Source organism: Marinobacter sp. LQ44 (assembly GCF_001447155.2).
GTDB lineage: Bacteria > Pseudomonadota > Gammaproteobacteria > Pseudomonadales > Oleiphilaceae > Marinobacter.
The window spans coordinates 1,202,629-1,655,641 of sequence record NZ_CP014754.1; the positions used below are offsets into that span (position 1 = coordinate 1,202,629).

A 453,013-nucleotide genomic window follows, 5' to 3' on the forward strand; every position below is an offset into this window, starting at 1 on the left:
CCACCGAATCCATCAAGACCGCCGACCTCAGCAACTGGCATGTACTCATCGGAGGCAGCGCCCTGACCAAGGGTCTCTGTGATGCCGGCGCCAAACTCGGCATCAAGATGTTCACCGGCTACGGCATGTCGGAAACCTGCCCGCTGCTGAGCGCCACCCACATGAAGCCGGAAGACCTCGAGCTACCCCTTGAACAGCAAACGGCCATCCGGGTGAAAACCGGCATCGCCGTTCCATTGGTAGACCTTGAGATTGTCGACCCGGATGGCAAACCGGTTGCCCACGACGGCGAAGCCAAGGGCGAAGTGGTTGCCCGGGCACCCTGGTTGACCCAGAGCTACTTCAAACAGCCAGACAAGGGCGAGGAACTCTGGGAAGGCGGCTGGTTGCACACCGGTGACGTGGCCAGCATGGAGCCAGACAACACGCTGACCATCAAGGACCGCATCAAGGATGTGATCAAGACCGGGGGTGAGTGGCTTTCCTCTCTGGACCTTGAAAACTTGATCAGCCAGCACCCGGCCGTGGCGGGTGCCGCTGTGGTTGGCGTGCCCGATGAGAAATGGGGCGAGCGGCCGCATGCGCTGGTGACCCTCAAACCCGGAGAGCAAGCCGGCGTCGAGGACATCCAGAACCACCTGAAACAGTTCGTGGAGAGCGGCGAGATCAACAAATGGGCCATCCCGGAGCAAATTGATTTCGTGGAGGATATCCCCAAGACCAGTGTTGGCAAGATCAACAAGAAGTTGATTCGGGATCAGCTCAAAGACTGACCACCACTGCTGCAAAAAAGCCGGCCACTGCCCTGCAGTCGCCGGCTTTTTTGGTGCCCGGAAATCAGAGCCCGGAGAAGGTGAAGTCGACCTCTGGTGTGCGACCGGCCACGATATCCGCCAATGCCGCTGCAGAACCACAGGAGTGAGTCCACCCCAAAGTGCCGTGGCCAGTGTTCAGGTACAGGTTGGCAAAGTGACTCTTACCGATATAGGGCACGTTCGAAGGCGTTGCTGGCCGCAGGCCAGTCCAGAATTCGGACTTGTCCCAGTACGCGGCTTCCGGCATCAGTTCCGCTGATCTTCGCACAATGGCCCGGCACCGAGTGTAGTTCAGGTCCCGGGTATAGCCGTTGAGCTCAGCGGTACCCGCCACCCGTATCCGGTCACCCAGTCGCGAATAGACCAGTTTGTATTCGTCATCGGTCAAACTGACACTGAATGCCGCATCCGGATTTTTGACCGGCACGGTGATTGAGTAGCCCTTGGCGGGGTATATGTTCAGGAACAGACCCAATTTTCGGGCCAGGATGGCACTGAAGCTGCCGAGACTCAGCACATAACTGTCCGCGCGAAGGATCTGGTGTTTGCCTTCGTTAATGACCTGCACGCCCAGAATACGGTCACCAGCGCGATCAAAATCCAGCACCTCGGTCCCGTACACAAACGTTACGCCGGCCTCTTCACAACGCCTTGCCAACGACTGGGTGAAGGCCCGGGCATCACCACTTTCATCATCGGCGGTGTACGTGGCACCGGCAATTCGATGGCGCACTGGCTGCAATGCAGGTTCGATCTGCACCGCCTTTTCCGCATCGATCACCTGTCGGTCACAGCCAAGCTCACGCATGATCCGGGCAGGCTCCATGGCCGCATCAAACTCTGTCGGATTGGTGTAGAAATGAAGGATCCCTTTCTCAAGGTGGTCGTATTCGATACCAGCATCCCTGCGCAGTGCCTGCAGACAGTCCCGACTATAAGTGCCCAGGTTAACCATCTGGCGAATATTATGGGCCGCCTTGGCTGAGGTGCACTGGGTCAGGAAAGACAAGGCCCAGCGCCATTGGTAAGGGTCCAGTCGGGGGCGGAACAACAGGGGGGCATCCGGCTGAAACAGCCATTTCAGTACCTTGAGCGGCGCCGAGGGATTGGCCCAGGGTTCGGCATGGGACACAGAGACCTGGCCACCATTGGCATAACTGGTTTCCAGGCCTGACTGGCTCTGACGGTCGACTACTGTTACCTGATGGCCCTGCTGGTGCAGATACCAGGCCGAGGTAACTCCTACGACACCGGCCCCTAGAACCAGTACATGCATGCGCGCCTCCTATGAATCGTTGTCTGTCGTAAAACCTCAGCCTCCGGATTTTTTTACTGTCCACCCTTTCTGCTGAAGCAAGGGCACGAGAATATCCCGTTGGTCGCCCTGAATTTCCACCACACCGTCCTTCACTGTACCACCTGTGCCACATTTGGCTTTTAGCACTTTGGCGTAGGCTTTCAGTTCTTTGTCATCCATCGGGATACCAGTGATCAGGGTAACCCCCTTACCTTTGCGCCCCTTGGTTTCCCGGCTGACCCGAACAACGCCGTCACCCGCCCGCCGTTCTGGCTGCCCGCAGGTGCAGCCAGCAACCGGGTTCCGACATTCCGGGCACATACGCCCCTGCTCTGTGGAGAAAACCAGGCCGCCTTCCCGCTTTTTCATTCCCATACGTCAGCCTTCACCTGTTGCTCAGTTCAGGCCGGGAGGGTATTTGGAAAACATTTCCGAGACAACCTCGTCGATCAACTTGCGCCGGGTTTCCGGTGACTGGTTTTCATTCAGGTAACGACGGCTCGCAGCACGCCAGACCACCTCGGAGTTACGCCGGTCAGCCAGTTCGACAACCAGTTTGCCCTCGGTGATTTCCCGCACCGGTGGCGGAGCCGATACGCCCCAGCCAAAGTTGCCTCGGCCAAAACCGAAGCCGAGCCCCACTCCAACCTGCTCCAAGCGATCTTCCGGGACAATCTGCCATGAAACCAGCAAATCAGCCTCGGCATCAGCGACCTGTTTCATGGCCTTGCGGTTAAGTTCGCGCTCAATGGCAGAACGAACCCGGCTGTCATCCAGCGATGTGAAACCAGAATCTTGTTGTCCCGGTGCGTAGGCCCAGCTGGTAAAGTTGCCGAACACTGTCGCCGAGTTGTAGTCGGTAACCACGTTGCTGGCGCAGCCAGTCATAAATGCGGCCATGACCGCTATGATAAACACTCGCATGGTCTTCTCCTGCGTTGAACACTCTCATGGTTCAGTATACGCCCCACCGGGCGCTTTCAGTTTGCTACCGGAGTCAGGTTTCCAAACGGTAATCCAGCTTTTGCGCATCGCAGAACGCCGCGAACTCAGTCGCTCGGGTTTCCGGTACCGACACCAGCGCATTGACCCGGTTACTGTACTGAATCGATTGGATCTGGCCTTCATGGACTTCACACCAATGCCGAAGCGGCTGTTCGTCGGCAAAGTCCAAAACCACCACTGCCTGCACCAGCGTTTGCTGCAGGGTCCGCCCCACTTCGGATAACACGCTCTCCGCCGCGCCAGCGTAGGCGCGAACCAAACCGCCCGCTCCCAGCTTGATGCCTCCGAAATAGCGAACAACGATCACCAGCACATCACCCATGTCCTTGTGCTGAATCACGCCCAGGATGGGCTTGCCGGCAGTACCAGACGGTTCGCCATCGTCATTCATGGCAGCTTCTGCCGCCGACCCAGGGCGGCCAATCTGATAAGCCCAGCACACATGACGGGCATCAGGGTAGTCCAGGTGGGCACGCGCAACACGTTCCCTGACCTCTTCGCGGGAGCTTACCGGATACACCCGGGCGATGAATCGGCTCTTCTTCACTTCCGTTTCCCGCTCAAGGTATCCTGAGGGTACAGGGTAGTCTTTACTCATGGAGTAACCTATGACCTCCGAAGATAACGATCAAAACAGTCCTGGCACCGCCGCCCCGGCAAAAATACGCAAAGCGGCCTGCGGCATTCGCTTTGATGAGGAGGAGCTGCAAGAGGGCATCGACTTCTCAGCCGCTGCGCGCCTAAAGCCCAATGACGACGCTGAGCTGGAAAATACCGTCGGGCCCCAACCCGACAAACGGCAATCAGCCACCAATAAACACCGGTAGCCGGATGGTGACCTGCAGGCCGCCCTCCGAACGGTTACAGGCCGAAATACTGCCATCGTGGGCATTAACGATGTCCCGGGCAATGGCCAGCCCCAGCCCCCAACCTTTACCGCCCCGTGATTTATCAGCGCGGAAAAACGGCTCGAATAACTGCTGTAATAGCCCGTCTGGTGCGCCCGGGCCATCATCGGCAATATCCAGTTGTATGCTGCCATCCACCAAAGCTAATGATACGTGTACGGATTTACCCGGCGGTGTGTGGTCCAGTGCATTCTGCAACACGTTATCCAGAGCCCGCTGCAATAACCCTGCGTCGCCCAGCACTGACACTGTTCGGGTGTCATCGGCCGCCACCAGTTTACAGTCCACCCCCCGGTGCTCCGCGTAATCGGACGCATCCCGCAGCACCCGGTTCATCAGTGCCAGAGGCTTCACGGGCTCCCGCTCCAACGAGCCGCCGTTCTCAGATACCCGGTAAAGGGTCAGAATCTGCCCGGTCATGGTTTCCAGCCGCTCGTTCTGTCGCAGGATGCTGTCCATGAGCGCGGGATCGGCACCGCCGTCACTGGCAATCTCAATAGCAACCCGCTGCCGGGCCAGCGGCGTTCTCAGGTCATGGGAGATATCACGCAGCAGATGATTCTGGCGTTCCAGTAACTGACACAGCCGGTCGGTCATGGCGTTGAAAGCACTGGCCAGCTGACCGACTTCATCCCGGCGGCGGGCAATCCGGTTGGGCACCCGCAACTGGGTGTCGCCTTCCGCGATTGCCTTTGCCGTCGACTCCATTTGGCGCAGCGGCCTGGACACCAAACGGGCAATCCACCAGCAAGCCAGAGAGATCAGTAGAAAGGCCAGTCCGAGCTCGACATACCGAAAAAACCTGGGGTCTAGCCAGCCGTCACTACCCATCCTCGGCCAGGCGACCAGTTGATAGCCTTCTTCCAGAGTGATTACTGCTGGCTTGTTGGGATACCAGCCGGACTGGATGCGTTCCCGAATGTGGCGGGGCAAACGGTGTTCGCCCTCTTCTTTCTCGATCAGCATAAGGTGCAAGTCAAGGCGCTCACCCTCGGCTCTCAGAAAACGCCACATTGCACCGCGATCTTCCCCCAAGCGCAGTACCAGGGCTTCCCGGGCCAGCTCATGCAATCCTACCTGGCGCTCAATGGCCTGCCGTTCCCGGTCCAGCAGGTACCGGGTTGCGAGATTGCTGGCCACCACAGTGACCGACATGGCGAGCCAGATTGACAGGAAAATTCGCCAGAACAAGGGGAACATAAAACGCTTCATGCTGCAGGCACCCGGTAGCTGTAGCCCAGACCTCGTATGGTTTCGATTCGAGGCGGGTCATCGTTACCGAGCTTTTTACGCAGATTGCTGATGTGCATATCCAGGGTGCGATCGTAAGCTTCCAGTCTGCGACCAAGAGCCCACTGCATCAAGTCGGTTTTGCGTACCACACTGCCGGCGTGGGCCAGCAACACCTGAAGCACCTCGTACTCGGTCGCCGTCAGCTCCAGGGGCGCATCGTCCTGATAGATTCGACGTTGGCCAGGCTCCACCCGCAGGTCTCCGTAGGTGCGGGTAGCGTCCACATCGGATTTCTGGTCCCAGGCGATCCTGCGAAGCAACGCCTGCAGGCGGGCCACCAGCTCGCGGGGATTGCAGGGTTTCGGGATGTAATCATCGGCGCCCACCTCAAAACCGACAATACGGTCAGTTTCGTCACCCCGGGCCGTCAGTAGAATCACCGGCAGGTGGGTTTGCCCACGCAGCTCACGCAGAACATCCAGGCCATTGATGTCTGGCAGCATGATATCCAGAACCACAATATCGCAATCCTGCCCCACCGCCAGGGCAAGGCCATCCCGGCCATTGGCGGCTTCCCGAACCGTGAATCCCTGATTGGTGAGGTATCTGGTCAGCAGTTCTCTCAGCTCGTCATCGTCTTCGATCAACAATACCCGGTTCTGCATGCTGCTCTCTCGTCTGTTACCTGGCCACAGTCTAGCATGGCCGTCAGAGGGTTCTGACCTACCACGTTTTTTCTTTACCTAACCTTTACAACGCCGTGACAGTGACAAGTGATCAAGGACCGGGTTCTGTCGTATGGTATAGGAATTAGACACCGGACCTGACCCCAACCATGGCAACACCTGAAAAACCCGAGATCATCCTGGAACACTGCGCCGGCATTGCCGACATTCCGGAGCGGGACTGGCAACGACTGGCCGGTTGCGACAACCCCTTCCTGCGCTATGAGTTCTTTCAGGCACTGGAACACTCGGGCTGCACCCGGACCGAAACCGGCTGGACACCCAGCCATCTGGTATTTCGCGTTGACGGAAAAATATGTGGCCTCGCCCCGGCCTATCTCAAAAGCCATTCCATGGGCGAATATGTTTTCGACTTCAGTTGGGCGGAAGCCTACCAACGCTACAGCCTGCCTTATTACCCCAAACTTCTGATCGCTGTGCCGTTCACCCCCTCCCAGGGCCCCCGATTTTTGCTGGAGGACGGCTTCCGCGAGCAGCTCACGCCGGCAGTGCTCGACTCGCTTCTGACCAAACTGACCGAACAACTCGGGGCGCATTCCTGGCACCTGCTGTTCCCGAACACCTCAGACCAGGCACTATTACAGCACGAGGACGAACTGCACCGGATCGGTTGCCAGTTTCACTGGCACAACCACGGCTATCAAGGATTTGACGATTTCCTGGCGGCGCTAACCTCCCGCAAGCGCAAATCCATTCGCAAAGAACGCCGGCAGGTGGCCGCGCAGGGCATCCACTTCCAGCATTTTCATGGAAGGGATATTTCCGACCAGGTGCTGTCGGCGTTTTACGTATTTTACCAGGCCACCTACCTCAAGCGCGGCCGCCCACCCTACCTGAACAAGCTGTTCTTCGAGCAATTGCGGGAGACCATGCCAGAACACCTGCACCTGATCATGGCGGTTCGCGACGGCCAACTGATTGCCGGCGCTCTGTTCCTGGCCAGCGACACCACCCTGTATGGTCGTTACTGGGGCTGCCTCGAAGAATACAATCACCTGCATTTCGAAACCTGCTACTACCAGGGCATTGAACTCGCCCTGAACCTCGGGCTCCAGCACTTCGACGCGGGGGCACAGGGGGAACACAAGCTGGTGCGGGGCTTTGAGCCCACCATCACCCATTCCTGGCACGGCATCCTTCACCCGGGGTTTCGGGAGGCTATCCAAAGCTTCACACACGAGGAAGCGGAGCATGTGATAAGTTACTTTAACGACGCACAATCCGCCCTGCCTTTCCGACAGCAGGAGCAGGATTAGCTTCTATACTGTAACCTCAGTACAGGAATTCGACGGAGGTCGAACGCCATGGATACGGGCCAACTGGGCACTTTTCTCTCATCAGATCATCTGCCGTTGCTGCTCTCGGCCGTGGCCATACTGCTTGCCTTGGGCACGATCCTGTTCACCGCCAGCGCCCGGCGTCGGCACCGGGAGGAGTTAACAACTCTGCGTGAGCGGGCCGACACGCTCTGGCGGGAAGTCGACGAGTTTAGGGTGGCGCAGTTCAACCATGCGGGCGAGCCCGGCTCGTCACCACAAATGTCCACTTCGTTCGATGACGCCCGGTACCGCACAGAAAAAGAAGCCTATGACAAACTCTGGCCACAGGTGTGGCACCTGTACGAGCGCCTGGGCATGTTCCTCAGGGCCGTTGAAGCCGGTGAGGCATCGGGGGAATTGAGGCTGGAAGCCCGGCATGCGGCCCTCGAAGCCCGGAATCTGCTGAACCGAAACCGCCCATTCTGCAGCGACGTGGTCGACGGGCTCGCCACACGACTGATTGATACCGAGATCAAGGCACACCTGGCAGCCTGCCAGCACCTTGACCTGCTGAAAGATGTCTCCAATAGCTCGTCCAGCCATGATCGACGAGTACTGCAGGACAAATGCCACAGCCTGCACGAAGGCGACGCCCGGGACCTGATCAACCAGCTGGCCTCAACCATCCGTGCAAGAAGCATACGTAACTCATAGAGTGCGGCCCGGGTTATATTGCTCTGACCAAGGGTGATCCGGAACTTATTTGCCCGGGTACAGTCTGTGAGACTTCCTCATGACGGACACGCCAATGACACGACTATTGAAGTACTCTGGCTGGCTTCTGGGCGCCCTTTTGCTGCTGGTCTCCGGCCCCCTGCTGCTGGCAGCCACCGGCACCCAGCCCGAACGTAACGCCTGGCAAACCGCCAGCCGTGACAGCGCCGGCATAGCACCGACGGCAGCAGACACTCACGAGGCCATTGTTCAAGTATATGGCGCCCGGGCCTGGAGCTGGCGCGGTTATTTCGCGGTACACACCTGGGTGGCCACCAAAGAGGAAGGCGCCGATCACTACAAGGTGCATGAGGTCATTGGCTGGCGCCAGCACGTAGTCAGCTCCCGCCCGGACGACCCAGACCGCCACTGGTTCGGCGCCAGGCCAGAGTTGTATGCCGATATTCGGGGCGATGAAGCCAAAACACTGATTCCGGAAATTTATAAGGCGGTAGACTCGTACCCGTACATCAACGAATACGAGGCCTGGCCTGGCCCGAACAGCAACACGTTCGTGGCCTGGGTTATCCGGCAAACCCCGGGGCTGAACGTGGCGTTACCCAATCACGCCATCGGCAAGGATTACCTGGGTAATCGTGTGGGGGCAACAACACCCGGTGGTGCCGGTTACCAGCTTTCGCTGGGAGGCTATGTTGGTGTTCTGGCGGGCGTCCGGGAGGGTGTAGAACTGAATATTCTGGGATTGTCGCTGGGTGTTAATCCCTTGGCGCTGGGGATCAAGTTACCTGGGATTGGTGAGCTGGCATTGCGCAATACCAATCCTATGCCCGAGGCTACGCCTTAGTGTGGGAGACGGCCGGGGAGCGGGTTAGCCTCCCAGACTAAAGCAGACCACGCCGAAGTTTGAAAGAGCTGGTCGGGTGGACCTTCCCAAAAATGTGCGGAGCCAGGGATGGCGGAGCCAAGCGTACACGGACGTATTCACAGCGTTTTTTTCGGGAAGGTCCACCCGACCGGCTCTAACTCCCAAACTCAAAGTCAGAGCCTGGCAAACTCCAAATAACGACTAGCCGCCTGTTTTTTCTCGTCCTGGCTATTGAGCAGTTCCAGCCTCAGCCGATCAATCACCTTCAGATATTCATCAAGCGGGGACTTTTTCTTGCCCTGCGATTGAGAAGCCTCGATAAAGTCCTGTTGCTTCTTACGAATTTCGTTCAGTTTTTCCAGTGCGTTCTGGATAGCTTCAATGCGGGCATTTACCGGGCCATTACCGTTAGAGTTTCCATTTCCGTTGCCATTAGCGGCTTCATTACCACCTCGCACGCCAAGGAAGGTGCTCTCCGCCGGTGCGGATTCGGTATTCTGCTCCGCCAGGTCCAGTTCTTCCAAAGTGCGTACCTCACCGCCCGTGGTCAGGTAAATACCAGAGGCCTTGATCTGGCCCAGTGGCACACCCTGAGGGTTCGTAAGGGTAAACTGATCGTCCACGCTGCCAACATAGAGAGCCTGCACGCCCACCTCGTCCAGTGACCGCAATGCCTGGCCGCCGTCGGCGGTTTGTACCCATACAGACAGGGACTTGAACACCTCGTCGTTGGCGTCAATCCAGCGGTTGCCGTCGTCGTCATACTTGGCGAGTTCACTGAAACCGGAGCCGGTTTGGGGGCCGAATAGCTCGGAGCCGTCATCTACTTTGCCGTTGCCATTGCGGTCAAACACCAGGTAACCACTGCCGGCACCCAGGCTGGCAAACTGGCTGGTCTGGCCGTCGCCGTTCATGTCGAATTCGAACAGGGTATCGGTCAGCCGAGCGGTGGAGGCACCGAAGTTGATCACCAGCGGGTCAGTCAACGGGCGTTCCTGGATCTGGATCAGTCCGGAGTATTCGTAGGTGCGTGACTGTGACTGGCGCAGAGACAGCGTGAAGTCGATGGTTTCGCCATTCTGCAGGGTAATGCTGCCGGTGGAGGCAAAGCTGCGGCTCTCGCTTTCCGAGTAGAACATGTAGCGGCCCACGGTCACCGACAGACTGCCCTGGGATTCACCCACAGCCTCGCCACCCAGCGCAGCCCGGCTCACGGTCAGGGCCTGCTGGCCGAGCAGGAACAGGTCGGCGGATTTTTCAATCAGCTCAGCACTGGTAAACGAGGCCGTGCGATTTTCCCCATTCACCTGGCTGGCACTGCTGAACGCCAGCTGCTCCTGGCTGCTGTAACGGTAGGCCGCCTGCCGGAACAAAGACAACTCAGTGGCGCCGGCCTGCAATCCCTGTTGGGGCAAACCCGCGTTCTGCTGGGTAATGCGCAACTGGCTACTGTCCATAGCCTGCACCTGGCGGGTGCTGTTCTGAAACAGGGAAATCTGACTGGATGAAATCATGGTGTTCGTACCTCAACTGACCTGTCAGGGTATCGGCACATCACCGGAAAACTTGAGCAATTTTTAACCAGCCAGAATCAGAGACTTAGTTGAGATACCGCACCAACGCGGCAGCCAGAAGGCCCAGAGTAATGGCCGGCAGAGGTTTGCGGATGGCCAGCATGGCAACGCCGGTGGTCATCAGCGCAGCCAGGGCGCCCAGATCGCCAGCCACCGCCATGGGAACGATGATAGCGATCAGCACCGAACTGGCCATGGTGTTGATGAAACTCTCAACCCGCGGGCTGATGCGCAGGAACGACATGATGAACACCCCGCCGAAGCGGGTTACCAGGGTCACCACTGCCATGATGGCGATCAACGCCAGAACACCCAGGGTTGTGGTTTCAATCGCCATGCCGGACCTCCAGGTTATCTTCCCGGCTCTGGGCTCCGGGTTCCAGCCAGAACAGTCCGATCACACCACCGGCCAGTGCACCCACCACAACGTGCATATTGGGCGGCAGCCATTTCCACGCCGCCAGCGAAGCAGCACCGGCCACCAGCCAGGCCACGAGAATGCGGGGCGATTTCTTGCCACCGAGGGCCATGGCCAACAGAAAGCAGCCCAGTACCATATCCAGGCCCAGGGCTCTGGGGTTCTGCAGCAGGCCACCGAAGTACACACCCAACCCGGTACCGATCATCCAGGCCAGCCAAAGCACCAGCCCGCCCCCCAGGATCACCTCAAGATTACGCCGGCCACTCTGGTACTCCTGCGCCGAGACCGCCCAGTTGGCGTCTGTCAGCAACAGCAATAGTCCGTAGCGCTTGCCCGGCGAGACGTCTTTGAGCATGGGGTACAAAGAAGCGCCCATCAGCAGGTGCCGGGAGTTGATGGCAAACACCACGGCAATCATTGGCAGCACAGAGACTTTGGTGCCCCACATGTCCACCGCGGCGAACTGGGATGCACCGGCGAACACGGTGGTGCTCATCAGGATGGATTCAAGCGGCGACAAGCCCTTCTGGATGGCCGCCAGGCCAAAGGCAGCACCAAACGCCACCACGAACAATGAGATGGGAAGTAAACGAAAAAACTCAGCTCGCACCCTGTGCGGCTGAAATTGGTAAGGATATAAACTGGCAGACATTACGAGAAACTAAGCCGGAACCGCCAAAACGCGAATAGGTAATAACCGCTAGCCCGGAATTATTTTTCCTATTTTACTCAATCAGTTATATGAACAAATCACACTTTTGCGAACTCGGTCGCCCCGCTCTTGTTGACGTGAACGTAAACTTATTCTAGTTTGTTTTTCGTCCAGCCCCAAAAGGGCACCCCGGCCAATCCACCGGGCAGGACTGATGAAACCGAACATTCGGCCAAAAGCCGGGATTACAAAAACAAGACAAACCTACCGCCGCGATCCGGCCAGGTGGGAGAGGATTTCAACATGTCTGATCTTTTACGCTCCCCAAAGGGGCTGCGTCCCGTCAGCCTTGACGATGTCTGGGAAAAAGATGCCGGTTCGGTATACATGAACGGCAGCCAGGCTCTGGCGAGACTTCCCCTGCTCCAAGCCCAACTCGACCGCAAGAACAACCTGAACACCGCCGGCTTCATCTCCGGTTATCGCGGCTCTCCCCTCGGCGGTTTTGACAAGGTTCTATGGAAAGCCCGGGACCATCTCAAAGAAAAAAATATCCATTTTCTACCCGGGGTGAATGAAGACCTTGGCGCCACCGCTGTCTGGGGCAGCCAGCAGGTCAATATCTTTGAAGGCGCCCGTTATGACGGCGTGTTTGCACTCTGGTATGGCAAAGGCCCGGGTGTGGACCGCACCGGTGATGTGTTCAAGCACGCCAACGCGGCAGGCACCTCCCGATTTGGTGGGGTACTGGCCGTTGCCGGTGACGACCATGCCTGTAAATCTTCCACCCTGCCCCATCAAAGTGATTATGCCTTTCTGGATGCGGGTATGCCGGTGCTCAACCCCGCCGGCATTCAAGACATCCTGGACCTGGGCCTCTACGGCTGGGCCATGTCGCGGTTCAGTGGCTGCTGGATTGGTTTCAAAGCCCTGGCCGAGAATATGGATTCGTCCATTTCAGCCAATCTGGACCTCAGCCGAATCAACATCCGTATCCCCACACAGTTTCCCATGCCAGAAGGTGGCCTGAACTCCCGCTGGCCAGACAAACCCATGGCGCAGGAAGAACGCCTGCACCGCCACAAGCTGGAAGCGGCCAAGGCCTTTTGCCGGGCTAACCGCCTTGACCGCACGGTGCTTTCCGTTGATCAGCCACGGTTGGGTATCATCACCACTGGCAAGGCCTACCTGGATGTGATCCAGGCGCTGGCCGACCTTGGCCTGGGTGATGAGGAACGTGAAGCCATTGGGCTGGAGGTTTACAAGGTCGCCATGCCCTGGCCCCTGGAACCCGAAGGCATTTTTGAGTTTGCCTCCGGCCTGGAGGAGATTCTGGTGGTCGAAGAGAAGCGAGGTTTGATCGAAGAACAGATCAAGACTCAGCTTTATACTTGGCAGGATGGCCGACGCCCCAATGTCATCGGCAAGCGGGACGACCAGGGTAACGACCTGCTACCGACCATCGCCGAACTTACACCGGCCATGGTGGCACGGGCCATCGCCTCTCGCCTGGATGGCCGTTATTGCAACGACAAACTGCAACAGCGCCTTGGCTTCCTGACCGAGAAAGAAAACAGTCTGGCGCAACCCCGGGAACGACTGGAACGCACTCCGCACTTCTGCTCTGGCTGCCCCCACAACACCTCCACCCAGGTACCGGAAGGCAGCCGGGCCCTCGGCGGCATTGGCTGTCACTATATGGCGACCTGGATGGAACGGGGTACCGACACCTTCACACAGATGGGTGGTGAAGGCGTCACCTGGCTTGGCCAGGCACCGTTTACCAACCAGAAACACGTGTTCCAGAACCTGGGCGACGGCACCTACTTTCACTCAGGCGTACTGGCCATTCGCGCGGCCATCGCGTCCGGTGCCAACATCACCTACAAGATTCTCTACAACGACGCCGTGGCCATGACAGGCGGCCAGCCGGTGGATGGCACCCTGACGGTGCAGCAGATCAGCCATCAGCTGTATGGTGAGGGCGTGCGACGTATCGCGGTTGTCAGCGACGATATCGACAAATACCCGTCGCGGGCGGATTTCGCGGACCGCACTACCTTCCATCACCGGGACGACTTGGACGCCCTGCAACGGGAAATGCGTGAGATCGAAGGCTGTTCGGTGATCATCTATGACCAGACCTGCGCGGCCGAAAAGCGCAGGCGCCGCAAGCGCAGCACCATGGAAGACCCAAACCAGCGCGTGATGATTCACTCGGACGTGTGCGAAGGCTGCGGTGATTGCGGTATCCAGTCCAACTGCCTGTCGATTCTCCCGAAAGACACAGACGCCGGGCGCAAACGCACCATTGACCAGTCCTCCTGCAACAAGGACTTCTCCTGCGTGCGCGGTTTCTGTCCGAGCTTTGTCACCGTCAAAGGCGGCAAACTGAAGAAACCAGCCGGTGTCAGCTCAGACGTGGACTTCCCTGAGCTTCCGGAACCCACGCCGGTCACCGGCAATAATCCTTACGGTATCCTGCTGACCGGCGTCGGCGGCACCGGCGTGGTGACCGTCAGTGCCCTTCTGGGCATGGCGGCTCATCTTGAGGGCAAAGGCGTCTCCGTGCTGGACCAGGCCGGCCTGGCCCAGAAGTTCGGGGCTGTCGTCAGCCATATCCGCATCAGTGACCGGCAAGACAACATCCATGCCGTACGCATTCCCGCCGGCGAGGCCGACCTGATGATTGCCTTTGATCTGATGGTCGCCGCCACCGACGATGCCCTGGCCAAGCTGGATAACCGTTTCTCACGGGCGGTGGTCAATACCGAACAGGCCATGCCCGCCGCCTTTACCCGAGACCCGGACATCCAGTTCCCCGGCGAATCCATGGAGCAGACCGTCAAGGAAGCCTGCCGGCCTGATGGCAGCTGGTTCCTCAACGCGGGTGACCTCGCCAAAGCCCTGATGGGTGACGGCATGGCGGTCAACCTGTTCACCGTCGGCTTTGCCTGGCAACAGGGGCTGCTACCGCTCAGTGCCGCAGCCATAGAGCGGGCCATTGAGCTTAACAACGTGGCGGTCGAGAAAAACAAACAGGCATTTCTGTGGGGCCGCCGGGCTGCCCATGATCTGGACCGGGTGATGGCCCTGGCGTTCCCGAAACCCCAAGGCACACCTGTGCAGGTGATGGAAACCACGGATCAACTGATCCAGCGCAACATGGAACACCTGAGCGATTACCAGAACACCGCCCTGGCCAAGCGCTATGAAAGACTGGTGCGCCAGGCGGAACACACCATCTCCCAGAAACTCGGCCGTGACCCGTTGTTGTTCCGGGCCATCGCCGACAACTACGCCAAGGTACTGGCCTACAAAGACGAGTACGAAGTGGCGCGACTGTTCAGCAATGGCAGCCTGCGCAAGCAGTTGGAGGAGCAGTTCGATGGCGACATTGAGCTGGAGTTCAATCTGGCACCGCCGCTGCTCAGCCGGAGTAAAAACGGCGAACGCCCTAAGAAACGCACTTTCGGTCCCTGGATGGAAACCGTGTTCGCCTGGCTGGCGAAAGCCCGCAGCCTGCGAGGCACACCCCTGGACCCTTTCGGATACACCGCGGACCGCCGCCTGGAGCGCAAGATCATCCGGGAGTATGAAACTGATGTGGCCTTCCTGCTCAAACACCTGAGCAAAGACCACGCCGATGCCGCGCGAAACCTGGCCAGCCTGCCTGAGAAGATCCGCGGTTACGGCCCGGTCAAAGAAGCGGCCTATCATGCCACCCGAAAAGAACGGGCGCAGTACCGGGCTGAACTGAACCCCGGTGAACGGGCACACCAACAAATCGCCAACGCGGCGGTCTAAAACAAAAACAGCCGCCGCAGGCCCCACAAGGGTAGCGGCCGGCCACGGAACAGAGGTGAAACGCCATGAACGTATTCAGCCATCCGGAGTTCGATCACCACGAACACCTGTCTTTTGTCTGCGACGCCGAAACCGGCCTGAAGGGCATCATTGCCATCCACAATACGTCAAGGGGTGCAGCACTCGGCGGTTGCCGAATGTTCCCCTACGCAAGCGATGAGGAAGCGTTGAGGGATGTGTTGCGACTGTCCCGGGGGATGACCTATAAATCGGCCCTGGCCAATCTCGACCTGGGTGGCGGCAAGTCAGTCATCATCGGCGACCCGCGTAAGCACAAGACCGAAGCCTTGCTCGAAGCCATGGGCAGGCACCTGGAAAGCCTCGGCGGCCAGTACATTGCCGCTGAGGACTCAGGCACCAGCGTGCCAGACCTGAAAGTGATGGGCCGCCATACCCGGCACGTGGCCGGCGTAACCACCCGCACCGGGTTTGATGGCCAGCCCAGCACAGGGGACCCTTCGCCGGTAACCGCCTACGGCACCTTTATTGGCCTTAAAGCGGCCGTAAAACACAAGCTCGGCACGGATAACCTGACCGGACTGAAGGTGGCTATCCAAGGCATTGGTAATGTTGGCTTCCGCCTGGCCCGCTACCTGAAAGAGGCCGGTGCAGAACTGTGGGTCACCGACATTCACGCCGATAACCTCAAGCGCGCAGTGGACGAGTTTGGTGCAACGCCCGTTGGCTCCGATGACATCCTGAGCCTGCCGGTGGATGTTGTAGCCCCATGCGCCATGGGTGCAGTGCTGAACGACCAGAGCATTCCGGCCATCCGGGCGGCCATCGTGGCCGGCGCCGCGAACAATCTCCTGGACCGCCCCGAACATGATGCGGCCCTCAAACACCGGGGCATCCTCTACGCTCCGGATTTTGCCATCAACGCCGGCGGTATCATCGATGTGTTCTACGAGCGCACCGGAGGCTCACCCGAGCAAATCCGCGCCCACGTGGACACCATTGGTGACACCTTGTCGGAAATATTCCAGCGCTCTGATCGCACCGGGCTCCCCACCGGTGAGATCGCCAATGAACTGGCAGAAGAGCGCTTCAGAAAGCACGCCGCCGGTGCTGGGCTGGCGCCCAGGCGGCTGGCTTGCGCCGGTTGACCTGACACCGGTGCTTCCCCTTGGGAGCCGCAGGGTTCTGCGGCTCCCCTTTTAACCCCTGAAACAAAAACAACACCTTCGGGAGATCGCTATGTCTGTCACTTCATCCGGCTCCGCCACCTATTCGGATGCCCTTGAGGGCTCCAACGCAAAACGAGGGCTATGGTCCTCACGGTTCGCCTTTATTCTGGCTGCCACCGGCTCCGCCGTCGGGCTTGGCAATATCTGGAAATTCCCCTACGTTACCGGCGAAAACGGTGGCGGCGCCTTTGTGCTGGTATACCTGCTGTGCATCGCCGTTGTCGGCATTCCCATCATGATGGCGGAAGTCATGATCGGCCGCCGGGGTGGTCGCAGCCCGGTCAACAGCATCCGACTCATTACCGAACGGGACAGACTCAAACCGGCCTGGAAACTGGTGGGCGCTATCGGCGTTCTTGCTGGCTTTTTAATACTGTCGTTCTACTCGGTGATCGGTGGTTGGGCAATATCCTACGTGGGCACCACCGCCAGCGGGCAGCTGGCCGGGCAATCCGCCGAAGCCGTGGGAGCCATTTTCTCCGGTTTGCTGAGCAATCCGTCCACCTTGCTGCTCTGGCACACGGTTTTTATGGCTCTGGTGATGGTGGTCGTCGCCCGGGGCGTCCGCTCCGGCCTTGAACGGGCCGTCAGTATCCTGATGCCGGCGCTGTTTGTGCTGTTGCTGCTGGTCGTTGGCTACGCCATGACCACCGGCCACTTCGGCCAGGCCGCAGCGTTCCTGTTCCAGCCCGACTTCTCCAAGCTGACCACATCCGGCGTGCTGGTTGCCCTTGGCCACGCGTTCTTTACCCTGAGCCTGGGTATGGCGGTAATGATGGCTTATGGCTCTTATCTGCCGAAAAAGATCTCCATCGCCAAAACCTCCATTACCGTCTCCGTGATCGACACCGGCGTAGCGCTGCTGGCTGGTCTGGCAATCTTCCCGATTGTCTTTGCCAACGGACTGGAACCCGGTGCCGGCCCTGGCCTGATTTTCCAGACACTGCCCCTGGCCTTTGGGCAGATGCCCATGGGCACCCTGTTCGGCACACTGTTCTTCGTATTGCTGATCTTCGCCGCCTGGACCTCCGGCATCTCCCTGCTGGAGCCCATCGTGGAGTGGCTGGAAGAACAGAAGGGCATGAACCGGACCATCAGTACTCTGGCCGCCGGCGGCGTGTGCTGGGCCCTGGGCATTGCCTCCGTTCTGTCACTGAACCTTTGGGCCGACGTTGCTCCGCTGGGCTTCATTCCCATGCTGGAGGGCAAAACCATCTTCGACCTGCTTGACTTCTTCACCGCCAACATCCTGTTGCCGCTGGGTGGCCTGCTGGTCGCACTGTTTGCCGGCTGGGTGATGTCCCGCCAGGCCATGGAGAACGAACTGTCGTTGTCACCGACCATGTTCAACCTGTGGTTTATCACCGTGCGGTTTGTTACCCCGGTGGCCGTTGCCATCGTGTTTATCTACAACCTGATGTAACCCCGATCGCCCGGGCAGCGCGCTGCCCGGGCACCCCCTCCCTGCCTATTCTGGGCACCAACATACCAATTGATAAACATCTGTCCCTTTCTGACCGGACTTTTACGGCTCTTGGCGCGTAATGTGTGATTGTAAGACAAACACAATCGAGGCAGTCGCTATGTCAGCAGTCACAGCATCTTTTCCGGTACGCCGTCAGGACTTTGGTTTTGAGGATGTACCGCGGCACTGGGTCGACAGTGACCCGTTCATGACCCACCTGTTCAACGCCCTCTCCGCACTGTTCCCGGACGGTGAGCGCTTCTTCGTGGACAGTGTTCGGGCAGTCCGTGACCAGATCAACGACCCTCAGTTGCAGAAGGACATCAGCGCGTTTATCGGGCAGGAGGCCATGCACGCGAAGGAGCATGGCCACTTCAACGAGGGTGCCATCAATCAGGGTTTCGATATCAAGAAACTGGAGGGCTGGACCCGCGGTTTCCTGTCCGCCAAGAACCTGCCCCTGCTCAACAACAAACGGGCGCACCTGGCCGCTACCGTTGCCCTTGAGCACTTCACGGGCATCCTCTCAGCGCAGCTGCTGAAGCGCGAAGACCTGGTGAATGCCATCGACCCGTCCATGCGCACCCTCTGGGCCTGGCATTGTATCGAAGAGAACGAGCACAAGGCTGTGGCCTTCGACACCTACGAGAAGCTCTACGATAAGACAGTAGTGGACTACGCCATCCGCATGGGTGTTATGGCGTTGATCACAACGCTGATCATGGTGGCCATCCACTCGTTCATTTTTGAGCTTATGCGCGAAGACAAGCAGTTACTGAATCTGAAGTCCTGGGCCAAAGGCCTGAACCGTGTGTGGGGCCGCAAGGGCATGTTCACCGCGATCATTCCGGAGTACCTGGATTACTTCAAACCAGACTTCCACCCCTGGCAGCACGACACAGAATTCCTGCTGCACAAGTGGCGCAAGCAGTTGAACTTCGCCTGATGCCCGCGCCTGCTCGCCGGACTCAGTCCGGCTTGCGGGCAGGCAAGACCTCCCCCTTCGCTGACGTCATTCTGGGTATCCACCTTCAAAGAAATCAGCTGTCGGCAATACGGAAGCCGATCTTCATCACAACCTGATAGTGGCCAACCTTGCCATCAACGATGTGGCCGCGGGTTTCGGTCACTTCAAACCACTCCATGTTGCGGACGCTTTTTCCGCACTCCTGAAGCGCATTATCAATGGCGTCTTCAATACTTTTCTTTGAAGAACCGACTATTTCCACCTTTTTGTAAACGTGGTGATCAGACATGAAAACCTCCTGAAAGCTGCTCCTTTTACTTGAGCCTAGAAGACCAGGGGGCTGTCAGCAAACCGGGGATCGTGGTTACCAGGGGTAGTGATTACCCCAACCTTGCACTGGCTGGGGCCTTGGAAAAAGCCGCTTAAGGTTTTCAGCCTGGTTTGCGGGCCACGTAGACGGTGTTGAACGATTCGCGGTTCTGGAAGGGGTTGTAGAAGCTGACCACGTGGCAGGCTACGTCGGTAAACACTTCCCGCAGCGTCGCCATGAATTCATCGTCCTCACCTTCGTTGGACCACATGGCAAACACGCCCCGGGGCTTGAGTTGCCGGGCCATGAGGCGGAGGTTGTTGGCGGTGTAGAAGCTGGCGCTGGAGTCGTGCAGCAGGGCCCTGGGCGAGTGGTCTATGTCGAGCAGGATGGCATCGAACTGTTTGCCTGGTGCTTCCGGGTCGAAGCCGCCGGTTTCGGGGTCGGCGATGGCGAGGTCGAAGAAGCTGCCGTGTATGTAGCGGTTGCGGGGGTCGGCGTTGAGGTCTTTGCCGAGGGGCACTTTTTCTTGCTGGTGCCAGCCGATGACGGGTTCAAGATATTCCACAACGAGCAGTTCGCTGACGCGCTCATGCTTGAGAGCTGCGACAGCGGTATAGCCAAGGCCGAGTCCGCCCACAACCACACTGAGGTTGTCGCCTTCAGTTTCGCCCAGGCCGATGTCTGAGAGCGCCACTTCGGCGTCGACAAACATGCTGGACATGAGGAATTCTTCGCCCAGTTTCACTTCGTAGATATCCCGGTCACCCAGTGCCGGAATCCTGCGGCGGCGCAGCGTGATTTCCCCGATCACCGAGGGCTGGCTGTCAATTTGTTCGAAAAGCAGTCCCACAATTTTACTCCCTTAAGCTCAATTGCCCTTTGCCTCAACTCGGGCGATATCGCCTGTGGGGGACAGCCTTCCAAAACACGCTCCTTCGGCCCATCCATGGGGCGCTTGGGCTCCGCCATCCATGGCTCCGCACAGTTTTGGAAGGCTGTCCCCCGCAGGCTCCGCGAACTATTCAGTGGTATTCGAGGAATTTTCAAGGCAACCCAACAAATTACTCCGCATCTTCTCCGCACCCAGCTCATTCATTAGCGCGATATTACGATCAGGAATCCCGTCCACATCCGGATGGCTATCAATCGCCGCCTCCAGACTCGCTTCCCGCAACAGGTGTAACATGGGGTACGGAGACCGGTTGGTGTAATTCTCAGCAGCCCCCGGCTCGGTATCGGCGAACTGGTAATCCGGGTGGAAACTGGCGATCTGATAAACACCCTCCAACTCCAGGTAGGCCAGCAACGCATCGGCAGCGTCCAGAAACTCGTTATAGGCGTAGAAATCCTTCAACGCGCCCGGGTGTATCAACAACGTGGTTTCGATCTCCGGTTCGTCTTCCAGACGCTGCAACTCCGCATGTAGGGCCTGCAGGAGGTCGTCTTCGTTGTTGGCATCTGTCACCGTAAACCGAACCCGGTTCTTGACCAGTTCCCGTTTGGCGAAGGGGCAGAGGTTGTAGCCAACGACTACGTCTTCGACCCATTTCCTCGTTGCGCTCACAATCTGGTTTTCATTCACAGTATTCGCCTTTAGAACCTGAAAGCCACTCCGATGTATGAGTGGGCGGGTGGGTAGAGCCTTCCAAAACTGTGCGGAGCCATGGATGGCGGAGCCCAAGCGTCACAAGGACGTGCCGAAGGAGCGTGTTTTGGAAGGCTCTACCCACACGTCCACCGGCACCGATGTTAGCCAGGAACAACTAGCTCCATAGTCAACTTTAGACGTAGCCTTGGCTCCGGAGATAGTCATCATAAGTACCGCTGAAATCGGTAATGCCATCCGCCTTCAACTCAATAATCCGAGTCGCCAGCGACGAAACAAACTCCCGATCATGGCTCACGAAAATCAGCGTGCCCGGATAGTTCTCCAGCGCCAGGTTCAGCGCCTCGATGGACTCCATATCCAGGTGGTTGGTCGGCTCATCCATCAGCATCACGTTCGGCTTCTGCAGAATCAGCTTACCAAACAGCATCCGCCCCTGTTCACCACCGGAAATCACCTTCACCGACTTACCGATGTCATCCCCTGAGAACAACATCCGTCCCAACGTACCGCGCACTAATTGCTCACCACCGGTAGTCCACTGGGCCATCCAATCGGTCAGGGTGTCATCCCGGGCAAAGTCGGCGGTGTGGTCCTGGGCGAAGTAACCTACCTCGGCACTGTCGGTCCATTTCACCTCGCCGGCATCCGGCTCGCAGGCACCTGCCAGACACTGCAGCAGCGTGGTTTTACCGATACCGTTTGGGCCGATGATAGCCACCCGCTCTCCCGCCTCAATCTGCAAATCCAGGTTCTTGAACAGCGGACCGTCTTCAAACCCCTTGGTCAAACCAAGCAGAGTCACCGCCTGGCGGTGCAGCTTCTTGCCCTGCTCGAAGCGGATGAACGGACTCACCCGGCTGGACGGCTTCACTTCCTCCAACTGGATCTTATCGATCTGCCTGGCGCGGGACGTGGCCTGCTTGGCCTTGGAAGCGTTGGCGGAGAAGCGGCTGACGAACTGCTGCAGTTCCGCAATCTGGGCCTTTTTCTTGGCGTTGTCTGACAACATGCGCTCGCGGGCCTGGGTGGCGGCGGTCATGTATTCGTCATAGTTGCCCGGGAACAGGCGCAGCTCACCGTAATCCAGGTCCGCCATGTGGGTGCACACGCTGTTCAGGAAATGGCGGTCGTGGGAAATGATGATCATGGTGCTGTTGCGGGCCACCAGGATGTTTTCCAGCCAGCGGATGGTGTTGATGTCCAGGTGGTTGGTGGGCTCGTCCAGCAGCAGTACGTCCGGGTCAGAGAACAGGGCCTGGGCCAGCAGCACGCGCAGTTTCCAGCCTGGGGCCAGGGCGCTCATGGGGCCGTTGTGCTGTTCCAGGGGAATATCCAGGCCCAGCAGGAGTTCGCCGGCGCGGGATTCGGCGGTGTAGCCGTCCATTTCGGCGAATTCCACTTCCAGGTCCGCCACCGCCATGCCGTCTTCTTCGCTCATTTCCGGCAGGGAGTAGATACGGTCCCGCTCTTTCTTCACCCGCCACAGTTCCCCATGGCCCATGATCACGGTGTCCATCACCGTGCAGTCCTCGTAGGCGAACTGATCCTGGCGGAGTTTACCGAGGCGGATGTTGGGCTCCAGCATCACCTGGCCGGCGGACGGCTCCAGGTCGCCACCGAGGATTTTCATCAGGGTGGACTTACCGCAGCCGTTGGCACCGATCAAACCGTAACGGTTGCCATTGCCGAACTTGGCGGAAACATTTTCAAACAGGGGCTTGGCCCCGAATTGCATGGTGAGATTGGCGGTGGAGATCAAGAAAAGAACCTGTCAGCGTAGGGGCCGGCAGCACGCCGGCAAATGAAAGCCGGCATTGTACAGGTTTGGGCGCAAGACTGTGAGGCCGCAGAAACACGGATAAAAAGGGCTTGCCAGCAGCAGGCTGTGAGGGCAGCATTCACGTCAGACGTTTCCGTCCATTTCTCCATCCGACAACAGGAACTTGATCATGGCACAAGCAACTGCACGCCACATTCTGGTAGACAGCGAAGCAAAATGTGAAGAACTGAAGAAGGCTATTGAAGGTGGCCAGGATTTCGCCGAAGTGGCAAAACAGCATTCCTCCTGCCCGTCAGGCCGTAACGGTGGCGACCTGGGTTCATTCGGCCCTGGCCAGATGGTTCCCGAGTTTGACAAGGCCGTGTTCAGCAGCGACCTGAACACCGTGATTGGGCCGATCAAGACCCAGTTTGGCTATCACCTGCTGGAAGTGACTTCCCGCAGCTAAGCCAGTGCAACTGCTGTCTGCGCTTGTCTGCGCAGACAGCAGTCGTTTGCTATCGAGATTCGCCTGTCCCGAAGTTCCTGAACCGCGCCAACTGGCTACCAATGGTTTCGATAGGATCTGTAATTGACGCCTGAATGCTCTCTGTCACCACCTCGGTGAAGCGTTTACCCGACTCACTCTCCAGAAAATCCAGATACAGGCCCAGTTCCTGAACACTGATATTCCGGTAGGTGTACAAATAGCTGTCGTAAACCTGTTGCCCAACCATGCCCTGCAACATCCCACGCTGGCTCTCCAGGCGCTGCCGTAACCGTTCGTAATGCACCGAGTCACTGCTCAGGGCTGCCATGGCGGTTGCCAAACCCAACTGCACAGCAATGGTGGTATCCACTGTGGTTTCCGTTGCGCGGGAAGCCCGGTCAAAGCGTTCAAACAGCTTTTCCCGGGTAGTGCCCTTGTAAGCTTCGTTGAGCTCTCCGGCACGGCTTCGTACCTCTGACCAGGCGGCAGGTGCAGACGCAGCTATCTCCGCACGGGATATCTTCTGCGCAACCGGCGTCTGGTACCAGGCATGAACCTCCTCAAGCTGTTTGTTCGTTAACGACTCATCCAGGCTGTCCACCAGCTTACGCTCGATGTCCTCTGCCCTGTAGCTGCTGCTGACCACATAACCGATAGTATCCGCCACCATCGGCGGCACCTGGCCGCTCTGTTTGAGACCGTCCCGTATACCCTGACTCATCATGGCCGGGTACTGGCCCACGATGTCATCAATGGGCGATGCCGCCAGAACGTCACGGGCATCCGTTGATGCATGGGCCGTTCCCGACAACACAAGCCCGGCAACTAAAAGAGGTTTAACTAGGGTGATCAGTCTCATTTCTCTATTATCCTGTTACTGCGATGGCCCTGTTTATGACACGCCTGAAGCCATTACGGCAAGTGCCCCAAGGCCTTTGGAGATGACAGTTTGGTAGGGATGTGGCGCAGACGAACCCGAAAGTCCCGGAATATCCGCAACAAGCGATTTAATGTGTGGCGCTCCCGCATCCGCTGGTACGGTCTGTCCTTGCTGGGGCTGGTGATCGGCACCTGGGCCACCCTGCGTTTCAGCCTGCTGGCCCCGGAACCTCCGGCCAACCCGGAAAACATCTGTGAGATCTTCCGGGAGCATACGGTGTGGTACGACTATGCCCGGGCCTCCGAGGATAAATGGGGCACCCCCATCGCCACACAACTGGCTTTCGTCTATTACGAATCATCTTTCCGGAGCCATGCCCGGCCGCCCCGCACCCGGCTTTGGGGACTGATTCCCTGGAAGCGTCCCACCACTGCCTACGGCTATGCCCAGGCACTTGACCCCGCCTGGGGCGAGTATCTGGCCGCCAGTAATGCCACCTGGCGAACCGTGCGCACCGACATGCAATACGCACTGGATTTTGTCGGCTGGTACAACCACCTCAGCAACCGCGAGCTCGGCATTCCATTCAGCGCACCCAGGCAGCTTTACCTGGCCTATCATGAAGGCCGTGGCGGCTACGCTCGCCGAACGTTCGAACAGAAACCGGCTATACAATCCCTTGCCCAAAGGGTTCAGAACCGCGCCTTTCGCTACGACAATCAGTTAAAGCAGTGCGAAGCGGAGTTCCAATGTTGGCGCTGGTACCAGTTCTGGCCGTTCTGCAAGGCCGACGCTTAGGTTCAGAGCGACGCGCTTATCTCAATGGCAGATTCCAGCGCTTTCAGGCGATCAACCAGAAACTCCATGACGATGCGCACACGAGCCATCTGCTGGGTGTCCTGGTTTACGTGCAGCCACAAGTCCACGCTCTCGCCCTCCAGTGGGTCTGATAGCCTGCGCAGCTCTCTCGCGGCTTCGCCCAGATAGCAGGGCAACACGGCCAACCCCGCGCCAGACCTGGCCAGGGTTGCCATGGATTGCAGGCTGTTGCAGCGAATCACCGAGGAGACGTTCTTCAAGTGCTTGCGATACCAACGCCCGGTCGCCAGATGGCTGAAACTCTCATCCGGCAGTATCCAGGTGCAGTCCTCCGGGTGGTTCTCGATATCCATATTGCGGTGTCGGCGGCAGTATCGGGCGGCCCCGTAGACAGCGGAATCCGCCGCGGCAATGCGCTCGCCTTCCAGGGTCGCCTGGGGTTTATTCTCCGGCCGTAAGGTCAGGTCGGCTTCCCGGTGGCTGAGGTTCGCCACATCGTTATCGGTCAGCACCTCCAGTTCGATATCCGGATAGGCGTGGACCAGTTCCGCCAGGATCGGCCCGAGCAGCTCATTCAGCATGGCATCTTCGGCCGCCACCCGGACCTTGCCCACCGGCGCGGCATCGTCACCGACCAGTTTGCGTTCCAGGTTTTCCACATCGGTCGCCAACCGTTGGGCCTCCCGAAACGCCATTTCGCCAACCGGGGTGAGCTGCAATCCATCGCGGTTGCGTTCGAAGAACTGCACCCCCAACGACTCTTCCATCTGATCAAGTCGTCGTAAAACAGTGGTTTGGTGTACACCCAGCAATTCACCGGCTTTCGCCAGCGTTCCACCTATTGCCAGAGCCCGTATGTATCGAAGATAATCCCAGTCCATAGTTACTGCATATTCGCAACGTGAGTACGGATTTTAACGTATTCAAACTGCAAATAAGAACTCCTAGAATAGTCGTTAAATTAAAGATAGATCGCTAATTAATCCACCAGACAAAGGAGGAAGGCGCTATGACCGAGAGCCATATCGCAACCGTAAACCCGCTGCCGTCAAGTATCCTCCACAACAGTACCGAGGTCAGGCGCCAGTATACCCGTGCTGCTGCACAGCAGGCGATGCAGTTTTTCAGCCGTAAGGTGCGGATTTTCAACCGCAAAGCGGCTGCAGTTGCGCCAGACATGCCTCAGGTACAGGGCGGTCACTGAGGTTACCGGAACCCGGTAGCCTACGCACAAATAAAAACGCCGGCATGGACACATGCCGGCGTTTTTTATCGCGTATATAGGCAGGTTCTGATCAGAATTCCCAGATTACCTTCCGCTTCTGGCCGAACCATTCGTCCATTTTCTGGTTATAGAAGTCCTCGATCACGTTCCGCTTGATCTTCATGGTCGGCGTCAACATGCCGTTTTCCATAGTCCAGGGCTCCTTGACCACCACCACAAAGGCCACTTTCTCATGGGCCTCGCTCTGGGCGTTGACGGCATCCAGCTCCTGGGCGAGCTCCTGTTCCAGTTCTCCCCGGTCGCCACCGCGTTCCAGCTCGTCCCGGGCCTCTTCTGACAACAACACCATCAGGCAAGGTTGAGGCTGGTTGGCACCGGCTACACACACCACCTCGGCTTTCGGATGATTGAACCGGTTCTCGATGGGCACCGGCACTACATATTTGCCCTTGGAGGTTTTGAACAGATCCTTCACCCGGCCAGTGATACGCAGGCAGCCATCCTGGTCGATTTCACCCATATCGCCAGTTTTGAGGAAGCCGTCATCGGTCAGGTCCTCTTTGGTCTTTTCTTCATTTTTATAGTAGCCCAGCATCTGGCCGGGGCTCTTGACCTGAACCTCACCACCTTCGCCAATGCGGTGTGTAACACCAGGGTTCGCCATGCCGACCGTACCCACCTTGGCCTGGCCGGGGCGGTTGGCGTGGGAGTAACCGAAGTTCTCCGACATGCCATACACTTCCAGCAGCTCCAGACCAAGGCCCCGATACCAACCGATAATCTCTCCAGACAACGGTGCCGCGCCGGTCAGGGCAGCACGGCAATGGTCCAGGCCCAGCTGTTTGAGCACCTTCTTTTTAACCAGAGAGTTCAGGATCGGAATATTGAACAGGATTTTCTGTTTCTTGGGCGGCAGCTTGGCATTCACACCCAGGTAGAACTTCATCCACAGGCGCGGTACCGAGAAGAACAACGTGGGCCTGGCCCGCTGCAAGTCCTCCTGGAAGGTATCCAGGGAGTTGGCAAAGTACAGGTGGAAACCGTAGTAAAGAGACTGGGTTTCAACCGCTGCCCGCTCCGCCACGTGGGCCAGCGGCAGGTAAGACAGCATGCGTTCGTTGGAGGATACCGGGAACAGTTGCTGCAGACCATCCGCCACCGAAATCATGGTGCGGAAGCTGTGCATCACGCCCTTGGGCCGGCCGGTACTGCCAGAGGTGTACACGATGGTGGCCAGCGCATCCGGGTCAGGCAGTTTTGGCTCAGCGGGCGACTGCTCTTTGATGATTTCCTGCCACTTCGGAGTGTCATCGCGCGGCGACAAAGGCAGAGACACAATGGGCAGGTCAGTAGGAATATGATGCTTGATGTCGTTCCAGCCGTCCGCCGTACCGTCCAGCTTACCCAGGAACAACAGTTTAGCCTCACTGTGTTCAAGGATATAAGCAGCCGTTTCACCATTCAGGGTCGGGTAAAGTGGCACGCTGACATGGCCGGCTGCCCAAATGGCCAGATCCGACAGTATCCAATGCGCGCTATTCTTGCCCAGAATGCCGATGTTGCTGTGCTCTGGCAGACCAAGGCTGTTCAGGTAGGCGGCCATCCGTGACACCTGATCGGCAGCCTGCGCCCAGGTGATGTCTTCCACCCGGCCATCGGGGAACGGCTGGGTCAGGTAAACGTTATCGGGAGTATGTTGGGCCCAGTAGTACAGGCAGTGCAAAGACGTCTGCTTTTGTGGGTCTATAGCCATGGTGGCTCCTTGTTGTTGTTATCTTCGGTTGTCTGGAATCGCTTTTTATTGTTGCATTCATACTAGCCAACTTTTCCGCGCGCTCAATAGCAATAAACATCCCGGAAGTTGACCAATTAGCTCGAAGCTGCGACGCACCTCCCAAAATATTTCGTGACATCCATCAAGCCTGGTCTAGATTAAGACGTATCGCGTATTGCTGACCAATACCACAGGAGAACGTCGCCCAATGAGAACCTCGACTCGCTCTGCTTTGATCTTCCCCGCCTGGGCCGTAATACTCATCGGTTCTGGCGCCTTTCTCTATACCGCCTATGCGGGCTTTCTCGGATCCTGAGCGCCAGCTAACGCCTGAAACGGGTCTCAAGCACGACCGCCGAGTTAGTCCGCTCAACCCCTTCAAGGTTCCCGATGTCGTCTAATACACGGCTCAATTCCTCCAGTGATTGAGCCTGGACGATGGCAATCAGGTCGTACTCCCCACTGACCGAAAATAACTGACAGACCTGAGTAATCTGCTCCAGTTCGGCGTTGGTGCGGGCGGTGAGTTTCTGGTGCACTTTAACCGACACATGGGCCTCCACCTGATTGGCAGCGTATTCGCCGCCCAGCAGCAAGGTATAGCCACGAATGATTCCCTGCGCCTCCAGTTTCGCCAGTCTGTTTTGTACGGTAGAACGGGAAACATGCAGTCCCTTAGCCAGGTCTGTCACACTGGCCCGAGCATTCTGCCGGAGCAGTCCCAACAGTTTCTGATCTTGCGTACTAATCATTTTGATTACCTGATTCGTCGATATGTATAAATTATAGACCATTTCGACCAATTTGAATCTACAGATCGGCATAGACAGCCGCCATACTGAACCCAAACAACATTCAGGATGTCGGCTATGTTGATCCGCCCTATCACACTCCGGGACCTTAATCCCCTTTATCAGATTGCCGTTGAGTCCGGACCGGGATTCACATCCCTGATGCCAGACCGGGACGCGCTGGCACAGAAGATCGAGCATTCCATTAAGAGCTTTGAGCGGTGCGCAGCCAATCCCACTTACGAGCAATATCTGTTTGTTCTTGAGGATGAAGACAGCGAAGTGATCATGGGCACGACTGGCATCCAGGCCAGCGTCGGGCTCGACCGCCCGTTGCACCACTTCAAACGCGACAGAACGATCGGGCCAGCAGGCCTCGCCAGAGAAACCCTGACCCGTTGCGAGCACTACGCGGGCTGCACCGAGATCTGTTCACTGTATCTTCGCCCGGAATACCGCCAGGCCAATGCCGGTAAACTCCTCTCGAAAGTCCGGTTTCTATTTATGGCGCTGCACCCAGAGCGTTTCGCAAACACGGTAATAGCAGAGATGCGGGGTGTGTCTGACACTCATGGCCACTCGCCTTTCTGGAACTGGCTGAGACATCAGGTGGTCGATCTGGATTTTTCCACGGTAACGCAACTCTCCGCCCAGAGTGATGCGCGCTTTCTGGAACAACTTGTTCCCCCTGGCCCGTTCGACATTGCAGACATGGCCATTGAAGCTCAGGCAGTCATCGGCCAGGTTCACCAGGACACCCGCCCGGCGCTACACTTGCTGAAACAGGAAGGATTCCGCCATCGTGGACTGGTGGATCTTTTCGATGCCGGACCGACCATTGAATGCGCACGGGATGCCATCACCAGTGTTCGCAACAGCGGGCTATACCGGGGCTTATATGGCGGCCCCCGGATTGCCGGCCACAACGGGTCTCCGCTGATTGTGGCCAACGGCCAGTGTTCCGGATTCCGTGCAACGATCATCGATTCGTTGCCAGGGGTAGATGGATTGGATCAACTTCCGCTGCCGGCGGGCATTCAGCGAAAGCTGGGCTTGAATGGTGGAGACCCGATCTGGGCCCTACCCCTGGTCAAAAACCACCCCACACTGAACACAAGTGAGATGAGTGCTCACCAGGAGTTCCGCCATGCACAATGATCTGAACACGCTTTTTTCCCGGCTATGGCAATCCTATCGACGGGTGACGCCCTCCGCTGAGCGCATTCATCAGCTGCTGGGCGAACGCGAAAGCCACCCCATCGTCAACGACCACATTGCACTGCGCACCTTCAACCTGGAGCCGGTACGCCTGGACAGACTGGCCGACCACTTTCTCAACCTTGGCTATCAACCAGGCGGTGAATATCATTTTGAAGCCAAAAAACTCTACGCCCGGCATTACGAGCACCCTGACCCGGATGTTCCCAAGGTGTTCATCTCTGAGCTGTTGGTGGATCAATGTTCGGCGCAGCTGCAGGCCATCGTTTCTGACCTTGTGGCACAAACGAATCCGGATGCGGTAGATGAGGATGACTTTCTGACGTCCGGCCGCCACTGGAAACTGGATTACCGCACCTACCGGTCGCTTCTGGAGGAAAGCGAATACGCCGCATGGACCGCAGCCTGGGGTTATCGAGCCAACCATTTTACGGTCAGCATCAATCATCTCGAGAGCATCAAAACCGTTGCACAGATCAACCAACTGCTCAAAGACCACGGCTTCGCGATTAACACCTCCGGGGGCGAGGTGAAAGGGTCACCGCAAGAACTGCTGGAACAGTCATCCACCCTGGCAGACCGGGTGGCCCTGGAGTTTACTGACCAGGTGGCCACAGTACCTAGCTGCTTCTATGAATTCGCCCTGCGCTATCCGAAGCCGGATGGCAGTCTGTACTCCGGTTTTGTGGCGGCGTCTGCTGACAAGATCTTCGAGAGTACCCATGCATCAAACTGACCTCGGCGCCTCCTGGCGCTGACGTCAGGACCATCCCTGCTCACCCAACAGGGGCACGAACCGGACATCACCGAAGTCTTCGCGCTCGAAGTCAGCATCCGCCCGGCGGGTAATACATACCAGCCGCTGCACGGAATGTTCCGACCCCACCGGAATAATCAACCGGCCACCAACGGCCAGCTGCTGTTTAAGGGTCTCAGGTACGGCGGGGGCGCCCGCAGCAACGCAGATGCCATCAAATGGCGCAGCCTCCGGCCAACCAAGGGTTCCATCGCCGCAGCGAACGCGCACCTGGCTGAACCCCGCCCGCTCCAGGTTTATCCTGGCCTGCTCTGCCAACTCGGGAATCCGCTCGATACTGAAGACCTCCAGAGCGAGACTGGCGAGAACGGCCGCGGCATAACCCGATCCAGTACCAATATCCAACACCCGTTCGCGCCCTTCCAGATGAAGCACCTGCGCCATCAGCGCCACGATATAGGGCTGGGAAATTGTCTGCCCCCAACCAATCGGCAAGGGGTAATCTTCGTAGGCTTCACCGGCCAAATGCTCGGGAATAAAGCGTTCTCTGGGCACCCTTTCCATGGCTTCCAGCACTCTTGAATCGACTATTCCCCTGGCGGCAAGCTGATACCGAACCATGTCAGCGCGCTGGCTACTGAAATCCGGAACCCGTTCACTCATCACCGGCCCCTCCCTGATTACCCGTCGTTACAAAGCCATAACGCTTTTACAACAGCGCAGACTTTCACCACTGTCTACTTTTTACCCACAGGTTACTCCTCTGCACGGATCAGGAGAACCAAAAACAAAAATAACGGCGAGGGTTTAACCCTCACGCTCAGGGAGATAATCATGTCTACATCTGTCGATCACCTGATGGACCGCACTCAGGACGCCAGCGATCTGCTCGCCGATATCATGCCATCAGCCATTACCCTGGCAACCATGCTCAGACATCGCCAGATGGCTGCCTGGCTAAGGGCTGAGTTTGACGGATACCCCGACACGGTCAAAACACCACCTTATCGGCTTGACCTGCCCGGACACATCGTTGCCAAATCTCCTCAGTATGGCTGGATTCCTGCACCGGTGAATGACACCCAAACCAAAGAGTTCGGACACCTGAACCTGATAGAAGGGGTAAAAGAGCTCGAACATACCTGTTTAAGCTGCAAGAAAGGCAATGGCATTCGGGTGTTGCTGGATAAAGAAACCATGTCAGACCTGCAAAAGCAGATCAATCTCAGTGCCGAACTGGCCATCAACCTTAGACGGGAGGTTTATTGCCGGCTACTCCGAACCCTTCGGGCAGCGCTCTATCTGTGGGCCGAGCAGCTGATGGACGCTGGTATCTCTGGCGATCACAACCACTATAGTCCGGAGGAACGACAGCTCGTCTCGCATCTTGATGACCCAGAGGCTTTCTGGCGCAGAGCCATGCAGGAACTGGACACAGTGCCCGTAGCGGACGTTCGGGAGCTTGGCTTTCTGGAACGCATGTTTGGCCGGGCAGGCTAATTAAAGAAAAGCCCCACAAAGATCAATAGGCTACACTGGGAGGACGCACGAACCGATCGAACATTCTGTGAGAAGCTGAGAGCGAATTTATGCGAGACGCACGATGGAACCGTATCAGATCACGCGGCCTGGCTCTGATTCTTATTCTGGCGTGCCAGCCCGTCTTCAGTGACGATAGCATCATCAATCGCATTGAAGCCCTGCAGGCCGGGCATCCTGTTACTGTCCTCAACGCACCAATACTCGCAAAGGAGGCACTGAGCCGCTTCTACGAGCTCCGAGGCTTTGACCTGGCCTGGAATTCCTACAGCGCCCGGCGTCAACTGGCCCAGGCCATCAGTGAGGTGGCTGATCAGGGACTGAACCCTCTGGATTATCACCACGAAACGATAGCTGCCCTGGCCCTGAAACCCGCAGACGAGGTTGATGAGGAGGTGCGGGCCGATCTGGACCTTGTGTTATCGGATGCGTTTCTGTTGCTGGCCTCTCACCTGCAAGCAGGAAAGGTTAACCCCCGAACCATTCACGCCGAATGGACAGCCAATCGCCAGAATCTCGAGACCCACACCCTGCTTACACAAGCGCTGGAGGCAGGTACGGTCTACCAGTCTCTGCAGCAGTTAAGGCCGACCTCGGCGGCCTATCAAAAACTGGTCACCGCCCGCCGCTCCCTGACCACCTTGATGGGACAGCCCTGGCACGAACTCGCTGCGGCCCCCACCCTCCGACCAGGAGACAAAGACCCGCGCATACCCGAGATACGTCGCCGCCTGGCTTTGCTTGGAGATATACAGACCGCCGAGCATGAGCGCCAGGACGCTTATGATGCCGCGTTCGATAGCGACGTTTACGGCGACCAATTAATGAGTGCCCTTCCCAGGTTCCAGGCCAGGCATGGCCTCGAGCCGGATGGAATCATCGGGCGCCAGACCTTTGCGGCCCTGAATAGACTACCTGTCGAGCGCGTCCGCCAACTGGATGCCAGTCTGGAGCGTTGGCGTTGGTTGCCGGACGATCTTGGTGATACCTACGTGCTGGTCAACATCGCCGGCTTCGAGATGACCATGGTTCGCGCTGGTGAAGAAATCCTCCGCCAGCGGGTGATTGTCGGGCGCCCGTACCGCCAAACCCCGGTATTCAGTGACCGCATTCGCTATCTGGTATTCAACCCCACCTGGACGGTCCCGCGGAAGCTCATGATCCAGGACCAGCTACCACTTATCCGCAGCGATCCCGGCTATCTTGAGCGCATGAATTTCAAGGTTTATCGGGGATGGGGCGCTGATCGCACAGAGGTGGACCCAGCCACCATCGACTGGTACTCGCTGTCTGCCAATAACTTCCCGTACCAACTGGTTCAGGAACCCGGGCCGATGAATGCACTGGGACAGATAAAGTTCATGTTCCCGAACCAGTACGACATCTATCTGCATGACACTCCGGGCCAGTCCCTGTTTGGGCGGGCTGAGCGTCCGTTTAGTTCCGGCTGCATCAGGGTTGAGCGGCCCTTTGAATTGGCGGAACGCCTGCTGGAGGGCAACAGCAACTGGTCCCGGGCCAATATAGATAGAGCCATTGAGCTCAGAGACCCAGTCAATGCGATGCTGAGAACGCCGGTGCCGGTGCATCTGCAATACTGGACAGTGTGGGTTGATCAATCAGGAGTGATACAGTTCAGGAACGACATCTATGGACGAGATCAGCGGCTGATCGACGCGCTCCGTTCGGACCCTCAGGGCGGGCTTATGCCAACGCCACGGAGGCCTTGATGACCCGAGTAGCCGCACTGACTGCACTTGCGCTGACCCTGACGGCCTGCCAGAACCTGCCGGATCGCCAGGAAGGCCTCGACAACGATGTCGTGTTTCTCAAGGCTCACCACTGCCTTGAGGAATCCGTGGACGCCGTCAACCGCATTCATTTTGGCCCCTGCCTGAAAGTTATCGAAATCAACGGTCAATCGCCGTTGATCAGGGACGACGACTTTATCGAGCTCCCGCTTCGACAGGCACTCACCATAGGCACCAGTTGCGTTTATCGGCACGCAGATGGCACACCGATACCTGCCACCGTTGAAACTGCCGATTTTCAGGTGCGTGCAGACACCTTCACCCGCGGCGGCCAGAGATGGTACCTGCACGCCCACAAGCAGGCCCGAAGAGTGATCGGCTGCGAGCCCACGCTGTCTCGCTCAGTTCACCCCACCCGGCGCACAGACTGATCTGCCTGTCGGCTGACGCTAACCGGAGATCAATCGTAGCGGGCAACAATGGCGTCCAGTTCGCCCTCACTGCGGGCACTGTCCAGAGCTTGCTGAAGGTCCGTTACGATATCCGGGTTGGTCTCCCGGCTTATGGCCAGATACATGGGCGTCTCCCGGAAAACCAGCACCGGCTTCAGGCCGGTAATGCCATGTTCGTCCTCAGCAACCAAGGGCCCCACAAGGCCATCCGTGACCCACAGATCGGCCTGACCCAGCGTCAGACGACGGGGGTTCACATCACCCGACGTATTCATGATCACGTTAAAACCCTGATCCACCAGGTACTGAGACATGACATCGCCCCGGTAGCCGGCAATTCTCAGGTCTTTGGCATCGCCCAGACTGGATAGTGTTATCTCGGAGTCGGGAGCCGCAAACAGGGTCCATTCAATGGATGCCAGCGGGCCCACCCACTGAAATAGCTGCTCTCGTTCATCGGTGCGCGCGGTACAGAACAGACCGTGGTTTTCACGTCCCTGCACCCAGTCGTAGGCGTAGCTCCAAGCCCGCATCTTCATCTGCACGTCGTAATCTACCCTTGCCAGAATGGCTTTCACCATATCGGTGCAGATACCGGTGATCTGGTCCTCGTTGTGGGCAAAGCCCTCACCGGAAACAGACGCGTTATAAGGAGGGTAATGTTCGGTAAAGATATACAGCCGCTCAGCAGCCTGAGCCGTGGCGCTTAAGGCCATTAGCGTTAATCCAACGAACCATGCCCTCGCGACGTTTCGCAGGGCGTTTCTGGCTGATGCGATGACAACGTGCATGTCTTGTTCCTTTTGGCTGGCAATCGTTGGTATGACGCAAAAATAGGCAGAGTTGGAAGTTTGTGCCAATCGATCTGGCAGTTTACGACAGCATAACTCCGTAGTTCGTATCTGGCATTGAAAGTTCCGTGACAGAACGTAACTAGCTCGACCTGGCTGTTCGCGGCCCTGAGGCGACAACCAGGGCCACGCCAGCCACGGCAACCGCGCCTCCAGCCATGGCCATTGGCCCCAATCGCTCATCGAACAGGATAAACGCCTCCAGTGCCGTGACTGGCGGCACCAGATAAAACAAACTCGCCACCTGAGAGGCCGCCCCCCGGCGAATCAGCCACATTAGAAGCAGAATGGCACTGACAGACAGGCCAAATACCAGCCAGCCAAGGGCCAGTTTGAACTGAAGCGTCCACTCCACAGTCCGGGTCTCCAGCAACATCGCACCAACACCAAACAAGACCGCCGCGGCGGTATACTGAATCATGGTGCCAGACACCAGATCAACCGACGTGCCAAACCGTTTCTGGTAAACGGTGCCAAGGGAGATTCCAATCAGCGCCAACCCTGCCCAGACCAGTGTCAGCCCGGGTAGCCCTGTATCACCGGTGCTGGTTCCTCCAAACTTTTCTGCAATCACCAGAGAAACACCCACAAGCCCCAAGACCAACCCCACCCACTGCTTTCCCGAAACCACCTCACGCAGAAACACCACAGCCGCCAGCGCGGTTACTAAAGGCTGTAAGCCTACAATGAGCGACACCAGCCCAGATGACATACCCTGATCAATGGCGTAAAAAACACCACCAAGGTAACAGCCATGAACCAGAATACCGGTGATCGCCACATGACCGGCGCTACGCCAGCCCGGCCATCGGGCACCCATGATGATGGCCAAGACGGCCAACGGTATTAACGTGATCAGCATGCGGATAAACAACAGCGTAAAAGGCTCTGCATACGGCAGGCCGTACTTGGCACCAATGAATCCGGTGCTCCAGAGCCAGACAAACAGGGCAGGTACGAAGAAGGAAAAGAAAACCGGGGGCATGGATCAAAGCTCGGCTGATAGGAATCCTGGCAGGAGACTATAGCCTGCCAGAACCCGCCCAGACAGGCACAGAACTCAGCTAACCGACCATCACAGTCAAGCGCTCGTCAACATCGATTGCAGTTTCTGAGTAAACTCTACGGCCTCGCAGCCCAAGGGGGTCAGGTATCCCCCGTCTTTCTGGCTGATCAACCCTTTTGCAAACAGCGACTCTGCCGCCCGGACCGTTTCCGGCGCCGCAGAATGGGCATGCACTTTTATACCTTCCTGGGTGGATATCGAGGGAAACTGTAGCAACAGGTTCAGCTCGGCAAGGTGGTTTGGAGAGAACGGCATAAAAGCTCCTTATCATTAGAATTATCTGAAGTTTAGCCCAAATATCGGAGCGCCACGGTGGAATCGTTGTGAAATTGATCCAGGTGCATATTTTGCCCGATTATCCTATTGTTACACCCATCGCGCCGCGACTTTCAGTGCAAGTCAACGACATTGCATCATCACAACACGGACACGTTGATCATGGACAACACACCGGCACAGTCAGATGACTATTACCCACGCCCTTTGCGCCACCTGAGTGTTTACCTTGCGACGCTGGTTAAAGGTCGCCTGTGGCTCAAGGTGCTGATTGGCATGGGGCTTGGTCTTGTGGTTGGCACCTTGCTGGGCCCCTCGGTTGGCCTGGTCGAGCCAGAAACCGGAACGCTGATCGGCAACTGGCTGGCCTTTCCCGGGCAACTGTTCCTCGCCACCATCCAGATGATCGTGATACCACTGGTTATAGCCTCTGTGGTAAGAGGCCTGGCCGCCAGCGACAACCTGGAACAACTGCGCAAGATGGGCGTCCGGGTTACCCTGTTTTTTGTCATCACAACTGCTATTGCCGCCACCATAGGCCTTTGGGTAGGAGGCCTGGTTAACCCGGGTGACCTGATGACCGGCCTGACAGCGCCTCCGGTCGATGCTGCCCCGGTCGCCGCGGACATCCCCGGCCTGGATGCCATCCCCCAGACACTGATCGGCCTGCTGCCCGGCAACCCCCTGGATGCCATGGTAGAGGGGCAAATGCTGCAGGTGGTGATTTTCTCCATCATCATCGGCGTTGCACTGGTCAGCATGTCGGGAGACAAGGCCAAGCCGATGCTGGACCTGCTCGACTCCCTGCAACAAATCTGCATGACGGTGGTTCGCTGGGCGATGCGCCTGGCGCCCTATGCCGTTTTCGGGCTGATGGCGCAACTGACCACCACGCTCGGGTTCCGTGCCATGCTCGGCATGGCGTCCTATGTGGCCACCGTTTTGCTCGGCCTGGCTGTACTGATGGCTTTTTACCTGATTATTCTAAAACTGCTGGCCGGCGTGAGGCCTCTGCAATTCCTGAAAGACACTCGTGATGTACTGCTGCTCGCGTTTTCCACGTCCAGCTCCGCGGCAGTCATGCCTCTGTCTATCCGCACTGCGGAAGACAAACTGGGTGTGCGCCCTTCCGTTTCCCAGTTTGTCATTCCGCTGGGCGCTACCATCAATATGAACGGTACCGCCCTCTATCAGGCCGTGGCCACAGTGTTTCTGGCACAGGTGTATGGCATCGACTTGAGTGTGGGCAGTATGGCACTGCTGGTAGCCATGGCAGTCGGCGCATCCATCGGCTCACCCGCTACACCCGGGGTAGGCATTGTCATTCTCGCCATGGTGCTTCAATCCGTGGGTGTACCGGCGGCAGGTATTGCCTTGATTATGGGCGTGGACCGGATACTTGATATGTGCCGTACCGCCATTAACGTTACCGGTGATCTGGTCGCTTGCCGACTGATGGAAAACTGGTCGGGCAAACGATTACCAGACCAACCCGAACCGGTGCCCGATGAGGCCTGAGGCCCACAGTAAGTTTGTGACCCCATGAACAATCGGTATCATCAAGGTACGAAAGTCCTACACATGTGCGGGCGTCTACCGCGATAATAGCGGTGGATTGTTATGCAGAATCAACGCACCGGGTCTTTGATGAATTTAAGCGGTATCTCTCTACTGGCCAGAACAACGGTCGCCTTTGCTATCGGACTCGTTCTGGCAGCGGGCACCGCCCATGCGGACAGCATCCAGCGCATTGTGCACCCGGATGGCCGGGTGGAATTCACCAACGTGAAAAGCCCAAACCAGCCCCGCGCCTCCACACGCAACCAGACGGTGTACCGCTACACCGATGAGCACGGCGTGGTAGCCTACAGCAGTCAACGCCCCGGTACGGAAGACGTTGAAGTTATCCGTTTCCATTGCTACGCCTGCGATCCGGGCTCCAAGGTGGATTGGTACAGAACCCCCCTGTTCCTGACCCCATTCCGGGATGAAATACTGACAGCCGCTCAAGAGTTTGATGTCGACCCGGCCCTGGTTCGGGCGGTTATCCATGCCGAATCTGCGTTCAACCCGAAGGCTGTGTCGCCAGTCGGCGCCCAGGGCCTGATGCAGTTGATGCCCGGCACCGCAGATGAACTGGGCGTGAGAGACCCATTTGCCATTGAAGACAATATACGTGGCGGGGTCGATTACCTCGCCCGCATGCTCAAGCGTTTCAATGGTGATATCCGCCTGGCGACTGCCGCCTACAACGCCGGCCCCGGCGCCGTCGGCCGCTTCAATGGCATTCCCCCCTACGCGGAAACCAAGGCCTACGTTGAACGGGTAGGTATTCTGCACCAGCGCTACGCCAGCAACTGATGGGCACGGTGATCAAGCGCCCTGACATCAAGGGCGACATTGTTCATGTGGCAAGTGACCCCCATGGCAACATTCTGGTGATCGATGACCGTAAGCATCGGATTCTGAGCTTCGATTCGGTGTTTGAGCAAAGCAAGATCCTGCGGACAGCCCCCAATGTTCCCGTGCATGAATACAACCGAGCCATGCTGCTGCCAATCGCTTTTGCCTCACCCAGCCGGGTAACCGTTCTGGGCCTTGGTGGTGGTGTACTCACACACGGCCTGTTCACGCTGCTGCCGGACAGCACCATTGAGGTATATGAACTCAGGCGAAAGGTTGCGGAGATTGCAAAGGAGTGGTTTGCACTGCCCGAATCAGAACGGCTAAGGGTGCATATTGCCGATGCCCGTCTGGCCGTCGACCAGCTACCCGAAGCCAGCACGGATATGATTCTGACAGACCTGTACAGTGCTGACCGTATGAGCCCGGCGCAAAGCCAGCGGCAGTTTATAAAAGCCTGCAGCAGGGCATTATCCTCTACCGGCTGGTTGGTTCTTAACTACCACCGAATGCCGGAGCCGGACGGCAATCTGCTGCGGGAACTCACGCGGCAGTTTCCCCTGCTGCTGGTGTTCAAAAGCCGGACCAACAACTGGGTGATCTACGGGCGCAAACAGGATTTTGACCCCTGGTCCCTGGACAAGCTCCGATTGAATGTACTGGAAGAGCGCCTGCCCATTGGCTGGCGCAAACTGATCAAGAAGCTGAGCCGGCTGGTGCCGGCCGTTACCCCAAGCGAGCCATGAAGCTCTCCCGTATTATCAGTAACCAGAACGGTGTCAGTCGTCGCCAGGCCAATCAACTTCTGGCTTCTGGCCGGGTGAGCGTGGACGGCCAGAGGTGCCAGGACGGCGCAGAAGAGGTTTCCCGGTTTCAGGAAGTCAGAATTGACCAGAACATCATCCAGCAAGCCGAACCCGCTTATTACCTGATGCTCCACAAACCCGCCGGTTACCTGAGCGCCACCAAGGATGACCAACACCCCACGGTTATGGAACTGATTGCACCGAACATACGAGAGCACCTGCACATCGGCGGCCGCCTGGACCGGGCCAGCACCGGGCTTCTGATTCTGAGCAGTGACGGGCTATGGTCCCGCCGGCTCACCGAGCCTGACATCAAACTACCGAAAACGTACCGGGTCACAACCGCGTCACCCATCAGCCCGGAAACGGCCACGCGCTTTGCCGAGGGAATCTGGTTTGAGTACGAACAGTTGACAACCTCCCCCGCCCAGTTGGAGCAACTGAATGACTGTGAGGCTCGGGTAACCATCTTTGAAGGGCGATATCACCAGGTAAAGCGCATGTTCCACGCAGTCGGCAATCGGATCACATCACTGCACAGGGAAAGCATGGGCAGTCTGGCACTGGACCCGGAACTTCCTGTTGGTGGGTATCGTCACCTCAGCGGTGACGAAATCAGCTCCGTCGGCGGACGGAGCTGATCAAAACATCAAGCGCGGCTGAGGAACTTACGCTCTTCCACATTCACCTTGATGCGATCGCCGGTAGAGATGTGCTCAGGCACCTGAACCACCAGGCCGGTAGTCAGGCGAGCCGGCTTGGTGCGGGCTGTCGCGGAACCGCCCTTGATGGATGGGTCGGTTTCTTCGATAGTCAGCTCAACCGTAGGCGGCAGGTCAATGGCGACCGGAGTCTCGCTGACCAGAATCGCCATCACGCCCTGGGTATCCTCGGTGATGAACAACAGCTCGTCTTCAATGGCGCTTTTGTTCAGCATGTACTGGGTGAAGTCTTCGTTATCCATGAACACGTACTCGTCGCCATCGGCGTAGGAGAACATAACCGGACGACGCACCAGATCCGCCAGATTCAGCATGTCAGAGTCTTTAAAGGTCTCGTCCAGCTTCTGGTTAGTCACCACATCGTACATGCGCATACGGTACAAGCTGCCGCCAGCACGGCCCTGAGGTACCGAGCGCTCGATATCCTTCACAAAATAGACGCGGCCGTCATACTCAACGGCCTGGTTCTTCTTGATCTCACTCGCTTTAGGCATAACATCCGGTTCCGATAAAAAAGGTTTTCTGTGGCGCTGATATACCATGACTGGAATCAATAAGCGATAGTCTCTCAGCCATTTGCCTTTGAAAGCTCGTCTCGCGTTCTCAGCCGCCCTTCCCGGCGAATCTCGGCTTTCTCGTAACGACGAATCTGGTCTTTGGTTTCCGGAATCACCGGTGGCACTTCAACAGGCCGGTCATTCTTGTCCAGGGCCACAAAGGTAAAAAAAGCGGAGAGGATGTGGCGGGTTTCGCCGGTATAACTGTTCTCTGCCTCCACACGGGCACCGATCTCCATAGACGAGCCCCAGCTACGGTTCAGCGACAGATTAAATAACAGCGTGTCGTTCCCCTTGGCAGGTGCCCGGAAGTGGATCGAATCCACCGCAGCAGTCACACAAACATGGGCCGAGTGGCGCTCTGCCACCACCAGTGCCAGACGATCACACTTGGCCATGATCATGCCGCCAAACACCGTGTTGTGTGAGTTCATATCATTGGGGAAAACCTTGTAAACATGCTTGTCGATGGCGGATGCCGCCACCGGCTTGCCCGGTTTTTCAGACATTTCACTCAACCCCCTCTCGTGTTTACCCACAAACTCTGCGAGACCTCTTCTGGCCTGGCTGTTCAGATTCAAACCTGCCAGCCAGTTCCAGAAAAAGGTGAGCTCGGGTTAACCCATCAGATCAAAGTGAGCAGCATCCTGCTCGATGCAACGGTCCAGCAGCGCCAGGTAATCCGCCTTCACTTTCAGCTTGGTTTGCTTGTGGGCGTTCAGGTTAAGCTGCTTCATCTGGGACGCAACCGCTACGGCTCGCTCCATCAGTTGTTCAGGAGCCACCACCTCATCCAGGAAACCAGCCGCAACGGCGCCTTCCGGGTTAAAGATCTCGGCATTCACCACCGAACGGTAGAAATACGGCGCCGGCATACGGTGGCGGGCGATCTCGATACCAGCGTGGTGCATGGTCATACCAATGGCCACTTCGTTCAGGCCCAGCTTGAAACCGCCCTCTACGCCAATGCGGTAATCCACAGACAACAGGATAAACGCGCCCTTGGCGATAGCATGGCCACTGCACGCACCAATCACCGGCAGCGGGAACGCGGCCAGGCGACGGGTCAAGGTTGAGCCCACCTTCACCAGCGCCATCGCTTCTTTCGGGCCCTTCTGCATTTCTTTCAGGTCGTAGCCGCCTGAAAACATGCCAGGCTGACCTGTCAGAATCACAATAGCCTTATCCTGCTCGGCCTGGTCCAGAGCGGCATTCAGCCCAGCAAACACATCGTGGCTCAGGGCATTGGCTTTGCCGTTATTCAGGCTGATGGTGGCAATGCCGTCGTTCAGTTCGTAGCTTACGAGTTCAGTCACCTGTGCGTCCTCATTTACTGCGTTTTATTAAAGTGAGTGTTTGTTAACAACAGAATCCCAAGATTGTGGGCGATCTGCGGCATCAGGTAAAGACCTGATCATCCCCATGCTACCGCCCCGCACCAACAGTCATGGCCGGACAATACTGCCCTGCGGCACCAGGCAATTCATCATGGAGATAGAGACATCCCGGAACATCGCCTCGGAGGTCACCCGGTCCGGGAAGTTATCGTACACAGCGCGGCGGCACGTAGACGTTCGGGATTGCGCTCGCTTTTCGCAGTCCTGGATGGCGTCACTGCCCGCAGGCTCTCCCACCGCCTGTGCGCACAACGCGGGAATCTGGGTGATCGCCCAGTCCACCACCTCACTGCTTTTGGCAGGACTGGTCTGAAGATTGGCAAAGCGTGCGGGATCGGTCGGATCAGAGGATTCCTGGGTCTGGCCCCAGAACACATAGACGAGGGCAACAGACACCATGGCAACCGTAACAATGGGGAACTTCATTAACACTTTCCGTTTATGGGGCGACAACGCCGGGTAATAGGCATGCACGCAGCCTACCCCAAGCGGCCTCGTCATGCATCACCCAAGGTTACGCACAGAATCTGTGGATAACTTTGTGCGTAGGCCAAGGATACCTCGCCTGAGCCCAATAAGCCCGGGGGCTTTGGCAATGTGACCGCAAAATGAACGGGTCAAACTTTATCCAACGACGAGTAGCTTCCTTCCAGGCGCCAATGCCCTATACTGCGACATATCCCATGCTCGCGAATCCATCCACCGAAGACTTCACCCCGAGTAGCCAAGCCTGGAGGTACGGTCGTGAAAAACAAATCTGAAGAACCGGCCACCGACAGCTCGGTTTACAAAACCCTGCTGGAATCTACCAGGGCCATTCCCTGGAAGATCGACTGGAAAACCATGAAGTTCGCCTACATTGGCCCTCAGATTGAGGCGTTACTTGGTTGGACACCGGAAAGCTGGCAGAGCGTGGAAGATTGGGCCACCCGCATGCACCCGGATGACCAGGGCTGGGTCGTGGATTTCTGTGTCGCTCAATCCAAGTCCGGCATCGATCACGAAGCTGACTATCGGGCACTGCACAAAGACGGTCACTACGTCTGGATTAGGGATGTGGTGCATGTTTCCCGAGATGACCATGGAGAGGTCGAGGCGCTGATCGGTTTCATGTTCGACATCAGTGAGCGCAAAAAAACCGAAGAGAAAGTCGTGGCTCTGCAGAAAAAGCTTGAGGAATATTCTTTTCAGGATGGCCTCACCGGCGTAGCGAATCGCCGAATGTTTGATTCATTCCTGGATGAGACCTGGCATAATGCCGTGAGAAACCAGCAGCCGCTCTCGGTGCTCCTTTTGGATATCGATAACTTCAAGCAATACAACGATCTTCATGGACACTTGCAAGGTGATGAGTGCCTAAAACGCATAGCCAAAGTACTCATGGGTGCAGCAACGCGTTCAAAGGACTTTGTTGCCCGTTTTGGTGGCGAAGAGTTTGTCATCGTTCTGCCGGAAACCAACCCTGAAGCAGCACTGAAAATTGCCGAACGGTGCCACCAACATCTGCTACGAGAACAGATTGCCCATGGTGGCAATAGCGCAAGCCAGCTGGTCACGCTGAGCATCGGCGTTGGCACAATCACACCAGCGAGAAATGATTCACTCACTGACTTTCTGGGGCTTGTGGATCAGCGCCTGTACGAGGCGAAACACCAAGGCAGGAACCGCATCGTGGCAGCCTGAGGCCACCACTCCACCAAGGGAGGAGTCAGTGTCTAATTCCGTGTAACACCGGGATACGCCTTCCTCGCCTCTGGCCGCCGGAGGCTTGCGAAGGCGTCAATCTCCCACGGCCGCATGGCCATCAGCAAGCTGACTCCGAAACGCTGTTCTAATGGCAGAGCCAAGTCTTCCTCATGGCAATGACGAAACTCAAGGGCCAGACGTTTCAGTTTCTGTTGCACAGATTCGTTCGATTGGGGCGACAGCATACCGCTTACAAACAGCCGTATCTCACCCGGCTGATGGAATCGACATTTCAGGAAATCCTGCTGAACTTCCGTTTCAAAAAACCGCTGGATTGGCCCCCGGGGTTGCCAGGCGAAGTCGTGGCTGACCAGTAACTTGATTCGGTTACCGGGCAACAGCTCCACCAGCCCCATGCGATCAAGCCGGGCCAGATAGCGGATTAACTCCGGCTCCTCTATCTGATAGTTCTGGAGTATCTCGCCAAACTGCCAGCGGTTCATGGCACACACCGCCACCAGCAACAGGCGCAAGTCAGACACCAGCTCCCGTTCCTGTTCTTCGCTCAGCTGTTCAACCCGGGGCTCGGGGGCCAGCTTGCGGACCAGATCGGTGATTTCCATCCCCATCAGCCCGCATATCTGGTCCAGGCGCTTCAAAGAGAACTGGCGGTCTGAAAACAACCGTTTCACACTGGCCTCTGACAGAGCCAGCGCCTGCGCCACATCCTGATAGGTCAGCCCGTGCGCCCTGAGCTGGCGTTTCAATTCACTGACAATCGCGCTGGTTTGCGCCATAACCGTCCCCTTTCTTACCAGCCATCCAGCCAAACGTATCAATATACGATACCTGATGTATAGGGCAGCACTACCTTTATAGAAAACCTCGCCCGCCTTCCCTGGTTCACGCACAGTGAAGCCGTTCCAACAACAACGTCATCAGGAGTTAATCATGGACAGCGAACTCAAAAGCAATTCCGCCGGGTGGGTATTCTTTGTGAAGGTTTCCTTTGCTATCGCACTCTTTGCAGCTGCCGCCGGTGTAGTGTTGGCACCGGTGGATCTGGTGCTCAAGGGCTACATGGCTATCAGCGCCCTGTTTCTGGTCAGCACCACCATCACGCTCTCCAAAACCATCCGCGACGAGCACGAGCACCAGCGCATCGTCAACCGCATCTCCGAGGCACGCACCCATCAACTGCTGAAAGAATACGGGGAGTAACACCATGAGCATCTGGCGCAAATTGGACACCCTGTTCCGGGCATCGGCCCAGGAGCCGGTAGCAAAACTGGTGGATGCCAACGGTATCCGGATATTCGAACAGGAGCTGCGCGATGCCGAACAGGCCATCGCCCGCTCCAAGCGGGAGCTCGCCTGCCTGATGGCGGAAAAAACCCGGCTGGCCAAGGACAACGAACACCTCAGGGCAACCCTCGACAAACGGGAGCATCAGGTAACCGAAGCGCTGAAAAAGAACGAGGAAGAGCTGGCGCTGGAACTGGCCAACCTGATCGCAGAAGATGAACCACTTCTTGAACGTCAGCAACAGCAGCACGACAAACTGCAGCAGCAGGAAAACCGATTGCGCAAACAGCTGCGAGACTCTGGCCGGGCGCTCAAGCATTTCCACAGTGAACTCCGGCTGGCCAGGGCCAACCGCCACGCCGAGCAGGTTAACCGCCAACTCCGCGGACACGCCCGGGGGCTGAGCAGTCATATGGAAGACCTCAACCAGTCCGTATCCCGCATTCAGGCAAGACAGGCCGAAGCGGAAGATATCGAGGCGGCGTTGACAGAGCTGGACCGGGAACAGGAGAACGACTCCCTGGATTCGAAACTGAAAGCAGCTGGCATCAGCAACGGACAGAGCAGTGGCGAACAGGTCCTTGCCAGGATTCGTTCGCGGTCATCCGCAGACTGCAGCGAATAGCGCACATCACCCAAGCTAGATGCAGCTATAAGCAAGAGTCTATTACCTCTGCTTATAGCTGACCTCCAAGAGAGATTCGAGGCCACTGCTTTGCCCGCCAAAGGACCCTTCGCGGAAGGCGCAGATTAAAACTGGGAAACCCCGAAAAAGGCTGCTATTTTCATAGATAATCGCCTGCTCCCCGGCCGATGGCTTATTCGCGGGCAACTCCCGGAGCCTAGAGATGAAACGATACCTGACCATGCTGCTGGTATCGCTGTTTACATGGATTGAGGCAGTCACCGCAGATGATACACAACACCTGAGCATAGCGGTTGGTGACTGGCCGCCGTATTTTGATCAGGAGGCATCCGATCAGGGGATTGTCGCCCAATTGCTGCGGGATGTGTTCGCCGAGGAAGGCTTTACGGTCTCCTACCACTTCCTCCCCTGGAAACGAGCCTACTATGAGGCTGCAACGGGTAAACACGATGCCACAGCGGTGTGGATGCATGCGGAAGAACGTGAGCAGGACTTCACGTTCAGCGATCCGGTCCTTAAAGAGAGATTTGTGGTTTTTCACCTCAAAAGCCAGCCAATCAGTCGGTCCACGGTGGAAGACCTGTCTGACCTCAGGCTCGGGGGCAGTATTGGCTACAGTTACGGTTCGGCTTTTGATCAAGCCGTAGAGGATGATTTACTCAATATTGAATGGGTAGCCAGTACCGTGCTGAATTTCCGCAGGCTCTTGTTCGACCGCATCGATGCGTTCCCCGAAGAGATCAACGTGGGCTATCACATTCTGCGCCGTGAACTTGACCCTGAGGAATCCAGCCGTATCACCCACCACCCCCGCTCCCTTCTCGAGAACGAAAGTTTCGTTTTATTCCCAAAAACACGACCAGACACCCCGCAACTGGCAAAACGCTTCAATCAAAGACTTCAGGCCTTCCGGGATGATGGCCGCTATGACCGTTACTTCAAGAATCCCCAATACAGCATGCAGCTGAGACAAGATCAGTAATGCACTCAGAACCGGCTCCTCCCCCGCAGCAACACCTGTAAGGCATCAATGCTGTCATCCCCATCCAGGGGAAACGCCAGATCAAAGTGCAGCATTCGCTGTACTTCAACCCTGCTGGATGCCAGCCTCAGACCAACCCCTATATCCCTCAACACACCGCCGTCCGGCCCGTTACTCTGACCGTCAGCAAACCAGGCGCGGCCAGCATCAACAAACACCACCCCGCCCATCCGAAACAACTTGAATGGATGCCAGTCGGGGAAGTACCGGCGCTCGAGTGTCCACAAAACCCTGCGGTCCCCTTGCTGGTATTCGCTGGGATAGCCACGCAGCCCGTTTTCACCTCCGATCAACAGTTGTTGGTCGGCGGTCAGGTTGCGAGCAGCGGTAAAGGCAAGACTCGTGTACCAGCCGGTCCAGCGAACCGATCCACCGTGAAAGTACTCCAGGCTGAGGGTGCCCAGGAGATTCTCCACGCGGTCTTCGTCAAGCCGATACGTGCCACTCTGCTCCAGACCATAGCTGGCGTAGTTGGTTTCCGTCGCCAGCAAGGAGTCCTGAAAACTCATGTTCAGGACGATCCGGTCTTCCGTGGCCCCCAACCCGGTGCCTGAATAGCCAAATTCCGTGCGCCACACAAAACCATCCCGAACGTCTTCGACCCGCTGTAAACGAGTCAGATTGGTCATCTCGCGAAAGCGGTTCTGGCGGTAATCAAAACCAATCCATGGATAGCTCAGGGTTCGATCATCCGGCAACACATCCAGAGCCGGCTGGTCGGGCAATGACTGAAACCCGAACGCCTCGTAGCGATACCCCGCCAACAACCGAAGTTGCCGCTCATTGCGTTCGGCCAGGCGCCAGCCGCCGTCAATACTGAAATATTCGCGGATGCGGCGATAATCGGCAATGGCTTGCGCCCCCACGTAACGGGACTCCTCCCGGACATCGTCCACGCCAGCCACGCCAAAGCGCCAGTTGGTGCGCTCGCTGAAAAACGGCCGTTCCAGATAGGCGCTCCGCCCCCGCCCGTCACTGCGGTCATCGTAGGAAAAGCCCGCCTGCCAATGAGAGCCGGCAACATTGGGATCGTCCACAAACACACTGGTTTCGGAGCGGTCCGGGTCCTTGGTGTAGGAAATACCCAGGCTCTTGCCCGAGCCCAGAAAGTTGGGGTCGGAGATACCGGCATTGGTGGTATTGTCACCACCGGACCTTGTAATACCCAAGGTCGGAAGCAGCGTCCAGGTATCCCGGGCCAGAACACTCACCTCTACCTCGTCGCCACAAAGGCGGGTAACCCCCACCCAGGCCGCTGTCAGATATTCCCGCTGCCGCAAGACCCGCTCGGACTCTTCCAGCAACCCGGGGTTGTAGGTGTCGCCCTCAACAAACACCAACTGGGAACGAAGGGCCGACTCCCAGGTCGGTGTGTTGAGAGTATTGAGGGCTCGATACAGGAAATTGTCCTGATCCGGATCAGTGGTATCGAAAATGGGGCGCTGAATAACCCGAATACTGCCAATTGTGGCACCGGGAGGAATGACCAGATCACTCTGCCGCGCCAATTGATCTCGAGGCTTGTCCAGATCAATCATCGCCGGCTGAACATTGCTGACAACACACGGCTCTTCGGTAGGTTCTGCCCCCAACACAGCCCCTGACAGAACCATGCCGGACACCAACAGACTGTTCCGGCACACCATCGCTGTCTTTCCACCCGATCGAACTGTCATATTCCGCCAATGAAGCCGCCAACCTGGCGCAAATTAATAAAAGGTTTGATCCAAGGCTATGACAGGATAGAACAACAATCACTAAAAGAGGCCAGACCATGATTGGTTTTCCCATCGCCCTGATCTTTGCCAACGGCTTCGAGTGGTATGCCCACAAATACATTCTGCATGGCACGCCCCGGCCGGGGCAGCCTCGCCACAGCCCGATTCCCAAGTCCATGAAGAGCCACTGGCAGCACCACAAAATCGTGCGCACCACCGATTATCAGGATGACGGTTACGCGGAAGGCCTGAGCAACTGGCGCACGCGGGATGAAGTTGTGTCTCTGCTTAAGCTCACGGCGATCACATCGCTGGCCATGCCGGTAGCGCCGTTTTTCACCCTGGGCACCTACTATGCTGCTGCTCGTTATTTCTACGTGCACCGGCGCTCACACCTTGAGCCTGAGTGGGGCAAAAAAGCGATTCCCTGGCACTACGACCATCACATGAACACTAACCAGGATGCCAACTGGTGCGTCACCCGCCCCTGGTTCGACTACATCATGGGCACCCGGGTAATTGCCAATCAAGACGATGCCGAGACCAACCCGCTGGGCCTGCGTCTGCCTAAAGCCATTGAAAAGCCCCTGAACCAGGCCTGTCGCAGACTCTTACCGAAAAGCTTTGAAAGGCTCAATCAAGGACAGCTGGCCTGAATGCCCCGGGCCAAGCTACGGATGTCATCGTACTCCCAGACCACAACCACGGGGCGGGCGCCTTTGCCATTATCGGATTCCATGAGGTCATTCACCATCGCCTCGGCAACCGTCTCGGCCTCAATGGCCCGATACTTTTGTAGCGGGCCAATCAAGGCGCGGTTGGCTAACGGCATAACCGCCATGCCGATGGCTTCGCCGGTACGATGCTCCTTTCGGTCTCCCAGCAACAGGCTTGGGTGATAAATGGAAAGGTAATCAAACCCAAGCCCCCGCACCGCATCCTCCAGCTCACCTTTCACCCGGCTGTAGAAAACCGTAGACCGGGAGGAGGCACCAATGGCAGACATCAGGATAAGCCTGTTCACACCCCCCGCCTTGGCCAATTTGGCCGCCCTGTATGCGTACTCGTAATCCACCTTACGGAATGCTTCCTGCGAGCCCGCCTTCTTGATGGTGGTGCCCAGACAGCAGACCAGGGCATCAACCTTGAAGATATCAGCGCGGGACTCCAGCGCCTCAAAGTCGACCACATGCTCCACCAGCTTCGGGCTATCAATACCCAGCGAACGGCGCACCGGCACCACCACGGATGTTACCCCGGAGCGCTTCAGCAACTTTTCGACCACCAGGCGACCGGTCAGGCCTGTGGCTCCCAATACCAGAACGTTCATGACACACCCCTGAAAATTGATTAGGCTCACCGTAACACCAGAATCCACTATGTGCAGTTAAATGGAAACCCATGCTGAAAATCTCCAATGCCGTTGAACTGGCAGACTGGGAAATTGAGATCACTCAGATACGCGCGCAAGGCGCTGGCGGGCAAAACGTCAACAAGGTGGCATCCGCCGTTCACCTGCGGTTCGACATCCTTAACTCCAGCCTGCCACCGTTTTACAAGGAACGGCTGATGGCGTTGTCAGATCAGCGCATCAGCAAAGACGGCATCATCGTGATCAAAGCCCAGTCTTTCCGGACTCTTGAACTAAACAAGGAGGATGCCCTGGAGCGACTGAAAGAGCTCATTCAGGAAGCGGTAAAGCAACAAAAGGCCCGGCGCCCAACCAAGCCTACCAAGGGGTCGCAAAGGCGGCGAGTGGACAGTAAAACGAAAAAGGGCAAAACCAAGGCACTCAGGGGAAAAGTTCAGCTTTGACGGTCTGTTTTACCCACAACATCTGTGGATAACTTTGTTAGGAACGAAAGGATAGGCAGTGCAAACCCTTTAACCACAAGGGCTGGTGGAATGCGTAGGTTATTTGATCAACCGGTTCATCCGCCCGCTTTAAGTGATCAATTTATCCACAGCACAGCAACGGAAGAGCGATGGCACTGCCCTACTTTCTTGGCTGCCCTCAATGGCAAGATCCGAACTGGAACAACCAACTGCCCCCCGGCGGCACCCCCCTGGAGCGATACGCCCGGATATTCAACACCGTTGAGGGCAACACCACCTTTTACGCCAGCCCCAGCCGTGAACAGTGCCGGCTATGGCGGCAGCAAGTTCCGGACAACTTTCGATTTCTGTTCAAACTTCCAAGAACCATCACCCACGAACGCTTCCTGAACGGCGCTGGCGATGAACTGGGCGCCTTTCTGTCGCTGATTGAGCCGCTGAACGGTGTGCTTGGCCCCATGTTGCTGCAGCTACCCGCAGGCTTCGGCCCGGAGAGGTTGGACCAACTCTGGCGTTTTCTGGACACAGCACCAGACTATCTGGACTGGACGGTGGAAGTCCGGCACCCGGCGTTCTTCGCCAAAGGTGAGGAGGAGCGGGCCCTGAATCAGGGTTTGCGGGCCCGCAAGCTCGCCCGGGTGGCACTGGATAGCCGGGCGCTGTTCTCGGCAACGCCCGACTGCGAATCAACCGTCGATGCCCAGCGCAAGAAGCCCAGGGTTCCGGTGCACATCCTCCCCAGCAACGCACCGCCGGTGATTCGCTACATCGGGCATCCAGACCTGGAGGCCAACCGGGCGTTTCTTGCACCTTGGGTGCAGCGAGTCGCAGCCTGGATCAAAGACGGAATTCAGCCCTATGTCTTCATGCACATGCCCGACAACGGCCACGCAGTGGCACTGGCCTCACTCTGGACGGAGCTTCTGCGGGAAAAGCTTCCGGAGCTGGAGCCTCTGCCAGTACACGTTGCAACGCCGCAAATCGGGCTGTTCTGACCAAACGCCGACTACGCAGCTACCGCAGTGTCCAGAGCCGGCTCACCAAGGGGTGGCTCATCCGTCAGCAGCACATCCCGGAACGAGAGATAATAAGCGCCGGTAAGCACTGCCCCCCAAACTATGGCCGCGAGAATCATCGCTACCACCCAAAAACTCATGGATGCCGTTGACGCACTGATCGTGAACAACGGGAAGAAAAAGAGCTGGCTCAGCGCCATCACATTCACGGCGAAGAAAATCAGCACGAACAGGTTCTTGAAACTCGCCCGAAAACTATGACTAATCGCGGCAAAGACGCCTTCACGCGCAATCACAATTAACGGCACGACAAAGCAGAAAAGAGCAGCGAACACGGTCAATGCCGCCACCACCGAGAGGAACACGAACAGGGCGCGCAACATGAAGTTTTGGGTTCCCAGGCCGAAACTCATGGCATCACCGTAGTACCCAGCACCAAAAAGCGCGCGCTCAAGATCTGCCGTGCCCACTATCCAGTAGCCCATCAATGACATTGCCAAGGCGACCAAGACCATGAGCAGTAACATAAGTACCAGGTGGGCGATACTGCGCCCCCCAAACCCAGCAAACAGACTGGTGAACCGAGGGCGCCCCTCAGCGGCAGAATGAAAAACGGCGATCATCCCGGCATTCAGCACCAATGTCAGTACCGCTATCGCAGAAACGATCAGAACCATCGTAAAAAGACTGCCTCGAAACATCAGGTCAAATGAAACCAGCTGGATCAGCACCGGCGCAACAATCACCAGCAGGTATGCCGGCAGAATGACGCCCCAGTTGTCACGGAGCAGCCTTATGGACCCTGAAATCCAGTTCAGTGGTGGTCCCGCTTTTACTTTGCGCGGTGAAACAGAAACGGGTTGGTCGGAATTACTTTCACGGTGAGTATGCACAGCAGGAAGTCCTTAATTTGCTTTCCAGAAATGATGACCAGCAAGCTGATCTGTCCATGGCCCGGCACCCTAACAGATCGTGTCCTCGATCTGTGTCCAATATCGCCCCCGGGCTGTGTGAGACATTGCCCATTCGCGCCGCCTGCGCGCACGGGACAGCGCAAATCCACTATGCTTGATTCACACAACACGTCATCCGAATACAAGGAGAAGAATATGTTCAGCCTGGAAAATCGAGTTGCTCTGGTGACCGGCGGCGAGCATGGTATCGGTAAAGGTATTGCTGAGGTGCTGCACAAAGCCGGCGCCAAAATCGTGATTGGCGGTATTGATGAAGCAGCCGGCCAGCAAGTAGCCAAGGAACTTGGTGGGCTGTTTCTAAAGCTGGACGTGACCCGGCAAAGTGATTGCCAATCTGCGATCACCGAGATTGAAAAGCAGTTCGGGCGGCTGGACATACTGTGCTCAAACGCCGGCATCTTCCCGCAGGCCAACCTGGACGAGATGACCGAGGCCCAGTGGGATCAGGTACACAACGTCAACCTGAAAGGCGCGTTCTTTATCGTACAGGCCGCCATGGCACACATGAAGAAACGGAATTACGGCCGCATCGTGCTGACATCTTCCATCACCGGACCGGTCACCGGCTTCCCGGGCTGGAGCCATTACGGTGCCAGCAAGGCAGGCCAACTGGGGTTCATGCGCAGTGCCGCCCTGGAAATGGCCAATAGCGGCATCACTATCAATGCGGTGATGCCGGGCAACGTGCTGACGGAAGGCCTTCAGGCGCAGGGGGAGAAATACCTCAACCAGATGCGGGCGGCTATTCCCACCCATACCCTGGGAACCCCGGAAGATATCGGCCATGCTGCCTGTTTCCTGGCCTCCGAGGAGGCCCGCTACATCACCGGGCAGCAGATCATTGTTGATGGCGGGCAGGTGCTGCCCGAATCTCCAGACGCGATTCCGGGTTGACCTGCTGCAGCCAACAACAGGACACTGACGTCCGCTGATATAGCTGGTTATAAACGCAATAAACCAATGCGGTTCCAATTGGAGCCGCCTCACTCTGGAGGATACTGATGGCTGACGAAGACACCCTGACAGCACTGAAAACTGCGTTCACCTTCATGCCCCAGCCGGTCGAGATCAACCGCTACGAATACGGCGACGATGCCGACCGCATTCTGGCCCAGGTGAACTTCGTCCGGGAGGTACTGATCAGTCACGGCATTGACCCCGAGGAAGTGGCCGGCGAGATTAATCCGGACACCTCCCCCAACTCCTGTTACTGAACGCGTTATGCCAAGGCTGTTTTTCGGGCTTGAGATTCCCGAGGCCATCAAGACGAGCCTCCTGCAAGTCAAAACACAGGTGGCGGGAGCCCGCTGGCAAAGCCGCGGGCAACTGCACCTGACCCTGGCGTTCCTCGGCCAGGTGGAAGATCATCAGGTGGCCCTGGCATGCGACCTGGCCAGGGGTATTACCCAATCGTCGTTTGAGCTCAACGTACAGGGGCTGGGCTGCTTCGGTTCCCCGGAGAAACCTAAGATCTTATGGGCTGGCGTATCGCCTGAGAACGAACTCAGAGATCTCCAGAACAACCTGGCAACCAGGTTGACCGCCAACGGGTTCACACTCGAAAACCCTAACTTCAAGCCGCACATCACACTAAGCCGTTTTCGGCACCCGGCCGGGTCGGTTTCCTCGCTGCTTGATAGCCACCAAGGCACCGTGTTTGGATTGATGCCGGTTCAAGACTTCGTACTTTACGAAAGCGCGCCAGGGCCGGGAGGCTCGATTTATAACGTGATTGAACGGTTTACCTTGCAACCCTGACGCTCGCTACCACCCTCAGCGCCGGGGCCTGACCAGAAACCAGCTGGCCAGCACCAACGTCCCAAACAGGGTATAGACCAGAATAAAAACCCAATCCGGGGCGCTGTAGTACAGAATCGTTTGCAGCCAGTGCTGAATGAACGAGCCGTCATAACCGCTCTGCCCGGCCTTTGCCCGCAGCTCCATTTCCCAGATCGTCAGCGGGCACAGCACGCCAAGCCAGGCCTGAAGCACGACAATACCGATAACCACAAGGTGGCTCAGCCGGAACCAGAGGTTTCGTACCCAATCCCACTGGCGAACGTAACCTATCAGAGTGGCCAGCAGGCCAAAGATGACGAACATCACCAGTAAGGTATGGAAGACCAGTAACAAGTCTGCGAGTATCTGGAACCAGTTGGCATCCATAGGCGCCTCAGTTTCAATCGTCTGGATAATCAGAACAACACGTTCCTAGAATACCCTTCTGCAAACCATCATCCGAGGAGAATCCATGATGGATGTCGTCAATGTGTACAACCGGCTTAGCCGTCTGCCAATGGGCAAAACCCTGTTCAGCCGCGCGGTTTGCCAGACCGCACCTTACTTTTCCAGCATCTCACCAACAGTGGAGACACTTGCCCCGGGCCGCTGCGTGGTCACCATGAAAAAACGCCGAAAGGTCACCAACCATCTGAAAACCGTTCATGCGATTGCCATGTGCAACATGGCGGAACTGGCCGGCGGATTGCTCACGGACGCCTCGATTCCCAAGGGGGCACGCTGGATTCCCTCTGGCATGACCGTCAAATATCTCAAGAAAGCCAAAACCGATCTGATAGCCACTGCCGATGGGTCTGGCATAGACTGGTCGCAGGAAGGCACCGTGCAAGTGCCGGTTTCTGTCACAGACACATCGGGCGTGGAGGTATTCCATGCACTGATTGACATGAACGTTAAACTTTCAGCTAAATAACGTTGCAGGTTCGAACAACAACAGGAACAAGGAAGCAGCTTATGGGAAGCTCAAAATTGATCGGTGTCGTGTTGCTGGTGGTAGGCGTGGCCCTACTCTACTTTGGCTACCAGTCCAGCCAGGCTGTTGGCAATCAGGTAACCGAAGCCCTGACCGGTCGCTTCACGGATGAAACCATGTGGTATCTGATTGGTGGTGCAGCAGCAACCGCAGCGGGTGCGTTTCTGACGTTTGTGAAAAAATAGCGAGATTCCCGACCGGCACTAACGCTCCTGACTCCCCACCGGCACTGTCGCCAGCAGTGCCGGGCAACCTAGTGTGTATTACCTAATTCCCTTCAATAAACTTCCTACGCCTGCTTACCAAGCCAATCCAAGAACAACATCGCTTCCGTGAGCGCAGTAACCCATGGACATCTATTGATACAACGGAGTGTTGTTCTATGCGCACTATTGCACGAAAGAAAACCCTTACCCTTCTGTTCTCCCTCGTTCTGATCGCCGCCTGTACCGCAACCATCAAGCCCGAGTGGACCGCCCTGTATAACCACAAAGCCAACGTGGAACCCGATCGCCTGACCTGGCTGGAAGATCTTTCGGTCAACAGCTACGGTGATGTCATGGTCGCAGGCACGACCATTCGCACCGGTCTGGCTAATCGAGTGCAGGATATTCTGCTTGTCCGTTACTCCGATAACGGCCAACGGCTCTGGGCGGTCGATTTCGATCTGGCCACCGGGAACTACCGCAGTGACGACAGCGCCCTTGCCATGGTCATTGATGGCCAGGACAACGTGTACATCCTCGCCAATCAGTTCAAGGTTCTCGATGAAAATACGTCGTCCGCCGGCGCCTGGCTGATCAGTGCTGATGCCAATGGCAACGAACGCTGGCGCCAGAAGCTCAGTGACAGCAGCGAAATGCGCGCGTTGAGTCTCAGCAATGACAAGCTTTACGTAACCGGGCCCAACACCCAGATATTCAATCTGGAAGGCACGCCTCTTCTAGGCGTCGAGCATCCGGAGCATACCGCGCACTCGGTAACCGCCAGTGCCAACGGTAATTTCGTCGTTGCCAGCGGCCAGGCTGTCAGCCTGTTCAACGCAAACGGAGAGCAACTGTGGCAGCAAACCGGTGTAACCGGTGAGTACCCGGCCGGCGAAGTCATCTTCACCATGAACGGAGACATCGTGGCGACCAACCTGCTGGCAGACAACGGCGGCGCCCGCATCTCCCGCTACACGCCGGCCGGCGACAAGCTGTGGACCAGAACCTTCGGCGCGGCTTACAAGAGTTACGGCTTGCCCGGGCCAGCCCTGGTGTTCGAAGACTATCGTGGCGACCTGCTGCTGACGTCTTCCAACTCTGATGGTCACCGTATCGTTAAACTCGACAGTGCCGGCAGGACCGCCTGGAATAAAACATCGCGCAACGGGATCATTAAAGATGCCGCCTTGAAAGGGTCTGACCTGTTTGTGGTTGGCAGTGGTTTCAACGCCAAGTACGAAAGCGACGGCAGCCGGGTGGCGGAATCAAAAGTAGACCGGAACGTGCAGATTACCACCGGCAGCGTTGCCATTGATGGCAACAAGCTTTACGCCGGCTACAGTGCCGAGAGCAACGGCAGCTTTGCACTCCACCTGTCACAGTATCTGGACCGTTAACAATTGCAGGGACTGAACGGAATAGCCGACTGCGATGCAGCCGGCTACCACAGCCCCTCAAGATACCGCAGCCCGGAAAGCTGGGCCATTTGCCGTTGAATCCAGTCGACCCGCTCCTGCACATAGGCCGACGGAGAGTTCACACTCAAGACCTTCGGGTTTGGTAAAACAGCGGCCAGGCGTGCGGCCTGGGCCTGGGAAAGATAACGTGCCGGCTTGCCGAAATAGGCCTGGCTGGCCGCTTCCACACCGTAGATGCCCGGGCCGAATTCCGCGATATTCAGATACACCTCAAGCACTCTCCGCTTGGGCCAGAGGCCGTCGATGGTCACGGCCAGGCCCGCGTCAATGGCCTTGCGAGCAAAGCTGCGCCCGTTCCACAGAAACAGATTCTTGGCGGTTTGCTGGGTGATTGTGCTGGCGCCCCGCAGCCCCTCCCCCGCCTTGTACTCCGACACAGCCTTGCGGATAGCATCCACATCCACGCCACGATGATGGGGGAACCGTTGATCTTCACTGGCCACCACCGCCAGCGGCATCCACGGAGAAATATCCGACAGCGGCACCCACTCATGCCGTAACGGCCGGGGCGGGTTATCGAGTTGATACGCCAGCATAAACGCCGACGTGGGAGGGTTCACAAAGCGGAACAGCAGAATAGCCAGCAACAGCAGTGCGATAACGACACCGAGCGCGATCGCCACCAGACGCAAAGATGTGCGAACAAAAGACCTCTTGGCCATAACCAGAACCTACCCACCGCCATTGGCTGAACACGAACAAACAGGCCGTACATGTTAGCCGACACGACAGGCTTTGGCGGTTACCATCTGGAAAGGCCGCGGTAAGCTCAACAAGCAGCAATAAACCGTCCATAACCCATCTCCCGCCCTAACGCGGGAGCCAGCTGTTCGTCATCCACCGCCAGCTTGCCGTTGATAATCACAGTTTTCACGATACCGGGATTACGGTTAACCAGTCGTTGAAGGTCGAAATTCTCCATGTCACCCCAGTGCACCTGCTCCAAGTTCTGGTTAAATCCTGACGGGTCCAGCACCACCACGTCGGCCCTGTCTCCCTCCCGGATTTTCCCGGCCTCGATGCCAAACCAGTCGGCCTGGTCTCCGGTCAGGCGATGAACGGCCTGCTCCATGGTCATGATCGGGTCGCCTTCCTCAATGGATTCGTGCACCAGCTTCAGCATGCGCAGCGGCAGGTTGTAGAACGCCATATTGCGGATATGAGCGCCGGCGTCGCTGAAGGTAATGAGCGAGCGGGGGTCTTTGACGATCCGCTTGAGCACCTGTTTCCGATGGTTACCCACGGTGGTGTACCAGCGAATTTTCTTACCGAACTCCACGACCAGGTCCAGGAACAGGTCCACCACGTGCACACCCCGGGCTTTGGCCACTTCCTCGAAGTTCTTGCCGATCAGGGATTGGTCCGGGCAGTCGATGATCATGGCGTCACCAAAGTCTCGCTGCCACACCCTCGGGCTTAGTTTTTCGCCATAGAACTTACGGAACTTACGCCGGTACGCTTCGTCTTTCAGGAGCTGGTTGCGCTCAACCGCGTCTTTCAGGTCCAGGGCCATTTCGCCGGCACCGAATTCCTCAAAAAACACCACATCGATGCCGTCTGCATACACCGTGAACGGCGTGGGCAGCACCTGCCAGCGGAAATCCCCCCGTAACGCATTGGTAAACACAGAGGTTAGCCGGGTCAGGTTGGTGAGGTAGGCACTGCCTTTAAGATCCATTTGACTGATCAGTGTGGTCTTCAGGGGACGGCGCAACCAGCCCAGGCATTCGCGCACGTACTGCAGAATCTGTAGCGGCGTGGCGGCATTCGGAGCGCCCTGATGCACCCGGTTATACTGGCGCACCAGCTTGTTCAGGCGCGCCACCTCTTTCCATTTGGCGTAGGTGCTGGGCAGGCTCTTGGACCATTCCCGGTCGCCATCCACCTTGTCCCATTTCAGGCACATGGTGGAGAGCCCCAGGAAGCCTTCATCCAGGGCCTCTTTGAGTAACCTTTCCATGGTTTGCATTTCTTCTTCGGTGGGCTGAATCGCCAGGTCAGTGGCCCGGCTGAGTCCCATCACCCCTACCCGCAGGTCACTGTGCCCCAGAAAACTGATCACGTTTGGCCCCAACGGCACCTGTTTGACATGTTCCACCCATTGTTTGGGGGTAGACCAGGTTTTGTGTTCCTTCAGAATCGGCAGCACCCGTTCCCGGGGCACGGTTTCCACCCGGGTGAAAATGTCGGAAGCGTCCTCATACTCACTGCAGATCATGCTCAGGGAACAGCTGCCCACCAGCACGGTGGTTACACCATGGCGCACGGATTCAGACAAGCTGGGGCTTACGAGAAGCTCGGCATCATAATGAGTGTGGGTATCCAGAAACCCCGGCGTCACCCATTTGCCCGAGGCATCAATCACGCGATCCGCCTCAGCATGATCGACGGCCTCATCAGTGACCCTGGCAACTCGGCCATCCTTGATCGCCAGATTGCGGATGGAAGACGGGGCGCCGGTGCCATCGAAATAGCGGCCACCTTCAATAATGAAGTCGTAGTGAGCCATAGCGGTGTTCCCTTTCACTGGTGTTGTTATTATCAGGGCATTGGCCAGAATCAAATGCGATGCAGTGTCTGGCCTGAGACTAATCAGGATAGCTCAAGCGCGGACGATTATCGCCGCAAAACAGGTCTCAGAGTATCAACGTCAACCCGCCGGTAAACAGCGCGAGCAGAATCGACAACCCTATCAGCGTCTTCCAGGGGAATGGCGGTGGTGTTGGCTCAACGGCCAACTGTTGCTCCAGGTACGTTCTCAGTAATGCGGTGTTACGGGTATTGGCTTTGTAGATGGCATCGAAAGCATCCCCCACCACCGGTAACAAACCACCCACAAAATCGATAATCATATTGCGCCGCATGCGTCGCTTTACGGATTTGCTTGCGCCAACCCGATGCGCTTCGATCAGGACATAACTCGACAACACCAAGCCTACGAAGTCTCCCACCACCGGCACCAGCCCAATCACGGCTTCGACGCCAAACTTGAAGCGGGTAAAGGGAATGCCAATGCTGCTGTCCATCAAACGGCTGAACCTATCCAGCCGCTTCAACGTAGCCCGCTGCTGGGCTTCAGTGGGTTGCTTCGCCATGCTCACTCCAAACGCCGTTCTGCGGATAACGCCCCATTACTTCGCCATCAATCCAACATAGGCTGCGGTGAAGGCGGTTTCCTGGAAGGCTTTCAAACCGGTCGCTTCAAAATGAATGGGCAGCGGGTTGGCGGCCAGCGTAGATTTGATCAGAGCAGGAGGCAGCAACCTGACATCCAGATCCGGGTCGGCAATCAGCTGTATCGTCGCCTCCAGTTTGAAGCTGATGGCTCCGCCGGCAAACTTGCCTTTGGGCATGCGCTCCTTGATCGCGACACGGGTTACCTCGTGCTCTGCCATCAGTTCCGCGAACGCCGCCTGGAACTGCTTCAGGTCTTCGCGGGTGTGGTTTTTAACCAGCGATAGCTTGCGCACCTTGCATTCCGGCAAGCTGATCAGCCCCCGATCCAGTTTCAGCAAACACAGCACTGCGTCGCTCGCGGTAAGTTCAACGCCACAAATAATCATAATATTGCTCTCTTTGCTCGCCGCACCTTCAGCCACAGCACTTTTTGAACTTCAAGCCACTACCGCAACTGCACGGGTCGTTACGAGACGGCGTTTTCGTGGTGACGACCGTCGCAACCTTGTTCAGAAGTACCGTCAGCTCGGCGATGGATTCAACCGCACCCTCGCGGTCGTCTACCGTAATGTTGGCGTGTAGCCCGGCCTCGGCCACCTGGGCTTCGATCTCTTGCTTGCGTGCCTCACTGGTGACCACCAGCGTTAGCGGAAATTTCTTGCTGCCGCTTTTCTGACTGGCCTTGGTCTTGAACCCGCCGTAATCGGTGTGATGCTGACGAGCATCCTGCCGGCCTTTATAAAAGAACTTGTCTGACATGCTGATATCCTGGTGAACGGAAGATAGCCAGAAGCCAGTACAACGCCTGCAGCCGCTGGGCGGAGACGTTTTAGCACGCTTGTGGCGTCGAATATATAGGCAGAAGCGGAAGTCACTCCGTTAAAGCAGCAAATCCAGTAAGGAAGACTGGCAGACCATCTGTGCACGCATCAACTCAAGAGCCGCTCCTTCGCCTCATTGATACGTGCCGCCAGATAATTACTACCGCCACGGTCCGGATGCATTTTCTGCATCATCCGGCGATGGGCCTGAACAATCTCTTCCTCGCTGGCGCCGGGTTGCAGGCCAAGGATATCCAGCGCTTCGGCCTCGGTAAGCGGGCCGCCCGCCCGTGACTGCTGGCCGGAGGCACCGCCAGCGGTATCGCCCTGATCATCCGCGCGCCAGGAATCACCAAACCGGCGGTCCAGATAGGTTTCCAGCAAGCGGGCAGAGTCTTCGTCTTCCATACGACAGTACTGCAGAAGCTCAAGAAATTCGCTCTCGCTCAGATCCGACAACGCTCGCCCGGCCATTGGGCCTTTCAGAACCTTGCCGCTCATGGTTCCGGAATCGTGGTCCAGGCTCATTTCCAGGATATCGCTGGCGACCCGGGATTGATTACCCGTTTTCGCCTGGCCACCGCCCGGTAGGTTCCCAGTCAGTATTGACGGCAACACCCTGCGCAACAGCGGGTAAAGAAACGCCAATAACGCGAACAGAAAATGCAGCCGGCCGGTCACTGCCATCACCAGCACCAAACCGGTACCCGCAAACAAAGCCAGTTTGATAATCGCCGGTTTGCGTTGACTGGCCGGCTGGCTGCGCAGCCAGACCCACGCAACAACCGTTAACACAATAACCAACAGCGTTAGTGGCACTCAGATACTCCGGGTTCTCTCAGCCTACTCAGCAAGTGCTAGCGAATTTGCTGAGTCAGGCGTTTCACTTCCGCAGAACTACGGCTGGAAAAATCCTCCAGGGCTTTCGCTCCCCCGGAAGCATAGACCGCAACAGCCGCCATAAGATCCTTCAGTACCTGTGGGCTGTTCCGATCGAAAGGTACGTAGGCACCACCAGACAACTTGCTGACCTGCTGGAACACCGCCTTGGCGTGGGGATCGTGCCCCTCGTGGAACATGAACACCGGCGTTCGCAACAGGCCCAGTTCGCCCGCGGAGTGGCAAAGCTCATCCACAGGCTCCTCGCAACAATCGCCGATAAACACCACGGCTTTTACTGCTTTTGCCCGGGTTTCCTTCACCGCATGGGCCAACACCCGGCTAATCTGGGTGCGGCCACCCAGGCAAGACACGCCGTTCATAAGGTTCAGCAGCTGGCCGGTCTCATTCACAAACCTGGTCGCCTTGAACTCACCAAAGCCACGGTAATAACACAGCTGAATGGCCAGGCCGCCCAAATCCTCGGTAGCCATGAATAGCTCACTCTGCAAATGGCAGGCCTGATCCCAGGTTGCCTCCCGGCTGGCGGTGGCATCCAGAGCGAAGATCAGGCGCCCCTCGCCACCCCCCTTCGCGGGCAGCGTGCGAACCTGGTGGATAAACTGGTCGATGGCCTGTTTATCGGATTTGGTACGTAGCTCTTTATCAGCCATAAGCCTCCGCCACCTTCCATTCGGAACTAGAATGAGCTGGACATCACCTCTTGCAGGTCACGCTTGAGTTCTTCCGCAGGGGTAATCCATAACTCACCCTCACCACCGGGGAAGACACCCACTTCCAAGCCGTCCCGGGTTAAACCTGGCACCCACTTCTTGAAGAAGTCCGGCAGAGAAACCGCCTTCGGTGAGAGGTCGCCGGAATCCTTGGCGTAATCCGCCGCAAACTCAGTTCCCGGCCAAACCGGTAGATACCCTACACCGTCCTCTTCCGAAACAATTTTCAGAAACTGGTTATCGGCATTGATCAGAATCCAGATTTCGCGCTCGTCGGCAACGGCATCCAGAAAGTAGTCATACCGTTCCTCGCCATCCATCTCAAGAATCTGGGCCAAGGGGTTATCGCTCATGAAAACTCCATTATAGGGAACCAATACCGGTTTCACCGCCCGAAGCGGCTATGCATATACTGAAGCCTATCAGGAAAGACAGCACGCTGCCTGAACAGCCGCTATGGTTAGTGTACAGCCCGAGCGATAGCACGCCCTATGGTATTCCGCGAATCCGGTGCCCGAACCAGACATCATGCACTAGCAGCGCAAGTAATTGCGACAGCCATAGTGTTATTCGCAATCGCGTTGCCCGGTCCGGCCAGTGCTGCCGGCACCCTCTACCTGCAGTATCGGCATTGGCAGCCATATAGCTGGCCCAATGACGAGCCCACCGCCAAAGACATTAGCCGCTCCCAGCGGGGCCTGGGCTGGCGATACCAGGGCGCAACCTCCACCGTGAGCCTCGACTACGATTACCAGCCGCTTCGCATTCGCACGGGCACTCCGGCCCACAACGGCCACCTGCATCGGCTGACATTCGGGGGCGATTGGCAACACAACCTTTATCACCTGGAGACTGAGGTGGGCGTCGCCGGCAGCTCCAATATGTTCAAACACCAGGACTTCCACCGCCAGGTGCTCAATGGCCGCCTCGCTGTGTTCAGGGCCTGGCACGAGGGCTCAGACCTGAGCGTGGGTGTTGGCGGCGATCATCGCTTCGGTTCGTTCCGCTGGCTGCCGCGGTTGAGATGGGCGCAGTCCACGGATTACGGTCACTGGCAGGTGGACCTGCCTGTTCTGGCGCAGTGGCAAAGCCCGGACCAGAGCTGGGGCGTTCGGATGGAGCGCGCGGGCGACCGCTGGGCCACACTCGACAAGTCCCGCGAGGTTGAAAGCGCGCTGTATCTTCGGGAATGGCGGGCGGAACTAAGCTACCGGCTCGGCTTTGGCCATGATTCTTGGCCTGCGGTTTTGCTGGGGCTAGGAGTCTGCGCGGCAGAAGCCCGTTTCTGGCATAATAAACCGAAAATTTTTCGGCAACAGGACGTCTGATGGGAACCACTTTCCGCCCGTACTCGCCCGACCAGGAATTGCTCCTTCCCCCAAGCCTGAACGAGTGGCTGCCTGATGGCCACCTGGCCTATTTTGTCAGTGATGTTGTCGAGGAGCTGGATTTGAGTGCGTTTTACGCCCGCTACGAAGGCAACGGTCGGCGTAACTCGCCGTTCGATCCGCGGATGATGCTGAAGGTTCTTATTTACGCCTACGCCACCGGCGTATTCTCCTCACGCAAGATTGCCCGGAAGTTGGAGGAAGACGTCGCCTTTCGGGTTCTGGCTGCGGGTAATTTTCCCAAGCACCGCACGATCTGTGATTTCCGCAAACACCATCTGGTCGCCTTCAAGGCCATCTTCATTCAAGTCGTACGGATTGCCCGGGAGGCGGAGCTGATCACGCTGGGAACACTGGCGATTGATGGCACAAAGATTCGGGCTAATGCCAGTAAGCACAAGGCCATGAGCTATGGCCGCATGGGCGAGGAAGAAGATCGTTTATCGAAAGAGATCGATGGGCTATGTCGTCAGGCCCGTCGAACGGATGAGTCGGAAGATCGGCAGTTCGGCCCGGACCAGCGGGGTGATGAGCTACCTGAGGAGTTGCAGTACCGACAGGCGCGACTGGACAAGATCCGCGCTGCCAAGGAGAAGTTGGAAGCGGATCAGAAAGCGCGGGATGCCGCCAAAGGCCGGCACCCGGACGATGACCGCCGCCCACCCCGCGGTGGCCGGAACTTCAAGCGAGATTACGGGGTGCCGGACGACAAAGATCAAAGCAACTTTACCGACCCGCAAAGCCGGATTATGAAAACGGCGGATGGGTTCCAGCAATGCTACAACGGCCAGTTGGCCGTGGACGGTGAATTCCAACTGATTGTCGCTAATCATCTGGGCAGCAATGCCAGTGATCAGGGGCGCCTGATACCGCTACTGGATGACGTGAAAGACATCCTGAAAACCTATCCGAAACAATGCCTGGCCGATGCCGGTTACCGTAAAGAAGACGACTTACAGTCCCTGGAGGACAAAAGGATCGACGGTTATGTTTCGCTGCGTCGGGAAGGGAAAAAGAGCGCAGAGATAGACGCGAGCGGTTATCCAGCCACGTCACGGATGGCCGAGAAGCTGGCCACCGCGACGGGGCGTTCGGTTTACGCCCGGCGCAAGCATCTGGTTGAGGCGGTTAATGGCTGGATCAAGCATATTCTGGGCTTCCGGCAGTTCAGCCTGAGGGGGCTTAATGCCGTGCAAGGCGAATGGGATCTGGTCTGCCTGTCGCTTAACCTCAGGCGGATGAGTTCGCTGATGAGGCTGACATAGGCGATCTGAGGCGGCGTGCTGGGCCGTGCTGAGTGGTCGGGCTACGGTTGTGAGCTTGCCTATAACCGTCTTGATTGCCTGAATAGAAAATCGTGACTCTATCCGGTTGGATACTGCGCCTATACTCTCGGGCACAACCGTGATTCGGCGCGGCGGAGGCACTTGCTCAAAACACTTCTGCCGCGCAGACTCCTAGGCGCCAGTATCGACACCCGCGTTCGATACCAGGATCTGAACGCGGGTAACCTGGATATTCGCCTCGGCGATAGTGTCTTCGGCCGGGTGATGCTCAGCTGGTAGGCATTAAAGCTTTGCCAGGGCATCAACCACCGGCGTGTCGCCTGAAACCACATCAAACACCCGGTTGTCGGTATTATCCGAGTCCAGCACCGCCAGCAGTACCCGAGCCACATCCTGCCGGGGAATCTCCGCGAAAGACGCCAGCCGTTCACTCACCGCCACCTTGCCGGTACCTTCATCATTGGTCAGCCGCCCCGGCCGCACAATGGTGTAATTCAAGCCGCTGTTCTTCAGGTGTTCATCGGCATTTCGCTTGGCCCGTAGATAGTGCTGAAGTTTTTCGGGGCCTTTCTCGGGCTCCTCGGCGCGCATGCTGCTCACCATGATGAACCGCTTTATACCCATGGCCCTGGCAGCGTCTACCAGGCGGATAGCACCGTCCTGATCCACATCAATGGTTTTATCCGGGCCGGTATGAGGGCCGGAGCCCGCGGTAAAGATGACGGCATCGCAGCCGCGCATGGCCTCGCTACAATCGTGTTCCAAGTCACCCAATACGGTTTCGGTGGCACCCAGCTTCTGCAATTCCGGCCCCTGATCCGGGTGACGGACCAACGCACGGGCCTCGTGATCGCTGTTTGCCATCTCCTGCAACAGATGTTGCCCGATCTGCCCGTTGGCGCCTGCTATAAACACGTGCATGTAGACCTCCTGCTTCGCTGTTCAGCGTATGTATCTTTTATAGTTGAGTGCCCGCTGAACGCAATTCAAGCCACAAAAGCGGTTTATTCAGAAGCATCATTAAAAATGAATTACATCAAAGGTGAACCAAAAGGCCGCTGGCACACTATTCTACTACCCGAACACTCTTTTTAACGGGAACGGAGCTTCCGCATGATTACAGTCCACCACCTCAACAACTCCCGCTCACAACGGGTTCTCTGGATGCTCGAAGAACTGGGCGTACCCTATGAAATCCAGCGTTACGAGCGCGACGCTGAAACCATGCTGGCCCCCGCCAGCCTGAAACAGGTACACCCGCTGGGGAAATCACCGGTGATTACCGATGGTGATCTGGTGGTGGCAGAATCCGGCGCCATCATTGAATACCTGGCCCACACTTACGGCAAAGACAGCATGCTGCCCGAAAACGGCGGCCAGCAATGGCTGGATTACACCTACTGGATGCATTACGCCGAGGGTTCACTGATGCCGCCGCTGGTCATGCGCCTGGTATTTGAAAAAGTGAAAACCAGCCCGATGCCGTTTTTCATCCGGCCGGTGGCGAAAGGCATCGCCGACAAAACGAACCAGATATTCATTGGCCCTATGATCAAAACCCATCTGGACTTTGTCGAAGCCCACCTGGCGAAGAATACCTGGTTTCTGGGGGACGAACTGAGCGCAGCCGATATCCAGATGAGCTTCCCGCTGGAGGCCTCGGTGGCACGGGGTATTGTGGGTGCAAGCCGCCCGCACATTTCTGCCTGGGTGGCGCGAGTACACGCCCGGCCGGCTTACCAGAGGGCCCTTGAGAAAGGCGGCGAGTACGACTTCGCCTGAGGATAGCGGCGAGGGCCAACGGCCCTCGCCTTAACAAACCAGGGCTGGTGCTCAGCCCGCCAGTGCAGCCCGCACCTTCTTGCTCAACTGCCCCATATCCACCCGGCCCGTCACTTTCGGGCGCAGCTCGTTCATCACATTCCCCATATCCTGCATACCCTTTGCAGCGGTTGAGCTGATCGCCTCAGCAATCAAACCGTCCAGCTCTTCCTCAGATAGTGCCGCCGGCATGAACTCCTCAATAATCGCCATTTCCGCCCGTTCCTTGTCCGCCAGCTCGCCCCGGCCGGCGTCATCGTACTGGCTGGCGGCATCCCGGCGCTGTTTCAGCATCTTGTCCAACACCTTCAGCACATCATCGTCACTCAGCTCGCGGCGCTCATCAATTTCAATCTGCTTGATGGCAGACTGGGCCATACGCAGAGTAACCAGCCGGTCCTTGTCTTTGCTTCGCATTGCGTCTTTCACCGCATTGCCGAGCTGTTCCTTGAGAGATGCTTGTGCCATGGTTGGGCTCCTGTTTGAAGGAAAAAGAGTGTGGGCATAATATCAAAGAACCAGCCCCAGGCCCTCAAAACCAACTCGACAACCACCGCCATGGAGTTTCAATGCCGTACCAGTTCGAAGATCTCAAAAACGCTTTTCCCACCGAGTGGCGGGATTACATCGAACACAGTTTTGTGCAACAGCTGGGCAACGGTTCACTCGCGCCGGAAGCCTTCCAGCATTACCTGAAACAGGACTACCTGTTCCTGATCCAGTTTGCCCGGGCCTATGCCCTAGCGGCCTACAAAAGCCCGACCCTGGCTGACCTGTTGCAAGCCAAAGACGGGCTGCTGGCCATTCTGGATACCGAGCTGGGGTTACACATCAGTTATTGCAAAGAGTGGGGAATCTCAGAGCAGGAACTGAACAACCTGCCCGAAGCCCGCGCCACCCTCGCCTACACCCGCTACGTGCTGGATACAGGCAATCGCGGCGACCTGCTGGACCTGCACGTGGCCCTGTCACCCTGCATGGTCGGCTACGGCGAGATCGCCAACTGGCTGAACCGGCGCTCAGAAACCCTGCGGGGCGAGGGCAACCCCTACGATGCCTGGATCGCCATGTACGAAAGCGACGAATTCCAGGGAGCCATGCAGGCGGAAATCCGCTGGCTGGATGAACGGCTGGCGGACGTAACCCCGAGCCGATTTGAACAGCTATCCCACATCTTCCGGGATGCCACCCGGCTAGAAATCGACTTCTGGGATATGGGCCTGCATCTGAGCGACTAGGTTTGCGCCCACTACTCCACCGTGATGGTGATTTTCTCAGACATCACCGGCGGCTCATGGGGAATATGCAGGTGATCACCAACCAACAGCTGGAGTGTGTGTTCGCCCGGCTCTAACTCCAGCGTGGTCTGGGTTTGGCCTCCCCCAAAATGAATATGCCGTTCATCCGCAGGGATCGGTTTGTCCATCGGGGGCAGGTCGTCCACATCAACCAGCAAATGGTGGTGCCCGGTTTTCTCACGCTCCACGCCCGCCGGCGCAACGCCCAAGCCCTCCAGGCCAAACCTTACCGTCACCGGAGAGCTCACGGTTTGCCCGTCGAGCGGTGTCACGAAGTATACCGCCGCCCCTTCAGGTGCAGGCGTTGCCCCATGGGCACCGGCGACCATCGAGGCGGCAAGGATCAAACCGAGAGAGAAACGCTGTGTCCTGATCATGGTGTTCATAACCTATTCCTTCAGTGAGTGAACCACTCACTCATAATAGGTTAACTTTCCGGGTCCCGCCTGATTGAGCGCGGCCCGGCCCCCACCTCACAACCTTGAACAGCAGTCAAACGGCCTGCTTTCTACGACGAGTAGCGATCAACCCCGCCAACCCCAGACCAATCAGCCCCAAGGTAGCCGGTTCAGGCACCTGCACGGCTTGCGCGCGAACCTCAATGGCGTAACCGGTACCGCCACCATGATCGGCACGGAGAATCTGCAGCGCATGATGACCGGCAGAGATACCGGACAGATTGATATCGTACTCGTTGATATTGGCACCACCAGCGCGAGTAGCGCCGAAGAGAAACACGCCATCAAGCCACAACACGATACCGTTATCGACTCCTACATCGATGGTCAGGTCAGACAGGCTATCGAGAAAAAAGTCGTACACGATGGCTGTTTCTGTGTTCACCGCCCAGCTCGTCGGTATAACTGTGCCCGGCGCACTCCAGGTGCCGCCCGTATAATCACCGGCGAGCCAATCAGCACCAAACTCCGGCGTGAACGTGAAGCCCGGATCTGATGCCAGTTCAATCGTCGGGTCACCTTCGCTGATATTCGGCCCCAAAAGAAAGCCTCCCGGACCATCCATACTGGCAAGATCGCCAAGGCCAGCGTTGTAACGGCCCGTTGTGCTGCTATCAATAATAAGCGTTGCGTTGGCTTGTACTGAAGCTGCCAGCAGTGCTGCAGCCATTGCGATTTTCAGCTTCATTCGTTGCTTTCCTTATGTGGGCGCCACCTGGGACGCAAAAGACGCCACATGTCCATGCAATACACATACCACCAACAAAAGCAAGCAACATCAATGTGTTAGAATCAACACAAATATGGGGTGTAAATTTATTCGACACAGAGATCAAAGACCCTATTTCGACAAAACCATGACTTAACTTTTACATTCGGGCTATTGAAAGCTGAGATAAACCGGCGCAAAGTTCAGGAATGGTCAGCTTCAGACACTTACTTGCCATTATCCCACTGGTCGCACTGGCCCAGGCCAGCCAGGGCGCGCTTCGGTGTGGCAGTGCGCTGGTCAACGACGGCGCCTGGCCAGTAGAGGTTGAGAAGAGCTGCGGGCAGCCCGACTATGTGGCGGAATACCCGACAGCGACCGTGCCGGGGCTGGGTGTAGTTCAAACCGAAGAGCACTGGTATTACAATCCTGGCCCCCAGCGCTTCATCCAACGACTGATCTTCCGAAACGGCAAACTCGCCCGCGTTGACCGCCTGGGTTACGGATTCCACGTGGCCAGTTCACCCAACTGCAACATCAGCACCCTCAGGCACGTCAAAACCGAATATGAACTGATCGCCCGCTGCGGTGAGCCGGCCTCCAAACGGGTGGAGTGGCAAATGGCTGCTCATCAGAGAAACCGGGAACACTGGGAGAACGTGCATCCCGTGCTGATTCAGGAGTGGCTCTATAGCTTCCAGAGCAATCAGTTTCCGCAAGTTGTTAAGCTCAGGAATGGACAGGTTGCGTAAACCGCTGAAGGTTGCCACCCATTCCACGTGAAGCCTGCCACCCGGACCGGAGCAAGGCTGCCACCCATCGGAGCGTAGCGACGCGGGGTTTCTCTTCTTACTCCGAAATCTCAGTGTCCGTCAACTTTGCTTGCCGTTTTCGCATGGATTCGCCTCGGAGATTGATCTTGTAGGCGTTATGAACGAGCCGGTCCAGGATGGCGTCGGCCAGAGTGGCGTCACCGATTACACCATGCCATTCCTCGATGGGTAATTGGCTCGTGGCGATGGTGGAGCGCCTGCCATGCCGGTCTTCCAGTACCTCCAGCAAGTCTCGCCGATTTTCGGCGCTCAGCTTCATCAGTCCCCAGTCATCCAGGATCAGGACGTCGACTTTGGCCAGGTTGGTCAGGAGTTTGGCGTACTGGCCATCGCCCTTGGCAATGGTCAGCTCCCGTAGCAGCCGGGTCAGGCGCACATACTGTGCGGTGTAGCCTTCCCGGCAGGCCCTGTGTGCCAAGGCACAGGCCAACCAGGTTTTGCCAACCCCGGTGGGACCGGTGATGAGCACGTTCAGGTGCTCTTTTACCCATTGGCAGCCGGCCAGTGACTGCACCAGCCCTTTATCCAGGCCCCGTGAGTTCCGGTAATCGATGTCTTCGAGGATGGCATTGTGCCGCAGCCTGGCACGGCGCAACCGGCTGGTCATGCGCCGGTTATCTCGCTCGGTCATTTCCCGGTCCACGAGTAGCCCGAGGCGCTCCTCGAAGCTCAGATCGGTGATGTCGGGGGTGGCTGACTGATCCGCCAGGGCGGCGGCCATGCCGGTCAGCTTGAGGGCGTGGAGCTTATCCAGTGTGGGATGTTTTAGCATGTCAGATTCCTTCAGTGGTAGTAGGCAGGGCCGCGGATGTTGTCGTGTGTGTCGGGCAAGGCCAGTTCCTGTTGTTCTTCCAGAGGCTGCTGATCCAGACGGTGTTTGAGGATGGATTCGATGCTCTTGTAACGGCAACTGCCCAGCATCAGGGCACGCTGGCAGGCGGCTTCCAGCCGCGACTCACCGTAGCTCTGCCCCAGCCGTAGTATGCCCAGACAGGAGCGATAGGCCTGTTGCGGGTGCTTGCGGGCTCCGAGGGCCGTGCGGATGAGCTTCTCGGTAGCCGGGCCGGTCTTGGCCGCCCAGGCGATCAGACGTTCTGGTGACCAGTCACCAGCGTGGCGATGAGACTCAGGCATGTGAGCGGCGATGGTGGTGTGTCGTCCCTTCTGGTCGGAGCGCCGGTGACTGGCGATCCGGTTGCCCCGGTAAAAGCATTCGATGGTGTTGTGGGTAATCCGGACTTCTACCTCTTTCTTGATCAGGGTGTAGGGCACCGAGTAGTAATGTCCGTCGATGGCCACATGGTAGTCGATGTGCACCCGGGCCTTCTTCCACTCCGCGTAAACATACGGCTCTGCGGGCAATGGCTGTAGAACGGGTTTATCCAACTGCTCGAAGTGGTCGCGCCGACAGCCGGGCAACTTGCGGAAGGGCCGGCTGTTGAGTCGCTCCAGCAGCTCGCGGATGGTGGCGTTGAGTTGCCCCAGTGAGAAGTGCTGACGATGGCGCAACGCCGCCAGGATCCAGCGTTCGACGATCAGTACTCCACCTTCCACCTTGGCCTTGTCGCGGGGCTTACGGGCCCGTGTGGGGACAACGGCCACGCCATAATGGGCGGCCATGTCCTGATAGGTTGGATTTAGATCCGGCTCGTAGCGGTGAGCCTTGGTAACGCCGGAGCGGAGGTTGTCCGGATTATGTTCCCTATCCCATTATGTTTCGTTCACTTTGGAAGACCTTGAAACCATAGGGAGGCCCCCTTGCACTGGGGCACATAACGATCACAGGGATTCCAGCCATTGCAGCAGCTCGGAATTGGATCGCCATACTGGCTTTCGGTGGGACTCCGCCGGAGAATCCCAAATAGGCTCACAGGTGCGGAGCGCGTCCACTTTCATTCGGAGGGTGATCTCGGCGTATCGGTTGGTGGTCTCCAAACTGACGTGTCCAAGCCAGGCGCGGATGACGTTGACCTCGACACCTGCTTCAAGCAAATGCACGGCCGTCGTGTGGCGTAAGACATGGGGTGAGATGTGCCGCACTGTGCCATCTGCGCTTTTCTTCACCACCTTGACGGTATGACGCCGCACGATCTTGTAGATACCAAATCTGGTCAGCGGCGCACTGTTGCGGGCTAGGAAGACAGCGTCATTGGAGTGGCGTCGTTGCCGATTTTGCTCCAGTAAGTCCTGCATCAGACCCGCCGTTCGCGTCCACAAAGGACAGGTACGCCATTTGTCACCTTTACCATGCAGCCGTACTCGGGGCTCAGAACCGAGTTCCAGGTGCGTTGCGCGCAGATCCGCTACCTCCTGTACGCGTGCTCCGGTGTTATAAAGGAAGCGAAGCAAGGCTTGGTCGCGCAGAGCCTGAGGGTGGTCGGTGGGCAAGGCAGCGAACAGAGCATTAATCTCGTCGCGTTCGAGATACAGAGTCTCGCCCGGTTGCCAGCGTTTGACGGGAATGGAAGCAATTTGCTGTGCTTCCCCGAGCACGCAGGGCTCACGGCCGGCAAGATACTCGAAGAAGGTATGCAGCGCCGCCAGGCGCTGGTTTCGGGTTCTAACCCCATTACCACGTTCCTGTTCAAGGTGTTGCAAAAAATGGCGCACTCGCTCGCCAGTGAGATCAGCCAGTTCCAAGCGGGTGATCCGGCAATGCTTATCCTTTGCAGCGAATTGCAAGAACAGGCGCAGGCTCTCCTTATAACTTCGGATACTGGCCGGGCGCAGCCCCCGTTGGCATTTAAGGTGATCCTCTACGAAGGCAAAGACGAGACGCCCCAATTGATCCGTCATGATAGCTCCTCCTCTCTGCGGGGATCGGCGAATCGCTCGAACCGTTGGCTCGCCTCCCGGAGCAGTGCTTCGGTGATGGTCAGATACCAGGCAGTCGATGCCGGGTCGGCATGGCCCATGAAGGTTGATAGATGAAAGAGCCGTTGATTGGGATCCACGCCGGTGCGATACCAGCGGAGCAGAGTTGCGACCGCGAAGGAATGGCGCAGGCAGTGCAGATGAGGTTGGCGTACGCCAGGTGGCACGTACGGATCCATCTTCAGTATCAAGTGGTGAAATGTCTGACTGACCGTCTCAATACGCATTGGCTTGCGCTCTGGGAAAAAGCTGAAAGAAAATACCGGATCATCCGGCTGCCATGGCCCATACCGATCAACGCCAAACTGTAGATAGACAGCGATCTGTTGCGCCATGCGCGGGCCAAAGGGGACCAAACGCGTCTTGCCAAACTTGCTCTTGTCGATCACCAGAAGGCTGCGCTGGCAATCGACGTCGCGATACCGAAGATGCACAATCTCGCCGACACGCAGGCCCAAACCGTACATCAGCGAGAAGATTGTTCGGTAGACCATGCCACGACAGGGTGCCCGGGAATTGTCCGGAAGCTGTGACGCCAACGTCAGGATGTCTTCCACCTGAGCCGGTTCGAACAGGAAGGGTTTAAGCTGGGAAGTCACCGGCTGAGGGTGAGCACGAACCGGAGAATGCGCTAGCCGCTCCTGGGCCACCTGCCAGGCAAAAAAGCAGCGGAGCACCCCCAAGAGGTGGTTATAGCTGCGTGGGCGAGTGCGTGGCCGCGAAGCGAGAAAGGCCTCAATCAACGCCGGTTGCACTAACGCCGCATCACTCACCCGTTCCTCGACCAAAAAGCGATCGAATAATTGCAAGGCGAGCTCTTCAGTATCAAATTTTCGGCCCAGCGCGCGCTTGTAACTCAAGTAAGCCGAAAAATCCTTGCCCAGTACGCTGTGGAAGGAGGCGGTCATGGCAGCACCTCCTCGTGGCCCAGCGCCACCATGCGCAGGGTTTCCACGTCCACCTTGGTATAGATGCGGGTGGAACTTGGCGATGCATGACCAACGTAATCGCCGATGACCTTGAAGTTGAACTCGGCATCGACCAATCGCTGTACGCAAGTGTGGCGCAAGGTGTGCGAACCTGGGCGACGGACATTAATACCCGCTTTGCGCAGGTAGTGCGTCGCGCGGCTGGACACAGTAACCGCCGTCACAGGTCGGACGGGCGCCAGAACCCGGAAAAACAGCCTTCGCTCCTCGACGTGTGGGCGTGCATTTTTTAAGTAGTCGAGAATAGCTTCGCCTACCACTGAAGAGAGAGGGTACGCAGTGGTGTGTCCCGCCTTGCGCTGCGGCACCAACAGGCGTTCTCTCTTCCAGTCAATATTCTCCAGTGTCAATCCGGCCACCTCATGGCCGCGCAGTCCATACGTGACGAGCAAAAGTAGAATGGCATAGTCGCGCTTGCCCAGAGCACTGCGCCGATCAACAACATCTAGCATGCGCCGGACGTCGTCCCAGGAGATCGAACGCGGGAGATCGGCCAGCTGATACCGACGCGGGGACTCTACGGTAGCGCCGAGATCGCGATTGATCAGCTGCTCGCGGTACAGGTAGCGCAGGAAGACTCGCAAGGAGCTGCACAGCCCCGTCATAGAATGCGGGCTCAATCGGCGACCGCTCTCCACCACAAATGCACTGAGTATGGCTGGAGTGAGCTCGGACAAATGCAGCAGGTTGATTCGCGCCAGGTAGGCTTCCAGGTTATGCAGATAATGGCCATAGTGCCGGAGAGACAGCTCGCGCAGGCCCCGTTCTTCACGCAGATAAACAAAGAACCCCGGTGCCTGAACCAGGAAGGGATCTTGACTGGTCCGTCTCCGACCTGTTCCGCGGAAATCGGGCAACATCAGGGACAGCAATTGCTCGATCGGTGTACGAGCATCATTAGCCACCCATCGCTTTGCCTGGTATGCGTTCTTGGCGTGAACCTTTACCCAGTGCTTTACATAAGGCTCGACATGAGTCGGAAGCTCGCTCCACTGCGTGGCACCATGATCGCGAGCAAACTCGCCAAACTGCCTCAGGAGTGGGACTCGCCGCAAGATTACCCTGGGCCTGTATCCGTGCCCGGCTAACCACGCAACGTACTGCTCAATCGGTTCCGCGATCCAGGAAGCGCGGATCGCATCGATGGTATCGGGCTTAACGAAGTAATGTTCTAACATGACAATCTCCTTTCTGGATGTAGGAAAGGAAATCATGCGCCCAAACGGCATCTGTCGTTATGTGTCCTTTTACACGGGATCCTCCCTATGGATTCAAGGTCTTCCAAAGTGAACGGAACATAATGGGATAGGGAACATAATCCGGATTATGTGTCCCGGCACATAATCCGGAACCACCAGTTCCGGCACGCCGCCCAGGAACTCGAAGGCCCGGATATGGGAGCCAATCCAGTCTGGCAGCGACTGGCTCCAGGTGGCTTCGGCATAGGTGTAGTTGGACGCGCCCATAACGGCCACAAAGACTTGCGCCTCGTGGATTTCTCCAGTGGTGCGATCAATAATGGGCACGGTCTGGCCCGCATAGTCCACGAACAGCTTCTCACCGGCCCGATGGTCCTGGCGCATCACCAGATCCAGCTTGCCCCGCCAGGCCCGGTAGTGCTCGCAGAACCAGCTGTACTGATAGCCATCGGGGTTGGCTTGCCGATATTCCTGCCAGAGCAGGAACAGTGTGACGTTCTTGCCCCGGAGCTCATCGTGGATCCGCTGCCAGTCCGGAATGCCTCGGGCCTGTGCCGGCAGATCCGGTGGTGGCGGGAACAGCCGTTGCTCCAGTTGGGCCTCGTCCAAGTCCGCTGGCAACGGCCAGCTCAAACCGGCCTCAGCTGTGCGGCGCAGGTATTCGCTCACGGTCGGGCGGCTGACGCCGCAGGCCGCCGCAACCTGACGATTGCTCAGCCCTCGCTCCCACTTGAGGCGAAGGACTTCTTTGATTTTACGCATGGATAACCTCTTCGCTGGCATCTGGCCCTCTCCGGATGAAAAGGAGCAGAGTACCGTTAGTTATCCCGCGCCGGACGTTTTGATGGGGAAATCAGGCAGCCTGCCGGGGTGGCAGCTTTGCCGTGGAATCAGTGGCAGCTTTCGCGTGGAATGGGTGGCAGGCTTCGTCTGGAATCAGTGGCAACCTTGGTCTGGAATACGCAGACAGGTAGTAGACATTGAGTCCCGGCCCAGCAAGTGATTTGCGGGCACGAATCGAAAAGACCACACTACAAACTCAACCACCCCCAGCTTTAATCCAACTGTATACCCGCATGGGCGGAATGTTCAGCAGTTCCAGCGTGCAGCTGGTATGAGCCCCCATGACCGGATCAGTAAACCGGGCGACATCTCTCCGGAACTGGTAGGCGATAAACCGCCCGCCCTCTACCAGGTTGTCATTCACCGCCTGCACGACACGATGAGCCACAGTCGCGGGCATCTTCGAGAAGGGAATCCCAGAGATGATCACATCTGGCTGTTGCATATCGTAAACAGCCAGAATCTCGGCTAGATCCTCGGCGCTGCCCAAGTGGTTGCAAAAGCGGGGGTCAACAATGTCGCCAAGCAACTTATGGAAGAAAGGGCTCAGCTCAATTGAGAGAAGCCGCGCGTCTCGCCCCAGGTGACGAAGAAACGCGCGCGTGGTGCCGCCCGTACCGGGGCCCAGCTCCACGACCTGTCGGGCGACAGATAGCCCAGACGCCTCAACGATTCGCTGCTCCAGAAATCTCGAACTGGGGATCACAGAGCCCACTTGGCCCGGTTCCCGCAGGAATCCCCGGAAAAAGGCCGCTGCGTTAGTTCTGCGGCTCGAATCGGTATTCGGCTCACCACTTCCCCCATCCATAGCGCTGCTCCCACATGGCCATCTGAACTGTTATTCGAGTATAGCAGCGAGATTTGAACACGTTGCAGCGATCACCGGGCGCTTGATCAGGAGCCGGTGGATAGAGCCGGTCCGAAAGAAATCTTTTTGGCTTTTTGAAAACTTAGCTGTGCATTACCTGTTAATTAGCGTACTGTCTATCTCGTTGGAAACATTTAGCAAAGCATTTCACGAATAAGACCTTTTGTGTTGTAAAACATCTTGTCCTGTTTTTGGTTCTGCACGTTTTTTATTTCCCGCATATCGCCGATCAAAGATCACAACGATCTTTTGGCTGCATCTTATTGATTAAAATCAGGATAATTATTATGTCTATCATCAAAGGCAACGTTAAGTTCTTCAATGAAGCAAAAGGTTTCGGCTTTATTACTCGTGAGGGCGGCGCAGACGTTTTTGTTCACTACAGCTCTATTCAGGGTGGCGGATTCAAAACTCTGGCCGAAGGCCAGGAAGTTGAATTCACAGTGACCGACGGCCAGAAAGGCCCGCAGGCAGAGAACGTTATTGGCCTGTAAATAACAGCCAATACGTAATGAACGAGTAGGGTGAGGCGTCACCGCCTCATCCCTCTCACAGAACCGTACATACGGACCACGTATACGGCTCATGCCATTAACTTGCCCTGAACTCGGGGACAGGGATGCCGGTTCGTACTTTGGTCAGATCCATCAACCTCAGCTCATTGTGCAGATAGGCGTTGGGTAAGGCCAGGCTTGCCAGCGGTGAAGCCGCATTACGCCAGCTTTGCATCTTGATGAACTTAAACGGCGGGCGATAGCCCAGCTGTTTCAGCCTCCGATGCAACCGGCCCGGCTTCTTCCACTGCTTGAGCTGGATGCAGCGCAGGCGCCGCCTTAACCAACTCATCACCTGCTTCAGCACCCTCGCGCAGTTCGCCACCCGGAAGTAGTTGGCAAAGCCCCGTAGCACCGGATTCAGCTCGCGGATAATCGCCGCAAGCCCGATGCCCCGGTTACGCTTTGTCAGCGCTTTCAGCTTCTGCTTGAGTTTCACCACCTTCTTGTCCTGGATGCGGGTGTAGTTCGTGTAGATCACCACGCCCAGGAACTTTACCCCCTCATCGCTGTGGGCGATGTGGGTCTTGGTGACGTTCACCGTCAGCTTCAGCTCTTCTTCCAGATAGCGTTGGGCCACCCGTAACGCATTCTCCGCGCCCGCTCGTGAGCCGCACAGGATCAGGATGTCGTCCGCGTAGCGGACGATCCGGTGACCCCGGGCTTTCATGAACTGGTCGAAGGCGTTCAGATAGACGTTCGCAATCAGCGGGCTGATCACGCCGCCCTGCGGGCTTCCCAGCTCCGTTTCTTCAAGGTGGTACCCCACCATCACGCCGCTTTCCAGGAACTGGCGCAGCAGTGACAGGACACTGCCGTCCGTGATCCGTTGGCGGAACTGGCGGATGATCAGGTCATGGTTGAGCGTGTCGAAGCATTTCGACAGGTCCATGTCCACAACCCAGTCACGCCGGTATCGGCGGATAAACAACTCCGCCTTGCCGATGGCGTGGTGACCACTGCGTCCCGGACGATACCCGTAACTCGACGGGTGGAAATCCGGCTCGAAGATCGGTTCGATAATACGGCGCAGCGCCTGTTGCACAACCCGGTCCCGAACCGTCGGAATGCCCAGCAGACGCTCACCGCCGTCATCCTTGGCGATGGCTACGCGTCTGACTGGCTGCGCCCGATAGCGCTTTTCCTTCAGCTCGAGCAACAGGCACGACAGCTCCACCTCCAGATTCGCCTCAAACGCACCCAGGCTCTGCCCATCGATTCCGGCCGCGCCCTTGTTGCGCTTGACATGTCTGAAGGCTTCGTACAGACGTTGCTTTGACAGCAGCTGCCCGTACAGACTGTAGTATTTCCTCATGCCTGCTCATCTCTGTGGTGACGGCTTCGAGGATCGGTCTGGCTGCCGGTCTGTTTCAGGCGATCCGTCCGGGTACTAGCGCTCTGGCAATCTGCCGCCACGGTATCGCTCTACTCCCTTGTTCGGAGAACACCAGAGCCACTGCGTTCCCGCAGTACCCCAGTGCACGTCCCTGCCCCGTCGGGCAGCTTGTGAACACAGCGTCCACCTCTCACTCGTCGTCCGTCATTCTCGTTAATGACTTCCGCCCTTCGCATCCGATCAGAGCTTTTGACCCTGACCGGTCCGCTGAACCTCCGCCAGCGGTCATTCCGGTTTTGTCCTCCACGCTGTTACCAGGCTTCTCAGGCCGGAACTTCCTCACTACTACGGCTTCATCTGCCACCTCGCACCGACTGCGGCCTCGGCTTTCACCTTGCGCCACAGCCTCCGGCGTCGCCGGATTCGGTGTCAGGCTTCCCCGGTTACTGCACCGGCTCCCTGTTAACGATGCCACCCTCAAACACAGCACAGGTCTGACTGAGTATCGGGCGTCGCGCTATTTTGCACGCTAACCCACCTGGACTGCCGAAGCAGGTTCACTTGCGTTGTGTACCGTTAACTTCCTATGGCTTCCTTCAGGCCCCACCGTTGGCCAGTGACGCCCTTGCCAGTCGGATTGTCTTCCCCTCAGTCGGGGTGACGCCATCTTCTTTCAGATGGCCGGGTTTGCCGGCTTCGCCGGGCAAACAAAAAAGGCAGCTTCGGCTGCCTTTTTTGCTGAACCAACCCGGATATATTTACTTCCATAACCAGCCCGGGGTATCGCCAGATCATCAACTGCTTTTCAGGTTAATCTGCTTTGTACCGGTGGAAGTCAGTTGCCCACTTTTACCTTTGCCCACCTGCTCAACACGACCGCCGGATTTTAAAAAGGCTGCAGTCTGCGCCTCAATCTCTGCAGATGTTAAAGTAGCTTTCACGGCTTTTTTACTCATGATATTTTCCACATTAAGTCTTGGCTTATTCGCCGGTATTAGTACCCCAGTCTATCTGAAATCAAAAAATAATGTTGGAATGATTAATCAAACGGGCCGCTATTAGCGCCCTCCCGCTTCCGCTCAGCATCCAGCAACGCCCGCTTTCTCTCCAGACCCCAGCGATACCCGCCAAGCCCGCCATCACCCCGCAACACCCTGTGACAGGGAATCAGCACGCCTATCCGGTTTTTGCCGCAGGCAGAAGCAACCGCCCGCACCGCTTTGGGCTTGTCGATCTTCGCAGCCAACTCGCTGTAGCTAAGCACATCGCCTTCCCGGATGCTCAACAGGAATTGCCACACTTTCATCTGAAAAGCCGTCCCTCGCATATCCAACGGCAGATCCGGCCTCGGGGCGCCCTGGCTGATGTGTTCATCCAAAGCCTCCACCCAGGCATCAAGTTCCGGGGCATTCCGGGCCGGTGACGCCATCACTTCGGCCTTGGGAAATTCTGCTTTCAGACCACTCACCAACGAGGACTCACTGTCACCAAACTGGGCAAAACAGACGCCCCTTTCCGTTGCCGCCATGGCCATCAAGCCCAGAGAGGTGAGCCGGCAAGCGTAGACGATGACCTCACCCTCACCCCCAGCCCGATAGGCCCTGGGCGGCATTCCAATATCGCGGTGCGCTTCCCCATAAACCCGGCTGACGGACCCAAACCCAGAGGCAAAAATCGCATCCGTGACCTTATCGCCATTTTTCAGGGATTGCTTGAAGTGGCGCATCCGCACAGCGTCCTGATAGTTTTTTGGAGACACGCCAAAAGCTTCTTTGAATTGCCTTTGCAGCCGAGAGGGAGAAAGCCCAACAATAGCCGCCAAGCCTGCCAGTGTCAGTGGCTCGTGTGCGTGTGTCTCAATATAACGTGCGATTCTCACCAGCCGGGTCAGTTGTGAATCCTCGTCCTGGCGCTCGCCCCCGGATTTCGAGGCAGCACGCGTGTCCTTTTGCCCTGGCAACGGCATGTCATTCCCCTATATTCGCCAAGCACAGGGCTATTACAACGGACAATGCCAGGCGTTTCCATCCGATTCTTGCCCTGTTACTCCTTGCGACGCCCGCCGGCGTTTACCGGTCAGTCTTGACGCATCGGGAGATGAAAAAAATCAGGCTCTTGGATGTAGGATTTTCTGAGGCGGGTTCCAACATCCGGGAAACAACTAAACCCGCCTCACTGAATAACCGGCTCCAGTCCGCCAGTGTCCGAACGTAAAGAGGAGACGGTTCGCCGAAATCGCCAGGCAAGCCGGCCCAGGTGCCTTCCCGCCAACCGCTCTTGGCCACCTCGTTTCCGCTGAACATCATCGGGTGCAGTGTCTGGATGATCAACACACCGCCTGGGGTCAGCATTTGAGGGACAGACATAACGCACCGGCGCACAGTTTCGTCGCCAAACAGTGAAAAGTTACAGACGACCAGGTCAAATATTCCAAGCCCCAACTTAGCGAGATCAGACTGATCTCCAACCACATAATGCCCCTTGCGATGCTCTTGGGCGTATTCGATCAGCTCCCGGGATGCATCCACGCCGACGGCGCGAGAGCCAGACCTGGTCAGTAAATCCACTAACCAGCCCTCTCCGCAGCCCACATCCAGGACCCGAGAGTTCGGCTGAACATGGTCATTGATTGCGGCAAGCAAAGCATCACGCGACGCCACGCCCGGCGAACGGATTCCGTGATCCCGGACGGCATCAATCCAGGACCTCCCGTTCTCATCCCATGCCTGGACAATCAACTTTTCATAGAGATCTGGGGTCTTCTTGAGGGACATCAGGGGCTCCGCGGCGCTTCAAAATGCCCCATTGTAACCTGCAGCAACGACTCCAGCGGTACTGCAGTGACGAATGGCAAACAAGCCTCTCTAGCCCTGCCAGATGCCAAGCATCGCTCCTACTCCCAAAACCAGGCTACCACCCACTTCTCCGAGTATCAGCAGCATCATGAATACCCCAGTCATCCAGGGCGGTAGAAGTCGCTTTCCCAAGCGATGAGGGCGGCGCAATTGGTTGTCGGTATCCTGAAGCAGGCCATGGAGGATATAGGTACCAATGGCAAACGCAAAGAATGCTAAGGCCGAGACAGCCGCCACAACATTCACCCAGTCCGCAAAAACACTGCGGGCACTGAACGCAGCCAACAGCAGTGCCGCAAAGCTGTAGAGCAGTGAACTGCGGTGAGCGATGTCGACATAGGTCGGCGACGAAGCGTCCTCGCTTCGAGCCATGTGTCGGTATTTCCAGATGCCAGTGAGAAGCCCCGTCATGAAGAACAGGAACGCCGCTGAAAGACAGATCTTTTCGGCCAGAGACATACATTTACTCCTTGGTTATAGTTGTGAGGCTGAAGTATGCCGGACAAGCGCCGGTACAACTTGTACGTTTGGGCTATTCGATGACACAGGAAAAACGCATCTGGCTGGCGCGTGACCGGGCTCTGTTCCAGGGTGAGCTCCCTCCGGCAAGAATGCACGCACATGCCGCACCGGTGCTCTTGATTGGCCTGAGTGGCCCCATCACGCTGCATTTCCCGGATGGTCGCCGTGAGAACTGCCACAGCGCCCTGGTGAATGCCGATGTGGAGCACGGGCTGGATAGCGGAGGTGAGTACATAGCCTCCCTCTACCTGGAACCGGATGCGCCAGAGACCCGACTCCTGAAAGCAGGGTGGCTGAGTGATCGCCCGCTGGTGTTCGACCCAATCCCCTCTCCCGCGCGGCCTCGAAGCCTGGAGCGAAGGCTTCAATCCTTTGACATGTCCCAACTCCTCCCCGCGTCGGCGCTTGGGCACCGAGCCGAGCTGGACAACCGCATTGCCCGAAGCCTTGATTACTTGCGGGAAGCGGGAGACCAACCCTTCAACCGCGCCAATCTGGCCAACCAAGTGCACTTATCGGAATCGCGATTCAACCATCTTTTCCGGGAGGAAGTGGGCATCAGTTTCCGGCGTTACCGAAGCTGGTCGCGCCTGCGTTCCGTGTTCTACCACGTAGCGAAGAAACAGTCGCTCACCGAGGCAGCCCTTAGCGCGGGCCTGCACGACTCTGCACACCTCAGCCGGATGTTTCAGGATATGATTGGCATCGCGCCGTCACGGGTGTTTCGGGACCTGCAAGGGTTGCAGGTTCTGCGTTAACGCCTTAAGAGGAACCTGCATTCCAAGAAAATGGCAGAGCTTAGCGGCCATCACAGGGTTGGATGCACCGCAGCGAACTCGTAGGCGACCATACGCCCCTTTTACGGCACCACACCTCATTCGCCTTCCGATACTGCCCCCGATAATCGAATATCCGCTCCTGCACCTGCCAATAATGCGTCTGCTTACGGGCAATGACAAAGTCAGGCGCCGGCAACAAGGCTTGCATCTCAAGTACCTCCTCTGCCCTGCCGAAGGTTTTCGGAGCCTGGCCGTTAGCAAATCTGCGGCCGAACAGTTTGTTAAAAACGTGGCGCTGTGCCGGCTTGCTGAAATCAAACGTCTCGCCAAGCTCCTCCCCATCCTCACCGTGGTAGGTCATCTTCAGCTTGCTTCCGCCAAGGCCCAGGGTGATCCCCGCGCAACGAATCACCATGGCATCCTTGAGCCTCAGGGCATCCCTTAGCTGATCGTCCGGGTCGATAATCGCTTTACGACAGTGCCCGCAATTTCTGGCCGCAATGTCGTTCTCGCCACCACAGTGGGGGCACTCCTTGAAGCGGAAACGGTAGTCGCATTGCTGGGCGCGCGTGCCATCCCCCTCCGCGGGTTCCAGCAGCCCCTGGCAACGGCGCCCGTAATGTTCAATCACCCGGCCGTCACTGTCGGTTTTACCCCAGAAAATATTGGCAAACCCGCAGCCAGGGCAGAACACCTGCACCGGTTCACTGTCCGGATTCGGTTTTGGCTCCCCAACCTCCGGGTGATGCAAGTTCATATGGTTGCCGGCGTAATCAATCACCAGGCAATCCTTTTTGCCCTCATCCAGGCGAAGACCACGGCCCACCATCTGCTGATACAGGCTCACCGACTGGGTAGGGCGAAGAATGGCGATCAAGTCCACATGGGGCGCATCAAAGCCCGTGGTGAGCACAGACACATTCACCAGGTACTTTAGCTGCCGCTGTTTGAAGCGCCGAATCAGCAGATCCCGATCTTTCTGATCGGTGGCGCCGGTCACCAGAGCGGTCTGGTTCTCCGGCAAGTAGCCGGTGATCTCCCGTGCATGCTCCACCGTTGCGGCGAAAACCATCACGCCCTGGCGGTCTGCGGCCAGTTCCACCACCTGTTCAATGATGGCACGTGTCACCCGCTTGTGTTTGCTCAGCAGCTGATTGACGTCTTTCTCCGCGTATTCGCCAAAGCGGTCCTGAGCCAGCGACGAGAAATCGTATTGCGCCACCGCTGCATTCACCAACTCAGGCCGGGTGAGATAGCCCCGGTTGATCATATAGCTTAACGGCAGTTCGTAGATGCAGTGCTGAAACGGCTTATCCTCTTCGCTACGAACAAAGCCCCGGTAGTGATAGCGATAGATCCAGCCCATGGCCAGGCGATAGGGCGTGGCGGTCAGCCCGAGTACTTTGAGGGAGTGGTTCTGCTGTTTCAGCAGGTCAATGATTTGTTGATACTGGCTGGTTTCCTCACCGCTGACCCGATGGCACTCGTCGATGATCACCAACGAGTACTCATCCCGGAACTGATCCAGGTTCGCCGCTACCGACTGTACACTGGCAAAGGTGACCTGATGCTGACTCTCTTTGCGCTTTAACCCAGCGGAGAAGATGCCACCGGCTAACCCATAGCTCTCGTATTTGGCGTGGTTCTGCTCCACCAGCTCTTTCACATGCGTGAGCACCAGGATCTTACGCCGGGCAAGGCGGGCCAGTTCGGCAATCACCAGGCTTTTGCCGGCGCCGGTTGGCAGCACGATGACGGCAGATTCGTCCGACTTGCGAAAATGATTCAGCGTGGCGTCGACAGCTTCCTGCTGGTAGGGGCGGAGCGTGAAAGGAGCTTTGTTTTTGATCGGCGTAGAGTCCTGTGTAACGGTTCAACGTGCACCATTATAGACAGCACCGGCACTGACTACACTGGCCCTCGGAGGCCCCCTGCGCTCGTGTTCTGCGGAATATTGACTTATGACAAGGCAATATGGAAACTTGCAAGGATGTCGTCCAAACGTCGCTCTCTGATTATCATGCTCATCTTATGGCTGCCCGTCCAGGGGCTGGCTGCTGGGCTATTACATTGCGACATCCATGCGGCACAGTCCACTTCAGATGAACCGTTTTCCCTGCATCAACACCATGCTCCGAATTCCCATGAAGCCGTCCACGAGCATCACCGCAGCGCGTCAAACGACACCGGCCATCATCATGCCAACTACAAATACCCGGACGCCCAACACGCCGATCCTTGCCAGCAGTGTTGCCAGGTGTGCACAACGTTGATCCCCTCCCACGCTTCCGCAGCCAGTCCCGATCTGGCCACGCCGGTTATGCGGCACGCAGAACGTGCTGACAGCATTATCTCCGACCCTCTATTCCACCCACCACAAAACCTCAGTTAACCAAAAACCTGAACCTGCCGCGGCATTGGCCGCCACGGCATGACCCTTGGTGACTTTGAGGCAAAAAAACCATGAAAAACCTGATTGGCGGAGCTATGGCCGTCCTGTTTCTGCAGGGCTGTGCCACGATGGCGCCCCCCGATTATTCGCAACTGGAGGCCGATCTCGACCCGCTGTTGCAGTCTCCGGCGCGGGGCCAGATTCACCAGACTCTGGAATTGTCCGAGCAAGAGCGATTTGAACAGGTCGACGACTTATTGTTTGAACCGCTGACACCCGGAACCGCGCAACACCTGGCGCTGGTCAACAGCCCACATATCCGCGCGCACTTACACCGGTTAGGCATCGTTGAAGCAGAACAGCTACAGGCACAAATGCTAAGCAACCCGACCCTCGCCGTGTCAGCCATGCGACCGGATGGCGGTGGCCGTTGGGAGCTGGGGCTGGGCCTGAGCCAAAGCCTGCTGGATTTGATGACCCACTCTTTACGAAAGACCCTGGCGGAGGAAGCGCTAACCAGCGCACGGCTTGACCTGCTGGACACCCTGAACCAGGAGCTGTATCAGGTTCAGCAGGATTACTTCCATGCCGTGGGTGCCAGCCACCGTGAAGCTGTCGCCCGGCTGGCCCTGAATGCAGCGGAAACAGCCCTGTTGCTGGCGGAACGCCTGCACGAGGCCGGCAACCTTAAAGAACTGAGCTTGCTGCATTACCGAGACCAGCAGTTACAGAGCCAGCGTGCCCTGCGCCGCGCCCAGGCCGATGCCCAGCAAGCGCAAACCACACTAGCGCTGCGACTGGGCCTTGAACATCCCGCCATGATGGAGTTGCCGGTCACCCTGCCACAACTGCCAAACGATGAACAGATAGACGTTGCCGCCTTAACAGACCACGCCCTGACACAGCGGCTGGACCTGCGCATCGCACGGCAAGTCCAAGCCGTTGCAGAGCATCGCCAGGCGTTCTACGCGCGCCAGGGCGGGATCACCCAATGGGACATCGGGATCGATGTCGAGCGCGATTCTGACGGCGGGTACAGCACGGGCCCCTCGATGTCGATTGGCCTCCCCCTGTTCGACCGTAACCAGGCGCGGAGGGCCGGGGCTGGCGCCCAGTTATTGCGCGCCGACGCGCTGGTGAATGCCAGGGAGCTCGAACTGCGTACACAACTCCCGGATTTGGCTAACCGATTAAGACTGACCCGTACCAACGTTGAGCAACTGGAACAACAGGTCATCCCGCAATGGCAACGGCAAGTGGACCTGCGCCTGCGCGAATACAACTTTATGTTGGTGGGCGCCTTTGAACTGCTCAATGCCAGGGCGCGGGAATTCGATGCCTGGCGCGAGCACGCTGAAACCCTTGAGCAGTATTGGATTCAGCGCATACATCTGGCGATGATCAGCGCCACCCCCCTAGACGCCGCTCTGCCAGACGCGGTCCAACTGCCCTCCGTCCAGGCTGGCGGCCAGGGTCACGAACACCACAACCACTGAGGCAGCACCATGGTTAATCGTCGTCATTTCATACTGGGCAGTGCCGCTGGCCTGGTAGCCGGTGCCCTGCCAGCACAGGCTTTCGCCGCTGGCAATCGCCACGATACAACACACACGCCGCTCACAGCGCCAGACCGAACCAGTCAGGGCTATCGCCCGGTCATCACGCCCAACGGGCGGACCCTGGGTTATCGCTTGCGCGATGGTGTAAAAGAGTTCCACCTGATTGCCGAGGAGATCGAACACGCCTTCGGCGACGGCACCACCATCAAAGCCTGGGGTTACAATGGCAGCACCCCGGGGCCCACCCTTGAAGCTGTCGAGGGTGACCGGGTGAGAATCTACGTGACGAATCGCCTGAAAGAACCCACCAGCGTGCACTGGCATGGACTGATACTGCCCAACGGCATGGACGGCGTGTCCGGCCTGACCCAGCCCTCCATCCCGCCCGGCAAAACCTTTGTCTATGAGTTTCCACTGGTACAACACGGTACCCACATGTACCACCCTCACGCAGATGAAATGGTGCAGATGGCCATGGGCATGATGGGCATGTTCATCATTCATCCCCGTGAGCCAGAAGCCAACCCGGTAGATCGGGACTACGCCATCATGCTGCATAACTGGTCCGTTCATCCGGGTACCTACCGCCCAGACCCATCGATCATGCAAGACTTTGATCTGTGGACCATGAACAGCAAGGTGTTTCCGTTTATCGATTCACTGGTGGCGCAAACGGGTGAACGAGTACGTATTCGCATGGGCAACCTGTCTATGTGGAACCACCCTATGCACGTTCATGGCGTTAAGTTCTGGGTCACCGGTGGCGACGGCGGGCGCTGGCCTCAGGCACAATGGCGCACCGAAGCCACCGAAATTGTCGGCGTCGGCCAGGCCCGCGACATCGAGTTTATTGCCACGCCCGGCGACTGGGCCTTCCACTGCCATATGGCCCACCACACCATGAACGCGATGGGGCACGACATCCCCAACACCCTGGGCGTAAATCAGAACGAGGTCGAGCAACGCATTCAGGCGCTGGTGCCTGGCTATATGGCCATGGGTGAACACGGCATGGGTGAACACCAGACTCATGTCGACGCCGGCCATATGCCAGGCCCGGAGAACACCCTGGCCATGATGATGGGCAAAGGCCAGTTCGGAAATATGGAAATGGGCGGGATGTTTACCGTCATCAAAGTTCGCGATCAACTCGACGGGGACCCCGGCTGGTATCAGCACCCAACGGGCACCGTTGCCCGTGAGACTGATCGTGTTCCCAATGATTTGCCAAAATAGCTTCTAACACCGGAGAAAGAGCCATGACTAGACACCTGCTTCTGCCCCTGCTAATGATGTTTTTCGCCCTCACCAGCGCCAGCCTGGCCAACGCCCACACGGATGTGGTGTATTCGTCACCCGCAAGCGACGAGCACGTGCAAACGTCCCCAGAACACCTGGAACTCCGTTTTGGCGACACTGTACGACTGATGCGCGTAAACCTGACCGATGGCGACGGCGACCGGGTACGAGTGGATTTCCGGCCCAGCCGCGAATCCAAAACCGATTACCGGATTGACCTGCCAACACTTCAAGAAGGGCACTATGAAGTGGAATGGCGCGCCATGGCCGACGATGGCCACACCATGACCGGCAGCTTCAGCTTTCACCTTGGAGAGAGCGCTGAGGCCCATGAAAGCCATCAAGGCTCAGCCTCGGACCAGGATGCACATGAGGGTCACCACTGACCGCCATGGACATCTGGACCCTCCTGACCGTCGCCACCAAGGTACTGATCTATCTCGGCACCGCAGGGATTATTGGCGGCCTGTTCTGCCTGTGGCTGCTTAAACCTCACGGCATAGAGCGGCCAATACAGCGCTATATGCTTGTGGCGGGACTGGCGGGACTGGCAGCTACGGCTGCCAGTTTTCCGGTGCACACAGGTGCTGCTTTTGGGGAGGGTATCGCCGGTGCCCTCGACCCCGACATCGCGAGCATTATCTGGGAAACCAATGTGGGAGACAGCACCCGAGCTCGCCTGCTGGGCTTTATTCTCGCCCTCGCAGGCGTATTCCTGCTCAGGCAAGGGGCCGGCTACCTGCGCTACGCCTTGATCGTGGCCGGCGCGGCCAGCCTGTTGTTTGCCTTTACGCAGACCGGACACTTACACGACGACAGCCGTGGCATCGTGATGCTGGTCATTCACCTATCGGGGATCTCCCTGTGGCTGGGGGCACTCTATCCACTGTGGCGGGTTAGCAACGATCATCAGATCGATCGTCTGCAGGCCAGCATGCAGCGTTTTGGCCAGACGGCCGTGGCCTTTGTTGGCGCGCTAGTAATCTGTGGGGGACTCATGATTCTGCTGCTGGTTCAGCCCCTTTCGGGGCTGGTCAACAGCGCTTACGGCTGGCTGTTGCTGGCCAAGCTTGCCTTGGTATCGCTGTTATTAGCACTCGGCGCCATCAACAAACTCTATATTGTCCCCCGGCTGGCACGGGCGGGATATACGAGGCGGCTTCAGCTATCCATAATTACAGAAATGACCGTAGGTTTGGCAATTATGATGATAACAGCTGTTCTGACCACGGTGGTCGGGCCAGAGTTGTCCAACGAAGGGAACACCTGGTGAAGCTGGTCGGGCGTTTCAAACCTCCCATTTCGTAACGTGATCTAGGTATTCACCAGAGCCTCCCGATCATTAGGAAACTGTTTGGCCGCCCTCAAGCCACGCCGAGCCGCCCCCCTCTAACTTTGCCTATTATCGAAATCCCGCCTACGTTTAATAATTAAACAATCACCAATTACTGCAGTTAGCCCAGCAATCCACGCAACGATTGCCCCGTGCACGCCATGGAGGGGAAATGCCTAAGCTCACGCTCATTCTGTTGACAGCCTTTTTGGGAGCATGCCAGACCGTGAGCTACGATTCACGAGTACTCAGACTTCCCACCACTTCAGATACGACCTCAACCAACACGAATGCGGTCAAGACCTACTCTATAGGCCTATATACTGAAAAAGACTTGGATACCCTAAAAAATAGTCGGTTTTTCAAGGAGGCTCTTGGTGACAGTGATGTTAACGAAATCCGAACGACCTATACGTTTCCAAGTCAGATCATTACTGAGCCGGCATCCATAAAGACGTTGAAACCTCAACATAGAATACTATGGAAAACTGTAAGCTCGGAATCAGTCGATTCGCTTATTAACGAAGTGGAGCTTGCGCATGAAGACAAAAAGGAGGTCAGGTCGCCGTGGGATATTGCTCACAGCGTACTTCTGGCGAACACGAAGAGCTTCAATCAGGAAAACCCAGTATTTATTATTGCTGAACCAGATTTCCATCATGAGAACGCTTTCATAACCGCTTGGCATAAAAGTATCGAGGGTGAAACCACCAACGAGCACGTGCCAAGATCCAATTACGATATTGTTCAAGATCGAAAAAAGATTTGGCCAGGGGGTAGCACGCCTGCATGGCATATGGAAGACGATAAAACTCAGCTATTTTCAGCCCAGAAACGTATTGCAGATATCGTTGATAACATGAACCGCGTTCAAATTGCTCACCTCGATACTGGGTACAACCCTTTTGACCCGCTACTTCCCGCGTATTTTCAGGAAGAGCATTCATCAGACTTCACTGGTCAAAGCGGTTGCACAATTACGGGCAATGGCTCTGGTCAATCCCCCGGTGAACAACCCAGCCACGGGGCACGCACACTGTCCGTTTTAGGTGGCTCTAACCTGAACGAGTATGAACATTCCAACGAGGCCCTGATAATTGGAGGCAACCCCTACGCCGCAATCCGTGAATATCGAATCGGCAAATCTGTCATACACATCAGACCAAAAGAGATGACTGAAGCTATTTGGTGCGCCACTGAAAACGGTGTCGACATCATTTCCATTAGTGCAGGGGGCTTTCCGTCAATTTCTCAACGCAATGTGGTTAACGATGCTTACGACAAAGGCGTCGCTATATTTGCCGCCGCCGGCAATCATTATCGCCTGCCAATTCTCAACATTTCTTCACCAAAGACGGTTGTATTTCCTGCCAGATATTCACGTGTCATGGGCGTTGCCGCTGCCACCCATGATGAAACAAGTTATGCCGACTCGCCCTCGTTCTGGAGCCAGTTCTTACTTTTCAGCTGGGAAGACCACATTGCCCCCTGGGTATTGAGGGGAAATTACGGCCCCAACTCGATAATGGCCGATAATATGATTAGCGCTTACTCTCCAAATATAACAACGTCCTATGCACAGCATCAGGACCGCATTTCTATCAGCCTTCAAGGCGCCGGGACATCCAACGCAACGCCACAGGTAGCTGCGGCTGCCTCACTTTGGTTGCAGCAGGAATACCCGGCAATGAAAAACGATATTTCAGATCAGCCCTGGAGGAAGGCCGAAGCCATCTATCACGCATTATCGAGCTCGGCAGCTACAGAGTTTCCCGACTACGAAACCGAAAAATTCGGGGCAGGAGTCCTCAGGGCACAAGAACTAATGAGAACGTCATACTCCGACATCCGAAGCGAGCTCGCCAAAAGGCCACCGTCATCAATCGGATTTCGTTGGATTGCTGACACCATCACCAGCATCCCGCCAGAACAAGCGATTGATCTTCAGCTAGCCTTCAAACTCGACATGCTAATAACCGAGGCGGCTCAGGTGATATACAACAGAGAGGGGTTTGACAGGTTGATTGATGCCGCCACCAATTGCTTGAATTACGTTAAAAACGTGGAGGATTGTTTAGACAACGAGAGGCGCTTGGAGACCATAGAACTCCTGTTAGGCATGGACAATATCTCCGATCACCTCAGGCAGCATCTGACGATGCTGAAGGAGAACTTATCAGTGTAGCTAGAGTGGAAAAGCATAATGGTTGGTCGAACGCGCTGACAGGCCCGATGTGCTTGTGGCAAATCACCAGAGGCATTCTCCACTTCTTCACGCAAAATCGATTCAAAAATACCCCAATAACCTCCCAAGAGTCAGCGCACTAATCCATACAAACAAAGACAACGCCGCCCCCACTCTCACAGAAAAAGGCATTTTCGCCATCAGAGGCAGATTCTCCACATCCCGGCGCTTCAATACCTTACCCAGTACCAAAGCATTCGATACGCCCAACACCACCAGCGTGATCTTGGCCTGGAACAACGACGAACCCGCGTAGTCCACGGCTGCCGTGGCGAATAAAAGTAGCCCGCAAACGATTGCCAGCACCAGCCCCATCGCCGATGTAATTCGTAGCACAGCAATGAAAACTGACACGGGGTACCTGCGCCAAAGCCCCAGCAAACGCAGATCCAGGGGCACAATACCCCCAACCAGCATTGCAACCCCGAGAATGTGCCCGGCGTTTACCAACGGGTACATGAGCGTGGAATTGCGCAGGGCCGAGACCAACGCCAACTCCTGGGTAAAACTCAACGCTGGTTCAATCATCCCCGGGCTCAGGAAGCACGGCCAGGGTAAAGATTGAAGTCCTGAACGTCGATTACAACGCGCTCGGCCTTCACTAACCGTTCCCCCTCCCGGGCCGAACGGTGACCATGCACGGTAATCTCCCGCCCCTCGCTCAACATTTCCCTGGTCAGTCCAACCCGTTCATTACGCCAAGGCTGACCCACTTCCACCACCCAATCCTCACCATCCGCGCGTATCGTCACCTCGCCATGGGGATTCCCGAGGCGCACCGATTGGATAACACCAGTGATTTCGAATTCCTCATCTGTGGCCCAGGCCCAACCGTGATGCGCCTGAGCTGTCGAGGTGGCCAGAAATACAGCAAACACTGCAGTACTCAGCAGAAAGATGAAACGAAGCTGAGGCATGATTAATCCTCCCGTCGCGATAGTGTCGAAGCAATCACTCAGGTTTTACATCAACCTGTTGAGCAAATACGAGGATGCCCTGTCACCAGACTAGGACAGATTCCCCAGCAAAGCAGCACGGAAGACTCCGGTTCCCCGAATTGGCTCCAAAACATAAGTAACCATAGGTTATTTACATGACGAAAGCGCCAGCGTATATTAAATAACCCTAGTTCACTTAAATGGAGAAGAGCATGTCATACGTGATTATCACCGGCGCCAGCGCCGGAATTGGTGAGTGTTTCGCCCGGGCACTGGCATCTGAAAAACAGAACCTGATTCTCGTCGCCCGCCGGGAAGAACGTCTCAACACTCTGGCCAACGAGTTGAAGCAACAACACGGGATAGACGCTATTGTTCTGAAAGCTGATCTGGCAGACCAGGCAGGCGCCGATGCACTGGCCCAGCAACTGAACGATGGCGGCTGGGCGCTCACCGGCCTGATCAACAACGCCGGGTTTGGCGACCGTGGTGCTTTTACTGACCTGGGGCTTGAACGGCAACTGGCTATGATCCAGGTAAACGTTACCTCCCTTGTCTCACTCACCTGGCAGTTGCTGCCGGCGCTGCGCAAGCAGCCAGGCAGCTTTGTGATTAACGTAGCGTCTCTGGCGGCGTTTCAGGCCGGGCCCAATATGGCCATCTATTACGCCACCAAGGCCTTCGTTCTGTCCTTCTCCGAGGCACTGCATGAGGAGCTAAAGGGCGCAGGCGTTGCCGTCAGTACGCTGTGCCCGGGTGCCACGGAGTCGGAATTTGCCCTGGAAGCCCACATGACCAACACCAAACTGTTCAAAGCCGGCACCATGACGGCTGAAGCGGTAGTCAAAAAGTCCCTTGCCCAGCGCCGAAAAGCCATCGTGATTCCCGGGCTGCGTAACCTGCTGATGGTATGGTCTGGTAAACTCTCGCCCCGGGCCGTAACACGGCGCCTGGCCGGCTGGCTACAAGCCTGAACGCGGCCAACAAGCGAGTGACTTGAGGTGGTTTTGAAGTACAGACTATGCGGTGGTAAACAGCGCGCCCGCTCCGAGTCGGATAAGGCGCTGCGGGAACAACAGATACTCAATGCGGCGGAAGACCTGTTCCTGGAGCATCGGTTCCATGGCGTCACGCTGGCAGACGTGGCCCGGGAAACCGGGGTCACCAAAGCCGCCCTGTACCGTTATTTCCGCAGCAAGGAGCTGCTATTCATTGCGGTGTACCGCCGAGCCATGTCGGACTGGGTGTCAGAAGTGGAAGCCTCCGGCCCGGCAGGTTTCCCAGAGCGGTTTGTTGATCACATTCTGGCTCATCCCGTATTCTGCGGCCTGACCGCAATCCTGCACATTGCCCTGGAAACCGGCCTGAGCGAAGACGAAGCCCGGGAGTTCAAGCTCTTCCTTCTGGCTCAAACCCGCCGCATCAGCACGATTATCGGGGCAGCTACCGGCCAGCAAGAAGCCGCCTGCCTGCGGTACCTGATGCAATGCCAGCAGGCGCTGATCGGCAGTTGGCACATGTGCCACCCACCGGGGCCAGCCCGCAAGGCCATGCAAAAAGAACCGCTGACCGTGTTCCAACTGGAGTTTTCAGACACCCTAAGGCAACACTTGGGCGTTTTGACCAAGGCTTTTATTGCGTAACAAATCGGAGGTTCGGTTGTCAGGTTTATCGTACACCTGACTACCAGGGAGAACCCGACATGAACAGACACATCACACTGATTGCTACCTTCTGGCTCCTGGCCAGCATGGCCTGGGCTGCTGAACCGCCGGTTTACACTGGCCTGTTGAGCAATACTGGTGCCGGTGGGTACGACACCGTGGGCTATTTCACGCAGGGCAAACCGGTCAAAGGCTCGCCCCGTTACACTGCAGAGTACCAGGGTGCGACCTGGCGTTTTGCCAATGCGGAGAATCTTGCACAGTTCAACGCTAACCCTGAAAAATTCGCACCGGCCTACGGCGGCTATTGTGCCTGGGCTGTCAGCCAGGGCTACCTCGCCAAAGGCGATCCACAGCATTGGAGCATAAGGGACGGACGGTTGTTTCTGAACTACAACCAATCGGTACAAACGTCTTGGCTGGCAAACACCGACCACCTCATGCGCGAGGCGGATGCTAACTGGCCAGCCGTTCTGAAATAGGAGAAACGCATTGATGACCAACCAACTGCCCTTTTCCCAAGCCTGCGAAAACAACAAGGGCCCCATACTGGAAAGACTGCGCGAGGTCTTCAATGCTCCGGGCACCGTGCTGGAAATAGGCACCGGCACCGGCCAGCATGCCGTGCATTTCGCAGCAGCCCTGCCCCACATACAGTGGCAGCCAACGGACCACCCCTCGGCCGCACACCTGGCGGTTGCCCGGCTGGAACAGGCTGCCCTGCCAAACATTCTCCCCATGCGAAAGCTGGACGTGGCCAACAGCCCATGGCCCACGCGGGAATTCCGATGGGCGTTCTCCGCCAACACTGCCCACATCATGGCGTGGACAGAAGTGGAACAAATGTTCCAGGGCATCGGTGCAAGCCTGCCTGATGACGGCGCGTTTTGCCTCTATGGGCCGTTCAGGCACCAGGGTGAATTCACCAGTGAAAGCAATCAGGCGTTTGACCAGTCACTCAGATCTCAGGCGCAGCACATGGGCATCCGCGATATCGAGGATTTGTCTGCGCTGGCCAAGGCGGTGGGGTTGGTACTGCGGGAAGATTATGCAATGCCGGCAAACAACGAGATGCTGGTGTTTGTTCCAGTGCATGCGACCGGTAAACAACCGACAGACTGAGGATCAGGGGCTGTATCCGCGAATAGGGAAGCGGCGGTGTCTCGCACCTAGTGGCTTGCCTTACTCACGACTTTCGGTGTTGCCGATTTACCGCGCTTACCAGCAAGAATACGGTCTGCATCCAGCGAAGCGATTGGCACCCGGGTATCCCTCGGCACGTCACCACTCAGTTGCAGCTCAAGGTAGCGCAGCGCGCAGACCCGGAGAAAGGATGTGAAATTGCCAAGGTCATGGCCAGCATCAATGGACTCATGATAAAGCCGGGTGATCATCTGCGGCAGATTCATGCCATCGCGCTCAGCCAGCTCCGACAGCACCTGCCAAAAGGCGTTTTCCATCCGCACACTGGTGACCATGCCGTCAATTCGCAGGGAGTGGGTGCGGCTAACCCAAAGCTCCGAATCGGCGTTGATAAAGAGCTTGCACATAACAGCCTCCCCGAAAATGGTTGATGGCGCTTGACGGTGCTGAGGAGCCAGCGAACTGGCTCCTGCTACGTTACTGATCCAGCAATTTGAAAAACTGCGCAAGCCAGGCCGGATGAGCAGGCCACGCAGGTGCTGTTACCAGATTAGCATCGGTGACCGCCTGATCAACCTCGATAGCGGCGAAGGTACCGCCCGCCAGCTCCACTTCCGGTTGGCAGGCCGGATAAGCCGAACATTTGCGACCCTCCAGAACCCCTGCTGCCGCCAGCAACTGAGCACCGTGGCAGATTGCCGCCACCGGCTTATTGGTTTCGAAGAAATGGCGAACCAGACTCTGCACCTCCTTGTTGAGCCGCAGGTATTCCGGAGCACGGCCGCCGGGCACCACCAGCGCGTCGTAATCTGCCGGATTCAGTCCGTCAAAATCCGCATTCAGGGCAAACCGGTGGCCGGGCTTTTCGGTGTAGGTCTGGTCACCCTCAAAATCGTGAATCGCCGTGGCGACCGTGTCGCCTGCCTTCTTGTCCGGGCAGACAGCATGAACCGCATGGCCAACGGCCTGCAGTGCCTGGAACGGCACCATGGTTTCGTAGTCTTCGGTGAAATCACCGGTAATCATCAGAATCTTCTTCCCGCTCATGGCTGTCTCCTTGTGTTTGTATTGCCAGGTCAGGAAACATTAGCAGCGGTGGAGTCATGGCGGGTATTAAGGGGTTACTACAGGTCTTAAAGAGGCAGTCACAACTCCAGCATCAGATTCCTGCCCCCAAGAAAAAGCACCCAAACCGTTACCGCAGCCCAGTGAATGATCACCGGAACCCAAATAGAGCGGGAAACGACGTAGGCCCAGCCACAAGTAACACCCAAAGCGCACACGATAACCAGAAACCACGGGGCCAGGAAAAGAGAAATAGCCGTCGGATTAAACAACAGCGCATTGAAGGGATGCCACGCGACGAAAACCAGCGTGCTGATTGCCACACTCCAAGCAGCCTTTCCAGGCCCTGAGGACAATACATTTCGCGGTATCAGTACGCCCCTGAAGAAGACTTCTTCAAGCAGAGACGGGAAAACAAACAACAGGATGGGTAGCACCGGAGTGATCGGCGAATCCAGCCAACCGAATTGAAACAAGCCGGCACCGAAACCGACGGAGACCGCGATAACGGCAAACACCGGCACAAGCGCCCAGGCCCTCAACGGAGCCCGAAAAGGAGAAGCCAGAAAGCTCTGGCCCAAGTTGTCACGGAGGTATTCTACTATGTGCTTTGGCGCCATAGGATTACCTGCATGGAGTGGATTCACCGGAATTCACACCAGAGCCTACAAATACCGCCCACCAGCCCCAATCGCAACCACAATCAGCCCAAGATCACCACGATACCCAGCGCCTGCATCATATGGATATGCCAAACCCATAAAGCTCCCCAAATGTGTTTCGACTAACCCTCTACTTCGCGATTAAATCCGAAAACACTCTGGCAAAAGCCCGAAAATCACCAAGGTGTTTACTGCAGATGGCGTAGACAATCTCCCAGTTCACATCGTCATAATTGTGAACCATTACATTCCGGAATCCGACAGACTTCCGCATGCGAGCCGCCAGCTCGGTATCGATGATGCCGGACTGCGCCAGTGCTTCGAACGCCTGCCCCATGGTTTTCGGCGCAGTGGTTTCAGCGTGTTCCGCAAGCCAGTGTGATGCGATATCAACACACATTTGCACCGCACGGGTCAGGTTCAGCGAAATAATATCTTGCGCATCCAAGTCAACCAGCAAAGTATCCAGATCCTCAGGCAGACGTGACTCCACGCGCTGAATGCAGCGCCTGAGGGATTCCAGCTTCTGTGCTACGAGTTGTTCATCCATGCGTTGCGCCGACCTTCGAGTATGCGTTTCTGGTAAGGGACAAAGTCTTCATTCTCCATGATGTTTCGATAAATCAGATCACCCCATTGGTGGCGTGTACCCATCACCTGTATGCCAGTTCTCACAATCTGGTCAAGTAAAGGCTGGCCGGCTGTGCGCAGGTCCACCAAGTCAACGGAGCGATTGAAGGCCAGAGCAATGGCTTCGGTTATGGCAATGTGCTCATCTGCACTCAGTTCTTTGTCAGCCTGAACCGCGACATCAATATCGCTGTCTGGCCGGGCTGTTCCTCGGGCCATGGAGCCAAAGAGAGCGGCAACCCGGATTTGAGGAAACCTGGCCATTAACTCGCGGAGCTTCTCGGTATCGGGATGTTTGACTGCGTTAGGGACCATGATGTTCGCCTGAGTGGTTTACTTTTGAGTGTATCAGAAAGCATTCACACAGGTGGCATGGCTACACCATAGCGGGTCAACCAGCCGACCTACCTCTGCGGGCGCCTATTAGCTTCAAGCTCAGCCCGGATAGTCTGATATATTTCCTGGTTCCGGGATTCCAAAAACGCTGCAAACTCAAAAGCGTTAAAGCCATGATAGTCCTTCCCCGGACTATCAATCGGCAGGCTTGGATCCGCCCCCAACTCCAGAAGGGCGCGGAGATAACCCACATCGGCGTATAGCACGGCCTCATGCACTGGTGCCAGCCCGTTGTGATAGCCGTTCAACGGCTCACCCCTTGCGGCAAAGTGTCGAAGTAACGCATAGCCACGGCGCGTCATGATGGACTCAGCATCGTGCCTATCCAACGAGGCGCCCACGAAATTGACCAAAGGTTGCAAACAGCCACCCATCGCCGTCATCGCTTTACCGCAGCGTTCATAGGGCCAGTCGGAATTGGTGAGAAGCCAGTAGGCCACTGCAGGCCGGATCGCCAGGCTATTAAAGTCCGAGGGGCTCCAGGGCACTTCTTCGGGGTCAAGAAGCGCTATAACTGTCAGCCCCCAGGCATCGGAACCAAAAGCCCAGGTGCGATAGAACATCGGGTATAGCGTCAGGGCAATCACCAGGCACCCGCCACATAGGGTGAGCGCCTTTTTGTGGCCCAGGAAATATTTGATAAGCACTTTGCTCCTCCTTGAGCATTTTTTGTTTTGGGGGTTAGCTCTCTCTGCCAAAGGTATGCTGTGCTACGCACAAGCATTTGGTACGATACCCCCCGCTTGCGTAAGGACTACGCGGCCTGACTGTAAGGGATTATGTATGAAAAGAACTGGCCTAAAATCCAGCATGAATCGGCACCAAAAAGTCCTGTGCGCCATTCTGCTGCCAATGGTCATCCTCTCGGTACCTCAGATCTTCGGCCCTAAAAATTTCTGTCCCGATTTAGAGGTTGCCAAGATTGCGCTGTACCTATCGGCATTTATCACCTTCTTGGTATCGCTCTGGGCAAGGTACCTGCTTCATACAGGAAAGATCACTCCGGATCCCCAATGGCATTCGTTTGGCCTTAGCAAAAAGTGCCTCACCTTCATAGGTTGCCCCTTGTTGCTCTGGATGATGTGCCACTTATCCTTCGGTTACACGATCCCGCGCATCTGGACGATGCTGAGTAGCGAGACCTTAACGGTAGCATACCAAGTCACAAAATACCGTGGCGGTGGTCGCCACTCGTGCAGCTATCAACTTGAGAACGATCAACTGGACCGAATGTATTTCCAAATCTGCGTGCCCAGAGATTTCTGGTATCGATTGCCAGATGGCCCGTTCATCGCAATGTTCAAAGTTGAGCAATCGCCTTTAGGAATGACATTCAAAGGGTCTGGGGTTAACTGGGCGCCCCTCTCCAGTGAGCCGAACCACAAAGGGTAAAAGAAGCTGCGGTGAGTTCTTACACTCACTAATTAAACATTCCTAGATACCAACCTGAAAAGAAAAACAGAAACATAAGAATCGCATATACGGTGAAAGGCAAGATTACCCAGAGTTTCAACGAAAGAGGCAAGGGCTCCTTCTCGTCACCCATTCTGGATTCGATGCGGGGCCCTATTCGCGGAAGGTTCCGAAATGCAAAGAACGCGTATACATGCCCAACCCTCATCCATCGACCTAGAGGTCCATTCCTCCAGATTATACGGACCTCATCCAGTTTCTTACCGGGCGTTGCGATTCGCCGCTCGACTTCCTCGGTTTTACGAAAAAATAGTGTGACCATCAAAAACATCAGAATGACGCCAACTACCAATGACGCAACTATTGTAACTTCCGCCATTGACGTCAACAGCTCCTCACTCATGAATAGCCTCTCTCAAGATTTCACCGGCGCCTTCCCCTAATATTCCACCCCCAACCCCGCCAGCGGCAGCGCCGAGGCCACCAACGATAACTGCACAGGCCACGCCACCGATGCCTGCAGTCGTGACTGCGAAAGCTGTACAGGTAGCAGCTGAGGCTAACCCAACAAGACTTCCTCCAGCCAGAGAGCCCGTGAACTTACCCCCTTCCCGGTAAGCAACGACCTGACACTGTTTATTATCCCCTACGGTGCATGCCTCACTGATCTTTAAAGCTGACATTGACGCGTCTAGCGTTATGCCCAAATAACCCACGTTCCTGGCATATTTTGCCCCCCGAGCCACTCGCTCATAATGCGTTGCATACCCAGGTATACCGCCAACCCCAGCCGTCTTCCAATTATGCACAATGCTCTTAGATGACAATCCCAACGCCCGCTTTAGTTTTGCATCATCATCCAGTGACATCCCCTTGCGGGCCACACTTCCCAGAGCAAAATCCAGCTCTTTGAAAAGCGCTCGCCGCTTCTCGAAAAACTCCGGGTGGTTGAGGTGCCCATGCCTCCGGTAACTGTCCTGATGAAGCCGTTCGATGTTCTTCAAAGTCGACTCAATGCTGCCAATCTGCTTGGAAACCATCACGGCGCCTGCACCCAGACCCGCAGAACCTGTCGAGGTGATGGCCTCCAATAAATCGTAGTATTTGACAAGAAACTGCGCTTCATCCTGCTCCAGTGACCTAACCTGGGCATTCATCTGCGCCGCCACCTCCATCAACTCGATTTCTTTTTGAGTGCATTCCATGCCCTCTGGATCACCCAGCACAATCATCTCACCGGGCATCAGCTGTCCGCCCAGGCCTGGATTCAAACGATCAAAATGATCTGGCTTTGCCGAGGCGTCTCCGTACAAAGCGCTCAATAGCTCCGTCTTGCTTATCGGCGTCTGAACGACATGGTAACCCGGCTCTACCGCAGCCTGAGACTGATTCTTTGTTGGGGATGAGATTGGAGTTGATGCCGCCATACTGGATGCAGCCGGCCCACCTGCCGAAGCGTTGCTCGCGCCTTTACCCGCATCACTGGCACCTCGTGACTCCGGAATAGTGCTACCGGAGTGATTAGACGGAGAGACCGACTGCTGGGCTGACTCTGACGGCGCCGGTGAGATACCCGAAAACGGCGTGGGCGTGAAGGTATCACCAATTACAACGCTACCACTGCCAATCGTGACGCCCCCGCAGGAAATCGCGCTGCCAGTTACCGCCGCAGGAATACCGTTAATGAGCACAGTTGCCGAACCTGCAGCGATGGCTCGCGGGTGGGGAGGGTGTTTGGGTTTGGAGTGCGGGGCGAGAGGATCACCCACGCGGGCAACAGGTTTGCCGTCGATCAGTACATCGGGGGAGCCGGCAATAACCGGGGTGGGTGGAAATCCTTCATGATCTGTACCCAAGTCACCCAGCAACACAACTTTCTTGCTCATTCCTTTGCTCCTTCCTTGAAGAGTCATCCATCGATTTCAGGGGCCGTCACTGGCACCGCACGCCATATGGTAAACAAAGACTCACGAAGACCCAACCCAAAAGTTGGTACAGACAGATACCGTTTGATAGGTGTATAAGTTTGAATCCGTTGGCCTTCCGGCACAAGATTCCCACACTATGCTCAGGGCCGTGGCCTGCACTCAAATGAGAGACCTCATTAACGTGGCAAAACCAAAACGCATCTACCTAGCCGGCCCAGAGGTGTTCTTCCCGGAGGAAGAACACCAGGCCATCGTGGCTGAGAAAAAACGCCTGCTCCGGGACGCCGGATTCGAGGGCGTCGACCCGCTGGACACAGCGCTCGAGTTTTCGGATGAGGAGGTAAAACACGAGCGTGGCCACCGGATATACCAGGCCAACCGCGAACTGATGGACAGCTGCGACGCCATCATTGCCAACCTCACACCGTTTCGCGGTATTAGCGCCGATCCGGGTACTGTGTTCGAGGTGGGTTACATGATCGGCCAGGGCAAGCCCGCGTTCGGGTTTACCCTGGACAGCCGGTTTTATCAGCAACGGGCAGGTGCAACCTGCCAGGACGAACTGGGCCATACCATTGAGGATTTCGAGATGAGCGATAACCTGATGATCGAAGGCGGAATCCGCGAATCCGGTGGCCAGCTGTTTTTGGCGCTGCGGCCAGGCGAACACCCGTTCTACTCAGCGGAGCTGTTCCACCGCTGTGTGCGGGCGATCGACGATGCCTGACCACCCATTATCTTTGCAGCCGCGTGCTCATGCGCTGCCTCGCGGAAGATAACGGGCACTATCGCTCACAAACCTTCCTCAAGGCCTACATCGGTTTTATGACCGCCGATCCTCCCCGCCACCCAGACACCTATGCCGAATCCTACCATCGCGGATTCTTTGCCAACCTTGAGAAAGGCCTTCCGCCAGAAAAATGCGGCATGGTCACCCACGACACCCCCCTCGGTTGGCGGCCTGATAACCATCGCACCGCTGGTATTTTCGGAACGCCTGCGGGGTACGAGCATTCCCTATCTTCAAGCCCTTTGCCGGGAAAACTTGACGCTCACCCACCCGGATGAAGGCCTGATGCAAGTGTGCGACCGCTACGTAACCTTATTGTGCGGCCTGATGGAAGGGCCAGGCGAAGACGGCATAAAAGCACTCCTTGAAGACGCCGCCAAAGGTGCGCGGGGACTGGATGTTGCCGCCCTGTTGAAACGAAATCTGCCAGAAAACCAGGTAGTTGGCCGGATGTACTCGCCCGCATGTTACATCTCAGATTCCTGGCCGCTGGTACTGTACCTCGCCTACAAATACCGTCACGATCCATGGCTTGCACTGCGGGTGAACACCAACCTGGGCGGCGATAACGTGCATCGGGTTATGATTATTGGGGCTCTGCTGGGGCTGACCAGTGATAACGTGGCCAACCAGTGGTTTGATCAGCTGGTGAAACACGAGGACATTGACCAGGAAATTGCCGCGCTGATCGATTCAGCAAATGTTTAGAAAAACTCAACAACGCTCACAGACAGCCAAAACAAAAAGAAAGCACCGGCAAGAAGCAACACTGCACCATGAACCGCCAGGTTCCTCCGGATAGTTGGAGCAGGCTTTGGCGGGAAGCTGAAGTATTCCTCACCAAACAACCCAACGCCGCAGCTCTCACAGTAATTCTTAGAGTAAGAAACCCGCAACGCAGATGGCTCAAACTTTTTTCGGCAGCTGTAACAACTGGGTTTAAACATGTCGGGTTCGGGTACGTTCTTATTGAGAGTGGAAATGCCGCTAATTCACCAGAAAACAGATCTGTCCCGGCTTCCCGGAGCTACCGAATACCGCTCGATTGAAGCCACTGGCTGATCTGCGCCTGATTCATGGCACCGCTCTGACGAGCCACTTCCCGGCCGTTCTGGAACAGGATCATTGTGGGTATGCTGCGAATGCCAAACTGCCCGGCAGGCCCCTGTGACTGTTCGGTGTTCAGCTTGGCAAAGCGCACTTTACCCTGCCAGGTTTTCGCCGCCTGCTCGAACTGTGGCGCCATGGCTTTGCAGGGGCCACACCAACTGGCCCAGAAATCCACCAGTACCGGCACATCGCTGCGCCCGGTGTGTGCCGCAAACGACTGCTCCGTAAGATCCAGCACCTGGTCTGGCCAGAGAGCTTGTTTGCACGCGCCGCAGTTGCCACCGGCCGAAAGCTTCTCGGCCGGTACGCGGTTGGTTTTGTGGCAATGGGGGCATACGAGGTGTCGGATGTCAGTCATGATAGGTCGACCTCTGATTGATTAGATGGTTGAATTAATCGGGTCAAATGGCCGGAAATCAAGTGGCGAGCTATTTGAGATCCGCGCAAAAGCCAAGGAAGGAATAGGTAGAGGCATCTTCTGCTACATGCAGGGTAAGCGAATCATCATCCTGCACGTCTTTGTAAAGAAGGGGCACAAAATACCGAAGAAAGACCTGGAGCTCGCCAACGAGCGATTGAAGGAGGTCAAAAAATCATGAATTTCAAACAGTTTAAGCAAAAGGCACTGGAAAATCCTGAGATACGCCGGGAATACGATTCACTTCAAGACGAATTCAGCCTGATCGATCAGCTGATTACGATGAGAACCAAAGCGGGCCTCACCCAGGAGGACGTTGCGAAGAAACTCGGAACGAACAAAAGCAACATATCCAGACTAGAACGCGGCCGAAGCAATCCGAGTTGGGGAACACTAAGCAAATACGCCGAGGCCTGCGGATTTCGGGTGAAGCTGGAAGCTGTTGAAGATGACAGAGCATCGGCATGATGGGTGAACCAATGCAGGCGCTCGACCGCGTGGTCAAGGTAGTATTGGAACAACCTGCCCATGCCCCACAACAAGGAACAGGATGAGCAAACCTGGCATCATTAAACCCGAAATCCGATACCTCCTGTACTTCGCAGTGTTCTGGGTTGTATTGCTCGCCGCTGTCACGCATTTTTTCGGCAGTTGGGACTCCCAACAAAACAACCCTAACCAGCAACTGGTCAGCCACACTCGCGGCAGCGTCACAGAAATTGAACTGCAGGCCAACCGCCAGGGCCATTATTTGGCAAACGGCACCATCAACAACCAGCGTGTCACCTTCATCCTGGATACCGGTGCCACAACCGTGGCAGTCTCAGAATCCCTCGCCCAAAAAGCAGGCCTTAGAAAGGGCCAATCCGGCCGTGCACATACCGCCGCTGGTGCAGTCAATGTGTGGAGCACGACCATTCAGGAACTCCGCCTGGGCGACATGACATTCTACAATGTACCCGGCACCATCAACCCCGCCATGGACCCAGACATGGTGTTGCTGGGCATGAGCGTGCTTGGGCAGCTTAACTTTTCCCAGCAATCGGGCGTTCTAACCCTGAGTCAGGATAATCGTTGAGAAGGGGTGAGGCCTCCACTCAAGCCGCGCGAGGAGATCCGTTATCCTCCCCGGCCTGCAATGTCCAGGTCATCCCCAAAGCCCGCCCCGCTTTCACAAGCGTTGTGATAGTTACACCAGTATCCTTCTCATCAAGAAGGCGGTTAACCACCGTTCGGCTGGTATGCATTTTCTGGGCAAGCTGAGACTTATTCACACCCGTTTGCCCCATCGCCTGCTGAATCTGCCAGACGATCACCCGCTTCAGCGCCTCAGCCTCTACTTGCTCAAGTGTGCCGTCAGCTTCAAGTAGATCATCGAGAGAGCTGCCAACGTGTTTATGCTGTGTCATTTTCTTGCTCCCATTCAGACAAGATTCTTCTTTCGATCTCTCGCCTTTGCCAACTCTTGATCTGGTGTTTTCTGAGTCTTTTTGATGAAACCATTTAGCAACACCATGTCCCCACAAAACATTGTGAATATGACTCGTGCAATCCGACCGTTCGAGAGGTCACTGCGGACTTCCCACAAGTCTGCATTGGCCTTGCCGGAGCCCCCCCTTACCAAGGGCATACCCAGTGGCCATCCATATTCCACAGTCTTCAGATCAGTTCCGATCACTGAGCGATCCTCCTTATCAAGCTTCAGCAACCACTCTTTGACCGGCTCTCGACCATTGGCTGTTCTGTAAAATACGACGTTAACTGTTTTCCTTGTCATACAACCCCTTCCTTGGCGCAACCCAAGCGTACCTAAATAGGTTCACTTATGCCAGCCTTCCACCCCTGAAGGTTTGTCAGGTAGTACTCAAAATCACGACTGAACTATCAGGGAAACTGCGAAAATAAATCTGTCCCGGCTTCCACACCTCATTTCCGCTACTATCAAAGTAAGCCAGTGCTAGAGACACAGCTGCTATGGGACTGTCGATAGAAAAATCGGAATTTACAGAGGAAGAATTTGACCGGTTTGCGGCCAAGGTGCGAACGGACCTCACCGCACTCACCCGCCTCCTGGACCGGCCCGGCTTTGGTGAGGGAGAATCTTCCATTGGCGCCGAGGTCGAGTTCTACATCGTAAACCCGGACCTGCGTGTTCAACCGATCAACACAGAAATAGCCGCCAGGGTTCAGGATCCATATCGGTGGCAATGACGTCACCAACCTGGAAGCAGACGACGTCACCATGGAAGGGGCCACCAACTCTGGGACGAAACCCGTATCGCCCTGTTCAAACAATCCGTCGACAGCCGCTCGCCCAACCACAGAACCTGGAAACACCCGCCAAGGGTTTATTACGGCAACGGCTGGGCACGCAGCGCCTGGGAGCTGTTTGCAGCCTCGGCATCCTTGTATCCCACCATCCTGCCATTGATGTCCGAAGAAGATCCGATGGCGGTTATCGCTACGCCAAGTGCCCGGCGGGCGTGACCATCACCAACGACGCGGCCCATCAAGCGCTGGCATCGCTCTTTACCGACCGGCTGATCATGACGGACCTTCGCCTGGGGGCACTGATGGAATATTCCGAGCAGGAGGTCCCCACCGTGACCATCGAGTGTGGCGGGGCTCAGGATGATCTCGCGCACCAACTGGCGTACGAAGGGCTTGTTCGGTATGCCTCACAGCCAGACGTGCTATCGCTGGAGAAAGCGGACTGGAACGTTGCTGACAGCTTCAAATCAAGGATGGGCGAATCTACCCCGCCCAGGCCATCAAGACCTGCATGATCACCACCAACCCGGTGGTTGCGAAGAGCGATTGCTTGTTCTATGCCGTCAAAGCCACGGGCGAACCCATTTTTTAGACCATAGCGAACCGCTTTTCATCGTAACTTAACCACCAGAGTCACCTTATCTCCTAGACAGGAAATTCACAGATTGGCAGATTATGCCAATGCATTTCCGACAGGATCACTCCAATGGCAACGAGAAACATCGTACTCACTAACCATCAATCCCAGGTAGTCGATCACCTGGTTGCCTCGGGCCGTTATCAAAATGCGAGCGAGGTACTTCGAGCCGGCCTGAGAATGGTTGAGGAAGCCGAGTCCCGCTACGCCACGAAAATGAATGAGCTAAGAGCCGCCATCGATGCGGGCCAGACAGACCTGGAGGCTGGCAGAACCAGAACATTCACTGCTGACCAGTTCGCTACTTACCTTTCAGAGCGTGCGGAGCACGCCATCAGGGAGAAACGGGATACCTGATTAGGTCTGACATTCGGTCCGGAATCGCTACCTATCCGCTTGCAAGGGAAGGCAAAGCTTCACCCCATCAGTTTTATCTTAAGATGGAAAAGGATGCACACAATCAGTCCATTATCATTCTTCGGGTCTTGCACCAAAGGATGGATCCTGAGGCGCACCTATGACTTCCAAACTATCTGATTACTGGTTGCCAGCAGATAGAATAAATCTGTCCCGATCTTATCTCGAAAATAAATCTGTCCCGGTTTTCCAGAGGCCACTCTCTGCCGGATGTCGCGATGCCTATTAGCGCAACACAAAAACCAGCAGGGCCAGGACCAAGGTGATATTCAGCCCCCAGATGACCAAAGAAAGCCGCCGCCGCTGAGTCAACCGCTGGACTGGATTAGTCATAGCTGAAACGCTCCGAGAGAATCCGGTGAGCGGGTGTGCCCCGCTGGATCAGGTGATCTTCAACAACATCCATCATCACAGCCGGCCCGGGCGACGGACGTCACACGCCAGGGACGCGACTTCTGCAGCCAGGGAACCACCAGGTAAACCATCAGCAACGACCCAACCGCCACGCCGGTCATGGCCAGCCAAACCCACGTCATCACCGGCTGCGATCCGTAACGCCCGGCAGACACGGTATGGAGCCACAGAAGCACCGCGATCAGAAGCGCGCCGAGCCCGTGCAACAGGCGCCATGTCTCGTATCGGTATCCCAGCTGAGTGCGCCCGATGGCCATAACAACAAGGCCTGCAAGCAGCAACCAGGCGCCAATGCCGGTCGCCAGATCGGCAAAATCTGTCGTGAGCGTCAATTGCCGCGTGGGATTGCGTATTCCAGACCAAGGTTGCCACTGATTCCAGACGAAGCCTGCCACCCATTCCACGCGAAAGCTGCCACTGATTCCACGGCAAAGCTGCCACCCTGGCAGGCTGCCTGATTTCCCCATCAAAACGTCCGGCGCGGGATAACTAACGGTACTCTGCTCCTTTTCATCCGGAGAGGGCCAGATGCCAGCGAAGAGGTTATCCATGCGTAAAATCAAAGAAGTCCTTCGCCTCAAGTGGGAGCGAGGGCTGAGCAATCGTCAGGTTGCGGCGGCCTGCGGCGTCAGCCGCCCGACCGTGAGCGAATACCTGCGCCGCACAGCTGAGGCCGGTTTGAGCTGGCCGTTGCCAGCGGACTTGGACGAGGCCCAACTGGAGCAACGGCTGTTCCCGCCACCACCGGATCTGCCGGCACAGGCCCGAGGCATTCCGGACTGGCAGCGGATCCACGATGAGCTCCGGGGCAAGAACGTCACACTGTTCCTGCTCTGGCAGGAATATCGGCAAGCCAACCCCGATGGCTATCAGTACAGCTGGTTCTGCGAGCACTACCGGGCCTGGCGGGGCAAGCTGGATCTGGTGATGCGCCAGGACCATCGGGCCGGTGAGAAGCTGTTCGTGGACTATGCGGGCCAGACCGTGCCCATTATTGATCGCACCACTGGAGAAATCCACGAGGCGCAAGTCTTTGTGGCCGTTATGGGCGCGTCCAACTACACCTATGCCGAGGCCACCTGGAGCCAGTCGCTGCCAGACTGGATCGGCTCCCATATCCGGGCCTTCGAGTTCCTGGGCGGCGTGCCGGAACTGGTGGTTCCGGATTATGTGCCGGGACACATAATCCGGATTATGTTCCCTATCCCATTATGTTCCGTTCACTTTGGAAGACCTTGAATCCATAGGGAGGATCCCGTGTAAAAGGACACATAACGACAGATGCCGTTTGGGCGCATGATTTCCTTTCCTACATCCAGAAAGGAGATTGTCATGTTAGAACATTACTTCGTTAAGCCCGATACCATCGATGCGATCCGCGCTTCCTGGATCGCGGAACCGATTGAGCAGTACGTTGCGTGGTTAGCCGGGCACGGATACAGGCCCAGGGTAATCTTGCGGCGAGTCCCACTCCTGAGGCAGTTTGGCGAGTTTGCTCGCGATCATGGTGCCACGCAGTGGAGCGAGCTTCCGACTCATGTCGAGCCTTATGTAAAGCACTGGGTAAAGGTTCACGCCAAGAACGCATACCAGGCAAAGCGATGGGTGGCTAATGATGCTCGTACACCGATCGAGCAATTGCTGTCCCTGATGTTGCCCGATTTCCGCGGAACAGGTCGGAGACGGACCAGTCAAGATCCCTTCCTGGTTCAGGCACCGGGGTTCTTTGTTTATCTGCGTGAAGAACGGGGCCTGCGCGAGCTGTCTCTCCGGCACTATGGCCATTATCTGCATAACCTGGAAGCCTACCTGGCGCGAATCAACCTGCTGCATTTGTCCGAGCTCACTCCAGCCATACTCAGTGCATTTGTGGTGGAGAGCGGTCGCCGATTGAGCCCGCATTCTATGACGGGGCTGTGCAGCTCCTTGCGAGTCTTCCTGCGCTACCTGTACCGCGAGCAGCTGATCAATCGCGATCTCGGCGCTACCGTAGAGTCCCCGCGTCGGTATCAGCTGGCCGATCTCCCGCGTTCGATCTCCTGGGACGACGTCCGGCGCATGCTAGATGTTGTTGATCGGCGCAGTGCTCTGGGCAAGCGCGACTATGCCATTCTACTTTTGCTCGTCACGTATGGACTGCGCGGCCATGAGGTGGCCGGATTGACACTGGAGAATATTGACTGGAAGAGAGAACGCCTGTTGGTGCCGCAGCGCAAGGCGGGACACACCACTGCGTACCCTCTCTCTTCAGTGGTAGGCGAAGCTATTCTCGACTACTTAAAAAATGCACGCCCACACGTCGAGGAGCGAAGGCTGTTTTTCCGGGTTCTGGCGCCCGTCCGACCTGTGACGGCGGTTACTGTGTCCAGCCGCGCGACGCACTACCTGCGCAAAGCGGGTATTAATGTCCGTCGCCCAGGTTCGCACACCTTGCGCCACACTTGCGTACAGCGATTGGTCGATGCCGAGTTCAACTTCAAGGTCATCGGCGATTACGTTGGTCATGCATCGCCAAGTTCCACCCGCATCTATACCAAGGTGGACGTGGAAACCCTGCGCATGGTGGCGCTGGGCCACGAGGAGGTGCTGCCATGACCGCCTCCTTCCACAGCGTACTGGGCAAGGATTTTTCGGCTTACTTGAGTTACAAGCGCGCGCTGGGCCGAAAATTTGATACTGAAGAGCTCGCCTTGCAATTATTCGATCGCTTTTTGGTCGAGGAACGGGTGAGTGATGCGGCGTTAGTGCAACCGGCGTTGATTGAGGCCTTTCTCGCTTCGCGGCCACGCACTCGCCCACGCAGCTATAACCACCTCTTGGGGGTGCTCCGCTGCTTTTTTGCCTGGCAGGTGGCCCAGGAGCGGCTAGCGCATTCTCCGGTTCGTGCTCACCCTCAGCCGGTGACTTCCCAGCTTAAACCCTTCCTGTTCGAACCGGCTCAGGTGGAAGACATCCTGACGTTGGCGTCACAGCTTCCGGACAATTCCCGGGCACCCTGTCGTGGCATGGTCTACCGAACAATCTTCTCGCTGATGTACGGTTTGGGCCTGCGTGTCGGCGAGATTGTGCATCTTCGGTATCGCGACGTCGATTGCCAGCGCAGCCTTCTGGTGATCGACAAGAGCAAGTTTGGCAAGACGCGTTTGGTCCCCTTTGGCCCGCGCATGGCGCAACAGATCGCTGTCTATCTACAGTTTGGCGTTGATCGGTATGGGCCATGGCAGCCGGATGATCCGGTATTTTCTTTCAGCTTTTTCCCAGAGCGCAAGCCAATGCGTATTGAGACGGTCAGTCAGACATTTCACCACTTGATACTGAAGATGGATCCGTACGTGCCACCTGGCGTACGCCAACCTCATCTGCACTGCCTGCGCCATTCCTTCGCGGTCGCAACTCTGCTCCGCTGGTATCGCACCGGCGTGGATCCCAATCAACGGCTCTTTCATCTATCAACCTTCATGGGCCATGCCGACCCGGCATCGACTGCCTGGTATCTGACCATCACCGAAGCACTGCTCCGGGAGGCGAGCCAACGGTTCGAGCGATTCGCCGATCCCCGCAGAGAGGAGGAGCTATCATGACGGATCAATTGGGGCGTCTCGTCTTTGCCTTCGTAGAGGATCACCTTAAATGCCAACGGGGGCTGCGCCCGGCCAGTATCCGAAGTTATAAGGAGAGCCTGCGCCTGTTCTTGCAATTCGCTGCAAAGGATAAGCATTGCCGGATCACCCGCTTGGAACTGGCTGATCTCACTGGCGAGCGAGTGCGCCATTTTTTGCAACACCTTGAACAGGAACGTGGTAATGGGGTTAGAACCCGAAACCAGCGCCTGGCGGCGCTGCATACCTTCTTCGAGTATCTTGCCGGCCGTGAGCCCTGCGTGCTCGGGGAAGCACAGCAAATTGCTTCCATTCCCGTCAAACGCTGGCAACCGGGCGAGACTCTGTATCTCGAACGCGACGAGATTAATGCTCTGTTCGCTGCCTTGCCCACCGACCACCCTCAGGCTCTGCGCGACCAAGCCTTGCTTCGCTTCCTTTATAACACCGGAGCACGCGTACAGGAGGTAGCGGATCTGCGCGCAACGCACCTGGAACTCGGTTCTGAGCCCCGAGTACGGCTGCATGGTAAAGGTGACAAATGGCGTACCTGTCCTTTGTGGACGCGAACGGCGGGTCTGATGCAGGACTTACTGGAGCAAAATCGGCAACGACGCCACTCCAATGACGCTGTCTTCCTAGCCCGCAACAGTGCGCCGCTGACCAGATTTGGTATCTACAAGATCGTGCGGCGTCATACCGTCAAGGTGGTGAAGAAAAGCGCAGATGGCACAGTGCGGCACATCTCACCCCATGTCTTACGCCACACGACGGCCGTGCATTTGCTTGAAGCAGGTGTCGAGGTCAACGTCATCCGCGCCTGGCTTGGACACGTCAGTTTGGAGACCACCAACCGATACGCCGAGATCACCCTCCGAATGAAAGTGGACGCGCTCCGCACCTGTGAGCCTATTTGGGATTCTCCGGCGGAGTCCCACCGAAAGCCAGTATGGCGATCCAATTCCGAGCTGCTGCAATGGCTGGAATCCCTGTGATCGTTATGTGCCCCAGTGCAAGGGGGCCTCCCTATGGTTTCAAGGTCTTCCAAAGTGAACGAAACATAATGGGATAGGGAACATAATCCGGATTATGTGCCGGGACACATAATCCGGCACCACCAGTTCCGGCACGCCGCCCAGGAACTCGAAGGCCCGGATATGGGAGCCGATCCAGTCTGGCAGCGACTGGCTCCAGGTGGCCTCGGCATAGGTGTAGTTGGACGCGCCCATAACGGCCACAAAGACTTGCGCCTCGTGGATTTCTCCAGTGGTGCGATCAATAATGGGCACGGTCTGGCCCGCATAGTCCACGAACAGCTTCTCACCGGCCCGATGGTCCTGGCGCATCACCAGATCCAGCTTGCCCCGCCAGGCCCGGTAGTGCTCGCAGAACCAGCTGTACTGATAGCCATCGGGGTTGGCTTGCCGATATTCCTGCCAGAGCAGGAACAGTGTGACGTTCTTGCCCCGGAGCTCATCGTGGATCCGCTGCCAGTCCGGAATGCCTCGGGCCTGTGCCGGCAGATCCGGTGGTGGCGGGAACAGCCGTTGCTCCAGTTGGGCCTCGTCCAAGTCCGCTGGCAACGGCCAGCTCAAACCGGCCTCAGCTGTGCGGCGCAGGTATTCGCTCACGGTCGGGCGGCTGACGCCGCAGGCCGCCGCAACCTGACGATTGCTCAGCCCTCGCTCCCACTTGAGGCGAAGGACTTCTTTGATTTTACGCATGGATAACCTCTTCGCTGGCATCTGGCCCTCTCCGGATGAAAAGGAGCAGAGTACCGTTAGTTATCCCGCGCCGGACGTTTTGATGGGGAAATCAGGCAGCCTGCCAGGGTGGCAGCTTTGCCGTGGAATCAGTGGCAGCTTTCGCGTGGAATGGGTGGCAGGCTTCGTCTGGAATCAGTGGCAACCTTGGTCTGGAATACGCATATAGCTGCAACGTCAACGCTTTCGCGCTGATAACCAGCGATTCAGACTTCACTCACCTCGTCATGCGTATTCTTGAAGCTGGCCTACCGGTCTTTGGCTTTGGCGAGCGCAAAACACCCATGCCTTTCGTGAACGCCTGCTCCCAGTTCATCTATACGGAAAACCTGCGAGAAGATACCGAAGAGCAAAGCGACGATGATAGCGGCGACGCCGCGAAACCAACCGCCACCGCATAGCGAATGCGCAACGAACTCAGGGGAGACACACTTCTGGTACGAACGCTGCGATCAGCGGTGGAACAGACGATAGATCGCTACGGTAGGGCTCACCTGGGAAAAGTTGAGCAATATATTTCCAACAACAGCTCCTTCAACCCGGAGAAATTGCCCACTCCAGGTTTTTCTCACCGATAGGGAGATTCACCACAACATCTAGTGTGTTGAGGAATCACACACAACCCTCTGATCAAGAGTCAGTTTTAGCTATTCAACTGTTTTATAATTGATTTCTACTTAAATGCATGAGCGACCTATAGCTCTATCCTTGTTCACAGATCACTATATCCTGTTATACTGCGATAAATGATCAATTAATCACCAGAAAGGAAGAATAGAGAGGATCCAGCGGCATCGGGTATCGCGAAGACTTATCCTCTCTGAAAGATCGCCTTCACTTGAATACTTGGCGTCAACGAGATTTCAGAAGCTGAGGAACACCGAATGTCTAAAGCCCGCTCAGTAATGCTTGCTATGAGCCGCGAAGCTTATCGAAACCCTTACGCTCACATTGAAGAGCTGGAGCGCGACTATTTGGCGGAAGAGGAAAAGCTTCACCTATCGAAGCCGGCTTATCATGCAGCCCCTGGTCCAGAAGTCTTCCACAACCCTTACATCTTTGTTGATAACGAAGAATCGGAAGTGGAATCTGTTCCCAAAACCCAGTCTGAAGGTGTAAATGAGCCGCTGGTATTCACCGCCCCAACCTATGAGACTGCCAAGAAACCAACCTATTCCGACAAAGATATTCAGGAAATCGTAGCATCTTTGCATCGCCACATTTGGGTAAACCGCGCGGCCATTTGGGGCAGCAAGGTACCAAAAGATCCCGTTGAAATGCTCGAACCGAAGGTCGTAGCCAACCTTCTCGGGTTCAGCTATCGCGACGAGTCAGGCATTGGAGTTCACCAGACCAGTGATGGCGATGCGGATGTTGCCGGCCTTATAGATGATGGTGCCAAGACGATCTATATTTCCCCGCAGTTCAAGCCCAACGTTAGGCGTTTTACAGCGGCACACGAGATCGGTCACGCCGCCCTGCATGACCTGCATGGTGCAATGCATCGTGACCGCCCGGACGAGCACCAACGCCCCAAACGAGATTCGAAAGAAAGAGAGGCCGATAGATTCGCGACGTATTTCTTGATGCCGGAGAACCTTGTCGTTGCGCGTTTTCTTGAAACCTTCTACGCTCGCCCGTTTGAAATCACCTCCGAGACAGCATTTGCTCTGGGGTTCAAGAATGCAAACGAACTCGCAAGGAAATATAGGACTCGCCGGGAACTTGCCCGGCTGCTTGCCTCAACTGAACGCTATAACTTTGAACACTTTAAATCTTTGGCCAATCAGTTCAATGTTTCAGCAGAGGCTATGGCTATCAGGATTGAGGAGCTTGACCTAGTGTGATTAGGGGATCTGAGAATCACCGTTCCGCCTATTTCTCATTTCGGAAAACCGAGCCCGAAAAATAGATCTGTCCCGGCTTTCCAACTGGCGGACGAAGGGCTTGTTCGGTATGCCTCACAATCTGACGTGCTATCGCTGGAGAAAGCGGAATGGAACGTTGCGGTACTGCGCAACCCTATTTGAGTGAAGTTGGCGCCCGATGCGACGATCGAGTACCGTTTAACGCCCAGTGGGCACGCGGACCTCACCTTTCCGCCCGACATCGAACACCGCAATTTCGGGATTGTGTCGCCGGATGAGCCCCTTGGATGGGTTGGGCAAAAAGGCCTGAACGTGCTCACGGCAATCAGCCACAACCGGACCGAGAACATGGAACAAGTGCTGAAAATCAGGGATGGGCAAATCTACCCTGCCCAGGCCCTCAAAACCTTCATGATTACCACCAACCCGGTGATTGCGAAAAGCGATTGCCTATTCTATGCCGTGAAAGCAACGGGCGATCCTACGTTTTAGACCACAGTGAGCCGCTTTTAATCGTAGATGGCCCGTTCTCTCGCATCCCGTTTTCGATCAGGGTCTTCCTGGCTTGGCGTGGCTGAAATGGCATCGAGGTAGTCGGCGGGAACGCCGGTTTCTTTCGCACCAACGATAACGTGATTCAAATACCAGGAGTGAGGCAGCAAAGATGGATCCGTTGACGTTGCACAGTAGGTGAAAGCGTCAACGGAATTCTCGAGAGCATCCGTAACCGTGACCCGCTTTTCCTCGTAACCGAAACCCAACCCCTCAGCCCTGTCCAGCGGGCCTTTTTCGCTGCGCGGTATCTCAAACAGTGCGCCAATGACGACGTCCCCCGGATTTCCGGTAAACAGTGCGTCGCATTTGGCGGATTGGTCTTTCTTGCTCCACTTATGAAACCGAAGGGCATGCTCAACGAGTGTGAACCTACCGATTCGCTCCGCGCTTGGAACCCTCGCTCTTAATCTGAGGAGTGACATGTTCGAGCCGTAAGCGAAATACTTCATGCTGCCTCTGTGTCTGAACTATTCAATCAGGAACCTGCAGCCATGATCTTAGCAAAACCGGGACGGGTCTATTTTTCCAGTTTCATCCGTGAATTTGTTACCGCCTCTTAAACCCGGGCCACTGACACGCCGGGCGCCACGCTCAATGACTCGCGCTTCGGCTATTTGGACATGTCCTTTCACAGCGACGTGCTCCGCCCTCCCGACTACTTCGAGGTTCTGATAAGCCCTGACCTATGCAGTCTAAATGTCCGATCCCAGTCGCTGGTCGGGCTTTATGATCTGGGATTTAAGCGGCGGCGCGTGGGGCGTCTCAGGCACAATCTGGTTGAGCACGGTGTTGCCACTGGCAACACCGTGCTCTAAAAAGCGCCAACTAAGGGAAGGCGAAGCCGGCGAAGATTTGTTTCTCCGATCCTGGTTTGCGGTTATGACTGCGTAGAGCAATATGCTGGGGAAAACCGGGCACAATCACCATGGCCTGCCTTGGCATAAACACCTCCTTGCCTTTAAACGAAAGATTTCACGCTGTGGGCAGCGTAGTCGATGTTAACCGAAGTACAGGGAGAGTTGGTAATGGCTCAGGTTAAAACTGGAGCATCAGAGGATACTGCTAAAACAAATCCGTCCCGCATTTCTACTTTTCAGGACTCGAAGTTTGCTTCTTTCAGGGCCTCGCAAACGCCATCAATCCCTGGAAACATCGATCCTGCTGTTATCCCCATATACCGAAGATCATCCATTGCAGTATCTCTTTCTGAGTACGGAATGTCGACAGCATAGATATACTTTCTTTTATTCTCCTCTTCACGGGACAGTACGTGACCTTCAATATCGGCCACATTCGTAACGGTAGTAATGGCTTGCTGTGGAGACTGCCTAGGATTATTTACAGACAAAAACTCCATAACAGAAAGGTGTGGATTTGGACATATCAGCTGAGGCAACTGATTGAAGTCATTAACCCAAGCCTCTTTATCAAAGAGAAATATCCTTACGTGCTCTTTTTCCTTGGAGTTCTTTTTTACATCTCGAAACGCAAAGAATGCAGCTACATATGGCGAATAAGACCAGTCCAGCAATGGCGTAGGGTATCCATGGTGCTGAAGGAGATTCAGAAAGGCACCATTTTGTTCCGGCACAGATATATCAAAAAAATGGCTAGTTAACCCGCTGACTCGACGGTGCAAAGTAACAACATCATCATTAATAAACTTATTTATTAAATACCTATTCCTTCTATGAAACGAGGTCCTAAGTGGCCACGGCTTTGACTGACCACGAAATAGAAATTGTGATCCAGAAAAGCCAGAAAGGTACTGTTTAAAGCCATCCCAGTTTAACACCCTCTCGGAAACTCTAGAGCAGTCTGGTGCGCGAAAATTAGTGGCTTTTCCGCTAAACTTCGCCCCACCATCTACTGATTCTATGATTACATTATCGCCCGAAAATTTAACATCGACGTCGAGATTATCGTTATGGTATACCGATTCCGGGTATAAGTGTTTTATCAAGCCCCAACTAGTTTGCCTTCCACTTCTTGGGTCAATGGCATTCACCGACGCCGTCACACGGTGACCGGCCCCCTTATGCCGAGTAATTGCGTAGCCGACTGATGCGGGTATTTCATGACTGTCAGGAGAGACATAAACTTCAATTTCGAAATGATCTCCAACCTCGTCGATATTAACCATCATTTTTCCATCTACGTTCTCACCTCGATACGATCCCGTCCACTGCCCACGCATAAAGAAATTCCGCTCCGATAATATGTAAAATATACGAGAAATTATTTCTGACTGACACTTAATCAGGGATATATACTACTCTCCCGCCCGGAAACGCAAGGAATCGTAAAAATAAGTATCTCTCTATCTATTCCAGTTTATTTCATAAGAGCTTACCTGCCCCAGTTTCTTCTTTAGAGCGAATGTATGAAGTAGCCAGTAAACTACCCACGCCCCCACCACTCAAAGAACGCAAACATACATAACTTCATGCGACCGAAGGATTCTTCAACCCACGAAAGTGACTCCATGAATTGCACAAAGTCATGGTGATTCAGATAGATGTACAAGCCTGCTGGCAGAATTACCAGGGTAATGCTTACAGCGAAATCCACAGCGCGCCCCAATCTTCTTTGGGATTTATATCGCCCATCTACAACTTGATAGTCTTCTTCAAAGCTTGATGCAAACACTTTGTATTCTTCTTTCAGGCTGTTTTTCTGGCTGTCGATCTCGCTTTTTACAGTTTTTAAACTTGAAAAGTAATTCCTTAGCACAAAACTCAGAAGAAACGCAAAACTTAGAGCAGCAGCAACAATTGAGAGATTCTTTATTGAACCTGAAGAACCAGCCTCCATTTGCCCAGCAGCGAGTAGCCCCGCTATGGGTAACGTCAGTAATTGGGTTTGTATATCACTGAAAACCGAATTAATACGAACAAGGTGCTGTGCAATCTCAGCTTTATTCTTTTTCCTAATCCTCTCAAAGGAAAACTCAGATACATATAAATCGTAATTCTGATGAATCCTAGTTACCAAACGATCAAAGTTAGCTAAAAAGTAAGAAAAACGTTCGGCCGCATCAACATCTCTCAGTGCATCAGAAATTACTTTTTTAAAAACTGTGCTTTTTTGCTTTCTATGAGCCTTATCTGAGAACAACTCAACGAAGTCCTGATACTTTTCCCATTCTCGAAAATCTTGAGATCCATAAACGATAGGTATTTCAATCTTTTCCGAAGAAAGAAAAATTAATGTTTTTTCGCCAGAAGATTTATCTTCATGATCAGCAATGGAATCTATAATGCTTATAAGAGAAACAACCTTCACGTACGTCTTTAACAAATAGCCTTCTGGCTCATCATGAAGACCATAAAAATCAAAAGGCTTGAAAAGCAAAACTCTTTCTGGCGACTTACTTCTATAGGTGTTGTGGCTCATCAAGTCATCGATAGACCTAGCTACAAAAATTTCGCTCTTTTGATCCGATAAAAATGACAGATTTTTTTCCTGACCTACATTCAGCCGAAGAGCTCCGAGGAGCATACCGAAATCATTCAAGGAATCGAACAATCCTTTATTCTCTTCAGTTATTTTCGAACTAAACTTATATTCAAGCCCTTCCCATTCTCCATCAGGAAACTCAGAGAATAAACGCTTAATTAACCGAAACTTATCATCAGCTTCAGCCACGTCACTTCATCCCTCTCAATTCTTCAAGGAAATCAGCAGGCAACTCTTTTACGATCAGGCAGTCATTATCATCTAGATCAACTAGAGTCCCGAAGGAATCAACACTAAACTGAACGTGTACATCACCCTTCTTCATTTTTAACGTTCTCAGTTTTTTAAATACCGACTTCACCGGGTCAAAATGATTGCTGATTGGATATTCTTCAGAGTGTGCGTTCAAAAATTCAATGAATTTCTCGGGTTCTTCCTCATTGATTCTCTGAGATAGCATTACGAGGTCAACCTGCTCTTCAGCAGATAGCTTCTCTTGACAATAGTTCAATACGACCCCACGAAGATTTTTCTGCTCTTCGGGTGACATTTCGTTCTCTTCTGCAAATACCCGAACGGCCTCTACAAGGTATTCGTTCATTGCCTTGGCGCTTGCTAACTCTTCACAGCCAATAAAATTCTGGAAGTATTCAGAATGTTCAGAAGAGCTTGATCGACTTTTTGCAAAAGACAGATACTTTTCTTCGCCTTCCTTCCACCGACTGATATCGACCTTGGCCATCTCGTGTAGCCGGTCCAGATCCAAATGCATGGCATCAGTCAAGTTAAGTTTGTCATCGAAGGCAAGTCCCGGACGATCTTTGATCGAAGCAACAATTAAACTATGACTTCCATCTTCATCAACATACTCAGCGAAAAGCACATAGCCACCGGTGGCGAGCCTTACATCCTTGATTTTCGCTTCCAGAATAGACATCGCCAATTTAGAAAAGGTTAAAAAGTCGAGGTCATCAGTCTCATCAAGATATTGAGATAGGCGTCTACTAAAAGGGAAGTTGTCTTGGTCATCGATGAATTCGCCATACCCTCTACCCGTTTTGTTGCTGTATAGCTTCCGCAACGACCCCACTAGCTCAAGGAGGTCATCATTAATATCGAGAAGCCCATCATCGGGCCTTTCCACCACTTCTACTGGTCCCTGCCTCTCCTTCTTCAAAAGGTGTACCACCGCGTTTTTGATATTCACATCGAATCCTTTACTCTATTATTAGAATCCTAAGTCTTTTGAAGCATAGGGCCCTTGAGACGCATGATCAAGATGCAGATCAGTCATTTCCTGTGGTTGCTCAACACACCTTCAGCCGTTCCGGCCCTCCGTGCATGTAGAATTTACGTTGCACCCTGAGCGGCTCTTGGTGGCGCACATAGATCATTCAGATTGGGACATTGTCGCCATCCCCAGAAGCCAGAGCCCAGAAAAATATACGCCTTATTCTTATTACAGCTAGAATCATGGGTGGGTTCGATGGGCTATAAACCGTCACACAGTCAGATGCTTCTTGATCAGTTCATCAGTCAACCCCACAATCTCATCCTCAGCAACCCGCCTCCCCCGATCCAAAATCGCAAACCGATCCGCATACTTCCGCGCAAACGGCAACTTCTGCTCAACCAGCAGAACAGTGAGTCCATCCTCTTCGATAAGCCGGCGGATCACTTCTCCGATTTGAGCGACGATGTTCGGCTGAATCCCCTCCCCCGGCTCATCCAGAATCAGCAGCCTGGGCTCGATCACCAGCGCCCGCCCTATGGCCAGTTGCTGTTGCTGCCCGCCAGACAGGTCACCGCCTCTGCGGCGTTTCATTTCCTTCAGCACCGGAAACAGCTCATACACCCGCTCCGGAATTTTCTTGCTGCCGTCTTTACGCACTGCCAAACCGGTGCGCAGGTTTTCTTCCACGGTCAGCAGCGGGAATATCTGCCTGCCCTGGGGCACGTAGCCGATGCCGAGGCGTGATCGGTCTTCGATTTTCTTTTTGGTGAGTTCCACATCCTGGGCGAATTCGATGCTGCCGCTTTTGGTGGTTTCCTCGCCCATGATGCATTTCATCAGGGTGGTTTTGCCCACGCCGTTGCGGCCCATTACGCAGGTGCACTGGCCCTGGGGGATGTCCAGGTCCAGGTCCCAGAGGGTGTGGCTTTCACCGTAGTATTGGTTCAGCTTCTGGATCTTGAGCATTACGCCTCCTCCCCCAGGTATACCTTGATCACTTCCGGGTCGTTGGAGACCTGGTCCATGGTGCCTTCGGCCAGCACGCTGCCCTGGTGCAGTACGGTCACCTGACGGGCGATGGAACGCACGAAGCCCATGTCGTGCTCTACCACCACAACGGACTGTTTTCCGGCCAGGCTGGTGAGCAATTCGGCGGTGCGTTCCATTTCCTGTTCAGTCATGCCGGCGACGGGTTCGTCCACCAGCAGCAGCCGGGGTTTCTGCATCAGCAGCATGCCGATTTCCAGCCACTGTTTCTGGCCGTGGGAGAGGATGCCGGCGGGTTTGTCCCGCAGGGTTTTGAGTTTGATCATCTCCAGCACTTCGTCGATGCGATCCCGGTATTCGGGTTTCATGATGGCGGTCAGGGTTGGGAATATGCGTTTGTCGGCGGCCATGGCCAGTTCCAGGTTTTCGAACACGGTGAGGGCTTCAAACACCGTGGGTTTCTGGAACTTGCGGCCGATGCCCAGGCTGGCGATGTCTGGCTCGTTCATGGTGAGCAGGTTGTGGCGGCTGCCGAACCATACGGAGCCGGTATCCGGCCGGGTTTTGCCGGTGATGATGTCCATCATGGTGGTTTTGCCCGCGCCGTTGGGGCCGATAATGCAGCGCAGCTCGCCGTCGTCGATGGTCAGGTTCAGGTTGTTGATGGCCTTGAAGCCGTCAAAGCTCACGTTCACGTCTTCCAGGTACAGGATCGGGCCATGGCGCACATCCACCGGGGAGGCGGCGGGGGCCAGGAATTCAAATACCCGGTCGCGGTTGGCCAGTTGTTCGAACATGCTCATGCGGTGGCCTCCTGCCCGGTGGTGGTATCGTCGTCTTTGGCTTTTCGGCGTTTTTGCAGCAGGCCGGCAATGCCCTTGGGCAGGAACACGGTCACCAGCACAAACAGCGCGCCCAGGGCGAACAGCCAGGCATCCGGCATTACGCCGGTGAACACGGTTTTGGCGTAGTTCACCAGGATGGCGCCAATCACGGCACCGTACAGCGTTGAGCGGCCACCGAGGGCCACCCACACCACGATCTCGATGGAGAACAGCGGCGAGAATTCGCTGGGGTTGATGATGCCCACTTGCGGCACGTACAGGGCCCCGGCCACGCCCGCCAGCATGGCGGACACCACGAATACGAACAGCTGCACCCGCTCTACCCGGTAACCCAGAAAACGGGTGCGGGCTTCGGCGTCCCTGCAGGCCACGCTTACCCGGCCGAGTTTGCTGGTGACAATGCCCCGGCAGATCACATAGCCAATGGCCAAAGCGATGCCGGTGGCGATGAACAGCCCCAGCCGGGTGGCGTCGCTGCGCAGGTTAAAGCCGAGGATGTCGCGGAAGTCGGTCAGGCCGTTGTTGCCGCCAAAGCCCATTTCGTTGCGGAAGAAGGCCAGCATCAGGGCAAAGGTGAGCGCCTGGGTGATGATGGACAGGTACACCCCGGTTACCCGGGAGCGGAAGGCCAGAAAGCCGAACACCAGCGCCAGCAGGCCCGGAGCCAGCAGCACCATGATGAAGGCAAACCAGGCCATGTCGAAGCCCTGCCAGTACCAGGGCAATGTGTCCCAGTTCAGGAACACCATGAAGTCTGGCAGCACCGGGTCGCCGTACACGCCGCGATCACCGATCTGGCGCATCAGGTACATGCCCATGGCGTAACCGCCGAGGGCAAAGAACGCACCGTGGCCCAGGCTGAGAATGCCCAGGTAACCCCACACCAGATCCACCGCCACCGCCAGCAGGGCGTAGCACAGGTATTTGCCCAGCAGGGTAACGGTGTAGGCGCTTACGTGCAGCGCGCTGTCCTGTGGCATGAACAGGTGCAGAAACGTGACTACTATCAAAGCGCCGAACAGCACGCCCAGGAAGATCTGGGTGGAACGCTCCTGCAGGGGCCGGAGCAGCCAGGTTTGTGATGACGCCATAACTCAGCCCTCCGCAGCCCGGCCTTTCTGGGGAAAGAGTCCCCGCGGCCGTTTTTGAATGAACAGGATGATCAGTACCAGCACCATGATCTTGGCCAGTACCGCGCCAGCCCAGGGTTCCAGAATCTGGTTGATGGTGCCCAGGGTAAGCCCGGCTACCAGGGTGCCCCACAGGTTACCCACGCCGCCGAACACCACCACCATGAAGGAATCGATGATGTAGTTCTGGCCCAGGTTGGGGCCTACGTTGGTGATCTGTGACAACGCCACACCCGCCAGCCCGGCCACGCCGGAGCCCAGGGCGAAGGTCATGATGTCCACCTTGGTGGCCTTGATGCCCATGGAGCGGGCCATGGCGCGGTTCTGGGTAACGGCGCGCACTTCCAGCCCCAGGCGGGTTCTGCGCATGATCAGCATCAGCCCGGCGAACACCACCAGGGCAAAACCAATCACGTACAGGCGGTTAAGGGTGAGCGACAAGGCCTCGTTGATCATGATGGAGCCGCTCATCCATTCCGGGGTAACCACGGTGCGGTTGAGCGGGGAAATCACGGTGCGCACCAGTTGCTGCAGAATCAGGCTGATGCCGAAGGTGGCCAGCAGGGTTTCCAGCGGGCGGCCTTTGAGGTGCTGGATCACGCTGCGCTCAATGATGATGCCCGCCAGCGCGGCCACCATGAAGCCGGCGGGAATGGACAGAATCAGCGCCAGCCCCGGTTGGCCGGGAAACAGTTGCTGCATGCCCCAAGTGGTGTAGGCACCCAGCATGATCAGTTCACCATGGGCCATGTTGATCACGCCCATTACACCGAAGGTGATGGCCAGGCCGATAGCGGCCAGCACCAGTACGGAACCGAGGGAAAGGCCGAAGTACAGGGTTTCGGCGGCGCGGTTCATTTTCAGTTTCTGTTCGATGCTGGCCAGGGCTTTTTCGGCGGCCGCGGCGATGGCCGGGTCGTCACTGCTGGCCGCGTTGTTCAGGGCAGCCCGTACGCGGGCGTTCAGACTGCCGGAAAGTTGTTCGATGGCGTTGATGTCGCCTTGTTCCAGTTGGTGGATAGCCAGGGCATTGGCCAACAATTCGCGTACCTGGCTGTTTTCTTCCACCTCAAGCCGTTCTTTGATCAGCGGCGCCATGACGGTGTCTACCCGGCCCAGAAGATGGCGAGCGGCTGCGCTGCGTGCCCGGTGATCGGCTACCGTCAGGTCTACCACCGAGAGAATGCCTTCCACCTGGCTGCGCAGGGCGTTGTTCACCCGAATGCTGTCCAGCTCCCGGCGAGACATTTCACCCATGCTGTCACCGGTCACGGCGCTGGCCACTTGCCAGTTGCGCCCGGTGTTGTTGGTGACCAGCACCACGTAGCCGGAAGACTTTACGGTGGCGAGCTTGCCGCCGGCAAAGGCTTCCAGCCAGCTGCGGGCCCGTTCGTCGCCGCTTTCTGCAATCTGTTTCAGTACCTTGCTTTTCTCGGCGTTGTTGGCTTCTGCGAGCCGTTGCAACAGCGTTTGGGCGGTGTCGTCCTGCACCTGGGCAGTGGCCACCGCCGGCCCCAGGGCCAGGTACCAGGCCAAAGCGAGCCCGGCGAGCAGTCGGAAGATGCTCATGGTTCATTCCTGTTGGCGTTGAAATGAGGGTGGAAAAGCCGGGCAGGCACGCTCACCTGCCCGGTTGGGTCGCTTAGTTGGAAGCCACTTCCGCAGAGCCACCGCACTTGCCGGTCACTACGTTGAAGTTGCCGCAACGCAGCGGGGCGCGCCAGTCACTGATCAGGTCTTTGGAACCCGGCAGGAAGTCAGACCAGGCATCGCCAGCCACAGTAGACGGCGTTTCCCAGACCACGGAAAACTGGCCGTTGTCCTGGATCTCGCCAATCAGCACCGGCTTGGTGATGTGGTGGTTGGGCATCATGGTGGCAATGCCGCCGGTGAGGTTGGGCACAGCTACGCCGATGATCGCGTCTTTGATGGCGTCGACATCGGTGGTGCCGGCTTTCTTCACCGCCTCGATGTACATGTTGAAGCCAATGTAGTGGGCTTCCATCGGGTCGTTGGTGACGGCTTTTTCGTCGCCTTTGAACTCAACCCAGGCGTCGATGAAGTCGTAGTTGGCTTCGTTATCCACGCTCATGAAGTAGTTCCAGGCGGCCAGGTGGCCCACCAGCGGCGCGGTGTCGATGCCGGAAAGCTCCTGCTCACCCACGGAGAAGGCCACCACCGGAATGTCGGAGGCGGAAACACCCTGGTTACCCAGTTCCCGGTAGAAAGGCACGTTGGCATCACCGTTGATGGTGGAAACCACGGCGGTTTTCTTGCCGGCGCTGCCGAAGCTCTTGATGTCGGAAACGATGGACTGCCAGTCGGAATGCCCAAACGGGGTGTAGTTGATCATGATGTCCGCATCGGCCACGCCCTGGTCTTTCAGGTAGGTTTCCAGGATGCGGTTGGTGGTGCGCGGGTACACGTAATCGGTGCCGGCCAGTACCCAGCGCTCAACGCCCAGGTCGTTCTTCAGGTAATCCACCGCCGGAATGGCCTGCTGGTTGGGCGCAGCGCCGGTGTAGAAGACGTTTTCAGAAGATTCCTCACCCTCGTACTGCACCGGGTAGAACAGCAGGCCGTTCAGCTCTTCCACCACCGGCAGCACGGATTTACGGGACACCGAGGTCCAGTTTCCGAAAATCACGTCTACTTTTTCTTTCTCCAGCAGTTCCCGTGCCCGCTCAGCGAACAGCGGCCAGTTGGAGGCGGGGTCTACCACTACCGGCTCCAGCTTGCGGCCCAGTACACCGCCTTCGGCGTTCTGCTTTTCGATCAGCATCAGCATGGTGTCTTTCAGTGCGGTTTCACTGATAGCCATGGTGCCGGAGAGGGAATGCAGAATGCCCACTTTGATGGGGTCTTCCGCCGCCATGGCGTGGAAGGAGACAGACAGTGCCAGTGCAGACAGGCCCATTTTCACGTGTTTTTTGATGCTCATGTTGTGCGTCCTTTTCGTTGGGTTATAAGTCGTCAAACGCAACGGGGTGATTGCATCTGCCGTTCCAACTCCTACAAAAAGCACCAAAAACCAACAAGTTATCTAGTATACAAGCTAACCAGAAGCCGCTATGGCCGGTAATTTACCCGGATTAAGGCCTGATTTTGGTGCCTTCTGGCGTGATTCTGCGCCTTACTGGTGCATGCCGGTTTTGCCCAACTATCATGCAAAAACCATTAACCAACTGTTTTTATTGAAATAGTGACGTTTATCCGGTGTCTGGCACGCAGCTTGCCATTGCTCATGTATACAAGTTTGACCACACATGAGGACAACATCCCATGCCAACCACCCTTGGATGGACGATCGCAGACTGGCAACAGGCCTATAGAGAAGGCGCCGAGCCGGAAGCTCTGATCAGCAAACTGCTGGATTACCTGAAAGGTGACGACAACGCCTGGATCTCCCGGTTGGGCGCAGACGGCTTCCACCAGGCTATGGCCGAACTGGCGGACCAGTTGGAAACCGTTGACGGTGATCTGGAGCAGTTACCGCTTTATGGCATTCCGTTCGCGGTGAAAGACAATATTGATGCCGCCGGCTTTGAAACCACCGCCGCCTGCCCGGCCTTTGCCTACACCCCCGAGCAAGACGCCACCGTGGTGCGCAAACTGAAAGCCGCTGGCGCCGTGGTGATTGGCAAAACCAATCTGGACCAATTCGCCACCGGGCTGGTGGGCACTCGGTCCCCTTACGGTGCCGTGCCCAACAGTTTTAACCCGAAGATGGTCAGCGGCGGCTCCAGCTCCGGTTCTGCCTCGGTGGTGGCCCGGGGCCTGGTGCCCTTTGCCCTGGGTACCGACACTGCAGGCTCCGGCCGGGTGCCAGCAGGCCTGAATAACCTGGTGGGGTTAAAGCCCACCAAGGGCCTGTTCAGTATCAGCGGTGTGGTACCGGCGTGCCGGTCGCTGGATTGCGTGTCGGTGTTCGGCCTCACCATTGCCGATACCGCACGGGTGGCTGAGGTGATGGCCGGCTTTGATAAAGCCGACGCCTTTTCCCGGAAAGCGCCCAGCGCCCTGCCCCTGGATGCCCCCGCCATTCGCCGCCCCGGCCCGGTGCAGCGCCTGGCCATTCCTGAACACCCCGAGTTCTTTGGTGACCAGCAGGCGGAAGCGGCCTGGAATACCGCGTTGAGCCAATGGCGCCAGTTGGATACCGCCGGTGTGGAACTGGTGCGCCTGGATTTCAGCCCGCTGCTGGAACTGGCCGCCCTGCTCTATGAAGGCCCGTGGGTGGCCGAGCGCCATGCGGCGGTGCAAGGGTTTATGGCAGGCCACGCCGGCGATATGAACGAGACGGTGCGTTCCATTATCAGCAAGGCCGGGAACTTCACCGCCACCGACACCTTCAACGCCCAGTACCGCAAGGAAGAGCTGCTGCGGCAGATTGATACGCTGCTGGCAGAAGTGGATGGCCTGCTGGTGCCCACTGCCCCGATCGCGCCCACCATTGAAGCCGTGAATGCCGACCCGGTATCGCTGAACAGCCAGCTGGGCACTTACACCAATTTCGTGAACCTGGCGGATTTGTGCGCCCTGGCGGTGCCCGCCGGCTTCCGGGACGACGGCCTGCCCTTTGGCGTGACCTTGATAAGCGGTGCCTGGAAAGACCGGGAACTGCAAACCCTGGCCAGCCAGTGGCTGAATGCCCACCCAACACCCCTGGGCGCCACAGATAAAGCCCGACCGGAGGAAGTGGTTACTTACCAACCGGCCGTTCCGACCATTCAGGTAGCGGTAGTCGGCGCCCATTTATCCGGCATGCCCCTGAACACCCAGCTTACCGAACGCAAGGCCCGGCTGCTGGAGCAAACCACCACCACGCCCAATTACCGCCTGTACGCCCTGCCCAACACCACTCCGCCCAAACCGGGCCTGAAGCGGGTGGAAGACGGCGGCTCCGAAATTGTGCTGGAAGTCTGGGAAATGGCCGCCTCGGAATTCGGCTCCTTCGTCGACCTGATCCCCGCGCCCCTCGGCATCGGCAATGTTGAGCTGGCCGATGGCCGCTGGGTAAACGGCTTTATCTGCGAAGGCTACGGCTTCACCGGCGCCAGAGACGTCACCGAATTCGGCGGCTGGCGCGCCTTTATCAAATCCGGGGCCGCCGCCCCCCAATGATGCGCATCGGGGTCAGACCCTGCGGGTCTGACCCCACCTACTCCGGAGATTAAATAACATGTTCAAAAAAGTCCTCATCGCCAACCGAGGCGAAATCGCCGTTCGCACCATTCGCACCCTGAAAGCCATGGGCATCGGCAGCGTGGCGGTTCACTCCCATGAAGACCGCCACAGCCTGCACGTCACCACCGCCGACGAAGCCGTGGCATTGGTGGGCAAAGGCGCCAGCGAAACCTACCTGGACAAGGCCCAGATTCTGGCGGCGGCCAAACAAACCGGCGCGGAAGCCATCATTCCCGGTTACGGCTTTTTGTCCGAGAACGCCGACTTCGCCGAAACCTGCGAGGCCGAAGGCATTGTGTTCATCGGCCCCACCCCGGAACAGATGCGCGAATTCGGCCTGAAACACCGGGCCCGTGAACTGGCGGAAGCCGCTGGCGTGCCCCTGGCCCCGGGCAGCGGCCTGCTGGAAACCCTGGACGAAGCCCTGCAAACCGCCGAGCGCCTGGGCTACCCGGTAATGCTGAAAAGCACCGCCGGCGGTGGCGGCATCGGCCTGACCCGCTGCAACAGCGACAGCGAACTGCGGGATGCCTTCGAAACCGTGCGCCGCCAGGGCCAGAGCTTTTTTAACGACAGCGGCGTGTTCCTGGAACGCTTCATCGCCCGGGCCCGCCATGTGGAAGTGCAGATGTTCGGCGATGGCCAAGGGAACGTGGTGGCCCTGGGCGAACGGGACTGCTCCCTGCAGCGGCGCAACCAGAAGGTGGTAGAGGAAACGCCGGCGCCTAACCTGCCGGCCGCCACGCGCCAGGCCATGCTGGATGCCGCCGTCTCCCTCGGGCAGTCGGTGAATTACCGCTCTGCCGGTACCGTGGAATACATTTACGATGCCGACCGGGACGAATTCTACTTCCTGGAAGTGAACACCCGCTTACAGGTGGAGCACCCGGTGACCGAGTCTGTCACCGGCCTGGACCTGATCGAGTGGATGCTGAAAATCGCCGCCGGCGAAAGCCCGGACCTGGCCAGCTTCCAGCCGGAACTGAACGGCGCCTCCATGGAAGTGCGCATTTACGCGGAAGATCCGCTGAAAGATTTCCAGCCCTCCCCCGGTGAACTGACCGATGTGTACTGGCCGGAACACGGCGTGCGGGTGGATACCTGGGTGGAAAACGGCAGTGAAGTGTCCGCCCACTACGACCCGATGATCGCCAAGCTGATTGTGCACGGCACCAATCGGGCCGACGCGCTGGCCAAACTGCGCCAGGCGCTTGCGGAAACCCGATTGATGGGCATCGCCACCAACCTGGATTACCTGCGCCAGGTGGTGGCCCAGCAAAGTTTTGAGGATGGCATTGTCTCCACCCGCGCGTTGGAGAGCTTCGAGTTCAAGCCGTCAGTGGCGGAAGTGCTGAAACCCGGCACCTACACCACGGTGCAGGATTACCCTGGCCGTGTGGGTTACTGGAACATCGGCGTACCGCCCAGTGGCCCGATGGACGACTACGCCTTCCGCATTGCCAACCGGATTGTCGGCAACCACAACGACGCCGCCGGCCTGGAGTCCACACTGATCGGCCCCAGCCTGAAATTCCACAAGGATTCCGTAGTAGCGCTGACCGGTGCGCTTACAGACGCGACCCTCGACGGCAAAACGGTGGAATTCTGGAAACCCATTACCGTCAAAGCCGGCCAGGTACTGGCCGTGGGCAAGGCCATCAAAGGTTGCCGTACCTATCTGGCGGTACGCGGCGGTTTTGATGTGCCGGTGTACCTGGGCAGCCGGTCTACCTTCGCCCTGGGCCAGTTTGGCGGCCACGGCGGCCGCCCGTTGCGCCCAGGCGACATGCTCGGCATCAGCCAGCTGGAACTGCCCGCCTGCACCACCCCGGGGCCAACCCACGACCCCGCCCCGGCAGACCCGGACCTTATCCCGGATTACCCCAACCACTGGGAAATCGGCGTGCTCTATGGCCCCCACGGCGCCCCGGATTTCTTCTCGGAAAAATCCATTGAGAAGTTCTTCGAGCAGGATTGGGAAGTACACTATAACTCCAACCGCCTGGGCATCCGCCTGAATGGCCCGAAACCGGAATTCACCCGTGAAGACGGCGGCGAGGCGGGCCTGCACCCGTCCAACATCCACGACACCGAATACGCCATCGGCTCCATCAACTTTACCGGTGATATGCCGGTCATCCTCACCAAAGACGGCCCCAGCCTGGGCGGTTTCGTGTGCCCGGTGACCATCGCCAAAGCCGAGTTGTGGAAAGTCGGCCAGGTAAAACCCGGCGACACCATCCGGTTTGTAGCGATTGATAACGACACGGCGGTGCAACTGGCCGAACGCCAGGAACTGGCCATCAAGAGCCTGATGGCCCCGCCGGCGGTCACCCTGGTGGCGCCTGACCTGGCGCCATTGAACGGTTTGTCTGCCACCATCCTGGCGCGCCTGAACGAAACCGACGGCCGCCCGGAAGTGACCTACCGCCAGGCCGGTGACCAGTACATTCTGCTGGAATACGGCGCCAACGTACTGGATTTGGGCGCCCGCATGCGCATCCACGCCCTGATGGAAGCCATCGCCGATGTACAACCCAACGGCCTGCTGGAACTGTCCCCCGGTGTGCGCTCCCTGCAGCTGAGGTACGACGCCCGCCTGCTGTCCCAGGAAGCGCTGATGACCTACCTGCTGGACCTGGAAGCCACCCTGCCGCCCACCGACGAACTGAAAGTGCGCAGCCGGGTCATCCACCTGCCCATGGCCTTCGAAGACAGCGCCACCCTGGAAGCCGTGGAGAAATACCGCCAGTCGGTCCGCGACACCGCGCCCTGGCTACCCAACAACGTCGACTTCATGCAACGCATCAACGGCCTGCCCAGCCGGGACGACGTCAAAGACGTGCTCTTCTCCGCCCGCTACCTGGTACTGGGCCTGGGCGACGTCTACCTCGGCGCCCCCTGCGCCGTGCCCCTGGACCCACGCCACCGGTTGCTGACATCCAAATACAACCCGGCCAGAACCTACACCGCCGAAGGCACCGTAGGCATCGGCGGCATCTACATGTGCATCTACGGCATGGATTCCCCCGGCGGCTACCAGCTGGTGGGCCGAACCCTGCCGATCTGGAACAAATACCTGAAAAACAAACAATTCGCCGAAGACGCCCCCTGGCTGTTACGGTTCTTTGATCAGGTATGCTACTACCCGGTCACCGAAGACGAACTGACGGAAATGCGCGACCAGTTCCGCGCCGGCAAGCTGGAAATCAAAATCGAAGAAGAAACCTTCGATCTGAAATCCCACCAGGCCTTTTTGGACGCCAACGAAAGCTCCATCGCCGAGTTCCGCAAGCTGCAGCAGGCGGCTTATGCTAAAGAGGTGGCTTTGTGGAAGGAGAGCGAAGCCGAAGAACTCGACCGCCTAGCCAAGGCCCCGCCAAAACCGGATACCTCAGACTTGGAGCGGTTTGGGGAGTTGGTGAGCGCGGAGATTGCCGGGAATATCTGGAAGTGCCTGGTGAAGCCGGGGGATACGGTGGCGGAGGGTGATCCGTTGGTGATCGTAGAGGCTATGAAGATGGAGTTCGAGGTAAATGCGACGCTGTCTGGCACCATCAGTGCCATGCACGTGGAGCCTGGTAAGTCTGTTACTCCCGGGGAGCCCCTGCTAAGCATTGAGGTTTAGATGGATGTTGGTTTCTGGCTTGGGAGATCGGCGCTTTTGGTGCTGGCCTGCTGTTTGGGTGATAGCGCCGCTGTGCGGGAACCCCTCCACAGACACGCCGTGAACCCATCCATGGGGGCTTGAGCGCAGCATCCATGCTGCGCACAGTCTGTGGAGGGGTTCCCGCACATCGGCTTGGCTGGCTCCTGTGATTGCGGCTATCACCTCTCGCAGGCTTAGGGAGTCGGGTTTGGGGATTGGGGAGGCCTTTCAAAAGTGTGTGCGACAGGGATGTCGCACTCAAGCCTACATGGACGTATTCACGGCGTCTTTTGAAAGGCCTCCCCAATCCCCAAAACCCAGCGCCAAACTCCAAAACAAGAGGACACCCCCAAAAAAGGGCAAACTCCGAAAATGAAAACGACCACCAAAAGAAAGGCCTCCATGGCAGACAGGGTTTACGAAGCCCTGAAGGACGATATTTTTGAGTTCCGCCTGATTCCCGGTGACAAGTTCAGCGAGGGCGACGTGGGTGCCCGCCTGAACGCCAGCCGGACACCGGTTCGCGAGGCCCTGTACCGACTGCAACGGGAAGGCTACGTCGATGTCCTGTTTCGCAGCGGCTGGCAGGTTAAGCCCTTTGACTTTCAGCAGGTGGAAGAACTCTACGACTTGCGGATTACCCTCGAACGGGCCGCCATGCACAAAATATGCGCCCGGCCCGAAGAACCCCAAACCCTGCGCACCCTGATTGCCATCTGGAACCCGGACCACCCCTCCGAACGGGCCGTGGGCAGCACCGTGCGGGCGCTGGACGAGAGCTTTCATTGCGACCTGGTGGCCGCCGCCGGCAATCGGGAGATGACCCGCATTCACCGGGAAATTACCGACCGCCTGCGGATTATCCGGCGGCTGGATTTCACCCGGGATGACCGGGTGGATGCCACCTATATAGAACACGCTCAGATTCTGGAAGCACTTCGCACCGGCCACGCTACCGATGCCGCCGACCGGCTGACCCGGCACATCCGGTCCAGCCAGAAAGCGGTGCGGGAAATCACCATGGAGAAGATAAAAGAGGCCGCTGAAGCCCATCGTGGCGGGCAAGAAATTGCCCAAAAAGTGTAGCGAAACAATGAACTTAGGTTCACCAGCAGGCTCACAGCGCTGTAGGAAATATCGCACACACCGACAGGCAGATGTCCGATTCTTAATGAACCGGCCAAGCGTAGAATGAGCATTGTCAGGGATGACAAGCCAGCACGGACGTTGGCTCAGGGATGGAAACTCCACGGAACCGGAGTTGCCCAATGGAACAGGGCTTACAGGGACGAACGCAAGGACGAAGTGCTCAGGATGATGCGCGCCTGATGGATCAGGCAGGGGTCAGCCACGGAATTTGAGGACTACACGGACTGTGGTCCCATTCCGTGCACTTACACAGCCTACCGTTTTACCGTTTCTCTCATCGCTCCAGCCCATTACCCACACCCACGGTTTGTTACTCCTGACGTCTCATAACAACGTCTTTAAAAAGGAGTTCTCCGATGAAACACACAGGCATTCTGGCTACCCTCGTTCTGCTGTTCTCTCTGGTCACAGGCTTCGCCCACGCTGAACAGCCGGCTACCATTAACATCAACCAGGCGGGCGTTGCCACGCTGGCCACCCTGAATGGCATTGGCGAAAGCAAGGCCGAGGCCATTGTGGCTTACCGCACTGAAAACGGTCCCTTCCAGTCTGTGGAAGACCTGGCCAATGTGAAAGGCATCGGTGCACGCACCGTTGAGCGCAATGCCGATCGGCTGTCTGCCGAGTAAGCGTTTAAGCCCTCCGGGCAGCCCTGGCTGCCCGTTCTTTCCCCTATAGCGCCAACTGCCAGCCACTGTTACCCTTTTTGGCTTTACATTCATTGCGTTGGCCACTTTCATGATTCATGGCGCTTTACTCATCGCGTTTGCGTCCCTGCTGTGGGGCACCACGGGCATAGTTGCCAAATTCCTGTTTACCGGCACCGAGTTGACCGGCATTACGCTTGCGCTATTGCGCCTGGTGGTTGCGTTACCGTTTTTCTACCTGTTGATGCGGCGGGAACAGCGACAGCTGGAAGTTCAACATCCCGGCCAGAAGGTCGCTGGTAGTTCACTGCGCGGGCTCAGCGCCAAAGCCTTATTACCATTAGCAGCAATGGGGTTATTCCAGGCGTTTTATCAGGGCAGTTATCTGGTGGCAGTGGATTTGACCGGGGCCGGTATTGCTACGCTCATCTCACTGTGCCTGCCGCCGGTTCTGGTGGCCATTCTGGCGGCACCCATGTTAGGCGAGAAGCCCGGCCCGCTGACACTGGCGGCGGCGTTTGCGGCCATCCTCGGCACTGGCATGCTGGTGGCCAGTGATATGGATACCGCAGGCACCTTGCGGCTTGCGGGTATTCTGATGGCGTTGCTTGCCGCCGCCGTGTACACCGGCTTTACCCTCACCAGTCGCTACAATTCCGCCGGCACACCGGTGTTTACCACGGCCTTTATCTGTTTTCTGACCGCCGCCATTCTGCTATTGCCGATAGTGGCGCTTACCGGTGGCTTTGCCGGGCTCGCCAGCCTGGGGCTGTCGCATTGGTTGATGGTGCTGTACATCGGCGTGGTGCCAACCTGTATTGGCTACCTGTGTTTCTTCGCGGGTATGAAGACCACTCCGGCCACGCTTTCCAGCATCATCGTGACGCTGGAGCCGCTGTTTGTAGCGCTGCTGGCCTGGGTGATTCTGGGAGAGGTTCTGGGCCCGGTAGGTATTGCCGGAGCGCTGATTCTGACCATCGCAGTGATTGTGGCCTCCCGCTACGGCAAAACCCCGGATACCAGTGCCGAGCACTGACACCGGGGTTCCGGCTGGTTAACCAGCGTAGAAATCAGCTGCCTTTGCGCTGCTTTTCCAGCATGTCCGGCTGCAGGACTTCAATCCAGTAGCCGTCCGGGTCTTTGATAAAGGCCAGGCCTTTCATCTTGCCGTCGTCCGGCTTTTTCACAAACTCCACACCCAGCTGTTCGAAGCGTTCGCTTGCGGCGTAGACGTCGGGCACGGCGATACCGATGTGGCCAAAACCCTGGGGCTGGTCGTTGCCGTTGTGGTAGGCAAAATCCGCGTCGGCTTCGGTGCCCCAGTTGTGGGTGAGTTCCAGCATGGCTTCCCGGCCGAATGTGTAGGTTGTGCGGTGAGCATCATCCATCGGCACAGACTCGGCCTGCTTGTCATCCAGATAGGCCAGAAAGTACAGGGTGAACTTCATTTCCGGGAAGTCCAGTTTACGCACCAGCCTCATGCCCATCACCCGTGTGTAGAAGTCCAGGGAGCGCTCGGGGTCTTTGATGCGCATCATGGTCTGGTTAAAGACATAGCCTTCGGTTTCGGGAACGGGGTCATCGTACAGGCCCGGGGCCTGCTCAAAATGCTTGGGCATGTTGGTTTTTCCTTACGTTTGGAGGATTCAGAACATATACCTGCGTGCGCCACAGACAGATTTCAAGGTAGTGACCGGCATTACTCCGGCTGTGCTACACTCCCGCCGTTCCACGTTTGTCTAACAACCCGACAGTGAGCAGACAGAGCCCCCCTATGGACTTTCAGGTGCCCAATACTCTGGCAGAACAGATTGCCAATTTCCTGGCCGAGCGCATCATGACCGGGCAGATTCGCCCCGGGGAGCGTATTCAGGAAGCCACCCTGGCGAACGAACTGAAAGTCAGCCGGGCATCGGTGAAGGAAGCGCTGTATACCCTGGAACGCTGGCACCTGGTGGAAATCACACCCCGAAAAGGCGCCTCGGCTACCAAACTGAACGCCGATTACGCTTCAGAGCTGTATGACGTGTACATGCACCTGCTGATGATGCTGGCCGCCCGCCTGTGTGGGCGTTGGCAGGAATCGGACAAGTCAATGATGCTGGACGCGGTGGCCCAGGTGGTGGACCAGGTAAAGCAACCAGCCGCCGACATTACCGCGGTGGTGGAGGCCAGTTTCGGGGTGATGGAGGCCTGCTGTAAGGTGGTGGACAACCCGTACCTGACAGAAGCCCTTTCCAACTTCAAACCCGCGGTCAGCCGCGCCTACTATCTCAGCGCGGAGCGGTATCGCCAGGGGCTGGCCCAAACCAGTCAGTTTTTCTCGGAACTTCCCCAGGCAGTCCTGGCCAGAGACGCCGACAAGGCCCAGGCGCTGATTCGCGGATTTGCCGAGCACCAGAAACAGCTGATTGAGCAGGCCCTGAGCTGAGGCTTTCAGAGGTTCAGCATTCAACTGGAGCCCCGGGTCTGTAATTGATCGGGCTATACTCAGAGAACGTATAGTGGTGTAGTACCCGATCATCCAACGGCTGGAGAGTTTTAGTGACCGGTATTCCTGTTGGCATTAGCACTTGCCTGCTCGGCAAGGAAGTTCGCCACGACGGTGGCCACAAGCATTCCCGATACTGCACCCAGGTGCTGGCCAAGCATTTTGAGTTCCGCTCTATTTGCCCGGAACTGGAAGCCGGCCTGGGTGTTCCCCGCCCGGCCATTCACCTGCGCGAGCACGAAGACGGCCTGCACCTGGTGGAAAGCAAGGGCACCAAAGACCACACCGAAGGCATGCAGAACTTCATTGCCGAGGTGATGCCCTCGCTCGCCAACCTGCGTGGCTACATCCTGATGGCGAAATCCCCCAGCTGCGGCATGGAGCGCATCAAGATTCACAACGCGGAAGGTAATTTCATGCACCGGGATGGCCGTGGCATGTTTGCCGAGGCGCTGATGAAGGCCTACCCGTTAATGCCGGTGGAGGAAGAAGGCCGCCTGCACGATGACATGTTGCGGGAGAACTTCATTGAGCGCGTGTTCTCCTACGACGACTGGATGCAGAACGTGGCCGGCGACAAGCTGACCAAGCAATCCTTGCTGGAGTTCCATCAGCGCCACAAGTTCACGTTGCTGGCCCACTCTGAAAAAATCTACCGGCAGCTTGGCCCGATGCTCGCCGATCTGAAAGCCGAGCCGCTGGCGCAGATTGCGGATCGCTACATTCACGGCTTTATGGAAGCCATGACCCAGCGCGTAAGCCGGGGTTCTCACGTGAATGCCATGCAGCATCTGCTGGGCTACCTGAAAGACGGGATGGCAGCGGAAGAGAAAGCGGTGCTGCTGGAGCAGATTGAAGCTTACCGGCGCGGCGAGATTCCACTGGTGGTGCCGATGACACTACTGCGACTGGCCCAGCGTAAGGAGCCGGTGGATTATCTGCACACCCAGAAGTACCTGACCCCCTACCCGGATGAGTTGGGACTTCGGAACAACGTCTGAGGTTCTGGATAACGAAAAAGGGGCAGATGATTTTACCATCTGCCCCTTTTTCGTTGGCTCCGGGAATCCGGAATCAGAAGCCGTACAGCAGTGAGAGCGAGGTCTCGGTGTCGGTTTTGTCTGAGCCAACGGGCGCATCAGACACGTGCTTTACCCGGAAAGCCGCTTTCATGGAGAGGCTACCGACAATGTTGCTCTGCAGCGAGGTCTCGGACTGGCTGATGGTGTTGTTCTCATCCAGGCCAATCTCGGTGCTCAGTTTCTGGCGAAACAGGGCAGTTTCAGACAACGCGTAATCGAACTGGCCAGCCAGGCGGGCGATGGCCTCTTCTTCCACATCCCGGCCATCGGGGTTTTCCTGCCGCAGCTTGTTGTAGCGATAACCGCCTCCCACTGAGAGGTCCAGGAAGGAACGATCCCCTGCCTGCCAAACACGGTTTCCATAACCGGTGGTGAGGGTGGATTCGAAGTCATAACCGGAGAACCGGTCGTCTTCATAGGAGCCACGCACAAACCAGTATTGATTGTCGTCGAATTTGTAATCAGCTTCGAGGGCCGCCTTGTACTCTTCAGCGGTGGTCTGATCTTCCGTCTCTGTGTAACGGGAGCTGAACTCACCGGTGTTGCGCCAGGTTTGGGTCTCATGCTGCAATCCCAGGCGACCGTTCACTTTGGTTTCTTCGGTGTTGCCGGAGGTTACCAGCACACCGAGTTCTGCCTCCCCTGTCCAGTTGCCACTGTCCTGGGCCTGGGCCAGCGGGGCCAGTGCCATACATGCGACTGCCAGTGGTTTTCTGATACCCATGTTATCTCCTTGGTTGGGTTAGTTTTCAGTTGTTAACAACCTTACGAACTTTCTCCCCCTCCAGACTTTTGCGGGCCTGTTCTTCCCTTTCGGCCTTCTTGCGGGCCTTCCGCTCAGCAATAACGCGGGCGGCTTCACCACCCACGTGCGCTTCCCCGCGTTCCCGGGCCAGTTGCATCTGGCGCTCACGTTCCTTGAACCGGGCTTTTTGTTCTTCTGTCAGTGATTCAATGCACTGATGGCAGCTTACGCCCTGTTCGTATTCCGGGCGTTGTTTGTCTTCTTCGGTGATGGGCCGGCGGCAGGCATGGCACTGGTCGTAATCGCCACGTTCGAGGCTGTGGTTGACGGTTACCCGGTCGTCAAACACGAAGCACTCGCCCTGCCAAAGGCTCTGTTCCTGGGGCACCTCTTCCAGGTATTTCAGGATGCCGCCTTTGAGGTGGTATACCTCATCAAACCCTTGTTCTTTCAGGTACGCCGTGGATTTTTCACAGCGGATGCCGCCGGTGCAGAACATGGCGACTTTCTTGTGTTTGCTGGGGTCCAGATTCTGTTTCACATACTCTGGAAATTCCCGGAAGGTGTCAGTGGCCGGATTGACGGCGTTTTTGAAGGTGCCAATCTCAACTTCGTACTGGTTTCGGGTGTCTACCAGCAGTACTTCGGGGTCTGAGATGAGGTTGTTCCATTCTTTGGGGTCGACGTAGGTGCCAACCACTCGTTTGGGGTCGATGCCTTCAACGCCCATGGTGACGATTTCTTTTTTGAGTTTGACCTTGGTGCGCTTGAAGGGCTGGATGTCTACGAAGGATTCTTTGTAGTCCACGCCGTCGAAGCGCTCGTCGCTGGCGATCCAGTCTTTGATGGCGTCGATGCCCTGGCGGCTGCCGGCGATGGTGCCGTTGATGCCTTCCCGTGCCAGCAGCAGGGTGCCGTGGACGTCTTTTTCCAGCATGAGGTTCAGCAGGGGTTGGCGTAGGTCTTTGTAATCATTCAATACTGCGAACTTGTAGAGTGCGCAGACGACTATTTCGTTGCTCATGGTTTCTCCTGCGGGCCGGATCGTAAATCCGGAGCATGGTTTGATGTTTGTTACGGGGCAAAGTTTAACCAACTGGGGTTTCGGTGCAAGTCGGGGTTTACTTAGTTTGGGTGCCTTTGTTCCCGCGTTCCCGCCACTGGGTGGGGAGAGCTGTACAAAAGACGCTGTGAATACGTCCCTGTACGCTCCGCTCCGCCATCCATGGCTCCGTAGGCTTTTGTACAGTTCTCCCCACCCAGTGGCTAACTTTTCGGTTTGCCGTCGGACTTATTGCGGCGTGTGCTTAGTTATTCGCCTTTTCCAGTTCGCGCTCAATTACTGCGGAGAGCTGTCCCCAACCCGGTCGGGTTAGTTGGATGTTGTCTACCATCACTGTTGGGGTGCTCATTACGCGCATCTGGGTGGCCACTTGCAGGCTTTGTTCTACCGCTTCTTTGTGGAGTTCGGTGGTCAGGCAGCGGCGGAAGCGGCGTTCTTCGAGGCCCAGGCCTTTGGCGTAGCGGGTGAAGGTGGCGACGGGGTCGTTGGAGCCGCTCCATTCGCTTTGTGCGTCGTAGAGTTTGTCGTGCATTGGCCAGTATTGGCCCTGGTCTCCGGCGCAGCGGGCGGCCTGGGCGGCGGGGACGGCGTTTTGGTGTTGGCGTAGGGGCAGGTCGAAATAGACGAAGCGGACTTTGCCGGTGTCTACGTATTCCTGTTTCAGGCGTTTGCTGGCTGAGGCGAAGCTGGCGCAGGCGGGGCATTGGTAGTCGGCGAATTCGCGTACGACAACGGGCGCGTCTGCCGGGCCAATGGAGATGCCGTATTGGTCGAGGGAGGCCGGGAAGTCTGATGCGTTGGGGGCGGCTACCGGTAGTGCCTCGGAGGTTGGTTTGGGCGGCAGGGTGAGGAAGTACACGGCTACCGCTACGGCAATGACAACCGCTACCGAGATGCCGATGATGGCCGGTTTCTTGTTTCTGTGCTTACGCGGTGCGGGGGCGCCGGTTTGTTTGCGTCTTTTTGCTTCACCCATGGTGGGCTCCTTTTGTTTTGTCCTGTCACCCGTTGGAACGATTGTCCACTGCTCGTCGGGCAGGCTAAGATCCCCTATATCCTGAGAAAGTTCCAATAAAAATCAAGGACCAATCATGCCAATGCCCGTTCAGCTCAAAGATTCTCTTTCATTACCCCTGATCGCCGCGCCAATGTTTCTGATTTCTTCGCCCCGGCTGGCGCTGGCCTGCTGTAAGGCGGGCGTGGTGGGAAGTTTCCCGGCGCTGAATCAGCGCAGCAGTGAGGGATTTGAGGGATGGCTGGTTCAGATGAACACAGAGTTGGCGCAATGGAGACAGGCCCATCCGGACTCAGTTACCGCGCCCTATGCGGTTAATCTGGTGGTGCATCGCACCAATCCTCGCTGGCAGGCGGATCTGGAGCTTTGTGTGAAGCACAAAGTGCCGATGGTGATTACCTCCCTGGGCGCGGCCAGCCAGGTGGTGGAGGCGGTGCACAGTTATGGTGGGCTGGTGTTCCATGATGTAACCAATCAGAAGCATGCCCGTAAGGCGGCGGAAGCTGGGGTGGATGGCATTATTGCCGTGAGTGCAGGGGCCGGTGGCCATGCCGGTACCACCAACCCGTTTGTACTGGTGCATGAAATCCGTGAGGTGTTCGATGGCACCATTTTGCTGGCCGGCGGTTTGTCGCACGGAGAGGATCTGTTGGCAGCCCAGGCACTGGGGGCGGATCTGGCCTATATGGGGACACGGTTTATCAATACCGAGGAATCCGAGGCAGAGGATGCCTATCGGAACATGATCATCGAAGCCGTATCAGCGGATATCATCCATACCCCGGCGGTGTCCGGTGTACCGGCCAGCTTTATGCGCCAGAGTCTTGAAGCCGCGGGCTTTGATATGCACAAGCTGAATCAGGCCGGCGATGTGAATTACGGCGAGAAACTCAAGCCCATGGACGATGAAGCCAAAGCGTGGAAGACGGTCTGGTCAGCCGGCCAGGGTGTGAGCCAGATTCATGATGTGGTGCCTGTTGAGGCGTTGGTTCAGCGATTGGAAGCGGAATATCAGCAGGCCCGTTCACGCCTGATGGGATGATTCCGGAAAGCGGTTGGCGAAGGCCTGAAGTTCCGGGAAGAAGGCCAGAAAATGGCCTTCCAGTTCGGCTTCGTTGGCCCGAATTTCGTCGATGATGCCGGTAAACCGGTTAGCAAAGCGGATTCGGCCGGCCACCCTGTCGAGGGCATAACCGATGTTGTCCAGATCCTGATAGGCGCCAAACCAGTCGTGTTCAACCATGCGGCGGGTCACCACAGCCATGTTGTCCGGCATCAGCGCCCGGTGGCTTTGCAGTTCCTGGTATACGGTCCGGATAAAGGTATCTTTGTCCCAGTCACTGAACTGTTCCCAGTGCCGGAGCAGGAAGTGGTCGTAGAGGATATCCAGGGCCACGCCGGCAAAGCGCCGGCGCTCTTTTGAGAACAGGCTTTTGCTGGCCAGCACCTGCGGATGCTGGTCGGTGAATACATCAACCGCCAGGTGGTGCCGCACGCCTTCGAGCACCGGCGCCGGCACATGATCCCAGTCCAGCCCCCGGGTGAAATCCCCGAGGATACTGCCCACTCTCGCCTCCGGTGAGTCCGGTGCGAGGAAGGTGTGGGCGAGGTGGTTCATGGCTCAGTCTTCGCTTTCCAGTTCGATTCCATCGGCCACGAAGTTGCCCGGTGTTGGCTCACGATACTCTACTTCAAGTACCGGCCGCTGCCCGGCATCGAAGGCATCAATCAACTCGTCGCGGCTGGTGCCTTCAAACTGGGTATCTATCGTGGTTTGCACATCAATTCCCAGTACCGTGAACACAGTCCCCTGCACGTGCGTGAGCTGACCCTGGCTTTCATATTCACGATCCGCCGCTGGCCCATTGTCTTCCTCATTGCGCTCAACCTTTATCGCTTCAAGCACAACGCCAGAGCCGGACTGCCGCTCAATCCCTTCCACTTCCAACTGATAACTGCCGTTCAGGTCCGCCAGTTTCAGGCGCAGATCGCTGTCATCGTCGGTGATGATCGTCCGTGGCGTGAGCTGCACCAACACACCACCAACCCGGAAGGTCTGGTCGTTGAAGTTGAGCGTGTTGACGTCGAGGACACCGTCTACTGACGCGTTGCCTTCACGAGCTTCAATTTCTTCAGCCAGTACGGAGCCATTGTCCTGGAAATCCCCCTCAACCTGTATCAGCATGCCGGCGGTCAGATCCGAGGCCGACAAACCATCATCAAACTCGGTATTGTCATCGACAAAGACAATCAGGCCGTTGATGTGGAAGGAGCGGGTCGATGCGTTGTAGTCGGTGCTCACGGGGCCTGAGAACTCAATGTCATCGCCGGAGCCCCGACGGTAGCGACGGGTTTCGCCTTCGTCGATTTCCCGGGCAATCAATACGCCATTGGAGATCGTACCTTCGGCTTCCACCAGCAGAAGATCTGCCAGATCGGCTTCCGTCAGCGACCCGACGAACGCACTGTCAGTGTACGAGACTAACTGCCCGTTAATGCTGAACTGATTCAGATTCAGCTGCAATGAACCCTTGTCAATGCGGCCTTCAATCTCTACGTTGGTTTCATCCTGCGTCATCAAACCAATGTGGCTTGCCCGGTACCGACCGTTGGGATCCGGCTCACGCCAGCCACTGATGCGCACGAAAGCGCCGTCTGCCAGGGTTTCAAGCGTAATGTCCTTGAACACCGTCTGCTGGTCGGCAACCACAGTCTGCTCATAGATAGTGAACTGCACCGATTCGACCATACCGTCGGCATCCAGGGTCTGAATCAGATTGTCCACACGCCCACGGAAGGTATCGTCGTACTCGACCGACTCCGCATTCCCTCGGCCATCAACCCGCCACTCGCCTTCGATCCTCAGGATCATGCCTTCCTGTAACTGGTCTTCACGCTCAATGCCGTCATCACTGCTGACGCGACCATCCGTCTCAAACCTCACGCCATTGACGAAGACGCTGCCGAAACCGGAAACCGGCCCAACGCTGGAGCCTGTGCCTCGGATGCCGCCGTCGGCAACGCCGACTCCACCACCGCCACCGCCGCCGCAGGCACTCAACACGCCGAGTGCGATCGGTGCGGCGGCGAGTTTCAGCATTCTGTGAAGCGTTACTGCTCTGAACATTGTTCTCTCCTGCAGGCCATCCGGGCCCGCCACTGATCGTCAGCTGTCGTTGTGGCGTCGTCGTAGCTTGTCGATGTCAACAAAATCATCGTAATTGCCCAGGCTCAGTGAACCGGTAGCACCCCAGGGAGCATAAGCGCTTCTCTTTAACAGAACGTGACCGCTCTCCAGGGTTTCCACAATGCCCTTTCGAAGCAGTTCCGCAAGCACGACAGAAGGCACCAGGTTTGGGTTGGCGATTTGCACCAGGTCAACAAAGGAATGGGGTTCATGGGGCGTTGCAAGCACCACCCTCGGGTGGTTCTCCTCATCCAGGAAATGCTCGGAACTCAGCCAGTATCTCACCACCTGACGGGCTCCCGGCGAAAGCAGCGTGCTGACCAGTTCGGTGGTTTGCCAGCGCGGGGGCTGTCCGGTCGGGACATTAAGAGCCATCATCATTCGTCTCCGCTCTTGTTCGTCTGAACCGGCTCTTCAAAATAGAAAATGCTGACGCCGGTCCGTACCGATTCGCCGCCCTCCTGGCCGGATACTCCCCGGTCGTGAGGCCCTAACCAGCTGTCCAGTTCTTCCAGCAGGGCCTGGGACTGCCTTGCGGCACGCTCGCGCCACTCATTAATGACGTCTGGTGGAACACCGTTGTACGTGAGCGTTCGCTGAAACAGGGGTTGCTGCCCGTGTTCACTGCTCACCAGGTTGTGATCAATGGTAGCTACAAGATCTGATACGTCTTCGCCGAAGATCTGGAGCATTTCTTCGCTGTCTCCGGTGGGAACATAGGCTCGTTGCTTCAGGTGCAACTGGCCGCTGTCCACATCCACACTGACCACGCCTACACGTTGCAGCTCATCCAGTACGGCCCGTGGCGTCATGTCGCCGCTGTATTTTCGAACCAACTCACTGAAGCTGCCCGGGCCTTCAAACACCAGGGCAGCGGGTTCTCCGTTACTGGCCTGGAAACCGGTGTCGTGAACCCAGCCGGAGACCACTCGTGAGGCCCGGTTGGCGTGGGAGGTGGTTTCCCGAACCGGGTTTTCGCCCGCCAGGATCTCCCGCTGTTTGCGTACTTCCTTACGGGTCAGTCCGGTCATGACGGCCGCCCGGGAATCGGTCGGTTTACGGCGGCCATCGGAAAAATCTTCCAACGCAGCCTCCACATACGCCCTTTTCACCAGCTCAGAGAACTCGCCGAACGGAACGCCATTGCGCAGCAGCAGCCTGGCCATCGGGCGCAAAATGCGGAACAGCGCTTGGTGCAGGGGATTGGATTTGGCATCAGTCATATTTGGGATTGTATTCCCATCTTGCCCCGGAAAACCAGACACAGGTTGCGGTATCCCCCGCAACCTGTGTCCTTCAACCTCAGTTTTCAGGGTTTGCGGTCAACTCATACTCTCCGCCGATGGTCTGGGCGTATTCAACCTCGGCTTCATCACCAACCTGAAGGCCCGCAACGCTGAAGCCATTCAGCAGGATTTCCAGATTCATCACCGTCACCGACGTATCGGAAATGGCATCGATTCTGGCCTCCAGCTTAAAGTTATCATCTTCGTCGCTGTCTTCCCGCTCAATGATGAAGGCTTCAAGGTGATCAGTACGCTGACGACCTTCCACCTCAACATAGTCCCCAACGCTGAAGGCGTTGATGTCATCAACCCGATTACGCAGGTCGTTATCGCTGTCATCGTCGTCGATCAGGGTATTGGCGGTGAGTTGAACGCGAACGCCACTGACCACCAGCAACTCATTGTCCAGATCGATCTGCTGGATGATGCCGTCCAGTTCCGCATCGCCTTCCCGGCCTTCCACTTCTTCCGCCAGCAGAGTGTTGTTGCGGAAATCACCCTCGACTTTCACGAACACGCCATCCTGAAGGCTGCCCTCGCTGATGTCGTCAAACTCAGTCTCAGCATTCAGCTGAACCAGCACGCCATTAATCCGGAAGGTGCGGGCAGACGCATCGAAATCGTAGATATCACCGGAAATTTCAACGTCATCGTTGTCGTCAAACAGGTCGTCCTCATCATCAATTTCCTCGGCAAGCAGGACATTGCCGTCTGCGTTGAGCTGACCTTCCACCTCAACCACAAGCCCGTTCTCCAGTTGGTCCAGACTGAAATCATCATCCGCGACCGCGCTGGTGTAATCCACTGTGAAACCGTTGATGGTGAAGGTCTGCGACTGCGCATTCAGGTTCTGGACCACGCCTTCAAGTTCAGCTTCATTCAAATCGTCAAAATCCGAGTCCAGCGAACGAGCACCCACGAAGCTGGCCCGGAAGCTGCCGTCATTCAGGCGCCAGCCGCTTACCCGAACCCGATAATTGGCAAGCGGTGCCGCAAGCTCAACCGGCGTGGCCCCGCGGAATACCGTCTGGTTGGTCAGCGCAACCGTCTGCCCCAGCAGCTGCAATTTACCCGTAGCTGCAACGGAGTCCCAGATTGCGCCGGTGAGTGGCCCACGGAGGGTATCGTCGTAACGGATATCACTCGCCTGCCCCTCGCCACGTGAATCCCAGCTGCCTTTAACCTTGAGAACCATGCCTTTTTCCAGCTGGTCCTCCCGCTCGATCCCGTCGTCGCTGTTCACGCTGCCATCGGTGGCGAACCGGGTGCCATTGACGTAGACACTGCCAAAACCGGTGACGGCACCCACACTGGTGCCCTCGGCGTTGGCACCGGTGCTTACTGAACCGGAGGAGCCAGAGCCGCCCCCACCACAGGCGGCCAGACCGCCGGCCAAGGTACCAACCAGAACCAACTTGATCGCCTTTGAAAGTCCGTTGCGCTTCATCTTCCTTCTCCCGACTGATTTGACAGAATCCGGCGCTGTTTTCAGCGCCACACTATTTGGGAATGTTTTCCCAACTATTTAAGTAGGAAAATAATCCCAAATTTTAAATTTGTCCAGTTCAGGAAGATGACAATTTCGTGAATCGTTTCTGGAAACGTGTCCGGGAGCTGAACCAGACATTCAGCCCCCGGGACAAAATACCGCTACTCGCCCATCAGTTGACGAATGCGTTGGTTCAGGCGGTCCACCTCCCTCCGCATGCCCTGTACTTCGTCCAGCAGCTCCAGCGACATGGCCAGCCCGGGCAGGTTGAGTTTGAGATCCCGCTGCAGGCGCAGCGCTTTCTGCAGGCGACTCAATGCGGCCACGTCGAATTGCCACTGGCGCACTTCCGGCACCTCGTCCAGTGGCGCGATGACTCCATAGTCCACCAGTTTGATCACAAACTCTGCATGGCAGCCCCCGCGTTCGCAGATTTCCCGAAGCGAGAAGGTGCTGCCATCGGTGTCGGTGACTTCCACCATCAGAATCCGGTCTTTACTCGTCATGTTCGCCTCCCTCACACGTGCAGCTTGCTGCGCGGATTGAACCCTTTCTCCAGCTCAGCCAGCTTCTCGTAGAGTGCTTCGGCTTCCGCCGTGTGCTGTTCGGGCATGGCCACTTGCAGTACCACAATCTGGTCGCCCGGGTGTTTGCCCGGAAAGCCTTTGCCCTTGAGCCGGAGTTTGCGCCCGCTGGTGGCCCCCTTCGGCACCTTCACATTCACCTTTCCGGTCACCGTTGGCACTGTGACCGTTGCCCCCAGGGCGGCTTCCCACGGCGAAATCGGCACGGTAAGCAGCACATCCCGGCCCTCAACACTGAAGTGAGGGTGGGGCGCCAGTTCCACTTCGATAAACAGATCGCCAGGCTCACCTCCACCAATTCCGGGTGCGCCCTGGCCCTTCAGCCGGATATGCTGCCCTTCCCGCATGCCCGCAGGGATTTTTACTTTCAGGGTTTTCTGGCGTGGTATCAGGCGGCCATGGTCATCCGGTTCATGAACCGTGAACGACACCTGTTTCTCGCAACCGTTAAAAGCCTCTTCAAGAAACAGGGCCAGCCGGGCATGCACATCCTCGCCCCGCATTCTCATGCTCTGGTGAAAACCGCCACCCCCGAAGCCTCCACGCCGGCCACCGCCGAAGATTTCCTCAAAAAAATCACTGAACTGGCGAGCGTCGGCCTCGGTGTATCCTCCACCGCCAAAGCCCGAGGCACTCTGCCAGCCCGGTGGCGGCTGGAATGAGCCATCGGCGCGGGCACCGTACTTGCGCAACTGGTCGTACTCGGCCCGTTTTTCGGGGTCTTTCAACACTTCATAGGCTTCGCCCACATCTTTAAAACGGTCGCTCGCGTCGGCTTCTTTGCTGACATCCGGGTGGTACTTCCGCGCCAGCTTACGGTAGGCCTTCTTGATCTCCTCGGGCGTGGCAGACTCACTCACACCGAGGACGGCGTAATAGTCTTTGAAATCCATGGCGCTCCTCGCATCTGACCAAAGAGGTTTCTCTGACTACCTATAATTGACGCTGATGGAAAAAATACAAGCCAGTGCTGACCGCCACTTGAGACAGGTCAAGAACTGAGAGGCGGTGGACTACGGCAATGCCACACTGGTCCGGGCCTGTTTGCCATGGACAGCGTGCAACAGCAGCTTGCCAGCCTGCCTGCAGACAAGCGCCAGCAAACCATCAACGATCTGCGCCGCCAGATAGGCTACTCCGAAGAAGCCGTTCGCCAGGAACATTTCGGGTTTTCTGCTCCGACCATCGAACGGGAAGAGGAAGAGGGCTTTTTCCGGTTTGAGCGCGAACGCCGCTACGGCTTGAATTAGTAAGCTAACGTCCATCCTCATAATCGCTTATAGCCGTTAGAGCACCCAATCCTGACAATGGCGGGCTTTCTCTTCCCTGACTGGATCAAGGAGATCAGATTGAGCGCCGCCACCCACAACCCCGAATCCGGCCTTCCGACCTGGCTGATCGTCTTTGCGCTGGCGATGGGCGGCTTTGGTATCGGTACCGGCGAATTCGCCATCATGGGGTTGATGCCCAATGTCGCCCAGGATCTCGGCGTCTCTGAGCCACAGGTAGGCCACCTTATCTCCACCTATGCGCTGGGCGTGGTGGTCGGTGCACCCATTCTGGCCATTCTCGGTGCGCAACTTTTCCGGCGGCAGTTGCTCATACTACTGATGTCCTTCTACGCGCTGGGTAACCTGGCCAGCGCTCTGGCCAGCAATTACGAATCCCTGCTGGTTTTCCGGTTTATCGCCGGACTGCCCCATGGCGCCTACTTCGGTGTTGCTGCGCTGGTGGCAGCCTCGCTGGTGCCAGTACACAAGCGGGCCAAGGCGGTGAGCCAGATCATGATGGGGCTGACCCTAGCACTGCTGATCGGCAACCCCCTGGCCACGGTGATGGGGCAATCCATGGACTGGCGCTATGCCTTTGGTTTTGTTGGCCTGGTGTCGTTACTCACCGTAGTGCTGGTTACCCTGTTCCTGCCCAAAAATCCGCAGGAACAAAGGCACAGCCCGTTAAGCGAAGTCCGCGCCTTTAACAAACCACAAATCTGGTTTGCGCTGGCCATTGGCGCTATCGGCTTCGCAGGCATGTTCGCGGTGTTCAGTTACCTAGCCCCGACGCTGCTGGAAGTCACCCGAGTGGATGCGGTCTGGATTCCGGTGGCCCTGGTGGTGTTCGGGATGGGCGGTTTTGTGGGCAACCTGCTTGGTGGCTGGCTGTTTGACCGTCTGCAATTCCGGGCCGTTGGCGTGATCCTGGTGTTCAGCGCCATGATTCTGAGCGTCTTTCCGTCTGCCACAGGCTCATTGCCGGTGTTACTCGTGGTCTGCTTCCTGACCGCATTGATGGTGGCGCTGGGCCCGGCTCTGCAAACCCACCTGATGGACGTAGCCACCGGCGCCCAGACCCTGGCCGCCGCCTCCCATCACGCCGCGTTCAATCTCGCCAACGCCCTTGGCCCATGGCTTGGCGGGCTGGCCATTACCGCTGGCTTCGGCTGGCAATCCACTGGCTACGTAGGAGCTGCAACCGCCGTGGCCGGGCTGATGATTTTCCTGGTTGCCTGGCGCCACCCTGTGCCTGTGCCAGAGGCCAGCTAGGCGCTCATTTCTCACGCTACAGTCATTATCATTCACTCCGCTTAGCCAGTAGAATAGCGAGCTTTGAACGTTACCTGCGCGGAAACCGGAGTGAAAACCCAGCCAATGCCCTTGCAACCTCTGGCAAATACTGGTCCCAGAGCCAGGCTATTGCGCCAACTGGATGATTCAGCGACAACGCTGGATGGCACCCAGTTGCCATGCTTTGCAGAGCGACTCAGCCGGCTGTTCGGTCTGGGCGACACCATGACCCTGGATACGGCCATAGGTTATCGGGCGAAACAGCAAGGCACGCCTCAGGGCGCCGTGGTAGACCGGTTAATCGATGAGCTGGCGACAATACGCCTAGCGCTGGTTCAGCGTATTCGCGGATTTGGCTCGGACCTGGAGTTCGACGGCGACCCCGAACCTGAAGCCGCTCACAATGCCTGGCTGACATTACAGCGCAAGGTGGCGGCCAACAGCCGTCAGTTGCGGGACAAGGTTCGAAAATCGATGAAAGATCAGGGCCCGAAACTAGCCCGCCTGGCCGAGTTGGACGCCGTGTTTGATCAAACGATGGCCGGGTATACCGCACAGTGTTTTTCCCATATCCCCAAGGTACTTGAACAACGATTCGAGCACCGATCGATCACCCCGGAGCAAAGCCCCACCCCGGCTAAAACGGCCGACTGGTTCCACCGTTACTGCGAGGAAGCGCAGTCTTTGTTACTCGCTGAACTGGATGTTCGGCTGGAACCGGCTCTGGGTTTGCTGGAGGCTTGCCACAAAGAGGTTAACAACACCCCATGAGTAAACTGTTCTTTACCCTGGCGTTTGCCATCGGCCTGGCCGTGGTAGCCTGGATTGGTGCCGGATTTGTCGGTTCCGACCTGCTGGCGCTGGCGTTTACCGGGCTGATTGGCGCCGTTTACTGTCTCGGCTTTGGCGAACTGGTGAATTTCCGCCGACAGACCCGCGAACTGAACGCACAGGTTCATCAGTTACCTGAAAGCCAGGAGCAGGTTAACCACTGGCTTGGCACACTGCCCGCCTCGATGCAGTTCCCGGTGCAACGGCGAATTGAGGGCCATGCCGCCGCATTACCCGGCCCGCAACTGACACCCTACCTGACCGGCCTGCTGGTGATGCTGGGCCTGCTGGGCACCTTTGCCGGCATGATTGTGACCCTGAGCGGCGCTGCCTCAGCCCTAGATAACAGTACCGAACTGAGCGCTATTCGCAGCGCACTGGCCGCTCCGATTGCCGGTTTGAGTCTCGCCTTCGGCACCTCCATTGCCGGCGTGGCCGCCTCCGCCATGCTGGGGCTGGCCTCTACCCTGAGCCGCCGGGACCGGTTGCAGGCGTCCCGCGCCCTGGATAGTGCACTGCGAGACAAGCTGCATCATCTATCTACAGATCATCAACGCCATCAGGCGTTTCAGGCTCTGGAGAGCCAGGCCAAAGCCTTGCCGGAAATGGCCTCGGCCATGGAGCGCATGACCGCACGCATGGAGCAGCTCGGCCAGCAACTGGAACAGTCCCTGACCCGGAACCAGCAGGAATTCCACAGCACGGTCGGCCGCCACTACCAGACACTGGCCGATTCTGTGGCCCAATCCCTGAAATCGGCGCTGGAAGACAGTGCAAAACAGGCTTCGCAACGGATTGAGCCCATTGTGATCCATGCCATGGAGCAGCTTCAGAAAGATGCTCACAGCCTTCAACAAAGCTGGTCTAATGATGCCCGCCAGCAGTTAGCGGAATTGACCGCGGCTTTCCAGAAAACCACTGCAGAAGCCGGCGAGCGCTGGCAGCAGAATCTGACTGCACAGCAGGCCCAGAACCAGGAGACGTTGGCTCAATACCAAAGCCACTTCCAGAGCAGCAGCACCGGGTTGATTGAGCAGCAACAGGCCGGGCTGACGGAACTGCTCAGCACCGTTGGCGCTCAGCTCGATCAACTCCGGGAACAGGAAAGCGAACGAGCCCGGGCTGCAAACGAGCGAATGGAACAACTGGAAGCCACGGCTGCCCGCCACCTGAGTGAGCTGGGTACGGCACTGGAAGCGCCCATGACCCGCCTGATCGAAACCGCCTCGGAAACACCGAAGGCCGCCGCCGAGGTCATCCGACAGCTGCAGTCGGAAATCACCCGCAACAGCGAGCGGGAAAACGAGCTGTTGGAAGAACGCCAGCGACTGGTTCAGGAATTGGACACTCTGCTGGAAAACCAGCGCAGCACCGCCGATAGTCAGCGGGAGGCGGTGGATTCGCTGGTCAGCGGCGCCAGCGAAATCCTGGCCGGCATCAGCGAACGCTTTAACACCTTGATCCAGGAACAAAGCCGGCAACTGGGCGAACTGGGCGACAACATCACCGGCAGCAGCCAGGAAGTCGGCGCGTTGAGCGACGCCTTCGCCCAAGCCATTGAGCTGTTCAGTCAGTCCAACCAGCAGGTGGTCGCCAGCCTTGCGGATATCCAGAAGGCCCTGTATAACGCCGGCACCCGGCACGATGAACAGCTGGCCTATTACGTGGCCCAGGCCCGCGAGGTGATTGACCTCAGCGTCAGCGCCCAGAAAGACGTGATTGATGCCGCCGCAGCCCTGCGCCGGGCAGAATCTGGCGAGGCCGGTTGATGGAACAGCTGGAAGGCGGCGAACAGCAATCGGCACCGGTCTGGGCCATCTTCTCGGACCTGATGGCGGCGCTGGTGGGCATTCTGGCGCTGATTCTTGTGTGGGTGATCGGCATCCAGCTGGAACTCAGCCAGTCCTTGGCCGAGGAGATCGAGAAACGGGAGGCGGAAGAACAGCGCCGGATGGCCCTGGAGCAAGCTCTTGAAGACCCTCTCACCAAAGGTCTGGTGACCTTCCGCGATGGCCGTATCGGCATCAGCGGCAACGTCTTGTTCGAGCTGAATTCAGACCAGTTGCAGGCCGAAGGCGAGGAAGTTCTGAAATCGCTGATTACGCCTCTGCAAACCTACCTGGAGCAGCACGACGAACTGCTAATGGTGAGCGGTTTTACCGACGACCTGCCCATGCACCCGGGTAACCGTTACCAGGATAACTGGGGCCTTTCGGCCCAGCGGGCGCTTACCGTTACCCGCTCGTTAACGGAACTGGGCCTGCCCAACGACCGGGTATTCGCCGCCGCCTTTGGCCCGCACCACCCGGCAGTGCCGAATGTGGATGCGGAATCCCGGGCCCTGAACCGGCGGGTGGAAATCAGTACCGTGCCCCGGGCGCCTTCGGCGGTGACAGACACCGAAAGGGAGCCGGTCGACCGATGACCCAGGAAACCTCCCTGCTCGACTCGCTCAGGCAAGCCGGGGCAGACAGGCTGGACCCGGTGCGCTTTCGCTACCTGGAGTCCTTCGAACGGCGATTGCGCGCAAAGGGCCTGCAACACGGTGAACACTGGCTGAAGCTGCAGCAGGCCGTTTCCGATTACCGGACATACCACGCTGAGGCAGATAGCGCAGAGCCGGCCTTAAAGCCCACAGGCGGCCAGAACCCGTCGCAACTTGGCAACCTGGTGGATACTCTGAACCGGTCAACGGAAGCGCCGGAACCGCCCCCTCGCTCAGTGCTTGAGCAGCGGATCTTCGGAGGCGAGGAGGAACGCCCGGGAGAAGGCCCGGTTATCGACTCACCCAGGCCCCTCAAAGCCCTGGCCCGGGTTACCACCGGCCAAGAGGCCCGGGCACTGCAACAGCGCATTCTTCAGTCTATTGAAAGCACACCCGAAGAAGCCGGCCCCATGAACGCACACCGGCTGGTCAGCCGGGCGCTGGCCGAGATGCAGAAACTCTCGCCCGAGTACACGCTCCGCTTTGCCCGTTATATCGACACCTTGCTGGCACTGGAAAAGTCTTCGCGGAAAAACTGACACCCCACGGCCAGGTGCATTCACGCTAAACAAAAAAGCCCCGACCACTAGGGTCAGGGCTTTCAGGTAAGCGAGGCAGAGAGCCTTACTTGACCTTCGGGTCCAGCTCGCCAGCCTCATACCGCTCGAACATCTGCTCGAGGTTCAGAGGCTTGATCTTGCTGGCCTGGCCGGCACAACCAAACGCCTCGTAGCGAGCTACGCAGATATCGGTCATGGCGACCATAGTGGCCTTGAGGAATTTGCGCGGGTCGAATTCGGCCGGGTTCTGGGCCATGAAACGACGAACGGCACCGGTAGAGGCAAGGCGCAGGTCGGTGTCGATGTTGACCTTGCGTACGCCGTGTTTGATGCCTTCGACGATTTCCTCCACCGGCACACCGTAGGTTTCCGGAATCTCACCACCGAATTCGTTGATCACCTTCAGCCACTCCTGGGGTACGGAGCTTGAGCCGTGCATGACCAGGTGGGTGTCCGGGATGCGGGCGTGGATGGCTTTGATCTGGTCGATGGCCAGGATGTCACCTGTGGGCGGACGGGTGAACTTGTAGGCGCCGTGGCTGGTGCCGATGGCGATGGCCAGTGCGTCTACCTGGGTTTTCTGGACGAAGTCGGCAGCTTCTTCCGGATCGGTCAGCATCTGGCTATGGTCCAGGGTGCCTTCGGCGCCAATGCCGTCTTCTTCACCGGCCTGGCCGGTTTCGAGGGAGCCCAGGCAGCCCAGTTCACCTTCTACGGAGACACCACAGGCGTGGGCCATTTCAACGGTGCGACGGGTGACGTCTACGTTGTATTCGTAGCTGGTCGGGGTTTTGCCGTCTTCACCCAGGGAGCCGTCCATCATGACGGAGCTGAAGCCGAGCTGGATGGAGCGCTGGCAAACTGCGGGGCTGGTGCCGTGGTCCTGATGCATAACCACAGGGATGTGCGGCCATTCTTCGATGGCGGCCAGGATCAGGTGGCGCAGGAAAGGCGCACCGGCGTATTTGCGGGCACCGGCGGAGGCCTGAACAATGACCGGGGAGTCGGTTTTGTCGGCGGCTTCCATGATGGCGCGCATTTGTTCGAGGTTGTTCACGTTAAAGGCTGGCACACCGTAACCGTGCTCGGCGGCGTGGTCCAGAAGTTGCCGCAGCGAAATCAGGGCCATGGGTTGTCTCCTTCGTTGACTTTTTGATGTTTGAATTCTGTTCGTTTCAGACTTTTGAGTCTGCTGCGGAGGGTGGGGTAGGTCTTTCGCGGAACCGCTACGAGCACCCGCGGGCGGGTCCGGCCAGCAATCATAGATTGCTGTCGTTCGGCTGCGCATGAAGCTCCGCTTCATAAACGCTTGCCTCACCCATGTGCGCTTCTCTCAGGCCATCCCTGGCCTTCGAAATTCCGCGAAAGACCTACCCCACCCTCCTTGCGATTCTGGCCCTGCGCGGGTTTCTCTCAGAATCGCTTTGTTGATTACGCTCCGCGTTCTTCCAACACGGCAACCGCCGGCAGGGTTTTGCCTTCCACGAATTCCAGGAACGCGCCGCCGCCGGTTGAGATGTAGGAGATCTTGTCAGCTATGCCGTATTTGTCAACGGCCGCGACGGTGTCGCCGCCGCCTGCCAGGGAGAAGGCGTCGCTTTCGGCGATGGCTTCAGCCAATGCTTGGGTGCCGTTGCCGAACTGGTCGAATTCGAATACGCCAACCGGGCCGTTCCACAGGATGGTTTTGGCGTTCTTGAGCAGGCTCGCGAACTGGCCGGCGGTTTCCGGGCCTACGTCGAGGATCATGTCGTCGTCGCTGACGTCGGAGATGTTTTTCACGGTGGCGGTGGCAGTTTCGGCGAATTCGCTGGCGACCACTACGTCAACCGGCAGCGGGATCTCCACGCGGCTGGCGATGTCTTTGGCGGTGTCGATCAGGTCGTGTTCGCACAGGGATTTGCCCACCGGGTGGCCGGCTGCGGCCAGGAAGGTGTTGGCGATGCCGCCACCGACGATGATCTGGTCACACACTTTTTCCAGGGCGTTGAGTACGTCGAGTTTGGTGGAGACTTTGGAGCCGCCAACGATGGCGACAACGGGTTTGGCCGGGTTATCCAGGGCTTTGCCGAGGGCGTCGAGTTCTGCTGCCAGCAGGGGGCCGGCGCAGGCTTCTGGGGCGAACTTCGCTACGCCGTGGGTGGAGGCCTGGGCGCGGTGGGCGGTGCCGAAGGCGTCCATCACGTAGACGTCGCACAGGGCGGCGTATTGTTTGGCCAGGTCTTCGTTGTCTTTCTTTTCGCCTTTGTTGAAGCGAACGTTTTCGAGCAGCACCACTTCGCCGTCGGCCACTTCAACGCCGTTGAGGTAGTCCTTGATCAGGCGCACTTCCTGGCCGAGCAGGGTGCTCAGGTGTTCGGCAACCGGCTTCATGGAAGAGGCCTCGTCGTACACGCCTTCTTCCGGGCGACCCAGGTGGGACATCAGCATGACTTTGGCGCCGGCGTCTTTAGCGGCTTTGATGGTCGGCAGCGAGGCGCGGATGCGGGCGTCGCTGGAGACTTTGCCGTTTTTGACCGGTACGTTCAGGTCTTCACGAATCAGAACCCGATTGCCGGCGAGGTTCAGGTCAGTCATTTTTTTGATGGCCATAGTTACAGTTCCATTTCTACGGGTTAGAACGTTATTGCCACGGGCGACACAGACTTGCACGGACGAAAAGATAAAAGAGCTTTGTATTTGTCCGTGTTCGTCCGTGTGGTCCGTGGCTCATCAATCAGTTTTCTCAAGCCAGACCTTGCTGACATCCAGCATCCGGTTGGCGAAGCCCCATTCATTGTCGAACCAGCAGAGTACTTTCACCATGGTGCCGCCGGTGACTCGGGTCTGGCCGCCGTCTACCACGCCGGAATGGGCGTCGTGGTTGAAGTCGGAACTGGCCAGCAGTTCATCGGTGTAACCGAGGATGCCTTTCAGGCCTCCCTTTGCGGCGTTCTGTAATAGCTGGTTCACCGCCATTACATCGGTGGCCTCGCGTACATTCACCACCATGTCTATAGCAGAGACATTAAGCGTTGGCACGCGCATGGCCACGGAGCTGAAGCGACCCACCATATGAGGCAGCAAACGCTCGATGCCACGGGCCAGTCCTGTGTCTACCGGGACGATATTATGAAGCGCGCTGCGGGTGCGGCGCAGGTCCTGGTGGTGGTAAGCATCGATCACCGGCTGGTCGTTCATGGCGGCGTGGATAGTGGTGGTACTGCCCTGCTCTACGCCGAAGGCGTCGTCCAGTACCTTGATCACCGGTACCAGACAGTTGGTGGTGCAGGAGCCCGCAGCCACAATCACATCCTCAGCATTCAGCTGGTGGTCGTTGATTCCGAACACCACGGTGCGGTCCACATCGGATTCGCCTGGCTGGGAAAACAGCAGGCGTTGGGCGCCCGCCTCAATGTGTTTCTCCGCTGTGGCGCGGTCGGAGTAAGCGCCGGAGCATTCCAGCACCAGGTCTACGTCCAGCAAACGCCATGGCAGATCACTCGGGTCCGGGTGGCGCAGCACCCGGATGCGATCGCCGTTGACCACCAGGTTATCGCCATCCACCGCCACCTCACCGTGAAACCGCCCGTGGGTGGAGTCGTATTTGGTGAGATGGGCGATGGTGTCGATATCCGACAACTCGTTGATCGCGACCACCTGCAGATGGTCGCGATAGCCGTTTTCATAGAGTGCCCGCAACACGCACTGGCCTATGCGGCCGTACCCGTTGATGGCGATGCGAAACGGCGTTGAGTTGGTCATCAGGCGTCCAGGAGCTCGTCAGCCACTTCCAGGATGTTGTCGACGGTGAAGCCGAATTCCTTGAACAACTCGCCAGCAGGCGCAGACTCACCGAAGGTGGTCATGCCCACAACCCGGCCGTCCAGGCCCACGTACTTGTACCAGTAGTCAGCAATGCCGGCTTCGATGGCGATGCGGTTGGTGACTTCCAGCGGCAGCACCTGTTGCTTGTACTCGGCGCTCTGGGCGTCGAATACATCGGTAGACGGCATGGACACCACACGCACAGCCTTGCCCTGCTCGCGCAGCTTGGCGGCAACGTCCTGGGCCAGGGCCACTTCAGAGCCGGTGGCAATCAGGATCAGCTCCGGGGTGCCTTCGCTGTCAGACAGCACGTAGCCACCCTTGGCAACGTTGGCCAGCTGCTCGGCGTCACGCTGCTGGTGCGGCAGGTTCTGACGAGAGAACACCATGGCGGTGGGGCCGTCGTTGCGCTCGAGGGCGGCTTTCCAGGCCACCGCAGATTCCACGGTGTCGGCCGGGCGCCACGTGCTCATGTTCGGCGTGGTGCGCAGGCTGGCCATCTGTTCAATGGGCTGGTGCGTGGGACCGTCTTCGCCCAGACCGATGGAGTCGTGGGTGAAGACAAAGATGGAGCGCTGCTTCATGAGGGCCGCCATGCGTACCGCGTTGCGGCAGTATTCCATGAAGATCAGGAAGGTGGCGCCGTAGGGAACAAAACCGCCGTGCAGGGCGATGCCGTTCATAATGGCGGCCATTCCGAACTCACGTACACCGTAATAGATGTAGTTGCCGGAGGCGTCGTCTTTGGTCACGCCTTTGCAGCCAGACCAGATGGTCAGGTTGGAACCGGCCAGGTCGGCGGAGCCGCCCATCAGTTCCGGCAGCAGCGGGCCATAGGCGTTCAGGGTGTTCTGGGATGCCTTACGGGAAGCGATGGTGTCGCCCTTGTCCTGGCATTCCTGAATGTAGGCCTGTGCCTTCTGGGCGAAATCTGCCGGCAGTTCGCCGGCCATACGGCGCTTGAACTCAGCGGCCAGTTCCGGCTCGGCTTTTTCGTAGGCGGCGAATTTCTCTTCCCATGCCTTCTGGGCAGCGGCGCCTTTTTCTTTGGCATCCCAGGCTGCGTAAATTTCAGAAGGAACTTCAAACGGACCGTGCTGCCAGCCCAGCGCTTCCCGGGTCAGGGCGATTTCATCGTCACCCAGCGGGGCGCCGTGGCAATCTTCCTTGCCCTGTTTATTGGGGGAACCAAAGCCGATGATGGTTTTGCAGCAGATGATGGTGGGCTGATCGGTATTCGCGCGGGCCGCTTCGATGGCCGCACGAATGGCATCGGCATCGTGGCCATCCACGTTCGGGATAACCTGCCAGCCGTAGGATTCGAAACGCTTGGGCGTGTCGTCGGTAAACCAGCCTTCTACTTCACCATCAATGGAAATGCCGTTGTCGTCGTAGAAGAACACCAGTTTACCCAGGCCCAAAGTACCGGCCAGGGAGGCGACTTCGTGGGAGATGCCTTCCATCAGGCAGCCATCGCCCAGGAAGGCGTAGGTGTAGTGATCAACAATCTCGTGGCCCGGGCGGTTGAACTGCGCCGCCAGGGATTTCTCGGCCAACGCGAAACCAACGGCATTGGCAATGCCCTGCCCCAGCGGGCCAGTGGTGGTCTCGATGCCCGGCGTATAGCCGTATTCCGGGTGGCCCGGGGTTTTGGAGTGCAACTGGCGGAAGTTCTTGATGTCGTCAATGGAGACGTCGTACCCACTCAGGTGCAGCAGGGAATACTGCAGCATGGAGCCATGGCCGTTAGACAGCACAAAGCGGTCACGGTTGGCCCACTGAGGGTTGGCCGGGTTGTGGCTGAGGTAATCGTTCCACAGTACCTCGGCGATATCCGCCATACCCATGGGCGCACCCGGGTGGCCGGACTTGGCTTTCTGAACCGCATCCATGCTCAGCGCGCGAATGGCGTTGGCGAGATCTTTACGGGACGACATTGACTATTCTCCAGTGTTTTTCAGGAAAAGAATTCAAGCTGCAAAAACTGCTTAAAAAGAAGGCGCGTATTTTCGCCGATTACGGTATGCCGGGGCAAATCCATATGTAGTGGTTTTCCGATGGCGGCGGCACAAACTCGCCAAAGCAACTGATTTCACAAAGCCATAAATCTATATCAAAAAATTTTGATATGGCTATTGATCGACCAACTAATCCCCCCTACACTTGCCAACCATGACCTCACTCAATGCACATGCTAACGAACTGTCCTCTGTGGACACCCTGGCACCGATCTTCAAGGCGAGCGGAGACCCCCTGCGCCTGGAAATCCTGCGGGTGCTGCGCCGTGACACCTTCGGCGTGCTTGAGCTGAGCCAGCTGTTTGATATGCGCCAGTCCGGCATGAGCCATCACCTGAAAGTGATGAATAAGGCCGGGCTGCTGGAACCCCAGCGTGAAGGCAACGCCATTTTCTACCGCCGCCCCCTGCATCTGGACAGCGACAAACTGGCGGACCAGGCCATCCGGCAGATTTTTGAGACGGTGGACCGCGTGCCCTTGCCGCCGCAGCTGGAAGAAAAGATTGAGGCAATCCGGGAGCAGCGGGCGGAGCAGTCCCAGGCGTTTTTCTCCCGACACTCGGAGCAGTTCCGGGAACAACAGGAATTGATTGCAGCCTTCGACCTCTATGCCGAACCCACAGCAGAGCTGATCCGCAAGCGCACGACTCGGCAAGAATGGCGCAGTGCGCTGGAAATCGGTCCCGGTGAAGGTGCGTTCCTGCCCGTACTGTCAGCCCTGTTTGAACACGTGGTAGCGCTGGATAACAGCAAAGACATGCTGGCCAAGGCCACCCGCACCTGTATTGATGAGCGTTTGAATAATGTGGATTTGATTGAAGGCGTCACCGACACCCTGCTGGCCCGCGGTGATGCCTTTGACCTGATCGTCGCCAACATGGTGCTGCACCATGTGCCCAGCCCGGCGGACATCTTCCTGGATGCCGCGGCACTGATGAACAGCGGTGGCTGTTTTATCGTCAGTGATTTGTGCAGCCATGATCAGGACTGGGCGAAAGAGAATTGCGGCGACCTCTGGCTTGGCTTTGAGCCGGAAGAGCTGACCGCCTGGGCCGCTGATGCCGGCCTGACCGCCGGAGAGCAACTGTTTATTGGCCTGCGCAACGGTTTCCAGGTGCAGGTACGGGAATTCTGGAAAACGTCCGCAACGGCTTGAGGCCCGAGCGGATACTGGAACATCAAAAAACTTTGATATTGTCGTACGTAGAAATACGTACACTGACTTTGAAAACGCTCACAAAGGAGCACCGCTATGTCTGACTACAACATCTTCACCTCCGAATCGGTCTCTGAAGGCCACCCGGACAAACTGGCCGACCAGATTTCCGATGCGGTACTGGATGCCATCCTGGCCGACGACCCGCACGCCCGCGTGGCCTGCGAAACCATGGTCAAGACCGGCGTTGCCATCGTTGGCGGTGAAATCACCACCAGCGCCTGGGTAGACCTGGAAGACCTGGTGCGCGGTGTGATCAAAGACATCGGCTACACCTCCTCAGACGTGGGCTACGACGGCGACACCTGTGGCGTGATCAATATCATCGGCAAACAATCTGTCGACATCGCCCAGGGCGTTGACCGCCAAAAGCCGGAAGACCAGGGCGCCGGCGACCAGGGCCTGATGTTCGGCTACGCCAGCAACGAAACCGACGTGCTGATGCCAGCCCCGATCACCTTCTCTCACCGGCTGGTACAGCGCCAGGCCGAAGCCCGCAAAAGCGGCCTGCTGCCGTGGCTGCGCCCGGACGCCAAGAGCCAGGTTACCTGCCGCTATGAGAACGGCCAGGTGGTTGGTATTGATGCCGTGGTTCTGTCCACCCAGCACGATCCGGACGTGACCCAAGAAGACCTGAAAGAAGCGGTAATGGAGCTGATCGTCAAGCACACGCTGCCGGAAGAACTGCTGCACAAAGACACCCAGTTCCACATCAACCCGACCGGCAAGTTCGTGATCGGCGGCCCGGTGGGCGACTGTGGCCTGACCGGCCGTAAGATCATCGTAGACACCTACGGCGGCATGGCCCGCCACGGTGGCGGTGCGTTCTCCGGCAAAGACCCCTCGAAGGTTGACCGTTCTGCAGCCTATGCCGGTCGTTACGTGGCCAAGAACATCGTGGCCGCCGGCCTGGCCGAGAAGTGCGAGATTCAGGTGTCCTACGCCATCGGTGTCGCCCAGCCGACCTCCATTTCTTTGAACACCTTCGGCACCGGCAAGATCAGCGACGACAAGATCATCGACCTGGTACGCGCACACTTCGACCTGCGCCCGTATGCGATCACCAACATGCTGGACCTGCTGCACCCGATGTACCGGGCCACAGCAGCCTACGGCCACTTCGGCCGCGATCCATACGAGATGACCGTTGGCGGCAAGACCTTCACCGCGTTCCCGTGGGAGAAGACCGACCGTGCTTCGGCTCTGAAGGACGCTGCGGGCATCTGACGATTTTGGGTCTGACTCTTTGAGTTGGGTCCTATTTTTGGCCCAGCCCTCTTGGTGTGGTGGTGGGCGGCGGCAAGGAACGTCTTTCGCACTTGTGGTGAGGGCTTATCGAAAACTCTTTCATGCAAGGCGCTGAAAGAAGGCCAAATTCAGTATTTCGGCGTACCGGAGACGGCATACGCCAAAGTTTGAAAGAGGAGATGGGGAACGTCTTTCGCGGAATTTCGAAGGCCATGGATGGCCTGAGAGAAGCGCACATGGATGTGCTCGTAGCGGTTCCGCGAAAGACGTTCCCCATCTCCGACACAACCCATACAGGCGGTACCCGATAATGTTCCGGGACCGTAGAGAAAGGCTGACAGGAGAACACCCAAATGAGCACTCCGGCAGAAAAACTGACCACGTTTGAAGACTACAAAGTCCGCGACATTACCCTCGCCGACTGGGGCCGCAAGGAAATCAAAATCGCCGAAGGCGAAATGCCCGCCCTGATGAAACTGCGCGAGAAATACAAAGCCGAGCAGCCGCTGAAAGGCGCCAACATCATGGGCTGCATCCACATGACCATCCAGACCGCCGTATTGATTGAAACCCTGGTGGAGCTAGGCGCTAACGTGCGCTGGTCATCGTGCAACATCTTCTCCACCCAGGACCAGGCCGCAGCCGCCATCGCGGCGCAAGGCATTCCCGTGTTCGCGTGGAAAGGTGAAACTGACGAAGAATACGAATGGTGCCTGCACCGCACCGTAGGTGCAGACGTGGACGGCTGGCAACCGAACATGATCCTGGACGACGGCGGCGACCTGACCGAGTTGCTGCACAAGGAATACCCGCAGGTGATTGCCAAGTGCCACGGTGTGACCGAAGAAACCACCACCGGCGTGCACCGTCTGCAGGAAATGCTGCGCGACGGCACTCTGAAGATCCCGGCGATCAACGTGAACGATTCGGTCACCAAATCCAAGAACGACAACAAGTACGGCTGTCGTCACAGCCTGAACGACGCCATCAAGCGTGCTACCGACCACCTGCTGTCTGGCAAGAAAGCACTGGTCATCGGCTACGGTGACGTAGGTAAAGGCTCTGCCCTGTCCCTGCGCCAGGAAGGCATGATTGTAAAAGTGACCGAAGCCGACCCGATCTGCGCCATGCAGGCCTGCATGGACGGTTTTGAAGTGGTATCCCCGTACATCGATGGCATCAACACCGGTACCGAGCAAGGCATCAACACCGACCTGCTGGGCACCACTGACCTGCTGGTGACTACCACCGGTAACGTCAACGTGTGTGACGCCAACATGCTGAAGGCGCTGAAGAACGGCGCTGTGGTGTGCAACATCGGCCACTTCGATAATGAAATCGATACCGCCTACATGCGCAAGAACTGGGAGTGGGACGAGGTCAAACCGCAGGTACACGTGATTTACCGCGACAAGGCCAGCAACGACCACCTGATCCTGCTGTCCGAAGGCCGCCTGGTGAACCTGGGCAACGCCACCGGTCACCCGTCCCGGATCATGGATGGCTCCTTCGCCAACCAGGTGCTGGCCCAGATGTACCTGTTCGAGCGCAAGTTTGCCGACCTGCCGGAGGAATCCAAGGCCAAGGGTGTTTACGTTCAGGTACTGCCCAAGCAACTGGACGAAGAAGTGGCCCGCGCCATGGTCGAAGGTTTTGGTGGCGTGATCACCAAGATGACGCCGGACCAGGCAAAATACATCGGTGTGCCGGTCGAAGGCCCGTACAAGCCGGAAAGCTACAGGTACTGAGCGGAAACGATCATGGAATCCCAGAAGCAATTCAAGCGCCGTTTCAGCTTTGAGTTTTTCCCGCCCAAGACCGATCAGGGCAAGGAAAAGCTGCAGGCGGTGCGCAACCAGCTGGCGGAGGTGAACCCGGATTTCTTCTCGGTCACCTTCGGCGCCGGCGGCTCCACCCGGGACCGCACCATTGAAACAGTACTGAACCTGCACAAGCAGGGCATTTCCACGGCACCGCACCTGTCGTGCGTGGGTGGTACCCGCGCAGAGATCGGCGAGCTGCTGGATCTGTACAAAGAAAACGGCATCAACCGGATCGTGGCCCTGCGCGGCGACCTGCCCTCGGGTATGGGCGCTTCCGGTGAACTGCGTTACGCCAACGAACTGGTGGAGTTCATCCGGGAGCACAGCGGTGATCACTTCAACCTGGAAGTGGCCGCATACCCGGAGTTCCATCCCCAGGCCCGCAACGCCGAGGAAGACCTGAAGAACTTCGCACGAAAAGTACAGGCCGGTGCCAACAGCGCCATCACCCAGTACTTCTTCAACGCCGACAGCTACTTCTACTTCATCGACCGCCTGGAGCAGATGGGAGTCACCATTCCGGTGGTGCCGGGCATCATGCCGATCGTGAACTTCTCCAGCCTGGTGCGGTTCTCCGACATGTGCGGTGCGGAAATCCCGCGTTGGATCCGCAAGCAGCTGGAAGCCTATGGCGACGACACCGACAGCATCCGCAAGTTCGGTGAAGACGTGGTCACCGAGATGTGTGAGAAGCTGCTGAAAGCCGGGGCGCCCGGGCTGCACTTCTACACCCTGAACCAGGCTGAACCCAGTCTCTCCATCTGGAAGAATCTGGACATCAGCGACCGGGAGAAGATCGCTTTCTGATCTGCTCCCCGAAGCCCTCTGCCGGCCGGCAGAGGGCTTTCTCTTTCCCCTCCCCAGCGTTATAACCAACTGAATTTCTGCAAATCCTGCTTTTCTGGTCTAGGCTGTATCTGATGTATCCCCATCAACGCTCCTCGCAAGGCAAGCGTTAAAAGCGGTTACCTGTGCGAATTGCCTTACCGGGCAAATGGAGCATAAAAAACAGAAAGGAGATCACATGAGCACGAAATGGCTGAAAACACTGGGCGCTGGTCTGGCATTGTCGGTTGCAGCGTCAACCGTTAGTGCAGAAACCCTCCGAGTGGTGACCGACCCAAGTTTTGTCCCCTTTGAAATGATGGACCAGGAAACCGGCGAGATGATCGGTTTCGACATGGATATCATCTCTGAGGTGGCCGAGCGCGCGGGCTTTGAGTACAACCTGCAGACCATGGATTTCAATGGCATTATCCCGGCCCTGCAAACCGGCAACGTGGATATCGCTATCGCCGGCATTACCATCACCGAAGAGCGCAAGCAGATTGTCGATTTCTCTGACCCCTACTACGACTCCGGCCTGCGGATTCTGGTGCGGGCAAACAACAGTGATGTCGATGAGCTTTCTGATCTTGAGGGCAAAAAAGTTGGCACCAAGATCGGCAGCACCAGTTACGACTTCCTGATGCAAAACCTGGATAACAATGGCGGTGTCACGCCGTACCCGGGCAGCTCCGATATGTATATGGCACTGATGTCCCGAGCCATTGATGCGGTGTTCTACGATGCCCCGAACGTTGGCTACTTTGCCAGCACCCGTGGCGAAGGCCGGGTGAAAACCGTCGGCCAGCTTTATGAAGGCCAGCAGTACGGTATCGCCCTGAAAAAGGGCAGCCAATGGGTTGGCCCGGTCAACGAAGCACTTGCCTCTATTAAGGAAGACGGTACCTACAAGACCATTTATGAAAAATGGTTTGGCCCCATGCCTGAAGACAAGTAACCCGCCATCCGTTCTGGTCAGGGCGTACAACGCCCTGACCGGTTCCTCCCAACTCAACGGAGACTCACACTGTGGAATTCCAGTTTCAGTTTGACTGGCAGGCAGCAATCCATGCCATTCCATTTCTGGCCAAAGGCATCCCCTACACTCTGATGATTTCCTTTGGCGGCCTGGCCATCGGCTTTGTGCTGGGCATCCTGTTCGGTTTGCTGAGCATCAACAAAAGCTGGTTCCTGCGCTGGCCCGCCATTGCCTACATCGAGATTTTTCGTGGCACGCCGATTCTGGTTCAGGTCCTGTTTATTTTCTACGGGCTGCCAGACCTGGTCGGTGGGCCCATCGACCCGCTCACCGCTGGCATTGCAGCCATCGCACTCAATTCCGGCGCTTATATTTCCGAAGTGGTGCGCGGTGGCGTGCAGTCCATCGACAAGGGCCAGACCGAAGCAGGCCTGTCGCTCGGGCTCTCCAGAACCCAGACCTTCTGGTCCATCATCTGGCCCCAGGCGTTCCGGCGCATGATTCCGCCACTGGGCAACCAGGGCATTGTCAGCATCAAAGACACGTCCCTGTTTTCTGTCATCGGCGTAGGTGAACTGGTCCGTCAGGGGCAGGTGTACATTGCCAACACGTTTACCGCGTTTGAGGTGTATTTCGTGGTCGCACTCATGTACCTGGCCATCACCTTAACTCTGTCCCTGCTCCTGCGTTTGCTTGAGCGCCGTGGCGTAGCGTCTGTCTGAAGGAGCCCGAGTAATGACTCAGATTGTGAAAATGAAGGGCATGAACAAGTACTTCGGCAAACTGCATGTCCTCAAGGATATTGACCTGACCGTCGAGCAGGGAGAAGTAGTGGTGATTATCGGTGCCAGCGGCTCCGGCAAGTCCACTTTGATCCGCTGTGTGAACGGCCTTGAAGAGTATGAATCCGGCGTCCTGGAAGTAGATAACCAGAAACTCGCGCCCAAAGGTGGCAACCAGCAGGCGTTGTCGGAAATACGCAAGGAAGTGGGCATGGTGTTCCAGCAGTTCAATCTGTTCCCTCACCTGACGGTACGAAAGAACATCATGCTGGCCCCCATGAAAGTCAAAAAGGCGTCCCAGGTAGTGGCCAACGCCACCGCAGAGCGCTTGCTGGACAGAGTAGGCATCGGCAACCAGGCCGACAAATACCCCAGCCAGTTGTCGGGTGGCCAGCAGCAACGGGTAGCCATCGCCCGGGCCCTCGCCATGGAACCCCGATTGATGCTGTTCGACGAACCTACCTCGGCGCTGGACCCGGAAATGATCGGGGAGGTGCTGGATGTCATGCGAGAGCTGGCCAAGGAGGGGATGACCATGATGGTGGTTACCCACGAGATGGGATTTGCCCGGGAAGTCGCAGACCGGGTGATCTACATTCATGAGGGCCAGATTGTCGAGGAAGGCAGGCCCGACGACGTCTTCGACAACCCCCAGAACGAGCGCACCCAGGCATTTCTTTCACGGGTGCTGGCGCACTGACCGCCTCGCACCCGGTTCGTTTGGCCTCGGTAGTTGTCTAAGGCTTACCGAGGCCTGCAGTCACGCTCTGGCCAGGCGGAACAGCAACTCCGGCGACAGCCGCTTAACCCAGAGCGCCGCCATTTCCTTGCCCTTACCCACCGGGATTTCGCGCTTCTTCGCTTGAAGCCCCTTGAAAATCACCTCGGCACATTCGTTTACGTCCATGCCACCGGCAATATCTGCATCTTCCTCACCAAAAGCAGAGCCATCGCCCGAAAGGGCATTGCGGGAAATATCCGTGCGAATAAAACCGGGTGTAATGGTAGACACCTGAACACCCTCACCCTCCACTTCCGCACGAAGGGCATCAAAAAAGCCCATCACCGCATGCTTGGCGGCGCAATATCCGGTTCTCATGGGGGCACCGACTTTGCCAGCCACACTGGAGGTGACCGCCAGGTGCCCGGCGCCACGCTCCAGCATATGGGGCAGCACCGCCTTGGTGAGTGCAATCTGGCCCATCACATCCACGTCCATCAGCTTCTGATAGACCGCCATATCGGTATCTTTGCACAAGGAGCGTTGAGAGACGCCTGCGTTGTTGACCAGCAGATCGATAGTACCGAAGGCCTCCAGCACCGCCTGAACGGCACCGGGCAAAGAAGCCCAGTCAGTCACATCCAGCGGCAAGACCAGCACATGCCCCTCCTCCAGGCCGGCCTCAAGGCAGCGGCTTGCAACTCGCTCCAGTTCGCTTTTACGGCGGGCAGATAACACAAGACGCGCGCCATGTTTCGCATATCGAAGGGCGAGCGCCTCGCCAATGCCGGAGGAGGCTCCGGTAATCCAGACAGTTTGTGCGGGCATAGTAATTCAGTCCTTCCGTTACCAGGCTCTTGTTTTGGAACGTTTAAACAAGAGACTACACCAGCAAATGAACACCCGCCATGACCATCACCGGGCGGCGGTTAGCAAACGTCACAACAACTGACGCGTAACCTCATACTCCCGTTCAATCTTTGCGTGAGAATCTTCTGCCAGAAACTTAGCCACCTTCTTGCCGAGGAAAGGCACATCGCAGTGAACAGACAGGTTCACGTAGTTGATGCAGCGATTACCATTGCCCAGCAAACGCATAATGCCCTTGATTCGAGCTGGCACCCCATCAATCTTTACCCGGAACTCACAGTGCCACTCGCCATCGTCTTTCTTGAACCAGTGCTCTTCCTGGCGCACCCGGTTCCACTCCCGATGAAAGCTGGCCAGCATGCCGGGGACCGGGGCTGACGCCATCATTTCCCGCTCAATGACCAGCTTGGCCGCAGCATCGTCCCGTTGGAGCTCAGCTACACGAAGGTTCCGGGAACCAAGCTTCTGGTTCTTTTCAATAATGTGATGCTCACTGAAGAACCGTTCGATGATGTGATCCAGCCCTACCTCATAGGCATGCTCCAGAGTCAGCTCCATAATCGCCTCCTGTTATGTTGAATTCATTGTTGCTGCAGCCGGCCATCCTCACATTGGCCGCCCGAACGAGCGTTTCTGGCATGGAAGCCATCCGACTGGTTCACACGCCACCGCTGTTCTGGGTCACAACCGGGGCGCTGTTAACCGAGCGCTCCGGGAAGTATCATGGGCGGTCTCAAACAAAATGCCCCAGCCGGGAAGACAGGAGAACACGATGCGTAATGCTGATCTGGTCGCACGGGACCTCAAATCCGTGTGGCACCCCTGCACCCAGATGAAAGACCACGAAAGCCTGCCGTTGATTCCCATCAAGCGCGGCGAAGGCGTGTGGTTGGAAGACTTCGAGAGCAACCGGTATATCGATGCGGTCAGTTCGTGGTGGGTGAACCTGTTCGGCCACGCCAACCCGCGGATCAACTCCGCTATCCAGGAACAGATTGGCCAGCTGGAACACGTGATTCTGGCCGGTTTTACCCATGAACCGGTGGTCAGCCTGTCTGAGCGCCTGATCGAAGTCACGCCCGAAGGGCTCAGCAAGTGCTTCTACGCGGATAACGGTTCATCCGCCATCGAAGCTGCCCTGAAGATGAGCTACCACTACTGGAAAAACCTGGGCCAGCCCGGCAAGAAAAACTTCGTCAATCTCAGCAACAGCTACCACGGCGAAACCCTGGGTGCACTGGCGCTCGGTGATGTGGCGCTCTATAAAGACACCTATCAGCCGCTGCTGATGGAGGTTCTTACCGCCCCATCCCCCGATGCCTACAACAAAGAACCGGGTGAAACCGACGAAGACTATGCCCTGCGCCAGTTCGAGGCCATGGAGAAACTGCTGGCCGAACGGCACGATGAAATCTGTGCTGTGGTGGTCGAGCCCCTGATCCAGTGCGCCGGCGGCATGCGCATGCACCATCCGATATACCACACCAAGCTCCGGGAAGCCTGCGACCGCTACAACGTGCACCTGATTGCCGACGAGATCGCCGTGGGCTTTGGTCGCACCGGCACCCTGTTCGCCTGTGAACAATCCGGCATTACCCCGGATTTCATGTGCCTGTCCAAGGGACTTACCGCCGGCTACCTGCCGTTGTCCGCCGTGCTGACCACCGAAACCGTGTACAACGCCTTTTACGACGACTACGAAACCTTGCGCGCCTTCCTGCACAGCCACAGCTACACCGGCAATCCCATCGGCTGCGCCGTCGCCCTGGCCACCCTGGACATCTTCCGGGACGAAAACGTCATCGAAAACAACCGCCAGCTGTCCCGCTGCATGGCTGAATCCGTCGCCCACCTGGCCGACCACCCCAACGTCGGTGACATCCGCCAGCACGGCATGACCCTGGCCATCGAAATGGTTAAAGACAAAGCCAGTAAAACCCCGTTCCCCTGGCAGGAACGCCGGGGTCTGAAAGTCTACCAACACGCCCTCACCCGCCAGGCACTGCTACGGCCCCTGGGCAACGTGGTGTACTTCATGCCCCCGTATGTCATCACCGAAGACCAGATACGCCACCTGGCACAGGTAGCGACCGAAGGCATCGGCATCGCGGTAAAAGGCTGAGGGCAGCCCATGCGCATACCCAGGATATTCACAGACAGCCCACTCCAGGCGGGCAGTCTCTGCGAGCTTGACGAAAACGCCGCCAACCACGTGGGCCGGGTACTGCGCATGCAGCCAGGCCAGGAGTTGCGCCTGTTCAACGGCGACGGCCAGGACTACACCGCCACCATCACCCAGGCCGGCAAGAAAAACGTTCAGGTAGAAATAACCGGGGCGGAAACCAACAACACCGAATCTCCCCTGAACATCATCCTGGGCCAGACATTATCCAAAGGCGACCGGATGGATTACGCGGTGCAGAAAGCGGTCGAAATGGGCGCCACCACCATCGCACCCCTGACCACCGAACGCTCCGATGTAAAACTCAAAGGTGACCGGGAAGAAAAACGCCTGCGCCACTGGCAGCAAGTCGCCATCAGCGCCGCCGAACAATGCGGCCGGGCGAGGGTACCGAACATACTGCCAGTAATGACCGTTGCCGAATGGCTGCAATACAGCCAGACCGCCGACCTGCAACTGGTACTCCACCACCGCACGGAGCAGTCGTTGAACACCCTCACCAAGCCGGGCAGCGTTGCCCTGATGATCGGCCCGGAGGGCGGTTTGACCGCCGATGAAATCCACCTTGCAGAACAAAACGGCTTCCTGCCCGTGGCCCTTGGCCCCCGGGTACTGCGCACCGAAACCGCCCCGGTCGCTGCCATTGCGCTGTGCCAGTGGCTGTGGGGAGACATCGGCAGCTGAGGTTTGTGGCCCTGATTGGCAAACCTGCGGGCATCGCAGTCATTGACAGATCTGGCCCCGACCAACATTATCCTTGTCTGACAAAAAAGCCTGAAGCCATTGCCGATTTAGGGGCAGCGGGTTGCGGAGAGGCTTTCCAAAACCCTGCGGAGCCATGGATGGCGGAGCGGAGCGTACAAGGACGTATTCACAGCGTGTTTTGGAAAGCCTCTCCGCAACCCGCTGCCGGGCACCAAGGACCAGGTAAAAATAAATAGATTCGCGAGCCCAGGATGACAGATCTACTTACCAATCCAGAGTTTTGGCAATACCTCAGCATCCCCGTGATAGCGGCCCTGATCGGCTGGAGCACCAACTGGCTCGCCATCAAAATGACCTTCTACCCCCTTGAATTCATTGGTAAACCACCGCTCCTGGGCTGGCAAGGCATCATCCCGTCCAAAGCCAGAAAGATGGCCGCCATCAGCGTCGATGCCACCATTTCCAAAATCGGCACCGTCCAGGAAATCTTCGACCAGATCGACCCCAAAGTCCTGGCCGCCCACATCATCTACACCGTCGACCCACGCATCGAAGAATACGTAGACGAACTCATGCTCCGGGAATACCCCTCCTTCTGGGAAAACCTGCCAGCATCCGCCCGCAAAATGGTCTACGACAGGGTTCGAAAGTCCACACCCCAACTGGTCGACAACCTGGTTGACGACATCTCAGACAACATCGAAGACCTGCTGGACATCAAAGGCATGGTCATCGAGCGCCTGGCTCGCGACAAAAAACTGCTCAACCGCATTTTCCTGGAATGCGGCGACGTAGAGTTCCGCTTCATCATCAACTCCGGCCTCTACTTCGGTTTCCTGTTCGGCTTGATCCAGATGGCCGTCTGGTACTTCTACCCCGCCATCTGGGTACTGCCCCTGTTCGGCCTTCTGGTGGGCTGGGCCACCAACTGGATTGCCCTGAACGTGATCTTCCGACCACTTCATGAACACAAAGTGGGCCCACTTCGGCTCCAGGGCCTGTTTCTCAAGCGTCAGCCGGAAGTTGCCGAGTCTTTCTGTCACATCGTGACCCATGAAATCCTCACCGTGGGCAACATCATCAACTCCATACTTGAAGGCCCCAAGGGCGACCGTGCCCGTAATATGGTCAAGAAACACATCAAACCTCTGGTGGATGAAACCGCTGGCATGGGCAAAGCCCTGACCCAGATGGCCTTCGGCCCGACCGGCTTTGCCACCCTGAAAAATCAGGTGGGCGAGAAAGCCATCCAGATCTCCCAAAGCTCCTTCAACAACCCTGTGTTCGAGCAGGACCGTGCCCGCGCCGTCGAATCGATCATGGTTGAGCGGATGATTGCGCTGTCATCAGAAGAATTCCAGGATCTGCTGCGCCCCTGTTTCCAGGAAGACGAAATCAAACTGATTCTGGTTGGGGCTTTTCTGGGCTTCGTCGCCGGTGTGTGCCAACTGGTATTCGTGTTTGGAGAAGCCTTCTTCTGAAGCCACACAAGACTGTGCAGGGTTGCATAACGCCACTATACTGATCCGGTGAACGGTCACTTTTAAATACACGTTAAATCGGAGGCAATGGATGCCGGGCTTTTTTTCCTGGATATCAGGCTTGTTTGCGACGCCGCCGCCTGCCGCGGCGGCCACCGAGACACGCCTGTTTAACCCGGCGCAAAGTCACAGCCCCGAACAACACGCTTCAGACGCCGTAGTTGTCAAACAGCTGGAAGATCACCTGTTCTGCTGGCTGCTTGACGCTTCTCCGGCCATGCTCCGATCCGAACCCGCCGGGGCAGAACAAATACTGACCGAACTGGAGCGCCGCCTGCGCACCAGTGAGATGGAAGAGCTACCGCGCAGGCCCGGCAGCCTGCCCATGCTGATGCGGGCGTTGTCTAACGAAACAACCGACCGCAAGCAGATTACCGACATCATCCTGAGTGACCCGTCGCTCACAGACCAACTCCTTCAGGTAGCCAACAGCCCCTACTTCCGGCCCGGTGACAGCACCATAGAGTCGGTGGATCAAGCCGTATTTGTATTGGGGCTGGATGGCATCCGGAACGTCATTTCAGCGGCGGTCATGCGCCCGATGATGGCGGCAAGAAACAGTCGGGAAGCCCTGTTTGCACAGCGTGCCTGGCGCTGGGGGCTGACCTGCGCCCGGGCAACGGAACTGATTGCCCGCATTCACCGCGACGACACCAGTGCCCATTTCATGGTGGGGCTGCTGCCGGCACTTGCCTATATTACCATTCGCCGGGAGCTTGGCCGCATCTACCGGGCTCAGAGTGCCGGCAGCGAGCCAGAGCCAGCGGTTCTGAGGACAGCCCTGATCCGACATCAATGGGCAGCCTGCCAACTGCTGGCCAATGTCTGGAACCTGCCGCCGAAATATCATGCCTGGCTGCTCTCGGCCGAACGCCCGGCGCCCAGGCAAGCCCATTCGGCGCTCACCGATGGCTTGTTGTTGGGAACCCGTGAAGTACTGCGCCATGCTCGCCAGCGCAATTTGCCGGAAGACAAGCTGGCTCAAATCGTGCACCTGACACCGGAGCAGGTCACCCCGGTGCGCAAGGCCGTGCTCAGGATGCTACAGGAAGGCAAAAGCTCAAAAGCTGACGCCTGACACCTTCGAGGCATCCGTGGCGCTGTCTGGGGAATCTTCCCCGCCAGCCAGCAACTCCGCGAAACTGACATCCTTACCGTGACCCACCAGATCTCTCAGCTGCACCGGCATGGCACTGCTTGGAAGGCGGTCAACAACCCGGTCCTCATCCCGGCGGATGGCCTGGAGCACACTCCCGACTGTGATCAGGTGCAATGCCTTGCCGGGTACCAACTGATCACCATTGCGCCCCGCCAGACTCAACAGTCCGGCGCGAATCAGCTTGTCACTGATGCTCCGTGTAACCTCCCCAGGTACACGCAGCTCATACTCCAGTGCCTCTTGCTGCGGTGCAGGCTGCCCCAGGCTGAACGGCTTGGCCACCATCCACATCAACGCCAGGCCCACCCGTTCCTGCAACTCCGGCGCCAGCTGCACATTCTGACGCTTGGCCACAGACCCCGGATTCTGCATGTAAAAGGCCAGGCTGGCGCCGAGCAGCAGGATCATCCAGTTCAGGTAGGTCCATATCAGCAGAATAATGCCCACCGCGAACCCCGAATAGATCGCCGCGTACTTGGTCGAATTGGCCACAAAGGACGCAAACAGCATGCCCGCCGCCTGCCAGGAGACCCCTGCTATCAAACCAGCAATGAACGCATAACGCAGCTTTACGCGGGTATTGGGGATGAACACATAGACAAACGTGAAGGCCCCCACCACCAGGAAGAACGGGGTGAAGCGGCTGACCATCACAATCAAAGAACCGAACGGTTCAATCTCCATGAACCGCTGCACAACGTTGGATGAAAAAATGGTGGCGGTCACGCCAATGGCTGAGACCATCAGCAGTGGGCCAACCATGATCACGCTCAGATAGTTGCTGAAGCGCTGGGCCATGGATCGCATCTCGGGCACGCGCCAGATCATATTGAACGAACGTTCGATTTTCTGGACCAGCGAGATGACGGTGTACACCAGCAACGCCAGGCCCACAGAGCCCAACACGCCAACTCTCATGTTATCGACAAAACCCAGGATGCGCTCTGCAACCTCCATGCCCTGGGGGCCCATCGGCTCAAAAAACTGGTATAGCAAGGGCTCCATGCGCTGGTGCACACCCATCGCTTTAAGCACCGAAAAGCTCAGAGCCAGCAAGGGCACAATGCTTAGCAAGGTGGTGTAGACCAGGCTCATGGCGTGAAGGGTCAGCTGCCCGCTGATGACATCCCTAGCCACGGCATACACAGAACGCCCGGTTTTATAGAGCCAGGTCCAGGGCCATTTCTGCGGTGGATTGGGGTTGGCGAGAATCCACTTCTCCGCCGCCTGAAGCCGCTCTTTGGTTTGAATTGATGCCACGCAAGATCCTGCTTGTCAGTGTTTTCTACAGCTTATCAGCCAACCGGCTGTTAACAAGCCGATTCTCTAGCCAATGAGTTCGGAACCGGCAGATCATGCCCGTGACGCAAGATTCCTTGCGGTAATCCCCACAATTCGCTGACGGGCCTCACGACTGGCCCAGGCGGAGTGGGGGGTAAGAATCAGGTTCGGAATATCCTCCGCCAGCAATGGATTCCCGTGGCGTGGCGGCTCCTCAGTCAGCACATCAAACCCGGCCCCGGCGATCTGACCGTTGCGCAGGGCATTCGCCAACGCCGCTTCATCTACCAGACCTCCCCGGCTGGTGTTGATCAGCAACGCTGTGGGTTTCATCAACCCCAGTTCCCTCTCACCAATCATATTCCGGGTGTCATCGGTCAGCAGGCAGTGCAGAGACAGTACGTCGGCCTGCGCCAACAGGTCGTCCAGCGGAACCCGGGAATAGCCATCGACCTCTCCGGGCTGCTGCCCTGGCCGACAACCCAGCACAATGTTCATACCAAAGGCCTTTGCCCGTTCCACAACACCCTGCCCCAGGTCGCCATAACCGACAATACCCAGCGTTTTGCCCTCCAGCTCCATAATCGGGTAGTCCATCAGGCAGAACATATCACTCTTACCCCAGGTACCATTTCGGGCATCCCGATTGTAATCCAGCAACCGCGTGGCCAGCGCCAGAATCAGCGCCATGGTGTGCTGGGCCACGGTGGAACGGCCATAGTTGGTCACGTTCATCACGGTGATCCCATGCTCCTTTGCCGCCGCCCGGTCAATGTTGTTCAGCCCCGTGGCCACCACCGCAATCGTCTTCAGCTCCGGGCAGGCGTCGAAATGCTCCCTGCCCAGCACCACCTTGTTCACCAGCACCGTATCAAAACCCTGAATCCGCTCCACAACCTGCTCGGGCGAGGTTCGGTCATAACAGGTCAGGCCACCGGTTACCTGCTCAATCGGCGACAGATCCACATCACTGCCAAGGGTCTGGCTATCAAGAAACACCGCTTTCATACTTTTCTCCCAACTCAAGAACCGCACAGATTAAGGTAGACTGAGTAAAACGAGCAAACTCAGGGAGGCAAACCATGGAACACGAATTCTGGCACGAACGCTGGGAAAAGAGCCAAATCGGCTTCCACGAGGGCACGGTAAACCAGTACCTGCATGACCACTGGCCGGAGCTGGCCGGCCAGGGCACCGAAGCCGTGTTCGTGCCCCTGTGCGGCAAAGCCCATGACATGTGGTGGCTCCACGACCGTGGCCACCCCATCATTGGCGTGGAAATCAGCGACATCGCCTGCAAGGATTTCTTCGAAGAGGCCGGCGAGAAAGCCAAGGTGCATCCGGGCGAACCCTTCACTACCTTCAAACACGACGACCTGCAAATCTGGTGCGGCGACTTCTTCCAACTGGTGCCCGATGACCTCAAACACATCCGCCTCGTCTACGACCGTGCAGCGCTCATCGCCCTGCCCCCGGAAATGCGCAAAGGCTATGTGGACCACCTGACCGCCATCATCCCGGACGGCACCAGAATCCTGCTGATCACCCTCGATTACGACAGCAACGAAATGCAAGGCCCTCCCTTCAACGTCAGCGACGAGGAAGTGTTCCAGCTGTATAGCGAGGACTACGAAGTTAACCACGTACTGAAGCGCGACATGGCCCACGACAACCCCTTCGCCAAAAGAAGAGGCCTGAGAAACGGCGCCGCAGAAAGCGTGTTTACACTAATAAAGAAATAAGTGGCCCACCGCAGTCCAAAAGCGGCCCCTTCGAGGTCTCGATCGACGTATGCCGGGGCAGGATTTTCTTGGGCAAACTGAATGTCTGAGCAAAGCGAGTTTCAGTTTGCCCAAGAAAATCCTGCCCCGGTGTACGTCAGCCCCCCAACCCAGGACGCCCAGAAGGCCACCAATCCGATACGCCCCGTAACATAATTTAATGAACCTAAGGTGAACCCCACCTGTCCAACCCCCGAACTCTGAACTAAGCTCAGATTAAGCAGGCCGGAAAGCTCCGGATAACGTATACCTGTTTAACAGAACCATCCCATCAACCTATTAACCAGAGCACACCGCCCGGACCGGCGGCGTTTCAGCAACGGGGATATTGCGTGAGTTAAAGCGGTTTTATAACAAGCAAGAGCAAGCGAGGGGCCATCTATGAGCATTCTGCAGCACTTCAAAGACCGGTATGCATCCACTCAGGAGGAAGAATACTCCCTTGAGGAATACCTGGAGATCTGCAAAAAGGACCCAACAGCCTACAGCACCGCCGCCGAGCGAATGCTGATAGCCATCGGCGAACCAGAACTGATCGACACCTCCCGTGACCCTCGCCTGTCACGCATTTTTTCCAACAAAGTCATCAAGCGATACCCGGAATTCTCCGAGTTCTACGGCATGGAAGAAGCCGTGGAAAACATCGTGTCGTTCTTCCGCCACGCCGCCCAGGGCCTGGAAGAGAAGAAGCAGATTCTTTACCTGCTGGGCCCGGTGGGCGGCGGCAAATCCTCCCTGGCGGAAAAACTCAAGGCACTGATGCAGAAGGTGCCGTTCTATGCCATTAAAGGTTCGCCGGTCAACGAAAGCCCCCTGGGCCTGTTCGACCCGGACGAAGACGGCCCGATTCTGGAGGAAGAATACGGCATTCCCGGCCGCTACCTGAAAAACATCATGTCGCCCTGGGCCGTCAAACGCCTGCACGAGTATGGTGGCGACATCAGCCAGTTCCGGGTGGTGAAACGCTACCCGTCGGTGCTCGACCAGATCGGGGTGTCCAAGACCGAACCCGGTGATGACAACAACCAGGATATTTCGGCACTGGTGGGCAAGGTCAACATCCGTATGCTGGAAGACTTCTCCCAGGAGGATCCAGACGCTTACAGCTTTAGTGGCGGCCTGTGCAAAGCCAACCAGGGGCTGATGGAATTTGTGGAGATGTTCAAGGCCCCCATCAAGGTGCTGCATCCACTGCTGACCGCCACCCAGGAAGGCAACTATAACACCACCGAAGGTATGGGTTCCGTGCCCTTCGACGGCGTTATCCTGGCCCACTCCAACGAATCCGAGTGGCAGACCTTCCGCAACAACAAGCACAACGAAGCCTTCCTTGACCGGGTATACATCGTCAAGGTGCCCTATTGTGTGCGGGTTACCGAAGAGATCGAGATCTACCGCAAGCTGCTGAAAAACAGCTCCCTGGCCGGCGCCCCCTGTGCCCCAGACACCCTCGACATGCTGGCCCAGTTCTCGGTGCTGTCGCGCATCAAGGAGCCGGAAAACTCCAGCATCTTCTCCAAGATGAAGGTGTACGACGGCCAGAGCATCAAAGACACCGACCCGAAAGCCAAGTCCATCCAGGAATATCGGGACGCCGCCGGGGTGATGGAAGGCATGGATGGGTTGTCTACCCGCTTCGCGTTCAAGATTTTGTCAAAGGTATTCAACTTCGACACCACCGAAGTAGCGGCCAACCCGGTGCACCTGCTGTACGTGCTGGAAAAACAGATCGAGCAGGAACAGTATCCGTCTGAGATTCAGGAAAAATACCTGAGGTTCATCAAGGAATACCTGGCACCGCACTATGTGCAATTCATCGGCAAGGAAATCCAGACCGCCTATCTGGAAAGCTACAGCGAATACGGCCAGAACCTGTTCGACCGTTACGTGACCTACGCCGACCTGTGGATACAGGACCAGGAGTTCCGGGATCCGGAAACCGGGGAAATTCTGGACCGCGCCTCCATCAACGACGAGCTGGAAAAAATCGAGAAGCCTGCGGGCATCAGCAACCCGAAAGACTTCCGCAACGAAGTGGTCAACTTTGTGCTGCGGGCCCGGGCCAACAATCAGGGCCAGAATCCCAGCTGGCTCAGTTACGAGAAGCTGCGCAGCGTGATCGAGAAGAAGATGTTCTCCAACACCGAAGACCTGCTGCCGGTGATTTCCTTCAACCCGAAAGCCAGCCAGGAAGACCAGAAGAAGCACAAACAGTTTGTGGAACGCATGGTCGAACGTGGGTACACGGAGAAACAGGTCCGCTTGCTCGCTGAGTGGTATCTGCGTGTGCGTAAGTCCCATTAACGGCCAGCGGGAGCAGACCCATGGGTATGACCCACATAGTCGACCGGCGACTGAACGGTAAAAACAAAAGCGCGGTGAACCGGGAACGGTTCCTGCGCCGCTATCGCCATCACATCAAAAAAGCGGTGTCCGAAGCGGTCCAGAAACGTTCCATTACGGATATTGAACGGGGCGAGAAAGTCAGCATTCCGGCCCGGGATATACAGGAACCCATCTTCCACCATGGTCCCGGTGGTCGGCGGGAAGTGGTACACCCGGGCAACCAGGAATGGGTAGCCGGTGACACCATTCCCAAACCCCCGGGCGGTGGCGGCAAAGGCCAGGGGCAAGGCCAGGCCAGCCCCGACGGTGAAGGCATGGACGAATTTGCCTTCCAGATCACCCAGGAGGAATTCCTGGAATTCCTGTTTGATGACCTGGAACTGCCCAACCTGGCCCGCAAGAAACTCAAGGATACCGAAGCCTTCAGTTACGTACGCGCCGGGTTCACCAGCCAGGGTGTGCCCGCCAAACTGGATGTGGTGCGCTCCCTGCGGGGCGCCCATGCCCGCCGGCTCGGCCTCGGCGGCGCCCGCAAGAAGAAAATCAAGGATCTGGAAAAGCAGCTGGAAGTCCTGAGAAGCGCGCCTGAAGATCTGGACCCGGCCTTCAGCCATGAAGACCAGATCAAGGTGCTGGAAGACGAAATTGCGCGCCTGAAAGCCAACGTCAAACGCATTCCGTTTATCGACGAGATCGACCTGCGTTACCGCCAGCACCAGAAGCAGCCCAAGCCCGCCACCAGCGCCGTAATGTTCTGCCTGATGGATGTGTCCGGCTCCATGACTCAGATGCACAAAGACATCGCCAAGCGCTTTTTTATCCTGCTGTATCTGTTCCTGAAGAAGAACTACAAGAAGATCGATGTGGTGTTTATCCGCCACCACACCAGTGCCAAGGAAGTGGACGAAGAAGAATTCTTCTACAGCCGGGAAACCGGCGGCACCATTGTTTCCAGCGCCCTGAAGCTGATGCACCGGATCATCGAGGCCCGATACTCACCGGCGGAATGGAACATCTACGCTGCCCAGGCATCGGATGGTGACAACTGGAACGATGACTCCCCGGTTTGCAGCAAACTGCTGGCCAACAGCATTCTGCCGCTGGTGCAGTACTACTCTTACATCGAAATCACACCCCAGGACCACCAGATGCTCTGGTACGAGTACGAGAAGATCCTAGAACAGTTTCCCCAGAGTTTTGCCATGCAGCAAATTGCAGACCCTGGCGATATTTACCCGGTATTCCGACAGTTGTTCGAGAGGAAAGCGGCATGAGCAGCCTGATTGATCGCCCGAACGCACCGGAGAGCGAACAACCCAAGGCAGGAACGCCCATTTCCACCGGCTCAGAATGGACCTTTGAGCTTATCCAGAAGTACGACGAGGAGATTGCCAAGTGCGCCGCCGAGTTCGGCCTGGACACCTACCCTAACCAGGTGGAAGTGATTACGGCCGAGCAGATGATGGATGCCTACAGTTCCGTGGGTATGCCCGTGGGCTATCACCACTGGTCGTTCGGCAAGCAATTCCTGCAGACCTCCAAGGGCTACCAACGGGGACAGATGGGCCTGGCCTACGAGATCGTGATCAACTCCAACCCCTGTATCGCCTACCTGATGGAGGAGAACACCCTGCCCATGCAGGCCCTGGTGATCGCCCACGCCAGCTATGGCCACAATTCGTTTTTCAAAGGCAACTACCTGTTCCGCACCTGGACCGACGCCAGTGCGATCATCGATTACCTGGTGTTCGCCCGCAATTATGTCGCCGAATGCGAAGAGCGCCATGGTGTGGATGCGGTGGAGGAGATCCTGGATTCCTGTCATGCCCTGATGAACTACGGGGTAGACCGATACAAACGCCCGGCACCCATTTCCGCGGCGGAAGAAGCCCAGCGTCAAAAAGAGCGGGAAGAATACCAGCAAAGGCGCATCAACGATCTGTGGCGAACCATCCCGAAACCGGACGAAGACGACGACCCGGTCAAGCGTAAACCCCGCTACCCGGAAGAGCCCCAGGAAAACCTGCTGTACTTCATCGAGAAGAACGCGCCACTGTTGGAAACCTGGCAGCGGGAACTGGTGCGGATTGTGCGCAAACTGGCACAGTACTTTTACCCGCAGCGCCAGACCCAGGTGATGAACGAAGGCTGGGCCACCTTCTGGCACTACACCCTGTTGCACCGGATGTACGAGAAAGGCCTGGTGACCGACGGCTTTATGCTGGAATTCCTGCAAAGCCACACCGCCGTGGTGTACCAGCCACCATTCAACAGCCCCTGGTATTCCGGCATTAACCCCTACACCCTGGGCTTCTCCATCTTCACCGACCTGCGGCGCATCTGCGAGAACCCCACCAAGGAAGACCGGGAGTGGTTCCCGGACATCGCCGGCAAAGACTGGCTGGAGACCGTGCATTTCGCCATGCGCAACTTCAAGGATGAGAGTTTTATCCAGCAGTTCCTGTCGCCCAAAGTGATGCGGGATTTGAAACTGTTCGCCATTGAGAACGACGACCGGGAAGACCACTACCGGGTGACCGCCATTCATGACGACCCCGGCTACCGCACCCTGCGGGAGAAACTGGCTCGCCAGTACAACCTGAGCTACCGGGAGCCGAACATTCAGGTCTGGAACGTGGACGTGCGGGGCGACCGGTCGCTGACCCTGCGCCACGTGCCGGTAGACCGGGTGCCACTGGGAGCGGAAACCGACGAAGTGCTCAAGCACGTGCTCCGGCTGTGGGGCTTTGATGTGCATCTGGAAAGCGTGGACGACGGCACCGTGGTGGAAGAGCACCACTGTCCGCCAAGAGCGGTGGACGAAGAGTAAACCGGAACTTACAGCGCCCTGGCGGGAAACCAGGCGCTAACCTTCAATCCGCCGAGTTCCGAGCGGACCAGCGATAGCTGGCCGCCGTACAACTGCACCAGGTCTTTGACAATGGACACCGCCAGCGCCGCCACCAGCAGGCAACCCACCAGCATCCGGCGGGTAAACTGATCAGCGGGCATTGCGCGTAATACTGCCATGGGTTTGTTTATCCTAACGTTAGTCACACGTCCAATGGTGTCAGATGCAAAATGAATGAATCATGAACGAACCGCTCACGCTGGTGTCAGTCTGATTGTTCCAGAATGCCTCCAAGCTGACAGGAAACGCAACGCCGTCAGTGATTCACATCTGATGAATGAGGAGACTGATATGAAAACATTGACTGCGCTTGGACTGATTGCCGGCATCACCGCAGCCCCTCTGGCGATGGCCGACGCCCGTCTGGACGACGCGAAGAACGCAGTTGCAATGGGCACGGATTATGGCATCGTCGAGTTCCGCAGCATCGAATTTGATGATGACCATCAGGATGACGTGGAAATTGAAGGCTGGCTGGACGACCAGTGGTACGTTGAACTGGAATTCGACGACAACGGCAACATCGAGCGTGAAAGTCGCAGCCGGTACGATCGTGAACGCTTCGGCTTGTCTGCAGACGCGGTGCTGGACTACCTGGACGCCGCCGGTCGTGAAGGTATGGTATGGTCTGGTTTGATGAATTCGAAATCAGCTCCCGCGGCAACATCACCGTCGAAGGCGATGACGATCGGGACCAGGAGCTGGAAATTGACTTCCGCAGCGACAGCCTTGAGCCGGTGCGGGTAGAACGGGACGACTGAATGTGAGTCAGACCCCACTGACGACACCAACATATCACCCACAAGACGCCAGCACGGTTCCCGCCGTGCTGGCCGGCCCAATTCTTCGCCACACCGATCGCGAGTCCCTGACCCTCTGGCTGGTAACCCGCGACCCTGTGTCGGTCACCGTCGAGCTGTTCGACGGTGACAACCCTATTCTCAGCCGCAAGGCCAACGCCGAAGAGCACACCAGGCTGCGCGTCGGGCAACTGGCCTGGCTTCATCTGATCCGTTTTCAGCCGGACACGCCCTTACCGGCTTCCCGTTTGATCGGCTACGACCTGCACCTGACGAACGCTGACTGCACCAGCGCGGGCCGCATTCAGGACTGGGCGCCGCACCTGTGTCATGACGGCCACACCCGGCCAACATTTGTGATCAAACCCCGGCTGGACCGCCTTCTGCACGGTTCCTGCCGGCGTCCTCACCATCCAGCTACCGATGGGCTGGTTCGGGTGGATCAGGAACTGGCGAATGCCGCTTCCCCCAACGACCGTCCCGCCCTGCTGCTGATGACCGGCGATCAGATTTACGCTGATGACGTCGCCGGCCCCATGCTGCACGCCATTCACGAGGTGGTGCAGGCATTGAGTCTGGCTCAGGAAACACTTGCCGGTGCCGATCTGACCCACAGCAGTGCCCTGGCCGACAATGCCGATACCTACTATCACCGGGATCGCCTGCTGCCGGAATCAGAGTTCAATGAAGACCTGACGGAAAAGTTCTTCGGCGGCGTGCGCAAACCGGTGTTCACCACCGCCCACGCGGGTAATCACCTGATCAGTTTTGCCGAAGTATTCGCCATGTACCTGCTGGTCTGGTCGCCGGCACCCTGGCAACTGGTCACCGAGGCGATGCCGGTCAGCCAACCGGATGACCAGGCCCGCTATCGACGGGAGCAGGAACACATCGACCGGTTCCGGGCCACTCTGCCCGATGCCGCGCGGGCCCTGGCCAACGTGCCGGTGTACATGATCTTCGATGATCACGACGTCACCGACGACTGGAACCTGTCGGCTCTGTGGGAGAGCACCGCCTACGACCACCCGTTTTCCCGCCGCATCATTGGCAACGCCCTGCTTGGCTATCTGCTGTGTCAGGGCTGGGGCAACCAGCCGGCCGTATTTGACGAGCTGATCGAGCAATGTGCCGCGCTGTTACCGGCGGAAGCGCCCCGGGAAGACCTCGATGCCGGCCTGCAGGACGAACTGATCGATACCCTGTTCCACTTCCACCACTGGCACTACACCCTGGCCACCGAACCGCCGCTGGTGGTGCTGGATACCCGCACCCGGCGCTGGCGCAGCGAAGTGCGCCGCAGCCATCCGTCCGGATTGATGGACTGGGAGGCGTTGACCGATTTTCAGCAGGCGGTGATGGGCAAAGACGCGGTCGTGGTGGTATCCCCTGCGCCCATGTTCGGGGTCAAACTGATCGAAATGATCCAGCGGGTGTTCACCTGGTTCGGAAAACCGCTGATGGTGGATGCGGAAAACTGGATGGCCCATCGTGGGGCCGCAAACGTGTTGCTGAATATTTTCGGCCACCCGAAAACCCCGAAACATTTCGTGATTCTCTCCGGTGACGTGCACTATTCCTTCGCCTATGACGTTCGGCTTCGGCACAAAACCGACAGCCCGCGCATCTGGCAGATCACCAGCAGCGGCATCAAGAACGAATTCCCCAACAGCCTGCTGGAATGGCTGGACCGCTTGAACCGCTGGCTGTTTGCGCCCTGGTCACCGCTGAACTGGTTTACCAAACGCCGGCGCATGCGCATTGCACCGCGCCTGCCCGAAGGCCGGGAAGCCGGTGAACGCCTGTGGAATGGTGCCGGAATTGGCGATCTCAGGCTGACCCCGGACGGCGTGCCGTCCGCCATCTGTCAGTTGAATTCCGACGGCGGCGGCACGCAGTTCCACAAAGGTCGGGAAGAAGAGGGTTAGAACGACCACTCCACGCCCGCGTAGAAGGTACGGCCGGGGCCCGGCTCGAAGTAGCCCCGGTCGGCCACGGCTCGGTCAGCGTTGGCGTTGATGCGAACGTTGGCGAAGTAGTCCTCATCCAAAAGGTTCCGCAGGCCTGCGTACAGGCTGAACGACTGGTCGCTGATCAGGAACCGGTCGCCCACCCGAACGCCCAGCAGCCAGACATCGCTGACTTCGGTCTGGTTGCTGTTTTCAGCGTAGAACTCGCCAATGTACTGGCTTTCCAGCGCGGCAAACCGGCCGCCCGCCCCCTGCCATTTCACCTCGTTCACCCACAGGGTCGACGGCAATCCAGGGATTTCATTGCCGTTGGCGTTATTGCCCTGCTCGTCGGTGAAGTCCCGCAGCTCGTAGTCGGCCAGGGTCAGGGCACTGGTGACTCGCCAGTTGTAGGAAATGTCCCAGTCGATGCCCAGCTCCAGGCCCTGACGGCGGGTTTCGCCGGCATTTTCGTAAAAGGTACGGCCATCCAGTTCGTAGGGCAGGATTTCATCCTTAACCCGGATGGAGAACAGCGCCAGGTCATAGCTGAGCGAATTACCCCATAAACCACGAACACCAATCTCCCTGTTCAGCGCCTTTTGCGGTTCCACATCCGGGTTAAAGCCACCGGCACCCGAGGGGTTGGCAAACTCGGTAAACGTGGGAGACTCAAACGCCGTACCAACGGTGGCATATACCTGATGCCGGGGCGCCAGGCGATAGCTCAGGCCAACCACGCCGCTGACTTCCCGGAACGTCCGGCTGCCGGAATCATCTCCGTCCTCAAGCCGGTCATCATCGACCGACAGGCGCAGGTGATCCCAGCGGGTCCCGAGTGAAAAATTCAACCGATCCGTCAGCGCCAGATCCCCCTGGGCGAATACAGCCACGTTTGTCGCGTTCTGGGTTTCGGCCTGGGTTTGCCCGGTAATCTCGCCCATGGGTGACACCTGGTAGCGCCGGCGGTCATCCGACTGCCGATGGACATCCGCGCCGGTTACCCAGGTCAAAGGTCGCCCGGCCAGCTCGGAACCTTGCTGGTACTGGGAACTGATGCCGTAAAAATGGCGGTCGTAGGCCACGCGGCTGGCGCCGGGGAAAGGCAACTGCTGGGCGAAATCCCGATGACTGTAAAAGGTGTTCACGGTGACCTCACCGGGCAATACAGCGGCATCCTGATACTGCAGCCCCAGGGTTTGCTGATTCACCGTCTGGCCGCTGTCCAGCCGATTGGCCATAAAGGTAGCCTGGTTCGGATCATCCTCTACCTGGGACAGGGTCAAGCCGCCCGGGTCCTGGGCTTTCGGGTTATGCAAGGCGTTGAAGGTGGCGGTCAGCTCCCTCTCGGAATCCAGCTCATGGGAAAGTCGGGCGTTGAACAGGCCCTTTTCCGCCTCACTCTGCTCCCGGTGGCCGTTTACATTCATCCAGGACAGCGTTGCGATGGCACTGGTGTCGCCGCGAACGCCATTACCCTGAATGGCGGCCTTGCGGTAATCATCGCTGCCGCCATCAAGGCGCAGCCGGGCACCGGGGGGCAAATCATCGCCACGGGCCGTGGTGATATCCAGCACGCCACCGGCGGCATTGCCATACTGCACCGAGGACGGGCCCCGAATAATCTCAATACGCTGGGCGGAATCCAGGTCAATGGCATCGATCTGCGACTGGCCATCCGGCAGGGTGTAGGGAATGCCGTCTACCTGAATGCGGATACCACGAATACCGAAGGGCGCGCGAGCCCCGAAACCCCGAGTCGACAGTCGCAGATTCTGGGCGAAGTTATAACGGTTCTGGAAGAACAGGCCAGGCACGGTATTGAGGGATTCGTCCAGTTGCAGGCGCTGCTGGCCCTGGCGGATGGCGGGAGCGTCCACTACGCTGACCGCAGCGGGGGTATCGTAAAGGTCACGAGCCAGGCGAGGTGAGGTCACTTCCAGAACGATTTCCCCAATCGCCTCGCCCTCGTCCGCAACCTGTGCCACCAACTCGCTTGACGGCATCATGACCGACACAATGGCGAACGCAATCACCAACCGCTGTGAGTAACCATGCCCCTGGGCTTCCTCTTTCACTTCACTTCCCCCCTGCCATCAGTTGCATGATACGCACCAGCCGCGAACCCGATCACATCCGCGCAGGCCTGAGCATAACGACTAAGCCGGCGACTGAATACCCAACAATAGTTGGAATGCGGCTGCCAAATATGTCAATCGATTGGCTGGGCGGCGGTGGTCTGCACATTGGATTTGGGAATAATGCTGCGACCATACACCGCCAGCAAGAACCCGATGGGGAACATAAGCACACCGTATACGGCAGCGGGGATGGACATGGCACTGGATTCCAGCAGCGTCAGGGTAACCATCAGGCCAATGGTCGCGTTCTTGACACCCAGCTCAACCGCCACGGCCAGTGATTCGCGCTGAGTCAGGCCCGCCGCACGCCCGGCAAGCAGGCCCAGAACAATGCCCACCACATTGAGCATGATGGTTGAAGGGCCAGCCTGCTTCAACAAATCGCCAATCTGGTCACGAACACCGAACAGCAGGGCCACAATCAGAACCGCCAGGACCACGCCCCCGAAAATGCTGACCACACTCTCAGCTTTACGTGCCAGCTCAGGCTTGTGAGTGCGCACAATCATGCCAAGAGCCACCGGGAACAACACGATGCCCACCAGCATGCCGATGGTTTTGCCCACTGGTAGCGAGATGTCCTCCGCCGTGCCCATAAAGTGCTGCAAGGCCATATTGGTAAAAAGCGGCAGGGATATGATGGTGATCAGACTAGCTATGACGGTCAACACAATAGACAGGGCAATGTTACCCCTGGCCAGCAAAACGAACAGGTTGGATGTGGTGCCGCCAGGGCAGGCTGCAATAATCACTAGCCCCACCGCGATGGCAGGCGACACCCCAAACAGGTAGGCCAGCGCAAACGCAGCCAGCGGCATCAACAATATCTGGGCGATGGTGCCGACCACCATGCCGCGCGGGTAAACCGCCACCTGGCGAAAGTCCCGAACGGTCAGGGTCATCCCGATACCGATCATGATGATAAAGAGCGCCACCGGCAAACCTGCCGAGATCAGCGGGCTGGATTCCACGAAACCTCCGTCATTCTTTGTTATTGATTGTTTGCAGAGAGAAATTAGCACACTACCCGACAGATCGGCAGCGCCGGATGGCTACATTGTGTAACTGCAACCCCCCGTAAAAGCCAGAACTAAATGGGCGTTTTGATCGTGTGTTACTGCGGTAATCAGTATACTTGCGTGTAACAATCAAAAAATGACTGAGTGACGGAGATACACAAGGAATGAAACGTCTCGGAACACTGGACGCCTCATGGTTGGCGGTAGAATCTGAAGACACCCCGATGCACGTGGGTAACCTGCAGATATTCTCACTGCCGGAGGGAGCCCCGGAAACTTTCCTGCGGGACATGGTCTCCCGTATGAAAGAGGCGGATGATGTAGCCCCCCCCTGGGGATACAAGCTGGCCTGGTCCGGCTTTCTCGGGAGGCTGGTCTCCCCTGCCTGGAAAATCGACAAGGATATCGATCTCGACTACCACGTACGACACTCAGCCCTGCCGCGCCCTGGCGGCGAGCGGGAGCTTGGCATCCTGGTGTCGCGCCTGCACTCCAATCCCCTGGATTTTTCCCGCCCGCTGTGGGAATGCCATGTCATCGAGGGGCTGGAAAACAATCGCTTTGCCCTGTACACCAAGATGCATCACTCCATGATTGATGGCATCAGTGGTGTACGCCTGATGCAGCGGGTACTGACCACAGACCCGGAACGCACCAAGATGCCCCCGCCCTGGACAGTACGGCCGGAGCGGCGCCGGGGCAGTAAAACCGATAAAGAAGCCAGCGTACCGGCGGCGGTGTCGCAGGCGATGGATGCCCTGAAACTTCAGGCTGATATGGCACCCAGACTCTGGCAGGCTGGCAACCGCCTGGTTCACTCGGTGCGGCACCCGGAAGACGGCCTGACGGCTCCCTTCACGGGCCCCGTCTCTTTGCTGAATCACCGGGTAACCGGTCAGCGCCGTTTCGCTACCCAACACTATCAGCTGGATCGCCTGAAAGCTCTGGCGCACCAATCCGGTGGTTCTCTGAACGATATCGTACTGTATCTGTGCGGAACGGCATTGCGCCGATTTTTGCTGGAACAAGGCCAGCTACCCGACATACCCCTGACGGCCGGCATTCCGGTTAACATCCGCCCGGCCGACGACCAAGGTACGGGGACCCAGATCAGTTTCATGATTGCCTCTCTTGCTACCGATGAAGCAGACCCGCTGAACCGGCTTCAGCAAATCAAGACGTCTACCCGACGGGCCAAGGAACATCTGCAAAAACTGCCGAAGAGTGCACTGACCCAATACACCATGCTGCTGATGTCACCCTATATCCTGCAGCTTATGTCTGGCCTGGGCGGGCGCATGCGGCCAGTGTTTAACGTGACGATTTCAAACGTCCCGGGGCCGGAGCGAACGCTTTACTACGAGGGCGCAAAGCTGGAAGCCATGTACCCGGTATCTTTGATTGCCCACGGCGGGGCCCTGAACATTACCTGTTTGAGCTATGCCGGCTCACTGAACTTCGGTTACACCGGCTGCCGCGACACTCTACCCAGCATGCAGAAGCTGGCGGTGTACACCGGGGAAGCACTGGATGAGCTGGAGAGCCTGATTTTACCTCCCAAGCCACGCAAAACCAGGACCAAAAAGCCTGCGGCCAAGTAATCAAATCAGGCGCTGTCGCTGTTCCAGTTGGCAGCGCCGACAAACACCATCTGCAGGAAACGGGTGGTGCGCTTACGCACCTGGCCGATCTGGTAATCGTCGTCTTCTGATATGCTGAGCAGGTCGGTCAGGCTGAAGGCCACGGTTCGCACTACCAGATCGCAGGTTACATCCAGATCGGCGTCACTAAGATGCTCCATTAACCTGAGCCGGCGAAGATCGTTGGCCAGCTCGCTGGCGAAGAAACGCATTTCACTGCGAATCCCCTCCTGTACCGCCCGACTTTCCCCCGCCAGGCCCTGAGCCATAAACAGGAAGAAACTGCGGTTGGCCTGGGCATGAGCCACGAAGATACCCACGGACTCTTCAATCAGCTTGTCTGCCTGCAACACATTGGCTCGCGCTTCCCGCATCATTCGGCGTAGCACCAGGCCCAGCTCATCCACCAGCTGCAAACCCAGATCGTCCATGCTCCGGAAATGCCTGTAAAAGGATGTAGGCACAACACCGGCCTGCCGGGTGACCTCCCGAATGCCCAGGCTGGCGAAATGCCGGCCTTTACCCACCAATGCCAGAGCCGCACTCATCAGCTTCTCGCGGGTTTCCCCTGGCTTGCGCCTTTGTTTGTCTGCCATTCCTCTTCCCGTACCGCTTAACCAGGTTCACAAGTGTACACATTAGACCGGAGAAAGAACCACCTGACTTGTCATTTCGAGCCAACCATCACGCCAGGTAATTGTTGAAAGTCAAACTTGTGTGTACAGTCGTACACATTAGTGGACACTTGTACACATGCAGTGGAACAAGTACCAACAAGTATGGAGAACCAATCATGCTGGCACGACTCTCAAACACCAAAGCACTTCACTGGCTTGGCCGGCAGTTACTGAACCGGGACAACCCGGCCGGCTATTTCGACCCGCTGGCCGAAGCCATCAACCCGATGTGGGTACAAGAGTACACACCGGCACGAGTAGAGAACATTATTGACGAAACAGCTGACACCAAAACCTTCGTTCTGAAGCCGGCAAAACGATGGGCCGGGTTCCAGGCAGGTCAGCATGTGAACATCTGTACCGATATAGAGGGTGTTCGCCGCACCCGCACCTTCAGCCTGTCCAGCTCACCGTTGTTGTGGCAGTCCGAGGGGCAGATCACCCTGACCATCAAGCGCCTGCCCGGTGGACTGGTCACCAACTGGATGCACGACGCCCTGCAACCGGGAGATGTGATTGGGCTTACAGAGGCGTTTGGGGAGTTCCTGATTCCCGAGCCGGCGCAACCCGTGCTGTTCATCGCCGGCGGTAGCGGCATCACCCCTATCCTGAGCCAGCTTCAGACCATGGCAGCAGAGGACTATCGGGCCCCCGTTACCCTGCTCTATTACGTGCGCACCCAGAATGACGTGATCGCCCGGGAAGCACTGCAGGCCCTGGCAGCACGCTGGCCTGCGCTGTCACTGACCATCATCGCAACCAATGAGAGCGACGAGCCTCGTTATCTGCGGGACAGCGACCTGGAGACCGTCGCGGGCATCAAGGCCAGAGAAGTATTCCTGTGCGGACCCAAAGGTCTGATGGACCTGGCAACGGAACTTCTGGCCAAGCGCGGCCTGAAGGAGAAGCAGATACACAGTACCTTTTTTGCGCCCCCGGCACAGGCATCTCTGGATAGCGATCAACTGGGTGGTGAAGTGACCTTTTCCAACAGCAACCTGAAAGTGGGCTCAGAAGGCGATGCCAACCTGCTGGAGATTGCCGAAGCCTCTGGCCTGAAACCCCAATATGGCTGCCGCATGGGCATCTGCCACCAGTGCAGCTGCCGCAAAACCAGCGGCATCGTGGTTAACCGGCTTACCGGCAAGGTCTCCGGCCCGGGTGAAGAGCCTGTTCAACTTTGTGTTTCGGTTCCCCAAGGGCCTGTCGCCCTGGACGTCTAACCCCATTCTTTTGTATTGCGGCGATTATTGCCGCAGGGAGTCATCGATATGAAAAAGCTTAACGAAGACCAACTGAACGAGCTGCAGAAAGATCTGGACGCCATCCGTGACGAGGTCATTGCAGACCTGGGCGAGCGGGATGCCAAGTACATCCGCAAGATCATCCGCCTGCACCGCACCCTGGAAGTGGGCGGCCGGGTGATGATGCCCTTTGGCTTCATTCCACCCGTATTCGTGGCCGCTACCGCAACGCTGGGTATCGCAAAAATCATAGAGAACATGGAAATCGGCCATAACGTCATGCATGGCCAATACGACTGGATGAATGACCCGGCCCTTAACTCTCAAACCTATGAATGGGACACCGTTTGCACCAGCGATTCCTGGCGCCGGACCCACAACTACGAACATCACACCTACACCAATATCATTGGCAAAGATCGGGACTATGGCTATGCAGTGCTTCGCCTGAGTGATGACGTGAAATGGCACCCGGGCCACCTGTTGCAGTTCATCAACTACATTCTGCTGACCGTGCTGTTCCAGTGGGGCGTCGGGGTACACGAACTGGAGAGCGAGAAGATCCGCCGGGGTGAGTTGCGCTGGCGCGACAAGCTGCCGTTCCTGAAGGATTTTGCCCGTAAGGGCGGTCGCCAGGGATTCAAGGATTACGTATTCTTCCCGCTACTGACCCTGCCTGTCGCTCCTATCGTTCTGGCAGGCAACGTGGGTGCTAACCTGATTCGTAACATCTGGGCATCCACCGTTATCTTCTGCGGGCACTTCACCCAAGATGCGGAGACCTTTACCGAGGAAGAATGCGAGGGTGAAAGCAAAGGCCACTGGTATCTGCGCCAGCTCACCGGTTCATCCAACTTCACCGGCGGTAAGTGGCTGCACGTGTTGAGTGGACACCTGAGTTACCAGATTGAACACCACGTGTTCCCCGACCTGCCGGCTCACCGCTACCCGGAGATTTCCGAGAAGGTTCAGGCAGTGTGCGAGAAATACGACATTCCATACAACACCGGGAGCTTTGCCAAACAGTATGGCACCGTCCTCAAACGTATCGGCAAATTCTCGCTGCCGGACGTGGTAAGAACCCGATTGGAAGGAAAGCGCGAGCTTCAGGCGATCTGAAGCAAGCGCACCAGCTGTGGCCGGTGTTTATCCTGGATAACATCGGCCAGAGTGTATTTGTCGAGTGTTTCAAGGAATGCCTTCAAGGCTTCGGCAAACATGGCCTTCAGGCCGCACACCGGGGTGATCTTGCAGGCATTCTTTGATGAAAAGCACTCAACAATGCTGAGGTCCTGCTCCGTTTCCCTGACAAGAACACCGATGTTGATCTCATTGGGCGCCATGTGCAGGCGCATACCACCTTTCTTGCCCCGAATGGTCTCGATGTAGCCTTTCTTGTTGAGCTGATGAACCACTTTCATCAGGTGATTCTTGGAAATTTCGTAGCTGTCTGCAATTTCCTGAATGGTGGCCAGACGATCACCCTGTTCAGCCAGATAAATCAGAACTCTCAAGGAATAATCTGTATAGCGGGTGATGTGCATTCATAACTCCATAAATATGACGGAAAACTTTAACAGGATGGCCTCGTGAGCAGATAACCTGCAACGCTCAGCAGGAACAGCCCCGAAACCGTCAATACAAATACTGTTGAACCCAGCCAGACCAACATGCTCCAGCTCAACGCCATCATGGCGCAGGCGAGAATCTTCGCCTTAACCGGAATGGCCCTGCGCTCTTGCCACTGGGCAATTGCCGGGCCGAAAGTCGGGTGCTCTTCAAGCCACCGGGCAAACTCCGGAGACCCTTTACTGGCAAAGTAAGCCGCCAGTATGACAAACGGCGTGGTCGGCAACAGCGGAAGAACAACCCCGGCGGCACCAATCGCTACAGACATATACGCAAGTATCCGGAAACCGGTTTTACCGGAAGGTGCTTTCATGGCACGGGTCTCGGAACGATTCATAACTACATCTATTCTACCGTGAATCAATGTACGGGTCTGCCCAACTTGCTCAGAAAGGCCAGACGGGCAACGTAGGCAATTTTCACCCCAACCGCGAATAAAAGGGTTCCCATGTGGGCGGCAATCTGCACTGGCAGTGCCAAGGCATCGGCCAGCGGGTAAGCCAGCATCACCGTCAACAGCAATCCCAGGAACGACACCAGAACCGCAGCGTTTGATATGACCAGCCATTTTTCAAAGCGTTCCATGATCGCCCCCATTAAACATGTATACTTTTTACTTATTAAAAGATACATCGGCTGTGCTTGAAAATCAAACAGAAAAAATACCCGCAAACAAGACGCGCCTTTTCCTCATCTGGGGTTAGAACGAAGGATTACCCCCCGAGAGGTATCGGATTGAGCTGGGATATCTGTGATACTTTGACTATCCTTTATACATATGACTCCAGACAGGGAAACCTGCCCATGCCGCAAGCCAAGCTGACCGATCGATTTGGCCGCACCGTCAATTACGTGCGCCTGTCGGTAACTGACCGCTGCGACTTCCGCTGTGTGTACTGCATGGCGGAGGACATGACCTTTCTGCCCCGCCAGCAGGTTCTGACGCTGGAGGAGATCGCCAGGCTGGCTCGCAACTTTGTTGCCCTGGGTACCGAGAAAATCCGCCTGACGGGCGGCGAACCCCTGGTCCGCAAAGACATCCTTGAACTGGTCCGCGAAGTAGGCACCTATGGTTTGCGGGACTTTGCCATGACCACCAATGGCAGCCAGCTGCCGACCATGGCGGAGAAACTGCGTAAGGCGGGCCTGCACCGTCTCAATATCAGTCTGGATTCCCTGGATTCTGAAAAATTCCGTTCCATTACCCGCACCGGCAATCTTCAGCAGGTTTTGGACGGCATTGATGCCGCCCGGGATGCCGGCTTCCGCGGTATCAAGCTGAATACGGTGGTGATGAAAGGCCGCAATGATGAAGAGATTCCGGAGCTGATTGAGTTTGCCCGCAGGAAGCAGGTGGATATCAGTTTTATTGAGGAGATGCCGCTGGGCGAGATTTCGGAGCATGATCGTGGTCTTGCTTTGTGCACCAGCGAGGAGGTGCGGGATATCATCCGTCAGCGCCATGAGCTGATTCCGGTGGCCAAGGATTCTGGCGGGCCGGCACGTTACTATCAGATGCCGGACAGCGATGTTCGGGTCGGGTTTATTTCACCGCATTCCCATAATTTCTGTTCGACCTGTAACCGGGTTCGGGTGACGGTTGAGGGGCGGCTTTTGCTGTGCCTTGGCAATGAGCATTCGGTGGATTTGCGGCGGGTTCTGCGCGGCAATCCGGTGACGGATGACAAGCTTCAGCAGGCGATCATTGATGCGATGGATCTGAAACCGGAGCGGCATCACTTTTCCAGCAATGGTGAGGTTCAGATTCTTCGGTTTATGAATATGACTGGCGGTTGATTGTTCCAGCCTGTTGATTCCTAGCCTTTTAGGTTTGGAACTGGAGCCAGTGGCGGTTGGCCTTCCAAAAAACGCTCCTTCGGCACTTCCTTGTGGCGCTTGGGCTCCGCCATCCATGGCTCCGCACATTTTTGGAAGGCCAACCGCCACCGGCTCTTTCTGACTCTCGTTGGTTCGCTCCGAAACACCTTCTTTGTTTACCGAAACCTGATCACTCTCGGCATCTCAGTGTCCATGGTGGTCATTAGGATTTACATGTTTTGAGTGTTCATCCTTTTCTTCGCTCTGATCATTCATATGATCCATCTCACCCATATCCTCCATCCCGTGCATCGTCATGCCAGCGTTCAGGTGCTCTAGGGTGATATCCCCAAAGCTGAGGATCTCGCCCCCGTAGGTCGCGGCAAAGTCGGTCGCTTCGGATTCTGTTTCAAACGATGCCAAGGTCGGGCCCATGGCGCCGGTGCGTTCTGAGCCGACGACGTAGAAGGCTTCACGGGCGTCGATCAGGTGGGTGTCGTCGGGGTGGTCCCAGTGGGATTCAGCCATGTTGTGAACGTACAGGGTATGGTCCCGGTTGACGTTTTCGGGCTGCAGGAACCAGGCGAACATGTCTTTGGTGGAGCAGAACTTGCGGGTGTGCTGCTGGCGTTCGGTAAATGCCTGGCCTTTGGGGCCGGGGAAGTTGGTGATGACCATGCCGCATACGTGGCATTCGTCGCCGGAGTCAAAGTGAACCGGGTCGGGTTTGGCGACGGCTTGCTGTTCGCCGTTGGAGCAACCCGCGAGGGTGATCGCCATCAGGGCCGCTATAAGCCATTTGGTGAGCGGTGTGGGCATGGTTCTGTTCTCCGGTGGTATCAGATTTTTCGGTTTTTGAATAACAACAGGGCGCCAATCAGCGGTGTGGCACACCAAAGCGCCAGGCCCAGCCAGAGCCCTCCGGTGCCGATGGGCAGGTCTGAGCCCAGGCTGAGTACACCGCTAAGCTGGTTGCCGTCGCCAAAGGCGACGATGTTGAGCAAGCGGTAGATATCGGTGGGATTCAGCATCAGCAGCCATGGCAGCAGCTCCGGGTTGAGCTTGCCCTCGCTGGCAACCAGGATGCCCAGTAGCATCAGGTCAAAGATCAGCACGAAGAAGAACCAGATGGCCAGGGCCAGGCCTGCGGCGACCGGTTTCTCGCTGACTCGGACGCTGACCAGGTACGCCAGGGCGATGAAGCCCCACCCCAGCAGAACGGTTGAGCCGATGAACCGGCCCATGGCGGCCGCCAGGGCGCCGACAGCCACATCGTCCACCAGCACGGCGATGGCGATGGCGGCAACGCCGAAGCCGATGAGTGTGGCCAGGGCCAGGGTCAGGCCGTGGCCGAGGAATTTGCCGAGCAAGAGCTGGTTTTTACTGAGTGGGTAGGTCATCAGCAGCAGGAGCGTGCCGCCCTCTTCTTCACCCACGATGGCGTCGTAGGCCAGCAGCAGCGCTATCAAAGGAATCAGGAAAATACCAAGACTGGCCAGGCTGGCAATGGTGGCCGGGGTGGATGCGTAACCCACCTGCCCGGATGCCGCGGCGCCAAACCAGGCAATGCCCAGGGCCAGGGTGGCAAACACCAGGGAAATGGCTACCAGCCATCGATTGCGGAAGCTGTCGCTAAGTTCTTTACGGGCAATGGTCCAGATGGCGTTCATTGGCTGCCTCCCCGGTGGGCTAGTCCGCCCGATCCGATGAAGTGGACGTAGATATCTTCCAGGCTGGGCTGGTGTATTCCCAGGTCCGCCACCTCTCCGGAGTTCATCAATGCGTGTATCAACGCCATTTTTTCCTTTGGCCCCACATCTACCTGCAGTCGGCCGTTGTTGCTTTTCATCATCAACCCGGCCTTGGGGCTTGCACCGTCAATCGCTTTCTCCAGGGCGGCCATGGTAGTGGCCGGCTCCAGGCTGAGGGTGACCGGCATGTTGGCTTGCCGGCGCAGCGCGGGCAGGTCTCCGGCGGCTTTCAGGGCGCCATCGGTCAGAATGGCGGCGCGGTCGATATAGGGCTCTACCCCCGGCAGCACGTGGGAGCACAACACAATGCCCGTGCCCTCATCCCGCAGGCGCCGCAGCAACCGGTACAGATCGGCTGTTGCCACCGGGTCCAGGCCCACGGTGGGCTCGTCCAGCATCAACAGTTTCGGCTTGCCGAGCAACGCCTGGGCCAGGCCAAGGCGCTGGCGCATGCCTTTGGAGTAGGTTTTGGTACGGGCATCCATGGCGTCATCCAGCCCGACTTGCTCCAGAAGTTCCGGCACCTGCGTGAGACTGGCACCTTTGAGCCGGGCAAAATGGCTGAGGATTTCCCGCCCAGTCAGCTGCGGGTAGAACATCACGTTCTCCGGCAGATAGCCTATGTGTTGGCTTACGTGGGGATCACCGGCTTCGCCACCCAACACAGAAACCTTGCCCTGGGTCGGTTTCATCAAACCCAGAATGAGTTTGATCGAAGTGGTTTTACCCGCCCCGTTGTGGCCAAACAGTCCGAGAATTTCCCCCGGCTCCAGCCGCAAGTCCACGCCGTGGAGCACCGTCGCCTTATCGTAGCGGTGGCTCACATTGTCCAGTCGAAAGCAGTTCATCGGATCTCCGATTGCAGGTGTTCGGGAATTCGCATCAACGGTTTGGGATCACTCACCCCGGCAGACTTCACCACCGGAAACGCATCCTGCACCCAACGCAGGGTATCCACCGCCGGGCTGAACATCAGCACCCGGGCCTCCGGGTACTTCCACAACAGGCGGTCCACGTTGTCATTAGGCTCATACGGCACATCACCAATGCCATCCTGGTTACGATCCCAGCCCAGATAATCACTCCAGAAATTCCCCCGCCCATCCTTCGCCCAGGACTGGGTACGAGTGGCCACATACTTCACCTGCCGCTCGTTGTTCACAAAGGCATTATCAAACACCTCGTTTTGCTCAGAACCGGCGGTCAGGTGAATCCCGATATTGCTGTGACCGAAATAATTGCCCTCAAAGGTGTTGTACAGCGAGTTGTAGATGAACACCGCTTTACCCTCGCCCCCGGAAATCATCACCCCACCAGTTTGCCCCTGAGACACCCCGGTCACCACGTTGCCCTTGAGAGTAGAATTGGTGATGAAATTCATCAGAATCCCGTAATTCTCATCATTCTCCGACCGGTTATTCACCACCGTCAGATACTTGCTCTGCATCAACGCGTACCCCGTGCGAGTGCCACGGGTCAGATTGCCTTCCAGCAGGTTGTGCATCGAATACATGTAGTGAATGCCGTAGCGCAGATCCGACATCACGTTATTGCGAATCTTGTTGTTATTCGCCGTCTCGATATAAATCGCATCCCGGGTCTGGCGGATGTCGTTGCCCTCAATCAACGCCCCGGTGGTATTGAACAGATGAATCCCATTCCCCCGGTCCTGAGAACGAAGGCTGGCCTCCCCGCGTATCTCGTTATTCCGGACAACCACATCCGGCGTGGCGTCCAACCAAACCCCGAACGCCGGCCCCTGAAGCCGGTTATCCGCAACAACCGCCCCCTTCGCCTCCCGAGCCACAAAAATCCCCGCATCCAACTTATTCAGATCCTGCCCCCAGTTACGCACCACACAACCGGAAAACGACACCCCCTCCGCCAGAATCTCCACCGCATGCCCCGCCCCACCGGCATCAATCACCGAATCCTCAGCACAGGACACAGAAACGCCGGGCACCCGGATAACCAATGGCGGAAGCTGCTCGGGAGGAAGCTCGAACGACACCCCGGGCTCCAGGGCATCCAGCTGATCTTGCAGGTTGGCACTTGCGGTCAGCGAAATCAGAGCGACTGACAGGGCCACCCCATAACGCAAAAGTTGATACATCAAATGCTCTCTAGGTTGATAAGTAACCCGTGGACGTCGCGACCTGAGACAGAACCACGGGGAAATTCATAGCGCCTTCGGCCGCCCCGAGGACAGCACGGTATCCGGCAATCCAAGTGGAGAGACCTTTCCAAAACTGTGCGGAGCCAAGGATGGCGGAGCCCAAGCGTCACATGGATGTGCCGAAGGAGCGTGTTTTGGAAAGGTCTCTCCACTTGGGTTGCTACTCCCAACCAACAGGCTGGGGCCCCAAAAAAGGGACCCCGAACCAAGGTCAGAAGCTATCAGGCCTTCTCGACCAACATGCGACCACCCATCTCCATATGCAGCGCATGGCAGAACCAGTTGCAGTAGTACCAGTAAACCCCAGGCTTACCCGCCGTAAAGGTCACTGATGCCGTCTGCTGAGGACTGATCTCCATACTCACACCATGGTTCACCATACAGAACCCGTGAGTCACATCTTCAATGGAGTCCAGGTTGGTCACAACCACCGTAACCTCATCGCCCTCCTTCACCTTGAACTCCAGCAACCCGAACTGCGGCGCAACCGAAGTCATGTAAACCCGAACCTTGTTGCCATCACGGATTACCTTGCTGTCAGACTCAAGATTCACCCCGTCCTTCTCTGCCATCGCACGAGTAGCGGCAAAGTAAGGATCATTCCGTTCCCAGATCTTCTTGGTCCGGATCTGGTCACGGCGTACCAGGATACAATCGTGTGGCTCGGCGTACGCGGGGCCATCGTGAACCAGCTTCATCTCCTCGCCGGAAATATCGATCAATTGATCGTTCTCGGCGTGCAGCGGGCCTACCGGCAGGAAGCGGTCCTTGGAGAACTTCGACAACACCACCAGCCACTTGCCATCGGCATCGCGTGATTCGGTCAGCGACGCGTGGTTGTGGCCCGGCTGATAGTGAACGTCCAGCTTCTGGCGGATGTAGTTCACGTCTTCGCCATTGTAGTGCTTGATCGCATCCGCGATGTTCCACTTGGCCACCTGACTGTCGATAAACAGCGTGGTGTAGGCATTGCCACGGCCATCGAACGTGGTGTGCAGAGGCCCAAGACCCAGCTCCGGCTCCGCAACAATCGGATCGCGGTCACCGATCTTGTCATCAAACAGGTCATCGAGCTTGTCGATGGCAATGATGGACACTGTCGGAGACAGTTTGCCGTTGGCAATGAAGTACTTGCCATCCGGAGAAGTGTTCAGACCGTGCGGGTTCTTCGGCACCGGAATGTAACGGGTAACGGTGGAACCCTTACGGCCGTCAACGACTGGCACGCCGGAATCACCGATGGTTTTGAAGTTACCGGCCTTGACGGCAGCTTCGATGCGCTCCACGTTGAACACCACCACCCAGTCACGGTCGTTTCGCATGGTGCCGGCCAGGTCTACGGCTTTCTCGGAGTTGTAGCAGGTTGAGGCCGCATATTTACCGGTGTAGTCGGCGTCGGTGTTATCCAGGTTGCCGTCCACAATGACCTGCCAGGCGACCTCCATGGTTTCAGCGTCAACCGCAGTAAACATGGTGTAGCTGTTCTCAAGGCTGTAATCGCTGCCATCGTTCGGTTGTGGAATGACAAACTCGGCATTACAGAACACGTAGTTCGTGCGCGGCACCTTTTGGAGACGCAAACCGTGAATCGCCTGAACATTGGGGATGTGGGTCACCTTGTCGGTTTTGAACACATCCAGTCGAATACGGGCAATACGACTGTTGGCCTTGTCGTTAATGAACAGGTATTTGCCGTCGTAACGGCCGTCTTCCATGGACACGTGCGGGTGGTGGCAATCGCCGTTTGGATACAGCTTGTCCCGGCCCAGAATGTCCTTGCTCTCGTCGGTGATGCCCCAGCCGGTGGCGGAATCAATGTTGAACACCGGAATCCGCATCAGCTCGCGCATGGACGGAACGCCCAGAACACGTACTTCACCCTGGTGACCACCGCTCCAGAAACCGTAGTACTCATCCAGTTCGCCTGGCTCGATATGCACCTTGTTACGGGCTTCACGGCCAGCGGCGGCGAACGATTCGCGGGTCATCATGGTGGTACCCAGGCCGGTTGCACCAGCCACGCCGGCCAGGGCCGCGGCGCCCATAAAGCGGCGGCGGCTCAGACCACCTTCGGGAACCTCCGGTGCGTTCTGGCTCAGATCATCTTTCTTGCTCATAGCGACAACTCCGTTATTGGTTATGGCGGTTTTAGCTTCTCATGGCTTTTTACAGGTACTGCTCAGTTCACCTGAACCACGGGGATTTCCTCCGGGTGGCCCGGTGCGTTGTGACCACGGCGTTTGCCTCGGCGCTTGACGATCAGCGGTGGGCACTTGTGGTCATCGAAATAGGTCATCTGGCAATCCAGGCAGTAGTGGCACTCCATGTAATTGATGTGCCCATCCGGATGGATAGCCTGCACCTCACATTCGTGGTCGCAGAGGCGGCAGGGGTTGCCGCACTCTTTGCGGCGCTTGAGCCAGTCGAACACCCGCAGCTTGGAAGGCAGAGCCAGGGCGGCTCCAAGCGGGCACAGATAGCGGCAGAAGACTTTACGGGTGAACAAATTGACCACCAGCAGCAACACCGCGTAGGCCACAAACGGCCAGGTACGATCGAATTTAAGGGTAATAGCGGTTTTGAATGGCTCCACTTCCGCCATTCGCTCGGCGGTTGCCAGAGAATCCAGCGAGACGCCAAACAACACCAGCAGAATTATGTATTTGATTGCCCAGAGCCGTTCATGCACGGCAAACGGCACGGTGTACTGGGGCACCTTCAGTTTGCGGGCAATTTCGTTGGTCAGTTCCTGCAGGGCGCCAAACGGGCACAGCCAGCCGCAGTAAACCGCACGCCCCCAGAGCAATACGATGCCGGCCACCACCGACCAGAGAATGAACAGCATGGGATCAATCAGGAAAGTTTCCCAGCGGAAGCCGCTGATCAGGCTGTTTACAAAGGTCAGCACGTTGACAATCGACAACTGCCCCAGGGCGTACCAGCCAATAAAGAACAGGGTGTAAGTGAGAAATGCGTGGCGAATCCAGCGCATCATCCGCGGCTTTTGCACCAACCAGTCCTGGAAGAACAGGATAAACAGCAGCACGCCAATACCCAGTCCCACCACGATGATCTGGAACTGCTTCTGATACCAGACCTGAACCCACATGGGTTGCTCTTCCAACCACTCTTCCTGGGTCAGCTCGGGCTCTGCGCGGGTGTAATACTTGTCAGGCAACTGGTATTCCAGGGGGAACACCGCAAATTCACTGTCCAGGGGACCGGTCTGGCGTTTAACCGTAAGCTCCAGAGACCAGGGCTCGCCGGGGTCGAAGTTGTACTTCTGGCGAATGATGAAGATGGCCATTTCCGGCAGGCGCGGCATATCACCGAGATACACATCACTCAGGCGGTAGTAGTCCAGGTCGCGGAAGTTAAAGGTATCGCCGAACTGCCGAACCTGCAGCCGGTCAAAAATGCCGCCGCGCACATAGCCTGAACCACGGAAAGAATAAGAGCCGTTAGCCAGCACCGCAATGGCATGTTCGCCGTCCTTTAGCTCAGACATCAGCCACTCGTACTGGCGATCACCCAACAGATTGCGGCCAATGGAAGGGGCATCCAGGTAAGCGGCGTACAAATCGATCAGGGGTTCGTCACGCTGATCCGGCGCGGCGGTTTCAAAACCTTCTGCCGGCCCACCGGCAAAGGCATCATCAACCTGGCCCCGGGTCAGCAGCATCCGGCGGATTGAGCCGTCACCGGTTAATTCTGTCCAGGAACGTTGCCGGAAGCTGTCCTTGATCACTTCAGCCTTGGGTGGCCGTTTACCAACACCAACACCTTCGACCAGGCCCAGCTCACCGCCAACTCGATGCGCCGTGCGCATAATGACTTCATTGATGACCATGACCGTGACGGTGGCACCGGATAAACCATCGACTGCCACCCTACGTTCGGACGATTTACCCCCAACGGTTACTCGCTGGTCAGCTTTCAGGCCGGCGTATTGGTCAGTGAACTCATGCATCTTGGCTTCGGGAATACCGATCAAGAGAATCGGTTCATCGTGATGGATCACCCGGGCGCCTTTGATCTCGCCTTCGGTATCCAGTACCACCATGGCATTCAAGGGCTTCCCGGAGTATGCCGGGGTTTGCACGAAATCGAGGGTCTGGTAGGCATAGCCCACCAGTTCATCGCCAGCATAGAGTTGCTGGATGGCCCGGTTGTCTTCCCGGGGCTCATAGCGAGTGACCGACGGAATGGCGACCTGAATCACCTGACGCCCGGCGACCGGTTCATACTCGCTCAATGAGGTAGCGTTGGCGGACGAGGCGAGAGCCATCAACGCGAGAAATACCAGACCTAATCCGTTAAACACTCAAACCCCCAATCCTGATGGAATACAACAAGGGTGGATGACAATTGATAAAAATCACATACCTCTTTTTGGATACGCCAAAGGCGTAACCGGCGAAGCTCAGACCAGGCTCACGGCCTGACCGGCTTTATCGAGGGGCAGGTAATTGCCGACGTTACCCACACGGATGCTTTCAACCATCATGGTCATGGGTTGCTGGGCTTCATCACTGGAGGGTTCTATGCCGCCACGGCCAGACATGGCCGCCACGAAAACCATATCCCAGTCCTGGCCAGTGGTTCGGGACTCTTCAGCCAACACAGTGAAGTCTGGCGCTTCCCCAGGGGTTTTATCCACGCAGATTACCGGGGTCAGCGCCCCACCCTCACCACGTTGGAAGGCGGCCCGCTCGGCGGCGGATGCATCATCCGGCAGCTCGGCTTTGCAGAACACAAACAGGAATCGCTGGGGCTCATGTTCGTTCTGGCTGGCCTTAACAAGGTCCTGGTAACTGCTGATCATATAAATGCCCCTGACTTGGCGAAGATTGAAAAAAGGGCCCGGAGGACCCGAAAACTACTGACTGATTTCGATCAGTCGTTGAGGGTCGGAAATAAACAGTCTGCTACGATTCACCCGGACCAGGCCGTTGGACTTGAGGTCGGCCAGAATTCGGGAGAAGGTTTCCGGCTGCATAGCGAGGCGCGAGGCCACCAGGCATTTGGGCAGGGGCAGTTCAACTTCGCCCCCTTCCAGGGCGCCATTAGGCAGCAGGTCAATCAGGTAGCGGATCAGGCGGTCACGGGCGTTCTGGACGGTCATGATTTCCAGGTCGTGGAACCGTGTGACGGCGCGCATGGCGTAATGGCGAAGCGCGGCCTGGGCGTACTCCGGGTGCCGGTCGAGCAGGTCCTGATAGGCTTTGACCGGGATCATCAGCACTTCGCTGGATTTGAGTGCTTCGGCGTAGCAGGCGTACCTTGGCGGATCGGCGTAGATCATGACTTCGGCGAAGCAGTCGCCGGGGGCGATGCTGTCGAGGGTTCTGTCGATGCCGGAGGAGTCCAGGCGGTAGAGTCTGAGGCGGCCGCTGATCACAAAGAAGAAGTGGTGCGCTGGCATGTCCTGGCGGTAGAGCAGCTGGTGGTGGCCGAGACGCAGGCGCCGGGACTGCTGGATGAGGTAGTCCAGGTCGTGGGCTTTGAGGCTGCGGAACAGGGCGTGGCTGCGTAGTGCTTCCAGGCCGTCTTCTTCATCAAGCGGTTTGTTGATGGCGACGAGTACGGGTTTGGTGTATCGGCTTTCGGCGCTTTGGGTGACGGCCATTGGAGTATCCTCTCTGCATATTAATGCATTCAATATCTTGTTTTAAATAGTAGAGGGATAGTGGTGAAAAATCGCTCCCCCGATGGGGGTATAAGGCGGGTTCTTGTTGAGTAGTTGACTTAACTCAATTATTCGCTTTGCTAACCAAACTGGAAATCAGATCATGGAGTTTGGCCAGCAGTTGTAGACCCTTCCAAAACACGCTGTGAATACATCCCTGTACGCTCTGCTCCGCCATCCCTGGCTCCGCAAGGTTTTGGAAGGGTCTACAACTGCCGGCCTTCGCACTCCGGAGTAATATTCCTATTTATTGCATCAACGGCGAATCCGGCAGCTCCAGATCGACGCCTTCGATGCCGGTTTCAACGGCCAGGACTTGCAGGTACTGGCGGAAGGCGCGGCGGGTGACGCTTTCGCTGAGGTATTGGCGAATCTGGGGTTTGACGTGTTCGTACGGTAGCTGTTCACCATCGATGCGTTGGTCTACGCGGACGATGTGCCAGCCGTAGCGGGTTTCTATGAGCTCGGGGTTGAGGCCTTCGGTGAGGCTGAGTACCGGGCGTTCGAATTCTTCGACAGTCTGGCCTTTGCTGATCTGCCCCAGGCTGCCCCCCTGGTGGCGGGATTCGCAGGCGGAGTATTGTTTTGCCAGTTCGTTGAACTGTGAACGGCCGTCCAGGAGCGCGGACAGGAGTTGTCGGCCGGCTTCTTCCTGGCGCATGCGTTCTTCGATGTCGTCCGGGGCGGCAGCCAGGAGTATGTGGCTGACGGCCATGATGGTGGGGCTGCAGAATCGGCCGGGGTTGGCGGCGTAGAAGCGTTCGCAGTCCTGTTCATCGGGGTCCGGGACGTTGAGTTCGAGTTCCAGTACCCGGGCGATGCGGTCTTCTTCGTCTTCGATGTGGTCCAGGTTCAGGCGGCTGGCCTGTTGCAGGAGCAACTCGCGGATGACGAGGCTTTTGGCGGCGTCGTGCCAGGCTTGGGCCAGTTCTTCGGCGGGATGGTGCTGCATTTCCCGGGCGATGTCGTCTTCGTGGATCAGCGTGTCACCCACATACACCGGAGGGAACTGGTTTCTGGGTTTGCCGGCTTCGCCGACGGGGATTATTTGCATGTTGCTTCTCCAAAAAGATTCTTTGCCACGGACGGCACGGACATTCACGGACAAAGACGAACAGGAACTTGTATAAAATCATTCCTGTCCGTGTGAGTCCGAGCCGTCCGTGGCTGCTTCAGATTCAGGCGCGTTTGCGAACCACCTGGTACTTCCGCCCGAAGTACTCCACCGGCACGCTGAGCATGTGTACCAGTCGGGTGAACGGGAAGAGTACGAAGAGGGTCAGGCCCAGGAAGATGTGCATCTTGAAAATCCAGTGAGCGTCAGCAACATACACGGCCACGCCGCCCTGGAAGGTCAAAACGCCCTGAGCCCAGGCGGAGAACTTGAGCATCTGGGAGCCGTCCAGGTGACCCATGGTGGGGATAATGGTCAGCAAGCCCAAAGTAACCTGTACCACGAGGATGCAGATAACCAGGTTGTCGGCCATAGTGCTGCTGGCACGTACTCTGGGATCAGTCAGTCGGCGCCAGGCGAGCATGGCGCCGCCAATCAGACACATGACGCCGGCGATACCGCCAACCACGACTGCCACGATTTGTTTCTGGCCCGGGGTCAGCAGCCATTCGTAGGCCCATTTCGGAGCCAGCAGGCCAACCAGGTGGCCGAAGAAGATCACCAGGATACCCACATGGAACAGCACGCTGGCCAGTACCATGTTTTTCTTTCTCAGCATCTGGCTGGAATGGGCTTTCCAGGTGAACTGACCGTGGTCATAGCGCGCCCAGGTGCCGATGAACAGGACCGCCAGGGCGATGTACGGGTATACCCCGAAAACCAGTGTGTGTAGATAGGACATTGTCATTTCCTCCTGCGCTTAAGCGCGCCCTGCCTGACGGGGTGTGGCGTTCGTCATCAGCTGATCACTCAGGTGAATGGTCTGGGTCTGTTCCAGCTCGCGGCGGCGTTGTCCAACCACGCCACCGGTGCTGCAGGAGCTGCCCTGGTCATCCACAAATTTCACCATTTCTTCTTCCCAGACCTTGTCCAGGGCTTCTGGCGTGTCGTCGCGCTCTTCCGAGGCGACGATCCGGGCCAGCTCCTGGCGGTTGGTCTTGCGGCCGGACAGCACCAGCAGGGAATCCATCACCACGTGGTAGACGCTTTCACGCTGGTACAGCCGCTCACCGAGCAGGCCGAGGATGTGGTGGATGTCTTCCAGCCAGTTCCTGATTTCGTCCCACGGCCGGGTAGACAGGTATTCCAGGAACAGCGGCAGGTAGTCCGGCAGTTCCCGGGCATCAATCTCCAGGCCGTTGGCCCGGTACTGCTCCATCAGGTCTACCATGGCCTGGCCGCGGTCACGGGATTCACCATGAACGTGTTCGAACAGTAGTAGGGAGGTGGCCCGGCCCCGGTCGAAGGTGCCTACGTAGGATTCCTGAAGGTCCATCAGGTCTCCGTCGCACAGGCGGTCGATGCAGGTCAGCAGCTGTTCTTTGTTCTGCCGGGGCAGCCGGCTGTCCTCCAGGACAGCGGCTACCAGGGCGTCTTTGGACTGCTGCAGTTCGTCGGTGGGGTATTCGAGTACCCGCGCCAGTACTTTCAGAAGTTGCATAACTCGCTCCTCAATCCTGCAGCTGTTTCGGGTCGACCTGCTTTACGGTCGCCAGCTTGCTGACCATGCTGGTGGTCTGCTTCTTGCCGCCGAACAGGCTGAAGTCGCTGTCACCACCGTTGCAGCCGTCGCCGAAGCTGAAGCCGCAACCGCCGCGCTCGCCGTATGCGTCTGCATCCGGGAAGGCTTCCTTGGCCAGTTCGCGATGGCTGGTCGGAATCACGAAGCGGTCTTCGTAGTTGGCGATGGCCAGGTAGCGGTACATTTCGTCCGCCTGGGCCTTGGTCAGGCCACACTCTTCGAGGGCACGCAGGTCTTCCTTGCCTTCCACGGTCTCGGCCCGCTTGTACAAACGCATGGCCATGATTCGCTTGAGGGCACGAACGATCGGCTTCTCATCACCGGCAGTCAGCAGGTTGGCCAGGTATTTCACTGGAATCCGCAGGCTTTCGATCTTCGGCAGCACGCCGTCGAACTCCACCTTGCCGGCTTCCGCCGCAGACTGGATCGGGCTCAGGGGCGGCACGTACCACACCATGGGCAGGGTGCGGTATTCCGGGTGCAGCGGCAGGGCCAGTTTCCAGTCGACGGCCATCTTGTAGACCGGGCTCTGCTGGGCGGCTTCGATGACGTTCATCGGGATGCCGTCTTTCTTCGCCTGCTCGATCACTTTCGGGTCGAACGGGTCCAGGAAGATTTCCAGCTGCTTTTCATACAGCTCGTGCTCGCCCGGGGCGCTGGCCACTTCTTCAATGCGGTCTGCGTCGTACAGCAGCACACCGAGGTAGCGGATACGGCCGACACAGGTCTCGGAGCACACGGTCGGCAGACCGGCTTCGATACGCGGGTAGCAGAAAATACACTTCTCGGACTTGCCGGTTTTCCAGTTGAAGTAGATCTTCTTGTACGGGCAGCCGGAGACACACATCCGCCAGCCGCGACACTTGTCCTGGTCGATCAGTACAATGCCGTCCTCTTCGCGCTTATAGATGGCACCGCTCGGGCAGCTGGCCACACAGGCCGGGTTCAGGCAGTGCTCGCACAGGCGAGGCAGGTACATCATGAAGGTGTTTTCGAACTGGCCGTAGATGTCTGCCTGCACCTGATCAAAGTTCTTGTCTTTGCGGCGTTTGGCAAACTCGGTGCCCAGAATTTCTTCCCAGTTGGGGCCCCATTCGATTTTCTTCATGCGCTCGCCGGAGATCAGCGACCGGGGCCGGGCGACCGGCTGGTGCTTCACATCACCGGCGGTGTGCAGGTGCTGGTAGTCGTAGTCGAACGGCTCATAGTAATCATCGATTTCCGGCAGGTCCGGGTTGGCGAAGATGTTCGCCAGTACCCGGAACTTGCCACCGATGCGGGGGCGGATCTTGCCGGAGCTGTCGCGCATCCAGCCGCCCTTCCACTTGTCCTGGTTCTCCCACTCTTTCGGGTAGCCGATACCGGGCTTGGTTTCGACGTTGTTGAACCAGGCGTATTCCATGCCTTCACGGCTTGTCCATACGTTTTTGCAGGTGACGGAACAGGTGTGGCAACCAATGCACTTGTCCAGGTTCAGCACCATGCCGACTTGGGAACGGATTTTCATTTTACTGCCTCCTGAGCATAGTCATTGCCTTCACCGTCGAGCCAGTCCACGTTCTTCATCTTGCGGACCACCACGAACTCGTCCCGGTTGGAACCTACGGTGCCGTAGTAGTTGAAGCCGTAGGAATACTGGGCATAGCCACCGATCATATGGGTCGGTTTCGGGCACACTCGGGTAACCGAGTTATGGATGCCGCCCCGGGTACCGGTAATTTCAGAGCCCGGTACGTTCACGTTGCGTTCCTGGGCGTGGTACATCATCACCATGCCAGGCATTACCCGCTGGCTGACCACCGCCCGGGCCGCAATGGCACCGTTACTGTTGAACAGCTCGATCCAGTCGTTATCCTCAACGCCGATGTCTTTGGCGTCGTCTTCACTCATCCACACGATGGGGCCACCGCGAGACAGGGTCAGCATCAACAGGTTGTCGCTGTAGGTACTGTGAATACCCCACTTCTGGTGCGGCGTGATCCAGTTCAGCGCTTTCTCGGGGTTACCGTTGCTGCGCTGGTCCTGCATGCTCTCGACCGCCTTGGTGTTGATCGGCGGGCGGTACACCAGCAGGCTCTCGCCAAAGGCACGCATCCACTCATGATCCTGGTAGAACTGCTGGCGGCCGGTCAGGGTGCGCCAGGGGATCAGTTCGTGCACGTTGGTGTAGCCGGCGTTGTAGGACACATGTTCGTCCTCCAGGCCTGACCAGGTCGGGCTGGAGATGATCTTGCGCGGCTGGGCCACGATGTCCCGGAAGCGGATCTTTTCCTCTTCCTTGTTTTTCGCCAGGTGGGTGTGGTCCAGGCCAGTCATTTCAGACAGCGCGGCCCAGGCCTTCACCGCGACCTGCCCGTTGGTTTCCGGCGCCAGGGTCAGAATCACTTCCGCTGCATCAATGGCACTTTCAATCTTCGGACGGCCCGCGTTGGCGCCTTCCAGGTGGGTGTAGTTCAGTTCCTTCAGGAAGTTGACTTCCTTCTCGGTGTTCCAGTTGATGCCCTTGCCACCGTTACCCAGCTTGTCCATCAGCGGACCCAGGGAGGTAAAGCGGGCGTAGGTGTTCGGGTAATCCCGCTCAACGGTGATGAAGTTGGGCGCGGTTTTACCGGGAATCAGGTCGCATTCGCCTTTTTTCCAGTCCTTCACATCGAATGGCTGGCCCAGTTCCGCCGGCGCATCGTGCAGCAGCGGCAGGGTGACTACGTCTTTCTCGACACCCAGGTGGCCCTCGGCCGCCTTGGAGAAGGATTTGGCTATGCCCTTGTAGATTTCCCAGTCACTGCGCGCTTCCCAGGCCGGATCGGTGGCGGCGGTCAGCGGGTGGATGAACGGGTGCATGTCTGAAGTGTTCAGGTCGTTCTTTTCGTACCAGGTGGCAGTCGGCAGAACGATGTCTGAATACAGACAGGTGGTGGACATACGGAAGTCCAGGGTCACCAGCAGGTCGAGCTTGCCCTGCGGAGCCTCATCGCGCCACTTGACCTCTTGCGGTTTGGCACCGCCTTCCACACCCAGGTCTTTGCCCTGCAGGCCGTTCTTGGTACCCAGCAGGTACTTGAGCATGTACTCATGGCCCTTGCCGGAAGAGCCCAGCAGGTTGGAACGCCAGATGAACAGGTTGCGCGGGCAGTTTTCCGGAGCTTCCGGATCTTCACTGGCGAACGCCAGGGAGCCATCCTTCATGGACTTGGCCACGTAGTCGGAAACTTCCATGCCAGCCTTCTCGGCTTCTGCGGCAATTCCCAGCGGGTTGCGGTTGAGCTGCGGCGCAGACGGCAACCAGCCCATGCGCTCGGCGCGCACGTTGTAGTCGATCAGGCTGCCACTGAATTTGGACTTGTCCGCCAGCGGCGACAGGATTTCATCCACACCCAGCTTCTCGTAGCGCCACTGCCCGGAGTGGGCGTAGAAGAACGAGGTGGAGTTCATGTGGCGTGGCGGGCGCTGCCAGTCCAGGCCGAACGCCAACGGCTGCCAGCCGGTCTGTGGGCGCAGTTTTTCCTGGCCAACGTAGTGGGCCCAGCCACCACCGCTCTGGCCGATACAGCCACACATGATCAGCATGTTGATCAGGCCACGGTAGTTCATGTCCATGTGGTACCAGTGGTTCATACCGGCACCCACGATGACCATGGAGCGGCCCTTGGTCTTGTCGGCGTTATCCGCAAACTCGCGGGCAATGCGGATCACTTTCTCCGCGGGCACGCCGGTGATCTTTTCCTGCCAGGCCGGGGTGTAGGGCTTCACTTCGTCATAGGAAGTGGCACCGTCGTCCTCGCCCAGGCCACGACTGATGCCGTAGTTGGCCACCATCAGGTCGTAAACGGTGACCACACGGCCTTCGGTGCCGTCAGCCAGCTGGACCTTACGGGTGCCCAGCTTGTGCTTGAGGATGTCCTTGATTTCCACGTGCTTGAAGTGGTCGTGCTCAATACCACCGAAGTACGGGAAGGCAACGTCCACAACGTCGTCGTGTTTCTCGACCATGGACAGCTGAAGGTTTACATCGGAGCCCTTGGCGGTCTGCTTCAGATTCCACTTGCCCTTCTCGCCCCAGCGATAGCCGATGGAGCCGTTCGGTGCGGTCAGCTCGCCAGTGCTCTCGTCAATGGCGATGGTTTTCCATTCCGGGTTGTTTTCTTCACCCAGTCCGTCCACCAGATCACTGGCCCGCAGGAAACGGCCCGGCACATAGCTGCCGTCGTCCTTTTCATCCAGCATGACCAGGTACGGCATGTCGGTATAACGGCGCACGTAATCGGTGAAGTATTCACTGGGCTTGTCGACGTGGAACTCTTTCAGGATCACGTGGCCCATGGCCATGCCCAGGGCCGCGTCGGTGCCCTGCTTGGGGTTCAGCCACTCGTCGGACAGCTTCGACACTTCCGCGTAATCCGGGGTGATGGCAACGGTCTTGGTACCCTTGTAGCGCACTTCGGTAAAGAAGTGGGCGTCCGGGGTACGGGTCTGGGGCACGTTGGAACCCCAGGCGATGATGTAGCCGGAGTTGTACCAGTCAGCGGATTCCGGTACGTCGGTCTGCTCACCCCAGGTTTGCGGGGAGGCCGGCGGCAGGTCGCAGTACCAGTCGTAGAAGCTCATGCACACGCCACCGATCATTGACAGGTAGCGGCTGCCCGCGGCGTAGGACACCATGGACATGGCCGGGATCGGCGAGAAGCCGATGATGCGGTCCGGACCAAACTTCTTGGCGGTGTAGACGTTGGAGGCAGCAATCAGCTCGTTGACTTCGTCCCAGTTGGAACGAATGAAGCCACCCATACCACGGCGGGGCTTGTACTCGGCGGTTTTCTTGGGGTCTTCAACAATGGACGCCCAGGCTTGTACCGGGTCGTTGAACTGAATACGGGCCGCACGCCAGAGCTTCATCAAGCTCTTGCGCATCAGCGGGTACTTCAAGCGGTTGGCGCTGTACATGTACCAGGAATAGCTGGCACCTCGAGGGCAGCCGCGGGGCTCGTGGTTGGGCAGGTCCGGGCGGGTACGGGGGTAGTCGGTCTGCTGGGTTTCCCAGGTGACCAGGCCGTTCTTGACGTAGATCTTCCAGCTGCAGGAGCCGGTGCAGTTTACGCCGTGGGTGGAACGCACAACCTTGTCGTGCTGCCAGCGCTGGCGGTAGCTGTCTTCCCACTCGCGACTGACTTCATGGGTTTCGCCGTGGCCGCCCGCGAACGGCTCGCGCTTCTTCCTGAAGTAATTCAGTTTGTCGATTAAATGACTCATGGTCTCTCTCTCCGTCTGCCGGATCGTTGCTCCGATTTGAGACCATTGTGTGTGAGAAAAACCGCGAAATCTGCGTGGTTACTACCACATAACCCGGCTGTACCACCGAGGTGGTAGCAGGGCTATATCCCTGGGTGGAGAAGGGTTCTTCGCTCCTCACGACGGGTGTCGCGAGCGAACATCAGAAGGCTGCTGCTGAGCAACAGGAAGAGAATCATGAACACCGCTGTTCGAACACCCAGCCACTGGTTAACCGCGCCAAACAGGACCGGTAGAACAAACGCAACGGAACAGGCAGAAACCAGCAGAAAGCCTGCGAACAAGGCGGCCTCGGCACGATTGGCCAGTATCACCATTCGTTGCAGGCTCCCCATGGCACTCCCCATGGCGACACCCAGCACCACAATCAAACTACCTTCAATCATCAGAGGCAGGGCAAATTCCACAGTGATGATCTCATCTACCCCCCTGACAAATAACGTCATTGGCGGGTAAGACAACACAGCCAGCGCCACCAGGCACAACACCAGTGACCGCGTGGCGACCCTGGCACTGCCAAACCGGTCAGCCAGGCCACCACCCAGAATCTGCGCAAGGGCACCGGGAATAACGAACCACTGAGCCTGGCGGGCGCCCGCGTCCAGGGACAAACCAAACTGTGCCGACAGGAAATCCGGCAACCAGAGCGCCAGGGCAAAGAAGCTTCCGGCCACCACGCCAAAGTAGGCAGTGAGCGGGAGCGAGCGACCACGTCTGAGTATTCGAACCACCTGCCCGACAGACCAGGGCCTGTCCGCCCCTGATTCCCTGGATTCCGGATCGGTCAACATCACCAGCAAGGCAATCACCAGCAGCAATACGATCAGGTAGGCCAAGGGCACTCCCTGCCAGGAAAACGCATCGTGAAATAACGGTACCAGGTAATAACTGAAGCCTGCCCCGGTGACTCCCGCACCAAAAACGCCAAGCACCAGCCCCAACCGTTTCGGCTTGCAGTGACTAACCACAAACTGCAGGCCGGCACTGTAGAATCCACCGGCCAGCCCCAGCCCACCGGCAACCAGCAGGTAACCATAAAAACTTTCGACTAGCAGGAGTAACCCCATACACATTGCCAGCCCGACCAGGCACGTTAGCATCACGGCGCGGGCTCCATAACGCTGGGCGGCCAACCCGGCCGGAATTGCCAATACAGCACTGACGGCCATGGGCGCGGCCAGCAATATGCCGAACTGAAGACTGCTCAAGGCAAGATCGGCCCTGAGGTGCACTCCCGCCACGGCAAACAGCGTCCAGCATCCTGCCGCAACAACAAAGCCTGTCACTGCCAGCGGCAGAATCACCACCAGCGACGCCAGCCTGTCGTCGTCCTGCTCCAGTCGGGTTTGCATCCTGTCACCTCGAATTAACCAACCTTTAGTGTCGGCTTTTGCTCTCCAAAGGGTCAAAGGCTATGATGGAGGACTATCCATTGGGGTAATTGACTATCCTCAAGGAGGTATCGGAACCGCAGTTCCTCGGTCATAATCTGGCCTGGAAAGGCACCTTTCGAACTCCCTAACAGACAACAACCCATGACATCCAGAAGTCCGCTAGTAAACCGACTCGCTGTGGTGATCGGCGCCATCGTGCTGACCGCTATCGTCAGCATGTCTACAACCCTGGCGGTTTCCAACAGCATTGAAGGCAATGCCACGGCCATCAACCTGGCCGGAGCGCTGCGAATGGGCGCCTTCCAGTTAATTGCCCGTTCTGCCACCGAAGATTACGAAAATGGACGGGCTACCTCAGGCGCACGCATCAATGATTATGAGCGCCGCCTTGAGGACACCGCCATCCTTCGCTCGGTTCCCGGCGCAGACGACCATCCTCTGGCACGACAATATCGTCAGATGCTGGCGGCATGGCAGGACGAACTCAAACCAGCCCTTGAACAACATGAAGTAGGCACACCCATCACCCCGGCTATGGTTCAGGCTGTGGAGGACTACATCCAGGAAGTTGACCGCCTGGTGACTATGCTGGAACAGCGCACAGAAGCACGTGTTGATCTGCTGCACCTGATTCAGATCATCAGCATGGTGTTCTCGGTGCTGATCGTGATCGCCCTGTTCTACGACCTGAAAAACCGGATCCTTCGCCCCCTGCGAAAACTCGTGGCCATCGCCGGCGCCGTTGGCGAGAAAGATTTCTCCCGGAAAGCCGACCTGAAAGGTGCAGACGAGTTGGCACAACTGGGCCAGGCCTTCGACCAGATGACCAGCGAACTGGCCCTGACCTACTACGAACTGGAAGCCAAGGCCCGGCAGAAAACTGAAGAGCTGGAAGTCAGCCACCAGGCCCTGCAGGTGATGCATTCGGCCAGCAGAGACCTGTTTGCCAAGCATGATCTGTGTAACGGTGCCATTCCCATGCTGCAGGAACTGGAACTACTGCTGGGCATTGGTCCAATCCGCCTGTTCCTGCACGACAAGGAGTCCGCAGAGCCTGTCGAGGCCATTACCACGGCCACGGACAAACGGCCGTTCTACTGTCGCGACCATCACTGCAATGCCTGCCTGGTGACCCCCGAGGTCTACGATGAGATGCCCCTGGAGAACAATGACGGCCGCCGTTTGTTGCTGCCCATCCGCACACCCGGCCAGTTACTCGGCACCCTGGAGGTGTGGTACCCGGCAGAAAAAGGCTTATCTGCCACCTCTCGCCGGCTGCTGGAGACCCTGACCGACCAGCTGGCAACGGCCATTTTCCTGGAACGGCAAATAACCGAGGAACAGCAACTGACCCTGGCCGAAGAACGCACCGTGATCGCCCGGGAGCTGCATGATTCACTGGCCCAGTCACTTTCTTACCTGAAAATGCAGGTAACGCGGCTGCGCCGGCTCAATATCACGGGCGAGCAGAAACCCGTTCACGATGACATTCTGGATGAGCTCAGTACCGGCCTGAACAGCGCTTACCGCCAACTGCGTGAGCTACTGGCCACGTTCCGCCTGAAACTGGACACACCAGACCTGGCGACGGCTTTGCGCAAGACCATCGATGAGTTTTCCGAAAGGCTGGGCCACCCGGTGGACTTTGAATACAACCTGCCCCCACAGACCCTGTCGCCAAACGAGGAAATCCATACCCTGCAGATTATCCGCGAGGGTCTGGCAAATGCCGTCAAGCATGCCGACGCTACGGTCATATCCGTTAAGGTGCTGTTCGAGTCTCCACAGGTTCGGGCCAGTATTCGCGACAACGGCAAGGGCCTGCCCGGCGGCGACCAGCCGGTTAACCACTACGGCCTGGTGATCATGCAGGACCGCGCGCGAACGCTCGGAGGCAAGGTAAAGGTTGATAACCGGGACGAAGGCGGAGTGGAAGTAACATTAACATTCGTCCCCAAAAGCCGTAACCTGATTCCTACCGAATCTTCACCGGCCTGACCCAAACACCAACATCAACGAGAGAGACCATGGCTGAGACACCCGCAAGTATACTGCTGATTGACGACCACCCCCTGCTGCGACAGGGCATCAAGCAGTTGATCGGCATGGAAGACGACATGGAAGTGATCGGCGAGGCAAGCAACGCCGCCGACGGCATCAAGCTGGCCCTGGAAACCGAGCCGGATTTGATCCTGATGGACCTGAACATGCCGGAGATGGACGGCATTGAAGCTCTCAAACACCTGCGGGACCAGAACATCAGCTCGCGTATTGTCATGTTTACCGTGTCTGACCAGGAAGACGACGTGGTTGCCGCCCTGCGTGCCGGCGCCGATGGCTACCTGCTGAAAGACATGGAGCCAGAAGATATGATCGCCCAGTTACACCAGGCGGCTGTTGGCAAAATGGTCATCAGTGACCGGCTAACAACGTTGCTGGCCCAGGCCCTGCGTTCCAACAAACCGCAGCAGTCATCCCGGCCGGACTTCGACAGCCTGACGCCGCGGGAAAAAGACATTTTGCGCCTGATCGCCGAGGGCCTCTCCAACAAGATGATCGGCCGCAAGCTGGACATCAGCGACGGCACGGTAAAAGTGCACGTAAAACACCTGCTCAAGAAACTCAACCTGCGCTCGCGGGTTGAAGTGGCCGTTTGGGCGGTGGAAGAAGGTCTCCACAAGGGCTGAGTTAAATCAAGTCGCCGCTGGCGACCTTTTGATACTCTGGGCGGGTTGTCGTCCTGCCCGGAGTTGAACATGGCCTTTTCGCTACCTCCCATCGCGTCTTTGCACAGTCCGCTACTGGAGCAATCCATCGCGGTACTGAAAGAATACCTGCCCTCCCCGACACCGCTGCTGGACACCATCGACCGCAACGTACCCGTCAGCTTAAAACAACTGGTTGCCGAAGCCCCGCTGAACCGGCTGTTTGCAGAAGCGCTGGCTGAGGGCGAATTCGATGATTTTGAAGGCCGCACAATTCGGCTGGAGGTCAATGGAGGTCAACCCGGCGTCACCATCGGGTTCTGGGCCGGCCGGCTTCGCATTGTTGAAGGCCCAGGCGAGGCAACTATTCGGGGTTCGCTGGCAGCCTTCAAGACCCTGGCAGAGCGCCGGCAAGACCCGGACCAGCTGTTTTTCCAGCGGCGCCTGGTGATTGAGGGGGATACCGAGCTGGGGCTGGCTTTGAAGAATCTTCTGGATAGTCTGGAGTGGGATTTGTCTTTCCGTCAGCTAATGGCGAAATCCAGATGAGCAACTGATAAAAATCAGTAAATATACATATTAAAATTCCACTTTTCAGACAGTCGATCTGAAGCCCATTCTATTTATCCAAAAGCCCTCAGAAATCACACCTAAGATCCAGAAAATTAGGTCCAAAGTACCATTCCTTTGCAGCGTCGCCCAACCCTAGAGTGGACATGGGCGGAGTTATTCCGCGGCAAAAAACATTCATAACAAATACAGGTGATAAAATGAAATGGACCGACCCTGACTTCAAAGACCTGCGGCTCGGCTTTGAAGTAACTGCGTACGTTTACGTTCGCTGATCAACTCTGTCCCTGTGAGCCTCTTCCTCTTGCAGGGACAGCCCTTCGCCTTGTAAGCCCCTGGGAGCAGCCAATGACCAATTCAAACAATTACACTGGTCTTACCCGATTCCGCATCGCCCCGGTCTTCATGTTTCGCTGGGAAGAATCACAGCAAGCTCACGTGCTGATGTATCCCGAAGGCATTGTAAAACTGAACCCCACCGCCGGTGAAATCCTCAACCGGTGTGACGGCGACAGAACGGTGTCTGACATCGTCGCCGAACTTTCCGGCCTGTTCTCGGAAACACCCGAGTTCATTGAGCCCCGTGTTCACCAGTTCCTGGAGGTATGCCATGGCAAAGGCTGGATCCAACCTGAATCTTGATGGCCAGGGCAACCCCGTCTGGCTGTTGCTTGAGCTGACCTACAAATGCCCGCTCAAGTGCGCGTTCTGCAGCAACCCCACGGATCTGGATAACCATCCGGATGAACTTAGCACCAATGAGTGGAAACAGGTTATTCACGATGCCCGCGACATGGGGGCGATGCAGATCGGCTTTTCTGGCGGTGAACCCACACTGAGAAAAGATCTGGAGGAGCTGGTGGCCGAAGCCAATGGGTTGGGGTATTACACCAACTTGATCACATCGGGCATCGGGCTTACCAGAAAACGACTGGAGAACCTTAAAGAAGCCGGTCTGCGCCATATACAGCTGGGCTTCCAGTCCAGTAATCCGGAAACCGCCCACTGGCTGGCCGGAGTAGATTGTTACGACAAGAAGCTCCAGATGGCCAGAGAGATCAAGTCGCTTGGCTTTCCAATGGTGCTTAACGTTCCCATTTCCAGTGTCAACATCCATCAGGTGCCGGACATAATCAATCTGGCGGCCGACATTGGCGTGGAATACCTGGAGCTTGCCAATGTGCAGTACTACAACTGGGCGCTGGCCAACCGGGATCAATTGATGCCTACCCGGAAGGCTCTGGAGAAAGCGGAGGCGCAGGTTGCCGAAGCAAGAGCGCGACTGGACGGCAGCATGACCATTTTCTTCGTTATCCCGGATTACTACGAAGGCCGCCCCAAGGCCTGTATGAACGGCTGGGGCAGCATTCACCTGACCATTGCACCAGACGGCGTAGTACTCCCCTGTTCACAAGCCCGCTCCCTGCCGGGACTGGATTTCCCGAGCGTTCGGGACCGTGACCTGAGCTGGATCTGGCACCAGTCAGAGAGCTTCAATTTGTATCGCGGTGATGGCTGGATGAAAGAACCCTGCCGAAGTTGCTCAGAGAAAGAAGAAGACTTCGGCGGCTGCCGCTGCCAGGCCATGCTTTTGACCGGGGATGCCGCTAATCCCGACCCGGCCTGCAGCAAATCACCGCATCACTACATGGTGACGGATGCTGTGGACCGTGCGCTGAAAATCCGCCAGCACCCGGAAAAACTGATCGCCCGGGCAGCCGGGTGGGTACCCACGGAGGTATAGCATGAAGCTCCCCCATGATTCATTGGTGGGCACGCTCTCGGCCGGCATGGTGCTGACCATCGTGCTCTATCTGATTATCAAAGCGTGGATTCAGGCAGGCCTGTCATGAGCTGGACACTGGTGGACATTGCCATGCGCTGGCTGCATATCGCCTTTGCTCTGGTCTGGGTTGGTCATAACTACGCGAACGTGGTTAAAACGCCCCGCTTTATACCGTTACAGATAGACCCAAAAGATGAGAGCAACAGAACGGAAGACCTTACCCGCAGGATGCACCAGGAGCACGGCACCTTTCGTTATGCTTCTCTGGTTGTTCTAGCTTCCGGCGCTCTCATGCTCTGGCACAGAGGCATACTCATGGAAGCGCTCACCCTTGAGGGGCATCACTCAGTGATCGGCGTCGGGGCATGGATTGGCATTATCATGGTGCTCAATCTGTGGTTCGTACTCTGGCCACATCAGAAAAAAGTGCTGGGGTTTGTCACGGCACCAGCCGCTGAGCGGATACGTTGTTCCAGGGTGACCTTTCTGTCCTCCAGAACAAATACCATTCTCTCGATTCCCCTGATCTTTTTCATGGCCGCAGGAAGCCATGGCCTGAACCTGTTCTGATGGAAAGGTATAACAAGAAATACAATTTTGCGGCTGGCCCTGCCCCTCTGCCGGAGTCGGTATTGGCCAAAGCCAGAGCGGAACTGGATGACTGGCAGGGTCAGGGCTACTCCATATTGGAAACGCCCTTCTCAAGCGACCGGTTTGCAGAACTGATGGTACAGGCAAAAATGCGGTTGCGGGCATTACTGAATCTGCCTCCCGGGTACCAGATTCTATTCCTTCAGGGAGGCGCATCGGCCCAGTTTTCACTGATTCCGCTGAACCTGCTTCCAGCCAGTGGCAAGGCGGGATACGTAGACACAGGTCACTGGTCTGCCCGTGCGTTGCAGGAGGGCGCGCGCTATGGCAAGGCGCATACTTTTGCCAGCTCTCCTATGCGGGCACCCAGAAGAACCTGGGGCCGGCCGGTCTGGTCATCGTGATTATCAGGGAAACCCTGCTGGGCCGGGCGCGCCCGGAGACGCCCCGAGTATTCAATTACGAGTCACAGATCGAAGCCGGCAACCGCACCAACACGCCATTGATGTTTGCCATCTACCTTGTGGATCTCATGCTGGAGTGGCTTGATGCACAAGGCGGCCTCCCCGCCATACAGATTCACAATAAGCATCAGAGCGAACAGGTTTACTCGGTCATCGATCAGGATGATTTCTATCATTGCCCCGCTCAACCGGGTCACCGCTCTGTGATGAACCTCTGCTTCGGACTTGCCAGCGAATCGCTAAGACAAACCTTTCTGGCTGAAGCCTCTGAAAGGGGACTCTTAAATCTGTCCGGACACAGCCACGCCGGGGGGTTGCGCGCGAGCCTGTATAACGCTCAGACAGACGCGGCCGTTAGTGCCCTTATCGATTTCATGCGGGATTTCAGGAACCGTTATGGATAGGTCAGAAAACCAACTTCCCGACATTCGGCGGAGGGCATTCGAGAATGCCTGCCAACAGGCGCTGACTGACTGGCCGCCTGGGATTGCAGCCCGTGCACCTGAGCGGCCTGTTACCTGTATGGGCCTGTCGTTTTCCAACAGGTTGGGCATTGCCGCCGGTTTCGATCGCACCGGCAGACTGGGAAGAAACGCCGGCGCGCTCGGGTTCGGATCCATCGAAATCGGTAGCTGGCAGCGCTCTGTGCCACCAGAGATCGCAGGCGGCGGCCCGCCGCGCATGACCTTGGCCGGGATTAGACTGGCAGTACAGGAAACCGAAGCGCCAGAACGGGAAACTGACCGGTTAAAAGAACTTATCGAGGCGTGTTGGTGGTCAGCCGATTACCTGACTCTTGCCCCGAACTGGCTGAGGACTGCCACGGCGTTTCCAAAACTACACGCCCACCTGGTGGCGCTCATCGAATTTCGAGGCCAATTGGCACAACTCACCGGCAAACACTGCCCCATAGTATTCAAACTACGGCTCACCCCGGGCAGCACCAACGATCTGGGCCTTTTACCCTACCTGGCATCCATGGGCCTGGACGGAATTCTAATCTGTTTCGATTTTGGCAAACCGTTCACCGAAAAAAGCTTTCGGCAATGGGACTGCCAAAAGTTACAAGCCTCAGTCTGCCATACACTGGAACTATGCCGAAAACGCATGCCTGCCGGCACTGCCCTTCTGACCAATGGCGGAGTGCAGTCATCCAGGCAGTATCGGGACCGATTGAAGCCGGGGCCGATCTAGTTCAGGTCCACAATGCGCTGGTATTCAAAGGCCCTGATGCTGGCTACCGGATTCTGCAGCCTCATTTGAGGGTCACAAACCGTCGTATGCCTGCCACTCCGGAAAAGTTTTCCAGTTGGCGATCCACTCCAGGAGGCGGTCCGGCTCAACAGGGGGAGACATCGCATAACCCTGGGCCTGCTGGCACCCCAGCGACAACAGAATCTGGCCCTGTTTGATCGTTTCAACACCCTCAGCAATGATCTGTTTTCCAAATACACCTGACAGCCCGACAATCCCCCGAAGTATTGAAAGGTTCTCTCGACTTCCGTCGGCCCCGGATACAAACTCCCGATCCACTTTGAGAGTGTCGACAGGGAGTCGCTTCAGATAAGACAACGACGAATAGCCTGTACCAAAATCGTCGAGCGAGAAACGAACGCCGAGCTCCCGACACTCGTTGATTGTCTGGACAGCCCTGTCCAGCTCCCCCAGGGCAGCCGTCTCCAGGATTTCCAGATCCAGCCTGGCAGGGTCAATCTGCGGGAACTCTGAAAGGATGTGCTTAAGCCGTTCTGGAAAATCACCACTCTGAAGCTGGAAAGCCGAGACATTGACGCTGACATTCAACTCTACGCCCTGCTTGTCCCAGCGCTGCATTTGCTGAAGAGATTCCCGCAACACCCATTCGCCAACCTGAACGTTCAGGGCATGATGTTCTATGCCTGGCAGAAAATGAATCGGTGACAACAAGCCTTTCTGAGCGTGTTGCCAGCGGATAAGCGCCTCAACGCCCAGTACTTCACCGGTCCGAAGGTTCACCTTAGGCTGATAAAACAGCCGAAACTCTTCATGACTGAGGCCTCTTCGAATGTCATCCAGTAACAATTGGCGGGCGTGGTACTGGTTTTGTTCACCTGCATCCAGATACAACCACCCGCCATGCATTTCATGTTTCGCACGATAAAGCGTGTTATTTGCCTGTCGCAACAGGATGTCAGCATCCTGAACTGCCTGATCAGGAAATAGAACAACTCCAGCCGTAAAAGTAACAGACACTTCTGCCCCATCAAGCTCAAAAGGCTGGCGCGCCGTCAACCGAAGGGGCTCGAGTCGGGATTCCGTCTGGCTGGCATCAGGCAGCAGAAGCGCAAATTCATCACCGCCAGTCCGGGCCAGACAGGCATCAGCCGGTATGGCATCAAGCCAGCGCCGTGCCAACAGGCCAAGTAAACGGTCTGCGGCATCCTCCCCAAGGCACGCGTTCAGATCAATAAAATGATCGAGGTCGATGGACACCAGAGCGGCCGAATTGCCCACCCGACCCGCCTCGGCCATGCAGTCGCGGATTCTTCGAATGATCCCGTTGCGATTCCAGAGGCCTGTCAGGGCATCGTTGTAGGCCAGGGTTTCAAGGTGCTGCTGATATTCGCTGGCCTGTTCTTCCAGAGCCTGACTCAAGCGTTCGTTCTGGATTCGCTGCAAATCGTCTTCGGCCCTGTGGCGCGCCATTTTTTCACGCATCAACTGAATGGTGCTTGAAGACAATTTGCCGTAAATCTCCAGAAGCGCATTAACCAGCACAGATACCGAACCGCTGAGTTCTGAGTCCACCCGGTCCCTGGCCTCATTTAACGCGTAGCCCTTTTCTACCATCTTGGCAGTGAGGGCCATGCGGCGATCAGACTCCAGAATATGAAACGCCAACCAACGAGTCAGAAAATCAAAAAGATTGGTCAGTATGTCTTCGTGGGGTTCGCCACTTTTACGCAATTCCTGAATCTGAACAAAGAACATCTGGTGGGCATCGTGATGGTTTCTGGCCATACCATCTTCACCCAGTGTCTTATTCCAGATTTTTTCCTCAAACTGGAAGTGAAACGCGGCATAGGAAAGCAACTCATCAAGAACGTGGTCCGCGGAAAGTTCAGAGCTATCCGATGCGAAGTGCCAGGCAAGACGATTAAGGATATTAACCAGCACCTTGTGCTGCTCATCGATTTCCTGAATGCCCGTTTCGAAATTACGATTCCAGGGGAAAATTTCGAAGGCATCCGAGGTATCTGGTGCGTTGATCACGAAGTACGCTCTCCCAAAACGGACACTGCCGCTTTGAGCATAGCGCAATCACCAAAATGTGCTCTTGCTAATTGTCATAGAACCGGGAATATCAGAGCACGATTACCCAGGCATTCCATCCGCCCTGGCGGTCACAAGAAAACGCCCGTAAGCGATTGCGTAAAGCAGATAGGAAACCAACCAGAGCACAAAGGGCAGCACGACGCCCGCCAACAGGTAGTACTCCGGCCACCAGACCGGTACAAACGTTCGCAACAGTGCCGTTGCGACCAATGCTACTAGCGCAGGCCAGATCAGCCACGGCAGCGCCAGCGACCTTCCGGTATGGCGCAGCCCGGCAATACAGAACACAGCAAGAATTGCCGTACCCGCTGCACCTGCGGACAAAGCATGGCGGCCGGTATAACCTGGCAAGGTATCGATGAGTGCGGTGATACCCACCAGAACCAGCCCGACCACCATCCACAGATACGCCAGCGTCAGCAGCAACAGATACAACCGGGTCATCGCTCTGCCCCACGGCCATTCACTCAGACGGTCGGCCTGGGCTGCCGCAGCGGCAAGGGCAATCCAGCCGGTAACCACGTGGCCCGGAGCCCAGAAATCCGCAATCACAAACAGAATCAACGCGGCCACCGCCAGATGTTCCCGGGCAGGTGTTAATCGACCAGGGCCCGAAAGGCCGATTTCCTTCCGTGCCTCCATGGCCACCACCCGGACAATACGAGTAGCCGTGAGAGCGATCAGTACCAGTAGCAGATTGACGGTGGTGTTAAGGATCATTACCGGCGTGATCGTGCCGGCGACATCCGGCCACAACCAGGCCACATAGAAAAGCCCCTGAACCAGCACATAGCCGATCAGAGCCATGCCGATACTCAGGTGTCGGCGGCCAGCCTCGGACAGCAAGGCCGGGGCTGCCCAGAGTAACAAAACAAGAGGAAAGGCAAGGTTCACAATAGCCACCAGCCAGCCTGGTATCAGAGCGGACAACCAGAACAGTACCCGCCCCGCCAGCCAGAGCATAATCAGGGCAGCCAAGGGCTTTCCTGCGATGGGTGCCACACAGGCCCATGAAGGAATCGAGGTCAGCAGAAACCCTACCAGGGCTGCGCTGACAAACCCGAACAGCATTTCATGGCCATGCCAGGCCAACGGAGGCAACGCCATGGGCAGGATGAATTGCTGCATCAGCGCACCAATCCAGGGCAGCAGCGCAATTGGCGCGTACAGGGCGCCCAACAGGAAAAAGGGCCGGAAGCCGTAAGCCAGCCAGGGATGGTTAAACATGGTAGAAATCCGCATCCGGCAACTTCCCGCCGATGAACCCAGACGACAATTCAGACAGTGCCGAGAAGAAGTCCTCCAGAGCTGGCCGGGCTTCCTGCGCATTGACCATTTTCAGTGCGGTGCGGGCAATCGCTCCTTCATACACCTGACGGCTCAAGGGTGACCGATCCGCACCCAACCTCGCCGCGTCCTCCGGCTGGCTGACTACCCAGTCAACCGCCCGGCCAATGGCCGCTTGCAGCGCTGCAACCTGCTCGGGCACCTGCTCCAGCAACTCCCGCCGGCAGAGTACACCTGCCTGGGGCAGCAGTGGCTCACCACCGGCCAGCCGCGCCCACTCCTGCTGAAGATCCAGCTCATTGGGTGGCTGCCCGAACTGCACGCTCTGTAGTCGAGTTGCCGTGCGCATGGGTTCCGGCAACACCGCCGCATCCAGGCGTTGCGCTACATACATCTGTACCGTCTCGAACGGACTGGACTGATAGCTCACCTTGACGTCACGTCCCACTTCCAGGCCCGCCTTACCGAGCAAGTAGCGGAACACCAGATCCGGCATATCGCCGCGCCATGGCACGCCCACATGCCTGCCGGCCAGATCTTCCATCTTCGCCAACGAGCCTTTCTGCTCCAGGCCCAACATGCCCAGGGTACCCCACACATTCACGTTCATCAGCACCACGGGGACGCCACGGTTATACAGGTTGGCGGCCACGTTGGTCGGGGTCGCCGTCATCATCACTTCCGCCCGTGCCAGCCAGGCCCGCAACTGATCCGGGTCTTTCCAGTCCAGAAGTTCCCGTTCAGGGATCAGGTTTTTCAGCTCCGGATCTTCCAGCGCCCGGGCCAGGATCACCTGGGGCAAGCCAAGAGGTGTAGCTGCAATGAGTTTGCCGGGTTTGGCTGCAAACGCCCTTTGTAGGGGTACGGCTGAAATCAAAGCCGAACAGGCCGCCAGCTTGAGCAATTCACGACGATTCATGCCAACTCCGAATCCGGATGAAACAGAAAACTCTCGCTGACCACCGGTTGCCTCAGCAGGTGGCCAGCTTCTTCATACAGCCAGGCATGGCTGCGCTCGCGGTAAGGGGTTGTGACCGGATGTTCAAACACCACGGTGCCGGGCGAGCCGGAAACAACAATGATTCGATGGGCCAAACGCAGGGCTTCAGTGAGATCGTGAGTCACCATCAAGGTCGCTATACCCTGATCGACCACAAGCCGCTCCACCAGATCCTGGGCTTCGCTGCGCAGCCCCACATCCAGGGCACTGAAGGGCTCATCCAACAGCAGGAAATCGGCGCCTACGGCCAGCGCCCGGGCCAGAGCCACTCGCTGTTGCATACCACCGGACAGCTCATGGGGGAAATGCTCGTAATAATCCGCAAGCCCTACCTGGTCGGCCAACTCTTTGGCCTGCCTCAGTCGATCTCGCCGGAGCACACCCCGGGCTTTCAAGCCCAGAGCAATGTTGTCGAGCAGCCGGCGCCAGGGCAGCAACCGGGATTCCTGGAATACTGCAGCGGTGGTTGTAAAGTGATTACTCACCTGTCCCGAAGTGGCCTCAAGCACTCCCGATGCCAGACGCAACAGGCTGGTTTTTCCGCAGCCGGATGGCCCCACCAGGCACACGGATTCACCCGGTGCCACCTGAAGATCCACCTCCGACACAATAGTGTTCAGGCCAAGATCCAGTGAAGCCTTTTGCAGCGTCAGCATCGTAAACTCCTCAGCCCTGCATGGCAGGGCCTTTGACCTGCCGCCAGGGTTCCATTTTCTTCTGCAAGGGCCGTAGAAATCCGTGTTCGGCCACCAACAGCAACACCACGACCACCACAATCCAGGCCATGGCACCGGCGGTGTCCAGGCTCACCCGAGCCATGGCCATCCCCGCCCCCACCCCATCCTCTGTGGCAAACAATTCCGCCATTACGGTGACTTTCCAAGCCACCCCCAGAGCAGTAATCAATGCCGGGAAGACGTAGGAGACAATGTGCGGCAGATAGAAATCCCAAAGGCGCAAGGCAAACGGCACCCGGAACACATCGCCCATTTCCTGCAGGCGGTGGTCCAGGGTTCGTGCACCAATCTGGGCACCGGCAAAAGCAACCGGAATGGTGGTGGCCACCACCGTGTAGATCGCCGCCAGGGAGCCACTGCCGAACCACAATAGTGCCAGCACAATCCAGGCGATGGGCGGTATGCCCAGAAGCACCGTCGATACCGGCTCCAGCGCTCGGCCAACCGTGTGGGACAACCCTGCAATCAGGCCCAGAGCGACACCAGCCAGCGCAGCAATGGCAAAGCCGGTCATGGCCCGCCAGGTGGTGGCCCAAACGGCCGCCCAGAGCTCACCGTTGTCGGCAAAGCCTACGATGGACGATAGCGCATCCCGCGGGCCGGGGAGCAAAAAGCTACCGTATGACAAACTCCCCCACTCCCAGAGCGCCACGAATAGTAGAACTCCGGTAAGGCTGCCACCCCAACCCAGACCACTGCGAATCAAACTGCCCATACACTCACACCCTGCAATAACTGACATGAGTGTACCTGCACGAACACAAACCTCTGTTGACGAAAATCAAATACGAATCAGTTTCATTTGTAGTATATTGCGATCCATTCTCAATCGTCAGCAGTTATCGGAGAACTCCATGAATCGACGCCCCCACCCACTGGCTTTAGCCATCTTTGCCTTTTCCGGTTTACCCGCAGCACACGCTGCAACCGGCCATTCTTCGGAACTTAAGGAACTGGTCGTAACCGCCAAAGGCTACGAATCCGACACGCTGGAAACCGCGAGCGCAACAGAGCGTTTAACCACGGACAACACTGCCGCTTCGAAAACCGCCGGCGATCTCTTCCGTGGCAAACCAGGCCTGGCGGTTCAGGGCGATGGCGGCGCCTGGGGTGGTAACCCGGTTATTCGTGGCCTGAAAAAGGAGAGTGTGGTACTTCTGGTGGACGGTGTCCGCCTGAACTCTGCCCAGCCCCAGGGGGCCATTGCATCCCTGGCAGACATGAGCCTGCTGGAAACAGTCGAAGTGGTCAAAGGCCCAGCCTCGGTACTACATGGCACCGGCGCCATGGGCGGCGCTATCAACCTGCGGACTCCAGAGGCGACTTTCTCGGAACAACCTGAAGCCCATGGTCGATTCTCCGGCAGCACTGGCACGGTGGACAGCAGCCTGGCCGGCGGCGCCCTGTTGGAGCTTTCCAGCAAGAACCACGGCCTTGTCATCGGTGCCGCCGCCAAGGATGTGGACGACTATGAAACACCCGACGGTGATGTTGAAAGCAGCGGCTTCCGCTCGGAATCCTTTCTGGCGAAATACGCGTTCAGGTTAACCGACAACCAGAAACTGACCCTGAACCTGCAGAACCACGAAGACCGGGAAGTCTGGTATCCAGGCTCTGCCAAGCCCGGCCCGGGCGGCAACGGCACGCTGACGATCCATTCGCCCAAGCAGAAGCGCACGCTTGCCGAACTCGGCTACGAGGCCGGCATCGGTACCGGCACCCTGGAGACCAGCATTTATCGGCAGGAAGTGGACCGGCAAATCCGCGCCTGGTGGGATTTCAAAGAGCGCAATCAGGTGTGGAACGATGTCAGTTTCCGCACCGACGGTGTTAAAGCGCAGTACCGGTTGCCTGTGGGCGATAACCACCTGGTCACGGTTGGGGCCGAGGGCTGGGAAATGACCGGTGACCCTGAGCGTTTTACCTACAACCCGCCCATGTCAGATAACGCCGTTGCCAACTCACCCTTCCGGGATGGCGAAATCGAGAGCCGGGGCCTGTTCGTGCAGGATGACATCATGGCCGGCAACTGGAACATCCAGCTCGGCGCCCGCTATGACAAAGTGACTGGCGATGCACGGGTGGTGGGCAACGGCCCGGCAGCCAGAACCGAGGGGTTAAAGAACACTTCCGAAACGCTGTCCTGGTCTGCCGGTGCCATCTACAACCTGAGCGACATGGTCAATCCTTACCTTAATATCGGTACCGCCTACCGTGCACCTGACATGCGCGAACGCTTTGAAGATGCCACCCGGGGTGACGGGTTCTTCCACCGCGGTAACCCGCAACTCGATCCGGAAAAATCCACCAGCGCGGAGGTTGGCCTGAAAGGTCGCGGCCGACTGGGCCAGTACCAGGTTGCGGCCTTCTACACCCGGATTGATGACTATATAGCAGGGCGTATCACCGGCCAGAACCACCCCCAGAATAACCTGCCCATCAAACAGACCGAGAACCTGGACGAAGTGGTGATCTACGGTGCCGAAGCCGGTTTCGTGATGCCACTGGAAGCCTTAAACGCCAGCGCCCCGGCCATCGATCTGGACGGCAGCCTGACCTGGCTGCGGGGTGAAAACAAACAGGACGATGAGCCGCTCTACCAGATGCCGGCTCCGGAACTGACTCTGGGGCTGGGCCAGCAAAACCGCCCCGGCTTCAACTGGCATGGGCAAGTGCGAGCAGTAGCCGAACAGGACCGGACCGCGGATGCCTTTTCCAACGGCACGGAAAACAGCACCCCCGGCTATACAACTGTGGACGTTGAGCTGGGCTGGAACTTTGGTGCTACCGGCAGCCTCAGCGCACTGGAAGTCTCGGTTGAAGGCAACAACCTGCTGGACAAGCGTTACCGGGAACACCTGACGGACGGCGGTATACTATCGCCGGGCCGCGGGCTGGTGGCCAAAGTCTCCGGACGCTTCTGATTTCGATGAGCCGTGCCCATGGAAGGCAGCGGCTCATATTCGCGCTAGTGTAGGCCAAGCACTGTACGACTGAGCCAGCGCGTTGGTTACTTCCAGTAGTCGTTGGCCGCTGCAACCGTCTGGAAGTTAACCGCGATCACTTCTGAGGCATGCATCAGGGCCCCACCATCTTGAGAGTATTTTGCCCGCTCTCGAAACAGAACCTCTTTACTGGACTGGGTGCTTTTTACTCCCATTCGGGGCAGCTTGATGGCTAGCTCAAAACCCTCCTGTGGGGTATCCGTAATCAGGCTGGGCAACCAGACGTCAGCTTTCTCCTCTGCCTGAATCATCATCGGCATGAGCATGGCCAGTGCGACCAATACGGCGGCGAGCTGCTTTCTTGTTTTCATCATCAGAATCTCCTTGCATCTCATCAATCAAAACCCTCTCAAGGGAAGCATCTCCATTAATGGACCATAATACAATTATTTTCAATGAATCTTTAAGCTCATGGCGTTGCTACTAAAGATGCAGATTCGGCAGCGCCACACTGCCACCGTGGTTCATTCATGGCTTCATGGTACTGCTGATTATTGCCGAGGTGGGTGGCTCACTGGTGCTGGGGTCGGGCGCCCTCATAGCCACATGGCAGTAGCCGATAAAGCAGGGAGATCACTCGCGAGTCAACCAACCACAATCCTCCAGCTCAGAACTAGCTGGTATTACCGGCTGCTACAGGAGGGATTGATGTGCAATTAACATGCGCATAAAATAGGTCCATCGATCTGTGCAAGGACTAAACCATGCAAGCTGCTCAAGCTACCAAATCCATACGAAAGCCAACGAACCTGTCGCTAGATAGTGCCCTCCTCAAAGAGGCGAAAGCTCTGGGAATCAATGTTTCACGATCAGCAGAGGCAGGGATCGCGGAGGCTGTGAAGCTTCATAAACAGCAGAAGTGGTTGAAAGAAAATGCCACAGCCCTCGCAAGCTCTAACGCATACGTTGAATCTAACGGTTTGCCTCTTGCTCGGCACCGGCAGTTCTGATGGCCCGTTTCGATATCTTTGAAAACAAGGATGGAGCTGGCTATCTGCTGGATGTTCAGTCAGACCTTCTCAGTGGCTTGAACACCCGAGTTGTTGTGCCACTGCTGCCCAAATCTTCGGCGCCTTCCCCTGCCCAGAGGCTGAATCCTGTCTTTAACATTGAGGGCCAGGAGGTAGTCATGGCGACTCAGTATATGGCTGCTGTGCCTGAAGGCGAATTGCGTTTTGGCGCTGGCAGCCTTGCTGGGCAACAAGATGAAATTTCCGCGGCGTTGGACATGCTGTTCTTGGGATTTTGAAAATTGTTGCCGAAGCGGGAGGTCTACTGGTGCTGTGGACGGGGCATTAGCAGAAAGCCGTGTAGAAACCGCACGTATCTAACTTACTCGATCACCAACCCTCCAACGGCACACCGTGTTTCTCAAGATAGGCACCGCTTCGCTCGAGGTAACCTTCCGTTGACTCCGAAAAATCATCAGGATTACCTTCAACTTCGATTGCCTGAACACGCATTACCTCTACCGCGTTTGTTCGCTGGCTCATCATCCAGACAACCACTTCTCCTCCGGGCGCCAACCCTAAAATCAAGTCGCTTCTTGGCAAATGGCGTATCTCACCATTTTGAGTCCTGGTGGGAGCAGGCACTCGCATTTGATCTTGCAAATCCGGCGGGACATCAATCAAGATGGAATAGTATTTCTGCTCCGCAAAAGAAAACCAATGGATCGCGATCAGGTTGGGGAACGGATCCATCGCCCCCCCCGTTCCGAAAGGACCTCGGCCGCCCTCCCAGCAGCAGCCTTTATGGCCTGCAGGAATTCGCCAACTACGCTCTCCGGATTTTTCCAGATGCAGGTTAATGACCCACACATCGTAGTTACTCGGGGCAGCGACGCCCACGTACCAGGAAATATCGTCATCCTGCCTGGGAGAGCACCCAGCCAAGATCAGCGAAAACGCGAGCCAAGTGAAATAGCGCATATAACTCATCATTACTCCCTAGAATTTGGATACATGGCCCGTTCACCTGATTGTGCAGGCGCATTCGGGGTAACAATGTTCGGCAGTCGCAATGATGCTGGCGTGCCGAGCGCAGAGAACTGGATCGAGTTGAAGTTTGACGAATAATGAATATATCGTTGGCGCAGCATTTGTTGTTGGCTCGCGTTCAAAGATGGGGAGTCGGTCTCACCAAAGCTCTCTTGCATCAATTGATCAGCGACAGGCCGGAGCTCAAGCGGGAGGTTAAAATCCTGCCTGTTGGGAATCGGTTCGAGAGGAACCCCTCCCCTAACTGCCAATTCATGCATAATTCGTAATGTAACCCGCGAATATTCTCCGCGTACTTGGCGCACCATCCGGAGTGCAAGCTCAGCCATCCGCCCACTGTGCGGGGTCCGCTGAGGGAAGATGTTTGTGTGGATAGCCAATCTTGCCTCACTCTCCGTACCCAGGCCACTGGGCGGAGGATTCGGTTTTTCCGATGCTCTTACCGGCAGGCTGTAGGCACCGATCCAGCCCTCAGCTTCCTTCTGCTTTTTCAGGCCTTCCAGCGCTTGCCATTGCCGGGTCTGTTCTGGCTGATCAAACCAAGAGAGAGAAACTCTCTCTATGGGGCTGATTAAAACATCCTCACGCATATTCTCGCTGTATCCGCCGCCAATATCCGAGTGCACCCCAGGCAAAGAAATCTCCCGAAAATTATCAGGGAGACTGCCGTCCGAGTTTCGCAAGCTGTTGAGGGCGAAGTTTTCTCGATGCTCGTCTGAAGCCACCAGATGAACGGCCTGCTCAACCGCATGGGGATCCAGATATAAATTGACAGGGTCGTTCCGATCATTACCAAGAGACAAATCCAGGGCCAATGGATTCACTACAGCAGCAACGGTATCGAACAGTCCTACAAAGCGAATACTAACCTGCTCCGGCCAATCAATACTGTAATGATTGAGAGCCCGACCGAACGCACCTTCCACCCCGAGATTGATCTCGTGGGCGGCATGGCGCGAGGAAGCTGCGCCGCGACTGAAGCCAAACAAATCAACTGTCAACGACCTTAAGGGAGCAGACAACCCTAATCGATAAATTCTTTTCGCTATTGCGTCAAAAGCCTGCTTAACCTGACTTACGATGCCGGTTTCGCCGCCCCCCGATGTCATTCCAATTAAAGAGTCTTTATCGCCGGTCCTTGTGCCTATGCCGGGTGCATAATGCGCTATGCGATGGATGATGAAATTTTCCTCAACATCATCCAGTTCCGTGTACAAATCTGCCAACTTCGCCACATTACTCGGCGCGTTGGCATAACTCCCCCCCAGCATCATTGCCAGCCGATACCGACACTCCGCTTCGGTAATTTCACCGTCTTCAAGCGGGGTGAGGCATTCCTCCTGAACGCGGTCTTCCATTGCCCTGGAATTATCCGCGTTATTCAGGGTACCGTCGGTGAATAGGCCAATTTCCAGATGAACCTCCGGAGGCGTTTCAGACGCAGACGATTGTGGGGTTTGGGTCGTTGACGGCAAGGGCGCAACAGGGGTAGCCGGGAAGGGACTGTCCGAGGATGCCACTGATTGCCGTTGCAAAGCCTCCTCCTTGCGCAGGAGCCTCAGCTCTGTGCTGAAGAGTCCAGCAGACAACGAACCAATGCTTCTACCACCTTGGTGGGCCAGTTGTTGCGGAGTGATATTGTTTTCGTTCAAGCTCTGGACGCTATCCCTCAGGGCAAACCGACAGGCGCTGTCATTGATCATCCACCGCCCTTGCCCTGATGCATCCTCTCTCCAGCTCACTACCGGATCAAAGGGCTTTCCATCACAATAGCCGTATACCAGCCACAGCTTTCCTTCTCGGAGTCGATTACTGACTTCATTTATCAATCGCATCCGTTGGTCCGGTCGTAAACCGGACGAAGCCACTTGGTCAAGTATCTTGTTTAGATTGAAGCGATGACCGTGACGGTCATTCTCCAGCAGGTTTCTGGCTTTTTCAGCAGCAAAGAAGGGCGATTCCAGGTTGGGCAGATGTGCCGCAACCAGATCGAAAGTTTTGACAATATCCATCGTTCGTCATCCATTGACTGAGTTAAAACATCCCTGTGATGCAACAGCCGTCCAAAGCTCGTTGCAATCAAAAATTTATTGTAATCCAGGGTCCTGCACCAAATCCATCCCCGGCCTGCCATACCAATACCCGTTGCACGGCGGCGCTTCCACCAGCTGCAGTGGGTCGGTGGCTGGCACTTCCCCCCGGCGTACCTGGTCAAAGCGTTTGACTACCTCATCCATGCCCTGATGCTCCGGGCTCAAGCGCACGGTGCTCACGCCTATTCGTTCCATATCCGGCAACTCCCGCATCAGGTCATAGCGGGAGCCAGACAGGGTGGAAATGCCGTTCAGGCGGAACAGCTCCTGGCTTTCCCTGGAGCGCAGCTCCATGCCATCCGGATGCTCCAAACATCGGAACTCGCAGTTATCCTTGGGCAGGTTGTAATGGCGGGCGGTGAAGCAACGGGACGACCAGGCCAGCGGCAGGAAGCCCCAGGAGAATACCTCGGCGGGCAGATCCAGACCTTCGGCCTTCAATTCCCTGATCAGCTGTTCCAGGGTTTCCTTACCAAGCTCCACCGGCAGGTTCCAGCCTTGCAGTCCCTGTCTGGCCAGGATTTTCAGGGTGGCGGTGTTGTAGATGTTCATGGACGGGCCGGTCACAAATGGAACTTTGTTGCGGATGGCCACCTGCAGGGCACTCTGGTCGTTGGCTTCCACCTGGAATTCATCCTGTTCGCAGAACCTGCGCAGGCGGCGCAGGTCGGCTTCGGATTCGATCAGCGTGAGGGTCGACAACACCACGTTCTTGCCACAGGCTTTCAAATCCCGCGCCAGCTCCAGCCAGTCATCCGGCTTGAGTTCACGGCGGCGGGAACAGACCGCCTCGCCAAGATAGATGGTCTCTATCGGCCATTCAGCGGCTTTGGCGTAGAAATCGAATACGGACTGCTTGGTCCAGAACCACAGAATCGGGCCAAGGGATAGTTTCATCATAATCAGCTGAACCTTATTTCCATTTGCGGTGATAAGCGCCAATGGTGGTCAGGCCACCTTCGGAAAGCCCCGCCAGCGTCTGGTTCCACTGGCTTTCTACGGAAAACATGCCTGGCGTAGCGTCCAGCCGATCCAGCGCCTGGCGCCAGGTGCGGGCCACGTCGGCAATGTAGGCGGGGCTGCGTTGGCGGCCCTCGATCTTCACCGCGCTGATGCCCAGTTCCTTGAGCTCTGGCAGCAGGTCCAAGGTATTGAGGCTGACCGGCTCTTCAATGGCGTGATAGACACTGCCCTCCACCTTAAAACGGCCCTTGCACAGGGTCGGGTAACCGGCCGACTCGCCCTGACCATAACGGTCGATCAAGACATCGTTCAGGCGGGACTCGAGCCCTTGTGAGGTCTCCTGCCAGCGCACGGCTTTGGCGGGCGAGCAGGCGCCTCGTGTGTTGGGAGACTCATCGGTGAGGTAAGACGATAGGTAGCAACGGCCCTCCGCCATGATGCACAGGCTGCCGAAGGCAAACACTTCCAGCTCCACCGGGCTGTGTTTGGCAACGCCCCTCACCTGGTCAATCGAGAGCACCCGGGGCAAGACTGCCCGACGGATATCAAAGTTGTCTTTATAGAACGAGAGGGCTTCGTGGCTGGTGGCAGAACCCTGCACCGACAAATGGCGAGGGGTGTCCGGATACTTGTTGGCGGCGTAGTCCAGCAGCCCCATATCGGCCAGGATAATGGCATCCACACCCAGGTTCGCGGCGCGGTCGACTGCGCCCTTCCATTGCTCCCAGCCGTCTGGCTGTGGGTAGGTGTTGATGGCGCAAAATACCCGGCTGCCCTTGGAGTGGGCGTATTCAATACCCTCCCCTGCACGCTTTTCGTTAAAGTTCAGGCCAGAAAACTGGCGGGCGTTAGTGCTGTCGCGAAAGCCGAAATACACCGCATCGGCGCCGTTATCGACGGCGGTTTTCAGTGCGGGAAGGCTACCGGCGGGGCAAACAAGTTCCATGGCATTCTCCACTGCAAGGGTGGCGCTACCATAACGCCACTTCCACAGGGCATGCCTTGACCTTTGTCAGCAGGCGAATCAAAAGCTTACAAGCTTCGTCCGCGAATGACCCGTACCAGTATGACCACTATCGCGACCACCAACAGAATGTGAATAAAACCACCCATGGAATAGGAAGTAACCAAGCCCAGGGCCCAAAGTACCAACAGAATGACGGCAATTGTTTCCAGCATGACAACATGCTCCTGTATGGCCCAACACCAAGCCACGAGCGTCTGGACTCGCAGCCTGGGCGGGCTGACCAACCTTAACTTTTACCGAAAAATTCCTTCACCTGCTTTTCGGCTTCTTCCCGGGTAACGGCATAGCGTTCCTGAACCAGGCCTGCCAGCTTTTCCTGTCGCCCTTCTGCCTCAAGAAGTTCGTCTTCCGTCAACTTTCCCCAGGTCATCTTTGCTTTCCCAACCTGTTGCTTCCACTTACCTTTCATTTCATCCGCATTGAACATACTCATCAGAATCCCCTCCTTTGGTTATGACTTCAATTTCACACTAGCCTTGCCCAACCGTTCGGTCTGTTCGGTGGCACACCAACGGTGGCAACCACCCCTTTCGGGGTACTCTCCGCAACAGTACGTACATGCCTCTTTTAATGCCAAACTTCATAGACTTAACATTACATTACAGAGACTTACAGCACTGAAACTACCCCATCAGCTACCCCAACCCGAGAATACCCTCACCTGCCACACTTGCCCACAATGGACGCACTAATTCAGTGAAGGGGACCTTCCATGTCATTCCTCAACAACCTCTCCATGCGGGGCAAGCTCATTACCCTGGTGCTACCCGCATTGCTGGTCATTGTGTTCTTTGCCGCTTTCAGCATCAGCCGTAATGCTGACGATCTAAGCAACATGCGACAACTTCAGGCCATGGTGAATCTGGCAGAACTGGGTGACCCCCTGATTGAATCCCTGCAGAAGGAACGTGGGCGATCCGCTGTTCTGCTTTCCAGTGCTGCCGGAAGCAATGGCGAACAACAGGCTCGGAGGGAACTCAATGCCCAGCGGCAAGAGACCGACCGGAGCCTGCGGGACTACCGCCTGGGCGTTCAGCAACTGGCGTCGGATTCCGAGTTTGATGGAGCCATCAATGCCAGTATTGACCAGTTTGAGCAGCAGCTTGCCGCCCTTGGCCGGCTGCGCCAGAGTCTGGACAACCGCAGCATCAGCGGTGCTGAATCCGCCAGCACCTATACCCGGATGATCATGGAAGTGCTGAACCGGGTTCCGCTGCTGGTTCGCCGGTCAACCGACCCTGACCTTACCCGGCAGATCAATGGCTACTTCGCTCTGGCTGAAGCAGCCGAGATGGCCGGGCGGGAGCGTGCCAACGGTGCGGCTCTGGTCCGTTCCGGTGACTTTGACCTGCCCACGCTCGGGCGAATCACCGGCATGAGCGGGCAACAGGATGCTTATCTGAATTCGGCCATCAGCATGTTGCCGGCGAACTCCGGCATTCGGGCCGATATTGCCCGGCTGCCAGAACTGCCAGCCAGCCGTGAGTTTCAGAACCAGCGCGAAACTCTGTTGAGCAGTCCTTCCGGCATGTATGCTCTGGATGCCAGCGAGTGGTTCAGCACCGCCACCAAGCGCATCGAAGCCATGAACGGCATCCGGAGCCAGATGCTGGCAGAGGTAGAGAGTTCCTCTGTTGAGGCCGTTACCGATGCCCGAACCGCCTTGATCGGAGCATCCGTGATTGCCGCCGGTGCCATCGCGCTTGTGATCATTCTGATGATGGTGATCATCCACGCCATCCATAACCAGGTAGCCGCATTGTTGTCTGGCGTTCGTTATGCCATGGACAACAAAGACCTGACACGGCGTATCCCGGTGTCCAGCCAGGACGAAACCGGCACTATTGCCAAGGCGGTCAACGAACTGTTCGGCCGGTTCAGCGCAGCCCTGATGCAGATCGATAAGGCCAGCGTGCAACTGGCCACCGCCACCGAGGAAACCAGTTCCACCGCTGGCCAGAACTCCGGCCAGATCAAGAACCAGCAACAGCAGATTGAGCAGGTTGCTGCCGCCACCGAAGAAATGTCCGCCACCTCGGAGGAAATCTCCCAAAACACCCAACAGGTTGCGGACGCTTCCAACAGTGCCATGGAGAAGAGCCGGACCGGTGAGCAGGTACTGCACTCAAGCGTTAAGCAAATCCGCACCCTGGCGCAATCGGTTCAGGAAGTGAATCAGGTGATCGAAGAACTGGAGGAACGCAGCGGCACCATCAGTGAAGTGGTGGATGTCATACGTAAAGTGGCCGACCAGACCAACCTGCTGGCCCTGAATGCTGCCATCGAGGCGGCACGGGCTGGCGAGCATGGCCGCGGCTTTGCAGTGGTGGCCGATGAGGTACGCACCCTGGCCCGGCAGACCCACGAATCGACTACCCAGATTGAAGACATCATCAACGGCTTCAAGAACATTACCGACAGCGCCAGCCGATCCATTGTTGCCAGCCACAAGCTCGCCAACCAGACCAGCGAGCAGGCCTCTGAGATGGAAAAAACCTTCGCTGACATCCTGACCGATGTGAACAGCATCTCCGACATGGCCACCCAGATTGCCACTGCGTCTGAACAGCAGGTCGCAGTGACCCGTGAACTGGCAGGCAGCATGGAGACAGTAAGTGAGGCCGCTATCCTGACGTTGACCGGATCACAGGAGATCAATCAGGTGACTCAGGAGCAGGCCAGGCTTGCCCGCAAACTCCAGGACCTGGCCAACGAGTTCAAAGTGGCTAGCTAATTCATCGAGTCAAACCAACAAGGGCTGCCATTTGGCAGCCCTTGTTGGTTCTGTTTACAGCAAACCCGGTCAGATAATCCGCGAGAACCGCTGGCTGGCACCTTCCTTGCGGTACATATCGAAGATCTGGCAGATGGCCCGAATCAGCAACCGGCCGGCGGGCTGCACCTGAAGTGCACCGCCATCATCGCCAATCAGTTCGTCCTGGATCATCGGCTTCAGGCGGTTCAGTTCATCCGCGAAGTACCGATCGAAGTCTTCGCTCCATTTGTCTGCAAACTGTTTGCGATCCAGGCGGAACTGGCAGATCAGCTGGCCGATCACCCACCGGCGAATCCGGTCATCCCGGCTCAGGCCAACGCCGCGAACGATCGCCAGTTGCCCGGCATCAATTGAGGCTTCCCAGGACGGCAAATCATGGTTGTTCTGGAAATAGGCGTCGTCAGTCTGGCCGATGGCAGACACCCCCAGAGACACCAAATCGCAATCCGAATGGGTGGTATAGCCCTGGAAGTTCCGGTGCAGCCGGCCCTCGCGCTGAGCCACGGCCAGGCTGTCGTCCGGCTTGGCGAAGTGGTCCATGCCGATGTATTCGTAACCGGCTTCCAGCAGGCGGTTGATGGTGTTATGCAGAATGGTCAGCTTCTGCTGCGGGCTTGGCAGAGTGTCGGCCTGAATCCGGGTTTGCGGGTAGAAGCGGTCCGGCAGGTGCGCGTAGCTGAACACGGAGAGCCTGTCCGGGGACATCTCGATCACCGATTCCAGGGTTTGTGCAAAACTTTCCGGGGTCTGGTACGGCAGGCCGTAGATCAGGTCCAGGTTAATGGAACGGAAACCAATGCGACGGGCTTCGTTCAAAACCGCCTCGGTCATGTCCTTGGGCTGAATACGGTTAACCGCCTTTTGCACTTCCGGGTTTACGTCCTGAACGCCGAGGCTGATGCGATTAAAGCCCAGCTCCCACAGGGTCGACAGGGTATCCTGGTCCACTTCCCGAGGGTCAATCTCGACGCTGTAATCCCGCTCATCGCCAGACTGCAGGTTAAACAGATCAGCGTATCCGGCCATCAGGTGCTGCATCACATCCCGGGGCAAGAACGTTGGCGTGCCGCCGCCCCAATGCAACTGTTGCACCGGGCGGTCCGCCCCGAACAGTTTTGACTGGATGGCGGCTTCTTTCAGAACACGCTCCACGTAAGGCATAGCCTTATCGCGCTTTTTGGTGATCACCTTGTTGCAGGCACAGTAGTAACAGAGATGTGCACAGAACGGCAGGTGCGTGTACAAGGAAATGGGGCCACCGGCAGCCTTGCTGCGGCCGGCCGCTTTCACCATGTCTTCGATACCGTACTTCTGGGTGAACTCGACCGCCGTGGGGTAAGACGTATAGCGGGGACCACTGAGGTCATAGCGGCGAATCAGTGCCTCATCCCAGATGAAGGCGGGCAGGTTGTTTTCTGCAGCGTTGTTGGAAGCCATAGTTAAAACTCTGTCGTCAGAAAAGATCGGCAAGCCGGAAAGCATCCATTATGCCCTATCGGCCCCGAGCATCAGTTGATGCGTATCATCTGGAGTCTATCAGCATAGCCACTGAACCACCCTTGCGCCCATGGCGTATTCAGCCTACCCCTTTGGGATAATGCCAACACCGGAGCTGATGCCATGGCCAACCTGATTCTGATTCTCGGCGACCAGCTGAGCCACCAGCTTTCTGCACTCGAAGGCGCAGATAGAGACAACGATCGGGTGGTGATGGCGGAAGTCCATGACGAGGCCAGCTACACCAATCACCACAAGAAAAAGCTGGTGTATATCTTCAGCGCCATGCGCCACTTCGCCGGGGAACTGAAGCAACAAGGCTGGCAAGTGCATTACCAGCGCTACCATCCGGATAACCCTGAGAAATCCCTGGAAGCGGTCATTTCAAAGCTCGCCACAGAGCACAAGCCCGAGAGACTGATCACCACCGAGTGCGGTGAATGGCGGCTGCACTCGCAGATCAGCCAGTGGCATGAACGCCTAGGCATTCCGGTGGAGATGCGGCCAGACACCCGCTTTGTGTGCCGCAAACAGGAATTCGCTGACTGGGCCAAGGGTCGCAAACAACTGCGCATGGAATTTTTCTACCGGGAAATGCGCAAGAAAACCGGCCTGCTGATGACGCCTGAAGGCAAACCGGAGGGCGGCCAGTGGAATTTCGATTCCGACAATCGCAAGAAATGGTCCGGCAAGCCGCCCGCGCCGGCCCCGTTTCGCGTGGAGCCCGATTCGGTTACCCGTGAGGTGATCCAGCTGGTAGAGGAGTACTTTCCCGACCATTTCGGCACCTCAGAGGACTTCCATTTTGCTGTCACGGCGGAGCAGGCCCAGGCAGCGCTGGGACACTTTATCGACTTCGCCCTGCCCTGTTTCGGTGACTATCAGGATGCGCTGTCCGACCACGAAGACTGGTTGTTCCATTCCATCCTGTCCCCCTATCTGAACACCGGATTACTGGACCCGACGAACGTTTGCCAGGCGGTGGCACAAGCGTGGTATTCCGGGCGGGCGCCACTGAACGCGGCAGAGGGGTTTATCCGCCAGATCATCGGCTGGCGCGAGTTTGTGCGCGGCATTTACTGGCTGCTGATGCCGGATTACGCCAAAGAGAACCGGCTGAACAACCAGCGCAGCCTGCCCTGGTTCTACTGGACCGGTGAAACCAACATGCGCTGTATGCACAAGGCCATTGATGCCACCGCCAGAAACGCCTACGCCCATCACATCCAGCGCCTGATGGTGACCGGCAACTTCGCCCTGCTGGCCGGCATACATCCGGAGGACATCTGTGACTGGTACCTGGCGGTCTACATCGACGCCTTCGACTGGGTGGAACTGCCTAATACACTGGGTATGGTGATGCACGCCGATGGCGGCTATCTGGGCTCCAAACCCTACGCCGCCAGTGGCAAATACATCCAGCGCATGTCGGACCACTGCAAGAACTGCCACTACCGGGTGCAGGATGCCACTGGAGAGAAAGCCTGCCCGTTTAATGCACTTTACTGGCATTTTATCGACCGCCATCGGGATGACTTTGCCAACAATCCGCGCATGGCCATGATGTATCGGAACTGGGATAAACAGCCAGATGAGCGGCGCCGTGCCATTCTCAGCCGCGGGGAGTGGCTGCTTGCCAATCTTGAGCAACTGTAACCTACCTGGGAAAAACAGCTAAGAGAAAATAAGCCGGTTGACTGCTATGCTGTATCCATCGGCAAATTGTCAGCAATAAGGACGCTGGAGTCCGGCATGTCTATCAGGCCCATAGCAGCAGGATTACTGTTCACCTTGATTCCGTGGACAGTTGCTGCAGACCATGAAACATTCAGTTTATATACATTTGACTCTCCCCCCTACCAGCAGGCCAACCCGATCCCAGGCGGCCCGGAGGTGACCGGGGAAACGGTCGAGACCGTTCGATGCGCCATGAAACATGCGGGGGCGCAGGTAAACATTCGCCTGATGCCCCAGAACCGCGCCCGCTTCGCACTGCAGCGTCAACTCGTGGATGGCTACTTTGCCGTAGATCCATCACCCGATATGGATGAGGCAGCGGATATCAGCCACCCGGTGGCATTGGAAAAATGGTACTGGTTCTACCTTGGCCAACGCCCTGACCCGACAACTGCAAAAATCGGTGTTGTCGGTGGCAGCAACGAAGAAGTCTGGCTCATCCAGAACGGCTTTGAGCCGTTTGTGACCGTCAGTTCAACCGAACAATTACCGGCTTTGCTGAAACGCCAACGAATTGACCTTGCACTGATGGATCAACAGGTGATGGAGACACTGCGCGAAGACTCACTGGCACTTGGCCAAACGCTGAACCGGGAATTCCTTCGTTACGCCCCGCTGCACCTCTATCTCAACCGACGATTTGTCAGCGAACACCCGGGGGTCCTGACCCGATTCAACCGTCAATTGCCGGCGTGTATGGAGCAGCACATGCTGCTGTCTGCAGATGAGTATCAGCATGTAGCAGGGCAAGCCAGGGGGCTCATACAAGACCTGGAGCAACGTCTGAATCTGGCTCAGGCAATTCATCAGGGGCCAGTCTACGACAGCTTCACAGAGATTCTCACCCAGGACACCCTCTGGCAGGCTCTCGCCCCTGAGCAACCGACACCCTTGGCCTCTGAGATACTCGGGCTACCGGCATCTCAGGCCCTGAAGCAGTGGCAAGACGAGCAAGGCGGATTGGTAACGGAACTTTTGCTGACCGACAACAAGGGCGCATTGGTTGCCATGAGTCAGCTGTCATCCGATTACTGGCAGGGCGACGAGCCAAAGTTCCAGGAGATTGCCGTTGAAACCGAACGTGGTATGGAGCGCAAATCCGATTTGTGGATATCACCCATTCGCTACGATGCGTCTACCCGCCAGTTCCAGATTATCGTCAGTGTGCCCATCCCCCTGAAAGAGCCGAATAACGGCCTGGAAGGTATTCTGGCGATGGGGCTGGCCATCGAAAAAACGCTACACAACTACGAACGGCTGGCGCGGGCTCGTTCTGAGCAGGTCCCCATGGAGTTACCGGTAGCCGAGTAACACCCTCAGGCCGGCCCCAGCTCACAGGCCAGCACCAAAGCCCAGAACTCGGAAAAATCATTGACCACCACGTCCGGTTTGTCCGGGTGTTTGTGAGTGCCCGGAAAAATCCGGTTCAGCCAGGGCAAGTCCCACTGGGCACCGTTGAAGAACACCGACGTCATACCTGCCCGCTTCGCGGCAATCACATCGGTAGTAGAATCTCCCACGTACCACACACTCGGGTCCGGCGGGTAATCCAGTTTCTGCACCGCCAGCAGCAGCTGGTCCGGGTGCGGTTTTCTGAGCGGGGTATCATCGCCGCAAACATCCACATCGAACAGATGGGTCCAACCGGTGTCTTCCACCGCCGCCAGCTCGTGCTCAAAGAACTCCCTATCCCGGTTGGTGATCACGCCCACCTGCATGCCCAGTCGTCGCAGCCCCTCCAATACTTCCCGGACTTTCGGCTCAAAGGCCTTCACCGTGCCGTAGTGCTTTCGGTAGTGGTGGTTAAACGCCTTGTGGGCAACCTGCTTGGCTTGCTGATCGTCCCCAAACAGCACCTCGAAAATATCAGTGCGGGAGATTTTCCGGTCTGCCTTTACCTTGGGGTGCAACTTGGCGTACTCCCGTACATAGGCCACCAGCCGGGCATCTTCCGGAGTTTTGCTGTCTTCCGGCGCCACCATCCGGTTCATCAGCCCCAGCGTGTGGAAATCCGGCAGCATATCGTCCACCGCGTGGTACATGGCGTCCAGGGTGTCCACCAGGGTGGCATGCCAGTCAAACAACACCACCGCCGGGCGAATCAACTTCACCACCGCCGGGTGCCAATCCGGCTCAATACGCGGCTCCGGCCGTTCGGGTGGCGGGAAGGGCTTCGGGCGCACTTCCGCCGGGCTGGCGGCGAACGCCTCAGGCTGTTCCCGCTCCAGCAACGCCAGCAAATCCATAAGGTCTTCAAAACTGTCGAGCACCGCCGCCGGTGCATCCCGGGAGGTGAACCAGCTCGAAATCCGGTCTGACTCCCAGCAGGCGCCGTTGTAGAACACGCCGGACACCCCGGCACTGTGAGAGGTGAGCATATCGACGTAGCTATCGCCCACATACCAGGCCCGGGCATCTGCCGGCAGCCCCAACTTCTCCAGGGTTCTGAGAATCACCTGCGGGTCGGGCTTGTATTCGGTCACATCATCAGCGCATACCGTTGCATCGAACAGATGATGCCATCGGCCCTCATCCACCGTTTGAAGTTCCTTGTCCAGAAACTCCCGGTTGCGGTTGGTCGATACCGCCAGCTTGATGCCCATGGCTTTCAGCGCGCACAGGTACTCATAGGCGCCGGGCTGAAAGGGTTTCACCTGGCCAAAATATTTCCGGTAAGCGTTGTTGTAGGCTTTGTGGGCAACCAGCTTGGCCGCTTTGTTATCACCGAAGATGGCGTTGAAGATGTCGGTTCTGGACACCCGCCGCTCCGCAAGAATCCTCGGATGCAGGCGCCGAAAAATCCGGATGTAACGCACCAGCCGGGCATCGTCCTGCGTGCGGCACTGATCCTCCGGCAGCAACTTTTCCACCAGCCCCAGATCTTCCAGCTGCGGCAACATGTCTTCCATGGCGCTGAACATGGCATCGTGGGTGTCCACCAAAGTGCCGTGCCAGTCGAAGATCAGGACCGATGGGGGCTGTATGCCTTCGTTCAGTGTGGTCATAACAAAACCTTCGCCGTTTCAGTTACGTATATCTCCAAAACTCATACCTTCAGTTAAAACCAAAAGTCCCGAATGCACAAAAAACCACACTTGCCCGAGAAAACCTGCCCGGTGTGCCAGCGCCCGTTCAACTGGCGCAAGAAATGGGCAAAAGACTGGGACCAGGTTCGCTATTGCAGCGAACGGTGCCGCCGTAATCGGAGTCCGCAGCCATGACCACCGTGGTCTGGTTCAAACGGGATTTGCGCACCCGCGATCACGCCCCATTGGTGGCTGCCGCCAATCTGGGGGAGCCGGTTATTGCACTGTACGTGATTGAAGACGACTACTGGCAGCAACCGGATACCAGCGGGCGGCAATGGTGTTTTATCCGGGATTCCCTGGAGGACCTCGATAAGCAGCTGCGCAAAGCGGGCAACCAACTGGTGGTGCTGCGAGGGACCGTCATCGGGGCCCTGAGTGAGCTCAAGGCAAGCCATGCCATTGAGCGTGTGTTTTGCCATCAGGAAACTGGCGGGCAATGGACCTTCGAGCGCGACAAAGCGGTTATCCAGTGGTGCTCCGACAACCAGATAGAGTTCCGGGAGTGGAACCAGTTCGGGGTGGTACGCCGGCTCAAAGACCGGGACATATGGGACAAAACCTGGACAGAACTGATGAGGCAGCCCGTACTTGAGGCACCTGGCTCCGTGCCATTTGCCGGCGCCATTCAGGGTGTAGCCTGGCGCGGTATCGAACCCGGCGCCACCGCAGCAGACCGGTGCCCGGATCGGCAAACCGGCGGCAGCATTCGCGGCGAGACGTTACTGGCGTCGTTTCTGGAACGCCGCTGCGTGGGTTACCAGTACAACATTTCCAGCCCCAACACTGCCGTGCGCGCCTGCTCCCGGCTGAGCCCTCATATCGCCTATGGCACGGTCAGCCTCCGAGAAATTTACCAACAGGCCAAGGCTGCCGGCATTCACCGTAATACCCTGCCCCGGAAACAGAAAAGCCTGACCAGCTTTCGCTCCCGGTTGCACTGGCATTGTCATTTTATCCAGAAACTCGAAGACGAACCGGAGCTGGAATTTCGCGCCATGCACCGGGAACTGGAGGGCATAAAAACCGGGCCGAACGATTCCGAACGGCTGCAGCGCTGGCAGCAAGGGCAAACCGGTTGGCCTCTGGTGGATGCCTGCATGCGCAGCCTGCAACACACCGGCTGGCTCAATTTCCGAATGCGGGCAATGCTGATGTCGGTAGCCAGCTACCAACTGTGGTTGCACTGGCGTGAACCTGCCCTGCACCTGGCGCGACTGTTTACCGATTTCGAGCCGGGCATTCACTATTCCCAGATCCAGATGCAATCTGGCCTGACCGGCATCAACGCCCTGCGCATCTATAATCCGGTGCTGCAAAGCCAGAAGCTGGACCCGCACGGCGAGTTTATCCGCCGCTGGATTCCGGAGCTGGCCGGGGTTCCCGAAGAAATGATCCATACCCCTTGGTTAATGACACCCGCCCAGAAAGCGAAGTTCGGCGGCAACACCTACATTGCGCCGGTATGTGACCATGAACAGGCGGCCCGGGCGGCGCGCAAAGCGGTGGGCGACTTCCGAAAACAACACGTCAGCCGGGAAGAGACTGGCCGGGTGCTGCACCGCCACGGCAGCCGCAAGGGGCCGCATCAAACACGGCCGAAACCGGCAAGCCAGCCGCCGCCGGACAACCAGCTATCGCTGTTTGACTGAGCGCCAGGCCAGCGCCGCGATAGCCGTCGCCGCCAGAATGGGCCAGAACAGGCTCCAGGCCTCATAAACCATGGTGGCTAGCCAGGCTTTATCCGGCACGGCCCCGGGCCAGGGCAACCACCAGAACAGTACCAGGCTGCCAGCCGTGGCCAGGCCCCAGCCCAGATACATAAACGCAGGATTGCTGCCACCACTGGCAGCTGCCCGCTGCACCCACAAAAAACGCCATACCAGTAGCATGGTGGCCACAGCACCCGCGCTCATCAGCATGGGCAGGTAGGGCGCCATCGCAAACTCGAAGTTGCCCGGCTTGAGCAGGTCCTTCATGGCCAGCTTGCTGGCAGCGCCACTGGTAAACGGCAGCCCCGCAAGGGACAGCCCCGGCAATGCGATCAACAGCCACAACAGCCATTGGCCACCCCGTCCCGCCGGCAAAGCCATGGCAGTAGAGAGAAACAAGCTACCTTTGGCCAGACCATGATGCAGAACGTAAAGCGCCATCACCGCAAACAGCGGGCCCGCATACTCGGCATTGGCCAGCGCCGCGCCCACCATCAGTGTCATCAGGCCCATCTGGCTAATGCTGGAATAGGCCAACACGGTTTTCGGGCGCCGCTGGCGAACACCCAGCACAGCACCACCCAGGGAACCGACAGCGCCCAGGATCACCAGCGCATTGCCCCAATCCGGCAAAGACACCTCACCAAACGGCAAAGTGACCAGCCAACCCAATAGGCCGGCTTTGATCATGGCGCCACTGAGCACCGCACTGGCTGGCGTCGGCGCGACCGGGTGCGCCAGGGGCAACCAGAAATGCAGAAGAGGCAAACCCGCTTTTACCCCAAAACCCGATAGCAACAGCAGCATGATCAACCAGCGCCGGTCGGCCTCCGCCACGGCGGCAGGCAGATCGGCCAACAAGCCACTACCTGCCTGCTGGGCGGCCATCAAAAGGCCGGACAGAATGGCCATTTCACCCACCACCGCCATGGCCAGGTAGACGCGCCCCGCGTGGTTGGCCTCTCCCGTTCCCTCGTGCACCACCAGGCCATAACCGGCAAAGGTCATCAGGGCGAAGAAGCTATAGAAGCTGGCAATATCCTGGGCCATCACCAGCCCCAGATTGCCAGCCAGAGTGAGTGCCCAGAACACACAGAAACGCCGCAGGTAATGCACCTTCAGATAGCCGACGGCGAAGACACCGGCCGCCAGCCAAAGCGTTGCCGTCAGAACCAGGAATACCTGGCGCAGCTCATCCAGCCCCCACAGGCCGCCTAACAGCAGCCCCGGCAATTCAAGGGACGCGTCTGGCCCCAATATCAGGCCTGCCAACAAGGCGGGCAAGGGCAACACGGGCAAACAGTAACGATAAGCCTGCTGCCAATCGGGTCGCAGCGCCAGTAACAATGAGGCCAGCGGCAGGATAATCGCCAACAACAGCAAGAGGTTTGACGCAAACATCACAGCGCCACCTCCCTTGCCACAATCAACTCAGCCCAACTCAGGGGGCTGAACGGCAGGTTGGCGATCAGCCCGGCTACCAGCATAAGAGCGGCAGTAATTAACGGTGGCCATAGCAGCCAGGCGCTGGTTTCAAGGCGTCCCCAACGGCGCTCGTGGGGCCACGGCTCGCACTGTTCGGCAAACCAGAGCCGGTGCAGTATCGGGAGAAAATACGCCGCATTGAGCAGACTGCTGATCACCAACACCGCTACTACCCAATCCATACCGACCGCGAGTGCACCGCTGCCCATGGTCCATTTGGTAATAAACCCCGCCAACGGTGGGGCACCAATCATGCCAAAGGCGCCCAAGGTAAACGCCACCGAAGTGCCCGGCATGCGTTTGCCTGCACCGTCCAGTTCATCGATGCGGTGCACTCCGAGAGTTTCAGCGTAATTCCCGGCGCAGAAAAACAGGGTGATTTTCATGATGCCCTGATGCACCAGATGCACCAGGCCACCGGCCACGCCCACGGGCCCGAACAGGCACAACCCCAGCACGATGTAGGACACCTGGCTGACCGTTGAAAACGCCAGCCGACGTTTCAGGTCAACCTGGTACAAGGCACGGGTGGAGCCATAGATAATGGTGAAGGCTGCCACGACCGAAAGCCCGGCCAGCAGCCCCATGTCTTTGGCCGCTTCCAACCCGTAGATCTCAAAGACCACGCGGATAATGCCAAAGGCACCAGCTTTCACCACCGCCACGGCATGCAACAGGGCACTGACCGGTGCCGGCGCTACCATTGCCTGGGGCAGCCAGCCGTGGAATGGCACCAGGGCTGCTTTTACCCCCAGTCCGACCATCATCAGCACGAAAATGATCGTCAGAGGCCCCTGCATGGATGGGTCAACCTCTGAGAAGTAGCCCCCTTCCTGGAATCTGAGATCCCCCACCAGGCCGTGCAGCCAGGCAATGGCAAACAGCAAAACCGCGCCACCGGTAAGGGTGTAGATAATGTAGTTACGCCCGGCCCTCAGCGCTTTGGTCGTGCCACGATGTACCACCAGCGGATAGGTGGAAAGGGTGAGCATTTCGTAGAACAGAAAGAAGGTGAACAGGTTGCCCGCCAGGGCAATACCCATGGTACTGGCGACACACAGGCTGAAGAACCCGAAAAACCGGCTCCGGTTCGGGGAATCCTCAAGATAGCCCACAGCATAGATGGTGGTCAGCAACCACAGCAGGGCAGACAACCCGGCAAACAACATCGACAGCGCATCAGCCCGCAGCACGAATTCCACACCAGGTACCATGGTGAACGCGGCCTCGTACTCGCGCCCCTGGGCCACACCCCAGATCATCAACCCAACCAGGGCAATCTTCAGAATGGCGGCTGCCAGGTTAATGATGGTTCTCAGACGATGCCCTTTCTCCGGCACAGCGAACAGAACCACCGACGCCAGCAACGAAGTCATCAGCGCAAAAACCGGCATTAATACACTCAGGGTCATCGGCTGCCCCCCTCAAACGGCAAGGACATCACCGACAACACCGGCTCCGCCACCAGGCCAAGGCCAAGCGACAGCAACGCAAGAATCATCGGTATCACCTCCAGGCTCCTGGACGGGTGATAGAACTGGTCCGTGTCTGTCGCTTCAATGAACGACGCCCGGTAAACCCGGAAGACATAGGCGGCAGAAAGCAAACCACCCGCCAGCAGAACCCCCAGCCACCACCATTGGCCACTGGCCAGGCTGGCCTGGAGGAGCAACCACTTCGCAGCAAAGCCCCCGGTAGGCGGCAGCCCCATCAACGACACCCCGGCCAGCCCGAAAGAAAACAGCGAGAACGGCAGGAACCGGCTGACACCCGCCAGGGCATCCACCCGGTTGCTGCCTACCGACATGATCAGATTGCCGGCGGCCAGAAACATCGCGGCCTTGGCCAGGGCATGGCTGACCACCTGCAGGGTAATGCCCTGTTGCGCCTGCTGGGATATGGCGTCGGTGACGCCCCAGGTGAGTGGGAACAGCAAAAACAGATAGCCAATCTGCGCCACGGAGGAATAGGCAACCACCTGTTTCAGTTTGGCCTGCCGGAACGCCAGCCAGCTACCCCAGATAACCGCCAAACTACCCAACACGCCTATCAACTGAGCCAGGGCATAGCCACCCAGGTCGCCTCCCAGGTCCAGCCAAAGCCTGGCGGCAATGTAGAACGAGGCTTTGACCACTAACGCAGACAACAGCGCACTGACCGGCGACTTGGCGATGCCATGGGCCGGCGGCAACCAGCCATGCATCGGGAACAGCGCGGTTTTCAGGGCCAGGCCCAGCAGCATCAGAATCAGCGGGAAGGTCAGGCCCGACTGAACATCACCGCTATTCATCAGCTCGGTCACGCCTGCCAGCGACAGGGTGCCAAACTGGCCGTAAATCAGGGCCACACCAAGCAGGTACGCCAGGGAACCCAGCAAAGCCGCCATCAGGTAGCGAATGGCAGCCCTGAGTGCGTCCGCCTGGCCGCCCAACGCCACTAGCCCCACGGCGGCAAGGCTGATCAGCTCCAGCCCCACATACAGATTGAACAGATCGCCGCCCAGCCAGACCGCGTTCAGCCCGGCCCAAAGAAACCAGAACAGCGGCCAGAAATACCGGTGCCACGGCTTGCCGGGGGCCAGGTAGATGCTGGCGTGCCAGCCGCAAGCGGCCGCTACCAGAGCCGTCAGCAACACGAAGGTTACCGCCAGGCCATCCACACGCAGCTCAATGCCCAGTGGCGCCTGCCAACCACCGAGCAGGTAAAGAAAACCGCCCTCGCTGGCCACGGCGGCCCACAAGCCCAGAGACACCAACACCTGCACCAGGATGCCAAGCCAGGTCACCACCCGGCCTTTGCTGAAATCCAGCAACAGGGTCAGCACCGCCCAGGCCAGGGGTGTGAACAACAATCCCGCCATTAACCACAAGGTCATTCGGGAGCACCCTCCCGGTTCACAGCCCGAGCCTTGGGCCTGGCATTTTCCCGGGCCGGCTCAGCCAGCGTAGTCTGGCCTGACAAATGGTAGTACCGGCGGATTAACACCACGGCCAGTGCCGTCGCTGCGATAGCCACCACAATGCCGGTGAGCACCAGGGCCTGGGGCACAGGATCTGGCTGACCGTTGCGCTGAGCCAGGCCAACCATGATCAGAAATACGCCGGAACCGATCAGGTTGAACGCCATCAACTTGCGCAGCAGGTGCTGCTGGCGCAGAAACCCGAACAGACCAATACCACACAAGGCAACGCCAGCGAATGCATACAACAGGGCCGAGGTCATCCGCGCTCCCCTTCTTCCGGTTCTTCAGCGCCGTTAACCGGTGCCGACACAAACAGAGCCAGCAATACCATCGCAATGGAGAACGTAAGCACGGTTTCGATGACCAGGATCAGAGGTTTGTTAAAGGCTTCCGGGTACGCCAGGAACGCATCGCCGGCCAGGGCACTGGCCACCGCCACCAGAAGGAATACGGAAAAGCCCAGGGCCAGCCCAAAACGCAACAACACGCCGGGGCGCAGAAATTCCATCGGGATCCCGCCAAGGCGCATCATCACACCCGACGCCGCCAACACGGCCCCGGCCTGGAACGCTCCTCCGGGGCGGTCGGAACCCGCCCACAACAGGTAGCCGGCAAGTACCAGCATCAACGGTACAAACCAGCGCTGCAGGGCATACAACAAGGAATCTGAAGTGCGCAGGAGAGGATCTTCCAGGGACGTCGTTTTCGCCATGGAGATACCCGCAATCCCGGCGATGACCAACACGCCGATCTCAAGCAGCGTGTCGTAACTGCGAAAGTTCAACAGCACAGCGGTGATTGGGTGCTCTACCCCACTGGCCTCCAGGTTCTCCACCAGCAGTCCGGGCAGGTCGACCGGCGCCTGGGTACCGGAAATCTGCCAGACCGTGATCATCAGGGCACCGGCAAAGGCCAGACACACTGCGGCGAGGATGGTAACGCCAAAAAAACGCATCATTCCGACGCCCCGCCCTGGCCATTGCCTTCACCACCGCAACGCCGGTTGTAGCCCAAATGCCTGGCCGCATCCAGCAGCAACACGCCGGTCAGGCCGGCGCCGATGGCGGCTTCTGCCAGGGCAATGTCCGGCGCCTGCAGGCGAACCCAGGCCAGCGCCATCAGCAGGCCAAAGGCGATAAACATCACCACCGCCCGAAACAGGTTTGCAGACCACAACACCCCGATCGCGGTCGACAACAGCGCCAGCACCAAGATGGAGTCCACCAGCCAGTCAATCATCAGCTGCCTCCTCAACCGCGGAATGCTCCGGGCGCACATGAACGGCGCGGGCAATCAGGTGCGCAGACGTTGCGCTGGCAGCCAGAGCTGCGGCCCAGATCAATACCATTTTTACGCCACCCGCCAGCGACGGTGCCAGTGGCAAAAGCGCCAGCACAATAAAGCCCAACCCGAGGTTGTCCACCTTGGTCAGAGCATGGATACGAGTCAGGGTGTCGGAGAATCGGAACAGACCGAGGGTGCCCACCGAAAAAAACAGGCAACCCAGAACCAACAACAACAGCTGAACCACCAGTACAACGGAGTCAATCATCGAGGCCTCCATCATCGTCCATCGACTGCTCAATACGCACCACACGGGTTACAAACGCCACGATCGCGAGTACCGACAACACCGCCAGTGTCAGTGCCACATCCATCAGTGCGGGCATGGATTGGGCGTAGGACAGCACCAGTAACAGCGCCACGCCGGTTGTGCCGAACAGTTGTGACGCCAACATCCGGTCGGCCGGCTCCGGCCCCCGCCAGATGCGGATCAGGGCAATCAACAGGGTCAGCAACAGGAAGGCCGCAACGGCATTGAGTATCAGGGTCACTGCACCGCCCTCCCGATGTCGTTCAGGGAGAGCCCGAAAACCCGCGCCACCTGCCGCTCTGTCTCCCGCACGTCCTGCTCTACTGGCTCTCGGGTATCCAGGCAGTGCAGGGTCAATTGATCGCCCTCAAGCAAAGCGCTCAGGGTACCGGGCATAAGGGACAGGGTGTTGGCCAGCAGCCAGCGAGGGCTGCCCTCGGGCAAGTAAAGGGTCAGGGTGATTTCACCGGGGTGAACCGGCAAGGCCGGTGACAGCAAACGCCGGGTAACATCCAGACCGGCCACCACCGAGCGGCTGAGAAAATAGCCGAGAAACAACATCAGCCCGAGGGGCCGGAGGTGATAACCGGATGGGGGAAACAGGCGTACCGACAGCCAGGCCACGAGGGCGGTCACCCCCAGGCCAAAACCCAGGGCAGACGTTTCACCGAGCGTTAGCGCCCACCAAACCACCAATAACGCAGCGCCACGAAGCAACAAACTGAGGGCGGGTAACGATGGCGCTGACTGCATAGGGTCTCCTGTCCCGGGGTTCAACAGGGTCTTGGTTCGCTAACTCCCTGTTAAAGTTCCCAAAAGCCTAACACAGTCTGCCCGCCGGCCGGAAAACAAGCCCCGCAGGCAGCGCAGTCACCTGCCCACTACCGCCGGCTTACCAGCTGTAGACGCCCCGGTTCAGACCATCGCGAAAAGCACTGATCACCTTGGCTCCACGAAGTGTTGCGCCGGTGTAGCCGTCAATATCATCCACCACGTTCTCTGGCTCATACAACCGGAAAATTGCCTCCATCGGCTCGCCCTCCAGGCGCTCCGTGATCTGCTGATACTGACGCAAAACCGGGTAAAGCTCGGCGGAACTGTCCATCTTCAAATAGTCTTCATCCCGATAGAACAGGTGCCGGTAGGACATTCCCTTGATTCGCCCGCCTTCAAGCCGGAACTGCAGGCTTACCTGAATCAGCCCACGGTCGATGAAGTTGCCCCGGTAGGTGCCATCAAGATAATTACCCGGTGCCAAACCCAACAGCATTCGCCCAAGGCGGTCATCGCCAGTGGCGGGCTGTGTAGCCGAATCTGCGGTTTCAACCGGTGCTGGTGCCGGGGCGCCGCCTTCAAGCACACCTATCCGATAATCCTCCAGCCGGGCTGCGGCCCGAGGGCTGTGGGGCCGGCCGTTGCCCTTATCGAGCCAGGCCGACGTTGCCTCTTTACCGCACCAGCGGGTGAAGACCTCTTCCTCGGTGGGGTGATTCGGCAGGTACTCGGTGAGGTCGTACACCACACCGTTAATCACCTTCCAACAGCTGCCGGCATGATTGTGTTCCGCCACATCATCGAGCCGGAAAACCGACTCACCATCGGCATTCTCAGCGGTACCACCTGCTGTGGGTTCGGGGTTGCCCTGAACCAGGTTAACCACCACCAATGTCAGAACTACGCTGACAAAGGCAACAAATCCTGTATAGGCAATTCGGTTGCTGGTCATAGGAAATCAAACGCCTCCGTGTGAATACGATGGGCAGGCACGCCTTCGTGCCTGAGCAGGGTTTGCAGGTGATTGATCATGCCCGGCGGCCCGCACAGGTAGATGTCCCGTTCGGCGAAATCCGGGCAGCGCTCGGCCAGATAATCCCGGGTGATCACGCCGTGTTCGTTCATGTAGTGCGTGTGAACCTCAAAGCCATCACAGGCCTCGGCAATGCGGACCAGCTCGTCCAGGTAATAGGCTCGTTCCGGCCGGTTGGCCAGGTAGAACAAACAGGCATCTGGCCCCTGAGCCACAGTGTTCCCGACCCTGTCCCGGGCGCCAGCAACAAACGGCGTAATGCCGATACCGCCGGCCAACCACAGTTGCTTGCGCGGCTCACCTGGCAGGCCAGTACCCTTCTGCGCCAAAGCCGCATTCTCAAAAAAGGTTCCGTAAGGGCCTTCGATGCGCACCTCTGCCCCCGGCTTGATATCAAGCAATGCCCGGGTGGCATCGCCGACGGCTTTAATGCCGATTTTTAGTTCATCATCCCTGGAGCCCGAGGCGATGGTGTAAGGGTGTTCTTCCCTGTACCCGGCCACCAGGGAAGAGTCCATCGGTGTCAGATACACAAACTGCCCGGCCTGCCAGCGAATCCCCTTGCCCTTCGGGCGCAGGCGAAGCTCCACCACATCCCGGGCAAGTTTGTCGATGCCGTCTACCACATAGGGTTTCGTGGCCAGACGGGGTGACAATAACTTACGCCAGGCGATGGCCGCCAAAGCCAGGGCCGAGAGCAACCACCAGACCCAGGCTGTAGCTGAAAGCATCAGGGTATGCACCAACGCCAACACCAGTGCCGGCGCAGACAGCAGATGCAGGCGTTTCCAGTTTTGATAGTGCAGGGTGCCAAAGAAACCGAGCGTGGGGGCGATGAAAACCAACATGGTGAGGAAGGCGGCCCAGCCAACCCAGACCTCCCAATGACTCAGGGGCGGGAACAGCGTGGCAACACTGGTGCCAAGAGACATCGGCAAGGTGGCCAGTGCCAACAACAACACATGAGCCATCACCAGCATAAAGGCCGAGAACCCCAGCCAGCGGTGAATGGTCCATAGCCGCACCAAGCCACCAAACCAGGGATCTGTACCGGGAATACGGGCCGACAACATACCTGCCAGCAGAAACGCTGACAGGGCAAACACCCCGGCTAGCTCCGCCAGCGAATACAGCCAACCCTGACTGCCCCAGGGCAACGCCGGAGCAACAACAACGACAGGCAGTAAAAAGAGCCCCAGCAACAACAGATCGCCAGGGTATTTTCTAAGGGTCATAAACGCTCCATGTCAGTGAGCTATTTAACGTCCTCTCTGGCCCTGCGCCTGGTGCTCCAGCATTTGCTCCATCATCATCTGCATATGCTCCAGGCGCTGTTCCATCATTTCCATTCGCTGTTCCGGCTCCATACCCGCGCCACCCGAACGAGGCCCTTTGCCGCCGGACTGACCTTTCGGCTGGTTACCCATGCCCTGGCCACCGCCCATCTGGCCCTGGTGCTGCCCCATCATGCCCTGCCCTTGGCCCTGGCCCATGCCCTGCCCCATCATGCCACCACGCATCATCTGCATGTGCTGCTGCATGGACTCCATGTGCTTCTCACGAATACGCTGGCGCTCCGCATCCGACTTGGCGTTGCGCATTTCCTGCATCATTTCCTGCATCTGCGACATGTTCTGTTGCATCTGCTGCATCTGTTCCTGGTTCATCATGCCACCCCGCGGCATTTGCCCGGAGTTGCCCTGGGCAAACACCAGAAGGGGTGCGGAAACGAGAACGGAACATGCGATTAACCTTGTAAACCTGTTCATGACATTCTCCTTTTCATCACAGTTGATGAGTGTCTACTACAGTTAAGACCATAAAACTGAATCGAACCTGAAATAGCGGCCAAACCTACAACCTCTCTTGGCAAGAATTGACGCAGGTCATCGGTGCGCAAGGCCCCTTCGTTTCCAGAGGTAGAACAATACGGGAATGACCAACAATGCCAGCAGCATAGCACTGACCATACCACCCACCATCGGGGCTGCGATGCGCCCCATTACTTCCGAGCCCGTCCCGGTGCCGAACATGATGGGTAACAGCCCAATGATGATGGAACTTCCGGTCATCATGATCGGCCGAACCCGCAACCCGGCACCATGCAGAACGGCATGCCGGAGAGTTTCACGCCTGGGCTCAAGACCTTTTTGCTCGCAACTCTCAAGCATCGACTGGTAAGACTGGTTAAGGTACACCAGCATGATGACCCCGATCTCTACGGCAACCCCCGCCAGGGCAATGAATCCCACTCCAACGGCAACCGAAAAGTTGTAACCCAATAGATACATAAACCAGACTGCGCCCACCAGAGCAAACGGCAGTGTGCCCAGGATCATCGCTACCTCAGCAATGCGGCGGAAGCTCATAAACAACAGTATGACAATGATCGCCAGGGTCAGCGGGACCACATAGGTCAGCCTTTCCTTGGCCCGGAGCATGTATTCATATTGGCCGGACCAGGCCACGGAGTAGCCTGCCGGCAGCTGCAGTTCATCATTTACAACCGCCATGGCCTGCTCTACGTAGCTGCCCACATCAACACCCTCGATGTCCACAAAGGTCCAGCCATTAAGCCGGGCATTCTCACTTTTTATTGCTGGAGGGCCGTCCTCAATCCGAATGTCGGCCACATCCGCCAAGGCAATGCGTTGGCCGGACGGCGTCACGATCGGCAGTTGCCGGAGCTTCTCGGGGGAATCGCGGTAGTCTTGCGGATAACGCACATTAATAGGGTATCTTTCCAGCCCCTCGATGGTTTGAGACACGTTAATTCCGCCCACCGCCGAAGCGATCACCTGCTGAACATCGGCAATGTTGAGGCCATATCTCGCCGCCCGTAATCGGTCGATATCGGCCTGAACATAACGGCCCCCGGCAACGCGCTCCGAATACACAGATGCCGTACCGGGAACCTCCGAAAGAATGGCTTCCAGTTGCTTGCCCACTGCCTCGATGGTTGCCAGCTCAGGCCCGGCAACCTTGATGCCAACCGGCGTTTTTATCCCGGTCGCCAGCATGTCAATCCGGGTAATGATTGGCATCACCCAGGCGTTGGTAACGCCGGGAAACTGGATAAGGGCGTTCAGTTCCTGTTTGAGTTTTTCGGTGGTCATCCCCTCACGCCACTGGTCGCGTGGCTTGAGTTGAATAAACGTTTCAATCATCGTCAGCGGGGCGGGATCTGTGGCGGTCTCTGCCCGGCCAACCTTGCCAAACACCGTTTCCACTTCCGGCAGCGAGGCAATCAACCGGTCGGTCTGTTGCAGCAATTCCCGGGCCTTGCCGATGGAAATCCCTGGGTAGGTGGTTGGCATATACATCAGATCGCCCTCATCCAGAGGCGGGATGAATTCGCTGCCTATCCGGGAGGCAGGCCACACCCCCACCGCCAGAATCAGAACCACCACTACCAGGGTTGTCACCGGATACTTCAGGACACCCTTCAGCATTGGCAGATAGCCCGACACCAACAACCGGTTTACAGGATTTCGATGCTCCGACAGCACCTTGCCACGGATGAAGTAACCCATGAGCACTGGCACCAGCGTGACCGCCAGAGCGGCACTGGCCGCCATGGCATAGGTTTTGGTGTAGGCCAGCGGCGAGAACATTCGGCCTTCCTGGGCTTCCAGCACGAACACCGGGACAAAGCTGACGGTAATGATCAGTAATGAGAAAAACAGCGCCGGCCCCACTTCGGCCGATGCCTTTGCCACCACCTGCCAGCGGTTTTCACGGGTCAGCGGTGTACGCCCCATGTGTTTGTGCATGTTCTCGATCATCACGATGGCACCGTCAATCATGGTGCCTATGGCAATGGCGATACCACCCAACGACATGATGTTGGCATTGATGCCCTGCCAGTACATTGCGATGAAGGCTGTCAGGATGCCGACTGGCAGGCTGACCATCACCACCAGTGACGAACGCACGTGGAACAGGAAGATCACGCACACCAGCCCCACAACGAGAAGTTCTTCCAGTAATTTGTTCCAGAGGTTGGTCACAGCGCGATCGATCAACCCGGAGCGGTCATACACCGTGACCACCTCGACGCCGTCCGGCAGGCTGCTCTGCAAAGACTCCAGTTTGGCTTTCACCCCCCTTATGGTCTCCTGGGCGTTTTCACCAAAACGCATCACAATAACGCCGCCGACCGTTTCACCCTCGCCATTCAACTCGGCAATGCCCCTGCGCATCTGCGGCCCAACTTCTACGCTGGCCACATCCTTTAACAAAACGGGCGTGCCGTTGTCGTCGAGCCCCAGCGGAACCGAGAGCAAATCTTCCCGGGACTGGATATAGCCCGAGGCCCGCACCATGTACTCGGCCTCTGCCATCTCAATCACCGAAGCCCCCACTTCCTGATTGCCGCGTTTTATGGCGGTTTCAATGTGGGACAAGGGAATCCCCAGGGTACGCAGCTTTTCCGGGCTCACCTGCACCTGGTACTGCTTGACCATGCCACCCACCGTGGCCACTTCCGAAACACCGGGTACCGTCTGTAACTCATACTTCAGGAACCAGTCCTGAAGGCTTCGGAGCTGGCTCAGGTCGTGCTGCCCGGTGCGGTCTACCAAGGCGTACAGATACACCCAGCCCACGCCGGTGGCGTCAGGCCCCAGTTGCGGCCGGGCCTGCTCCGGCAGGTTCGGCGCCACCTGCGACAGGTATTCGAGCACCCGTGAGCGGGCCCAGTACATATCGGTGTTTTCGTCAAAGATCACATAAACGTAGGAATCACCGAAGAACGAATAGCCTCGAACGGTTTGAGCACCCGGCACCGAAAGCATGGCGGTGGTCAGCGGGTAGGTAACCTGATCCTCCACCACCTGAGGCGCCTGCCCCGGGTAGCTGGTTTTAATGATGACCTGGACATCCGACAGGTCCGGCAGTGCATCCACTGGCGTGTTCTTCAGGGAGTACAGTCCCAGACCGGTCAGCAGCAGTGCTGCCATGACAACCAGAAAACGGTTACGAACCGACCAGTAAATCAGCGACGTGATCATCAGTGGCCCCCTTCATGCTGCATGCCATGGGCGCTGTGATCCATCTCCGTCGGTCGGGGCGACATACGCAGAAAGTCAGAGGTTTTGCTGGATTCCGAATCGATCAGAAACTGCGCCGAGGTGACCACCGTATCGCCCGGCCTTACCCCCTGCAGAATCTCCACATACTCCTCACCTACCCGCCCAACATTGACATTAACCGATTTGAACGCTCCTTCTTCCAGGGCCAGCACCAGGCGGTCACTCTGGCCGGTGCGAATAACGGATTCCCGGGGCACTAACATTCGCCGGTCACCACGCTCTCCCTGTATGTTCAGCCGGGCGAACATACCCGGGCGCAAGGCACCGTCGGTGTTATCAAAGCGCAGTCTGACCCGGGCCGTGCGGGTTGTTGTGTTGATCTCCGGATAGACGTAATCCACCTGCCCCCGCCACTGCCGGTCCGGCATATAATCCAATGTCATCACCGCCCGATCACCGGGCTTAACTGCGGCAATCTGGCTCTCGAACATCTCGCCCAGAACCCAGACCTCGTCCAGCGAGGCAATGGTCACCACCTGGTCGCCGGGTTTGATGAACATCCCTTCGCGCACATTGAGACTCTCGATAACCCCGGTCGCCGGTGCGTAGACCGTCAGTGTACGGCGCACTTCGCGGGTATCCTTCAGGCTCCGTACCAGGCTGGTTGGAACATTCAGCGCCAATAGACGCTGCTCTGCAGCACGGACCAGATTCTCGTTGCCCCGGTTCAACGCCAGAACCAGTTCCTCCTGAGCGTTAACCAGGGTGGGCGAATACAACGAGTACAAGGCCTTGCCCTGTTCAACCGGCTCCCCCTCCGCCTTCACATACAGCGCCTCAATCCAGCCCTCAACACGGGGATGCACATGGGCCATGGCGTCCTCGTTATACTGGACGTGCCCGACGGTGGTGATGTTTAGTGGCAGGCGCCCCTGGATAACCGTGCCGGTCCTCACACCCAGGTTGTTGGTCACGGCGGGCGATATCCGGACGGTGCCCGCTGGGTCATCCGCGGCTCCGCCGTCCGCATAAACCGGCACAAGGTCCATCCCCATGGGCGACTTGCCCGGTTTGTCCCTTCTGAAATCAGGGTCCATGGGGGCCACCCAGTAAAGCGGCTCCTGGGCCTGTGAATGTGCAGGATCAGCGGTGTGATCCATGCTGGCGCCAGCCGCCAGCCACCAGCTAATGCCGGCACCGGCAAAACCACCCAGCACGAGAAAGCCCAGAGGGCGAATGAAATTGGCCATAGTTGTCAGTCCTGATAACGAGTTGATGAAATGAGGGGGGCGTTATCCGCGCCGGCGGTGACGTAATCGAAACTGGCTTGCGACCTGGCGCGCTCGGCCACCATCTGAACCAGCTCGATGCGGGCATTCAGCTCGGCAATACGCGCACGCACGGCTTCGGCAAAATCACCATCGTCAGAGTTGTAAGCACTCAGGGCGGCTTCGGCCTGCTGCTCCATCTGAGGCAGCAGGGTTTCCCGGTAACGTGTAATGCGCTCATCCAGGCGCTCAATGCGCGCCAGTGCACTGCGGGCTGACGCCTGCAACTGGCGCAGCTGCAGCATACGTTCGGTTTTAACGGTCTCTGCCCGGGCCACGGAGGCTTTGAGGTTCCGGTCTTGGCGGTTACTGGTGAATAGTGGGAGATCAACACTGATACCGACGGAGAAAAGGTCGGCCCTGTCCTGGCCATTGGGGGCTCTATCGCGGTATCCGTACTGTGCAGACAGTGACCATTCCGGTTTGTAGGCCTGTCTCGCCAGGTCCACCTCCAGAGTCCGCACCTCAATCAGTTCATCCGTGGCACGAATCATCGGGTGGTCGATCGCCAGTGCGCTATCGACCTTCGGACTGCCGTTCGCAGACAGTGCTGTCAAATACGGCGGTATGGTGTCGTCAACAGCCAGGAGGTCGGCACGGATTCCAGCTATTTCGTCAACCCATGCTCCCACCCACTCCGCCAGCGCCTCACGGCTGGAACTGAGCTCTGCTGACAGCGCGGTTAGCCGGTCGTCCAGCCGGGTCAGCTCGACGGATGCGCGAATCACGTCCTGCTGCCGGGCGCTCATTGTGGCCGAGCGGTAGCCCGCCTGGGCAACGTCTTCCAACTGCTCGAACAGGCCACGACTGCTCTCGATCAGCTGCACACTTTGCTGGGCGCGCCAGACATCGAGCCACAGGTGGGTGACTGTTTCGGTCACCTTGAGTTCACGATTGTCTCGCTGGCGGGGTTGTATTGACGCCATCTGCAGTACCCTGGCTTTGGCAATCCGGCGGCTGTCCCCCCGGGGAAAGCGCTGGGTAATGCCAACGGTGGTCTGGGTCATTGCCTCTTGCCCGAGATCGAAAGTGTCTGTGGGCAGGTTTGCCAGCCCGAGCGTCAAGCGGGGGTCAGGCAGCGAGCCCTGTGCCACCGCTTCTTCCCTGAGGGCCTGTTCCTGATAAACGCTGCCTTGCAGCCAGGGGTCATTCTGTATGGCGATTTCAATGGCCGACGTCAGGCCCAGCTCCTGCTGGGCCACTGCAGGCAAGGCTGAGATGGCCAGCATTGTGGCCATGCCCAGTTTTGGAAGGTGTCTGAGATAACGCAAAGTGAATTCTCCGCAAAAGGCTGTTATGCGGAGAATGCTAGAGGGGCAACCTGAACTGTGACTGAAAGATTTGTCCTAAATAATGGATTTTTTGATCTCGCTCAAAACAATCAGACACGTGCTCTGATCTGGCTATTGAATTTACATCAAACCAACGCCGAATCGTTTCATTACGAGTGCCAGGGAAACAAAACAGATCATGGTCAGCACGGCACTGACCGCCAGCGACAACCAGAATCCCAAACGGGGTAACAGGAACGGAAACAACAGAAACATCGGCAAGGTGGGCAACACATACCAGAAGGTGTACCAGGCATGGTTGGAGATTTTGTCCGCAGGCTGATGCTCAACATACATCCAGACCATAGCCAGCACAGTCACCATGGGCAACGCTGCAATCAGTGCGCCGAGTTTGTCACTGCGTTTGGCAACTTCCGAAATCAGTACCACCAGGGCGGCGGTGATGGCGTATTTGGTTATGAGCCAGGTCATTGTATTGCTCTCCACAAAAGCCCCGGCAGGCGCGAACCCTTCGGAACATTTTTAATATTTAATTGTTATCCGTTTGGCGAGAAAGGTATCCTCATTCGCTTAAGCAATACAACTACCGAAGCTGGGTTGTCACGACGATGCCCATGACCGAGCCAATGCACTGACACCCATGATCGCCACCATTCGCCACAGAACACTGTTGCCACTGATGGTTATGCTCATCGCACTGGCTGGCATGACGCTCTCCACCATTGGTGAAGCATCTTCCCATGGTATTGCCGAACTCACAGGGTTGGACGTGACTGATCATGGTGACCATTCCCACAGTCATAGCCTGGAGGATCGCAGCGAGAGTTCACACGGTTCTCACCAGCACCACGACTCCGGCAACCACACCCATGAAACGGCAGATCGGCTGACCATAACGCTCACACCTGCACAAGTCATCTCACACCGGCAACCCCTGTCTTTCGCCGGAGCCTCGCCCCAGAATTTTCGTTATCGCCTGGAACGCCCTCCAAAACCCGCTCTGATTGCCTGATTCTCGCTGCTCTGCAGCTGACTGAACGAACACAATTGGAGTCTTTATGTTGTCAACTTTGCTTGGCGGCGTTCGGCGTAGGCGTCATGCCACCGGCGGATACCGTCTGTTATGGATTGTTCTGACCTTCGGGCTGTTCGGCATGAGCGCCGATGTGCTCGCACATGCCGTCGCCGAAGGCGATAAAGGCTATATCCAGGAGATCACCGGGGTTAACCTGATCGCCTTCATGTATCTGGGCGCCAAGCACATGGTCACCGGTTATGACCATCTGCTGTTCCTGCTGGGTGTCATCTTCTTCCTCTACCAGATGAAACACATCGCGATCTACGTGAGCCTGTTTGCGGTAGGGCACTCCACCACCATGCTGCTGGGGGTGTATTTCAACATTGGCATCAACAGTTACATCATTGATGCCATTATCGGTCTGTCCATCGTGTACAAGGCGCTGGACAACATCGGTGCCTATCAACGGTGGTTTGGTTTCCAGCCCAACACCAAGGCCGCCACGCTGATCTTCGGGTTCTTCCACGGCTTTGGCCTGTCTTCAAAAATCATTGAATACGACATCTCGCCGGACGGCCTGGTGCCAAACCTGCTGGCGTTCAACGTCGGGGTGGAAATCGGCCAGCTCATCGCCCTGGCCATGATCCTGATTGCCATCAGCTTCTGGCGTAAAACCGATGGCTTTTTCCGCCATGCCTACACCGCCAATGTGGCCATGATGAGCGCAGGCTTCCTGCTCTTCGGCTATCAGCTCACCGGTTATTTTGTCGCTTAATTCTGGAGATTCGTTATGTACAACACCGATAGACCAAACCGGGAGGAACTACCCTCCACCGCCAAACTGATTCGATCCACCATTATCGCCGCTATCGTTGCCCTGGTGCTGCTGGTGACGGTGGTCATGCCCGCCGAGTATGCGCTGGACCCGACCGGTGCCGGCCGGGTTCTGGGCCTGACCGAGATGGGTGAAATCAAGGAACAGCTGGCCGAAGAAGCGGCCGCCGATGCCGCCGCGCAAAGGGTGGCAGTGCAAACCCAGATAGAAGCACCGGCGCCAGCATCGGTTGAGCCCGCCGCCACTGCCGAAGCAGCTCCGGAAGCCGAACCGGCGCCGGAAGAGCCTGCTCCAGCAACCGCCGACGAATCCGAATGGCAAGATGAGGTTCGTTTTGTGCTGACGCCGGGCCAGGGTACGGAGTTCAAACTCACCATGAATGAGGGCGCCATCGCCCGGTTTTCCTGGGAATCCGAAGGTGGCCCCGTTAACTTTGACACCCATGGCGATGGTGGCGGCCGGTCCATCTCTTACGAAAAGGGCCGGGGCGTCCCGGAGGATGAAGGCGAGCTTGAGGCCGCCTTTACCGGCAACCACGGCTGGTTCTTTCGGAACCGCAACAACAACAATGTGACCATGGTACTGCGCACCGGCGGTGATTACGGTGAACTGAAGAAAATGCTGTAACTGGTAAAGTACGCACCACTGCGACAGCCTCAGGGACGAGGCACAAATAAACGATATTGAATAATGTAATCAAGGAAAAGGGCTAATGAGTGAAGTTTCTTTCAGGGAAGCGCTGATAGTCTGGATTAGGATCGGTCTTCTCAGCTTCGGCGGCCCGGCAGGGCAGATCGCGTTAATGCACCGGATTATTGTAGACGAGAAGAAGTGGCTGGATGAGTCTCGATTTCTACACGCCCTGAACTATTGCATGCTGTTACCCGGGCCTGAGGCTCAGCAACTTGCCACCTACATCGGTTGGCTAATGCATGGTGTGAGGGGCGGGGTTATTGCAGGCCTGCTGTTCATCATTCCTGGGGCCCTGGCAATTTTCCTTTTGTCCTGGGCGTATGTCACCATCGGTGACCTGACTCTTGTTGAAGGTGTTTTTTTCGGCCTGAAAGCGGCGGTGCTCGCGATTGTTGTTCAGGCCCTGATACGAATCGGCAAACGAGCACTCAAGGGCACTTTGAGACCGTTCCTCGCCGTTGCCGGTTTTCTGGCTTTGTTTGTTTTCAGCGTACCGTTTCCGATCGTGGTTCTGACGGCGGGCATTGCGGGCTACCTGATAGCACGTAGACTTGGGCCGGACAATACGGAGGCTAATCAGTCGTTGGTCAGCACCGAAACCATTGTGCGCCCGGGCACCCGGCGTGCCGCCCTGACCTGTCTGATACTTTGGGCACTAACCGTGTTCGGGTTGCTGGCCGCCCTGGGCTACGACCAAGTGTATTCACAGATTGCCGTGTTTTTCTCAAAGATGGCGACGGTCACTTTTGGCGGCGCCTATGCGGTGCTCTCCTACGTGGCCCAGCAAGGAGTTGAGAACTATCAGTGGCTCCAGCCCGGTGAAATGCTGGAGGGCCTCGGCCTGGCGGAGACAACGCCAGGGCCCCTTATTCTGGTCACACAGTTCGTTGGATTTCTCGCAGCCTACCGCGATGCTGCCGGCGAGTCTGCGCTCCTCTTCGCCTCTATTGGCGCCCTGCTGACCACATGGGTGACGTTTCTGCCCTGCTTTCTGTGGATCTTTGCCGGTGCGCCCTACGTGGAGAAACTACGCGCAAACCAAGCCATTTCTTCCGCCCTTGGGGCCGTCACTGCCGTCGTCGTTGGAGTGATTGCCAACCTGGCACTTTGGTTTGCGATCAGCGCACTGTTCGCCGAGCAATTCCTCTTCTCGGAGTATGGTGTCAACATGCAACTGCCCCATCTTGCCAGCGTAGATGTGCCGATGCTGACACTCTCAGCCGTGGCGTTTCTCTGTGCGTTCCAGTTCAAAATGGGGGTTATCCCCCTGGTGAGCACATTGGCCAGCCTTGGGGCCGTCTGGATGCTGATGGCGGGCTAACCCAAGCTCGCTGCTGACAACGACAGCGGACGCCCCGGTGCAGCCTCCGGACGGAACCTGTTCAAAGGAATCCATAACGATGTGACTGTGCAGCGTCATCGTAAACGCATCGCCTTTATGATCACGAGGACAGAGAACAGAAATAAGCGAACACAAAGTCCCTATGTACTTCCGATAGGTCAGTTCAAGCCCCTTACTTCGTATTGTTCGGCGACACAGCCTATTTAACAATAAAATAATTATATCCGCATACCCCTCGCACAACCCAATCAATTTTCGGCCGTTGACAAATATCAAAAATATATTTTTTATATTTCAGCTTCATTTCAGAAACTAATGATTAACTGCATTCACCAACCAAACAGGAGGTGTAATAAGGGAGAAAAACACCGCAGGGTAACCCCCGCGGGAAAGTCAACTCGCGGAGACACAAGCACCGGCTAACTCAAATGTTGAGCAGTCGATGCCCTGATCGCGGACAAGTAAAACACACAAACCTGAAACCGAGCTGAATTACTGAGCCTGTTTATGGCAAGAAAGGAAAATATCATTAAGAAAGCAATTATCGCTGCTGCAGTCACTGCCTTATTTTCAACCATGGCTACTGCCAACTCGGGCTTGGCGGATCGTATCAATGAAGCACGCAGTTACCCGAACAAAACAATCAGTGCAGAAAAACCTGAAATGATCTGCACACAAAACAAAACCAATCACCGGAATATTAGGGAGGGTCTGATTAATGCCTGATTTCTTGCCGAATAACTTTATTAGCTCAAAAAAAGCTATTCAAAGCTGAGGAATCCCCACGAACTTTGCTATCCATCGCATAAGGCCTGCTCTTTGACTTCCCCTTGGAGGCTCGTCAGAACTGTCTTCCAAGAGGGCCATGGGACAGCACCGACACAATGACGTCGCAGCCACTCCAGTCCCAAACGCCACACGGAGAGAACGTTCCGATGACGGATCGTGTTGCTCTGGTAGCGTCGCTGTTGCCCGCTGTCTCGGACTTGAAGACCGGCAACCATCACCACGACATTGGCCAGCATCGCGATCAGCAGCAGGATTTCGATCCGCTTGCCTTGGCGAGACTGATGCATGCCGAAGCCCAGCCCGAACTGGGGACTCTTGACGTCGCGGAAGCCCTCTTCAATCTGCATGCGCTGCCGGTAAATGGCCACCAACTTGTCCGCCAGCGTTGAGCGCGCCGGTAGGTTACTGACCAGCACCCAGGGCTCCTTCTGGCGCTGGGCAATCGCCCGGCTGCGGCTGTCCTGGGAGACCTGTCCGCGCTTGTTGCGATGCTTGCGCCCCTGCGGCGGCCGATGGTAGAGCACCATGCGGGTGGTCAGTGGATTGCTCTCAGCAATTTGCACGGAACCCAGCGCCCGCGGTACCGATGTCGCTTGCGGAAACAGGTCTGACACAGGTTGCCACGCCTGCCCTGGCAGCTGGCAGCGAACCGGGCTACGCACCCGGCCGACGTAGTACCAACCACGTGCCTCAACCGCCTCGAACCAGGGATTACGAAAGCCCGCATCGGTGACCAAGATCGGCGTGGCGTTGTCAGGCAGTATCTCGGCCAGAGCGGCCAACAAGTATGCCTCACAGTGTTGGCAGCCATCCTTGTGGTGGACTTTCTCGAAGATTGGCAGCGAGCGCCCGGCAAAGGGCACCGCGGCGCGCAGCAAGAACCGTTTGCCACGGTCATCAATCGGCGACCAGTCCACCAGAATCAGCGGGCGGGTCATGTGGCCAATCAGCAGGCTGGCCACGAGCCAATAGAACAGGGGACGCTCCTGATGCAGGTGAGGGTTGCCCAGCAACCGATCGACTCGCTTGATGGTGTGCTTGGTAGCCACTGGCCCTGGCAAGGCACGCCCCAGGGCGGTCAAGCCCAGGCGGCGCTCGCCCAGCAGGGCACCCACCGTGTCGAGCAGCGCCTGCAGGCGCTTGGCATGGACCAGGGGGAGTGATGAGGTCAGCAGAGTATGTAAGAATCGAGGGGCCTGCATGGGTCTCCTTAGGCATATTGTTGGTTTGGCGATTAACAACATGCCGACCCATGCAGGCCTTTTCAATCATATCATCCTGATTTTCTTATCTATTTCGTGGGGATCCGTCAGTATTCAAAGGCAATTTAGGCACGATCAGCCCCTCTATTTGTTCATTTTTTGCCCGTTTCCCGCGATTCCGGCGGAAAACAGGCGCACTGGCACTACGCCAGCAGGTATTTTTCACCCATCAGCAGGTTGCTGAACGCGGCCAGCAAGTGTAATCGGTTACTGTTTTTAGCCAGGCCGCGATAGCGAACCTTGCTGTAGCCAAAGACCTGTTTGATGTACCGGAACGGATGTTCCACTTTGGCACGGGCGCTGGCTTTGAGCTTTTCAGCCTTCAACTTTCGGTCGTCCAGTTTTTTACGAGAACCGGGGCGTTTGGCAATGAACCAAGAGACGTTTTTGCGATCCTTATGCTCATCCCGCTTTTGAATGCCAAGATAACCGGCATCACCGAACACGCGCTGCTCGTCACCGTGAAGAAGGTTGCCGGCCGGCACAATGTCGTGGACGTTGGCGGCCGTCGTGTCGATGCTGTGGATCAGTCCGAGCGTGTCATCAACGCCGATGTGCATCTTCATGCCGAAATACCATTGATTGCCCTTCCTGGTTTGGTGCATCTCTGGATCCCGCTGACCACTTTTGTTCTTGGTGGAACTCGGTGCCGAAATAATGCTGGCATCCACAATGCTGCCTTCGCGCAGCATCAGGCCGTTCTTTTCCAAGTGCTTGTTAACTTCTTTGAACAGCACCTTGCCGAGTCCGTGGCGTTCAAGGAAATGGCGGAACTTGAGAATGGTGGTTTCGTCCGGCAGGCGGTCCAGCTTCAGACCAGCGAAGTGCCGCATGGATTCGATCTCGTAAAGAGCGTCTTCCATGGCTGGGTCGCTGAGGTTATAGAACAACTGCATGCAGTGGACTCGCAGCATGGTCGGCAGCGGATACGGTGGTCGGCCGGTCTGGCCCTTGGGATAATATCGGGCTACCTTCTTCTCCAACTGCTTCCACGGAATCAGCTTGTCCATCCGCTCCAAAAAGATCTCGCGGCGGGTCTTGCGCTTCTTGGTCTGGTACTCAGCTTCGGAGAAGGTAATCTGATCCATGGTGGCAACGAATCCTGTGCGGTTGACGGTGACCGTATTATCGCTGATTTTGAGACTTATTCAGAGCCTCCCTTTGTTTTTTTATTAAAATTCAGGGTCATTTCAGAAACCGATGTTTCAATAGAGCCATCAAACAACCCGGAGGTGTAATAATGAAAACGTTATTTGTATTTGCAGCAGCCGTCACGATTTCAACATCCGTACTTGCAGGCAACATGTCAGACAATAAGAACATGAAGGCCATGCACAGCCAAATAATGAACACCGAGTCCGTTGAAAAGATTCTTCAGAATGACGATATGCGGCGTTTGCACAGGGACATGACGCTTTATGCCATTTCCGAGGTAGGTATGGAGGCTCGCCTGCAAATGATGACGAAAGAGGGTCGCGCCTATCATAAGGCATTGGAGAAAAAGCAAAAAAATACCGCAGGGTAAACCATGCGGCAAAGTCAGCTCGCGGAGACGCAGGCACCGCCTGACTCGAATGCTGAGCAGCCGGCGTTCTAACGCCAGCAAGTAAACCATACCAACCTGAACCTGACTTGAATTACCGAGTCAGCTTATAGAAAGAGAGATCAACATTATGAAAAAACTAATTATCGTTACTGCAATCATGGCTGCATTTTCAACCATGGCCACGGCCGGCGGCTTGGCCGATCGCTTCAATGAAGAACGCAGTTACCCTAACAAAACCAGTTACCCTAACAAAACAGAGCATACTAAAAGCATGCACATGCACCGTATGCATGAGAAACAAAACCATGGGATGGTAAAAAAATCTCAGGCAAACCAGGATGAATCACGCGAAGTTAATTACGGAAAAGAACAATCAGAGAGAGCGCCTATTAACCATAATCATCACTAAATCGGTGCAGCGAACATCATGTTAAAACATAGCCGGTCATCTTACGAAAAGATCATCGGCTATTTATCATATAATTCCTAACTATATGTTCAGAAAAACCATTGTAACTCCATTAGCCCGACCGGCTCTAATCTCCCATATTCGCTGTCGTTGTCGCCTCCGAACCATTGGGCTCCTGCCGTGAGATAAATTTCCCGTTTGAATGGCAGCGTCCATGTGGACCGGGGGTAAAGTACCCAACTGGCATCATCGGCATTGCGGATGACCACCACGCGATACTGCCAGAACGGATTGATATCCTGCCATGCCAGCAGCCCGATATAATGGCGCCCGGTATACAGTGGGCGGGTGGAAACCAGCCTCAAAAGGTCCAGGTTTCCGGGCCGTGCGGGCTGACCGTTGTAGAAATACTCCAATGCCAGGTTAAAGCCGTTGCGATACGCCCAGTTCAGATCTGCCACGCCCTGCCAGTAACCATCGCCAGTATCTGCTTCGCTCCAGACGAGTTCAGTACGCCAACCGGTGCCGGCCACTGAGCTACTGCCGCTGACACCCGCTTTGGTCGTGCCTGCAAAATCGCCGATCATCACACTGGCATCGACCCCGGCAACAAAACGCTTGGCCCTCGCCGCCGTGCTGGCCTCTTTATCACCGTGTTGCGGGGCATGAACAGCGCTGATTCGGCCAGTTGCCCCCCAGGGGCTGTCCCATAACACGGCGTCCACGCCAATTCGTTCATCAGGTTCCAGATTGAGGGGGCTGACAGGATTGAGAATGTCCATGGGGTTCCAGATCAGGGCGGTGGACCAGTTCACCTGTTGGCGCCCAAATCGGAAATTCCCGGCTGGCGAGCGCCACTGTATGGTGCCACGGTAGAGTTGATGACGCGCCAACACATCCCCTGACTCATAGACGTCGCCCTGAAGATCCCAGTAGCGTGGATCGGGAACCTCTCTGAGCAGGGCGAATTCCGGGCTGTCCAGAAAACTGCCTGTCACCAGCTCCAGGTCGTAGGCCGCATCCAGAACCCAGTCTTCATATCGATAGCGGGGCTCCAGACGCAGGCGGGTAAGGTTCGAGAAGTAACGATCCTCATCAACCAGCGAGCGCGACCCGGCACTGAGATTCTTGAGCGATCCGGAATGGCTGAAATCAGCCGCAGCGTTCGAAGCCAGCATCAGCCAGGCCAGGCCCACCGCCACCAGTGGAGTGCGATCAACCATGCCGAATGGCCTCAACCGGGTCCAGTCGTGAGGCCCGCCACGCCGGGTACAGCGCTACCAGCACGGAGCACAGGAACAACAGCAGGCTGGGAAGCCAGACATGATCGAAAATCAACACCGGATAGATGCGGTCGGTGATACCGGGGATGGCTTCCAGAGAGCGACTGACCGAGGACAGATCAATACCGGTCTGGCCAAGCCAGAACACAAGCAGGCCGCCAACCACCGTTCCTGCCACCATACCCAACACCGCAAGAAAGAATGCCTCAAACAGAATCGTCAGCTGTAATTGTCCGCCTCTCGTACCCAATGCCAGCATGACGCCCAGTTCCGGGGTACGCTCCATCACCGACATCACCATGGTGTTCATGACGCCAATCGCGACCACCACAAAGACCACCGACAGAATGAGATAGAAATCCACCTTGCTCATCTCAACCATCTGCACAACCACAGGCAGCAAGGTTTCCCAGTCCTGGGCCACCAGCCCGTGGTTGGTCAGAGGCGACGACTGGTTCAGGGTCTGTGCCAGGGCCACACTGTCTGAGCGATCTGACAGCCTCAGCACGATCCGTGAAACTTCGTCCTCCTGCAGGCCGCCCAGTGTTCGGGCTGCATTGATATCGATGAATGCATACTCTGTGTCGAACAGGTCACTGCCGGTGCGGTAGATGCCGCGAATGGTCTGGGCGCTGGAGGCAAGATCTCCACCAGCCAGCCCAGGACCTCCACATTGCGTTCCTGCAGCTGCTTCCGCAGGCTTCCAACCACCGCTTCGAACTGGTCAGAGTCCTCTACGCGGGCAGCAATCTCGGTAAACCGCCCTTCAAAAGCATACAGTGTCTGGGCGGATGCCAGGGGCATCTGGGCTACAAATCCATCAATACGTTTGATGCCGGTTTCGAAAACACCCACCACCTCGAACCGGTCTGCGCCAATGGAGCCGTCCGCTGCCTGAACCACCAGCACCAGCTCATCTCCCGGGGAGGTACTCAGGGCACTGGCGGCGTCCACGCCCATAACGATCTCATTGTCCCCCTCCAGATAGCGCCCGTGGATGATCGACCGATCAAGCCGGGTTACCTGCGGCTCTGTTGTGCTGTCGACCCCCATCACCTGCAAGGCCCGTGACTGGTCGGCATGGCTGGCCAGCGCATTGCCCGTCACCCTGGGCGTGGTCGCTGCGACACCGGTTACGGAGGACATTTCCTCAGCAAGGTTCCAATGCTCGGCAACGGCAATGTTCATTTCCCGGTCGTCGTGAAATCCGCGCTGGTGCACTTTCAGGTCGCCGGTTACATAACCGGTCATGTTGTTGATCATCTGGGCATTGATGCCATCGATAAAAGCCCAGAGAAACACCAGACCTCCGACGCGCTCGCTCCATCACCATCGGATCGTGGGTGGAAAACACAAAGGTAATCCCGTGCTCGGCGTTCAACCCCCGCATCAAGTCCAGCAGGGCCGCACCGGTCGCGGAGTCGAGATTGGCGGTTGGCTCATCGGCCAGGACAATCGCAGGCTTACTGACGATGGCCCTGGCCACCGCGACACGTTGTTGCTGGCCGCCGGAGAGTTCATGGGGCAGACGCTGTTCCATCCCCTGCAGCCCGACCTCCGCGAGAATGCGCCGGGCCTCGGCCCGTCGTTCCCGAAACGGAATGCCGCGAAGCATCAGCACATACTCCACATTCTCCTGAGCCGACAAGACGCCGATAAGGTTGTATTCCTGAAACACAAAACCGATTTTCCACAACCGCAGAATGGTGCGCTTCTTGCGGCTGAGCCCGGTGATTTCCTCACCCGCCACCTGAATGCGCCCCGTATCCGGTTCGTCCAGGGCCCCGATCTGGTTCAGTAGGGTAGTCTTGCCCGAACCCGACGGCCCCACCAGCGTTGTGAACTCACCGGGCTCGATCGCCACGGATACATCGTTCAGCGCCTTGACGGCGATGGAATCCTGCTGATAAATCCGCGACACATGCTGGACATTGACGATGCTAATAGCGGAGCCTCATTCCGGGTTGCGCAGGCGACGCAATGAGAAAAGCGCCTCGTCTACAGGAATATCGAATTCAATGGATTCAATGTGGATGATCGTTCGGGACACGGGAATAGCGTCCGCGCGGATCTCGAATTCAAGCTGGCTCCAGACCACCGGCGCGTCGGGCCGTGGCGTTGAGACGACCCGGTACACCGGCACCTCGCCAGAATCATCTACCCCGGCAACCTCATGGGTGTAGTCGTCGACAAATGAACTTTCCTTGACCAGATCATCGTTGCTGAAGTTGGACCCCATCCATGGCTGTAGCATCATTGACGGTGGAATCTTGATCGTGCGATCAACTTTGGGAAGGTAATTCCACATGGCATCGCCGATTCTCAGCGAGCCAACGCCAGCCTCTTTTTTCGGTGAGTGAATCCGGATCAAGGTGTGATCGGGCCGATTCATCCAGGCTTCCAACTGCAGCTCCCGAGTCCAGTAGTCACTCTCGATACGCATGGTGGAGCGGCCGTGACTACTGTCTGACCAAAGCAACTGCTCCATGCGTTCAATTAAAGAAACCGCCGAAGTCGTGCTCGCCAGAAGAGGGGCAGAAAACAAAACAATTAGAAGAAAGCAGGAAAGCCTGTAATGAATCACAGATCGTCCATCCGTCCTATTTGCCGGGCCAGGCGCATAGACTCGTTCGTTTCCATCTCCAGTAGTCCTTCCAGCAACTCTCGAGCTTCCGGGATTTCCGCTTTACCCAAAAGATTCTTGTACAGATTCATGACTTGCTCATGGAAATCCATAACCTCGCGGTAGATTCCCTGGAAATCCAGTTTGGCGTATGGCTCGTCGCAGGTGCGGTGTGTTTCTATCGGATTGTGTCTGAGGTAGTCATAGACCCGTGTTTCCAGTGTGTTACTGGCACTCTGACCCTCAAACTCTTCGACGATCCGTGCAAGTTCCGATTCGTGAGATGCAAGATACTCCAGTAACACTCCTGCCCTTTCCTCCTCATGCCGCGTGGCGCAGTGCCCGAGACACTGGGCCAGATGCGTGTGCAGGTCTCGGGTCCACTCGATCAACTCACCAAAGCTTTTGATATCCATGATGGCTTACTCTCCTTAAGTTGAACGCACGTCGTTGCGATGCCAATTCAGCGCCCTGGCCATGAAGCTAAATCCGTTGTCGAAAATCCCGGAAACTTGGGATAAACCGTGGTGTTTTAGCCGCATAGTCGCGCCACGCCTCCCCAAACTCTTTCTCGATATCTTTCTCCTCATGAATGGACAAACGTGAGTACATCCATAGGAGTACCGGAAACATTGCCAGGGTAAGCAGCGTCGGCCATTGCAGGAGAAAGCCAAACATGATCAGTGCAAACCCGACATATTGCGGATGACGAACCCAGGCATAAAGCCCACTGGTGGCGAGTTTGCTCTCTTTCTGAGCGGTGTACAGTGTGCGCCAACCGGCCGCGATCAGATGTAGGATCGTAAAAAAGTTGGTAACTAAAAGTCTCTCCAGGGGGCGTATTTTCCCCTCAGAACCGATGCGATGGAAATAAAGTCGGTAACTTTGAGGTAGGTTTAACTAGAATGGCTGCCCCCTGCATAATAATAAAGTCAGTAACTATTAAAAGCCTGACTGGCACCAAATTCCAATCCTATTCCGTTTTTGCCTCTCAGCTGAGTCTTATTGCTCGCCTCCGTTCCTTTCCATCATGAAGGCATGTTCCACGTGTGATCCATAGCTGAAGGGCTGAAGGAAATATTGGGGATGACGCATTTGAGTGACTTATGTCTGCACGAGTGTCTCCAAAGATCTAGTGGTTTGATCTCAACCTTTCAAAAATCTTTGGAACTGCAAGTGGAGTTCGGGGGCAGAAATTGCCCCCGTTTAAAGTTTCTATCTCGTTTTTACCAGATAGGGTTCTATTGCGGCTTTTAGCTCTGGTGATGGAGCCTTGATTACCAGCTTCTCCATTGGGAGTTCGTGAACGACCATTAGCGATAACGCTTGATGGTCAAGAACGTGGATCGTTACTCGGTTACCCAGGTTATCCTTCGTCGCGGTGGCCAATTGGTTTCTTCCACTTGGTGTGAGTTTCAGCCAAAGTGTTCCTTCCGAAAGAACGGCTGCCTCAATCGCGTCCCCAGTCAAATTGATTGTGACCGCATCGCTCTCTTGAGCATGTGCTTGCTGCGACTGAGTACTACAAGCCGATCCGATAATGACGAGAGTCAAAACAAACAGTCTTAGAAGCATGGATTGGGTGGCATCCCGTCAGTCCAGGTAGATTCGATGCCATATGAAACTATGAATGCATCGGAATTGGTCGATACCTCAAAATTCCATCCCATAGGCTCGTCCCCACCGTTTACAAAAGTGAAGGTGACGCTCTGCTGAGGCAGAATAATCGACTCCTTCGTTTGTCCAAGCGGGTCAGTATCCTTGACAGATATTGTCGTGCCAAGAAGGTTCTGGTTAGTGAATGTCAGTTTAACCGCCTGGCCAAATGATCCACTGATCGTAGCATCGCCGGTCAATGCACCACCTTGTCCTTCGACGGGCACAAATTGCTCTGTACGGAGGACCTGCACGGCGTCCACGGCCAGGGCCGAGTCTACGATCGTATCCCCTACATCCTGTACTTCATACGCTAGCTGTACCGTCGTGCCTACCAGCCCGGAAAGATCCGTGTTGTAATTGATCTCAGGCGTAGCCCCGTTATACCCAAGCAGACCTGATGACCAGGTAGAACTGTTGACGTTTCCGTTCGCTATGATTTCGACCTTACCGGGCGCAGTTAAACGTGCGAGATAAGTGTCATTATACTCTGTACCGTAGTATTGCGGCCACTCGTTAGAAAGAAACCGAAGACGGCCAGAGACTTGCTCGTAAGCAGGTGGAACAACAAACGCCTGACTCAAGGTACCCTTTGCTGATTGCGAGCCAGCATTGCTGACAACAGCCGCTTGGGTTACCGGACAGCCAGCTGCAGCTGCGCTTTGCGCACCGGCGAGAAGCATCACTGCTGTGCAAGGGATCACGACGCTTAACTTTGGCGCCACTTTCTTCATGATATCCATATTACTCAATCTCCCTTAGTTGCCTGAGTCCGGTGTGGTGAAAACAAGGTTTCGGTCAATGAGGGTGACTGAGCCTTCTGTAGACCATCCTTCTAGGCCATTCTCGAAATTGCTATTCAGGAACTCGGCATTTACAGTCTGAGGCGCAGTTATTGTCAGGTTGCGCGTGATCTGGGAGGAGTAACTCGACAGGACTCCAGTGGTGGATCCGCTAGCACCAGTATCGTTTTTGAAGCCAACGAGAATCAGAGTTCCATCTCCATGGACATTCGTCAGTGCAAAAGATCCATCGCTTGACGAGATTGTTGAGTATTTTCGGTCAGTATCGGGAAAGATAGCTGTTACCAGAGCGGCGGGAGCAGGCAGCCCAGATTCATCATAAACAGTTCCGTAGATGGCACTGCTACCTGCGGGGTCAACAGTAACGAGTACAGAAGATGTGTTTTCGGTTTCAAGCAAACTGCCTTGAGCGCTGCCTGTTCTTCCATCCTGAGTTGTTACGTCTACAACGTAAACTCCAGCTTCCGTTAGATCTGAGATTGAAAACAGACCATTGCTATCGGTGGTGGCTGTGAACGTAGATCCCGACTCGATAAAGCTAACGTTAACGATTGCGCCGCCGATAGGTGCCTTATCGTTGAAGCCGAACACACCGCCATTTATAGCCAATGTCTCTGGTTCAAAGTTACCAGAAATAATGGAAACGACTCTCTCGGCTTCAGATATCAATGCAGCCGCGTAACTCTCCCCAATAAATTTTCCGCTTCTCTTACTAACGCCTGCGATATATTTTTCCAGCTCTTGAATCGCCTTATCGTCAGCCTCTTTTGCGTAGTGCTTTTCAGCATTAGCAACACGGTGGCAGAGCCCAGTTTGAGGGGGATTCCCCACGGCTGGGTCTAACGTCATTGTTGCAAGCTGACGAAAAGGTTCTGGAAGAGTCTCACAAGCAGCAGTTCCGTTGTTGCTCGCATGTGTCTGGATGGATATGAGTGCAATGGATAATAAAGACGCGAATAAGACAAATAGTCTTAGCATTTAAAGCCTCCGTGTTTTCGTTTAGTCCCTAACGGCTACCACCTTCTGAAAGGCGTTGAAGCAGTGCCGTCGTGGGTAAAATACTAGGAGAGGATTTCAGCTTCTGTGTAACAGTGCGTACTTATAAAGTTATTTTTTGTCGAGCCGACTCCAAAGGCATACCAGCATCGAATCCCATGAAGCGGCATTCGTTGATCCGGTTACTCTCTTCATTTTTTGATGAGCGGTTTGACCAAGCGGACACCGGAAACGAGTTACCAACTCTATTAGTAAGTTACCAACTTTATTATGTTGTTACCGACTTTATTACGATCCCACATCAGATAAAATCCACCCGCAATGAAAGCGGTACTCAGCAAATGGAATGGCCCGAAGTGGGGAGAACCCTGCCACCCAAACAACATTTCCAGTAAATGCCCGCTGTCATGGGAAAACCAGTCAACATCTGGGTAGCTGCTTTGTAACCAGCCCGCAAGGAAGTAAATAGTTAACGGGAAACCGTACATTTCAGTAAACAACGCGACCAGAAACGCACTAAAGGCACCAAACGAGCGCCAGTCGCGCTTAGTTTTAGGCTTGAAAAAGCTGAACGCAAAAAAGATAAAAACAGCAGAGTTCAGGACGACGAGACTCCAGAGCCCGTAGTCAGTTGCTTCATTGCTCATGGTGATCTTCCTTTTTCGGACCATGTTGATGTCCGGAATGGCCTCCGTGCATAAATATATGCATTAGCGGGCACAGCAGGAGAATCAACCACGGCAGTGCGCCGAGAATATGAACCTTGTGCTCGCCCCAAAGGAGAACCAGAGCAATCACACCGAAGAAAGAAAGCGTAATCCAATATCGACGGCTAAATTCCATAACGAATTCTCCTGAAGCTGTGACAAGCAATTTTTGCTTACCAGCTCCTAAACCCAAGTGATAAGTCTAGGTAATCACAGAAGTCTGAATTCAAACTGAACACTTCAGCCAGCTTGGAAAAAGAGTTGATCTCAATCAATTCCTGGACGAACTTCGCGCACCCTCCCGCCTTCGCCCGGTGCTTTCATGACGATAATCAGACCAATAATTGTGATACTAATGCCGGTGATTTCCACAACAGTGAAGGTTTCCCCAAACCACAGTAGCCCGATAACAACACCTATGGCCGGCGTAAGAAAGGTAAACGAATTGAGACTGTTCAAAGGAGCGCTTGCCAGCAGGGCATACCACAACACGACCATCAGTGCCGTAGCGGGAATGGACAGCATTAAAGCAGCGGTGGCAAACGACCAGGTCCAGTTAATGTCCATGCCTTCGCCCAGGATGACAGAAGCAAAACCCAGAAAAACTGAACCAATTACAAGCTGAATGCCCATTGACCAGTAGATATCATCGCTGCCGGCCTGGTATTTAAGCAGTACGTTTCCAATGGCAGTACCCCAACGGCGCCACCAAGAATTTAAACCGATCCTATGAATCTGGAGTTACTTACTTCCATGTCAGGCGCTGCGAGCACCACAACACCGATAAAGCCAATGAGTAATCCGGCAAACAGACGCCCGCTCACAACTTCCCTGATGAAAAAATAGGACAACACAGCTGCAAAAAGTGGTTGTGCGTTTGCCAAAACGGTTGCAAGCCCGGGGCCCAATTCTCCGGCTCCGAGAAACATCCCGCCAAGCCCCATACCGGTGTAACTGAAGCCGATAGCCGTCAACACAAAAAACTGTCGGGGGGGAGTATCGGACGCGACCGCCCCTTGCAAGGGCGATCAGAACCAGGCAGATACCCGCCAGCAATGCCCGTAACGCCGCAAAAAGCAAGGGTGGCGCGTCTGGAAGACCCACCACGATAAAGGGAAAACAAATCGCCCAAAGAACCACAATGAGCACCATGCCGGCAGCTGAACGTATCGACATCAACTAACTCACTGGCAACCCCTGATCACAGCTTAGCGGCGCTCTTTATCGTAACGCCGCCGCAGCAGCATTGAATTGCCAATCACCGACAGCGAACTGGCCGTCATGGCCACCACACCAATCATCGGGTGCAACAGACCGGACGCGGCGATAGGAATAGCGGCGATGTTGTAGCCGCTGGCCCATATCAGGTTTTCAACGATCTTCTTGAAGGTGGCACGGGACAACACCATGGCGTCGACAACACCGGACAGTTCTCCACGAACCAGAGTGACGTCAGCAGCTTCGATAGCTACGTCCGCGCCGGCGCCTATGGCAATGCCCACGTTTGCCTGTTTCAGCGCCGGGGCGTCGTTGATGCCGTCACCCACCATGGCGACGTGGTTGCCGTATTTTTCCTGAAGTTCCCGAATGGCGTCCACCTTGCCCTCGGGCAACACGCCGGCACGCACCTCATCAATACCGACTTCTTTGGCCACGGCGTTGGCGGCCCGCTCGTTGTCACCGGTAATCATGACGACGTGCAGCCCTTGCTCGTGCATGGCTTTGATCGCCGCGACGGATTCGTCCTTGAGCGTGTCGGCAACCGCGACAATGCCGCAGGCCTGACCGTCGCGGGCGACAATGACGGCGGTTCTGCCCTTGCCCTCCAGGTCCTGAAGCGCCTGGTCCAGGGCGTCCAGCCCTTGCACACCGCTTTCTTCCAATAGCAGACGGTTACCGATCAGCACCGTCTGACCCGCCACGGTTCCGGACACGCCCCGGGCACCGGTGGACCGGAAGTCAGATACATCACCGGGCTTTACGCCCCGCTCCCGGGCGCCGTCGACGATCGCTCGGGCGATGGGGTGTTCAGAGGCATTCTCTACCGCAGCCGCAAGCTCCAGCAGTTCGGTTTCCGTTATCCCCGAGGCGACGACGGTTTCCGTGAGTTTTGGCTCTCCCCGGGTAATTGTTCCGGTTTTATCCAACACCATGACCTTGATGTCCTTGAAGGTCTGGATAGCCTCTCCCGAGCGAATCAGGATGCCGCGCTCGGCACCAATACCTGACCCCACCATCAGGGCCGTTGGCGTTGCCAGTCCCAGGGCGCACGGGCAGGCAATCACCAACACCGCAATCGCCGCCAGGATCGCCAGCACCGGCGTCGCCGCCGCCGGATCTACCCAGGGCAGGAATCCGGCACCCCATTCAAGGATTGGGCGCAGGGTATCAGCGGCGAACAGCCAGGCCAGCAGGCTGCCCAGCGCAATAATAAGAACCAGCGGGACGAAGCGACCGGTCATGCGGTCGGCAAATTCCTGGATCGGAACCCTGGAGCCCTGGGCCTCGTCGATCAGCTTTACCACCTGTGCCAGGAAGGTATCACCACCAACGCGGGTTGCCTTCACCCTCAGGCGCCCCTCCTTGTTGATGGTCGCGCCGATAACGGTGTCGCCCGCACTTTTATAGACCGGGATCGACTCGCCCGTGGCGATGGATTCATCCAGGTGGCTCTCACCGTCCACGACCTCGCCGTCGGTAGGAACCTTGTCGCCGGGCCGAACAACCATGATGTCGCCAGGAGCCAGTTCTTTCACGGGAATTTCAATTTCCTCGCCGTCCCGCTCGACGCGAGCCGTCTTGGCCCCCAGGGTGAGCAACCGCCGAATCGCCTGGGAGGCTTTGCCCTTGGCTTTGGCCTCGAGATATCGGCCAACCAGGTGGAAGGTCATGATGGTGGCAGCCATCTCGATGAAGGAGGTCATCGGATAGACAAAGCCCACCAGGCCAATGATGAACGGTGGCAGGCTGCCCATGGATATCAGCACATCCATGTTGAAGGTGCCGTTCTTCAGGGAGCGCCAGGACGCCTTATGGGTAGCGGCACCGCCGAAGAGAAACACCACGGGGAATGCCAGCACGACGACAATCGCCAGATAGCCCGGGATGGGCTGCCAGAACATATGCGGCATCATCAGCAGCATGATCAGCGTGGTCGGTACCGCAGCAATCCAGAGCCTTCGCAAGGCAAGCTTGAGGTAAGCCTCCTCGACGGCTGAGTCTTCTTCCTGGTTGGTGTCTCCCTCCAGCGCAACAGCGGCAACGTCGTATCCGGCGCCCTCGATCAGCTTCTTCAGCTCCTGCTCTGCAGGACCCGCCGGGCCGACCACCACGCTTACGGTGTGGTTGGCGATATTGGTTGAAATGGTCTGCACGCCGTCGTGTCGCCCAAGTGTGCTTTTGATGATGCCTGCGCAGTGATCAGACCCCATCCCCGGAACAGTCACCTTGAACGTTCTGGTGCCAACCTCTCTGACGGAAGCCACATCGTAGCCAGCCCCCTCCACTGCCTTTCTTACAGCATCTCCGTCAGGGCCAGACGTGAAGGAGCGTACACTCACCCTGTGCCTGGCTATGTTGGTTTGAACATTACTGACTCCGTCCAGGCGACTGATCGTCTTGTTGATAATACCGGCGCAGTGGTCTGATCCCATTCCCGGCACAATCAACTCAAGTTCTCTTTGTCCCTGCGGTGCCTGATTTTTCGCCTTGTCCATCAAGACCTCCCTTCGCCGTCTTTGTTGCTTGGCCAGTCTCCAAACGCAATGATGTACAACAGAATCAGGTTCACTATCGGTATCAATATCAGGATACCCATCCACCCCGGATATCCCGTGCGCTGGCAAATGCGCCAGGCCGGAATGACAACAACGATGGCAATCACCAGCATCCACAGCCAATGCCCTGCCCACATGGTGTGGCCAAACATATTATCTTCCATCATGGTCCTGCCCTCCTCGTTGTATCCTGGTTATTAGTGGTTATGTTCATGAGGCTTCTCATGTCCCGATTGCCGGGAATTCTCAGACTTTTTCAGGAAGATCTGCTCGACTACCGCGATTGCAATCATGGTGACAACTGCCACGCCGATAACGAACGGATCGGTATTCAGTTTGCCCCAGACAAAGCCTCCAAGGACGAGCAAATCCAGCAAAATGGCGATAGCTGGCACCCACGCTTTGGCCTGCACATCTTCGCGCAAATAGCGAAGTACGCCCCAATGGATGGCTATGTCCATGATCAGATAGAACACAATGCCCAGCGCCGCGATGCGGGAGAGGTCAAAGAATGCGGTCAGAATCAGCCCCAGAGCTACAGTGTAGACCAGTGTGTGCTTCTGGATGCTACCCGGCATGCCGAAATGCCGGTGAGGAACCAGTTTCATTTCCGTCAGCATCGCGAGCATCCGGGATACCGCGAAAATGCTGGCCAGAATACCTCCGGCGGTAGCCATCATGGCAATGGCAACGGTGAACCAGACAGCGTATTCCCCCAGTGCCGGGCGCGCGGCAGCGGCAAGGGAGTAGTCTCGCGTTTCGATAATTTCAGCCAATGACAGGTTGCTGGCGACAGCAAATCCGACCAGCGTGTAAATCACCACGCAGGCCGCAATGGAAATAACAATGGCGCGCCCCACGTTTCGCTTCGGGTCTTTAACTTCCGAGCCACTGTTGGTGATGGTGGTGAAACCCTTGAAAGCCAGAATCCCGAGCGCAGTAGCTCCCAGAAAATTACCAGCAGCTCCAGCGTCGCCCGGGCTCGAGAAATCGACCGAAATGCTGTCGGCAATCCACAAACCAACCAACCCAAAAATCAATATGCCGCCGATTTTCAGGACCCCGATAAAGGAAGCCACGCCCTGAATCATCCGGTTGCCCTGAAGATTGACAAGAAATGCCACCAGAATCAGTGATACCCCCAAAATGGGAACCATTCGCCCGCTTTCATCGCCTCCGAAAAGCTGCATGGTGTAGGAGCCAAACGTGCGCGCGAGAAAGCTCTGGGCAATCACCATGGAAAAATACATCAGCAAGGCATTAAACGCGGTTGGCAGCCGATTGCCGTAGGCCTTGTGCAAGTACATGCCAATACCGCCCGCAGACGGCCAAGTATTGGAGATTTTAATATAGGAGTAGGCGCTGAAGCTGACAATCACCGCCGCTGCAAGGAACGCGAGCGGGAACAGAGCACCCGTCATTTGTGCCATTTGCCCGGTCAATGCAAAAATACCGGCGCCAATCATGACACCGGTACCCAGCATGACCGTACCCGCCAGCGTGAGGCTGCCTTTTTTGTAGCGAGTGACTCTGTCCTGTTCCTTGCTCATTTAGCCTCCGGTCACTTTTTCATCGGTGGCATTTTCGAACAGCAGACAGGTACATGCTTGGCATTGGCCCGGACGTTTTCATCTGTAAAACGATATCCAGCCAGTTTCCGGCGAGTCCACCACCCGGGCTTCAGGCCGCCGCCATGAGCCCCAATCAACTCAATCAACTCGTCAGTAGAGTAATGTGTGCCATCATAGGTGACATGCAACTGGTTGCCGGATTTGCGCTCGGCAAAATCGACGCCGGGGTTATTGTTGAGCTCTTGGATGAGCTCTTCCCACTGCCGCTCGCCAAGGCCTTGTACTGTCAGTTTCCTGTGCATCAGAAACTGTTCTTGACTGGTTGCTTTGTGTGTTTTTGTCATCGGGCTGCACCTCTACACCAGGTTAATTCCTTTTATCACAGCACCCCAACCTGAACTAAAACTGAAAAGAGACGAAGGATTTCGATGTAACTGACATACATCAAATAGTAGATGGAAAACGGGCTCCAGGAATTCCCGGAGCCCGTTAAAACGGTGATCAGAAGGCCAGTCTCGCCCCAACGACTGCAAACCAGTCCTCGGTACCCCCGCCGCTGGCGCGGGCGAGATCGGCTGTGTCGCCGTATTTGCGCTCATGGACCACGCCCACATAAGGTGAGAAAGAGCGGTCGATCAGGTCGTAACTCAGCCTCAAGCCCATCTCGGTGGAGTTTATACCCTTACCCACGCCAATCTCCCGGTCTTCCGAGAACGCCAGCAAGGTTTCGAAGGTGGCAGAGACAATCCAGTAATTAGTGATCAGCAGCTCGTACTCAGCCTCAAAATCCACCGAGGCGTCGCCCTCATCACTGACATACAGGTTGGTGTCGATCTCGAACCAGTAAGGCGCCAGACCGGTCAGCCCGATCACGCCGTAAACCCGGTCCGGGCCTTCCGGTGTATCGATGCGAATACCTGCCTTGGCATCCCAGAACTCACTGATCGGGGTCTGGGCCAGAAACTGGTTTTCCAGGGTTTCCCACGCGTTGTGGGCTTCCTCCCACTCCCCCGTAAACTGCCACCGAAACTTCAGTTCGTCACTGCCATACCAGGCATCGGATTCAATCACCGCCAGCTTTTCATCGGAGTCGCTGTAGCGGTACTCGAATTTTTCGGCACTGACACCCCAGAACGCGTTAACGCTGTTCGCATCAATCGCCTCGTCTGCCAACACGACGGCAGGACCCATCAGTGTCAAAGCAGAAATCCGGGCGAGCCATGGGTTACACGTTCTCATGCGTCACCTCCCTTGGCCTGTGCATCGCCAGAGGCGACTTCTTCATCCGGGCCGCCCTCAACCACAATCTTGCGGAACATACCGGCCGCTGCGTGATAGGAGAGATGGCAATGGAACGCCCACTCACCCGGTGCATCCACCTCGGTTTCCATATACACCGTGGTAGCCGGCGCCACGCTGATCACGTGCTTGATCGGATTCCACTTACCGGCCCCGACATCCAGGATTGACCACATGCCGTGCAAGTGCATCGGGTGCGTCATCATGGTTTCGTTCACAAACTTGAACCGGACCCGCTCTCCGTATTGCAGCACCACTGGGTCAGCATCCTCATACTTCACGCCGTTGATGCTCCACTCGTAACGCTCCATGTTGCCAGTCAGGCGCATTTCGATTTCACGGGTCGGCTCACGCTCTTCATAGAGCGGGCTTTGAGCCCGGAGATCGGAGTAAGACAGAAACTTACCGCCATTACTGGCCGTTGGAAGCAAGCCACTGCCGCTGGCGTAGAAGGGGTCTTCCGGCATTCCAGCACCATGGGCCGAATGATCCATGCCACCCTGACTCATGGAGTCGTGGTTCATGGAACCGTGATCCATGCTGCCGTGGTTCATGCTGCCGTGGTTCATGTTGCTGTGATCCATCGCCCCATCGCTCATATTGCCATGGTCCATACCGCCATGATTCATCGAGCCGTGGTCCATATCGCCATGGTCCATGTGGCCGGCCATATCCGCCATGGTCAGCATCGGCGCTTTGCGCAGCTCCGGCACTTCAGCCACCATGCCCTCGCGGGGTGCCAGCGTGCCACGGGCATAGCCGGAGCGGCCCATGGACTCAGCAAAGATGGTATAAGCCTGTTCATCGCGGATGTGCACAATCACATCGTAGGTTTCTGCCACACCAATCCGGAACTCGTCCACATTCACCGGCTGGACGTTATTGCCATCGGCCTGGACCACCGTCATCTTCAAGCCAGGAATACGAATGTCGAAGTAGGTCATAGCGGAGGAGTTGATAAACCTCAGGCGCACCCGCTCACCGGGCTTGAACAGCCCCGTCCAGTTCTGCTCCGGCCCTTTGCCATTGATCAGTCCGGTGAAGCCCTGCACGTCTTCAATATCCGCTTTCATCATCCGCATCTGGCCCCACATCCTGCGATCATGCAGCGTAGCCATGAAGCCTTGCTCACGGGATTCGGTAAAGAAATCCATCACCGTTTGCTGCTGGCGATTGTAGTAGTCAGGCGACGACTTCAGATTCCGCATGATGCGGTCACCGGAATGCGGGTGCTTGTCGGTCAGCTGCACCACGTACTCGCGGTCATATCGGAACGGCTCCCGACCTTCAGGCTCGATAATGATGGCCCCGTAGGCGCCATTCGGTTCCTGGAAACCGGAGTGGCTGTGGTACCAGTAGGTACCTGCCTGCACCACTGGGAATCGGTAGGTAAAGGTTTCACCCGGCTGGATGCCGGGAAAGCTGATACCGGGCACACCGTCCTGCTCAAACGGCAGGATCAGGCCGTGCCAGTGTATCGAGGTAGTCTCTTTCAGGTTGTTGGTGACGTTGATCACCACGTCCTCGCCCTCTTTGAATCGAAGGGTCGGGCCGGGCGAGCTGCCGTTGTAGCCAATGCCTTCCTTGACGAAATCGCCGGTATCGATCTTTACCCGGTCAACCGTCAGGTCATACTCCCCTGCCATACCGATGGCTGGCAAAAACAGCGCCAGGGTGACCGCTATCAGGCGTCTCGTCATATCTCTACTCCTGTTACTGTTGGAACCTTACGTCACCGTACATGCCTGCCTGGTAATGGCCGGGCACGTTGCAGGCGAATTCCAGGGTGGTGTCACCGGAAAAGCGCCAGATCAGTTCACCGCTCTGGCCCGGCTCCAGCAGTACGCTGTTCGGATCGTCATGCTTCATGGAGTGCCCGCCCCCCATATCCATTTCCATCATCTGGTGGTTGATGGTTCCACCCTGGATAACCCCGTGCTCCACCATCATGGCCATTTCTTCCTGATGGGCTTGGTGCATATCGGCCGTTCCGATATTGAACTCGTGAACCAACTGGCCGTGATTTTGCACCACGAAACGCACCACCTCTCCTTTCTGAATGTCGAGGGTTTCCGGCTCGTAGTAGTTGTCATACATAGCCACCGTGACGGTGCGAGTGGCTTCCGAAGCGTTTGCCGGTTCACCAATGGCAGCGCCAGAGCCGTGTCCATGCCCGTGGCTGTGCCCATGGGCGCCGGCGCCAAAGGCGGTAGCAGAAAGTGACAAGGCGGCCGCCGCAGTAATGAACTTTGTTATTCTCATCAGAATGTCTCCTGTATTGTGACTGGTGGAATGCGTGCAGAAAGTGCGCAACATTCCGATGCAGAGTGAACAGGCGATACCATGGCCCACCAACCTGAATTCTTTCTGAAAAAGCCGATGAATTGCTGTTCAGGCTGAATTCAGGCTACTGCGGCATAGTACTTCGGGGTACAACAGGAACCGCTGCAAACGAGGCGAGTGAGATGAGATTACTGTTGGTAGAGGATGACCGCTTATTGGCTGACGGCCTTTCACGTCAGCTCGAAAAATCAGGCTTCAGTGTCGATACCGCGCAAACAGCGAAAGAGGCTGGCATTCTCGGCTCACAGGAGAGCTATCGCGTGTGTGTGCTGGATCTCGGCCTGCCAGATGGCAATGGTTTGACGGTGCTCAAACAATGGCGCGCTCACCGCATCAATTTTCCAGTGCTGATTCTGACCGCCAGAGGCGATTGGCAAGATAAGGTTGACGGCCTGAAAGCAGGTGCCGATGACTACCTGGCCAAGCCGTTCCAGACGGAAGAGCTGGTCGCCCGCCTTAATGCAATTATCCGGCGCGGCGATGGACGTGTTTCCTCTACCGTTAAAGCTGGCCGGTTTGAGCTGGATGAAAACCGTCAGAGCCTGAAAATGCAGGATGGCACCGAACACTCGCTCACGGGTACCGAGTTCCGCCTGCTCCGATGCCTGATGAACCGCCCGGGGCATGTCTTTTCCAAAGACCAGCTCATGGAACAACTCTACAGCCTTAACGACAACCCGAGTGACAACGTCATCGAAGCCTACATCCGCCGATTGAGGAAACTGGTGGGCGCTGAAACCATTGCGACCCGGCGGGGCCAGGGATATCTGTTCAATGATGCCGAACACTAAACCCCTGTCCGTCAGAACCACCCTGCTAACGCTCCTGTTACCATCAGGCATTGTGTTAATGGCACTGGCGTGGGTCGTCCATGGCCTGTTGCTGGACCGCATGTCGCGGGATTTCGTGGAGGGCAGATTGCACGACGAAGTTGCCTTCCTGGAACTACAGGTGCGACAGTCCGGTGGCCAACTGGACGCCCTGCAGACCGGGGACTATTTCGAAGAAGTTTTCCACCATGCGTTCGCGCTTCATTCCCCCACCATAACCACGATTTCTCCGGAATCCTGGCGCCCTTTACTGGAGCCTCTGCTGGAGACCGAGCAGCAAGGGAGCATCCGGGTTCAGAGCTCCGGAGCGGCCGGTGCACCATCAGACATCCTGGCTTATCGCCGACAGATTACGATTGATGGCGTGCCCTATGTCATCATCGTGTCAGAAGACATGGACGCGCTCCGATCCAGCCAGTCGGAGTTACACGCATGGACGGCCATCGTATCGATTCTGCTCATTCTGTTACTGGTTGCCGTCATCTGGGTTGGTATCGCGCTTGCCCTGAGGCCAGTGGCCTCGCTGCAGTCTGCGCTGACACAATTGCAGGGTGGCACCATTTCACGCATTGATGTTCGGGCGCCAGAAGAATTCCGGCCCCTGGTAAACCAACTGAACCAGCTGTTAGATTCGCTGGATCAGCGCCTGGAGCGCTCCCGGGACGCCCTGGCCAACCTCTCCCACAGTGTCAAAACCCCCATTGCTGCGGTCCGCCAAATACTTGAGGACGACAGCCGCCCTCTGGATACAGCCTTGAGGGACGAAATGGCGCGCCGGCTCAGCCACATCGACAAGCAGCTTGAAACCGAGATGCGCCGGAGTCAGTTTGCAGGGCCGCAGGTTGGAAAAAGTGCATTACCCGTCAAGCAGGCCAGGGATTTGTTGTGGATGCTGGGCCGCTTGTATCCTGAAAAATCGTTTGAGCTGACGACTGATTTAACAGACGAACACCGTTGGCCGGTTGAAGAGCATGACCTGAATGAAGTGTTCGGCAACCTGCTCGACAATGCCGGCAAATGGGCCACTCACAGCATAGAGCTGTCACTCGGTGAGTCAGCGAACACCGTGAGGATGGTTGTGACGGATGATGGCCCGGGGGTCGCTGCGGAAAACCTGGAGCACCTTGGTAGTCGGGGGCTCAGGCTGGATGAGCAAACACCCGGCCATGGTCTGGGGCTGGCCATTGTCCGGGATATCGTGCAGCGATATGGTGGCCGGGTAAACTTCAGCGATGGCGCAAAAGGTGGCTTGAGCGTTGAAGTAGAGCTGCCGCGAAAGTCATAGAGGGGCCAAAGTATGAAAATCGGTGAACTGTCAAAGACAACGGGCCTGCCGGTAGAAACCATCCGCTACTATGAAAAGATCGGCCTGATGCCAGCGCCTGAGCGCAACGCCAGCGGCTATCGCCAGTACCGGTCTGATCACCGTGATCGACTGTTGTTCATCAAACGCTGCCGCAATCTGGACATGACTCAGGACGAAATCCGGGAACTGATCCAGCTTACTAACCAGCCCGAGGCGGACTGCAGCGAGGTAGATGCTCTGCTTGCCCGACACCTGAACCATGTACGGGAGCGCCTCGCGGAACTGGCCCGGTTGGAGCAGACACTGGAACGACTGCAAAAGGCCTGTTCTCGGGGGAGAACCGTCAGCGAATGCGGGATTCTGGATGGTCTTAACTCAGAAATCGGCCAACTTGAAGATAACCACCATGCTAACCACGTTCCCGGCACCCATGGAAAATAATCTCAGCTGAAGAGTTGACCCTGTAGTAACTTCAGGGTTTTCAATAGAGACAACCTGATTCAAAGGAGGTCTCTGATGGCATGCAGTTGTTCCGTACCAGAACCCAAAGGCCCGGCTCCGGGCTTTCGTAAAGCGCTCTGGATTGCCCTGTGGGTGAATCTCGCCATGTTCTTCGTGGAAGGCCTGGCAAGCCTTCAGTCCGGCTCCGTGGCACTCATGGCGGATGCCATCGACTTCTTTGGCGACAGCGCCAACTACCTGCTTTCCCTGAGTGTGCTCAGCATGGGCATGCTCTGGCGTGGGCGGGCTGCCTTGGTCAAAGGATTAACCATGGCTACCTTTGGGCTGGTGGTCTGGGGCCGTGCCATCTGGGTGCTCCAGAGCGGCGTTACACCGGAGCCACTGACCATGGGGATTGTCGGGTTACTGGCCCTGGCGGCCAACGTGGGTGTGGCGGTGATGCTGTTCAAGTTCCGGGAGGGCGATTCCGATATGCGCTCAGTCTGGCTTTGCAGCCGTAACGATGCCGTCGGCAATCTGGCGGTGATGGGCGCAGCCCTGGGCGTATTTGGCACCGGCTCCGCCTGGCCGGACCTGATTGTAGCGGGCATTATGGGCACCCTGGCCCTGACTGCCGGTATCAGCGTGGTCCGCCATGCCCGGTCAGACATCGCCAATGCCCGGGCAGTAAACCGGCTTACGCCCCGAACACCAAGGCAATCATCACCGGAATAAAACCGAGCGCGAACAGCGTACTGAGCAGGGTCGTACCGGCCGCCTGTCTTGGGGCTGCATCCAGTAAAGTCGCAATCACTACCGTGTTGGCGGCAATCGGCGTGATGGAAATCAGGAAAATAGCCTGGTGCACCGCCAGGTCGTAAATGCCCAGCACCTGGGCATCCAGCCACCAGAAGGCCAGCGCCAGCGCCGGCCAGCTGACGAATTTGCCAAAAAAGGCCAGGCCAGTGAACACCGGATTGCCGGCCAAGCCCCGGAAACTCAGAATGCCCATCCCGATGATCATCATGCCCAGAATGCTGTAGGCGCCGCGCAGATTATCGAACAACGGCACAAACGCCTCCGGAATCGACACTCCAGACAGATTCAACGCCACTGCCGCGGCAAACGCATACACCGACGGCAGTCGTGCCACGCGCACCAGTGCGTCGCGAATGCTGTACTTGCCCCTTGCCGCCAGATAGAAGCCCACCGAATTCTCGAACAGCGTGGTGCCCAGCATGCACACGATATAGAGGGCCAGCCCCTGCTCTCCAAACAACAGCAAAGCCACAGGAATACCGAAGTAACCCGTGTTGCCGGTACCCACCGATAACGGGATAACGGATGCACTACCGTCGGTCAGTAGTTTGCGGGCAATGGCCAGGTGAATCAGGGCAATCAGGGTGCAGAAACCGAATACCAGGGCGGGCAACAGAATGACCTGAGGCGTCAGCGGTGCAGCCATGACTCCTGAGAACACTACCGAGGGCGTCACGATGTAAAGCATGATCCCGGCGATATGTTTTCCACTGGCCTCCAGGTAGCGCCCGGCAACCCAGCCAAGAGCAACGGTGACATACAGGGGAAGGAGTTTTACAAACAAAGCCAACGCGGCCGCCATGGCGCCTCCAAAAGACGATCTTTTACCTCAAGCGCAGCAGTCTACCACCTACCCATGAAGAGGTAACTCCCCGGCGCAATGGAGAAATCGGCGATCTTCTTTGATAATCATCAATAGCATTGCGAATACATCTTTATATCCTAGCAGGGCAGTCAGGTATTCCAACAACCATTGCTGGTGCAGTTGGCCATGAAGCAGCGCCGGGTAGTTCGACTGAAAGGCGGCGACCCCTACATCTTTGGCCGCGGGGGCGAAGAGGCCGAGTTCCTGGTGGAAAACGACATAGACTTCCAGGTTGTGCCCGGCATTACCTCTGCCGCGGGTTGCGCCTCCTACTGTGGCATCCCCCTGACCCACCGGGACTATTCCCAGAGCGTGACCTTTGTTACCGGCCACCGCAAAGCCGACCACAGCCTGGAACTGAACTGGCAGGTACTGGCTGCGCCGGGCCAAACCCGGGTGTTCTACATGGGATTGCACAACGCCCCCACCATTGTCCGGGAACTGACCGCCCACGGCCTGTCCGGGCAGTGCCCGGTGGCCCTGGTAGAACGGGGTACGACTCCGCTTCAGCACATGACCGTCACCAACCTGGACAACCTTGTGGAGACCATTGCCCGGGAAGACTTCCAACCACCCACGCTGATTATCGTAGGGGAAGTGGTACAGCTGGCGGAAAAACTGGCCCGCCCGGCACAAGCCGGCTGGAACAGCGCCCTGACCGGCCCGGCGGCATGGGCCCTGCCCTGTTGCCGGATAATTTGTCCCGGCTCAGAAAAGCTGACGCCGAGAACGTCATTCGCAAAGGTCGGCCCGCCACCCAGATGATGGGCTATGAAGCCGTCCTGAACGACCAGCAGATCACCGCTCTGACCGAGTTCATGTACCAGGCGCCGACACACCCTCTGAAATGGGGCGAAGCCGAAATCCGCGCCAGCCGGGAGGTTATCCACCCTGAAGGCGCCTTACCCGACGACCCGATATTCGAAGCCGACCTGATGAACCTGTTCCTGGTGGTAGAAATCGGCGACCACCACGTCACCCTGCTGGACGACTTCTTCTTCGACCACGGCTACCAGCACCTCATCGGCGCCGCCCGCGACGGCAAGCACGGCGTAGTCATCGACCTGGACACCGGTAACACCGCCGCCGAACTGCCACTACCGGGCATGCCCCACCTGGGCTCCGGCATCACCCGGGAACACGAAGGCCGCCGCGTAATGGCCCCCCCCCACTTCCGTGCCGGCGCCATCTCCATCATCGACATGGACACCTGGCAGGTGATCAAAACCCTGGACACCGAAGGCCCGGGCTTCTTCATGCGCAGCCACGAAAACTCCCGCTACGCCTGGGCGGATGTATTTTTCGGCCCCAACGCCGACAAAGTCCACATCATCGACAAACAAACCCTGGAAATCGTCAAAACCCTGCAACCGGAACCCGGCAAAGTCGCCGCCCACGTGGAATTCGATCGCCATGGTGAAAAGCTTCTGCTAAGCATCTGGGACGACGACGGCGCCATCATTGTTTACGACGCCGATACGCTGGAGGAAGAGAAGCGCATTCCCATGAAGAAGCCGTCCGGCAAGTACAATGTCTGGAACAAGATCAATTACGAAGAAGGCACCAGCCATTGATGGATAGTGTTTTGCGACAGTCTCAAAGCTCGAATGCACGCACGGAGGAAGATTGAGGGGCGGCCTCACAAAACTGTGCGGAGCCATGGATGGCGGAGCCCAAGCGTCACAAGGACGTGCCGAAGGAGCGTGTTTTGGGAGGCCGCCCCTCAATCTTCCGATGTTTGGGCCTGTCTCCGGAGACGTACCACCTGTGGCTTGCTCCACAAACGACGGCTTATCGATTCAGTCAAATATCCTTAATGATTTAAGTCATTTTGGATGTTTGTTTTATGATAGGATAATTGACCTACGCCAATGTCGCGAAGGTTAGATTATGAACAGCAGTTTCAGGCCACCCATGGCCTCCGCACCCTGTTTGCTGGGGGATGAGACCAACGACATCATCCGCTACGACACCGCCCCGGCGGAAGTGGCCCTGCTGAACGGCCTGAGCCATGCCTTCGGGATATGCCTGAACGAAAAACAGGACAACCCCGAAGCCCTGTTCCTCAGCGATCTCGCCCGCCTGTTCCACCAGAAACGCATCGACGCCGAAACGCCACTGGAAAAACACGACCGCCCCTGGGCCAATGTATATCTCATCCAGTACGGCATCCTCCGACTGTTCAGGGAATCCCCAACCGGCAAAGTGGCCATTCATCACTTCTTCACCGAAGGCGACCTGATCTGGCCAGTGTTCGGGCGCAGCCGCACCGTGCGCAATACTCTGTGCCTTACCAGCGTGCTGCCCGCCACCGTTTGGGTTGCCGATTTCGCGGCTTTCCGGTCAGCTATTCAGAGCCACGGCGACGGATTGTGGGCCAGATTTGCCCTGGTGCTCACAGAGGAAATGGCAGAGCTCACCAGCATGCGGGAATATCGCAAACACACTATGTCTGCCAAAGAGCGCTACGCGCTGCTGGTGGATGAGTACCCGGAGTTGATCAAGCGGGTGCCAGACAACCAGCTTGCCTCATGGCTTGGTGTTGTACCCGCCACTTTCTCCCGACTCAAAACCGCAGCGAAGTCTTGAACCGGCCAATTTGAGACATCACGCACAAAATCGCCCAATGACCGCCATGCCAAGGGCCTGAGACCCGTCAACGCGCAAATTATGCCATTCTGACGCGGCCCTTTGCTGATCAGGCCAATAAACCTCTCCGCCACATACGTAACATCCTGTTCCGTTCCGTAAACAAATACGAAAAGTCGTAACATGGGGTGTTGCACAATGAAGTTGCAGTCAAGCCGTCTGCCGGTTGCTTCGATGAAAGGATTACTGGCAAGTTCCATTGCCATCATGCTGACCGGGTGCCTGAGCACAGGAGGTGAAGCCACCTCCAACGATGCCACAGGCGCCGGCAACGGTTCCGACGGTCAGGATGGGCGCGCGTTTTCCACAGTGAACGTGGCCTTCGACCCAGCCAACCAGGTTCTGCCGTTTCCCACCAACCTGCTGTTCGAGGCCGACGCTTCCGCTGCGAAGGACGGCACCATCAACGCGCCGGTAGCAGACCCGGAAGCCTCCTCTGCCGCACTGGTTCAAGGACTGAACGAGCTGGATGGCTTCTCCACCATTGCTCCCTGGCGCGTCGCCTTTACCGGTGATGTGGATGCGGCCAGCTTGCAGGCAGGCAATACAGTTCGCGTGTTCCGGATGACCACGGCCGCCAACACCTACCCGGAGCGGGTTCAACCCACCGCCGTCGACCGCGAGCTGCAACCGGGCACCGAGTACCGCGTGCAGTACAACGCAGGCGCCCGTGAGCTGCTGATCATTCCCACCCGCGCCCTGGAGAAAGGCACCAGCTATACCGCCGTCGTCACAAAAGGTGTGCTTGATCCCGAAGGCGCAATGGTCGGCAGCCCGCTGCAATGGTCCATCGCCAAGGGCACCAACCTGTTGGACCAGTGCGACAGCCCGGACCGTTCCGACCCGGCCCTGCTGCAATGCACCACCAATCCCGCCATTGCCCCGCTGGTTGCCGACAGCCGTTTCGGCCTGAGCCGGGATGACCTGTTACTGGGCTGGGGTGTGACTACGCAGCAGCAGGATGACACCTTCCTTGAGCTGGCGAAGGCGATCAGGAACGACGAGTTTCCAGCCCCCATTAACGGTGACGTGAAGTGTGAAACCGCTATCTGCTTTCTGACCATCGGCTCGCTCCTCGGCCAGGATGTGGCCAAAGCGCCTGGCGACAAGGCCATTATCTACCCGGGCACCATCACGCTCCCGTCGTTTATCGAAACACCCGGGAATCCCGACATCTGGGGGGAGACTCCTTCAACAGACGAGGCCGTGCTGTCTGCAAAGTGGTCCTGTGCAGCCGGCAGCTGTAACAGCGATGAGGCCCGCGGCCTTGTGGCAGGCGGAAGCACACAATTGCCACAGGTTAAAGCCTGGCATACGGTTCCCGTGGTACTTGCCGTGCCCGACCCTGAGACTTCCGGTGTACCGGCCCGCCCCGCAAACGGCTATCCGCTGGTCATTTTCCAGCACGCAATTCAACAGGACCGGACTAACGCCCTGGCCATTGCCTCTGAGCTTGCCCAAAAGGGTTTTGCGGTGATCGCCATCGACATGCCCCTGCATGGCCTGGTGCGCAACCAGTTGCCGGCTAATGACAGCCGCCTGGCACTGCATGCGGCAAACCTGAACGAGCAGCTTTATAACTCACCGCTGAACGCCGCCAGGAACATCATTCCCCTGAAAATCGAGCGCACCTATTATCTGGACCTGACTGGCGCTGAAGTCGACACAGCCGATGGCGTGATTGACGGTTCCGGCGCTCACTTCCTGAATCCGTCCCAGCCGCTTACCCAGCGCGACACCCTGCGCCAGGGTGCGATTGATCTGGTGACGCTGACTCACTACATCCGCAGCGGCCAGATGAGCCAGTGCGGCATGAGTGATGCCCTGTTCAAAGACTCCGGCCTGCTTAAGCGCTGCGTAGCCAGCAACTTCCGGCTGAACCTGTTCGAACACATCAACTTCAACGAACTCCACTTCCTCGGCCATTCCGTGGGCAACATCGTTGCCGCACCGTTTCTGGCCCAGGACCCGGACATTCGCTCCGTTGCCATGTTGACCCCCACCGGCGGCATCATGGAAACCCTGGCGGCCTCTGACACCATCGGACCACAGCTGGCTGCAGGCCTTGCAGAATCCGGCGTGTTTCCGGGCACAGAGGACTACTTCCGGTTCTTTGCCGTAGTGCAGGCCGCCATTGATTCGGTGGACCCGCTCAATCACGCCCAAGCCATCGCCAACCCGGTCGATGGCAATGGTGAGAGTTTCGCCCGCCCGGTATATCTCTCGCAGGTGGTTGGTAACGACGGCAGCCAGGCCAGCCCGTCTGACCTTGTGTTGCCACCCTCGGTTGGCCAGAACGCACCGCTGGCGGGCAGCACGCCGCTGGCCAACGCCATGGGGCTGGAGTTTGTCAGCCAGGGTAACCTGAACAATGGCAAGATTACCCCTTCAACCCAAGCCGACGGCACTACGCCGCAGGGCCTGCAAATTGCCGTACCGTTCCGTTTCGGCGCCCATTCCTCGCCGCTGCTGCCAGACACCCTGGTAGACGACCCGCGCAGCAATGAGCCCGACGCCACCGTGGCGCTGCCCAAAGGCGAAGAGGTCCACTTTGAAATGCAGATGCAGGTGGCGGACTTCTTCAACACCCCGTCTGAACTCACCGTTATCGAAGAATTTATCGACGTTCGTCTCTGACCCGTTAACAGGACAGTATTATGTTTTCTGCAAACACTCCGCTGCGGGCCATGCTGCCCGTAGCCATCATGGCTGCTTCATCGACTGCACATGGCGCTGGTCTGGAACTGACCCAGCACGGCACCAAGGAAACAGGCCATGGTTTTGCCGGCACTGCGGCCCTGCTGGAAGACGCTTCGGTGGTTGCCCACAACCCCGCAGGCCTGCTGCGCTTGAGCGGCACCCAGACCAGTCTGGGCGTCAGCGCCATCTACGCCGACCTGAACTACAACGTGCGCGTGCAGCGGGAAAAAATCGAGCTGCCCTATGGCCTGGATCCAACACCGGTGAGTGGTCCGGGCAACGCCACCAGTAAGGAAGTCTCCATCGCGCCACACCTGTACCTGGCGCACCGGATCAGTGACGATGCCGCTGTGGGCGTCGGCATCTATGCACCCTTCGCCTCGGGCAGTGATTTTCCCGCCGGTTGGGCTGGGCGCTATCATTCCGAGGAAACCTCCCAGACTACGGTCAACATCAACCCGGTGTTCGCGTTCCGCGCTACCGACACGGTGACGGTTGGTTTTGGTGGTTTCATCCAGATGTACGACGCCAAGCTCACCAACCAGATTGATACCGGTTATCTCGTTGCGGAAGCCCTGGTGGATCGAGTTCGGGAACAGGAAGGCGAGGCCGCTGCCCGCGCCACGGCGGAAGATGCCGTCGCCCGCATTGGCTCCCAGTTCGATATCGAGAACGATATTGAAATCGACAGCATGGCCTTCGGCCTGAGCTTCGGCCTGTTGTGGGAGATGAACGACCGGACACGCTTCGGCCTTAACTACCGCAGCCGCACGGAGCATGTCGCCACAGGGCAAGCCAAGCGCAAGGAAGTGTCTGATCCTGCGTTCCGGGAACGCCTGGTACAGACAGTTCAGGGCTTCGCCAACATCACCGAGGAAGATGCCCGGGATGCGGTAGCCTCGGCCTTTGATGAGCGCGGCGCTCTGGGTGGCGACCTGGAATCCACCATCACCCTGCCCGATGTACTGACGCTGAGCGCCTTCCATCAGTGGACAGACCGCATAGCGGTAATGGGCAGCGTCACCTACACCAACTGGAGTGTGTATGACGAACTGCGTTTATCGTACGCAGACACCTCGGCCCGGGGTGGCTCAGACATTACCGAAAGCGGTGACGATGTGCGCCGGCGAGATCTGGTTCAGCCACTGGAATTTGAGGACAGTTACCGTTTCGGCGTTGGTGCCAGCTATGCATGGGATGACCGGTTAACCCTCCGGACCGGCGCCAGCTTTGACCAGAGCCCGCTGCGCAACTCAGATTTCCGCACCCCGCGGGGGCCGGATAACGACCGCTATATCGTCGGCCTGGGGGCCAGCTACCAATGGCGGGACAACCTCTCGGTTGATGTGGCCTATTCGTGGATTCAGATCAAGGAAGGTGACGTGACCGCTGTTGAGAACCCCGCTGGCAGCAACCATCGGGCTATCGGCACCAGTGAGGGCACGCTGCACAACCTGGCGGCCCAGTTGAACTACCGGTTCTGATCCCGCCGCAAAAAAACCGCCGGAAACAACAAGGGCAGAGGTCACCCCCTGCCCTTGTTCGCGTTTAACGAATCACAAATCCGTTAATCAGCCATGCAGCTTTACTGCCAGCTCCGCCACATGCTTGCCCTGATAACGGGCAATGTTGAGTTCTTTTTCACTAGGCTGACGTGAACCATCTCCGCCAGCAATAGTGGAGGCACCATAGGGCGTGCCGCCATTAACTTCGGAGATGTCGAAGAAGTCCGGAATGCCGTAACCCAGTGGCACGATCACCATGCCGTGGTGCGCCAGCGTGGTCCAGAAGGAGCTGATCGTGTGCTCCTGCCCGCCACCGGTGCCGGTTGAGGTAAACACACTCGCCACTTTGCCGTGCAGCTTGCCTTCGGCCCACAAGCCACCGGTCTGATCCAGGAAGGTGCGCATCTGACCGGCCATATTGCCGAACCGGGTCGGGGTGCCAAAAATGATCGCGTCATAGTCCGCCAGCTCGGTCGGAGTGGCCACCGGGGCTGCCTGATCGGCCTTGCCGCCGGCGTTCAGGAACGCCTGGTCTGCCATGGTCTCCGGCACCCGCTTTACCACCACATCAGCACCTGAAACGCTTTTTGCACCCTCAGCCACGGTGTTTGCCATGGTTTCCATGTGACCATACATTGAATAATAAAGAACCAGTACTTTTGCCATCGGATAATCTCCTTGTTCGCTATGAATGATCACAGCGTAACGGGCCGGGGCAAAAGGTGAAAACGGAAGATTTCCGGCAGGTTATTCAGTTTTTCTGAACATGGTCACAGGATGTTCATGGCATTTGTTTGCGTACACTTGTACGCTGAGCTGGAATATACTTTCAGCTCGTACAGACAACCTGAGATGAACGCTCCTATGAACCAAGCCCAGACCACGGCAGAATCCCTCCATAACCGCATTGAGGAGTGGATTAACAGCGCTACCCACGGCCTGGGCGCTGTTCTCAGCGTTATCGGCACTGTCGCCCTGATAGTGGGCGCCAGCCAGATGGGGGATGTCTGGAAGATTGTCAGCTTCAGCGTGTTCGGGGCCTCCCTGATTCTGCTGTATATGGCCTCTGCGCTTTACCACGGCACCCGCCATCCGAAACTGAAAACCGCATTCAAAACCCTGGATCACTGCGCTATCTTTCTGTTGATCGCCGGCACCTACACACCTTTTTTGCTGGTCAATCTGCGCGGCGCCACCGGCTGGACCTTATTTGCAGTCATCTGGTCCCTGGCGCTGACCGGGGTGGTGCTGAAAGTAATCTTCAAGAACCGATTCAAGTTGGCCAGGGTGGGCATCTACGTGGCCATGGGCTGGCTGATCATCTTCGCCTCATCCGATCTGGTTGCCAACCTGAGCGAAACCGCCCTCTACCTGACCATCGCCGGGGGCATTGCCTATACCGCCGGCGTGGCGTTCTATCTGGCCGACCGCATCCCCTACATGCACGCCATCTGGCACCTGTTTGTCATCGGCGGCAGTGCCTGTCATTTCAGTGCCATCTATTTCGGTGTTCTGCCTCATACCGTCTGAGTTGATCCGGCTGCGGTGGCACCATCTGTCAGAATGCCCAGACGAGCGCCATCAGAATTCCCCAGGCCAAAACAGATGCCGCCATGATCGTGTAAGTCGCCGACATGGTGACCACATCATTGTCGCCACGATGGCACAACGAGCGCACGCCCTGATAGACCAAGGCACAGGACAAGAACAATCCAGCCATCACCGCCACGACGCTGACCGCTAACACAGGTACCAGAAGTGCCAGGGAAGATAGCCATAAAGGCAACGGTGCTATGGCGGCAAGCAGGTACGCATCCTGATACTCAATACCAAGCTTGTGGCTATCAAGAACCGACCGAATTAACCAACCCATCACGAAGAAGGTCAGTAACTCCGCCAGAAACAGAATCGTTGTGATAAAGCGCCACTCTTTATCAGCAAATCCGCTGATGAAGCTGTCGCCATAATGGGTACCGGCGTAGTACAGCAAGACCGGGGGCAAAAACGACATCGGAACAACAATTACCCACGCCAGAAAAGGCACCGACAGGTCCATTCGTTTCAAATCCTGCCAAACTCCGTTACCGGAGAATGGCAAACTCAGAAGCTGGGTTATGTTCATGGCACCCCTCATGTCCTGAACGATTTTAATAACAGTTAATACCCCAATCATCGCCGGGCATAGTCAGGCTCATGACCTGGATCATCTTCCGGAAGTGACAACCAGGGTTAAGCTACCGGCACAACCGTTTTCCAATGCCCATCAGACGCCCACCGCATGAATGCTTATCAAAGACACAAGCCGATGCATGCTTTCTGGCTTTTCTTTCCGGTTATACCCTCGGCCCGCAACCCTGGAGAATACTCGCGCCGCTGTTTGGCCTCTGGCTGGCAGCCCGGTTCAGCTGGCTGCTATTGATGACATTTATGGGGGGCCGAATCATCGCGCCGGCGGTGGCTGGGCCCTGGCTTTTTCCGGTTTGGCTTATCAGTTACTGATGCTATTCCAACGCAGTAAACACAAGGCAAACCACGCCTGACAAGGCCTGGAAATGATTGGCTACCTCTACTGCACCAATTGCCTCCGGGCCTACCACCGATGAAGTACTACCACCCCAACTTTCTGTTTTTAATGAATTTATAGAAGACCCAAACATCATCAACAAAGGGGCAATTTTCGAAGCACTCGCATGGCAGATTTTCCCTGACATTTATCAAGAATGGTTCCACGCCTTCGTTTGCACAATAGGCGCATCGCCCGTAAACCACGACGACCGTGGCTCCGGCATGTTGTCACCAAGGAGCAAACACCATGGCAAAAACCAACGCAGACATTGAACACTGGGATGTCGAAAACGAGGAATTCTGGGAACGGGAAGGCAAGAAAGTCGCCTCCCGTAACCTGTGGATCTCCATTCCCAGCCTTTTGATGGGCTTCGCCATCTGGCTGATGTGGGGCATGATCACGACGCAGATGATCAACCTGGGATTCCCGTTCTCGGTTGAGCAACTTTTTACCCTGACCGCCATTGCGGGCCTTTCAGGTGCAACGCTTCGTATCCCCGCCTCTTTCATGATCAAGATTGCCGGGGGGCGTAACACCGTATTCCTGACCACCGCTCTGCTCATGATCCCGGCATTGGGCACCGGCATTGCGCTGATGAACCCCGATACCCCCTTCATTGTGTTCCAGGCACTGGCACTGTTGTCTGGCATTGGTGGCGGTAACTTTGCCTGTTCCATGAGCAACATCAGCTCGTTCTATCCGAAGAGCAAGCAGGGTTATGGCCTTGGCATGAATGCCGGGCTTGGCAACTTCGGCGTGACCACCATGCAGATTCTGATTCCGCTGGTGATGACCGTTGGAATTTTCGGCGCCCTTGCCGGCGCCCCCATGGAACTGCAAAGTCCAAGCGGCACGCTGATCGGTCGAATTGAGGCGGGTACCGACACCTGGATCCAGAACGCTGGCTTCATCTGGTTGGTTTTCCTGATCCCACTGGCCTTTGCTGGATGGTTCGGCATGAATAACCTGAAAGTGATCACGCCGAACCCGGGCAACCCGATATCCGCTTTCGGCAAGATCCTTGGTCTTTATGGCGTTGGCCTCTTGACCTCCCTTGCCGGCGTATGGGCATTAGGCATCCTCAACATGTGGGTGGCACTGCCACTGACAATTATCCTGACCTTGGTGTTGCTGCGACTGATCCCTGGTGATATCAAGCCCAACATCCAGAAACAGTTTGCCATCTTCAGCAACAAGCACACCTGGTCTATGACCGTGCTGTATATCCTCACGTTCGGCTCATTTATCGGCTTCTCTGCCGCCCTGCCGCTATCTATCAGCGTTATCTTCGGCAACATGATGGAAGTGGCAGCGGATGGCAGCGTTACCCGGGTGGCAAATCCTGACGCTCCGAGTGCCCTCACATGGGCTTGGATGGGGCCGTTTGTGGGTGCCTTGATTCGCCCCGTAGGTGGCTGGATTTCAGACAAGATGGGCGGTTCCATTGTCACCCAGATCATATCTGTCGTAATGGTGGTTGCCTCAGTAGCCACTGGTTACGTGATGATGCTGGCATACAACTCAACCGACCCTAACGCCTACTTCCCGATTTTCCTGGTGCTGTTTATCCTGCTGTTTGCCGCCTCCGGCATCGGTAACGGCTCTACCTTCCGCAGCATTGGCTTTATCTTCAATCAACAACAGAAGGGCCCGGTTCTGGGCTGGACCTCAGCGGTTGCCGCCTACGGTGCGTTCATTGCTCCGATTGTGATGGGTCAGCAAATCAAGGCCGGCACACCCGAGGTCGCCATGTACGGTTTCGCCGTGTTCTATGCTGTATGCCTGGTGGTTAACTGGTGGTTCTACCTGCGCAAGAACGCTTACATCAAGAACCCGTAATTGCACCAACCAACGCGTTAGACCTCTGCTTGCCGGCCCCACAAGGGCCGGCTTTTTTGTTTGCCCGGCGAAGCCGGCAAACCCGGCCATCTGAAAGAAGATGGCGTCACCCCGACTGAGGGGAAGACAATCCGACTGGCAAGGGCGTCACTGGCCAACGGTGGGGTCTGAAGGAAGCCATAGGAAGTTAACGGTACACAACGCAAGTGAACCTGCTTCGGCAGTCCAGGTGGGTTAGCGTGCAAAATAGCGCGACGCCCGATACTCAGTCAGACCTGTGCTGTGTTTGAGGGTGGCATCGTTAACAGGGAGCCGGTGCAGTAACCGGGGAAGCCTGACACCGAATCCGGCGACGCCGGAGGCTGTGGCGCAAGGTGAAAGCCGAGGCCGCAGTCGGTGCGAGGTGGCAGATGAAGCCGTAGTAGTGAGGAAGTTCCGGCCTGAGAAGCCTGGTAACAGCGTGGAGGACAAAACCGGAATGACCGCTGGCGGAGGTTCAGCGGACCGGTCAGGGTCAAAAGCTCTGATCGGATGCGAAGGGCGGAAGTCATTAACGAGAATGACGGACGACGAGTGAGAGGTGGACGCTGTGTTCACAAGCTGCCCGACGGGGCAGGGACGTGCACTGGGGTACTGCGGGAACGCAGTGGCTCTGGTGTTCTCCGAACAAGGGAGTAGAGCGATACCGTGGCGGCAGATTGCCAGAGCGCTAGTACCCGGACGGATCGCCTGAAACAGACCGGCAGCCAGACCGATCCTCGAAGCCGTCACCACAGAGATGAGCAGGCATGAGGAAATACTACAGTCTGTACGGGCAGCTGCTGTCAAAGCAACGTCTGTACGAAGCCTTCAGACATGTCAAGCGCAACAAGGGCGCGGCCGGAATCGATGGGCAGAGCCTGGGTGCGTTTGAGGCGAATCTGGAGGTGGAGCTGTCGTGCCTGTTGCTCGAGCTGAAGGAAAAGCGCTATCGGGCGCAGCCGGTCAGGCGCGTCGCCATTGCCAAGGACGATGGTGGTGAGCGTTTACTGGGCATTCCAACGGTTCGGGACCGGGTTGTGCAGCAGGCGTTGCGCAGCATCCTAGAGCCGATCTTCGACCCGGGCTTTCACCCGTCGAGCTACGGGTATCGTCCGGGACGCAGTGGTCACCACGCCATCGGCAAGGCGGAGTTGTTTATCCGTCGATACCGGCGTGAGTGGGTTGTGGACATGGACCTGTCGAAATGCTTCGACACGCTCAACCATGACCTGATCATCCGTCAGTTCCGCCAACGGATCACGGACGGCAGTGTCCTGTCACTGCTGCGCCAGTTCCTGGAAAGCGGCGTGATGGTGGGGTACCACCTTGAAGAAACGGAGCTGGGAAGCCCGCAGGGCGGCGTGATCAGTCCGCTGATCGCAAACGCCTACCTGGACGCCTTCGACCAGTTCATGAAAGCGCGGGGGCACCGGATCGTTCGCTACGCGGACGACATCCTGATCCTGTGCGGCTCACGAGCGGGCGCGGAGAATGCGTTACGGGTGGCCCGGCGCTATCTGGAAAATGAGTTGAAGCTGACGGTCAATACCACCAAAACCCACATCGCCCATAGTGATGAAGGGGTTAAGTTCCTGGGCGTGGTGATACATAGCAAGTACACCCGCATACAGGGAAAGAAGGTGGTCAGGCTTAAGCAGAAGCTGAAATCACTGACGAAGCGAAACCGGGGCATCGGACTTGCGGCCATTATACGTGAGCTGAATCCGGTGTTGCGGGGCTTTGTCAGCTACTTCCGGGTGGCGAACTGCGCGCGGGTGTTAAAGCAGGTGATGAGTTGGCTAAGGCGGCGCCTGCGCTGCATCCAGCTCAAGCAGTGGAAAAAGCCGAGTCGGCTGCATCGGAGGCTGAAACAGCTAGGTTACCAACCCCCGTTCCGGCATATCAAGATGCAAAGCTGGCGCAACGCGGCGTCCCCACTGGCCAGTCTGGCCCTGTCCAACACCTACCTGCACAATGACCTGAAGTTGATGGATCTTGCGAAGGTCAAAACCGGCATCACTGCCCCCGAGTTCGGGGTAAGTTAATGGCATGAGCCGTATACGTGGCCCGTATGTACGGTTCTGTGAGAGGGATGAGGCGGTAACGCCTCACCCTACTCGCTGGTGCGCCCGGCACGGGCGCACCAAAAAAGCCCGCCAGGATTGCTCCGTGGCGGGCTTGGATTGCTCGAGCTTTAAGGCATTACTTCGCCCCAAGCAGTGCCGCTCTCTGGCGCTCTTCCTCTTCAATCTGAAGATCCACAGAAGATACATGGTACTCATCAGAAAACGCGCTCTCAGGCTCCTTCAGCCAGAGGATACACAGCACCCAGCTGATGAACGCCCCGGCAGAGATAATGAAGAAGAACTGAGACGGTGTTACGAAGGTGAAGATGGTGAGGTAGACCACCGCTCCGACGTTACCGTAGGCCCCCGCCATACCAGATATCTGCCCGGTCAGGCGGCGCTTGATGGACGGAATGATACCGAAGGTGGCGCCCTCTGCACCCTGCACGAAGAAGGAGGTGAATACGGTGATTCCCACAGCGATAATCAGCGGCCAGTTGGAGTTGAGCAACCCCATCAAGGCAAAGCCCAGACCAATACCAAACATATAGCTGAGCATGACAAACCGCCGATTGCCCATACGGTCAGACACCAAACCACCCATCGGGCGCGCCAGCAGGTTTACGAAGGCAAAGGAAGCCGCGATCAGGCCCGCCGCAGTGGCACTCAGGCTCCAGGTTTCCTCGAAGAACATCGGCAGCATGGAGACCACCGCCAGCTCAGCACCAAAGTTGGCGAAGTAGGTGCTGTTCAGGGCAGCCACACTGCTGAACGGGTATTTGTCGTCTTCCGGAACACCTTTTTTCAGGATCGGAATGTTCACCCGCAGAATCTGGATGATCTGATAGCAAACAATGGCGAAGATCACCGCGTAGCAGATAGCGGCACCCATGGGGCTCAAGTAGCCCAGGTTCTGGATACGCCACACCAGGATGGCCAGCACGCCGATCAGTGGAATAGTCCACAGGATCAGTTTAACCAGGTCTCCCCAGCTACTGACTTCCATGGCGGACGCCTTGCGGGGCTTGCGGTGCACGGTGCCTTCCGGACCATCGGTAATGGCAAACCAATACCAGATGCCGTAACCGGCCATCACAATGGCACTCTGGGCAATCGCCCAGCGCCAGCCATCATCGCCACCGTACATGGTGATGGCGATGGTCGGCAGAGACATCGCCGCCGCCGCAGAACCGAAGTTACCCCAGCCGGCGTAGAAGCCCTCGGCAAAGCCGATGTCCTTCGGCTTGAACCACATGGCGGTCATGTGGATACCGACCACAAAGCTGGCACCGATAGAGCTCAGTACCAGACGACTGATCAGCAGCTGGGCCATGGTGTTACCGAAGGCAAACACCAGGGCGGGAATGGCCATCACCACCATCAGCACCGAGAACACCCGGCGCGGCCCAAAGCGGTCCAGCGCCATGCCGACGATGATCCGGGCCGGAATCGTCAACGCCACGTTACAGATGGCAAACAGGCGCAGGTCGTCTTTGGTCAGCCAGTCGACGCTTTTGAGCATACTGGATGCCAGGGGCGCCATATTGAACCAGACATAAAAGGTAATAAAGAAAGCAATCCAGGTCAGGTGCAGGGCCCTGATCTCCGGATTGCGGACGCGGAAAACGTCAGCGACTTTCATTTTGAGCCTCCGGGGCTAACAACAAGGGGAAGATAATCCCAGCCACTTCAGCGGCTGGGCAGAATCAGGAGCGGGCACTGGACACGGCGGGCCAGAAACGAGCTGACGCTGCCGAAGGTCATGTAGTCCAGTTCGTCCACGAAATAGGTCAGGGAACGGGCGATAAAGCCGCCATCAGGCTCATGGCTGTGGCGGGCCAGTACCAGCATGTCGGGCCGTACTTTTTTCTCGGCTGCGAACAGCAGCATCTTGCGGGCTTCGCCATCCAGCAGCATGGTTTCTGCTTCCACGCCCTGGCTCTGGCACACTTCCAGCGCCTCCTTGAGGTGGCCCTTGAGCTCACTCACCTCTTCCTGGAACAGGTCTTCGTTACTGGATGTGATATCCCGGGGATTTTCTGCCACCGCCACCAGAGTCAGCCTGGGGGACAGTGCGCGAAACATGGTGATGGTCTGGGCCAGGGCCAGCCTGGCGTTTCTGGAACCATCGTAGGCAATCATGATGTTCATGGGGTTCTCCGAGGCATTTGCTGCCGGCGGCACCCGGCAGGACTTTGACTTTCCTCAGCATTACCCCACAGCGCGCGGGCCCCATAATTGACGTACATCAAGAGGCTCTGCGGGTACCCCACCAGAGAAATCCTGCAGCTATCCCCTTCCGCGTTATAGCCCCGGAACCCGTACCACCACTGCACCCAGCAGGAGGTACCTCCAATGCACCAGAAGCCAAACCAACATATTTGATATCGTTTACCTGAAGCCATTCACACCGTTCGAGAGCGGCCATGACCACCACTCCAACACCCGAGGACCAGTACCGGGCGCTGGGTTTATCCACCTTTGCGTTCACCCTCTGCTTTGCGGTCTGGACCATCTTCTCCATCATCGGCATCCGTATCAGCGAAGAGCTGGGCCTGACCGACACCCAGCTTGGCCTGTTGATGGCCACACCGATTCTGACCGGCTCTATCAGCCGCCTGTTTCTGGGCATCTGGACAGACCGTTACGGTGGGCGCTGGGTATTCGGCATATTGATGCTGACAACGGCAGCCTGTGTTTACCTGCTGACCTTTGCCACCACCTACCCGATGATGCTGCTCGGCGCCCTGGGCGTTGGCCTCGCCGGCGGCGCGTTTATCGTGGGAGTTGCCTACACCGCTGCCTGGTTCGAGCCCTCCAGGCAAGGCACAGCACTGGGTATTTTCGGGGCGGGCAACGTGGGGTCGGCGGTCACCAATTTTGGTGCGCCTTTCCTGCTGGTTGCCTTCGGCTGGGAAAAAACCGCCCAGATCTACGCCCTGGTGCTGGCACTGATGGGTGTTTTCTTTATTGTGTTGGCGAAAACCGACCCCCTGGCACAAGCACGGGCCAACGCCGAGCAAAAATCCTTTGCCGAGCAAATGGCGCCATTGAAAGAACTCAGGGTCTGGCGCTTCGCGCTCTACTATTTCTTTGTTTTTGGTGCCTTCGTCGCCCTTGCGCTCTGGCTGCCCCATTACCTGATCGGCGTTTATGGGCTGAATATCCAGACCGCCGGCATGATCGCCGCCATGTACACAGTGCCCGCCTCCCTGTTCCGCATCCTCGGCGGCTGGCTGTCTGACCGTTACGGCGCCCGCAGGGTAATGTACTGGACCTTCATTGCCTCGGTGGTCTGCACCTTCCTGCTCAGCTACCCGCCAACGGAATACGTTATCCACGGCATCGACGGCGACATCCGCTTCAGTTTCGAGATCACTCTGGCGCTGTTCGTGGTGCTGACCTTTGTGCTCGGTTTCTCCATGTCTTTAGGCAAGGCCGCTGTGTATAAACACATTCCGGTGTACTACCCTATGCACGTTGGCGCGGTTGGTGGCGTGGTCGGTATGATAGGCGGGATTGGCGGCTTCCTGCTGCCACTGGCGTTCGGTGTGTTGAACGACATAACCGGCGTCTGGCAGAGCAGTTTCATGCTGATGTTCATCATTGTCGCCACTGCCCTGGCCTGGATGCACTATGCGATTCGCAAGGCGGAACGGGCCGAGTGGGCGGCCCATGAAGAACACACAGACCTTCCGGAACTGGCCTCGCCGCAACTGTTCTACCCACTCAGCCGGCAGCACCAGGAGGCACCGCTGGTGAAGCCGCCACCACAGCCCTGACAACGAGAGACCTTACCCATGGCCAAGTGGCTGGTAAAAACGGAACCTTCAGAATGCAGTATTGACGACTTTGCTGCCAAGTCCGGCGGCAGCATTCCGTGGGACGGCGTGCGTAACTACCAGGCGCGCAATTTCATGGCACAGATGGCAGAAGGTGATGAGGTGTTTATCTATCACTCCAGCTGCAAGCACATTGGCATTGCCGGCATCGTCACCGTCACCCGGAGCGCTTACCCAGACCCCAGTCAGTTTGACCCGGAATCGCCCTACCACGATTGCAAAAGCACGCCGGAGAAACCCCGCTGGCAGGCGGTGGATATGGCCTTTGAGCGCAAACTACCGCGCCTGATCCCACTGGATGAACTGAAAGCCCTGCCGGGGCTCGACAACCTGCCGCTGGTGAAGAAAGGCAGCAGATTGTCGGTAATGCCGGTCAGTGATGAGGAGTGGCAGATCATTCTGCAACAGGTGGCATAGCCACCTGTTGCTTTGAATGGCCGTTCCTCACTCGTCGTGAGGAATTGGGTCTGGGCTTCTGTCCCAGCCCACCAGGGCGAGCGTCGCCACAACCCCCAGCAACAAGCCCTGCCAGGGCTCGAAGAACGCCAGGGCCGCGCCAATCAGCACTACGGTACCCCGTGAGGCGTTATCCCTCGGGATCGACATGGCAATGTAAGCACAGGCGAAGCCGGTGAGTACCAGCGTCAGGGACAGCGCCACACCCAACAGGGGCTTGAGCCCGGTCAGTAATGGCAGCAGGAAGTAAATGAACGGCAGACCCATCAGGTAATAAGATGCCAGCCCACTGTGCAGGCTGTTCATGGACTTGGGCCCCTGCTTCCAGCGTTGGACCACGATAACGTGCACGCCGGTCCAGACCGCGCCCTGAGTGGGGAAGAACGGTGCCACAATGCCCATGATGGCGTTGCGGATGGACAGGGAAAAGTGGGTGCGGTTCAGGTTAATGTCGATGTGCTCGTCCTTGCGGACTTTCAGACCTTCCCGCAGCACTTCATTACCGGTAACCAGGTCACCGAACAGGATGATATAGGCAATCAGGGCCAGCGGAATACTCTGGATGATCATCTCTCGTGACGGCCAGCCATTGACCAGTGGCGATGCCTTGGCCAACGCCTCTCCCAACGGCGGCACCACAAAGCCCCATTGGATATCAAAGCTCACCTCACCTACCAGCGGCCCGATAATTGCTGCGGCCAGAAAGCCCGGCAACAAACCCAACGCCCCCAGCATGAAGAAGAACCGGCTTCGAGCCTTGAGCTTTTGCATCGGCACTGAGAAAGTGAAAATCAGACAGATGGCACAAGCCAGGCCAGTCGCAATCGGCTGTTCCAGCAGGAAACGCTCGGCGTCGTCCACGAACACCCGCTTGAGGGCGGCGATGGAGGCGCCCAGAATAATGCCCGCTTTCAGGGTGTCAGGTAGCCAGATAATGAATCGCCGCCCCAAGCCGGTAATGCCCAGCATCAGAACCAGAGCGGCAAACACCAGGCTTAGGGCGGTCATGGCCTGAAACCGGCTGACCGGATCGTCGTAGCCACCGATCACAAATGCAAGAATTAACGGCAAGGCAGGCGTAATCCAACCGCCCGCGTAGGGTTCGCCAAAAACGATGACTGCCGAAGCTATCAAGGAAGCATGAATCATGGAAAGCGCAACCGCCTCCTCAAAACTCAAACCGAAGAAGGCTGTCATCACCGGTATCAAAGCCAGGCCGGTCGCCGCAGAGACAAAGAGCCCCTGCAGAAACTCCGACCAGCATAACCGGGTATGGTAGAACGGCACGCGGAAGGTAAACGGGCCCCAGCGCCAGCCGGCTAACTCAGGTCTTTCTGCCATGGGAAGTCACTCTCTTGTATTTGTTGTGAGTCACCTGATTATGGAAACCCTTTCCTCATAGCACGAATGAATAATTCTGATCATGTGAAATAAGCACTGTTTATAAAACGCATACATCTCTCACAGGCCAATGCTGATCAACATTCAGGCTACCCAATACCCTCCCGGCGCTTTAGAATCCGGCTCCTCGCGAATTTTCTGGAGCCTTTGTTTACCATGTCGTCCGAACTAAGCCCTGTTTCCGGTTTTGAGCAACTGCGCCGCATTGAGTCCAGCAAACTCTTTCAGGGCGCGGTGATTGCCATCATCATTCTTTCAGCGCTGACCACCGGTGCCAAAACCTACGATGTCCCACCACTGGTAGAGCGAAGCCTGAGCGTTCTGGACAACGCCATCACTCTGTTCTTCCTGGTGGAGATCCTGTTCCGCTTTGGTGTCTGCCAGAACAAGAAACGCTTCCTGTTCGATGGCTGGAACCTGTTTGATACCCTGGTGGTGATCGGCAGCCTGATTCCGCTGGATAACGCCGAAGCTGTGCTGCTCGGCCGTCTGCTGCGTGTGTTCCGGGTGCTGCGGCTCGTGTCGGTAGTGCCTGAGCTGCGCTTTTTGATTAATTCTTTGCTCAAAGCCATCCCCCGCATGGGCTACATCGCCCTGCTGATGTTCATCATCTTTTACATCTATGCGGCCATGGGCTCCATGTTCTTTGCCGATATTGACGAGTTCCTGTGGGGGGATGTGTCTATTGCCATGCTGACTCTGTTCCGCGTCGCCACGTTTGAAGACTGGACTGACGTGATGTACGACACCATGGAGGTCTACCCGTTAAGCTGGATCTACTACCTCACCTTTATATTCCTGACGGCGTTTGTGTTTCTGAACATGATGATCGGGGCAATACTGGAAGTGATGGGCGAAGAGCAGAACGCCAAGGAAGCCGAGAAAGCCCACGACGAGCGGGACGAGATCGCCCGCCAGCTCCAGGCTGTTCAACAGCAGCTCCAGGAGCTGACCAGGCAGATCAGCGAGAGGAAATAGGCGTTTTAGCCAAAGAACGGTTTGGCCATGGCCAGGTGAAGAATCGCGAGCACCTGGGCCAGGGCCAGAATAGAAGCGACAATTCGCACCGGCTTGGCCACGGTGGTTTTCAAGGCAAACACGCCGGCAATAATGTAACCAATCAGCAGCACAATCTTGGCAATCAGCCAGCCCGGCATGGCGTGGATGTAACCGACCACAAACAACAGGGAGATGGCAGACACCAGCAAAATGGTGTCGTTGATGTGGGGAATAAACCGCATCGGGGTTTGCCGCCAGCCCGGTCGACCCGCCGCATCAAGGACCAACCGCAGAGCAAACAGGAGAATCGTCAGGTAGGCGGTGGCCATGTGCAGCATCTTCAGCAATACGTAGGCACTCATAGAACATTCCTTTCCTAATCAAAATGATGCTCGCATTGTACGCAAAATACCCCCAAGCAGGTATGGTTTCTCGATCCCATCACCTTTAACATATACTGCACATACATGTATTTGGGAGATTAGTTATGCAGTCCATTCCAGCCTCTCCTGAGCGCGCCTCCGCCAGCGTCAGCCAGCTCTTCAGTTACCCATTCCGGATTTTCTTCCTGTCTATGACCGTACTGGCCATTGTCGCCATCCCCCTTTGGGTGCTGGAAGTGACCGGTACGGTACGACTACCCCTGGCTATGCCCGGCCTGTTCTGGCATCAGCATGAAATGCTGTTCGGTTTCCTGTCGGCGGCTATCGCGGGCTTTCTGCTGACGGCGGTATGTGTCTGGACCCAAACCGAACGCACCCATGGCTCACTGCTGGTGGGTCTCTGGGGCGTCTGGCTGGCTGGCCGCTTGCTCCTGGCCTTTGGCGGCAACCTGCCGGAATGGCTGGTGCAGGGCGTCAACCTCGCCTTCCTGCCGCTGGTGATGATCGATGCCGGCTGGCGTGTCTGGAAAGCCCGGCAGAAACGGCAGGTGATGATACTGGTGGTACTGGGGCTGCTCTGGCTGATGCAGATCGGCTTTGTGACCCGGCTGGATATGTCCTTCAGCTATGGCGCGCTGATTATGGCCATGGCCCTGATCAGCATCATTGGCGGCCGTATTACACCAGCCTTCTCCGCCGGCTGGCTTCGCCAGCGAGGCGGCAACGCCGAGGCTGTCAAAATGATTCCAGCCCTGGATATGGCAGCGGTGTTCTCCATGATCCTGCTGATGGTTTCGCTGGTTACCGGGTGGCAAACGGTAACCGCCATACTGGCGGTGGTGGCTGCCGTGCTGATGCTGGTTCGCCTGGCAAACTGGAAAGGCTGGCTGGTGCGCAGTGAACCCTTGTTGTGGATACTGCACCTGTCCATTCTCTGGGTACCGGTGGCCTTGCTGTTACTCGCCGGTTCTTTGCTGGCAGGCTGGCCAAGCAATGCCTGGACCCACGCCGCGGGTACCGGCGCCGTTGGCTGCCTGATTCTGGGCGTGATCGCCCGGGTCTCCCTGGGTCACACCGGCCGCCCACTGATTTTACCCAAAGGCATGGTTCTGGCTTTTGTGGCGGTGCAACTGGCGGCGGTTATTCGAGTTATCACCGCATTTGATGTCATTCCCTGGCACCCCGGCATCGGCACCAGCACCGCGCTGTGGGTGATCGCCTACACTATCTTCCTGGTTCGCTACACCGGTGTACTGGCCAGCCCCAGAGCCGATGGCCGAGAGGGGTAGAGAGATTCAAAACCCATAGGCGCGACCAAAGTAGCAAGCCTCCCGTGCGAGCACCTTGATGACCATCAAAACAGGATTTCTGCGAACTATTTCCAAACCAAGGGGAACTTCACGCCGGCTATCATCCACTAAAGGTCAATAGCTCTTCTGGCGATAGGCGCTAAAGTAGAGGAAATGATTCTGCAACAGAGACACAGGCAATATGTATCCTGATCACTTTGAGAAAGAAGACCTGATCCGCTGTGGTCATGGCGAACTGTTCCCTGGCGATATGCGCCTCCCCATCGATGAAATGCTGATGGTAGACCGCATTACCCACATTGCGGCAGACGACGGTGAATTCGGCAAAGGCAGCCTGGTGGCCGAACTGGACATCAACCCGGACCTCTGGTTCTTCAAAGTGCATTTTCAGGGTGACCCGGTGATGCCCGGCTGCCTGGGCCTGGACGCCATGTGGCAACTGGTAGGGTTCTTTCTGGCCTGGACCGGTGGCGAAGGCAAAGGCCGCGCCCTGGGTGCCGGCGAAGTGAAATTCTTTGGCCAGGTGTTGCCGACCAACAAAAAGGTTACTTACCGCCTGGACATCAAACGCCTCATCCGCCGTAAGCTGACCATGGCAATTGCGGATGCCCGTATGGAAGTCGACAGCCGGGAAATCTACACCGCCAAAGACCTTCGGGTTGGCCTGTTCACATCTACTGATGACTTTTAGGAGTTAGCACGATGCGTCGCGTTGTTGTAACCGGCATGGGGATTGTCTCCAGCCTCGGAACCAACCAGAAAGAAGTAGCCCAGTCCCTTCGGGAATCCCGCTCTGGCATTGCCTTCAGTGAAGAGGCCAGGAACAACGGCTTGCGCAGCCACGTTGCCGGCAAGATCGACCTGAACCTGTCGGAACTGATCGACCGAAAAATCTGGCGCTTTATGTCCCCGGCGGCCGGCTATTGCTACCTGTCAGCCAAAGAAGCCATCGAGCAGGCAGGCCTGACCGACGAACAGATTCGCGCCAACAGCACCGGCGCAGTGTTTGGTACCGGCGGTGCCTCTACCGTAGAGCTTCTGGACGCCATCGACACCCATCGCGACAAAGGCATTCGCCGCGTTGGCCCTTATCGGGTACCCCGCACCATGGGTAGCGCGATCAACGCCTCCATTACCACCGCCTTTGGCATTACCGGCATCAACTACGGCATCACCTCTGCCTGCGCCACCAGTGCCCACTGCATTGGCCACGCGGCAGACCAGATCGCCCTGGGTCGTCAGGAAGTCATGCTCGCCGGAGGCGGTGAAGACATTCACTGGACCCTGAGCCTGATGTTCGACGCCATGGGTGCTCTATCCACCAAGTACAACGACACCCCGGAACTGGCCTCACGCACCTACGATGCGGATCGCGACGGCTTTGTTATTTCCGGCGGTGGCGGTGCTTTGGTACTGGAATCCCTGGAGCACGCAGAAGCCCGCGGCGCGACAATTCTCGCGGAACTGGTTGGCTTTGGTGCCACCTCAGACGGCGCCGACATGGTCGCCCCGAGCGGCGAAGGTGCAGTTCGCTGCATGAAGCAGGCCATGGCGCAGGCTGGCGGTGAGATCAAATACATCAATACCCACGGCACCAGCACCCCGGCCGGTGACATCACCGAGCTGAAAGCTCTGAAGGACACCTTTGGCGACAAGATCCCGCCACTGAGTTCCACCAAGCCCCTGTGCGGCCATGCTCTGGGTGCCGCTGGCGTGCACGAAGCCATCTACACCCTGATCATGCAAAGGGAAGGTTTTATTGCCCCGTCTGCCAACATCCAGAACCTGGACGAAGGCGCCGAAGGCTACCCCATCGTTCGGGAACGCCAGGACAACCAGAACCTGGACCTGGTGATGAGCAACAGCTTCGGCTTTGGCGGCACCAACGCCACCCTGATTTTCAAGAAAGTCTGATCAGGACAGCCTGAGCGAGCGATATTCAGCCGGCGGAGTGCCCATCCAGCGCTTGAAAGCCCGGCTGAATGCGCTGAGTTCCGAAAAACCAAGCTGTTCGGCAATCTCCACCAGCGGCTTGGTTTTATCCTTCATATAGGTGATCGCCTGCTCCCGACGAACCTGCTCCAGCAGAGCCGCAAACGTCAGCCCCTCCTGGCGCAACTTCTTGTGCAACGTATACCGGCTCATATTCAACTGCCCGGCCACCGTCTCGACACCGACTTTCCCTCGCTCCAACTGAATCCGGATCAGCTTGCTGACCCGCATACTCAGCGAACGCTTTGAATTTTCAGGCCTTAATGGCTCTGATGCCATGCTGGTTCCTCCTGCCTATCATCCTGGCCCAAACTGCCAACCCCATCAGCGTACATATGTTAGCCGAAATCAATCAATACGACCTTTGAGCAAGATCAATAGCGCATCGGATTATTTGCGGCACAATGCCCGCTTTCAGAATGCCCTACCTGCATCCATCCGCTTTACAGCTAATACCCGGAGATACCATGACCACCCCGGAACTGCTCGCGCCCGCCGGCACCCCAGAACACCTTGAAACCGCCTTCGCCTATGGCGCCGATGCCGTCTATGCCGGCCAACCACGGTACTCGCTGAGAGTAAGGAACAACAGTTTCAAAGACATTGCAGCCCTTGGCGCGGGCATTGAACGGGCTCACGAACTGGGCAAACAGTTCTATCTGGTCTCCAACATTGCCCCCCACAACGACAAGGTACGCAGCTACCTGCGAGACCTGGCGCCAGTGCTGGAACATAAGCCCGACGCCCTGATCATGTCCGACCCGGGCCTGATCATGCTGGTGCGGGAACACTGGCCGGACCAACCGATCCATCTTTCAGTCCAGGCCAACGCCGTCAACTGGGCCACCGTCGAATTCTGGCGCCGCCAGGGCATCAACCGGGTGATCCTTTCCCGGGAACTGGCCCTGAACGAAATCCGCGAGATCCGTGAAAAAGTCCCCGAAATGGAACTCGAAGTCTTCGTACACGGCGCGTTATGCATGGCCTACTCCGGCCGCTGCCTGCTGTCCGGCTACATGAACCACCGCGACGCCAACCAGGGCGCCTGCACCAACGCCTGCCGCTGGAACTACAAACCGGTACAACACAGCCACGACCAGACCGGCGACCTGATCGCCACCTCCGCCGACGCCGTGGAAACCTTCGAACCAAAAGAAATCCTCCTGGAAGAACCCAACCGCCCCGGCGGCTTCATCCCCGCGTACGAGGATGAACACGGCACCTACATCATGAACTCCAAAGACCTCCGCGCCGTCCAGCACGTCGCCGAACTGGTCAACATGGGCGTCCACTCCCTGAAAATCGAAGGCCGAACCAAAAGCACCTACTACGTTGCCCGCACCACCCAGGTCTACCGCCAGGCCATCAACGACGCCCTCGCCGGCAAACCCTTCGACATGCACATGATGAACGAACTCGAAGCCCTCTCGAACCGCGGCTACACCGAAGGCTTCCTCCGCCGCCACGTACCCCAGGAATACCAGACCTACGAACAGGGCTCCTCCTACCTCGGCACCCAGCAGGTCGTAGGCACCATTACCGATGCGGATGACCGATGGCTCACCATCGACGTCAAAAACAAATTCGCCCCCGGCGACCAACTCGAACTCATCACCCCGTCGGGCAACCTGCGCTTCAGCGCCGACACCATGGAAAACCGCCACGGCGAAACCATGGACTACGCCCCCGGCAGCGGTCACATCGTTAAAATCCCCAGGCCGGAGAGCTTGCCGGAGAAGCTGGATTTCACCTATCTGACAAAGATTTTCCCAGAGAACAGAGCAGGTTAAACCATCCCCAGGACCATCTTGAGGCGGCGTCCCTCAGCGGCCAGCACAATACACGCGGAGTCGGGCGGGTAGGGCCTCCCAAAACCTTGCGGAGCCAGGGATGGCGGAGCAGAGCGTACAAGGACGTATTCACAGCGTGTTTTGGGAGGCCCTACCCGCCCGACGCCCTGCACCATAAAAGCAGGCCAGGAGCGCCACTCTCCAGCACCAAAGTCTATCAAGGCAATAACCGCCCCCTTAGTGCCCCGAGGGCCGATTAAGGTATAATCCCTACACAACCGATTTAATACCTGACTAAATTACTCTGGTATTGTATAATCGCTCGCCAGAAGCAACGGGAAACCGGCCTAAATGCCCAACCCCGTCATCCAAAAACCGATTGCAGGGCGTACTCAAGGACACGAGCGACCATTGCAACGCCAGCAAACAGATGACATCCGCCGACACCACCCAGCCAAAGGTATGCTCGGCGAAACACAGGGCACCATGCCCAAGATGAGAGAATTACGGAGCGACGATCATGGCGACCACCGACAACGAGGTGAAAGAGCTGATCAAACGGGAATACGAGCACGGATTCGTCACTGAAATTGAATCCGACACCTTCGAACCCGGCCTCAATGAAGATGTAATCCGCCGCCTGTCTGAAATCAAACAGGAACCGGAGTTCATGCTCGAATGGCGCCTGAAAGCCTACCGTCGCTGGCTCGAAATGGACGAGCCCGAATGGGCCCACGTTGACTTTCCGAAGGTCGACTACAACGCCATCTCCTACTACTCGGCGCCCAAGAAGAAAGAAGACATGCCCCAGAGCCTGGACGACGTTGATCCGGAGCTGCTGCGCACCTACGAAAAACTGGGTATCCCCCTGCACGAACGGGCCAAACTGGCCGGCGTTGCGGTTGACGCCGTCTTCGATTCCGTGTCTGTGGCCACCACTTTCAAGGAACCGCTGGAAAAAGCGGGCGTGATCTTCTGCCCCATCTCCGAAGCGGTACAGAAGTATCCGGACCTGGTGAAAAAATACCTGGGCAGCGTTGTCCCGGCCGGCGATAACTACTTCGCCGCCCTCAACTCCGCAGTGTTCTCCGATGGCTCCTTCGTATACATCCCGAAGGGCGTCCGCTGCCCCATGGAACTGTCCACCTACTTCCGGATTAACGCCGCCAACACCGGCCAGTTCGAACGTACCCTGATCATCGCCGAAGAAGGCAGCTACGTAAGCTACCTCGAAGGCTGCACCGCCCCCATGCGGGACGAAAACCAGCTGCACGCAGCGGTGGTAGAACTGGTCGCCCTGGACGACGCCCAGATCAAATACTCCACCGTACAGAACTGGTACCCGGGCGACGAGAACGGCAAAGGCGGCATCTACAACTTCGTGACCAAGCGCGGCGCCTGCATCGGCAAGAACTCCAAGATCTCCTGGACCCAGGTAGAAACCGGCTCCGCCATCACCTGGAAATACCCGAGCTGCGTACTGCGTGGTGAGAACAGCGTAGGCGAGTTCTACTCCGTCGCCCTAACCCACAACTACCAGCAGGCCGACACCGGCACCAAGATGATCCACCTGGGCAAGAACACCCGGAGCACCATCATCTCCAAGGGCATCTCCGCCGGCCGCAGCTCCAACGCTTACCGCGGCCTGGTAAAGTTCGGCCCGGGCGCGGAAGGTGCCCGTAACTTTACCCAGTGCGACTCACTGCTGATCGGCGACCGCTGCGGCGCCCACACCTTCCCGTACATCGAAAGCAAGAACAAATCGGCCATCGTGGAGCACGAAGCCACCACCTCCAAGGTAAGCGACGAGCAGATGTTCCTGTGCCGTCAGCGTGGTATCGACCCGGAGCAGGCAGTGTCCATGATCGTGAACGGCTTCTGTAAGGAAGTGTTCAAAGAGCTGCCGATGGAGTTTGCTGTGGAAGCCGGCAAGCTTCTGGAAGTCAGCCTTGAGGGTTCTGTGGGCTAATCTTTATGGCCCCGCTGGCCTTGGTGGTGGTCAGCAAGCCGGGTGGTACTTTCCGGGACACGCTGTGAATACGTCCCTGTACGCTCCGCAAAAACATCCATGTTTTTGAGGGTCCCGGAAAGTACCACCCGGCTCGCTGCCGCAGACATCAGGCGGGCACTACGACAATTAAAGCAGTTGAAGTTAGGTAGGACGGCAAATAAACAAGTTTCGCGGAAGCCCTCGGGCAAGCCCTTCCGGGATCGTCAAAATCATGGATGATTTTGTCGAGCGATGACCGCCAGGGATGGCGGGAATGCAGATTTGGCAGGAGCATTAATCTGCCAGGGACGTATTCACAGCGTATCCCGGAAGGGCTTGCCTGAGGGCTGATCCACCCAGTGTTGAGGTTAGCGATATAAACTCCAGGGTGGGGCAAAGAATTCAGACGGTTAAAAAGAGAGAAGCGTACAAATGCTGAGCATCAAAAACCTGCACGCCTCCGTTGAGGGCAAAGAAATCCTCAAAGGCATCAACCTGGAGATCAAAGCCGGGGAAGTTCACGCCATCATGGGCCCGAACGGTTCCGGTAAGAGTACCCTGTCACAGGTTCTGGCAGGCAACGACGCATTTGAAGTCACCAGCGGCGAAGTCACCCTCAACGGCGACAACCTGCTGGACCTGGAAACCGAAGAGCGCGCCCGCGAAGGCATCTTCCTGGCATTCCAGTACCCGGTGGAAATCCCCGGCGTCAGCAACCTTCAGTTCCTGCGCACCGCCGTGAACGCCATGCGCAAGCACAAGGGCGAAGAAGAAATGAACGCCGCGGAATTCATGAAACTGGCCAAGGAAGTCTCCAAACAGGTAGACCTGGACCCGGCGTTCCTCAAGCGTGGCGTCAACGAAGGCTTCTCCGGCGGCGAGAAAAAGCGCAACGAAATCATGCAGGCGCTGCTGCTCCAGCCGAAACTGGCCATTCTGGACGAAACCGACTCCGGCCTGGACATCGACGCCCTGAAAGTGGTGTCCGATGGTGTTAACGCCCTGCGCTCAGAAGATCGCGCTATTTTGATGGTGACCCACTACCAGCGCCTGCTGAACCACATTGTGCCCGACTACGTGCACGTGCTGGCCGGCGGCAAGATCATCAAGTCCGGCGGCCGTGAGCTCGCCCTGGAACTGGAAGAGAAAGGTTACGGCTGGTTGGGCATCAAAGACGAAGACACCAGTAACTGATCAGGAGGTCGCGGAATGAAATCAGCACCCACGCTTTCCAGCGCCTTCCTGCACCCGGCCGGGCAATCTTTGCCGGAGCCGTTGCTGGCGCTGCGTAAACAACGGGCCAGCGCACTGGTGGACATGCCACTGCCGACCCGAAAAACCGAGAACTGGAAGTATTCCAGCAAGTACCTGAAGCTGACCGACGATATGGCCATCTCGTTGCCCGCTGAAGGCAAAGGCGGCAACAGCCTGGCGGTGCCGGGTTACAAGGTTGTTTTCAATAACGGTGTGATGATCCCGGAAGCCAGTGAGTATCCGGACCTGAACGGCATTATCATCCAGAGTTTCAGTGATCTGGATGAAGACGATGCCAAGGCGGTGTCATTGCAATTGGGCTGCACCCTGGACCATGATCAGGCGCAGTTTGCCCGCGTGAACGGCGCCCGTTTTGAGGACGGCCTGTTGATTCGCCTGAAGCCGGGTGCCGTGCTCGACCAGCCGCTGTTTGTGATCCACGAAACCACCGCTGATGCCAGTGGTTCGGCCTATCCGCGCATATATGTGGAAGCCGGCGCCAACAGCCAGATGACGCTGGTGGAAGAATACATTTCCAGTGGTGACGCAAGCGCCCTGGTTAACACCGTTACCGAATTCAACCTGGCCGATGGCGCCAACATCACCAGCATTCGCCTGAACATGGAAGGCGAAAACGTTCAGCACATTGGCGCTACCGGCGTTCTGCAGCAACGCAGCTCCCGGTTCGAAAGCCACTGCGTGGGCTTCGGCGGCCCGCTGCGTCGGCACGACCTGCAGGTTCGCCTGGAAGGTGAAGGGGGCGAAACCAAGCTTAATGGTGTAGTGGTTACCCAAGGCAAACAGCATTACGACAACCACACATCCATTGACCATGTGGCTGCCCACTGCAACAGCGAAGAGACCTACCGCAATATTGCTGCGGACCAATCCCACGCTATCTTCAACGGCCGGATTCATATCCACCAGGACGCCCAGAAGTCCAACGCGGATATGAACAACAAAAACCTGCTGCTGTCTAACGGTGCAGAGATCGATACAAAGCCGGAACTGGAGATCTATGCGGACGACGTCAAGTGCGCACACGGCGCCACCATTGGCCAGCTGGATGAAACCTCGGTGTTCTATCTGGTATCCCGCGGCATTGGCCGCCGGCAGGCCAACGTGTTGTTGACCATGGCGTTTATCAATGAGCTGGTGCAGCAGATTCCGGTGGAAGCCGTGCGCGAAACTGCCCAGGCGCGGCTCAACGATTTCTTTGAGCAAACCTTTCAGGAGGCCTGAGGGCATGACTGACCTGTCCGTGGTAAAGAACACCAACTCCCCGGCGTTTGATGTAGAAGCCATCCGCCGAGACTTCCCGATCCTGGCACAGGAAATCAACGGGAAGCCGCTGGTGTATCTGGACAACGGCGCTTCGGCCCAGAAGCCGCAAGCCGTGCTCGATGCCATGGACCGCTATTACCGCGAGATGCATTCCAACGTGCATCGGGGCGCCCACACCCTGGGCGACCGGGCAACAGCTGCCTTTGAAGGCGCCCGGGAAGTGGTGCGTCATTTCCTGAACGCCCCCAGCACCAAAGAAATCATCTGGACCCGGGGCACCACGGAGGCCATCAACCTGGTGGCCAATGGCCTGGCTCCGCGCCTGAAAGCCGGCGATGAGATCCTGGTCAGTCATATGGAACACCACGCCAACATCGTGCCGTGGCAGATGATCGCCGAGCGCACTGGCGCCAAAGTGGTCCCTGTGCAGGTGACCCCCGAAGGCGAGCTTGACCTTGATTCATTCAACAGCCTGCTGAACGAGCGCACCCGAGTATTGGCCCTTACCCACGCATCCAACGTGCTGGGCACAGTAAACCCGGTGGCGCCACTGATCGAACAGGCGAAGAAACAGGGCGTGATCACACTGATTGATGGCGCCCAGGCCGTGCCCCACTTCAAGCCGGATGTGCAGGCGCTGGGTTGCGATTTCTACGTGTTTTCATCCCACAAACTGTTCGGCCCTACCGGCATCGGTGTGCTGTACGGCCGTGCAGAACTGCTGGAAGAAATGCCTCCTTACCAGGGTGGAGGCGAGATGATTGAGCGGGTGTCGTTCGAGCGCACCACCTGGAACGTTCTGCCCTACAAGTTTGAAGCTGGCACCCCGGCAATTGCCGAAGCCGTCGGCCTCGCGGCCGCGATAGACTACCTGGACAGGCTGGACCGCCAGGCCATGGAAGCGGCAGAAAATGCCCTGCTTATCCGTGCCAACGAGCTGGTAGAGACGGTTCCGGGCATGGAGATTATCGGCACCGCGAGGCAGAAAGTACCGGTAATGTCCTTCAAGATTGCGGGCCTGCACCCAAGCGATATAGGCACCCTGCTGGACCAGCAAGGCATTGCCATCCGCACCGGCCATCACTGCGCCATGCCATTAATGGATTTCTACGGAGTACCCGGTACAGCCCGGGCTTCGTTTGCGTTCTACAATACGCTGGAAGAGGTCGAGAAACTGTTTACCGGCCTGCAAAAGATCCAGCGCCTGTTTACCTGAGGAGGTGGAAACATGTCAGCCGAAGTCTTCACCCCAAGCGATGTGAACGTCACCATGACCCCGACGGCGGTCAAACACGTTCGCAAACAACTGGATAAAAAGCCGGAAGCCAAGGGCATTCGCCTGGCCATCAAAAAGAGTGGCTGCTCCGGCTTCAAGTATGAAACCCAGTGGGTAGAAACCCCGGAATCCGATGACCGTATTTTTACCATCGACGGTGTGGATGTGTTCGTAAAGCAGGAACACCTGCCACTGGTGAATGGTATTGAAATCGATTTTGTTACTGAGGGCGTTAATTCCCTGTTCCGCTTCCGCAACCCCAACGCTACCGCGGAGTGTGGGTGTGGTGAGAGTTTTACGGTAGCTTGAAATACAAATTAGCCACGGACGACACGGACCATTACGGACGGAAAGATAAAGGTTTTTTTAGTCCGTGTTCGTCAGTGCCGTCTGTGGCCAAAAGAGCTTTAGAAAGGCTGATAGAGCATGCAAGAACGCGAAGTCGTACTGACAAAACGCGAAGTGGAAGCCCGGCTGGTGCCTTCCGGTACGGAAATCATGATTCCGTCGGACACCTTCGTGACCATCACCCAGTCCCTTGGCGGCACCTTTACCGTCGCGGTGAACGGCAACCTCGCCCGTATTGAAGGCCACGACGCAGACGCCCTGGGCAAACAGCCCCTGGAAAGCAGCTTTGACACCCCGGAAGACGGCACCATCAACGAAAACCAGGTGTGGGAAGCCCTGCGCAACTGCTACGACCCGGAAATCCCGGTCAACGTGGTGGATCTGGGCCTGATCTATGAGTGCAAGATCGAAAACGGCACTGAACACGGCAATCACGTTTATATCCGGATGACCCTCACCGCCGCGGGCTGTGGCATGGGGCCCGTCATCACCAACGATGTGCAAACCAAGGTGGAGCATGTCCCCAACGTCGACAAGGTAACGGTTGAGCTGACCTTTGATCCGCCCTGGAACAACGATATGCTCACCGACGAAGCCAAACTCGAACTGGGAATGCTATGACCGCCAGCAAGGAACAATTTCTCGACAACCCTCTGGGGGTAAAAACCACCCTCGAAGACGTTCTGGACGCCTTTGAGTTTCTGGACGATTGGGAAGAGCGCTACGCCTACATCGTCGACCTGGGCAAACAGTTGCCGGCATTCCCGGATGACGAGCGGACAGAAGAGAATTACGTGCATGGCTGCCAGAGTCAGGTGTGGCTGGTTCACCATCACGATGAGGACAGCGGCAAACTGTTCCTGCTGATCGACTCAGACGCCATCATCGTGCGCGGTCTGGCGGCCATTATACTGGTAGCCCTGAACGGCAAGACACCGCGAGAATTGTTGGCCACCGACATCGATGAACTGTTTGAACAACTGGACCTGTTCCGCCATATCTCCCCGACACGGGGTAACGGCCTGCGGGCTATGGTCGGGAAGATCCGGGACATCGCGGCGGCCGAGGCCGCCTGATCTCACCAGATAATCGCCATATCGTCCCTCTGGATATTCACCTGGCCACCGGTCACTGGCAGGCGACCGGTGCTGAAATCCGGGTGGACGTTATCCAGGGTAATAGACACCTTCGCATCCGTCAGCTCCGGTGTACCCTCCAGTGAATCGAAATAACGCTGACTACGGTAGATATTGAGCTCGTCGCCCGGCCGCAATCCGGCGGTCGCGCCGGAAGCCAGGGTCACACGATTGCTCTCCACACGGGTCACCCGGGCCATGAACGGTTGGCACGCCAGCGCATTATTAACGGCTACAGCCATATCATCAATCACGCCTGACACCGCCTGCCCCCACTCCGATGTTTCAAAGCCGGCCGACGCAAAGCCACCCGTGCCGGCACCTTTCGGATCCCAGCGAGCAGAGGTTTCAAAGCGCTGACGAAACACCGGCGAACCGCTGAAGCCATCGAACACCATCACTTCTGCTTCAAACCGGCGACTGGTATCCACCAGCCCGATCCCCCGCTGCATTCGGTTCACGATGGAACTGCCCCAGGCATTAGGATCAGCCACACCGATATCCCTGATGACGCCAGACACCACAAACTGCGCGCCGAGCTCCCGGGCCAGTTGGACCACATTGGTCAGATGATTCGCCGCCAGATTCTGGCGCGAGGTCGGGGCGTCTGGCAAATCGCTGAAAAGTTGCAACGAGGTAGAGCCCAACACCTGCATTCTGCCCTGAGACTGCAGGCGGGCAATCAGTGCCTGCGGCAGTTTCTCGCCGGCATCATCAAGCCCCGGGTTACCTCCCTGCTGTGGCCGGACAATCGGAAATCCTGTCACCGCAACTCGCTTGCGCAGCCCGGAGGCTTCCCCGGCCTTACAGCTTTCGGTACCGGAAGCATCCGCCATCTCGGCCCGCACCACCACCCGCAAAAGGTTGCCGCTACGGTATTCATCCACGATGGTGGCGTTACGTAACTGGGCGGTGGCCGAAAGCCGGGTTCGGGACTGTGTCAGCTCACCGTTTTCAAGGGTATCCTGGGTGCTTACGCTGGCTTCGTACTGCAAAGCGAGATCACGCATGGCCGCCTGCCGGGCCTCGGCGCGGGCCTGGTCCAGATTGTTCTCCCGGATATTGGCATGGCCCACCCCCTCAAGCACGGCGGCACTGACCACGCCCGAGCAGACCCAAAGCAACAATAGAACAATGGCTTTCATAGTTCTCCCGCATTCCGCCAGGGCATTAGCGGATTAGTCCAGATAATAGAGTGACTGGGTGCGCCGGGTTTCCACATCCCCTACCCGGTCGTTCTGACGCGGCATGGGGATCATACATTGATCCCGAACTTGATCATCCACCACCCGTGAAACGCACTCGCGAAACCTTGGTTCCAGCTTGAGCTCCATCACTGTCTCAATCACACCATCGCTATGCTCATTCACCGCCACCATCCGCGCGCCGCGAATATAGCTGTCGACATAGGTGCGGAAGTTGTCGTTGTTAACAACAAAATCATTCACCGTGGAGCTGCCGTAAATCACCGTACCGTATACCCGCTCAGCCAGGTTCCGATAGGCATCCAGTTGCGAAGCACGCCGGGCCATCAGTCGCTTGCGGGGGTTAACGCGGTCTTCCCGGACATCCTGGTACGTGCCAAAACCACTGACCCGAACGGTGATGGGTTCAAATTCGGTACGGGTATCCTGCGAGCTGTTCTGATAGCTGCCCACCGGCGCGCAGGCTGCCAATGTAAAAACCAGAACAGGCACGAGAGTCCATCGCAGTGTCATTATCTTGTCTCCGGAGAACACTTTTGCAGCATCCATGAAAAAATCACGCCAGCATCAGCAACCCAATGATGTTACTTGCCTTTTTCAAAACCAACCATCTTTCTCCCATGGGAAAGCGGCAACAGTCTGCCTTCGTTTACAGTTCGGGAACAAACCGTTACCCGTTGTGAGCTGCTTCACGGATTAAACTCGTCTAACCTTTCAAGTACTTAATTGTTTGTACCTGCATATAACAACTCAGGACTGTTCATGAAAACAAACCGCCTTTGCAAATTGTCCCTGGCCATCAGCCTTTCCATTGCCACCACCTCTGCCCTTGCGAGCCCGCAGGCTCCCATGTCGGCCCGCTCGTTCGCCATGGGTGGAACTGGCGTCGCCGTAGCACACCCCTCTGCTGCCCCCTTGGCAAACCCCGCCATGATGGCGGCACCGCAGCACGACTGGGCGGATGATTTCGGCCTGATGCTGCCTTCGGTCAATGCACGATTTGCGGATGAAGAAGAAGTTGTTGATCAGATTGATGATATTCAGGACACAATTGATGAACTCGAGCAATCCATCAACAGCCTGAACCAGGGATCCGCCCAGGATAATGCAGGAAAGCTGCGAGAGCAGCTTCAGAATTTCGACCGTGATACTGTCCGAGTGAATGCCGGTCTCGGATTGGCCGTGGCTCTTCCCGGGCCTAGCCTGTCGGTTGGAGTGATGGCGAACGGCAACCTGACCGCAACCGTTCGAGGCGAGTACAGCGAAAACGATGACGCCCGATTGGCAGCTGTCGAAGCCGGGATCCTGACACCTGGCATTACCGACGAACTGGAATCCAGAGGCAGCATCCTTGCCTCTGCAGTTGCAGAGGTTGGTTTGAGTTTCGCCAGATCCTTCGAGCTCAATAACGGCGAGCAGCTTCAGCTAGGCATAACCCCCAAGTACGTCGAACTCCGTACCTTCCAATACACCGAACGAGTCTCAAGATTTGACGACGAAGATTTCGACGCTGACGAGTTCGAAACCGACAAAAGCGGCTTCAACCTGGACATCGGTGCTGCCTATGCCTTCGGTGAGAACCGCGAGTGGAATGCCGGTGTGGTGGTCAAAAACCTGATTCCGATGGAGCTGGACTCCGCACAGGCACGCCCGCTACTTGGCGAAGAGAAACGCACCCTCGAACTCAACCCCATGGTTACCGCAGCCATCGCCCACAAGAGCGACTACCACGTAGTCACCGCCGAACTGGACCTGACCAAGAAAAAAGCCTTCGGCTTTGAAGACGATACACAATGGCTGGCTGTCGGCGCCGAATTCGACGCCTGGCGTTACGCCCAGCTGCGCGCCGGTATCCGCCACAACCTGGCCAGCAACAGCGACAACGACGGTATTGAAGAAGATACCCAGTTCACCGCTGGTCTGGGCCTGAATGTTCTTGGCGCCCGTCTGGATATTGGCGCCCTTTACAGCAGCGCTGATGTGGGTGCCGCGATCGAGCTTGGCACCTCCTTCTGATATCCCCGCAGTTCCAGAGCCCGGCCTGCCCCGCAAGCCGGGCTTTTTTGTGCCTCACCGCGTCCTTGCCGCTCAAAGTCACGGTTGGGGTTTGCCTACGGCAGACTGTGGCCGGATAATCTACCGATCTGCACCCACACACCAAAGGAAACCCCAGCTCCATGCAAACCTATCTGGTAGGCGGCGCCGTTCGGGACAAACTGCTCGGCCTTGAGGTAAAAGACCGTGACTGGGTCGTGGTTGGCAGCACACCAGATGAAATGCGAGCGAAAGGTTTCAAGCAGGTAGGGGCCGATTTCCCGGTATTCCTGCACCCGAAAACCGGTGAGGAATACGCTCTGGCCCGCACCGAACGCAAGCAGGGCCGGGGCTACCATGGGTTTACCGTATACAGCGCCCCGGATGTCACCCTGGAGCAGGATCTGAAGCGCCGGGACCTGACCATCAACGCCATGGCAGAAACCGAAGATGGCCAGTTGGTCGATCCTTTCCACGGTCACGGCGACCTCGAGCAGAAAAAGCTTCGTCATGTGTCCGAAGCCTTTGCGGAAGACCCCCTGCGCATCCTTAGAACCGCCCGGTTTGCCGCACGACTGCAACCCATGGGTTTTACCGTATGCCACGAAACCAGGGCCCTGATGCAAGAGATGGTCTGTGAGGGCGAACTGGGGGACCTTGTTCCGGAGCGCGTATGGCAGGAGGTTCAGCGAGCACTGCATGAGAAAGCACCAGGTGTCTTTTTCGATGTGCTCAAAGACGTTGGCGCCCTGGAGGTTCTGATTCCAGAGCTCGCCAGCCCCGGCATTCTCCAGCACGGGCTTCAGGCCCTGCATTGCGTGCACCGGAAAAACGGCAACACGTCGCAGCGCTTCGCCGCATTGCTGTGCGCCGTGCCGGAACCCGCCGCTGTCGCTCGCGCAAAAGCCATGAAAAGCCCGAATGACTGCAAAGACATGGTACACCTGGTCTGTCTTTACATGGAGCACCTGGGCGATCAGAGCCCGCAGGTCCTTGTGCCGGAGCAAGCCCTGGCGTTGTTGGGGAAAGCGGACCTCTGGCGCCGCCCGGAGCGCTTTATTGAATTGCAGGAAACCCTGGCCTACGCCGTTAGCCCTGGCCAGTCCGACAGCCTTTACCGGCTCAACCTGGCCGCACGACACGCCTCAGCGGTTAACCCCCAAGACCTGATCAAACAGGGCTACAAAGGAAAAGCCCTGGGCGATGCAATCCGCAACGAGCGGCTGGCACGTATCAAACAGGCATTGACCAACTGACCAGAGGAATTCTGTATGGCAGCTCCTGTTGTTCTGATCACCGGCGCCGCCCACCGTCTCGGCGCCCGTACCGCGGAGGTCCTGCACGCCCGGGGCTGGAATGTGGTCATCCACTATCGTTCGAGGGCGGACCAAGCGGCCGAACTGGTGGACAAACTGAACCGGGAACGGTCTGACTCAGCCACCTCGATACAGGCAGACCTGACAGACATGGAACAGGTTGTCAGCCTGGCCAAAACCGCCTGCCAACATTGGGAGCGCCTGGACGGCCTGGTCAACAACGCCTCAGTCTTCTATCCCAGAACCACCGAAGACTCTGGCGAAGACGACTGGAACGCCGTCATGGGCGCCAACCTGAAAGCGCCATTCTTTCTGCTCAAGTATTGCTTGCCGGAACTGAAAAAAAACAAGGGAGCCGTGGTCAACCTGATCGACATCTACAGCGAAAAACCGCTGAACGATCACCCCCTGTATTGTGCCAGCAAAGCGGGCCTGGCCGCCCTCACCCGATCCTGGGCCAAAGATCATGCCCCAGAAATCAGGGTAAACGGTGTATCGCCTGGCGCTATACTCTGGCCAGAGGGCGAGGCCGAAATCGACACGGTTTACCAGCAGGCCATTCTGGACAAAACACCCCTGTCCCGTACCGGCAACCCCGACGACATTGCCGGTGCCATCGCCTACCTGTTGTGCGATGCCCCGTTTGTGACCGGCCAGATTCTCTCCGTCGATGGCGGTCGTAGCCTGAATATGTAAATCACTCCCGGCAGGCTGAATCAACCCATACCTTGGTTGTTTTGGCCGAGCCGGGCTTTCCCGCTACAATGCTTGCCATCTTGTATTAACACGCCGGCAGGCATCTTCCTGATCCTGCCCTTTGCAACGGAGAATTCCCATGCGTGATGTCGTGATTGTTGCCGCAAAACGTACCGCTGTTGGCAGCTTCGGTGGCGGTTTGTCCAGCCTGCGGGCCGACCAACTCGGTTCCGCCGTGATCAAGGCGCTGATGGAAGAAACCGGCGTGGCCGGCGAGCAGATCAATGAAGTAATCCTGGGCCAGGTACTGACTGCCGGTTGCGGTCAGAACCCTGCCCGCCAGGCAGCCATCAATGCCGGCCTGCCAAACTCCACACCAGCGATTACCATCAACAAGGTATGTGGTTCCGGCCTGAAAGCAGTTCACATGGCGGTGCAAGCCATTCAGTGCGGCGATGCCGAGATGATTGTCGCTGGCGGCCAGGAAAGCATGAGCCAGGCGCCGCACGTTCTGCCCAACAGCCGTAATGGCCAGCGCATGGGCAACTGGAGCATGGTCGACACCATGGTGAACGATGGTCTGTGGGATGCCTTCAACGATTACCACATGGGCATCACCGCCGAAAACATTGTGGAGAAGTACGGAATCAGCCGGGACGAGCAGGACGAATTCGCCGCAGCCTCCCAGCAAAAAGCCGTGGCTGCCCAGAACGCCGGCTACTTTGACGGCCAGATTGTTCCGATCACCATTCCCCAGCGCAAGGGCGACCCGCTGGTGATCAGCAAAGACGAATGCCCCCGCGACGGCGTGACCGGAGACAGCCTTGGCAAACTGCGCCCGGCGTTCAAAAAAGACGGCTCCGTGACCGCCGGCAACGCCTCATCCCTGAACGACGGTGCCGCCGCCGTGATGGTGTGCAGCGCCGAGAAAGCCAAGGAACTGGGCCTGACCCCGCTGGCCACCATCAAGGCCCACGCCAATGCTGGTGTTGACCCCACCATCATGGGTACCGGCCCGATTCCCGCCAGCCAGCGCTGCCTTGAGCGGGCCGGCTGGACGGCCGCAGAGCTGGACCTGATCGAAGCCAACGAAGCCTTCGCGGCCCAGGCCATCTCGGTCAACCGGGACATGGGCTGGGATACCAGCAAGGTCAACGTAAATGGCGGCGCCATTGCCATCGGCCACCCAATCGGCGCCTCCGGCTGCCGTATTCTGGTTACCCTGCTGCACGAAATGGCACGCCGCGACGCCAAGAAAGGCCTGGCGACTTTGTGCATCGGTGGCGGCATGGGTGTAGCCCTGGCGGTAGAGCGCTAAGCCCGGTGCTGCACGTTGTACTCTATGAGCCGGAGATACCGCCCAATACCGGCAATATCATCCGGCTCTGCGCCAACACCGGCTGTCAGCTGCACCTGATTGAACCGCTGGGGTTTTCCCTGGAGGACAAACAGATGCGCAGGGCCGGGCTGGATTACAGCGAGTACGCCACCGTAAAGATCCACCCGGATTACGCCAGCTTCCTGGAAACCGAACAGCCCGCAAGGCTGTTCGGGCTCAGCACGAAAGGCAGCCGCCACTATCACGAGGCCGCTTTCCAGGATGGCGACTACCTGATGTTCGGGCCGGAAACCCGAGGGCTGCCAGCAAACGTTCGGGAAGCCCTGCCAGAACAGAACCGGCTGCGGGTGCCCATGCGCCCGGAAAGCCGCAGCCTGAATCTGTCCAATACCGCGGCCCTGGTGGTTTATGAGGCCTGGCGGCAGACCGGATTCAACGGCGCCGTCTGAGCACTCCCGCTGGCAAGGGGAATGACCAGCGGATAGCCCTCAGGGAGTTGGATAACCCGGGCTCGATAGCCGTAAACCGCTTTCAATAGTGACGGCGTCAGAACCTCACTGGAGCCCCCCTCATGAAAGCAGCGGCCGGACTTCATGACCACCATTCGGTCTGCAAACTGAGCCGCAAGATTAAGGTCATGGACAATGGCCAGCACGGCCACCCCGTGCTCCCGGGCCATTGCGCCCACCAACTCCAGCACCATCTGTTGGTGCGCAGGGTCCAGTGCCGACGTACACTCGTCCAGCAATAACAGTCGATCCTGTCGGGTATCCCATATCTGCCCCAGCACTCTTGCCAGCTGCAACCTCTGCTGTTCCCCGCCGGACAATCCCGGCACCAGTCGATGCCGCAAATGCTTGATCTCCAGGGCTTCCATCAGGATTTCTGCCACGGAATCCGCGCATCGGCGGGTTGCGGCCGGACGACCAAGGGCCACCACTTCCTCCACCGTTAGTGGGAAGTTAACCTCAACACTCTGAGGCATAATCGCCCGATGGCGTGCCAGCTCACCCGGGCACCAGCCACCAAGTTCGCGGCCTGCAAGTCGGATCCGGCCCCGGTACGGCAATTCTCCAGCCAGTGCTTTCATAAGCGTTGACTTACCCGCACCATTCGGCCCCAGCAGCATCAATACTTCACCAGCAGACACCGTCAGATTGATATCGCTGACAATCTCCGTTCCCGCTAGAGATACACTCAAGTTCTGAATTTCCAGGACCATCACATCACCTTTCTCCGCATGAGCAAACCCAGAAAAAACGGACCTCCGATCAGAGACATCATCAGCCCGATGGGCAACTCGGCGGGTGCAACAACAACTCGCGCGATGGCATCAGCCGCAACCAACAGGGTTCCCCCCATCAGCGCACTGACTGGCAACACCACTCGATGACTCGCTCCCAGCAGCTGCCTTACCAGGTGCGGCACAACCAATCCGACAAAGCCGATCAGTCCGCTTACGGCCACGGCTGCGCCAACACCTAGCCCGACAACCAGTATCGCAACCTTCTTAACGGTGGCTGTTCGATACCCCAAGTGGCCCACTACCGATTCGCCCAACAAAAACGCGTCCAGCGGTCTGGCCAGCCAGGGTGCTGCCAGTAAAGCCAGGATCATGAAAGGTGCGCCCAATACGAGATCGTCCCAGGCAGCGTGGCCAAGGCTCCCCATTGTCCAGAACGTCAGGGATCGTAACTCCTCATCGCTTGCGTAGAACGTCAGCAAACCGGTTGCTGCGCCCGCCACTGCGTTGATGGCAATACCCGCCAATAGAAGCGTTGCCACAGCGGTCTGGCCAGCACGACTGGCAATCCGCCAGGCCAGAATGACGGTGGCACTGCCGCCGGCAAACGCAGCCAGAGGTAACGCCCACTGTCCCGCCAGGGTCACCCAACCACCAAGGGCCGTCCCGCCAAGAACGATAACGGCAATGGCTGCCAGTGACGCACCAGCAGAGACACCAATCAGGCCAGGATCTGCCAGGGGGTTTCGGAAAAGCCCCTGTAGGATCGCGCCGGAAACCCCCAATACAGCTCCAACCAGAAAGCCGAGCAGAAACCGGGGTAACCGGACTTCCAACACAACCATAGCCGCTACCGGATCCGAAGCTTCCCGGCCAGCAACCACCTTGAGAATATCCATCAGTGCAAGGTCGTAGGCACCACTACCTATCGATGCCAGGGCCGCAACCGCCAGGAGAGCTCCCAGCAACAAGAGCGCCGGCGCCAACGGCAAACGACCGGAATGGTCACGGATCATTGGCGGCTATTTCCCTTTGGCCGGGCAAGGCATCGTTAAGCGCCGCCATAGCTTCCGGCAAGCGAGGGCCGAAGCCGAGCAGGAACATACTGTCGGCCACCAGCCGATGCCCGGACTGCCATGCTTCAAGGCGCTCAACCTCTGGCCACCCCGCAATGTCGAACTGGCCCGGAGTGGATTCCGCAATCACCACCGCATCGGGGCGGGAAGCAAGAATCGCCTCCCGGTTGGCCGGTTTGTACCCTTTAATACCCTGGGCAGCATTTTCGGCCCCGATCAGTTCAACCAGCGCATTCGCTGCAGTATCCGACCCGGCCAACATGACCGAGTGGTTGCCCGCAGCGAGGATGAACAGAATTCTGGGCTGGTAATCACGGTTTCCGGTGTTCTGTTGAATCCGGCGGATATCCGCCTCTACGCCAGCCACCAGAGCCCGCGCTTCCTCGGTTGCCCCGAGCAGCTCGCCAACAGACAATATGCGCTCCAGCGCTGCCTCCGCGGTCCACCGCGACGGCAGTTGCGCAACCCGAACCCCGGCGCGCGCGAGGCGCTCAAGATTCCTGGCGGGCGCAGCCTGCTCTGAGGTAATCAGCATATCCGGCTTCAGTGCCAGAACGCCCTCGAAAGGCAAAGCGCGCAGATAACCAACCTTGGGCAACTCAGCCGTTTGCTCCGGATAACCGCTGGTGGTATCCACTCCAACCAGGCGCGACTCCTGCCCAAGGCGATAGACGATTTCGGTGATGGCTCCGTCTGCAGTCACCAGACGGCTCGGTTCGGCAAACACCGAGCCCGATGCCAGCGACAATCCAATCAGAATGAACAGGAGCCACCGCAGCCTCATGACAAAGCCTCAAGCGTTGCGACCTGTTCACGCCAGAGTTCGGATTCCGGAATGCCGGGTTTACGTTCACCAAAAACCGTCAGAACCAGTTCTCCGTCTCCATTGAAAGCTTCCACAGATGTGATCAGACCATCGGTGGACGGACGTCGTACCAACCACCAGCGTTTGATACCGTCGGTGTTAGCGTGCAGGTTGAAGCTCGGATCCAGTACGTTCATCCAGGGGCCAGTGCGGCGAACATTTGTGACACCCCCGGTAAAGATCTGGACAATCCCGGGGTTGCCGACAAAGAACATCGCCGGGCATTGGTTGTCTCTCAGCAATCCCAGCAACCGATCCAGCACATTCTGATCCCCTGACTGCAGCTCCGTGGCCCACTCACCACGCACCAGTTCGAGCGCTGTCAGGCGGTCAGCACCGGCACGCTTTAACAGGGCTCCAAAATGATGGACATCTTTGAGTTTCTCCCAGCCGGTGCGCAGCGCAGCAACATCCACGGTTTCCGGGGACGAACGCTGCAATGTCTCTCGCCGGCCTACCGGTTTAAAGGCTTCCTGGCGGGCTGCTGTATAGCGTTCGACCATTTTTTCCCAGGCATCCGCATCGGTCGTGTCCACTCGATAGATCTTGTGAATGGCCGTGCCGTACTGGTCGAAAAACTGAAGGCTTTCCCGTAGCCCGGACCGCACCTGCTCCAGTACCCGGTAGCCCCAGGCCCAGTGTTTGAAAAACACCCGTATGTCAATCTCTCCAACCGCCAGCCCCATAGCTCCAGAGCCGCCGACCGTGAAGTCTCTGAAGCAACCGGTAACTTCATGAACTACCTCGTTGTTGCGGGCAAGAATCATCACCGGTCCGACCTGCTCCAGTGCCCCAAGGATCTGACTAAACTCGTTTACGAGTGGAACGACGGCATCACGCTCCCGGAGTCGCACAAGCTCCATTTCGCTGACCCCAAGCCGGTCTGCGACCTGGCGGATCCTGAGATTCGGCTCCTGTTGTCTGATGGCTTCCCATCGTGCCGGCAGGTTGTCCGGCACACCTACTGAATCGGCTATTGCCTGTTGCATGACTTACTCCTTGGCTTGCTGAAGCTCCACCGGCAACCAACGCACCGTGGGCTGCCCGCTGGTTCCGTTCTGGTCGTAGTATCCGACGATCTGCAACGCCCAGACCGCGGAGTCAGGATTATCAGCCTCCGCCTTAATCAGGAAGGTTCGGAAGTTGGGCCAGATTTTGTGTTGGTTGGTCAGGTTGTAGGCGTACCAGGTGTTATCCGTGAATACCCCGCCGGTTGAGTCCGTGTTGTAGAGCTGGGGAACACCCGGATCGCTGTCATTGGCGGCAAGTTCGCTCCAGGTCATCGGGGCGGAGGCCCCGCCTTTACCGGCGCCAGACACACCGCTGTTGGATTTCAGGTACCAGTCCCAACCAGAGAAGCCGACCTGGACATCCCAGTTGTCGCTGGTATCACAATCAACAACGGCGCCTGAGTCAAAATCGAAGCATACGTCGCCGCCGTCATAGCCTGCAGGGGGCGTGAAAGTGACTGGTGTGGCACTGAATTGCGACGCGCCAGAGGCCTGCACGTCAAACTCCAGTGTGAAATTTTCAATACCTTGTCCTTTGCGGGTCGGGAAATTGAAGTCGACAACCCGCATTCGGGCATAGCTATTTCCCTCGGCAGAACGCACCAGATAGCCAACATCGCCTGCCTCTCTGATCACGCCCGTGGCGAAGTCGTATTGAGACCAGGTATCTGAGGCCCCAAATGCACTGGCAAAGGCATCCTCCTGCCAGCTAGCCGGCTCTTCAAGAATGCCCAGCAAGTGCTCCTGCTCTGAGTTGGCGGTGGCGTTGATGAACACATTCGCGATGGGGTCGCCATTACCATCGTAAAAATCGTCCTGGGCAATAGCCAGAGCGCCGACAACGCTTCCGCTTCCGGAAGCACCGCTATTCACCTTGAAGCTCAAACGGTTGGCGGCAATGTGCCAGTCGCCACCGCCTTCCACCATCGCTCCGGTTTCCAGATTGAGGTAGACGGTCTCCGTTGCCGCGGGCAGCAACTGCTCGGAAAAATTGCTGACATTATCTGTATCGTCCTTCGCGATGGAGTTGTCACTACCTCCACCACAGGCCGTCAGAGCCAGGGTGGCCAACACAACAGCCAGAGGCCTGCTATCGAAAAGTTCCATGGATGTCTCCTTCATATGTTTTTCGGGTGTTCGGGTATCATTGGCCAAAGGAAACCGTCAGCCCGGCGTAGAGGAAACGCCCGGCAACCGGTCTGAAATCTTCACTGGCATTGGAAAAATCACGCTGTTCGCCGCTAATGTTCTCGGCTCCGGCGAACAATCGAAGCTGGTCGGAGAACTGGTAGTTCAGCTTCAGGTCGGCCGTTGCATACCCCGGGGACTCGGTTCCCGAGGCCGCATTCACGAACTCTTCACTCTGGTACCGAAGCCTCGCACTCCAGGACAATCCGGGCAGCCAAAGCGGGCCATCCAGCCCGAGGCGAGCCTGATGCCTCGGGCGGCGATTAAGCTCATCGCCTGTTGCCACGTCTTCGGTTCGGGTCAGGGTATAGCCGGCGGTGAGTCGCCAGTGCTCAGAGGGCTCCCAGCCAGCCGTGGTCTCGAATCCCCAGGTCCTTGCCTCGGCAAGGTTTTCATAGGAAAAAACCTGAACTCCGTCGTTCCGCGCCTCGGTAGCCCCGGCATCCGGCGAGGTCTGGATCAGTTGCTCGATGTCATTGAGGAAGGCATTGGCTTCCAGCCATGCAGACCGGTTCCAGGACAGGCCTCCTCCAAACTGGTAGCTGACGGATTGCTCCGGCTCCAGATCAGGCGTCCCCTGCACGATGTAGCCAAGCTGACTGTGGTCAAAAGTGAAGTGTCTCTCCTTGAGATTCGGCACCCGATATCCGGCGCCAACGCCACCTCGGAGGAAGCCGGTCAGAGAATCGGTCCGGATCAGGTCGTAGCGTGCATTGATCTTCGGGGCGGTGTGGGTTCCGAAATCGGAGTCATTCTGGAAACGGACGCCGGGCACCAACTCAAGCTTCGCGGTGGGCATCCAGGTGTCCTGAACCCAGACCTCCTGGCTCTCACGCTCTCGGCGAGGCTCGGCGCCCAGCTCGGAAGCGCCGTCCTTGGTCTGCTTGAGGGTTTCGCGGTTAACATCGACACCAGCCTGCAAGTGATGACCAAGCCCCACCGGCTTGCCCAAATGGGCAGAAAAACGAGACAGAGTAGATTCGGCACGACGGTCATCAAAGACACTGCTGGCCGTGTATTTCAAGGTATCGTTGTTGAGGGTCTCATGGACAGCGGCCCAACCGGCACGCAGATCTGAATTGCGACCATGGTCGCCAGCCAGGGTATAGCGGGTGCGAGTGACCGTTTCATCCTTACCCTGATTGATAACAAAAGGCGGGTTGCGTTCGGTAAACCGTGACCCGGACCCCTCTTCGAATCGGGCGACCGCAGCGCTCAGTCGGTGGTTGCTGTTTGGAGACCAGTCGGTGCGGAAGCTGAGATCGGTTCGGTCGTATTCATCGCCCGGTCGGGCCCAGGTCTCTGGCTGCGGGTCGATGCCATCGGAATGCTGGTGTGATGCGGATAACCGAAGGGCCAGCTGTTCATTGCCACCCTGGACCGAGGCTCGGGCCGAATATCGCGCGGGGTCGGCGTCACTCCCAGAAGGGTTCTGATCGCCATAGGTACCGACGTCGGCGGTGAAATGACCAGAGAACCCGGAAGCTGGCGGACGGGTGATGATGTTGACCACCCCACCGATACCGGCACTGCCGTATTGAGCAGACACAGCTCCCTTGACTACTTCGACACGTTCGATATCAAGGACAGCCAACTGACTGACATCAACGGATGAACCGGTCGTCGCCGTCATCGGCATACCATCGATCAGCACCAGGACCCGGTCAGCCTCAATTCCCTGCAACCAAACCTCATACCCGGGTTTCCCGTGAACCTCCCGCAGCTGAACCCCGGGCACGTTCTCCAGCGCTTCTTTCATACTCCGGGCGTGAGTTCTCTCAAGCTCCTTCGCGGTGACGACCTCGGTGCGCACAGGAGTGTCCAGTAATTGACGCTCCGTTCTTGTTCCAGTGACAACCAGCTCATCCAGGTACAAGGCCTCGGCAACCGTGTTACCGGAACCTCCCAAAAGCAAAAGGAGCAGTGACCACCGCTGGAGATCAGCTTTCGAATTCATCATATCACTCAACAATAATCTAAATGCGAACGATTATTGTTTTATTTTCATAAAAGATCAACCCTTCAACTGATGAATATCAAGCGCGCACAAAAAAACCGGCCTCAGCCGGTTTTTTTAATATCTTCAGAAAACCAAACGATTAGTGAGTCTGCTCTTCCTTGGCTTCGCCTGCCGCCTCTTCCTGCTTGCGCTTCAGCGCCTGGGCGTAGATGGCGTCAAAGTTCACCGGCGCCAGCATAAGGGCCGGGAAGCTGCCCTTGTTGACGATGCCGTCGATGGCTTCGCGGGCGTAGGGGAACAGAATGGTCGGGCAGTACGCGCCCAGCATCTGACCGAGCTGCGGGCCTTCAATGCCAGACACCATGAATACACCGGCCTGCTGGATCTCAACGATGTAGGCAACCTTCTCGCCGACCTTGGCAGTCACGGTCAGCGACAGCACCACTTCATACTGATTATCACTGATCTTGTTGTGGGCGGTATTCAGATCCAGGTTCACCTGCGGCTTCCACTGCTCCTGAAACACCAGGGGAGCATTCGGGGACTCAAAAGACAGGTCCTTCACGTAAATGCGCTGAAGGGCAAACTGGGGTTGGTTCTGGTTTTCGGTGCCTGCGGCTTGCTGATTCTCAGCCATGATCAGTCCTTTCGTTCTGGTAAAAAGGGCAACAGCCCGTTGTTATGGTCACGTGAGCCGAAACAGTCTACTGCGTGGTCCCGGCAGGTAATGTGAAACAGTGCGACAGATCGGCAATCAGATCAAGCCCTGTTACTTTTTCACCAGCGGCAGATTGCTGGCTCTCCAATCGGCGATACCGCCATTCAGGCGCACCACATTGGCGTAGCCCTCAGCATTCAGCTGCTTGACCGCCATGGCCGAATGCTGGCCCATTTTGTCCGCCACAATAATCTGCTTGTCTTTGAACTTGCTTAACTCATGGGCGCGGCTCTTGAGGCTGTTCAACGGGATATTGATGGAGCCGGTAATGCGACCCTCGCCAAATTCCTTGCGGTCCCGGATATCCACCACGACCGCCTCATCCTTGTTGATCAAAGTAACGGCACCCTGAGCCGAAATTTTGGTGCCACCCCGCCGGGACTCCAACACCAGAATGGCCACCAGGAATGCCACGAACAGAGATACCAGAATGTAATGATTGACTACGAATTCAAACAAGCGGTCCATGAAACTACCCTGAAAATTTGATTTGGCGGGATTATACACACCCGTAACGACTCAAAGAAGGCAAGCGTCTTTGCCGGCAGGCTGCAAACCCGAGCCTCAAACCATAGTGCCAATGCATGATACCGATGTGCGCCCTTACGTGGCCTGCGCAAATGAAAACGGTTACAATCTGACCCACTTTAAATTCGCTACTTTCGCAATCAACCGGACGAAATGATGACCGAGACGCGCAAGCCCACTGCACTGATTATTCTCGACGGCTGGGGCCACCGGGACCCAGCTGAAGACAATGCCATTTCTAACGCCCAGACCCCGTTCTGGGACAAGCTCTGGCAGAATCAGCCCAAGACCCTGATCAACACCTCAGGGATGTTTGTGGGGCTGCCCCAGGGCCAGATGGGCAACTCCGAAGTAGGCCACATGAACCTGGGTGCCGGCCGGGTGGTCTATCAAAGCCTGACGCGTATCGACAAAGACCTTGAAGACGGCAAGTTCCAGAGCAACAACGCCCTGTGTAACGCCATTGATAAAGCCGTAGCCAATGGCAAGGCCGTTCACATCATGGGCCTGCTGTCCCCCGGCGGCGTACACAGCCACGAAGACCATATGCTGGCTGCCGCAGAGGTTGCCGCGGCCCGTGGTGCCAAAGAGGTGTACATTCATGCGTTCCTGGACGGCCGTGACATGCCCCCGCGCAGTGCTCGCCCGTCCCTGGAAAAAGCCGCAACCAAAATGAAAGCCCTGGGCGTTGGCCGGGTGGCGACTATCGTGGGCCGCTACTTTGCCATGGACCGCGACAACCGCTGGGATCGGGTGGAAGCCGCTTACAACGCCATGACGTTGGGCGAGGCGGAATTCACGTTTGAAGATCCGCTCACCGCGCTGGATCAAGCCTATGAGCGGGGCGAAAACGACGAGTTCGTAAAAGCCACTCACATTCGCGCCGAAGGCCAGCCGGAAGGCACCATCAACGACGGCGATTCAGTACTGTTCATGAACTTCCGGGCCGACCGCGCACGGGAAATGACCCGCACCTTCGTGGAACAGGACTTCGACGGTTTTGACCGCCGAAAACACCCGGCACTGGCCGACTTTGTGATGCTGACCGAATACGCGGCAGACATCAAAACCTCCTGCGCCTACCCGCCGGAGCAGCTGAGTAATGGCCTGGGTGAATATATGGCCGCGCTTGGCAAAACCCAGTTGCGCATCGCTGAAACCGAAAAGTACGCCCACGTCACCTTCTTCTTCAACGGCGGCCTGGAAACCCCGTTTGAGGGCGAAGACCGAATTCTGGTGCCTTCCCCGAAAGTTGCCACCTACGACCTTCAGCCGGAAATGAGCGCACCGGAAGTCACCGACAAGCTGGTCGAAGCCATCAAGAGCGGCAAGTACGACCTGATCGTATGCAACTACGCCAACGGTGACATGGTTGGCCATACCGGCAAACTGGACGCTGCCATCAAAGCCGCTGAGTGCCTGGACCAGTGCGTGCAGCGAGTGGTGGAAGCCCTGGACGAGGTGGGCGGTGAAGCGTTGATTACCGCCGACCACGGCAACTGTGAGCAGATGACCGACCCGAACTCAGGCCAGGTGCATACCTCCCACACCATCGGCCCGGTGCCGCTGGTTTACACTGGCCACCGCAAGGTCACCCTCAAGGATGGCGGCAGCCTGTGCGATATAGCACCGACCTTGCTCGCCCTGATGGGCGATGAAAAGCCAAAGGAAATGTCCGGGCACAGCCTGGTCGATTTCAGCTGATCCGGCTGCCGGAATACGTGTTCTCGCGGCTCGCCATACTGGTGCTGGCCCTCATACTGGGGGCCACGCCACTGCATGCCCAGCAGGAAGTCACGCCGGCCCAGGTCGAAGCGCTTAAAAAGCGTATCGCCACTATCGACAAATGGCTGGTCAGCGCCGAGAAGAACCGGTCCGACCTTGAAAAGCAGCTGGTTGCCACCGAACGCAGAATCAGCGACCTGACCCGTGAGCGCCGCGAACTTCGGGCCCGGGCGGATGAGCAGCAACAACGGCTTGGCGAACTGCAAACGCAGGAAAACGAGCTGGCCGACACCCTCGACAAACAACGGGACAGCCTGAAGAAACAAATACGCGCCGCCTGGATGGAAGGCGATGCACCAGCCCTGAAAGTTCTCCTCAATGAAATCGAGCCGGGCATGATCGCCCGCACCCTGACCTACTACGAATATCTCAGCAAAGATACCGTTGAACGGCTGGAAGCCTTCCTGGCCAGTCTTCAGGAACTCAAAGCCGCCCGCGCGGCCGTCCAGGCCAGCCGGGTGGAACTGGCGAAAACCGAAAGCAATCTTGAGCAGCGCCAGAAGCAACTGGCAGACACTCGCAAGGAACGGGAACAAACCCTGGCGGCCCTGAATGCCGATATCCGTACCCGCCGAGGCGAGAGGGATGATCTGGAGGCAGATCGCAAGCGTCTGGAGCGGCTGCTGGAAGAGGTTCAGGAAGCCATTGCCAACATTCCCGCCCCCAACGAGTCGCGCCCCTTTAAATCGTTGCGCAACCGCCTGCCATGGCCGGTTCAGGGCCGGGTTGTGAGCAACTACGGTGCAACCTACGCCGATGGCAAGCTTCGCCGTAATGGCCTCATCATGAACACCTCGGAAGAAGCCGAGGTCAAAGCCGTACACTACGGCCGGGTCGTCTTCGCCAACTGGCTTCGCGGTTTTGGTCTGATGACCATCATCGACCACGGCGACGGATATATGACATTGTATGGTCATAGCAGCAGCCTGTTCACCGCCCCCGGGGACTGGGTAGGTGCTGGCGAAACCATTGCCCTGGCCGGGCGCACCGGAGGCACGGAAGATCCGGCGGTGTATTTTGAAGTGCGCCAGAACGGCAAACCGGTCAACCCCCGCAGCTGGCTTGGCAAACCCTGAACCAAAGGGCTGACAAACACCGCGCCGGGCGCCATACTGTCTGGAGCCTAGGCGGAAACACAACAGGATATGTGAATGAAACGGGTTAGAAGTACTCTCCAGATCTCACCACTACGTGCCATCGCACTTGCCACCTGTTGTCTGGCCGCCCCCGGACTGGCCCTGGCACAAGACCAGGAAGCCCAGACCCAGCAAATTCTCGAAGGCATCCAGAACGGCGAGCGGGTACAGATTCAGCTCCCTGACCCGGAAGAACAACTGCCCCTGGATGACCTGAGGAAGTTCACCGAAGTCTTCAGCCGTATTAAAGCCGCCTATGTGGAAGAGGTGTCAGACCGCAAACTCCTCGAAAGCGCCATCAAAGGCATGTTGTCTGACCTGGACCCCCACTCTACCTACCTGGCCCCCAAGGATTACGAGGAACTGGAAGAAAGTACCTCCGGTGAGTTTGGCGGTCTGGGCATTGAAGTGGGTATGGAAAACGGCTTTGTAAAAGTCATTGCCCCCATTGACGACACCCCCGCTCACAAAGCCGGTGTGCTGGCGGGCGACCTGATCATCAAACTGGACGAAAAACCAGTCAAAGGCATGTCGCTTGAGGAAGCCGTGAAACTCATGCGCGGCAAACCGGGCACGGTACTGACCCTTACCATCATGCGAGAGGGCGAAAGCGCCCCGATTGAGATCGACGTTACCCGCGATGTCATCAAGGTAACCAGCGTTAAATCCCGGATGATTGAAAACGGTTACGGCTACGTTCGTATTACCCAGTTCCAGGCCGAAACCGGGCGGCAGTTCCGCCAGGCCCTGACCAAACTGGAAGAAGAGCACGGCGGCGACCTGGATGGTCTGATTATCGACGTGCGCAATAACCCGGGCGGCGTCCTCCAGGCAGCCGTCGAAACCGCAGATGCCTTGCTGGATGAAGGTCTGATCGTTTACACCGAGGGGCGCATCCAGAGTTCACGGCTTCGCTTCAGCGCCAAAGCCGGTGACATTATGGAAGGCACCCCCATCGTTGTTCTGATCAACGGAGGCTCCGCCTCCGCCTCCGAGATCCTCGCCGGTGCGCTGCAGGATCACCGCCGGGCGGTCATCATGGGCACAAAGTCGTTCGGCAAGGGCAGTGTGCAAACGGTTATCCCGCTGGACGAAACCCACGCCATCAAGATGACCACAGCCCGCTACTACACCCCGGAAGGCCGTTCAATCCAGGCTACCGGTATCAAACCAGACATTGAGGTGCGACCCGCCGAGCTGACCGAACTTGACGGCCGTCCGTTCTTTACCGAGGCAGACCTCAGCGGTCACCTGCAAGGCCAGGATGAGGAACAGGAACGCCTCGAACGTCAACAACAGGCCGAAACGCCGGCATCGGCAGCAGAGCGCGATTACCAGCTGCGCTCCGCGCTGAACCTGCTTAAAGGCATGAACATTCTCAACCGGCGGGATCAGGGCAAAAGTCAGTGAGGCTATTGAAAACTGTTATTCTGCTGGCTGGCATAATCATGGGGCCAGCGGCTATTGCCGCAAGCCCGGAGGGAGATCGATATCCCCCGACGATTGCCATCATCATTGACGACATGGGCCACAACCTTTACGAGGGGCAGCGGCTGGCAAACATGGAACAGCCATTGACGCTGGCCTTCCTGCCCTACCGCAAACACACCACCTCCCTCGCGAAGATGGCCTACCAGCAGAACAAGGAAATCATGCTGCACGCACCGATGGCCAATACACGGAATTTTGGCCTGGGCCCAGGGGGGCTTACCCCCGATATGGATGAAGTCACTTTTACCAAGACACTTCGGCGCTCTCTGCAATCTATTCCCCATGTCAGCGGGGTCAACAACCACATGGGCAGCCTGCTGACCCAGCAGTTGCAGCCCATGGACTGGGTAATGAAAGAGCTTTACCGATACCCGGTGTATTTTGTTGACAGCCGTACCATCGCCAACTCAATCGCAGGGCAAGTCGCACAGGCCTACCAGATTCCCAGCCTGACCCGGGACGTATTCCTGGACCACGAACAAACCGAAGAGTTTGTAGACCAGCAGTTCCAGCTTCTGATCAAAACCGCCAAAGAAAAAGGCACTGCCATCGGCATTGGCCACCCCCACAAAGTGACCGTGGATTATCTGGAGGAGCACTTGCCGAAACTGGATGAACAGGGCATTGCGGTGGCGACCGTGAGCGGCATCTGGGCCATGCGCAATGGCAACCGGGAGATGTTTGCAGAGGGTGAGAAACAGCCGGTGGTGTTGTCTGTTGCCCAAAGTGACAAGGACTAGTTTTTGCCACGGACACACACGGAATCACACGGACAACAACAAAGTTATTTTTCTCTTTTGTCCGTGAACGTCTGTGAGTGTCCGTGGCAAAAAAGTCTTTTCAGTCCCGAACTTCAATCCCTTGAGCTTTCATAAAGGCCTTGGCCTCGGGAATGGTGTGCTGACCGAAGTGGAAGATGGAGGCTGCCAGTACCGCATCGGCACCACCCTGAGTAACGCCATCCGCCAGATGCTGCAGCTCACCCACACCACCTGAGGCAATCACCGGCACCGCCACGGCATCACTGATGGCTCGTGTCAGCCCCAGATCAAAACCGATCTTGGTGCCGTCGCGGTCCATGCTGGTCAGCAGCAGTTCACCCGCCCCCAAATCCACCATCTTTTTAGCCCATTCAACGGCATCCAGGCCGGTGGGCTTACGGCCGCCGTGGGTGAAGATTTCCCAACGCGCTTCTTCCCCTTCTGCGCTTACCTGCTTGGCGTCAATGGCCACCACAATGCACTGCCGGCCAAAACGCTCCGCTGCTTCCCGCACAAACTCCGGGTTGAACACCGCGGCCGTGTTGATGGAGACCTTGTCGGCCCCGGCATTGAGCAGCTTGCGGATGTCATCGACGGTGCGCACACCGCCGCCCACGGTCAGCGGAATGAAGACTTCCGCCGCCATGCGCTCGACGGTTTCGTAGGTGGTATCGCGGCTTTCACTGCTGGCGGTGATGTCCAGGAAGGTGATTTCGTCCGCGCCCTGTTCGTTGTAGCGTCGGGCCACTTCAACAGGATCGCCGGCATCGCGGATATCGACAAAGTTGACGCCTTTAACCACGCGGCCTTTGTCGACGTCCAGGCAGGGAATGATGCGTTTTGCCAGTGCCATGATCTGTCCTCAGTTTTTCAGGCTGTCGCAGTAGGCTTGTGCTTCGGCCACATCCAGGGTGCCTTCGTAGATGGCACGGCCGGTGATGGCGCCGATCACGCCTTTGTCAGCCACGGTGGCCAAGCGCTTGAGGTCGTCCATGTTGGTGACGCCGCCGGAGGCGATCACCGGAATGCCGCCCTCTTCTGCCAGCTTGGCGGTGGCTTCCACGTTCACACCCTGCATCATGCCGTCGCGGGCGATATCGGTGTAAACAATGGAGGATACGCCGTCGTTGGCGAAGCGCTTGGCGAGGTCTACCGCCATAACTTCGGAGACTTCGGCCCAGCCGTCGGTGGCTACGCGGCCGTCTTTGGCGTCCAGGCCGACGATGATGTGGCCGGGGAATTCTTTGCACATTTCGGTGACGAATTCGGGCTCTTTAACGGCTTTGGTGCCGATGATGACCCACTGTACGCCGGCCTTGAGATAGGCTTCGATGGTGTCGGCGGAGCGGATGCCGCCACCAATCTGGATTGGCAAATTGGGGTATTTCACGGCAATGGCTTTGACGATTTCGCCGTTGACGGGTTCGCCGGCGAAGGCACCATTGAGGTCGACCAGGTGCAGGCGGCGGGCGCCGGCGTTGACCCATTTGGTGGCCATGTCTACGGGGTCGTCACCGAATACGGTGGAGTCTTCCATGCGGCCCTGGCGCAGTCTTACGCATTTGCCGTCTTTCAGGTCGATAGCGGGGATAATCAGCATTTTGTTCTTCCTCGGAGTTTGCCGTATGGGAGATGGCCGCCCGCCCACTGCTACGGGGAGAGCCCTCCGGGACACGCTGTGAATACGTCCGTGTACGCTTGACTGCAGCATCCCTGCTGCAGACAGTCCCGGAGGGCTCTCCCCGCATCAGCGGGCTACTCGTTTCTTGCCCGCAAAATCATCCGAGCAGCAACGAACGAGTTTCTCCCTCAGCTTTTTCCAGTCCAGTTCGTGAAGTTTTCCAACAACTGCAGGCCTGCCCGGGCGCTTTTCTCCGGGTGGAACTGCGCTGCAAATATGTTGTCTCTTGCCACCGCCGCAGCCAGGTCGACACCGTAACGGGTGCGACCGGCCATGTCGGCGTTGCCGTCGGCTTCGGCGTAGTAGCTGTGCACAAAGTAGAAGCGGTCGCCGTCCGGGATGTTGTGCCAGAGCGGGTGTTCTACGGTGTGGTACACCTGGTTCCAGCCCATGTGGGGCACTTTCAGGCGTTCGCCGTTTTCGGTGAGGTTATCACCGAAGTAGCGGACTTCGGACGGGAACAGGCCGATGCCTTCCACGCCGCCATTTTCTTCGCTGCGGGCCATCAAGGCCTGCATGCCGACGCAGATGCCGAGGAACGGGCGGTCCTGGGAAACTTCTTTGACGAGTTCGACCACGCCCAAACGGTGCATTTCGGCCATGCAGTCGCGGATGGCGCCAACGCCGGGCAGGATCACCCGGTCGGCTTCGCGGATTTTGGCGGCATCGTCTGTAACCAGTACGGTGCAGTCCGGGGCCACGTGCTCCACGGCTTTGCGGGCGGAATGCAGGTTGCCCATGCCGTAGTCGATGATGGCGACGGTCTTCATTGTGGTTCTGTTCCTTTCGGTGACCGGTTACAGGGCGCCTTTGGTGGACGGGGTGATGCCCGCCATGCGCTCGTCCATTTCAATCGCCATGCGCAGTGCGCGGCCGAAGGCTTTGAACACGGTTTCGATCTGGTGGTGGGTGTTCTTGCCCTTCAGGTTGTCGATGTGCAGGGTCACCATGGAGTGGTTGACGAAGCCCTGGAAGAACTCGGCAAACAGGTCTACATCAAACCCGCCCACGCTGGCGCGGGTGTAGGGTACGTCCATGAGCAAACCGGGACGGCCGGAGAGGTCGATGACCACGCGGGACAGGGCTTCGTCCAGGGGCACGTAGGCGTGGCCGTAACGGCGGATGCCTTTTTTGTCGCCCACGGCCTGTTTGAAAGCCTGGCCCAGGGTGATGCCGATGTCTTCCACGGTGTGGTGGTCGTCGATGTGCAGGTCGCCCTTGCAGGTGATGTCCAGGTCTACCAGGCCGTGGCGGGCAATCTGGTCCATCATGTGCTCAAGGAAGGGCACGCCGGTGTCAAAGCAGGCTTTGCCGGTGCCATCGAGGTTGATCTCGACAGAGATCTGGGTTTCAAGGGTATTTCGCTCTACCCGAGCCTTGCGTTCAGCCATGGAGACTCCGTCTAGAAAACAGGCTTGCTACTGTAAACATTCAATTCGCAGATTATACCTGTTAACACAGCCGGAGTCCCGCAACCGCATCAATCGCCCTGATAGCTCAGAACGCGCTCTTCAGGTTATTCATGTAGGTGTCTACAAGGCTGTTGAACTCGTGTTTGATGACCGGGCTGATGGCCAGTTTGAGCAGGCTGGGCAGGGGCACTGTCAGTTGGGCCCTGGTCTGGAAACGCACCTTGGTGGCGTTGTCGCCATTGGCGGTGATGGTCCAGGAGCCGCTGACTTCGGCATTACCCTCACCCTTTACCGGCTCCCAGGTGATTTTGCCGGCGTCTTTGTCCGGGTGGTAGCTGCAGGCGTAGACAGTCTGGATCGCGTGCTTATCAACGCCCACCTTTTCCATTTCCCAGCGGTAGGCGTTGCCACCAAGATCAACCAGCTTGTCGACTTTCGGAAAGTGGCTGACAGAACGGGGAACGTCTGCCAGAAGATCGAAAACATCATCATAGCCTGCCGGAATCTCCAGGTCCCGGTTCAGCTCAATCGATACGGTAATGGCCACAGCCGACTCCTTCTTGTGCTTATTTATGTGCCGGGCGTTCGCGCCGGCCTCGGAAAAGAGGGTATTTTGAACCAAGACTAACGCATTGTCATATTCCTGCACTGTTAATTTACTAACCCTGCGTTATCCTTTGGGTTATTCATCCGTAATAGTCAGGTACCACACCCTGCCGGGAAGAAAAGGAACTCGTACCATGAAAGTTATTCGCTATGCGCTTTATGCCGTGATCGCCCTGATTGTGCTGGCGGTCGCCGCTGTTGCCATTGCCGTTGCCGTGATCAATCCGAATGATTACAAACCCCAGATTGAGGCTGCGGTTGAGAAACACACCAACCTGGATCTAATTCTGGAAGGCGACATTGGCTGGTCTTTCATTCCTCTGGGCCTTGAGCTGAACGATGTCGAAGCAACTCTGGAAGGCGAGCGCCTGGTTGCGCTGGAGCGGCTGGTTGCCCAGATTGATTTCTGGTCACTGATTGCGATGGCGCCGCGGGTGAACACCTTCCTGCTGGATGGCCTGGATGCGCGGCTGGTGGTGAATGAACAAGGCGAAGGTAACTGGACGCGCATCATGCCCGAAGGTGAACCCGCCGAGGCGCCTGAACAGGCGGCAGCGGAGCCAGACACAGCATCCGAGGAAGCCGCAGGCGGCGAGATGCTCGACTTCAACGTTGAGAACATCGAAATCACCAACGCCCGGGTTCACTACAACGACCTGAGCACCGGCCAGTCCGTGACCCTGGAAGATTTCACGGTTTCCGCCAGCAACATCACCCTGGGCTCGGAATTCCCCCTGGATATTCGCTTCAAGGTGGAAACCGCCCAACCGCAGTTTGCCGCTGATGGCAGCATCAGTGCCCGCGTGAACGCTAATCAGGCCCTGAACGAATTTGCGGTATCCGGCCTCAAGGCAGTCTTTGACATGAACGGCGAACCGTTCGGCGGCAAATCCGTTAAGGCCGAAGTAGCCGGCTCGCTGCAGGCCAACCTGGAGCAGGAAACCGCCTCTCTGAACGACTTCACCGCCAGCCTGGCTAACCTGAAGCTGAGCACCAACCTGAATGTTCAAGGCTTTGGCGATCAGCCGGCACTGGATGGCCGCCTGGAGATTGCCAGCTTCTCGCTCAAGCAACTCCTGAGCAATCTGGGCCAGCCGGCGATAGAAACCGACGATCCGGATGTGCTCAAAGCCATTGCACTGTCCACCAACCTTGGCGGCCAGCCGGGCACCGTTGCCCTGAGCGACCTGAAAATCACCCTGGATGACACCACCTTCAACGGCGGCGGCAGCTACAACCTGACCAACGGTGGGCTGACCTTCAACCTGCAGGGCGACAAGATCAACGCCGACCGTTACCTGCCGCCAGCCTCCGATGAAGAAGAAGCTGCTCCACAGCAAGCCGCCGAAGCGGGCCCGGAAGGCGATCTGCTGCCACTGGAAACCCTTCGCGACCTGTTGCTGGATATCGATTTTGGCCTGGGCGAGCTGATCATCAGCAACCTGACTATCAACGAGATCAAGGCCAGCACCACCGCCAAAGACGGCCTGCTGCAAGTGGATGAGTTCAGCGGCAAACTCTATGACGGCAGCTTCGGCGCCAACGTCACCATCGATGCCCGCACAGACAACCCGAAATGGCGGGTTCGCTCTGATGTGACCAATGTAAAAACCTTGCCGTTGCTTACCGACCTTGCCGAAGTAGACATGCTATCTGGCGCGGCCAACCTGAAAGTGGCTGTCGACACCAACGGCAACCGCGTCTCTACCCTGCGCAGCAATGCCAAAGGCGAGATCAGCTTCAACTTGGCCGAGGGCATGCTGCGCAACATGAACCTGACACACATGGCCTGCCAGGGCATTGCGCTGGCCAACCAGGAAACCCTGGGCACCACCGACTGGGGCACCCACACACCCTTCAATGATATGCGCGGCACCCTGAAAATTGATGGCAACACCCTGAACAACACTGACCTGGTTGCCGCACTCGCCGGTATGCGGCTGGAAGGCGACGGCACGGTAGACATGGAACAGAGCCAGCTGGATTACGAACTGGGCCTCAGAATTGTGGGCGAGATTCACCGTGACAATGCCTGCCGGGTAACCGAATACGTACAGAACGTGGTGATTCCGGTGGAATGCCGCGGCAATTTCGTTGAGAACCCCGCAGGCCTGTGCTCATTCGACGGTTCACGTTTCCGTGACACCCTCAAAGACATCGCCGCCAATGCGGCCCGAGCAAAGGTTCGGGAAGAGACAGATCGCGCCAAGCAGCGGGCCGAAGAGAAGGCTCGCGAGGAAATCGACAAGCGCCTGGGCGAAGATGGCGAGCGTGTGCGGGATGCCGTTCGGGGGCTGTTCAACCGATGAGCGACCGGTTCGCCGACCAGCTACTGGCGTGGTACGACCAACACGGCAGGCACAACCTGCCGTGGCACCATAACCGCAACGCATACCGGGTGTGGGTCTCTGAGATCATGCTTCAGCAGACCCAGGTCACCACGGTGATTCCCTACTTCAAAGCCTTCATGGCGAGTTTTCCAGATGTGCATGCCCTGGCCGCCGCACCGGAAGACGATGTCCTCAGCCACTGGTCTGGCCTGGGCTACTATGCCCGCGCCCGCAACCTGCACAAAGCCGCCAAACAGGTGGTTGAGGAATTCGGGGGCGAGTTCCCCTGCGACCAGGAGCAACTCGAATCCCTCACCGGCATTGGCCGCTCAACCGCCGCCGCCATCATTGCACAGGCCTTCGGAAAACGGGCCACCATTCTGGATGGCAACGTAAAACGGGTTCTCGCCCGCTATCACGCCATACCCGGGTGGCCGGGGCAAACCCAGGTGCTCAACACACTCTGGGAACACGCCGAAACGCATACGCCCGATGACCGGGCCAGAGACTACACCCAGGCCATCATGGACCTGGGCGCCATGGTGTGCACCCGCAGCAAACCCGCCTGCGACACCTGCCCCATCAGCGATGGCTGTGCAGCCAGGGCGCGCAATGAGGTAAAGCTTTACCCAGGCTCAAAGCCGAAAAAAGCCAAACCGGAAAAAACCACCTGGATGCTGATCCTGGAAGACGGCGAAGGCCGCATCCTGCTGGAGCGCCGGCCACCCAGCGGCATCTGGGGCGGCCTGTGGAGCCTGCCGGAACTGGACCCGGCCTACGGCTCGGAGGAACTGCAGGAAGCCTGTGAGAAAGAACTGGGTATCACCTGCCAGGATCCGGACCTGATCAGCGGTTTCCGGCACACCTTCAGCCATTACCACCTGCACATCCAACCCGCGCGACTGCCAGTCATAGACGTATCCGGCATTGCCGATTCCGACAGGCACCGCTGGCTGCATCGTGATGAAGCATTGTCTCTGGGCCTGCCGGCCCCCATTCGCACCCTGCTGACAGAACCAGAGCAAGCCGCCCTGCTCTGACCCCAGCAATTGCCGATGCTCAAGTCACACCCGGAATTGATCTGTTATCATTCGCCAAACTGAACATCAACACAGGAGCCGCCATGAGCCGCACCGTATTCTGCCGCAAATACCAGAAAGAAATGGAAGGCCTGGCCATGCCCCCCATGCCCGGCCCCAAAGGCCAGGAGATCTATGACAACGTCTCCAAACAGGCCTGGGAAGAATGGCAGAACCAGCAGACCATGCTGATCAATGAAAAGCACCTGAGCATGATGGACCCGAACAACCGGAAATACCTTCAGGCCCAGATGGAACGCTTCTTCAACAACGAGCCATTCGACAAGGCCGAGGGCTACGTTCCACCGGAAAAATAGCCAAACTGATCAAGGCCTGAACAACCGGAAAAGATTCTGAAATTTTTTGCCGGGCGGCCTTGACTACCCAACCCTAAACCGGTTTAATAGCGCCCCGTTGCAGCACATAGCTCAACACGCCCGGATAGCTCAGTTGGTAGAGCAGGGGATTGAAAATCCCCGTGTCGGTGGTTCGATTCCGCCTCCGGGCACCATTAAGAATTCTGACGAAACCCGCCTTGTGCGGGTTTTGTTGTTTAAGGTGTCCACCCCTTTCTAGAACTCTCCTCTCTCATGCCGTTCCGCGATATCTTTGAAGACATCCAGCAAGCCTTGCTCAAACAACCACGGATCGCCCATTTTGAACATCTGGCACCAGTTGTCATCGGGACCAAACGATGTGTGCTCGAAACGGTTCAGATTGTCCAGCGAGTACCCCGCTATCCCTTTTAGCAGGCTACCGTATTGAGCTCCTCGGGTTACACCCAGCATTTCACCGTCAACTTCTTCCTCGATAGTAATAGCACCTCGGGGAACAGCATTCGGGTGATCCGGTTCGAGAAAAAAGCGCTTAAGCGTCTCTACAAACCATCTAGCAGCGCCCATCGGGAATTCATACTGCGCGGTTGCGAATTCGCCCGGGTCATCATCACCTAGTTTAACCCACACTTTCTGGCCAAATATTAGATGACGTTCCACAGCAAAAACATGCCAGGGCGCTGTGTCGTCCTCCGGATTCATGACCTTGGCGACACGATAATACCCTTCGGGAGGGTTTTCAGGGTCAATAATCGGCCACTCGGGCAGTTTCGGGTATGCCATTCTTAAGCTCCAAAATTAATCGGTTCAAGGTCCACCAGCTCCACCCACTGCGTGCCGCCTTCCATTCCCGTCATCTGCCGGAAGGTTTTGGGGTTCTTATGTAAACTGAATGCTTCCACAACGCCATACACCGGCTGTTCCGTGGTCGAGTTGGTCGTTTTGGTCAGGCCATTACCAGTAAAGTGCTCATTAGCGCCTGTACTGTTCTGAATACTTATTCGAGTATTAAATTTCTTTATCCCGTCCTGGCCAAGCCCCGCCTTTCTCAAATACGCCTTACGTATTTGCGGGTTGGCCCAAGCGGGTGGAGGCATGTTACTGATTAACGATTCATACTCCCCCGCATAGTCAGGCGTCATAACCTCCTTCGTCAAAGCAGGATTTTCGACCTTGCCCGGCAACTTATCGTCAACAAACTTCGTGAGATTTCCGTATGTGGGAACAATCGTCTCAGCATCCGCATACCTAACTGCGTCCGCCTGATCGATGATGGCCAGCTTGTACTTGGCATCTGGCTTGTAATTCACACCCATCGCTTCAGTGATCAATTTAGGGTCCGTATCCAGGTGCGCTATTTGATCAAAACTCGTTGACCAGACCTGCACACCGGCCGGACCTTCCTTACCCAATGTTCCGTTGTGGGGGCCATTTCGATGCACATGGGGCTCTTCTACCAAGCGGACAATGAACTTCTCGTCTGCAAAACCCTCTTGAGCGATGCGGTGCAGCTGTGCCTGGGTGTACTTGGGCGAAGGGGCCTTGCCATTGGCGATGATGGAATTCCGAGCATCTCCTAAAAGCTTCTTTGCCTCGTCAAAGGACCTGGGCAGCACTTTCCCTGGCCTCGTGCTTAGCTGGACGGGGTCGGGATCCACGCCCTTTGGACGCGGCGATGCTTCAGCCTCAAAACGATTTTTCCTGTTCAGGTCGAAATCGCGCCATATCTTGCGCAACCCTTGAAGCTTTAGCGCCTCGGCAAATCGCCCGAATGCCGGCCCGAGCCCCGCCAGAATCCGAGCATGTCGGATACGGCTGGACGCCTGCGCCGCATTACCCGCTCCCAATGTGGTTGCCGCCAGCAAACCGGCCAAAACCAGCTCAAACGCTATCGCTCCGAAAATGTAGGCATAATCGGTATGGTGCTGAATGGCGGCATAATCGGTTACAAAGTCTTTCAGAGCAGCGCTGAGCTGAGCATCCGTCATAACCAGACTGGCCAACTCATATGCTTTTGCAATGTCCTCCCGACTGATGTCAGAGGGAGAGAACCCAATCGCTCGCACCCATCGCTCCCGGCGCGTGTCGTCATAGAGATTGTAGAAGGTCTCGTACCAGCTGCTGGCTCCGTTATCCTGGTTTGCAGACCATGCTGATTTAAGCCCGTCCATCAATGTTTTGGTTGGATTAGCCAAATCACTGACGCCAACCACAAAATCAAACAGGCCGATCCCCGCGTCATAAGCGCCCTGAAACACCGCTCCGGTGCTCACCAGAGCCTTTTCGTGGCGAGGCATCTGCTGGTAGACCGTTTCCCGGGCCTCGTAGTCCTTCCTTTCCTGCTCCAGCAGGCGCTGGAGGCCCGCTATGATTGTCTTGCGTTCTTGCCGGACCACATCGTCTGTGGCGCTTGAGCCCAGTCTGACGGTGGCAAACCGGCCATGCAGGCCCTCCACCGAAGCGGCACCCTGATGGTCCAGAACTCCGGTGACGCTTTCAAAATCCGTTCCTACCTCAAACGGCAGGTTCGCTACACCAGTGCCATCCGGCCAGCGATACTCAATGATCAGGCTATAGGGGCCTTTACCTGGTACGGGCTCCGCAACCGGCTCTGGTGCAAGCTGATAGTTTTGGGCGGCAGGCGCATGTAAGGAGTCTGATCGAACTCCTGGCCCGGCACTACCGCCGGTGGGCCAACGGTCTCGCAAACGGCTTGCCAGAGACGCCGGCAAATCAGAGCGGAGGTGTTCCGGACTGGCTGTGCGTTTGGTGAAGATACCAAAGGCTGCGCTATCCAGGCGGCCCAGAACCAGTTGGCCGCTTTGCAAGGCATCCAGTATTGCCTGGCGCTCACTGCTGGATGATTGCTCAAGGGCGCGATAGCCCCCATCCGGAGGTGGCTCTATGTGAGCACCCTGGTAACCGCGTGAAAAATAATCCTGTGCGATGGACACCGCGTCGGAAGGGTGTAGTAACGACGGCAAAATCCTCTCGGTGAAGCCGTAGCCACCAGCAACGTATAACTGATAGGACACTGTTCCGTTTCCTTGTCCGTTGATCTATCCCTACGCTCTCCTGAGCGATATGGAACATACCTCTTGCGCCTCAAGAAATGCAAGCACCATGCGTGATCAACCACACAAACCTTCTGTAACCTAACGATATGGGCTAACCTAAAGCCACAAAACCACGCAAAACCAGATGGTTGCAATCAAGAAGTAACGGCGGCGAGCGAGACCCGCCGCCATCTGGCCGCAGCTATTGTTGAACAAGGACTTTCAGCATGACTACCGAATACAACGTGTACTGTGACGAATCCTGCCATCTGGAGAACGACGGCCAGAAAGCAATGGTGTTGGGGGCGGTCTGGTGCCCCAAAGATAAACGGCTGGAAATTGCCGAGCGAATTCGAGAAATCAAACAGAAACACGGCCTCGAACGGGGTTTTGAAATCAAATGGACCAAGGTGAGCCCATCAAAGTTTGCCTTCTATCAGGACATCATTGATTACTTTTTCGACGATGACGACCTGCATTTCCGTGGCCTGGTCGTTCCGGACAAAAGTGTGCTGGACCATGAAAGGCATCGACAGGACCACGACGAGTGGTACTACAAGATGTATTTCACAATGCTGAAAACCGTCTTTGACCCGGATTCACGCTACTACGTCTACATCGACATTAAAGACACCCTGGGTCATGAGAAGGTCGAAAAGCTTCAGGACATTCTGTGCACCAATGTATACGACTTCTCCCGCAAAATGATTGCAGACGTTAAACGGGTTCACTCCCATGAAGTCGAGCACCTGCAGATAGCGGACTTGCTGATAGGTGCCCTGTCCTATCTGCACCGCGAATTATCCGGAAATAGCGCCAAAGAAGCTCTCATCGCCAGAATCCGGCAGCGTAGCGGCTATCGGCTAACACTGAATACAATGATGCGCGAGCTGAAGTTTAATCTTTTGATTTGGAGCAGCAGGATTTGACCATGGATGGAACACCCGAGTAGCTACCCGAACTGGAGCTGTTTTCTGACTATGGCGGTGACTGGGAGCAGTACCTTGATGCGATTTACCAAATCTTTTGCCGGGATTTCGTGGACTCCAAGCCACTCTTCCGGGGACAGCGTCTGGCGTTAAAACGGCACCCGGTCATAGACGGGAAGGAGGCAACCTTCTGGCACATGACCAGCGAAGGCAGCGCGGAATCAGAAAGAACACCGGATTTCAGGCGATGTGAACGAATCCGCTGGCCGCGTCCTGTCATCGAAAACGAGAATGACCCGGCCTTGAAAGTGTGGTCAGAGAAACGAGGCAACGAAAACCGGATTCATCTGTGGTTTGAGGCGGAAGGCTATCTCGTCGTTTTAGCTGAGCGCGCAACCTACACACTCCCCTGGACGGCCTTCTACATCGAACGCCAACACCAACGGTACAAGTACACAAAACGCTGGAAACGAAACACAGGCAGGAAATAAGGCTGGCCGCGCCCTCGAAGAGGACGGGGCCGTAACTCCTTCCACACTTACGCCCGAGGGCTGGTAGATGAGCTGTTCCGAACTATAGTGCTACCTCAGGCTAATTTCAATGACCTTTCGGCCACTTCGTATACAAAGGCGTTGGAATACACGCTGAGTAAAGCAAGAAAACATTTTGACGGAAAGGCATCATGGACCATCTGATAATCGTCAAAACTCCGGAGGAGCACGAGGCGGCTCTGGAGCGCCTTATGGCACTGATGGAGGCTGATCCAGAAGAGGACTCCCGGGAAGCTGAAGAACAAAGATCTCGTTCCCTTTATCGGCTCGGCTTCCAAGGTGAGTGAAGTGCTTAATGGTGGCCGCGCCTGTCGAAAACGCAGGCAATAAAAAACCCCGCAGCGGCTTCACTGCAGAGCAGATCAACCGATTGGGGCCGTGTTGAGACGAATAATAGACAAGCGTCGAAAATCACTCAAGTGTGGTTTACCCCAAAAGCGACAACTCCGCCGCTATGTAATGGCCAATCATACTCGCCAGTCCGTCCGCCATTTCATCGAAACTGACCATCGGGTCCGGGTCAGACAAATGACGGATAACGGCGAATATGCCGCCATTAATTCCGATGTAGGTGATCGCTGGAATGCGGCTAACCCGAAGGGTTTCCGGGTGCTCCATCAGGTAGCGCATGATGACGTTATTGAGCACCTTGTAGAGCGGGTCCAGGTGGAGCTCAAAGTCCACCGCCATGGCGTATCGCACACACTTGAGGTACCGGCCATCGTCCTGCTCAAGAAAACTCCGGAACTGGTTCAGCAATGTGCGAATGGCCTCATCAATGGGCATCTGTACCAGGGTTGGCGTTAAGGGCTTGATCATCGCCGCTGTGTCGGAGATGAAGCGTTGGCTCATGGCGTTGAAGATCGACTGTTTGTTCTCGAAGTATTCATAAAGCGAACCTACCCCCACACCTGCTATTTCAGCGATGTGTCGTGTTGTTGTGTCAGCCGGCCCGCGCTGACTCAGGGCAATAAATCCGGCTTCTACGATCGCGTCCACCGTGGCGCGCGAGCGATCCTGTTTTGGTTTTCTGGGCATAATTTTCCGAATTGAATCCGAACAAGCGTTCGCTCTAATCTGCAGTCAGCAGGGCGCAAACACAAGCAGGGCAAGGCTTTCAGGCCTATTCGGCACAGGTTTTGTCCCTTTCGGGCGGCACAAGCCCTGGCAGCGTCACACTTACATCAAAACTGCGGAAATCTTCATGTTCAATAAATCTCTGACTAAAAATGCTCGTGCAGTCATCACTGGCGCTGGCAGCGGCATCGGCAAAGCGCTGGCACTGGAGCTCGCCCGGCGCGGGGGCCTTGTGGTGTGCTCTGACATCAACCTGGACGCCGCGGAACAAACCGCCAGCGAAGTCCGCCGCCTCGGTGGCCAGGCATGGGCGGTCGCCTGTGATGTCAGCAAGCTGGAACAGGTACAGGCGCTGGCTGATAAAGCCGACGAGTTGCTGCCGGAACCGGTCAACCTGGTGATTAACAACGCGGGCGTTGGTGTGGGCGGTAAAACCATTGGCGAAACGTCTATCGAAGACTGGGAGTGGACGGTCAACATCAACCTGTGGGGCGTGGTCTATGGCTGCCATGTGTTCGCGCCCCTGCTGCGCCTGCAGGAGCAGGCCGGCATTATCAATGTGGCCTCAACCGCCAGCTTCTCCGCGGCTCCGCTTATGGGCCCCTATAACGCCACCAAGGCGGCTGCGCTGGCGATATCAGAAACCCTGGCGGCAGAACTCTCCGGCACCGGCGTCAGCGTCACCGCGCTGTGCCCTACCCTCGTGAAAACCAACATCTCGGCCAACGGCCGCATACAGGGCGAATCCAATGACCTGTTTAACCGGCTGATGGACCGCATCGGCATGTCCGCCGACAAGGTTGCTCGCATGGCTCTGGATGGCCTGGATAACAAACAGCTGTACGTCATGCCACAGGTCGATGCCCGCATGATCTGGCGAATCAAACGTCTGCTGCCGAATTCCTATGCAGCGATCACGGGGCTTATTAATCGCCGGATGACGTCCAAGTTCGTCTGATGACAGGCCTTAACCCTCCCCACAAGCCAGGAGACTGACATGGCAAAGATTGATCTCGATAACATGCTGGAAAAGATCAAAAACACTCAGTGGAGCCTGTCGGATGTCGACTGGGATGCTCCGGGCGCTGAGCTGATTACCCCTGAACAGTGGCCAAAACTGAAAGCCTTCATGGCAGACCTTATGTGGATCGAGCACGTGGGTGCCAGGGCCTTTGCGGCGATGGCCAAGAAGGCCCCGGACGACACCCTGCGCCAGATTTACACCTATTTCCACGCCGAAGAACAGCGCCACGCCAACGCCGAAATGGCCTTAATGAAACGCTGGGGCATGCTGGAAGATGGCGAATTGCCGGAGCCAAACAATAACCTGAGGCTGGTCATTGAGTGGCTGGACAGGTTTGCCGATGATCAGCCGGTCTATGTGCTGGGCACCGTGGTACCCATGCTGGAAATCGCGCTCGACGGCGCACTGTGCAAGTTCCTCCTCGATACGGTAGACGACCCGGTGTGCCACCAAGCCTTCGAACTGATCAATGGTGACGAGGCCCGCCACCTTGGCGTGGGTTTCACCGTGATGGAAATGCAGGGCCATGGCAAAACCTACATCGAGCTTATTCGGATGACCGCGCAGCTGATGGACCCGAGACTGATTCTGGGCATTGCCTCTTACTTTCCGCTGCTTAACAAGATGCGGGACAACATTGTCGAGATGGGCTTGCCTGAGGAGAAGCTGTACGAGGCCATGCGGAAGTTCGAGAAGATCGGCGGGCGTACTGTCGATGGTCGAAGGAACCCCTGGTTCCAGATCATCAAGCACCACGGCCGGTTCGTGGTCGACCGCAAAAAACGCTTCTACCACGCGCCCATTGATGCCCTGGTGAAGGTGGCTGACGTCATCCCAAGGAAGGCGTTTCCGGCCGTACCCAGCTGGGTCAAAGAGATCACCTATCACCCGACCGCCTGACCACCGTTTACGAGATTGCCTGATGAAGAACAACCAACCGCTTGCTCAACAGCAGCCGCCCGCCGACGCATTGATTATCGGCGCCGGCTTTGCCGGCCTGGGCACCGCCATTCGCCTGCAACAGCAGGGCATTCGCAACATAACCATTCTGGAGCGATCAGACGATGTTGGAGGCACCTGGCGAGACAATCAGTATCCGGGGGCTGCCTGCGACATCCCCTCCAATCTCTATTCTTTCTCGTTCGCCCAGAACCCGAACTGGTCCCGAAGTTTCTCGGGAAGCCGGGAAATTCTGGAATACATCCATCACCTGGTGAATCACTTCAACCTTCGGCAATACATCCGGTTCCACCAGAATGTCAGCAACCTGGCCTGGGACCAGAACAAAGGCCTCTGGCAGGCAACGACCACGGATGGCGATGTGTTTTCAGGGCGCACCGCAGTGATGGCCCAGGGGCCGCTTTCCAACCCCGGTTGGCCCGGTATCGCCGGCCTGGACGAGTTTGAGGGCAAGAAGATACACAGCGCCGCCTGGGATCATGATTACGACCTCAAGGGCAAACGCATCGCGGTGATCGGCACGGGTGCCAGCGCCATACCACCTGGCCGATAGACCGGATCAGCCAACACGGAATCCGCACAGTAGAGGGCATCGAGCACCAGTTCGACTGCATTGTGTTTGCCACCGGCTTTGAGGTGAGTAACGCCGGTACACCGTTCCCGATTACCGGCATCGGCGGTCGCTCACTGAACGAGGAATGGAAGCGAGGCGCCCAGGCGTACAAGAGCATCAACGTGTCGGGCTATCCCAATCTGTTTTTCACCTTTGGGCCAAACTCCGGGCCAGGCCACAATTCTGCGCTCGTCTACATGGAATCCCAGATGGATTACATCGTCCGGAGCATTCGCACCATCAAGAGCCTCAAGCTCAAAGCCCTGGATGTTCGGCAATCAGCCCAGGACGACCACAACCGAAGCATCCAGAGCCGGCTGGCCAAAACCAACTGGAATTCCGGATGCCAAAGCTGGTACCTCACCGAGGATGGATTCAACGCGACGATGTACCCCGGCTTCGCAACACAATACGCAAAGCAGATGGCCGATCTGGAGCTAAAGGATTACCGCCTGCTGGCGAGCGAGACCGTTTAAGGCCGCCCGACAGCCTCCTGAGCCCGGGTACCCGGATACAACCAGGCTATCAGCAAACTGACCAGGCTCGATGCCAGCAAGGCGCCAAGGAATGGCGCCAGCGTCGGGATGCTGTCCGGAAAGCTCGCCGCCAGAGCTCCTGCGGTGAAGCTCCCCTGGCTCACCCAGCCGGGAAGCACGGCACCGAGCAACCCGGCCAGACCACCAGCCACTGCAGCCAGCGGTGACATACGGCGCCACAATCCCAGCAGCACCGGCACCACAATCGCCGCACACAGCAAGTCTGCAATCAGGAACAGCCGAAGCACAGAGAAGCCCTGAAGCGCCACCCAGACCACCGGCACCATCAGTATCACTGTCGCCCAGCGGGCAGCACGTACTGACAGGCCGCGCCTTCCCGAACTGGCCACCGCCATGGATGCAATGGCGTTCTGCAAAGTATCGACACTGGAGGCCACCAGCGTCACCGCCAGAACCAGCGCCGGCAAAGCAAGCCAGGCGGGCGCGGCGGAGAGCAACGCGAAGAATGGAATGGGAGGCTCGCCCAGCGGTAATGCATGCACGGCCGCCAGCATCCCCAGGCCACCAATGGCCATCACCACCATGAACGTGCTGATGCCGCCCAACACCGCGCCGCGCCCAAGGGCACGGTCCGTTTCAGCTGCCCACACTCGCTGCCAATAGCCCTGATGAAACAGGTTGGCGGCAGTCACCGCAATCACCAGAGTGAGCGCCACAGACAGCGCACTGCCAACCGGCACGGAAGGCATGACTGCCTCTGTTGGCATGGAGGGCAGCCAGTACCAGGCCACACCACCCACCAGCAGCAACAGGGCCAACAACAACCTGGCCTGCCAACGGTCAGTGGCCAGGCTCGCCCTCAATCCACCGACAGAGGTATAAATGAGGGTGACCAGTGCCACACCGAGAATCACCAACGCGGGCGGCACATCGGAAAGCAGCGCGGCAATGGCGCCGATAGCGGTGAGTTCCGCCGCCAGGAAACAGGCCATGTAGGCGACCGAAACCATCGACACCCAGCGCCTGACACCGGCACCGTAGCAAGCCTCGGCAAACTCGCCGATACTCCGGCCTGCCGGTAGCCGCTTACGGATGGCAGGGCCATAGAATCCCAGCACCAGAAACGGCAACGCGGAGCCGACCGCATAACCCGCCAGCGCCACAGGCCCCACAAACGCACCAATCTCCGGTGGCGCGAAAAGAATCCACGCCCCCATGCCCGAGGCCAGGAACGATAGCCCGATGGCCTGTGCGCTCTGAGAGTTTCGGGCGGTGACATAGTCATCCAGCAGACCGTCCGCCCGTCTTGCGCGCAGACCAAGAACCGCAAAACCAAGGAGTGCCGCGCTGAGCACGGCAACCGTTAGATAGAACAAGTCGCACTTCCTCCGCCGGTATTAACCGGATCAGGTTCCGGGGTCGGCACTTGGCCCACTCACTGGCGCATGGCTTTGAGCGCATCCGCCCACTTGGCCAGCTCGGCCAGCATACTGCCCCCCGAACTGGTGTGGTGGTCTGCCGGCTGGAATCTGCGATTATCATCCAGCAGTTCCCAGGGCATCTGCACCATCACGCTCTCAACCATGGGCATCATCTTCACCGTCGTAACCAGTTGTTTGGCCATCTGCGCGGAACGCAGGCCGCCGGAAACACCTCCATAACTGACAAAGGCACAGGGCTTGTAATTCCACTCGTTGTACACATAGTTGATCGCGTTCATGAAGGAGGGTGGCGGGCAGAAGTTGTATTCGGGAATCACGAACACGTAGGCATCTGCCTTGGCGACGCTCTCAGACCAGGCCTTGGTGTGGTCGTGCTGGTACTTCTGCTGGCGGGGGTGGTTAGGTTCGTCATAAACCGGGAGGTTAAACTCCGCCAGGTCTACCAGCTCGCTGGAAAAGCTGCCCTGCTCGTTGGCAAAACCGTTAAACCATTCGGCGATGGATGGGCCAACACGGCCAGGGCGGGTGCTGCAGATGATCGTTTGTAGCTTGAGAGGCATACCGGATTTCCTTCTTCAGTCATTGTTCAGTTTTGCTGATAAGCCGGGACAAAAACTTGTCCAAATCCCTCACCTCCTCCAGACAAAGGCTATGTTCCATACCATAGCAGTAATACTCCGGCTCATACCCAAGTTCCTGCAGCTTTTGCTGCGCCGCAAGGCCCAGATGCTCCGCTACAATCGGATCAAATCGGCCGTGCCCTATAAAGATCGGCAGCTTGCGATTGGCCTCACTTAACTGAATGGAGTCAGCCGTAGCGAAGTAGGTAGACAGCGCAAACAGGCCACCCAGCCGCTCCGGGTAACTCAGCGCCAGCTCATAGGCCACAGCGCCACCCTGGGAGAAACCACCCAGAATAACGTTCTCGCTGGCAATACCCCGTTCCCGTTCCTGCTGAATAAGCTCGGCCACCATGCCGGCAGAAGCACGTAGTTGCTCAGTATCTACCTTACGGTCCACATCCATGGCCAGGATGTCGTACCAGGCAGGCATGACCATTCCGCCGTTGATGGTCACCGGCAGCTCGGGGGCGTGGGGGAAGATAAAGCGGACCGGCTGCTCTTGGGAGAAGCGGAATTCCGGAACCACGGGTTCGAAATCATGGCCGCTGGCGCCCAGGCCATGTAGCCAGATAATGGTGATTTGGGGGTTGTCGCCGGTATCGATTTGCAGGGTGTTCAGGGCTGTCATCGGGCCTCCGGAAGGTCAGGTAATGACCGGCGACTTTAACATTTTCTGAGTCAGCGAGCCCAAAGATCCTTGCGGATGCTCACCCACAGCTTACGAAACTCGACGGCGGCCGGGCTATTTGGCGCCAGCAGTTCAAGCGGCTGTCCTTCCTCTCCCATGCGTTCAACCGCACTGGCATAGGGCACCGCCGCTGGAACTTGGTGCCCGAACAACTCACTCCCTTGGGCCAGTATCTCCCTGTGCAAATTCTTGCGCCGGTCCACCATCGAAAAAAACGGCCGCAGCTTCTTGTTCCCCAGCTTCTTGTCTTTCACAAACTCCCGTAACTGGTTCCAGCTGTTTAGTGAAAGCCAGGTTGGCACCAAAGGCACGTAGACCTTGTCCGCCACCTCCAGTACCTGTTCGGTCAGCCGGGAAAGCGTTGGCGGGCAGTCCAGGATAACCAGACTGGTATCCTCTGAAAGCGGTGCCAGCAGATCCTTCAGGGCGTTGTGCCCTTCTTCCTGCTCCAGCTTGATATCGAAGTTACGAAAGCTGCTGTGGGCGGGAATGAAATCCAGGTTGGGGTAGACGTTTTCGTGGATGAAGCGGGCGATGGGGGATTTGCCTTCCAGCAGTTTGGACAGCTTGCGGCCCTTGACCATCTCGGCGCCGGCCAGGTAGAAGCTGGCAGCTCCTTGCGGGTCCAGATCCCAAAGCAGGGTGCTGATATTCTCGCGGCTGGCAAGGTAGGCCATGTTGACGGCAGCGGCAGTTTTACCCACGCCACCTTTGGGGCTATAGAAGGCAATTATTCTCATGACGGAGGCTCCTGCCGTGTCTGGTGTTAACAAACACTACAGGATAACAGCCACCCGCGAGGCTTCTATGAAGCTTTTATGACAGAGTAATCGCTGGACCGGGTGTGTCGCGGGTAAGAAGAGCTTTCGTAAAACCACGCTCACGCGGCTTTGCGGAAGCCCTCCATCCGCACGGCCTTGTCCCGGTTGCGCTTGTATTTGGTTTTGTCTTCAACCACCCGCATCTGGTACTTTGGTGTTCTCAGTTCCCGTTGCACAGCGCTGTGCTGTGTGGCTTTCGCCTTTTTTCTGGCCATCTCGGTTTCTCCTTTGTTGGCCTGCATTCAATCTTGACTATTATATCACGTCCCCAAATTCCAAGAGCGTAAGCAATGACACTCACGGTGTGGCTCACATTTCTCGTCGCAGCGGCCCTGACAGCGCCAGGCGTCCTGGAAAGACCTTTTGCTCATAGGTAGTTCTGTGTAATTGTGCGGCCACCGCGATTGCCGTCAAATACTCCGACATTAACCAGGGAGCCACTAACGTGCTGATTGCTTCTCTCGCCATTCTTGCCGGTCTCGCCCTTCTGGTCTGGAGCGCGGATCGTTTTGTGGAAGGCTCGGCTGCAACAGCCGGCCATTTTGGCATGCCGCCATTGCTGATCGGCATGGTCGTGATTGGCTTTGGCACGTCTGCACCGGAAATGGTGGTTTCAGCGCTGGCTGCAAGCCAGGGAAATCCGGGTCTGGCGTTGGGTAACGCTTATGGCTCCAACATCACCAACATCGCCCTGATTCTGGGGATTACTGCAGTGCTTGCGCCTATCGCCGTGCACTCTCAGGTCATGCGCAAGGAATTGCCGATTCTGGCACTGGTCACCCTGGCGGCCGCCTGGCTTCTGTTTGATGGCGAGCTGAGTCGGCTCGATGCTGCCGGCTTGCTGGTGCTCTTTGCCCTCCTGCTTGGCTGGAGTATCTGGTCTGGCATGAGGAAGACCGATGACCCGTTCGCCAACGAGGTGGACGCCGAACTCACCGCCCATGCCATGCCCATTCGTAAGGCCGTATTCTGGCTGTTGGCAGGGCTTGTCCTGCTGATAATCAGCTCCCGCATCCTGGTCTGGGGAGCCATCGACCTGGCCACCCGTTTCGGCGTCAGTGATCTGGTCATCGGTCTGACCATTGTTGCAGTCGGCACGTCACTGCCGGAGTTGGCGTCCTCGATCATTGCGGCCCGCAAAGGAGAGCACGACCTGGCACTGGGTAATATTCTGGGCTCCAACCTGTTCAACACTCTGGCGGTGGTGGGCATTGCCGGTACCATTGCACCCATGGCCGTGGCGGACGAGGTATTGATGCGTGACATTCCCGTGATGGTAGGTCTAACCCTTGCCCTGTTTGTACTTGGTTACGGTTTTCGAGGCCCCGGGCGTATCAACCGGCTGGAAGGCGCCGGATTGCTGGCCGTTTTTATTGGTTACACGGCCTATCTGTTAACCACCGCCTTTTAAGACAGCAACCCGGGGGTCAGCAACCATTTACTGACTCCCGGATACTGCGTAAGATCCAGCACAAACTCCTGCCCCCGTGCCGCACTTTTCAGGCGACAGTACTCCGGGGAGTCGTCCGGGCGCCAGCGCTCCGGGTTGTGATGGTAGCTCAGGGGCACACTATCGGCTACTGGCATAAAAGCCGCCGGCAACCGCCAGTCGGTTACGTTTGCCGCTCCTGCCGCCGTCAATCGGTGCCGCTCGTCCAGGCCTGACACCACCCCAGCAGCGGGCAACTCCCCGCTCAGGCCGGGAATCTGCAGTCTGTCACCACTGACATAAAGGCAGTTGTGGGCGGATCGTGTGCCGTGCAGATGCGGGTGGTAGGCCGCCCATTCCGGCACGGGCGCCGCCTCGTAAACTGGCCAGACTTGCCCCACCTGCAACCAGCCCCAAATGGCGTGAAACGGCCGGCTTTGCGGCACAAAGCGCCAGCGCCGGCGATACCGCTCCACCGGCCGGAACAAAGCAAAGAACAGAAACAGATCGCCGGGCCCCACACCATGGTTGGCGAGGTGCGCCTGGGCCGAGCCGTGCTGACCAAGCAACGGGCGCCAGCCTGGCAGCCGGGGATAGGCACCCTCAATCAGATCCGGGTCAAGGTGGGCACCCATTCGGGAGAAGCCGGAACGGCCGGTTAGCTGGGAGACCAGGGGGCCAATACTTTGGCCATTGTAGTGAATCTGGCTATACCGGATGGGTGACTGATTATCCGGAATCGGAAGCGCCAGAGCATGTCCGTCCGGAAACACAGGATTGGGGCAACCACCGGCAGAACTGTCAAAGCCCTTGCGGCTCAGGATAAGTTTCATAACCCAACATTATCTACGAAAGCATGGTCGCCCGACCATGCTGTCAGCAAAGATAGTCTCAGGAGCTGACCGTCAGGCTGACTGTTCTGCAGCCTTTTCCCGGGCTACCGCTGCCGGCGCTCCCAAACACAACAAAACGGCCCCCACCGAACAGGCCAACATACTCAGGGTAATAGGCAGCAGAGCCTCGCCACCATACGCCGATGACAAGGCACTGATCGCACCGGCCAGAGTGAACTGGGACGCACCCAGCATGGCTGCGGCCGTCCCTCCCATGTGAGGGAAAAATTCAAGGGCGTTGGCCATATTGTTCGGCACAATCCCACCCTGGCAACCTACCGCCGCGATGATAAATCCGGCTACCGCCCACAAGGGCCCATCCAGCAACACCACCGACACCAGACCGACCAGCATCACGAACTGGATGATCACCTGCACCCTCAACAGCACCACGGAAGAAAAGGTGCGCAGCAACGGCCGGTTAATCAGATTAAGCACCGCCATCACCCCGATATTGGCGGCAAACAGAACGGAGAAGGTGCTGTTCGACAGCCCGAACCACTCCTGATAGATAAATGAAGAATGGGTGATAAACAGCATCATGCTGCTGAAACACATCACCTGGATACCGACAAAACGCATGGTCGTGCGATGCTTGAGCACCAGCACATAGTTGGTCACCAGTGTTTTGACCGGCGTGGTTGCCCGTGGCCGGGGTTTGAGCCGGGGAAACAAAGCCAGCTGCAGAACAACAGCCAGGAAGAACGCGTAGGCCGCCAGGAGGACATAAATCCAGTGCCAGTCACCCAGCGCCAGCATAAGGGCGCCAAGAGACGGAGCCGCCGCAGGAGCAATAAACATGATCAGCCCGATCAATCCGAACAGTCTGGCTGCCTCCTGGCCACCCACCTGATCTCTCACAATAGCGGGTACCGACACCGCACAGAATGCGCCGCCAATACCCTGGACCACCCGCCAGGCAATCATGCTGGACAGGTTATCCGCCAGTGCGATCATCAGGCTGGCCAGCGCAAACACTGCCAGCCCGATAAACAAAATGTTGCGGCGGCCATAACGGTCAGATAACGGCCCGCCCACCAGTTGGGCCATGCCCAGAGTTGCCACATAGGCGCTCAGCGTTAGGCCTACATCGGCATGGGGAATAGCAAAATCTCGGGCTATGGCAGGGAACGCGGGCAGGTAGGCATCCAGGGCGAGGGGCCCAAGTGCGACGGTCATACCAAGCAGAAGTGCAAGCTGAAAATGCGACAAGATCTACCTCCAGAGACAAGGTAGATAGCTAACAATGTTTATGACCGCCTGGCAATCAGCGCTTTCCGAAAGCCGCTTAATTCAGCACACACTCATGGCTGTAGGTCTGGCTCAGTTCCCGGCGCCGCTGCCGCAGACTGTTGCCCCGATCGTTGCCGTAACCGGCGCGAAGTCTCGCTTGCAAACGGTCCAGTTGCTTGCGGTACTGCTGGCACTGCCGGGTACGGGCTTCCTCCGCCTGCTGAGATTTGGCGTAACGATTCTTGCTGTTAGGCGAGAGCAGCTGGTCCAGCTCTTTGCGGTTGCGGGTTACCCGGTCAGACTGCCGGATATTCTCCGCCATCGGCATGGTGATAGGCGGACGGACCTGCACCCGACGGTGCTCGTCCAGCATCGGTGGTGTATCGGAAAAATGGATAGAGCCGTTGGCATCGGTCCAACGATAGATTTCTGCCTGGGCTGGCAAAGAAATGAAAAGACATAGGCAAAACGGCAGGGCCTTGATCCTTGGCATGGGTTCACATCCTGTGAAGTTGTTGGTGTTCGAATGTACCGGCGCCAGGCAGAAACCTGGCACCGGGTCAGACTATAACCGATGACGAACGGCTTTGCAGGAACCGTGTCACCGGTCCAGCAGCTCAATCCAATGCTGAACGGGCACCTCTGAGCGGGACTCCAGATGCAGCTGGCAACCGATATTGGCGGTCACAATCCGCACCGGATCATCAATGGTCAACGCTTCCAGCTTGTTCCTCAGCAGCTTCTGGCTCATCTCCGGCTGGGTGATCGAATAGGTTCCCGCCGAGCCACAGCACAGGTGCTTGTCTTTGGTGGCGGCCAGGTCAATGCCGGCACGGGTCAGCACCCGCTCCACCACGCCGTTCTGTTTCATGGCGTGCTGCAGGGTACACGGGCAATGGAAGGCCACTTTACCCGCCTGGGCACTGGCTTTCAGGGGCTCCAGATCCTCCTTCAGCATAAAGGCGCCCAGATCGGTGCACAGTTCGCTCACTTTCCGGGCCTTGTTGGCATAGACCGGGTCGTGCCTCAGCAGATGGCCGTAATCCTGCACCATGGCACCGCAGCCGGAGGCCGTCATCACGATGGCTTCCGCGCCCGCCTCAATGGCCGGCCACCAGGCATCGATATTCCGGCGCATCTGCTCCAGGCCGCGCTCGTGCTCGGAGAGGTGATAATTGACCGCGCCACAACAGCCAGCCTGGGGCGCTTCCACCAGGGTAATGCCCAGTTTATCCAGTACCCGGGCTGTCGCCGCGTTGGTGTTGGGGGCGGCCGAGGGCTGCACACATCCGGCGAGCCCCAGCACAATGCGGTTATGGCTTGAAGCTGGCCAGGGGCTGGCCTGCCGGCGCGGCGGCACCTTGGTGCGGAGCTTTTCCGGCAGCATCGGCCGGAATGCCTGCCCGGCCCGCAGCAGCAAGCCGAATAGCCGGCGATGGGGTAACACTCGGGTGAGTGCCCAGCGCAGCCACTTTTCTTTCGGCTTGCGGGGCAGCTCCTCTTCCAGCAAGCCACGGCTGATATCCACCAGGCGACCATACTGAACACCGGAGGGGCACGTCGTCTCACAACTGCGGCAGGTCAGGCAGCGGTCCAGGTGCTCCCGGGTCTTCTCTGTCACTTCCCCGCCTTCCAGAAACATCTTCATCAGATAGATGCGGCCCCGGGGACCGTCTCGCTCGTCGTTCAATTCCTGATAGGTGGGGCAGGTTGCGGTGCAGAAACCGCAGTGCACACAGGCCCGGAGGATCTCTTCCGCCTCCTGGCCTTCGGATGTATTGGCAAATTGCTGAACCAGATTCGTTTGCATGATTACAACCAACTATAAAGGCGACCGGGATTAAACAGGCCGTCGGGGTCAAACGAGTTTTTTACACGGCGCTGGATGGTTTTCAGTGCTTCTGGTGGCGATTGCATCACCTCGCCCTGGCGGTCGCCGCCGCGGAACAGGCTGACCTGGCCACCCGCTGACCGCGCCAGTTTTTCCATGTCGGCAAGCGGGGCGTCACCACGATACCAGCGCTGGCCGCCCACCCAGTCCATCAGCCAGGGGCCCGGCAGATCCTCGGTGGGCGAGGTTGATCCCACTGAAAAGCGCCAGAGGGGCGTCTCAGCATCGGAGAAAAACCCATGCTGCATATCCCGGATCTGCTGCCAGAAGCGGTCGCCGTCGTCGAATACATCGCCAGACCATTTGTCGGCGGTGGCCTCTACAGCCGAACGTGCGCCAGACAAACGCAGGTACACCTTGCCATCTACCCAGCAAGCGCCGGTGATGGGTTTGGGCTCACCAGCCCGGCGGTTCATGTAGTCGATCACCTCATCCATGGCCATATCCTGAACCAGGGTGACGGAAGCCGCCGGTTTCGGCATCACTTTCAGGCTGACCTCGGTGATCACGCCCAGGGTACCCATGGCGCCGGCCTGCAACCGGGACACATCGTAACCGGCCACGTTCTTCATCACCTGACCACCAAAACGGAGGTGTTCACCCTTGCCGTTCAGCAGCCGAATGCCCAGTACCTGATCCCGCACCGACCCTGTCCACGGGCGGGCGGGGCCAGACAGGTTGCAGGCCAGCGTGCCGCCAATGGTGGAGGCGTCACTGAAACGAGGCGGTTCGAAGTGCAGGCATTGGCCTTCTGCCGCCAGCGTTTCTTCAATGTCTTTCAAAGGCGTACCAGCCCGCACCGTGAGCACCAGCTCAACCGGGTGATACTCCACAATGCCGGTGTGGCCGGCCAGGTTCAGGGTCTCGGCCTCTGCGCTGGGCTCACGGCCCATAAACGCCTTGCTGCCGCCGCCAACAATATTCAGCTTGTTGCCGTACTGCCGGGCCTGACGCACCTGCTCCTGCAGTTGTTGAATCTGATCAGCCATGGCTGGCACCCGCCTGTTCGTGTTTGTGTTGCTTGTGTTCAATAGAGCGATATTCCTGGCAGAACCGGAGCGTCGGCACCCCCTTGCCCGGATTCAGGATGCCAGTGGGGTCAAAGGCGGCTTTCACATCGTGGAACTGCTGCAATTCTTCATCATTGAACTGCACGGCCATCTGGCGGATTTTCTCCACACCCACGCCGTGTTCGCCGGTTATGCAGCCACCCACTTCCACACACAGAGACAGAATGGCACTACCGAACGCCTCGGCACTCTCGAACTCACCGGGCACATTGGCATCAAACAGAATCAACGGGTGCAAGTTGCCGTCGCCAGCGTGGAACACATTGGCTACCCGAAGACCAAACCGCTCGGACATGGCCTCCATTTCCAGAAGCACCTTGGCCAGGTGTCGGCGCGGAATCGTGCCGTCCATGCAGTAGTAGTCAGGCGAGATTCGACCAACCGCCGGGAATGCTGATTTACGGCCCTTCCACAACAGCGCACGCTCCGCCTCGCTGGAGGACGTACGGATGGACGTGGCGCCCAGTTTCCGGAACACCGCTTCTGCCTCGGCAATGTGTTCGTGCACTTCTTCTTCGGTGCCATCCACTTCGCACAACAGCAGAGCTTTGGCATCTCTCGGGTAGCCCGCCTGGCAAAAGTCATCGGCGGCAATAATGGCGTGACCATCCATCATTTCCAGGCCACCGGGAATGATGCCATGGGCGATAACACCACCGACCGCATCGCCGGCTTTCTCAACACTGTCGAAACCGGCCATGATCACCTGCGCCACTTCCGGCTTGGGCAACAGTTTGACCTTCACCTCCGTGACCACACCCAGAAGCCCTTCGGAGCCGGTCAGCAGTGCCAGCAAGTCCATACCACAGCTGTCGAGCCCGTCGCTGCCCACTGTTACCCGGTCACCTTCTGCGGTGACGATTTCGACACTCAGCAGGTTATGGACGGTCAGCCCGTACTTCAGGCAGTGCACGCCGCCAGAGTTCTCCGCCACATTACCGCCAATGGTGCAGGCAATCTGGGATGACGGGTCCGGCCCGTAATACAGGCCGAACTGGGCGGCCTCTTCGCTGATGGCCAGGTTCCGCACGCCCGGCTGCAGCCGGGCCGTCCGGGCCAGCGGGTCAACTTCCAGAATCCGGTTGAACTTGGCCAGCGACAGCACCACGCCTTCTTTATGGGGCATGGCCCCTGCGCACAAACCTGTACCGGCGCCGCGGGCCACCACGGGCACGCCGTGTTCGTGGCAGATTCGCATGACCCGCTGCACCTGTTCTACGGTCTCGGGCAGCACCACCAGCATGGGCATTTCCCGGTACATGGCCAGGCCATCGCACTCATAGGGTTTGAGGGTTTCGTCATCGGTAATGACAAACTCCGGGTCGATAAAGGCCCGGAGCTGTTCAGCCAATTCCGTTTTAGCTAACCCCGGTTTGCTGGCATGTGATGTGGTTGTCATAACGTTCTCTGATTGTTATTGGCGCTGTTGTTCAAAGTAGTCGATACCCGCCTGGGCACAATCCATGTCCTGTTGCGGGGTGCCTGAACTCAGACCAATCCCGCCAACCACCTCGCCATTCACCAGCACTGGCAAGCCCCCGCCCACCGTGCTTAAACGGCCACCCACTTCGGTATGAATACCGAAGGCCAGATTGCCCGGCACGTTGGCCGCGTTGTATTCGTGGGTGGCTTTGCGCGCGGCGGCGGCCGTAAAGGCTTTGTCCTGGGCGATAATGACACTGGTGGTTTTGCCGCCATCCATGCGTTCAAACGCCACCAGGTTGCCGGATTCATCGACTACCGCAATGCACATGGGAACACCGATGTCGCGGGCCTTTTCGCTGGCGCCTTTGATCAGGAGCCGGGCATCTTCAAGATCCAGGCGATGGATGGTTAACATGGCTTCAACCTCGCTGACGTACAATTTCAGGTTCTACAAACCTCAGAATACTCGCCATCAGCCCAGAGATCGTCTATCGTTTTAGTAACTGGTCCTACCAGTTTGTTAAATCCCGAAACATGGAATAATTCGTAACCTCCCGCCATTCATGAAGTTTGGCGGTACAGGCAGTCTCAGCAAAACCGGATCCGTATAACCCGAAACTGGTCAGACCAGCAATAAGATCATGGGCATATCCAAAGAAATTTCCTATAAGCTTGAGCACCTAATTCTGGAAGGCGGCCTGGCGCCAGGGCAGAAGATCCCCTCGGAACGGCAGCTATCAACCAAACTCGGGGTATCCCGGTCGGTGGTGCGTGAGGCTCTGCATGAATTGCAGGCCCGGGGCGTCATTGAAACCCGCCACGGCAAGGGCTCGTTTGTTGCCAGCATCGTGCCGGAATCCGATGTGCAGGGCGCCAATAGTCCGTTAATGTATCTCTATCAGGGCCACACCCGTACCCTGTATGACCTGCTGGAAGTGCGCGAGCAACTGGAAGGCCAGGCCGCTTTTCTGGCCGCGCAGCGAGCCACCAACCTGGACCGGCATCGCCTCACCCGGGCATTCCGCGCGCTGGAAAGCACAGACCCGTTGAGCAACGCCCGCCCTGACCACGGCTTTCACCACGCCATCGTGGAAGCATCCCACAATCCGATTCTGGTGCACATTCTGAGCGGCTTGAAAAACATGATGCTGCTGACCGTTCAGGCCTCGGTCTCCAACCTGAACCCGAAAGAAGACATGCGCCGGAAAATCATGGGCCAGCACCGGCAGCTGTACGAGGCCATCATGGCCGGCAAACCTGACCAGGCACGCAAGGTGGCCACCGCTCACGTTCGTTTCGTGCGGCAAACCATGAAAGAAATGGAGAAAGAAGGCGATGAATTGCTGCGCATCCCCGCCCCGGAAGATCTCGCCGATCTGCTGAACGATTCAGGCTCACCGTAAGGTGTAAAATTGTTTGCATTGATCATTGATTAGGCCAGAATGACCAACAGGCAAGTGCTTCGATTTTCACCAAAATCCTACAAAGCGGTATTGATTTCCACGGCTACAGTCCGTAAAACATGCGCCTTTGAATGACAGCCCCCAGGAGTCACCCCATGGCGGAACCCGCGCCTCTGATTTGCAGGGACATCCACAAGACCTTTGACAAACTCGAAGTCCTCAAGGGCGTTTCTCTGGAAACCCGCAAAGGCGACGTGGTCTCGCTGATCGGCAGCTCAGGCTCTGGCAAGAGTACCTTCCTGCGCTGCATCAACCTGCTCGAAACGCCTACCTCTGGCGACATTATCGTGCACGGTGATCCAATCCGGTTCAAAAACAACCGCAAGGGTGAGCGCATTCCGGCCGATAATCGCCAGGTGGAACTGATCCGCGCGCGGCTGTCCATGGTTTTCCAAAGCTTCAACCTGTGGTCCCACATGACGGTGCTGGAGAACATCATTGAAGCACCGGTAAATGTTCTCAAGATCCCCAAGAAAGAAGCCATTGAGCGGGCCGAGGCCTACCTTAACAAGGTGGGCATCTACGAACGCAAAGATTACTACCCGGCCCAGATGTCCGGCGGCCAGCAGCAGCGCGCAGCCATCGCCCGTGCCTTGGCCATGGAGCCGGAAGTGATGCTGTTTGATGAACCCACCTCAGCGCTGGACCCGGAGCTGGTAGGTGAGGTTTTGAAGGTTATGCAGAGTCTGGCCGAGGAAGGCCGCACCATGATTGTGGTCACCCACGAGATGGCGTTTGCAAGGGATGTGTCCACTCAGGTCCTGTTCTTGCATCAGGGCGTGATTGAGGAGCAGGGTTCACCGGACAAGGTCTTTGACCATCCGGAATCCGAACGCATGAAGCAATTTCTTGCTCCCAAGTTCTGAACTCCGGTGCTATCTTGAAACCGGAAACGGAATAGAAACTTCCATAAAGAATAAAGCCATAACGGCAACTTACTGGAGAAGTGACACATGAAAAAACTGATTGTTGCAGCAAGCTGTGCCCTGGCCATGATCGCCGGCACCGCTCAGGCTCAGGACCGGAACCTGCGCATCGCATTCGATATCCCCTACGAGCCGTTCGAATACCGCGACGAGAACGGCGAGCTGACCGGTTTCGAAGTGGAACTGGCTACCGCCATGTGTGAAGAACTGAACGCCAACTGTGAGTTCGTCATCCAGGCGTGGGACGGCATGATCCCGGGCCTGCTGGCTCGCAAGTTCGACCTGATCATGTCATCCATGTCAATCACCCCTGAGCGTGCCGAGCGTGTGCTGTTCTCCGAGCCGTACTACATCACTCCGGGCGGCTGGTTCGGCCCTGAATCGTTCAACACCGACGTAACCGACATGGACGCCATGAAGGGCAAGACCGTGGGCGTTCAGCGCGGCACCACCATGGACACCTACGTAACCGAAAACATGGGCGGCGTGGTTTCCATCAAGCGTTACACCACCGCTGAAGATATGGTCCTGGACCTGGAAGGCCAGCGTCTGGACGCGGTCTTTGTTGACTACCCGGTGGGCGAGCAGACCATCCTGAACCGCGAAGGCTACAAGGAAGTCGGCGAGTCCGTGAAGCTCGGTGAAGGTGTAGGCGTTGCCATGCGCAAGCGTGACACCCAGTTGGCCGAAGACATCAACGCTGCACTCAAGAAGCTGAAAGAAGATGGTACTTATGATGCCATCATGGAAAAGTACTTCAGCTACGACATCAAGATTTAACCTGACCCGGGAGCAGCCTGTTGGCTGCTCCCCGCTTTCCGGAACTTCCCATGCTTGATCTGAAAGGCTACGGCCCGGCCCTCGCCGAGGGGGCGTTGGTCACCATTGAGCTGGCCTTCCTCTCGCTCGCTCTCGCAGTCACTCTGGGGTTGCTTGGCGCCTCGGCCAAACTCTCTGGCAACCGGGTACTGACCGGCGTGGCAACCGCTTACACCACCCTGATTCGCGGCGTGCCCGATCTGGTGATGATGCTGTTGTTCTACTATGGCGGCCAGGTGGCGGTGAACGCGCTATCCGATTATTTATGGGAAACCCGGCAAATCGACTTTTTCTTCCAGTTCGATCCGTTCATCTCTGGCGTGGTGACCATCGGGCTGATCTTTGGCGCCTATATGACGGAAACCTTCCGGGGCGCTTTTCTGGCGGTAGACACCGGCCAGATCGAGGCCGCCAAGGCCTACGGCTTTTCCCGCTGGCACACCTTCCGGCGGGTGATGATTCCGCAGATGCTGCGCCATGCCCTGCCTGGTATCGGCAATAACTGGCAGGTGCTGTTGAAGACCACCGCTCTGGTGTCGATCATCGGCCTGACCGATATGGTGCGGGTGGCGGAAGAAGCCGCCAAGGCCGAGCGCATGCCGTTCCACTTCTTTATTCCGGTGGCGGCGGTTTATCTGGCGCTAACGGCAGGCTCTGAGTTGTTCATCAAGTGGCTCGACAAGCGGGCCAATGTCGGCGTGGTTCGGGGGAATTGAGGATGCCTGATTTCATTGCCGAATGGTTGAACACGAACGATATCTTCAATGCCATGACCATGATGGAATACTGGGATGGCATGGTGACCACTGTGCAGCTGGTGTTTCTGTCGCTGGTGATTGGCCTGGTGGTTGCAGTTCCCCTGGCGATTCTGCGTACGGTGCGCAATCCGTTTGTGTCTGGCCCAATCTGGCTGTACACCTATTTGTTCCGGGGCACGCCGCTGCTGATTCAGCTATACATTATCTATTACGGTGTGGCGCAGATTCCGGGCATCCATGAGACTTTCTGGTGGACTATTTTCCGGGAGCCTTTCTACCCGGCCCTGTTGGCGTTTACGTTGAATACGGCGGCTTATACCACGGAGATTATCCGGGGGGCGATTGTGGCGACGCCCAATGGCGAGATTGAGGCGGCCAAGGCCTATGGCATGAACTGGCTGTTGCGAATGCGGCGGATTATTCTGCCCAATGCGGCGCGGCGGGCGGTGCAGGCGTACTCAAATGAGGTGATTTTTATGCTTCATGCGAGTGCGATTGCCAGTGTGGTGACCATTGTGGATTTGACGGGGGCGGCGCGGAACATTTATTCGCGGTTTTATGCTCCTTTTGAGGCGTTTATTTTTGTGGCGCTTTGCTACATGGCTTTGACGTTTATGCTGGTGTTTGCTTTCCGCAAACTGGAAAACCATCTTTTGCGGCATCAGAGGCCTATAAACTCCTGAGTTGTGGCTTTTGGTGCCTGGCCTGCTGGCAGGGCTGGCTTTCGGTTTTGGTGCATGGCCAGCCGGCGGAGCAGGCTTTCCGGGAAACGCTACAAGCACGTCCGTGTGCGCTTCGTTCCGGCCATCCATGGCCTCCAAGATTCCCGGAAAGCCTGCTCCGCCGTCTGACCCCAAACTCATTCAGGGGATTCACGCCTTTCCTTGCGGGGAGTCTATGAGCGCTTCAAATCATCTTTTTGACTTCCACCCCGACTGGCTGGCCCATACTCTGGCCAGCGCGTCTTCCGATCTACCCGAAACCAAACACCAACTCCCAGATGGCACGCAGGTTTCCCGTAAGGCCAATGGTGTGTTGTGGCTGACACCGCCAGCGGGGCGGGAAAACCCGAACCAGGAGGCGCTGATTGTCTCGGCCGGGGTGCATGGTAACGAGACAGCGCCGATTGAGGTGTTGAACGGTTTGGTGTCGGAGTTGATGGCCGGGCAGTGGCAGTTGGCTTGTCCGGCGTTGTTGATATTGGGGAATCCGGTGGCGATGGTGGCCGGGGAGCGGTTTGTGGATGTGAACATGAACCGGCTGTTTAACGGGGCCCACAGCAGGCCGGAGTACAAAGGCCTGCCGGAGGCGGCTCGGGCTCGGTTTCTGGAGGAGATGTGTCGGCAGTTTGCGATGGCGCATCAGGGGCTGGCGTTGAGTCATTATGATTTGCACACGGCGATCCGGCCGTCGAAGCGGGAGCGGTTTGCGCTGTATCCGTTTGTGGAAGGTCGGTCGGTTCCGGTGGCGCAGTGTGAGTTTCTGCTGGAGGCGGAGGTGGAGACGCTGTTGTTGCAGCACCGGGAGTCGACGGTGTTTTCGTCGTTCACAGCAACGCTGCTGGAGGCGGAGAGTTTTACCGTTGAACTGGGCAAGGTGGAGCCGTTTGGCAAGAATGATTTGCGGCGGTTCAGGGGGATTGATCGGGCGCTTCGGCGGCGGTTTTGTGGCCAGCCGGCGCCTGCGGTTCAGGCGCCGTTTGATCATCTGACGGTGTTTGAGGTGGTGCACGAGATCCTGAATACGGGGCCGGCGTTCCGGTTTCATGTACCGGATGATGTGGCGAATTTTACCGAATACCAGCCGGGCACGGTGATCTGGGAAGACGACGAAACCCGTTATCAGGTGGGCACGGCGCCGGAAGCCATTGTGTTTCCGAATCCGGCGGTGCCGGTTGGCCAGCGGGTGGGTTTGATGATCCGGGCCAAGGGCAGTTTCGGGGCCGGGTAGTTCGCCACCCAGCCCCGGTCAGGCTCAGGCCGGGGCGTTTTCCGGTTCGGCCACTGGCAGTTTGATCAGCTTGGTGCACACCGAGGGGATCACCAACAGAGTCAGTACCGTTGAGGCCAGCAGGCCGGAAATGATGGCCCAGGCCATGGGTGGCCACAGGGTGGAGCTGGAGAATGCCAGGGGCAGCAATCCGGCAACCGTGGTAGCCGTGGTTAACAGGATCGGCCGGGTTCGGCGCTCCACGGCGGTACGAACCGCATCGCGGATGGCCCTGCCCCGCTCCAGTTCCCGGTCCATCACATCCAGCAGCACGATGGCGTTGTTCACCACAATCCCTACCAGTGCTATCACGCCCAGCAGCGACTGGAACCCGAACGGCGAGCCGGACAACACAAGCCCGGGGAATATGCCCACGGTCGCCAGCGGCACGGTCAGCAGAATCACCCCCACCCGCCGGAACGAGTTGAACTGCAGCAGCAGGAAGAACAACAGCAACAACATGCCGATGGGCGCGGCTTTCAACAGTGCTGTGTTGGCGTCGTTGGAGCCTTCGGCATCGCCCCCCATTTCCAGCCGCGTGCCGGCGGGCAACGGCTGATTCTCAAGAGCTGTATTCAAGCCATCCAGGGCCTGGCTAAAGCTGTAGCCGTCTTCCAGGTTAGCCGTCACGGTGTTCACCCGAACACCATTGCGCAGGTATCTGGCAGCCGGCTCCCAGGTGGTTTCCACCGTAGCGACAGCGGATAACGGCACGGCATCGCCCCGGTCGTTGTAGGTGTTGACAGACAACAGACGGGAGAGCGACAGGGAGGTCCCCTCGCGGGAACGCAGGATCATGGGAATCGGGTCGTCTTCCTGGCGATAACGCTCGGCCACCGCACCGAAGCTCTGGCCGTAGAGGCTCTGGGCGACATCCGCCCGGCTCAGGCCATAACGGGCGGCAGTGGCGTCGTCAACGTTGATGGCAATGCTGGGCACACCGATATCCAGGTCGTTACGCACGTCCACGGTACCTTCAATACGCCTCAGCGCGGAGAACACCTGCTCCGTCGCCCGGGTGCGGGTGGCGTCGTCGGCATGGTAAACCCGGACTTCCACCGGTGCTGTCCGGGGTGGCCCCTGGCCCAGAATGCCGGCCGAGATATCCACTTCCGGCATGGTTGTCGCCGCTTCATCTCGCACCCAGTGAATAAGCCCGGTGGTGTCGGCCAGTGTCGGCGTGCGGATAACCAGCCTGGCCCGGTTGGGCGACTGGGGCGAGCGCTGAAGGTTGTAATAGAACGCCGGGCCTGTGAAGCCAACGAACCGGTGCACCTCCAGTGCTTCCGGCTGGGTGCGGATGGCCCGTTCCAGGCGTTCGGCAATTTCCGCCGTGCGGGCCTGGTCGGTGCCCTCCGGCATGTACAGCTCCACGATCACCCGGGGCCGGTCCGCATTGGGGAAGAACTGTTGCGCCATGAACGGGGTCATGGAAAGACTGATGGTCACCAGCCCTGCGCCGAGAACAATCAGGCGACCGGGATACCGGAACACCAGCCCGCCCAGAAAGCGGGCGAGCCCGATCAGTCGATCACCCTGCACGTTTTTGCGGGGCTTGAGGAAACGGGCCGCCAGCAGGGGCACCGCCGAAATGGCCAAAAGGTAACTGACCGACAGGGTGAGCATGATCATCACCGGCACACCCCGGGTGAAATCCGCCGCGCCACCCTTGGCCATCAGCAGGGGTGCAAAGGCTGCCAGTGTGGTGCCAGTGGACGCACCGAGCGGGCCGGCCAGCTCGCCAACCGCTTGTTTCAGGGCATCAAGGCGACGCATGCCTTCGTCCAGGTGCCCCTGAATGTTTTCGACAATAACAATCGCGTTGTCGATCAGGATGCCCAGGGAAATCACCATACCGATCACCGCAATCTGGTGCAGCACTCCGCCGCCCAGGTCGTACAGGCCCACGCTGATCAGCGCCACCATCGGCAGTATCGAGGCCACCAGCAGGCCCATGCGAATGCCCATACCGGTGAACACCACGGCAACGATAATCAAAACCGACAACACCAGGCTCCAGGCCAGGTTCACCAGGCGTTCGGCAACCTTGTCTGGTTGGAAGAACATCTCCCGGATTTCATAGGGTTCGAAATCGCCCCGAACCTGCTCTACCCTCTCGCGGATACGCTCGCCAAAGCGAATCGCGTCGGTACTGCCCTCCTCCATGATGATGGACAACAGCACCACTCGCTCACCATCAAACCAGGTTTCCGGTTGACGGGGCTCCGCCGGGCCTCGCCACACTTCGGCAGCCGCGGCCAGAGGCACCTGGGAGCCGTCCGGCAGTTCGATGGGGGTAGCGCGAATATCATCTATGTCAGCGAATTCGGTGTTGGGCAATACAGACAGCCGTTTGCCATCCACCACCACAAAGCCACCGGGAATGGTCTGGTTGCGCTGGGCCAGGGTGTCGAGCACCCGTTTTGGGGAAATGCCCAGGCGGAACAGCGCGGCGTCGTCCAGGGCCAGGGTGATCTGTTCGTCGGCATCCCCCTCAAGCTCGATGCGGGAAATGCCGGGAATATCCGACAGGTTCTGTTTCAGGCGTTCGGCCACTTTCGAAAGTTCGGTTACCGAGGGCGAGCCACCCACGGCAATCACCACGGCGGGAATATCAATCAGCCGATCATCCAGGGTCATCTGGCCAACATCGTCCGGAAAGTCCTGCCGGGCCCGCTCCATGGCCTGTCGCACACGGTCCCAGGCGGGGTCGGTATCGTAGATATGGTCCCGGAGTTTGAGGCGGGAAAGCGCCACGCCGGTGCGAGCGGTACCGAAGCTGAAATCCAGCTCTTCCACCTGGCGCAGTTCATCGGTCAATGGCCGCAATACCAGGCGCTCAACCGCCTCGGCACTGGCACCGGGGTAGCTGACCGTAATCATGCCGGCACGATAGGGAAACGAGGGGTCTTCCTGCCGGGGCATGGTGCTGTAGGCCGCGATGCCCAGCAGGCACAGCATGGTCACCACCATGCCCAACAGGCGTTGATAGTTCAGCAGTTGGCGGGCCATCAGCGGATCTCCACCCGGTCACCGTCTACCAGCCGGGTGGTGCCGGCGTAAACTACCTGGTCACCCGCCTGCAATTCGCCCGGGTGCACCATCACCCGTTCACCAATCACTCGGTCGATTTTAACCGGCACCTGCCGCGCAGTGGCGTCATCCACCCGAAACACGCTGGTGCCCGAGTCGTTTCTCACCACGGCCAGCAAAGGCACGGTCATGGCAGAGGCCCGCACCGGTGTGATACCCACCTCGACCGGTTCACCAGAACCCAGGGACTGGGGCGGCAGGCTCACCAAAACCGGGTGCAGCTCACCCCGGATGGAACTGCCCTGGGCGATCTCAATCACGGTGCCGGTTTCCGCGTCCCGGTTGCGATCCTGCACGGACCAGACCGGCAACTCCTGCCCCACGCGTACGTGGCTGAGCAGATGGGCAGGCACACGCACCTCCACTTCCCGCCCCAGCGGCGACGACAATCGAATCACCGGCTGGCCGGCAGACACAAATTCATCACGCTCCACCAGCAAGGCTTCCACCTGACCGGCAAACGGCGCTTTCAATACGCTTTCTTCCAGCAAGCGGGTGGCTTCCGCCAGTGAGGCTTCCGCTGTGGCCATACTGGCTCTCAGGGAATCCCGACGGGCGGCGATCTGTTCCAGGTTCTGTTCCGACACCACACCACGCTGGTGCAGCCGGCTGGAACGCTCCCATTCCCGCTGGGCCTGATCAAACTGGGTTTTCAGCTCTTCCAACCGTGCAGCGGCAGAATCACGGGCCGGTTCCAGGGCGGGATTGTAGAGGCGTGCCAGCACATCCCCCGGCTTCACATTCTGCCCCAGCTCTACCGGGCGCTCCCGGAGGGTGCCGCTAAGCTGGAACGTGAGGGTGGCCCGCTGGGCAGCCCGGACAATGCCGGAGAACCGTAAGGGGATTTCTTCCACCTGTCCGCCGGTCACCTCCGCCACACGCACAGGCACGGCAGCCTCCGAGGGGGCATCGGCAGTGCCACCACGGCAACCAGAGAGAACCAGAACCACCAGCGCCAGGCTGGCAAAGGAGAATGGCGCACCGCGCTTGATGAGAGACATGATATTCAGCCCCTTTCCCTGAAAAGATTGATTGTTGGCCTCCGTTCCTTCGGGAACCGCCGATTATTTTCCGACATCATGTCATTCTTTGACAAATTGTCAATAATCGGTTTCCATTCACTTTCAGGTATCATGCAGCCATCGCACAGGAAGCCGGGAACACCATGAACGAACCCCTGAAGTCACGACGGGAACGGGAAAAACAGGCAAGGTACGACGCCATTCTGAATGCTGCTGAGCTGGTGTTCTCCGAGAAGGGTTATGAGCGCACTTCCATGGACGACATCGCACGCACGGCAAGTCTGAGCCGGGCGCTTCTGTACGTCTATTTCAAGGACAAAGCGGCCATTCAGCGCGGGATCATGCTGCGGGCAGGCCAAAGCCTGGTAACGCGTTTCGAAAACGCGCTTGGTTCGGCGGAGACAGGTCTGGCGCAGATCCGCGCCATGGGGGAGGCCTACTATCGCTTTTACCTGGAAGAACCGGATTATTTCTCGGCGCTCACCAAGGCGTCTACCGCCATCGCCGATGCCGACGAAGAGCAGACCCGGGAAATGCTCTGCTCCAAGAACGAGCTGATGCAGTTGATGACCGCCGCTATACACACCGGCCTGGAAGACGGCACCATGAGCCGGGAGCGCATCAGCTCACCGGCACAAACGGCCCTGTACCTGCGGGGCGCCCTGCACGGCGTGATCATGCTTTGCCAATCAGAAGCCACTCAGGCCGGCAGCTTTCCCGCCGACGCCCTCATTCGCCACACCATGGATATGCTGACCCGCTCCATCGCCAGCCAGTAGCGCCGCTCGCTACAACTGGAAATCGTAAATGGAACCCAGCCCCAGAATACCGGTGAGCTCGTCCAGGGCCTTGCGGACCTCCTCCAGCAGCATCGGGTCTGCCAGATCCTGTTGGTCGAGCTCACTCCGGTAATGGGCGTTCACCCAGGTTACCAGGCGGTCGTAGAGTGCATCGGTCAGGATCACGCCCCGATTGATGGCATGCAGCTCCTCATCGTTGAGCACCACCCGCAAACGCAGGCAGGCGGGCCCGCCTCCGTTTCTCATGGACTGTTTCACATCAAACACTTCCGCGCTGGTGATGGGGCCATCGCCTTTGACCAGCTGATCCAGGTAACGGCTTACCGATGGCACTTCCCGGCACTCACCGGGCACCGCCAGCAGCATGCCGTCCGGGGTATTCAGCAGCTGGCTGTTGAACAGGTACGAGGCCACGGCATCTTCGATGGGCACCTCATTGGCAGACACCCGAACGGCCTCAAGCGCAGCCCCGGTCAGCCGGTCGCTCAGTTCCGCCAGCACCCGGTCTTCCTCCAGAAACGCCAGTTCGTGGTAGAACAGGCAGTTGCCGTTGCCCACCGCAATCACATCGTTGTGGAACACGCCGGCATCAATGGCGGCTGGGTTCTGCTGTGCAAACACCGCGTGGCGGTCACTCAGCCCATGTAGCCGGGCAATAGCCCTGGAGGCTTCCAGGGTTTGTCTCGCCGGGTATTTGACCGGCGCCGGGGCCTGCTCGTTGAAGGCTATCTGGCCATACACAAACAATTCCACACCGGGTTCACCATAACGGCTGCACAACCGGGTATGGTTGGCCGCCCCCTCATCCCCGAAGTGGCTGACCGAGGGCAAGGCCGGGTGGTGGGCAAAGTAGCTTTCGTCCGTAAAAATGGCTTTCAGGGCGCGGCCGGTCACCCGGTGCTCGATGGACCGGTGAAACTTGGCGCTCAGGTTAGCCGGGGTGAAATGTACCCGATGGTCTTTGGTATCGGCACTGGGGGACACCGTCGCCGCATTGGCGGTCCACATGGCAGACGCCGACGACACCGCAGCCAGAATGGAGGGGTCTGTACTCGCGGCCTGCTCCAGCACCTGCCGGTCATTACCGGTAAACCCGAGGGCGCGCAGTGTCGGCAGGTGTGGCCGCTCATGGGGCGGCAACACGCCCTGAACGTAGCCCCGATCGGCCAACTGCTTCATCTTGGCCAACCCTTGCAAGGCAGCTTCTCTGGGATTGGCCACCGAGTTCACGTTGGATTTCGAGGCCACATTCCCCCAGGACAACCCTGCGTAGTTATGGGTGGGACCCACCAGCCCGTCAAAATTCGCTTCAACCGCGTGTTTCACCATAGCAGGCTTCCTGTCAGTCAAATGTCAGGCCGGGCGCCAGGGTATCTGGCATTTCACTCTTGCCAGCCTCCAGCGAGGCCATGGGCCAGGCGCAATAATCGGCAGCGTAATAGGCACTGGCGCGATGGTTGCCACTGGCCCCCACACCACCAAAGGGCGCCGCACTGCTGGCACCGGTCAGCGGCCGGTTCCAGTTCACGATGCCCGCACGCACCTCTTCCACCAACCGGTTATACAGCTTGCGGTCGTCACTCAGAATGCCCGCCGAGAGCCCGAAACGGGTGTTGTTGGCCAGCTCCAGGGCATCGTCAAAACTCTTGTAGCGGTATACCGTCAGCAGCGGGCCAAAGAATTCCTGATCCTTCAGCTCCACCTCCGTGGCATCGACAATACCTGGGGACAACAAGCCTGTGCCAGGCTTCAGCTGTTTCATCTCCAACAGGGAACTGGCGCCCTTCTCCAGCATATCGGCCTGGGCCTGCAGCAGCACCTCAGCCGCCTGGGCCGAGATGACCGAGCCCATGAACGGCTGGGGCTCGGCATCAAAATCGCCCACCTGAATACGGGAGGCAACGTCTACAAGCCGGGCCAGGAACTCATCCCCTTTCTTGCCTTTGGGCACCAGCAGACGGCGTGCGCAGGTGCAGCGCTGGCCGGCCGACAAAAACGCCGACTGGATGGTGTGATGAACTGCACCGTCTACATCCGCCACGTTCTGCACAATCAGCGGGTTGTTTCCGCCCATTTCCAGCGCCAGGATTTTCTCCGGCTGGCCGCCAAACTGTTCGTGCAGCAGATGACCAACATTGGAGCTGCCGGTGAAGAACAGACCGTCGATCATCAGGTGGCGGGCCAGGCATATGCCGGTATCTGCATCGCCCTGGACCAGGTTAATCACACCATCCGGCAGACCTGCCTTCTCCCAGAAACGCACGGTCATTTCGGCAACGCCCGGTGTCAGCTCACTGGGCTTGAACACCACGGTGTTGCCCGCCAGCAGGGCCGGCACAATATGGCCGTTCGGCAAATGGCCAGGAAAGTTGTAAGGGCCGAACACCGCCACCACGCCATGGGGGCGATGCCGCAGTACCGCATGTCCTCCGGCCACATCCGACTCTGAGTGCCCGGTACGTTCGTTGTAAGCCCGGATGGAAATGGGCACCTTGCCAATCATGGCCGCCACCTCGGTGCGGGATTCCCACAGCGGCTTGCCGGTCTCCAGGCCAATCTGATGGGCCAGGGCCTCTTTGTTGGCTTCCAACTGCTGGGCAAACGCCTCCACCACCGCCTGGCGCTCGGCAAAACTCTTCCGCCGCCAGGCTGCAAATGCAGCCCGGGCCTCGCGAACGGCGGCGTCTACATCTTCCAGGTTAGCGCCGTTGCCGTCCCAGACAGTCTCACCCGTGACCGGCTGTAACGATTCAAATGGCTGCCCGTGGCCCTGAATCCACAGCCCGTCTATAAAAAGATTGCCTGACAGGTTTGCCATTATTCCTCACCTCCAATTAGGGAATTTGTCAGCGGCTTCGGCGCTAATCCTGACCATGCCGGTTACGATAATGGCGCACCCGGTCGAGAATTTTCTCGTCCTCACTTTCCTGGCCCTTCAGTGTATGAATGGGTGACAAAGCGCTTTCCTTCAAGGGCGCAAGGCGAACCGGATCTCCGGACTCGATCAGCAGGGCATCCGCCACCTCGCGGGGAATACTCACGGTATCCGGCCCGATGCAGTCCATGGGCAGGGTGGTTACCCTGAAGTCCCGGAACGACCGGTTTGAAATCATCACGCGCTGTTCCGGTGGCACGTCCAGGTTCATGGGTTTATTGACCACCATGGCGTGGCGATTGATGGATTCCCGCACGGTTCGGATGTTGTTCACGAACGCCTCCACCGCCGGCCCGCCATCAAAAATATCCACCATGCCGTTAAAGTTGAAACCTTCTGCCTGCAACATTTTCAATGCCGGCCGGGTATTATCATGCACCATGCCAATCACCGCCCGCGCCTCTTCCGGCAGCATCGGCAGGTAGATCGGGTACTTGGGCATCAGCTCGGCAATAAAGGACTTGTTGCCAAGGCCAGAGAGCATGTCCGCCTGGCTGAATTCCATGTCAAAGAACTTGCTGCCAAGGGCATCCCAAAGCGGGCTGCGACCGTCTTTATCAGACACGCCACGCATCTCGGCAAAGACTTTTTCCGAGAAGTGCTTGCGGAAGTCATCGAGGAACATGAACCGGCAGCGGGATAACAACAAGCCATTGCCTCCTCCCTGATAACCTCCGGCCAACAACAGCGAACAGATTTCGGTGGTGTCCGTCATATCGTTGGACAGGTGCAAGGTGGGTGTACGCACATGCACGCCCAGTTCCCGCGAGGCATTCACCGTAACGCTCAGCCGGTAATTGTAGAACACCTCTTCCAGGCCCACGCGGGCTTCAATGCCGCTGATGCCAACGGTTTTTCCGCTTTGGGTCTCTTCCAGGGCAAACAGGTACAGCCCGGCCTCCGGGGCACAGCGCTGGTTGAAGGATTCCCGGGTACGCTCGATCTTGCGTTGCAGCAGTTCCCGGTCTGCCGGCAGGGTGGTCAGCCCTTTGCCGGCGTTCTGGGCCATGCCATAAAGATCATCAAGATCGTTTTCCTGCAACGGGCGAATCAAAAGCATGTTACGCCCTCCCCTGAGCTGGATTGATCATAATGGCGAGATCCTTACCCGGTCGCCGGCGCTCCGGCCCAATGCATGCCAGGTGCTGACCGGTACCTTTACGTCGTCCGCCAGTGTCTCAGACACCGGAGTCAGCAGGCAGCGGAAGTCTTGCCCTTCTCCGGCTGACATCAGGTAGGTTTCCCCATCGAGACCCTCGCTACCGTGAAGCGTTTTCGGTTGGCTGGTCACAACGGTTTTCAGCGTGTCGGTTCGGGCTTCCAGCACCGGGCCGCCATCAAAGATATCCACGTAGCAACCGGGCAGGAAACCTTCCCTTTGCAGCAGGTCGTAATTGGGTTTGGTCAGCGGGTGAGGTTCGCCCAGTGCTTGTTGAGCCGCCTCACTCAGCAGCGTGACATAGATGGGGTTCGGGGGCATGAGTTCGGCAATGAAGGTTTTGCTGAGCTGTCCGGAGTGCTGGTCGGCGGTTTCGAAATCCATGTTAAAGAAGTGGCGGCCAAGGCTGTCCCAGAAGGGCACTTCGCCGCTCTCATGCTGTATGCCCTGGATTTCCACCACGGTGCGATTGGTGAACCATTCCCGGTGGCTGGCGATGAACATCATGCGGGCGCGGGAGAGCAGTTCAAAGGCCGGGGTGTTTCGCAGGTCCGGTTTGAGGGTGAAGGCGCACAGCAGGGTGAGGTCGGTGAGGGCGTGGCTGGGGTACAGCACTTCTACGCGCCGGGAGACGTTGAGTTCGTGGGAGGCGTGGATAAGGTAATCGCGGCGGTAGTTGTAGAACGGTTGGCCGTTGCCTGCCCGGGTGTCTATGCCGGCGGTGCCGGCGAGTTGTCCGGTGTCTGTGTCTTCCAGTACGAAGAGGAGTCGGCGTGGGGTGTCGGTTTCGTTGGCGAAGCTGGCCTGGGACTGTTCGAGTTTTTTGGTCAGGGCGGCTTGGGTATTGGGCAGGGTGGACGACAGCCGGCCGCTCTGGGCGTTGGTCAGGTCCAGAATCTGTTGCAGGTCATCCAGTTTGGCTGGTCTTACTTGCCACATGCTTTACTCCTGCTGGCGTTCGGCGACCGGCACTGCACCGGGAACCCTTTTCCGGAAACCGCTACGAGCACATCCATGTGCGCTTCTCTCAGGCCATCCTTGGCCTTCGAAATTTCCGGAAAAGGGTTCCCGGCCCAGCGCCTACTCTTGTGGCAGCCGTCAAAAAACTTCTTATGAAACGACTTTCTTTACTGCCGCCTCAAACCGCTCCAGCGCTTCATCAATATCCGATTCCGGAATAATTAGCGAAGGCGCCAAACGAACCACGTTCGCACCGGCGACCAATACCATCACGCCTTCATCCAGGCCGGCGTTGAGGAAGTCTTTGGCTTTGCCCTGCCACTTCTCGGTCAATACACACCCCAAGAGTAGACCAGCGCCGCGTACTTCGGAAAACACGCCGTAGCGTTCGCCGATGTCCATCATGCCTTTGCGAAGTTTGTCGGAGCGGGCTTTGACGCCTTTGAGGATTTCCGGCTGGCTGACGGTGTCGATGACTTTCTGGGCGACGGCGCAGGCCAGGGCGTTGCCGCCGTAGGTGCTGCCGTGGGTGCCTACGCCGAGGCTTTTGGCGGCTTCGGCGGTGGTGAGCATGGCGGCTACCGGGAAGCCGCCGCCCAGGCCTTTGGCGCTGGTGAGGATGTCGGGCACTACGTTGTACATTTCGTAGGCGTAGAGGTGGCCGGTTCTGCCTACGCCGCTTTGTACTTCGTCGAACACCAGCAGGGCGTTGTTGTCGTCGCAGAGCTGGCGCAGGCCTTTAAGGAATTCAGGGTCGGCGGGCATTACTCCGCCTTCGCCCTGGATGGGCTCAACCACGATGGCGCAGGTTTTTTCTTTGGAGACCAGCGCCTTTACCGAGTCCAGGTTATTGAATTCGGCGTGGTGGATACCTCCCGGGGCCGGTTCGAAGCCTTCCAGGTATTTCGGCTGGCCGCCGACGCTGACGGTGAACAGGGTGCGGCCGTGGAAGGAGTTGGTGAAGGAGATGATTTCATGTTTCTCCGGGCCGTAGTGTTCCCAGGCGTAGCGACGGGCCAGTTTGAAGGCGGCTTCGTTGGCTTCAGCACCGGAGTTGGCGAAGAACACCCGTTCTGCGAAGGTCTGGTCGCACAGGGTTTTGGCCAGGCGCAACGCGGGTTCGTTGGTCATGACGTTGGACAGGTGCCAGATTTTTTCGGCCTGCTCCTGTAACACGCCCACCAGGCCCGGGTGACAATGGCCAAGGCTGGTGACGGCAATGCCGCCCTGCAGGTCCACAAACTCTCGCCCTTCCTGGTCCCACACGCGGGAGCCCTCGCCTCGCACCGGGATGATGTTACCGGGGGCGTAGTTGGGCACCATTACTTCATCAAACAGTTCGCGGGAGACAGGTTCTCTGTTCATGGATCTCTCTCAGTGACTCATTGCTAAGTGACAGGGTGAATGCCCCCATAATACGCCACTCACGGCATAAGAACAGCCGGTTGCGTCAAAGGTGGTAGTTCGATGATTCGATACGGCTTTTTGTCACGGCCCAGCAGGGCTTGCCATTCCCCCACCACGTCACCGGCCCGCCAGAACCGGATACCAATCTCGGTAATCCTGTCCCGCTGCGGATTGCCGCCGGTGGTTTCGATATCAAGGAAAGCAAATGTAGACATTCGTCTAAATAACCACCAATTATGTTTGAATTGTCACAGATTCGTAACTACCTTGTTTTTGGGTCCAACAACAATAAACGTGTGGAGACAACAACGAGCAAAGCAATAAGTTAAGAATGGCAATCCGTGCAACGGCGGCAGTGGCTGTGTTTGGCGTAGCTGGCCAGGCGAGCGCCCTGAATCTAAGCGTAGGTGATGATGTAGAAGCCAGCCTCTACGGCTACGCAAGGCTTAACATGAGCTACGATTTCAACGACAACCGAGCAGTTTCAACCCGCGCAGGCTCATTTTCTCCTGCCGATGAAGATATCGAAGGGCACTTCGGTGCAGATGCACAGCAGAGCAGACTGGGTGTCAGAGTTAAGCATTCCTCCGGTGTAGCAATTACCGTTGAAGGCGACTTCCGCGGCGCTGGAGACGCTGCAGGTAGCCTCAGATTGCGTAATGCTTTCGGTGAATATAACGGCCTCATGGCTGGTCGGAACTGGTCAAACTTCACCAGCTTCGTCGGTAACACGCCAGTGCTGGATTTCGACGGTTTGGCGGGCACTGCCGGCAGCCAAGACCGCACAGAGCAAGTCCGTTACACCACGGGTAATCTTTCCTTCTCAATAGAAGATCCGAGCTCTCAAGAAATAGTGGATGGTGACACTCGAACCTCAGCGCCAGCGCTAACCGCAAGGATTGAAGACTCTGCTGGTGGCCTATCATACTCTGCAGCGGGCTTGATAAGCCAAGTGACGGCTGATGACGGAACGAATGATGACAGCGCTATCGGCTTTGCGGTGTTTGGGGCCGCCAAATTTGCACTGAGCGACATGATTACCGTGCAAGGCGCTATCAATTACACTGACGGTGCCAATGGTTACCTCTGGCGTTCAGGTAGCAACTACTTCGGTAACAGTGCCTACATGGACGGCAACTCCATTGAGACTATTAAAGGCTATGGCGGCTCTGTAGGCGTGAGCCTGGCACTTGGAGGCGGGCGTAGCATCAACCTTGGCTACGGCATGACGACCCTGGACCTAGACGACGCTGTGGCCAACTCAAGCCTTACAGCTGCAGCTGCAGAGACAAACCAGAACGTTATGCTCAACTACATGTGGACTCCCGTACAAAACGTGATGATGGGCATTGAGTATGCGTATCTGGATCAAGAGACAGTAGGTGGCGATAGCTCTGATGCCAACAGACTGTTGTTCGCTGCTCAGTACAACTTCTAACCCTTCCTGTTAGAAGTTAACTCAGAAAAACCCCGGCTTCGGCCGGGGTTTTTCGTTCCAGGTTGGTGCAGTTTGCACCGCCATGCATCACTACGCTCACTCGCCCCGAATTGCGCTTCACACCACCCCTGAAAACTCAACAAGTTAGCCGTTTCCGCACCTTTGGCACGACTGATGCAATGTTCTGATTGCAAAGCCGGCCTCCGCAACGCTGCCCGGCCTCTACTGTCGCAACCCCATGAGGTGACACCATGAAAATAGCCCAAGACCAGTCTGTTCTGTTCGAGCTTACCCAGCCTTCTGAAGCCATTGCCATGCAGGATCTGCACGACTATTTCGATTGGATGTTCTTTGCTAATTGATCAAACCAGCAGCAGGCCAGCGGCCAAGGCCCTGACCTGCTGCTGAGGAACTCTATTAGCCAGTTTGCCGGGTTCATGGGAGCCTCATGTCATTGTTCTCAATGTTCATGGGGCTGATAGTGGATGGCTGGCATCGGTTCGGCATTGGCCGAGGCGACAGGCTCAGAAGAAAGCCTGAATCCCTGTCTGAGCCCGGCCAAGAATCAACGCGTGGACATCGTGGGTGCCCTCGTAGGTGTTCACCACTTCCAGGTTCACCAGGTGGCACGCAACACCGAATTCGTCACTGATGCCATTGCCACCGAGCATGTCGCGGGCCAGGCGAGCTACCTCGAGTGCCTTGCCGCAGGAGTTGCGCTTCATGATGGAGGTTATCTCCACCGCCGCCGTGCCTTCGTCTTTCATCCGGCCCAGGCGCAGGCTGCCCTGCAGGGCCAGGGTGATTTCCGTTTGCATGTCGGCCAGCTTTTTCTGGATCAGCTGATTCGCCGCCAGGGGCCGGCCGAACTGTTGGCGGTCCAGCACATACTGCCGGGCGGTATGCCAGCAGTCTTCCGCCGCACCCAGGGCACCCCAGGCGATGCCATAGCGGGCGGAATCCAGGCAGGTGAACGGGCCCTTCAGGCCGCGCACATCGGGGAAGGCGTTTTCTTCCGGCACGAAGACGTTATCCATCGCGATTTCACCGGTGATCGACGCCCGCAGGCCCACCTTGCCGTGAATGACCGGGGCGCTCAGGCCCTGCCAGCCCTTCTCCAGCACAAAGCCCCGAATCTTGTCGTCATCGTCCTTGGCCCAGACCACAAACACATCCGCGATCGGGCTGTTGGTGATCCACATCTTGCTGCCGGTCAGGCGGTAGCCGCCGTCTACTTTGCGGGCACGGGTAATCATGGCGCCGGGATCTGAACCGTAGTCTGGCTCGGTCAGGCCGAAGCAGCCAATCCATTCACCGGAGGCCAGCCTGGGCAGGTATTTCTGTCGGGTTTCTTCGTTACCGAATTCGTAGATGGGCACCATCACCAGTGAGGACTGCACACTCATCATGGAGCGATAGCCGGAATCCACACGCTCGATCTCACGGGCGATCAGCCCATAGCTCACATAGTTGAGACCACTGCCGCCATACTGCTCCGGCAGAGTAGCCCCCAGCAGGCCGCTCTCGCCCATTTCGCGGAAGATAGCAGGATCGGTGTGTTCGTTACGGAAGGCCTCCACCACACGGGGGCGGAGTTTCTTGTCAGCAAACTGCCGGGCGCTGTCGCGCACCATGCGTTCGTCTTCGGAGAGCTGCTGATCCAGCAGCAGGGGGTCTTCCCAATTGAAGCTTGGTTTGTTGGCCATGGTTTTGTCACTTTAACGGTATTGTTACGCCCACTATCGCTTTAGCCCGGCCCGGTTTCAAGCTGCCGGAAGGCCCGCAATACATCACAAATTCCGGAACCGGCAGGCGCAGCAATGTGACATCACCATCCGGGGAATATAAAATTCCGGAGCATTGAAGCAAGAAGCTTCTCTCATCCATTGATAAGGAATGTCACCATGAGCAATCTGGCCCATAGCCGCCTTTCAGACGGCCCTCCCTGCACCTTCTGTGATTTCATCGTTGCGGTGCTTGGCAGCAAGCACAGCCAGGAGCAGCGCCCGGTGGTTTTTCAGACGGCAGAAGCCCCGTTCCCCGGGGTTGCACGGCGCCTGCCGGATGGTATCCAGAAAAGTTATCTGCGCGAGGTCAGCAACGCGGAATCCGCCCTGCACATCTGGCCCTGGCGTAACCAGCCCGCCAGCCGGGCGGTGCTGGAGGTGGATGCAGAATCCGGCGCGCCGATTCACCTTCCGCTCACGGATGCTCCGGCGCCCGAAAGCATCCAGTCCGAAACCACCGCCAATATCCTGATGCCAACCGTGCCCATGGCCTGGGTACGGGGAATGAATCACGAAGGCAAACACCTGACCTGGCCCGCCCTCGCCCGCCCCGGTTTTCTGTATCTGTTCCGCAGCGGCATGCTCTGGCGAGAGCTGCAAATCGCCTGGGAAGGCAACCGGCCGCAATTCCGCGACGTGAGGTTGGCGGACCACCGCACCGAAGACGGCCAATTTACCGAAGACCGTCGCCCCGCCGTGGGCAAACCGCTGACGGATGTGTGGATACCCGTTCGCCTCGACGGCCAGGACCAGTCCCTTGAAGCCGCCTTCAGCGAATCTCCCCTCTCTGCAGCGCGGCTGAATTGCCTGCAGAGCGATTCCGGGCTTCGCCACTACCGGTGCAGCCAGTTCCGGGACCTGTACCCGGCGGACCAACCCCAGATGGGCTTCGCCCGCTGGCCGGATGCCGCCAAGCGAACGGTGTTCCGATTAGATAAAGTCGAAGCACAGAGACCCAGGGCGCCGGCCAAAGAATGGCAGTTTGAGCGGCCCTGGGAGTACCTGGCCGATACTACCGGAACCTACGCCGGCAAAGCACTGGACATGGCGGCCAGCCTTTATGAAGAGTGGAATGCCGGAGAGCGCACCGAGCCCCTGGCCCCCTTCGAACACCCCGAACCGGCCGCGCTTGGCATTGCGATTCAAAAAGACCTGGACCGGTCCAGTGAAACCCCACCGGAACGGCCATTCAGCTACGATGAATGGCGAACCAGCGATTGCCAGACAGACGCCCTTGGCGATTTGAGAAACCGGGGCGTTTGCGGTCTGCGCATTGAAGATCATTTTTACGAGCTGCGGCACCAGCAAGCACGCATCAACACGGCGCGCCATCTGCTGGAACTGTGTGCCGAAAAAGCCCGTAAGAATCCGCAACTGGAAAACGCCCTCCTGGTAAACCAGATCATCCTGCCGGGCCGGATCGGTCGCCAGAAGAACCCGCTGTTCAAATACAGCCTGGCATTGCCTTCCAGTGGTCACCAGAAAATTCGCCGGGTACTGATGACCGAAGAGCGAACCCTGGGCCAACACTACCTGACCCTGGCCCAGGCCGAACTGCTGCAATGCCTGAAACGCCAGCCCTATCAACAAGCCCTGGCGGACCTGTTCAGCACCGAAGGTTTCGACTATGCCGGCGCTTTCCGTTGCGCCGGGCATTTTATCAGCGACACCCTGGAACCCGCCTGCAAGCAAGACCCACTGGACCCGGAACACAGCCAGCCCAGCCCGGACAGCGACGGCAAAATCTGGGTAAGATCACTTTGTACCGAACAGGCAGCCGCCAGTGCCTCGCGAGAGGAGGTCTCTCTCGCCCGCATGTTATGGCCGCAAACCACACCAGACAGCCAAACCGAACCCTACCAGCCCCCGGAAACGCCTGAACCCAACGATGGCACGGGTGTATTCCGGGGTGCCGCCCTCGCTGCCCTGGAAAAGCTGGATTTGCCGGAGGATGTCAGCGAAATACTGACCGTGGAAGGCCTTAGGTTGGCAGAGGATATCCAAAGCGGTGCCTCAAACACCCTGATGCTGGCAGGAATGCGATCAGGAATGAGAACACTGGACAGCGCTCATAGAGAACTGCACCAGTCCATCCGTTCCGCCATGGCCGCGCTGGAGAACAACGACCGACAACTCCAGAACCTGAACGACGAACACACCCGCCTGGCCCAGCGCCGCGCAGCCCTGAAAGCCGAACACGACGCGGCCAGCCAGGAATGGATGAAGCGCAACAGCGATGAAGCATTCAGGAAAGAACAGGCCGCCGCCAAAGCCCTCAAAGACTTTGACCAAGCCAGCGCACGCCTGGAACAGCAACACGCCCAAACCCGGCAGGCCATCCAGCATCGCCTGATGGCCCAGCGCATTGCTGCCATGGCAAACCCCATGGAAGGCATACGCCGGGCCATGCCTGAAATGCTGCCGGATTTGCAGCAAATGACATTGAGCGACGCCATTGCCCAAGGCAAATACGTGCTTGGCCTGGAAGATCTGGGGCCAGACGGCGCACGCTATAACCCGGAAACGCCCGCCGCAGGCAAGGCACTGGTTTGGGTACTGAGCCGGGACAAGCCCACCACCCAGGCTATCCAGGCACTGACCCGGGCCGAGAATCAGCTGACCCTGGCACGCCGGGCCCTGGCCGAGGCTAATGGCAACCATGAAGAACTCAAGGCGAAGTTGCAGGCGGCCCAGAGCCGGTACAATCAGGTGGTCGACGAACTGAAGCAGACCGGCGGCCGGATTCGGGATATCAACGCGGAGATTCGCAAGCTGGAGGGCGAAGCCAAAGCCCACCGGGTGGACCTCAACGCTGCCGAGCGAAGCCGGTTGCACCGGGTGCTGAATACACCGGCGTTGCCGTTGGTGGTGTTGGCTATTGAGGCGGTTAATGTGGCGAATGCGTTTGGTTCTCTAAAGAGAACATCCCGTGAACGCAGCGGTTATCGAGCTATTTCTGGACTATTGTCTTCTGGGTACGGCGGAGCCTTAGCGGCAATTCTTTTGTCTGAGCGCTTTGCTAACGAGGCAACCAGAAACAGGATCGCCTCCGCACTCCAGTATCAATTCAGAGGCGAGGGCGCCAAATTCATCGCAAGAATCTTCAGGGCAGAAGCTCTCACGGTCAAAATGCTGCTTGGCGGCATAGGAGGATTAGCGCTTACTGGTGTTAGCCTTTCTGACACAATCTATGCAATAAACACTGGCGATCAGGCTGCTCTCGGTCATGGTATCGTTACTGTCGGTGGTGTCGTGACAACCCTTTCTGCATTGGTGCCAGCCCAACTCACTCTACTGGGCATGGGTCCTCTGGGCTGGGCCGGCCTCTGCCTGATCCTCGGGGGTGCGGCACTTGTTGCCCTCTACGAAGACGAACCGATAGAGAACTGGCTGAAGAACGGTCCTTTTGGCGAACACGACGGACTGCCGCATCTGCAAGGCGACAACAACGCACTGGAAGCCTGGTACCGGCTGGTGTACTTGCTCTCTCAGGTGCGAGTAACCCTATCCCCGATTCCGGAAATTACCCGCGTAGCGCTAAAACGCCAGGGGTTGGACAATCATGATCTTGCCCAGGCAACACACCTCATCCGCCTGGAAACCAATTTACCGGGCTTGACCGGCTTCACGGAACAACAAATGACGTTCAAGCTTCAACTACTCAGCCACCGAGTTAAACAGGATAGCAACCACTCGGTTCCATTGGCCTCTCAGCCGGTTCCAGACACCGAAATGCACAGATACATTCTCCGGGAGGGCGCCACGCCGGATGGTTACGAATACATCGTCAGAACACCCTCTCCCCATACGGAAACGACCAAGTTTCTTCGCATACCGCTCAGCACTCACAATGTGAGCTACTCCTGGCAGCCAAAAGCCCAAGTTCGCCTGGAAACCGGCATCCGGGGACTCGCTTTTCCGGCACCGCCACCCAAGGATTCAACCCTTTTCGACGCCAAAGATAATGAGCATACGGAGCCGGACTTCAGTGACAAAAAGCAGCTTTTCTGGATCAATAACTTCAGCAACCCGGGAGCCACGGGATGACAACGGATAAACCTGCATCGGGATACTACGGCCCGAAGGCCTATGATTCCGGACATCTCCCCCAGCAAAAACGCCCGGCACCTGGTGCTAATCCGGCACAGCCCTGGTTTAACCGAAAAGCCGATCGGAAGCTGCCCTGGGGGCACACAGAGGATGTGGCCCCCCAGTCTTATCGGACGGATTATTCTCCAGCGACGCTCAGGGGTTTCGAGAGAGAACCGAATAATTTCGCTAACATTGATTTCCACCAGCGTATTGACCATGAGCGCTATCGCCATGCTACGGCGGCACTGAGAACCCGTATTCTTCTGTTTTTCAATGCATTCGGTAATCCTGTCGTCATCGCCTTTATGATGTTCCCAATCGCCTTAGGGTTCGCAGGCCATCTCCATATTCGGCCAAAGAGTGAGCCGTTCGGGACGACACTTCTTGCATTTCTCCCAATACTAGCAACGTTCTTAGGTCCCTTAATCGCCTGCAACCTCATCCCCACTGCCCTGTTCAAACTCTTCCCCCGGCAGCTCATCAAGCCCGACAAGGGCCCGCTGTGGGAACTCAATCGCCGCACCGGCCTGGTAACGGTGTTTCATTACGATAGAAAAGGAGTCTGGGGCAAAACCGGCCATCCGGAGGAAGAAACCGCTCCGTTTTACGAATTCGATGCCTACACCTCCAACGAACTGATCCACGGCGGCGGGGTGGTGCATACCCTGTACCTGGCCCACCGGTACCGCAACATCCTGATCTCCATCGGCACCCTGATCGGCAAAACCAACCCCGAAGAATGCTACGCCCTGTGGGACATGTTCCAGAACTTCATGGACACCAGCCGGCCGCTACCGGACATTCCCCTGTGGGAAGAACATCGCGCCAATGACCCGGTCACCGCCGAACACGACCGACGAACCAACCGGCCGCTTCGTTACTGGAGGGATATGGATAACGATACCTGGAAGCAAAAGAATGAGGAGATGGGACTTCAGGTACTGCGGCTGAACACCCCGGGGCGGCTGGATATCATGAGGAATAGTTGGGCGTACTCACCAAGACCTCGGCGACAGCGGCCCGTCACCTCAAGGCAGGCCACTGAGTGAAGAGTATGGAAGCCACAGGATGACAACGGATAAACCGTCACCGGGATATTACAGCCCGAAGGCCTACAATTCTGAACACCTCCCCCAGCAAAAGCGCCCGGCACCTGGCGCCAATCCGGCACAGCCCTGGTTTAATCGAAAAGCCGACCGAAAACTGCCCTGGGGGCACACAGAGGATGTGGCCCCCCAGTCTTATCGGACGGATTATTCTCCAGCGACGCTCAGGGGTTTCGAGAGAGAACCGAATAATTTCGCTAACATTGATTTCCACCAGCGTATTGACCATGAGCGCTATCGCCATGCTACGGCGGCACTGAGAACCCGTATTCTTCTGTTTTTCAATGCATTCGGTAATCCTGTCGTCATCGCCTTTATGATGCTGCCGGTAACAATTGGCTTTTTCTCCCACTGGAGACTCAGCCCACCAGATGAAACCTTTGGCCAGATGCTGATCGCCTTTATCCCAATTCTGGCCATTTTTGTAGGTCCCCTTATCGCCTGCAACCTCGTCCCCACTGCCCTGTTCAAACTCTTCCCCCGGCAGCTCATCAAGCCCGACAAAGGCCCGCTGTGGGAGCTCAATCGCCGCACAGGCCTGGTAACGGTGTTTCATTACGACAAGAAAGGCGCCTGGGGTAAAACCGGCCAGCCGGAGGAAGAAACCGCGCCGTTTTACGAATTCGATGCCTACACCTCCAACGAACTGATCCACGGCGGCGGGGTGGTGCATACCTTGTACCTGGCCCACCGGTACCGCAACATCCTGATCCCCATCGGCACCCTGATCGGCAAAACCAGCCCCGAGGAGTGCTACGCCCTGTGGGACATGTTCCAGAACTTCATGGACACCAGCCGGCCACTGCCGGACATTCCCCTGTGGGAAGAACATCGCGCCAATGACCCGGTCACCGCCGAACACGACCAGCGAACCAATCGGCCGCCCCGTTACTGGCGAGATATGGATAACGATACCTGGAAACAGAAAAACGACGAGATGGCGCTTCAGGTGCTGCGGCTGAACACGCCAGGGCGGCTGGATATCATGCGGAATAGTTGGGCGTACTCACCAAGGCCTCGGCGACAGCGGCCCGTCGCCTCACGGCAGGCCACAGAGTGAAGAGTATGGAAGCCACAGGATGACAACCGATAAACCGTCACCGGGATACTACGGTCCGAAGGCCTATGATTCCGAACAGCTTCCTCTGCAAAAGCGCCCGGCACCGGGCGCCAACCCAGCCTTGCCCTGGTTTAACCGAAAAGCCGACCGGAAGCTACCTTGGGGCCACACAGAGGATGTGGCCCCCCAGTCTTATCGCACGGATTATTCCCCAGCAACGCTCAGACGCTTCGAGAAGGAGCCGAACAATTTCGCCAACGTTGATTTCCACCAGCGTATTGACCACGAGCGCTATCGCCATGCGACGGCGTCACTAAGAACCCGTATCCTTCTATTTTTCAGCGCTTTTGGTCACCCTATACTCATCGGTATTGTTTCAATTCCGATGCTCATTGCCGTCGCAATTGCCTATTACCACAAACCCAGCAGCACGGATCACGTTGACTATTTCATAGAGATCCTATGGGCGCTTTCCTGGGTATTTGTTCCCCTTTTCGCCTGCAATCTCATCCCCACCGCCCTGTTCAAACTCTTCCCCCGGCAGCTCATCAAGCCGGACAAGGGCCCGCTGTGGGAACTCAATCGCCGCACCGGCCTGGTGACGGTGTTTCACTACGATAAAAAAGGAGTCTGGGGCAAAACCGGTCAGCCAGAAGAAGAGTCAGCACCGTTTTACGAGTTCGATGCCTACACCTCCAACGAACTCATTCACGGCGGCGGGGTGGTGCATACCTTGTACCTGGCCCATCGGTACCGCAACATCCTGATCCCCATCGGCTCCCTGATCGGCAAAACCAACCCCGAGGAGTGCTACGCCCTGTGGGACATGTTCCAGAACTTCATGGACACCAGCCGGCCACTGCCGGACATTCCCCTGTGGGAAGAGCATCGCGCCAATGACCCGGTTACCGCCGAACACGACCGACGAATCAATCGCCCGCCCCGTTACTGGCGAGATATGGATAACGATACCTGGAAACAGAAAAACGACGAGATGGCGCTTCAGGTGCTCCGGCTGAGCACCCCGGGGCGGCTGGATATCATGCGGAATAGTTGGGTGTCCTCACCAAGACCTCGGCGACAGCGGCCCGTCACCTCAAGGCAGGCCACTGAGTGAAGAGTATGGAAGCCACAGGATGACAACGGATAAACCTGCATCGAGATACTACGGCCCGAAGGCCTATGATTCCGAACAGCTTCCTCTGCAAAAGCGCCCGGCTCCGGGCGCCAACCCGGCACAGCCCTGGTTCAACCGAAAAGCCGACCGGAAACTGCCCTGGGGCCACACAGAGGATGTCGCACCACAGATCATTCGACGGCGAAATCGCCCCGAAATACTCCGAAAGTTCGAGAAGAACCCATTGCCGTTCGGGGACCTTCAGACCCATCAGCGCATTGATCATGAATGCTATCGCCATGCGACGGCGGCACTGAGAACCCGTATTCTTCTGTTTTTCAATGCATTCGGTAATCCTGTCGTCATCGCCTTTATGATGCTGCCGGTAACAATTGGCTTTTTCTCCCACTGGAGACTCAGCCCACCAGATGAAACCTTTGGCCAGATGCTGATCGCCTTTATCCCAATTCTGGCCATTTTTGTAGGTCCCCTTATCGCCTGCAACCTCGTCCCCACTGCCCTGTTCAAACTCTTCCCCCGGCAGCTCATCAAGCCCGACAAAGGCCCGCTGTGGGAGCTCAATCGCCGCACAGGCCTGGTAACGGTGTTTCATTACGACAAGAAAGGCGCCTGGGGTAAAACCGGCCAGCCGGAGGAAGAAACCGCGCCGTTTTACGAATTCGATGCCTACACCTCCAACGAACTGATCCACGGCGGCGGGGTGGTGCATACCTTGTACCTGGCCCACCGGTACCGCAACATCCTGATCCCCATCGGCACCCTGATCGGCAAAACCAGCCCCGAGGAGTGCTACGCCCTGTGGGACATGTTCCAGAACTTCATGGACACCAGCCGGCCACTGCCGGACATTCCCCTGTGGGAAGAACATCGCGCCAATGACCCGGTCACCGCCGAACACGACCGACGAACCAAACGCCCGCCCCGTTACTGGCGGGACATGGATAACGATACCTGGAAACAGAAAAACGACGAGATGGCGCTTCAGGTGCTCCGGCTGAACACCCCAGGGCGGCTGGATATCATGAGGAATAGTTGGGCACACTCACCAAGGCGACGCCGGCAACATATGGCTTCAGCAGAGTAGATACCTTACGCCAGCCATAAACGGCGACCCGACAGGGCAATCCGTCGGAGGCCGAAAGCCAGAACGAGCCTGATGACTGCGTTAGGGCTGGTGATGCATAGTTGCACGAAATATCCACACATAGAGGTGCTTCATGGACACAATCAGTGTAAACAAGTTTAGAGATAACTTGGAAAATGTTGTTGAGCAGGTAATTAGTCAGCATGAACCGGTCAAGGTTACACGCCGAGCCGGAGAAGCTTTCGTGGTGATGAGTGCTGAGGACTGGGAGCGAGAGCAGGAAACCCTTCTCGCTCTCCAAAGTAAGAGCCTGATGCAGCAAATTGGTAGAGATTTGGCCAGGCTCAATGCAAAGACGAGAAAGCCGCCCCGCCACTAAGAAGCTACGGAGCGGCCCTCAATTCAGGACTACAGCAGCAGTGTACGAATATCCCCCAACAGCTGCGTCAGCAGGTTGGTAAACCGGGCTGCATCCGCCCCGTTCACCGCCCGGTGGTCGTAAGACAACGACAGCGGCAGCATCAGCCGTGGCTGGAATGCCTTGCCGTCCCACACCGGCTTCATGGATGCCTTGGAGACCCCCAGGATGGCCACTTCCGGTGTGTTCACGATGGGCGTGAACGCGGTGCCGCCAATGCCACCCAGGCTGGTGATGGTAAAGCAGGCGCCCTGCATTTCTGCTGGCTTCAGCTGCTTGTCTCTCGCCTTCTGGGCCAGTTCGGCGCTCTCGGCGGCCAGTTCCCACAGGCCTTTCTGATCAACGTCCCGGATCACCGGCACCATCAGGCCATGGGGTGTGTCCACCGCAATACCGATGTGGATGTACTTCTTGCGCACCACCTCTTTGCGTTCCATGTCCAGAGACACGTTGAACTGAGGCAGTTCCGCCAACGCGGCGGCGCAGGCCTTGAGCAGGAACGGCAGCGGGGTCATTTTCACGCCACGCTTTTCGCCGGCCGCTTTCTGGGCCTTGCGGAAGTCTTCCATTTCGGTGATGTCGGCATCGTCAAACTGGGTAACGTGGGGTACGTTCAACCAGCTGCGCTGCATGTTGGTGGCGGTAGCCGCCATCATGCGGGACATGCCTTCGCGCTCCACTTCACCAAACTGGCTGAAGTCCGGCAGCTTCACGCCCGGAATGCCGGAACCTGTCGCCACACCCGTGCCCTGCTGGGCCTGTTGCAGCTGGCTCTTCACATAGGCGTGCACGTCGTCTTTCAGGATGCGGCTTTTCGGGCCGGAACCCTTCACCCGTGTGAGGTCTGCACCCAGTTCCCGGGCCAGCTTGCGCACGGCTGGGCCGGCATGCACCTTGGTGCCCGGCGCCGGTGGCTCGTAGGTGGAACCCTGGGGCTGGGGCGCGACTTCCTGCTTGTCGGCTTTTGCTTCGGGCTTGCCGCCCTGACTGTCAGCCTTGGTGCTTTCACCGGAATCTGGCGCCTCTTCCTCGTCGCCACCACCCTCTTGGATGGTCATCTCCAGCAGGTCCACGCCTTCAGAAAGCTTGTCGCCTTCCTTCACCAGGATCTTGCCGATCTTGCCGGCGTAGGGTGACGGAATTTCCATGGTGGCCTTATCGGATTCCACGGTGACCAGTGGATCATCCTCGCCAACGGTGTCGCCTTCTGCCACGTTGATTTCAATCACCGGCACGTCGTCAAAGCCATCCAATGACGGAACCTTCACCACTTCGGTGCGGGAGCCGCCGGATTCTTTCTTCGGCGTCGGTTTGCTGTCTTCGGGTTTCGCCTCGGGTTTACTTTCTGCTTTCGGTTCGGGCTCGTCGGCCTTGTCGTCGCCCGCATCACCAGAGCCTCCGGCACCACCTTCCATGATGCCGATCACATCGCCTTCCTTGACCTTGTCACCCACCTTCACGGTGATTTTGGTGATCTTACCGGCGGCGGGCGCCGGCAGCTCCACGGAGGCTTTGTCGGATTCTACGGTCAGAATCGGATCTTCTTCTTCAACGGAGTCCCCTGCACTGACGATGATTTCGATGACCTCGACTTCATCAGCACCGCCGAGATCGGGAACCTTGATTTCCTGTTCACTCATGGCGGTCTCCTTAGCTCAGCACCGGGTTCGTTTTGTTGCGATCGATTCCGTACTTGCGCATGGCTTCGAGAACCTGGTCAAGCTTGATCTCACCATCTTTGGCCAGGGCAGACAGGGCGGTGACGGTGATGTAGTAGCGGTCCACCTCAAAGAAGCTGCGCAGCTTCTCGCGGGTGTCGCTGCGGCCGAAACCGTCTGTGCCCAGGGTCATAAAGGTTTTCGGGATAAAGGCCCGCAACTGCTCGGAGTGCAGTTTGATGTAGTCGGTGGCAGACACGACCGGCCCCTGGGCTTTCTCCAGGCACTGGGTAACATAGGCCTGGCGCGGCTTGTCGTCCGGGTGCAGGTGGTTCCAGCGCTCTACGTGCTGACCGTCGCGGGCGAGTTCGTTAAAGCTGGTCACGCTCCACACGTCGGAGGCTACGCCCCAGTCGTCCTTCAGCATCTGGGCGGCTTCGCGCACTTCGTTCATGATCGCGCCGGCACCCAGCAACTGAACCCTCGGGCTCTTCTTGCGGCCCTTGGTTTCCACCGATTCATACTTGTACATGCCCTTGATGATGCCGTCTTCGCAGTCTTTCGGCATGGCAGGCTGTTCGTAGTTTTCGTTTTCGATGGTCAGGTAGTAGAAGACGTTTTTGTTGTCTTCGAACATTTCTTTCATACCGTGGCGAATCACCACGGCCATTTCGTAACCGTAGGCCGGGTCGTAGGCCTTGCAGTTCGGAATGGTGTTGGCCAGCACATGGCTGTGGCCATCCTGATGCTGCAGGCCTTCACCGTTCAGGGTGGTACGGCCGGCGGTACCGCCAATAAGGAAGCCGCGAGCCTGCATGTCGCCGGAGGCCCAGGCCAGGTCGCCCACACGTTGGAAGCCGAACATGGAATAGAACACATAGAACGGAATCAGCGGGTAGCTGTTGGTGCTGTAGGACGTGGCAGCCGCCATCCAGGTGGCCATGGCACCGGCTTCGTTAATGCCCTCCTGCATGATCTGGCCTTTCTTGTCTTCCCGGTAGTACATGATCTGGTCACGATCCTGGGGCACATACTTCTGGCCTTCGGAGGTGTAGATACCGAGTTGACGGAACATCCCTTCCATACCAAAGGTGCGAGCTTCGTCCGGAACAATAGGCACCACACGCTTGCCGATGCGCTTGTCTTTCACCAAGGCGCTCAGGATGCGCACAAACGCCATGGTGGTTGAGATAGCACGGCCGTCAGAGCCTTCCAATACTTGCTTGAAGATATCCAGCTCCGGAATCTGCAGCGGCTGGCAGTCCTTGTTGCGCTTCGGATAGAAGCCGCCGAGATCCTGCCGGCGCTTTTTCATGTACACCAGTTCCGGGCTGTCTGGCGCCGGGCGGTAGTAAGGCACCTCTTCCAGCTCGTCGTCTTTCAGGGGCACACCGAAACGGTCCCGGAATTCCTTCAGGGTGTCGATATCCAGCTTCTTCAGGGAGTGGGCGGTGTTCTGGGCTTCGCCCGCCGCGCCAAAACCGTAGCCTTTGATGGTGTGAGCCAGAATGACCGTCGGCTTGCCGTTGGCCTGGTTCACCGCCTTGTGGTAGGCGGCATAGACTTTGTAGGGATCATGACCGCCGCGGTTGAGCTTGCTGATCTCCTCATCCGACATGTCCTCAACCAGCTTCGCCAGTTCCGGGTAACGACCGAAGAATTCCTTGCGGGTGTATGCCGGGCCCTTGAAGCTGAAGTTCTGCAAGTCACCGTCGCAGATTTCATCCATGGCACGCTGCATGGCGCCATTTTCGTCTTTGGCGTAGAGCGGGTCCCAATGGCGACCCCATACGACTTTGATCACGTTCCAGCCAGCACCACGGAACACGCCTTCGAGTTCCTGGATGATTTTGCCGTTACCCCGCACCGGCCCGTCCAGCCGCTGCAGGTTGCAGTTAACCACGAAGATCAGGTTATCCAGGTTCTCGCGCCCAGCCTTGGAAATGGAGCCGAGGGTTTCCGGCTCGTCGCACTCGCCGTCACCGATGAACGCCCACACCTTGCGGTTGTCCATATCGGTCAGCTCACGGCTGTGCAGGTACTTCATCACGTGGGCCTGGTAGATGGCCTGAATCGGCCCCAGACCCATGGAAACGGTAGGGAACTGCCAGTAATCCGGCATCAGCCAGGGGTGCGGGTAGGAGGACAGGCCTTCACCGTCCACCTCTTCCCGATACTTGTCGAGTTGTTCCTCGCTAAAGCGGCCTTCCAGGAAGGAGCGCGCATAGATACCCGGCGCGGCGTGGCCCTGGAAGTACACCAGGTCAGATTCCCGCTTGTCGTCGCCACCGTGGAAGAAATAGTTGAAGCCCACGTCATACAATGTGGCGGCAGAAGAGAAGGTGGAAATATGGCCGCCCAGGTCGCCCGGGCGCTTGTTGGCCCGCACCACCATGGCCATGGCGTTCCAGCGGATCAGCGAGCGAATGCGCCGCTCCATGAACAGGTCGCCCGGCATCTGCGCCTGCTTGGCAACCGGAATGCTGTTGCGGAATGGCGTGGTGATGGAATACGGCAGCGCGGTGCCATCGCGGCTGGCGCGCTCAGACAGGCGCTCCAGAATGTATTTGGCCCGATCAACGCCTTCGTTCTCGATCAGAGATTCCAGCGCATCAAGCCATTCACTGGTTTCAATGGGATCATCATCCTGGTACATCAAACCCTCCCCTTGGACTCAAAAGGTGCCTCGTGGGCCACGATCAGCAGCCTGTCACGGTGCAAACTTGAAATGCTGCGATAACCTGCAGTTTTATTGTGGATACATCAGCTTGCGAGAAATGCTTAATAACGCGTTTGACCTCTCTCAAGCATAGAACAGCTTTCACATTTTTCCTGCCGCGCGGGCCGGCTGCGGGCGGAGCTTTTGGCCCCGAACTTCCCGACACCGGCTGTACTGGGCGCACCGCACGCCAAAACTTTCGTACTTTTACTACAAAATTAGCCAGAAAAACAAACAAACAGCCGTTTGAAATGCCGAAACAGCAACTTTATTTAGATTAGTTACGCAATAATGTCCGGTTTCGATGACTTTCACAACCAGGCATCAGACCAATGTATGAGCGCATTGGTACTTACGAATTGCATCGCCATACTAAACACCTTAACCCCAAACAAATCTGCGATTTTCGCGCCATTTCGCTTTAAATTAGCGACATTCGGCGAGCTTTGGAGATTAACTCAGCCGCCAAACACTGAATTATTAATTAGACCTGAAAATGAATTTCGATTTATGTATACTTGCCTGCCCGTTTTTTAACCAGTGAAGGAGGTTGCTAACCCTCCTTTTATCTTTGGCACCTAACCCGGATTTCTCACGAGGGGATAAAAGAAAGCGGCTGAAAGCGGTATAATTTCAGGACCTTACACCGTTCACTAAGCACCAACAGCCGCTATCCGAAATGGTACCTGAAAAACTGACCTTCTCGCCACTCTCTCGCCGCCAAATTGAAGCCGATTTCTCCGGTGGCCACATCACCTCCGATGCCGGATTGCTCCTGCTTCGCGAAGTCGACAAACAACACCAGCTCACTCAGCGCCTGGCTACGGTGCTGGACGATGCCCGTAATCCCGTGCTGGTTCGCCACAAGCTTCAAACCATGGTCCGGCAGCGGGTCTTTGGCGTGGCTGCCGGGTACGAAGACCTCAACGATCACGAGGCGCTACGCGCTGATCAGGCACTTCAGACCGCAACCGGTGAAGATGCCATTCTGGCGGGCAAATCGACCTTGTGCCGGATGGAACAGCGCGTGGACCGGCAGGCGGTGATCAACGCCCACGAACTGCTGTGGCATCACTTCATTGAACAGCACGAGACTCCACCCAAGGAAATTGTGCTGGATTTTGATGGCACTGACATTCCAGTGCATGGCGACCAGCCCGGCAAGTTCTTTAACGCCTACTACGATCACCATTGTTACTTCCCGCTGTACGTGTTCTGCGGCCGTCACCTGTTGGTGAGCTACCTGCGCACCAGCAATCGAAGCGACAGCCGCCACAGCTGGGCCATTCTGGCCCTGCTGGTGAAGTTCATCCGGCAGTACTGGCCGGATACCCGCATCGTGTTCCGGGGTGACAGCGGCTTCTATCGCCCCCGATTGCTGAGCTGGTGCGACCGGAATAACGTGGATTACCTTGTGGGCATCAGCAAAAACAGCCGGCTGCTCAAGGAGGTGGACGTGCCCTCGATGCTGGTTCGCAGGGCTCACGGGGAGTTGGGAGAAAAAGTCTCTGCCACCTACCGGTTCCAGTACCAGGCCCACACCTGGAAATACCCTCGCTGGGTGGTGGCTCGCCTGGAAGAAGGTGAGTTTGGCTCGAACCCTCGCTTCGTGATCAGTTCCCGCTATGACGACGGCCTCAAGCTCTACTACGAGCAGTACTGCGCCCGTGGCGATATGGAAAACCGGATCAAGGATCAGCAGTTGTGTCTGTTCGCAGATCGCACCTCCAGCACGCGGTGGTGGACCAATCAGTGGCGGTTGCTCCTATCGGGCTTTGCCTACACGTTGTTCGAGCGATTACGGGCCCACTTGAAGAAGACGCCCTTCGAGAGAATGAGCGCCAGTAACCTGCGGCTGAAACTGATCAAGGTGGGCGCGGTCATCATTCGCAACACTCGGCGCATACGGGTGTTGATGAGCGATGCCTATCCTTACAAAGACGAACTCTCTGACCTGGTACGTCAACTGGTTCCGGGATAGAAGCCCGGGCTCCCCCGGCCCGATGCAATGGGGGAAAGGGGGTCGTGTGTCCGGACAACAGAAATTGATCGGTTATTAGTCAATCTCGGCCGCAAATGAGCGGTAATGGCGGTAACCTGCACAGTCTGCGAGACTTGCCGGGGACCTATGAGAAATCCGGGCTAATCAGAGGGCGATCTATGAACTCCATCGTCACCTTTCCGAACCGCATCCCGGTTCAGGAATTCGAGGAACGCCGGTTCAAGGTTTTTACCGACCGCCAGCTCGATAAAATTGAGGCGATCCAGAATCTCCCCGAAGAGACCCTGTTCGAAATGAAAGTGGTGGCCAGCGTGCTGCCATTCCGGGTCAACGAATATGTGATCAACGAACTGATCAACTGGGACAAGGTACCGAACGATCCCATCTATCAGCTCGTATTCCCTCAAAAGGGTATGCTCAAGGACGAACATTACGAACAGATGGCGAAGCTGCACCGCGAGGGTGCCGACAAGAAGGACATCCAGGCTGCCGCGAAGGTTATCCGGGACGAACTGAACCCGCACCCGGCCGGCCAGATGGAAATGAACATGCCGGAACTGGACGGCGAAGTGCTGGACGGCGTGCAGCACAAGTACCGCGAAACCGTGCTGTTCTTCCCGTCCCAGGGCCAGACCTGCCACAGCTACTGCACCTTCTGCTTCCGCTGGGCGCAGTTTGTGGGCGACAAAGACCTGAAAATGGCCAGCACTGATGCCGAGAAGCTGCACGGCTACCTGCAGGAGCACACCGAAGTGACCGACCTGCTGGTCACCGGTGGCGACCCGATGGTCATGAAGACCAAGAACCTGGTGCAGTACCTGGAACCGCTGCTGCAGCCCGAGTTTGACCACATCCAGACCATCCGCATCGGCACCAAGGCCCTCACCTTCTGGCCGTACCGTTTCGTGACCGACAAGGACGCCGACGAGCTGATCGAACTGTTCGCCAAACTGGTTGATGGCGGCAAGCACGTGGCCATCATGGCCCACTACAACCACTGGCAGGAAATCACCACCGGCATCGCGGAAGAAGCCATCCGCCGCATCCGTGCCACCGGTGCCGAGATCCGCGCCCAGGGCCCGCTGATCAAACACGTGAACGACAACGCCGACGACTGGGCCAAGCTGTGGAAGCGCGAAGTGAAGCTGGGCATCATCCCCTACTACATGTTTGTAGAACGGGACACCGGCGCCAAGAACTACTTCGAGGTGCCCCTGGCCGAGGCCTACCACATCTACCGTGAAGCCATGAAAAAGGTCAGCGGCCTGGCCCGCACCGCCCGCGGCCCCAGCATGAGCGCCGGCCCCGGCAAGGTGGAAGTTCAGGGCATTACCGAAATCAAAGGCGAAAAAGTGTTCGTACTGCGCTTCCTGCAGGGCCGCAACCCGGACTGGGTGCAGCGCCCGTTCTTCGCCAAGTACAGCGAAACGGCGACCTGGCTGCATGAGCTTGAGCCCGCCTTCGGGGAGGAGAAGTTCTTCTTTGAGGATGAGTTTGAGGCGATGAAGCAGGGGAAGGCGTAGCCCCCTGGTAACAGGCCCGCTGCGGCGGGCCTGTTTATCTCCCCTTCTTGGGCAAAAAACCCGCCGGCTTATCCCGAATCCACCCCACAAACGTTCTCAACTCTTCAAGTTCCAGCAATCGCTCCCGCGTGTTGTAATACAACCCCAACTCATGTTCCGAACGCGCCCGATGAATCGCGTTATGGCATGGCCGGCACACCCACAAGGTGCGGGTGATCAGCTCCTCTTTACTGAACAGCTTCTGAAACCGCTTTTTGCGGTGCAGGTGTTTGGGTATAAGGTGGTGGCGGGTGAGCTTGGGTACGGCGCGTTCGCAGAGTTCACAGTTGTCAGGTTGGGGCGGGAGTTTTAGCATGTCACTTGGTTCGCTGCGGTAAAACGGTTGCGCTGCTCTAAACCAGAATACGTTGTTTGGGGGATTCGGGATGTATCAATGGTTCAAGCCATGGCGAGTGCTGTCCGTGCTGGCCGCTTTGCTGTTTACGTCCAGCCTCCAGGCCGGCGAACTGGTGCGCATTGCGGCGGCTTCGGATTTGCGTTACGCCCTGGATGACATCATTGAGCTGTATCGCGAAGCCAACCCGGCCGCCAATGTTCAGGTGGTGTATGGTTCCTCCGGCAAAATGACCACGCAGATCATTAACGGTGCGCCCTACGATATTTTCTTTTCGGCCGACATTGCGTTTCCCAAGCGGCTAGAGCAGGAGGGGCTGACGGCTACCCCGCCAGCGGTCTACGCCATTGGCCGCATTGTGCTCTGGAGCAACACCCTGGACGCCGGCAGCCTGACCCTCAACGATCTGACTTCGGATTCCATTACCCGCATCGCCATCGCCCAGCCGGCCCACGCACCTTATGGCCTGCGCGCCAGGGAAGCCATGCAGGCGGTCGGCGTATGGGAGGCCGTGCAACCCAAGCTGGTGTTTGGTGAGAACATTGCCCACGCGGCGCAGATGGCCGCGTCCGGTGCCGCTCAGGTGGGTGTGATTGCACTGTCTCTGGCGAAGTTTCCGGAACTGGCCACCCACAACCACTACCTGATCGACGACAACCTGCACAACCCACTGACCCAGGGCTATGTGGTTACCCGGCGTGGCGGCAATAAGCCAGAGGCCATGCACTTTGCTGATTTCATGGCCACCGAGCAGGCACACTCTATAATGGAGCAATACGGATTTGTGATGCCCTGACCGGCGCACGGCCAACCGGCATCTTCACCTGAAAGGACCCCAATGTTTCAACTCGGCCCCGCAGAGTGGCAGGCCATTGAAGTCACCTTCAAGCTCTGCCTGTACACCACCATCATTCTGTTATTGCTGGCCACACCTTTGTCCTGGTGGCTGGCGCAGGGGCGCACTCAATTTCGTACCGTTGTGCAGGCCATTGTGGCGCTGCCATTGGTGCTGCCGCCCACCGTGCTGGGGTTCTATCTGCTGATCACTCTTGGGCCCCGGGGCGTAGTGGGTCAAACCCTTCAGGACTTGGGTTTTCAGCACCTGGCGTTTTCGTTTGAGGGGATTCTGATTGCCTCGGTTATCTATTCCATGCCCTTTGCCGTGCAACCGCTGACCGAAGCCTTTCGCAACCTGGGCCGGCGCCCGGTCGAGGTGGCCAGCAGCCTGGGCGCCGGCGCCTGGGACCGGTTCCGAACGGTGATCTTCCCCCTCAGTCGGGGCGGTTTTGTGGTGGCAGCCACCCTGACCTTCGCCCACACCCTGGGAGAGTTCGGCGTTATTTTGATGCTCGGCGGCAGCATTCCGGGTGAAACCAAGGTGCTGTCGGTTTTGATCTACGATCACGCCGAGGCCATGAACTACGATGCCGCCCACAGCCTGTCGCTGATGTTATTAATCTTCGCCTTTGCCACTTTGTTTGTGGTGTACAGCATTAACCGCCGGTTCGAGGTCGCCAAGCTATGACCCTGTACCTGCAGGGACACCTTCGCCACGGCAAGGACTTTGAGCTCAAGGTTAACCATGAGCTACCGCTGGAGGGTGTCACCGCGCTGTTTGGCCGCTCCGGTTGTGGCAAAACCACCCTGCTGCGCATTATCGCCGGCCTGGAACGGCCACGGGGTGCGGTGGTGCGCTTTGGCGGGCAGCACTGGCAACGGGGCCGGCAGTTTCTTCCCCTGCACAAGCGCAGGATTGGCCTGGTGTTTCAGGAACACAGCTTGCTCCCTCACCTGTCCGCTCGGGAAAACCTGCTTTACGGATACCAACGAACACCGACGGAGCAACGTCGGCTTCACCCGGATGAAGTAACCGCCATGCTGGGAATTGAGCACCTGCTGGACCGGCGGATTGATCAGCTCTCCGGGGGCCAGCGCCAGCGGTTTTCCCTTGGCCGTGCGTTGTTGATCAGCCCCCAGTTGCTGCTACTGGACGAACCTATGGCGGCGCTGGATACCCAGACCAAACGGGAAATCATGCCGTTTCTGTCTCGCATGGCGGCGGAATCCGGGGTGCCGATTATCATGGTCAGCCATTCCCCGGATGAGGTCACCCGGCTGGCAGACCGGGTGGTGTTCATGCAGAACGGCCAGATTCAAAACGTGGAAACCTTGCGGGAGGCCCTGGCCCGGCCAGACTCCCCGTTGTTCGATGATGCGGGTGCGGCTTCAGTGCTGGAGGGAACTCTAGGTGAGGCGGGGGAAGACAACGCCCGGCCTTTTGGCCCGCCGGAGGCTCGGCTGTGGTTAACAAGTTCTGCGCCGGCAGCCGGGATGGACAGAACCCGGATTAGCATTCTTGCCCGGGACGTCAGTTTGTCTCTGGTAGACCCTCAACACATCAGCATTCAGAACCACCTGCCGGTGACCATCGAACGCATAGACCCGCCCAGGGACAACCGTTGCGTGGTGGCCTGCCGAACGGCGGACGGTCAACTGCTGTTGGCGGAAATCACCGCCCGGGCTGTCCAGCAACTGGGGCTGGCAACGGGCAAGCAGGTGTACGCGCTGATCAAATCGGTGGCGTTGCTGGCCTGACGTTGACAGCCAGGCCTACCATCCGTTGTCAGTGCATCAGGGTGTAGAGTTTACGGCGGTAGGTACGCACATCCGGATTGTTGTTACCCAGCTTCTCGAACAGTTCCACCAGCGTAGTCTTGGCGACACCGTCTTTGTAGGTGCTGTCTGACTGCATCAGGCGAATCAGCAGATCCATGGCTTCGGCGTTTTTGTCCTGCAGTACCTTGTGCAGGGACAATTGGTGCAGGGCTTCCGGGTCTTTCGGATTGGCTTCCAGCTTTGCCTCCAGTTCCGACTGCGCCGGCAGTTCACCGGACTGCTTCAAAAACTTCACCCGCGCTGCCAGCTGCTTGGCCTTGTGCTGCAGTTTCTCTTCCGGCGGCAGGCTGTTGAGCACCTGCTCGGCGGTGTCGAGATCGCCCTGCTCGGCTTTCAGCTGGGCCAGGTCGATCAGCACATCCAGGTTTTCCGGGTCTTTCTGGTTCATCTCGGTGAGGATGGCCAGGGCACCGTCTACATCACCGGCTTCCCATAGGGCGTGGGCTTTCTCGTAAGGGTCTTCAGACGGCGCGTCGATGTGCTTTTCCAGCACCTTGCGGATCTCACTTTCCGGCAGGGCACCGTTAAAACCATCCACCGCCTGACCGTTCTTCACCAGAATCACCGTGGGCAGGCTGCGCACACCCAGGGAAGCCGTCAGCTCCTGCTGTTCGTCTGCATTTACCTTGGCCAGCTGGAAATTCCCCTGATACTCCTCCGCCAGCTTCTGCAGAATCGGCATCAGCTGCTTGCAGGGAGCACACCATTCGGCCCACACGTCCACCAGGATGGGGGTGGTGGCGGAGGCATCCATTACTTTCTGCTGAAAGTTGTCGGCGGTGGCGTCAAATATATGCGGCGAGTTGCTCATAAGTTGGGAACCTGAACCATAATGAGTGAAATTGCCTCTAGATATGGCACCGGCTCCCGAAAAATCAAGCCAGCTTGAAAACCTGACTTTCGCCGTCACATAGGTCTTTAACCACTCAGCCTTGAGAGCAACACGGTATGAATGACGAGAACCGCAAAGACTCCCTGGAAGAATTTGAAGAAGATGTGACCGAGTACATCGGCAAAGACGAGAACAGCAAAAGCCTGGTCTTGCCTCAACAGGCCAGGCCGCGGCGTATGTATGTGTTGCCGGTGTCGAACCGGCCGTTCTTTCCGGCCCAGGTGCAGCCCGTGGTGGTGAACCAGGACCCCTGGCAGGAAACCCTGAAGCGGGTGGGCGAAACCGACCACAAGGTTCTGGGCATCTGCTTTGTGGAAGATCCGGAATCCGACACCGGTATTCCCGCCAGCGACGAGCTGGAAACCATGGGGTGTGCGGTGAAGGTTCACCACGCCCAGAGCGAAGGCGGCAAGGTTCAGTTTATTGCCCAGGGCATGCAGCGGTTCCGAATCGTTCAGTGGCTGCGCCGCCGCCCACCCTACCTGGTGGAAGTGGAATACCCGGAGGAGCCGGAGGAGCCGGCGGATGAACTCAAGGCTTACACGCTAGCCATCATCGCTGCCATCAAGGAACTGCTGCGCACCAACCCGCTGTATGGTGAGGAGGTGAAGCAGTATCTGTCCCGCTTTGGCCCGGAAGACAGCTCGCCACTGGCGGATTTCGGCGCCTCGATGACCAGCGCCCCGGGCCGGGAATTGCAGGATGTACTGGATACCGTCCCCCTGCTCCGGCGCATGGAGAAAGTCCTGCTGCTCATGCGAAAAGAGCTGGAGGTGGCCCGCCTGCAATCCGAGATCAACGAGGAAGTGAACGAGAAGGTGCAGAAGCACCAGCGCGAATTCTTCCTGCGTGAGCAGCTGAAAGTCATCCAGCGGGAGCTGGGCATTGCCAAGGATGACAAGACGGCGGACGTGGAACGCTTCGAAGAGCGAATGGCCAAACTGAATCCACCGGAAGCCGTGCAGGAGCGATTCAAAGATGAAATCCAGAAACTGCAGGTACTGGAACAGGGCTCGCCGGAGTATGGCGTTACCCGCAATTACCTCGACTGGATTACCCAGGTGCCCTGGGGTGTGCATTCCGAAGACCATTTTGACCTGGCCGAAGCCCGCCGCATCCTCGATCGGGACCACGACGGTCTGGACGATGTAAAAGACCGTATCATCGAGTTCCTGGCTGAAGGTACCTTCAAGGGCGAAGTGAGTGGTTCCATACTGCTGCTGGTCGGCCCGCCGGGGGTGGGCAAAACCTCCATCGGCCGCTCGGTGGCCGATGCCCTGGGCCGGGAGTTCTACCGTTTCAGCGTGGGCGGTATGCGCGATGAAGCCGAGATCAAGGGCCACCGCCGCACCTACATCGGCGCCATGCCCGGCAAGTTCGTACAGGCCCTGAAAGACAGCAAGGTGGCCAACCCGGTGATCATGCTGGATGAGATCGACAAGATCGGCTCGTCCTATCAGGGTGACCCGGCCTCTGCCCTGCTGGAAACCCTGGACCCTGAACAGAACAAAGAGTTCCTGGACCACTACCTGGATGTGCGCATGGACCTGTCCAAGGTATTGTTTGTGTGTACCGCCAACCAGCTGGACACCATTCCCCGGCCGCTGCTGGACCGGATGGATGTGATTCGCCTGTCCGGCTACATCGCCGAAGAAAAACTGGCCATCGCCAAGCACCACCTGATGCCGCGGCTGCTGAAACGGGCGGGCCTGCTGAAGAAACAGCTCAACATTACCGATGCCGCGCTCCGGCAGGTGATCGAAGGCTATGCCCGGGAAGCCGGCGTGCGGAACCTGGAAAAGCTACTGCACAAGATCATCCGCAAAGGCATCGTAAAACTGCTGGAAAACCCGGACAAGCCGGTGAAAGTCGGCGTTGCAGACCTGCAGGACTATCTGGGACAGCCCGCGTTCCGCAAAGAGAAATCCATGAAGGGCACCGGCGTGGTCACCGGACTGGCCTGGACTGCCATGGGCGGCGCCACTCTGAGCATCGAGGCCTCACGCATCCACAGCAGCCAGCGGGGCTTCAAGCTCACCGGGCAGCTGGGGGATGTGATGAAGGAGTCGGCGGAAATCGCCTACAGTTACGTCTCCTCCAACCTGAAACGCTACAAGGGCGACCCGACCTTCTTCGACAAATCCTTCGTGCACCTGCACGTACCCGAAGGCGCAACGCCAAAAGACGGGCCGAGCGCCGGCATTACCATGGCCACCGCCCTGTTGTCCATTGCCCGCAAGGAAGCCCCGCAGCAGAACATTGCCATGACCGGGGAGCTGACCTTAACCGGGCAGGTGTTGCCGGTGGGAGGTATTCGGGAGAAGGTGATTGCTGCGCGCAGGCAGAAGATCAACAACCTGATACTGCCAGAGGCGAACCGGGGCGATTATGAGGAGCTGCCGGAGTATTTGAAGGAAGGGATATCGGTGAATTTTGCCAAGCACTACAACGACGTGTTTCAGGTGTGTTTTGGGAATAAGCCGAGGCAGGGGTCTAGTGTGCATTAGTAATAGGGTCTGTCCCAGGGGTCTGTCCCCAAAGGGGACTGACCCGCTTTTGCCCGTCTAAAGCACCCAACTAGAACCCATGGGTCCAAGATGGGTCAGTCCCCGTTCGGGGACAGACCCCTAACCAAACTCAAACCCATTGGGTCCAAAATGGGTCAGTCCCCGTTCGGGGACAGACCCTTAGGACAAGCCCCAGTCAGGCTTTTTCCTTCCAGCCATCATCCTTGAGCACAGATCCAACGGTCAGCACCGGTGAGGCATCAATGTCGTCGGCATCCATCATGTTCGCTACTCGCTGCAATGAGGCCAGGATCATGGTCTGCTCCCATTCGGCCAGGCTCTGGAACTTGGCGATGAAGTCTTCCTGCAGCGGGTTGGGGGCGCGGGCGAGTATCTCGGCGCCTTGTTCGGTCAGGTGCGCGTGTACTTTGCGTTTGTCCTGGGTGCTGCGCACGCGGTATACCAGCTTGCGAAGTTCAAGGCGGTCCAGAATGGTGGTTACGGTGGCCTGGCTGAGGCTGACATTTTCGGCGATGGTGCCGATGGTCACTTCCCCCATGTCCCGGATGGTGCGCATAATCAGCAGCTGCGGGCCGGTCAGTCCGGCGTGCTTGCTTAACCGCTTGGAATGAAGATCCGTTGCCCGGATAACCCGCCGAAGCGCTACCAACACCTGCTCGTAATTGTTCACACCACTGCTCCAGAATCAACGCGTTGTTTATACCTCTAATAATTAGAGGTCTTTGCACTGGTAATTGCAAGTGGGCATTATCACCTAGCTTGCGTCCTATATTGCTCAGCATGCCGCGCACCAGGTATGCGGCATTTTTTCTGGTGGCCATTATGCTATGGTCATCAGCTTGCCACTCACCCAGAAACGGATAACGGTTGATGATCAGGTTTTTCCTCGCACTCGTTTTTGCCATCACTTTCGCCAGCGCCTCCATGGCCCAACAGCAACCGGCTGAGTCGGCCCAGCAAGTGACGGACGAAGATGTTGAAGAGCGAATCGGTGAATTGGAAAGCCCCCTGTACAATCCATTCGTGGAGCGTTATCTGCTGGATGAGGTGAAAGCGTTGCGGCAGGAGATGCAGAACACCCGGGCCGAGTTAATTGAAAAAGTGGTCGACAAGGAGTTGTCGGTTGCCGACAAAACCATGTCCTACGCCACCGACACGGTCACCTACTTCTTCTACCTGATTGCCGGCGCCACCTCCATTCTGGTGGTGATTGGCTGGAACTCGATCCGCGACATGCGCAACCAGCTCACCAGCCTGGCCGAGAAACGTGTGAACGAACTGGTGGTGGAGTACGAACAGCGCCTGAAGGCCATTGAAGAGCAGCTGCAGCAGAAATCCGAGATCATTCATCAAAACCAGGCGGAGATCGAACGCACTAACGAGGTGCACGCGCTCTGGTTGAAGGCAAGTCAGGAGACCTCCCAGCAAAACAAGATCGCCGCCTACGACCAGATTCTGGACCTGCGTCCTGATGATGTGGAAGCTCTGAGCTACAAAGCCGATGCCGTGCTGGAGATGCGCGAACCTCTCTGGGCCATCAGCTTGTGCCAACGGGCACTGAAGCTGGCTCCGGATAACGGCCATGCCCATTACCAGCTGGCCTGCGCCTACGCCGAGATTGGCCGCTGGGAAGACGCCGTCAGCACCCTGGAAAAGGCCATCGACATCTCAGAAGCCTACCGGGACGATGCCTCCGTCGACCCCAGTTTCGAGCCACTGCACGATCACGAAAGTTTCAGGGCTCTGGTCTTCACCGATCAGGACGACAGCACGGACGCATAACATCACAGAGACCGGCACAGAGCTTGCTAATCCAAACGGAGAAAGCGACGCTGTGTTCCAGAGCAAACCCTGGCCCGATCTGCTTGACAAGCAGCTGGCTGTGGTGTTTGTTAAAGTCTCTGAGAACATAACAATAACCCTGACAAACAGGAACATCACGATGAAAATGTCCGTTAAGAAACTCGCTACCGCTGTAGGCGCTTCTGTTGCTCTGATGGCCGCCGGCCAGGCCGCCGCTGAAATCCGAATTGGTATTGCCGGCCCGATGACCGGCCCCGTTGCCCAGTATGGTGATATGCAGTTTTCTGGCGCCCGCATGGCCATTGAACGCATCAATGCTGCCGGCGGTGTTATGGGCGAACAACTGGTAGGCGTAGAGGTAGATGACGTGTGCGACCCCAAGCAGGCCGTCACCGTTGCCAACCGCCTGGTCAACCAGGGTGTTCAATACGTGGTGGGTCACCTGTGTTCCAGCTCTACCCAGCCGGCGTCTGATATCTATGAAGACGAAGGCATACTGATGATTACCCCGGCCTCGACCAGCCCGGACATTACCCAGCGTGGTTATGAGCTGGTATTCCGTACCATCGGCCTGGACAGCATGCAGGGACCGGTCGCCGGTGAGTACATCGTCAGCCAGAACCCGAATAAGGTCGCCGTCATCCACGACAAACAGCAGTATGGTGAGGGCATTGCTACTGCGGTACGAGACACCCTGCGCAATGCCGGTGTGGAAGTGGCGATGTTTGAAGGTATCACCGCCGGTGACAAAGACTTCTCGTCACTGGTTACCAAGATCAAACAGGCCAACGTGGATTTCGTCTACTACGGCGGCTACCACCCGGAGCTTGGTTTGATCCTTCGCCAGGCACGCCAGGCAGACGTGAACGCGAAGTTCATGGGGCCTGAAGGCGTTGGCAACAAAGACATCAACACTATTGCCGGCGAAGCCGCCGAAGGCCTGCTGGTTACCCTGCCGCCCAGCTTTGACGAGAAAGAAGAGAACCAGGATCTGGTAGCCGCCTTCGCTGACAAGGGTGAAGACCCATCCGGCCCATTTGTTCTCACCTCCTATACCGCTGTTCAGCTGGTTGCCGACGGCATCGAACAGGCCGGCACCAAAGATCCGTTTGAAGTGGCCAAGGCCCTGCGCTCCGGCACTTTCGAAACGCCCATCGGCACCGTTCAGTACAACCAGGCGGGCGATATGGAGTCCTTCGAGTTTGTCGTCTACGAATGGCACTCTGACGGCAGCAAGACTCCGGTCAACTGAGCCAACATCGTTTACAGACGGTCATTATGAGAACACCTTCCCGCCGTAACCCGGGGGAAGGTGTTTTTCTGGGCTTCTGCTGACCCGCTTTGCGACCAGGCGACCAACCCGTCAAAGGGACAAGGAGTGCGGGCAGCAGGCATTCGGAGTTCCACACAGATGCATGACCTCCTTTATTTCTCACAGCAGCTCATTAACGGGCTGACGATCGGCAGCACCTATGCCCTGATAGCCATCGGCTATACGATGGTTTACGGCATCATCGGCATGATCAACTTCGCCCATGGTGAGATCTACATGATCGGTGCCTACACCGCGCTGATCGCCATCACTGGCCTCGCCACCCTGGGCATCGCCTGGTTACCACTGGTGCTGATCGTCGCGCTGATCTGCGCCATGATCGTATCCAGCTCCATGGGCTGGGCGGTGGAAAGGGTAGCCTACCGGCCAGTGCGCGGCCGGCACCGGCTGATTCCGCTGATCTCCGCCATCGGCATGTCCATCTTCCTGCAAAACTATGTTCACCTGGCGCAGGGCTCACGCAATGTTGGCTTCCCGGCGCTGATTGATGGCAGTTTCCGTTTTGGTACGGGCGAAGGCTTCCAGCTGTCGATTTCCTACATGCAGATCACCATCTTCATCACCACCCTGGTCTGCATGACCATCCTTTCGCTATTTATTGCCCGTTCGCGCATCGGCCGCGCCTGCCGGGCCGTATCCCAGGATCTGGGCATGGCCAACCTGCTGGGCATTGATACCAACCGCATCATCTCCGCCACCTTCGTGATCGGCGCCGCACTGGCGGCGGTGGCTGGCTTGCTGTTGGGCATGTACTACGGCTCGGTTGACCCGTTGTTCGGTTTTATCGCCGGCCTGAAAGCCTTTACTGCGGCGGTGCTCGGCGGCATCGGCAGCATTCCCGGCGCGATGCTCGGCGGGCTGATTCTGGGCGTTGCCGAAAGCATGACCTCCGGCTACCTCAGTGGTGAATACAAAGATGTGGTGTCGTTCAGCCTGCTGATCCTGATCCTGCTGTTCAAACCCACCGGACTGCTGGGCAAACCGGAGGTTGAGAAGATCTGATGGCAGCACACAACTTCAAACATGCCTTGTTCTGCGCGGTGGTCACCATGGTCATCGCCTTCCCCATCCTGGGCCTTAACCTGGTGGCCCGGGGCACCCGGGTCGGCCTTGAAGGCGCTGATGCCAGCACCATTATTTCGGTGTTCGTAGCCGCCGCCATTGTGTTTTTCTTCCAGCTGTATCGCGACACCATCATGGGAAATCTCGGCAAACTGCCGGCACTGAATCCACTGGCAGGTCGTGAACCCATGCCCCAGGCCAAGCGGGTAAAACTGGAGTCCTGGGCGCTGACCGGCATCATTGTGCTGGCCCTGTTCTGGCCGTTCTTCGTGTCCAGGGGCTCGGTGGATCTGGCGACGCTGGTGCTGATCTACGTCATGCTGGCGCTGGGCTTGAACGTGGTCGTTGGCCTGGCCGGGCTGCTCGATCTTGGCTACGTCGCTTTCTACGCCGTGGGTGCCTATACCTTTGCCCTGCTGTCCCAGTACATGGGCATTTCGTTCTGGATGGCCCTGCCCATCGGTGCCCTGCTCGCCGCCCTGTTCGGCCTGGTACTGGGTTTTCCCGTACTGCGATTGCGGGGCGATTACCTGGCCATCGTGACCCTTGGTTTCGGGGAAATTATCCGGATTCTGCTGAATAACTGGACCTCCATCACCGGCGGCCCAAATGGTATTGGTGGCATTCCCGAGCCCACTCTGTTCGGTATGGAATTCGGCCGGCGCGTTAAGGAAGAAGGCAATACCTCGTTCCACGAAACCTTTGGCATTGCCTACAGCGGCGAGCACAAAGTGATCTTCCTGTACCTGATAGCCCTGGTACTGGCGGTGATCACCGCTCTGGTGATTCGCCGCCTGATGCGCATGCCAGTGGGCCGCGCCTGGGAAGCCCTGCGGGAAGATGAAATTGCCGCCCGCTCACTGGGCCTGAGCCGCACCGCGGTGAAGCTTTCAGCGTTCACCATCGGCGCGTTCTTTGCCGGCTTTGCCGGCACCGTGTTTGCCTCCAAGCAGGGCTTTATCAGCCCGGAGTCGTTCGTGTTCCTCGAATCCGCCATCATTCTGGCCATTGTGGTGCTCGGCGGTATGGGCTCGCAGATCGGCGTCATACTCGCCGCCATTGCGGTCACCATACTGCCGGAACTGGCCCGTGAGTTTGCCGACTACCGTATGCTGGTGTTCGGTGCAGCCATGGTGTTGATGATGGTGTGGCGGCCACAGGGCCTGATGCCCATGCGTCGGATTCACATTGAACTGAAACGGCAGGAGTGACAGATATGCTGGATGTAAAAAATCTGTCCATGCGCTTCGGCGGCCTGCTGGCAGTCGATCAGGTCAGCCTGGATGTGCAGGAACACGAAATCGTTTCCATCATCGGGCCAAACGGTGCCGGCAAAACCACGGTGTTTAACTGCATCAGTGGGTTCTACAAACCCAGTGGTGGCAAGATCCTGTTCGAAGGCAAAGAGGTGCAAGGCAAGCCCGACTACAAAATCTCGCGGCTGGGCATGGTGCGGACCTTTCAGCACGTTCGCCTGTTCAACAAAATGACCGTGGTGGAAAACCTGCTGGTGGCCCAGCACCGGCACCTGAACACCAACCTGCTGTCCGGACTGATTAAAACCCCCAACTACCGATCACGGGAGCAGAAATCCCTGGACCGGGCAGCCTACTGGCTGGAGCGGGTGGGCCTGCTTGATCTTGCCAACCGGGATGCCGGCAATCTGGCCTACGGCCAGCAACGGCGCCTGGAGATTGCCCGCTGCATGGTGACCGAGCCCAAACTGCTGATGCTGGATGAACCGGCCGCCGGCCTGAACCCGGCAGAAACCAAAGACCTCAATCAACTGATTGTCAGCCTCAAAGAGGACTATAACGTCTCGGTACTGTTGATCGAGCACGATATGAGCCTGGTGATGGACATCTCCGATCGGATTACCGTGATCAACCAGGGCCGTCCCCTGGCTGCAGGCACACCGGGCGAAGTGCGCCAGAACGATGACGTTATCAAAGCTTATCTGGGCGAGGCCTGAGGAAACACCATGCTAGTACTGGAAAACGTGCACACCCACTACGGCAAGATCGAGGCCTTGCACGGGGTATCGGTTGAAGTGAACAAAGGCGAGATTGTCTCGCTGATCGGCGCCAACGGCGCGGGCAAAACCACTCTGTTGATGACCGTCTGCGGCAACCCCCAGGCCAGCGCCGGGCGGGTGATCCTGGAAGGCCGGGATATTACCAATGAAGCCACCTCCAATATCATGCGCTCCGGTATCGCTATCGTGCCTGAGGGCCGGAGGGTCTTCTCCGGGCTGACCGTGGAAGAGAACCTGGCCATGGGTGGGTTCTTCAACACCAAGGCCGAGATCCGTAAAAGCCAGGATCACGTGTACGAGCTGTTCCCCCGCCTGAAGGAGCGGGAACACCAGCGGGCCGGCACTATGTCTGGCGGCGAGCAACAAATGCTCGCCATCGGCCGGGCACTGATGAGCAAACCCCGGATGATCATCCTGGATGAGCCGTCACTGGGCCTGGCGCCGATCATCATCAAACAGATATTCGAGATCATCGGCCACCTTCGGGAGGAAGGCATTACCGTGTTCCTGGTGGAACAGAACGCCCATCAGGCCCTGAACCTGGCCGACCGGGGTTATGTGCTGGAAACCGGGCGTATCCGCCTGCACGACACCGGCAAGAACCTGCTGGCCAATCCGGAAGTGCGGGAGGCGTACCTTGGGAGCGGCTAAATTCTCTTTCAATGGGCTGAAACAAAACATTTTTACTTGATTACATTACTTAGGTATGTAAAATCTGGTAGCTCTTTTATGAGGGATTTGAAATGAAAAAGGTCACTGCAGTAGTAGCTTCGTTGGCGCTTATCTCTGGTTGCAGCACTGTTATCAAAGGTAACAATCAAGCTGTGACGTTCCAAAGTGAGCCATCAGGGGCAGCCATTTTTATTGACGGCGAAAGAATCGGCAACACACCAATGACTGTTAGATTGCCCAAAAACAAAAAAGATACCGTAATGATATCTAAAGATGGATACCACAGCGTCAGCAGGGATCTAACAAAGCAGTATGACTCAGTAACCCTCTTAAACGTTTTCTGGGACCTGAGCACTACCGACATGATTACCGGCGCCGCTTTTGAATACGAGCCGAATGCATACTTTTTTGAGCTTCAATCTAAATAGCACTAAAAGAATATCAAGTTGCGTATAAAAGCATACCGATTATTCTTCATTCTGGCGTCCACAGTCATATTGTGCGGCGCCAGTCTCGAAAAGGCCCCCAACAGTCAATTCTATAAGTGGAAAACCTTTATTTATATAAACTTCCAAGCGATGAAAGCTGACCCAGAAAAATCCGATGAAAGCAGAGCGCTAAAAGACCTTCTTTGCATCAAGAAATTAGTAGGCTGCGAGAACTTTTCAGAAAAAATAATTAAAAGTCAAACACCCGGCGAATTGATAAAGGAGCTTAGTGGATTAACCTCAATAAACCATAATCGATAACTATGAAGATAATATTAATAGTCGTCTTTTGTTTTTTATCCCTCCCGTCCACGTTACTCGCAGCCAAATTAAACCTTGATACAATTACAGAGAGCCAGGCCCAAGAAATAGCGAGCTTACTTTATCTAGGTCCAAATCAAGACTCTAAACCCAATTCGTTCTATCTGTCCGAAACTGCCGTATTGGATATAGAGCTTCAAGCTCTGTTCGAGCAAAACAGCACAGATTCTAGGTGCAAATTTCCAGCAAGATACTATTGGCTGTCATTGCAAGAAAATCTTACGGGGAACTTCTCGGTAGAGCATTGCTTTAATAATACAATAGCCAATCCATTCGCAGAGTCAGGCGTTGCGGCTACTGTGATTTTTGCAGATGCCAGTAATCGCTCGCCAATGTCATATTTTGGCCATATTTTGCTTGGATTTAGCTTTAACAGGGGCGCTCCATACTTCGATCATGTAGTCACATTCACTGCTGATACCGGTGATAGCAAGTCCCCAATAGACACTATAACAAAGGGTGTTAATGGAGGCTTTGAGGGGCGATTTTCGGAACAGGTCTTTCATCCTATAATTGAACAATACACTAACATCGAAAATCGCTCACTTACTATTTTTGACCTTAACATTGAACATGAAAAGTCTATTCTTTTGTATCTACACACAAAAGAACTCCAAAAAACAACATACCCATACAAATTCTTTTCTTATAACTGCTCATCTGAAATCCTAAGAGCAATCCAAGCCGTTAAAATATTAGAAGACAACCAAGAGCACTTAAGAATTTACCCTATCGACATATTAAATCGGCTAGACAAAAAGGGCATTACCAACAAAAATAACGCTACAACAATGCTTGCACTCAGCAAAAAGGATCCTACACCAGAGAATAAAAAACTTTTCAGATCGGTCATAACTTCGAATACTCAACCCATTTTCACTACCCCAAGGAAGATCAGTACCGGTGTTCAGAAATTTGGTGGAAAATATTATTCAGGTATCGGATTTAAACTTGGGTACAAAGGAATCGACTCGCCATTCTCCACCACACTCAATGATAGAAATACATTCAACTTCTTAGATATTGAAGCTGTTGATATAAATGGGTCCCCAAAAATAAAAAAAATAAATATCATTGAGCTAGAGTCCTTAAATGCAAAATATATTTCCGAGAATACATCGATTGCCTGGTCTTACAAAACAGTCATAGATAGGCACTCAAATCAAGAAAATGAACTGTCAGATTCATCGTCAATCGGTGTTGGTATAGCTCATACAACCCCAAGAATTACTATCTCGTACTTGCCAGAAGTTGCGATTTCGATTCGAGAGAACTTTGCTACTCCCCGAATCAAAGCTGAAGCCTTTCTCTACTCTCAGCCTTTCTTCTTTGGCATAAAGCATAAAACTCGTAGTTTTATTAATTCAAAGCTAACTAAACAGACTGAAATCGTGGCAGCTATTCAACCCCTCAGTAACGTCCAGATCACCGCTCGACACGAGCTGGATTCCGACTCAAACTCTATACACTTAGAGTATTTTTTCTAAAAAAATCTTAGGTGCTCCTTCACAACCAAAATAATGTAACTACACTTGCTAGAAGGGTAGGCTGAGAACAGCCTTGCTCGAAAAGACCGCAAGGAGAGAAAAAATGAAAAGAATCGTTTTAGGAGCCCTGCTAATATCAGCGTCTTCGATGGTGTTCGCCCAACCTGGCTGTGGTGTTGGCGCTATGATTTGGAAAGGACAGTCTGGCGTAATTCCTCACGTGTTAGGGGCAACCACCAACGGCATGGCTTCCCAAACTGTGAGTATGACGTTCGGGATTGTGGGCTGTAACACGAACCAGAGCGTACAATCGATGGCAATGCTGATTGATTCTCGCGGTTCAGCCGTAGCTGCAGATATTTCAAAGGGCAGCGGAGAGAATCTGGAGGCAATGGCCGTTACTCTCGGTATCACACCCGATGAACGCCCAGCCTTCTATCATCTTTTACAATCTAATTTTGAAATAATTTTCCCCTCTCCAGAAGCAACAACAGGGCAAGCTGTTGACGCAATCGTAAGCCTCATGGAGCAGGATAAATCCCTACGGAAGTATGTAGTAGCTTGATAAATTAATAACTCAGACTGACTGGCGCCACGGATGGCGCCCTCCTGCACCCAATCGCAATCCGGACTCTGATCTCCCCTATGGGTAACATCTTGCGCCTCCGTCAGGCCGCTCTGTGGCTTGCATGCTCACTCTCGGCCCAGGCAGCCGTTGCCATCACACCTGATGAACTGCACCTTCACCCGGTATGGTTGACCCTTGGCCATTACCAGCCTGACCGATTTGGCGCCGGCTACACCAGCCAGGCGGACGACTCTGCGTTTTTTCTGAGCGAGAACGGCAAAACCTCACCCAGGGAAGAACTGGAAGCAACGCTTGCCGCTATTCAGGAGCCAGGTGAAGGCAACGATCACGCCCGATGCCGCTTTCCGGCCCGGGATGCCTGGCTTCGGGAACAGCTCGACCTGCCCGCTGATCCTGTCGTTTGCCCCGCTTATGACGAGTGGGCGGCCGAACTGAACACCGAGAAGGTCACACTGGTGTTCGCCGCCTCTTACCTGAACAGCCCATCGTCCATGTTCGGCCATACCTTCCTTCGACTGGACCCACCCCAGGAGGATGAAGAAGCCGACCTGCTGCTGGCCAATACCATTTCTTACGCAGCGGACGCCGCCGAGCACGACAGCGAGCTGCTGTTTGCCTACCGGGGTATTTTCGGCGGTTATCCCGGGATTACCTCCATCCGGCCCTATTACGAGATGATCCGGCTGTATAACGACATCGAACACCGGGACTTATGGGAATACACCCTGAACCTGACCCAGCCAGAAGTAGACACCCTGCTGGCCCACACCTGGGAAATTCAGGACAAAAACTTCGATTACTACTTCTTTGACGAGAACTGTGCCTACCGCTTGCTGGCACTGATTGATGCCGCGCGCCCGGGCACCAACCTGCTGGGTGAAGTGAGCACTCACGCAATCCCCTCCGACACGGTACGCTGGGTTCGGGATGCAGACCTTGTCGAGAGCATTCATTACCGGCCTTCGGCCGCCACAGCTGTTAGCCACAGCCTCGATACCCTGCCCCGTGACCATCAAACCCTGGCCGCAGCCATCGCCAATGGTTACGTGCAGGTGGATGGCCCTGAGATGCAACAGCTCTCGACACAGGAAAGAGCCTGGGTACTGGACGCCACCTACGATTACGTGCGCTACCAAAGCGAAGCCCGTGGCTGGCCAAGGGAATTTTCCGCCCCCCTGTCGCATCAGCTACTGATCTCACGCAGCCGGATAGACGATGCGCAGGAGATACCTCCAGTACCGGAGCCTGCGGTTCGTGACGACCAGGGCCACGACACTTTTCGGGTAAGCCTCGGTAGTGGCCAACTGGACCACGCCGAATTCACCCAGCTCACTCTGCGCCCCGCCTACCATGACGTACTGGACCCGCCAGAAGGTTATCGCTCCGGTGCCCAGCTACAGTTCCTGCGGCTGGACGCGCGGCTCTACCATGACAATGACGAACTGCAGGTGGAACAAATTGTGGGCGTGGAAATTCGTTCCCTTAGCCCTCGCAACCAGTTCTTCTCTCCCATTTCCTGGCAGGTAGGCTTCGGCGGGCGGCGCACAGACACCGGCACACAGCGAGTGCTCACGCCCTACCTGGAGGGCGGTGCCGGTGGGAGCTGGAGCCTGAATTACAACACCCAGGCCTTCGCCGTCGCCACCGCCGACCTGGAAATCGACGATGACATCCGCCGCGGCTACGACTTCGCCCCGGGCGCTGACCTGGGCCTGCTGCACCAGAACAACCGGTTCAGCCTTCTGGCCGGCGCCAAAACCAAGGCCTGGATCATCAGTAGCCAACACCGGCAAGACCAGCTGTACGTGAAAGGCAATCTGCATATCGGCCGGGAATTCAGCCTGTTTGCCGAATTCACCCGGGAAGACCACTTCAACAGGTACCAAAGCACATGGCAGGCTGGCATTCACGCGTATTTCTGATGAACTTCAGGCTGAGCAAACGTCCAACACAACTCATCCTGCTGGTCTTTATCGCCCTGCTGCAAACCGGCTGCAGCAGCGTGTTCTTCTACCCGGACAAGGTAACCTACATCACCCCGGACCGCCTGAATCTGGAGTATGAAGACATCTACCTGGATACCGCCGATGGCGAAACCCTCCACGGCTGGTGGCTGCCCGCCCTCACAGAAGAACCCGCCAAAGGCACGGTCTATTACCTGCACGGCAACGCCCAGAACGTCAGCGCCCACATCCTCAACGTCGCCTGGTTGCCGGAGCAAGGCTACAACGTATTTGCCATAGACTACCGGGGCTACGGCCAATCCACCGGCGCGCCAGACATAGAAGGCGCCCTGCACGACACCGAAACCGGCCTGCGCTGGCTCGCAGAACGCCACCCCGAAAACGACCATCCCCTGTTCCTCCTCGGCCAAAGCCTCGGCGGCGGCCTCGGCATCGCCCTGGCCAGTGAATGGGTACAGCGCAGCGAACAACCCCAGCTCAGCGGCGTGATCCTCGACGGCACCTTCTCCGGCTTCCGCCTGATCGCCCGTGAAAAACTCGGAGAATTCTGGCTAACCTGGCCGTTCCAAATCCCCCTGAGCTGGAGCATCACCGACGACTACGAAGGCGTGGACCGAATCGCCAACATCGCCCCGGTCCCCGTCAAAATCATCCACAGCGCCCGAGATGGCATTATCCCGTTCCACCACGGCATGCGACTGTATGAAGCCGCAGAACAGCCCAAAGACTTCCTGAGGACCGACACACCCCATGGCGCGACGTTTGTTCTTCCGGCGTATCGGGAGGCGGTACTGGAGTTCATGGACGGGGCTTTTTAGCCACGGACGACACGGACACTCACGGACGAAAAGACACGAGACTCCCCGAACAATGTTTAAGCAGGGGTTGGGAGAGCCTTTTCAAAAGTCTTGAGGGCCATGGATGGCCCGAACGAAGCGCACAGGGACGTGCTCGTAGCGTCTTTTGAAAAGGCTCTCCCAACCCCTGCAGGGCATCATAGTCCGAGGCCCAGAAACGAGAAAACCCGCCAAAAGGCGGGTTTTCTCAATACTGACTAACTGAAAATCAGTCAGCGAAGTCAGTCGGCTGCTCGCCTTCCTTAACTTCCTTCATGGACAGCTTAACGCGACCACGGTTGTCCACATCCAGCACCTTCACCAGAACTTCCTGACCTTCGCTCAGCTCGTCAGTCACGTTCTCGATACGGCGCTCAGAGATCTGGGAAATGTGCACCAGACCATCCTTGCCAGGCAGGATGTTAACGAAGGCACCGAAGTCCACAATGCGCTCAACGCGGCCCTTGTAGATAGCGCCCACTTCGATCTCGGCAGTGATTTCCTTCACCCGATTCACGGCAGCCTGTGCGGCCGCAGCGTTGTCGGCGTAGATCTTCACGTTGCCGTCGTCGTCCAGGTCAATAGACGCACCGGTCTCGTCACAGATAGAACGGATCACAGAACCGCCCTTACCGATAACGTCACGGATCTTGTCCGGATGGATCTTGATGGTGGTGATGCTCGGAGCGCGCTCAGAAAGCTCGGCACGGGGCTCGGCGATCACCTTGTTCATCTCGTCCAGGATGTGCAGACGCGCAGCGTTGGCCTGCTCCAGGGCGATTTCCATGATTTCGTCGGTAATACCCTGGATCTTGATGTCCATCTGCAGGGCAGTAACGCCGTCTTTGGTACCGGCAACCTTGAAATCCATGTCGCCCAGGTGGTCTTCGTCACCCAGGATGTCAGTCAGGACCGCGAACTTGTCGCCTTCCTTGACCAGACCCATGGCGATACCGGCCACCGGAGCCTTCAGAGGCACACCGGCGTCCATCAGAGCCAGGGAAGAACCACACACGGAAGCCATGGAACTGGAACCGTTGGATTCAGTGATCTCGGATACCGCACGGATGGCATACGGGAATTCTTCGATAGTCGGCATAACCGCGGCTACACCACGCTTGGCCAGGCGACCGTGACCGATTTCACGACGGCCCGGGGAGCCCATACGGCCCGCTTCACCTACGGAGTACGGAGGGAAGTTGTAGTGGAACAGGAACGGGTCCTTGCGCTCGCCTTCCAGGGCATCGATGATCTGCACGTCACGGGTGGTACCCAGGGTGGCGGTGACGATGGCCTGGGTCTCGCCACGGGTGAACAGGGCAGAACCGTGCACGGACGGCAGTACGCCAACTTCAACCTTGATCGGGCGAACGGTCTTGTTGTCACGGCCATCGATACGCGGCTTGCCTTCGATAACCTGCAGACGAACCACAGACTTCTCAACCTTGCCGAAATACTTCTTCACTTCCTCTTCGGACGGCTGGCCTTCTTCTTCACCGGCCAGTTTTTCAACGGCAGCGGATTTGATCTCGCCCAGACGCTCATAGCGAGCCATCTTGTCGCGGATTGCGTAGGCTTCTTCGATGGCACCGCCGAACTCGGCCTTGATGGCGTTCAGAAGTTCGGTGTTTTCAGCTTCAGGCTGCCATTCCCAGCGCGGCTTGCCGTTTTCAGCAGCAAATTCCTTGATCGCGGTGATGGCTGCCTGCATTTCCTGGTGGGCGTAGAGCACGCCGCCCAGCATCTGGTCTTCCGTCAGGCCCTTGGCCTCGGACTCAACCATCAGCACCGCTTCGTCGGTACCGGCCACAACCATGTCCAGCAGGGAGCTACCCAGCTCTTCGAAGGTCGGGTTCAGGAAGTAGCCTTTCTCGTTGGTGTAACCCACACGGGCAGCACCAATCGGGCCGTCGAACGGGATACCGGAGATGGCCAGGGCTGCAGATGCAGCAATCATGGCAGCGATATCCGGATCGTGGTTCTTGCTGGCAGACATAACCGTCAGCACAACCTGAACTTCGTTCATGTAGCCGTTCGGGAACAGCGGGCGAATCGGACGGTCGATCAGGCGGGAGGTCAGCGTCTCTTTCTCGGACGGACGACCTTCACGCTTGAAAAAGCCGCCCGGAATTTTACCGGCGGCGTAGGTTTTTTCCTGGTAGTTCACAGTCAGGGGGAAGAAGCCCTGGCCCGGCTTGGGCTCTTTGGCGCCAACAACGGTGCCCAGAACGGCAGTGTCGCCGGTGCTTACCAGTACCGCGCCGGTTGCCTGACGGGCAATACGACCGGTTTCCAGGGTGAAGGTTTCCCCACCCATTTCAAATGTCTTGATACGTGGTTGCAGTTCCACAATAAACTCCTGCTCTTTTCAACGGTTAATACCTGGCCGGGTGGCACTCACCCTTGCCAGGTTTTCTTTACCACCGCAGCAGTCTGATCTGTGAACCGAAAGGCAACCCGTCTGAAAGCTAACAGGCTGTTGCAAAACCCCGGTGTGGCGAGCGGCCAACTGTGTGCGGCTCCCGGGCTTTTCAACAACCTGCTATCAATATCGGCTTTCCATTAGACAGAGAAAATCCTTCGGTTTCACTGACAAATCAACTGCAGCATAAACACCGTCTGGCATCCCCTGAGCGGGCACACACAGACAGTGGGAGAGAAGCGCGGCTGAACCCGGGCAACCCCGGGCCAGCCTTCAGGTCGCTAAACCGGATTAGCGACGCAGACCCAAGCGCTGGATGAGCTCCAGGTAACGGTCAGCGTTTTTACGCTTGAGGTAGTCCAGCAGCTTACGACGCTGGTTTACCATCCGGATCAGGCCGCGGCGGGAATGGTGATCCTGCTTGTTGGCCTTGAAGTGATCCTGCAGCTTGTTGATGTTGGCGCTCAGCAGTGCAACCTGAACTTCAGGAGAACCGGTATCGCCTTCAACTTGCTGAAAATCCTTAACGATCTGAGCTTTCTCATTGGCAGACAGTGCCATATTACACCTCATGGTTTGCGATGCTGATAAATCCGGCCGAACCGCGCATCTCTACAGCCCGGCTAATCAGCGGCGGTGTTACCCGCCACTGTTCTTTACCAGACGGCGCGGCACCAGTTTGGTGTCATCGCCCTCCGGCATAGCTTCTGCCAATCCCACGAAGTTACGATCGCCGTAGACACGCACGAAGCCTTCAAGGGACTGACCCGGTATTCTAACCGGTTGTCCGTTCAATATCGATACCAGTGCCGAGCCAGAAAGCCGGTACTCGGGAAACATCGTCAGCGCGCTTTCCGGCGTCAGCAGCAAGCCGTCCAGGCTCTCACCGCGCTCACGCATGGCTTCCAGGTCTTTGACATCGTGAGCATTTTCCAGCGTGTAGCCAGAGGCCAGGGTACGCCGAAGTGCACTGACATGGGCACCGCACCCCAGTACCGCACCGATATCTTCAACCAGTGAGCGTATATACGTACCCTTGGTACAGGTCACCGCCAGGTCAAGCTCCTGCTCGCGAACCGCCAACAGGGTCAACTCATAGATGGTGACAGGACGCGCCGGGCGCTCGATCTCAATGCCTTCGCGGGCATACTCGTACAGTGGCCGGCCCTGGTGCTTGAGCGCAGAGTACATGGACGGTACCTGCTGGATATCACCCCGGAACTGCTCCAGCACGGTTTCCACCTGCGCCTCAGTCAATGCAGGCACCGGTTTTTCTTCAACCACTGCGCCTTCGCTATCACCGGTTTCTGTCCGTATGCCCAACCGCGCGGTAGTGATATACGCCTTGTCACTGTCGAGCATGGTCTGGGAAAATTTGGTGGCTTCTCCAAAACACAGCGGCAAAACACCGGTGGCGAGCGGATCAAGCGCACCTGTGTGGCCCGCCTTAGCGGCGCCATACAGGCGCTTGACCTGCTGCAGAATCCCGTTGGAGGTGACACCCTGGGGCTTGTCGATCACCAGGATGCCATTTACGTCACGGCCTTTACGTCTTCGGCTCAAGCATCACGCTCCGGATTATCTGAAACCGGATCATCGTTATCATCGCGAGGAACAGCAGGCTGATCCCCAACGGCTTCTCGAATCAGACGGTCCATCTTGCGACTCTGGTTAAGCAGGCTGTCGAAGTGGAAACGCAGGTGGGGTACCACCCGCAGCTTCATCGCCCGCCCGACCTGACCTCGCAGGAATCCCGAGGACTTGTTGAGCACCGCCAGGGAATCCTGAACTTCCGGAGATTGCTCGGTAAGCTCTTCGGTCGACAACAGGGAAATGTAAATATCGGCATAGCCCAGATCACGGCTGACCTTGACGGCATTCACCGTGACCATGCCAACGCGAGGGTCTTTGACCTCGCGCTGGATGAGCTGGGCCAGTTCACGTTGCATCTGATCGCCGATACGATCTATGCGACTGTATTCCCGCGCCATCAGGCCCCCGTTGATTCGAGCTGACGCTCAACGCGAACGCGATCGAACACCTCGATCTGATCGCCCACTTTCACGTCGTAGCCTTTAACACCGATACCACACTCCATACCGTTGCGGACTTCCGGTACGTCATCCTTGAAGCGACGCAGGGATTCCAGCTCGCCCTCGAAGATAACCACGTTGTCACGCAGTACGCGGATCGGCTTGTTACGGTATACGGTACCCTCGGTCACCATACAGCCGGCCACCTGGCCAAACTTCGGTGAACGGAACACGTCCCGCACATCGGCGATACCCACGATGTCTTCCCGGAATTCGGGCTTGAGCATACCAGTCAGGGCGGACTTAACATCATCAATCAGGTTATAGATGATGCTGTAGTAACGCAGATCCAGACCTTCCTGCTCCACCAGGCGCTTGGAAGCGGTATCCGCACGCACGTTGAAACCGAAGATAACCGCGTTGGTGGCCATGGCCAGGCTCACGTCTGTCTCGGCAATACCGCCAACACCAGACGAAACAATCTTGACCTGAACTTCCTCGTTACCCAGGTCCTGCAGGGCCTTGGTGATGGCCTCCAGGGAACCACGAACGTCGGTCTTGAGAACAACGTTAAGGGTTTTGACTTCGTCTTTACCCATGTTCTCAAACATATTCTCCAGCTTGGCGGCCTGCTGGCGCTGCAGACGCTGCTCGCGCTCGCGGGTCTGGCGGAATTCGGCCAGTTCTTTGGCTTTCTTCTCATCAGCCACGGCGAAGAACTCATCGCCAGCATCCGGTGTGCCATTCAGGCCAAGAATTTCGACCGGAATGGACGGGCCAGCTTCCTTGACCTGCTTGCCGGCTTCGTCGGTCATCGCCCGAACCTTGCCGTAGAATGAGCCGGCCACGACCATGTCGCCCTGGCGCAGGGTGCCGTTCTGAACCAGAACGGTCGCAACAGAACCACGACCACGCTCCAGGCTGGACTCAACAACCACACCACGGGCGGAGGCATCCGGTGATGCTTCAAGTTCCAGAATCTCGGCCTGCAGCAGGACAGCTTCCAGCAGATCATCAATACCAAGACCGGTATGGGCCGACACAGGCACAAACTGCACGTCGCCGCCCCAGTCTTCCGGAATCACATCCAGAGCAGACAGTTCGTTTTTGATGCGGTCCGGGTCGGCCTCTTCCTTGTCCATCTTGTTGATGGCGACCACCAGGGGCACACCGGCAGAGCGTGCATGCTGAACCGCTTCCTTGGTTTGCGGCATAACACCGTCATCCGCAGCCACAACCAGGATAACGATATCCGTGCACTGGGCACCGCGCGCGCGCATGGCGGTAAACGCTGCGTGGCCCGGGGTGTCCAGGAACGACACCATGCCGTGATCGGTTTCTACGTGGTAGGCGCCGATGTGCTGGGTAATACCACCGGACTCACCCGCGGCCACCTTGGTGCGCCGAATGTAGTCCAGCAGGGATGTCTTACCGTGGTCAACGTGACCCATCACGCTCACAACCGGGGCGCGCTTGATCTTTTCCTTGCCTTCATGCTGCACGGTAATCTCGCTCAGCACTTCTTCTTCAAAGGCATCTTCACTGACCGCTTTGGGCTTGTGGCCCAGCTCTTCGGTTACCAGAACGGCGGTTTCCTGATCCAGTGCCTGGTTGATGGTGGCCATAACGCCCATTCCCATCAGGGTTTTAATGACATCAGCGGCTTTGACAGCCATGCGCTGGGCAAGATCACCGACGGTGATGGTTTCCGGAATCTGTACTTCTCTAACCATTGGCTTTGTGGGCCTCTCGAAAGCATGACGCTTTTCTTTCGGTTTCTTTTTAGCCCGCAGCTGCTTGCGAGGAACGGCTTCTTCCTCGTCTTCAGAAATCACCAGAGGTTCTTCAACCGGACGGCTGCGAGGGCCGCGATGGCCAGCCTGCTTCTTCTTCGGCTTGCCTTCTTCGATATCGTCGCCGCGCTCGCGTACCTTTTCTTTCTTTTTCTTTGGCTTGCGATCCCGACCTTCGTCTTCAGGCGGAGGCATGGGAATGTCCTCCGGCGCTGTTTCCAGTTCGGGTTCGGACTTTTCTTCCTGAACAGGCTCAGCCGCTGCCGGCTCTGATGGAGCGGCGGTTTCTGCCGGCTGTTCTTGCGGCTGCTCTGCAGCCACTTTCGGTGCTTCATCGACCACCGGGGATTCAGCCACAGGCTGTTCCGCTACCTCTTCCGGCTTCGGTGCTTCAACCTCTGGTTCCGGCTGCAGTTCCGCACGCTTGATATAGGTGCGGCGCTTGCGCACTTCCACGTTCACGGTTTTTGCCTTACCGGCCTTCAGCGTGGTGGTGGTTTTACGCTTCAGGGTGATCTTGTTCGGCTCTGCCTGAGCTTCACCGTGGGTCTTTCTCAGATAGGTCAGCAACTGCTGCTTCTCATCACTGGTGACAGCGTCGTTCTCACTACGGGCTTTCAGGCCCGCTTCCACGATCTGCTTCAGCAAACGATCCACGGGAGCGCCTACATCTGCGGCCAGTTGTTTTACCGTTACATCAGCCATACTGGTCCTCCTCTCCCGAATCAGGCCTGGTCTTCAAACCAGGGGGCACGCGCGGTCATGATCAGCTGACCAGCACGCTCTTCATCCATACCTTCAATTTCAAGCAGTTCGTCAATTGACTGCTCAGCCAGATCTTCCATCGTACGCACGCCCATACCGGCGAGTTTGAACGCCAGTGAACGGTCCATACCGTCCATGTTGAGAAGATCTTCTGCGGGCTCCGCGCCCTCCAGGGCCTCTTCACTCGCCAACGCCTGGTTCAACAGGACGTCTTTGGCACGACGGCGCAGCTCTGTGACGGTTTCTTCGTCAAAGCCATCGATAGCCAGCATTTCTTCCATCGGCACGTACGCCACTTCCTCAATCGAGGTAAAGCCTTCGTCGATCAGGACACCGGCAAATTCCTCGTCAACGTCCAGGTGCGCGGTAAAGTGCTCAACCAGGCGAGAGTATTCCTGCTCCTGGCGCTCGCCGGCTTCTTCCTCGGTCATTACGTTCAAAGTCCAGCCGGTCAGCTCGGTGGCCAGACGAACGTTCTGGCCGTTACGGCCGATGGCCTGGGCCAGATTGTCTTCGGCGACGGCAACATCCATGGTGTGGCGGTCTTCATCCATCACGATGGAGGCCACCTCGGCCGGCGCCATGGCGTTGATGACCAACTGGGCCGGGTTGTCGTCCCACAGCACAATATCAACTCGCTCGCCGCCCAGCTCGTTGGACACGGCCTGGACCCGGGAGCCCCGCATGCCCACGCAGGCACCCACCGGATCAATACGGCGGTCGTTGGTCTTCACGGCAATCTTGGCGCGGGAGCCGGGATCACGGGCTGCACCACGGATCTCAATCAGGTCCTCAGCAATCTCCGGCACTTCAATGCGGAACAGCTCAATCAGCATCTGCGCGTCGGTACGGCTCAGGATCAGCTGCGGGCCGCGATGATCGGTGCGGATCTCCAGCAACAGGGAACGCACGCGGTCGCCCATGCGGAAGGTTTCCCGGGGAATCAGATGCTCACGGGGCAGAAGTGCCTCAGCGTTGCCACCCAGATCCACAATCACGTTGTCCCGTGTCACCTTCTTGACCGTTCCGGAAACCAGCTCGCCAACGCGGTCGCGGTAGCTGTCGACGATCTTCATGCGCTCGGCTTCGCGAACCTTCTGGAAAATAATCTGCTTGGCAGCCTGGGCGCCGATACGGCCAAAGGCGACTGATTCCACTTTCTCTTCGTGGATGTCGCCCGGCTTCAGGTCTGGACTGATTTCTTCGGCTTCCTGCAAGGTCAGTTCTGTACCCAGCGCTGGAACGGCGTCGTTGTCCACTACCAACCAGCGGCGGAAGGTCTCGTACTCTCCGGTGCGGCGGTCAATGGCAACCCGGATGTCCGCTTCTTCGTCTTCATAACGCTTCTTGGCAGCGGTCGCGAGCGCCAGCTCGATCGCCTCGAAAATCACGTCTTTCTCGACACCTTTCTCGTTCGAGACGGATTCTACTACCAGCAAGATCTCTTTACTCATTGGATTGCCCTGCCCTCAATATAATCGATGCATCCACAGTCTTGTTCGAATGGGTCATTCAAAAACCGGTACGATGTTGGCCTTTTCAATACTGTCAAAAGGCAACAGGTATTCGTGGTCATCAACAACCACGATGACTTCATCGCCCTCTATACCTTTGATCAGGCCTGTAAATTTGCGCCGGCCTTCAAACGCCATGCGCAGCTTGATCTGAACCTGATGGCCAACGAATTCCTGATACTGCTCGAGACGAAACAGCGGTCGGTCCATACCCGGCGACGACACCTCCAGGGTGTATTCACTCTGGATGGGGTCTTCCACATCCATCACGCCGCTTATCTGACGGCTGACTTTCTCGCAGTCTTCAATACTGATGCCATTTTCCGCATCATCAATAAACACCCGAAGCATGGACTGATAGCCCCGGGAACGGTATTCGATACCCCAGAATTCATACCCGAGCCCTTCCACTACCGGGCGCAGAATGTCTTCCAGTTGTTTAAGCTTGGCTGACAAGTGTCGCCGCCTCCGTATTCAGATTTTCGGACTACAAAAACAAAAAAAGGGCTGTTGATCAGCCCTTTTTATGCACCAGGGCCCTTTGCGCCAGGCCCCTTAATCAAAAAGCCCCTATGAATGGGGCCTTTTGTTGCAAGAATTCGCAGAAAGCTAACCCAACTCTGCCCTCTGCCGACAGACACCTGGCCTGCCTGGACACTACAACGCCGTTGCAAGGTCCAATATCCGCCGGAGTATAGAGACGCCGCGCAGACTGGTCAAGGACTGACCAAAAAAAACGGCCTGGAACTTCCAAGCCGTCTTACTCAAATATGGTGCCCGGGGCCGGACTCGAACCGGCACAGCTTTCGCTACCACCCCCTCAAGATGGCGTGTCTACCAGTTTCACCACCCGGGCAACATTCTTTACTCGAGGTCAGGGAGCTGAGACTCCCCACCCTCGGTTTCGCGACCTGCAGATTCTTCGATACCAGGCGCAGCTTCAGCCGGCGCCTGACGGGATTCCTGAACTGTCGGAATACCGGCCTCACCTGCCACTTCAGCACGCTGCTTGGCGAAGATTGCCAGCGAAAAACTTGTCACAAAAAACACAACCGCCATAAACGTGGTCAGACGGGTCAGAAAGCTACCACTGCCCTGACTACCGAACACGGTCTGGGACGCACCGCCACCGAAAGCAGCACCGGCATCTGCACCCTTACCCTGCTGGATAAGGACCAGACCCACCAGAGCCACGGCGATCACGACGTGAACAACGACTACCAGTGTTTCCATCCAATCCATACAGACTCTCGTAAACGTTTTGGCTTACGCACCCACCGGAAACGCGCGGCAGATACTTACAAAATCTTCAGCCTTAAGGGAAGCACCACCTATAAGACCGCCATCAATATCGGGCTCTGCAAACAGAGCGGCCGCATTATCCGCTTTTACACTGCCGCCGTAAAGTACTGAAATCGTCTCAGACGGCGCACCCATCTCTGCAAGCACCCGGCGAATGTCCGCGTGCATGGCCTGGGCATCTTCTGCGGTCGCCGTCTTTCCGGTACCTATTGCCCATACCGGCTCGTAGGCAACCACAATTTTCGACCACTGCTCACCAGCCACCGACGCCAGGCCTTGCTGAACCTGGCTGGCCACTACCCGCTCAGCCGAACCGGCTTCGCGTTCTTCCAGAGTCTCACCGACGCAAAGTACTGCCGTCAGCCCGGACGCCAGAACACGCTCGATCTTCCTGACAACCACTTCGTCGGACTCACCAAACAACTGGCGACGCTCGGAATGACCAACGAGGGCGTACTGACACCCCAGATCTTTCGCCATATCAGAGGAGACTTCACCCGTGTAGGCACCCGACTGCCACTGACTGACGTTCTGCACGCCAGCAACCAATTCAGAGCCACAAAGCGCAACCACAGAGTCAACATAAAGGGCAGGAGGTATGATAACCACCTCTGCCCTGGCATCAAGACTGGCAACCTGCTCGCGGACCTGACCGACCAGCTGCTGCACCAGGTCTTTCGACCCGTTCATCTTCCAGTTTCCAGCTACGATCTTGCGACGCATACCAAATCTCAATCGTCCCGACCTGAGGGAGGGCGAACTATACAGCAGACATTTGTCTCGCACAACCCGCCCTATTCCACAAAATCAGGGTGTTGAACGCTCCACGACAAGGGCCAGCTGCTCGGCAACCCGGGCAATGTCATCGGCATTCTGACCTTCTGCCATCACCCGAATCAGGGGCTCCGTTCCCGACGCCCGCAACAGGATTCTGCCGGCCTCACCCAGATCCGCCTCTGCCCTGCGCATCGCCTCAACGATGTCTGACCGGCTGAGCGGATCAAATCGCTGGGCCACCCGCACATTCACCATCGTCTGGGGCAACTTGGCCATACCCTGACGCAGCTCTCCCAGGGGCTTGCCAGACCGGCGAACCGCCAACAGCACCTGCAACGCAGAGACAATACCGTCGCCGGTACTGGTACAGTCACGAATCACCATATGGCCGGAGCCTTCTCCGCCAATAATCCAGTTATTGGCCAGCAGCCGCTCCATCACATAACGGTCACCCACATTGGCACGCTCGAATTCGATGCCAATCTCACGCAGCGCCAGTTCAACCCCCAGATTGGTCATCAGGGTTCCAACCACGCCACCGTTCAACTTACCTTCGGCATGGCGCTGGGAGGCCAGTATAAACAGCAATTCATCACCATCCACCTCTGAGCCGTCGCGGTCCACCATCAGCACGCGGTCGCCATCGCCATCGAAAGCAATACCCAGGTCAGCCCGCTTCTCAGAGACTGCCTGTTTCAGGGCATCCAAGTGGGTGGACCCCACGTTGAGATTGATATTTAGCCCGTCCGGTTCTGCGCCAATCACCGAAACCCTGGCTCCGAGCTCTTTGAACACCTTGGGGGCAACGTGGTAGGTGGCGCCATGGGCACAGTCGAGTACGATATGCAGTCCATCGAGGGTAAACTCATTGGGCACAGTACTCTTGCAGAACTCCACGTACCGGCCCGGAGCATCGTCGACACGGCTCGCCTTGCCCAGCTCATTGGGTTCGCACACCTGAATCGGCTGCTCGAGCCAGCGCTCGATCTCAGCCTCCAGGGTGTCATCGAGCTTGGTGCCGTTAGCCGAGAAGAACTTGATGCCGTTGTCGTGGTGCGGGTTATGAGAGGCGCTAATCACAATGCCTGCGGATGCCCGAAACGTTCGGGTCAGGTAGGCAATGGCCGGCGTCGGCATCGGGCCAAGCAACTTCACATCCACACCCGCAGCGGACAAACCCGCCTCAAGTGCGGATTCAAACATGTAACCTGACAAGCGGGTATCCTTTCCAATCAGCACGCTGTTTCGCTGGCCCTGCCTCTTGAATGCCTGGCCTGCTGCCCACCCAAGGTGCAACATAAACTCCGGGGTAATCGGACTTTCGCCCACTCTCCCTCGGATTCCGTCGGTTCCAAAATACTTGCGCTGGGACATCAGATTGCCTCCTTAACTGCCGTCACGACCTTGACGGCGTCCACCGTCTCCCGCACATCATGCACCCTGAGGATGCTTGCGCCTTTCATGGCGGATATTGTCGCGGCAGCGAGGCTTGCCGGCAACCTTTCGTTGACGTCTCGGCCAGTAATTGCTCCGAGCATGGATTTCCGGGACACCCCGATCAACAACGGATGGCCCAGCAAATGCAACTGTTCCAGAGTCGCCAACAACTGGATGTTGTGGTCCACGGTTTTCCCGAAGCCAAATCCCGGGTCCAGGATGATGTTTTCCGGCCGCACGCCGGCCTTTTCGACCACTCGCATCCGTTCGGTCAGAAACGAACTGACGTCGCGCCGAACGTTATGGTATCGGGGGTTATTCTGCATGGTGTCCGGCTCACCCTGGATGTGCATAATGCAGACGGGCACGCCGGCTTTGGCCGCCACTTCCGGTGCACCCTCTCGCTGGAGCGCCCGCACATCGTTGATCAAACCGGCGCCGAGCCCGACCACTTCCTCCATCACGGCGGGGTTGCTGGTATCCACTGAAATCACGGTATCCAGCTCACGGGCAATGGCCTCTACCACGGGGCAAACCCGGTCCAGCTCTTCCTGGGTCGATACCGGCTCCGCTCCCGGCCGGGTCGATTCACCACCAACATCGATAAAGGATGCGCCGTCTTCCACCATGGTCCGGGCACGAACAAGCGCGGCATCGGCGGTCGTGAACCGGCCGCCATCTGAAAAGGAGTCGGGCGTAACGTTGAGAATCCCCATTACCTGGCACCGGGACAGATCCACCAAACGGCCAGCAAAATTCATTTTCATAGCAGGTATTCCGAAATTTTCTGTTCAGGGATAACAAAAACAAACGCCGCCCGGAGGCCGGGCGGCGCTGTATTTGACTAGGTCTTGCGCGGGCGATCAGTGCTCGCCGGCAGGCCTGCCTACTCCGGGCTGACGCCCGTCATCCGATGGCCGGGGCTCCGGAGCCGGCTCTTCAGCTTTCACTCCGCCGGTGGGACCACTATCGCCCCAGTTTTTCGGGGGCCGCGGCTCTTTGCCTGCCATGATGTCATCGATCTGGTAGCGATCAATGGTCTCGTACTTCATCAGGGCCTCAGCCATCAGGTCCAGTTTGTCACGGTTCTCAATCAGGATCTGCTTGGCCGTGGCATAACACTCATCAATGATATTTCGAACTTCCTCATCAATCCGCTGGGCGGTCTCCGGAGAGTGATGGGAGTGCGATTGGCCAGCAGAACGACCCAGGAACGGCTCTTCGCTGTCGGTATCGTACTGCAGGGGACCCAACTTTTCCGACAACCCCCATTTGGTGACCATGTTGCGGGCCAGGCTGGTGGCACGCTCGATGTCGTTGGAGGCACCGGTCGTCACACCGTCAAAGCCAAGCGTCAGTTCTTCGGCAATTCGGCCACCGAACAGACTGCAGATTGAGCTGGTCAGGTAGCGCTTGGAGTGACTGTACTTATCCTCTTCCGGCAAGAACATGGTCACACCCAGGGCGCGCCCTCGGGGAATGATACTGACCTTGTAGACAGGATCATGTTCAGGCACGAGGCGACCAACAATGGCATGGCCAGACTCATGGTACGCGGTGTTCCACTTTTCTTTCTCGCTCATCACCATGGATTTGCGCTCGGCGCCCATCATGATCTTGTCTTTCGCCAGTTCCAGCTCTTCCATGGAAACCAGACGCTGGTTACGACGCGCCGCGAACAGGGCAGCCTCGTTTACCAGGTTAGCGAGGTCAGCACCGGAGAAGCCAGGCGTACCGCGAGCGATAACCGCCGGATCAATACCGTCGGCCAGGGGCACTTTCTTCATGTGCACCTTAAGAATCTGCTCTCGACCAAGAATGTCTGGCAGGCTCACCACCACCTGGCGGTCAAAGCGACCCGGACGCAGCAGCGCAGGGTCCAGAACGTCCGGACGGTTGGTAGCAGCGATCACGATGACGCCTTCGTTGCCTTCAAAGCCGTCCATCTCAACCAACAGCTGGTTCAGGGTCTGTTCACGCTCGTCATGGCCACCGCCCATGCCGGCGCCACGATGGCGACCGACCGCATCAATCTCATCGATAAAAATGATACAGGGGCTTTGCTTCTTGGCCTGCTCGAACATGTCACGAACACGGGAAGCACCCACGCCCACGAACATCTCTACAAAGTCAGAACCGGAGATGGAGAAAAACGGCACTTTCGCTTCACCGGCGATGGCTTTTGCCAGCAGCGTCTTACCAGTGCCCGGCGGGCCCACCATCAACACGCCTTTCGGAATGCGGCCACCCAGACGCTGGAATTTACTCGGGTCACGCAGGAAGTCGACCAGCTCTTTAACGTCTTCCTTCGCTTCATCAACACCGGCGACGTCGCCAAAGGTGGTTTTGATCTGGTCTTCACTGAGCAGACGCGCCTTGCTCTTGCCAAAGGACATGGGGCCTTTGCCGCCGCCACCGCCCTGCATCTGGCGCATGAAGAACACAAACAACGCGATAATGATCAGAATCGGGAACGCGGCCACCAGCAACTGCGTCCACAGGCTCTGGCGCTCAGGCTCCTTGCCGATCACTTCGACGTTATTGGCGAGCAGATCATCCATCAGCTTGTTGTCAGAGACCTGCGGGCGAATGGTCTGGAACTGGGACCCGTCACCACGGACACCCTGAACCTGGAGACCATCAATGGTCACCTGCCGGACCTGGCCCTGCTGGACCATCTCCACAAACTGGGAATAGTTGACTTGTTGGCCGGTGGTGGTGGGAGAGAAATTCTGAAACACCATCAACAGCACGGCGGCTATGATTAGCCAGAGAACCAGATTTTTTGCCATATCGTTCAAGGATCATCACCTGTGAATTGCGGGGCTGCAGCCATGTGGCCACCAACCCTTTTCCGACACCTTACACTAATTGTACGCCTGTCCACCAGAAACGGCCCATCCGTATCGACCACAAACCCGCTGACTGACCCGGCAAAAACACAGTCTGAGGGCTGTAACCAGCACCCCTGGAGATTTCGTGAAACATTTGACCCTGACCGCACAGGAAGGTTCCAGCCGACAACCGACAGGGCGCCAGGACCCGTCATCCCGCTGTGCACCGCGCCAGTGAGCGCGATTGTAGGTGATTACGACCATTTTTAGCGGGATTCTATCTGTTACAATTGCGAAATTATACGACGTCGCCAGCCGTTTCGCCGCTGACCTTTTGTTAATTGCACCGATAAAGAGATTACATCATGAGTCTTTCACCGGAACAACGCCGGGAATACCGGGCGATTGCCCACAATCTGAAGCCCGTCATTATTGTTGGCGATAAAGGCCTGTCTGAGGGCTTGCAGGATGAGCTTGAGCGCGCCCTGAATGATCATGAGCTGATCAAGATCAAGGTGGCCAGCACTGATCGCGAAGCGCGCCAGGAAGCCATTCAGGCGCTGTGCGAGAGCTCCGGGGCCGAGCTGGTGCAGACGATTGGTAAGATTGCGGTGATTTTGCGGCGGGCTAAGAAGCCTAATCCGAAGTTGTCTAATCTGCTTAGAAATAAATGATGATTAGCCACGGACACTCACGGACGCGCACGGACAAAAGATAACCTTCTCATTGTTATCGGCCGTTTAAGTCCGTGAGGTTCCTTGGTTGATATCATAGAAAGCCGCGCTGGGGAGTGCGGCTTTTTTGTTTTTGGTTAGGAGATCGGCTTGGTAAAAGGGGGTCAGTCCCCGTTCGGGGACAGACCCGTTGGACAGACCCGTAGAGCAGACCCTTTGATGCTAGATGTATTCTACTTCGGAGATTTCGTATTCTACGGTGCCGGAGGGGATGCGGATGGCGACTACGTCGCCTTCGTTCTTGCCTACCAGCGCACGGGCAATCGGTGAGGATACGGACAGCTTGCCGGCCTTGATGTCGGCTTCGTCTTCGCCGACGATCTGGTATTTAACCTCTTCGTCGGTATCCATGTTCACCAGGTGTACCGTGGTGCCGAAGATCACCTTACCCGTGTTCTCCATGGTGGTCACGTCGATGACCTGGGCGACCGACAACTTGCCTTCGATTTCCTGAATCCGGCCTTCGATGAAGCTTTGCTGCTCGCGAGCAGCGTGGTACTCGGCGTTTTCCTTGAGATCACCGTGCTCACGGGCGTCGGCGATTGCCTGAATCACCCGGGGACGATCTTCGGACTTCAGCTTTTTCAGCTCCTCGCGCAGGCGGGCTTCGCCCGCCTTGGTCATGGGTACTCTGTCAGCCATAGTCTTACTTTCCTGCGTGTAGATCCTGGAGGCGACGTACTGTGCGCTCCGGGCCAAATTTGATGGCCCGACAGAAGGCTTCGCCGCCTGCCAGTGTGGTTGTGTAGGTCACCTTGGTCTGCAGGGCAGACTGGCGAATCTGGGCCGAGTCGGAAATCGCCTTGCGACCTTCAGTGGTATTGATAATCAGCTGGACCTGACCATTCTTGATGGCGTCAACAATGTGCGGGCGGCCCTCGCGAACCTTGTTTACCCGCTCCACGGCAACACCTTCGGCTTCCAGCGCCTTGGCAGTGCCAGTGGTGGCAATCACCTTGAACCCGGCCTCAACCAGGTCACGAGCCACCTTCGCCGCACCGGGCTTGTCGACATCCCGCACAGACATGAACGCGGTACCCTGGGCAGGCAGGCGCTCACCGATGGCCAGAGCCGCCTTGGCAAAGGCTTCATCAAAGCTGTCGCCCAGCCCCATCACCTCACCGGTGGATTTCATTTCGGGCCCGAGGATCGGGTCCACAGCCGGGAACTTGTTGAACGGGAACACGGACTCTTTAACCGCGTAGTAGGTCGGCACGATTTCCTGAGTGAAGTTCAGTTCTTTCAGGCTTTTGCCAGACATAACCCGGGCCGCAACCGCGGCCAGAGACACGCCAATGGCCTTGGACACGAACGGCACGGTCCGGGAAGCCCGGGGGTTCACTTCGATCACGTAGATCTCGCCGTCCTGATAGGCCAGCTGCACGTTCATCAGGCCGATAACGTCCAGCTCGATGGCCATTTTCTTCACGGCCTCACGCATGTCGTCCTGCACCTGCTTGCTCAGACTGTAGGGCGGCAGGGAGCAGGCGGAATCACCGGAGTGAACACCAGCCTGCTCAATGTGTTGCATGATACCGCCGATCACAACATCAGTGCCGTCACTGATGGCATCGATATCTACTTCGATGGCAGCATTCAGGAAGTGATCAAGCAGTACCGGGCTGTCATTGGAAACCAGCACCGCGTTACGCATGTAGCGCACCAGTTCAGTTTCGTCATAGACGATTTCCATGGCCCGGCCACCCAGCACGTACGACGGGCGCACCACCAGCGGGTAGCCAATCTCGCGGGCCGCCACGATGCCTTCCTCGTGGCTACGCACAGTGGCGTTTTCCGGCTGCTTCAGACCCAGACGCTGGATCATCTGCTGGAAGCGCTCGCGGTCTTCGGCGCGGTCGATGGCGTCCGGGCTGGTACCGATGATAGGCACACCGGCGGCCTCCAGGCCACGGGCCAGTTTCAGCGGAGTCTGACCGCCATACTGGACAATCACGCCCTTGGGTTTCTCGACGTTGATGATTTCCAGGACGTCTTCCAGGGTGATCGGCTCAAAATACAACCGGTCGGAGGTGTCGTAATCGGTCGACACGGTCTCCGGGTTGCAGTTGATCATGATGGTTTCGTAGCCGTCCTCACGCATGGCCAGAGCCGCGTGCACGCAGCAGTAGTCAAACTCGATGCCCTGGCCGATACGGTTGGGGCCACCGCCGATGACCACAATCTTCTCGCGGTCGGACGGCTCCGCCTCGCACTCTTCCTCGTAAGTGGAGTACATATAGGCAGTGTCGGAGGCAAATTCAGCCGCACAGGTATCGACACGTTTGTACACCGGGCGGATGCCCAGATCGTGGCGCAGCTTGCGCAGGCTGACTTCGGAAATACCCAGCAGTTTGGCCAGGCGGGCATCGGAGAAGCCCTTGCGCTTGAGACGGAACAGGGTGGCCTTGTCGATATCGGCCTTACCGGCCGACTTGAGGGCCTGCTCTTCGCGCACGATGTCCTCGATCTGCACCAGATACCAGGGGTCTACCTTGGTGTGGCGGAACACTTCGTCCACGGTCATGCCGGCGCGGAACGCATCGCCGATGTACCAGATTCGCTCGGCACCGGGTACGTTCAGCTCCCGGGTCAGGGTTTCGCGGCTGTTCTCGGAGTCCAGCTCTTCCAGCTTTTCATCAAAACCTTCGGAACCCACTTCCAGGCCACGCAATGCCTTCTGCACCGACTCCTGGAAGGTCCGGCCAATGGCCATAACCTCACCGACAGACTTCATCTGGGTGGTCAGGCGGGCGTCGGCCTGGGGGAATTTCTCGAAGGTAAACCGGGGAATCTTGGTAACCACGTAATCAATGGACGGCTCGAACGAGGCCGGGGTGACGCCGCCGGTGATTTCGTTCTGCAGTTCATCAAGGGTGTAACCCACGGCCAGCTTGGCCGCGACCTTGGCGATCGGGAAGCCAGTGGCCTTGGACGCCAGCGCAGAGGAACGGGACACCCGCGGGTTCATTTCGATCACCACCATGCGGCCGGTGTCGGGGTTGATGCCGAATTGCACGTTGGAACCGCCGGTTTCCACACCGATTTCACGCAGCACCGCCAGCGAGGCGTTCCGCATGATCTGGTATTCCTTGTCGGTGAGAGTCTGGGCGGGGGCCACGGTGATGGAGTCACCGGTGTGCACGCCCATGGCGTCGAAGTTCTCGATGGCGCAGACGATGATGCAGTTGTCGTTCTTGTCCCGAACAACTTCCATCTCGTACTCTTTCCAGCCAATCAGGGATTCGTCGATCAACAGCTCGTTGGTCGGGGACAGGTCGAGACCGCGAGTACAGATTTCCTCGAACTCGTCCTTGTTGTAGGCAATACCACCACCAGAACCACCCATGGTAAACGATGGACGGATGATGCACGGGAAGCCGATGTCTTCGGAGATCTTCCAGGCTTCGTCCATGGAATGAGCGATGGCCGCACGCGGGCACTCAAGGCCGATTTTCTTCATGGCCTTGTCAAAGCGGTCGCGGTCTTCGGCCTTGTCGATGGTGTCGGCGTTGGCGCCGATCATTTCAACGCCATGCTTTTCCAGCACGCCGTGTTTTTCCAGGTCCAGCGCACAGTTCAGTGCGGTCTGGCCACCCATGGTGGGTAGCAGGGCGTCCGGCTTTTCTTTCTCAATGATCTTTTCGACCGTCTTCCAGGTGATGGGCTCGATGTAGGTGGCATCGGCCATGGCCGGGTCGGTCATGATGGTGGCCGGGTTAGAGTTCACCAGGATAACCCGGTAACCCTCTTCGCGCAGCGCCTTGCAGGCCTGGGCCCCGGAGTAATCGAATTCGCACGCCTGCCCGATCACAATGGGACCTGCGCCCAGGATCAGGATGCTTTGGATGTCTGTACGTTTTGGCATGTCTCGGTAAACCTGTCAGCAACTTTTGAATTCTTTCAGCGCGTACGATGCGCCAGTGAGCTATCTGTGATGGCCTTGCCCTCAGGCAGATCGCGCTTCCATCAGCTGGATAAACTCGTCGAACAGGGGCGCCACATCATGGGGGCCCGGGCTGGCTTCCGGGTGACCCTGGAAGCTGTAAGCCGGCTTGTCTGTGCGGCGAATACCCTGCAGAGTGCCGTCAAACAGCGACTTGTGGGTGGCTTCCACATTAGCCGGCAGGGTTGCTTCGTCTACCGCAAACCCATGGTTCTGGCTGGTAATCATCACGGTGCCTTTGGCAATATCCTGCACCGGGTGGTTGGCGCCGTGGTGGCCGTGGCCCATTTTCATGGTTTTGGCGCCACTGGCCAGAGCCAGCAACTGGTGACCGAGGCAGATGCCGAACACCGGGATTTCGGTTTCCAGCACTTGCTGGATAGCCGTGATGGCATAGTCGCAAGGCTCGGGGTCGCCGGGGCCGTTGGACAGGAAGATGCCGTCGGGATTCATGGCCAGCACTTCCGAGGCCGGGGTTTGCGCAGGCACCACGGTGATGTCGCAGCCACGGGCGGCGAGCATGCGCAGGATGTTGAACTTCACACCGTAGTCCCAGGCAACGACCTTGAATTTGGCGGCGGCCTGGTCACCGTAACCGTCTGTGATATCCCACTCGGTCTGGCTCCACTGGTAGGCTTTGTCGCTGGTGACTTCTTTAGCCAGATCCATGCCCTTGAGGCCGGGGAAGGCTTTCGCCAGTTCCAGGGCGCGCTCGGCGGTGGCGTTCTCGCCAGCGATGATGGCGCCGTTCTGGGAGCCTTTATCGCGCAGGATGCGAGTCAGGCGGCGGGTGTCGATGTCAGCAATGCCAACAATGTTGTTGCTTCGCAGGTACTCGCCCAGGCTCTGTTGGTTACGCCAGCTGCTGGCGATCAGCGGTAGATCACGAATGATCAGGCCGGCGGCATGGATGCGGTCCGATTCTACGTCTTCTTCGTTTACACCGGTGTTGCCAATGTGCGGATACGTCAGGGTGACGATCTGGCGCGAGTAGGACGGGTCGGTCAGGATTTCCTGGTAGCCGGTCATGGCAGTATTGAATACTACCTCGCCGCTGGTTTCTCCATCTGCGCCGATGGCGGTGCCGTAGAAGAGGCTTCCGTCTGCGAGTGCAAGGATTGCTGGTGTGCTCAAGGCTTGTATCCTCATCGAGTGGCGTAAGTTCGTCACGAACAGGAACGCAAGCGCAAATTCAGGTTGCAAAAAAGCGAGACAAGGTAAAAACCCGGTCCCGCTTTCTTATAAACTTTTCAAAGGTACGCTTGGTGCAGTCAAATCGCCTTATTGTAAGCTGTCTTGGCGTTTTCTGTCCACGTTGAATTCTTGCCGGGCGTAAGGCGGTTGTCCGGCAGGAGGGCTGGATCACCTTCCCGAAAAACGCTACGAGCACCCGCAGGCGGGTCCAGCCAGCAATCACAGATTGCTGTCGTTCGACTGCGCATGAAGCTTTGCTTCATAAACGCTTGTCTCACCCATGTGCGCTTCGCTCCGGCCATCCATGGCCTCCGAGATTTTCGGGAAGGTGATCCAGCCCTCCTACCTCAGAGCCCGCTGCTCAGAACTCTCTCGCTCGGGGTCAACTGTTCAAGAGCACATTCAGCCCTTCAGATTCAAGACATCCTGCATGTCATACAGTCCAGCGGCCTTCCCTTCCAGCCAGAGCGCAGCTCGCATCGCCCCTTTGGCGAAGGTCATCCGGCTGCTCGCCTTGTGGGTGATTTCAATACGCTCGCCTTCGGTGGCGAACAGAACGGTGTGGTCGCCCACCACGTCGCCGGCGCGGATGGTTTCGAAGCCGATTTCCTTGCGGGTGCGCTCGCCGGTGAAACCTTCGCGGCCGTAGACGGCGCATTCTTTCAGATCACGGCCCAGGGCGTCGGCTACCACTTCGCCCATGCGCAGGGCGGTGCCTGAGGGGGCGTCTTTTTTGTGGCGGTGATGGGCCTCGATGATTTCTACGTCGTAGTCGTCACCCAAAGTAGCCGCTGCGGTGCGCAGGAGGTTGAGGACGACGTTGACGCCAACGCTCATGTTGGGGGCGAAGACCACAGGGGTGGATTCTGCCGCCAAGGCCAACTGTTCTTTCTCGGCGTCGGTCATGCCGGTGGTGCCGATGACGATCATTTTGCCGTTGGCGCTGCAGAACTTTGCGTTTTCCAGGGTGAGGTCCGGGAAGGTGAAGTCCACCAGTACGTCGAAGTCGTTTTTGACGTCGTCGAGGCTGCCGGCCATTTTGATGCCGGTTTTGCCGATGCCAGTCATTTCGCCGGCGTCGGCGCCAATCAGGCTGCTGCCTGGCTCGACGATGGCAGCACCGAGTTCGAGGCCTTCGGTACCGTCTACGGCTTCTATCAGTACTTTGCCCATGCGCCCGGCGGCGCCGATGATTGCTACCCGCATCTGTTCTGCCCTCAGAATTTCATTTCGTCGAAGAAACTTTTCACACCCTCAAACCAGGAGGTTTTCTTCGGAGCATGATGGGTGCCGTTGTTGCCGCTGAGGGTTTCCTGGAACTCTTCCAGCAGCTCTTTCTGGCGCTTGGTCAGGTTGACCGGTGTTTCTACCATCACGCGGCACAGCAAATCGCCGGCAGGGCCACCGCGAACGGGACTAACCCCTTTGTTGCGCAGGCGGAAGAGTTTGCCGGTCTGGGTTTCCGGTGGAATCTTGAGTTTGACCCGGCCATCCAGGGTCGGTACTTCCAGTTCACCACCCAGGGCTGCATCCACGATGCTGATTGGCACTTCGCAGTATAGATTACGGCCATCACGGGTGAAGATGGAATGCTCGCGCACGGCAATCTGCACATACAGGTCGCCTGGCGGCCCACCATCAACGCCCATTTCGCCCTCTCCTGAGAGACGAATCCGATCTCCGGTATCCACACCGGGCGGCACTTTCACAGACAGGGTTTTTTCCTGCCTCACGCGGCCCTGGCCGTGGCACACTTTACAGGGATTCTTGATGACCTGACCGGAGCCCCGGCAGGTCGGGCATGCCTGCTGAACGGTAAAGAAACCCTGCTGCATGCGAACCTGCCCCATACCCTGACAGGTTCCACAGGTTTCCGGACGGGAGCCTTTTTCAGCACCGCTGCCGTCGCAGGCTTCACACTCTTTGTGGCCAGGAATATTGATCTTGACGGTTTTGCCTTTGACGGCTTCTTCCAGGTCGATTTCCAGGGTGTAGCGCAGATCGGAACCGCGAGTGTTGCGGCCCCGGCCACCGCCACCGAAAATGTCACCGAAGACATCACCAAAGATATCGGAGAAGCTGGCACCACCGCCGCCAAAGCCACCGCCGGCCTGGCCATCCACGCCGGCATGACCAAACTGGTCGTAGGCCGCACGCTTGCTGCCATCGGCAAGAATTTCGTAGGCTTCGCTGGCCTCTTTGAACTTGTTCTCGGCGTCTTTGTCGTCCGGGTTACGGTCCGGATGGTATTTCATCGCAAGCTTTCGGTAAGCCCGCTTTATGTCCTTCTCGTCCGCGTCCCGGGAGACCCCGAGTACTTCGTAATAATCGCGCTTGGCCATGCTTAAAACCCTGTTGCTATAACGCGGAAAACGCGGGGCTTACCCCCGCGTTTTCCAACTACCTGATGTACTTAGGATTTACTTCTTGTCGTCGTCTTTGACTTCTTCGAACTCGGCGTCCACCGCATCGTCAGCCGCCTGGGACTGGGCACCTTCCTGCCCGCCAGCCTGCTGCGCCTGGTCTGCCTGATCCGCGTACATCTTCTGTGCCAGCTCGGAAGACACTTCGGTCAGTTTCTGAGTCTTGGTTTCGATGGCTTCCTTGTCAGAGCCGGTCAGGGCTTCTTCCAGATCCTTGATGGCCGCCTCGATAGACTCCTTTTCACTGCCAGAAACCTTGTCGCCGGCTTCGGTCAGCGTCTTGCGCACGGCGTGAACCATGGCATCACCCTGGTTGCGGACCTGAACCAGCTCTTCGAACTTGCGATCTTCCTCGGCGTTGGCCTCGGCATCACGAACCATCTTCTCGATCTCGTCATCGTTCAGGCCAGAAGAAGCCTTGATCACGATGGACTGCTCCTTGCCGGTCGCCTTGTCCTTGGCAGACACGTTCAGGATACCGTTGGCATCGATATCGAAGGTTACTTCGATCTGCGGCACACCGCGTGGCGCCGGCGGAATATCCGCCAGGTCAAAGCGGCCCAGCGACTTGTTCTGGGAAGCCTGCTTACGCTCACCTTGAACCACGTGAATGGTTACGGCCGTCTGGTTGTCATCCGCTGTTGAGAACGTCTGCGACTTCTTGGTCGGGATGGTGGTGTTCTTGTCGATCAGCGGCGTTGCCACGCCACCCATGGTTTCAATACCCAGGGTCAGCGGGGTTACGTCCAGCAGCAGCACGTCTTTCACGTCACCGGAAAGAACAGCCGCCTGGATGGCAGCACCCATGGCAACGGCTTCGTCCGGGTTCACGTCTTTACGGGCTTCTTTGCCGAAGAACTCTTTTACCTTTTCCTGCACCAGCGGCATACGGGTCTGACCACCCACCAGGATAACCTCGTCGATTTCAGACGCCTTCATGCCGGCGTCCTGCAGGGCGACTTTACAGGGCTCCAGGCTACGCTGAACCAGGTCTTCCACCAGGCTTTCCAGCTTGGCGCGAGTCAGCTTCACGTTCATGTGCTTGGGCCCAGACGCGTCTGCAGTGATGTACGGCAGGTTCACGTCTGTCTGCTGGCTGCTGGACAGCTCGATCTTCGCTTTCTCACCGGCTTCCTTCAGGCGCTGCATGGCCAGGGAATCGCCGCGCAGGTCGATGCCACTGTCTTTCTTGAACTGGTCTGCCAGGTACTCGATGACTTTCAGGTCGAAGTCTTCACCACCCAGGAAGGTGTCACCGTTGGTGGCCAGAACCTCGAACTGATGCTCGCCGTCGACATCGGCAATTTCAATAATGGAGAGGTCGAAAGTACCACCACCCAGATCGTATACAGCAACTGTGCGGTCACCGCTCTTCTTGTCCAGGCCATAGGCCAGGGCAGCCGCGGTCGGCTCGTTGATGATCCGCTTCACTTCCAGACCGGCGATCTTGCCCGCATCTTTGGTGGCCTGGCGCTGGCTGTCATTGAAGTAAGCCGGCACGGTGATAACTGCTTCCGTTACCTTCTCGCCCAGGTAGTCTTCTGCCGTCTTCTTCATTTTCTTCAGAACTTCTGCAGAGATCTGGGGCGGTGCCATCTTCTGGCCCTTCACTTCAACCCAGGCGTCGCCGTTGTCGGCCTTGGTGATCTTGTAAGGCACCATCTTGATGTCTTTCTGAACCACATCGTCCTCAAAACGACGACCGATCAGACGCTTGATGGCGTACAGGGTGTTATGGGGGTTGGTGACCGCCTGGCGCTTGGCGGACTGACCAACCAGGGTCTCGTTATCGTCGGTGTACGCGATAATGGAGGGAGTCGTACGATCACCCTCAGCATTTTCAATAACCTTTACCTTGTCGCCATCCATGATGGCCACACAGG

437 protein-coding genes, 2 tRNA genes and 11 pseudogenes (2 of these 450 running past the window's edge) are annotated in these 453,013 nt (G+C 57.4%); 209 read left to right on the forward strand and 241 right to left on the reverse strand.

The window, feature by feature from the left end:
- Positions 1-773, forward strand: partial view of a fatty acid--CoA ligase gene (locus ASQ50_RS05565; protein WP_058092153.1) — the end only. It extends 874 nt beyond the left edge of the window; 773 of the gene's 1,647 nt are visible here — the last part of the coding sequence; its start codon lies beyond the left edge, outside the window; its stop codon occupies positions 771-773.
- 64 nt (positions 774-837) lie between these two features.
- Here ASQ50_RS05565 and ASQ50_RS05570 read toward each other — a convergent pair whose 3' ends face one another.
- The 4 genes from ASQ50_RS05570 to ASQ50_RS05585 all read right to left on the reverse strand — a co-directional run bounded on the left by ASQ50_RS05570 (position 838) and on the right by ASQ50_RS05585 (position 3,715).
- Complete coding sequence (locus ASQ50_RS05570) at positions 838-2,091, reverse strand: D-amino acid dehydrogenase (RefSeq protein WP_058092154.1); 1,254 nt, start codon at positions 2,089-2,091, stop codon at positions 838-840.
- Positions 2,092-2,127: 36 nt separating this feature from the next.
- Positions 2,128-2,487, reverse strand: a complete 360-nt coding sequence (locus ASQ50_RS05575) for a translation initiation factor Sui1 (RefSeq protein ID WP_058092155.1) — start codon at positions 2,485-2,487, stop codon at positions 2,128-2,130.
- Between the two features lie 21 nt (positions 2,488-2,508).
- Positions 2,509-3,036 (reverse strand): DUF4136 domain-containing protein, encoded by a 528-nt coding sequence (locus ASQ50_RS05580; RefSeq protein ID WP_058092156.1) that lies wholly within the window; start codon positions 3,034-3,036, stop codon positions 2,509-2,511.
- 73 nt (positions 3,037-3,109) lie between these two features.
- Positions 3,110-3,715, reverse strand: coding sequence for a YigZ family protein (locus ASQ50_RS05585; protein ID WP_058092157.1), 606 nt, complete (start codon positions 3,713-3,715; stop codon positions 3,110-3,112).
- A 10-nt stretch (positions 3,716-3,725) separates the two neighbouring features.
- Here ASQ50_RS05585 and ASQ50_RS05590 point away from each other — a divergent pair, with 10 nt between their 5' ends.
- Positions 3,726-3,944, forward strand: coding sequence for a hypothetical protein (locus ASQ50_RS05590; protein WP_058092158.1), 219 nt, complete (start codon positions 3,726-3,728; stop codon positions 3,942-3,944).
- Here the strand turns inward: ASQ50_RS05590 and ASQ50_RS05595 are convergent.
- Positions 3,921-5,237 carry a sensor histidine kinase gene (locus ASQ50_RS05595; RefSeq protein ID WP_058092159.1) on the reverse strand — a complete coding sequence of 439 codons (1,317 nt, stop codon included), beginning with the start codon at positions 5,235-5,237 and terminating at the stop codon, positions 3,921-3,923. The genes ASQ50_RS05590 and ASQ50_RS05595 overlap by 24 nt on opposite strands.
- Positions 5,234-5,923, reverse strand: a complete 690-nt coding sequence (locus ASQ50_RS05600) for a response regulator transcription factor (RefSeq protein ID WP_058092160.1) — start codon at positions 5,921-5,923, stop codon at positions 5,234-5,236. The genes ASQ50_RS05595 and ASQ50_RS05600 overlap by 4 nt, the downstream gene beginning before the upstream one ends.
- A gap of 170 nt (positions 5,924-6,093) precedes the next feature.
- Between ASQ50_RS05600 and ASQ50_RS05605 the strand changes: the two genes are divergently transcribed.
- The 3 genes from ASQ50_RS05605 (at position 6,094) to ASQ50_RS05615 (ending at position 8,842) form a co-directional block, all read left to right on the forward strand.
- On the forward strand, positions 6,094-7,260 hold the full coding sequence (locus ASQ50_RS05605; RefSeq protein ID WP_058092161.1) for a GNAT family N-acetyltransferase: 1,167 nt from the start codon (positions 6,094-6,096) through the stop codon (positions 7,258-7,260).
- A 48-nt stretch (positions 7,261-7,308) separates the two neighbouring features.
- Positions 7,309-7,977, forward strand: a complete 669-nt coding sequence (locus ASQ50_RS05610; RefSeq protein WP_058092162.1) for a hypothetical protein — start codon at positions 7,309-7,311, stop codon at positions 7,975-7,977.
- A gap of 94 nt (positions 7,978-8,071) precedes the next feature.
- The gene (locus ASQ50_RS05615; RefSeq protein WP_058092163.1) at positions 8,072-8,842 is read left to right on the forward strand and encodes a DUF3750 domain-containing protein; all 771 of its coding nucleotides are present in this window, start codon (positions 8,072-8,074) and stop codon (positions 8,840-8,842) included.
- A 194-nt stretch (positions 8,843-9,036) separates the two neighbouring features.
- Here the strand turns inward: ASQ50_RS05615 and ASQ50_RS05620 are convergent, their stop codons facing one another.
- The 3 genes from ASQ50_RS05620 to ASQ50_RS05630 form a co-directional block, all read right to left on the reverse strand.
- The gene (locus ASQ50_RS05620) at positions 9,037-10,377 is read right to left on the reverse strand and encodes a hypothetical protein (RefSeq protein WP_058092164.1); all 1,341 of its coding nucleotides are present in this window, start codon (positions 10,375-10,377) and stop codon (positions 9,037-9,039) included.
- 85 nt (positions 10,378-10,462) lie between these two features.
- Complete coding sequence (locus ASQ50_RS05625; protein WP_058092165.1) at positions 10,463-10,774, reverse strand: AzlD family protein; 312 nt, start codon at positions 10,772-10,774, stop codon at positions 10,463-10,465.
- A complete protein-coding gene (locus ASQ50_RS05630) occupies positions 10,764-11,510 on the reverse strand; it encodes an AzlC family ABC transporter permease (protein ID WP_058092166.1) in 747 nt (248 codons plus the stop codon). The genes ASQ50_RS05625 and ASQ50_RS05630 overlap by 11 nt, the downstream gene beginning before the upstream one ends.
- A 303-nt stretch (positions 11,511-11,813) precedes the next feature.
- On the opposite strand from ASQ50_RS05630, the gene ASQ50_RS05635 reads away from it, so the two are divergent.
- The 4 genes from ASQ50_RS05635 (at position 11,814) to ASQ50_RS05650 (ending at position 18,975) form a co-directional block, all read left to right on the forward strand.
- Positions 11,814-15,317 (forward strand): indolepyruvate ferredoxin oxidoreductase family protein, encoded by a 3,504-nt coding sequence (locus ASQ50_RS05635; protein WP_058092229.1) that lies wholly within the window; start codon positions 11,814-11,816, stop codon positions 15,315-15,317.
- 65 nt (positions 15,318-15,382) lie between these two features.
- On the forward strand, positions 15,383-16,483 hold the full coding sequence (locus tag ASQ50_RS05640; protein WP_058092167.1) for a Leu/Phe/Val dehydrogenase: 1,101 nt from the start codon (positions 15,383-15,385) through the stop codon (positions 16,481-16,483).
- 91 nt (positions 16,484-16,574) lie between these two features.
- Positions 16,575-17,987 carry a sodium-dependent transporter gene (locus tag ASQ50_RS05645; protein ID WP_058092168.1) on the forward strand — a complete coding sequence of 471 codons (1,413 nt, stop codon included), beginning with the start codon at positions 16,575-16,577 and terminating at the stop codon, positions 17,985-17,987.
- A 160-nt stretch (positions 17,988-18,147) separates the two neighbouring features.
- Positions 18,148-18,975, forward strand: coding sequence for a metal-dependent hydrolase (locus ASQ50_RS05650; RefSeq protein WP_058092169.1), 828 nt, complete (start codon positions 18,148-18,150; stop codon positions 18,973-18,975).
- 94 nt (positions 18,976-19,069) lie between these two features.
- On the opposite strand, the gene ASQ50_RS05655 is transcribed toward ASQ50_RS05650, so the two are convergent.
- The 4 genes from ASQ50_RS05655 to ASQ50_RS05670 all read right to left on the reverse strand — a co-directional run bounded on the left by ASQ50_RS05655 (position 19,070) and on the right by ASQ50_RS05670 (position 22,677).
- Positions 19,070-19,285, reverse strand: a complete 216-nt coding sequence (locus ASQ50_RS05655; protein ID WP_058092170.1) for a dodecin — start codon at positions 19,283-19,285, stop codon at positions 19,070-19,072.
- Between the two features lie 142 nt (positions 19,286-19,427).
- Positions 19,428-20,159, reverse strand: coding sequence for a hypothetical protein (locus tag ASQ50_RS05660; RefSeq protein WP_058092171.1), 732 nt, complete (start codon positions 20,157-20,159; stop codon positions 19,428-19,430).
- Positions 20,160-20,327: 168 nt separating this feature from the next.
- The gene (locus ASQ50_RS05665) at positions 20,328-20,891 is read right to left on the reverse strand and encodes a DUF1415 domain-containing protein (protein ID WP_058092172.1); all 564 of its coding nucleotides are present in this window, start codon (positions 20,889-20,891) and stop codon (positions 20,328-20,330) included.
- Between the two features lie 199 nt (positions 20,892-21,090).
- Positions 21,091-22,677 carry an ABC-F family ATPase gene (locus ASQ50_RS05670; RefSeq protein WP_058092173.1) on the reverse strand — a complete coding sequence of 529 codons (1,587 nt, stop codon included), beginning with the start codon at positions 22,675-22,677 and terminating at the stop codon, positions 21,091-21,093.
- A 190-nt stretch (positions 22,678-22,867) separates the two neighbouring features.
- Here ASQ50_RS05670 and ASQ50_RS05675 point away from each other — a divergent pair, with 190 nt between their 5' ends.
- Complete coding sequence (locus ASQ50_RS05675) at positions 22,868-23,146, forward strand: peptidylprolyl isomerase (RefSeq protein ID WP_022987955.1); 279 nt, start codon at positions 22,868-22,870, stop codon at positions 23,144-23,146.
- 49 nt (positions 23,147-23,195) lie between these two features.
- Here ASQ50_RS05675 and ASQ50_RS05680 read toward each other — a convergent pair whose 3' ends face one another.
- Positions 23,196-24,026, reverse strand: coding sequence for a DUF2059 domain-containing protein (locus ASQ50_RS05680; RefSeq protein WP_058092174.1), 831 nt, complete (start codon positions 24,024-24,026; stop codon positions 23,196-23,198).
- A gap of 99 nt (positions 24,027-24,125) precedes the next feature.
- On the opposite strand from ASQ50_RS05680, the gene ASQ50_RS05685 reads away from it, so the two are divergent.
- Positions 24,126-24,845, forward strand: coding sequence for a hypothetical protein (locus ASQ50_RS05685; RefSeq protein WP_058092175.1), 720 nt, complete (start codon positions 24,126-24,128; stop codon positions 24,843-24,845).
- Between the two features lie 2 nt (positions 24,846-24,847).
- Here the strand turns inward: ASQ50_RS05685 and ASQ50_RS05690 are convergent, their stop codons facing one another.
- On the reverse strand, positions 24,848-25,747 hold the full coding sequence (locus ASQ50_RS05690) for a LysR family transcriptional regulator (RefSeq protein WP_058092176.1): 900 nt from the start codon (positions 25,745-25,747) through the stop codon (positions 24,848-24,850).
- A gap of 128 nt (positions 25,748-25,875) precedes the next feature.
- Between ASQ50_RS05690 and ASQ50_RS05695 the strand changes: the two genes are divergently transcribed.
- Positions 25,876-26,070 carry a hypothetical protein gene (locus tag ASQ50_RS05695; protein ID WP_058092177.1) on the forward strand — a complete coding sequence of 65 codons (195 nt, stop codon included), beginning with the start codon at positions 25,876-25,878 and terminating at the stop codon, positions 26,068-26,070.
- A gap of 91 nt (positions 26,071-26,161) precedes the next feature.
- Here ASQ50_RS05695 and ASQ50_RS05700 read toward each other — a convergent pair whose 3' ends face one another.
- Complete coding sequence (locus ASQ50_RS05700; protein WP_058092178.1) at positions 26,162-27,844, reverse strand: AMP-binding protein; 1,683 nt, start codon at positions 27,842-27,844, stop codon at positions 26,162-26,164.
- Between the two features lie 344 nt (positions 27,845-28,188).
- Entirely contained in the window at positions 28,189-28,617 is a 429-nt protein-coding gene (locus ASQ50_RS05705; protein ID WP_058092179.1) for an Lrp/AsnC family transcriptional regulator, read from the reverse strand.
- A gap of 117 nt (positions 28,618-28,734) precedes the next feature.
- On the opposite strand from ASQ50_RS05705, the gene ASQ50_RS05710 reads away from it, so the two are divergent.
- The gene (locus ASQ50_RS05710) at positions 28,735-29,814 is read left to right on the forward strand and encodes an arginine N-succinyltransferase (protein ID WP_058092180.1); all 1,080 of its coding nucleotides are present in this window, start codon (positions 28,735-28,737) and stop codon (positions 29,812-29,814) included.
- Entirely contained in the window at positions 29,804-30,610 is an 807-nt protein-coding gene (locus ASQ50_RS05715; protein WP_058092181.1) for a DUF1338 domain-containing protein, read from the forward strand. Before ASQ50_RS05710 ends, ASQ50_RS05715 begins: the two co-directional genes overlap by 11 nt.
- A 24-nt stretch (positions 30,611-30,634) precedes the next feature.
- Here the strand turns inward: ASQ50_RS05715 and ASQ50_RS05720 are convergent, their stop codons facing one another.
- A complete protein-coding gene (locus ASQ50_RS05720) occupies positions 30,635-31,294 on the reverse strand; it encodes a protein-L-isoaspartate(D-aspartate) O-methyltransferase (RefSeq protein ID WP_058092182.1) in 660 nt (219 codons plus the stop codon).
- A 171-nt stretch (positions 31,295-31,465) separates the two neighbouring features.
- Here ASQ50_RS05720 and ASQ50_RS05725 point away from each other — a divergent pair, with 171 nt between their 5' ends.
- From ASQ50_RS05725 to ASQ50_RS05735, 3 genes are all read left to right on the forward strand, one after another.
- Entirely contained in the window at positions 31,466-32,131 is a 666-nt protein-coding gene (locus ASQ50_RS05725) for a hypothetical protein (RefSeq protein ID WP_058092183.1), read from the forward strand.
- 89 nt (positions 32,132-32,220) lie between these two features.
- Positions 32,221-33,900, forward strand: a complete 1,680-nt coding sequence (locus ASQ50_RS05730) for a L,D-transpeptidase family protein (RefSeq protein WP_058092184.1) — start codon at positions 32,221-32,223, stop codon at positions 33,898-33,900.
- Complete coding sequence (locus ASQ50_RS05735; protein WP_058092185.1) at positions 33,900-34,352, forward strand: hypothetical protein; 453 nt, start codon at positions 33,900-33,902, stop codon at positions 34,350-34,352. Before ASQ50_RS05730 ends, ASQ50_RS05735 begins: the two co-directional genes overlap by 1 nt.
- 29 nt (positions 34,353-34,381) lie before the next feature.
- Here ASQ50_RS05735 and ASQ50_RS05740 read toward each other — a convergent pair whose 3' ends face one another.
- The 3 genes from ASQ50_RS05740 to ASQ50_RS05750 all read right to left on the reverse strand — a co-directional run bounded on the left by ASQ50_RS05740 (position 34,382) and on the right by ASQ50_RS05750 (position 36,545).
- Entirely contained in the window at positions 34,382-35,089 is a 708-nt protein-coding gene (locus tag ASQ50_RS05740; protein ID WP_412535744.1) for a substrate-binding periplasmic protein, read from the reverse strand.
- 217 nt (positions 35,090-35,306) lie between these two features.
- Complete coding sequence (locus ASQ50_RS05745; RefSeq protein WP_058092187.1) at positions 35,307-36,209, reverse strand: DMT family transporter; 903 nt, start codon at positions 36,207-36,209, stop codon at positions 35,307-35,309.
- Positions 36,210-36,305: 96 nt separating this feature from the next.
- Positions 36,306-36,545 carry a TIGR02647 family protein gene (locus tag ASQ50_RS05750; RefSeq protein ID WP_058092188.1) on the reverse strand — a complete coding sequence of 80 codons (240 nt, stop codon included), beginning with the start codon at positions 36,543-36,545 and terminating at the stop codon, positions 36,306-36,308.
- Between the two features lie 183 nt (positions 36,546-36,728).
- Between ASQ50_RS05750 and ASQ50_RS05755 the strand changes: the two genes are divergently transcribed.
- The 4 genes from ASQ50_RS05755 to ASQ50_RS05770 all read left to right on the forward strand — a co-directional run bounded on the left by ASQ50_RS05755 (position 36,729) and on the right by ASQ50_RS05770 (position 40,416).
- Positions 36,729-38,084 carry a dicarboxylate/amino acid:cation symporter gene (locus ASQ50_RS05755; protein ID WP_058092189.1) on the forward strand — a complete coding sequence of 452 codons (1,356 nt, stop codon included), beginning with the start codon at positions 36,729-36,731 and terminating at the stop codon, positions 38,082-38,084.
- 129 nt (positions 38,085-38,213) lie between these two features.
- Positions 38,214-38,927, forward strand: a complete 714-nt coding sequence (locus tag ASQ50_RS05760; protein ID WP_058092230.1) for a lytic transglycosylase domain-containing protein — start codon at positions 38,214-38,216, stop codon at positions 38,925-38,927.
- Complete coding sequence (locus ASQ50_RS05765; RefSeq protein ID WP_058092190.1) at positions 38,927-39,715, forward strand: spermidine synthase; 789 nt, start codon at positions 38,927-38,929, stop codon at positions 39,713-39,715. The genes ASQ50_RS05760 and ASQ50_RS05765 overlap by 1 nt, the downstream gene beginning before the upstream one ends.
- Complete coding sequence (locus ASQ50_RS05770; protein WP_058092191.1) at positions 39,712-40,416, forward strand: pseudouridine synthase; 705 nt, start codon at positions 39,712-39,714, stop codon at positions 40,414-40,416. The genes ASQ50_RS05765 and ASQ50_RS05770 overlap by 4 nt, the downstream gene beginning before the upstream one ends.
- Before the next feature lie 8 nt (positions 40,417-40,424).
- Here ASQ50_RS05770 and yeiP read toward each other — a convergent pair whose 3' ends face one another.
- From yeiP to ASQ50_RS05790, 4 genes are all read right to left on the reverse strand, one after another.
- Positions 40,425-40,991: an elongation factor P-like protein YeiP gene (gene yeiP / locus ASQ50_RS05775; RefSeq protein ID WP_058092192.1), complete on the reverse strand. Its 567-nt coding sequence runs from the start codon at positions 40,989-40,991 to the stop codon at positions 40,425-40,427.
- 74 nt (positions 40,992-41,065) lie between these two features.
- Positions 41,066-41,563, reverse strand: coding sequence for an acyl-CoA thioesterase (locus tag ASQ50_RS05780; protein ID WP_058092193.1), 498 nt, complete (start codon positions 41,561-41,563; stop codon positions 41,066-41,068).
- Positions 41,564-41,671: 108 nt separating this feature from the next.
- Positions 41,672-42,370 (reverse strand): crotonase/enoyl-CoA hydratase family protein, encoded by a 699-nt coding sequence (locus tag ASQ50_RS05785; RefSeq protein ID WP_058092194.1) that lies wholly within the window; start codon positions 42,368-42,370, stop codon positions 41,672-41,674.
- 129 nt (positions 42,371-42,499) lie between these two features.
- The gene (locus ASQ50_RS05790; RefSeq protein WP_058092195.1) at positions 42,500-42,877 is read right to left on the reverse strand and encodes a hypothetical protein; all 378 of its coding nucleotides are present in this window, start codon (positions 42,875-42,877) and stop codon (positions 42,500-42,502) included.
- 318 nt (positions 42,878-43,195) lie between these two features.
- On the opposite strand from ASQ50_RS05790, the gene ASQ50_RS05795 reads away from it, so the two are divergent.
- Entirely contained in the window at positions 43,196-44,134 is a 939-nt protein-coding gene (locus ASQ50_RS05795; RefSeq protein ID WP_058092196.1) for a sensor domain-containing diguanylate cyclase, read from the forward strand.
- A 32-nt stretch (positions 44,135-44,166) separates the two neighbouring features.
- On the opposite strand, the gene ASQ50_RS05800 is transcribed toward ASQ50_RS05795, so the two are convergent.
- Entirely contained in the window at positions 44,167-44,934 is a 768-nt protein-coding gene (locus ASQ50_RS05800; RefSeq protein ID WP_058092197.1) for a helix-turn-helix domain-containing protein, read from the reverse strand.
- 154 nt (positions 44,935-45,088) lie between these two features.
- Between ASQ50_RS05800 and ASQ50_RS05805 the strand changes: the two genes are divergently transcribed.
- The 3 genes from ASQ50_RS05805 (at position 45,089) to ASQ50_RS05815 (ending at position 47,070) form a co-directional block, all read left to right on the forward strand.
- A complete protein-coding gene (locus ASQ50_RS05805) occupies positions 45,089-45,358 on the forward strand; it encodes a YiaA/YiaB family inner membrane protein (RefSeq protein WP_058092198.1) in 270 nt (89 codons plus the stop codon).
- Between the two features lie 4 nt (positions 45,359-45,362).
- Positions 45,363-46,067, forward strand: coding sequence for a PspA/IM30 family protein (locus ASQ50_RS05810; protein WP_058092199.1), 705 nt, complete (start codon positions 45,363-45,365; stop codon positions 46,065-46,067).
- 223 nt (positions 46,068-46,290) lie between these two features.
- Positions 46,291-47,070 carry a substrate-binding periplasmic protein gene (locus tag ASQ50_RS05815; RefSeq protein WP_058092200.1) on the forward strand — a complete coding sequence of 260 codons (780 nt, stop codon included), beginning with the start codon at positions 46,291-46,293 and terminating at the stop codon, positions 47,068-47,070.
- Between the two features lie 5 nt (positions 47,071-47,075).
- On the opposite strand, the gene ASQ50_RS05820 is transcribed toward ASQ50_RS05815, so the two are convergent.
- Entirely contained in the window at positions 47,076-48,806 is a 1,731-nt protein-coding gene (locus tag ASQ50_RS05820) for a BamA/TamA family outer membrane protein (RefSeq protein WP_227510232.1), read from the reverse strand.
- Between the two features lie 98 nt (positions 48,807-48,904).
- On the opposite strand from ASQ50_RS05820, the gene ASQ50_RS05825 reads away from it, so the two are divergent.
- Complete coding sequence (locus ASQ50_RS05825) at positions 48,905-49,504, forward strand: sterol desaturase family protein (RefSeq protein ID WP_058092202.1); 600 nt, start codon at positions 48,905-48,907, stop codon at positions 49,502-49,504.
- Here ASQ50_RS05825 and ASQ50_RS05830 read toward each other — a convergent pair.
- Positions 49,486-50,178 carry an NAD(P)H-binding protein gene (locus tag ASQ50_RS05830; RefSeq protein WP_058092203.1) on the reverse strand — a complete coding sequence of 231 codons (693 nt, stop codon included), beginning with the start codon at positions 50,176-50,178 and terminating at the stop codon, positions 49,486-49,488. The genes ASQ50_RS05825 and ASQ50_RS05830 overlap by 19 nt on opposite strands.
- A 71-nt stretch (positions 50,179-50,249) precedes the next feature.
- Between ASQ50_RS05830 and arfB the strand changes: the two genes are divergently transcribed.
- Entirely contained in the window at positions 50,250-50,663 is a 414-nt protein-coding gene (arfB, locus tag ASQ50_RS05835) for an alternative ribosome rescue aminoacyl-tRNA hydrolase ArfB (RefSeq protein WP_058092204.1), read from the forward strand.
- A 170-nt stretch (positions 50,664-50,833) separates the two neighbouring features.
- On the forward strand, positions 50,834-51,679 hold the full coding sequence (locus tag ASQ50_RS05840) for a DUF72 domain-containing protein (protein WP_058092205.1): 846 nt from the start codon (positions 50,834-50,836) through the stop codon (positions 51,677-51,679).
- Between the two features lie 11 nt (positions 51,680-51,690).
- Here ASQ50_RS05840 and ASQ50_RS05845 read toward each other — a convergent pair whose 3' ends face one another.
- Entirely contained in the window at positions 51,691-52,593 is a 903-nt protein-coding gene (locus ASQ50_RS05845; RefSeq protein WP_058092206.1) for a hypothetical protein, read from the reverse strand.
- Between the two features lie 216 nt (positions 52,594-52,809).
- Between ASQ50_RS05845 and fabG the strand changes: the two genes are divergently transcribed.
- The 3 genes from fabG (at position 52,810) to thpR (ending at position 54,432) form a co-directional block, all read left to right on the forward strand.
- Entirely contained in the window at positions 52,810-53,568 is a 759-nt protein-coding gene (gene fabG, locus ASQ50_RS05850; RefSeq protein WP_058092207.1) for a 3-oxoacyl-ACP reductase FabG, read from the forward strand.
- Positions 53,569-53,675: 107 nt separating this feature from the next.
- Entirely contained in the window at positions 53,676-53,888 is a 213-nt protein-coding gene (locus ASQ50_RS05855; protein WP_058092208.1) for a hypothetical protein, read from the forward strand.
- A 7-nt stretch (positions 53,889-53,895) separates the two neighbouring features.
- Positions 53,896-54,432 (forward strand): RNA 2',3'-cyclic phosphodiesterase, encoded by a 537-nt coding sequence (thpR, locus tag ASQ50_RS05860; protein ID WP_058092209.1) that lies wholly within the window; start codon positions 53,896-53,898, stop codon positions 54,430-54,432.
- A gap of 15 nt (positions 54,433-54,447) precedes the next feature.
- On the opposite strand, the gene ASQ50_RS05865 is transcribed toward thpR, so the two are convergent.
- Positions 54,448-54,840 (reverse strand): DUF2784 domain-containing protein, encoded by a 393-nt coding sequence (locus tag ASQ50_RS05865; RefSeq protein WP_058092210.1) that lies wholly within the window; start codon positions 54,838-54,840, stop codon positions 54,448-54,450.
- Between the two features lie 85 nt (positions 54,841-54,925).
- Between ASQ50_RS05865 and ASQ50_RS05870 the strand changes: the two genes are divergently transcribed.
- From ASQ50_RS05870 to ASQ50_RS05880, 3 genes are all read left to right on the forward strand, one after another.
- Positions 54,926-55,387 (forward strand): hotdog fold domain-containing protein, encoded by a 462-nt coding sequence (locus tag ASQ50_RS05870; RefSeq protein WP_058092211.1) that lies wholly within the window; start codon positions 54,926-54,928, stop codon positions 55,385-55,387.
- A 41-nt stretch (positions 55,388-55,428) separates the two neighbouring features.
- Positions 55,429-55,632 carry a DUF3185 family protein gene (locus tag ASQ50_RS05875; protein ID WP_058092212.1) on the forward strand — a complete coding sequence of 68 codons (204 nt, stop codon included), beginning with the start codon at positions 55,429-55,431 and terminating at the stop codon, positions 55,630-55,632.
- A 197-nt stretch (positions 55,633-55,829) separates the two neighbouring features.
- Positions 55,830-57,050, forward strand: a complete 1,221-nt coding sequence (locus tag ASQ50_RS05880) for a PQQ-binding-like beta-propeller repeat protein (RefSeq protein WP_058092213.1) — start codon at positions 55,830-55,832, stop codon at positions 57,048-57,050.
- 44 nt (positions 57,051-57,094) lie between these two features.
- On the opposite strand, the gene mtgA is transcribed toward ASQ50_RS05880, so the two are convergent.
- The 8 genes from mtgA to ASQ50_RS05920 form a co-directional block, all read right to left on the reverse strand.
- On the reverse strand, positions 57,095-57,793 hold the full coding sequence (gene mtgA, locus ASQ50_RS05885; RefSeq protein WP_058092214.1) for a monofunctional biosynthetic peptidoglycan transglycosylase: 699 nt from the start codon (positions 57,791-57,793) through the stop codon (positions 57,095-57,097).
- 107 nt (positions 57,794-57,900) lie between these two features.
- Positions 57,901-59,640 carry an N-acyl-D-amino-acid deacylase family protein gene (locus ASQ50_RS05890; protein WP_058092215.1) on the reverse strand — a complete coding sequence of 580 codons (1,740 nt, stop codon included), beginning with the start codon at positions 59,638-59,640 and terminating at the stop codon, positions 57,901-57,903.
- A 127-nt stretch (positions 59,641-59,767) separates the two neighbouring features.
- Positions 59,768-60,226, reverse strand: coding sequence for a DUF4112 domain-containing protein (locus ASQ50_RS05895; protein ID WP_058092216.1), 459 nt, complete (start codon positions 60,224-60,226; stop codon positions 59,768-59,770).
- A 36-nt stretch (positions 60,227-60,262) separates the two neighbouring features.
- Positions 60,263-60,694: a DUF3010 family protein gene (locus ASQ50_RS05900; protein ID WP_058092217.1), complete on the reverse strand. Its 432-nt coding sequence runs from the start codon at positions 60,692-60,694 to the stop codon at positions 60,263-60,265.
- 28 nt (positions 60,695-60,722) lie between these two features.
- Positions 60,723-61,067, reverse strand: a complete 345-nt coding sequence (locus ASQ50_RS05905) for a PBPRA1643 family SWIM/SEC-C metal-binding motif protein (protein ID WP_058092218.1) — start codon at positions 61,065-61,067, stop codon at positions 60,723-60,725.
- A 170-nt stretch (positions 61,068-61,237) separates the two neighbouring features.
- Positions 61,238-61,948 (reverse strand): DnaJ domain-containing protein, encoded by a 711-nt coding sequence (locus ASQ50_RS05910; RefSeq protein ID WP_058092219.1) that lies wholly within the window; start codon positions 61,946-61,948, stop codon positions 61,238-61,240.
- 38 nt (positions 61,949-61,986) lie between these two features.
- The gene (locus tag ASQ50_RS05915; protein WP_058092220.1) at positions 61,987-62,682 is read right to left on the reverse strand and encodes a hypothetical protein; all 696 of its coding nucleotides are present in this window, start codon (positions 62,680-62,682) and stop codon (positions 61,987-61,989) included.
- Between the two features lie 26 nt (positions 62,683-62,708).
- On the reverse strand, positions 62,709-63,095 hold the full coding sequence (locus tag ASQ50_RS05920) for a DUF2750 domain-containing protein (protein ID WP_058092221.1): 387 nt from the start codon (positions 63,093-63,095) through the stop codon (positions 62,709-62,711).
- A 210-nt stretch (positions 63,096-63,305) separates the two neighbouring features.
- On the opposite strand from ASQ50_RS05920, the gene ASQ50_RS05925 reads away from it, so the two are divergent.
- The 3 genes from ASQ50_RS05925 (at position 63,306) to ASQ50_RS20945 (ending at position 65,695) form a co-directional block, all read left to right on the forward strand.
- Entirely contained in the window at positions 63,306-64,070 is a 765-nt protein-coding gene (locus ASQ50_RS05925; RefSeq protein ID WP_156509978.1) for a hypothetical protein, read from the forward strand.
- Positions 64,070-65,395 (forward strand): IS1182 family transposase, encoded by a 1,326-nt coding sequence (locus ASQ50_RS05930; protein ID WP_068351393.1) that lies wholly within the window; start codon positions 64,070-64,072, stop codon positions 65,393-65,395. Before ASQ50_RS05925 ends, ASQ50_RS05930 begins: the two co-directional genes overlap by 1 nt.
- Positions 65,396-65,557: 162 nt before the next feature.
- Entirely contained in the window at positions 65,558-65,695 is a 138-nt protein-coding gene (locus ASQ50_RS20945; protein ID WP_156509979.1) for a hypothetical protein, read from the forward strand.
- A gap of 3 nt (positions 65,696-65,698) precedes the next feature.
- Here ASQ50_RS20945 and ASQ50_RS05935 read toward each other — a convergent pair whose 3' ends face one another.
- On the reverse strand, positions 65,699-66,337 hold the full coding sequence (locus ASQ50_RS05935; RefSeq protein ID WP_058092638.1) for an SDR family oxidoreductase: 639 nt from the start codon (positions 66,335-66,337) through the stop codon (positions 65,699-65,701).
- A gap of 192 nt (positions 66,338-66,529) precedes the next feature.
- Between ASQ50_RS05935 and ASQ50_RS05940 the strand changes: the two genes are divergently transcribed.
- A complete protein-coding gene (locus ASQ50_RS05940) occupies positions 66,530-67,198 on the forward strand; it encodes a glutathione S-transferase (protein ID WP_058092639.1) in 669 nt (222 codons plus the stop codon).
- A gap of 51 nt (positions 67,199-67,249) precedes the next feature.
- Here ASQ50_RS05940 and ASQ50_RS05945 read toward each other — a convergent pair whose 3' ends face one another.
- A complete protein-coding gene (locus ASQ50_RS05945) occupies positions 67,250-67,705 on the reverse strand; it encodes a GatB/YqeY domain-containing protein (RefSeq protein ID WP_058092640.1) in 456 nt (151 codons plus the stop codon).
- Positions 67,706-67,806: 101 nt separating this feature from the next.
- On the opposite strand from ASQ50_RS05945, the gene tenA reads away from it, so the two are divergent.
- Positions 67,807-68,475 (forward strand): thiaminase II, encoded by a 669-nt coding sequence (gene tenA / locus ASQ50_RS05950; RefSeq protein ID WP_058092641.1) that lies wholly within the window; start codon positions 67,807-67,809, stop codon positions 68,473-68,475.
- 11 nt (positions 68,476-68,486) lie between these two features.
- On the opposite strand, the gene ASQ50_RS05955 is transcribed toward tenA, so the two are convergent.
- Both ASQ50_RS05955 and ASQ50_RS05960 read right to left on the reverse strand, forming a co-directional pair.
- Positions 68,487-68,912, reverse strand: coding sequence for a DUF4399 domain-containing protein (locus tag ASQ50_RS05955; protein WP_227513327.1), 426 nt, complete (start codon positions 68,910-68,912; stop codon positions 68,487-68,489).
- A 115-nt stretch (positions 68,913-69,027) separates the two neighbouring features.
- On the reverse strand, positions 69,028-69,681 hold the full coding sequence (locus ASQ50_RS05960; RefSeq protein WP_058092643.1) for a PEP-CTERM sorting domain-containing protein: 654 nt from the start codon (positions 69,679-69,681) through the stop codon (positions 69,028-69,030).
- A gap of 230 nt (positions 69,682-69,911) precedes the next feature.
- On the opposite strand from ASQ50_RS05960, the gene ASQ50_RS05965 reads away from it, so the two are divergent.
- Positions 69,912-70,454, forward strand: coding sequence for a DUF2845 domain-containing protein (locus tag ASQ50_RS05965; RefSeq protein ID WP_058092644.1), 543 nt, complete (start codon positions 69,912-69,914; stop codon positions 70,452-70,454).
- Positions 70,455-70,551: 97 nt separating this feature from the next.
- Here ASQ50_RS05965 and istB read toward each other — a convergent pair whose 3' ends face one another.
- The 7 genes and pseudogenes from istB to ASQ50_RS06000 form a co-directional block, all read right to left on the reverse strand.
- The gene (istB, locus tag ASQ50_RS05970; protein WP_058092926.1) at positions 70,552-71,307 is read right to left on the reverse strand and encodes an IS21-like element ISSpu5 family helper ATPase IstB; all 756 of its coding nucleotides are present in this window, start codon (positions 71,305-71,307) and stop codon (positions 70,552-70,554) included.
- An 11-nt stretch (positions 71,308-71,318) separates the two neighbouring features.
- Positions 71,319-72,227 (reverse strand): annotated as a pseudogene (locus ASQ50_RS05975) (Mu transposase domain-containing protein); the annotation flags it as partial.
- An 87-nt stretch (positions 72,228-72,314) separates the two neighbouring features.
- Positions 72,315-73,331: a tyrosine-type recombinase/integrase gene (locus ASQ50_RS05980; RefSeq protein WP_058092803.1), complete on the reverse strand. Its 1,017-nt coding sequence runs from the start codon at positions 73,329-73,331 to the stop codon at positions 72,315-72,317.
- Positions 73,328-74,317: a tyrosine-type recombinase/integrase gene (locus ASQ50_RS05985; RefSeq protein ID WP_058092802.1), complete on the reverse strand. Its 990-nt coding sequence runs from the start codon at positions 74,315-74,317 to the stop codon at positions 73,328-73,330. Before ASQ50_RS05985 ends, ASQ50_RS05980 begins: the two co-directional genes overlap by 4 nt.
- Positions 74,314-75,576 carry a site-specific integrase gene (locus tag ASQ50_RS05990; protein ID WP_068351350.1) on the reverse strand — a complete coding sequence of 421 codons (1,263 nt, stop codon included), beginning with the start codon at positions 75,574-75,576 and terminating at the stop codon, positions 74,314-74,316. The genes ASQ50_RS05985 and ASQ50_RS05990 overlap by 4 nt, the downstream gene beginning before the upstream one ends.
- Before the next feature lie 165 nt (positions 75,577-75,741).
- Positions 75,742-76,380, reverse strand: a pseudogene (gene istA, locus ASQ50_RS05995) (IS21 family transposase); the annotation flags it as partial.
- Between the two features lie 256 nt (positions 76,381-76,636).
- Complete coding sequence (locus ASQ50_RS06000) at positions 76,637-77,248, reverse strand: class I SAM-dependent methyltransferase (RefSeq protein WP_058092934.1); 612 nt, start codon at positions 77,246-77,248, stop codon at positions 76,637-76,639.
- 347 nt (positions 77,249-77,595) lie between these two features.
- Here ASQ50_RS06000 and ASQ50_RS06005 point away from each other — a divergent pair, with 347 nt between their 5' ends.
- Positions 77,596-77,802 carry a cold-shock protein gene (locus ASQ50_RS06005; protein ID WP_058092933.1) on the forward strand — a complete coding sequence of 69 codons (207 nt, stop codon included), beginning with the start codon at positions 77,596-77,598 and terminating at the stop codon, positions 77,800-77,802.
- A 97-nt stretch (positions 77,803-77,899) separates the two neighbouring features.
- On the opposite strand, the gene ltrA (ASQ50_RS06010) is transcribed toward ASQ50_RS06005, so the two are convergent.
- The 5 genes from ltrA (ASQ50_RS06010) to ASQ50_RS06025 all read right to left on the reverse strand — a co-directional run bounded on the left by ltrA (ASQ50_RS06010) (position 77,900) and on the right by ASQ50_RS06025 (position 82,512).
- The gene (gene ltrA, locus ASQ50_RS06010) at positions 77,900-79,177 is read right to left on the reverse strand and encodes a group II intron reverse transcriptase/maturase (protein WP_068351396.1); all 1,278 of its coding nucleotides are present in this window, start codon (positions 79,175-79,177) and stop codon (positions 77,900-77,902) included.
- 815 nt (positions 79,178-79,992) lie between these two features.
- Positions 79,993-80,154 (reverse strand): hypothetical protein, encoded by a 162-nt coding sequence (locus ASQ50_RS21170; RefSeq protein ID WP_167392895.1) that lies wholly within the window; start codon positions 80,152-80,154, stop codon positions 79,993-79,995.
- An 83-nt stretch (positions 80,155-80,237) separates the two neighbouring features.
- A complete protein-coding gene (locus tag ASQ50_RS06015; RefSeq protein WP_058092318.1) occupies positions 80,238-81,164 on the reverse strand; it encodes a bifunctional transcriptional activator/DNA repair enzyme AdaA in 927 nt (308 codons plus the stop codon).
- Between the two features lie 103 nt (positions 81,165-81,267).
- The gene (locus tag ASQ50_RS06020) at positions 81,268-81,972 is read right to left on the reverse strand and encodes a class I SAM-dependent methyltransferase (protein WP_058092317.1); all 705 of its coding nucleotides are present in this window, start codon (positions 81,970-81,972) and stop codon (positions 81,268-81,270) included.
- Positions 81,973-82,062: 90 nt separating this feature from the next.
- Positions 82,063-82,512, reverse strand: a complete 450-nt coding sequence (locus ASQ50_RS06025; RefSeq protein ID WP_058092316.1) for a hypothetical protein — start codon at positions 82,510-82,512, stop codon at positions 82,063-82,065.
- 80 nt (positions 82,513-82,592) lie between these two features.
- Between ASQ50_RS06025 and ASQ50_RS06030 the strand changes: the two genes are divergently transcribed.
- Positions 82,593-83,333, forward strand: a complete 741-nt coding sequence (locus ASQ50_RS06030) for an AraC family transcriptional regulator (protein ID WP_058092315.1) — start codon at positions 82,593-82,595, stop codon at positions 83,331-83,333.
- 40 nt (positions 83,334-83,373) lie between these two features.
- Here ASQ50_RS06030 and ASQ50_RS06035 read toward each other — a convergent pair whose 3' ends face one another.
- Positions 83,374-85,203, reverse strand: coding sequence for a DEAD/DEAH box helicase (locus tag ASQ50_RS06035; RefSeq protein WP_082888440.1), 1,830 nt, complete (start codon positions 85,201-85,203; stop codon positions 83,374-83,376).
- Positions 85,204-85,344: 141 nt separating this feature from the next.
- Here ASQ50_RS06035 and ASQ50_RS20950 point away from each other — a divergent pair, with 141 nt between their 5' ends.
- The 6 genes from ASQ50_RS20950 (at position 85,345) to ASQ50_RS06060 (ending at position 92,122) form a co-directional block, all read left to right on the forward strand.
- The gene (locus tag ASQ50_RS20950; RefSeq protein WP_156509980.1) at positions 85,345-85,746 is read left to right on the forward strand and encodes a hypothetical protein; all 402 of its coding nucleotides are present in this window, start codon (positions 85,345-85,347) and stop codon (positions 85,744-85,746) included.
- Positions 85,747-85,817: 71 nt separating this feature from the next.
- On the forward strand, positions 85,818-87,242 hold the full coding sequence (locus tag ASQ50_RS06040) for a TolC family protein (RefSeq protein WP_058092314.1): 1,425 nt from the start codon (positions 85,818-85,820) through the stop codon (positions 87,240-87,242).
- Positions 87,243-87,251: 9 nt separating this feature from the next.
- On the forward strand, positions 87,252-88,541 hold the full coding sequence (locus ASQ50_RS06045; protein ID WP_058092313.1) for a multicopper oxidase family protein: 1,290 nt from the start codon (positions 87,252-87,254) through the stop codon (positions 88,539-88,541).
- A 23-nt stretch (positions 88,542-88,564) separates the two neighbouring features.
- The gene (locus ASQ50_RS06050) at positions 88,565-88,990 is read left to right on the forward strand and encodes a copper resistance protein CopC (RefSeq protein ID WP_058092312.1); all 426 of its coding nucleotides are present in this window, start codon (positions 88,565-88,567) and stop codon (positions 88,988-88,990) included.
- Between the two features lie 5 nt (positions 88,991-88,995).
- Positions 88,996-89,877: a copper resistance D family protein gene (locus ASQ50_RS06055; RefSeq protein WP_058092311.1), complete on the forward strand. Its 882-nt coding sequence runs from the start codon at positions 88,996-88,998 to the stop codon at positions 89,875-89,877.
- Positions 89,878-90,109: 232 nt separating this feature from the next.
- Positions 90,110-92,122: a S8/S53 family peptidase gene (locus tag ASQ50_RS06060; protein ID WP_058092310.1), complete on the forward strand. Its 2,013-nt coding sequence runs from the start codon at positions 90,110-90,112 to the stop codon at positions 92,120-92,122.
- A gap of 102 nt (positions 92,123-92,224) precedes the next feature.
- Here ASQ50_RS06060 and ASQ50_RS06065 read toward each other — a convergent pair whose 3' ends face one another.
- Positions 92,225-92,710 carry a hypothetical protein gene (locus ASQ50_RS06065; protein WP_058092309.1) on the reverse strand — a complete coding sequence of 162 codons (486 nt, stop codon included), beginning with the start codon at positions 92,708-92,710 and terminating at the stop codon, positions 92,225-92,227.
- A gap of 8 nt (positions 92,711-92,718) precedes the next feature.
- A complete protein-coding gene (locus ASQ50_RS06070; RefSeq protein ID WP_058092308.1) occupies positions 92,719-93,099 on the reverse strand; it encodes a DUF6152 family protein in 381 nt (126 codons plus the stop codon).
- A 233-nt stretch (positions 93,100-93,332) separates the two neighbouring features.
- Between ASQ50_RS06070 and ASQ50_RS06075 the strand changes: the two genes are divergently transcribed.
- Genes ASQ50_RS06075 through ASQ50_RS06090 form a run of 4 tightly spaced genes read left to right on the forward strand, consistent with a single transcriptional unit; the run spans position 93,333 to position 95,906 of the window.
- Complete coding sequence (locus ASQ50_RS06075; RefSeq protein WP_058092307.1) at positions 93,333-94,094, forward strand: SDR family NAD(P)-dependent oxidoreductase; 762 nt, start codon at positions 93,333-93,335, stop codon at positions 94,092-94,094.
- 27 nt (positions 94,095-94,121) lie between these two features.
- Positions 94,122-94,763 carry a TetR family transcriptional regulator gene (locus ASQ50_RS06080; RefSeq protein WP_058092306.1) on the forward strand — a complete coding sequence of 214 codons (642 nt, stop codon included), beginning with the start codon at positions 94,122-94,124 and terminating at the stop codon, positions 94,761-94,763.
- Positions 94,764-94,822: 59 nt separating this feature from the next.
- Positions 94,823-95,266, forward strand: coding sequence for a YHS domain-containing (seleno)protein (locus ASQ50_RS06085; protein ID WP_058092305.1), 444 nt, complete (start codon positions 94,823-94,825; stop codon positions 95,264-95,266).
- Positions 95,267-95,279: 13 nt separating this feature from the next.
- Positions 95,280-95,906 (forward strand): DUF938 domain-containing protein, encoded by a 627-nt coding sequence (locus ASQ50_RS06090; RefSeq protein WP_058092304.1) that lies wholly within the window; start codon positions 95,280-95,282, stop codon positions 95,904-95,906.
- 47 nt (positions 95,907-95,953) lie between these two features.
- Here ASQ50_RS06090 and ASQ50_RS06095 read toward each other — a convergent pair whose 3' ends face one another.
- From ASQ50_RS06095 to ASQ50_RS06120, 6 genes are all read right to left on the reverse strand, one after another.
- Complete coding sequence (locus tag ASQ50_RS06095; RefSeq protein ID WP_058092303.1) at positions 95,954-96,334, reverse strand: ribbon-helix-helix domain-containing protein; 381 nt, start codon at positions 96,332-96,334, stop codon at positions 95,954-95,956.
- Positions 96,335-96,404: 70 nt separating this feature from the next.
- Positions 96,405-96,974: a DJ-1/PfpI family protein gene (locus tag ASQ50_RS06100; protein WP_058092302.1), complete on the reverse strand. Its 570-nt coding sequence runs from the start codon at positions 96,972-96,974 to the stop codon at positions 96,405-96,407.
- 98 nt (positions 96,975-97,072) lie between these two features.
- Positions 97,073-97,612 carry a type II CAAX prenyl endopeptidase Rce1 family protein gene (locus tag ASQ50_RS06105; RefSeq protein WP_058092301.1) on the reverse strand — a complete coding sequence of 180 codons (540 nt, stop codon included), beginning with the start codon at positions 97,610-97,612 and terminating at the stop codon, positions 97,073-97,075.
- Positions 97,613-97,784: 172 nt separating this feature from the next.
- Complete coding sequence (gene hepT / locus ASQ50_RS06110; protein ID WP_058092300.1) at positions 97,785-98,204, reverse strand: type VII toxin-antitoxin system HepT family RNase toxin; 420 nt, start codon at positions 98,202-98,204, stop codon at positions 97,785-97,787.
- The gene (mntA, locus tag ASQ50_RS06115; RefSeq protein ID WP_058092299.1) at positions 98,186-98,599 is read right to left on the reverse strand and encodes a type VII toxin-antitoxin system MntA family adenylyltransferase antitoxin; all 414 of its coding nucleotides are present in this window, start codon (positions 98,597-98,599) and stop codon (positions 98,186-98,188) included. The genes hepT and mntA overlap by 19 nt, the downstream gene beginning before the upstream one ends.
- Before the next feature lie 89 nt (positions 98,600-98,688).
- The gene (locus ASQ50_RS06120) at positions 98,689-99,327 is read right to left on the reverse strand and encodes a hypothetical protein (RefSeq protein WP_058092298.1); all 639 of its coding nucleotides are present in this window, start codon (positions 99,325-99,327) and stop codon (positions 98,689-98,691) included.
- Between the two features lie 136 nt (positions 99,328-99,463).
- Here ASQ50_RS06120 and ASQ50_RS06125 point away from each other — a divergent pair, with 136 nt between their 5' ends.
- A complete protein-coding gene (locus ASQ50_RS06125; protein WP_058092297.1) occupies positions 99,464-100,072 on the forward strand; it encodes a hypothetical protein in 609 nt (202 codons plus the stop codon).
- Positions 100,073-100,488: 416 nt separating this feature from the next.
- Here the strand turns inward: ASQ50_RS06125 and ASQ50_RS06135 are convergent, their stop codons facing one another.
- Complete coding sequence (locus ASQ50_RS06135; RefSeq protein ID WP_058092295.1) at positions 100,489-101,979, reverse strand: type VI secretion system PAAR protein; 1,491 nt, start codon at positions 101,977-101,979, stop codon at positions 100,489-100,491.
- A 223-nt stretch (positions 101,980-102,202) separates the two neighbouring features.
- Between ASQ50_RS06135 and ASQ50_RS06140 the strand changes: the two genes are divergently transcribed.
- Complete coding sequence (locus tag ASQ50_RS06140; protein WP_058092319.1) at positions 102,203-102,748, forward strand: nucleoside 2-deoxyribosyltransferase; 546 nt, start codon at positions 102,203-102,205, stop codon at positions 102,746-102,748.
- A 132-nt stretch (positions 102,749-102,880) separates the two neighbouring features.
- Positions 102,881-103,519 carry an ADP-ribosylglycohydrolase family protein gene (locus ASQ50_RS06150; RefSeq protein ID WP_227513265.1) on the forward strand — a complete coding sequence of 213 codons (639 nt, stop codon included), beginning with the start codon at positions 102,881-102,883 and terminating at the stop codon, positions 103,517-103,519.
- A 319-nt stretch (positions 103,520-103,838) separates the two neighbouring features.
- Here ASQ50_RS06150 and trxC read toward each other — a convergent pair whose 3' ends face one another.
- On the reverse strand, positions 103,839-104,279 hold the full coding sequence (gene trxC, locus ASQ50_RS06155; protein ID WP_058092292.1) for a thioredoxin TrxC: 441 nt from the start codon (positions 104,277-104,279) through the stop codon (positions 103,839-103,841).
- 25 nt (positions 104,280-104,304) lie between these two features.
- Here trxC and ASQ50_RS06160 point away from each other — a divergent pair, with 25 nt between their 5' ends.
- The 3 genes from ASQ50_RS06160 (at position 104,305) to ASQ50_RS06170 (ending at position 105,417) form a co-directional block, all read left to right on the forward strand.
- Positions 104,305-104,520, forward strand: a complete 216-nt coding sequence (locus tag ASQ50_RS06160; RefSeq protein ID WP_058092291.1) for a type II toxin-antitoxin system RelE/ParE family toxin — start codon at positions 104,305-104,307, stop codon at positions 104,518-104,520.
- Complete coding sequence (locus ASQ50_RS06165; protein ID WP_058092290.1) at positions 104,517-104,807, forward strand: helix-turn-helix domain-containing protein; 291 nt, start codon at positions 104,517-104,519, stop codon at positions 104,805-104,807. Before ASQ50_RS06160 ends, ASQ50_RS06165 begins: the two co-directional genes overlap by 4 nt.
- Before the next feature lie 82 nt (positions 104,808-104,889).
- On the forward strand, positions 104,890-105,417 hold the full coding sequence (locus ASQ50_RS06170; protein WP_058092289.1) for a TIGR02281 family clan AA aspartic protease: 528 nt from the start codon (positions 104,890-104,892) through the stop codon (positions 105,415-105,417).
- 19 nt (positions 105,418-105,436) lie between these two features.
- Here ASQ50_RS06170 and ASQ50_RS06175 read toward each other — a convergent pair whose 3' ends face one another.
- Together ASQ50_RS06175 and ASQ50_RS06180 are read right to left on the reverse strand one after the other, a co-directional pair.
- Positions 105,437-105,748 (reverse strand): helix-turn-helix domain-containing protein, encoded by a 312-nt coding sequence (locus ASQ50_RS06175; RefSeq protein ID WP_058092288.1) that lies wholly within the window; start codon positions 105,746-105,748, stop codon positions 105,437-105,439.
- Positions 105,749-105,762: 14 nt separating this feature from the next.
- Positions 105,763-106,116 carry a type II toxin-antitoxin system RelE/ParE family toxin gene (locus ASQ50_RS06180; protein WP_058092287.1) on the reverse strand — a complete coding sequence of 118 codons (354 nt, stop codon included), beginning with the start codon at positions 106,114-106,116 and terminating at the stop codon, positions 105,763-105,765.
- Positions 106,117-106,313: 197 nt separating this feature from the next.
- On the opposite strand from ASQ50_RS06180, the gene ASQ50_RS21350 reads away from it, so the two are divergent.
- The 3 genes from ASQ50_RS21350 to ASQ50_RS06195 all read left to right on the forward strand — a co-directional run bounded on the left by ASQ50_RS21350 (position 106,314) and on the right by ASQ50_RS06195 (position 107,604).
- Positions 106,314-106,550 (forward strand): hypothetical protein, encoded by a 237-nt coding sequence (locus ASQ50_RS21350; RefSeq protein ID WP_058092286.1) that lies wholly within the window; start codon positions 106,314-106,316, stop codon positions 106,548-106,550.
- On the forward strand, positions 106,547-107,125 hold the full coding sequence (locus tag ASQ50_RS21355; RefSeq protein WP_058092285.1) for a hypothetical protein: 579 nt from the start codon (positions 106,547-106,549) through the stop codon (positions 107,123-107,125). Before ASQ50_RS21350 ends, ASQ50_RS21355 begins: the two co-directional genes overlap by 4 nt.
- Positions 107,126-107,316: 191 nt before the next feature.
- Entirely contained in the window at positions 107,317-107,604 is a 288-nt protein-coding gene (locus ASQ50_RS06195) for a type II toxin-antitoxin system ParD family antitoxin (protein WP_058092284.1), read from the forward strand.
- Positions 107,605-108,056: 452 nt separating this feature from the next.
- On the opposite strand, the gene ASQ50_RS21175 is transcribed toward ASQ50_RS06195, so the two are convergent.
- Positions 108,057-108,629: a hypothetical protein gene (locus ASQ50_RS21175; protein WP_068351406.1), complete on the reverse strand. Its 573-nt coding sequence runs from the start codon at positions 108,627-108,629 to the stop codon at positions 108,057-108,059.
- On the opposite strand from ASQ50_RS21175, the pseudogene istA (ASQ50_RS06205) reads away from it, so the two are divergent.
- The 4 genes and pseudogenes from istA (ASQ50_RS06205) to ASQ50_RS06220 form a co-directional block, all read left to right on the forward strand.
- Positions 108,607-109,245 (forward strand): annotated as a pseudogene (gene istA / locus ASQ50_RS06205) (IS21 family transposase); the annotation flags it as partial. The gene ASQ50_RS21175 and the pseudogene istA (ASQ50_RS06205) sit on opposite strands and share 23 nt — an antisense overlap.
- Before the next feature lie 165 nt (positions 109,246-109,410).
- Positions 109,411-110,673: a site-specific integrase gene (locus ASQ50_RS06210; RefSeq protein WP_068351350.1), complete on the forward strand. Its 1,263-nt coding sequence runs from the start codon at positions 109,411-109,413 to the stop codon at positions 110,671-110,673.
- Positions 110,670-111,659, forward strand: coding sequence for a tyrosine-type recombinase/integrase (locus tag ASQ50_RS06215; RefSeq protein ID WP_058092802.1), 990 nt, complete (start codon positions 110,670-110,672; stop codon positions 111,657-111,659). The genes ASQ50_RS06210 and ASQ50_RS06215 overlap by 4 nt, the downstream gene beginning before the upstream one ends.
- Positions 111,656-112,672 (forward strand): tyrosine-type recombinase/integrase, encoded by a 1,017-nt coding sequence (locus ASQ50_RS06220; RefSeq protein WP_058092803.1) that lies wholly within the window; start codon positions 111,656-111,658, stop codon positions 112,670-112,672. The genes ASQ50_RS06215 and ASQ50_RS06220 overlap by 4 nt, the downstream gene beginning before the upstream one ends.
- 111 nt (positions 112,673-112,783) lie before the next feature.
- Here ASQ50_RS06220 and istA (ASQ50_RS06225) read toward each other — a convergent pair.
- Positions 112,784-113,422, reverse strand: a pseudogene (gene istA / locus ASQ50_RS06225) (IS21 family transposase); the annotation flags it as partial.
- Positions 113,423-113,523: 101 nt separating this feature from the next.
- On the opposite strand from istA (ASQ50_RS06225), the gene ASQ50_RS21360 reads away from it, so the two are divergent.
- The 3 genes from ASQ50_RS21360 (at position 113,524) to ASQ50_RS06240 (ending at position 115,800) form a co-directional block, all read left to right on the forward strand.
- Positions 113,524-113,841, forward strand: coding sequence for an NYN domain-containing protein (locus ASQ50_RS21360; protein ID WP_068351409.1), 318 nt, complete (start codon positions 113,524-113,526; stop codon positions 113,839-113,841).
- Between the two features lie 483 nt (positions 113,842-114,324).
- A complete protein-coding gene (locus ASQ50_RS06235; RefSeq protein ID WP_058092770.1) occupies positions 114,325-115,287 on the forward strand; it encodes an ImmA/IrrE family metallo-endopeptidase in 963 nt (320 codons plus the stop codon).
- Positions 115,288-115,476: 189 nt separating this feature from the next.
- Entirely contained in the window at positions 115,477-115,800 is a 324-nt protein-coding gene (locus ASQ50_RS06240) for a hypothetical protein (RefSeq protein WP_227513266.1), read from the forward strand.
- A 17-nt stretch (positions 115,801-115,817) separates the two neighbouring features.
- On the opposite strand, the gene ASQ50_RS06245 is transcribed toward ASQ50_RS06240, so the two are convergent.
- The gene (locus ASQ50_RS06245; protein ID WP_058092769.1) at positions 115,818-116,312 is read right to left on the reverse strand and encodes a gamma-glutamylcyclotransferase family protein; all 495 of its coding nucleotides are present in this window, start codon (positions 116,310-116,312) and stop codon (positions 115,818-115,820) included.
- A gap of 141 nt (positions 116,313-116,453) precedes the next feature.
- Between ASQ50_RS06245 and ASQ50_RS20430 the strand changes: the two are divergent.
- A pseudogene (locus ASQ50_RS20430) lies at positions 116,454-116,678 on the forward strand (DUF1499 domain-containing protein); the annotation flags it as partial.
- Between the two features lie 278 nt (positions 116,679-116,956).
- Here ASQ50_RS20430 and ASQ50_RS06250 read toward each other — a convergent pair.
- From ASQ50_RS06250 to urtA, 8 genes are all read right to left on the reverse strand, one after another.
- Positions 116,957-118,060: an FRG domain-containing protein gene (locus tag ASQ50_RS06250; protein ID WP_082888442.1), complete on the reverse strand. Its 1,104-nt coding sequence runs from the start codon at positions 118,058-118,060 to the stop codon at positions 116,957-116,959.
- 203 nt (positions 118,061-118,263) lie between these two features.
- Positions 118,264-119,511, reverse strand: a complete 1,248-nt coding sequence (locus ASQ50_RS06255) for a hypothetical protein (protein ID WP_058092767.1) — start codon at positions 119,509-119,511, stop codon at positions 118,264-118,266.
- Position 119,512: 1 nt separating this feature from the next.
- Positions 119,513-120,529 (reverse strand): nucleoid-associated protein, encoded by a 1,017-nt coding sequence (locus ASQ50_RS06260; RefSeq protein ID WP_058092766.1) that lies wholly within the window; start codon positions 120,527-120,529, stop codon positions 119,513-119,515.
- Between the two features lie 294 nt (positions 120,530-120,823).
- On the reverse strand, positions 120,824-121,522 hold the full coding sequence (gene urtE / locus ASQ50_RS06265; RefSeq protein ID WP_058092765.1) for an urea ABC transporter ATP-binding subunit UrtE: 699 nt from the start codon (positions 121,520-121,522) through the stop codon (positions 120,824-120,826).
- Entirely contained in the window at positions 121,522-122,346 is an 825-nt protein-coding gene (gene urtD / locus ASQ50_RS06270) for an urea ABC transporter ATP-binding protein UrtD (protein WP_058092764.1), read from the reverse strand. The genes urtE and urtD overlap by 1 nt, the downstream gene beginning before the upstream one ends.
- Complete coding sequence (gene urtC, locus ASQ50_RS06275; RefSeq protein ID WP_058092763.1) at positions 122,343-123,479, reverse strand: urea ABC transporter permease subunit UrtC; 1,137 nt, start codon at positions 123,477-123,479, stop codon at positions 122,343-122,345. Before urtC ends, urtD begins: the two co-directional genes overlap by 4 nt.
- 3 nt (positions 123,480-123,482) lie before the next feature.
- Positions 123,483-125,087 (reverse strand): urea ABC transporter permease subunit UrtB, encoded by a 1,605-nt coding sequence (gene urtB / locus ASQ50_RS06280; RefSeq protein WP_058092762.1) that lies wholly within the window; start codon positions 125,085-125,087, stop codon positions 123,483-123,485.
- 73 nt (positions 125,088-125,160) lie between these two features.
- On the reverse strand, positions 125,161-126,459 hold the full coding sequence (urtA, locus tag ASQ50_RS06285; protein WP_058092761.1) for an urea ABC transporter substrate-binding protein: 1,299 nt from the start codon (positions 126,457-126,459) through the stop codon (positions 125,161-125,163).
- 341 nt (positions 126,460-126,800) lie between these two features.
- Between urtA and atzF the strand changes: the two genes are divergently transcribed.
- From atzF to ASQ50_RS06310, 5 genes are all read left to right on the forward strand, one after another.
- Positions 126,801-128,642 carry an allophanate hydrolase gene (gene atzF / locus ASQ50_RS06290; RefSeq protein WP_058092760.1) on the forward strand — a complete coding sequence of 614 codons (1,842 nt, stop codon included), beginning with the start codon at positions 126,801-126,803 and terminating at the stop codon, positions 128,640-128,642.
- A 58-nt stretch (positions 128,643-128,700) separates the two neighbouring features.
- Positions 128,701-132,333, forward strand: coding sequence for an urea carboxylase (gene uca, locus ASQ50_RS06295; RefSeq protein WP_058092759.1), 3,633 nt, complete (start codon positions 128,701-128,703; stop codon positions 132,331-132,333).
- A gap of 423 nt (positions 132,334-132,756) precedes the next feature.
- On the forward strand, positions 132,757-133,440 hold the full coding sequence (locus ASQ50_RS06300) for a GntR family transcriptional regulator (RefSeq protein WP_227513268.1): 684 nt from the start codon (positions 132,757-132,759) through the stop codon (positions 133,438-133,440).
- 419 nt (positions 133,441-133,859) lie between these two features.
- Entirely contained in the window at positions 133,860-134,132 is a 273-nt protein-coding gene (locus ASQ50_RS06305; protein WP_058092757.1) for a ComEA family DNA-binding protein, read from the forward strand.
- A 109-nt stretch (positions 134,133-134,241) separates the two neighbouring features.
- Positions 134,242-135,186, forward strand: a complete 945-nt coding sequence (locus tag ASQ50_RS06310; protein ID WP_058092756.1) for a DMT family transporter — start codon at positions 134,242-134,244, stop codon at positions 135,184-135,186.
- A 34-nt stretch (positions 135,187-135,220) separates the two neighbouring features.
- Here the strand turns inward: ASQ50_RS06310 and gloA are convergent, their stop codons facing one another.
- A complete protein-coding gene (gloA, locus tag ASQ50_RS06315) occupies positions 135,221-135,769 on the reverse strand; it encodes a lactoylglutathione lyase (protein WP_058092755.1) in 549 nt (182 codons plus the stop codon).
- Between the two features lie 155 nt (positions 135,770-135,924).
- On the opposite strand from gloA, the gene ASQ50_RS06320 reads away from it, so the two are divergent.
- Both ASQ50_RS06320 and ASQ50_RS06325 read left to right on the forward strand, forming a co-directional pair.
- A complete protein-coding gene (locus ASQ50_RS06320; protein WP_058092754.1) occupies positions 135,925-136,581 on the forward strand; it encodes a GntR family transcriptional regulator in 657 nt (218 codons plus the stop codon).
- Between the two features lie 113 nt (positions 136,582-136,694).
- Positions 136,695-137,642: a YbgA family protein gene (locus ASQ50_RS06325; protein WP_058092753.1), complete on the forward strand. Its 948-nt coding sequence runs from the start codon at positions 136,695-136,697 to the stop codon at positions 137,640-137,642.
- Between the two features lie 73 nt (positions 137,643-137,715).
- Here ASQ50_RS06325 and ASQ50_RS06330 read toward each other — a convergent pair whose 3' ends face one another.
- The 3 genes from ASQ50_RS06330 to ASQ50_RS06340 form a co-directional block, all read right to left on the reverse strand.
- Complete coding sequence (locus tag ASQ50_RS06330) at positions 137,716-138,447, reverse strand: YdiY family protein (RefSeq protein WP_058092752.1); 732 nt, start codon at positions 138,445-138,447, stop codon at positions 137,716-137,718.
- Between the two features lie 25 nt (positions 138,448-138,472).
- Complete coding sequence (locus ASQ50_RS06335) at positions 138,473-139,492, reverse strand: rhodanese-related sulfurtransferase (RefSeq protein ID WP_058092751.1); 1,020 nt, start codon at positions 139,490-139,492, stop codon at positions 138,473-138,475.
- A gap of 283 nt (positions 139,493-139,775) precedes the next feature.
- Positions 139,776-140,507: a DsbA family protein gene (locus ASQ50_RS06340; protein WP_058092750.1), complete on the reverse strand. Its 732-nt coding sequence runs from the start codon at positions 140,505-140,507 to the stop codon at positions 139,776-139,778.
- A 115-nt stretch (positions 140,508-140,622) separates the two neighbouring features.
- On the opposite strand from ASQ50_RS06340, the gene ASQ50_RS06345 reads away from it, so the two are divergent.
- Complete coding sequence (locus tag ASQ50_RS06345) at positions 140,623-141,588, forward strand: NAD(P)H-dependent flavin oxidoreductase (protein WP_058092749.1); 966 nt, start codon at positions 140,623-140,625, stop codon at positions 141,586-141,588.
- Here ASQ50_RS06345 and ASQ50_RS06350 read toward each other — a convergent pair.
- From ASQ50_RS06350 to ASQ50_RS06380, 7 genes are all read right to left on the reverse strand, one after another.
- Positions 141,571-142,164, reverse strand: a complete 594-nt coding sequence (locus tag ASQ50_RS06350; RefSeq protein WP_058092748.1) for an ACP phosphodiesterase — start codon at positions 142,162-142,164, stop codon at positions 141,571-141,573. The two genes, ASQ50_RS06345 and ASQ50_RS06350, sit on opposite strands and share 18 nt — an antisense overlap.
- A 3-nt stretch (positions 142,165-142,167) precedes the next feature.
- On the reverse strand, positions 142,168-143,673 hold the full coding sequence (locus ASQ50_RS06355; RefSeq protein WP_058092747.1) for a DUF5666 domain-containing protein: 1,506 nt from the start codon (positions 143,671-143,673) through the stop codon (positions 142,168-142,170).
- Positions 143,674-143,712: 39 nt separating this feature from the next.
- Complete coding sequence (locus tag ASQ50_RS06360) at positions 143,713-144,114, reverse strand: hypothetical protein (RefSeq protein WP_058092746.1); 402 nt, start codon at positions 144,112-144,114, stop codon at positions 143,713-143,715.
- Entirely contained in the window at positions 144,111-144,956 is an 846-nt protein-coding gene (locus tag ASQ50_RS06365; RefSeq protein ID WP_058092745.1) for a DUF6502 family protein, read from the reverse strand. Before ASQ50_RS06365 ends, ASQ50_RS06360 begins: the two co-directional genes overlap by 4 nt.
- A 79-nt stretch (positions 144,957-145,035) precedes the next feature.
- Positions 145,036-146,466, reverse strand: a complete 1,431-nt coding sequence (locus ASQ50_RS06370; protein ID WP_058092744.1) for a DUF5666 domain-containing protein — start codon at positions 146,464-146,466, stop codon at positions 145,036-145,038.
- Between the two features lie 203 nt (positions 146,467-146,669).
- Entirely contained in the window at positions 146,670-147,014 is a 345-nt protein-coding gene (locus tag ASQ50_RS06375; protein ID WP_058092743.1) for a chaperone modulator CbpM, read from the reverse strand.
- A gap of 11 nt (positions 147,015-147,025) precedes the next feature.
- On the reverse strand, positions 147,026-147,985 hold the full coding sequence (locus ASQ50_RS06380; RefSeq protein WP_058092742.1) for a DnaJ C-terminal domain-containing protein: 960 nt from the start codon (positions 147,983-147,985) through the stop codon (positions 147,026-147,028).
- A gap of 156 nt (positions 147,986-148,141) precedes the next feature.
- Between ASQ50_RS06380 and ASQ50_RS21365 the strand changes: the two genes are divergently transcribed.
- The 6 genes from ASQ50_RS21365 to ASQ50_RS06410 all read left to right on the forward strand — a co-directional run bounded on the left by ASQ50_RS21365 (position 148,142) and on the right by ASQ50_RS06410 (position 153,511).
- Positions 148,142-148,342 (forward strand): hypothetical protein, encoded by a 201-nt coding sequence (locus ASQ50_RS21365; protein WP_058092741.1) that lies wholly within the window; start codon positions 148,142-148,144, stop codon positions 148,340-148,342.
- Between the two features lie 57 nt (positions 148,343-148,399).
- A complete protein-coding gene (locus ASQ50_RS06390; protein ID WP_058092740.1) occupies positions 148,400-149,635 on the forward strand; it encodes an MFS transporter in 1,236 nt (411 codons plus the stop codon).
- Between the two features lie 90 nt (positions 149,636-149,725).
- Positions 149,726-150,427: a DUF3348 family protein gene (locus ASQ50_RS06395; RefSeq protein ID WP_227513269.1), complete on the forward strand. Its 702-nt coding sequence runs from the start codon at positions 149,726-149,728 to the stop codon at positions 150,425-150,427.
- Complete coding sequence (locus tag ASQ50_RS06400) at positions 150,424-152,256, forward strand: hypothetical protein (protein ID WP_058092738.1); 1,833 nt, start codon at positions 150,424-150,426, stop codon at positions 152,254-152,256. The genes ASQ50_RS06395 and ASQ50_RS06400 overlap by 4 nt, the downstream gene beginning before the upstream one ends.
- The gene (locus ASQ50_RS06405) at positions 152,256-152,912 is read left to right on the forward strand and encodes an OmpA family protein (protein WP_058092737.1); all 657 of its coding nucleotides are present in this window, start codon (positions 152,256-152,258) and stop codon (positions 152,910-152,912) included. Before ASQ50_RS06400 ends, ASQ50_RS06405 begins: the two co-directional genes overlap by 1 nt.
- Positions 152,909-153,511 (forward strand): DUF2894 domain-containing protein, encoded by a 603-nt coding sequence (locus ASQ50_RS06410; RefSeq protein ID WP_058092736.1) that lies wholly within the window; start codon positions 152,909-152,911, stop codon positions 153,509-153,511. Before ASQ50_RS06405 ends, ASQ50_RS06410 begins: the two co-directional genes overlap by 4 nt.
- 85 nt (positions 153,512-153,596) lie before the next feature.
- Here the strand turns inward: ASQ50_RS06410 and fba are convergent, their stop codons facing one another.
- The 4 genes from fba to tkt form a co-directional block, all read right to left on the reverse strand.
- Positions 153,597-154,661, reverse strand: a complete 1,065-nt coding sequence (gene fba, locus ASQ50_RS06415; RefSeq protein ID WP_023008548.1) for a class II fructose-bisphosphate aldolase — start codon at positions 154,659-154,661, stop codon at positions 153,597-153,599.
- A 302-nt stretch (positions 154,662-154,963) separates the two neighbouring features.
- On the reverse strand, positions 154,964-156,124 hold the full coding sequence (locus tag ASQ50_RS06420) for a phosphoglycerate kinase (RefSeq protein WP_058092735.1): 1,161 nt from the start codon (positions 156,122-156,124) through the stop codon (positions 154,964-154,966).
- A 120-nt stretch (positions 156,125-156,244) separates the two neighbouring features.
- A complete protein-coding gene (gene gap, locus ASQ50_RS06425; protein ID WP_058092734.1) occupies positions 156,245-157,276 on the reverse strand; it encodes a type I glyceraldehyde-3-phosphate dehydrogenase in 1,032 nt (343 codons plus the stop codon).
- Positions 157,276-159,276, reverse strand: coding sequence for a transketolase (gene tkt, locus ASQ50_RS06430; protein ID WP_058092733.1), 2,001 nt, complete (start codon positions 159,274-159,276; stop codon positions 157,276-157,278). The genes gap and tkt overlap by 1 nt, the downstream gene beginning before the upstream one ends.
- Before the next feature lie 235 nt (positions 159,277-159,511).
- Between tkt and ASQ50_RS06435 the strand changes: the two genes are divergently transcribed.
- The 7 genes from ASQ50_RS06435 (at position 159,512) to ASQ50_RS06465 (ending at position 166,930) form a co-directional block, all read left to right on the forward strand.
- Complete coding sequence (locus ASQ50_RS06435; RefSeq protein ID WP_058092732.1) at positions 159,512-160,513, forward strand: metalloregulator ArsR/SmtB family transcription factor; 1,002 nt, start codon at positions 159,512-159,514, stop codon at positions 160,511-160,513.
- A gap of 96 nt (positions 160,514-160,609) precedes the next feature.
- Positions 160,610-161,800 (forward strand): methionine adenosyltransferase, encoded by a 1,191-nt coding sequence (gene metK / locus ASQ50_RS06440; RefSeq protein ID WP_058092731.1) that lies wholly within the window; start codon positions 160,610-160,612, stop codon positions 161,798-161,800.
- A gap of 374 nt (positions 161,801-162,174) precedes the next feature.
- On the forward strand, positions 162,175-163,569 hold the full coding sequence (gene ahcY, locus ASQ50_RS06445) for an adenosylhomocysteinase (protein WP_058092730.1): 1,395 nt from the start codon (positions 162,175-162,177) through the stop codon (positions 163,567-163,569).
- A gap of 12 nt (positions 163,570-163,581) precedes the next feature.
- Positions 163,582-164,451 (forward strand): methylenetetrahydrofolate reductase [NAD(P)H], encoded by an 870-nt coding sequence (gene metF, locus ASQ50_RS06450; protein WP_058092729.1) that lies wholly within the window; start codon positions 163,582-163,584, stop codon positions 164,449-164,451.
- A 217-nt stretch (positions 164,452-164,668) separates the two neighbouring features.
- Positions 164,669-165,427 carry a transporter substrate-binding domain-containing protein gene (locus ASQ50_RS06455; RefSeq protein ID WP_058092728.1) on the forward strand — a complete coding sequence of 253 codons (759 nt, stop codon included), beginning with the start codon at positions 164,669-164,671 and terminating at the stop codon, positions 165,425-165,427.
- Between the two features lie 71 nt (positions 165,428-165,498).
- Complete coding sequence (locus tag ASQ50_RS06460; protein ID WP_058092727.1) at positions 165,499-166,170, forward strand: amino acid ABC transporter permease; 672 nt, start codon at positions 165,499-165,501, stop codon at positions 166,168-166,170.
- 13 nt (positions 166,171-166,183) lie between these two features.
- Positions 166,184-166,930, forward strand: coding sequence for an amino acid ABC transporter ATP-binding protein (locus tag ASQ50_RS06465; RefSeq protein WP_058092726.1), 747 nt, complete (start codon positions 166,184-166,186; stop codon positions 166,928-166,930).
- Positions 166,931-166,990: 60 nt separating this feature from the next.
- Here the strand turns inward: ASQ50_RS06465 and ASQ50_RS06470 are convergent, their stop codons facing one another.
- Together ASQ50_RS06470 and ASQ50_RS06475 are read right to left on the reverse strand one after the other, a co-directional pair.
- Positions 166,991-167,779, reverse strand: a complete 789-nt coding sequence (locus ASQ50_RS06470) for an SDR family oxidoreductase (protein WP_058092725.1) — start codon at positions 167,777-167,779, stop codon at positions 166,991-166,993.
- Positions 167,780-167,890: 111 nt separating this feature from the next.
- Positions 167,891-168,379: a DUF2505 domain-containing protein gene (locus tag ASQ50_RS06475; RefSeq protein WP_058092724.1), complete on the reverse strand. Its 489-nt coding sequence runs from the start codon at positions 168,377-168,379 to the stop codon at positions 167,891-167,893.
- Between the two features lie 214 nt (positions 168,380-168,593).
- Between ASQ50_RS06475 and ASQ50_RS06480 the strand changes: the two genes are divergently transcribed.
- From ASQ50_RS06480 to ASQ50_RS06495, 4 genes are all read left to right on the forward strand, one after another.
- Entirely contained in the window at positions 168,594-169,943 is a 1,350-nt protein-coding gene (locus tag ASQ50_RS06480; protein ID WP_058092723.1) for an adenosylmethionine--8-amino-7-oxononanoate transaminase, read from the forward strand.
- Positions 169,944-169,952: 9 nt separating this feature from the next.
- Positions 169,953-170,687: a 16S rRNA (uracil(1498)-N(3))-methyltransferase gene (locus ASQ50_RS06485; protein ID WP_058092722.1), complete on the forward strand. Its 735-nt coding sequence runs from the start codon at positions 169,953-169,955 to the stop codon at positions 170,685-170,687.
- Between the two features lie 272 nt (positions 170,688-170,959).
- Positions 170,960-172,189 (forward strand): DUF445 domain-containing protein, encoded by a 1,230-nt coding sequence (locus ASQ50_RS06490; RefSeq protein ID WP_058092721.1) that lies wholly within the window; start codon positions 170,960-170,962, stop codon positions 172,187-172,189.
- A gap of 91 nt (positions 172,190-172,280) precedes the next feature.
- On the forward strand, positions 172,281-173,327 hold the full coding sequence (locus ASQ50_RS06495) for an HDOD domain-containing protein (RefSeq protein ID WP_058092720.1): 1,047 nt from the start codon (positions 172,281-172,283) through the stop codon (positions 173,325-173,327).
- Here ASQ50_RS06495 and ASQ50_RS06500 read toward each other — a convergent pair.
- Both ASQ50_RS06500 and ASQ50_RS06505 read right to left on the reverse strand, forming a co-directional pair.
- Positions 173,310-174,668: a YihY/virulence factor BrkB family protein gene (locus ASQ50_RS06500; RefSeq protein ID WP_058092719.1), complete on the reverse strand. Its 1,359-nt coding sequence runs from the start codon at positions 174,666-174,668 to the stop codon at positions 173,310-173,312. The genes ASQ50_RS06495 and ASQ50_RS06500 overlap by 18 nt on opposite strands.
- A gap of 93 nt (positions 174,669-174,761) precedes the next feature.
- Positions 174,762-175,697, reverse strand: a complete 936-nt coding sequence (locus ASQ50_RS06505; RefSeq protein WP_058092718.1) for a D-2-hydroxyacid dehydrogenase — start codon at positions 175,695-175,697, stop codon at positions 174,762-174,764.
- A 74-nt stretch (positions 175,698-175,771) separates the two neighbouring features.
- On the opposite strand from ASQ50_RS06505, the gene tmpT reads away from it, so the two are divergent.
- The 4 genes from tmpT to ASQ50_RS06525 all read left to right on the forward strand — a co-directional run bounded on the left by tmpT (position 175,772) and on the right by ASQ50_RS06525 (position 181,646).
- Positions 175,772-176,431: a thiopurine S-methyltransferase gene (gene tmpT, locus ASQ50_RS06510; RefSeq protein ID WP_058092717.1), complete on the forward strand. Its 660-nt coding sequence runs from the start codon at positions 175,772-175,774 to the stop codon at positions 176,429-176,431.
- A 420-nt stretch (positions 176,432-176,851) separates the two neighbouring features.
- Positions 176,852-178,774, forward strand: a complete 1,923-nt coding sequence (locus ASQ50_RS06515; protein ID WP_058092716.1) for a PrkA family serine protein kinase — start codon at positions 176,852-176,854, stop codon at positions 178,772-178,774.
- 26 nt (positions 178,775-178,800) lie between these two features.
- Positions 178,801-180,090: a YeaH/YhbH family protein gene (locus tag ASQ50_RS06520; RefSeq protein WP_227510196.1), complete on the forward strand. Its 1,290-nt coding sequence runs from the start codon at positions 178,801-178,803 to the stop codon at positions 180,088-180,090.
- On the forward strand, positions 180,087-181,646 hold the full coding sequence (locus tag ASQ50_RS06525) for a SpoVR family protein (RefSeq protein ID WP_058092714.1): 1,560 nt from the start codon (positions 180,087-180,089) through the stop codon (positions 181,644-181,646). The genes ASQ50_RS06520 and ASQ50_RS06525 overlap by 4 nt, the downstream gene beginning before the upstream one ends.
- An 8-nt stretch (positions 181,647-181,654) precedes the next feature.
- Here ASQ50_RS06525 and ASQ50_RS20955 read toward each other — a convergent pair whose 3' ends face one another.
- On the reverse strand, positions 181,655-181,846 hold the full coding sequence (locus ASQ50_RS20955) for a hypothetical protein (RefSeq protein WP_156471757.1): 192 nt from the start codon (positions 181,844-181,846) through the stop codon (positions 181,655-181,657).
- A gap of 172 nt (positions 181,847-182,018) precedes the next feature.
- Between ASQ50_RS20955 and ASQ50_RS06530 the strand changes: the two genes are divergently transcribed.
- A complete protein-coding gene (locus ASQ50_RS06530; protein ID WP_156471756.1) occupies positions 182,019-182,474 on the forward strand; it encodes a hypothetical protein in 456 nt (151 codons plus the stop codon).
- A gap of 79 nt (positions 182,475-182,553) precedes the next feature.
- Positions 182,554-184,455 (forward strand): alkaline phosphatase D family protein, encoded by a 1,902-nt coding sequence (locus ASQ50_RS06535; protein WP_058092712.1) that lies wholly within the window; start codon positions 182,554-182,556, stop codon positions 184,453-184,455.
- Here ASQ50_RS06535 and ASQ50_RS06540 read toward each other — a convergent pair.
- Positions 184,452-186,554 (reverse strand): TonB-dependent receptor family protein, encoded by a 2,103-nt coding sequence (locus tag ASQ50_RS06540; protein ID WP_227510193.1) that lies wholly within the window; start codon positions 186,552-186,554, stop codon positions 184,452-184,454. The genes ASQ50_RS06535 and ASQ50_RS06540 overlap by 4 nt on opposite strands.
- A gap of 134 nt (positions 186,555-186,688) precedes the next feature.
- Positions 186,689-187,588 (reverse strand): bile acid:sodium symporter family protein, encoded by a 900-nt coding sequence (locus tag ASQ50_RS06545; protein ID WP_058092711.1) that lies wholly within the window; start codon positions 187,586-187,588, stop codon positions 186,689-186,691.
- A 212-nt stretch (positions 187,589-187,800) separates the two neighbouring features.
- On the opposite strand from ASQ50_RS06545, the gene ASQ50_RS06550 reads away from it, so the two are divergent.
- A complete protein-coding gene (locus ASQ50_RS06550) occupies positions 187,801-189,237 on the forward strand; it encodes a WS/DGAT/MGAT family O-acyltransferase (RefSeq protein ID WP_058092710.1) in 1,437 nt (478 codons plus the stop codon).
- 5 nt (positions 189,238-189,242) lie between these two features.
- Here the strand turns inward: ASQ50_RS06550 and ASQ50_RS06555 are convergent, their stop codons facing one another.
- Positions 189,243-189,872, reverse strand: coding sequence for a TetR family transcriptional regulator (locus ASQ50_RS06555; RefSeq protein ID WP_058092709.1), 630 nt, complete (start codon positions 189,870-189,872; stop codon positions 189,243-189,245).
- Between the two features lie 197 nt (positions 189,873-190,069).
- Here ASQ50_RS06555 and ASQ50_RS06560 point away from each other — a divergent pair, with 197 nt between their 5' ends.
- Positions 190,070-191,176 (forward strand): ferredoxin reductase, encoded by a 1,107-nt coding sequence (locus ASQ50_RS06560; RefSeq protein ID WP_058092708.1) that lies wholly within the window; start codon positions 190,070-190,072, stop codon positions 191,174-191,176.
- A 48-nt stretch (positions 191,177-191,224) separates the two neighbouring features.
- Positions 191,225-192,316, forward strand: a complete 1,092-nt coding sequence (locus ASQ50_RS06565; RefSeq protein ID WP_058092707.1) for a fatty acid desaturase family protein — start codon at positions 191,225-191,227, stop codon at positions 192,314-192,316.
- Here ASQ50_RS06565 and ASQ50_RS06570 read toward each other — a convergent pair.
- From ASQ50_RS06570 to ASQ50_RS06580, 3 genes are read right to left on the reverse strand one after another with little or no spacing between them, the layout of a single operon-like run.
- Entirely contained in the window at positions 192,304-192,741 is a 438-nt protein-coding gene (locus ASQ50_RS06570; protein ID WP_058092706.1) for an RrF2 family transcriptional regulator, read from the reverse strand. The two genes, ASQ50_RS06565 and ASQ50_RS06570, sit on opposite strands and share 13 nt — an antisense overlap.
- A gap of 29 nt (positions 192,742-192,770) precedes the next feature.
- Entirely contained in the window at positions 192,771-193,163 is a 393-nt protein-coding gene (locus tag ASQ50_RS06575) for a YbaN family protein (protein ID WP_227510192.1), read from the reverse strand.
- A 23-nt stretch (positions 193,164-193,186) separates the two neighbouring features.
- On the reverse strand, positions 193,187-193,411 hold the full coding sequence (locus tag ASQ50_RS06580; RefSeq protein WP_058092705.1) for a hypothetical protein: 225 nt from the start codon (positions 193,409-193,411) through the stop codon (positions 193,187-193,189).
- Between the two features lie 219 nt (positions 193,412-193,630).
- On the opposite strand from ASQ50_RS06580, the gene moaA reads away from it, so the two are divergent.
- The gene (gene moaA, locus ASQ50_RS06585) at positions 193,631-194,623 is read left to right on the forward strand and encodes a GTP 3',8-cyclase MoaA (protein WP_058092704.1); all 993 of its coding nucleotides are present in this window, start codon (positions 193,631-193,633) and stop codon (positions 194,621-194,623) included.
- Between the two features lie 225 nt (positions 194,624-194,848).
- Here the strand turns inward: moaA and ASQ50_RS06590 are convergent, their stop codons facing one another.
- The 14 genes from ASQ50_RS06590 to ASQ50_RS06655 form a co-directional block, all read right to left on the reverse strand.
- Complete coding sequence (locus tag ASQ50_RS06590) at positions 194,849-195,463, reverse strand: nitrous oxide reductase accessory protein NosL (RefSeq protein ID WP_068351415.1); 615 nt, start codon at positions 195,461-195,463, stop codon at positions 194,849-194,851.
- A gap of 20 nt (positions 195,464-195,483) precedes the next feature.
- Complete coding sequence (locus ASQ50_RS06595) at positions 195,484-196,314, reverse strand: ABC transporter permease (RefSeq protein ID WP_058092703.1); 831 nt, start codon at positions 196,312-196,314, stop codon at positions 195,484-195,486.
- Positions 196,311-197,243, reverse strand: a complete 933-nt coding sequence (locus ASQ50_RS06600) for an ABC transporter ATP-binding protein (protein WP_058092702.1) — start codon at positions 197,241-197,243, stop codon at positions 196,311-196,313. Before ASQ50_RS06600 ends, ASQ50_RS06595 begins: the two co-directional genes overlap by 4 nt.
- The gene (locus ASQ50_RS06605) at positions 197,240-198,508 is read right to left on the reverse strand and encodes a nitrous oxide reductase family maturation protein NosD (RefSeq protein ID WP_058092701.1); all 1,269 of its coding nucleotides are present in this window, start codon (positions 198,506-198,508) and stop codon (positions 197,240-197,242) included. Before ASQ50_RS06605 ends, ASQ50_RS06600 begins: the two co-directional genes overlap by 4 nt.
- Before the next feature lie 284 nt (positions 198,509-198,792).
- Complete coding sequence (gene nosZ / locus ASQ50_RS06610) at positions 198,793-200,688, reverse strand: TAT-dependent nitrous-oxide reductase (RefSeq protein ID WP_058092700.1); 1,896 nt, start codon at positions 200,686-200,688, stop codon at positions 198,793-198,795.
- Positions 200,689-200,750: 62 nt separating this feature from the next.
- The gene (nosR, locus tag ASQ50_RS06615; RefSeq protein ID WP_058092699.1) at positions 200,751-202,859 is read right to left on the reverse strand and encodes a transcriptional regulator NosR; all 2,109 of its coding nucleotides are present in this window, start codon (positions 202,857-202,859) and stop codon (positions 200,751-200,753) included.
- 135 nt (positions 202,860-202,994) lie between these two features.
- Positions 202,995-203,396, reverse strand: coding sequence for a hypothetical protein (locus ASQ50_RS06620; protein ID WP_058092698.1), 402 nt, complete (start codon positions 203,394-203,396; stop codon positions 202,995-202,997).
- Positions 203,397-203,450: 54 nt separating this feature from the next.
- Positions 203,451-204,200, reverse strand: coding sequence for a Crp/Fnr family transcriptional regulator (locus tag ASQ50_RS06625; protein WP_058092697.1), 750 nt, complete (start codon positions 204,198-204,200; stop codon positions 203,451-203,453).
- A 307-nt stretch (positions 204,201-204,507) separates the two neighbouring features.
- Positions 204,508-205,314, reverse strand: coding sequence for a peptidylprolyl isomerase (locus ASQ50_RS06630; RefSeq protein WP_058092696.1), 807 nt, complete (start codon positions 205,312-205,314; stop codon positions 204,508-204,510).
- A 124-nt stretch (positions 205,315-205,438) separates the two neighbouring features.
- The gene (narI, locus tag ASQ50_RS06635; protein WP_058092695.1) at positions 205,439-206,116 is read right to left on the reverse strand and encodes a respiratory nitrate reductase subunit gamma; all 678 of its coding nucleotides are present in this window, start codon (positions 206,114-206,116) and stop codon (positions 205,439-205,441) included.
- A gap of 18 nt (positions 206,117-206,134) precedes the next feature.
- The gene (narJ, locus tag ASQ50_RS06640; RefSeq protein WP_058092694.1) at positions 206,135-206,875 is read right to left on the reverse strand and encodes a nitrate reductase molybdenum cofactor assembly chaperone; all 741 of its coding nucleotides are present in this window, start codon (positions 206,873-206,875) and stop codon (positions 206,135-206,137) included.
- Positions 206,876-206,885: 10 nt separating this feature from the next.
- Positions 206,886-208,463: a nitrate reductase subunit beta gene (gene narH / locus ASQ50_RS06645; RefSeq protein ID WP_058092693.1), complete on the reverse strand. Its 1,578-nt coding sequence runs from the start codon at positions 208,461-208,463 to the stop codon at positions 206,886-206,888.
- Positions 208,460-212,203 carry a nitrate reductase subunit alpha gene (locus tag ASQ50_RS06650; protein WP_058092692.1) on the reverse strand — a complete coding sequence of 1,248 codons (3,744 nt, stop codon included), beginning with the start codon at positions 212,201-212,203 and terminating at the stop codon, positions 208,460-208,462. Before ASQ50_RS06650 ends, narH begins: the two co-directional genes overlap by 4 nt.
- 122 nt (positions 212,204-212,325) lie before the next feature.
- Positions 212,326-213,594: an MFS transporter gene (locus ASQ50_RS06655; protein WP_058092691.1), complete on the reverse strand. Its 1,269-nt coding sequence runs from the start codon at positions 213,592-213,594 to the stop codon at positions 212,326-212,328.
- A gap of 183 nt (positions 213,595-213,777) precedes the next feature.
- Here ASQ50_RS06655 and ASQ50_RS06660 point away from each other — a divergent pair, with 183 nt between their 5' ends.
- The 10 genes from ASQ50_RS06660 to ASQ50_RS06695 all read left to right on the forward strand — a co-directional run bounded on the left by ASQ50_RS06660 (position 213,778) and on the right by ASQ50_RS06695 (position 220,946).
- Positions 213,778-215,634 (forward strand): histidine kinase, encoded by a 1,857-nt coding sequence (locus ASQ50_RS06660; protein ID WP_058092690.1) that lies wholly within the window; start codon positions 213,778-213,780, stop codon positions 215,632-215,634.
- A 29-nt stretch (positions 215,635-215,663) separates the two neighbouring features.
- Entirely contained in the window at positions 215,664-216,323 is a 660-nt protein-coding gene (narL, locus tag ASQ50_RS06665; RefSeq protein ID WP_058092689.1) for a two-component system response regulator NarL, read from the forward strand.
- Between the two features lie 69 nt (positions 216,324-216,392).
- Complete coding sequence (gene ubiT, locus ASQ50_RS06670) at positions 216,393-216,890, forward strand: ubiquinone anaerobic biosynthesis accessory factor UbiT (RefSeq protein WP_082888443.1); 498 nt, start codon at positions 216,393-216,395, stop codon at positions 216,888-216,890.
- A gap of 221 nt (positions 216,891-217,111) precedes the next feature.
- A complete protein-coding gene (gene pqqA, locus ASQ50_RS21780) occupies positions 217,112-217,186 on the forward strand; it encodes a pyrroloquinoline quinone precursor peptide PqqA (RefSeq protein ID WP_099617646.1) in 75 nt (24 codons plus the stop codon).
- A 73-nt stretch (positions 217,187-217,259) separates the two neighbouring features.
- Positions 217,260-217,553 carry a pyrroloquinoline quinone biosynthesis peptide chaperone PqqD gene (gene pqqD / locus ASQ50_RS06675; protein WP_058092688.1) on the forward strand — a complete coding sequence of 98 codons (294 nt, stop codon included), beginning with the start codon at positions 217,260-217,262 and terminating at the stop codon, positions 217,551-217,553.
- Positions 217,522-218,655: a pyrroloquinoline quinone biosynthesis protein PqqE gene (gene pqqE, locus ASQ50_RS06680; protein ID WP_058092687.1), complete on the forward strand. Its 1,134-nt coding sequence runs from the start codon at positions 217,522-217,524 to the stop codon at positions 218,653-218,655. Before pqqD ends, pqqE begins: the two co-directional genes overlap by 32 nt.
- 105 nt (positions 218,656-218,760) lie before the next feature.
- Complete coding sequence (locus ASQ50_RS06685) at positions 218,761-219,267, forward strand: urate hydroxylase PuuD (RefSeq protein ID WP_058092686.1); 507 nt, start codon at positions 218,761-218,763, stop codon at positions 219,265-219,267.
- Positions 219,267-219,692: an aminotransferase class V-fold PLP-dependent enzyme gene (locus tag ASQ50_RS21375; protein ID WP_058092685.1), complete on the forward strand. Its 426-nt coding sequence runs from the start codon at positions 219,267-219,269 to the stop codon at positions 219,690-219,692. The genes ASQ50_RS06685 and ASQ50_RS21375 overlap by 1 nt, the downstream gene beginning before the upstream one ends.
- Positions 219,689-220,156 carry an aminotransferase class V-fold PLP-dependent enzyme gene (locus ASQ50_RS06690; RefSeq protein WP_058092684.1) on the forward strand — a complete coding sequence of 156 codons (468 nt, stop codon included), beginning with the start codon at positions 219,689-219,691 and terminating at the stop codon, positions 220,154-220,156. Before ASQ50_RS21375 ends, ASQ50_RS06690 begins: the two co-directional genes overlap by 4 nt.
- Positions 220,149-220,946, forward strand: coding sequence for a hypothetical protein (locus ASQ50_RS06695; RefSeq protein WP_058092683.1), 798 nt, complete (start codon positions 220,149-220,151; stop codon positions 220,944-220,946). Before ASQ50_RS06690 ends, ASQ50_RS06695 begins: the two co-directional genes overlap by 8 nt.
- 72 nt (positions 220,947-221,018) lie before the next feature.
- Here ASQ50_RS06695 and ASQ50_RS06700 read toward each other — a convergent pair whose 3' ends face one another.
- The 5 genes from ASQ50_RS06700 to ASQ50_RS06720 all read right to left on the reverse strand — a co-directional run bounded on the left by ASQ50_RS06700 (position 221,019) and on the right by ASQ50_RS06720 (position 226,806).
- Positions 221,019-223,004, reverse strand: a complete 1,986-nt coding sequence (locus tag ASQ50_RS06700; protein ID WP_227513270.1) for a putative bifunctional diguanylate cyclase/phosphodiesterase — start codon at positions 223,002-223,004, stop codon at positions 221,019-221,021.
- Between the two features lie 102 nt (positions 223,005-223,106).
- Entirely contained in the window at positions 223,107-224,294 is a 1,188-nt protein-coding gene (locus tag ASQ50_RS06705; RefSeq protein ID WP_058092682.1) for an NnrS family protein, read from the reverse strand.
- Positions 224,287-225,273, reverse strand: coding sequence for an ABC transporter substrate-binding protein (locus tag ASQ50_RS06710; RefSeq protein ID WP_058092681.1), 987 nt, complete (start codon positions 225,271-225,273; stop codon positions 224,287-224,289). The genes ASQ50_RS06705 and ASQ50_RS06710 overlap by 8 nt, the downstream gene beginning before the upstream one ends.
- On the reverse strand, positions 225,270-226,010 hold the full coding sequence (locus ASQ50_RS06715) for an ABC transporter ATP-binding protein (RefSeq protein WP_058092680.1): 741 nt from the start codon (positions 226,008-226,010) through the stop codon (positions 225,270-225,272). Before ASQ50_RS06715 ends, ASQ50_RS06710 begins: the two co-directional genes overlap by 4 nt.
- Positions 226,011-226,020: 10 nt before the next feature.
- Entirely contained in the window at positions 226,021-226,806 is a 786-nt protein-coding gene (locus ASQ50_RS06720; RefSeq protein ID WP_058092679.1) for an ABC transporter permease, read from the reverse strand.
- A gap of 139 nt (positions 226,807-226,945) precedes the next feature.
- Here ASQ50_RS06720 and ASQ50_RS06725 point away from each other — a divergent pair, with 139 nt between their 5' ends.
- Positions 226,946-229,015, forward strand: coding sequence for a TonB-dependent receptor plug domain-containing protein (locus tag ASQ50_RS06725; protein ID WP_058092678.1), 2,070 nt, complete (start codon positions 226,946-226,948; stop codon positions 229,013-229,015).
- 86 nt (positions 229,016-229,101) lie between these two features.
- Here ASQ50_RS06725 and ASQ50_RS06730 read toward each other — a convergent pair whose 3' ends face one another.
- Positions 229,102-229,410, reverse strand: coding sequence for a hexameric tyrosine-coordinated heme protein (locus ASQ50_RS06730; protein WP_227513271.1), 309 nt, complete (start codon positions 229,408-229,410; stop codon positions 229,102-229,104).
- Between the two features lie 390 nt (positions 229,411-229,800).
- Between ASQ50_RS06730 and ASQ50_RS06735 the strand changes: the two genes are divergently transcribed.
- Both ASQ50_RS06735 and ASQ50_RS06740 read left to right on the forward strand, forming a co-directional pair.
- Entirely contained in the window at positions 229,801-230,046 is a 246-nt protein-coding gene (locus ASQ50_RS06735; RefSeq protein ID WP_058092677.1) for a type II toxin-antitoxin system CcdA family antitoxin, read from the forward strand.
- Complete coding sequence (locus ASQ50_RS06740; protein ID WP_058092676.1) at positions 230,046-230,345, forward strand: CcdB family protein; 300 nt, start codon at positions 230,046-230,048, stop codon at positions 230,343-230,345. Before ASQ50_RS06735 ends, ASQ50_RS06740 begins: the two co-directional genes overlap by 1 nt.
- Before the next feature lie 91 nt (positions 230,346-230,436).
- On the opposite strand, the gene ASQ50_RS06745 is transcribed toward ASQ50_RS06740, so the two are convergent.
- The 6 genes from ASQ50_RS06745 to ASQ50_RS06765 all read right to left on the reverse strand — a co-directional run bounded on the left by ASQ50_RS06745 (position 230,437) and on the right by ASQ50_RS06765 (position 235,612).
- Complete coding sequence (locus tag ASQ50_RS06745) at positions 230,437-231,027, reverse strand: DUF2931 family protein (protein WP_227513272.1); 591 nt, start codon at positions 231,025-231,027, stop codon at positions 230,437-230,439.
- Positions 231,028-231,038: 11 nt separating this feature from the next.
- Positions 231,039-233,108 carry a T6SS phospholipase effector Tle1-like catalytic domain-containing protein gene (locus tag ASQ50_RS06750; protein WP_058092674.1) on the reverse strand — a complete coding sequence of 690 codons (2,070 nt, stop codon included), beginning with the start codon at positions 233,106-233,108 and terminating at the stop codon, positions 231,039-231,041.
- A 75-nt stretch (positions 233,109-233,183) separates the two neighbouring features.
- On the reverse strand, positions 233,184-234,089 hold the full coding sequence (locus tag ASQ50_RS06755; protein ID WP_058092673.1) for a U32 family peptidase: 906 nt from the start codon (positions 234,087-234,089) through the stop codon (positions 233,184-233,186).
- Positions 234,090-234,102: 13 nt separating this feature from the next.
- The gene (gene ubiU, locus ASQ50_RS06760) at positions 234,103-235,098 is read right to left on the reverse strand and encodes a ubiquinone anaerobic biosynthesis protein UbiU (protein ID WP_058092672.1); all 996 of its coding nucleotides are present in this window, start codon (positions 235,096-235,098) and stop codon (positions 234,103-234,105) included.
- 86 nt (positions 235,099-235,184) lie between these two features.
- Entirely contained in the window at positions 235,185-235,331 is a 147-nt protein-coding gene (locus ASQ50_RS20965; protein ID WP_156509981.1) for a lmo0937 family membrane protein, read from the reverse strand.
- Positions 235,332-235,405: 74 nt separating this feature from the next.
- Positions 235,406-235,612 (reverse strand): CsbD family protein, encoded by a 207-nt coding sequence (locus ASQ50_RS06765; protein ID WP_044383689.1) that lies wholly within the window; start codon positions 235,610-235,612, stop codon positions 235,406-235,408.
- Between the two features lie 279 nt (positions 235,613-235,891).
- On the opposite strand from ASQ50_RS06765, the gene ASQ50_RS06770 reads away from it, so the two are divergent.
- Positions 235,892-237,913 carry a methyl-accepting chemotaxis protein gene (locus ASQ50_RS06770; protein ID WP_058092671.1) on the forward strand — a complete coding sequence of 674 codons (2,022 nt, stop codon included), beginning with the start codon at positions 235,892-235,894 and terminating at the stop codon, positions 237,911-237,913.
- A 69-nt stretch (positions 237,914-237,982) separates the two neighbouring features.
- On the opposite strand, the gene hemN is transcribed toward ASQ50_RS06770, so the two are convergent.
- A complete protein-coding gene (gene hemN, locus ASQ50_RS06775) occupies positions 237,983-239,392 on the reverse strand; it encodes an oxygen-independent coproporphyrinogen III oxidase (RefSeq protein ID WP_058092670.1) in 1,410 nt (469 codons plus the stop codon).
- A 183-nt stretch (positions 239,393-239,575) separates the two neighbouring features.
- Here hemN and ASQ50_RS06780 point away from each other — a divergent pair, with 183 nt between their 5' ends.
- Both ASQ50_RS06780 and ASQ50_RS06785 read left to right on the forward strand, forming a co-directional pair.
- Complete coding sequence (locus ASQ50_RS06780; protein ID WP_058092669.1) at positions 239,576-241,108, forward strand: cryptochrome/photolyase family protein; 1,533 nt, start codon at positions 239,576-239,578, stop codon at positions 241,106-241,108.
- A 96-nt stretch (positions 241,109-241,204) separates the two neighbouring features.
- Positions 241,205-242,500 carry a substrate-binding periplasmic protein gene (locus ASQ50_RS06785; protein WP_068351419.1) on the forward strand — a complete coding sequence of 432 codons (1,296 nt, stop codon included), beginning with the start codon at positions 241,205-241,207 and terminating at the stop codon, positions 242,498-242,500.
- Positions 242,501-242,505: 5 nt separating this feature from the next.
- Here ASQ50_RS06785 and ASQ50_RS06790 read toward each other — a convergent pair whose 3' ends face one another.
- Entirely contained in the window at positions 242,506-244,194 is a 1,689-nt protein-coding gene (locus tag ASQ50_RS06790) for an HAD family hydrolase (protein ID WP_058092668.1), read from the reverse strand.
- 72 nt (positions 244,195-244,266) lie between these two features.
- Here ASQ50_RS06790 and ASQ50_RS20440 point away from each other — a divergent pair, with 72 nt between their 5' ends.
- Positions 244,267-244,410: a DUF2256 domain-containing protein gene (locus ASQ50_RS20440; RefSeq protein ID WP_072676429.1), complete on the forward strand. Its 144-nt coding sequence runs from the start codon at positions 244,267-244,269 to the stop codon at positions 244,408-244,410.
- Complete coding sequence (locus ASQ50_RS06795; protein ID WP_058092667.1) at positions 244,407-245,927, forward strand: FAD-binding domain-containing protein; 1,521 nt, start codon at positions 244,407-244,409, stop codon at positions 245,925-245,927. Before ASQ50_RS20440 ends, ASQ50_RS06795 begins: the two co-directional genes overlap by 4 nt.
- Here the strand turns inward: ASQ50_RS06795 and ASQ50_RS06800 are convergent.
- The 16 genes from ASQ50_RS06800 to ASQ50_RS06875 form a co-directional block, all read right to left on the reverse strand.
- Positions 245,910-247,388 (reverse strand): complex I subunit 5 family protein, encoded by a 1,479-nt coding sequence (locus tag ASQ50_RS06800; RefSeq protein WP_058092666.1) that lies wholly within the window; start codon positions 247,386-247,388, stop codon positions 245,910-245,912. The two genes, ASQ50_RS06795 and ASQ50_RS06800, sit on opposite strands and share 18 nt — an antisense overlap.
- Positions 247,388-248,884, reverse strand: coding sequence for a complex I subunit 5 family protein (locus ASQ50_RS06805; protein ID WP_058092665.1), 1,497 nt, complete (start codon positions 248,882-248,884; stop codon positions 247,388-247,390). Before ASQ50_RS06805 ends, ASQ50_RS06800 begins: the two co-directional genes overlap by 1 nt.
- Positions 248,881-250,347 carry a complex I subunit 5 family protein gene (locus ASQ50_RS06810; protein WP_197492723.1) on the reverse strand — a complete coding sequence of 489 codons (1,467 nt, stop codon included), beginning with the start codon at positions 250,345-250,347 and terminating at the stop codon, positions 248,881-248,883. Before ASQ50_RS06810 ends, ASQ50_RS06805 begins: the two co-directional genes overlap by 4 nt.
- A complete protein-coding gene (locus tag ASQ50_RS06815; RefSeq protein WP_058092664.1) occupies positions 250,344-250,694 on the reverse strand; it encodes a cation:proton antiporter subunit C in 351 nt (116 codons plus the stop codon). The genes ASQ50_RS06810 and ASQ50_RS06815 overlap by 4 nt, the downstream gene beginning before the upstream one ends.
- A complete protein-coding gene (locus ASQ50_RS06820) occupies positions 250,691-251,392 on the reverse strand; it encodes an MnhB domain-containing protein (RefSeq protein ID WP_068351425.1) in 702 nt (233 codons plus the stop codon). The genes ASQ50_RS06815 and ASQ50_RS06820 overlap by 4 nt, the downstream gene beginning before the upstream one ends.
- Positions 251,389-251,673 (reverse strand): Na(+)/H(+) antiporter subunit B, encoded by a 285-nt coding sequence (locus ASQ50_RS06825; RefSeq protein WP_068351428.1) that lies wholly within the window; start codon positions 251,671-251,673, stop codon positions 251,389-251,391. Before ASQ50_RS06825 ends, ASQ50_RS06820 begins: the two co-directional genes overlap by 4 nt.
- Positions 251,666-251,986, reverse strand: a complete 321-nt coding sequence (locus tag ASQ50_RS06830) for a cation:proton antiporter (RefSeq protein WP_058092662.1) — start codon at positions 251,984-251,986, stop codon at positions 251,666-251,668. Before ASQ50_RS06830 ends, ASQ50_RS06825 begins: the two co-directional genes overlap by 8 nt.
- Positions 251,979-252,269, reverse strand: a complete 291-nt coding sequence (locus tag ASQ50_RS06835; RefSeq protein WP_058092661.1) for a monovalent cation/H+ antiporter complex subunit F — start codon at positions 252,267-252,269, stop codon at positions 251,979-251,981. Before ASQ50_RS06835 ends, ASQ50_RS06830 begins: the two co-directional genes overlap by 8 nt.
- The gene (locus tag ASQ50_RS06840; protein ID WP_058092660.1) at positions 252,266-252,781 is read right to left on the reverse strand and encodes a Na+/H+ antiporter subunit E; all 516 of its coding nucleotides are present in this window, start codon (positions 252,779-252,781) and stop codon (positions 252,266-252,268) included. The genes ASQ50_RS06835 and ASQ50_RS06840 overlap by 4 nt, the downstream gene beginning before the upstream one ends.
- Before the next feature lie 139 nt (positions 252,782-252,920).
- Positions 252,921-253,754 (reverse strand): cytochrome b5 domain-containing protein, encoded by an 834-nt coding sequence (locus ASQ50_RS06845; protein WP_058092659.1) that lies wholly within the window; start codon positions 253,752-253,754, stop codon positions 252,921-252,923.
- Entirely contained in the window at positions 253,751-255,070 is a 1,320-nt protein-coding gene (locus tag ASQ50_RS06850) for a ferric reductase-like transmembrane domain-containing protein (protein ID WP_058092658.1), read from the reverse strand. The genes ASQ50_RS06845 and ASQ50_RS06850 overlap by 4 nt, the downstream gene beginning before the upstream one ends.
- Positions 255,071-255,094: 24 nt before the next feature.
- Positions 255,095-255,604 (reverse strand): hypothetical protein, encoded by a 510-nt coding sequence (locus ASQ50_RS06855; protein ID WP_058092657.1) that lies wholly within the window; start codon positions 255,602-255,604, stop codon positions 255,095-255,097.
- Between the two features lie 117 nt (positions 255,605-255,721).
- A complete protein-coding gene (locus ASQ50_RS06860) occupies positions 255,722-258,847 on the reverse strand; it encodes an efflux RND transporter permease subunit (RefSeq protein WP_058092656.1) in 3,126 nt (1,041 codons plus the stop codon).
- Positions 258,847-260,118 carry an efflux RND transporter periplasmic adaptor subunit gene (locus ASQ50_RS06865; RefSeq protein ID WP_058092655.1) on the reverse strand — a complete coding sequence of 424 codons (1,272 nt, stop codon included), beginning with the start codon at positions 260,116-260,118 and terminating at the stop codon, positions 258,847-258,849. The genes ASQ50_RS06860 and ASQ50_RS06865 overlap by 1 nt, the downstream gene beginning before the upstream one ends.
- Before the next feature lie 5 nt (positions 260,119-260,123).
- Positions 260,124-261,467 carry a TolC family protein gene (locus tag ASQ50_RS06870; protein WP_227513273.1) on the reverse strand — a complete coding sequence of 448 codons (1,344 nt, stop codon included), beginning with the start codon at positions 261,465-261,467 and terminating at the stop codon, positions 260,124-260,126.
- A 141-nt stretch (positions 261,468-261,608) separates the two neighbouring features.
- Positions 261,609-261,959, reverse strand: a complete 351-nt coding sequence (locus ASQ50_RS06875; RefSeq protein ID WP_058092654.1) for a DUF3147 family protein — start codon at positions 261,957-261,959, stop codon at positions 261,609-261,611.
- A 169-nt stretch (positions 261,960-262,128) separates the two neighbouring features.
- Here ASQ50_RS06875 and ASQ50_RS06880 point away from each other — a divergent pair, with 169 nt between their 5' ends.
- The 5 genes from ASQ50_RS06880 to ASQ50_RS06900 all read left to right on the forward strand — a co-directional run bounded on the left by ASQ50_RS06880 (position 262,129) and on the right by ASQ50_RS06900 (position 266,102).
- A complete protein-coding gene (locus ASQ50_RS06880; RefSeq protein WP_058092653.1) occupies positions 262,129-262,500 on the forward strand; it encodes a hypothetical protein in 372 nt (123 codons plus the stop codon).
- A 142-nt stretch (positions 262,501-262,642) separates the two neighbouring features.
- The gene (locus tag ASQ50_RS06885) at positions 262,643-263,281 is read left to right on the forward strand and encodes a HupE/UreJ family protein (RefSeq protein WP_156510055.1); all 639 of its coding nucleotides are present in this window, start codon (positions 262,643-262,645) and stop codon (positions 263,279-263,281) included.
- A 15-nt stretch (positions 263,282-263,296) separates the two neighbouring features.
- Entirely contained in the window at positions 263,297-263,968 is a 672-nt protein-coding gene (locus ASQ50_RS06890) for a hypothetical protein (protein WP_058092651.1), read from the forward strand.
- Between the two features lie 85 nt (positions 263,969-264,053).
- A complete protein-coding gene (gene chrA / locus ASQ50_RS06895) occupies positions 264,054-265,355 on the forward strand; it encodes a chromate efflux transporter (protein ID WP_058092650.1) in 1,302 nt (433 codons plus the stop codon).
- A 528-nt stretch (positions 265,356-265,883) separates the two neighbouring features.
- On the forward strand, positions 265,884-266,102 hold the full coding sequence (locus ASQ50_RS06900; RefSeq protein WP_058092649.1) for a hypothetical protein: 219 nt from the start codon (positions 265,884-265,886) through the stop codon (positions 266,100-266,102).
- Between the two features lie 68 nt (positions 266,103-266,170).
- On the opposite strand, the gene ASQ50_RS06905 is transcribed toward ASQ50_RS06900, so the two are convergent.
- The gene (locus ASQ50_RS06905; protein WP_058092936.1) at positions 266,171-267,367 is read right to left on the reverse strand and encodes an IS4 family transposase; all 1,197 of its coding nucleotides are present in this window, start codon (positions 267,365-267,367) and stop codon (positions 266,171-266,173) included.
- A gap of 203 nt (positions 267,368-267,570) precedes the next feature.
- On the reverse strand, positions 267,571-268,515 hold the full coding sequence (locus ASQ50_RS06910) for an IS5 family transposase (RefSeq protein WP_058091924.1): 945 nt from the start codon (positions 268,513-268,515) through the stop codon (positions 267,571-267,573).
- A 152-nt stretch (positions 268,516-268,667) separates the two neighbouring features.
- Here ASQ50_RS06910 and ASQ50_RS06915 point away from each other — a divergent pair, with 152 nt between their 5' ends.
- Entirely contained in the window at positions 268,668-268,952 is a 285-nt protein-coding gene (locus ASQ50_RS06915) for a hypothetical protein (protein ID WP_058091923.1), read from the forward strand.
- A 148-nt stretch (positions 268,953-269,100) separates the two neighbouring features.
- On the forward strand, positions 269,101-269,382 hold the full coding sequence (locus tag ASQ50_RS06920; protein WP_058091922.1) for a hypothetical protein: 282 nt from the start codon (positions 269,101-269,103) through the stop codon (positions 269,380-269,382).
- A gap of 89 nt (positions 269,383-269,471) precedes the next feature.
- On the opposite strand, the gene ASQ50_RS06925 is transcribed toward ASQ50_RS06920, so the two are convergent.
- The 20 genes and pseudogenes from ASQ50_RS06925 to ASQ50_RS07020 form a co-directional block, all read right to left on the reverse strand.
- Positions 269,472-270,605 carry a hypothetical protein gene (locus ASQ50_RS06925; RefSeq protein WP_058091921.1) on the reverse strand — a complete coding sequence of 378 codons (1,134 nt, stop codon included), beginning with the start codon at positions 270,603-270,605 and terminating at the stop codon, positions 269,472-269,474.
- Entirely contained in the window at positions 270,598-271,173 is a 576-nt protein-coding gene (locus ASQ50_RS06930) for an ABC transporter permease (protein ID WP_058091920.1), read from the reverse strand. The genes ASQ50_RS06925 and ASQ50_RS06930 overlap by 8 nt, the downstream gene beginning before the upstream one ends.
- 642 nt (positions 271,174-271,815) lie before the next feature.
- Entirely contained in the window at positions 271,816-272,586 is a 771-nt protein-coding gene (locus ASQ50_RS20445) for an ABC transporter ATP-binding protein (protein WP_227513274.1), read from the reverse strand.
- A 33-nt stretch (positions 272,587-272,619) separates the two neighbouring features.
- The gene (locus tag ASQ50_RS06945) at positions 272,620-273,108 is read right to left on the reverse strand and encodes an outer membrane lipoprotein-sorting protein (protein ID WP_227513275.1); all 489 of its coding nucleotides are present in this window, start codon (positions 273,106-273,108) and stop codon (positions 272,620-272,622) included.
- A gap of 137 nt (positions 273,109-273,245) precedes the next feature.
- Complete coding sequence (locus ASQ50_RS06950) at positions 273,246-273,704, reverse strand: hypothetical protein (protein WP_058091917.1); 459 nt, start codon at positions 273,702-273,704, stop codon at positions 273,246-273,248.
- A gap of 67 nt (positions 273,705-273,771) precedes the next feature.
- Positions 273,772-274,080, reverse strand: a pseudogene (locus ASQ50_RS06955) (methyltransferase family protein); the annotation flags it as partial.
- A 773-nt stretch (positions 274,081-274,853) separates the two neighbouring features.
- Complete coding sequence (locus ASQ50_RS06965) at positions 274,854-275,687, reverse strand: hypothetical protein (protein WP_058091915.1); 834 nt, start codon at positions 275,685-275,687, stop codon at positions 274,854-274,856.
- 15 nt (positions 275,688-275,702) lie between these two features.
- Positions 275,703-276,725, reverse strand: coding sequence for a carboxypeptidase-like regulatory domain-containing protein (locus ASQ50_RS06970; RefSeq protein WP_058091914.1), 1,023 nt, complete (start codon positions 276,723-276,725; stop codon positions 275,703-275,705).
- 317 nt (positions 276,726-277,042) lie between these two features.
- Positions 277,043-277,390, reverse strand: a pseudogene (locus tag ASQ50_RS06975) (isoprenylcysteine carboxylmethyltransferase family protein); the annotation flags it as partial.
- On the reverse strand, positions 277,380-277,586 hold the full coding sequence (locus ASQ50_RS06980) for a DUF2933 domain-containing protein (protein WP_058091913.1): 207 nt from the start codon (positions 277,584-277,586) through the stop codon (positions 277,380-277,382). The pseudogene ASQ50_RS06975 and the gene ASQ50_RS06980, both read right to left, overlap by 11 nt.
- A gap of 131 nt (positions 277,587-277,717) precedes the next feature.
- On the reverse strand, positions 277,718-278,185 hold the full coding sequence (locus ASQ50_RS21380; RefSeq protein WP_412535736.1) for an EamA family transporter: 468 nt from the start codon (positions 278,183-278,185) through the stop codon (positions 277,718-277,720).
- Positions 278,167-278,394, reverse strand: a complete 228-nt coding sequence (locus ASQ50_RS21620) for an EamA family transporter (RefSeq protein WP_264754045.1) — start codon at positions 278,392-278,394, stop codon at positions 278,167-278,169. The genes ASQ50_RS21380 and ASQ50_RS21620 overlap by 19 nt, the downstream gene beginning before the upstream one ends.
- Before the next feature lie 52 nt (positions 278,395-278,446).
- A pseudogene (locus ASQ50_RS21785) lies at positions 278,447-278,626 on the reverse strand (EamA family transporter); the annotation flags it as partial.
- A 32-nt stretch (positions 278,627-278,658) separates the two neighbouring features.
- The gene (locus tag ASQ50_RS06990; RefSeq protein ID WP_058091912.1) at positions 278,659-281,166 is read right to left on the reverse strand and encodes a heavy metal translocating P-type ATPase; all 2,508 of its coding nucleotides are present in this window, start codon (positions 281,164-281,166) and stop codon (positions 278,659-278,661) included.
- Positions 281,166-281,393: a hypothetical protein gene (locus ASQ50_RS06995; protein WP_058091911.1), complete on the reverse strand. Its 228-nt coding sequence runs from the start codon at positions 281,391-281,393 to the stop codon at positions 281,166-281,168. The genes ASQ50_RS06990 and ASQ50_RS06995 overlap by 1 nt, the downstream gene beginning before the upstream one ends.
- Positions 281,394-281,423: 30 nt before the next feature.
- The gene (locus tag ASQ50_RS07000; RefSeq protein WP_076657179.1) at positions 281,424-282,776 is read right to left on the reverse strand and encodes an APC family permease; all 1,353 of its coding nucleotides are present in this window, start codon (positions 282,774-282,776) and stop codon (positions 281,424-281,426) included.
- An 11-nt stretch (positions 282,777-282,787) separates the two neighbouring features.
- Positions 282,788-283,141 (reverse strand): hypothetical protein, encoded by a 354-nt coding sequence (locus ASQ50_RS07005; protein WP_058091910.1) that lies wholly within the window; start codon positions 283,139-283,141, stop codon positions 282,788-282,790.
- Positions 283,142-283,298: 157 nt separating this feature from the next.
- Complete coding sequence (locus ASQ50_RS07010) at positions 283,299-284,036, reverse strand: copper resistance protein B (RefSeq protein ID WP_082888449.1); 738 nt, start codon at positions 284,034-284,036, stop codon at positions 283,299-283,301.
- Positions 284,033-285,796, reverse strand: a complete 1,764-nt coding sequence (locus tag ASQ50_RS07015) for a copper resistance system multicopper oxidase (protein ID WP_058091909.1) — start codon at positions 285,794-285,796, stop codon at positions 284,033-284,035. The genes ASQ50_RS07010 and ASQ50_RS07015 overlap by 4 nt, the downstream gene beginning before the upstream one ends.
- Positions 285,797-285,809: 13 nt before the next feature.
- Positions 285,810-286,358 (reverse strand): cupredoxin domain-containing protein, encoded by a 549-nt coding sequence (locus ASQ50_RS07020; RefSeq protein WP_058091908.1) that lies wholly within the window; start codon positions 286,356-286,358, stop codon positions 285,810-285,812.
- Between the two features lie 203 nt (positions 286,359-286,561).
- Between ASQ50_RS07020 and ASQ50_RS07025 the strand changes: the two genes are divergently transcribed.
- From ASQ50_RS07025 to ASQ50_RS07040, 4 genes are all read left to right on the forward strand, one after another.
- Positions 286,562-287,230, forward strand: coding sequence for a response regulator transcription factor (locus ASQ50_RS07025; protein ID WP_058091907.1), 669 nt, complete (start codon positions 286,562-286,564; stop codon positions 287,228-287,230).
- Positions 287,214-288,554 carry a sensor histidine kinase gene (locus ASQ50_RS07030; protein WP_058091906.1) on the forward strand — a complete coding sequence of 447 codons (1,341 nt, stop codon included), beginning with the start codon at positions 287,214-287,216 and terminating at the stop codon, positions 288,552-288,554. The genes ASQ50_RS07025 and ASQ50_RS07030 overlap by 17 nt, the downstream gene beginning before the upstream one ends.
- A gap of 12 nt (positions 288,555-288,566) precedes the next feature.
- Positions 288,567-289,016, forward strand: coding sequence for a Cd(II)/Pb(II)-responsive transcriptional regulator (gene cadR, locus ASQ50_RS07035; RefSeq protein ID WP_058091905.1), 450 nt, complete (start codon positions 288,567-288,569; stop codon positions 289,014-289,016).
- Between the two features lie 75 nt (positions 289,017-289,091).
- Complete coding sequence (locus ASQ50_RS07040; RefSeq protein ID WP_058091904.1) at positions 289,092-289,751, forward strand: cation diffusion facilitator family transporter; 660 nt, start codon at positions 289,092-289,094, stop codon at positions 289,749-289,751.
- On the opposite strand, the gene ASQ50_RS07045 is transcribed toward ASQ50_RS07040, so the two are convergent.
- Positions 289,714-290,637, reverse strand: a complete 924-nt coding sequence (locus ASQ50_RS07045; protein WP_058091903.1) for an AEC family transporter — start codon at positions 290,635-290,637, stop codon at positions 289,714-289,716. The genes ASQ50_RS07040 and ASQ50_RS07045 overlap by 38 nt on opposite strands.
- Before the next feature lie 153 nt (positions 290,638-290,790).
- Between ASQ50_RS07045 and cobA the strand changes: the two are divergent.
- From cobA to ASQ50_RS07070, 5 genes and pseudogenes are all read left to right on the forward strand, one after another.
- A pseudogene (cobA, locus tag ASQ50_RS07050) lies at positions 290,791-291,465 on the forward strand (uroporphyrinogen-III C-methyltransferase); the annotation flags it as partial.
- Positions 291,372-292,274 (forward strand): cytochrome D1 domain-containing protein, encoded by a 903-nt coding sequence (locus ASQ50_RS07055; protein WP_082888450.1) that lies wholly within the window; start codon positions 291,372-291,374, stop codon positions 292,272-292,274. The pseudogene cobA and the gene ASQ50_RS07055, both read left to right, overlap by 94 nt.
- A 316-nt stretch (positions 292,275-292,590) precedes the next feature.
- The gene (locus tag ASQ50_RS07060; RefSeq protein WP_058091901.1) at positions 292,591-293,289 is read left to right on the forward strand and encodes a Crp/Fnr family transcriptional regulator; all 699 of its coding nucleotides are present in this window, start codon (positions 292,591-292,593) and stop codon (positions 293,287-293,289) included.
- Between the two features lie 198 nt (positions 293,290-293,487).
- Positions 293,488-295,986, forward strand: coding sequence for a hypothetical protein (locus tag ASQ50_RS07065; RefSeq protein ID WP_058091900.1), 2,499 nt, complete (start codon positions 293,488-293,490; stop codon positions 295,984-295,986).
- Between the two features lie 20 nt (positions 295,987-296,006).
- The gene (locus tag ASQ50_RS07070) at positions 296,007-297,533 is read left to right on the forward strand and encodes an OmpP1/FadL family transporter (RefSeq protein ID WP_058091899.1); all 1,527 of its coding nucleotides are present in this window, start codon (positions 296,007-296,009) and stop codon (positions 297,531-297,533) included.
- 87 nt (positions 297,534-297,620) lie between these two features.
- Here the strand turns inward: ASQ50_RS07070 and wrbA are convergent, their stop codons facing one another.
- Positions 297,621-298,220, reverse strand: a complete 600-nt coding sequence (gene wrbA, locus ASQ50_RS07075; RefSeq protein ID WP_058091898.1) for an NAD(P)H:quinone oxidoreductase — start codon at positions 298,218-298,220, stop codon at positions 297,621-297,623.
- 198 nt (positions 298,221-298,418) lie between these two features.
- Here wrbA and trhA point away from each other — a divergent pair, with 198 nt between their 5' ends.
- Positions 298,419-299,084: a PAQR family membrane homeostasis protein TrhA gene (gene trhA, locus ASQ50_RS07080; RefSeq protein ID WP_058091926.1), complete on the forward strand. Its 666-nt coding sequence runs from the start codon at positions 298,419-298,421 to the stop codon at positions 299,082-299,084.
- 28 nt (positions 299,085-299,112) lie between these two features.
- Here trhA and ASQ50_RS07085 read toward each other — a convergent pair whose 3' ends face one another.
- A complete protein-coding gene (locus ASQ50_RS07085) occupies positions 299,113-299,676 on the reverse strand; it encodes a YIP1 family protein (protein ID WP_058091925.1) in 564 nt (187 codons plus the stop codon).
- A gap of 194 nt (positions 299,677-299,870) precedes the next feature.
- Between ASQ50_RS07085 and ASQ50_RS21790 the strand changes: the two are divergent.
- The 3 genes and pseudogenes from ASQ50_RS21790 to ltrA (ASQ50_RS07100) form a co-directional block, all read left to right on the forward strand.
- Positions 299,871-300,017: pseudogene (locus tag ASQ50_RS21790) on the forward strand (NnrS family protein); the annotation flags it as partial.
- A 349-nt stretch (positions 300,018-300,366) separates the two neighbouring features.
- On the forward strand, positions 300,367-301,959 hold the full coding sequence (locus ASQ50_RS07095) for a hypothetical protein (protein WP_058091896.1): 1,593 nt from the start codon (positions 300,367-300,369) through the stop codon (positions 301,957-301,959).
- Positions 301,960-302,747: 788 nt separating this feature from the next.
- Entirely contained in the window at positions 302,748-304,025 is a 1,278-nt protein-coding gene (ltrA, locus tag ASQ50_RS07100) for a group II intron reverse transcriptase/maturase (protein WP_068351431.1), read from the forward strand.
- 157 nt (positions 304,026-304,182) lie between these two features.
- On the opposite strand, the gene ASQ50_RS07105 is transcribed toward ltrA (ASQ50_RS07100), so the two are convergent.
- Together ASQ50_RS07105 and ASQ50_RS07110 are read right to left on the reverse strand one after the other, a co-directional pair.
- Positions 304,183-305,688, reverse strand: a complete 1,506-nt coding sequence (locus tag ASQ50_RS07105; protein WP_058092619.1) for an MFS transporter — start codon at positions 305,686-305,688, stop codon at positions 304,183-304,185.
- A gap of 47 nt (positions 305,689-305,735) precedes the next feature.
- Positions 305,736-306,197 (reverse strand): universal stress protein, encoded by a 462-nt coding sequence (locus ASQ50_RS07110; RefSeq protein WP_058092618.1) that lies wholly within the window; start codon positions 306,195-306,197, stop codon positions 305,736-305,738.
- Positions 306,198-306,472: 275 nt separating this feature from the next.
- Here ASQ50_RS07110 and ASQ50_RS07115 point away from each other — a divergent pair, with 275 nt between their 5' ends.
- Both ASQ50_RS07115 and ASQ50_RS07120 read left to right on the forward strand, forming a co-directional pair.
- The gene (locus ASQ50_RS07115; RefSeq protein ID WP_058092617.1) at positions 306,473-307,828 is read left to right on the forward strand and encodes an MFS transporter; all 1,356 of its coding nucleotides are present in this window, start codon (positions 306,473-306,475) and stop codon (positions 307,826-307,828) included.
- Between the two features lie 18 nt (positions 307,829-307,846).
- Positions 307,847-308,305, forward strand: coding sequence for an EVE domain-containing protein (locus tag ASQ50_RS07120; RefSeq protein WP_058092616.1), 459 nt, complete (start codon positions 307,847-307,849; stop codon positions 308,303-308,305).
- A 27-nt stretch (positions 308,306-308,332) separates the two neighbouring features.
- Here ASQ50_RS07120 and ASQ50_RS07125 read toward each other — a convergent pair whose 3' ends face one another.
- Positions 308,333-309,685: a hypothetical protein gene (locus ASQ50_RS07125; protein ID WP_058092615.1), complete on the reverse strand. Its 1,353-nt coding sequence runs from the start codon at positions 309,683-309,685 to the stop codon at positions 308,333-308,335.
- 216 nt (positions 309,686-309,901) lie between these two features.
- Here ASQ50_RS07125 and ASQ50_RS07130 point away from each other — a divergent pair, with 216 nt between their 5' ends.
- Entirely contained in the window at positions 309,902-310,723 is an 822-nt protein-coding gene (locus ASQ50_RS07130; RefSeq protein WP_058092614.1) for an ion transporter, read from the forward strand.
- A 5-nt stretch (positions 310,724-310,728) separates the two neighbouring features.
- Here the strand turns inward: ASQ50_RS07130 and ASQ50_RS07135 are convergent, their stop codons facing one another.
- Positions 310,729-311,106 carry a SirB2 family protein gene (locus ASQ50_RS07135; RefSeq protein WP_058092613.1) on the reverse strand — a complete coding sequence of 126 codons (378 nt, stop codon included), beginning with the start codon at positions 311,104-311,106 and terminating at the stop codon, positions 310,729-310,731.
- A gap of 125 nt (positions 311,107-311,231) precedes the next feature.
- Between ASQ50_RS07135 and ASQ50_RS07140 the strand changes: the two genes are divergently transcribed.
- The 3 genes from ASQ50_RS07140 to fabB all read left to right on the forward strand — a co-directional run bounded on the left by ASQ50_RS07140 (position 311,232) and on the right by fabB (position 314,351).
- Positions 311,232-312,416 carry an NnrS family protein gene (locus ASQ50_RS07140; RefSeq protein WP_068351434.1) on the forward strand — a complete coding sequence of 395 codons (1,185 nt, stop codon included), beginning with the start codon at positions 311,232-311,234 and terminating at the stop codon, positions 312,414-312,416.
- Between the two features lie 202 nt (positions 312,417-312,618).
- Positions 312,619-313,128 (forward strand): bifunctional 3-hydroxydecanoyl-ACP dehydratase/trans-2-decenoyl-ACP isomerase, encoded by a 510-nt coding sequence (gene fabA / locus ASQ50_RS07145; protein ID WP_058090514.1) that lies wholly within the window; start codon positions 312,619-312,621, stop codon positions 313,126-313,128.
- Between the two features lie 11 nt (positions 313,129-313,139).
- Complete coding sequence (gene fabB, locus ASQ50_RS07150; protein ID WP_058090513.1) at positions 313,140-314,351, forward strand: beta-ketoacyl-ACP synthase I; 1,212 nt, start codon at positions 313,140-313,142, stop codon at positions 314,349-314,351.
- On the opposite strand, the gene ASQ50_RS07155 is transcribed toward fabB, so the two are convergent.
- On the reverse strand, positions 314,352-314,708 hold the full coding sequence (locus tag ASQ50_RS07155) for a helix-turn-helix domain-containing protein (RefSeq protein WP_058090512.1): 357 nt from the start codon (positions 314,706-314,708) through the stop codon (positions 314,352-314,354). It lies immediately after the preceding gene.
- Positions 314,709-314,896: 188 nt separating this feature from the next.
- On the opposite strand from ASQ50_RS07155, the gene yegQ reads away from it, so the two are divergent.
- The 8 genes from yegQ (at position 314,897) to ASQ50_RS07195 (ending at position 323,447) form a co-directional block, all read left to right on the forward strand.
- Complete coding sequence (yegQ, locus tag ASQ50_RS07160; RefSeq protein WP_058090511.1) at positions 314,897-316,219, forward strand: tRNA 5-hydroxyuridine modification protein YegQ; 1,323 nt, start codon at positions 314,897-314,899, stop codon at positions 316,217-316,219.
- A 520-nt stretch (positions 316,220-316,739) separates the two neighbouring features.
- Complete coding sequence (sufB, locus tag ASQ50_RS07165) at positions 316,740-318,188, forward strand: Fe-S cluster assembly protein SufB (RefSeq protein WP_058090510.1); 1,449 nt, start codon at positions 316,740-316,742, stop codon at positions 318,186-318,188.
- 453 nt (positions 318,189-318,641) lie between these two features.
- On the forward strand, positions 318,642-319,403 hold the full coding sequence (gene sufC, locus ASQ50_RS07170; RefSeq protein WP_058090509.1) for a Fe-S cluster assembly ATPase SufC: 762 nt from the start codon (positions 318,642-318,644) through the stop codon (positions 319,401-319,403).
- 15 nt (positions 319,404-319,418) lie between these two features.
- Positions 319,419-320,705 (forward strand): Fe-S cluster assembly protein SufD, encoded by a 1,287-nt coding sequence (gene sufD, locus ASQ50_RS07175; protein ID WP_058090508.1) that lies wholly within the window; start codon positions 319,419-319,421, stop codon positions 320,703-320,705.
- A 4-nt stretch (positions 320,706-320,709) separates the two neighbouring features.
- On the forward strand, positions 320,710-321,963 hold the full coding sequence (locus ASQ50_RS07180) for an aminotransferase class V-fold PLP-dependent enzyme (protein WP_058090507.1): 1,254 nt from the start codon (positions 320,710-320,712) through the stop codon (positions 321,961-321,963).
- A 12-nt stretch (positions 321,964-321,975) separates the two neighbouring features.
- Positions 321,976-322,332: a HesB/IscA family protein gene (locus ASQ50_RS07185; protein ID WP_058090506.1), complete on the forward strand. Its 357-nt coding sequence runs from the start codon at positions 321,976-321,978 to the stop codon at positions 322,330-322,332.
- A gap of 117 nt (positions 322,333-322,449) precedes the next feature.
- Complete coding sequence (gene sufT, locus ASQ50_RS07190; protein WP_058090505.1) at positions 322,450-322,992, forward strand: putative Fe-S cluster assembly protein SufT; 543 nt, start codon at positions 322,450-322,452, stop codon at positions 322,990-322,992.
- The gene (locus ASQ50_RS07195; RefSeq protein WP_058090504.1) at positions 322,989-323,447 is read left to right on the forward strand and encodes a SufE family protein; all 459 of its coding nucleotides are present in this window, start codon (positions 322,989-322,991) and stop codon (positions 323,445-323,447) included. The genes sufT and ASQ50_RS07195 overlap by 4 nt, the downstream gene beginning before the upstream one ends.
- Before the next feature lie 2 nt (positions 323,448-323,449).
- Here the strand turns inward: ASQ50_RS07195 and ASQ50_RS07200 are convergent, their stop codons facing one another.
- On the reverse strand, positions 323,450-324,652 hold the full coding sequence (locus tag ASQ50_RS07200) for a flagellar assembly protein T N-terminal domain-containing protein (protein ID WP_058090503.1): 1,203 nt from the start codon (positions 324,650-324,652) through the stop codon (positions 323,450-323,452).
- Between the two features lie 33 nt (positions 324,653-324,685).
- Positions 324,686-325,225 carry an LPP20 family lipoprotein gene (locus tag ASQ50_RS07205; protein ID WP_058090502.1) on the reverse strand — a complete coding sequence of 180 codons (540 nt, stop codon included), beginning with the start codon at positions 325,223-325,225 and terminating at the stop codon, positions 324,686-324,688.
- Positions 325,226-325,474: 249 nt separating this feature from the next.
- Here ASQ50_RS07205 and traF point away from each other — a divergent pair, with 249 nt between their 5' ends.
- From traF to trmL, 5 genes are all read left to right on the forward strand, one after another.
- The gene (gene traF / locus ASQ50_RS07210) at positions 325,475-326,728 is read left to right on the forward strand and encodes a conjugal transfer protein TraF (protein WP_058090501.1); all 1,254 of its coding nucleotides are present in this window, start codon (positions 325,475-325,477) and stop codon (positions 326,726-326,728) included.
- Positions 326,729-326,889: 161 nt separating this feature from the next.
- Entirely contained in the window at positions 326,890-328,002 is a 1,113-nt protein-coding gene (locus tag ASQ50_RS07215) for a tRNA nucleotidyltransferase (RefSeq protein ID WP_058090500.1), read from the forward strand.
- A 15-nt stretch (positions 328,003-328,017) separates the two neighbouring features.
- Complete coding sequence (locus tag ASQ50_RS07220) at positions 328,018-328,758, forward strand: pteridine reductase (protein WP_058090499.1); 741 nt, start codon at positions 328,018-328,020, stop codon at positions 328,756-328,758.
- Positions 328,759-328,897: 139 nt separating this feature from the next.
- A complete protein-coding gene (locus ASQ50_RS07225; protein WP_058090498.1) occupies positions 328,898-330,076 on the forward strand; it encodes an acetyl-CoA C-acetyltransferase in 1,179 nt (392 codons plus the stop codon).
- A gap of 5 nt (positions 330,077-330,081) precedes the next feature.
- On the forward strand, positions 330,082-330,546 hold the full coding sequence (trmL, locus tag ASQ50_RS07230) for a tRNA (uridine(34)/cytosine(34)/5-carboxymethylaminomethyluridine(34)-2'-O)-methyltransferase TrmL (protein WP_058090497.1): 465 nt from the start codon (positions 330,082-330,084) through the stop codon (positions 330,544-330,546).
- On the opposite strand, the gene ASQ50_RS07235 is transcribed toward trmL, so the two are convergent.
- The 8 genes from ASQ50_RS07235 to ASQ50_RS07270 form a co-directional block, all read right to left on the reverse strand.
- Complete coding sequence (locus tag ASQ50_RS07235; protein WP_058090496.1) at positions 330,504-331,319, reverse strand: heme ABC transporter ATP-binding protein; 816 nt, start codon at positions 331,317-331,319, stop codon at positions 330,504-330,506. The two genes, trmL and ASQ50_RS07235, sit on opposite strands and share 43 nt — an antisense overlap.
- The gene (locus ASQ50_RS07240; RefSeq protein ID WP_058090495.1) at positions 331,319-332,356 is read right to left on the reverse strand and encodes a FecCD family ABC transporter permease; all 1,038 of its coding nucleotides are present in this window, start codon (positions 332,354-332,356) and stop codon (positions 331,319-331,321) included. The genes ASQ50_RS07235 and ASQ50_RS07240 overlap by 1 nt, the downstream gene beginning before the upstream one ends.
- A complete protein-coding gene (locus ASQ50_RS07245; protein WP_068351437.1) occupies positions 332,346-333,200 on the reverse strand; it encodes a heme/hemin ABC transporter substrate-binding protein in 855 nt (284 codons plus the stop codon). Before ASQ50_RS07245 ends, ASQ50_RS07240 begins: the two co-directional genes overlap by 11 nt.
- Positions 333,197-334,270, reverse strand: coding sequence for a hemin-degrading factor (locus tag ASQ50_RS07250; protein ID WP_058090494.1), 1,074 nt, complete (start codon positions 334,268-334,270; stop codon positions 333,197-333,199). The genes ASQ50_RS07245 and ASQ50_RS07250 overlap by 4 nt, the downstream gene beginning before the upstream one ends.
- A 3-nt stretch (positions 334,271-334,273) precedes the next feature.
- Complete coding sequence (locus tag ASQ50_RS07255) at positions 334,274-335,398, reverse strand: HmuY family protein (protein ID WP_058090493.1); 1,125 nt, start codon at positions 335,396-335,398, stop codon at positions 334,274-334,276.
- 37 nt (positions 335,399-335,435) lie between these two features.
- Positions 335,436-337,439, reverse strand: a complete 2,004-nt coding sequence (locus ASQ50_RS07260; RefSeq protein WP_058090492.1) for a TonB-dependent receptor plug domain-containing protein — start codon at positions 337,437-337,439, stop codon at positions 335,436-335,438.
- Between the two features lie 139 nt (positions 337,440-337,578).
- Positions 337,579-338,076 (reverse strand): protein-export chaperone SecB, encoded by a 498-nt coding sequence (gene secB, locus ASQ50_RS07265; protein WP_058090491.1) that lies wholly within the window; start codon positions 338,074-338,076, stop codon positions 337,579-337,581.
- Positions 338,077-338,208: 132 nt separating this feature from the next.
- Complete coding sequence (locus ASQ50_RS07270) at positions 338,209-338,625, reverse strand: rhodanese-like domain-containing protein (protein WP_058090490.1); 417 nt, start codon at positions 338,623-338,625, stop codon at positions 338,209-338,211.
- A gap of 216 nt (positions 338,626-338,841) precedes the next feature.
- On the opposite strand from ASQ50_RS07270, the gene gpmM reads away from it, so the two are divergent.
- The 4 genes from gpmM to ASQ50_RS07290 all read left to right on the forward strand — a co-directional run bounded on the left by gpmM (position 338,842) and on the right by ASQ50_RS07290 (position 343,837).
- A complete protein-coding gene (gene gpmM, locus ASQ50_RS07275) occupies positions 338,842-340,389 on the forward strand; it encodes a 2,3-bisphosphoglycerate-independent phosphoglycerate mutase (protein ID WP_058090489.1) in 1,548 nt (515 codons plus the stop codon).
- Between the two features lie 17 nt (positions 340,390-340,406).
- On the forward strand, positions 340,407-341,546 hold the full coding sequence (locus ASQ50_RS07280) for a peptidoglycan DD-metalloendopeptidase family protein (RefSeq protein ID WP_227513276.1): 1,140 nt from the start codon (positions 340,407-340,409) through the stop codon (positions 341,544-341,546).
- Between the two features lie 75 nt (positions 341,547-341,621).
- A complete protein-coding gene (locus ASQ50_RS07285) occupies positions 341,622-343,016 on the forward strand; it encodes a S41 family peptidase (RefSeq protein WP_058090488.1) in 1,395 nt (464 codons plus the stop codon).
- Positions 343,017-343,054: 38 nt separating this feature from the next.
- Positions 343,055-343,837, forward strand: a complete 783-nt coding sequence (locus ASQ50_RS07290; RefSeq protein ID WP_156510056.1) for a divergent polysaccharide deacetylase family protein — start codon at positions 343,055-343,057, stop codon at positions 343,835-343,837.
- A 100-nt stretch (positions 343,838-343,937) separates the two neighbouring features.
- Here ASQ50_RS07290 and hisF read toward each other — a convergent pair whose 3' ends face one another.
- The 5 genes from hisF to ASQ50_RS07315 all read right to left on the reverse strand — a co-directional run bounded on the left by hisF (position 343,938) and on the right by ASQ50_RS07315 (position 347,498).
- Positions 343,938-344,711, reverse strand: a complete 774-nt coding sequence (hisF, locus tag ASQ50_RS07295; RefSeq protein WP_058090486.1) for an imidazole glycerol phosphate synthase subunit HisF — start codon at positions 344,709-344,711, stop codon at positions 343,938-343,940.
- Between the two features lie 9 nt (positions 344,712-344,720).
- On the reverse strand, positions 344,721-345,458 hold the full coding sequence (gene hisA, locus ASQ50_RS07300) for a 1-(5-phosphoribosyl)-5-[(5-phosphoribosylamino)methylideneamino]imidazole-4-carboxamide isomerase (RefSeq protein WP_058090485.1): 738 nt from the start codon (positions 345,456-345,458) through the stop codon (positions 344,721-344,723).
- A gap of 209 nt (positions 345,459-345,667) precedes the next feature.
- The gene (gene hisH, locus ASQ50_RS07305; RefSeq protein WP_058090484.1) at positions 345,668-346,309 is read right to left on the reverse strand and encodes an imidazole glycerol phosphate synthase subunit HisH; all 642 of its coding nucleotides are present in this window, start codon (positions 346,307-346,309) and stop codon (positions 345,668-345,670) included.
- Between the two features lie 27 nt (positions 346,310-346,336).
- Positions 346,337-346,930: an imidazoleglycerol-phosphate dehydratase HisB gene (gene hisB / locus ASQ50_RS07310; protein WP_058090483.1), complete on the reverse strand. Its 594-nt coding sequence runs from the start codon at positions 346,928-346,930 to the stop codon at positions 346,337-346,339.
- Positions 346,931-347,036: 106 nt separating this feature from the next.
- Positions 347,037-347,498 carry an SRPBCC family protein gene (locus tag ASQ50_RS07315; RefSeq protein ID WP_058090515.1) on the reverse strand — a complete coding sequence of 154 codons (462 nt, stop codon included), beginning with the start codon at positions 347,496-347,498 and terminating at the stop codon, positions 347,037-347,039.
- A 193-nt stretch (positions 347,499-347,691) separates the two neighbouring features.
- On the opposite strand from ASQ50_RS07315, the gene ASQ50_RS07320 reads away from it, so the two are divergent.
- The 4 genes from ASQ50_RS07320 to ASQ50_RS07335 all read left to right on the forward strand — a co-directional run bounded on the left by ASQ50_RS07320 (position 347,692) and on the right by ASQ50_RS07335 (position 351,477).
- Complete coding sequence (locus tag ASQ50_RS07320) at positions 347,692-349,866, forward strand: AsmA family protein (RefSeq protein ID WP_058090482.1); 2,175 nt, start codon at positions 347,692-347,694, stop codon at positions 349,864-349,866.
- Complete coding sequence (gene mutY, locus ASQ50_RS07325; RefSeq protein ID WP_058090481.1) at positions 349,863-350,927, forward strand: A/G-specific adenine glycosylase; 1,065 nt, start codon at positions 349,863-349,865, stop codon at positions 350,925-350,927. Before ASQ50_RS07320 ends, mutY begins: the two co-directional genes overlap by 4 nt.
- A gap of 83 nt (positions 350,928-351,010) precedes the next feature.
- Complete coding sequence (locus ASQ50_RS07330) at positions 351,011-351,283, forward strand: oxidative damage protection protein (protein ID WP_058090480.1); 273 nt, start codon at positions 351,011-351,013, stop codon at positions 351,281-351,283.
- Between the two features lie 118 nt (positions 351,284-351,401).
- Positions 351,402-351,477 (forward strand) — tRNA-Phe (locus ASQ50_RS07335).
- 61 nt (positions 351,478-351,538) lie between these two features.
- Here the strand turns inward: ASQ50_RS07335 and ASQ50_RS07340 are convergent.
- Together ASQ50_RS07340 and ASQ50_RS07345 are read right to left on the reverse strand one after the other, a co-directional pair.
- The gene (locus ASQ50_RS07340) at positions 351,539-352,084 is read right to left on the reverse strand and encodes a hypothetical protein (protein ID WP_058090479.1); all 546 of its coding nucleotides are present in this window, start codon (positions 352,082-352,084) and stop codon (positions 351,539-351,541) included.
- A 2-nt stretch (positions 352,085-352,086) separates the two neighbouring features.
- Positions 352,087-354,336: a hypothetical protein gene (locus ASQ50_RS07345; RefSeq protein ID WP_058090478.1), complete on the reverse strand. Its 2,250-nt coding sequence runs from the start codon at positions 354,334-354,336 to the stop codon at positions 352,087-352,089.
- A gap of 248 nt (positions 354,337-354,584) precedes the next feature.
- On the opposite strand from ASQ50_RS07345, the gene ASQ50_RS07350 reads away from it, so the two are divergent.
- The 3 genes from ASQ50_RS07350 (at position 354,585) to ASQ50_RS20970 (ending at position 356,124) form a co-directional block, all read left to right on the forward strand.
- A complete protein-coding gene (locus tag ASQ50_RS07350) occupies positions 354,585-355,286 on the forward strand; it encodes a DUF3800 domain-containing protein (protein ID WP_058090477.1) in 702 nt (233 codons plus the stop codon).
- Between the two features lie 197 nt (positions 355,287-355,483).
- The gene (locus ASQ50_RS21190; RefSeq protein WP_197492724.1) at positions 355,484-355,777 is read left to right on the forward strand and encodes a hypothetical protein; all 294 of its coding nucleotides are present in this window, start codon (positions 355,484-355,486) and stop codon (positions 355,775-355,777) included.
- A 191-nt stretch (positions 355,778-355,968) separates the two neighbouring features.
- Positions 355,969-356,124 (forward strand): hypothetical protein, encoded by a 156-nt coding sequence (locus tag ASQ50_RS20970; RefSeq protein ID WP_156509984.1) that lies wholly within the window; start codon positions 355,969-355,971, stop codon positions 356,122-356,124.
- 139 nt (positions 356,125-356,263) lie between these two features.
- Here ASQ50_RS20970 and ASQ50_RS07360 read toward each other — a convergent pair whose 3' ends face one another.
- Positions 356,264-356,875: a TetR/AcrR family transcriptional regulator gene (locus tag ASQ50_RS07360; RefSeq protein WP_058090475.1), complete on the reverse strand. Its 612-nt coding sequence runs from the start codon at positions 356,873-356,875 to the stop codon at positions 356,264-356,266.
- Between the two features lie 166 nt (positions 356,876-357,041).
- Here ASQ50_RS07360 and ASQ50_RS07365 point away from each other — a divergent pair, with 166 nt between their 5' ends.
- The 4 genes from ASQ50_RS07365 (at position 357,042) to ASQ50_RS21395 (ending at position 359,987) form a co-directional block, all read left to right on the forward strand.
- Positions 357,042-357,872 carry an SDR family NAD(P)-dependent oxidoreductase gene (locus ASQ50_RS07365; RefSeq protein WP_058090474.1) on the forward strand — a complete coding sequence of 277 codons (831 nt, stop codon included), beginning with the start codon at positions 357,042-357,044 and terminating at the stop codon, positions 357,870-357,872.
- Positions 357,873-357,911: 39 nt separating this feature from the next.
- Positions 357,912-358,838, forward strand: a complete 927-nt coding sequence (locus ASQ50_RS07370) for a hypothetical protein (RefSeq protein ID WP_058090473.1) — start codon at positions 357,912-357,914, stop codon at positions 358,836-358,838.
- 22 nt (positions 358,839-358,860) lie between these two features.
- The gene (locus ASQ50_RS21390; protein WP_227513278.1) at positions 358,861-359,451 is read left to right on the forward strand and encodes a flavin-containing monooxygenase; all 591 of its coding nucleotides are present in this window, start codon (positions 358,861-358,863) and stop codon (positions 359,449-359,451) included.
- Between the two features lie 83 nt (positions 359,452-359,534).
- On the forward strand, positions 359,535-359,987 hold the full coding sequence (locus ASQ50_RS21395) for a hypothetical protein (RefSeq protein WP_227513279.1): 453 nt from the start codon (positions 359,535-359,537) through the stop codon (positions 359,985-359,987).
- On the opposite strand, the gene ASQ50_RS07380 is transcribed toward ASQ50_RS21395, so the two are convergent.
- From ASQ50_RS07380 to ASQ50_RS21195, 5 genes are all read right to left on the reverse strand, one after another.
- Positions 359,984-361,384, reverse strand: coding sequence for a hypothetical protein (locus ASQ50_RS07380; protein WP_058090472.1), 1,401 nt, complete (start codon positions 361,382-361,384; stop codon positions 359,984-359,986). The genes ASQ50_RS21395 and ASQ50_RS07380 overlap by 4 nt on opposite strands.
- Before the next feature lie 59 nt (positions 361,385-361,443).
- Entirely contained in the window at positions 361,444-362,010 is a 567-nt protein-coding gene (locus tag ASQ50_RS07385; protein ID WP_058090471.1) for an NADPH-dependent FMN reductase, read from the reverse strand.
- A gap of 19 nt (positions 362,011-362,029) precedes the next feature.
- Positions 362,030-362,701: an alpha/beta hydrolase gene (locus ASQ50_RS07390; protein ID WP_058090470.1), complete on the reverse strand. Its 672-nt coding sequence runs from the start codon at positions 362,699-362,701 to the stop codon at positions 362,030-362,032.
- Positions 362,702-362,751: 50 nt separating this feature from the next.
- Positions 362,752-363,501, reverse strand: coding sequence for a ParA family protein (locus ASQ50_RS07395; RefSeq protein ID WP_058090469.1), 750 nt, complete (start codon positions 363,499-363,501; stop codon positions 362,752-362,754).
- A 140-nt stretch (positions 363,502-363,641) separates the two neighbouring features.
- Entirely contained in the window at positions 363,642-363,797 is a 156-nt protein-coding gene (locus tag ASQ50_RS21195; RefSeq protein WP_197463797.1) for a hypothetical protein, read from the reverse strand.
- A 230-nt stretch (positions 363,798-364,027) separates the two neighbouring features.
- Between ASQ50_RS21195 and ASQ50_RS07405 the strand changes: the two genes are divergently transcribed.
- On the forward strand, positions 364,028-364,993 hold the full coding sequence (locus tag ASQ50_RS07405) for a calcium/sodium antiporter (RefSeq protein WP_058090467.1): 966 nt from the start codon (positions 364,028-364,030) through the stop codon (positions 364,991-364,993).
- On the opposite strand, the gene ASQ50_RS07410 is transcribed toward ASQ50_RS07405, so the two are convergent.
- From ASQ50_RS07410 to ASQ50_RS07440, 7 genes are all read right to left on the reverse strand, one after another.
- Positions 364,990-365,844 (reverse strand): hypothetical protein, encoded by an 855-nt coding sequence (locus ASQ50_RS07410; RefSeq protein WP_058090466.1) that lies wholly within the window; start codon positions 365,842-365,844, stop codon positions 364,990-364,992. The genes ASQ50_RS07405 and ASQ50_RS07410 overlap by 4 nt on opposite strands.
- Before the next feature lie 72 nt (positions 365,845-365,916).
- Positions 365,917-367,116 (reverse strand): multidrug effflux MFS transporter, encoded by a 1,200-nt coding sequence (locus ASQ50_RS07415; protein WP_058090465.1) that lies wholly within the window; start codon positions 367,114-367,116, stop codon positions 365,917-365,919.
- Between the two features lie 76 nt (positions 367,117-367,192).
- Positions 367,193-367,630: a DUF4124 domain-containing protein gene (locus tag ASQ50_RS07420; RefSeq protein ID WP_058090464.1), complete on the reverse strand. Its 438-nt coding sequence runs from the start codon at positions 367,628-367,630 to the stop codon at positions 367,193-367,195.
- Between the two features lie 108 nt (positions 367,631-367,738).
- Positions 367,739-368,947, reverse strand: coding sequence for a glycolate oxidase subunit GlcF (gene glcF / locus ASQ50_RS07425; RefSeq protein WP_058090463.1), 1,209 nt, complete (start codon positions 368,945-368,947; stop codon positions 367,739-367,741).
- 2 nt (positions 368,948-368,949) lie between these two features.
- Complete coding sequence (gene glcE / locus ASQ50_RS07430; protein WP_058090462.1) at positions 368,950-370,017, reverse strand: glycolate oxidase subunit GlcE; 1,068 nt, start codon at positions 370,015-370,017, stop codon at positions 368,950-368,952.
- Positions 370,010-371,497 (reverse strand): FAD-linked oxidase C-terminal domain-containing protein, encoded by a 1,488-nt coding sequence (locus ASQ50_RS07435; RefSeq protein ID WP_058090461.1) that lies wholly within the window; start codon positions 371,495-371,497, stop codon positions 370,010-370,012. Before ASQ50_RS07435 ends, glcE begins: the two co-directional genes overlap by 8 nt.
- 15 nt (positions 371,498-371,512) lie before the next feature.
- Positions 371,513-371,938, reverse strand: coding sequence for a GlcG/HbpS family heme-binding protein (locus ASQ50_RS07440; protein WP_058090460.1), 426 nt, complete (start codon positions 371,936-371,938; stop codon positions 371,513-371,515).
- 226 nt (positions 371,939-372,164) lie between these two features.
- On the opposite strand from ASQ50_RS07440, the gene ASQ50_RS07445 reads away from it, so the two are divergent.
- The 6 genes from ASQ50_RS07445 to ASQ50_RS07470 all read left to right on the forward strand — a co-directional run bounded on the left by ASQ50_RS07445 (position 372,165) and on the right by ASQ50_RS07470 (position 377,439).
- Positions 372,165-372,926, forward strand: a complete 762-nt coding sequence (locus ASQ50_RS07445; protein WP_058090459.1) for an FCD domain-containing protein — start codon at positions 372,165-372,167, stop codon at positions 372,924-372,926.
- Between the two features lie 155 nt (positions 372,927-373,081).
- A complete protein-coding gene (locus ASQ50_RS07450) occupies positions 373,082-373,852 on the forward strand; it encodes an ABC transporter ATP-binding protein (RefSeq protein WP_058090458.1) in 771 nt (256 codons plus the stop codon).
- An 87-nt stretch (positions 373,853-373,939) separates the two neighbouring features.
- Positions 373,940-374,692, forward strand: a complete 753-nt coding sequence (locus ASQ50_RS07455) for a transporter substrate-binding domain-containing protein (protein ID WP_058090457.1) — start codon at positions 373,940-373,942, stop codon at positions 374,690-374,692.
- Positions 374,693-374,742: 50 nt separating this feature from the next.
- Positions 374,743-375,447: an ABC transporter permease gene (locus ASQ50_RS07460; RefSeq protein WP_058090456.1), complete on the forward strand. Its 705-nt coding sequence runs from the start codon at positions 374,743-374,745 to the stop codon at positions 375,445-375,447.
- Positions 375,448-375,449: 2 nt separating this feature from the next.
- Positions 375,450-376,172: an ABC transporter permease gene (locus tag ASQ50_RS07465; RefSeq protein ID WP_058090455.1), complete on the forward strand. Its 723-nt coding sequence runs from the start codon at positions 375,450-375,452 to the stop codon at positions 376,170-376,172.
- A 214-nt stretch (positions 376,173-376,386) separates the two neighbouring features.
- Positions 376,387-377,439, forward strand: coding sequence for a succinylglutamate desuccinylase (locus tag ASQ50_RS07470; protein WP_058090454.1), 1,053 nt, complete (start codon positions 376,387-376,389; stop codon positions 377,437-377,439).
- A 24-nt stretch (positions 377,440-377,463) separates the two neighbouring features.
- Here the strand turns inward: ASQ50_RS07470 and ASQ50_RS07475 are convergent, their stop codons facing one another.
- Complete coding sequence (locus ASQ50_RS07475) at positions 377,464-380,490, reverse strand: efflux RND transporter permease subunit (RefSeq protein ID WP_058090453.1); 3,027 nt, start codon at positions 380,488-380,490, stop codon at positions 377,464-377,466.
- Positions 380,490-381,572, reverse strand: a complete 1,083-nt coding sequence (locus tag ASQ50_RS07480) for an efflux RND transporter periplasmic adaptor subunit (protein WP_058090452.1) — start codon at positions 381,570-381,572, stop codon at positions 380,490-380,492. The genes ASQ50_RS07475 and ASQ50_RS07480 overlap by 1 nt, the downstream gene beginning before the upstream one ends.
- A gap of 164 nt (positions 381,573-381,736) precedes the next feature.
- On the opposite strand from ASQ50_RS07480, the gene ASQ50_RS07485 reads away from it, so the two are divergent.
- Positions 381,737-382,372, forward strand: coding sequence for a TetR/AcrR family transcriptional regulator (locus ASQ50_RS07485; RefSeq protein ID WP_058090451.1), 636 nt, complete (start codon positions 381,737-381,739; stop codon positions 382,370-382,372).
- A gap of 9 nt (positions 382,373-382,381) precedes the next feature.
- On the opposite strand, the gene astB is transcribed toward ASQ50_RS07485, so the two are convergent.
- From astB to ASQ50_RS07515, 6 genes and pseudogenes are all read right to left on the reverse strand, one after another.
- A complete protein-coding gene (gene astB / locus ASQ50_RS07490; protein WP_058090450.1) occupies positions 382,382-383,722 on the reverse strand; it encodes an N-succinylarginine dihydrolase in 1,341 nt (446 codons plus the stop codon).
- A gap of 13 nt (positions 383,723-383,735) precedes the next feature.
- Entirely contained in the window at positions 383,736-385,211 is a 1,476-nt protein-coding gene (gene astD, locus ASQ50_RS07495; protein ID WP_058090449.1) for a succinylglutamate-semialdehyde dehydrogenase, read from the reverse strand.
- 43 nt (positions 385,212-385,254) lie between these two features.
- Positions 385,255-386,388 (reverse strand): arginine N-succinyltransferase, encoded by a 1,134-nt coding sequence (astA, locus tag ASQ50_RS07500; protein ID WP_082888453.1) that lies wholly within the window; start codon positions 386,386-386,388, stop codon positions 385,255-385,257.
- A gap of 27 nt (positions 386,389-386,415) precedes the next feature.
- Entirely contained in the window at positions 386,416-387,426 is a 1,011-nt protein-coding gene (locus ASQ50_RS07505; RefSeq protein ID WP_058090448.1) for an arginine N-succinyltransferase, read from the reverse strand.
- Positions 387,427-387,597: 171 nt separating this feature from the next.
- Positions 387,598-388,812, reverse strand: a complete 1,215-nt coding sequence (locus ASQ50_RS07510) for an aspartate aminotransferase family protein (protein WP_058090447.1) — start codon at positions 388,810-388,812, stop codon at positions 387,598-387,600.
- A 98-nt stretch (positions 388,813-388,910) separates the two neighbouring features.
- A pseudogene (locus tag ASQ50_RS07515) lies at positions 388,911-389,069 on the reverse strand (DNA polymerase III subunit epsilon); the annotation flags it as partial.
- Positions 389,070-389,185: 116 nt separating this feature from the next.
- Here ASQ50_RS07515 and ASQ50_RS07520 point away from each other — a divergent pair.
- Positions 389,186-390,292 carry a DcaP family trimeric outer membrane transporter gene (locus ASQ50_RS07520; RefSeq protein ID WP_058090445.1) on the forward strand — a complete coding sequence of 369 codons (1,107 nt, stop codon included), beginning with the start codon at positions 389,186-389,188 and terminating at the stop codon, positions 390,290-390,292.
- Between the two features lie 524 nt (positions 390,293-390,816).
- On the opposite strand, the gene ASQ50_RS07525 is transcribed toward ASQ50_RS07520, so the two are convergent.
- The gene (locus ASQ50_RS07525; protein WP_058090444.1) at positions 390,817-391,998 is read right to left on the reverse strand and encodes an acyl-CoA dehydrogenase; all 1,182 of its coding nucleotides are present in this window, start codon (positions 391,996-391,998) and stop codon (positions 390,817-390,819) included.
- A gap of 198 nt (positions 391,999-392,196) precedes the next feature.
- On the opposite strand from ASQ50_RS07525, the gene ASQ50_RS07530 reads away from it, so the two are divergent.
- From ASQ50_RS07530 to ASQ50_RS07555, 6 genes are all read left to right on the forward strand, one after another.
- Positions 392,197-396,126, forward strand: coding sequence for a hypothetical protein (locus tag ASQ50_RS07530; protein WP_058090443.1), 3,930 nt, complete (start codon positions 392,197-392,199; stop codon positions 396,124-396,126).
- Positions 396,123-397,220, forward strand: a complete 1,098-nt coding sequence (locus ASQ50_RS07535; protein ID WP_058090442.1) for a hypothetical protein — start codon at positions 396,123-396,125, stop codon at positions 397,218-397,220. Before ASQ50_RS07530 ends, ASQ50_RS07535 begins: the two co-directional genes overlap by 4 nt.
- Before the next feature lie 19 nt (positions 397,221-397,239).
- On the forward strand, positions 397,240-398,337 hold the full coding sequence (locus ASQ50_RS07540; RefSeq protein ID WP_068351439.1) for a hypothetical protein: 1,098 nt from the start codon (positions 397,240-397,242) through the stop codon (positions 398,335-398,337).
- A gap of 19 nt (positions 398,338-398,356) precedes the next feature.
- A complete protein-coding gene (locus ASQ50_RS07545) occupies positions 398,357-399,454 on the forward strand; it encodes a hypothetical protein (RefSeq protein ID WP_058092931.1) in 1,098 nt (365 codons plus the stop codon).
- A 19-nt stretch (positions 399,455-399,473) separates the two neighbouring features.
- On the forward strand, positions 399,474-400,559 hold the full coding sequence (locus ASQ50_RS07550) for a hypothetical protein (RefSeq protein ID WP_068351442.1): 1,086 nt from the start codon (positions 399,474-399,476) through the stop codon (positions 400,557-400,559).
- Positions 400,560-400,692: 133 nt separating this feature from the next.
- Entirely contained in the window at positions 400,693-400,938 is a 246-nt protein-coding gene (locus tag ASQ50_RS07555) for a type II toxin-antitoxin system Phd/YefM family antitoxin (RefSeq protein ID WP_058092637.1), read from the forward strand.
- Positions 400,939-400,967: 29 nt separating this feature from the next.
- Here ASQ50_RS07555 and aceF read toward each other — a convergent pair whose 3' ends face one another.
- The gene (gene aceF / locus ASQ50_RS07560) at positions 400,968-402,617 is read right to left on the reverse strand and encodes a dihydrolipoyllysine-residue acetyltransferase (protein ID WP_058092636.1); all 1,650 of its coding nucleotides are present in this window, start codon (positions 402,615-402,617) and stop codon (positions 400,968-400,970) included.
- A 10-nt stretch (positions 402,618-402,627) separates the two neighbouring features.
- Entirely contained in the window at positions 402,628-405,291 is a 2,664-nt protein-coding gene (gene aceE / locus ASQ50_RS07565; RefSeq protein WP_058092635.1) for a pyruvate dehydrogenase (acetyl-transferring), homodimeric type, read from the reverse strand.
- Between the two features lie 742 nt (positions 405,292-406,033).
- On the opposite strand from aceE, the gene ASQ50_RS07570 reads away from it, so the two are divergent.
- Together ASQ50_RS07570 and ASQ50_RS07575 are read left to right on the forward strand one after the other, a co-directional pair.
- Positions 406,034-407,335 (forward strand): IS1380 family transposase, encoded by a 1,302-nt coding sequence (locus ASQ50_RS07570; protein WP_068351333.1) that lies wholly within the window; start codon positions 406,034-406,036, stop codon positions 407,333-407,335.
- Between the two features lie 179 nt (positions 407,336-407,514).
- A complete protein-coding gene (locus tag ASQ50_RS07575; protein WP_058092572.1) occupies positions 407,515-408,879 on the forward strand; it encodes a KamA family radical SAM protein in 1,365 nt (454 codons plus the stop codon).
- Between the two features lie 34 nt (positions 408,880-408,913).
- On the opposite strand, the gene ASQ50_RS20455 is transcribed toward ASQ50_RS07575, so the two are convergent.
- The gene (locus ASQ50_RS20455) at positions 408,914-409,234 is read right to left on the reverse strand and encodes a hypothetical protein (protein WP_076657182.1); all 321 of its coding nucleotides are present in this window, start codon (positions 409,232-409,234) and stop codon (positions 408,914-408,916) included.
- A 70-nt stretch (positions 409,235-409,304) separates the two neighbouring features.
- On the opposite strand from ASQ50_RS20455, the gene modA reads away from it, so the two are divergent.
- Genes modA through modC form a run of 3 tightly spaced genes read left to right on the forward strand, consistent with a single transcriptional unit; the run spans position 409,305 to position 411,868 of the window.
- Positions 409,305-410,069 (forward strand): molybdate ABC transporter substrate-binding protein, encoded by a 765-nt coding sequence (modA, locus tag ASQ50_RS07580; RefSeq protein ID WP_058092571.1) that lies wholly within the window; start codon positions 409,305-409,307, stop codon positions 410,067-410,069.
- A gap of 42 nt (positions 410,070-410,111) precedes the next feature.
- On the forward strand, positions 410,112-410,798 hold the full coding sequence (gene modB / locus ASQ50_RS07585; protein WP_058092570.1) for a molybdate ABC transporter permease subunit: 687 nt from the start codon (positions 410,112-410,114) through the stop codon (positions 410,796-410,798).
- Positions 410,795-411,868, forward strand: coding sequence for a molybdenum ABC transporter ATP-binding protein (gene modC, locus ASQ50_RS07590; RefSeq protein ID WP_058092569.1), 1,074 nt, complete (start codon positions 410,795-410,797; stop codon positions 411,866-411,868). The genes modB and modC overlap by 4 nt, the downstream gene beginning before the upstream one ends.
- Before the next feature lie 28 nt (positions 411,869-411,896).
- On the opposite strand, the gene trxA is transcribed toward modC, so the two are convergent.
- Complete coding sequence (gene trxA, locus ASQ50_RS07595) at positions 411,897-412,760, reverse strand: thioredoxin (protein ID WP_058092568.1); 864 nt, start codon at positions 412,758-412,760, stop codon at positions 411,897-411,899.
- A gap of 137 nt (positions 412,761-412,897) precedes the next feature.
- Between trxA and lon the strand changes: the two genes are divergently transcribed.
- A complete protein-coding gene (lon, locus tag ASQ50_RS07600) occupies positions 412,898-415,348 on the forward strand; it encodes an endopeptidase La (RefSeq protein ID WP_058092567.1) in 2,451 nt (816 codons plus the stop codon).
- A gap of 196 nt (positions 415,349-415,544) precedes the next feature.
- Here lon and ASQ50_RS07605 read toward each other — a convergent pair whose 3' ends face one another.
- The gene (locus ASQ50_RS07605) at positions 415,545-416,039 is read right to left on the reverse strand and encodes a MarR family winged helix-turn-helix transcriptional regulator (protein ID WP_058092566.1); all 495 of its coding nucleotides are present in this window, start codon (positions 416,037-416,039) and stop codon (positions 415,545-415,547) included.
- A gap of 254 nt (positions 416,040-416,293) precedes the next feature.
- Here ASQ50_RS07605 and ASQ50_RS07610 point away from each other — a divergent pair, with 254 nt between their 5' ends.
- The 11 genes from ASQ50_RS07610 to ASQ50_RS07665 all read left to right on the forward strand — a co-directional run bounded on the left by ASQ50_RS07610 (position 416,294) and on the right by ASQ50_RS07665 (position 427,941).
- Positions 416,294-417,151, forward strand: a complete 858-nt coding sequence (locus tag ASQ50_RS07610; protein ID WP_413772118.1) for a TPR end-of-group domain-containing protein — start codon at positions 416,294-416,296, stop codon at positions 417,149-417,151.
- Between the two features lie 160 nt (positions 417,152-417,311).
- Complete coding sequence (locus ASQ50_RS07615) at positions 417,312-418,424, forward strand: branched-chain amino acid ABC transporter substrate-binding protein (protein WP_058092583.1); 1,113 nt, start codon at positions 417,312-417,314, stop codon at positions 418,422-418,424.
- 159 nt (positions 418,425-418,583) lie between these two features.
- Positions 418,584-419,507, forward strand: a complete 924-nt coding sequence (livH, locus tag ASQ50_RS07620; RefSeq protein ID WP_058092564.1) for a high-affinity branched-chain amino acid ABC transporter permease LivH — start codon at positions 418,584-418,586, stop codon at positions 419,505-419,507.
- The gene (locus ASQ50_RS07625) at positions 419,507-420,778 is read left to right on the forward strand and encodes a high-affinity branched-chain amino acid ABC transporter permease LivM (protein ID WP_058092563.1); all 1,272 of its coding nucleotides are present in this window, start codon (positions 419,507-419,509) and stop codon (positions 420,776-420,778) included. Before livH ends, ASQ50_RS07625 begins: the two co-directional genes overlap by 1 nt.
- A 5-nt stretch (positions 420,779-420,783) precedes the next feature.
- Positions 420,784-421,539 carry a high-affinity branched-chain amino acid ABC transporter ATP-binding protein LivG gene (livG, locus tag ASQ50_RS07630; RefSeq protein ID WP_058092562.1) on the forward strand — a complete coding sequence of 252 codons (756 nt, stop codon included), beginning with the start codon at positions 420,784-420,786 and terminating at the stop codon, positions 421,537-421,539.
- A gap of 9 nt (positions 421,540-421,548) precedes the next feature.
- Entirely contained in the window at positions 421,549-422,253 is a 705-nt protein-coding gene (locus ASQ50_RS07635) for an ABC transporter ATP-binding protein (protein WP_058092561.1), read from the forward strand.
- A gap of 92 nt (positions 422,254-422,345) precedes the next feature.
- Positions 422,346-422,702 (forward strand): PEGA domain-containing protein, encoded by a 357-nt coding sequence (locus tag ASQ50_RS07640; protein ID WP_058092560.1) that lies wholly within the window; start codon positions 422,346-422,348, stop codon positions 422,700-422,702.
- A 323-nt stretch (positions 422,703-423,025) separates the two neighbouring features.
- Positions 423,026-424,570 (forward strand): DUF4105 domain-containing protein, encoded by a 1,545-nt coding sequence (locus ASQ50_RS07650; RefSeq protein ID WP_058092558.1) that lies wholly within the window; start codon positions 423,026-423,028, stop codon positions 424,568-424,570.
- A 103-nt stretch (positions 424,571-424,673) separates the two neighbouring features.
- On the forward strand, positions 424,674-425,135 hold the full coding sequence (locus ASQ50_RS07655; RefSeq protein WP_058092557.1) for a DUF3015 family protein: 462 nt from the start codon (positions 424,674-424,676) through the stop codon (positions 425,133-425,135).
- Between the two features lie 80 nt (positions 425,136-425,215).
- Complete coding sequence (locus tag ASQ50_RS07660) at positions 425,216-427,081, forward strand: DUF4105 domain-containing protein (RefSeq protein WP_058092556.1); 1,866 nt, start codon at positions 425,216-425,218, stop codon at positions 427,079-427,081.
- Positions 427,051-427,941, forward strand: coding sequence for an alpha/beta hydrolase (locus tag ASQ50_RS07665; RefSeq protein WP_082888454.1), 891 nt, complete (start codon positions 427,051-427,053; stop codon positions 427,939-427,941). The genes ASQ50_RS07660 and ASQ50_RS07665 overlap by 31 nt, the downstream gene beginning before the upstream one ends.
- 247 nt (positions 427,942-428,188) lie before the next feature.
- On the opposite strand, the gene pnp is transcribed toward ASQ50_RS07665, so the two are convergent.
- From pnp to ftsH, 13 genes are all read right to left on the reverse strand, one after another.
- The gene (pnp, locus tag ASQ50_RS07670; RefSeq protein ID WP_412535738.1) at positions 428,189-430,276 is read right to left on the reverse strand and encodes a polyribonucleotide nucleotidyltransferase; all 2,088 of its coding nucleotides are present in this window, start codon (positions 430,274-430,276) and stop codon (positions 428,189-428,191) included.
- A 396-nt stretch (positions 430,277-430,672) separates the two neighbouring features.
- Positions 430,673-430,942: a 30S ribosomal protein S15 gene (rpsO, locus tag ASQ50_RS07675; protein ID WP_058092554.1), complete on the reverse strand. Its 270-nt coding sequence runs from the start codon at positions 430,940-430,942 to the stop codon at positions 430,673-430,675.
- A gap of 78 nt (positions 430,943-431,020) precedes the next feature.
- Positions 431,021-431,944 (reverse strand): tRNA pseudouridine(55) synthase TruB, encoded by a 924-nt coding sequence (gene truB / locus ASQ50_RS07680; protein ID WP_058092553.1) that lies wholly within the window; start codon positions 431,942-431,944, stop codon positions 431,021-431,023.
- Positions 431,941-432,372 (reverse strand): 30S ribosome-binding factor RbfA, encoded by a 432-nt coding sequence (rbfA, locus tag ASQ50_RS07685; RefSeq protein WP_058092552.1) that lies wholly within the window; start codon positions 432,370-432,372, stop codon positions 431,941-431,943. The genes truB and rbfA overlap by 4 nt, the downstream gene beginning before the upstream one ends.
- On the reverse strand, positions 432,372-434,912 hold the full coding sequence (gene infB, locus ASQ50_RS07690) for a translation initiation factor IF-2 (RefSeq protein ID WP_058092551.1): 2,541 nt from the start codon (positions 434,910-434,912) through the stop codon (positions 432,372-432,374). Before infB ends, rbfA begins: the two co-directional genes overlap by 1 nt.
- Positions 434,913-434,932: 20 nt before the next feature.
- Entirely contained in the window at positions 434,933-436,426 is a 1,494-nt protein-coding gene (nusA, locus tag ASQ50_RS07695; protein WP_058092550.1) for a transcription termination factor NusA, read from the reverse strand.
- Between the two features lie 54 nt (positions 436,427-436,480).
- Positions 436,481-436,942 carry a ribosome maturation factor RimP gene (gene rimP, locus ASQ50_RS07700; RefSeq protein ID WP_058092549.1) on the reverse strand — a complete coding sequence of 154 codons (462 nt, stop codon included), beginning with the start codon at positions 436,940-436,942 and terminating at the stop codon, positions 436,481-436,483.
- A 315-nt stretch (positions 436,943-437,257) separates the two neighbouring features.
- Positions 437,258-437,342: transfer RNA gene (locus ASQ50_RS07705), tRNA-Leu, on the reverse strand.
- An 8-nt stretch (positions 437,343-437,350) separates the two neighbouring features.
- The gene (gene secG, locus ASQ50_RS07710; RefSeq protein ID WP_058092548.1) at positions 437,351-437,728 is read right to left on the reverse strand and encodes a preprotein translocase subunit SecG; all 378 of its coding nucleotides are present in this window, start codon (positions 437,726-437,728) and stop codon (positions 437,351-437,353) included.
- 24 nt (positions 437,729-437,752) lie between these two features.
- A complete protein-coding gene (gene tpiA, locus ASQ50_RS07715; RefSeq protein WP_076657184.1) occupies positions 437,753-438,511 on the reverse strand; it encodes a triose-phosphate isomerase in 759 nt (252 codons plus the stop codon).
- 84 nt (positions 438,512-438,595) lie between these two features.
- The gene (gene glmM, locus ASQ50_RS07720; protein ID WP_058092546.1) at positions 438,596-439,939 is read right to left on the reverse strand and encodes a phosphoglucosamine mutase; all 1,344 of its coding nucleotides are present in this window, start codon (positions 439,937-439,939) and stop codon (positions 438,596-438,598) included.
- On the reverse strand, positions 439,939-440,769 hold the full coding sequence (gene folP, locus ASQ50_RS07725) for a dihydropteroate synthase (RefSeq protein WP_058092545.1): 831 nt from the start codon (positions 440,767-440,769) through the stop codon (positions 439,939-439,941). The genes glmM and folP overlap by 1 nt, the downstream gene beginning before the upstream one ends.
- Before the next feature lie 96 nt (positions 440,770-440,865).
- Complete coding sequence (gene ftsH / locus ASQ50_RS07730) at positions 440,866-442,803, reverse strand: ATP-dependent zinc metalloprotease FtsH (protein WP_264754034.1); 1,938 nt, start codon at positions 442,801-442,803, stop codon at positions 440,866-440,868.
- Between the two features lie 398 nt (positions 442,804-443,201).
- Here ftsH and yhbY point away from each other — a divergent pair, with 398 nt between their 5' ends.
- On the forward strand, positions 443,202-443,510 hold the full coding sequence (gene yhbY / locus ASQ50_RS07735; protein WP_058092544.1) for a ribosome assembly RNA-binding protein YhbY: 309 nt from the start codon (positions 443,202-443,204) through the stop codon (positions 443,508-443,510).
- Positions 443,511-443,732: 222 nt separating this feature from the next.
- Here yhbY and greA read toward each other — a convergent pair whose 3' ends face one another.
- The 6 genes from greA to dnaK form a co-directional block, all read right to left on the reverse strand.
- On the reverse strand, positions 443,733-444,212 hold the full coding sequence (gene greA, locus ASQ50_RS07740) for a transcription elongation factor GreA (RefSeq protein WP_076657186.1): 480 nt from the start codon (positions 444,210-444,212) through the stop codon (positions 443,733-443,735).
- A gap of 4 nt (positions 444,213-444,216) precedes the next feature.
- A complete protein-coding gene (gene carB, locus ASQ50_RS07745) occupies positions 444,217-447,435 on the reverse strand; it encodes a carbamoyl-phosphate synthase large subunit (RefSeq protein ID WP_058092543.1) in 3,219 nt (1,072 codons plus the stop codon).
- Positions 447,436-447,516: 81 nt separating this feature from the next.
- Positions 447,517-448,647, reverse strand: coding sequence for a glutamine-hydrolyzing carbamoyl-phosphate synthase small subunit (gene carA / locus ASQ50_RS07750; protein ID WP_227513280.1), 1,131 nt, complete (start codon positions 448,645-448,647; stop codon positions 447,517-447,519).
- A 462-nt stretch (positions 448,648-449,109) separates the two neighbouring features.
- Entirely contained in the window at positions 449,110-449,913 is an 804-nt protein-coding gene (gene dapB, locus ASQ50_RS07755; RefSeq protein ID WP_058092541.1) for a 4-hydroxy-tetrahydrodipicolinate reductase, read from the reverse strand.
- A gap of 11 nt (positions 449,914-449,924) precedes the next feature.
- Complete coding sequence (dnaJ, locus tag ASQ50_RS07760) at positions 449,925-451,049, reverse strand: molecular chaperone DnaJ (protein WP_058092540.1); 1,125 nt, start codon at positions 451,047-451,049, stop codon at positions 449,925-449,927.
- Between the two features lie 78 nt (positions 451,050-451,127).
- Positions 451,128-453,013: the 3' portion of a molecular chaperone DnaK gene (dnaK, locus tag ASQ50_RS07765; protein WP_058092539.1), read on the reverse strand. The gene runs 40 nt beyond the window's last position; the window shows 1,886 of its 1,926 coding nt (coding positions 41-1,926); its start codon lies beyond the right edge, outside the window; its stop codon occupies positions 451,128-451,130.

What these genes read in the sequence shown, in the direction of transcription:
- ASQ50_RS05570 (WP_058092154.1), bottom strand. Translation starts at nt 2,091, where the DNA reads ATGCATGTACTGGTTCTAGGGGCCGGTGTCGTAGGAGTTACCTCGGCC.
- ASQ50_RS05575 (WP_058092155.1), bottom strand. Translation starts at nt 2,487, where the DNA reads ATGGGAATGAAAAAGCGGGAAGGCGGCCTGGTTTTCTCCACAGAGCAG.
- ASQ50_RS05580 (WP_058092156.1), bottom strand. Translation starts at nt 3,036, where the DNA reads ATGCGAGTGTTTATCATAGCGGTCATGGCCGCATTTATGACTGGCTGC.
- ASQ50_RS05585 (WP_058092157.1), bottom strand. Translation starts at nt 3,715, where the DNA reads ATGAGTAAAGACTACCCTGTACCCTCAGGATACCTTGAGCGGGAAACG.
- ASQ50_RS05590 (WP_058092158.1), top strand. Translation starts at nt 3,726, where the DNA reads ATGACCTCCGAAGATAACGATCAAAACAGTCCTGGCACCGCCGCCCCG.
- ASQ50_RS05595 (WP_058092159.1), bottom strand. Translation starts at nt 5,237, where the DNA reads ATGAAGCGTTTTATGTTCCCCTTGTTCTGGCGAATTTTCCTGTCAATC.
- ASQ50_RS05600 (WP_058092160.1), bottom strand. Translation starts at nt 5,923, where the DNA reads ATGCAGAACCGGGTATTGTTGATCGAAGACGATGACGAGCTGAGAGAA.
- ASQ50_RS05605 (WP_058092161.1), top strand. Translation starts at nt 6,094, where the DNA reads ATGGCAACACCTGAAAAACCCGAGATCATCCTGGAACACTGCGCCGGC.
- ASQ50_RS05610 (WP_058092162.1), top strand. Translation starts at nt 7,309, where the DNA reads ATGGATACGGGCCAACTGGGCACTTTTCTCTCATCAGATCATCTGCCG.
- ASQ50_RS05615 (WP_058092163.1), top strand. Translation starts at nt 8,072, where the DNA reads ATGACACGACTATTGAAGTACTCTGGCTGGCTTCTGGGCGCCCTTTTG.
- ASQ50_RS05620 (WP_058092164.1), bottom strand. Translation starts at nt 10,377, where the DNA reads ATGATTTCATCCAGTCAGATTTCCCTGTTTCAGAACAGCACCCGCCAG.
- ASQ50_RS05625 (WP_058092165.1), bottom strand. Translation starts at nt 10,774, where the DNA reads ATGGCGATTGAAACCACAACCCTGGGTGTTCTGGCGTTGATCGCCATC.
- ASQ50_RS05630 (WP_058092166.1), bottom strand. Translation starts at nt 11,510, where the DNA reads ATGTCTGCCAGTTTATATCCTTACCAATTTCAGCCGCACAGGGTGCGA.
- ASQ50_RS05635 (WP_058092229.1), top strand. Translation starts at nt 11,814, where the DNA reads ATGTCTGATCTTTTACGCTCCCCAAAGGGGCTGCGTCCCGTCAGCCTT.
- ASQ50_RS05640 (WP_058092167.1), top strand. Translation starts at nt 15,383, where the DNA reads ATGAACGTATTCAGCCATCCGGAGTTCGATCACCACGAACACCTGTCT.
- ASQ50_RS05645 (WP_058092168.1), top strand. Translation starts at nt 16,575, where the DNA reads ATGTCTGTCACTTCATCCGGCTCCGCCACCTATTCGGATGCCCTTGAG.
- ASQ50_RS05650 (WP_058092169.1), top strand. Translation starts at nt 18,148, where the DNA reads ATGTCAGCAGTCACAGCATCTTTTCCGGTACGCCGTCAGGACTTTGGT.
- ASQ50_RS05655 (WP_058092170.1), bottom strand. Translation starts at nt 19,285, where the DNA reads ATGTCTGATCACCACGTTTACAAAAAGGTGGAAATAGTCGGTTCTTCA.
- ASQ50_RS05675 (WP_022987955.1), top strand. Translation starts at nt 22,868, where the DNA reads ATGGCACAAGCAACTGCACGCCACATTCTGGTAGACAGCGAAGCAAAA.
- ASQ50_RS05680 (WP_058092174.1), bottom strand. Translation starts at nt 24,026, where the DNA reads ATGAGACTGATCACCCTAGTTAAACCTCTTTTAGTTGCCGGGCTTGTG.
- ASQ50_RS05685 (WP_058092175.1), top strand. Translation starts at nt 24,126, where the DNA reads ATGTGGCGCAGACGAACCCGAAAGTCCCGGAATATCCGCAACAAGCGA.
- ASQ50_RS05690 (WP_058092176.1), bottom strand. Translation starts at nt 25,747, where the DNA reads ATGGACTGGGATTATCTTCGATACATACGGGCTCTGGCAATAGGTGGA.
- ASQ50_RS05695 (WP_058092177.1), top strand. Translation starts at nt 25,876, where the DNA reads ATGACCGAGAGCCATATCGCAACCGTAAACCCGCTGCCGTCAAGTATC.
- ASQ50_RS05700 (WP_058092178.1), bottom strand. Translation starts at nt 27,844, where the DNA reads ATGGCTATAGACCCACAAAAGCAGACGTCTTTGCACTGCCTGTACTAC.
- ASQ50_RS05705 (WP_058092179.1), bottom strand. Translation starts at nt 28,617, where the DNA reads ATGATTAGTACGCAAGATCAGAAACTGTTGGGACTGCTCCGGCAGAAT.
- ASQ50_RS05710 (WP_058092180.1), top strand. Translation starts at nt 28,735, where the DNA reads ATGTTGATCCGCCCTATCACACTCCGGGACCTTAATCCCCTTTATCAG.
- ASQ50_RS05715 (WP_058092181.1), top strand. Translation starts at nt 29,804, where the DNA reads ATGCACAATGATCTGAACACGCTTTTTTCCCGGCTATGGCAATCCTAT.
- ASQ50_RS05720 (WP_058092182.1), bottom strand. Translation starts at nt 31,294, where the DNA reads ATGAGTGAACGGGTTCCGGATTTCAGTAGCCAGCGCGCTGACATGGTT.
- ASQ50_RS05725 (WP_058092183.1), top strand. Translation starts at nt 31,466, where the DNA reads ATGTCTACATCTGTCGATCACCTGATGGACCGCACTCAGGACGCCAGC.
- ASQ50_RS05730 (WP_058092184.1), top strand. Translation starts at nt 32,221, where the DNA reads ATGCGAGACGCACGATGGAACCGTATCAGATCACGCGGCCTGGCTCTG.
- ASQ50_RS05735 (WP_058092185.1), top strand. Translation starts at nt 33,900, where the DNA reads ATGACCCGAGTAGCCGCACTGACTGCACTTGCGCTGACCCTGACGGCC.
- ASQ50_RS05740 (WP_412535744.1), bottom strand. Translation starts at nt 35,089, where the DNA reads ATGGCCTTAAGCGCCACGGCTCAGGCTGCTGAGCGGCTGTATATCTTT.
- ASQ50_RS05745 (WP_058092187.1), bottom strand. Translation starts at nt 36,209, where the DNA reads ATGCCCCCGGTTTTCTTTTCCTTCTTCGTACCTGCCCTGTTTGTCTGG.
- ASQ50_RS05750 (WP_058092188.1), bottom strand. Translation starts at nt 36,545, where the DNA reads ATGCCGTTCTCTCCAAACCACCTTGCCGAGCTGAACCTGTTGCTACAG.
- ASQ50_RS05755 (WP_058092189.1), top strand. Translation starts at nt 36,729, where the DNA reads ATGGACAACACACCGGCACAGTCAGATGACTATTACCCACGCCCTTTG.
- ASQ50_RS05760 (WP_058092230.1), top strand. Translation starts at nt 38,214, where the DNA reads ATGAATTTAAGCGGTATCTCTCTACTGGCCAGAACAACGGTCGCCTTT.
- ASQ50_RS05765 (WP_058092190.1), top strand. Translation starts at nt 38,927, where the DNA reads ATGGGCACGGTGATCAAGCGCCCTGACATCAAGGGCGACATTGTTCAT.
- ASQ50_RS05770 (WP_058092191.1), top strand. Translation starts at nt 39,712, where the DNA reads ATGAAGCTCTCCCGTATTATCAGTAACCAGAACGGTGTCAGTCGTCGC.
- yeiP (WP_058092192.1), bottom strand. Translation starts at nt 40,991, where the DNA reads ATGCCTAAAGCGAGTGAGATCAAGAAGAACCAGGCCGTTGAGTATGAC.
- ASQ50_RS05780 (WP_058092193.1), bottom strand. Translation starts at nt 41,563, where the DNA reads ATGTCTGAAAAACCGGGCAAGCCGGTGGCGGCATCCGCCATCGACAAG.
- ASQ50_RS05790 (WP_058092195.1), bottom strand. Translation starts at nt 42,877, where the DNA reads ATGAAGTTCCCCATTGTTACGGTTGCCATGGTGTCTGTTGCCCTCGTC.
- ASQ50_RS05800 (WP_058092197.1), bottom strand. Translation starts at nt 44,934, where the DNA reads ATGGCGCAAACCAGCGCGATTGTCAGTGAATTGAAACGCCAGCTCAGG.
- ASQ50_RS05805 (WP_058092198.1), top strand. Translation starts at nt 45,089, where the DNA reads ATGGACAGCGAACTCAAAAGCAATTCCGCCGGGTGGGTATTCTTTGTG.
- ASQ50_RS05810 (WP_058092199.1), top strand. Translation starts at nt 45,363, where the DNA reads ATGAGCATCTGGCGCAAATTGGACACCCTGTTCCGGGCATCGGCCCAG.
- ASQ50_RS05815 (WP_058092200.1), top strand. Translation starts at nt 46,291, where the DNA reads ATGAAACGATACCTGACCATGCTGCTGGTATCGCTGTTTACATGGATT.
- ASQ50_RS05820 (WP_227510232.1), bottom strand. Translation starts at nt 48,806, where the DNA reads ATGACAGTTCGATCGGGTGGAAAGACAGCGATGGTGTGCCGGAACAGT.
- ASQ50_RS05825 (WP_058092202.1), top strand. Translation starts at nt 48,905, where the DNA reads ATGATTGGTTTTCCCATCGCCCTGATCTTTGCCAACGGCTTCGAGTGG.
- ASQ50_RS05830 (WP_058092203.1), bottom strand. Translation starts at nt 50,178, where the DNA reads ATGAACGTTCTGGTATTGGGAGCCACAGGCCTGACCGGTCGCCTGGTG.
- arfB (WP_058092204.1), top strand. Translation starts at nt 50,250, where the DNA reads ATGCTGAAAATCTCCAATGCCGTTGAACTGGCAGACTGGGAAATTGAG.
- ASQ50_RS05840 (WP_058092205.1), top strand. Translation starts at nt 50,834, where the DNA reads ATGGCACTGCCCTACTTTCTTGGCTGCCCTCAATGGCAAGATCCGAAC.
- fabG (WP_058092207.1), top strand. Translation starts at nt 52,810, where the DNA reads ATGTTCAGCCTGGAAAATCGAGTTGCTCTGGTGACCGGCGGCGAGCAT.
- ASQ50_RS05855 (WP_058092208.1), top strand. Translation starts at nt 53,676, where the DNA reads ATGGCTGACGAAGACACCCTGACAGCACTGAAAACTGCGTTCACCTTC.
- thpR (WP_058092209.1), top strand. Translation starts at nt 53,896, where the DNA reads ATGCCAAGGCTGTTTTTCGGGCTTGAGATTCCCGAGGCCATCAAGACG.
- ASQ50_RS05865 (WP_058092210.1), bottom strand. Translation starts at nt 54,840, where the DNA reads ATGGATGCCAACTGGTTCCAGATACTCGCAGACTTGTTACTGGTCTTC.
- ASQ50_RS05870 (WP_058092211.1), top strand. Translation starts at nt 54,926, where the DNA reads ATGATGGATGTCGTCAATGTGTACAACCGGCTTAGCCGTCTGCCAATG.
- ASQ50_RS05875 (WP_058092212.1), top strand. Translation starts at nt 55,429, where the DNA reads ATGGGAAGCTCAAAATTGATCGGTGTCGTGTTGCTGGTGGTAGGCGTG.
- ASQ50_RS05880 (WP_058092213.1), top strand. Translation starts at nt 55,830, where the DNA reads ATGCGCACTATTGCACGAAAGAAAACCCTTACCCTTCTGTTCTCCCTC.
- mtgA (WP_058092214.1), bottom strand. Translation starts at nt 57,793, where the DNA reads ATGGCCAAGAGGTCTTTTGTTCGCACATCTTTGCGTCTGGTGGCGATC.
- ASQ50_RS05890 (WP_058092215.1), bottom strand. Translation starts at nt 59,640, where the DNA reads ATGGCTCACTACGACTTCATTATTGAAGGTGGCCGCTATTTCGATGGC.
- ASQ50_RS05895 (WP_058092216.1), bottom strand. Translation starts at nt 60,226, where the DNA reads ATGGCGAAGCAACCCACTGAAGCCCAGCAGCGGGCTACGTTGAAGCGG.
- ASQ50_RS05900 (WP_058092217.1), bottom strand. Translation starts at nt 60,694, where the DNA reads ATGATTATTTGTGGCGTTGAACTTACCGCGAGCGACGCAGTGCTGTGT.
- ASQ50_RS05905 (WP_058092218.1), bottom strand. Translation starts at nt 61,067, where the DNA reads ATGTCAGACAAGTTCTTTTATAAAGGCCGGCAGGATGCTCGTCAGCAT.
- ASQ50_RS05915 (WP_058092220.1), bottom strand. Translation starts at nt 62,682, where the DNA reads ATGGCTGATAAAGAGCTACGTACCAAATCCGATAAACAGGCCATCGAC.
- ASQ50_RS05920 (WP_058092221.1), bottom strand. Translation starts at nt 63,095, where the DNA reads ATGAGCGATAACCCCTTGGCCCAGATTCTTGAGATGGATGGCGAGGAA.
- ASQ50_RS05930 (WP_068351393.1), top strand. Translation starts at nt 64,070, where the DNA reads ATGGGAACCACTTTCCGCCCGTACTCGCCCGACCAGGAATTGCTCCTT.
- ASQ50_RS05935 (WP_058092638.1), bottom strand. Translation starts at nt 66,337, where the DNA reads ATGCACGTGTTTATAGCAGGCGCCAACGGGCAGATCGGGCAACATCTG.
- ASQ50_RS05940 (WP_058092639.1), top strand. Translation starts at nt 66,530, where the DNA reads ATGATTACAGTCCACCACCTCAACAACTCCCGCTCACAACGGGTTCTC.
- ASQ50_RS05945 (WP_058092640.1), bottom strand. Translation starts at nt 67,705, where the DNA reads ATGGCACAAGCATCTCTCAAGGAACAGCTCGGCAATGCGGTGAAAGAC.
- tenA (WP_058092641.1), top strand. Translation starts at nt 67,807, where the DNA reads ATGCCGTACCAGTTCGAAGATCTCAAAAACGCTTTTCCCACCGAGTGG.
- ASQ50_RS05955 (WP_227513327.1), bottom strand. Translation starts at nt 68,912, where the DNA reads ATGATCAGGACACAGCGTTTCTCTCTCGGTTTGATCCTTGCCGCCTCG.
- ASQ50_RS05960 (WP_058092643.1), bottom strand. Translation starts at nt 69,681, where the DNA reads ATGAAGCTGAAAATCGCAATGGCTGCAGCACTGCTGGCAGCTTCAGTA.
- ASQ50_RS05965 (WP_058092644.1), top strand. Translation starts at nt 69,912, where the DNA reads ATGGTCAGCTTCAGACACTTACTTGCCATTATCCCACTGGTCGCACTG.
- istB (WP_058092926.1), bottom strand. Translation starts at nt 71,307, where the DNA reads ATGCTAAAACATCCCACACTGGATAAGCTCCACGCCCTCAAGCTGACC.
- ASQ50_RS05980 (WP_058092803.1), bottom strand. Translation starts at nt 73,331, where the DNA reads ATGACGGATCAATTGGGGCGTCTCGTCTTTGCCTTCGTAGAGGATCAC.
- ASQ50_RS05985 (WP_058092802.1), bottom strand. Translation starts at nt 74,317, where the DNA reads ATGACCGCCTCCTTCCACAGCGTACTGGGCAAGGATTTTTCGGCTTAC.
- ASQ50_RS05990 (WP_068351350.1), bottom strand. Translation starts at nt 75,576, where the DNA reads ATGTTAGAACATTACTTCGTTAAGCCCGATACCATCGATGCGATCCGC.
- ASQ50_RS06000 (WP_058092934.1), bottom strand. Translation starts at nt 77,248, where the DNA reads ATGGATGGGGGAAGTGGTGAGCCGAATACCGATTCGAGCCGCAGAACT.
- ASQ50_RS06005 (WP_058092933.1), top strand. Translation starts at nt 77,596, where the DNA reads ATGTCTATCATCAAAGGCAACGTTAAGTTCTTCAATGAAGCAAAAGGT.
- ltrA (WP_068351396.1), bottom strand. Translation starts at nt 79,177, where the DNA reads ATGAGGAAATACTACAGTCTGTACGGGCAGCTGCTGTCAAAGCAACGT.
- ASQ50_RS21170 (WP_167392895.1), bottom strand. Translation starts at nt 80,154, where the DNA reads ATGAGTAAAAAAGCCGTGAAAGCTACTTTAACATCTGCAGAGATTGAG.
- ASQ50_RS06015 (WP_058092318.1), bottom strand. Translation starts at nt 81,164, where the DNA reads ATGCCGTTGCCAGGGCAAAAGGACACGCGTGCTGCCTCGAAATCCGGG.
- ASQ50_RS06020 (WP_058092317.1), bottom strand. Translation starts at nt 81,972, where the DNA reads ATGTCCCTCAAGAAGACCCCAGATCTCTATGAAAAGTTGATTGTCCAG.
- ASQ50_RS06025 (WP_058092316.1), bottom strand. Translation starts at nt 82,512, where the DNA reads ATGTCTCTGGCCGAAAAGATCTGTCTTTCAGCGGCGTTCCTGTTCTTC.
- ASQ50_RS06030 (WP_058092315.1), top strand. Translation starts at nt 82,593, where the DNA reads ATGACACAGGAAAAACGCATCTGGCTGGCGCGTGACCGGGCTCTGTTC.
- ASQ50_RS20950 (WP_156509980.1), top strand. Translation starts at nt 85,345, where the DNA reads ATGTCGTCCAAACGTCGCTCTCTGATTATCATGCTCATCTTATGGCTG.
- ASQ50_RS06040 (WP_058092314.1), top strand. Translation starts at nt 85,818, where the DNA reads ATGAAAAACCTGATTGGCGGAGCTATGGCCGTCCTGTTTCTGCAGGGC.
- ASQ50_RS06045 (WP_058092313.1), top strand. Translation starts at nt 87,252, where the DNA reads ATGGTTAATCGTCGTCATTTCATACTGGGCAGTGCCGCTGGCCTGGTA.
- ASQ50_RS06050 (WP_058092312.1), top strand. Translation starts at nt 88,565, where the DNA reads ATGACTAGACACCTGCTTCTGCCCCTGCTAATGATGTTTTTCGCCCTC.
- ASQ50_RS06055 (WP_058092311.1), top strand. Translation starts at nt 88,996, where the DNA reads ATGGACATCTGGACCCTCCTGACCGTCGCCACCAAGGTACTGATCTAT.
- ASQ50_RS06060 (WP_058092310.1), top strand. Translation starts at nt 90,110, where the DNA reads ATGCCTAAGCTCACGCTCATTCTGTTGACAGCCTTTTTGGGAGCATGC.
- ASQ50_RS06065 (WP_058092309.1), bottom strand. Translation starts at nt 92,710, where the DNA reads ATGATTGAACCAGCGTTGAGTTTTACCCAGGAGTTGGCGTTGGTCTCG.
- ASQ50_RS06070 (WP_058092308.1), bottom strand. Translation starts at nt 93,099, where the DNA reads ATGCCTCAGCTTCGTTTCATCTTTCTGCTGAGTACTGCAGTGTTTGCT.
- ASQ50_RS06075 (WP_058092307.1), top strand. Translation starts at nt 93,333, where the DNA reads ATGTCATACGTGATTATCACCGGCGCCAGCGCCGGAATTGGTGAGTGT.
- ASQ50_RS06085 (WP_058092305.1), top strand. Translation starts at nt 94,823, where the DNA reads ATGAACAGACACATCACACTGATTGCTACCTTCTGGCTCCTGGCCAGC.
- ASQ50_RS06090 (WP_058092304.1), top strand. Translation starts at nt 95,280, where the DNA reads ATGACCAACCAACTGCCCTTTTCCCAAGCCTGCGAAAACAACAAGGGC.
- ASQ50_RS06095 (WP_058092303.1), bottom strand. Translation starts at nt 96,334, where the DNA reads ATGTGCAAGCTCTTTATCAACGCCGATTCGGAGCTTTGGGTTAGCCGC.
- ASQ50_RS06100 (WP_058092302.1), bottom strand. Translation starts at nt 96,974, where the DNA reads ATGAGCGGGAAGAAGATTCTGATGATTACCGGTGATTTCACCGAAGAC.
- ASQ50_RS06105 (WP_058092301.1), bottom strand. Translation starts at nt 97,612, where the DNA reads ATGGCGCCAAAGCACATAGTAGAATACCTCCGTGACAACTTGGGCCAG.
- hepT (WP_058092300.1), bottom strand. Translation starts at nt 98,204, where the DNA reads ATGGATGAACAACTCGTAGCACAGAAGCTGGAATCCCTCAGGCGCTGC.
- mntA (WP_058092299.1), bottom strand. Translation starts at nt 98,599, where the DNA reads ATGGTCCCTAACGCAGTCAAACATCCCGATACCGAGAAGCTCCGCGAG.
- ASQ50_RS06125 (WP_058092297.1), top strand. Translation starts at nt 99,464, where the DNA reads ATGAAAAGAACTGGCCTAAAATCCAGCATGAATCGGCACCAAAAAGTC.
- ASQ50_RS06135 (WP_058092295.1), bottom strand. Translation starts at nt 101,979, where the DNA reads ATGAGCAAGAAAGTTGTGTTGCTGGGTGACTTGGGTACAGATCATGAA.
- ASQ50_RS06150 (WP_227513265.1), top strand. Translation starts at nt 102,881, where the DNA reads ATGCCGAATCCTACCATCGCGGATTCTTTGCCAACCTTGAGAAAGGCC.
- trxC (WP_058092292.1), bottom strand. Translation starts at nt 104,279, where the DNA reads ATGACTGACATCCGACACCTCGTATGCCCCCATTGCCACAAAACCAAC.
- ASQ50_RS06160 (WP_058092291.1), top strand. Translation starts at nt 104,305, where the DNA reads ATGGTTGAATTAATCGGGTCAAATGGCCGGAAATCAAGTGGCGAGCTA.
- ASQ50_RS06165 (WP_058092290.1), top strand. Translation starts at nt 104,517, where the DNA reads ATGAATTTCAAACAGTTTAAGCAAAAGGCACTGGAAAATCCTGAGATA.
- ASQ50_RS06170 (WP_058092289.1), top strand. Translation starts at nt 104,890, where the DNA reads ATGAGCAAACCTGGCATCATTAAACCCGAAATCCGATACCTCCTGTAC.
- ASQ50_RS06175 (WP_058092288.1), bottom strand. Translation starts at nt 105,748, where the DNA reads ATGACACAGCATAAACACGTTGGCAGCTCTCTCGATGATCTACTTGAA.
- ASQ50_RS06180 (WP_058092287.1), bottom strand. Translation starts at nt 106,116, where the DNA reads ATGACAAGGAAAACAGTTAACGTCGTATTTTACAGAACAGCCAATGGT.
- ASQ50_RS21350 (WP_058092286.1), top strand. Translation starts at nt 106,314, where the DNA reads ATGGGACTGTCGATAGAAAAATCGGAATTTACAGAGGAAGAATTTGAC.
- ASQ50_RS21355 (WP_058092285.1), top strand. Translation starts at nt 106,547, where the DNA reads ATGACGTCACCAACCTGGAAGCAGACGACGTCACCATGGAAGGGGCCA.
- ASQ50_RS06195 (WP_058092284.1), top strand. Translation starts at nt 107,317, where the DNA reads ATGGCAACGAGAAACATCGTACTCACTAACCATCAATCCCAGGTAGTC.
- ASQ50_RS21175 (WP_068351406.1), bottom strand. Translation starts at nt 108,629, where the DNA reads ATGGATAACCTCTTCGCTGGCATCTGGCCCTCTCCGGATGAAAAGGAG.
- ASQ50_RS06210 (WP_068351350.1), top strand. Translation starts at nt 109,411, where the DNA reads ATGTTAGAACATTACTTCGTTAAGCCCGATACCATCGATGCGATCCGC.
- ASQ50_RS06215 (WP_058092802.1), top strand. Translation starts at nt 110,670, where the DNA reads ATGACCGCCTCCTTCCACAGCGTACTGGGCAAGGATTTTTCGGCTTAC.
- ASQ50_RS06220 (WP_058092803.1), top strand. Translation starts at nt 111,656, where the DNA reads ATGACGGATCAATTGGGGCGTCTCGTCTTTGCCTTCGTAGAGGATCAC.
- ASQ50_RS06235 (WP_058092770.1), top strand. Translation starts at nt 114,325, where the DNA reads ATGTCTAAAGCCCGCTCAGTAATGCTTGCTATGAGCCGCGAAGCTTAT.
- ASQ50_RS06245 (WP_058092769.1), bottom strand. Translation starts at nt 116,312, where the DNA reads ATGAAGTATTTCGCTTACGGCTCGAACATGTCACTCCTCAGATTAAGA.
- ASQ50_RS06250 (WP_082888442.1), bottom strand. Translation starts at nt 118,060, where the DNA reads ATGCGTGGGCAGTGGACGGGATCGTATCGAGGTGAGAACGTAGATGGA.
- urtE (WP_058092765.1), bottom strand. Translation starts at nt 121,522, where the DNA reads ATGCTCAAGATCCAGAAGCTGAACCAATACTACGGTGAAAGCCACACC.
- urtD (WP_058092764.1), bottom strand. Translation starts at nt 122,346, where the DNA reads ATGAGCATGTTCGAACAACTGGCCAACCGCGACCGGGTATTTGAATTC.
- urtC (WP_058092763.1), bottom strand. Translation starts at nt 123,479, where the DNA reads ATGGCGTCATCACAAACCTGGCTGCTCCGGCCCCTGCAGGAGCGTTCC.
- urtB (WP_058092762.1), bottom strand. Translation starts at nt 125,087, where the DNA reads ATGAGCATCTTCCGACTGCTCGCCGGGCTCGCTTTGGCCTGGTACCTG.
- urtA (WP_058092761.1), bottom strand. Translation starts at nt 126,459, where the DNA reads ATGAGCATCAAAAAACACGTGAAAATGGGCCTGTCTGCACTGGCACTG.
- atzF (WP_058092760.1), top strand. Translation starts at nt 126,801, where the DNA reads ATGCCAACCACCCTTGGATGGACGATCGCAGACTGGCAACAGGCCTAT.
- uca (WP_058092759.1), top strand. Translation starts at nt 128,701, where the DNA reads ATGTTCAAAAAAGTCCTCATCGCCAACCGAGGCGAAATCGCCGTTCGC.
- ASQ50_RS06300 (WP_227513268.1), top strand. Translation starts at nt 132,757, where the DNA reads ATGGCAGACAGGGTTTACGAAGCCCTGAAGGACGATATTTTTGAGTTC.
- ASQ50_RS06305 (WP_058092757.1), top strand. Translation starts at nt 133,860, where the DNA reads ATGAAACACACAGGCATTCTGGCTACCCTCGTTCTGCTGTTCTCTCTG.
- ASQ50_RS06310 (WP_058092756.1), top strand. Translation starts at nt 134,242, where the DNA reads ATGATTCATGGCGCTTTACTCATCGCGTTTGCGTCCCTGCTGTGGGGC.
- gloA (WP_058092755.1), bottom strand. Translation starts at nt 135,769, where the DNA reads ATGCCCAAGCATTTTGAGCAGGCCCCGGGCCTGTACGATGACCCCGTT.
- ASQ50_RS06320 (WP_058092754.1), top strand. Translation starts at nt 135,925, where the DNA reads ATGGACTTTCAGGTGCCCAATACTCTGGCAGAACAGATTGCCAATTTC.
- ASQ50_RS06330 (WP_058092752.1), bottom strand. Translation starts at nt 138,447, where the DNA reads ATGGGTATCAGAAAACCACTGGCAGTCGCATGTATGGCACTGGCCCCG.
- ASQ50_RS06335 (WP_058092751.1), bottom strand. Translation starts at nt 139,492, where the DNA reads ATGAGCAACGAAATAGTCGTCTGCGCACTCTACAAGTTCGCAGTATTG.
- ASQ50_RS06340 (WP_058092750.1), bottom strand. Translation starts at nt 140,507, where the DNA reads ATGGGTGAAGCAAAAAGACGCAAACAAACCGGCGCCCCCGCACCGCGT.
- ASQ50_RS06345 (WP_058092749.1), top strand. Translation starts at nt 140,623, where the DNA reads ATGCCAATGCCCGTTCAGCTCAAAGATTCTCTTTCATTACCCCTGATC.
- ASQ50_RS06350 (WP_058092748.1), bottom strand. Translation starts at nt 142,164, where the DNA reads ATGAACCACCTCGCCCACACCTTCCTCGCACCGGACTCACCGGAGGCG.
- ASQ50_RS06355 (WP_058092747.1), bottom strand. Translation starts at nt 143,673, where the DNA reads ATGTTCAGAGCAGTAACGCTTCACAGAATGCTGAAACTCGCCGCCGCA.
- ASQ50_RS06360 (WP_058092746.1), bottom strand. Translation starts at nt 144,114, where the DNA reads ATGATGATGGCTCTTAATGTCCCGACCGGACAGCCCCCGCGCTGGCAA.
- ASQ50_RS06365 (WP_058092745.1), bottom strand. Translation starts at nt 144,956, where the DNA reads ATGACTGATGCCAAATCCAATCCCCTGCACCAAGCGCTGTTCCGCATT.
- ASQ50_RS06370 (WP_058092744.1), bottom strand. Translation starts at nt 146,466, where the DNA reads ATGAAGCGCAACGGACTTTCAAAGGCGATCAAGTTGGTTCTGGTTGGT.
- ASQ50_RS06375 (WP_058092743.1), bottom strand. Translation starts at nt 147,014, where the DNA reads ATGACGAGTAAAGACCGGATTCTGATGGTGGAAGTCACCGACACCGAT.
- ASQ50_RS06380 (WP_058092742.1), bottom strand. Translation starts at nt 147,985, where the DNA reads ATGGATTTCAAAGACTATTACGCCGTCCTCGGTGTGAGTGAGTCTGCC.
- ASQ50_RS21365 (WP_058092741.1), top strand. Translation starts at nt 148,142, where the DNA reads ATGGACAGCGTGCAACAGCAGCTTGCCAGCCTGCCTGCAGACAAGCGC.
- ASQ50_RS06390 (WP_058092740.1), top strand. Translation starts at nt 148,400, where the DNA reads ATGGCGGGCTTTCTCTTCCCTGACTGGATCAAGGAGATCAGATTGAGC.
- ASQ50_RS06400 (WP_058092738.1), top strand. Translation starts at nt 150,424, where the DNA reads ATGAGTAAACTGTTCTTTACCCTGGCGTTTGCCATCGGCCTGGCCGTG.
- ASQ50_RS06405 (WP_058092737.1), top strand. Translation starts at nt 152,256, where the DNA reads ATGGAACAGCTGGAAGGCGGCGAACAGCAATCGGCACCGGTCTGGGCC.
- ASQ50_RS06410 (WP_058092736.1), top strand. Translation starts at nt 152,909, where the DNA reads ATGACCCAGGAAACCTCCCTGCTCGACTCGCTCAGGCAAGCCGGGGCA.
- fba (WP_023008548.1), bottom strand. Translation starts at nt 154,661, where the DNA reads ATGGCCCTGATTTCGCTGCGGCAACTTCTGGACCACGCCGCCGAGCAC.
- ASQ50_RS06420 (WP_058092735.1), bottom strand. Translation starts at nt 156,124, where the DNA reads ATGGCCATCAAAAAAATGACTGACCTGAACCTCGCCGGCAATCGGGTT.
- gap (WP_058092734.1), bottom strand. Translation starts at nt 157,276, where the DNA reads ATGACCAACTCAACGCCGTTTCGCATCGCCATCAACGGGTACGGCCGC.
- tkt (WP_058092733.1), bottom strand. Translation starts at nt 159,276, where the DNA reads ATGTCGTCCCGTAAAGATCTCGCCAACGCCATTCGCGCGCTGAGCATG.
- ASQ50_RS06435 (WP_058092732.1), top strand. Translation starts at nt 159,512, where the DNA reads ATGACCTCACTCAATGCACATGCTAACGAACTGTCCTCTGTGGACACC.
- metK (WP_058092731.1), top strand. Translation starts at nt 160,610, where the DNA reads ATGTCTGACTACAACATCTTCACCTCCGAATCGGTCTCTGAAGGCCAC.
- ahcY (WP_058092730.1), top strand. Translation starts at nt 162,175, where the DNA reads ATGAGCACTCCGGCAGAAAAACTGACCACGTTTGAAGACTACAAAGTC.
- metF (WP_058092729.1), top strand. Translation starts at nt 163,582, where the DNA reads ATGGAATCCCAGAAGCAATTCAAGCGCCGTTTCAGCTTTGAGTTTTTC.
- ASQ50_RS06455 (WP_058092728.1), top strand. Translation starts at nt 164,669, where the DNA reads ATGAGCACGAAATGGCTGAAAACACTGGGCGCTGGTCTGGCATTGTCG.
- ASQ50_RS06465 (WP_058092726.1), top strand. Translation starts at nt 166,184, where the DNA reads ATGACTCAGATTGTGAAAATGAAGGGCATGAACAAGTACTTCGGCAAA.
- ASQ50_RS06470 (WP_058092725.1), bottom strand. Translation starts at nt 167,779, where the DNA reads ATGCCCGCACAAACTGTCTGGATTACCGGAGCCTCCTCCGGCATTGGC.
- ASQ50_RS06475 (WP_058092724.1), bottom strand. Translation starts at nt 168,379, where the DNA reads ATGGAGCTGACTCTGGAGCATGCCTATGAGGTAGGGCTGGATCACATC.
- ASQ50_RS06480 (WP_058092723.1), top strand. Translation starts at nt 168,594, where the DNA reads ATGCGTAATGCTGATCTGGTCGCACGGGACCTCAAATCCGTGTGGCAC.
- ASQ50_RS06485 (WP_058092722.1), top strand. Translation starts at nt 169,953, where the DNA reads ATGCGCATACCCAGGATATTCACAGACAGCCCACTCCAGGCGGGCAGT.
- ASQ50_RS06490 (WP_058092721.1), top strand. Translation starts at nt 170,960, where the DNA reads ATGACAGATCTACTTACCAATCCAGAGTTTTGGCAATACCTCAGCATC.
- ASQ50_RS06495 (WP_058092720.1), top strand. Translation starts at nt 172,281, where the DNA reads ATGCCGGGCTTTTTTTCCTGGATATCAGGCTTGTTTGCGACGCCGCCG.
- ASQ50_RS06505 (WP_058092718.1), bottom strand. Translation starts at nt 175,697, where the DNA reads ATGAAAGCGGTGTTTCTTGATAGCCAGACCCTTGGCAGTGATGTGGAT.
- tmpT (WP_058092717.1), top strand. Translation starts at nt 175,772, where the DNA reads ATGGAACACGAATTCTGGCACGAACGCTGGGAAAAGAGCCAAATCGGC.
- ASQ50_RS06515 (WP_058092716.1), top strand. Translation starts at nt 176,852, where the DNA reads ATGAGCATTCTGCAGCACTTCAAAGACCGGTATGCATCCACTCAGGAG.
- ASQ50_RS06520 (WP_227510196.1), top strand. Translation starts at nt 178,801, where the DNA reads ATGACCCACATAGTCGACCGGCGACTGAACGGTAAAAACAAAAGCGCG.
- ASQ50_RS06525 (WP_058092714.1), top strand. Translation starts at nt 180,087, where the DNA reads ATGAGCAGCCTGATTGATCGCCCGAACGCACCGGAGAGCGAACAACCC.
- ASQ50_RS20955 (WP_156471757.1), bottom strand. Translation starts at nt 181,846, where the DNA reads ATGGCAGTATTACGCGCAATGCCCGCTGATCAGTTTACCCGCCGGATG.
- ASQ50_RS06530 (WP_156471756.1), top strand. Translation starts at nt 182,019, where the DNA reads ATGAAAACATTGACTGCGCTTGGACTGATTGCCGGCATCACCGCAGCC.
- ASQ50_RS06550 (WP_058092710.1), top strand. Translation starts at nt 187,801, where the DNA reads ATGAAACGTCTCGGAACACTGGACGCCTCATGGTTGGCGGTAGAATCT.
- ASQ50_RS06555 (WP_058092709.1), bottom strand. Translation starts at nt 189,872, where the DNA reads ATGGCAGACAAACAAAGGCGCAAGCCAGGGGAAACCCGCGAGAAGCTG.
- ASQ50_RS06560 (WP_058092708.1), top strand. Translation starts at nt 190,070, where the DNA reads ATGCTGGCACGACTCTCAAACACCAAAGCACTTCACTGGCTTGGCCGG.
- ASQ50_RS06565 (WP_058092707.1), top strand. Translation starts at nt 191,225, where the DNA reads ATGAAAAAGCTTAACGAAGACCAACTGAACGAGCTGCAGAAAGATCTG.
- ASQ50_RS06570 (WP_058092706.1), bottom strand. Translation starts at nt 192,741, where the DNA reads ATGCACATCACCCGCTATACAGATTATTCCTTGAGAGTTCTGATTTAT.
- ASQ50_RS06575 (WP_227510192.1), bottom strand. Translation starts at nt 193,163, where the DNA reads ATGAATCGTTCCGAGACCCGTGCCATGAAAGCACCTTCCGGTAAAACC.
- ASQ50_RS06580 (WP_058092705.1), bottom strand. Translation starts at nt 193,411, where the DNA reads ATGGAACGCTTTGAAAAATGGCTGGTCATATCAAACGCTGCGGTTCTG.
- moaA (WP_058092704.1), top strand. Translation starts at nt 193,631, where the DNA reads ATGCCGCAAGCCAAGCTGACCGATCGATTTGGCCGCACCGTCAATTAC.
- ASQ50_RS06590 (WP_068351415.1), bottom strand. Translation starts at nt 195,463, where the DNA reads ATGCCCACACCGCTCACCAAATGGCTTATAGCGGCCCTGATGGCGATC.
- ASQ50_RS06595 (WP_058092703.1), bottom strand. Translation starts at nt 196,314, where the DNA reads ATGAACGCCATCTGGACCATTGCCCGTAAAGAACTTAGCGACAGCTTC.
- ASQ50_RS06600 (WP_058092702.1), bottom strand. Translation starts at nt 197,243, where the DNA reads ATGAACTGCTTTCGACTGGACAATGTGAGCCACCGCTACGATAAGGCG.
- ASQ50_RS06605 (WP_058092701.1), bottom strand. Translation starts at nt 198,508, where the DNA reads ATGTATCAACTTTTGCGTTATGGGGTGGCCCTGTCAGTCGCTCTGATT.
- nosZ (WP_058092700.1), bottom strand. Translation starts at nt 200,688, where the DNA reads ATGAGCAAGAAAGATGATCTGAGCCAGAACGCACCGGAGGTTCCCGAA.
- nosR (WP_058092699.1), bottom strand. Translation starts at nt 202,859, where the DNA reads ATGGCTCTCGCCTCGTCCGCCAACGCTACCTCATTGAGCGAGTATGAA.
- ASQ50_RS06620 (WP_058092698.1), bottom strand. Translation starts at nt 203,396, where the DNA reads ATGATCAGCAGTTACCAGGACCTTGTTAAGGCCAGCCAGAACGAACAT.
- ASQ50_RS06625 (WP_058092697.1), bottom strand. Translation starts at nt 204,200, where the DNA reads ATGGCCGTCACCCAAAGCGCCGAAAGCCGATACACCAAACCCGTACTC.
- ASQ50_RS06630 (WP_058092696.1), bottom strand. Translation starts at nt 205,314, where the DNA reads ATGCAAATAATCCCCGTCGGCGAAGCCGGCAAACCCAGAAACCAGTTC.
- narI (WP_058092695.1), bottom strand. Translation starts at nt 206,116, where the DNA reads ATGTCCTATCTACACACACTGGTTTTCGGGGTATACCCGTACATCGCC.
- narJ (WP_058092694.1), bottom strand. Translation starts at nt 206,875, where the DNA reads ATGCAACTTCTGAAAGTACTGGCGCGGGTACTCGAATACCCCACCGAC.
- narH (WP_058092693.1), bottom strand. Translation starts at nt 208,463, where the DNA reads ATGAAAATCCGTTCCCAAGTCGGCATGGTGCTGAACCTGGACAAGTGC.
- ASQ50_RS06650 (WP_058092692.1), bottom strand. Translation starts at nt 212,203, where the DNA reads ATGAGTCATTTAATCGACAAACTGAATTACTTCAGGAAGAAGCGCGAG.
- ASQ50_RS06655 (WP_058092691.1), bottom strand. Translation starts at nt 213,594, where the DNA reads ATGCAAACCCGACTGGAGCAGGACGACGACAGGCTGGCGTCGCTGGTG.
- ASQ50_RS06660 (WP_058092690.1), top strand. Translation starts at nt 213,778, where the DNA reads ATGACATCCAGAAGTCCGCTAGTAAACCGACTCGCTGTGGTGATCGGC.
- narL (WP_058092689.1), top strand. Translation starts at nt 215,664, where the DNA reads ATGGCTGAGACACCCGCAAGTATACTGCTGATTGACGACCACCCCCTG.
- ubiT (WP_082888443.1), top strand. Translation starts at nt 216,393, where the DNA reads ATGGCCTTTTCGCTACCTCCCATCGCGTCTTTGCACAGTCCGCTACTG.
- pqqD (WP_058092688.1), top strand. Translation starts at nt 217,260, where the DNA reads ATGACCAATTCAAACAATTACACTGGTCTTACCCGATTCCGCATCGCC.
- pqqE (WP_058092687.1), top strand. Translation starts at nt 217,522, where the DNA reads ATGGCAAAGGCTGGATCCAACCTGAATCTTGATGGCCAGGGCAACCCC.
- ASQ50_RS06685 (WP_058092686.1), top strand. Translation starts at nt 218,761, where the DNA reads ATGAGCTGGACACTGGTGGACATTGCCATGCGCTGGCTGCATATCGCC.
- ASQ50_RS21375 (WP_058092685.1), top strand. Translation starts at nt 219,267, where the DNA reads ATGGAAAGGTATAACAAGAAATACAATTTTGCGGCTGGCCCTGCCCCT.
- ASQ50_RS06695 (WP_058092683.1), top strand. Translation starts at nt 220,149, where the DNA reads ATGGATAGGTCAGAAAACCAACTTCCCGACATTCGGCGGAGGGCATTC.
- ASQ50_RS06705 (WP_058092682.1), bottom strand. Translation starts at nt 224,294, where the DNA reads ATGTTTAACCATCCCTGGCTGGCTTACGGCTTCCGGCCCTTTTTCCTG.
- ASQ50_RS06710 (WP_058092681.1), bottom strand. Translation starts at nt 225,273, where the DNA reads ATGAATCGTCGTGAATTGCTCAAGCTGGCGGCCTGTTCGGCTTTGATT.
- ASQ50_RS06715 (WP_058092680.1), bottom strand. Translation starts at nt 226,010, where the DNA reads ATGCTGACGCTGCAAAAGGCTTCACTGGATCTTGGCCTGAACACTATT.
- ASQ50_RS06720 (WP_058092679.1), bottom strand. Translation starts at nt 226,806, where the DNA reads ATGGGCAGTTTGATTCGCAGTGGTCTGGGTTGGGGTGGCAGCCTTACC.
- ASQ50_RS06725 (WP_058092678.1), top strand. Translation starts at nt 226,946, where the DNA reads ATGAATCGACGCCCCCACCCACTGGCTTTAGCCATCTTTGCCTTTTCC.
- ASQ50_RS06730 (WP_227513271.1), bottom strand. Translation starts at nt 229,410, where the DNA reads ATGATGAAAACAAGAAAGCAGCTCGCCGCCGTATTGGTCGCACTGGCC.
- ASQ50_RS06735 (WP_058092677.1), top strand. Translation starts at nt 229,801, where the DNA reads ATGCAAGCTGCTCAAGCTACCAAATCCATACGAAAGCCAACGAACCTG.
- ASQ50_RS06740 (WP_058092676.1), top strand. Translation starts at nt 230,046, where the DNA reads ATGGCCCGTTTCGATATCTTTGAAAACAAGGATGGAGCTGGCTATCTG.
- ASQ50_RS06745 (WP_227513272.1), bottom strand. Translation starts at nt 231,027, where the DNA reads ATGCGCTATTTCACTTGGCTCGCGTTTTCGCTGATCTTGGCTGGGTGC.
- ASQ50_RS06750 (WP_058092674.1), bottom strand. Translation starts at nt 233,108, where the DNA reads ATGGATATTGTCAAAACTTTCGATCTGGTTGCGGCACATCTGCCCAAC.
- ASQ50_RS06755 (WP_058092673.1), bottom strand. Translation starts at nt 234,089, where the DNA reads ATGATGAAACTATCCCTTGGCCCGATTCTGTGGTTCTGGACCAAGCAG.
- ubiU (WP_058092672.1), bottom strand. Translation starts at nt 235,098, where the DNA reads ATGGAACTTGTTTGCCCCGCCGGTAGCCTTCCCGCACTGAAAACCGCC.
- ASQ50_RS20965 (WP_156509981.1), bottom strand. Translation starts at nt 235,331, where the DNA reads ATGCTGGAAACAATTGCCGTCATTCTGTTGGTACTTTGGGCCCTGGGC.
- ASQ50_RS06765 (WP_044383689.1), bottom strand. Translation starts at nt 235,612, where the DNA reads ATGAGTATGTTCAATGCGGATGAAATGAAAGGTAAGTGGAAGCAACAG.
- ASQ50_RS06770 (WP_058092671.1), top strand. Translation starts at nt 235,892, where the DNA reads ATGTCATTCCTCAACAACCTCTCCATGCGGGGCAAGCTCATTACCCTG.
- hemN (WP_058092670.1), bottom strand. Translation starts at nt 239,392, where the DNA reads ATGGCTTCCAACAACGCTGCAGAAAACAACCTGCCCGCCTTCATCTGG.
- ASQ50_RS06780 (WP_058092669.1), top strand. Translation starts at nt 239,576, where the DNA reads ATGGCCAACCTGATTCTGATTCTCGGCGACCAGCTGAGCCACCAGCTT.
- ASQ50_RS06785 (WP_068351419.1), top strand. Translation starts at nt 241,205, where the DNA reads ATGTCTATCAGGCCCATAGCAGCAGGATTACTGTTCACCTTGATTCCG.
- ASQ50_RS06790 (WP_058092668.1), bottom strand. Translation starts at nt 244,194, where the DNA reads ATGACCACACTGAACGAAGGCATACAGCCCCCATCGGTCCTGATCTTC.
- ASQ50_RS20440 (WP_072676429.1), top strand. Translation starts at nt 244,267, where the DNA reads ATGCACAAAAAACCACACTTGCCCGAGAAAACCTGCCCGGTGTGCCAG.
- ASQ50_RS06795 (WP_058092667.1), top strand. Translation starts at nt 244,407, where the DNA reads ATGACCACCGTGGTCTGGTTCAAACGGGATTTGCGCACCCGCGATCAC.
- ASQ50_RS06800 (WP_058092666.1), bottom strand. Translation starts at nt 247,388, where the DNA reads ATGTTTGCGTCAAACCTCTTGCTGTTGTTGGCGATTATCCTGCCGCTG.
- ASQ50_RS06805 (WP_058092665.1), bottom strand. Translation starts at nt 248,884, where the DNA reads ATGACCCTGAGTGTATTAATGCCGGTTTTTGCGCTGATGACTTCGTTG.
- ASQ50_RS06810 (WP_197492723.1), bottom strand. Translation starts at nt 250,347, where the DNA reads ATGACCTTGTGGTTAATGGCGGGATTGTTGTTCACACCCCTGGCCTGG.
- ASQ50_RS06815 (WP_058092664.1), bottom strand. Translation starts at nt 250,694, where the DNA reads ATGACCTCGGCCCTGTTGTATGCATTCGCTGGCGTTGCCTTGTGTGGT.
- ASQ50_RS06820 (WP_068351425.1), bottom strand. Translation starts at nt 251,392, where the DNA reads ATGATGCGTTTTTTTGGCGTTACCATCCTCGCCGCAGTGTGTCTGGCC.
- ASQ50_RS06825 (WP_068351428.1), bottom strand. Translation starts at nt 251,673, where the DNA reads ATGATTGACTGGCTGGTGGACTCCATCTTGGTGCTGGCGCTGTTGTCG.
- ASQ50_RS06830 (WP_058092662.1), bottom strand. Translation starts at nt 251,986, where the DNA reads ATGATTGACTCCGTTGTACTGGTGGTTCAGCTGTTGTTGTTGGTTCTG.
- ASQ50_RS06840 (WP_058092660.1), bottom strand. Translation starts at nt 252,781, where the DNA reads ATGCAGTCAGCGCCATCGTTACCCGCCCTCAGTTTGTTGCTTCGTGGC.
- ASQ50_RS06845 (WP_058092659.1), bottom strand. Translation starts at nt 253,754, where the DNA reads ATGACCAGCAACCGAATTGCCTATACAGGATTTGTTGCCTTTGTCAGC.
- ASQ50_RS06850 (WP_058092658.1), bottom strand. Translation starts at nt 255,070, where the DNA reads ATGACCCTTAGAAAATACCCTGGCGATCTGTTGTTGCTGGGGCTCTTT.
- ASQ50_RS06855 (WP_058092657.1), bottom strand. Translation starts at nt 255,604, where the DNA reads ATGAACAGGTTTACAAGGTTAATCGCATGTTCCGTTCTCGTTTCCGCA.
- ASQ50_RS06860 (WP_058092656.1), bottom strand. Translation starts at nt 258,847, where the DNA reads ATGATCACGTCGCTGATTTACTGGTCGGTTCGTAACCGTTTTCTGGTT.
- ASQ50_RS06865 (WP_058092655.1), bottom strand. Translation starts at nt 260,118, where the DNA reads ATGGCCAATTTCATTCGCCCTCTGGGCTTTCTCGTGCTGGGTGGTTTT.
- ASQ50_RS06875 (WP_058092654.1), bottom strand. Translation starts at nt 261,959, where the DNA reads ATGACCTGGCTCATAACCAAATACGCCATCACCGCCGCCCTGGTGGTA.
- ASQ50_RS06880 (WP_058092653.1), top strand. Translation starts at nt 262,129, where the DNA reads ATGATCGCCACCATTCGCCACAGAACACTGTTGCCACTGATGGTTATG.
- ASQ50_RS06885 (WP_156510055.1), top strand. Translation starts at nt 262,643, where the DNA reads ATGAGCGCCGATGTGCTCGCACATGCCGTCGCCGAAGGCGATAAAGGC.
- ASQ50_RS06890 (WP_058092651.1), top strand. Translation starts at nt 263,297, where the DNA reads ATGTACAACACCGATAGACCAAACCGGGAGGAACTACCCTCCACCGCC.
- chrA (WP_058092650.1), top strand. Translation starts at nt 264,054, where the DNA reads ATGAGTGAAGTTTCTTTCAGGGAAGCGCTGATAGTCTGGATTAGGATC.
- ASQ50_RS06900 (WP_058092649.1), top strand. Translation starts at nt 265,884, where the DNA reads ATGGCAAGAAAGGAAAATATCATTAAGAAAGCAATTATCGCTGCTGCA.
- ASQ50_RS06905 (WP_058092936.1), bottom strand. Translation starts at nt 267,367, where the DNA reads ATGCAGGCCCCTCGATTCTTACATACTCTGCTGACCTCATCACTCCCC.
- ASQ50_RS06910 (WP_058091924.1), bottom strand. Translation starts at nt 268,515, where the DNA reads ATGGATCAGATTACCTTCTCCGAAGCTGAGTACCAGACCAAGAAGCGC.
- ASQ50_RS06915 (WP_058091923.1), top strand. Translation starts at nt 268,668, where the DNA reads ATGAAAACGTTATTTGTATTTGCAGCAGCCGTCACGATTTCAACATCC.
- ASQ50_RS06920 (WP_058091922.1), top strand. Translation starts at nt 269,101, where the DNA reads ATGAAAAAACTAATTATCGTTACTGCAATCATGGCTGCATTTTCAACC.
- ASQ50_RS06925 (WP_058091921.1), bottom strand. Translation starts at nt 270,605, where the DNA reads ATGGTTGATCGCACTCCACTGGTGGCGGTGGGCCTGGCCTGGCTGATG.
- ASQ50_RS06945 (WP_227513275.1), bottom strand. Translation starts at nt 273,108, where the DNA reads ATGCGTATCGAGAGTGACTACTGGACTCGGGAGCTGCAGTTGGAAGCC.
- ASQ50_RS06950 (WP_058091917.1), bottom strand. Translation starts at nt 273,704, where the DNA reads ATGGATATCAAAAGCTTTGGTGAGTTGATCGAGTGGACCCGAGACCTG.
- ASQ50_RS06965 (WP_058091915.1), bottom strand. Translation starts at nt 275,687, where the DNA reads ATGGATATCATGAAGAAAGTGGCGCCAAAGTTAAGCGTCGTGATCCCT.
- ASQ50_RS06970 (WP_058091914.1), bottom strand. Translation starts at nt 276,725, where the DNA reads ATGCTAAGACTATTTGTCTTATTCGCGTCTTTATTATCCATTGCACTC.
- ASQ50_RS06980 (WP_058091913.1), bottom strand. Translation starts at nt 277,586, where the DNA reads ATGGAATTTAGCCGTCGATATTGGATTACGCTTTCTTTCTTCGGTGTG.
- ASQ50_RS21620 (WP_264754045.1), bottom strand. Translation starts at nt 278,394, where the DNA reads ATGGGGCTTGGCGGGATGTTTCTCGGAGCCGGAGAATTGGGCCCCGGG.
- ASQ50_RS06990 (WP_058091912.1), bottom strand. Translation starts at nt 281,166, where the DNA reads ATGGACAAGGCGAAAAATCAGGCACCGCAGGGACAAAGAGAACTTGAG.
- ASQ50_RS06995 (WP_058091911.1), bottom strand. Translation starts at nt 281,393, where the DNA reads ATGATGGAAGATAATATGTTTGGCCACACCATGTGGGCAGGGCATTGG.
- ASQ50_RS07000 (WP_076657179.1), bottom strand. Translation starts at nt 282,776, where the DNA reads ATGAGCAAGGAACAGGACAGAGTCACTCGCTACAAAAAAGGCAGCCTC.
- ASQ50_RS07005 (WP_058091910.1), bottom strand. Translation starts at nt 283,141, where the DNA reads ATGACAAAAACACACAAAGCAACCAGTCAAGAACAGTTTCTGATGCAC.
- ASQ50_RS07010 (WP_082888449.1), bottom strand. Translation starts at nt 284,036, where the DNA reads ATGAGAACGTGTAACCCATGGCTCGCCCGGATTTCTGCTTTGACACTG.
- ASQ50_RS07015 (WP_058091909.1), bottom strand. Translation starts at nt 285,796, where the DNA reads ATGACGAGACGCCTGATAGCGGTCACCCTGGCGCTGTTTTTGCCAGCC.
- ASQ50_RS07020 (WP_058091908.1), bottom strand. Translation starts at nt 286,358, where the DNA reads ATGAGAATAACAAAGTTCATTACTGCGGCGGCCGCCTTGTCACTTTCT.
- ASQ50_RS07025 (WP_058091907.1), top strand. Translation starts at nt 286,562, where the DNA reads ATGAGATTACTGTTGGTAGAGGATGACCGCTTATTGGCTGACGGCCTT.
- ASQ50_RS07030 (WP_058091906.1), top strand. Translation starts at nt 287,214, where the DNA reads ATGATGCCGAACACTAAACCCCTGTCCGTCAGAACCACCCTGCTAACG.
- cadR (WP_058091905.1), top strand. Translation starts at nt 288,567, where the DNA reads ATGAAAATCGGTGAACTGTCAAAGACAACGGGCCTGCCGGTAGAAACC.
- ASQ50_RS07040 (WP_058091904.1), top strand. Translation starts at nt 289,092, where the DNA reads ATGGCATGCAGTTGTTCCGTACCAGAACCCAAAGGCCCGGCTCCGGGC.
- ASQ50_RS07045 (WP_058091903.1), bottom strand. Translation starts at nt 290,637, where the DNA reads ATGGCGGCCGCGTTGGCTTTGTTTGTAAAACTCCTTCCCCTGTATGTC.
- ASQ50_RS07055 (WP_082888450.1), top strand. Translation starts at nt 291,372, where the DNA reads ATGGGCCCTGCCCTGTTGCCGGATAATTTGTCCCGGCTCAGAAAAGCT.
- ASQ50_RS07060 (WP_058091901.1), top strand. Translation starts at nt 292,591, where the DNA reads ATGAACAGCAGTTTCAGGCCACCCATGGCCTCCGCACCCTGTTTGCTG.
- ASQ50_RS07065 (WP_058091900.1), top strand. Translation starts at nt 293,488, where the DNA reads ATGAAGTTGCAGTCAAGCCGTCTGCCGGTTGCTTCGATGAAAGGATTA.
- ASQ50_RS07070 (WP_058091899.1), top strand. Translation starts at nt 296,007, where the DNA reads ATGTTTTCTGCAAACACTCCGCTGCGGGCCATGCTGCCCGTAGCCATC.
- wrbA (WP_058091898.1), bottom strand. Translation starts at nt 298,220, where the DNA reads ATGGCAAAAGTACTGGTTCTTTATTATTCAATGTATGGTCACATGGAA.
- trhA (WP_058091926.1), top strand. Translation starts at nt 298,419, where the DNA reads ATGAACCAAGCCCAGACCACGGCAGAATCCCTCCATAACCGCATTGAG.
- ASQ50_RS07085 (WP_058091925.1), bottom strand. Translation starts at nt 299,676, where the DNA reads ATGAACATAACCCAGCTTCTGAGTTTGCCATTCTCCGGTAACGGAGTT.
- ASQ50_RS07095 (WP_058091896.1), top strand. Translation starts at nt 300,367, where the DNA reads ATGGCAAAAACCAACGCAGACATTGAACACTGGGATGTCGAAAACGAG.
- ltrA (WP_068351431.1), top strand. Translation starts at nt 302,748, where the DNA reads ATGAGGAAATACTACAGTCTGTACGGGCAGCTGCTGTCAAAGCAACGT.
- ASQ50_RS07105 (WP_058092619.1), bottom strand. Translation starts at nt 305,688, where the DNA reads ATGAAAGTCGCTGACGTTTTCCGCGTCCGCAATCCGGAGATCAGGGCC.
- ASQ50_RS07110 (WP_058092618.1), bottom strand. Translation starts at nt 306,197, where the DNA reads ATGAACATCATGATTGCCTACGATGGTTCCAGAAACGCCAGGCTGGCC.
- ASQ50_RS07115 (WP_058092617.1), top strand. Translation starts at nt 306,473, where the DNA reads ATGACCACCACTCCAACACCCGAGGACCAGTACCGGGCGCTGGGTTTA.
- ASQ50_RS07120 (WP_058092616.1), top strand. Translation starts at nt 307,847, where the DNA reads ATGGCCAAGTGGCTGGTAAAAACGGAACCTTCAGAATGCAGTATTGAC.
- ASQ50_RS07125 (WP_058092615.1), bottom strand. Translation starts at nt 309,685, where the DNA reads ATGGCAGAAAGACCTGAGTTAGCCGGCTGGCGCTGGGGCCCGTTTACC.
- ASQ50_RS07130 (WP_058092614.1), top strand. Translation starts at nt 309,902, where the DNA reads ATGTCGTCCGAACTAAGCCCTGTTTCCGGTTTTGAGCAACTGCGCCGC.
- ASQ50_RS07135 (WP_058092613.1), bottom strand. Translation starts at nt 311,106, where the DNA reads ATGAGTGCCTACGTATTGCTGAAGATGCTGCACATGGCCACCGCCTAC.
- ASQ50_RS07140 (WP_068351434.1), top strand. Translation starts at nt 311,232, where the DNA reads ATGCAGTCCATTCCAGCCTCTCCTGAGCGCGCCTCCGCCAGCGTCAGC.
- fabA (WP_058090514.1), top strand. Translation starts at nt 312,619, where the DNA reads ATGTATCCTGATCACTTTGAGAAAGAAGACCTGATCCGCTGTGGTCAT.
- fabB (WP_058090513.1), top strand. Translation starts at nt 313,140, where the DNA reads ATGCGTCGCGTTGTTGTAACCGGCATGGGGATTGTCTCCAGCCTCGGA.
- ASQ50_RS07155 (WP_058090512.1), bottom strand. Translation starts at nt 314,708, where the DNA reads ATGGCATCAGAGCCATTAAGGCCTGAAAATTCAAAGCGTTCGCTGAGT.
- yegQ (WP_058090511.1), top strand. Translation starts at nt 314,897, where the DNA reads ATGACCACCCCGGAACTGCTCGCGCCCGCCGGCACCCCAGAACACCTT.
- sufB (WP_058090510.1), top strand. Translation starts at nt 316,740, where the DNA reads ATGGCGACCACCGACAACGAGGTGAAAGAGCTGATCAAACGGGAATAC.
- sufC (WP_058090509.1), top strand. Translation starts at nt 318,642, where the DNA reads ATGCTGAGCATCAAAAACCTGCACGCCTCCGTTGAGGGCAAAGAAATC.
- sufD (WP_058090508.1), top strand. Translation starts at nt 319,419, where the DNA reads ATGAAATCAGCACCCACGCTTTCCAGCGCCTTCCTGCACCCGGCCGGG.
- ASQ50_RS07180 (WP_058090507.1), top strand. Translation starts at nt 320,710, where the DNA reads ATGACTGACCTGTCCGTGGTAAAGAACACCAACTCCCCGGCGTTTGAT.
- ASQ50_RS07185 (WP_058090506.1), top strand. Translation starts at nt 321,976, where the DNA reads ATGTCAGCCGAAGTCTTCACCCCAAGCGATGTGAACGTCACCATGACC.
- sufT (WP_058090505.1), top strand. Translation starts at nt 322,450, where the DNA reads ATGCAAGAACGCGAAGTCGTACTGACAAAACGCGAAGTGGAAGCCCGG.
- ASQ50_RS07195 (WP_058090504.1), top strand. Translation starts at nt 322,989, where the DNA reads ATGACCGCCAGCAAGGAACAATTTCTCGACAACCCTCTGGGGGTAAAA.
- ASQ50_RS07200 (WP_058090503.1), bottom strand. Translation starts at nt 324,652, where the DNA reads ATGAAAGCCATTGTTCTATTGTTGCTTTGGGTCTGCTCGGGCGTGGTC.
- ASQ50_RS07205 (WP_058090502.1), bottom strand. Translation starts at nt 325,225, where the DNA reads ATGACACTGCGATGGACTCTCGTGCCTGTTCTGGTTTTTACATTGGCA.
- traF (WP_058090501.1), top strand. Translation starts at nt 325,475, where the DNA reads ATGAAAACAAACCGCCTTTGCAAATTGTCCCTGGCCATCAGCCTTTCC.
- ASQ50_RS07215 (WP_058090500.1), top strand. Translation starts at nt 326,890, where the DNA reads ATGCAAACCTATCTGGTAGGCGGCGCCGTTCGGGACAAACTGCTCGGC.
- ASQ50_RS07220 (WP_058090499.1), top strand. Translation starts at nt 328,018, where the DNA reads ATGGCAGCTCCTGTTGTTCTGATCACCGGCGCCGCCCACCGTCTCGGC.
- ASQ50_RS07225 (WP_058090498.1), top strand. Translation starts at nt 328,898, where the DNA reads ATGCGTGATGTCGTGATTGTTGCCGCAAAACGTACCGCTGTTGGCAGC.
- ASQ50_RS07235 (WP_058090496.1), bottom strand. Translation starts at nt 331,319, where the DNA reads ATGGTCCTGGAAATTCAGAACTTGAGTGTATCTCTAGCGGGAACGGAG.
- ASQ50_RS07240 (WP_058090495.1), bottom strand. Translation starts at nt 332,356, where the DNA reads ATGATCCGTGACCATTCCGGTCGTTTGCCGTTGGCGCCGGCGCTCTTG.
- ASQ50_RS07245 (WP_068351437.1), bottom strand. Translation starts at nt 333,200, where the DNA reads ATGAGGCTGCGGTGGCTCCTGTTCATTCTGATTGGATTGTCGCTGGCA.
- ASQ50_RS07250 (WP_058090494.1), bottom strand. Translation starts at nt 334,270, where the DNA reads ATGCAACAGGCAATAGCCGATTCAGTAGGTGTGCCGGACAACCTGCCG.
- ASQ50_RS07255 (WP_058090493.1), bottom strand. Translation starts at nt 335,398, where the DNA reads ATGGAACTTTTCGATAGCAGGCCTCTGGCTGTTGTGTTGGCCACCCTG.
- ASQ50_RS07260 (WP_058090492.1), bottom strand. Translation starts at nt 337,439, where the DNA reads ATGATGAATTCGAAAGCTGATCTCCAGCGGTGGTCACTGCTCCTTTTG.
- secB (WP_058090491.1), bottom strand. Translation starts at nt 338,076, where the DNA reads ATGGCTGAGAATCAGCAAGCCGCAGGCACCGAAAACCAGAACCAACCC.
- ASQ50_RS07270 (WP_058090490.1), bottom strand. Translation starts at nt 338,625, where the DNA reads ATGGACCGCTTGTTTGAATTCGTAGTCAATCATTACATTCTGGTATCT.
- gpmM (WP_058090489.1), top strand. Translation starts at nt 338,842, where the DNA reads ATGACCGAGACGCGCAAGCCCACTGCACTGATTATTCTCGACGGCTGG.
- ASQ50_RS07285 (WP_058090488.1), top strand. Translation starts at nt 341,622, where the DNA reads ATGAAACGGGTTAGAAGTACTCTCCAGATCTCACCACTACGTGCCATC.
- ASQ50_RS07290 (WP_156510056.1), top strand. Translation starts at nt 343,055, where the DNA reads ATGGGGCCAGCGGCTATTGCCGCAAGCCCGGAGGGAGATCGATATCCC.
- hisF (WP_058090486.1), bottom strand. Translation starts at nt 344,711, where the DNA reads ATGGCACTGGCAAAACGCATCATTCCCTGCCTGGACGTCGACAAAGGC.
- hisA (WP_058090485.1), bottom strand. Translation starts at nt 345,458, where the DNA reads ATGCTGATTATCCCCGCTATCGACCTGAAAGACGGCAAATGCGTAAGA.
- hisH (WP_058090484.1), bottom strand. Translation starts at nt 346,309, where the DNA reads ATGAAGACCGTCGCCATCATCGACTACGGCATGGGCAACCTGCATTCC.
- hisB (WP_058090483.1), bottom strand. Translation starts at nt 346,930, where the DNA reads ATGGCTGAACGCAAGGCTCGGGTAGAGCGAAATACCCTTGAAACCCAG.
- ASQ50_RS07320 (WP_058090482.1), top strand. Translation starts at nt 347,692, where the DNA reads ATGAAAGTTATTCGCTATGCGCTTTATGCCGTGATCGCCCTGATTGTG.
- mutY (WP_058090481.1), top strand. Translation starts at nt 349,863, where the DNA reads ATGAGCGACCGGTTCGCCGACCAGCTACTGGCGTGGTACGACCAACAC.
- ASQ50_RS07330 (WP_058090480.1), top strand. Translation starts at nt 351,011, where the DNA reads ATGAGCCGCACCGTATTCTGCCGCAAATACCAGAAAGAAATGGAAGGC.
- ASQ50_RS07340 (WP_058090479.1), bottom strand. Translation starts at nt 352,084, where the DNA reads ATGGCATACCCGAAACTGCCCGAGTGGCCGATTATTGACCCTGAAAAC.
- ASQ50_RS07350 (WP_058090477.1), top strand. Translation starts at nt 354,585, where the DNA reads ATGACTACCGAATACAACGTGTACTGTGACGAATCCTGCCATCTGGAG.
- ASQ50_RS21190 (WP_197492724.1), top strand. Translation starts at nt 355,484, where the DNA reads ATGACCAGCGAAGGCAGCGCGGAATCAGAAAGAACACCGGATTTCAGG.
- ASQ50_RS20970 (WP_156509984.1), top strand. Translation starts at nt 355,969, where the DNA reads ATGGACCATCTGATAATCGTCAAAACTCCGGAGGAGCACGAGGCGGCT.
- ASQ50_RS07360 (WP_058090475.1), bottom strand. Translation starts at nt 356,875, where the DNA reads ATGCCCAGAAAACCAAAACAGGATCGCTCGCGCGCCACGGTGGACGCG.
- ASQ50_RS07365 (WP_058090474.1), top strand. Translation starts at nt 357,042, where the DNA reads ATGTTCAATAAATCTCTGACTAAAAATGCTCGTGCAGTCATCACTGGC.
- ASQ50_RS07370 (WP_058090473.1), top strand. Translation starts at nt 357,912, where the DNA reads ATGGCAAAGATTGATCTCGATAACATGCTGGAAAAGATCAAAAACACT.
- ASQ50_RS21390 (WP_227513278.1), top strand. Translation starts at nt 358,861, where the DNA reads ATGAAGAACAACCAACCGCTTGCTCAACAGCAGCCGCCCGCCGACGCA.
- ASQ50_RS07385 (WP_058090471.1), bottom strand. Translation starts at nt 362,010, where the DNA reads ATGCCTCTCAAGCTACAAACGATCATCTGCAGCACCCGCCCTGGCCGT.
- ASQ50_RS07390 (WP_058090470.1), bottom strand. Translation starts at nt 362,701, where the DNA reads ATGACAGCCCTGAACACCCTGCAAATCGATACCGGCGACAACCCCCAA.
- ASQ50_RS07395 (WP_058090469.1), bottom strand. Translation starts at nt 363,501, where the DNA reads ATGAGAATAATTGCCTTCTATAGCCCCAAAGGTGGCGTGGGTAAAACT.
- ASQ50_RS21195 (WP_197463797.1), bottom strand. Translation starts at nt 363,797, where the DNA reads ATGGCCAGAAAAAAGGCGAAAGCCACACAGCACAGCGCTGTGCAACGG.
- ASQ50_RS07410 (WP_058090466.1), bottom strand. Translation starts at nt 365,844, where the DNA reads ATGAAACTTATCCTGAGCCGCAAGGGCTTTGACAGTTCTGCCGGTGGT.
- ASQ50_RS07420 (WP_058090464.1), bottom strand. Translation starts at nt 367,630, where the DNA reads ATGCCAAGGATCAAGGCCCTGCCGTTTTGCCTATGTCTTTTCATTTCT.
- glcF (WP_058090463.1), bottom strand. Translation starts at nt 368,947, where the DNA reads ATGCAAACGAATCTGGTTCAGCAATTTGCCAATACATCCGAAGGCCAG.
- glcE (WP_058090462.1), bottom strand. Translation starts at nt 370,017, where the DNA reads ATGGCTGATCAGATTCAACAACTGCAGGAGCAGGTGCGTCAGGCCCGG.
- ASQ50_RS07435 (WP_058090461.1), bottom strand. Translation starts at nt 371,497, where the DNA reads ATGACAACCACATCACATGCCAGCAAACCGGGGTTAGCTAAAACGGAA.
- ASQ50_RS07440 (WP_058090460.1), bottom strand. Translation starts at nt 371,938, where the DNA reads ATGTTAACCATCCATCGCCTGGATCTTGAAGATGCCCGGCTCCTGATC.
- ASQ50_RS07445 (WP_058090459.1), top strand. Translation starts at nt 372,165, where the DNA reads ATGGGCATATCCAAAGAAATTTCCTATAAGCTTGAGCACCTAATTCTG.
- ASQ50_RS07450 (WP_058090458.1), top strand. Translation starts at nt 373,082, where the DNA reads ATGGCGGAACCCGCGCCTCTGATTTGCAGGGACATCCACAAGACCTTT.
- ASQ50_RS07455 (WP_058090457.1), top strand. Translation starts at nt 373,940, where the DNA reads ATGAAAAAACTGATTGTTGCAGCAAGCTGTGCCCTGGCCATGATCGCC.
- ASQ50_RS07460 (WP_058090456.1), top strand. Translation starts at nt 374,743, where the DNA reads ATGCTTGATCTGAAAGGCTACGGCCCGGCCCTCGCCGAGGGGGCGTTG.
- ASQ50_RS07465 (WP_058090455.1), top strand. Translation starts at nt 375,450, where the DNA reads ATGCCTGATTTCATTGCCGAATGGTTGAACACGAACGATATCTTCAAT.
- ASQ50_RS07470 (WP_058090454.1), top strand. Translation starts at nt 376,387, where the DNA reads ATGAGCGCTTCAAATCATCTTTTTGACTTCCACCCCGACTGGCTGGCC.
- ASQ50_RS07475 (WP_058090453.1), bottom strand. Translation starts at nt 380,490, where the DNA reads ATGGCCCGCCAACTGCTGAACTATCAACGCCTGTTGGGCATGGTGGTG.
- ASQ50_RS07480 (WP_058090452.1), bottom strand. Translation starts at nt 381,572, where the DNA reads ATGTCTCTCATCAAGCGCGGTGCGCCATTCTCCTTTGCCAGCCTGGCG.
- ASQ50_RS07485 (WP_058090451.1), top strand. Translation starts at nt 381,737, where the DNA reads ATGAACGAACCCCTGAAGTCACGACGGGAACGGGAAAAACAGGCAAGG.
- astB (WP_058090450.1), bottom strand. Translation starts at nt 383,722, where the DNA reads ATGGTGAAACACGCGGTTGAAGCGAATTTTGACGGGCTGGTGGGTCCC.
- astD (WP_058090449.1), bottom strand. Translation starts at nt 385,211, where the DNA reads ATGGCAAACCTGTCAGGCAATCTTTTTATAGACGGGCTGTGGATTCAG.
- astA (WP_082888453.1), bottom strand. Translation starts at nt 386,388, where the DNA reads ATGCTTTTGATTCGCCCGTTGCAGGAAAACGATCTTGATGATCTTTAT.
- ASQ50_RS07505 (WP_058090448.1), bottom strand. Translation starts at nt 387,426, where the DNA reads ATGTGGCAAGTAAGACCAGCCAAACTGGATGACCTGCAACAGATTCTG.
- ASQ50_RS07510 (WP_058090447.1), bottom strand. Translation starts at nt 388,812, where the DNA reads ATGAACAGAGAACCTGTCTCCCGCGAACTGTTTGATGAAGTAATGGTG.
- ASQ50_RS07520 (WP_058090445.1), top strand. Translation starts at nt 389,186, where the DNA reads ATGGCAATCCGTGCAACGGCGGCAGTGGCTGTGTTTGGCGTAGCTGGC.
- ASQ50_RS07525 (WP_058090444.1), bottom strand. Translation starts at nt 391,998, where the DNA reads ATGGCCAACAAACCAAGCTTCAATTGGGAAGACCCCCTGCTGCTGGAT.
- ASQ50_RS07530 (WP_058090443.1), top strand. Translation starts at nt 392,197, where the DNA reads ATGAGCAATCTGGCCCATAGCCGCCTTTCAGACGGCCCTCCCTGCACC.
- ASQ50_RS07535 (WP_058090442.1), top strand. Translation starts at nt 396,123, where the DNA reads ATGACAACGGATAAACCTGCATCGGGATACTACGGCCCGAAGGCCTAT.
- ASQ50_RS07540 (WP_068351439.1), top strand. Translation starts at nt 397,240, where the DNA reads ATGACAACGGATAAACCGTCACCGGGATATTACAGCCCGAAGGCCTAC.
- ASQ50_RS07545 (WP_058092931.1), top strand. Translation starts at nt 398,357, where the DNA reads ATGACAACCGATAAACCGTCACCGGGATACTACGGTCCGAAGGCCTAT.
- ASQ50_RS07550 (WP_068351442.1), top strand. Translation starts at nt 399,474, where the DNA reads ATGACAACGGATAAACCTGCATCGAGATACTACGGCCCGAAGGCCTAT.
- ASQ50_RS07555 (WP_058092637.1), top strand. Translation starts at nt 400,693, where the DNA reads ATGGACACAATCAGTGTAAACAAGTTTAGAGATAACTTGGAAAATGTT.
- aceF (WP_058092636.1), bottom strand. Translation starts at nt 402,617, where the DNA reads ATGAGTGAACAGGAAATCAAGGTTCCCGATCTCGGCGGTGCTGATGAA.
- aceE (WP_058092635.1), bottom strand. Translation starts at nt 405,291, where the DNA reads ATGTACCAGGATGATGATCCCATTGAAACCAGTGAATGGCTTGATGCG.
- ASQ50_RS07570 (WP_068351333.1), top strand. Translation starts at nt 406,034, where the DNA reads ATGGTACCTGAAAAACTGACCTTCTCGCCACTCTCTCGCCGCCAAATT.
- ASQ50_RS07575 (WP_058092572.1), top strand. Translation starts at nt 407,515, where the DNA reads ATGAACTCCATCGTCACCTTTCCGAACCGCATCCCGGTTCAGGAATTC.
- ASQ50_RS20455 (WP_076657182.1), bottom strand. Translation starts at nt 409,234, where the DNA reads ATGCTAAAACTCCCGCCCCAACCTGACAACTGTGAACTCTGCGAACGC.
- modA (WP_058092571.1), top strand. Translation starts at nt 409,305, where the DNA reads ATGTATCAATGGTTCAAGCCATGGCGAGTGCTGTCCGTGCTGGCCGCT.
- modB (WP_058092570.1), top strand. Translation starts at nt 410,112, where the DNA reads ATGTTTCAACTCGGCCCCGCAGAGTGGCAGGCCATTGAAGTCACCTTC.
- modC (WP_058092569.1), top strand. Translation starts at nt 410,795, where the DNA reads ATGACCCTGTACCTGCAGGGACACCTTCGCCACGGCAAGGACTTTGAG.
- trxA (WP_058092568.1), bottom strand. Translation starts at nt 412,760, where the DNA reads ATGAGCAACTCGCCGCATATATTTGACGCCACCGCCGACAACTTTCAG.
- lon (WP_058092567.1), top strand. Translation starts at nt 412,898, where the DNA reads ATGAATGACGAGAACCGCAAAGACTCCCTGGAAGAATTTGAAGAAGAT.
- ASQ50_RS07610 (WP_413772118.1), top strand. Translation starts at nt 416,294, where the DNA reads ATGGCCCAACAGCAACCGGCTGAGTCGGCCCAGCAAGTGACGGACGAA.
- ASQ50_RS07615 (WP_058092583.1), top strand. Translation starts at nt 417,312, where the DNA reads ATGAAAATGTCCGTTAAGAAACTCGCTACCGCTGTAGGCGCTTCTGTT.
- livH (WP_058092564.1), top strand. Translation starts at nt 418,584, where the DNA reads ATGCATGACCTCCTTTATTTCTCACAGCAGCTCATTAACGGGCTGACG.
- ASQ50_RS07625 (WP_058092563.1), top strand. Translation starts at nt 419,507, where the DNA reads ATGGCAGCACACAACTTCAAACATGCCTTGTTCTGCGCGGTGGTCACC.
- livG (WP_058092562.1), top strand. Translation starts at nt 420,784, where the DNA reads ATGCTGGATGTAAAAAATCTGTCCATGCGCTTCGGCGGCCTGCTGGCA.
- ASQ50_RS07635 (WP_058092561.1), top strand. Translation starts at nt 421,549, where the DNA reads ATGCTAGTACTGGAAAACGTGCACACCCACTACGGCAAGATCGAGGCC.
- ASQ50_RS07640 (WP_058092560.1), top strand. Translation starts at nt 422,346, where the DNA reads ATGAAAAAGGTCACTGCAGTAGTAGCTTCGTTGGCGCTTATCTCTGGT.
- ASQ50_RS07650 (WP_058092558.1), top strand. Translation starts at nt 423,026, where the DNA reads ATGAAGATAATATTAATAGTCGTCTTTTGTTTTTTATCCCTCCCGTCC.
- ASQ50_RS07655 (WP_058092557.1), top strand. Translation starts at nt 424,674, where the DNA reads ATGAAAAGAATCGTTTTAGGAGCCCTGCTAATATCAGCGTCTTCGATG.
- ASQ50_RS07660 (WP_058092556.1), top strand. Translation starts at nt 425,216, where the DNA reads ATGGGTAACATCTTGCGCCTCCGTCAGGCCGCTCTGTGGCTTGCATGC.
- ASQ50_RS07665 (WP_082888454.1), top strand. Translation starts at nt 427,051, where the DNA reads ATGGCAGGCTGGCATTCACGCGTATTTCTGATGAACTTCAGGCTGAGC.
- pnp (WP_412535738.1), bottom strand. Translation starts at nt 430,276, where the DNA reads ATGGGTGGGGAAACCTTCACCCTGGAAACCGGTCGTATTGCCCGTCAG.
- rpsO (WP_058092554.1), bottom strand. Translation starts at nt 430,942, where the DNA reads ATGGCACTGTCTGCCAATGAGAAAGCTCAGATCGTTAAGGATTTTCAG.
- rbfA (WP_058092552.1), bottom strand. Translation starts at nt 432,372, where the DNA reads ATGGCGCGGGAATACAGTCGCATAGATCGTATCGGCGATCAGATGCAA.
- infB (WP_058092551.1), bottom strand. Translation starts at nt 434,912, where the DNA reads ATGGCTGATGTAACGGTAAAACAACTGGCCGCAGATGTAGGCGCTCCC.
- nusA (WP_058092550.1), bottom strand. Translation starts at nt 436,426, where the DNA reads ATGAGTAAAGAGATCTTGCTGGTAGTAGAATCCGTCTCGAACGAGAAA.
- secG (WP_058092548.1), bottom strand. Translation starts at nt 437,728, where the DNA reads ATGGATTGGATGGAAACACTGGTAGTCGTTGTTCACGTCGTGATCGCC.
- tpiA (WP_076657184.1), bottom strand. Translation starts at nt 438,511, where the DNA reads ATGCGTCGCAAGATCGTAGCTGGAAACTGGAAGATGAACGGGTCGAAA.
- glmM (WP_058092546.1), bottom strand. Translation starts at nt 439,939, where the DNA reads ATGTCCCAGCGCAAGTATTTTGGAACCGACGGAATCCGAGGGAGAGTG.
- folP (WP_058092545.1), bottom strand. Translation starts at nt 440,769, where the DNA reads ATGAAAATGAATTTTGCTGGCCGTTTGGTGGATCTGTCCCGGTGCCAG.
- yhbY (WP_058092544.1), top strand. Translation starts at nt 443,202, where the DNA reads ATGAGTCTTTCACCGGAACAACGCCGGGAATACCGGGCGATTGCCCAC.
- greA (WP_076657186.1), bottom strand. Translation starts at nt 444,212, where the DNA reads ATGGCTGACAGAGTACCCATGACCAAGGCGGGCGAAGCCCGCCTGCGC.
- carB (WP_058092543.1), bottom strand. Translation starts at nt 447,435, where the DNA reads ATGCCAAAACGTACAGACATCCAAAGCATCCTGATCCTGGGCGCAGGT.
- dapB (WP_058092541.1), bottom strand. Translation starts at nt 449,913, where the DNA reads ATGCGGGTAGCAATCATCGGCGCCGCCGGGCGCATGGGCAAAGTACTG.
- dnaJ (WP_058092540.1), bottom strand. Translation starts at nt 451,049, where the DNA reads ATGGCCAAGCGCGATTATTACGAAGTACTCGGGGTCTCCCGGGACGCG.